Annotated in this window: 393 protein-coding genes, 1 tRNA gene, 7 pseudogenes, 2 riboswitches and 1 other annotated feature (2 of these 404 running past the window's edge); of the genes and pseudogenes, 167 read left to right on the top strand and 234 right to left on the bottom strand. The window is 54.1% G+C overall.

Going from position 1 to position 461,373, the window contains the following annotated elements; translation table 11 throughout:
* Positions 1–1,396: the 5' portion of a methyl-accepting chemotaxis protein gene (locus K0H63_RS05115; RefSeq protein ID WP_220067011.1), read on the bottom strand. It extends 92 nt beyond the left edge of the window; the window shows 1,396 of its 1,488 coding nt (coding positions 1–1,396); the start codon lies at positions 1,394–1,396; its stop codon lies off the left edge, out of view.
* Complete coding sequence (locus K0H63_RS05110; RefSeq protein ID WP_220067010.1) at positions 1,393–2,256, bottom strand: substrate-binding periplasmic protein; 864 nt, start codon at positions 2,254–2,256, stop codon at positions 1,393–1,395. Before K0H63_RS05110 ends, K0H63_RS05115 begins: the two co-directional genes overlap by 4 nt.
* Before the next feature lie 1,045 nt (positions 2,257–3,301).
* Between K0H63_RS05110 and K0H63_RS05105 the strand changes: the two genes are divergently transcribed.
* Positions 3,302–3,994 carry a SapC family protein gene (locus K0H63_RS05105; protein WP_203326277.1) on the top strand — a complete coding sequence of 231 codons (693 nt, stop codon included), beginning with the start codon at positions 3,302–3,304 and terminating at the stop codon, positions 3,992–3,994.
* Positions 3,995–4,074: 80 nt separating this feature from the next.
* Here the strand turns inward: K0H63_RS05105 and K0H63_RS05100 are convergent, their stop codons facing one another.
* Both K0H63_RS05100 and K0H63_RS05095 read right to left on the bottom strand, forming a co-directional pair.
* Complete coding sequence (locus K0H63_RS05100; RefSeq protein ID WP_220067009.1) at positions 4,075–5,598, bottom strand: tryptophan halogenase family protein; 1,524 nt, start codon at positions 5,596–5,598, stop codon at positions 4,075–4,077.
* A 63-nt stretch (positions 5,599–5,661) separates the two neighbouring features.
* On the bottom strand, positions 5,662–8,307 hold the full coding sequence (locus tag K0H63_RS05095) for a TonB-dependent receptor (RefSeq protein ID WP_220067008.1): 2,646 nt from the start codon (positions 8,305–8,307) through the stop codon (positions 5,662–5,664).
* 416 nt (positions 8,308–8,723) lie between these two features.
* On the opposite strand from K0H63_RS05095, the gene K0H63_RS05090 reads away from it, so the two are divergent.
* Positions 8,724–9,737: a LacI family DNA-binding transcriptional regulator gene (locus K0H63_RS05090; RefSeq protein WP_220067007.1), complete on the top strand. Its 1,014-nt coding sequence runs from the start codon at positions 8,724–8,726 to the stop codon at positions 9,735–9,737.
* A gap of 11 nt (positions 9,738–9,748) precedes the next feature.
* Here the strand turns inward: K0H63_RS05090 and K0H63_RS05085 are convergent, their stop codons facing one another.
* Positions 9,749–11,038, bottom strand: coding sequence for an NAD(P)/FAD-dependent oxidoreductase (locus K0H63_RS05085; RefSeq protein ID WP_220067006.1), 1,290 nt, complete (start codon positions 11,036–11,038; stop codon positions 9,749–9,751).
* A 219-nt stretch (positions 11,039–11,257) separates the two neighbouring features.
* On the bottom strand, positions 11,258–11,596 hold the full coding sequence (glnB, locus tag K0H63_RS05080) for a nitrogen regulatory protein P-II (protein WP_011759051.1): 339 nt from the start codon (positions 11,594–11,596) through the stop codon (positions 11,258–11,260).
* Positions 11,597–11,815: 219 nt separating this feature from the next.
* On the opposite strand from glnB, the gene K0H63_RS05075 reads away from it, so the two are divergent.
* Both K0H63_RS05075 and K0H63_RS05070 read left to right on the top strand, forming a co-directional pair.
* A complete protein-coding gene (locus tag K0H63_RS05075; protein ID WP_220067005.1) occupies positions 11,816–12,328 on the top strand; it encodes a GspH/FimT family pseudopilin in 513 nt (170 codons plus the stop codon).
* A 117-nt stretch (positions 12,329–12,445) separates the two neighbouring features.
* The gene (locus K0H63_RS05070) at positions 12,446–12,937 is read left to right on the top strand and encodes a GspH/FimT family pseudopilin (protein WP_220067004.1); all 492 of its coding nucleotides are present in this window, start codon (positions 12,446–12,448) and stop codon (positions 12,935–12,937) included.
* 58 nt (positions 12,938–12,995) lie between these two features.
* On the opposite strand, the gene K0H63_RS05065 is transcribed toward K0H63_RS05070, so the two are convergent.
* From K0H63_RS05065 to murJ, 12 genes are all read right to left on the bottom strand, one after another.
* The gene (locus tag K0H63_RS05065; RefSeq protein ID WP_220067003.1) at positions 12,996–13,298 is read right to left on the bottom strand and encodes a TapY2 family type IVa secretion system protein; all 303 of its coding nucleotides are present in this window, start codon (positions 13,296–13,298) and stop codon (positions 12,996–12,998) included.
* Entirely contained in the window at positions 13,295–13,693 is a 399-nt protein-coding gene (locus K0H63_RS05060; RefSeq protein ID WP_220067818.1) for a type IV pilin protein, read from the bottom strand. The genes K0H63_RS05065 and K0H63_RS05060 overlap by 4 nt, the downstream gene beginning before the upstream one ends.
* A gap of 17 nt (positions 13,694–13,710) precedes the next feature.
* Positions 13,711–17,373, bottom strand: a complete 3,663-nt coding sequence (locus K0H63_RS05055; RefSeq protein WP_220067002.1) for a pilus assembly protein — start codon at positions 17,371–17,373, stop codon at positions 13,711–13,713.
* The gene (locus tag K0H63_RS05050) at positions 17,370–17,840 is read right to left on the bottom strand and encodes a pilus assembly PilX family protein (RefSeq protein ID WP_220067817.1); all 471 of its coding nucleotides are present in this window, start codon (positions 17,838–17,840) and stop codon (positions 17,370–17,372) included. Before K0H63_RS05050 ends, K0H63_RS05055 begins: the two co-directional genes overlap by 4 nt.
* Before the next feature lie 12 nt (positions 17,841–17,852).
* Positions 17,853–18,812: a PilW family protein gene (locus tag K0H63_RS05045; protein ID WP_258405657.1), complete on the bottom strand. Its 960-nt coding sequence runs from the start codon at positions 18,810–18,812 to the stop codon at positions 17,853–17,855.
* Positions 18,813–18,832: 20 nt separating this feature from the next.
* Positions 18,833–19,351, bottom strand: a complete 519-nt coding sequence (gene pilV, locus K0H63_RS05040) for a type IV pilus modification protein PilV (protein ID WP_220067816.1) — start codon at positions 19,349–19,351, stop codon at positions 18,833–18,835.
* A gap of 229 nt (positions 19,352–19,580) precedes the next feature.
* Positions 19,581–20,510, bottom strand: coding sequence for a 4-hydroxy-3-methylbut-2-enyl diphosphate reductase (gene ispH / locus K0H63_RS05035; RefSeq protein ID WP_220067815.1), 930 nt, complete (start codon positions 20,508–20,510; stop codon positions 19,581–19,583).
* An 11-nt stretch (positions 20,511–20,521) separates the two neighbouring features.
* Entirely contained in the window at positions 20,522–20,941 is a 420-nt protein-coding gene (gene fkpB / locus K0H63_RS05030) for an FKBP-type peptidyl-prolyl cis-trans isomerase (RefSeq protein WP_220067000.1), read from the bottom strand.
* 3 nt (positions 20,942–20,944) lie between these two features.
* The gene (gene lspA, locus K0H63_RS05025) at positions 20,945–21,451 is read right to left on the bottom strand and encodes a signal peptidase II (RefSeq protein WP_220066999.1); all 507 of its coding nucleotides are present in this window, start codon (positions 21,449–21,451) and stop codon (positions 20,945–20,947) included.
* Between the two features lie 8 nt (positions 21,452–21,459).
* Positions 21,460–24,282: an isoleucine--tRNA ligase gene (ileS, locus tag K0H63_RS05020; RefSeq protein ID WP_220066998.1), complete on the bottom strand. Its 2,823-nt coding sequence runs from the start codon at positions 24,280–24,282 to the stop codon at positions 21,460–21,462.
* Between the two features lie 42 nt (positions 24,283–24,324).
* Complete coding sequence (gene ribF / locus K0H63_RS05015) at positions 24,325–25,260, bottom strand: bifunctional riboflavin kinase/FAD synthetase (RefSeq protein ID WP_220066997.1); 936 nt, start codon at positions 25,258–25,260, stop codon at positions 24,325–24,327.
* A gap of 58 nt (positions 25,261–25,318) precedes the next feature.
* Positions 25,319–26,884 carry a murein biosynthesis integral membrane protein MurJ gene (murJ, locus tag K0H63_RS05010; protein WP_220066996.1) on the bottom strand — a complete coding sequence of 522 codons (1,566 nt, stop codon included), beginning with the start codon at positions 26,882–26,884 and terminating at the stop codon, positions 25,319–25,321.
* Positions 26,885–27,137: 253 nt separating this feature from the next.
* Between murJ and rpsT the strand changes: the two genes are divergently transcribed.
* Positions 27,138–27,404 (top strand): 30S ribosomal protein S20, encoded by a 267-nt coding sequence (gene rpsT / locus K0H63_RS05005; protein WP_011759037.1) that lies wholly within the window; start codon positions 27,138–27,140, stop codon positions 27,402–27,404.
* Between the two features lie 54 nt (positions 27,405–27,458).
* Here the strand turns inward: rpsT and K0H63_RS05000 are convergent, their stop codons facing one another.
* Complete coding sequence (locus tag K0H63_RS05000; RefSeq protein WP_203326260.1) at positions 27,459–27,755, bottom strand: ArsR/SmtB family transcription factor; 297 nt, start codon at positions 27,753–27,755, stop codon at positions 27,459–27,461.
* Positions 27,756–27,890: 135 nt separating this feature from the next.
* Between K0H63_RS05000 and K0H63_RS04995 the strand changes: the two genes are divergently transcribed.
* Positions 27,891–29,294 carry a M28 family metallopeptidase gene (locus K0H63_RS04995; RefSeq protein ID WP_220066995.1) on the top strand — a complete coding sequence of 468 codons (1,404 nt, stop codon included), beginning with the start codon at positions 27,891–27,893 and terminating at the stop codon, positions 29,292–29,294.
* 77 nt (positions 29,295–29,371) lie between these two features.
* On the opposite strand, the gene yaaA is transcribed toward K0H63_RS04995, so the two are convergent.
* Together yaaA and K0H63_RS04985 are read right to left on the bottom strand one after the other, a co-directional pair.
* Positions 29,372–30,145, bottom strand: coding sequence for a peroxide stress protein YaaA (gene yaaA / locus K0H63_RS04990; protein ID WP_220066994.1), 774 nt, complete (start codon positions 30,143–30,145; stop codon positions 29,372–29,374).
* A 97-nt stretch (positions 30,146–30,242) separates the two neighbouring features.
* The gene (locus K0H63_RS04985; RefSeq protein WP_220066993.1) at positions 30,243–31,685 is read right to left on the bottom strand and encodes an alanine/glycine:cation symporter family protein; all 1,443 of its coding nucleotides are present in this window, start codon (positions 31,683–31,685) and stop codon (positions 30,243–30,245) included.
* 441 nt (positions 31,686–32,126) lie between these two features.
* Between K0H63_RS04985 and K0H63_RS04980 the strand changes: the two genes are divergently transcribed.
* Together K0H63_RS04980 and K0H63_RS04975 are read left to right on the top strand one after the other, a co-directional pair.
* Positions 32,127–34,493 (top strand): phosphoketolase family protein, encoded by a 2,367-nt coding sequence (locus K0H63_RS04980; protein WP_220067814.1) that lies wholly within the window; start codon positions 32,127–32,129, stop codon positions 34,491–34,493.
* Positions 34,494–34,711: 218 nt separating this feature from the next.
* Positions 34,712–35,818 carry an OmpA family protein gene (locus K0H63_RS04975; protein WP_220066992.1) on the top strand — a complete coding sequence of 369 codons (1,107 nt, stop codon included), beginning with the start codon at positions 34,712–34,714 and terminating at the stop codon, positions 35,816–35,818.
* A gap of 11 nt (positions 35,819–35,829) precedes the next feature.
* On the opposite strand, the gene K0H63_RS04970 is transcribed toward K0H63_RS04975, so the two are convergent.
* Positions 35,830–36,030 carry a hypothetical protein gene (locus tag K0H63_RS04970; protein WP_220066991.1) on the bottom strand — a complete coding sequence of 67 codons (201 nt, stop codon included), beginning with the start codon at positions 36,028–36,030 and terminating at the stop codon, positions 35,830–35,832.
* Between K0H63_RS04970 and tal the strand changes: the two genes are divergently transcribed.
* From tal to K0H63_RS04955, 3 genes are all read left to right on the top strand, one after another.
* Positions 36,029–36,982: a transaldolase gene (tal, locus tag K0H63_RS04965; RefSeq protein WP_220066990.1), complete on the top strand. Its 954-nt coding sequence runs from the start codon at positions 36,029–36,031 to the stop codon at positions 36,980–36,982. The two genes, K0H63_RS04970 and tal, sit on opposite strands and share 2 nt — an antisense overlap.
* Before the next feature lie 19 nt (positions 36,983–37,001).
* Positions 37,002–38,639 carry a glucose-6-phosphate isomerase gene (gene pgi / locus K0H63_RS04960; protein ID WP_220066989.1) on the top strand — a complete coding sequence of 546 codons (1,638 nt, stop codon included), beginning with the start codon at positions 37,002–37,004 and terminating at the stop codon, positions 38,637–38,639.
* Between the two features lie 197 nt (positions 38,640–38,836).
* Positions 38,837–39,022, top strand: coding sequence for a DUF3545 family protein (locus K0H63_RS04955; RefSeq protein WP_011759028.1), 186 nt, complete (start codon positions 38,837–38,839; stop codon positions 39,020–39,022).
* Between the two features lie 58 nt (positions 39,023–39,080).
* On the opposite strand, the gene K0H63_RS04950 is transcribed toward K0H63_RS04955, so the two are convergent.
* From K0H63_RS04950 to thrA, 6 genes are all read right to left on the bottom strand, one after another.
* Positions 39,081–39,620 (bottom strand): hemerythrin domain-containing protein, encoded by a 540-nt coding sequence (locus K0H63_RS04950; RefSeq protein WP_220066988.1) that lies wholly within the window; start codon positions 39,618–39,620, stop codon positions 39,081–39,083.
* A gap of 114 nt (positions 39,621–39,734) precedes the next feature.
* Positions 39,735–40,901 carry a response regulator transcription factor gene (locus K0H63_RS04945; protein WP_350355125.1) on the bottom strand — a complete coding sequence of 389 codons (1,167 nt, stop codon included), beginning with the start codon at positions 40,899–40,901 and terminating at the stop codon, positions 39,735–39,737.
* Positions 40,834–42,876: a PAS domain-containing hybrid sensor histidine kinase/response regulator gene (locus K0H63_RS04940; RefSeq protein WP_220066987.1), complete on the bottom strand. Its 2,043-nt coding sequence runs from the start codon at positions 42,874–42,876 to the stop codon at positions 40,834–40,836. The genes K0H63_RS04945 and K0H63_RS04940 overlap by 68 nt, the downstream gene beginning before the upstream one ends.
* 137 nt (positions 42,877–43,013) lie before the next feature.
* Positions 43,014–44,300, bottom strand: a complete 1,287-nt coding sequence (gene thrC / locus K0H63_RS04935) for a threonine synthase (RefSeq protein ID WP_220066986.1) — start codon at positions 44,298–44,300, stop codon at positions 43,014–43,016.
* Between the two features lie 9 nt (positions 44,301–44,309).
* Positions 44,310–45,254, bottom strand: coding sequence for a homoserine kinase (gene thrB / locus K0H63_RS04930; RefSeq protein WP_220066985.1), 945 nt, complete (start codon positions 45,252–45,254; stop codon positions 44,310–44,312).
* Positions 45,251–47,716 (bottom strand): bifunctional aspartate kinase/homoserine dehydrogenase I, encoded by a 2,466-nt coding sequence (gene thrA / locus K0H63_RS04925; RefSeq protein WP_220066984.1) that lies wholly within the window; start codon positions 47,714–47,716, stop codon positions 45,251–45,253. The genes thrB and thrA overlap by 4 nt, the downstream gene beginning before the upstream one ends.
* A 575-nt stretch (positions 47,717–48,291) precedes the next feature.
* On the opposite strand from thrA, the gene slyD reads away from it, so the two are divergent.
* Positions 48,292–48,903: a peptidylprolyl isomerase gene (gene slyD / locus K0H63_RS04920; protein WP_220066983.1), complete on the top strand. Its 612-nt coding sequence runs from the start codon at positions 48,292–48,294 to the stop codon at positions 48,901–48,903.
* 116 nt (positions 48,904–49,019) lie between these two features.
* Entirely contained in the window at positions 49,020–49,397 is a 378-nt protein-coding gene (locus K0H63_RS04915) for a hypothetical protein (protein ID WP_220066982.1), read from the top strand.
* Here K0H63_RS04915 and trpR read toward each other — a convergent pair whose 3' ends face one another.
* Positions 49,398–49,694, bottom strand: coding sequence for a trp operon repressor (gene trpR, locus K0H63_RS04910; RefSeq protein ID WP_011759019.1), 297 nt, complete (start codon positions 49,692–49,694; stop codon positions 49,398–49,400).
* A gap of 185 nt (positions 49,695–49,879) precedes the next feature.
* Between trpR and K0H63_RS04905 the strand changes: the two genes are divergently transcribed.
* Positions 49,880–50,323, top strand: a complete 444-nt coding sequence (locus K0H63_RS04905) for a c-type cytochrome (protein WP_220066981.1) — start codon at positions 49,880–49,882, stop codon at positions 50,321–50,323.
* A gap of 63 nt (positions 50,324–50,386) precedes the next feature.
* Here K0H63_RS04905 and K0H63_RS04900 read toward each other — a convergent pair whose 3' ends face one another.
* Positions 50,387–51,055, bottom strand: a complete 669-nt coding sequence (locus tag K0H63_RS04900) for a cytochrome b/b6 domain-containing protein (RefSeq protein WP_220066980.1) — start codon at positions 51,053–51,055, stop codon at positions 50,387–50,389.
* 291 nt (positions 51,056–51,346) lie between these two features.
* On the opposite strand from K0H63_RS04900, the gene hpf reads away from it, so the two are divergent.
* Both hpf and K0H63_RS04890 read left to right on the top strand, forming a co-directional pair.
* Complete coding sequence (hpf, locus tag K0H63_RS04895; RefSeq protein WP_220066979.1) at positions 51,347–51,703, top strand: ribosome hibernation-promoting factor, HPF/YfiA family; 357 nt, start codon at positions 51,347–51,349, stop codon at positions 51,701–51,703.
* Positions 51,704–51,815: 112 nt separating this feature from the next.
* Positions 51,816–51,936: a sequence feature (Phe leader region), on the top strand.
* A gap of 35 nt (positions 51,937–51,971) precedes the next feature.
* The gene (locus tag K0H63_RS04890; RefSeq protein ID WP_220066978.1) at positions 51,972–53,951 is read left to right on the top strand and encodes a chorismate mutase; all 1,980 of its coding nucleotides are present in this window, start codon (positions 51,972–51,974) and stop codon (positions 53,949–53,951) included.
* Positions 53,952–54,022: 71 nt separating this feature from the next.
* Here the strand turns inward: K0H63_RS04890 and K0H63_RS04885 are convergent, their stop codons facing one another.
* The 10 genes from K0H63_RS04885 to ffh form a co-directional block, all read right to left on the bottom strand.
* Complete coding sequence (locus K0H63_RS04885; RefSeq protein ID WP_220066977.1) at positions 54,023–54,397, bottom strand: hypothetical protein; 375 nt, start codon at positions 54,395–54,397, stop codon at positions 54,023–54,025.
* Between the two features lie 154 nt (positions 54,398–54,551).
* A complete protein-coding gene (locus K0H63_RS04880) occupies positions 54,552–55,622 on the bottom strand; it encodes an FAD-binding oxidoreductase (RefSeq protein WP_220066976.1) in 1,071 nt (356 codons plus the stop codon).
* 57 nt (positions 55,623–55,679) lie between these two features.
* Positions 55,680–57,344, bottom strand: coding sequence for a hydroxylamine reductase (hcp, locus tag K0H63_RS04875; protein WP_220066975.1), 1,665 nt, complete (start codon positions 57,342–57,344; stop codon positions 55,680–55,682).
* Positions 57,345–57,523: 179 nt separating this feature from the next.
* The gene (gene tyrA / locus K0H63_RS04870) at positions 57,524–58,663 is read right to left on the bottom strand and encodes a bifunctional chorismate mutase/prephenate dehydrogenase (RefSeq protein WP_220066974.1); all 1,140 of its coding nucleotides are present in this window, start codon (positions 58,661–58,663) and stop codon (positions 57,524–57,526) included.
* A gap of 13 nt (positions 58,664–58,676) precedes the next feature.
* Entirely contained in the window at positions 58,677–59,768 is a 1,092-nt protein-coding gene (locus K0H63_RS04865) for a 3-deoxy-7-phosphoheptulonate synthase (protein ID WP_220066973.1), read from the bottom strand.
* Positions 59,769–60,064: 296 nt separating this feature from the next.
* Positions 60,065–60,418 (bottom strand): 50S ribosomal protein L19, encoded by a 354-nt coding sequence (gene rplS / locus K0H63_RS04860; protein WP_011759009.1) that lies wholly within the window; start codon positions 60,416–60,418, stop codon positions 60,065–60,067.
* Between the two features lie 27 nt (positions 60,419–60,445).
* Complete coding sequence (gene trmD / locus K0H63_RS04855; protein WP_011759008.1) at positions 60,446–61,198, bottom strand: tRNA (guanosine(37)-N1)-methyltransferase TrmD; 753 nt, start codon at positions 61,196–61,198, stop codon at positions 60,446–60,448.
* Positions 61,199–61,213: 15 nt separating this feature from the next.
* Complete coding sequence (gene rimM, locus K0H63_RS04850; RefSeq protein ID WP_220066972.1) at positions 61,214–61,744, bottom strand: ribosome maturation factor RimM; 531 nt, start codon at positions 61,742–61,744, stop codon at positions 61,214–61,216.
* A gap of 20 nt (positions 61,745–61,764) precedes the next feature.
* Positions 61,765–62,016 carry a 30S ribosomal protein S16 gene (gene rpsP / locus K0H63_RS04845; RefSeq protein ID WP_011759006.1) on the bottom strand — a complete coding sequence of 84 codons (252 nt, stop codon included), beginning with the start codon at positions 62,014–62,016 and terminating at the stop codon, positions 61,765–61,767.
* A 157-nt stretch (positions 62,017–62,173) separates the two neighbouring features.
* Positions 62,174–63,547 carry a signal recognition particle protein gene (gene ffh, locus K0H63_RS04840; RefSeq protein WP_220066971.1) on the bottom strand — a complete coding sequence of 458 codons (1,374 nt, stop codon included), beginning with the start codon at positions 63,545–63,547 and terminating at the stop codon, positions 62,174–62,176.
* 252 nt (positions 63,548–63,799) lie between these two features.
* Between ffh and K0H63_RS04835 the strand changes: the two genes are divergently transcribed.
* Together K0H63_RS04835 and K0H63_RS04830 are read left to right on the top strand one after the other, a co-directional pair.
* The gene (locus K0H63_RS04835; protein WP_011759004.1) at positions 63,800–64,588 is read left to right on the top strand and encodes a cytochrome C assembly family protein; all 789 of its coding nucleotides are present in this window, start codon (positions 63,800–63,802) and stop codon (positions 64,586–64,588) included.
* A 93-nt stretch (positions 64,589–64,681) separates the two neighbouring features.
* On the top strand, positions 64,682–65,971 hold the full coding sequence (locus K0H63_RS04830; RefSeq protein ID WP_220066970.1) for an HlyC/CorC family transporter: 1,290 nt from the start codon (positions 64,682–64,684) through the stop codon (positions 65,969–65,971).
* Between the two features lie 31 nt (positions 65,972–66,002).
* Here the strand turns inward: K0H63_RS04830 and K0H63_RS04825 are convergent, their stop codons facing one another.
* The 12 genes from K0H63_RS04825 to rpoE all read right to left on the bottom strand — a co-directional run bounded on the left by K0H63_RS04825 (position 66,003) and on the right by rpoE (position 75,940).
* Entirely contained in the window at positions 66,003–66,530 is a 528-nt protein-coding gene (locus tag K0H63_RS04825) for an Mpo1 family 2-hydroxy fatty acid dioxygenase (RefSeq protein WP_220066969.1), read from the bottom strand.
* A gap of 168 nt (positions 66,531–66,698) precedes the next feature.
* The gene (gene acpS, locus K0H63_RS04820) at positions 66,699–67,076 is read right to left on the bottom strand and encodes a holo-ACP synthase (protein WP_220066968.1); all 378 of its coding nucleotides are present in this window, start codon (positions 67,074–67,076) and stop codon (positions 66,699–66,701) included.
* Complete coding sequence (pdxJ, locus tag K0H63_RS04815; protein ID WP_220066967.1) at positions 67,076–67,813, bottom strand: pyridoxine 5'-phosphate synthase; 738 nt, start codon at positions 67,811–67,813, stop codon at positions 67,076–67,078. Before pdxJ ends, acpS begins: the two co-directional genes overlap by 1 nt.
* Before the next feature lie 114 nt (positions 67,814–67,927).
* Positions 67,928–68,602 (bottom strand): DNA repair protein RecO, encoded by a 675-nt coding sequence (gene recO, locus K0H63_RS04810; RefSeq protein WP_220066966.1) that lies wholly within the window; start codon positions 68,600–68,602, stop codon positions 67,928–67,930.
* A gap of 13 nt (positions 68,603–68,615) precedes the next feature.
* Positions 68,616–69,614, bottom strand: coding sequence for a GTPase Era (era, locus tag K0H63_RS04805; RefSeq protein WP_203326223.1), 999 nt, complete (start codon positions 69,612–69,614; stop codon positions 68,616–68,618).
* Complete coding sequence (gene rnc / locus K0H63_RS04800; RefSeq protein WP_011758997.1) at positions 69,611–70,291, bottom strand: ribonuclease III; 681 nt, start codon at positions 70,289–70,291, stop codon at positions 69,611–69,613. Before rnc ends, era begins: the two co-directional genes overlap by 4 nt.
* 5 nt (positions 70,292–70,296) lie before the next feature.
* The gene (gene lepB / locus K0H63_RS04795) at positions 70,297–71,214 is read right to left on the bottom strand and encodes a signal peptidase I (protein ID WP_220066965.1); all 918 of its coding nucleotides are present in this window, start codon (positions 71,212–71,214) and stop codon (positions 70,297–70,299) included.
* A gap of 184 nt (positions 71,215–71,398) precedes the next feature.
* The gene (lepA, locus tag K0H63_RS04790; protein WP_220066964.1) at positions 71,399–73,189 is read right to left on the bottom strand and encodes a translation elongation factor 4; all 1,791 of its coding nucleotides are present in this window, start codon (positions 73,187–73,189) and stop codon (positions 71,399–71,401) included.
* A gap of 96 nt (positions 73,190–73,285) precedes the next feature.
* Entirely contained in the window at positions 73,286–73,765 is a 480-nt protein-coding gene (locus K0H63_RS04785) for a SoxR reducing system RseC family protein (RefSeq protein ID WP_220066963.1), read from the bottom strand.
* Positions 73,762–74,700 carry a MucB/RseB C-terminal domain-containing protein gene (locus K0H63_RS04780; RefSeq protein ID WP_220066962.1) on the bottom strand — a complete coding sequence of 313 codons (939 nt, stop codon included), beginning with the start codon at positions 74,698–74,700 and terminating at the stop codon, positions 73,762–73,764. Before K0H63_RS04780 ends, K0H63_RS04785 begins: the two co-directional genes overlap by 4 nt.
* A gap of 10 nt (positions 74,701–74,710) precedes the next feature.
* Positions 74,711–75,307 (bottom strand): sigma-E factor negative regulatory protein, encoded by a 597-nt coding sequence (locus K0H63_RS04775; RefSeq protein ID WP_220066961.1) that lies wholly within the window; start codon positions 75,305–75,307, stop codon positions 74,711–74,713.
* Positions 75,308–75,361: 54 nt separating this feature from the next.
* Positions 75,362–75,940, bottom strand: a complete 579-nt coding sequence (gene rpoE, locus K0H63_RS04770) for an RNA polymerase sigma factor RpoE (protein ID WP_011758991.1) — start codon at positions 75,938–75,940, stop codon at positions 75,362–75,364.
* A gap of 187 nt (positions 75,941–76,127) precedes the next feature.
* On the opposite strand from rpoE, the gene nadB reads away from it, so the two are divergent.
* Complete coding sequence (gene nadB / locus K0H63_RS04765; RefSeq protein WP_220066960.1) at positions 76,128–77,735, top strand: L-aspartate oxidase; 1,608 nt, start codon at positions 76,128–76,130, stop codon at positions 77,733–77,735.
* Here nadB and K0H63_RS04760 read toward each other — a convergent pair.
* From K0H63_RS04760 to rppH, 10 genes are all read right to left on the bottom strand, one after another.
* On the bottom strand, positions 77,710–78,075 hold the full coding sequence (locus tag K0H63_RS04760) for a protein YgfX (RefSeq protein WP_309304489.1): 366 nt from the start codon (positions 78,073–78,075) through the stop codon (positions 77,710–77,712). The genes nadB and K0H63_RS04760 overlap by 26 nt on opposite strands.
* A gap of 40 nt (positions 78,076–78,115) precedes the next feature.
* Entirely contained in the window at positions 78,116–78,355 is a 240-nt protein-coding gene (locus K0H63_RS04755) for an FAD assembly factor SdhE (protein ID WP_220067812.1), read from the bottom strand.
* Between the two features lie 389 nt (positions 78,356–78,744).
* A complete protein-coding gene (gene nhaR / locus K0H63_RS04750) occupies positions 78,745–79,653 on the bottom strand; it encodes a transcriptional activator NhaR (RefSeq protein ID WP_220066958.1) in 909 nt (302 codons plus the stop codon).
* Positions 79,653–80,036 carry a hypothetical protein gene (locus K0H63_RS04745; RefSeq protein WP_220066957.1) on the bottom strand — a complete coding sequence of 128 codons (384 nt, stop codon included), beginning with the start codon at positions 80,034–80,036 and terminating at the stop codon, positions 79,653–79,655. The genes nhaR and K0H63_RS04745 overlap by 1 nt, the downstream gene beginning before the upstream one ends.
* A complete protein-coding gene (nhaA, locus tag K0H63_RS04740) occupies positions 80,033–81,208 on the bottom strand; it encodes a Na+/H+ antiporter NhaA (protein WP_220066956.1) in 1,176 nt (391 codons plus the stop codon). Before nhaA ends, K0H63_RS04745 begins: the two co-directional genes overlap by 4 nt.
* A gap of 121 nt (positions 81,209–81,329) precedes the next feature.
* A complete protein-coding gene (gene thyA / locus K0H63_RS04735) occupies positions 81,330–82,124 on the bottom strand; it encodes a thymidylate synthase (RefSeq protein ID WP_220066955.1) in 795 nt (264 codons plus the stop codon).
* Positions 82,124–82,930: a prolipoprotein diacylglyceryl transferase gene (gene lgt, locus K0H63_RS04730; RefSeq protein WP_220066954.1), complete on the bottom strand. Its 807-nt coding sequence runs from the start codon at positions 82,928–82,930 to the stop codon at positions 82,124–82,126. The genes thyA and lgt overlap by 1 nt, the downstream gene beginning before the upstream one ends.
* Positions 82,931–82,970: 40 nt before the next feature.
* Positions 82,971–83,771, bottom strand: coding sequence for a sulfite exporter TauE/SafE family protein (locus K0H63_RS04725; protein WP_220066953.1), 801 nt, complete (start codon positions 83,769–83,771; stop codon positions 82,971–82,973).
* A 65-nt stretch (positions 83,772–83,836) separates the two neighbouring features.
* Positions 83,837–86,071, bottom strand: coding sequence for a phosphoenolpyruvate--protein phosphotransferase (ptsP, locus tag K0H63_RS04720; protein ID WP_220066952.1), 2,235 nt, complete (start codon positions 86,069–86,071; stop codon positions 83,837–83,839).
* Between the two features lie 39 nt (positions 86,072–86,110).
* Positions 86,111–86,629, bottom strand: coding sequence for an RNA pyrophosphohydrolase (gene rppH / locus K0H63_RS04715; protein ID WP_041409684.1), 519 nt, complete (start codon positions 86,627–86,629; stop codon positions 86,111–86,113).
* A gap of 695 nt (positions 86,630–87,324) precedes the next feature.
* Between rppH and mutH the strand changes: the two genes are divergently transcribed.
* Entirely contained in the window at positions 87,325–87,999 is a 675-nt protein-coding gene (mutH, locus tag K0H63_RS04710) for a DNA mismatch repair endonuclease MutH (RefSeq protein WP_220066951.1), read from the top strand.
* A gap of 121 nt (positions 88,000–88,120) precedes the next feature.
* On the top strand, positions 88,121–89,197 hold the full coding sequence (locus K0H63_RS04705; RefSeq protein ID WP_220066950.1) for an adenylate/guanylate cyclase domain-containing protein: 1,077 nt from the start codon (positions 88,121–88,123) through the stop codon (positions 89,195–89,197).
* Positions 89,198–89,226: 29 nt separating this feature from the next.
* Here K0H63_RS04705 and oxyR read toward each other — a convergent pair whose 3' ends face one another.
* From oxyR to mnmL, 3 genes are all read right to left on the bottom strand, one after another.
* The gene (oxyR, locus tag K0H63_RS04700) at positions 89,227–90,144 is read right to left on the bottom strand and encodes a hydrogen peroxide-inducible genes activator (protein ID WP_220066949.1); all 918 of its coding nucleotides are present in this window, start codon (positions 90,142–90,144) and stop codon (positions 89,227–89,229) included.
* Positions 90,145–90,548: 404 nt separating this feature from the next.
* The gene (locus K0H63_RS04695) at positions 90,549–90,914 is read right to left on the bottom strand and encodes an Hpt domain-containing protein (protein WP_220066948.1); all 366 of its coding nucleotides are present in this window, start codon (positions 90,912–90,914) and stop codon (positions 90,549–90,551) included.
* A 178-nt stretch (positions 90,915–91,092) separates the two neighbouring features.
* Positions 91,093–92,058 (bottom strand): tRNA modification radical SAM protein MnmL/YtqA, encoded by a 966-nt coding sequence (gene mnmL / locus K0H63_RS04690; RefSeq protein WP_220066947.1) that lies wholly within the window; start codon positions 92,056–92,058, stop codon positions 91,093–91,095.
* A 494-nt stretch (positions 92,059–92,552) separates the two neighbouring features.
* On the opposite strand from mnmL, the gene gltB reads away from it, so the two are divergent.
* The 7 genes from gltB (at position 92,553) to K0H63_RS04655 (ending at position 101,812) form a co-directional block, all read left to right on the top strand.
* Positions 92,553–97,004: a glutamate synthase large subunit gene (gene gltB, locus K0H63_RS04685; RefSeq protein WP_220066946.1), complete on the top strand. Its 4,452-nt coding sequence runs from the start codon at positions 92,553–92,555 to the stop codon at positions 97,002–97,004.
* Positions 97,005–97,011: 7 nt separating this feature from the next.
* On the top strand, positions 97,012–98,430 hold the full coding sequence (locus K0H63_RS04680) for an FAD-dependent oxidoreductase (protein ID WP_220066945.1): 1,419 nt from the start codon (positions 97,012–97,014) through the stop codon (positions 98,428–98,430).
* A gap of 144 nt (positions 98,431–98,574) precedes the next feature.
* Positions 98,575–99,267: a 5'-methylthioadenosine/S-adenosylhomocysteine nucleosidase gene (gene mtnN, locus K0H63_RS04675; RefSeq protein WP_220066944.1), complete on the top strand. Its 693-nt coding sequence runs from the start codon at positions 98,575–98,577 to the stop codon at positions 99,265–99,267.
* Complete coding sequence (locus K0H63_RS04670) at positions 99,268–100,257, top strand: cobalamin biosynthesis protein CobD/CbiB (protein ID WP_220066943.1); 990 nt, start codon at positions 99,268–99,270, stop codon at positions 100,255–100,257.
* A gap of 80 nt (positions 100,258–100,337) precedes the next feature.
* Positions 100,338–100,715 (top strand): DUF2721 domain-containing protein, encoded by a 378-nt coding sequence (locus K0H63_RS04665; RefSeq protein ID WP_041410130.1) that lies wholly within the window; start codon positions 100,338–100,340, stop codon positions 100,713–100,715.
* On the top strand, positions 100,712–101,335 hold the full coding sequence (locus K0H63_RS04660) for a trimeric intracellular cation channel family protein (protein ID WP_220066942.1): 624 nt from the start codon (positions 100,712–100,714) through the stop codon (positions 101,333–101,335). Before K0H63_RS04665 ends, K0H63_RS04660 begins: the two co-directional genes overlap by 4 nt.
* A 66-nt stretch (positions 101,336–101,401) precedes the next feature.
* Positions 101,402–101,812, top strand: a complete 411-nt coding sequence (locus tag K0H63_RS04655; RefSeq protein WP_258405524.1) for a nuclear transport factor 2 family protein — start codon at positions 101,402–101,404, stop codon at positions 101,810–101,812.
* 133 nt (positions 101,813–101,945) lie between these two features.
* Here the strand turns inward: K0H63_RS04655 and tyrS are convergent, their stop codons facing one another.
* A complete protein-coding gene (gene tyrS / locus K0H63_RS04650; protein WP_220066940.1) occupies positions 101,946–103,145 on the bottom strand; it encodes a tyrosine--tRNA ligase in 1,200 nt (399 codons plus the stop codon).
* Positions 103,146–103,273: 128 nt separating this feature from the next.
* Between tyrS and K0H63_RS04645 the strand changes: the two genes are divergently transcribed.
* On the top strand, positions 103,274–104,662 hold the full coding sequence (locus K0H63_RS04645) for a peptidoglycan DD-metalloendopeptidase family protein (protein ID WP_220066939.1): 1,389 nt from the start codon (positions 103,274–103,276) through the stop codon (positions 104,660–104,662).
* On the top strand, positions 104,659–105,768 hold the full coding sequence (locus tag K0H63_RS04640; protein ID WP_220066938.1) for an anhydro-N-acetylmuramic acid kinase: 1,110 nt from the start codon (positions 104,659–104,661) through the stop codon (positions 105,766–105,768). The genes K0H63_RS04645 and K0H63_RS04640 overlap by 4 nt, the downstream gene beginning before the upstream one ends.
* A gap of 58 nt (positions 105,769–105,826) precedes the next feature.
* Here K0H63_RS04640 and K0H63_RS04635 read toward each other — a convergent pair whose 3' ends face one another.
* Positions 105,827–107,929 (bottom strand): winged helix-turn-helix domain-containing protein, encoded by a 2,103-nt coding sequence (locus tag K0H63_RS04635; RefSeq protein ID WP_220066937.1) that lies wholly within the window; start codon positions 107,927–107,929, stop codon positions 105,827–105,829.
* 219 nt (positions 107,930–108,148) lie between these two features.
* On the opposite strand from K0H63_RS04635, the gene K0H63_RS04630 reads away from it, so the two are divergent.
* From K0H63_RS04630 to K0H63_RS04620, 3 genes are all read left to right on the top strand, one after another.
* Complete coding sequence (locus K0H63_RS04630; RefSeq protein ID WP_220066936.1) at positions 108,149–110,674, top strand: S9 family peptidase; 2,526 nt, start codon at positions 108,149–108,151, stop codon at positions 110,672–110,674.
* A 140-nt stretch (positions 110,675–110,814) separates the two neighbouring features.
* On the top strand, positions 110,815–111,189 hold the full coding sequence (locus K0H63_RS04625; RefSeq protein WP_041409682.1) for a DUF2750 domain-containing protein: 375 nt from the start codon (positions 110,815–110,817) through the stop codon (positions 111,187–111,189).
* 12 nt (positions 111,190–111,201) lie between these two features.
* A complete protein-coding gene (locus K0H63_RS04620; RefSeq protein ID WP_220066935.1) occupies positions 111,202–111,624 on the top strand; it encodes a hypothetical protein in 423 nt (140 codons plus the stop codon).
* Positions 111,625–111,751: 127 nt separating this feature from the next.
* On the opposite strand, the gene erpA is transcribed toward K0H63_RS04620, so the two are convergent.
* Entirely contained in the window at positions 111,752–112,102 is a 351-nt protein-coding gene (erpA, locus tag K0H63_RS04615) for an iron-sulfur cluster insertion protein ErpA (protein ID WP_220066934.1), read from the bottom strand.
* Positions 112,095–112,898, bottom strand: a complete 804-nt coding sequence (locus K0H63_RS04610; protein ID WP_220066933.1) for a DUF6776 family protein — start codon at positions 112,896–112,898, stop codon at positions 112,095–112,097. The genes erpA and K0H63_RS04610 overlap by 8 nt, the downstream gene beginning before the upstream one ends.
* Positions 112,899–113,006: 108 nt before the next feature.
* Between K0H63_RS04610 and K0H63_RS04605 the strand changes: the two genes are divergently transcribed.
* The 3 genes from K0H63_RS04605 (at position 113,007) to hemL (ending at position 117,196) form a co-directional block, all read left to right on the top strand.
* Complete coding sequence (locus K0H63_RS04605) at positions 113,007–114,722, top strand: chloride channel protein (RefSeq protein WP_220066932.1); 1,716 nt, start codon at positions 113,007–113,009, stop codon at positions 114,720–114,722.
* Positions 114,723–114,862: 140 nt separating this feature from the next.
* Positions 114,863–115,882, top strand: a complete 1,020-nt coding sequence (locus K0H63_RS04600) for an aspartate carbamoyltransferase (protein ID WP_203326185.1) — start codon at positions 114,863–114,865, stop codon at positions 115,880–115,882.
* Positions 115,883–115,912: 30 nt separating this feature from the next.
* A complete protein-coding gene (gene hemL, locus K0H63_RS04595) occupies positions 115,913–117,196 on the top strand; it encodes a glutamate-1-semialdehyde 2,1-aminomutase (protein WP_220066931.1) in 1,284 nt (427 codons plus the stop codon).
* Between the two features lie 208 nt (positions 117,197–117,404).
* On the opposite strand, the gene K0H63_RS04590 is transcribed toward hemL, so the two are convergent.
* On the bottom strand, positions 117,405–117,590 hold the full coding sequence (locus K0H63_RS04590; RefSeq protein ID WP_220066930.1) for a hypothetical protein: 186 nt from the start codon (positions 117,588–117,590) through the stop codon (positions 117,405–117,407).
* A 519-nt stretch (positions 117,591–118,109) separates the two neighbouring features.
* Between K0H63_RS04590 and nhaD the strand changes: the two genes are divergently transcribed.
* Positions 118,110–119,357 (top strand): sodium:proton antiporter NhaD, encoded by a 1,248-nt coding sequence (gene nhaD / locus K0H63_RS04585; RefSeq protein ID WP_220066929.1) that lies wholly within the window; start codon positions 118,110–118,112, stop codon positions 119,355–119,357.
* Between the two features lie 81 nt (positions 119,358–119,438).
* On the opposite strand, the gene K0H63_RS04580 is transcribed toward nhaD, so the two are convergent.
* Together K0H63_RS04580 and K0H63_RS04575 are read right to left on the bottom strand one after the other, a co-directional pair.
* Positions 119,439–120,551, bottom strand: coding sequence for a general secretion pathway protein GspB (locus tag K0H63_RS04580; RefSeq protein WP_220066928.1), 1,113 nt, complete (start codon positions 120,549–120,551; stop codon positions 119,439–119,441).
* Positions 120,551–122,377, bottom strand: a complete 1,827-nt coding sequence (locus K0H63_RS04575; RefSeq protein ID WP_220066927.1) for an ExeA family protein — start codon at positions 122,375–122,377, stop codon at positions 120,551–120,553. Before K0H63_RS04575 ends, K0H63_RS04580 begins: the two co-directional genes overlap by 1 nt.
* A gap of 253 nt (positions 122,378–122,630) precedes the next feature.
* Here K0H63_RS04575 and K0H63_RS04570 point away from each other — a divergent pair, with 253 nt between their 5' ends.
* Positions 122,631–123,902, top strand: a complete 1,272-nt coding sequence (locus K0H63_RS04570) for a multifunctional CCA addition/repair protein (protein WP_220067811.1) — start codon at positions 122,631–122,633, stop codon at positions 123,900–123,902.
* A 182-nt stretch (positions 123,903–124,084) separates the two neighbouring features.
* A complete protein-coding gene (locus K0H63_RS04565) occupies positions 124,085–124,348 on the top strand; it encodes an Lpp/OprI family alanine-zipper lipoprotein (RefSeq protein ID WP_011758950.1) in 264 nt (87 codons plus the stop codon).
* An 83-nt stretch (positions 124,349–124,431) separates the two neighbouring features.
* Here K0H63_RS04565 and K0H63_RS04560 read toward each other — a convergent pair whose 3' ends face one another.
* From K0H63_RS04560 to folB, 4 genes are all read right to left on the bottom strand, one after another.
* Positions 124,432–125,247: a putative RNA methyltransferase gene (locus tag K0H63_RS04560; RefSeq protein WP_220066926.1), complete on the bottom strand. Its 816-nt coding sequence runs from the start codon at positions 125,245–125,247 to the stop codon at positions 124,432–124,434.
* Positions 125,248–125,312: 65 nt separating this feature from the next.
* Entirely contained in the window at positions 125,313–126,113 is an 801-nt protein-coding gene (locus K0H63_RS04555; RefSeq protein WP_220066925.1) for an undecaprenyl-diphosphate phosphatase, read from the bottom strand.
* A gap of 12 nt (positions 126,114–126,125) precedes the next feature.
* Positions 126,126–126,629 carry a 2-amino-4-hydroxy-6-hydroxymethyldihydropteridine diphosphokinase gene (gene folK / locus K0H63_RS04550; RefSeq protein ID WP_220066924.1) on the bottom strand — a complete coding sequence of 168 codons (504 nt, stop codon included), beginning with the start codon at positions 126,627–126,629 and terminating at the stop codon, positions 126,126–126,128.
* Positions 126,630–126,631: 2 nt separating this feature from the next.
* Complete coding sequence (folB, locus tag K0H63_RS04545; RefSeq protein WP_220066923.1) at positions 126,632–126,991, bottom strand: dihydroneopterin aldolase; 360 nt, start codon at positions 126,989–126,991, stop codon at positions 126,632–126,634.
* 265 nt (positions 126,992–127,256) lie between these two features.
* Here folB and plsY point away from each other — a divergent pair, with 265 nt between their 5' ends.
* Positions 127,257–127,844: a glycerol-3-phosphate 1-O-acyltransferase PlsY gene (plsY, locus tag K0H63_RS04540; protein ID WP_011758945.1), complete on the top strand. Its 588-nt coding sequence runs from the start codon at positions 127,257–127,259 to the stop codon at positions 127,842–127,844.
* Positions 127,845–127,938: 94 nt separating this feature from the next.
* Here the strand turns inward: plsY and tsaD are convergent, their stop codons facing one another.
* Complete coding sequence (gene tsaD, locus K0H63_RS04535) at positions 127,939–128,952, bottom strand: tRNA (adenosine(37)-N6)-threonylcarbamoyltransferase complex transferase subunit TsaD (protein ID WP_220066922.1); 1,014 nt, start codon at positions 128,950–128,952, stop codon at positions 127,939–127,941.
* Between the two features lie 232 nt (positions 128,953–129,184).
* Between tsaD and rpsU the strand changes: the two genes are divergently transcribed.
* The 5 genes from rpsU (at position 129,185) to K0H63_RS04510 (ending at position 133,908) form a co-directional block, all read left to right on the top strand.
* Positions 129,185–129,400, top strand: a complete 216-nt coding sequence (gene rpsU, locus K0H63_RS04530) for a 30S ribosomal protein S21 (protein WP_011758943.1) — start codon at positions 129,185–129,187, stop codon at positions 129,398–129,400.
* 6 nt (positions 129,401–129,406) lie between these two features.
* The gene (locus K0H63_RS04525; protein ID WP_220066921.1) at positions 129,407–129,850 is read left to right on the top strand and encodes a GatB/YqeY domain-containing protein; all 444 of its coding nucleotides are present in this window, start codon (positions 129,407–129,409) and stop codon (positions 129,848–129,850) included.
* A gap of 81 nt (positions 129,851–129,931) precedes the next feature.
* On the top strand, positions 129,932–131,662 hold the full coding sequence (gene dnaG / locus K0H63_RS04520; protein WP_220066920.1) for a DNA primase: 1,731 nt from the start codon (positions 129,932–129,934) through the stop codon (positions 131,660–131,662).
* Positions 131,663–131,788: 126 nt separating this feature from the next.
* Entirely contained in the window at positions 131,789–133,642 is a 1,854-nt protein-coding gene (gene rpoD, locus K0H63_RS04515; RefSeq protein WP_220066919.1) for an RNA polymerase sigma factor RpoD, read from the top strand.
* A gap of 189 nt (positions 133,643–133,831) precedes the next feature.
* Positions 133,832–133,908, top strand: a tRNA-Ile gene (locus K0H63_RS04510).
* A 54-nt stretch (positions 133,909–133,962) separates the two neighbouring features.
* On the opposite strand, the gene K0H63_RS04505 is transcribed toward K0H63_RS04510, so the two are convergent.
* The gene (locus K0H63_RS04505) at positions 133,963–135,336 is read right to left on the bottom strand and encodes a class II fumarate hydratase (RefSeq protein ID WP_286670263.1); all 1,374 of its coding nucleotides are present in this window, start codon (positions 135,334–135,336) and stop codon (positions 133,963–133,965) included.
* A gap of 197 nt (positions 135,337–135,533) precedes the next feature.
* A complete protein-coding gene (locus K0H63_RS04500) occupies positions 135,534–135,872 on the bottom strand; it encodes an FKBP-type peptidyl-prolyl cis-trans isomerase (RefSeq protein WP_220066918.1) in 339 nt (112 codons plus the stop codon).
* A gap of 265 nt (positions 135,873–136,137) precedes the next feature.
* Between K0H63_RS04500 and K0H63_RS04495 the strand changes: the two genes are divergently transcribed.
* Positions 136,138–136,914, top strand: a complete 777-nt coding sequence (locus K0H63_RS04495) for a DUF4097 family beta strand repeat-containing protein (RefSeq protein WP_220066917.1) — start codon at positions 136,138–136,140, stop codon at positions 136,912–136,914.
* Positions 136,915–137,003: 89 nt separating this feature from the next.
* Here K0H63_RS04495 and K0H63_RS04490 read toward each other — a convergent pair whose 3' ends face one another.
* The 10 genes from K0H63_RS04490 to K0H63_RS04445 all read right to left on the bottom strand — a co-directional run bounded on the left by K0H63_RS04490 (position 137,004) and on the right by K0H63_RS04445 (position 145,610).
* The gene (locus tag K0H63_RS04490; protein ID WP_220066916.1) at positions 137,004–137,525 is read right to left on the bottom strand and encodes a DUF3833 domain-containing protein; all 522 of its coding nucleotides are present in this window, start codon (positions 137,523–137,525) and stop codon (positions 137,004–137,006) included.
* Complete coding sequence (locus K0H63_RS04485) at positions 137,513–138,064, bottom strand: chalcone isomerase family protein (protein ID WP_220066915.1); 552 nt, start codon at positions 138,062–138,064, stop codon at positions 137,513–137,515. The genes K0H63_RS04490 and K0H63_RS04485 overlap by 13 nt, the downstream gene beginning before the upstream one ends.
* Entirely contained in the window at positions 138,055–138,564 is a 510-nt protein-coding gene (locus tag K0H63_RS04480) for a DUF2878 domain-containing protein (RefSeq protein WP_220066914.1), read from the bottom strand. The genes K0H63_RS04485 and K0H63_RS04480 overlap by 10 nt, the downstream gene beginning before the upstream one ends.
* 18 nt (positions 138,565–138,582) lie before the next feature.
* A complete protein-coding gene (locus K0H63_RS04475) occupies positions 138,583–139,812 on the bottom strand; it encodes an SAM-dependent methyltransferase (RefSeq protein WP_220066913.1) in 1,230 nt (409 codons plus the stop codon).
* 2 nt (positions 139,813–139,814) lie between these two features.
* Positions 139,815–140,606: a DUF1365 domain-containing protein gene (locus K0H63_RS04470; protein ID WP_220066912.1), complete on the bottom strand. Its 792-nt coding sequence runs from the start codon at positions 140,604–140,606 to the stop codon at positions 139,815–139,817.
* Positions 140,603–141,865, bottom strand: coding sequence for an NAD(P)/FAD-dependent oxidoreductase (locus tag K0H63_RS04465; protein WP_220066911.1), 1,263 nt, complete (start codon positions 141,863–141,865; stop codon positions 140,603–140,605). Before K0H63_RS04465 ends, K0H63_RS04470 begins: the two co-directional genes overlap by 4 nt.
* A gap of 68 nt (positions 141,866–141,933) precedes the next feature.
* Positions 141,934–142,695, bottom strand: a complete 762-nt coding sequence (locus K0H63_RS04460) for an SDR family NAD(P)-dependent oxidoreductase (RefSeq protein ID WP_220066910.1) — start codon at positions 142,693–142,695, stop codon at positions 141,934–141,936.
* Positions 142,695–143,198 carry a nuclear transport factor 2 family protein gene (locus K0H63_RS04455; RefSeq protein WP_258405656.1) on the bottom strand — a complete coding sequence of 168 codons (504 nt, stop codon included), beginning with the start codon at positions 143,196–143,198 and terminating at the stop codon, positions 142,695–142,697. The genes K0H63_RS04460 and K0H63_RS04455 overlap by 1 nt, the downstream gene beginning before the upstream one ends.
* A 3-nt stretch (positions 143,199–143,201) precedes the next feature.
* Complete coding sequence (gene phrB / locus K0H63_RS04450; RefSeq protein ID WP_220066909.1) at positions 143,202–144,629, bottom strand: deoxyribodipyrimidine photo-lyase; 1,428 nt, start codon at positions 144,627–144,629, stop codon at positions 143,202–143,204.
* 27 nt (positions 144,630–144,656) lie between these two features.
* Positions 144,657–145,610: a YbgA family protein gene (locus K0H63_RS04445; protein ID WP_220066908.1), complete on the bottom strand. Its 954-nt coding sequence runs from the start codon at positions 145,608–145,610 to the stop codon at positions 144,657–144,659.
* Here K0H63_RS04445 and K0H63_RS04440 point away from each other — a divergent pair.
* Positions 145,609–145,842 (top strand): hypothetical protein, encoded by a 234-nt coding sequence (locus tag K0H63_RS04440; protein WP_220066907.1) that lies wholly within the window; start codon positions 145,609–145,611, stop codon positions 145,840–145,842. The two genes, K0H63_RS04445 and K0H63_RS04440, sit on opposite strands and share 2 nt — an antisense overlap.
* Before the next feature lie 94 nt (positions 145,843–145,936).
* On the opposite strand, the gene K0H63_RS04435 is transcribed toward K0H63_RS04440, so the two are convergent.
* The gene (locus K0H63_RS04435; RefSeq protein ID WP_220066906.1) at positions 145,937–147,172 is read right to left on the bottom strand and encodes an EAL domain-containing response regulator; all 1,236 of its coding nucleotides are present in this window, start codon (positions 147,170–147,172) and stop codon (positions 145,937–145,939) included.
* Positions 147,173–147,458: 286 nt separating this feature from the next.
* Between K0H63_RS04435 and K0H63_RS04430 the strand changes: the two genes are divergently transcribed.
* The 4 genes from K0H63_RS04430 to K0H63_RS04415 all read left to right on the top strand — a co-directional run bounded on the left by K0H63_RS04430 (position 147,459) and on the right by K0H63_RS04415 (position 151,064).
* On the top strand, positions 147,459–148,757 hold the full coding sequence (locus tag K0H63_RS04430; RefSeq protein ID WP_220066905.1) for a DEAD/DEAH box helicase: 1,299 nt from the start codon (positions 147,459–147,461) through the stop codon (positions 148,755–148,757).
* A gap of 132 nt (positions 148,758–148,889) precedes the next feature.
* Positions 148,890–149,573: a peroxiredoxin-like family protein gene (locus K0H63_RS04425; RefSeq protein ID WP_434086745.1), complete on the top strand. Its 684-nt coding sequence runs from the start codon at positions 148,890–148,892 to the stop codon at positions 149,571–149,573.
* 64 nt (positions 149,574–149,637) lie between these two features.
* Positions 149,638–150,273 carry a DUF2913 family protein gene (locus tag K0H63_RS04420; protein ID WP_220066904.1) on the top strand — a complete coding sequence of 212 codons (636 nt, stop codon included), beginning with the start codon at positions 149,638–149,640 and terminating at the stop codon, positions 150,271–150,273.
* A 41-nt stretch (positions 150,274–150,314) separates the two neighbouring features.
* Positions 150,315–151,064 carry a transporter substrate-binding domain-containing protein gene (locus tag K0H63_RS04415; RefSeq protein ID WP_220066903.1) on the top strand — a complete coding sequence of 250 codons (750 nt, stop codon included), beginning with the start codon at positions 150,315–150,317 and terminating at the stop codon, positions 151,062–151,064.
* A 151-nt stretch (positions 151,065–151,215) separates the two neighbouring features.
* On the opposite strand, the gene K0H63_RS04410 is transcribed toward K0H63_RS04415, so the two are convergent.
* Positions 151,216–152,973 (bottom strand): flotillin family protein, encoded by a 1,758-nt coding sequence (locus K0H63_RS04410; protein WP_220066902.1) that lies wholly within the window; start codon positions 152,971–152,973, stop codon positions 151,216–151,218.
* Between the two features lie 26 nt (positions 152,974–152,999).
* Complete coding sequence (locus K0H63_RS04405; RefSeq protein ID WP_220066901.1) at positions 153,000–153,635, bottom strand: YqiJ family protein; 636 nt, start codon at positions 153,633–153,635, stop codon at positions 153,000–153,002.
* Between the two features lie 153 nt (positions 153,636–153,788).
* On the opposite strand from K0H63_RS04405, the gene K0H63_RS04400 reads away from it, so the two are divergent.
* The 5 genes from K0H63_RS04400 (at position 153,789) to K0H63_RS04380 (ending at position 156,959) form a co-directional block, all read left to right on the top strand.
* Positions 153,789–155,270, top strand: a complete 1,482-nt coding sequence (locus tag K0H63_RS04400; RefSeq protein ID WP_220066900.1) for a carboxypeptidase M32 — start codon at positions 153,789–153,791, stop codon at positions 155,268–155,270.
* 62 nt (positions 155,271–155,332) lie between these two features.
* Positions 155,333–155,812 carry a GNAT family N-acetyltransferase gene (locus K0H63_RS04395; RefSeq protein ID WP_220066899.1) on the top strand — a complete coding sequence of 160 codons (480 nt, stop codon included), beginning with the start codon at positions 155,333–155,335 and terminating at the stop codon, positions 155,810–155,812.
* Between the two features lie 7 nt (positions 155,813–155,819).
* Positions 155,820–156,170 (top strand): DMT family protein, encoded by a 351-nt coding sequence (locus K0H63_RS04390; protein WP_011758917.1) that lies wholly within the window; start codon positions 155,820–155,822, stop codon positions 156,168–156,170.
* Positions 156,171–156,191: 21 nt separating this feature from the next.
* Positions 156,192–156,443, top strand: a complete 252-nt coding sequence (locus K0H63_RS04385) for a DUF2960 domain-containing protein (RefSeq protein ID WP_011758916.1) — start codon at positions 156,192–156,194, stop codon at positions 156,441–156,443.
* Positions 156,444–156,446: 3 nt separating this feature from the next.
* A complete protein-coding gene (locus K0H63_RS04380) occupies positions 156,447–156,959 on the top strand; it encodes an RDD family protein (RefSeq protein WP_220066898.1) in 513 nt (170 codons plus the stop codon).
* A 125-nt stretch (positions 156,960–157,084) separates the two neighbouring features.
* Here the strand turns inward: K0H63_RS04380 and lptG are convergent, their stop codons facing one another.
* Together lptG and lptF are read right to left on the bottom strand one after the other, a co-directional pair.
* Positions 157,085–158,143 (bottom strand): LPS export ABC transporter permease LptG, encoded by a 1,059-nt coding sequence (lptG, locus tag K0H63_RS04375; RefSeq protein ID WP_220066897.1) that lies wholly within the window; start codon positions 158,141–158,143, stop codon positions 157,085–157,087.
* Complete coding sequence (gene lptF / locus K0H63_RS04370) at positions 158,140–159,249, bottom strand: LPS export ABC transporter permease LptF (protein ID WP_220066896.1); 1,110 nt, start codon at positions 159,247–159,249, stop codon at positions 158,140–158,142. Before lptF ends, lptG begins: the two co-directional genes overlap by 4 nt.
* A gap of 222 nt (positions 159,250–159,471) precedes the next feature.
* Here lptF and pepA point away from each other — a divergent pair, with 222 nt between their 5' ends.
* Positions 159,472–160,980, top strand: a complete 1,509-nt coding sequence (gene pepA, locus K0H63_RS04365; protein WP_220066895.1) for a leucyl aminopeptidase — start codon at positions 159,472–159,474, stop codon at positions 160,978–160,980.
* A gap of 76 nt (positions 160,981–161,056) precedes the next feature.
* On the opposite strand, the gene K0H63_RS04360 is transcribed toward pepA, so the two are convergent.
* Positions 161,057–161,809 carry a gamma-glutamyl-gamma-aminobutyrate hydrolase family protein gene (locus K0H63_RS04360; protein ID WP_258405473.1) on the bottom strand — a complete coding sequence of 251 codons (753 nt, stop codon included), beginning with the start codon at positions 161,807–161,809 and terminating at the stop codon, positions 161,057–161,059.
* Positions 161,810–162,165: 356 nt separating this feature from the next.
* Positions 162,166–163,245: an MBL fold metallo-hydrolase gene (locus K0H63_RS04355; RefSeq protein WP_220066893.1), complete on the bottom strand. Its 1,080-nt coding sequence runs from the start codon at positions 163,243–163,245 to the stop codon at positions 162,166–162,168.
* A 137-nt stretch (positions 163,246–163,382) separates the two neighbouring features.
* Between K0H63_RS04355 and K0H63_RS04350 the strand changes: the two genes are divergently transcribed.
* The 3 genes from K0H63_RS04350 to K0H63_RS04340 all read left to right on the top strand — a co-directional run bounded on the left by K0H63_RS04350 (position 163,383) and on the right by K0H63_RS04340 (position 167,484).
* Positions 163,383–164,003, top strand: a complete 621-nt coding sequence (locus K0H63_RS04350; RefSeq protein ID WP_220066892.1) for a TetR/AcrR family transcriptional regulator — start codon at positions 163,383–163,385, stop codon at positions 164,001–164,003.
* 130 nt (positions 164,004–164,133) lie between these two features.
* Positions 164,134–164,589, top strand: a complete 456-nt coding sequence (locus tag K0H63_RS04345) for a DNA polymerase III subunit chi (RefSeq protein WP_126165928.1) — start codon at positions 164,134–164,136, stop codon at positions 164,587–164,589.
* 15 nt (positions 164,590–164,604) lie between these two features.
* The gene (locus tag K0H63_RS04340; protein ID WP_220066891.1) at positions 164,605–167,484 is read left to right on the top strand and encodes a valine--tRNA ligase; all 2,880 of its coding nucleotides are present in this window, start codon (positions 164,605–164,607) and stop codon (positions 167,482–167,484) included.
* Positions 167,485–167,632: 148 nt separating this feature from the next.
* On the opposite strand, the gene K0H63_RS04335 is transcribed toward K0H63_RS04340, so the two are convergent.
* A complete protein-coding gene (locus K0H63_RS04335) occupies positions 167,633–169,054 on the bottom strand; it encodes an aspartate ammonia-lyase (protein ID WP_220066890.1) in 1,422 nt (473 codons plus the stop codon).
* Positions 169,055–169,325: 271 nt separating this feature from the next.
* On the opposite strand from K0H63_RS04335, the gene K0H63_RS04330 reads away from it, so the two are divergent.
* The 6 genes from K0H63_RS04330 (at position 169,326) to K0H63_RS04305 (ending at position 175,025) form a co-directional block, all read left to right on the top strand.
* Positions 169,326–170,138: a helix-turn-helix domain-containing protein gene (locus K0H63_RS04330; RefSeq protein ID WP_220066889.1), complete on the top strand. Its 813-nt coding sequence runs from the start codon at positions 169,326–169,328 to the stop codon at positions 170,136–170,138.
* An 89-nt stretch (positions 170,139–170,227) separates the two neighbouring features.
* Positions 170,228–171,496: a pepsin-like aspartic protease gene (locus K0H63_RS04325; RefSeq protein ID WP_220066888.1), complete on the top strand. Its 1,269-nt coding sequence runs from the start codon at positions 170,228–170,230 to the stop codon at positions 171,494–171,496.
* Positions 171,497–171,589: 93 nt separating this feature from the next.
* Entirely contained in the window at positions 171,590–172,099 is a 510-nt protein-coding gene (locus tag K0H63_RS04320; RefSeq protein WP_220066887.1) for a GNAT family N-acetyltransferase, read from the top strand.
* Positions 172,100–172,167: 68 nt separating this feature from the next.
* Positions 172,168–173,007, top strand: a complete 840-nt coding sequence (locus tag K0H63_RS04315; protein ID WP_220066886.1) for an SAM-dependent methyltransferase — start codon at positions 172,168–172,170, stop codon at positions 173,005–173,007.
* Positions 173,008–173,023: 16 nt separating this feature from the next.
* Positions 173,024–173,263 (top strand): hypothetical protein, encoded by a 240-nt coding sequence (locus K0H63_RS04310; RefSeq protein WP_220066885.1) that lies wholly within the window; start codon positions 173,024–173,026, stop codon positions 173,261–173,263.
* A 613-nt stretch (positions 173,264–173,876) separates the two neighbouring features.
* Complete coding sequence (locus tag K0H63_RS04305) at positions 173,877–175,025, top strand: GGDEF domain-containing protein (RefSeq protein WP_258405655.1); 1,149 nt, start codon at positions 173,877–173,879, stop codon at positions 175,023–175,025.
* Positions 175,026–175,110: 85 nt separating this feature from the next.
* Here K0H63_RS04305 and pepB read toward each other — a convergent pair whose 3' ends face one another.
* On the bottom strand, positions 175,111–176,394 hold the full coding sequence (pepB, locus tag K0H63_RS04300; RefSeq protein WP_220066884.1) for an aminopeptidase PepB: 1,284 nt from the start codon (positions 176,392–176,394) through the stop codon (positions 175,111–175,113).
* Between the two features lie 303 nt (positions 176,395–176,697).
* Between pepB and sfsA the strand changes: the two genes are divergently transcribed.
* The 8 genes from sfsA (at position 176,698) to K0H63_RS04260 (ending at position 183,381) form a co-directional block, all read left to right on the top strand.
* The gene (gene sfsA / locus K0H63_RS04295; protein ID WP_220067806.1) at positions 176,698–177,411 is read left to right on the top strand and encodes a DNA/RNA nuclease SfsA; all 714 of its coding nucleotides are present in this window, start codon (positions 176,698–176,700) and stop codon (positions 177,409–177,411) included.
* A 158-nt stretch (positions 177,412–177,569) separates the two neighbouring features.
* On the top strand, positions 177,570–178,013 hold the full coding sequence (gene dksA, locus K0H63_RS04290) for an RNA polymerase-binding protein DksA (RefSeq protein WP_011758897.1): 444 nt from the start codon (positions 177,570–177,572) through the stop codon (positions 178,011–178,013).
* Between the two features lie 71 nt (positions 178,014–178,084).
* Complete coding sequence (gluQRS, locus tag K0H63_RS04285; RefSeq protein ID WP_220066883.1) at positions 178,085–178,957, top strand: tRNA glutamyl-Q(34) synthetase GluQRS; 873 nt, start codon at positions 178,085–178,087, stop codon at positions 178,955–178,957.
* Positions 178,958–179,217: 260 nt separating this feature from the next.
* The gene (locus K0H63_RS04280; protein ID WP_350355124.1) at positions 179,218–180,492 is read left to right on the top strand and encodes a polynucleotide adenylyltransferase PcnB; all 1,275 of its coding nucleotides are present in this window, start codon (positions 179,218–179,220) and stop codon (positions 180,490–180,492) included.
* Positions 180,493–180,494: 2 nt separating this feature from the next.
* Entirely contained in the window at positions 180,495–180,983 is a 489-nt protein-coding gene (gene folK / locus K0H63_RS04275) for a 2-amino-4-hydroxy-6-hydroxymethyldihydropteridine diphosphokinase (protein WP_220066882.1), read from the top strand.
* A 58-nt stretch (positions 180,984–181,041) separates the two neighbouring features.
* Entirely contained in the window at positions 181,042–181,836 is a 795-nt protein-coding gene (panB, locus tag K0H63_RS04270) for a 3-methyl-2-oxobutanoate hydroxymethyltransferase (RefSeq protein WP_203326132.1), read from the top strand.
* Between the two features lie 7 nt (positions 181,837–181,843).
* Positions 181,844–182,689: a pantoate--beta-alanine ligase gene (panC, locus tag K0H63_RS04265; RefSeq protein ID WP_220066881.1), complete on the top strand. Its 846-nt coding sequence runs from the start codon at positions 181,844–181,846 to the stop codon at positions 182,687–182,689.
* A 191-nt stretch (positions 182,690–182,880) separates the two neighbouring features.
* Positions 182,881–183,381 carry a DUF4124 domain-containing protein gene (locus K0H63_RS04260; protein ID WP_220066880.1) on the top strand — a complete coding sequence of 167 codons (501 nt, stop codon included), beginning with the start codon at positions 182,881–182,883 and terminating at the stop codon, positions 183,379–183,381.
* A 24-nt stretch (positions 183,382–183,405) separates the two neighbouring features.
* Here the strand turns inward: K0H63_RS04260 and K0H63_RS04255 are convergent, their stop codons facing one another.
* The 5 genes from K0H63_RS04255 to mpl all read right to left on the bottom strand — a co-directional run bounded on the left by K0H63_RS04255 (position 183,406) and on the right by mpl (position 187,824).
* A complete protein-coding gene (locus K0H63_RS04255; RefSeq protein ID WP_203326129.1) occupies positions 183,406–184,176 on the bottom strand; it encodes an ABC transporter permease in 771 nt (256 codons plus the stop codon).
* A 1-nt stretch (position 184,177) separates the two neighbouring features.
* Positions 184,178–185,137, bottom strand: coding sequence for an ABC transporter ATP-binding protein (locus tag K0H63_RS04250; protein ID WP_220066879.1), 960 nt, complete (start codon positions 185,135–185,137; stop codon positions 184,178–184,180).
* A 94-nt stretch (positions 185,138–185,231) separates the two neighbouring features.
* Positions 185,232–185,762, bottom strand: coding sequence for a hypoxanthine phosphoribosyltransferase (gene hpt / locus K0H63_RS04245; protein WP_011758888.1), 531 nt, complete (start codon positions 185,760–185,762; stop codon positions 185,232–185,234).
* 7 nt (positions 185,763–185,769) lie between these two features.
* Complete coding sequence (locus K0H63_RS04240; protein ID WP_220067804.1) at positions 185,770–186,411, bottom strand: flavin prenyltransferase UbiX; 642 nt, start codon at positions 186,409–186,411, stop codon at positions 185,770–185,772.
* Positions 186,412–186,456: 45 nt separating this feature from the next.
* Positions 186,457–187,824, bottom strand: a complete 1,368-nt coding sequence (gene mpl, locus K0H63_RS04235; protein WP_220066878.1) for a UDP-N-acetylmuramate:L-alanyl-gamma-D-glutamyl-meso-diaminopimelate ligase — start codon at positions 187,822–187,824, stop codon at positions 186,457–186,459.
* 251 nt (positions 187,825–188,075) lie between these two features.
* On the opposite strand from mpl, the pseudogene K0H63_RS04230 reads away from it, so the two are divergent.
* Positions 188,076–188,546, top strand: a pseudogene (locus tag K0H63_RS04230) (hypothetical protein); the annotation flags it as partial.
* A 184-nt stretch (positions 188,547–188,730) separates the two neighbouring features.
* Here K0H63_RS04230 and K0H63_RS04225 read toward each other — a convergent pair.
* The 9 genes from K0H63_RS04225 to K0H63_RS04185 form a co-directional block, all read right to left on the bottom strand.
* Positions 188,731–190,371: a methyl-accepting chemotaxis protein gene (locus K0H63_RS04225; protein WP_220066877.1), complete on the bottom strand. Its 1,641-nt coding sequence runs from the start codon at positions 190,369–190,371 to the stop codon at positions 188,731–188,733.
* A gap of 719 nt (positions 190,372–191,090) precedes the next feature.
* Complete coding sequence (gene cobO / locus K0H63_RS04220) at positions 191,091–191,690, bottom strand: cob(I)yrinic acid a,c-diamide adenosyltransferase (protein ID WP_220066876.1); 600 nt, start codon at positions 191,688–191,690, stop codon at positions 191,091–191,093.
* Positions 191,691–191,711: 21 nt separating this feature from the next.
* Positions 191,712–193,220: a cobyric acid synthase gene (locus K0H63_RS04215; protein WP_220066875.1), complete on the bottom strand. Its 1,509-nt coding sequence runs from the start codon at positions 193,218–193,220 to the stop codon at positions 191,712–191,714.
* A 3-nt stretch (positions 193,221–193,223) separates the two neighbouring features.
* Positions 193,224–193,769, bottom strand: coding sequence for a bifunctional adenosylcobinamide kinase/adenosylcobinamide-phosphate guanylyltransferase (gene cobU / locus K0H63_RS04210; RefSeq protein WP_220066874.1), 546 nt, complete (start codon positions 193,767–193,769; stop codon positions 193,224–193,226).
* A 130-nt stretch (positions 193,770–193,899) separates the two neighbouring features.
* Complete coding sequence (locus K0H63_RS04205) at positions 193,900–194,682, bottom strand: adenosylcobinamide-GDP ribazoletransferase (protein ID WP_220066873.1); 783 nt, start codon at positions 194,680–194,682, stop codon at positions 193,900–193,902.
* Positions 194,683–194,695: 13 nt separating this feature from the next.
* A complete protein-coding gene (cobT, locus tag K0H63_RS04200; RefSeq protein ID WP_220066872.1) occupies positions 194,696–195,730 on the bottom strand; it encodes a nicotinate-nucleotide--dimethylbenzimidazole phosphoribosyltransferase in 1,035 nt (344 codons plus the stop codon).
* A 9-nt stretch (positions 195,731–195,739) separates the two neighbouring features.
* Entirely contained in the window at positions 195,740–196,735 is a 996-nt protein-coding gene (locus K0H63_RS04195; protein WP_258405702.1) for a FecCD family ABC transporter permease, read from the bottom strand.
* Between the two features lie 44 nt (positions 196,736–196,779).
* Positions 196,780–197,595 carry an ABC transporter ATP-binding protein gene (locus K0H63_RS04190; protein ID WP_220066870.1) on the bottom strand — a complete coding sequence of 272 codons (816 nt, stop codon included), beginning with the start codon at positions 197,593–197,595 and terminating at the stop codon, positions 196,780–196,782.
* A gap of 99 nt (positions 197,596–197,694) precedes the next feature.
* Positions 197,695–197,847: riboswitch (cobalamin riboswitch) on the bottom strand.
* 81 nt (positions 197,848–197,928) lie between these two features.
* Complete coding sequence (locus K0H63_RS04185) at positions 197,929–198,648, bottom strand: histidine phosphatase family protein (protein ID WP_220066869.1); 720 nt, start codon at positions 198,646–198,648, stop codon at positions 197,929–197,931.
* Positions 198,649–198,924: 276 nt separating this feature from the next.
* Between K0H63_RS04185 and metH the strand changes: the two genes are divergently transcribed.
* Positions 198,925–202,665: a methionine synthase gene (metH, locus tag K0H63_RS04180; protein ID WP_220066868.1), complete on the top strand. Its 3,741-nt coding sequence runs from the start codon at positions 198,925–198,927 to the stop codon at positions 202,663–202,665.
* Between the two features lie 273 nt (positions 202,666–202,938).
* On the opposite strand, the gene K0H63_RS20255 is transcribed toward metH, so the two are convergent.
* Complete coding sequence (locus K0H63_RS20255) at positions 202,939–203,460, bottom strand: MBL fold metallo-hydrolase (RefSeq protein WP_434086760.1); 522 nt, start codon at positions 203,458–203,460, stop codon at positions 202,939–202,941.
* A gap of 1,075 nt (positions 203,461–204,535) precedes the next feature.
* Between K0H63_RS20255 and K0H63_RS20250 the strand changes: the two are divergent.
* Positions 204,536–204,702: pseudogene (locus tag K0H63_RS20250) on the top strand (vitamin B12 dependent-methionine synthase activation domain-containing protein); the annotation flags it as partial.
* A 286-nt stretch (positions 204,703–204,988) separates the two neighbouring features.
* Here the strand turns inward: K0H63_RS20250 and K0H63_RS04170 are convergent.
* A complete protein-coding gene (locus tag K0H63_RS04170; RefSeq protein WP_220066866.1) occupies positions 204,989–205,411 on the bottom strand; it encodes a hypothetical protein in 423 nt (140 codons plus the stop codon).
* A gap of 176 nt (positions 205,412–205,587) precedes the next feature.
* Between K0H63_RS04170 and K0H63_RS04165 the strand changes: the two genes are divergently transcribed.
* From K0H63_RS04165 to K0H63_RS04145, 5 genes are all read left to right on the top strand, one after another.
* Positions 205,588–206,508, top strand: coding sequence for a hypothetical protein (locus tag K0H63_RS04165; protein ID WP_220066865.1), 921 nt, complete (start codon positions 205,588–205,590; stop codon positions 206,506–206,508).
* Between the two features lie 6 nt (positions 206,509–206,514).
* Positions 206,515–206,802, top strand: a complete 288-nt coding sequence (locus K0H63_RS04160) for a hypothetical protein (RefSeq protein ID WP_220066864.1) — start codon at positions 206,515–206,517, stop codon at positions 206,800–206,802.
* 440 nt (positions 206,803–207,242) lie between these two features.
* Positions 207,243–207,878 carry a malonic semialdehyde reductase gene (locus K0H63_RS04155; protein WP_220066863.1) on the top strand — a complete coding sequence of 212 codons (636 nt, stop codon included), beginning with the start codon at positions 207,243–207,245 and terminating at the stop codon, positions 207,876–207,878.
* A 344-nt stretch (positions 207,879–208,222) separates the two neighbouring features.
* Complete coding sequence (locus tag K0H63_RS04150) at positions 208,223–210,289, top strand: S9 family peptidase (protein WP_220066862.1); 2,067 nt, start codon at positions 208,223–208,225, stop codon at positions 210,287–210,289.
* Positions 210,290–210,471: 182 nt separating this feature from the next.
* Positions 210,472–212,187 carry a SulP family inorganic anion transporter gene (locus K0H63_RS04145; RefSeq protein ID WP_220066861.1) on the top strand — a complete coding sequence of 572 codons (1,716 nt, stop codon included), beginning with the start codon at positions 210,472–210,474 and terminating at the stop codon, positions 212,185–212,187.
* 292 nt (positions 212,188–212,479) lie between these two features.
* On the opposite strand, the gene K0H63_RS04140 is transcribed toward K0H63_RS04145, so the two are convergent.
* Positions 212,480–214,195 carry a GSCFA domain-containing protein gene (locus K0H63_RS04140; protein WP_220066860.1) on the bottom strand — a complete coding sequence of 572 codons (1,716 nt, stop codon included), beginning with the start codon at positions 214,193–214,195 and terminating at the stop codon, positions 212,480–212,482.
* A 437-nt stretch (positions 214,196–214,632) separates the two neighbouring features.
* On the opposite strand from K0H63_RS04140, the gene dbpA reads away from it, so the two are divergent.
* Positions 214,633–216,036 (top strand): ATP-dependent RNA helicase DbpA, encoded by a 1,404-nt coding sequence (gene dbpA / locus K0H63_RS04135; protein ID WP_220066859.1) that lies wholly within the window; start codon positions 214,633–214,635, stop codon positions 216,034–216,036.
* A gap of 124 nt (positions 216,037–216,160) precedes the next feature.
* Here dbpA and hflX read toward each other — a convergent pair whose 3' ends face one another.
* Complete coding sequence (gene hflX / locus K0H63_RS04130; protein WP_220066858.1) at positions 216,161–217,492, bottom strand: GTPase HflX; 1,332 nt, start codon at positions 217,490–217,492, stop codon at positions 216,161–216,163.
* Positions 217,493–217,829: 337 nt separating this feature from the next.
* Between hflX and K0H63_RS04125 the strand changes: the two genes are divergently transcribed.
* On the top strand, positions 217,830–218,828 hold the full coding sequence (locus K0H63_RS04125) for a catalase family peroxidase (RefSeq protein WP_220067803.1): 999 nt from the start codon (positions 217,830–217,832) through the stop codon (positions 218,826–218,828).
* A gap of 158 nt (positions 218,829–218,986) precedes the next feature.
* Positions 218,987–219,250, top strand: coding sequence for a DUF2999 family protein (locus tag K0H63_RS04120; RefSeq protein WP_220066857.1), 264 nt, complete (start codon positions 218,987–218,989; stop codon positions 219,248–219,250).
* Positions 219,251–219,326: 76 nt separating this feature from the next.
* Here K0H63_RS04120 and K0H63_RS04115 read toward each other — a convergent pair whose 3' ends face one another.
* The 3 genes from K0H63_RS04115 to K0H63_RS04105 form a co-directional block, all read right to left on the bottom strand.
* Positions 219,327–220,265 carry a GGDEF domain-containing response regulator gene (locus tag K0H63_RS04115; RefSeq protein WP_220066856.1) on the bottom strand — a complete coding sequence of 313 codons (939 nt, stop codon included), beginning with the start codon at positions 220,263–220,265 and terminating at the stop codon, positions 219,327–219,329.
* Positions 220,262–224,116 carry a response regulator gene (locus K0H63_RS04110; protein WP_220066855.1) on the bottom strand — a complete coding sequence of 1,285 codons (3,855 nt, stop codon included), beginning with the start codon at positions 224,114–224,116 and terminating at the stop codon, positions 220,262–220,264. Before K0H63_RS04110 ends, K0H63_RS04115 begins: the two co-directional genes overlap by 4 nt.
* A gap of 113 nt (positions 224,117–224,229) precedes the next feature.
* Positions 224,230–225,123 (bottom strand): DMT family transporter, encoded by an 894-nt coding sequence (locus K0H63_RS04105; RefSeq protein WP_220066854.1) that lies wholly within the window; start codon positions 225,121–225,123, stop codon positions 224,230–224,232.
* Between the two features lie 464 nt (positions 225,124–225,587).
* Between K0H63_RS04105 and katG the strand changes: the two genes are divergently transcribed.
* Together katG and K0H63_RS04095 are read left to right on the top strand one after the other, a co-directional pair.
* Entirely contained in the window at positions 225,588–227,804 is a 2,217-nt protein-coding gene (katG, locus tag K0H63_RS04100) for a catalase/peroxidase HPI (protein WP_220066853.1), read from the top strand.
* 417 nt (positions 227,805–228,221) lie between these two features.
* Positions 228,222–233,399: a S8 family serine peptidase gene (locus K0H63_RS04095; protein ID WP_220066852.1), complete on the top strand. Its 5,178-nt coding sequence runs from the start codon at positions 228,222–228,224 to the stop codon at positions 233,397–233,399.
* A 152-nt stretch (positions 233,400–233,551) separates the two neighbouring features.
* Here the strand turns inward: K0H63_RS04095 and K0H63_RS04090 are convergent, their stop codons facing one another.
* Positions 233,552–233,968 carry a GFA family protein gene (locus K0H63_RS04090; protein WP_220066851.1) on the bottom strand — a complete coding sequence of 139 codons (417 nt, stop codon included), beginning with the start codon at positions 233,966–233,968 and terminating at the stop codon, positions 233,552–233,554.
* Between the two features lie 115 nt (positions 233,969–234,083).
* Positions 234,084–234,425 (bottom strand): hypothetical protein, encoded by a 342-nt coding sequence (locus tag K0H63_RS04085; protein ID WP_220066850.1) that lies wholly within the window; start codon positions 234,423–234,425, stop codon positions 234,084–234,086.
* A gap of 226 nt (positions 234,426–234,651) precedes the next feature.
* Here K0H63_RS04085 and K0H63_RS04080 point away from each other — a divergent pair, with 226 nt between their 5' ends.
* Entirely contained in the window at positions 234,652–235,182 is a 531-nt protein-coding gene (locus K0H63_RS04080) for an Hcp family type VI secretion system effector (protein ID WP_220066849.1), read from the top strand.
* A 60-nt stretch (positions 235,183–235,242) separates the two neighbouring features.
* Here K0H63_RS04080 and mtgA read toward each other — a convergent pair whose 3' ends face one another.
* The 3 genes from mtgA to trxC all read right to left on the bottom strand — a co-directional run bounded on the left by mtgA (position 235,243) and on the right by trxC (position 237,456).
* Positions 235,243–235,980 (bottom strand): monofunctional biosynthetic peptidoglycan transglycosylase, encoded by a 738-nt coding sequence (gene mtgA / locus K0H63_RS04075; protein WP_220066848.1) that lies wholly within the window; start codon positions 235,978–235,980, stop codon positions 235,243–235,245.
* A 101-nt stretch (positions 235,981–236,081) separates the two neighbouring features.
* The gene (locus tag K0H63_RS04070; protein ID WP_220066847.1) at positions 236,082–236,957 is read right to left on the bottom strand and encodes a hypothetical protein; all 876 of its coding nucleotides are present in this window, start codon (positions 236,955–236,957) and stop codon (positions 236,082–236,084) included.
* Between the two features lie 76 nt (positions 236,958–237,033).
* On the bottom strand, positions 237,034–237,456 hold the full coding sequence (trxC, locus tag K0H63_RS04065; protein WP_220066846.1) for a thioredoxin TrxC: 423 nt from the start codon (positions 237,454–237,456) through the stop codon (positions 237,034–237,036).
* Between the two features lie 150 nt (positions 237,457–237,606).
* Here trxC and K0H63_RS20070 point away from each other — a divergent pair, with 150 nt between their 5' ends.
* Positions 237,607–237,738, top strand: coding sequence for a hypothetical protein (locus K0H63_RS20070; protein WP_258405654.1), 132 nt, complete (start codon positions 237,607–237,609; stop codon positions 237,736–237,738).
* 68 nt (positions 237,739–237,806) lie between these two features.
* On the opposite strand, the gene K0H63_RS04060 is transcribed toward K0H63_RS20070, so the two are convergent.
* Positions 237,807–238,895: a rhomboid family intramembrane serine protease gene (locus tag K0H63_RS04060; RefSeq protein WP_220066845.1), complete on the bottom strand. Its 1,089-nt coding sequence runs from the start codon at positions 238,893–238,895 to the stop codon at positions 237,807–237,809.
* The gene (locus K0H63_RS04055) at positions 238,892–239,509 is read right to left on the bottom strand and encodes a hypothetical protein (protein ID WP_220066844.1); all 618 of its coding nucleotides are present in this window, start codon (positions 239,507–239,509) and stop codon (positions 238,892–238,894) included. The genes K0H63_RS04060 and K0H63_RS04055 overlap by 4 nt, the downstream gene beginning before the upstream one ends.
* Positions 239,510–239,786: 277 nt before the next feature.
* Between K0H63_RS04055 and K0H63_RS04050 the strand changes: the two genes are divergently transcribed.
* Positions 239,787–240,053: a hypothetical protein gene (locus tag K0H63_RS04050; protein WP_220066843.1), complete on the top strand. Its 267-nt coding sequence runs from the start codon at positions 239,787–239,789 to the stop codon at positions 240,051–240,053.
* 62 nt (positions 240,054–240,115) lie between these two features.
* Here the strand turns inward: K0H63_RS04050 and K0H63_RS04045 are convergent, their stop codons facing one another.
* The 3 genes from K0H63_RS04045 to hldE form a co-directional block, all read right to left on the bottom strand.
* A complete protein-coding gene (locus tag K0H63_RS04045; RefSeq protein WP_220066842.1) occupies positions 240,116–240,604 on the bottom strand; it encodes a TetR family transcriptional regulator in 489 nt (162 codons plus the stop codon).
* 144 nt (positions 240,605–240,748) lie between these two features.
* A complete protein-coding gene (locus tag K0H63_RS04040) occupies positions 240,749–241,630 on the bottom strand; it encodes a hypothetical protein (RefSeq protein ID WP_220066841.1) in 882 nt (293 codons plus the stop codon).
* Positions 241,630–243,060 (bottom strand): bifunctional D-glycero-beta-D-manno-heptose-7-phosphate kinase/D-glycero-beta-D-manno-heptose 1-phosphate adenylyltransferase HldE, encoded by a 1,431-nt coding sequence (gene hldE / locus K0H63_RS04035; protein ID WP_220066840.1) that lies wholly within the window; start codon positions 243,058–243,060, stop codon positions 241,630–241,632. The genes K0H63_RS04040 and hldE overlap by 1 nt, the downstream gene beginning before the upstream one ends.
* A gap of 115 nt (positions 243,061–243,175) precedes the next feature.
* On the opposite strand from hldE, the gene K0H63_RS04030 reads away from it, so the two are divergent.
* On the top strand, positions 243,176–244,102 hold the full coding sequence (locus K0H63_RS04030; protein ID WP_220066839.1) for an LpxL/LpxP family Kdo(2)-lipid IV(A) lauroyl/palmitoleoyl acyltransferase: 927 nt from the start codon (positions 243,176–243,178) through the stop codon (positions 244,100–244,102).
* A gap of 33 nt (positions 244,103–244,135) precedes the next feature.
* Here K0H63_RS04030 and K0H63_RS04025 read toward each other — a convergent pair whose 3' ends face one another.
* On the bottom strand, positions 244,136–245,854 hold the full coding sequence (locus K0H63_RS04025; RefSeq protein ID WP_220066838.1) for a potassium/proton antiporter: 1,719 nt from the start codon (positions 245,852–245,854) through the stop codon (positions 244,136–244,138).
* A gap of 371 nt (positions 245,855–246,225) precedes the next feature.
* Here K0H63_RS04025 and K0H63_RS04020 point away from each other — a divergent pair, with 371 nt between their 5' ends.
* The 3 genes from K0H63_RS04020 (at position 246,226) to K0H63_RS04010 (ending at position 251,166) form a co-directional block, all read left to right on the top strand.
* Positions 246,226–248,502 (top strand): nitric-oxide reductase large subunit, encoded by a 2,277-nt coding sequence (locus K0H63_RS04020; RefSeq protein ID WP_220066837.1) that lies wholly within the window; start codon positions 246,226–246,228, stop codon positions 248,500–248,502.
* A 100-nt stretch (positions 248,503–248,602) separates the two neighbouring features.
* Positions 248,603–250,123, top strand: a complete 1,521-nt coding sequence (gene norR / locus K0H63_RS04015) for a nitric oxide reductase transcriptional regulator NorR (RefSeq protein WP_220066836.1) — start codon at positions 248,603–248,605, stop codon at positions 250,121–250,123.
* A 128-nt stretch (positions 250,124–250,251) separates the two neighbouring features.
* On the top strand, positions 250,252–251,166 hold the full coding sequence (locus K0H63_RS04010) for a L,D-transpeptidase family protein (RefSeq protein ID WP_220066835.1): 915 nt from the start codon (positions 250,252–250,254) through the stop codon (positions 251,164–251,166).
* Between the two features lie 175 nt (positions 251,167–251,341).
* On the opposite strand, the gene K0H63_RS04005 is transcribed toward K0H63_RS04010, so the two are convergent.
* Positions 251,342–252,166: an N-acetyl-ornithine deacetylase gene (locus K0H63_RS04005; RefSeq protein WP_220066834.1), complete on the bottom strand. Its 825-nt coding sequence runs from the start codon at positions 252,164–252,166 to the stop codon at positions 251,342–251,344.
* 104 nt (positions 252,167–252,270) lie between these two features.
* On the opposite strand from K0H63_RS04005, the gene K0H63_RS04000 reads away from it, so the two are divergent.
* From K0H63_RS04000 to K0H63_RS03990, 3 genes are all read left to right on the top strand, one after another.
* The gene (locus K0H63_RS04000; RefSeq protein ID WP_220066833.1) at positions 252,271–253,707 is read left to right on the top strand and encodes a M16 family metallopeptidase; all 1,437 of its coding nucleotides are present in this window, start codon (positions 252,271–252,273) and stop codon (positions 253,705–253,707) included.
* On the top strand, positions 253,704–255,269 hold the full coding sequence (locus K0H63_RS03995; protein ID WP_220066832.1) for an insulinase family protein: 1,566 nt from the start codon (positions 253,704–253,706) through the stop codon (positions 255,267–255,269). The genes K0H63_RS04000 and K0H63_RS03995 overlap by 4 nt, the downstream gene beginning before the upstream one ends.
* A gap of 202 nt (positions 255,270–255,471) precedes the next feature.
* Positions 255,472–256,356 carry a universal stress protein gene (locus K0H63_RS03990; protein WP_220066831.1) on the top strand — a complete coding sequence of 295 codons (885 nt, stop codon included), beginning with the start codon at positions 255,472–255,474 and terminating at the stop codon, positions 256,354–256,356.
* Positions 256,357–256,524: 168 nt separating this feature from the next.
* Here K0H63_RS03990 and K0H63_RS03985 read toward each other — a convergent pair whose 3' ends face one another.
* The 23 genes from K0H63_RS03985 to K0H63_RS03875 form a co-directional block, all read right to left on the bottom strand.
* Positions 256,525–257,370: a bactofilin family protein gene (locus K0H63_RS03985; RefSeq protein WP_220066830.1), complete on the bottom strand. Its 846-nt coding sequence runs from the start codon at positions 257,368–257,370 to the stop codon at positions 256,525–256,527.
* Between the two features lie 121 nt (positions 257,371–257,491).
* On the bottom strand, positions 257,492–257,947 hold the full coding sequence (locus K0H63_RS03980) for a hypothetical protein (RefSeq protein WP_220066829.1): 456 nt from the start codon (positions 257,945–257,947) through the stop codon (positions 257,492–257,494).
* 19 nt (positions 257,948–257,966) lie between these two features.
* Positions 257,967–258,740, bottom strand: coding sequence for a hypothetical protein (locus K0H63_RS03975; RefSeq protein WP_220066828.1), 774 nt, complete (start codon positions 258,738–258,740; stop codon positions 257,967–257,969).
* 3 nt (positions 258,741–258,743) lie between these two features.
* Positions 258,744–260,114 carry a hypothetical protein gene (locus K0H63_RS03970; protein ID WP_220066827.1) on the bottom strand — a complete coding sequence of 457 codons (1,371 nt, stop codon included), beginning with the start codon at positions 260,112–260,114 and terminating at the stop codon, positions 258,744–258,746.
* 270 nt (positions 260,115–260,384) lie between these two features.
* Complete coding sequence (locus tag K0H63_RS03965) at positions 260,385–262,127, bottom strand: hypothetical protein (protein WP_220066826.1); 1,743 nt, start codon at positions 262,125–262,127, stop codon at positions 260,385–260,387.
* Between the two features lie 84 nt (positions 262,128–262,211).
* Positions 262,212–262,616: a hypothetical protein gene (locus tag K0H63_RS03960; RefSeq protein WP_220066825.1), complete on the bottom strand. Its 405-nt coding sequence runs from the start codon at positions 262,614–262,616 to the stop codon at positions 262,212–262,214.
* A 75-nt stretch (positions 262,617–262,691) separates the two neighbouring features.
* Positions 262,692–263,162: a hypothetical protein gene (locus K0H63_RS03955; protein WP_220066824.1), complete on the bottom strand. Its 471-nt coding sequence runs from the start codon at positions 263,160–263,162 to the stop codon at positions 262,692–262,694.
* A gap of 56 nt (positions 263,163–263,218) precedes the next feature.
* Positions 263,219–267,382 (bottom strand): IPT/TIG domain-containing protein, encoded by a 4,164-nt coding sequence (locus K0H63_RS03950; RefSeq protein WP_220066823.1) that lies wholly within the window; start codon positions 267,380–267,382, stop codon positions 263,219–263,221.
* A gap of 17 nt (positions 267,383–267,399) precedes the next feature.
* On the bottom strand, positions 267,400–268,086 hold the full coding sequence (locus K0H63_RS03945; protein ID WP_220066822.1) for a TadE/TadG family type IV pilus assembly protein: 687 nt from the start codon (positions 268,084–268,086) through the stop codon (positions 267,400–267,402).
* A complete protein-coding gene (locus K0H63_RS03940; RefSeq protein ID WP_220066821.1) occupies positions 268,083–268,568 on the bottom strand; it encodes a tetratricopeptide repeat protein in 486 nt (161 codons plus the stop codon). Before K0H63_RS03940 ends, K0H63_RS03945 begins: the two co-directional genes overlap by 4 nt.
* Positions 268,556–268,900, bottom strand: coding sequence for a DUF192 domain-containing protein (locus tag K0H63_RS03935; protein WP_220066820.1), 345 nt, complete (start codon positions 268,898–268,900; stop codon positions 268,556–268,558). The genes K0H63_RS03940 and K0H63_RS03935 overlap by 13 nt, the downstream gene beginning before the upstream one ends.
* 1 nt (position 268,901) lies before the next feature.
* A complete protein-coding gene (locus tag K0H63_RS03930) occupies positions 268,902–269,765 on the bottom strand; it encodes a type II secretion system F family protein (RefSeq protein WP_220066819.1) in 864 nt (287 codons plus the stop codon).
* An 8-nt stretch (positions 269,766–269,773) separates the two neighbouring features.
* A complete protein-coding gene (locus K0H63_RS03925; protein ID WP_220066818.1) occupies positions 269,774–270,625 on the bottom strand; it encodes a type II secretion system F family protein in 852 nt (283 codons plus the stop codon).
* Positions 270,618–272,378 carry a TadA family conjugal transfer-associated ATPase gene (locus tag K0H63_RS03920; protein WP_220066817.1) on the bottom strand — a complete coding sequence of 587 codons (1,761 nt, stop codon included), beginning with the start codon at positions 272,376–272,378 and terminating at the stop codon, positions 270,618–270,620. Before K0H63_RS03920 ends, K0H63_RS03925 begins: the two co-directional genes overlap by 8 nt.
* A gap of 8 nt (positions 272,379–272,386) precedes the next feature.
* Entirely contained in the window at positions 272,387–273,706 is a 1,320-nt protein-coding gene (locus tag K0H63_RS03915; RefSeq protein WP_220066816.1) for a type II and III secretion system protein family protein, read from the bottom strand.
* Positions 273,703–274,599 carry a Flp pilus assembly protein CpaB gene (gene cpaB, locus K0H63_RS03910; protein ID WP_220066815.1) on the bottom strand — a complete coding sequence of 299 codons (897 nt, stop codon included), beginning with the start codon at positions 274,597–274,599 and terminating at the stop codon, positions 273,703–273,705. Before cpaB ends, K0H63_RS03915 begins: the two co-directional genes overlap by 4 nt.
* A gap of 22 nt (positions 274,600–274,621) precedes the next feature.
* Entirely contained in the window at positions 274,622–274,816 is a 195-nt protein-coding gene (locus K0H63_RS03905) for a hypothetical protein (protein ID WP_220066814.1), read from the bottom strand.
* On the bottom strand, positions 274,813–275,484 hold the full coding sequence (locus K0H63_RS03900) for a hypothetical protein (protein ID WP_220066813.1): 672 nt from the start codon (positions 275,482–275,484) through the stop codon (positions 274,813–274,815). Before K0H63_RS03900 ends, K0H63_RS03905 begins: the two co-directional genes overlap by 4 nt.
* Positions 275,484–276,371, bottom strand: a complete 888-nt coding sequence (locus tag K0H63_RS03895) for a hypothetical protein (protein ID WP_220066812.1) — start codon at positions 276,369–276,371, stop codon at positions 275,484–275,486. Before K0H63_RS03895 ends, K0H63_RS03900 begins: the two co-directional genes overlap by 1 nt.
* A 9-nt stretch (positions 276,372–276,380) precedes the next feature.
* A complete protein-coding gene (locus K0H63_RS03890; RefSeq protein WP_220066811.1) occupies positions 276,381–277,754 on the bottom strand; it encodes a Tad domain-containing protein in 1,374 nt (457 codons plus the stop codon).
* Between the two features lie 34 nt (positions 277,755–277,788).
* The gene (locus K0H63_RS03885) at positions 277,789–278,103 is read right to left on the bottom strand and encodes a Flp family type IVb pilin (RefSeq protein ID WP_220066810.1); all 315 of its coding nucleotides are present in this window, start codon (positions 278,101–278,103) and stop codon (positions 277,789–277,791) included.
* Between the two features lie 73 nt (positions 278,104–278,176).
* Complete coding sequence (locus K0H63_RS03880; RefSeq protein ID WP_011758818.1) at positions 278,177–278,449, bottom strand: Flp family type IVb pilin; 273 nt, start codon at positions 278,447–278,449, stop codon at positions 278,177–278,179.
* Between the two features lie 124 nt (positions 278,450–278,573).
* Positions 278,574–279,176, bottom strand: a complete 603-nt coding sequence (locus K0H63_RS03875; RefSeq protein ID WP_220066809.1) for a helix-turn-helix transcriptional regulator — start codon at positions 279,174–279,176, stop codon at positions 278,574–278,576.
* Positions 279,177–279,312: 136 nt separating this feature from the next.
* On the opposite strand from K0H63_RS03875, the gene K0H63_RS03870 reads away from it, so the two are divergent.
* From K0H63_RS03870 to K0H63_RS03860, 3 genes are all read left to right on the top strand, one after another.
* Entirely contained in the window at positions 279,313–280,758 is a 1,446-nt protein-coding gene (locus K0H63_RS03870; protein ID WP_220066808.1) for an OmpA family protein, read from the top strand.
* Between the two features lie 53 nt (positions 280,759–280,811).
* A complete protein-coding gene (locus K0H63_RS03865) occupies positions 280,812–282,266 on the top strand; it encodes an OmpA family protein (RefSeq protein ID WP_220066807.1) in 1,455 nt (484 codons plus the stop codon).
* Between the two features lie 89 nt (positions 282,267–282,355).
* Complete coding sequence (locus K0H63_RS03860; protein ID WP_258405653.1) at positions 282,356–282,967, top strand: DUF4124 domain-containing protein; 612 nt, start codon at positions 282,356–282,358, stop codon at positions 282,965–282,967.
* Between the two features lie 85 nt (positions 282,968–283,052).
* Here the strand turns inward: K0H63_RS03860 and K0H63_RS03855 are convergent, their stop codons facing one another.
* From K0H63_RS03855 to K0H63_RS03845, 3 genes are all read right to left on the bottom strand, one after another.
* Complete coding sequence (locus K0H63_RS03855) at positions 283,053–283,655, bottom strand: acetate uptake transporter (RefSeq protein WP_220066806.1); 603 nt, start codon at positions 283,653–283,655, stop codon at positions 283,053–283,055.
* Positions 283,656–284,066: 411 nt separating this feature from the next.
* Positions 284,067–284,618, bottom strand: a complete 552-nt coding sequence (locus K0H63_RS03850) for a hypothetical protein (protein WP_220066805.1) — start codon at positions 284,616–284,618, stop codon at positions 284,067–284,069.
* Positions 284,619–284,860: 242 nt separating this feature from the next.
* Complete coding sequence (locus K0H63_RS03845) at positions 284,861–285,838, bottom strand: LysR family transcriptional regulator (RefSeq protein WP_220066804.1); 978 nt, start codon at positions 285,836–285,838, stop codon at positions 284,861–284,863.
* Positions 285,839–285,990: 152 nt separating this feature from the next.
* Here K0H63_RS03845 and K0H63_RS03840 point away from each other — a divergent pair, with 152 nt between their 5' ends.
* From K0H63_RS03840 to bamJ, 4 genes are all read left to right on the top strand, one after another.
* On the top strand, positions 285,991–286,935 hold the full coding sequence (locus tag K0H63_RS03840; protein ID WP_220066803.1) for a sodium-dependent bicarbonate transport family permease: 945 nt from the start codon (positions 285,991–285,993) through the stop codon (positions 286,933–286,935).
* 94 nt (positions 286,936–287,029) lie between these two features.
* On the top strand, positions 287,030–288,175 hold the full coding sequence (locus K0H63_RS03835) for a DUF418 domain-containing protein (protein WP_220066802.1): 1,146 nt from the start codon (positions 287,030–287,032) through the stop codon (positions 288,173–288,175).
* Positions 288,172–288,525: a DUF1294 domain-containing protein gene (locus K0H63_RS03830; protein ID WP_220066801.1), complete on the top strand. Its 354-nt coding sequence runs from the start codon at positions 288,172–288,174 to the stop codon at positions 288,523–288,525. The genes K0H63_RS03835 and K0H63_RS03830 overlap by 4 nt, the downstream gene beginning before the upstream one ends.
* Before the next feature lie 99 nt (positions 288,526–288,624).
* On the top strand, positions 288,625–289,095 hold the full coding sequence (bamJ, locus tag K0H63_RS03825) for a BamJ family beta-barrel-assembly machinery protein (protein ID WP_220066800.1): 471 nt from the start codon (positions 288,625–288,627) through the stop codon (positions 289,093–289,095).
* A gap of 69 nt (positions 289,096–289,164) precedes the next feature.
* Here the strand turns inward: bamJ and K0H63_RS03820 are convergent, their stop codons facing one another.
* Entirely contained in the window at positions 289,165–290,376 is a 1,212-nt protein-coding gene (locus K0H63_RS03820) for a M24 family metallopeptidase (protein WP_220066799.1), read from the bottom strand.
* 494 nt (positions 290,377–290,870) lie between these two features.
* Here K0H63_RS03820 and K0H63_RS03815 point away from each other — a divergent pair, with 494 nt between their 5' ends.
* Complete coding sequence (locus tag K0H63_RS03815) at positions 290,871–293,612, top strand: ankyrin repeat domain-containing protein (RefSeq protein WP_220066798.1); 2,742 nt, start codon at positions 290,871–290,873, stop codon at positions 293,610–293,612.
* A 54-nt stretch (positions 293,613–293,666) separates the two neighbouring features.
* Here the strand turns inward: K0H63_RS03815 and K0H63_RS03810 are convergent, their stop codons facing one another.
* Together K0H63_RS03810 and K0H63_RS03805 are read right to left on the bottom strand one after the other, a co-directional pair.
* Complete coding sequence (locus K0H63_RS03810; RefSeq protein ID WP_220066797.1) at positions 293,667–294,455, bottom strand: ROK family protein; 789 nt, start codon at positions 294,453–294,455, stop codon at positions 293,667–293,669.
* 86 nt (positions 294,456–294,541) lie between these two features.
* A complete protein-coding gene (locus tag K0H63_RS03805; RefSeq protein WP_258405652.1) occupies positions 294,542–295,795 on the bottom strand; it encodes an MFS transporter in 1,254 nt (417 codons plus the stop codon).
* A 304-nt stretch (positions 295,796–296,099) separates the two neighbouring features.
* Here K0H63_RS03805 and K0H63_RS03800 point away from each other — a divergent pair, with 304 nt between their 5' ends.
* The 3 genes from K0H63_RS03800 to K0H63_RS03790 are packed head-to-tail and all read left to right on the top strand — an operon-like array spanning position 296,100 to position 298,971.
* The gene (locus K0H63_RS03800; RefSeq protein WP_220066796.1) at positions 296,100–297,899 is read left to right on the top strand and encodes an aminopeptidase P family protein; all 1,800 of its coding nucleotides are present in this window, start codon (positions 296,100–296,102) and stop codon (positions 297,897–297,899) included.
* Positions 297,900–297,950: 51 nt separating this feature from the next.
* On the top strand, positions 297,951–298,241 hold the full coding sequence (locus tag K0H63_RS03795; RefSeq protein ID WP_220066795.1) for an antibiotic biosynthesis monooxygenase family protein: 291 nt from the start codon (positions 297,951–297,953) through the stop codon (positions 298,239–298,241).
* A 55-nt stretch (positions 298,242–298,296) separates the two neighbouring features.
* Positions 298,297–298,971, top strand: a complete 675-nt coding sequence (locus tag K0H63_RS03790; RefSeq protein ID WP_220066794.1) for a glutathione S-transferase family protein — start codon at positions 298,297–298,299, stop codon at positions 298,969–298,971.
* Between the two features lie 172 nt (positions 298,972–299,143).
* Here the strand turns inward: K0H63_RS03790 and K0H63_RS03785 are convergent, their stop codons facing one another.
* The gene (locus K0H63_RS03785) at positions 299,144–299,716 is read right to left on the bottom strand and encodes an aldolase/citrate lyase/malate synthase family protein (protein ID WP_220066793.1); all 573 of its coding nucleotides are present in this window, start codon (positions 299,714–299,716) and stop codon (positions 299,144–299,146) included.
* 156 nt (positions 299,717–299,872) lie between these two features.
* Between K0H63_RS03785 and K0H63_RS03780 the strand changes: the two genes are divergently transcribed.
* Positions 299,873–301,387 (top strand): DUF3612 domain-containing protein, encoded by a 1,515-nt coding sequence (locus K0H63_RS03780; RefSeq protein WP_220066792.1) that lies wholly within the window; start codon positions 299,873–299,875, stop codon positions 301,385–301,387.
* 123 nt (positions 301,388–301,510) lie between these two features.
* On the opposite strand, the gene K0H63_RS03775 is transcribed toward K0H63_RS03780, so the two are convergent.
* The 8 genes from K0H63_RS03775 to mdh all read right to left on the bottom strand — a co-directional run bounded on the left by K0H63_RS03775 (position 301,511) and on the right by mdh (position 314,507).
* A complete protein-coding gene (locus K0H63_RS03775) occupies positions 301,511–304,540 on the bottom strand; it encodes a TonB-dependent receptor plug domain-containing protein (protein ID WP_220066791.1) in 3,030 nt (1,009 codons plus the stop codon).
* A 372-nt stretch (positions 304,541–304,912) separates the two neighbouring features.
* Positions 304,913–305,290, bottom strand: a complete 378-nt coding sequence (locus K0H63_RS03770; RefSeq protein ID WP_203326048.1) for a PH domain-containing protein — start codon at positions 305,288–305,290, stop codon at positions 304,913–304,915.
* A 157-nt stretch (positions 305,291–305,447) separates the two neighbouring features.
* A complete protein-coding gene (locus tag K0H63_RS03765) occupies positions 305,448–307,367 on the bottom strand; it encodes a peptidase U32 family protein (RefSeq protein WP_258405651.1) in 1,920 nt (639 codons plus the stop codon).
* Between the two features lie 112 nt (positions 307,368–307,479).
* On the bottom strand, positions 307,480–307,815 hold the full coding sequence (locus K0H63_RS03760; protein WP_220066790.1) for a cupin domain-containing protein: 336 nt from the start codon (positions 307,813–307,815) through the stop codon (positions 307,480–307,482).
* A 327-nt stretch (positions 307,816–308,142) separates the two neighbouring features.
* A complete protein-coding gene (locus K0H63_RS03755) occupies positions 308,143–311,229 on the bottom strand; it encodes an efflux RND transporter permease subunit (RefSeq protein ID WP_220066789.1) in 3,087 nt (1,028 codons plus the stop codon).
* Positions 311,230–311,238: 9 nt separating this feature from the next.
* On the bottom strand, positions 311,239–312,318 hold the full coding sequence (locus tag K0H63_RS03750) for an efflux RND transporter periplasmic adaptor subunit (protein WP_220066788.1): 1,080 nt from the start codon (positions 312,316–312,318) through the stop codon (positions 311,239–311,241).
* Positions 312,319–312,320: 2 nt separating this feature from the next.
* Complete coding sequence (locus K0H63_RS03745) at positions 312,321–313,385, bottom strand: efflux RND transporter periplasmic adaptor subunit (protein WP_220066787.1); 1,065 nt, start codon at positions 313,383–313,385, stop codon at positions 312,321–312,323.
* Positions 313,386–313,571: 186 nt separating this feature from the next.
* Complete coding sequence (mdh, locus tag K0H63_RS03740) at positions 313,572–314,507, bottom strand: malate dehydrogenase (RefSeq protein ID WP_220066786.1); 936 nt, start codon at positions 314,505–314,507, stop codon at positions 313,572–313,574.
* Between the two features lie 286 nt (positions 314,508–314,793).
* Between mdh and argR the strand changes: the two genes are divergently transcribed.
* Positions 314,794–315,258, top strand: coding sequence for a transcriptional regulator ArgR (argR, locus tag K0H63_RS03735; protein WP_011758789.1), 465 nt, complete (start codon positions 314,794–314,796; stop codon positions 315,256–315,258).
* Between the two features lie 62 nt (positions 315,259–315,320).
* Here the strand turns inward: argR and K0H63_RS03730 are convergent, their stop codons facing one another.
* The 5 genes from K0H63_RS03730 to K0H63_RS03710 all read right to left on the bottom strand — a co-directional run bounded on the left by K0H63_RS03730 (position 315,321) and on the right by K0H63_RS03710 (position 321,846).
* On the bottom strand, positions 315,321–316,256 hold the full coding sequence (locus tag K0H63_RS03730) for a Dyp-type peroxidase (RefSeq protein ID WP_220066785.1): 936 nt from the start codon (positions 316,254–316,256) through the stop codon (positions 315,321–315,323).
* A gap of 107 nt (positions 316,257–316,363) precedes the next feature.
* Positions 316,364–318,070 carry a gamma-glutamyltransferase gene (gene ggt / locus K0H63_RS03725; RefSeq protein WP_220066784.1) on the bottom strand — a complete coding sequence of 569 codons (1,707 nt, stop codon included), beginning with the start codon at positions 318,068–318,070 and terminating at the stop codon, positions 316,364–316,366.
* Positions 318,071–318,123: 53 nt separating this feature from the next.
* Positions 318,124–319,149: an ABC transporter ATP-binding protein gene (locus K0H63_RS03720; RefSeq protein WP_220066783.1), complete on the bottom strand. Its 1,026-nt coding sequence runs from the start codon at positions 319,147–319,149 to the stop codon at positions 318,124–318,126.
* Position 319,150: 1 nt separating this feature from the next.
* The gene (locus K0H63_RS03715; protein WP_220066782.1) at positions 319,151–320,779 is read right to left on the bottom strand and encodes an ABC transporter permease; all 1,629 of its coding nucleotides are present in this window, start codon (positions 320,777–320,779) and stop codon (positions 319,151–319,153) included.
* A gap of 59 nt (positions 320,780–320,838) precedes the next feature.
* Positions 320,839–321,846, bottom strand: a complete 1,008-nt coding sequence (locus tag K0H63_RS03710; RefSeq protein ID WP_220066781.1) for a Fe(3+) ABC transporter substrate-binding protein — start codon at positions 321,844–321,846, stop codon at positions 320,839–320,841.
* Positions 321,847–322,083: 237 nt separating this feature from the next.
* Between K0H63_RS03710 and K0H63_RS03705 the strand changes: the two genes are divergently transcribed.
* A complete protein-coding gene (locus K0H63_RS03705) occupies positions 322,084–322,587 on the top strand; it encodes a hypothetical protein (RefSeq protein WP_220066780.1) in 504 nt (167 codons plus the stop codon).
* Here the strand turns inward: K0H63_RS03705 and K0H63_RS03700 are convergent.
* The 5 genes from K0H63_RS03700 to K0H63_RS03680 all read right to left on the bottom strand — a co-directional run bounded on the left by K0H63_RS03700 (position 322,584) and on the right by K0H63_RS03680 (position 327,185).
* Positions 322,584–323,186, bottom strand: a complete 603-nt coding sequence (locus K0H63_RS03700) for a glutathione S-transferase (protein ID WP_220066779.1) — start codon at positions 323,184–323,186, stop codon at positions 322,584–322,586. The two genes, K0H63_RS03705 and K0H63_RS03700, sit on opposite strands and share 4 nt — an antisense overlap.
* A 16-nt stretch (positions 323,187–323,202) precedes the next feature.
* Positions 323,203–323,949, bottom strand: coding sequence for a ferredoxin--NADP reductase (locus K0H63_RS03695; protein WP_220066778.1), 747 nt, complete (start codon positions 323,947–323,949; stop codon positions 323,203–323,205).
* Between the two features lie 79 nt (positions 323,950–324,028).
* A complete protein-coding gene (locus K0H63_RS03690) occupies positions 324,029–324,637 on the bottom strand; it encodes a DUF5610 domain-containing protein (protein WP_220066777.1) in 609 nt (202 codons plus the stop codon).
* A gap of 428 nt (positions 324,638–325,065) precedes the next feature.
* Positions 325,066–325,332: a hypothetical protein gene (locus tag K0H63_RS03685; RefSeq protein WP_220066776.1), complete on the bottom strand. Its 267-nt coding sequence runs from the start codon at positions 325,330–325,332 to the stop codon at positions 325,066–325,068.
* A gap of 68 nt (positions 325,333–325,400) precedes the next feature.
* Entirely contained in the window at positions 325,401–327,185 is a 1,785-nt protein-coding gene (locus K0H63_RS03680) for an ABCB family ABC transporter ATP-binding protein/permease (protein ID WP_220066775.1), read from the bottom strand.
* 386 nt (positions 327,186–327,571) lie between these two features.
* Here K0H63_RS03680 and K0H63_RS03675 point away from each other — a divergent pair, with 386 nt between their 5' ends.
* A complete protein-coding gene (locus K0H63_RS03675; RefSeq protein WP_011758776.1) occupies positions 327,572–327,748 on the top strand; it encodes a hypothetical protein in 177 nt (58 codons plus the stop codon).
* 35 nt (positions 327,749–327,783) lie between these two features.
* On the opposite strand, the gene aroG is transcribed toward K0H63_RS03675, so the two are convergent.
* Complete coding sequence (gene aroG / locus K0H63_RS03670) at positions 327,784–328,842, bottom strand: 3-deoxy-7-phosphoheptulonate synthase AroG (RefSeq protein WP_220066774.1); 1,059 nt, start codon at positions 328,840–328,842, stop codon at positions 327,784–327,786.
* Between the two features lie 533 nt (positions 328,843–329,375).
* Here aroG and K0H63_RS03665 point away from each other — a divergent pair.
* Both K0H63_RS03665 and K0H63_RS03660 read left to right on the top strand, forming a co-directional pair.
* Positions 329,376–330,233: a lipase family protein gene (locus K0H63_RS03665; RefSeq protein ID WP_220066773.1), complete on the top strand. Its 858-nt coding sequence runs from the start codon at positions 329,376–329,378 to the stop codon at positions 330,231–330,233.
* A gap of 10 nt (positions 330,234–330,243) precedes the next feature.
* Positions 330,244–331,500 carry a DUF4785 domain-containing protein gene (locus K0H63_RS03660; RefSeq protein ID WP_220066772.1) on the top strand — a complete coding sequence of 419 codons (1,257 nt, stop codon included), beginning with the start codon at positions 330,244–330,246 and terminating at the stop codon, positions 331,498–331,500.
* Between the two features lie 89 nt (positions 331,501–331,589).
* Here K0H63_RS03660 and K0H63_RS20245 read toward each other — a convergent pair.
* From K0H63_RS20245 to K0H63_RS03635, 6 genes and pseudogenes are all read right to left on the bottom strand, one after another.
* A pseudogene (locus K0H63_RS20245) lies at positions 331,590–332,030 on the bottom strand (methyl-accepting chemotaxis protein); the annotation flags it as partial.
* Between the two features lie 147 nt (positions 332,031–332,177).
* A pseudogene (locus K0H63_RS20240) lies at positions 332,178–332,810 on the bottom strand (PAS domain-containing protein); the annotation flags it as partial.
* A 362-nt stretch (positions 332,811–333,172) separates the two neighbouring features.
* A complete protein-coding gene (locus K0H63_RS03650; protein ID WP_220066770.1) occupies positions 333,173–334,333 on the bottom strand; it encodes a tetratricopeptide repeat protein in 1,161 nt (386 codons plus the stop codon).
* A gap of 80 nt (positions 334,334–334,413) precedes the next feature.
* Positions 334,414–334,764 carry a hypothetical protein gene (locus K0H63_RS03645; protein ID WP_220066769.1) on the bottom strand — a complete coding sequence of 117 codons (351 nt, stop codon included), beginning with the start codon at positions 334,762–334,764 and terminating at the stop codon, positions 334,414–334,416.
* 174 nt (positions 334,765–334,938) lie between these two features.
* Complete coding sequence (locus K0H63_RS03640) at positions 334,939–336,189, bottom strand: ammonium transporter (protein ID WP_220066768.1); 1,251 nt, start codon at positions 336,187–336,189, stop codon at positions 334,939–334,941.
* Positions 336,190–336,200: 11 nt separating this feature from the next.
* Entirely contained in the window at positions 336,201–336,539 is a 339-nt protein-coding gene (locus K0H63_RS03635; protein ID WP_011758768.1) for a P-II family nitrogen regulator, read from the bottom strand.
* Between the two features lie 239 nt (positions 336,540–336,778).
* Here K0H63_RS03635 and K0H63_RS03630 point away from each other — a divergent pair, with 239 nt between their 5' ends.
* Positions 336,779–337,318, top strand: coding sequence for a hydrolase (locus K0H63_RS03630; RefSeq protein ID WP_220066767.1), 540 nt, complete (start codon positions 336,779–336,781; stop codon positions 337,316–337,318).
* Positions 337,319–337,397: 79 nt separating this feature from the next.
* On the opposite strand, the gene nrfA is transcribed toward K0H63_RS03630, so the two are convergent.
* Entirely contained in the window at positions 337,398–338,801 is a 1,404-nt protein-coding gene (gene nrfA / locus K0H63_RS03625) for an ammonia-forming nitrite reductase cytochrome c552 subunit (RefSeq protein WP_220066766.1), read from the bottom strand.
* Between the two features lie 246 nt (positions 338,802–339,047).
* On the opposite strand from nrfA, the gene narQ reads away from it, so the two are divergent.
* Both narQ and K0H63_RS03615 read left to right on the top strand, forming a co-directional pair.
* Complete coding sequence (gene narQ / locus K0H63_RS03620; protein WP_220066765.1) at positions 339,048–340,760, top strand: nitrate/nitrite two-component system sensor histidine kinase NarQ; 1,713 nt, start codon at positions 339,048–339,050, stop codon at positions 340,758–340,760.
* Positions 340,753–341,382: a response regulator gene (locus tag K0H63_RS03615; protein WP_220066764.1), complete on the top strand. Its 630-nt coding sequence runs from the start codon at positions 340,753–340,755 to the stop codon at positions 341,380–341,382. The genes narQ and K0H63_RS03615 overlap by 8 nt, the downstream gene beginning before the upstream one ends.
* 44 nt (positions 341,383–341,426) lie before the next feature.
* On the opposite strand, the gene K0H63_RS03610 is transcribed toward K0H63_RS03615, so the two are convergent.
* Positions 341,427–341,801: a YacL family protein gene (locus tag K0H63_RS03610; protein ID WP_220066763.1), complete on the bottom strand. Its 375-nt coding sequence runs from the start codon at positions 341,799–341,801 to the stop codon at positions 341,427–341,429.
* A 150-nt stretch (positions 341,802–341,951) separates the two neighbouring features.
* Here K0H63_RS03610 and K0H63_RS03605 point away from each other — a divergent pair, with 150 nt between their 5' ends.
* Positions 341,952–342,917 carry a zinc transporter ZntB gene (locus K0H63_RS03605; protein WP_220066762.1) on the top strand — a complete coding sequence of 322 codons (966 nt, stop codon included), beginning with the start codon at positions 341,952–341,954 and terminating at the stop codon, positions 342,915–342,917.
* 82 nt (positions 342,918–342,999) lie between these two features.
* Here K0H63_RS03605 and K0H63_RS03600 read toward each other — a convergent pair whose 3' ends face one another.
* Together K0H63_RS03600 and fkpA are read right to left on the bottom strand one after the other, a co-directional pair.
* Entirely contained in the window at positions 343,000–344,436 is a 1,437-nt protein-coding gene (locus K0H63_RS03600) for a methyl-accepting chemotaxis protein (protein ID WP_220066761.1), read from the bottom strand.
* Between the two features lie 141 nt (positions 344,437–344,577).
* The gene (fkpA, locus tag K0H63_RS03595) at positions 344,578–345,342 is read right to left on the bottom strand and encodes an FKBP-type peptidyl-prolyl cis-trans isomerase (RefSeq protein WP_220066760.1); all 765 of its coding nucleotides are present in this window, start codon (positions 345,340–345,342) and stop codon (positions 344,578–344,580) included.
* 145 nt (positions 345,343–345,487) lie between these two features.
* Between fkpA and K0H63_RS03590 the strand changes: the two genes are divergently transcribed.
* The 5 genes from K0H63_RS03590 to lpoB are packed head-to-tail and all read left to right on the top strand — an operon-like array spanning position 345,488 to position 349,216.
* A complete protein-coding gene (locus K0H63_RS03590; RefSeq protein ID WP_220066759.1) occupies positions 345,488–346,465 on the top strand; it encodes a WD40 repeat domain-containing protein in 978 nt (325 codons plus the stop codon).
* Between the two features lie 14 nt (positions 346,466–346,479).
* The gene (locus tag K0H63_RS03585) at positions 346,480–346,692 is read left to right on the top strand and encodes a SlyX family protein (protein ID WP_220067799.1); all 213 of its coding nucleotides are present in this window, start codon (positions 346,480–346,482) and stop codon (positions 346,690–346,692) included.
* A gap of 27 nt (positions 346,693–346,719) precedes the next feature.
* Positions 346,720–347,244, top strand: a complete 525-nt coding sequence (gene def / locus K0H63_RS03580) for a peptide deformylase (protein WP_220066758.1) — start codon at positions 346,720–346,722, stop codon at positions 347,242–347,244.
* A gap of 50 nt (positions 347,245–347,294) precedes the next feature.
* Complete coding sequence (locus tag K0H63_RS03575) at positions 347,295–348,620, top strand: COG3014 family protein (RefSeq protein ID WP_258405701.1); 1,326 nt, start codon at positions 347,295–347,297, stop codon at positions 348,618–348,620.
* A 2-nt stretch (positions 348,621–348,622) separates the two neighbouring features.
* Positions 348,623–349,216 (top strand): penicillin-binding protein activator LpoB, encoded by a 594-nt coding sequence (gene lpoB, locus K0H63_RS03570; RefSeq protein WP_220066756.1) that lies wholly within the window; start codon positions 348,623–348,625, stop codon positions 349,214–349,216.
* Positions 349,217–349,297: 81 nt separating this feature from the next.
* Here the strand turns inward: lpoB and chrA are convergent, their stop codons facing one another.
* Positions 349,298–350,443: a chromate efflux transporter gene (gene chrA / locus K0H63_RS03565; RefSeq protein WP_220066755.1), complete on the bottom strand. Its 1,146-nt coding sequence runs from the start codon at positions 350,441–350,443 to the stop codon at positions 349,298–349,300.
* A 174-nt stretch (positions 350,444–350,617) separates the two neighbouring features.
* A complete protein-coding gene (locus K0H63_RS03560; RefSeq protein WP_220066754.1) occupies positions 350,618–355,729 on the bottom strand; it encodes a S8 family serine peptidase in 5,112 nt (1,703 codons plus the stop codon).
* 288 nt (positions 355,730–356,017) lie between these two features.
* Here K0H63_RS03560 and K0H63_RS03555 point away from each other — a divergent pair, with 288 nt between their 5' ends.
* From K0H63_RS03555 to K0H63_RS03540, 4 genes are read left to right on the top strand one after another with little or no spacing between them, the layout of a single operon-like run.
* A complete protein-coding gene (locus K0H63_RS03555; protein WP_220066753.1) occupies positions 356,018–356,854 on the top strand; it encodes a MipA/OmpV family protein in 837 nt (278 codons plus the stop codon).
* A gap of 20 nt (positions 356,855–356,874) precedes the next feature.
* Positions 356,875–357,246, top strand: a complete 372-nt coding sequence (locus K0H63_RS03550; RefSeq protein WP_220066752.1) for a DUF3019 domain-containing protein — start codon at positions 356,875–356,877, stop codon at positions 357,244–357,246.
* Positions 357,231–357,938 carry a response regulator transcription factor gene (locus K0H63_RS03545; protein WP_220066751.1) on the top strand — a complete coding sequence of 236 codons (708 nt, stop codon included), beginning with the start codon at positions 357,231–357,233 and terminating at the stop codon, positions 357,936–357,938. Before K0H63_RS03550 ends, K0H63_RS03545 begins: the two co-directional genes overlap by 16 nt.
* Complete coding sequence (locus K0H63_RS03540) at positions 357,935–359,131, top strand: sensor histidine kinase (protein ID WP_220066750.1); 1,197 nt, start codon at positions 357,935–357,937, stop codon at positions 359,129–359,131. The genes K0H63_RS03545 and K0H63_RS03540 overlap by 4 nt, the downstream gene beginning before the upstream one ends.
* Here K0H63_RS03540 and rlmC read toward each other — a convergent pair.
* From rlmC to ohrR, 3 genes are read right to left on the bottom strand one after another with little or no spacing between them, the layout of a single operon-like run.
* Positions 359,100–360,269: a 23S rRNA (uracil(747)-C(5))-methyltransferase RlmC gene (gene rlmC, locus K0H63_RS03535; protein ID WP_220067798.1), complete on the bottom strand. Its 1,170-nt coding sequence runs from the start codon at positions 360,267–360,269 to the stop codon at positions 359,100–359,102. The two genes, K0H63_RS03540 and rlmC, sit on opposite strands and share 32 nt — an antisense overlap.
* A gap of 18 nt (positions 360,270–360,287) precedes the next feature.
* Positions 360,288–361,502: a glycerol-3-phosphate dehydrogenase/oxidase gene (locus tag K0H63_RS03530; RefSeq protein WP_220066749.1), complete on the bottom strand. Its 1,215-nt coding sequence runs from the start codon at positions 361,500–361,502 to the stop codon at positions 360,288–360,290.
* 1 nt (position 361,503) lies between these two features.
* Positions 361,504–361,938, bottom strand: a complete 435-nt coding sequence (gene ohrR, locus K0H63_RS03525) for a transcriptional regulator OhrR (protein ID WP_286670262.1) — start codon at positions 361,936–361,938, stop codon at positions 361,504–361,506.
* A gap of 321 nt (positions 361,939–362,259) precedes the next feature.
* Here ohrR and K0H63_RS03520 point away from each other — a divergent pair, with 321 nt between their 5' ends.
* From K0H63_RS03520 to K0H63_RS03510, 3 genes are all read left to right on the top strand, one after another.
* Complete coding sequence (locus K0H63_RS03520) at positions 362,260–362,688, top strand: OmpA family protein (RefSeq protein WP_220066748.1); 429 nt, start codon at positions 362,260–362,262, stop codon at positions 362,686–362,688.
* A gap of 168 nt (positions 362,689–362,856) precedes the next feature.
* A complete protein-coding gene (locus tag K0H63_RS03515) occupies positions 362,857–364,239 on the top strand; it encodes a TlpA family protein disulfide reductase (protein WP_220066747.1) in 1,383 nt (460 codons plus the stop codon).
* A gap of 124 nt (positions 364,240–364,363) precedes the next feature.
* Entirely contained in the window at positions 364,364–364,552 is a 189-nt protein-coding gene (locus tag K0H63_RS03510; RefSeq protein ID WP_011758743.1) for a hypothetical protein, read from the top strand.
* A gap of 3 nt (positions 364,553–364,555) precedes the next feature.
* On the opposite strand, the gene K0H63_RS03505 is transcribed toward K0H63_RS03510, so the two are convergent.
* From K0H63_RS03505 to K0H63_RS03465, 9 genes are all read right to left on the bottom strand, one after another.
* Entirely contained in the window at positions 364,556–364,783 is a 228-nt protein-coding gene (locus K0H63_RS03505; RefSeq protein ID WP_220066746.1) for a hypothetical protein, read from the bottom strand.
* Between the two features lie 116 nt (positions 364,784–364,899).
* Positions 364,900–366,519 (bottom strand): methyl-accepting chemotaxis protein, encoded by a 1,620-nt coding sequence (locus K0H63_RS03500; RefSeq protein WP_220066745.1) that lies wholly within the window; start codon positions 366,517–366,519, stop codon positions 364,900–364,902.
* A 45-nt stretch (positions 366,520–366,564) separates the two neighbouring features.
* Positions 366,565–366,972, bottom strand: a complete 408-nt coding sequence (locus K0H63_RS03495) for a type 2 periplasmic-binding domain-containing protein (RefSeq protein ID WP_220066744.1) — start codon at positions 366,970–366,972, stop codon at positions 366,565–366,567.
* A gap of 9 nt (positions 366,973–366,981) precedes the next feature.
* Positions 366,982–368,067: an OprO/OprP family phosphate-selective porin gene (locus K0H63_RS03490; protein WP_220066743.1), complete on the bottom strand. Its 1,086-nt coding sequence runs from the start codon at positions 368,065–368,067 to the stop codon at positions 366,982–366,984.
* A 106-nt stretch (positions 368,068–368,173) separates the two neighbouring features.
* Positions 368,174–369,310 (bottom strand): GGDEF domain-containing protein, encoded by a 1,137-nt coding sequence (locus tag K0H63_RS03485; protein WP_220066742.1) that lies wholly within the window; start codon positions 369,308–369,310, stop codon positions 368,174–368,176.
* A gap of 128 nt (positions 369,311–369,438) precedes the next feature.
* Positions 369,439–371,001, bottom strand: coding sequence for an alkyl hydroperoxide reductase subunit F (gene ahpF / locus K0H63_RS03480; protein WP_220066741.1), 1,563 nt, complete (start codon positions 370,999–371,001; stop codon positions 369,439–369,441).
* Positions 371,002–371,099: 98 nt separating this feature from the next.
* Complete coding sequence (ahpC, locus tag K0H63_RS03475) at positions 371,100–371,669, bottom strand: alkyl hydroperoxide reductase subunit C (protein ID WP_011758735.1); 570 nt, start codon at positions 371,667–371,669, stop codon at positions 371,100–371,102.
* Between the two features lie 221 nt (positions 371,670–371,890).
* Positions 371,891–373,417 (bottom strand): leucyl aminopeptidase, encoded by a 1,527-nt coding sequence (locus K0H63_RS03470; protein WP_220066740.1) that lies wholly within the window; start codon positions 373,415–373,417, stop codon positions 371,891–371,893.
* A 120-nt stretch (positions 373,418–373,537) separates the two neighbouring features.
* Complete coding sequence (locus K0H63_RS03465; RefSeq protein ID WP_220066739.1) at positions 373,538–374,284, bottom strand: spermidine synthase; 747 nt, start codon at positions 374,282–374,284, stop codon at positions 373,538–373,540.
* A gap of 95 nt (positions 374,285–374,379) precedes the next feature.
* Here K0H63_RS03465 and K0H63_RS03460 point away from each other — a divergent pair.
* Positions 374,380–374,856 (top strand): annotated as a pseudogene (locus K0H63_RS03460) (mechanosensitive ion channel family protein); the annotation flags it as partial.
* Between the two features lie 271 nt (positions 374,857–375,127).
* Here the strand turns inward: K0H63_RS03460 and K0H63_RS03455 are convergent.
* The 3 genes from K0H63_RS03455 to fccA all read right to left on the bottom strand — a co-directional run bounded on the left by K0H63_RS03455 (position 375,128) and on the right by fccA (position 378,877).
* Positions 375,128–375,862, bottom strand: coding sequence for a dienelactone hydrolase family protein (locus K0H63_RS03455; protein ID WP_220066737.1), 735 nt, complete (start codon positions 375,860–375,862; stop codon positions 375,128–375,130).
* Positions 375,863–375,929: 67 nt separating this feature from the next.
* Positions 375,930–376,919, bottom strand: coding sequence for a 2-hydroxyacid dehydrogenase (locus K0H63_RS03450; RefSeq protein ID WP_220066736.1), 990 nt, complete (start codon positions 376,917–376,919; stop codon positions 375,930–375,932).
* Positions 376,920–377,095: 176 nt separating this feature from the next.
* Positions 377,096–378,877 carry a fumarate reductase flavoprotein subunit FccA gene (gene fccA / locus K0H63_RS03445; RefSeq protein ID WP_220066735.1) on the bottom strand — a complete coding sequence of 594 codons (1,782 nt, stop codon included), beginning with the start codon at positions 378,875–378,877 and terminating at the stop codon, positions 377,096–377,098.
* Positions 378,878–379,242: 365 nt separating this feature from the next.
* On the opposite strand from fccA, the gene K0H63_RS03440 reads away from it, so the two are divergent.
* From K0H63_RS03440 to K0H63_RS03430, 3 genes are read left to right on the top strand one after another with little or no spacing between them, the layout of a single operon-like run.
* A complete protein-coding gene (locus K0H63_RS03440; RefSeq protein ID WP_220066734.1) occupies positions 379,243–379,653 on the top strand; it encodes a hypothetical protein in 411 nt (136 codons plus the stop codon).
* Entirely contained in the window at positions 379,650–380,174 is a 525-nt protein-coding gene (locus tag K0H63_RS03435; protein ID WP_220066733.1) for a methyltransferase domain-containing protein, read from the top strand. The genes K0H63_RS03440 and K0H63_RS03435 overlap by 4 nt, the downstream gene beginning before the upstream one ends.
* Positions 380,175–380,176: 2 nt before the next feature.
* Positions 380,177–380,464, top strand: coding sequence for a hypothetical protein (locus K0H63_RS03430; protein WP_220066732.1), 288 nt, complete (start codon positions 380,177–380,179; stop codon positions 380,462–380,464).
* 274 nt (positions 380,465–380,738) lie between these two features.
* Here K0H63_RS03430 and K0H63_RS03425 read toward each other — a convergent pair whose 3' ends face one another.
* The 3 genes and pseudogenes from K0H63_RS03425 to K0H63_RS20190 all read right to left on the bottom strand — a co-directional run.
* Complete coding sequence (locus tag K0H63_RS03425) at positions 380,739–380,924, bottom strand: hypothetical protein (RefSeq protein ID WP_041409663.1); 186 nt, start codon at positions 380,922–380,924, stop codon at positions 380,739–380,741.
* Between the two features lie 326 nt (positions 380,925–381,250).
* Positions 381,251–383,131, bottom strand: coding sequence for a hypothetical protein (locus K0H63_RS03420; RefSeq protein ID WP_258405650.1), 1,881 nt, complete (start codon positions 383,129–383,131; stop codon positions 381,251–381,253).
* A 54-nt stretch (positions 383,132–383,185) separates the two neighbouring features.
* Positions 383,186–383,323, bottom strand: a pseudogene (locus tag K0H63_RS20190) (winged helix-turn-helix domain-containing protein); the annotation flags it as partial.
* Positions 383,324–383,580: 257 nt separating this feature from the next.
* Here K0H63_RS20190 and rluA point away from each other — a divergent pair.
* Entirely contained in the window at positions 383,581–384,255 is a 675-nt protein-coding gene (gene rluA, locus K0H63_RS03415) for a bifunctional tRNA pseudouridine(32) synthase/23S rRNA pseudouridine(746) synthase RluA (RefSeq protein WP_220067796.1), read from the top strand.
* A gap of 78 nt (positions 384,256–384,333) precedes the next feature.
* Positions 384,334–384,795, top strand: coding sequence for a transcriptional regulator AsnC (asnC, locus tag K0H63_RS03410; protein ID WP_011758723.1), 462 nt, complete (start codon positions 384,334–384,336; stop codon positions 384,793–384,795).
* Positions 384,796–384,854: 59 nt separating this feature from the next.
* On the opposite strand, the gene K0H63_RS03405 is transcribed toward asnC, so the two are convergent.
* The 3 genes from K0H63_RS03405 to K0H63_RS03395 all read right to left on the bottom strand — a co-directional run bounded on the left by K0H63_RS03405 (position 384,855) and on the right by K0H63_RS03395 (position 388,205).
* Positions 384,855–385,958, bottom strand: coding sequence for a succinylglutamate desuccinylase/aspartoacylase family protein (locus tag K0H63_RS03405; protein ID WP_220066730.1), 1,104 nt, complete (start codon positions 385,956–385,958; stop codon positions 384,855–384,857).
* Entirely contained in the window at positions 385,958–387,316 is a 1,359-nt protein-coding gene (gene lysC, locus K0H63_RS03400) for a lysine-sensitive aspartokinase 3 (RefSeq protein ID WP_220066729.1), read from the bottom strand. The genes K0H63_RS03405 and lysC overlap by 1 nt, the downstream gene beginning before the upstream one ends.
* Before the next feature lie 138 nt (positions 387,317–387,454).
* A riboswitch (Lysine riboswitch) is annotated at positions 387,455–387,630 on the bottom strand.
* A gap of 83 nt (positions 387,631–387,713) precedes the next feature.
* Entirely contained in the window at positions 387,714–388,205 is a 492-nt protein-coding gene (locus K0H63_RS03395; RefSeq protein ID WP_258405648.1) for a DUF3293 domain-containing protein, read from the bottom strand.
* A 556-nt stretch (positions 388,206–388,761) separates the two neighbouring features.
* Here K0H63_RS03395 and arcA point away from each other — a divergent pair.
* The gene (gene arcA, locus K0H63_RS03390) at positions 388,762–389,478 is read left to right on the top strand and encodes a two-component system response regulator ArcA (RefSeq protein WP_011758719.1); all 717 of its coding nucleotides are present in this window, start codon (positions 388,762–388,764) and stop codon (positions 389,476–389,478) included.
* Positions 389,479–389,650: 172 nt separating this feature from the next.
* Here arcA and K0H63_RS03385 read toward each other — a convergent pair whose 3' ends face one another.
* A complete protein-coding gene (locus K0H63_RS03385) occupies positions 389,651–391,858 on the bottom strand; it encodes a S9 family peptidase (RefSeq protein WP_258405700.1) in 2,208 nt (735 codons plus the stop codon).
* Positions 391,859–392,087: 229 nt separating this feature from the next.
* Here K0H63_RS03385 and K0H63_RS03380 point away from each other — a divergent pair, with 229 nt between their 5' ends.
* The 3 genes from K0H63_RS03380 to K0H63_RS03370 all read left to right on the top strand — a co-directional run bounded on the left by K0H63_RS03380 (position 392,088) and on the right by K0H63_RS03370 (position 394,364).
* Positions 392,088–393,050 carry a class 1 fructose-bisphosphatase gene (locus K0H63_RS03380; RefSeq protein ID WP_220066727.1) on the top strand — a complete coding sequence of 321 codons (963 nt, stop codon included), beginning with the start codon at positions 392,088–392,090 and terminating at the stop codon, positions 393,048–393,050.
* Positions 393,051–393,173: 123 nt separating this feature from the next.
* Positions 393,174–393,707 carry an inorganic diphosphatase gene (gene ppa, locus K0H63_RS03375; protein ID WP_126165766.1) on the top strand — a complete coding sequence of 178 codons (534 nt, stop codon included), beginning with the start codon at positions 393,174–393,176 and terminating at the stop codon, positions 393,705–393,707.
* Between the two features lie 225 nt (positions 393,708–393,932).
* Positions 393,933–394,364: a hypothetical protein gene (locus K0H63_RS03370; RefSeq protein ID WP_220066726.1), complete on the top strand. Its 432-nt coding sequence runs from the start codon at positions 393,933–393,935 to the stop codon at positions 394,362–394,364.
* 440 nt (positions 394,365–394,804) lie between these two features.
* Here the strand turns inward: K0H63_RS03370 and K0H63_RS03365 are convergent, their stop codons facing one another.
* From K0H63_RS03365 to K0H63_RS03345, 5 genes are all read right to left on the bottom strand, one after another.
* Positions 394,805–396,049 carry a dicarboxylate/amino acid:cation symporter gene (locus K0H63_RS03365; protein ID WP_126165765.1) on the bottom strand — a complete coding sequence of 415 codons (1,245 nt, stop codon included), beginning with the start codon at positions 396,047–396,049 and terminating at the stop codon, positions 394,805–394,807.
* 406 nt (positions 396,050–396,455) lie between these two features.
* The gene (locus tag K0H63_RS03360; RefSeq protein WP_220066725.1) at positions 396,456–397,676 is read right to left on the bottom strand and encodes a phosphoenolpyruvate carboxylase; all 1,221 of its coding nucleotides are present in this window, start codon (positions 397,674–397,676) and stop codon (positions 396,456–396,458) included.
* Positions 397,673–398,338 (bottom strand): hypothetical protein, encoded by a 666-nt coding sequence (locus K0H63_RS03355; RefSeq protein WP_220066724.1) that lies wholly within the window; start codon positions 398,336–398,338, stop codon positions 397,673–397,675. Before K0H63_RS03355 ends, K0H63_RS03360 begins: the two co-directional genes overlap by 4 nt.
* Positions 398,338–402,018, bottom strand: coding sequence for an ATP-binding protein (locus K0H63_RS03350; RefSeq protein WP_220066723.1), 3,681 nt, complete (start codon positions 402,016–402,018; stop codon positions 398,338–398,340). The genes K0H63_RS03355 and K0H63_RS03350 overlap by 1 nt, the downstream gene beginning before the upstream one ends.
* 235 nt (positions 402,019–402,253) lie before the next feature.
* A complete protein-coding gene (locus K0H63_RS03345) occupies positions 402,254–402,955 on the bottom strand; it encodes a DUF3581 domain-containing protein (RefSeq protein WP_220066722.1) in 702 nt (233 codons plus the stop codon).
* 260 nt (positions 402,956–403,215) lie between these two features.
* On the opposite strand from K0H63_RS03345, the gene K0H63_RS03340 reads away from it, so the two are divergent.
* The 4 genes from K0H63_RS03340 (at position 403,216) to K0H63_RS03325 (ending at position 408,132) form a co-directional block, all read left to right on the top strand.
* Positions 403,216–405,390 (top strand): TonB-dependent receptor family protein, encoded by a 2,175-nt coding sequence (locus K0H63_RS03340; RefSeq protein ID WP_220066721.1) that lies wholly within the window; start codon positions 403,216–403,218, stop codon positions 405,388–405,390.
* A 258-nt stretch (positions 405,391–405,648) separates the two neighbouring features.
* Positions 405,649–406,806: a porin gene (locus K0H63_RS03335; protein WP_220066720.1), complete on the top strand. Its 1,158-nt coding sequence runs from the start codon at positions 405,649–405,651 to the stop codon at positions 406,804–406,806.
* Between the two features lie 54 nt (positions 406,807–406,860).
* A complete protein-coding gene (locus K0H63_RS03330; protein WP_220066719.1) occupies positions 406,861–407,370 on the top strand; it encodes an FMN-binding protein in 510 nt (169 codons plus the stop codon).
* Between the two features lie 3 nt (positions 407,371–407,373).
* On the top strand, positions 407,374–408,132 hold the full coding sequence (locus K0H63_RS03325; protein ID WP_220066718.1) for a PepSY domain-containing protein: 759 nt from the start codon (positions 407,374–407,376) through the stop codon (positions 408,130–408,132).
* A 98-nt stretch (positions 408,133–408,230) separates the two neighbouring features.
* Here K0H63_RS03325 and K0H63_RS20050 read toward each other — a convergent pair whose 3' ends face one another.
* Positions 408,231–408,359, bottom strand: a complete 129-nt coding sequence (locus tag K0H63_RS20050) for a hypothetical protein (RefSeq protein ID WP_258405465.1) — start codon at positions 408,357–408,359, stop codon at positions 408,231–408,233.
* Between the two features lie 94 nt (positions 408,360–408,453).
* Between K0H63_RS20050 and K0H63_RS03320 the strand changes: the two genes are divergently transcribed.
* Positions 408,454–409,362, top strand: coding sequence for a LysR substrate-binding domain-containing protein (locus K0H63_RS03320; RefSeq protein WP_220066717.1), 909 nt, complete (start codon positions 408,454–408,456; stop codon positions 409,360–409,362).
* Here K0H63_RS03320 and K0H63_RS03315 read toward each other — a convergent pair.
* The 6 genes from K0H63_RS03315 to K0H63_RS03290 form a co-directional block, all read right to left on the bottom strand.
* Positions 409,316–410,197, bottom strand: coding sequence for a universal stress protein (locus K0H63_RS03315; RefSeq protein WP_220066716.1), 882 nt, complete (start codon positions 410,195–410,197; stop codon positions 409,316–409,318). The genes K0H63_RS03320 and K0H63_RS03315 overlap by 47 nt on opposite strands.
* Before the next feature lie 133 nt (positions 410,198–410,330).
* On the bottom strand, positions 410,331–412,421 hold the full coding sequence (gene fusA / locus K0H63_RS03310) for an elongation factor G (protein ID WP_220066715.1): 2,091 nt from the start codon (positions 412,419–412,421) through the stop codon (positions 410,331–410,333).
* A gap of 278 nt (positions 412,422–412,699) precedes the next feature.
* Entirely contained in the window at positions 412,700–414,286 is a 1,587-nt protein-coding gene (locus K0H63_RS03305) for a diguanylate cyclase domain-containing protein (protein WP_220066714.1), read from the bottom strand.
* Positions 414,276–414,704 (bottom strand): type 2 periplasmic-binding domain-containing protein, encoded by a 429-nt coding sequence (locus K0H63_RS03300; protein WP_220066713.1) that lies wholly within the window; start codon positions 414,702–414,704, stop codon positions 414,276–414,278. Before K0H63_RS03300 ends, K0H63_RS03305 begins: the two co-directional genes overlap by 11 nt.
* Before the next feature lie 2 nt (positions 414,705–414,706).
* Positions 414,707–415,954, bottom strand: coding sequence for a porin (locus K0H63_RS03295; protein WP_220066712.1), 1,248 nt, complete (start codon positions 415,952–415,954; stop codon positions 414,707–414,709).
* Between the two features lie 296 nt (positions 415,955–416,250).
* The gene (locus tag K0H63_RS03290) at positions 416,251–420,804 is read right to left on the bottom strand and encodes an ATP-binding protein (RefSeq protein WP_220066711.1); all 4,554 of its coding nucleotides are present in this window, start codon (positions 420,802–420,804) and stop codon (positions 416,251–416,253) included.
* A gap of 121 nt (positions 420,805–420,925) precedes the next feature.
* Between K0H63_RS03290 and K0H63_RS03285 the strand changes: the two genes are divergently transcribed.
* The 7 genes from K0H63_RS03285 to K0H63_RS03255 all read left to right on the top strand — a co-directional run bounded on the left by K0H63_RS03285 (position 420,926) and on the right by K0H63_RS03255 (position 427,833).
* Positions 420,926–421,837 carry a LysR family transcriptional regulator gene (locus K0H63_RS03285; RefSeq protein WP_220066710.1) on the top strand — a complete coding sequence of 304 codons (912 nt, stop codon included), beginning with the start codon at positions 420,926–420,928 and terminating at the stop codon, positions 421,835–421,837.
* A 141-nt stretch (positions 421,838–421,978) separates the two neighbouring features.
* Positions 421,979–423,136 (top strand): PA0049 C-terminal domain-containing protein, encoded by a 1,158-nt coding sequence (locus tag K0H63_RS03280; RefSeq protein WP_220066709.1) that lies wholly within the window; start codon positions 421,979–421,981, stop codon positions 423,134–423,136.
* A gap of 69 nt (positions 423,137–423,205) precedes the next feature.
* Positions 423,206–423,760: a SprT family zinc-dependent metalloprotease gene (locus K0H63_RS03275; protein WP_220066708.1), complete on the top strand. Its 555-nt coding sequence runs from the start codon at positions 423,206–423,208 to the stop codon at positions 423,758–423,760.
* 133 nt (positions 423,761–423,893) lie between these two features.
* A complete protein-coding gene (locus tag K0H63_RS03270; protein ID WP_220066707.1) occupies positions 423,894–424,622 on the top strand; it encodes an endonuclease in 729 nt (242 codons plus the stop codon).
* Between the two features lie 17 nt (positions 424,623–424,639).
* Positions 424,640–425,371, top strand: a complete 732-nt coding sequence (gene rsmE, locus K0H63_RS03265; protein ID WP_220066706.1) for a 16S rRNA (uracil(1498)-N(3))-methyltransferase — start codon at positions 424,640–424,642, stop codon at positions 425,369–425,371.
* Between the two features lie 30 nt (positions 425,372–425,401).
* On the top strand, positions 425,402–426,352 hold the full coding sequence (gene gshB, locus K0H63_RS03260) for a glutathione synthase (protein ID WP_220066705.1): 951 nt from the start codon (positions 425,402–425,404) through the stop codon (positions 426,350–426,352).
* Between the two features lie 38 nt (positions 426,353–426,390).
* A complete protein-coding gene (locus tag K0H63_RS03255) occupies positions 426,391–427,833 on the top strand; it encodes an alkaline phosphatase (RefSeq protein WP_258405647.1) in 1,443 nt (480 codons plus the stop codon).
* Here the strand turns inward: K0H63_RS03255 and K0H63_RS03250 are convergent.
* From K0H63_RS03250 to K0H63_RS03240, 3 genes are read right to left on the bottom strand one after another with little or no spacing between them, the layout of a single operon-like run.
* Positions 427,830–430,304: a putative bifunctional diguanylate cyclase/phosphodiesterase gene (locus K0H63_RS03250; RefSeq protein WP_220066704.1), complete on the bottom strand. Its 2,475-nt coding sequence runs from the start codon at positions 430,302–430,304 to the stop codon at positions 427,830–427,832. The two genes, K0H63_RS03255 and K0H63_RS03250, sit on opposite strands and share 4 nt — an antisense overlap.
* Before the next feature lie 4 nt (positions 430,305–430,308).
* Positions 430,309–431,460, bottom strand: coding sequence for a hypothetical protein (locus tag K0H63_RS03245; protein WP_220066703.1), 1,152 nt, complete (start codon positions 431,458–431,460; stop codon positions 430,309–430,311).
* Positions 431,447–431,851 carry a type 2 periplasmic-binding domain-containing protein gene (locus K0H63_RS03240; protein ID WP_220066702.1) on the bottom strand — a complete coding sequence of 135 codons (405 nt, stop codon included), beginning with the start codon at positions 431,849–431,851 and terminating at the stop codon, positions 431,447–431,449. Before K0H63_RS03240 ends, K0H63_RS03245 begins: the two co-directional genes overlap by 14 nt.
* A gap of 179 nt (positions 431,852–432,030) precedes the next feature.
* Between K0H63_RS03240 and K0H63_RS03235 the strand changes: the two genes are divergently transcribed.
* The 4 genes from K0H63_RS03235 (at position 432,031) to K0H63_RS03220 (ending at position 436,518) form a co-directional block, all read left to right on the top strand.
* A complete protein-coding gene (locus K0H63_RS03235) occupies positions 432,031–433,056 on the top strand; it encodes a methyltransferase (RefSeq protein WP_220066701.1) in 1,026 nt (341 codons plus the stop codon).
* 244 nt (positions 433,057–433,300) lie between these two features.
* The gene (locus tag K0H63_RS03230; RefSeq protein ID WP_220066700.1) at positions 433,301–434,971 is read left to right on the top strand and encodes a flagellar assembly protein A; all 1,671 of its coding nucleotides are present in this window, start codon (positions 433,301–433,303) and stop codon (positions 434,969–434,971) included.
* Positions 434,972–434,975: 4 nt separating this feature from the next.
* The gene (locus K0H63_RS03225; protein ID WP_220066699.1) at positions 434,976–435,320 is read left to right on the top strand and encodes a DUF4144 domain-containing protein; all 345 of its coding nucleotides are present in this window, start codon (positions 434,976–434,978) and stop codon (positions 435,318–435,320) included.
* Between the two features lie 85 nt (positions 435,321–435,405).
* Positions 435,406–436,518, top strand: coding sequence for a site-2 protease family protein (locus tag K0H63_RS03220; RefSeq protein ID WP_220066698.1), 1,113 nt, complete (start codon positions 435,406–435,408; stop codon positions 436,516–436,518).
* A gap of 57 nt (positions 436,519–436,575) precedes the next feature.
* Here the strand turns inward: K0H63_RS03220 and K0H63_RS03215 are convergent, their stop codons facing one another.
* Positions 436,576–437,595 carry a LacI family DNA-binding transcriptional regulator gene (locus tag K0H63_RS03215; protein WP_220066697.1) on the bottom strand — a complete coding sequence of 340 codons (1,020 nt, stop codon included), beginning with the start codon at positions 437,593–437,595 and terminating at the stop codon, positions 436,576–436,578.
* Between the two features lie 159 nt (positions 437,596–437,754).
* Here K0H63_RS03215 and K0H63_RS03210 point away from each other — a divergent pair, with 159 nt between their 5' ends.
* From K0H63_RS03210 to K0H63_RS03160, 11 genes are all read left to right on the top strand, one after another.
* Positions 437,755–440,109 carry a GH92 family glycosyl hydrolase gene (locus tag K0H63_RS03210; protein WP_220066696.1) on the top strand — a complete coding sequence of 785 codons (2,355 nt, stop codon included), beginning with the start codon at positions 437,755–437,757 and terminating at the stop codon, positions 440,107–440,109.
* 45 nt (positions 440,110–440,154) lie between these two features.
* A complete protein-coding gene (locus tag K0H63_RS03205) occupies positions 440,155–442,704 on the top strand; it encodes a GH92 family glycosyl hydrolase (RefSeq protein ID WP_220066695.1) in 2,550 nt (849 codons plus the stop codon).
* A gap of 3 nt (positions 442,705–442,707) precedes the next feature.
* On the top strand, positions 442,708–443,949 hold the full coding sequence (locus K0H63_RS03200; RefSeq protein ID WP_220066694.1) for a sugar MFS transporter: 1,242 nt from the start codon (positions 442,708–442,710) through the stop codon (positions 443,947–443,949).
* Entirely contained in the window at positions 443,946–444,959 is a 1,014-nt protein-coding gene (locus K0H63_RS03195; RefSeq protein WP_220066693.1) for a carbohydrate kinase family protein, read from the top strand. The genes K0H63_RS03200 and K0H63_RS03195 overlap by 4 nt, the downstream gene beginning before the upstream one ends.
* A gap of 14 nt (positions 444,960–444,973) precedes the next feature.
* Positions 444,974–446,143: an AGE family epimerase/isomerase gene (locus tag K0H63_RS03190; RefSeq protein WP_220066692.1), complete on the top strand. Its 1,170-nt coding sequence runs from the start codon at positions 444,974–444,976 to the stop codon at positions 446,141–446,143.
* Between the two features lie 308 nt (positions 446,144–446,451).
* On the top strand, positions 446,452–450,219 hold the full coding sequence (locus K0H63_RS03185; RefSeq protein ID WP_220066691.1) for a S8 family serine peptidase: 3,768 nt from the start codon (positions 446,452–446,454) through the stop codon (positions 450,217–450,219).
* A gap of 291 nt (positions 450,220–450,510) precedes the next feature.
* The gene (locus K0H63_RS03180; protein WP_220066690.1) at positions 450,511–452,619 is read left to right on the top strand and encodes a TonB-dependent siderophore receptor; all 2,109 of its coding nucleotides are present in this window, start codon (positions 450,511–450,513) and stop codon (positions 452,617–452,619) included.
* A 467-nt stretch (positions 452,620–453,086) separates the two neighbouring features.
* Complete coding sequence (locus K0H63_RS03175) at positions 453,087–454,367, top strand: tyrosine-type recombinase/integrase (protein WP_220066689.1); 1,281 nt, start codon at positions 453,087–453,089, stop codon at positions 454,365–454,367.
* 224 nt (positions 454,368–454,591) lie between these two features.
* Positions 454,592–454,879 (top strand): ArsR/SmtB family transcription factor, encoded by a 288-nt coding sequence (locus K0H63_RS03170; protein ID WP_220066688.1) that lies wholly within the window; start codon positions 454,592–454,594, stop codon positions 454,877–454,879.
* A 52-nt stretch (positions 454,880–454,931) separates the two neighbouring features.
* Positions 454,932–455,963 (top strand): permease, encoded by a 1,032-nt coding sequence (locus K0H63_RS03165; RefSeq protein ID WP_220066687.1) that lies wholly within the window; start codon positions 454,932–454,934, stop codon positions 455,961–455,963.
* An 18-nt stretch (positions 455,964–455,981) separates the two neighbouring features.
* Positions 455,982–457,112, top strand: coding sequence for a M14-type cytosolic carboxypeptidase (locus K0H63_RS03160; RefSeq protein ID WP_220066686.1), 1,131 nt, complete (start codon positions 455,982–455,984; stop codon positions 457,110–457,112).
* Positions 457,113–457,170: 58 nt separating this feature from the next.
* Here the strand turns inward: K0H63_RS03160 and K0H63_RS03155 are convergent, their stop codons facing one another.
* The 4 genes and pseudogenes from K0H63_RS03155 to K0H63_RS03140 form a co-directional block, all read right to left on the bottom strand.
* Complete coding sequence (locus K0H63_RS03155) at positions 457,171–458,211, bottom strand: IS481 family transposase (RefSeq protein ID WP_220066685.1); 1,041 nt, start codon at positions 458,209–458,211, stop codon at positions 457,171–457,173.
* A gap of 114 nt (positions 458,212–458,325) precedes the next feature.
* Positions 458,326–459,064: pseudogene (locus K0H63_RS20045) on the bottom strand (IS630 family transposase); the annotation flags it as partial.
* 246 nt (positions 459,065–459,310) lie between these two features.
* Positions 459,311–460,294 (bottom strand): IS5 family transposase, encoded by a 984-nt coding sequence (locus K0H63_RS03145; protein ID WP_220066683.1) that lies wholly within the window; start codon positions 460,292–460,294, stop codon positions 459,311–459,313.
* A 368-nt stretch (positions 460,295–460,662) separates the two neighbouring features.
* Positions 460,663–461,373: the 3' portion of a hypothetical protein gene (locus K0H63_RS03140; protein WP_220066682.1), read on the bottom strand. The gene runs 189 nt beyond the window's last position; the window shows 711 of its 900 coding nt (coding positions 190–900); its start codon lies beyond the right edge, outside the window; the stop codon is at positions 460,663–460,665.

The following is a 461,373-nucleotide window of genomic DNA, read 5'->3' as shown; positions in this document are numbered from 1 at the left end:
AGGCCGAACCTGAGATGCCGGCGAGATCGTTCAAACTTCTGGAAATATTTTCAGTGACGCTGGTTTGCTCTGATGCAGCATGGGCCACTTCGGTATTCATCGCGTTGATATTGGAAACCAGGCGGGTCACGCTGGCAAGCATGGATTTGATTTCCTCGGCCTGCGACAACGACTTATCCGACAGCTGCTGACTGGCGCCCATCACGGTAACCGTATCATTCACCCGGGTTTGCACCTGCTGGATCATCTTTTGAATTTCGCCGGTGGCTTGCTGGGTACGGCTTGCCAGGGTGCGCACTTCATCGGCTACCACTGCAAAGCCCCTGCCCTGCTCTCCCGCCCGGGCGGCTTCAATGGCGGCATTCAGCGCCAGCAGATTGGTCTGCTCGGCAATGCTGTTAATGACCACCACCACTTCATCAATCTTTTGCGTTTCCTGCTGCAGCTGCTGCACCGATACCGCGCAGCGACTGAGCTCGTCCACCAGCTGCCGGGTCAGTCCCAGACTCTGGTCAAAGCGGCGCTGGCTCTCATCCACCTGAGCATCGGCTTCGGCCGCGGCTTCGGAGGTGCGCAGGGCATTGCCAGCCACCTCGGCGGCACTGGCCGACAGCTGGCTTACCGCAGTCACCGCGGCTTCGGTCTCCTGACGCTGCTCCTGCACCCTCAGATTGTTGGCGCCGCTCAGGCTTCCCAGGGTTCCCGCCCCTTCGATTAGCTGGGCAGCGGTTTCCTGCACCTTGGTTACAGTGGCATGAATTTGTTCAATAAAGGCATTAAAAGCCGATGCCAGACGGCCAATCTCATCCTGACTTTCCACCGGCAGCCGCCGGGTCAGGTCGCCATCACCGCTGGCAACATCCTCCATCGCCGATACCACGTGGGCCAACGGAGTAATCACTAACTTTTTGAGAATAATGACGATGACCACCATAGACAGCAGCAAAATCAGTGCCCCCTGGGCCAGCAGCCCAAGGAGCAGTGCGCTGAGCCGCGCCTCGATGGGCGCCCGGGTAAAGGTCACGTCCATCTTGCCGGTGGGTTTGCCGTTGTCGCTGAAGCTGATGCTCTTTTGCTCAAGCCCGTCATCTTCGGCGGTATTACTGCCAACACTGGCCATGGGCTTACCGCGATGGTCGAACACCTTGAGCGCTGCAATTTGCTCCTGCTCCAGCGTGACCGACAAAATCGCTTCTATCTGTTCGAAATCATAGGTAAACACCGGCTGAGCCATGGTCACTTCCAGGCTGGCGAGGGTGTCTTTTTCATATTCGGCAAAGGCCTGTTCAAGCTTTTGCTTTTCAAACAAAAAAGTCGCGCCAAACAGCAGCACCATCAAGCCTGACAGCGCCACCGCCAGGCCTATCTGCACCTTGAGAGCCAGATTATTATTCATTTCACCCCCTCCATACTGAACAGATCGAGCCATAACTCAGGCCGGTTTACCGGCGTCTGCGGGCTCAAATCCGGCGTATTCAAGCGGATGATGACCCGTTCATTGAATTTGGCGATTCGATAGAGCTCGTCGATTTTGAGCTCTTTATTGAACATGCGATCGAAACTGCCATCGGCAATCATGGCCTCAAGGCCAAGGTTCAAATCCTCGGCCAGCGCCTGACGTTTGGGGGAAACAAAGAAGTACGCAGGACTGCGGTATTGCAATAAGACCCGGCTGTCGACTTTCAGCGCCGGATCAGGATGTTTGGCCAGCTCATCCCAGATTTCCTGAGCGCCCAGCGCCAGATAATCGAAGCGACCGCCTTCGAGCATGGGGTAAAGGTTTTTGTATTTGTAACTGGTAATCAGCGGCAAACCGTTGGATTCGATAATGGTAGCGTCGGGCCAGTAACGGTTTTGACCTGCCCGAAAAGCACTGAAATCCTGTTTGTTTTTAACGTTGGCAAAACGGCCCTGATCCGCATCACGGATGATAAGCAGCCGGTTGCCCAGCAGCCCTTTGAACAAGGGCACCCTGATGGGTAATACGGTACGTTCGAGTTCGGCTGAGGTCATGCTCCAAAAGATATCAATGTTGCCCTCAAGCGCCTCTTCAACTTTGCGCTTTTGGTTCATCTCGGAGCTAAGTTGGGAAATCTGATAGTCAGTGCCCGAACGCTTCAGCGCCTCGGTAAGCAGAGTGAACTGCCAACTGTTGGGAATGGTAGTGACAAGAGATGCGTCGGCGGCTTGGCACGGCAAGGCGCCGGCAAGGGAGACCGAAATAAACAGTGCGTAAAACCAGGACCTTGTTTGCATTGTGCAGCCCTCTTTTATGGCTTTCGCCATGGGGGTTGTCGTTGTTTTAGTACCGCCAATACCCGGGCTTTACAGTCAATCACCCAAAAAAAAGCTGGGCACTGCGTACAGCACCCAGCCAACCATAGTTTCTGGGGAGAGACTATTTAAGATTAAATACAAGCGTATAGCCGCCCGACAGATATACGCTTGCCAATAAACATGAAACAGGAGACCTCATCCCTTTCATGCAGACCTTACAAGACAACAGAGTCACACAAGCAAATGACAACGCTGTCATCAACTACATTACACAATGCGACTCAGGATTTCTACAATTTTTTGACATTTTTTCGGCGTCGATACGGTAGGCAACACTGCCGCTATTTTTCAGTGCAATTCAGAGTCTTTGATAAAAAGACGGGCACTGTATATCAAACCAAAGTCGTGTGTGAGGCTTAGCAGGGAAAAACGAACAGAAGATGCTTTGTTATGTCGATGAAGTATGTACGCAAGTAATTGATATGAATAGCACCGTTGGATTGCTACCAGCCCGGGACTCCCTGCTGATACAAGGGCACTGTCTCGCCGCCGAGCCAATCACATAAAAGCCCTTTTCCGCAAATTGGCCGGATTTTAACGATGTAACCATTGAACTGCCGATTAGGTGCCCCCATGTCTTTAATAGCGGTGATAGGTACTGGTGCCATGAAGAGCCGTTACAGTGACTCGTTTGGGTAAGGAATTAACTTCCCAGCACTGTCATCAGGTAGCGCTTTAACCAGAACCGAGTGCGAAAGATGCCATGATACCTCCTGTGCCCTACTCTCTGTGCCGGAAGGCTACTGGTAATAAGGGGTTAACTGGCGACTTGTCATACTGAATATTTGAGCGCGCCACATCCCGGATGATGCAACCACACACCACGGTTAACCATGTGGTGACATATTGCAAAACCATTGATAACATCGGGCCTTCGGTGTCCGGTAGCATCAGCTTCAACGGCCCCTCTGTGATGTACAGATATGGCCTGGACCCTAGATTTATAAATAAAGGATAATAACAAATGACTGCGCAGTACGTTCCTCTCAATAATACCGCTCACAAAAACCTGAAAGTTAAGCAAGCCCTTGAACTTGCTGAATTTGAAAAGCATCACATGCTGCCCTTGGTTGTTCAGGAATTTATGCCCGCAGCCACCAGTTTCCCTATCATTTTTGCCAAAAACACCGACAGCGGTGAGTATCAGCCAGTGGCTGTGACCTCTCTGAAGCCAGAGAGCAACAAATTTATCAAAGATGGTAAATGGACCCAGCGCTATGTGCCTATGCAGCTGCGCGTTGCGCCTTTCATCGCTGGCCCTGATGAAACTCAGGAAAAATTGCTGATTGGTATCAATCAAAACAGCACCCTGCTGAGCGAAGAAGAAGGCGTGGCGCTGTTTAATGAAAACGGTGAACAAACTGAATTCCTGCAAGACCGCGTGAAATTTATCGGCCAGCTGTTCGACTTCCGCGAGTTGACCAAGCAGTTTGTAAAGACCCTGACTGACCATGACTTGCTGCAGCCTAAAACACTGACCGTGAATGGCAAGGACGGCGAGAAAGCCAACTACGACGGCATCTATATGGTGGATGAGAAGAAGCTGCACGAGCTGAGCGATGAAGCCAAGCTTGAACTGTTCAACAAGGGCGCTCTGTCAGCCATTTATGCTCACCTGGCATCACTGAATCAAATCGACCTGGTTATGGGTGAATAAGCTCAAAAGGGATAAAGAAAAGCCGGGTTTCCCCGGCTTTTTTATTTAACGTACATAGTCTGAAGAACGCATCATAAAGGCTATGATGCCCTTGCCATGGCCGCCTTCAAGCCAGCGAGCCACTTCCCGTGCTCCATCAAAATCTCCTCCGCCCTTGCAGCCAGGGTATCGTTACTCTCCAATAGCTGCCTGCTCTGCTCTATTTCCCTCGGGTCAAGCGCCTTGATACGGCTTGAAAAGCCCATCCCATAGAGCACATACAGGAAGTTTTTATCATCGAATAAATCAAAACGGGTGAAAAAGTCCGATTGTTGAGGGGGTCTTACGGCAAACTTCGCCAGTCGTGACTTGAGGGTTTCGGACCAAGTGTTGGGATCGCGATTGGCCGCCCAAAAGCCGGTATCATCCCTGTCTGAGAGACAGTAATGCAGCTTGATAAAATCGATGACTCTTTCCCAAACGTAAGTAATGACATCATTATAGTAAGGGCTAAGCGCCTCAATATCAGAGGTTTCCCTGGGGAAGTTTTTGGCCAGCAGTTCTGCAGAAAAGTCCGTCACCAATATCGAGGTGGCTTCCAGGGGTTCGACAAAGCCCTGAGCAAGCCCCAGGGTGGCGCAGTTTTTGGCCCAAAACTTCTCCCGATAGCCAATCTTCATCGGGATCTTTCTGGGCGATATTTCGCTCTCGTCCATGCCAAGGTATTGGGCGAAGGTGGTAACGGCCTCTTCATCGCTCATGTACTGGCTGCAATACACAAAACCGGTACCCCGTCGGGTGGTAAGAGGGATATCCCAAATCCAACCCGCCTTATGGGCCGTCGCCTTGGTATAGGGGGACAGCGCCTCACCGCTCTTCAATGGCACCTGTTGTACTATCACTGAGTCGGTCAGCAATTCTTTGCTTTTATCAACAAAGGGAACCTTTAATACTTTGTCCAGAAGCACTGAGTGGAAACCGCTGCAATCGACATAAAAATCGAATGCCAGGTTGCCAACTTCTTTGGTATTCAGACTGGCAATGGCGCCTTCATCATCCAGTGTTGCACCCGTGACTGTGGCACTCAGATACTTGACCCCAAAGCGCTCCCTGGCATTCTTCGCGAGCAAGGTGGCAAACTTCAGCGCATTGAAATGATAAGCGTAAGCCAGTTCGCCCTGATATTCGGGAGCACTGATACGTTTGGGAGCCAGGTTTTTTTCACAAATCCGGGCCTGTATGCCCACATCATCAAAGGGACGCTTATCCTTTTGGGTCAGCCAGTAATTGCTGATGTCCATGCCGCCGGGATAGGGAGAGTCGAAAGGATGGTAATAGTGGTTATCGCCGTGACGTTCGGGGTCGAGCCAATTGACGAACTTAATCCCCTGTTTGAAGGTGGTGTCACAGTTTGCCAGCAGCTCGGCTTCTGATATGCCAAAGCGTTTGAGCCCTTTCATGATGTAGGGCACTGTGCCCTCCCCCACACCAATGGTTGGGATCTCCGGCGATTCAATAAGGGTGATCTCAACTTCCTTATCGGCGCACAGCTCCGACCCCAAATGATTGGCGGCCAGCCAGCCAGCAGTTCCGCCACCCAGGATAGCAATTTTTGTTATTTTCATTTGCAGACCTGTCCTTCAATAAAAAAACCCAGCCGAGACTGGGTTTTTTATTACACATTTATCTTAGAAGTTGAAGCTTGCGCCCAGCTTATAAGTGGTTTCACCTTTAAATGACCAGGTTGGGTAGCCATCCTGCAGGGCAGGCTTAACGGCAGTACCCACACCGGCAGCACCGTACTGAACGTCATCTTCTGCAGTCAGGTTGATGAGCTCAAGACGCAGTGCGATGTTCTCGGTCACGTTCCATCCCAGAGTCACGTCCAGAGTACCGAAGTCATCGTGCATGCGGTTACCGTAGTATTTGCCGTATTCACGCACCATGTACTCACTGCGCCAGTTGTAGGCTGCACGGGCTGAGAAGGTATCATTTTCCCAGTAACCAACGAGGTTGGTGGTGTGCTTGGATGCTTCAGTGAATACGCCGATGTTGTCGGTGTACACTTCTGCTGGGGCAGTGCCATCGGTGAAGGTATAGTTGGCGTTGATACCAAAGCCGTTATCCCAGGCGTGGTTCAACTGCAGTTCGATACCGTCAATGGAGCCACCACCGGCGTTCATGTAGCTGTCAACAATCCAGCTGTCCGCAGGTACTTCGAGGTCATTGTTGATTACACCAATCGCCTTGGTTTCCGGGGCAGTTGCCACGATAAAGTTGCTGATATCCTTGATGAAGTAGGTAGCAGCAAACAGGTTGCCATCGCCATAGTAGTACTCGATGCTGACATCAGCCTGAGACGACTTCATTGGCTCCAGACCTGGGTTACCGTAGGTGATTTGTTCGTTGCCACGACGGTCATCAGGATAGCCAGATGAAGTGGACAGGAACAGGTTGTCGTAGTTTGGACGGGTGATAGCCTGACCGGCAGCCAAACGCAGGATAAGGTCATCAGCAAGGTCGAATGCCACGTTTACACTTGGCAGTACATCGTGATAGCTGTCGCTGACGCTGTGAACTTCTTCGCTCCAACCGGCGTTGATGCCCAGGTTATCAGCCGGAGAGTTATCGATGACGTGGCCGCTTGAAGTCACGTCGGATTGGATATAACGCAGACCGAAGTTACCGCGGAAACCTTCACCCTCGAAAGAGAACATACCGTACAGAGACAGGTTTTCTTCATCGATTTTGCCGTAGGCTGGGCGGCTGTAGACAAACTCATCAACCAGAGACACGGTTGCATCTATCATGGCATCCAGATTGGCTTTTGGAATGGTCCATTCGTCATAGCCCAACTTCATGGTGCCGCTGTAAAGATCGGTGCTGTTGAACACGTTTGGCAAGCTGCCATACACGGCACGATACTCTTTCTTCTCGAAGGTGTGCTCGGTATAACGGATACCAGTTTCAAACTTGTTGATAGCGCCCAAGTCCAGGTCGAAGTCCAGGTCGACCTGAACATAAGACTCTTCGTCGGTGTTCGGGCCCTGGATACCGGTCCACTGGGAAGTGCCCACTGTGGTGTCCAGATTGTCGATGCCGAAGCTCATGTCACGGCCATTGATATCAATTTGCTTACCGGTGGCATCAACCACACCGGCCCATTTGATATCTTTAAACTTATCGCCCCACCAGCCATAACCGAAGTTTGCACTCATCTGAGTACCACCTTCCGCCTTGGTCTTACCGGCTACGGCAGCAATGGCATAACCGTCGCCATCGTATTCCATGTTCAGTTCGAAGGTGTCTGAAGTCATTTCACCCTTGCGCGCCCAGTTCTGGAAGAACACGTCTGATGGGTCGCTTTCCGGGGTATCGCTGTAAGTACATACACCAGCATCGTTAAACTGCTGGCAGTGTGAATCACCGGCACCCCAGTTGGTATCGGTGTTGATGTACATGTTGGCGCCGATGCTGTCCGCGCCCAGTTTCAGCGACAGGATGTGGGCACCGAACTCCAGATTGTCAGTAGGACGATATTGCAAAGTAGCATCAAGGGCGGTGCGCTCCTGGCTTTGCAGGAAGCTTGAAGGCTGGATGGAAGAACGGCCACCCCAGTCGAGATCCGCTTCGGTACCAACACGCAGATATTCACGGTCTACGTATGCACCGGAAACCAGAATACCGAAGGTTTCGGCTTCGTTTTTCCAGCTGTAAAGGCCCGAGACCTCAGGAGCCCACTCTTCATTGATTGAACCGTACTCACCCTTTACTGAGCCAAAAATCGAGTTGGCTTCCATATCCAGTGGCTTACGGGTTTTAACAATAACAGTACCACCGATACCACCTTCAACGAGGTTGGCTTGGGTGGTTTTGTACACTTCCATACCGCCGATCAGTTCTGCCGGCAGCATAGAGTAGTTGAATGAACGGTCGATGTTCATCTGATCGTACCAACCGGTCGAGGCCACGTTTTGGCCATTCAGGGTGGTGAGCGTCATCAGAGGATCAGTACCACGGATAGACACTGAACTACCCTGGCCAAAAGCACGACCTACGGTCACACCTGGTACACGGCCAAGTGCTTGACCCACGTCAGAATCAGGGAGTTTACCAATATCTTCGGCAGTAACGGCATCAACTACGGCGTTGGAAAAACGCTTTTCATTGATGTTGGCTTTGTTGGACGCGCGGATACCGCGCACTTCAATTTTTTCAATATTTGCAGTATCAACCGGAGCTTCGGCAGCCACTGCACCTACTGATACCGCACCACCGAGGAGGATTGCGATATTGGTAGCGAGGACACTCTTTTTAAAGGTAGATGGTCGCATCTCGTTTCCCTTCCATATTATTTTTTATGTTTTTGCATCCATAACCATTCCCGAAGGAATGACAACGCTGTCATGTCTAGCGCAAACATTACACAATAATTAACAGCGTTACCACAACAAAATAACTGGGAGTTGAAAAAAAGTGTGTCGCTATCAAGGCTGCAGCGAATTCGTAAAACAAAAGATCTTTTGTTAACAGTATGTTGCATTAAATGCTTTTGGCGTACAGGCGTATCCTGCCATGCCTTGGATAACATCCTCAGGGAAAAGGCGATTGCCAATCAGGACAAAAATCCGCACTATACGTGAAATATTCTCAACCGATACAAGTGCAATATTTGGTATTCCAAACGCCAGTCTTCTGCCAGTTCCCATCCAAATAGAGCCAATAATAGATTGAATTACTGAGTGTTTAGATGAAAGTCACAATTAATGACGTTGCCAAATACGCCGGCGTGTCTATCAAGACAGTTTCCCGGGTTACCAACAACGAGCCCTCGGTAAAACAGGCAACCATAGACAAGGTAAATGAGGCCATCAAGGCACTTAATTATCAGCCCAATCTGGCTGCGCGCAACCTCGCTGGCACCAAGTCTTATGTTATCGGTTTTATCTACGATAATCCCAACGCCTACTACATCATCGATATGCAAAACGGCATTTTGTCGGCATGTCGTGACAAGGGTTATGAACTCCTGATCCACCCCTGCGATGCAACCGCCGCCAGTATCTGCGAAGAGTTAACTGCCTTGGTAAAGCACGCCAGACTGGCAGGACTGGTACTGACTCCGCCCCTGTCAGAAGACCCCAAAATATTGGCGGCGCTGGATAGCATTGATGCCCATTACGTACGCATCATTGCCGGAGACAAAACCAAAGAAAGTTGTGGCTTGACAGTATTGGTAAATGACAGGCACGGCGCAGTGTCTATTACCCAACATCTAATTGATTTGGGGCATAAACATATCGCTTTCATCAGCGGTGATGAGCAGCACGAATCGACCAAAGAGCGCTTTGCCGGCTTTTGCGACGCCCTCTCGCTCAACAACATTGCCTTGAATCCGGCGTTTGTTGTTGACGGGCAGTATTCGTTCGAATCGGGTGTTGAAGGGGCTAAACGCCTGCTTTCAATGACACCAAGACCAACAGCCATCGTCGCGTGTAACGATGAAATAGCGGCCGGCGCCTTGTTTGCTGCGCGTTTGCAGGGGGTTGATATTCCTCGCGATATCTCAATCGTCGGCTTCGAAGACAGCCCGTTTTCACGCCAAACATGGCCCAAACTGACCACTGTTCATCAACCGAATCAAAAAATAGCGCAGGTCGCCACAGAGCTACTCATTGCCAATCGTAAAGAGCAGCGCCTCGACACTGCCAGGGTATTTACCCCAGAGCCAGTCGTCCGCGACTCCAGCAGCAACCCGCTTTAAACAGTCCAGGCTCAATGCAACTTAAGCTTGGGCCGCTGCCATCTGAGCAGCTTTTGCGCCAGGCGATACACCAACGCTGAAAACCAGCCAAATAAACTGGAAAGATGGCGATGATAGAGGGAGAGGTACATAAAGCGAGCCACGTGTCCCTCAATGAAAAAGTCGCCTCGCCTTAAATTTCCCATCAGATTACCCACAGCCGAAAAACGGCTGAGTGACACAAGAGAGCCGTAATCGCGATATTCGAACGGCGCTTCGGCCTGCCCTGCGAGGCGGTTGAGGATATTGTGGTACAGGGTGTCAGCCATTTGCGACGCCGCCTGTGCTCTGGGAGGCACCGGCTTCCCATCAGCCAATATCAGCTGTGCACAGTCACCCAAGGCATAAATATCTGTGTGCCCTTTAACCCGCATGCAGGCATCCACTTCAACCTGGTTTCTGGGGGTTATGGGTAACTTGCTCAGGTCTGAAAACACATTCGGGCCCTTAACTCCTGCGGCCCAAACCCTGATATCAGCCCTGATAAGGTTACCGTCCTGGGTGGTGAATCCTTCTTTGGTTACTTCCTTTACCTGTACGCCCAGATGTAAGTGAATGCCGATTTTATCGAGGACAGCCTGCGCACGCCCACTGACCCTGTCAGGTAGCTGTGGCAAAATTTTGGGTGCGGCTTCGATAAGATGAATGTCCAGGTGCTGCTTGGAAATATTCTGATAGCCAAATTCTCTGACGGATTCGACAACGTGATGAAGTTCAGCGGCAAGCTCAACTCCCGTCGCTCCGGCACCAACAATACCTATACTCAAGCGCGACTGGGTTTCATCGAGCAACATTAGACCATCGAGTAATTGTCCGTGAAATTGTTCTGCATTTTGCAGACTATCGAGAAAAATACAGTGAGACTCGGCGCCAGGGGTATTGAAACTGTTGGACACACCGCCAAGGGCGAGCACCAGATAGTCATACTCTATGGTGCGGGGGCCCATCAGCAGTTCTTGCTGTTCATTATAAAGCGCTGACAATTGGATGGTTTTTGCATCCGGGTCCAGAGCTTCAAGCGACCCGCGCTGATAGCGATAGCCATTTTTTAACCCGTGATCACGGTAGAGCAGCCCCTCAAACGATTTATCTATGGCCCCCACAGCCACTTCGTGCAGCTTAGGTTTCCAGATATGAATTGGACTTCTATCGACGAGCAAAATGTCGGCTTTGCTTTTCAGCCCGAGCTTTCTCCCCAATTTTGAGGCCAACGCAAGCCCACCCGCACCACCGCCTACTATGACTATTCGCTTTGTGCCCACAGCTATACTCCGTAGTACATTCCTTTTTGCTTTTATATCACAGTGATATAGCGAAACAAGCTAACATTAACCACATGGAATAAGATGCGTTTTAAAAAATCAACAAATAGCAGTGCATAAAACCAAATTTTCAAAATTTTACCGATCCATCGACCACAAGCAGACTTCGTCGCCAATTACCTCAGGTGAACACACTAAAAAGGGCCTTTCGGCCCTTTTTTACACTGCTTCTTCGTTTTCTTCGCCAGTACGGATCCGGATGACCCGCTCTACGTCGGTGACGAAAATTTTACCGTCGCCAATCTTACCTGTGCGTGCTGTGTCAACTATCACATCAAGCGCCTGGTCCAGAAGCTCATCCTGAATCACCAACTCAATCTTAACTTTGGGCAGAAAGTCGACCATATACTCTGCACCTCGGTATAACTCTGTGTGCCCCTTCTGACGACCAAAGCCTTTCACTTCAGATACTGTCATACCAGTTATGCCAATTTCAGCCAGTGCTTCACGCACATCATCCAGCTTAAAAGGCTTGATTATGGCTTCGACTTTTTTCATCAACTGCTCCCTAAATTTATGCTGACCCAAAATCTATTAGCTAATAGCTTACCACTACAATGATTAGATCAAGAGGTAAAATGATTCAATCTTCATAGAGCAGAACAATATATACGAGCCACCCCAGTCTGAACCAACTCCTCTATACTGGATTGATTCGGTTGTAACCGAATTTAAGTCATTGCAGGACGCATTGGCGACAAACAGCAAGGATTCGCTATGAAACATCAAACAGGCTTTACCCTCATTGAGCTAATGATAACAATCGCGATTGCAAGCATATTGCTTACTATCGGGCTCACTCAACTTACTGAGTTACATCAAGCTTACAGGGCTGATGCCGCGATAAAGGTCATTCAACAAACCTTGCAATACGCTAGAAATACAGCCATAAGTTATGGGCTTCGAGTGACCGTTTGCCCTCTGAAAGACAATCAATGCACGAATGACTGGCACCTGGGGCTAGCAGTCTTCACCGATTCAGGCGTTAGTAACCAGATAGATGGCAATGACAAATTACTGTTGCAAACAGGCTCTTTTGATAGCAATGACTTAATGTCCTACAACCGTTCCGCGGCACGTTTTCAGCCAGATGGGCTTGCATCGGGTAGCAACGGAACGTTCAAGTACTGCCCCGGTTCGGCAGACAGCCCTTATTCCAAAGCAGTGATAATTAATCAGGCAGGCAGAGTACGCTTCTCGACAGAGAAAAATATCGATTGCACTCAATAATGCTACACCTAAGCTGGCGTAAATGTTAAATCAACACTGAGCTGGTAGCGCACTTTTCTACTGAAATTGGGCAACTTCTCGCTTATACTTTCAGACAGTATCAGTGAGGAGTTATAGATGCATAAGAATAAGCAAGGATTTACATTAGTCGAACTCATGGTCACCATTGCCGTGGCAGCAATTCTCATAACTATCGGTGTACCATCGTTAACATCAATCTATGAGCAAGTGCGGGTTGATAACAATGTTAAGAAGATTCATGACCTGTTTGCTTTCGCGCGAAACCAAGCTGTGAGCTACGGCGCTACAGTCAAGATCTGCTCTTTTGCTTCAGCAACTTCCTGTGGGACAACAGCAGACTGGAGTGGCGGTATAAGAGTTTATATTACTGATGCAGCTAACACTGATCACGAACTAAGAGCTATAGACAGTTTTAATGGTCTGGACAAAGTTAAAGCATCTGCAGTTTCAATGACTTTTTCCGCAGATGGACTGGCGTCTGGAGGCACAGTAACGTATTGCCCGAATGGCAAAGCCAGCGATTCACAGACGGTTCTTATAAGCACTAGTGGACTTGTGTCTTATGGTACCAACGGCAATGCTTGTTAAGTTCATTATGTAAAAACCCGCTGATGCGGGTTTTTCTCTACAAACTAAAAAGCAGATATTATCGTAACGTGTGCTTATCTATATTCTGCGCCTTAACACTCGAGAATGCGTTATTAAATGGAACGCACTCTTCGACAGTCTTAATATAATATTTCTTCCCTTTATTATCTGTCAGCTGAGTTCCGGGCAAGCTTGCAACTCTCAGTTGCACATCCTTCTCATTCCAGCGGTAAAATATTACTCGTTCGCCTTTCGGCAGACTATCAACAAAACACTTGTAATCCTGTTTCGCAGCATATGTTGTACACGTAATACAAAACAAGGATACAGCTAATAATACAGAAGCTATGATCTTATTCATTTCCAACACTCCGCTGAAGGCCCCGTAACACCAGCCGAGGTCAGTGTAATGGTACCGCATGTCGAATCTCTACTTGCCTGAGAGCCTTTTGCTGTTGCCGTAATAGTATACGAGCCCGTCCCAGCGGAGGCCACACTATAGTGCCCGTGCTCTGTCAAAAATGGATTTGCACCTAATCCTAACTTTGTCATATCGGTCGCATAAGCTTTATTATCTATATAATACTGCTCCTGCAAATTCGCAACACGCATAACGGCTGCGACACCTTCAGAGCGCCCGCTTTTAGTCACATAGTTAACATACGACGGATACGCTATTGCCGCCAGTATCGCAACAATAGCCACCGTAATCATTAACTCAATCAAAGTAAAACCCAATTTTTTACTATTATTCATATCAATTCGATCCACAGCTACTCATCAATGTGGTAATAAATTTTATTGGTCGTCAAGCCTGACTCCAAATCCACGGTTCCGGTGCAATTTTCGCCATTCTGATCGCAGTTACCTTTACCTATTATCAGCACAGGTGGCGGAGGGTTTAATAACTCTTCAGGAGTACACGTGTCAGAATCACAAGGTGGTGGCGTGATAATTTTTGGTGGCTGCGGGATACAGTTATCACAAACATCTTTAATATAAGACTCCGTATAACGTGTACCTTTGTGTAAATCCAACGTGTAAAGTCGCCCAACAGAAGACACACTGCACACGTCTTGGTTTGCGCTGGGCTGTGTCGGAATAAAAGACGTAAAGTACACCTTACCTTTTATAATTACGGATGGAGATAAGCTTTTTTCACCAGTAACCGCGAAATTATAATACCAGCCCAGTTTTGTCCCAAATGCAATGTTTTCTGCCTCAGTAGAAGGTGCCGCTGAAGTCACGTCATAAAGATTGGCAAAGGTTATTGGAGATGGGATCGCAGTAGCACCATCGCCAAACTGTTGAGACACAACGTATCGGTCCTGTAGCACAAAAAACATATCCTCAGCGTTTAAACTCAAAGGATCAGCCCGATTGCCCGAACCCAAGGTAACCGCATCATAAGGCACATTTTGATACGCTACAGTAGTTGTGGTGCCTGACTCGTCAGTCACTGTCACTTCAGTGGTATTAGTGAAATAGGTTTGCGCTACGCTTGGCTCGTAGAAGAACCTGCGATCGGTCGAGGGCAGGTTTCCTCCTAACTCCGCAAACTTAAAGCCGCTCCAGGTGCTCTTATCCGCAGAAGGCAAATCCATCCGCCACACATTACCGCCTAAATCAGCCGCATAAAGCCGGTCAGTGTAACCGTCACTGTTGCTATCCAGAGTAGCAATAGAGCCAACGATAGAGTCTTGGATATTCGGTAAAGTGGTATCCGCTGTAGCGCCGAAGGAGTGAAGAAGTTCACCATTGGAAGCATCAACAATATATACCATTCTTCCGGAAGCGTTTTTACCGCCGCCACTATCATAGCCAGCGTTATATCCACCGCCAAAAATAAGCACAGGACCATCAAAGCCTGGAATTTTTGTTACAACCGGAGTTGACCAAGTCTGGCCTAAGTCACCAAAACCATCACTTTCGTTTGAAATTTTCCACTTAAAAACGGGGGTATCACTTGTAACGTCTAAGGCGTAATAGGATTGGCCGCCTCTTCGCATACCGAAAAACAACCAGGCTTTACTTATCTCTGAACCATTGCGTTCAATATATGCGACGGGAGAACCATCAATGCCGTACACCCCGTGCCCCATTGAATAGTCGTTCCTCCTTATAACACTGACATTTGGCAACAATTCATACGGCATAAAAGCCCAACTTTCTGATACCACATCACTGGTATCTTTGAACGCGTGCATCATTCCATGATTGGTACCCACAAAAATCTTGGTATGGTCACCGTAATCAATAGCCAATGGCTGAGAATGCAGCGGATCGCCCATGATATCAGCCCTTACACCACCTATGTCGATTGAAGTGTATTCATCCACCTCACCGGTCTCTTTGTAAGAAGCAACATCAACATTCCAACCTTGGATCCATTCAAATGCCCTAATCAATTCATCATTTAAATTCTCTGTAGGTATTCCCATATAAGAAGCTAAATTGCTTTCCCCACCAGCAACCGAAGAAAACATACTGATAGTGCTACTTATATTAGGAAGACTAGGACCGTCATTTGCTGAAAACTGCTTTAATCCGCCCAAATCGCTAAAAAGACGTCGTTCGCGTGGAACTATACTTCTCGCAGCTCCACCGGCGGCAACGATATTGCCTCCATCTACAGCATCACCATTTTCATCTAAATACCCCGTCTTATCACCGTTAGCACTACAATCACTCCATATAGTGCAAGCCTTATTAGTAATACTGCCTGAAGAGTCAATTGCAGGATCGCCGTTAACATCTACTAGCGCTCCGCTTGAATTAACTTTGAGCTTCTTAAGATTACCAGTCCATTTAGGACTTGGTGAAGGTTCAAAAAGCGCATAGTATGCAGCATCTAAGGTTCGCGTTGGATCTGCGCTACTATAGGCTACACCAGGCGCGGAAAAACGCTGACCATTACTATCAATCTCGCCAATCAGTTTTGTAATAGCCTCAATCAACTGGACAGTATTATCAGCCCTCGAATAGGTACCTCTGAGTCCACTTTTGGCATCGGTTGAACGCTTGGCAGTCTCTATCAGCAAAGGTTCAGCAGCCTCTTCATCTTCACCCAAGCTAAAGCCAATGGTATGAGTGACAACACGCTGAAAACCTTCTGCATCAGACAAATCATTATTGAACATATACTCAGCCAATGCGGGAAGATAACTCTCTTTAGCGGGTTGTTCCCCTTCTGCTGCTCGATATGTAAATGGTGCACCCCCTAATTTCTCAACAAAATCATCTGCTGATTTATCTAATACCGGCGCACCGTCGGTAATGTAGATTACATGGGCTACCCGATTACATTTTGACAAGGGTGAAATATAGCTCCCGCCGCTTTCAATACTTGTATCATACATTGGTTTATTAGCATCGTACTTAATATTGATGCCATCACTGTTGCCGTTATAATCACTATCTGAATGGCCAAATTGTATCGCTCCACCACTAAAATAACGATAGGCCTCGTATAAGGTTTCGCACAGAGGCGTATTAGTTTCAGCTGGAAGATTGGTTATCGTGTTAATTAATGCTTCCTTTTCAGAAGCAGTACGCTGCTTAATTCCAGCAACTATCCTGCCACCATCGCTGTCGCCTTCATTCGGAAAGTTCAAATTAAATACAGCTAAGCCGAAATCTACTGACGGGACCGTGCTTATCACACTTGATATTGCTGTTTTTGCAATGGCTAACCGTGTTTGATCAGGATATTCGCCAGGAGCAGTGCCATCTTCAATCGCTTTCTGATAATGGCGGTACCAACGTAAATAGTTAGCCGAATAAAGCGTGACTAACTCTCCAGTATTGAAGCCATTAACGCCAGGAGATGCTCCCCAAGGAATATAAACCGCATTATTTCCGTTACCACTCTTTAGACTATCAACAGGGTAACCTGCGCTAAATGAGGTGATGTCACTGTTGTTATCTGTTTTCAATGCCGGAATATCTTCATAGCAATCAACAGGATTGTTTTGATCTTTACCGGAGTTGTTTTTTATCGGTTGCCAAGTACCTTTACCATTTCCACTGGTAATATACTCTCGAATATAACCGGTAAATCGCCCGTATGTTCCTAACGCCTCACGCGCAACAGTGCACCCATTAAGCAAAACATTAAATCGGTTGGTTTCTGAAGGGCTGTCTGGAATACCGAGGCCTGCTTCATCTATACCAACGCCAATAGCAAAATAAACCATGCCATCGTCATAAGAGTTGGCACTGTCTAACGGCGGATAGTCCTCACTAGATTCGTAACCACCAGGAAGCCCTTCGACAATAGTATCCATACTGCCAGAGTTATCAAAAATAATAAGCACCTGAGGGCGCACATTATTTGCTGCGGGATTGAGATAGAGATCTGTATCATCCGCAAAAGATTGCGCAGGCAAAACCGACGCTGTAACCAGGCCCGCAAATAGAATTTGATTGAACTTCATGATCCGCTCCCGCTGAGCACTTCCTGCTCGATACCTGTTACAACGATAACCTGACCTAGATTATCTCGGCCAAAATTCACCTGGCTCGAGATTTCAATGCGACGGCATTTAAACAAGTCCGTGCCACTGGCCGCAGCACTTCTTTGGCATGATACATTTTTAGGTTGAACCACCAAGTTGCCGGCGCCATCATCCACCAAAGGCAGAGGTGTCAGCACTTGCGCCCCACCTGAATACGAGTTTGCACTATCAATTGCAGTCATAGTGGCCAAAAAGGCTGGTGTCTTATTTAGAAGTACTGCTGCAACTCCACCATCGGCTAATGCTTTGGCCTCTATGCGCTCGGCACCAGCCCCTGCCATTCTCAGAGACTGAGTAGAATTTACAGCCAGTGCGACACCAATAACCGTCATAATGATCAAAACGATTAATGCAAAAAATAGTACGATTCCCTTCTGCTTTTTCATCTGCATACTCGTTTAACTCCTAATCAACACGGGATTTTCAAGCATCACAGTGGTTGACATTACCTTACGTCTATAATTGTCTTGAGGCGCTTCAATAGTCTTATCACCCAGCTGATACTGGGTTTCATTTTTATAGCTAGAGTCTTTTTCTACCGCACGAACAAGCAAAAACAGTTTTAACGCCACAATCCGTTGAAACGATTGGTTATCCCACATCACAGTATCTACACTACCCACGGGCACATATCGATTGGGAATATCATCACCATCATCATCGACACCATACAAAACTCGCAGATTCTCAATACCTTCTACGAGTTGCTCTTCGTTATTCATTCCATTTGCAACCGTTAGCGTTCTTCTTCTTAAAACGGGAACAGTGCCATCATCTTTTACATAGTAGATATGGTGCTGATACTCCCAAAATCGACTGTTAGTCAGTGTTGGAGTAGGCTGGTTACCCGTAAAAAAAATAGCTTCGCTTGATGTGGTTGCAACATAGTGATTAGATGCAACATTGGGCGTTAGGGTGTTGGGCCCAACCAAACGCTTAATCTGCAATACATCCGTTTTTTCTTTTACCCCAGAAAGGCACCCGAAAACATCGCCGCTCACGCCAGCTTCGTAGCCCCAAATCCGCCTAAAATGTGATGTGGTGCCATTGGGAAGCGTTGCGTTATTAACTCCACCACCAATACAATCATTTGGCACAGAAGCAGATGATATGGTTGTATTGCTTCCTAAAATAAAATCAGTACCTGTCATATCGCCCATAAAAGCCAACTGACTAAGATCTCTTTCCATAATCGCTAGAGCTATACGACCATTTTCCTGCAACTGATTAAACTGACTTGTGGTCGTCACATTCGAAGCTGACATGCTGAACATTGTGAAAATGCCGGCAGACAAAAACAGGCTAATCACCAGTGCTACCATCAACTCGACGAGAGACATCCCTGACTGACTGCGCATAATTAGAACCTTCATTCCGATCAAATCACCGTTTGCACTGAATAGAGTCGTCGATTAGCGGTTGTTGAACCACAATCAGAAGCATTTGAATCTATTGACGTTTCGCGAATTCCTTTCCACGCCATAGTAACGGATACATTATTCCCATTTACCACAACACAGGCCGATGGTGTATCCAACCCACCCACATTCTGGGTTCCAACTGTCTCCGCAGCGCCATTGAATTGTGTTTGCCATTCATATAAATCCCAAGCAACCATCTCCGAAGATGAACAGATAGCAGCCCCCTGACACTGTTTACTGACCGAGCTTGGCGCTCCGCTGTATGTTCCGGCATAGTTAGCTATTTGTGTCGGGTTCAGCTTCATGCGATTGATAATATCATTGGCGTAGTATGACGCCTGAGTCTGCTGAAAAGATTCGAAGCTACCGCGCTTGGAAACAATATGTAGATTAAAAATGCCTATAAGGCCGATCACCAGTATTACCAGCGCGACCATTACTTCGATTAAGGAAAATCCTTTCCCATACTTTTTCATTGGTGTCAAATCTCCGAAACCCGACATTTTATTGACTGTCAAACCTCAAATTAACCCTTTAAAATCTTAGATTTAAGCCAAAAGTATACTATACTGGTTAATCATAGTTGAGTCGATTGTTTGCTGCCAGTAACAATAGCATCTAAAAAATCGCAACATTATACCTAGAACTTTCTGGCAATAAAAAAAGAGGCTTAAGCCTCTTTTTTAACATTAACTTAGCAAACAATCACCTGAGTTCAACCGGAACGGCAAAAACTACGTCTTCCTTACGACCCTCAACTTCGGTCACCGCGCTGGGGGCCAGATGGGTAATTGCATCGATAACCTGCTTTACCAGCACTTCCGGCGCTGATGCACCTGCTGTAACAGCCACCTTATCTACACCGGCAAACCACTCAGCCTTGACGTCGGCAGCGCTGTCGACCAGATAGGCCTGCGCACCCGACTTTTCGGCAAGCTCACGCAGCCGGTTGGAGTTGGAGCTGTTTTTCGAACCCACCACGATAAAGAGCTTGGCCTGAGTCGCCAGACTGCGCACCGCATCCTGGCGATTTTGAGTGGCGTAACAAATATCGTCCTTGCGTGGCCCCTCAATGGACGGAAACTTCGCCTGCAGCGCCGCGATGATGTCCAGTGTATCGTCAACCGACAGTGTGGTTTGGGTGACGAAGCACAGGTTATCCGGGTCTTTAACCTGAAGGGCTTCGACGTCTTCCACCGACTCAATCAGATAAACGCCACCCTCAGGATTATCGTACTGGCCCATGGTGCCTTCCACTTCCGGATGGCCTTCATGACCAATCAGGATGCATTCAACCCCTTTGCGGCTGGCACGGGTTACCTGCAGGTGCACCTTGGTCACCAGCGGGCAAGTGGCATCGAATACCTTAAGGCCACGCTTTTTGGCCTCAGCCCGCACCGCCTGCGACACCCCGTGGGCAGAGAAGATCACTATGCTGTTGTCCGGCACCTGATCCAACTCTTCAACAAAGATCGCACCACGGTCTTTGAGGTTTTGCACCACATAACGGTTGTGCACCACTTCGTGACGCACATATATAGGTGGCGAAAACAGCTCAAGGGCGCGCTCAACGATGCTGATGGCACGGTCAACCCCGGCACAAAAGCCCCGTGGATTGGCAAGCAGAATGTTCATCTGTCCAGTCATCAGAGCTCCTCCAGCACTTCCAGCTCGAAGGTCACTGCCTGACCGGCAAGTGGATGGTTCAGATCGACCGTCACAGAATCGCCGGCCACATCACGGACAATGCCAGGAATTTCGCTGCCACCGGGGCCTGCAAAACTAACAATCACACCGGTTTCCAGCTGCATATCGGCAGGGAAGCGGCTGCGATCGAGATGATGAATCGCATCTGGATTCACATCACCAAAGGCATCCTCTGGCTGCAGGGTGAACTTGTGCGAATCACCGACCTTCAGTGCGCCAAGCTCAGCTTCAAACGCCGGGCTCAGGCTGCCATCACCAATATTGAGGCGTGCGGGCTTACCCGACGCCTTGGTGCTGTCGGCGGTAGAGCCGTCAGACAAGAGAATATTCATATGGCACAGCAACGACTTTTGGCTCATGTGTTACTCCTTGATGGCCTTGTCATCCGAGCTGGACGTTTTAAAGCTGTCGATAATAATCAGCACGGCACCAATAAAGATGGCGGCATCGGCTATGTTAAACGCCGGGTAATGGGCGGTGTTCCAATAGAAATCGAGGAAATCCACCACAAAGCCATGTTGCAGACGGTCTATCAGATTACCAAGCGCACCGCCAATCACCAGGGTGTAGGCCAGATTCAGCCGCACCATGTTGGCTGGCTGCTTACGCAGCCAAATGGTTAACAGCACGCTGAAGCCCACGGCCACCGCCGTAAACAGCCAGCGCTGCCAGCCCCCTGCATCATGCAGGAAGCTGAAAGCTGCGCCATAGTTGCGCACATAGGTGAAGTTAAAAAACGGCAGCAGCTTGACCGACTCGTACAGGTCAAAGTTGGCCAGCACCCACTGTTTGGACAGCTGGTCGGCCAAAAACACCACTACCACTACCCAATACCAGCGCAGGCCACTTTCTTTCCAATTCAATTGCATGGCCATCCTTATGCGAAGGCGCGGGCTTCGCCGTCACCCTCAATGTTGGTCACACAGCGGCCACACAGGCTTGGGTGCGCTTCAACTGAACCCACATCTTCACGGTGATGCCAGCAGCGCTCACACTTTGCCGCGTCAGTCTTGGCAACCAACACCTTCAGACCGGCAAGCTCAGTGGCAACAGCCGACTCAGGCGCAGCATCGATTGGCAGCACCTTGGCATCCGAGGTCAACAGCACAAAGCGCAGCTCGTCACCGAGCACAGCCACCTTGGCTGCCAGTTCGGCATCAGCAAACAGGGTCACGGTTGCTTCCAGTGAGCCACCCAGCACCTTGTCGCGACGTGCCTGCTCAAGCTCTTTGTTCACTTCGTTACGAACGCTGAGCAGCAACTCCCAGTGGCTGTCAGCCAGATCGCTTTCCAGGGTTACCGGCTTCAGGCCTTCGTACCATTCCTGGGTGAACACATAGGCTTCACGCTTGCCAGGCAACAGCTGCCAAATTTCATCGGCGGTAAAGCTCAGCACAGGTGCAATCCAGCGCACCATGGCTTCGGCGATGTGGAACAGTGCCGATTGACAGCTGCGACGGGCATGGCTTTCACGCTTGGCGGTGTACTGACGGTCTTTGATGATGTCCAGATAGAAGCTGCCAAGTTCTACCGAGCAGAACTGCATCAGCTTATGGGTCACCATGTGGAAATTGTATTGCTCGTAAGCGGCTATGATTTCGCTCTGCACCTTGGCGGCGCGGCGTACCATCCAGCGGTCCAGCGCCACCATATCTTCTACGGCTACCATGTCGGTTTCAGGCTCGAAACCATTGAGGTTCGCCAGCAGGAAACGACCTGTGTTACGGATACGGCGATAAGAGTCGGCGGCGCGATTCAAGATTTCATCGGATACGCTCATCTCACCGCTGTAATCGGTGGCAGCTACCCACAGACGCAGGATGTCTGCGCCAAGCTTGTTGGTCACTTCCTGAGGCGCAATCACGTTGCCGATAGACTTGGACATCTTGCGGCCCTTACCGTCCACGGTAAAGCCGTGGGTCAGCACCTGCTTGTAAGGCGCCTTGGCATGCATGGCGGTAGACAGCATCAGTGATGACATAAACCAGCCGCGGTGCTGATCCGAGCCTTCCAGGTACAGATCCACGCCATGGCCCTGGAACTCAGGACGGGCAGCCACCACAGTTTCAAAGGTCGAACCTGAGTCATACCAAACGTCCAGCGTATCGGTCACTTTGCGGTACTGGGCGGCTTCATCGCCCAGTAGCTCGGCCGAATCCAGATCCCACCAGGCCTGAATGCCCTGCTGCTCAATGCGGTGCGCCACGCGCTCCATCAAGGAGACAGAATCTGGGTGCAGCTCTTCGGTTTCCTTGTTAACAAACAAGGTGATAGGCACGCCCCAGGTACGCTGACGAGAGATACACCAGTCAGGACGGTTGGCAACCATGGTTTCGATGCGGCTCTGGCCCCAGTCAGGGATCCACTGGGTGTTTTTGATTTCGCCCAGTGCAGTGCTGCGCAGGCCCTGGTTATCCATAGAGATAAACCACTGCGGGGTTGCACGGAAAATGATTGGCGTTTTGTGGCGCCAGCAATGTGGATAGCTGTGACGGTAAGCCACATGGTTCAGCAGCGCGCCTTTTTCTTTCAAAAGCGCAACCACATTGTCGTTGGCTTTAAATACATGCTGACCGGCAAAGAAAGGGGTATCGGCCTTATACACGCCGTTGTCACCCACAGGGTTGGCCACTTCCAGACCATACTTCTGCCCTACCACGAAGTCGTCCTGACCATGGCCAGGGGCAGTGTGCACCACGCCGGTACCGGCATCGGTGGTCACGTGGTCACCCAAAATCACCGGCACGTCAAAGTCGAGGAATGGGTGAGCAAAACGCATCAGCTCAAGCTCGCTGCCTTTTACACGACCCAGCACGTCGAATGACTCGGCGCCAAAACGCTTCACACAGTCTTCGTGCAGCACATCGGCCACCACAATGGCGCGGGTAACCTCGTCTTTGGTGAAGGATACCAGCACATATTCAAGGTCGCCGGATACGGCCAGCGCGCGGTTGGCAGGCAGGGTCCACGGGGTGGTGGTCCAGATAACCATGGCGATATCATGGTCGTACTGAGCTACGCCAAATTTGGCCAGCAGCGCAGACTTATCAACCACATTGAAACCTACGTCGATGGCAGGAGACGTCTTATCTTCGTATTCCACTTCGGCTTCAGCCAGTGCTGAGCCACAGTCGGTACACCAGTGCACCGGCTTCACACCTTTTTGCAGGTGGCCGTTGGAGATAACTTTGGCCAGAGAACGCACGATGTTGGCTTCAGTGGCAAAGTCCATGGTCAGGTATGGCTTGTCCCAATCACCCAGCACGCCCAGACGGATAAAGTCTTCGCGCTGGCCATCAACCTGAGCAGCAGCATACTTGCGGCACTCTTCACGGAATTCGGCGGCAGAGATCTTCTGACCCGGCTTACCCACCTTCTGCTCAACTTTGAGCTCGATAGGCAGACCATGGCAGTCCCAACCCGGCACATAAGGGGCATCGAAGCCCGCCATGGTTTTGGACTTGATAATGATGTCTTTGAGGATCTTGTTTACAGAGTGACCAATGTGAATGCTGCCGTTGGCGTAAGGAGGGCCATCATGCAGGATAAATGGCTTGCGGCCAATGCGGCTGTCACGGATCTGCTGATACAGCTTGTCCTTGTTCCAGCGCTCAAGCATTGCGGGCTCGCGATTAGCCAGATTCCCACGCATCGGAAACTCAGTTTCCGGCAAATTCAAAGTAGATTTATAGTCGCTCATCGATCCTATACCGTTAATTGCCAAATAGTTTTAGCGTTTTGCTTAACCTGCATCGTCACCAAGCAGAGCCCGGGCTCTGTCGGCATCGTTCCAAATCTGTTTTTTCAGGGCCTCAAGGGATTCAAAGGGCTGCTCGTCGCGAATTTTCGCCACCAGTTCCACTTCCACCCGTTTGCCATAGAGGTCGCCTTCAAAATCAAACAGATGCACCTCAAGCTGGCACACCTGTCCATTGACTGTGGGCCTGAACCCCACATTGGCCACCCCTTCATATATATCACTTTCATCCCACCACAGCTTGACGGCGAAGACGCCGCGCACCGGCACCACCTTACGCTTAAGCGCAATATTGGCGGTGGGAAAGCCAATCGTCCGGCCAATCTTTTGCCCGTGGGCCACCCGGCCACAAAGGGTAAAAGGATGGCCGAGCAAGCGCCTTGCCTGCTCCAGATTACCCTTGGCGAGCTGCTCACGCACCGCGGTGGAGCTCACCCTCAGGTCGCCCACCATAAAAGAGTGGGTATTAACCACGGCAAAGCCGAAACGCTCACCGGCTTTTTTCAGCATCTCAAAGTTACCGGCGCGGCTCTTACCGAAGCAAAAATCGTCACCAACCACCAGATACCTGACCCCGAGCTTTCTCACCAGCAGGTCTTCGATAAAGTGCTCGGGATCCATCGCGGCAAACTTGCGGTTGAAATTGACGCACAGCAGGCGGTCAATTCCCAGCTCGTCCAGCAGCACTATCTTATCCCGCAGCAAACTCAGGCGCGCCGGGGCATCATCACCACGGAACAGCTCCTGCGGCTGGGGCTCGAAGGTCATCAGGGTCGCGGGCAGACCAAAATGCTTGGCCCGCTCAACCAAACTGGCAATCACTTTGGCGTGCCCACGATGGACACCGTCAAAGTTGCCGATGGTTAGCACACATCCCCGATGGGCGGGCAAGATATTGTGAATTCCGCGGATTAATTCCATGTGACCTGACAACTGGCGTACGTAAATTGGCGGATTATATCTCAGCTGACGCTGAGAATCAGCCCTTGCGGGCGCGTTTCATCTGCCAGGGCTTAATCCCCAGCAGAATAAGCGACAACCCATAAACTAAAGCCCCCAGACCGATATAACCGGCAAGGGCACCGGCACGCTCGCCAATATGCCACTCGAGCCACACCGCCTGTGTGGGCAACAGATACCACAGAAGCGCCCCCATAGCGAGGGTAGACACGGCCACCTTGGCAAAAAACACCAACGTCGACTTCGCCACTTTATATACACCGGCCTTATGCAGCCCCCGATAAAGCAGCGCGGCATTGAGCAGCGCCGACAAGGAAGTGGCAATCGCCAGTCCCACATAGCCAAAGGGCACCGCAAAGATAATGTTAAACACCATATTACTGACCATGGCGACAATACCGTAACGCACTGGCGTTTTGGTATCCTGGCGTGAGTAATAACCGGGCGCCAATACTTTGATAAGCATGAAGTTAAGCAGGCCAGCGCCATAAGCCATCAAACTGTAAGACGCCATTTCCACATCGCTGATATCAAAAGCGCCGCGCATAAAGAGCACCATCAGCATAGGCTGGGCCAGCACAATCAGCCCCAGCATGGCGGGCATACCCAGAAGCAAAATCGCCCTCACCCCCCAATCCATGGTTTTGGCAAAGCCTTCGCCTTCATCGTTTACATGCTTTTTCGACAACGCGGGCAACACCACAGTGGCAATGGCAATACCAAAAAGTCCCAACGGGAACTCAAGCAAACGGTCAGAGTAATAGAGCCAACTGATGGAGCCGGTCATCAGGAAGCTGGCAATAAAGGTGTCAAACAGCAGGTTAATCTGCGATACAGATACGCCAAACAGCGCCGGGATCATCAGGGTGCGGATTTTAACAACACCAGGGTGGTGCCAGCCCCAGGAGGGCTTAACCAGGGCTCGCTCGCGGTACAAAAAGGGAATTTGGAACAGAAACTGAATAAGACCGCCGGCAAACACGCCCCAGGCCAAACCGATTTCCGGCTGCTCAAGCTGCGGCGACAACCACAGGGCAAAGGCGATAATGGCGATATTCAAAAATACCGGGGTAAAGGCCGACACCGCAAAGCGGCCCCGGGTATTGAGGATGGAGCCTGCCAGCGCAGTAAAGGTGATAAACCATAAATAAGGAAAGGTAATCTTCAGCATCAGGGCCGCGAGTTCAAACTTGACCCCGTTTTCACCGCCCTCGAGCCAGTCGAGAAACCAACCGCCACCGAACAGCGCGGCCAATATTGGTGAACCAATCACCCCTAACAGAGTCACTATGGTCACCAGACCGCCCAGGGTACCCGCAACTTTGGATAAGAGTTCTCGGGTTTCTTCGCTGCTGCGCTTTTCCTGATACTCGGTCAGCACAGGCACAAATGCCTGAGCAAATGCACCTTCGGCAAATAATCTGCGCAGGAAATTGGGGATTTTATTGGCAAAAAAGAACACATCCGCGCTGGCCCCGGCCCCCATCAGGTTGGCCACCACCATATCCCGTACAAGGCCCAATACACGGGAGATGAAGGTCATGGCACTCACAACCAACCCCGACTTCAGTAATTTTTTACTCAATTTGCCCCCTGGGAAGGACCGGAAAATGCGGGTGATATCTTGGAAAAAAACGCTTCCGGCTCTGTCATACGCCAGTATTTGCTGGTAGAATTGCGCCACATTTTACACGAGTTGGGTTGAAGATAGCCAAGTCGGGTTGGATTTATTTGCCTTAATGGCGGATATTCCACCATTGCCATTGACAAAGTGGCAAAATACGGGCATATTCCTCGGCCTTTAAAAGTATTAATCCCAAGTTTTTAGGAGTTGCACCTTGGCTAACAGCAAGACTGCAAAGAAACGCGCTATTCAATCCGAAAAGCGTCGTCAGCACAACGCCAGCCGTCGCTCAATGCTGCGTACCTACGTGAAGAAAGTTATCGCCGCCATCAAAACCGGTGATCACAAAGCTGCTACTGAAGCCTTCGCCGTTGCTCAGCCTATCGTTGACCGCATGGCCACCAAAGGCCTGATCCACAAGAACAAGGCTGCCCGTCAAAAGGCTCGTCTGAACGCCCGTATCAAGGCTCTGGCTGCTTAATCGCTGCCAGCAAGACGTAAAAAAACCGGCTCAGGCCGGTTTTTTTATGTCTGTTCAATGGCAATAAATGTTATTGAGCAGCTTGATCATTTCTTTCACCTCGTCACTTTTCAACGAGTAGAATACCGTCTGAGCTTCCTTACGGGTAGAGACCAGATTATCCTTCCTGAGCCATGCCAGGTGCTGCGACAGTGCCGACTGACTTAACCCAAGTTTTTTGTTCATTTCACCTACACACATCTCCCCTTCGTTGAGCAGATGGCACAAAATGAACAACCGACGCTCATTGGCCAGTGCCTTTAAAAGCACTACCGCATGATCAGCTCGCTCCTGCATTAATTCAATATTCATTACGAGCATATTCTCCTAATACAAACCCCGGGCCTAATATAGCCTTGGCTTACAGACTTCGTCGGGACACAGCCCACACTTTTTGTTAGATTGTTTTCAAAAATGAGATGTACCTAATAAAAATAGAGGAAACACATGAAAACCCTACCTAAGCTTCTGGCCGGAGTCGGCCTGATTGCGCTCACGGCCCCATGGGGCGCATTTGCATCGGACGATATAAATCAGAAAGTTGCAGAGCAACTGGCACAAAAAGCCCAGTCTTCTTCCCTCGGCTATGGCATCGTGGAGTCTTTGACAGTTGAAGTGGGCCCCCGGCTCGCAGGCAGTGAGCAGGATATGGTGGCAGTGGACTGGGCGATCGCCAAGCTGCAAAGCCTGGGATTTGACCGGGTTTATAAGGAACCCGTAACGGTCCCCGTTTGGCACCGAGGTTTAGCTAAAGCCAGCATTCTGAGCCCTTTTCCACAACCCCTGGTGGTAACCGCACTGGGCGGCAGTGTTGCTACACCACCTCAGGGACTCAGCGCCGCCATTGTGCGGTTTGATAGCCTGCAAGACTTACAGAATGCCGAAGATGGCGGCCTGAATGGCAAAATCGCCTTTATTGATGCCAAAACAGAAAGACATCGAGATGGAAGTGGCTATGGCCAAACGGCTTTCGGCCGTAGTCGCGGCGCCGTAGCCGCGGCGAAAAAAGGTGCTGTGGGTATCATCATCCGCTCCATCGGCACAGATCATGACCGTATGGCCCATACCGGCATGATGCGCTATGAGGAAGGTATCACCGCGATTCCTGCCGCCGCCATCTCCAACCCGGATGCCGACCTGATTAATGCCATGCTCAAGCGCGATAAAGAAGTGGTGATTTCACTGGAGCTTGGCTCTGAGCGCCGTGGTGAAACCACATCCTACAATGTGATAGCCGAAGTCAAAGGCAGCACCAAAGCCGATGAGATTGTACTGATAGGCGCACACCTTGACTCCTGGGACGAAGGAACCGGCGCCATCGATGATGGTGCCGGCGTTGCCATTGTGACTGCGGCCGCCAAACACATTCTCGACCTGCCACAAAAGCCGGCACGGACCGTTCGCGTAGTGCTGTATGCTGCAGAAGAGCTGGGATTATTAGGCGGAAAAACCTACGCCAAAGACCATGAAGCCGAGCTGGATAAACACTATATCGCGGCTGAATCAGACTTCGGCGCAGGTCCTATTTATCAGATTGATTGGCGGGTGGCTGACACGGCTCACACTCCTGTAGTCAACGCCATGAAGGTGGCAGAGCCTCTGGGCGTAGCGGCTGGCAATAACAAGGCTTCAGGCGGCCCGGACGTCTCCATGTTGCCCGCTCTTGGCGTACCTGTTGCTTCGCTTCGTCAGGATGGAAGTGATTACTTTGACTTTCACCACACGCCCAACGATACGCTGGACAAGATTAACCCAGAGGCACTGGCACAAAACGTGGCCGTGTATGCGCAATTTGCCTGGATGATGGCAAACAGCGAAGTCGAACTAAGACCCTTGCCTCCCAAGGAATAACACCTTGTCACCTTATAATGAAAAACGCGGCCATTGCCGCGTTTTTATCACTGTAAGCAAAACTGCCTCAGCGAACTTTAACGCTCTTCACGTAAAAACACCGGCGTGTTGGGAGTCGACTGCTCAGGGCTGTAATAATAGCCATCGTAATCAAACCCTTTAAGATCCTCTATGGTCTTTGGCCGGGTGGTCAGGATAAAACGCGCCATCAAGCCGCGGGCTTTCTTGGCGTAAAAACTGATGATTTTATACTGACCGTTTTTGGCATCCTTAAACACAGGGTTTACCAGTGTTCCTTCGATCCCCTTGGCTTTAACGGCTTTGAAGTATTCATTGGACGCAAGATTGACCAGGATATCATCCCCTTGAGCCGCCAACGCCTCGTTCAGCTTATCCGTGATGATATTACCCCAAAACTCATACAGGTTTTTGCCACGGCCATTGCCAAGGGCTGTGCCCATTTCAAGACGGTAGGCCTGCATCAAATCCAGGGGTTTTAACACACCATACAAGCCGGAAAGCATGCGCAGATGGGACTGCGCATACTCAAGCTGTTCCGCGCTCAGGCTGTCTGCATCCAATCCTGTGTACACATCCCCGCGAAAGGCGAAGAGTGCCTGTTTGGCATTTTCCAATGAAAAGGACGGTGTCCAGGACGCAAATCTTGCCGCATTCAGCCCGGCAATTTTGTCGCTCACAGACATCAAAGAAGCAATATCTGCCGGCGTTAAACCCTTACAGACTTCTATCAGCTCAGCGCTGTGGCTCACCAGCTCAGGTAACGTGTACTGCTCTGTGGGCGCAGGATTATCGTAATCCAATGTTTTGGCGGGGGAAATTACAACCAGCATGGGTTTCTCTCGTCAATTCAGTTAAACCTTATGATACCCAAGAGAGATAAAAAAACCACGCAGCATTGGCGTGGTTTTTTGGATTGCACTAATCGGCTCAGGCTTCGTTTGCCCTGGCTTTGGCATTCTCGGGCCAGATGTCGGTTTCTACCTGACCATCCAGCTCTGGAAACTTACTTCTATCGAATACCGGCATGTCGCCTTTTTTAAGTTGGTCCCGATAGTCATCTATCACCCGGATAGCGAGACCAGACAGCAGCACCAGCGCGATAATATTCACTATTGCCATCAGCCCCATGGAAACATCCGCAAGATCCCAAACCAGGCTGATTTTTGCCATGGCACCAAACATCACCATGCCCAGCACCAGTAACCGGAACAGCGGCAACGCAGTTTTGCGGTTACCGGACAGGAACATGACGTTGGTTTCAGCGTAAGAATAGTTGGCAATAATAGATGTAAAGCAGAACAGGAAAATCGCAAACGCGATGAATGCGCCGCCCCAATCTCCCACATGGCTGGTCAAGGCATCGATGGTGAGTTTGATACCATCGCTTTCTGCGCCCATGTCGCCGGCAAGCAAAATAATGGCCGCTGTGGCGGTACAAATCACCAGGGTATCGACAAACACCCCCATCATCTGCACAAATCCCTGAGACGCTGGGTGATTGGGGTTTGGGGTCGCGCTGGCCGCTACGTTCGCGGCACTGCCCATACCGGCTTCGTTGGAAAACAGACCGCGGGCAATACCGGCCTGCATGGCCTGAGCCACACTGTACGCAACACCGCCGGCTACGGCCTCTTGCCAACCAAAGGCACTCTTGATTATCAGGCTGAATACTTCTGGCAGTTTGTCGAGGTTCACCACCACAACCACTGACGCTATGAGCAGGTATACCAGGGCCATAAAGGGCACAACGATTTCTGATACACGCGCCACTTTACGAAGGCCGCCCATAATGACGAATCCGCTGGCGACCACTATTCCTATGCCGACGTAGACGGGTTCGAATCCGAATACTCTTTCCAACGCACCAGTGATGGTATTGGCCTGAACTGCGTTAAATACCAAACCAAATGCCAGGATCAGAAAGACAGAGAACAATGCGCCCATCCAGCGCTGACCCAATCCCTTCTCCATGTAGTAGGCAGGACCACCGCGGAACTGGCCGTCTTCATCTTTCACTTTGTAGACCTGTGCCAGGGTCGATTCAATCATGGCGGTTGCCATACCAAGTACCGCAATCGCCCACATCCAGAACACAGCTCCAGGCCCTGCGGTGCCAATGGCTACAGCAACACCGGCCATATTCCCCGCGCCAACACGCGCGGCCATACTGGTGCAGAACACCTGGAAAGAAGATAGGCCACCGTCGCCACCCTGACGGCTGATAGTCATGACCTTGATGCCATGTTTAAAGTGAGTCAATTGGATAAAGGCCAGTCGAACTGTAAAGTAAAGCCCCGCACCCACCAGTCCGTAAACCAGCAGCTTGCCCCATAGCAGGGCGTTAAGAAAATTAACAATAGTTTCTAACATAGTCTTGTTCTTCTTCCTTCCTGCAATGGCGATGCATCCCTTTCTCTCGCCGCTGCCGCAACATTGCTTAAGATTATCCCTAAGCGCATGAATAGCTGTAATTTTTCTAAAGAATTCCCTTAATGTGGCTGAGTTTCAGTACCACTTACAACAATTGGATGCCCGATGGACGCGGCAAAGTAGCACAGTATTTCAAAAAAAACTCGTGATCAAGCTCACGCTTGCGCATTTATACGACATGCGAATCACGAAGCAAATAAGAGTATAAGATACTGTTAAAAGTCGATTAACAAACAAAACATAGCTATACAAGATGTGAACATTAGTGAGATCAACTTTGCGAATTTGGATGTGGGGCACATTTTTGTAAAAAAATTACAAATATAGTACTCACCAAGAAACAGATTCCACTTAACCATTTTAAGCATCGAGAGGCTTATGATGACTCAACAGCACGAGATTACCGCACTGAAAAAATTTGTGCGGGCCACTAACTTCCTGGCCACCTCACAGATTTATCTCAAGCAGAATGTGTTACACAAGCGACCACTGGTTCACGGAGATATCAAACCCAGACTGCTAGGCCACTGGGGCACCTGTCCCGGCATCAACTTTGTATACGCCAACGTCAACCGTCTCATCGTAAAACACAAGCGCCCCTTCCTCTATTTAGTTGGCCCAGGCCATGGCTTCCCAGCTGTTCAGGCCAACCTGTTTATCGAAGGCTCTCTGAGCCACTTCTACCCCGAAACCATCCCGTACAATGAAACCGGCATTGAAGATATCTGTAAGAAATTTTCAGCGGCCTATGGCTATCCTTCACATGCCAACCCAGAAGCGCCCGGACAAATTCTGGAAGGTGGTGAGCTGGGTTATTCCTTGTCTGTTGGTTTCGGTGCCGTGCTGGACAACCCCGATCTGATTGCCACAGTGCTCGTTGGGGACGGAGAGTCAGAGACAGGCCCTCTGGCCGCGTCCTGGTATGCCAACCGCCTGGTCAACCCGGCCACTTGCGGTGCTGTGCTGCCAATCGTGCACATTAACGGTTACAAGATCTCGGGCCCAACCCGTATGGGTCGTATGAGCCACGAAGAACTGGATCTTGAGTTCCGCGGTCTGGGTTATCACCCCATCATTGTCGACGATCAACAGGAAGAAGATGTCTATGAGCAAATGGTCAAGGCCATGGATCTCTCCTATGAGATGATTAATGACATCCAAACCCGTGCCCGCAATGGTGAAGACGTTTGTAAGCCACGCTGGCCAGTGATCCTGATGCGCACAGCAAAAGGTTGGACTGGTGTTGCCGAAGACAAGGGTAAGAAACTTGAGGGTAACTGCGAATCGCACCAGGTTATCGTCAACAAGTGCGCCACTGATAAAGGCCACCTCGAAGCCTTGGATAACTGGCTGGCGAGCTATGGTTTTGCCGAGCTTTGCAGTGTGACTGATAAGGGCGAACTGCAGTTTGACCCCGACATCAAGTCACTTATCCCGCCCAAAGAACTCAGCTGTGGTCGTCAACGCCTGTCATACGGCGGCGAAGTTGTCCGTGCGCTGACCAATCCAGATCTGACTAAATTGGCCTATGGTGCAGAAGTGCCACGCGGTCATCGCGGCTACTCCATGAATAAAATGGGCGAGTGGATGCGTGAAGCCTTTAAGCTCAACCGCGATCAGCGCAACCTGCGCATCTTCAGTCCGGATGAAACCTACTCCAACCAGCTGCAAGCCGTGTTTGAAGAAACCGATCGCGCCTGGCAGTGGCCTATTGAAAGCTGGGATCAGGACATGAGCCGCGACGGCCGTGTGTTGGAACTGCTGTCAGAAAACCTGCTGTTTGGCATGATGCACGGATACACGGTTACGGGTCGTCACGGCATGTTCCCAACCTATGAGGCCTTCTCGCAGGTGGTGTCGTCCATGGCGGACCAATACTGTAAATACGTTTACGCAAGCCAGGGCGTCCATTTCCGTAAGCCACTGCCATCCTGTAACGTCGTGCTGTCTTCACTGTTGGAGCGTCAGGACCACAACGGCTATTCGCACCAGAACCCAAGCTTCCTCGGTGCCATGCTGGAAAAACACCCAGAGATTATTTCTGCGTACTTGCCAGCTGATGCCAACAGCACTCTGGTTTATACCGAGCGTGCTTACGCTGACCGCGACAAATTGAACATCATTGTTGCAGGTAAGAAAGAGCTGCCTCAGTGGTTGACCCTGGATGAAGCCCGCCGCCAGGCAAAAGACGGTCTGATGATTTGGGACTTTGCCTCTGATGACAACCCGGATGTGGTACTGGCGGGTTGCGGTGACTACGCCACCCAGGAGTGTATGGCATCCTTGGTACTGATCCGCGAATTGCTGCCACGGGTACGTGTGCGCTTCGTGAGTGTGTCTGAACTGAATTCCAATGGTCTGGGCAGCCGTAAGTTCCAGCAAAAGCCCTGGATGATGGACGAGATCTTCACCAAAGATAAAGGCGTGGTGTTCAACTACCACGGTTATCCAAACACCATCAAGAAACTGGTATTCGATTACAAAGGTAGCCACAGGTTCCGCATTAAAGGCTATGAAGAGGAAGGTTCAACCACCACACCATTCGATATGGGTGTGCGAAATGGGACTTCACGCTATCACCTGGTAATCGATATGGCCTATAAATTGTTCCAGCAAGGTATTATCGATGAAACCCAACATGTGGCCATCACCACAGATATGCTGCAACGTTTGGTTGACCATAAGAATTATATTAAAGCCAATGGCGTAGATCCTATTCACATCGAAAATTGGGTGTGGACTCGTTAAAAGCGTTATAATTCTGTGAATTAAAAGACACCCCTCGTGGGTGTCTTTTTATTTTTTAATTAAAAGGAACTTTGTACTGTAGAAATTCAATTATTTAGCACCGATAATGTGTGTGGCTTGCTAAAACACAAAGGGAACACCACACGAAGCGCAAGCTATGCTCCAACTTCCCAAAGAGCATTATGGTGGACATCATCAAACAATGGACTTGGAGAATTATGATGAAAAACTCATTGAAAATTGCACTGCTCGCGTCGGCGCTGCCATTTGGTGTTATGGCGTCTGATGAAGGCATGAGCCCCTGGTATGTGGGTGGCGGTGTTGGTATCAACAACTATGAGCCAGCCTGTGACCAAAAAACCATGCGTTCCTGTGGTGAAGACAGCCCTTATGCTTGGGACGTATTTGCCGGTTACCTGTTCAACGACTACTTTGGTGTCGAGCTGGGTTACCGTGACCTGGGCCGCGCCGAGTGGACTGACTACGCCAATAACCTGAATGACGTGGGCGCCAAGGGTACCACCCTGGGTCTGGTTGCCTTCTGGCCATTCGCGAGCAAGTGGAGCCTGTCGGCTGAAGCCGGTGCCATGAACTACCTGGTGTACAACAACAAACGCTGGGGCTCTAACTACTACAGCGACAGCGGTATTGCGCCGTTCGTAGGTGCTGGTATCGGTTATAACTTCACCGACAACCTGAAGCTGTCTGCCAAATATCGTCGTTACGAAAATCTCGACGAAGAGAAGTGGAACACGCTGGAAATGGAAAGCAACTATTGGGGTCTGGAGCTGAGCTATCGCTTCGGCAGCAAGGCAGCTCCTGCAGTCGTCGCTCCCGTGGTTGTTGCACCTGCTGATTCAGATAACGACGGTGTAAACGACGATCTGGACAAGTGCCCCGCCACTCCAGCAGATCACAAGGTTGATGCATACGGCTGTACCGTTTACAAAGACGATGTGACCACCCATACCCTGGGCTCACTGCGCTTTGCCAACAACTCCTCTGTTATCAATCCATCTTCCTACGAGTCTGTTGAGAAGTTGGCCAACTACATGAACCAGCACCCAGGTTCAACTGTTGAAATCGGTGGTCATGCTTCCAACGTTGGTAACCCAGACTACAACATGAAGCTGTCTGAGAAGCGTGCTAACGCCGCTGCCAAACTGCTGGTTGAAAAGTATGGCATCAGCGCCGAGCGCGTTACCGCCAAAGGTTACGGCATCACCCGTCCGGTAATGGATGGCAACACAGCTGAAGCTCATGCGGCCAACCGCCGTGTAGAAGCGGTTGTGACCGGTTCTGAAAAGGTACCTGTACTCAAGTAATCTGTGAGTTGTCATTGATAAAGCCACTGCCTTGCAGTGGCTTTTTTCTTTGTATAATGCAATTTAAAGACCTTGCCGGACTCATTTGGAAATTTTAAGTCTATTTTGTAATTTTTTTTCATAGTGCGGTTGGAAAAAAGCGCAAAATCGCTTCTAATATTGAGTCTATAAACCCGGCGCTCCGGCAGCATTTCGAAAAGGACAAGATCCATGGCCAATACCTTAGAGCAACTCAAATCCTTTACCACCATAGTCGCTGATACCGGCGATATTGAAGCCATCAAACGCTCTCAGCCTGAAGATGCTACCACCAACCCTTCATTGATCCTGAAAGCAGCGCAAATTCCCGAATATTCAGGCCTTATCGATAATGCCATTGCCTGGGCCAAAACCCAGAGCGACAATCTTGAAACCCAAATTGAAGACGCTGCCGATAAACTGGCTGTCAACATCGGTCTGGAAATCCTTAAACTGGTTCCCGGCCGCATCTCCACTGAAGTGGATGCCCGTCTGTCTTTCGATAAAACAGCGTCTATCGCCAAGGCCCACAAGCTTATCCGTCTGTATCAGGAAGCCGGTATCGACAAGAGCCGCATCCTGATCAAACTGGCATCCACTTGGGAAGGTATCTGCGCTGCAAAAGAGTTGGAGGCCGAAGGCATCAACTGTAACCTCACGCTGCTGTTCAGCTTTGCCCAGGCCCGCGCCTGTGCCGAAGCAGGCGTATTCCTGATCTCACCTTTCGTTGGCCGCATTCTCGACTGGTACAAGAAGTCTACCGGCAAAGATTACAGCGCCAGTGAAGACCCAGGCGTAGTGTCAGTAACGGATATCTACAACTACTATAAGCGCCACGGTTACAAGACTGTGGTGATGGGCGCAAGCTTCCGTAACACGGGTGAAATCATTGAGCTGGCCGGTTGTGACCGCCTGACCATTGGTCCGTCACTGCTCGAAGAAATGGCCGCCAGCAATACCCCAGTGGTACGTAAGTTGACCCCGACAACCGATACCGTCGCGCCGGGTCCTGTGATGAGCGAAGCCGAGTTTCGCTGGGAAATGAACCAGGATGCCATGGCAGTTGAAAAGCTGGCCGAAGGGATCCGTAACTTCGCCATCGATCAAGGCAAACTGGAAGAGATGCTCAAGGCCAAACTGGCCTGATAACGCGGGGAAGCAACGAATGAGTCGAGTGACCAATACTCCTGAATGGCAGAAACTGAAAGAATATTCCAACAAACTGCCCCATATGCGTGAACTTTTTGCGACTGACAGCGCACGTTTCAATAAAATGTCGCTGAAAGCCTGTGGCCTGTTTCTGGATTACTCCAAAAACCGTGTGACAGAAGCCGTGCTGGGTGCCCTGTTTGATTTGGCAAAGCAAGCTCAGCTCGAAGCCCGCATCAAAGCCATGTTTGCCGGTGATGTCATCAACACCACCGAAAAGCGTGCCGTACTGCACACCGCCCTGCGTGCGCCAAAGGATGCCGTGGTTGAAGTGAATGGTGTTAATGTGGTGCCTGAAGTTCATGCAACACTGGATAAAATCGAATCCTTCGTTGCCTCTGTTACCTCTGGCGAATGGCGCGGTTACACGGGTAAAGCCATCACTGATATCGTCAGCATAGGTATTGGCGGTTCCTTCCTCGGCCCCAAGATTGTCACCCAGGCACTTCGTCCATACTGGACAGGCAAACTGAACTGTCACTTTGTTGCCAATGTGGATGCCACCTCACTGGTGGAAAAGCTCAAGCTGGTTGACCCGGAAACCACCCTGTTTCTGATGTCATCCAAATCGTTTGGCACCCAGGAAACCCTCACCAACACCCTGAGCGCCCGCGACTGGTTCCTGCAAAGCGGCGCTTCTCAGGCTGATGTTGCCAAACACTTTGCCGCTGTCACCTCCAACGTGGCCAAGGCGACTGATTTCGGTATCGATGAAGCCAATATCTTTCCGATGTGGGACTGGGTTGGCGGTCGCTACTCGCTCTGGTCTGCTATTGGCCTACCTATCGCGTTGATGGTGGGCATGGATAACTACCGTGCGCTGCTCGCCGGTGCCCGAAGCATGGACGAGCACTTCACCTCGGCGCCGTTGGCCGGGAACATGCCGGTTATTATGGGTCTGCTGTCAGTGTGGTATGGCAACTTTTTCAATGCCCAATCACACGTAGTGCTCACCTACGATCACTACCTTCGTGGTCTGCCCGCCTACTTCCAGCAGCTCGACATGGAAAGTAACGGCAAGTCCGTCATGATGAATGGCGAAACCGTGGATTTCAGCACTGGCCCGGTTATCTGGGGCGGTGAAGGTACCAACGGTCAGCATGCCTATCACCAGCTATTACATCAGGGCACAGCGCTCATCCCTGCCGACTTTATTATGCCGCTTCAAAGCCACAATCCGCTGGGTGAACACCATGTACAACTGGCATCCAACTGCTTTGGACAAACACAGGCTCTCATGCAGGGGCGTACCTTTGAAGAAGCCTTGGCAGAACTGGCAACAAGTAACCTCAGTGATGATGAGAAGACCCTGATCGCTCGTCATAAAGTTATGGAAGGTAACAAACCGAGTAACACCCTGCTGATGGACAAACTGACGCCTTCTACATTGGGTGCTCTGATAGCGCTGTACGAGCACAGAACCTTTGTTCAGGGTGTGATTTGGGATATTAACTCTTTCGACCAATGGGGCGTGGAGCTTGGCAAAACGCTGGGCAATGATGTGCTGGCGCGCCTGACAGCCGATGAAGATGCCAGCGCACTGGACTCCTCCAGTAACGCGCTCATTAATTTGTTCCGCAAAGGACAAATCTAATCAGATGTTTTCTCTTTAATAATCAAAGGCCGATAATTTATCGGCCTTTTTATTGAAATTCAGTCAGTTATTTAATCCGCTGCGAAGATCATCCAAGTTTCATTTTTGCTTAACACAATTGAAACATTATTCTTGCACCCTGTTTGCGATGTGTGGTATTTAGTTGCTGAGAAAACATACAACAACAGGAGGTTGCCATGGATCGTTTAGATTATGGTAGTGCGCTAGATGAAGTCGTAGAAAGACCAGGTCGCTCTAAAGGCTCCAACAAAAAACGCAAGTGGAGGGAAATCGAGGCGCTGAAGGATAAGCATCGCCTGCTGAAGGAACTGCAGGATATTGACTCCAATCTCGCTTACGATATTGATTCCCTGATGGATTAACTTTCCTGTTGTAAAAAAGAGCGCTCAAGCGCTCTTTTTTATTGTCCACGTTTCGCTGTCAGTCTGACAGTGACAGGTAATTTCGCAGCTCATCAAACAGTTGGTTATCGTCATCACTGAAGAGCGGGTCATCCATCAGTTTGTGCAAACAACGTTCATTGATTTCATGCCAATCTTCGTCATTGAGATCCTTAGCCAGTATGGGAAAAAGCTCTCGCTCCTCAAACAGCATATGCGCTTCCTGTGCACTGACATAACCGGATAGGTCGCCAATCAGCTTTTCTTTCGCAACCACAACGTCATTAAGAATAAGATTCAAGGTCGACATTAAAGAAGCTGACGACGCCACCAGCTCCTGATGCTCTTCATTCAATCTGGCCAAGCGCGGCAATTCAGGGTATTTGTCCAGACAGTATTCGTAAATCACATCCTCCAGAGGATGATGACTGTGCTCGGCATAGCTTTGCATATACTCCACAATGTCGCGAACCAGATTAAAATTAACGCTCTCACCGCTTTCCAGTAGGATGCGTTTTTTATTTAGGATCTTCAGCAATATCGCAATATGCTTGTGATCCCTCATCAATCGGTTGAGCATAACCCTCTCCCCTCGCCAATGCCTGCCTTATTCAATACTAGTAAAGCGTCAGACGCTTAACCACTATAACAAAGGGTCCTAAAAGACCAACGTGATAGAGATCAAGCTTTTAGCTTATGCAGTACTGCGCTCTAACACTGAAACAACAGACTTTAATGAGGTCTGCAAACGCAAAAAAGAATTGCTTGCCGAGTTTGCTTCCCGCAAATTTCGCTCAACCAAGCCGGTGAAAAAGTGCTCCTGCTCCTCCGTCATGTCCAGTACATGAAAGCTTGCCCGGATTTCTGTAGTGATATTCGACAGCGCATGGCAAAACTGCTCATCACTCTCATGGATGCTGTCCGATAATCCTGCCAACAAGCGCCTGATATCCATCACCACACGTTGCAACGTCTGTTGACGCTGAATATCAATAATACGGGCTTCCAATCCTTCAACCACAACGGCGATGACGTCCCTCAAACGACCGTACAACACCTCATCGTGCAACGGCATATTCTTAATTAAAAACGAAACATGTTTGTCGTTGCAGATGGTTCGGGAGCCGAAATCAAATAGGCGGCCCTGATGATCAAGCAGTTCAAAAATATTGGCCTCAATCGGGCTGATGGCCATGTGTTCGGGCACAAAGTACAGGGTTTCATCCACCCGAATCTCCAAACAGGTTTTTAAATCGAGCTGCATCATCAAGCCAAAAAAAGCGTCAGCTAAGGCTCGATAGTCCTGGCACAGGAAACACTGACGGAAAAACTGCAACACGGCCCCATATTGGGACGACTCATTCATCGACTGGAATGCCATATTGCGCGAGAAGCTTTCAGCCTCGGCAAGCGCCCTTTTTTTGTGTTGATAGTTGGCCACCGCATTGGTTTTCGCCATCAACTCTTTGAGTTCAAAAGGTTTGGCAATGAAGTCCACTCCCCCGGCCTCGTAGGCTTTAAGCCGTTCTTCCAGGGTATTCATTCCCGATACAAAAATAACTGCGCTGTCTATTCCCTGGGTCTGCAGCGATTTGCACAGTTCAATTCCCGACACATCGGGCAAATTGATGTCCATCAGGATGATGTCCGGCTTTGCTGCCACCATGGCTTTTGAATAAGAGTCTGCATCCAGAAACAGTCGCACGTCATAATCTTCCTGCAGTACTTCCCGCATCAAATGGCAGTAGTCATTGTCGTCATCCACAATCCACACTTTCAGTTGTTCCATCTGATTAACTCTCCCTATCCTTGAAACTGACACCCACTTCAGCCAATGCATTGGTAAATGCTTGTAAATCAAACGGCTTATGAAGCACTTTGAACGGCATTTCTTCATATCGGTTCACACCGATATCTTCAATAAACCCCGACACCAAAAGCACCGGCATGGGATGCTTTGCTATGACTTCGCTGGCCAATTCATAACCATTAATGCCACCCGGCATCAGAACATCGGTAATGAGTAGCCCGGCATCACAGGCCTTACTTTGGAAGCTATTTCGAAAAGTGACGCCATCGCTGAAGGTTTCAACCTCCATACCCATGAGCTCACAATAGTCCCGCATCACCTTAAGAAGCTCGGGCTCATCGTCCACCAACAGGGCTTTCAGAGGAGTTTTCACTCTGGGGATGCTCGTTTCGGTAGCCAAAGCCTTTATAGAGGCCGCCTGTTTTATGGTTACCGCCGGAAACCAAAGCCGTATCTCAGTACCTTGTGGCCCGGTATTCAGCACATTCATATAGCCACGGGATCGTTTTACAAAACCATAGACCATGGAGAGTCCAAGACCGGTCCCCTTGCTCTTATCCTTAGTGGTAAAAAAAGGTTCGAAGATTTTATCAAGCAGCTGAATCGGGATACCGTGGCCTGCATCGGTAACAGAAATCCACACATAGCAGCCTGGCTCAACCAATACCCGCTCACCCACCCCGGGGAGATAGCCGGCAAGCTCAGACTCACCGGTGGCTATGGTTAAGGCTCCCTCTCCATTCATGGCATCCTTGGCATTGATCACAAGATTCAAGAGTGCATCTTCCAAATCTCCCTTATCGACCATTACATCCCGTGTAAAGGGGGCAAGCTGCACATTCAGGGTCACCTGGCTGGTAAGGGATTTGGCAAAGAGGTCTCTTAAGCCCTCAATCACCTCATTCACCTGACAATGCTGAGCGTTAAACTGTTCTTGCCGGGAAAACTGTAACAGCCGCCTGGTGAGTTCCGTGCCCCTTTGGCAGGATTTAAGGGCTGTGGTCAGGTAGTTTTCCAACCGTTCGTCTTTATTTTTAAGCTGTATCAGCTCGAGATTCCCCTTAAGAACCCCCAGAATATTGTTGAAGTCATGGGCGATCCCCCCCACCAATTGGCCTATGGCCTGCATCTTCTGTGCCCGACTGACCGTTTTTTCCATGGCCTTGAACTCGGTGTAATCGCGGCCAATCAGTGCATAGAGCCCGCCTTTACTATCCTGCTCCAGTGCAATCACGTGTAAGTGTAAAATCGCCAATTCCCCATTGGCCTTGGTACAGTAAACTTCTCCATTGAAGTCCTTTCCGGAGCAGAGGATGTCGTAAAGGTCGACCTCGTTACCGGATGCCTGAACGCCTTTAGGAAAAAGTTTACCCAGCGACATGCCTTTGAGTTCGCTGCGAGGATAGAGACTGATGCAGGTAACCGCAGCATTGACATAGACAATCTCACTGTTGCCATCGTGAAACTGCTTAACCACCATGATGAAATCATCGCTGTTTCTGACAATGGAGCGGAACATAATGTTGTCTATGTCCCCACTGACCTCCCTGCCCCCGTCCTCACGCCAATGCTCAACATGCAGGGTCAGTATTCCCATCAAAATATCGGCAAGCAACTCACTGAAACTCAGTAAAAAACCAAACCAGGCATCTTTAGGCGTGTGGAAAAACACCAACAAGTCTGTGTGCTTTACCGGCCAAACCACAAACTTATGCCAGCAATGCACCAAGGGTTCCTGATGTGAGAAGGGCCAGTCACGGACATCTTTCCAAAGGGTGAGGTAACGCACTGGATCGCGGCACCAGCATGCGGCGGACTCAGGCATATCTTGCGCGTTGCTTGAGGAGGCATCTATCACCAATACGGCCTGTGCACCACTGTGCTCAGCCAATATGCGGCACAGAGGCAATATCACATCCTCCCCGCGAATAAAGCGCGCCTGGATCTTACCCAGTTCGGCAAGAAAGAGTGGATCAAGTAAGGCGTGGCGGGCATCGAAAAGCATGTTTGCAGAACCAGATTCCATTCCAGTCAATCCTGTAACTTCAGCAATTTACCTAAAGCTTAGTCAAGCTTTACCGAATTGCTGAAGATAAATGGCTGGCGGGATCTTTTTCATAAAAAAAGGAGGCCGTTGGCCTCCTTTTGCGAATGTAACATTGCTCAATGGCATAAAGTTTTAAACAAATGAGCCTTGAGTGCGACAAAGTCCGGCGCCAGATTGGCCGACAGAACCGGCTTATCAGCAACCGCCGCAAGCGCTGGAGGCAAAGACAAGTCCAGGGACAGCTCATGGTCGACCACATCTTTGAACTTCGCCGGATGAGCCGTACCGAGGAAAATACCCCGTTCACCCTCGCCAAGCGTATTCTTAAGCGCTTGTGCAGCAATGGCCGCATGGGGTTCAGACAAGTAGCCATCTGCCTGCAATGCCAGCAAAGCGCTACGGGTTTGTTGTTCGTCCAGTGCCACCCCATCAATCTCAGCAAGGGACCACCCCATGACCTTGGCGATGGCTTCCACACGAGGCCAGTTGCTGGGGTCGGCCACATCCATAGCATTTGACATGGTCGCCACTGTGGGATTGACCTGCCAGTTTGCGCTGTTCAGATAGCGTGGCACTGTGTCGTTGCTGTTGGTGGCGGCCACAAAACGCTTCACCGGCAAGCCCATGGCCTTGGCAAAGAAACCCGCAGTAAGGTTACCGAAGTTGCCGCTGGGAACCGCAATAACAGGCGCATCTGCGTGATCCTTGCGATACTGGGCCAAGGCCTCGAAGTAATAGCAAATCTGTGCCAGCAAACGGCTGATATTGATGGAGTTAGCCGAGTTAAGGTGCAACCCTTCGCGAACATCCGCATCATCGAAGGCCTGCTTCACCAACGCCTGACAGGCATCAAAATCGGATCCAACCGCCACCGTATGGATGTTGTTGCCAAGGGTGGTGAACATCTTTTCCTGCAGCAGGCTGATTTTACCCTTGGGATAGAGCACGCACACCTGCACCTTATCCAGCCCATAGAAGGCGTCGGCCACGGCAGCCCCGGTATCACCGGAGGTAGCAGTGAGAATAGTCAGCCGCTCGTCACCGGCAAGCACATTCAGGCACTGGGCCATGAAGCGGGCACCAAAGTCTTTGAACGCCAGGGTCGGGCCGTGGAAAAGCTCCAGGCAGTACCGCCTATCGTCCACTTTCGCCAGCGGCACCGGGAAGGTAAAGGCCTTGTCGACCAAGGCATCCACCACCTCCTGACCCAATTCATCGGCAAGCCAGGCACCCAGCACTTTTTTACTGCGCTCAACAAAGGGTAAGGTCAACAGGGTTTCAACATCATCCAGCTTGGGAATATGAGTCGGGAAAAACAGCCCGCGGTCTTTACCCAGTCCCAGCTTTACCGCCTGGGAGAAACTTACCCGTTCATCGGGATGCTTAAGATTGTAAAGTTCCATTACGTATCCTTAACCTTCACTCGCTACGACTCGGGTGCCCTGCATATCCAGGCGGCACACGTGGGCAAATCCGCCCTCTGTAAGATAATGGGCTTCCAGCCAGGCCTTGGCCGCCTCAGCGGTCTCGAGGCTGGAAGTGACTGAAAAGAGCGTGGGGCCGCTGCCGGAAATGCCGCTGGTGAGCATACCAAGCTTAGCCAGCGCCTCACGGGCCTCGAGATACCCCGGAATAGCAGGTGCACGATAAGGCTCGGCCAGCACATCCTTGAGTACCGAGAGCGCCAGCGCTTCGTCCTGACGATAAGAGGCGTGCACGAATGCCGACAGATGACGACCAAAATCGATAACCACTGACTTGTCGTAGCTGTCTGGCATCAGCGCCCGCATCTTGGCGGTAGACAGGGAAATTCCGGGATACGCCACCACCCAATACCAATGCTCAAAGCTGGGGATGGACTCGCAGATGCGCCCGGGCAGATCCAGCATCAGCTGCATGCCACCAAGGTAACAGGGCGCCACGTTATCGTAATGCACAGAGCCGCTGATTTTGCCTTCAAACTCGCCCATCAGCGCCAGCAGCGCCTGCTCATCGAATGGCTTGTCGAAATATTCGTTCAGGGCATAGAGGGCTGCCACCACAGAGCTGGCACTGGACCCCAGACCACTGCCCACCGGCAGGTTCTTCTCAAGGGTCAGCGCAATACCAAGCTCTTCTTTGCCTAACCGCTGCAAGAAGAACTCGGCACATTGCCAAACGATGTTCTCCTTGGGATTGGCTGGCAGCTTGTGAGCCCATGCACCAGTGGTGTTAAGCGTCAGCCCCGCATCCGCCTTGGCAATCATGACTCTGTCACCCAGCAAACTGCCGTCGATGGGCGCAAGTGCCGCACCGAGCAAATCGAATCCTACACCCACGTTACCCATGGAGGCCGGGGCATACACGGTCAAACTCATAAACTCACCTCGCGGGTCCAGTTCAGGGTACGCAGCAGGTCAGCAAAGGCGCCGGCCGCAGTCACATCGGTACCCGCACCATACCCCCGCAATACAAACGGAATGGGTTGATAGTATCGGCTATAGAAAGCGAGCGCATTCTCGCCGCCCTTTACGCTGAAGAGTGGATCATCCGCTCCCACGGCCTGAATACTCACCCGGCAGCCAGACTCATCAATCTGGCCCACGTAGCGCAGCACCTTGCCCTCACTGCGGGCGTTTTCCACCATGGCGGCAATCTCAGCATCCGCCTTGGGCAGATTGGCCATAAAGGTACTTACATCGCCACTGGCATCGAAGGATGCGGGCAGCACCGAGTCCACCACCACATCGTCAAGCTCAAGCTCCATGCCCACCTCTCGGGCGAGAATAAGCACTTTACGGGCCACGTCCATGCCGGAGAGATCATCCCTCGGATCCGGCTCGGTAAAACACTTGTCACGGGCGATGGACGTTGCCTCAGACAGACTCATGCCCTCTTCCAGCTTACCGAAGATAAATGAGAGAGACCCAGAGAGTATGCCATTGAACTTATGAAGTTTATCGCCCGCACACAGTAGCTTTTTCAGGTTATCGATAACCGGCAAGCCCGCGCCCACATTGGTCTCGTACAGGAACTGACGTCTGTGCCTGAGCGCAGCCTCACGCAGGGCACGATAGTAATCAAGGTCGCGGGTGTTGGCTTTCTTGTTGGGGGTCACTACGTGCATCCCGGCTTCCATCACCTCAAGATAGCGGTCGGCAACGGCTGCCGACGAGGTGCAGTCCACCAGCACAGGATTCAGCAGCTGCTTTTCTTTCGCCCAGGCAAGCATGGCGCCAAGGTCACAGCCCGTTTCACTGTCATTAAGTAGCCCCTGCCAGTTAGCCAGGTCAATACCACGTTCATCCAGCAACATGCTGCGGGAGTTGGCGATACCGCAGACGCGGATGCTGATGTGCTGCTCTTTCAGCGCTTCAGCCTGATTTTTCACCTGTGCAAGGAGCCCTGCCCCCACGTTACCCGCGCCAACCAGGAATACATCCAGGTACTGCTGTACATCGAAAAAGCGCTGATGACAGGCGCCGATGGCATTTTGCACCTTGCGCTGCTCCACCACGGCGGAGATAGAACGCTCAGAAGAACCCTGAGCTATAGCCCGGATATTTACACTGGCCTGTGCCAGCGCCGAGAAAAACTTGGCTGCGACGCCCTTGTGGGTGCGCATACCGTCACCAATGAGGGACACTATCGCCAACCCGGATTGCATTTCCAGCGGTTCCAGCAGCTCACTCTTGAGCTCCAGCTCAAACTCCTGTTCCAGCGCCGATTGCACCTTGGCAGCATCTTTTCCTGCCACACAAAAGCTGATGGAGTATTCGCAGGAACTTTGGGTAATGAGGGAAACAGATACACCGGCGCGGGCGATAGCACCCAGGGTGCGGCTTGCCATACCTACCATACCTTTCATACCCGGACCTGACACATCAAACATGGTTTGATTGTCGAGGCTGGAAATGGCTTTTACCTGCAGGCCGGTTTCATCGGCCGCATTGGACACCAGGGTACCCGGGGCCTCGGGATTAAAGCTGTTTTTGATGTAGCAGGGAATGTGAAACTGGGCGATGGGCGCTATGGTCTTGGGGTGCAACACCTTGGCACCGAAGTACGACAGCTCCATGGCCTCCTGATAAGACAATTGCGACAGCAACTTGGCGTCAGCCACCACCCGCGGGTCGGTGTTATATACCCCATCCACGTCGGTCCAGATTTCACAGCTGCTGGCATCAAGGCAAGCGGCAAGCACAGCTGCCGAATAGTCAGAGCCGTTGCGGCCAAGCGTAACTGTACGCCCGTTTTCATCGGCGGCAGTGAACCCCGGCATCACCCAAACCCGTTTGCTGTCCAGGGGCAGCTGTTTGAATCTCGGTTTGCTGACACCTATGTCCACCACAGACTCAAGCGGCGTTCCGTGGGCTAAAAACAAAGCCCGGGGGTCGAGTCTATCCGCGCTCAATCCGTGGGCGCTCATCAAGGCCACCATCAGCTCGGTGGACAGACGCTCGCCCGCCACCACAATTTCGGCACGCACACCGTCGGGGCATTCTCCCAGCAAGGCCACACCTTCAAGACGTGTTTGCCATGCCTGTTTCTGTTCGGACAGCGCGGTAGACAGGTGTTCACGGCAATGGGATACCTGATGTTGACACGCATCATCAAACAACGCCTCAAACACACCGACAACCCGCCCAAGCACCGCCTGATAGTCACCGCCAGTGACGGCCACATCCACCATTTCCAACAGTCCATTGGTCACAGTAGCCGGCGCCGACAGCACGGCTGCGACTTGCGATGCTTTTGCCGCTTTGGCCACGATAGCGGCCGCCATATCAAATCGCTGCCAGTTGGCCAGCGAGGTTCCCCCAAACTTCATGACTTTCATCTTGCTACTCCGTTTACCTCGCTCGCCCCCAGAAACAAAAAACCCGCTCCTTTTGGGGAGCGGGCCTTAGTGTTCATTCTTTTCAGGGTAAAATCAGCCCGCCCCCACTCCGGTAATGGTGGTGGTAGTAATAATAGTGGTTACTACTGCGCCTGACTGATGCATGGAAAAATCCACTTCCTGATTTAACTGAGCCCACAGAATTGCTTGTTTTGGCAATCCTTGTCAACCCCCAAAATCAAGTATTTTTTACAGATTGGCAACAATATTTCAGATACTGCAATCAATGATGTCAGTTAATGAAAATACCCCAATAAATATCCGTTATATACTTCATTTCCTCCACTTGACGTAAAGGTAATCCACGTCAGTTAAATAGCATCTAACCATCTGACTTTAAAATATTTAAAGCTGATTAAGCCTCTTGTGATTGAAATGTATTTCTACGCGGGCCAATCGGCGTTATCCAGACCGCACAGAAAAAAGTGGCCTAAGTTAACAATCACTGATGTAAATCATCGCCTGAGCATAAAAAGCAGAGTATTATGCGCGCACATTGCGAATATGGAGGCAGTATGAAAATCACCAAGAACAGTGCGGTAACCATCCACTATCGCCTGAGCGACAGCCAGGGCCAGCTGATTGAAAGTTCCTTCGAGGCCGATCCCATGGTGTACCTGCACGGTGCAGAGAACCTGATCCCGGGTCTTGAGAATGCCCTGGAAGGTAAACTGGCCGGTGATACCCTCGAAGTCACTGTTGACTGTGAACAAGCCTATGGTCCATACCACGATGGCCTGCGTCAGGAAGTGCCACTGGAAGCCTTTGGCGATATTCAGGACATAGTGCCCGGCATGCGCTTTATTGCTGAAACTGAAATGGGTCAGCGCCCTGTGCAAGTTACTGAAGTGCTTGAAAACACAGTTGTGGTTGACGGTAACCACCCACTGGCTGGCCAGTCATTGACCTTCTTTGTTGAAGTGAAAGATGTGCGTCTGGCGACCGATGAAGAAGTTGCCCATGGTCATATCCATGCCCACGGTGGCTGTGGTGGTCATCATCACCATCACGACGAAGGTGGATGCTGTGGCGGCCATGATCATGACCACGGTCACTGCGAACATGACCCAGAGAAAGAAGCCAAACCCGGCTGTGATGGTAACGGCGGCTGTGGCTGTCGCGGCTAAGCTGTAACGCTTTCTTATTAAATTTATGCAAAACGCCGATCTCTTTTGAATCGGCGTTTTCTTTTGGCCTAATATAAAACCCGGCAAGGACTGCCTATATTAAAAAGGACCTTTACATGCTCAAACAGCCACTCTACGAAAGTCTCCCCTATCTGTGCATGTTGTGTGCAACTGCAACCCTGCTTTGGCAACAAAATACCCTCGCCCTGGCTGCAGGACTAATGCTTTTTTTTGTTGGGGCTCGGGTCTATATCCTTCGCTCTGATAATCGCCGCACCGATCCGGCGCGCAAGCGAAAAAAAGGAGGGTTACCCAAGGGGCTTTATGAACTGTTGCCATTTGCTTGCCTGGCCCTAAGCGTTTTACTGCTCGCCCAACCCGGCAGCGCCTGGCTTATCTTTCCTGCATTAATGCTGCTGGCATACGGGCTCTATGTGCTCGCAAGCCGTTCGAGCTATCGAGATCACCAGTTACCGTCTCAGGGCCATTTGTGATCAGCGGATATCGGCGGGGTCCGTTACTATCAATTTGGCTATCACAGCACGCTCAGCCTCATTCATGTGCTTGAGGTAATTAGAGCAGCGGGTGATGGTTGCAATGCTGATTTGGTATTCAGCGGCTATTTGGCGCTGGCTCAATTCACCGGCGAGCAGCAATTGGAATACCTTCAAACGCCCGGCGATGGCGCTGCGCTCTTCCTCGGTCAGCAATAACTGAAACAGAGTAATCAGCTCATCCCGCTCGGGATGGGTCAGTATTTTATCCAGAACCAAATTCCAGGATGCCCGCATAATATCCTCTCGGTCGGGGATCTAGTGATGTGCGGCAGTGTAGCAAGCCCCTGTCGGCTCTACAAACGCCCAAGAGAAGGTTTGCCAAACAAAATTTAACAAAATGCGTCATTTAGTTTGAGCAAGTTCCGGTTACAATGGCTGCCTTTACGTCTTACCCATTCACTCCACAAGGAAGAATAACAATGAAAAAGACATTGCTTTGCCTGAGCGCCCTGCTGGCTTTTGGTGCCAGCGCCAACAACTTCGAATCTGCCGATGACGCCATTCACTATCGCCAGTCAGCCTTCGGTTTGATTGCCTATCAGTTTGGTGACATGAGCGCCATGCTCAAAGGAAAGAAAGAATTCAATGCCGACGTGTTTGCCCAGCGCGCCGAAAACGTAGCGGCTCTCTCCAAGTTGCCTGCTGAAGGTTTTATCGCCGGCTCTGACAAAGGCAACACAGAAGCCCTGGGCAAAATCTGGGAAAACCAGGCGGACTTTGACAGCCGTATGAGTGAGTTCCGGGAAAATGCCGCCAAATTGGCCGTGGCAGCCAAAGGCAGCGACAAAGATGCCATCAAGGCGGCATTTATGAATACCGGCAAGAGCTGTAAAGGCTGCCACGACAACTACAAAAAAGACTAAGCTTCGGTTGTCTGATAAAAAAGCCTGCATCTGCAGGCTTTTTTAGTATTTCAGTCTCACCCGTTACAGTGCCTGAATGGCTGGCCACAGCAATAAATAACCAACGGGTAAGGCAACGAGCACCAACAAAATCGCAGCTTTCCACAGCGGTGCAAAGCGGATATCTGATTTTACGTCAATGTCATCACGGCGCCTGCGGCCCGTCACCATGGCTCCCAGCAGCCTGTCTCCTTTGAGTAGGTGCCACACCACCGCCAATACATGCACCGCAGCAAGGATTAACAACAAATCGAAATTGCGCTTGTGAAGCCAGGTCATCCAGGAGGCGGTGTCACTGCTCACCATGCTGACCAGGGGGCCTTCGGTAAAGACTTCATCAGTGGCAAACAGGCCTGATATCAGCTGAAGAGCAAGACACAATAGCAGCACCAGCACCATGTAGCCGCCAAGCGGATTGTGGCCATGGTGGCCTTTCACGCCTTTGCTGACTGTCGTTTTGGCGTATTCCACTACGGTGAGCGGATGATGCAGAAAGTGCGCAAAGCGTGCGGTATCACTGCCAACAAAGCCCCACAACACCCTGAACAGCAGCAGCGCCATCAAACTATAGGCAAACACCTGATGCCATTGCATCTCGCCCACCTCGGCGCTCCACCAGAGCAATCCGAGCAAGGTCACCATCAACCAATGAAACAGCCTGACGGGCAAATCCCACACCTTGGCGTGCGTCATTACATCCTCCGCATACACAGGAAATAGCCTTAAAAAGTATGGGGATAGTAATCAAATTGAGGGGGAAAGAGAAGGATATGAGTGTAAGCAGGGATGAGTTATCCATTCGAATATGCGCCTCTTTTGGGGCGCATTCAAGCAAATCCGGGGCTTTTTTGGGCTTTTGGGTTCAAGCGTTCAAATAAGAAGCGAACGATATTTCCGCCTTGATAAAACGTGATTTTACTCACGACTTTCAGATTTCAGCTTGGTAGTCTGAAGTCACGGAAACAAAAAAAGAGGCTCGACAATATGTTGAAAATCACCAGCAAACAGTTCGAAGTAACTACTCCTATCCGTGAACGTGTTGAAAGCCGCTTTGAAAAGCTCGCTCGTCACGATGTTCCGCTGATCAATCCACATATCATTATCAGCCAGGAGAAAACCCTCTTTAAAATCGAAGCCTCTGTTGGGGTACCACAAGGAGATTTATTTGCCCAGGCGAAAAGTGAAAACCTGTATGCAGCCATTACGGCCATGGGACAAAAGCTGGAGAAACAGCTCAATCGCCTGACCCACAAACCCGAAGCCAAGCGTGCCGATACCCAAGGGGTAGCCGACGAAGAAGTTGACTTCGAATACGACGATAAGGAGGAATACGCAGCTTGACCCCGTTCAATCACACGACAAAGCGCACCTCAGGGTGCGCTTTATTTTGTGCAACATATGCAGATTTTTTGATTGACACCCAAGGGCGCAGTCTTTAGTTTTAATGCCATGAAATTTACCGTGAACGCAGTTTTTACTTTCTTTTTTATTCACTTCCCCTGAGGAGGCGGATTTTCTGTGTAAAAACGAAAGTGAAAATTCAAAGCCTCCCACCACCGGGAGGCTTTTTTGTTCTTAGGCGATGCAGTTAATACCAACAGAGGTCAGCATGGAGAAACCACAGCCCCTGAGTGAAACCCGGGAGCAGATCACCGACATTGACAACACAGTGCTGCAATTGCTGGCACGGCGTCGGGAACTCAGCCTCGAAGTAGCTCGCAGTAAAGAAGTGGATGTGCGCCCGGTGCGCGATACCCAGCGCGAGCGAGAGCTGTTGTCGAGACTGGTGCAAAAAGGCCGCGAGCAAGGGCTGGACCCGCACTTTGTTATGCAGTTATATCAGAGCATTATCGAAGACTCGGTGCTGAACCAACAGGCCTATCTCCATGGCCGTGCCAACCCGGAAACCCAAAAACAACAGTATTGCATTGCTTATCTCGGTGCCCGAGGCTCCTACTCATACCTCGCCGCCAATCGATACTGTCAGCGCCGCCAGGTAGACATGGTGGATTTGGGCTGTCAGAGCTTCGATGAAATCGTTCATGCTGTCGAATCCGGTCATGCCGATTACGGATTCCTGCCAATTGAAAACACTTCTTCTGGCTCCATTAATGAAGTCTACGATGTGCTTCAGCACACCAGCCTGGCCATCGTGGGTGAAACCACCATCGAGGTGGGTCATTGCCTGCTGGCCAAACCCGGCACCAAGGCTTCGGATATCAAGACTCTGTATGCCCATCCACAGCCCATCAGCCAATGCAGCCGCTATTTGGCGCGCCATCCCGGGCTCAGACTCGAATACTGCGCCTCCAGCGCCGAAGCCATGGAAAAGGTGCAGGCTGCTGACAGCAAAGATGTCGCCGCCATCGGCAGCGCCGAGGGCGGTGCCCTGTACCAGTTGGAAGCAATCGAAAAGGGACTCGCCAATCAAAAGGTCAACCAAAGCCGCTTTATCGTTGTGGCCCGTAAAGCCGTGGCCGTGCCCGAGCAATTGCCCGCCAAGTGCACCCTCATTATGGCGACAGGCCAAAAGCCAGGTGCTCTGGTAGAGGCCTTGCTGGTGCTCAAGGCCAACAACCTCAATATGAGCAAGCTCGAGAGCCGCCCTATTCCGGGTACCCCCTGGGAGGAGATGTTTTATCTGGATATCGACGCCAATCTGGCCAGTGTCCCGATGCAACTGGCACTGAAAGAGCTTGAACGTATTACCCGCTTTATCAAGGTGCTGGGTTGCTACCCCTGCGAAACTGTGGCACCTACGCAGCTCTCCAACGCCCAGCTGCTCATTGAGCCAGAGCATTTCCGTGCTGATACACCCGAGTCCACCAAAACCCAGTCACAGGCTATCGACGATACCCCTGCACGCCACAGCCTGGGGTACAAAGAAACTGCCAGCGAAGTACAAGCGGGCGCTTTACTCGTCGGCAATGGTCATTCTGGTGCACTCGCACTGCTCTCTTTGCCGGATACGCTCGACGGGTGCGAACCCTTCCTTAAGCAGCTAAAGGCGGCCGGTTTTGCCGGCCTTGTGCTGGATAATCTGTCAGAGCGACCAGAGCCCGCCAAAGCACTGGATGCCTGCACCAAGGCCGCGGAAAAGTTTGGTCTCATCACCGCGGCGGCCGTGAACAGGGAGGATGAACTCGAGCATGCCATCTCCCGGGTCGAGCTTATCCTGATAAAGGGCAAGCAAATGTTCAATCAACCCCTTCTCGAGCGCCTCGGGAAGCTGCATCTCCCCTTGGTGCTCGAGCGCAATACCATGGCTGATATTGACGAACTTCTGGCTGCTGCCGATACCATTCTGGCAGAAGGCAACCAACAGCTGATGCTGTGTGAGTCAGGGGTCAGCAGCTTTAAGAGCAGTACACTCGCCACTCTGGATTTGGCAGGTTTGGTGGAGCTGAAAGCACGAAGCCACCTGCCGGTGTTGGTCAATCCAAGCTATGCGGTGACAGCAGAAGCCTGTCCGCGTCAGGCCAAAGCGGTCAAGCATCTCGGTGCCGATGGACTCATTGTGGAGGTATCTCTGGATGCCCCAATCGCTGACAGTCATTTGGGTGACACCTTGCGGCAGTTTTTCGTCTGAAGAAATAGAGAATGACAACGCAAAAGGGGCCAACATGGCCCCTTTTCGTTATTCAGATATTGGAGTCTGGCTTACCCAAAAGTATCTGTAGCCTCTTTGCGCTGAGGCACAGGTTGAATGGCAACCCCATCAACCAGACTCACCCACCCCTTGACAACCCGCAGTACAAACCAGGCAAGCACGACCACGAGCGCCGTTGCCGCCATCCAACCAGCTGGCAGCCAATACCAGGCCGCCGAACCCAGTACCAGCCCTAACATCGAGTTGCGTTGCCACTTAAGATGCGTGTCACAAATGCTGCAGCTATCAGTCTTGCGCAGTGACAGATTCAGGGCCAGGGCAAAGAGCACTGGAAGCACCAGAGGGAAGGCACTCATCATCCCATATTGCAAATGAATAAGGCTGGTGTCCTGGGCAGTGGCGTTGGGCAAGCTCAGTTGGGCCATAGTTCGCTCCGGTAAGGCTGACGAGAAACGAGAAACGGTGAATCGAACCGATTTCAAAACTGTGATCACGGCCCTGATTTAACCTTACTTTCCCATTGAGAAAAGCGCAACCATGGCCCCCAAAAACAGCCCAAGTATACCCACCAACACTGACTTAAAGCTTAAGGCTGATATGCGAAAGCGCCCGGGCAGAGCAAGCCAGCACCATACCATTGGCCTTGTCTTCTTCGGTCAGGGTCATCTCTGACAGCCTTTCAACATCCCCCTCCAGCACCTGACATTTGCAGGCACCACACACACCGCTGCGACAGGCGGCAATGATGGGTAGCTTTAGCGCCTCAATCCCCTCAAGCAGCACACCCGACTCTCCGAGAGGATGCAGCTTGTCTCCCACCTTCAGCATAAATCCCTGCCCGCTACTTTTAACGGGCGTGCCCTGCTTGCCAAAGCTTTCCTGGTGGAAGCGCGACATGGCAAATCCTGCATCCCTGACCATAGCCTCTACTGCAGCCATATAAGCCTCGGGGCCACAGACATACAAGGTTCTCTCACGCCAATCACTGACCAGGGAGTCCAATCCTGATAGCGTCAAGCGCCCCGGCAGCGCGGTGGCATAGGGCCAGTCAGGGTAATTCCCCTGTTCGATAATGTAGCCGAGACGAAAGCCACTGTGGTTATTGGCCATGGACTCAAGCCGGGGAGCGAAGATCAGGTCATCGACGCTTTTGGCGCTGTGTACAAAAGCGATGTCGGCGCCCACACGGGTGTCAGTCAGCCAGCGGCTCATACTGAACATAGGCGTGATGCCGCAACCTGCGCTTAAAAACAAATACCTGTCGGCGGGAATATCCACCAGATTAAAGCTGCCAGATGGCCCCATGGCATCCAGGGCATGGCCGGGTCTTAAATTATCAATCAGATAGTTGGAAACCTTTCCCCCCTCGACCCGCTTAACTGTGATGCTGATGCTGTAGGGTCTGGATGGAGAAGACGACAGGGTATAGGCACGGCTGTGTGGCTCACCGCCAATCTCCAGCAACAGGGTGATAAACTGTCCCGGTTTATAGCTGAAACGCACAGGTTCCCCTACGGCTTCAAATCGAAACGTCACCACATCGTGGGTTTCATCCGTCCGTTCTATGCAGCAAAGACGAAAAGGCCCAGTGGCAGGTAAATTCTGCCAGGGTTTGGCTGCCAGCAAGGCAGCGTCCCGGTGTTGACTCATAACTGGTTATCCCCAACACAATGTAAAAGACGGCGCGGTGCGCCGTCTTGCATCAACTCAGGCGACATTCAGAATCGCATTCAGATCGGCTTCAACCGTGGTGGTATTTTTAAGACCAAACTTGTCTTCGAGAACCTTGAGCAGATTTGGTGTCAGGAATGCCGGCGGTGTCGGACCGGTGCGAATATTCTTCACCCCCAGCGACAGCAGCGTCAGCAAAATCACGATTGCCTTTTGCTCAAACCAGGACAGCACCAGGCTCAATGGCAGCTCGTTGATATCGCACTCAAACACCTCCGACAGGGCAATCGCCAGCTGAATGGCTGAGTAAGCATCGTTGCACTGACCAATATCCAGCAGCCTTGGAATACCGTTGATGTCACCAAACTCCAACTTATTGAATTTGTACTTGCCGCAGCCCAGGGTCAGGATCAGGCTGTCTTTCGGCGTTGCCTTGGCAAAATCGGTAAAGTAGCCGCGCTCGGCCTTGTCACCGTCACAGCCCCCGACCAGGAAGAAGTGGCGGATACTGCCATTTTTCACGTTTTCGACCACGGCCGGAGCCGCTGCCATCAGGGCATTACGGGCGAAACCTATGGTGATCAGATGGGGGATCTCGTCATAGAGGAACCCCTCCAGCGACAACGCTTTCTCAATCACTGCCGAAAAGTCATCGCCTTCAAGGTGCACAACCCCCGGCCAGCCCACAATGCTGCGGGTAAAGATACGGTCCGCGTATTGGCCAACGTTGGGATCGATAATGCAGTTGGATGTCATCACCACTGCGCCGGGGAAGTTGGCAAATTCCTTCTGTTGGTTTTGCCAGGCACTGCCGTAGTTTCCTGCCAAATGGGGGTATTGCTTAAATTCGGGATACGCCAGCGCCGGCAGCATCTCGCCATGGGTGTAAACGTTAATCCCCTTGCCCTGGGTTTGCTTGAGGATAAGCTCAAGGTCTTTCATGTCGTGGCCTGACACCAGAATCGCCTTACCCTTTACCGGCTTGGTGTTCACCTGGGTGGGCTCCGGATGGCCAAAGGCAGCGGTTTCGCCCTCATCGAGCATAGCCATCACCTTGAAATTCAGCTGACCAATGTCCATGGCGGCGGTAAAAAGTGCATCGGCATCCACACTGTCGGTACCCAGGAAGGCCATGATGCGATGAAACTCAGCGGCTATCTCAGCGGATTGTTGCTCCAGTACCAGGGCGTGTTCCATATAGGCCGCAGCCCCTTTCAAACCGTAAAGGCACAAAAGCCTCAAGGCCATCACATCTTCGTGGATTTCATCCTTACCCAGGTTAGGCAGCGCCAGCCTGGCCTGCTCCAGCAACTCTGGCTTGGAGGCCCCGAGCAGCAGGGAAGCGCTATCAGGCAAGGTATCGAGGCGAATGCCAGCCTGTTGAGCGGCCTCAATGCATTGGGTTTTGAGTTCGTTACGCAGACTCTCGGCCTTTCTGGCGTAGTCTATGATGCGTTCATCGTCGAAATTCACATTGGTCAGGGTCGCAAAGAAAGCCTTGGGCACAAAGGTATCGGCCTCGGTTGCAGGAAGTCCCAACTCACGGGCTTTCACCGCCCAGGCGGAAACGCCCTTGAGCATATAAATCAGCAGGTCTTGCAGGTCTGAGGTTGCTGCCAGCTTGCCGCACATGCCCTGGGCATAGCTGCAACCATTGCCGGCGGGGGTACGAATGGTCTGTTCACACTGAATACAAAACACGACGTGGCTCCTTTTATTTTCATGCTTTATTTATGCATGTTAGGAGCGAAGGATACGGATATTACTGCATTTAAAAAGCAGCAAAACTCGGTTCCTTGAAGCAGATCATCTTAAGGAGTTGCTGATTTAAAATGAAAAAAGCGCCTTAATGGCGCTTTTTCAGCATAAAGAACAGCATCTTAAACCGAACGCATATCATTGACCGATTGCAGCATGGCGCGGCTCTCGGTGAGGAACTGTTGGGAGTAATTGCCAAACCAGTTTGAGACTTCATTAAAGCGGGCGATAAAACCGGCCCTGTCGCCTGTTTTCAGGAGCTCCAGCGCATCGCGGTAGTTATCGAGGAAGTCTGAAATCGCCGTCAGGCTTTCTTCCTGGGCGAAAATAATGTCGGCGTACAGCTCGCCGCTCTGGGCAAAGAGACGCCCCACCATCGCAAGCTCCAGCCGATATATGGGCGAGCTGAATTCAAGCAGCGTGTCTATATCCGCCTGCTCACGGCAAAGGTTCAGGCCATACACAAACGATGAGAAGTGACGCATCGCCTGCACCAGCTGCATCGCCTTATCATGGCGACCCGCATCGGCCTCCACCAGTCTGGCACCCCAGATGCCAATTTGCTCCATCAGCCACTGGTACTTGTCCGGCGCACGGCCATGGCACACTACCACCACCTGTTTGGCCAGACTGCCCACGTCCGGACCAAACATGGGGTGCAAACCCACCACAGGGCCCTTATGGGTCTCCAGCATGGCCTTGAGTGGCGCCCCCTTGATGGAAGTCAAATCCGCCAAAATACAGTGCGCAGGGAGGTGACCCAGGCGCTCACGGATAAGCGAGCAGGTAGCGGCAATAGGCACAGTCACCAATACCAGACCGGCACCAGCGAACAGCCCATCGGCATGGTCCCAATCGCCTTTATCCAATAGACGCACTTCATAGCCGGACAAGGCAAACATCTGGGCAAACAACCTACCAAGCTGTCCCTGACCACCAATGATGACGACATGGCCCAGCTCAGGATTCACCTGCTTGAAGCCCACATCTTTTTCGCTCATGTAGGATTCGCGCATCAGGCGTCTGAGAATATCTTCAATCAGCTGCGGGCTTACACCCATGGCTTCGGCTTCGGCGCGGCGTTTGCCGAGCATGGCCGCCTCACGGGCAGGCGCGTAAATCGGCAGCCCCGCCGCATGCTTGACTGTTCCAACCTGGGCCACCAAATCGAGACGTTTTCTCAGCAGCGACAGCAATTGGCTATCGACACCATCAATCAGGCCCCGTAGGTTTTCCAGCTCGGCGGTGGTCTTTTCTGTCATATCAAATATCCTGTCAGCCATTGGCGGCCTTCAGCATAACAAATCTTGAGGGAATAACAGACGCCAGGCTCTCGGCACCCTCGCGGAGCAAGGCTTCGGTGGTCTGCCAATCGATGCAGGCATCGGTCACAGAGACGCCGTACCTGAGCTCTGACAGGGGCTTATCACAGGGCTGGTTACCGGCATTGAGATGACTTTCCAGCATTACGCCGATAATGGCGTCACTGCCTGCAACCACCTGAGCAAACACGTCGCGACACACGGGGTCCTGACGGTTGTGATCTTTTGAGGAGTTGCCGTGACTGCAATCGATGACCAACTTGGGGTCGAGCCCGGCCCAGCGTACCTGCGCCTCACATTCGGCCACGCTGTCGGCGTCATAGTTGGGCTTGCTGCCACCGCGTAGAATAATATGACCATCGGGATTACCGTTGGTTTGTAGAAGCGCTACCTGCCCTTGCTGGTTAATGCCCATAAAGCGGTGACCACTGGCGGCGGACTTCATAGCATTGATGGCCACATCCAGCTTGCCGTCGGTGCCGTTTTTAAAGCCCACCGGCATGGATAGGCCCGAGGCCATTTCCCTGTGGGTCTGTGACTCTGTGGTGCGCGCGCCAATGGCAGACCAGGTGACAAGCTCTGAAATGTACTGGGGGCTGATGGGGTCGAGCGCCTCTGTGGCCACCGGCAGTTCAAGCTCTGCCAGAAAAATCATCAACTCGCGGGCAAGACGCAGTCCCTTTTCCACATCGAAAGACTCATCCATGTCAGGGTCGTTAATCATTCCCTTCCAGCCCACTGTGGTGCGTGGCTTTTCGAAGTAGACCCGCATCAGAATAAAGAACTCATCTTTGAGCTCGTCATGGAGCTTTTTGAGCTTAAGGGCGTATTCTTTGGCGGCGGCGATGTCGTGGATGGAGCAAGGCCCGGCCACCACCAACAGCCGAGGGTCGCGCTTGTGTACTATGTTTGCCACAGTGCGGCGGGCGCGCAAAATATACTGGTACCCATGCTCAGACAATGGCAGTTCGCGTTTTAGCTCCTGTGGCGTGATAAGCACCTTTTCGGCGCTGATGTGCACATTGTTGATGGTATCTTGCTGCATGGGATCACCTTTTGTGTTTAACGACGCTGGCGCTGCCCCATCGACAACCTCAGCTGACATCTATACATTCAAACCTGTATTATTGTAATGCTACACCATTACGCTCGAGAACACAGTTTGCCCGTTTACCCGACCGGGCGCAAGGCCAGTTGATAAAAATTCATTCAAAATTCGCGAAGATGGTGCCGAGAGGCGAGTGGAATGGCTTGGCTGTGGGGGCGTTGTGTTATCAGCAGAAACAAAAAACCGCCACGAGGGCGGTTTTCTGTGCGAACACTTGCGTCTTTTTTGGGCGATTACTTGGTCGCCAGCTTCTCACGGATACGTGCAGACTTACCTGAACGCTCACGCAGATAGTACAGCTTGGCGCGACGAACGCGGCCACGACGCTTAACTTCGATGCTGGAAATCAGAGGGCTGTGAGTTTGGAAAGCACGTTCCACACCTTCACCGTTAGAGATCTTACGAACGGTGAAAGCAGAGTGCAGACCACGGTTACGCTTGGCGATAACAACGCCTTCGAACGCCTGCAGACGCTCTTTGTCACCTTCTTTAACACGTACCTGAACCACTACGGTATCACCTGGGCCAAAATCAGGAACGTCTTTTTTCATTTGCTCATCGTTGAGCATTTTGATGATGTTGTTCATGTAAACTCCATACTAGGATTAACTGAGCTACGACTTCTGTGGACTGTCCATTTCGTCGACAAACTGCGCCAACAGGCGGGTTTGTTCGTCAGTCAGAGCTAGATTTTCAAATAATTCCGGCCTTCTTAAAAAAGTTCTTCCGAGACTTTGTTTAAGACGCCAGCGTCTAATGTCTTCGTGGTTGCCACCGAGCAGCACTGCCGGTACCTCCAGTCCATCCAAAGATTCGGGCCGGGTGTAATGAGGACAATCGAGCAAGCCGTCGGAGAAGGAGTCCTGCTCCGCCGAAGCCTGTTTACCCAGCACGCCGGGTACCAGACGGGACACTGCATCAATCAGGGTCATTGCCGGTAACTCACCGCCCGAAAGCACGTAGTCGCCGATTGACCATTCCTCGTCCACTTCAGTCTGAATGATGCGCTCATCGATACCTTCGTAACGTCCGCACACCAAAATCAACTTCTGTGTTTCTGCCAGCTCAGTTGCGCCCCGCTGTGTCAGCTTGCGCCCCTGTGGCGACAGATATATCACCTTGGCTCCGTCACCCGCCGCCGTTCTGGCAGCCTGGATGGCGTCCTTCAGTGGTTGCACCATCATCAACATTCCCGGACCGCCGCCATAAGGTCGGTCGTCCACGGTTCTGTGTCTGTCATGGGTGAAATCGCGGGGATTCCACGTGTGCAACTCCAGCAGGCCATTTTTGATGGCCCGACCCGTGACCCCAAAATCAGTGATGGCACGAAACATTTCGGGAAACAGGGTGATTACCCCTAACCACATGTTTGGTACCTCGATTTAGAAGTCAGGATCCCATTCCACAATAATCTGTTTTTCTGCCAGCTTGACGTCAATGACAAACTGGTCAGGCAGATACGGAATCATACGTTCCGTTTTGCCGAAAGCATCTTTGGCGTTGGCCTTAACCATGAGTACGTCGTTAGAGCCTGTTTCCAGGATCTGATCCACCTTACCCAGGTTGTAACCCTTGGTGTTGAGTACCTCACAACCAATGAGATCGCGCCAATAGAACTCGTCTTCGGGCAACTCAGGCATTTGTTCGGCCAGGATCCCAATCTCACAGTTGGTGAGCATTTGAGCCTGCTCCCGGTTGCTGACCCCCTCAAGCTCGGCGACAACCGCCTTGCCGTGGAAGCGCCACTGGGACACCTTCACCTCGCGCCATTCGCCATGTTCTTTGAGGAGCCATGGAGAATAGTCGAAAATACCTTCAACGGAATCGGTATAGGCGGTGATCTTCATCCAACCCTTTACGCCGTAAGTAGAGCCGATTTTGCCTACTACTACAGGTTGTTGATTACTGCTCATCAATCTATACCTTCACGCCATTAAGCAGCAGCTTTACGGGCGTCTTTGATCAGCTTGGCTACGCGATCGGTAGTAGAAGCACCGTTGCCAACCCAGTGATCAACGCGGTCCAGATCCAGACGCAGAGTTTCTTCCTGACCTTTGGCCAGTGGGTTGAAGAAACCAACGCGCTCGATGAAACGGCCGTCACGGGCGTTACGAGAGTCAGTTACTACGATGTTGTAGAAAGGACGCTTTTTAGCGCCGCCGCGAGCTAAACGAATGGTAACCATGCGTTTTTTTTCCTCTAATGATTTGCCAGAAGCAAAAATAAAAACTGGAACCCCGTGTTCGCAAAAGAGTCCCAGCAAGAAAGCCGGAGAATTTTACCTGAGTTTCAGGCGAATGCAACCGAAACTGGCCAATTTTACGGCTGCATTGAATCCGGGCTTAACGCCCGGGAAGCTTCATACCGCCGGGCATCATACCGCCCATGGCGCGCATCATTTTCTGCATCCCACCCTTGGAAGACATCTTCTTCATCATCTTCTGCATCTGGGTGAACTGCTTAAGCAGACGGTTAACGTCTTGAATTTGTGTGCCACTGCCCGCTGCAATGCGGCGCTTGCGGGAGCCCTTGATGATATCAGGATTCTGACGTTCCCCCGGGGTCATGGAGTTAATAATAGCCTCCATTTGACGGGTCATTTTACCATCCTGAATTTGTGCCATGGCTTCCGGTGGCAGTTGACCTACGCCGGGCAATTTTTCCAGCAGGCCCATCATGCCACCCATATTTTTCATCTGCTGCAACTGCTCGCGGAAGTCTTCAAGGTCGAAATTGCCACCCGATTTGACCTTGGAGGCCAGCTTCATGGCTTTTTCTTTATCGACGCCGCGCTCTACCTGCTCAATCAGGGAGAGTACGTCACCCATGCCGAGGATGCGCGAGGCAACACGGTCAGGGTGGAATGGCTCAAGGGCATCGGTCTTTTCGCCGACACCGAGGAACTTAATAGGCTTACCTGTGATGTGGCGGATAGACAGCGCCGCACCGCCGCGGGCATCACCGTCCACCTTGGTCAGTACCACACCGGTCAGCGGCAGCGCCTCGTTAAAGGCCTTGGCGGTGTTGGCGGCATCCTGACCTGTCATGGCGTCTACCACGAACAGGGTTTCGATGGGCTTAACTGCTGCATGCAGCGCCTTGATTTCATCCATCATGGCTTCATCGACGTGCAGGCGGCCTGCGGTATCGAGGATCACCACATCGATGAATTTCAGCTTGGCGTGTGAAATAGCCGCAGTGGCAATGTCGATGGGCTTTTGGCTCACATCGGAAGGGAAGAATTCCACTTCCACTTCTTTGGCCAGGGTTTCGAGCTGCTTAATTGCCGCAGGGCGGTATACGTCAGCACTGACCACCAGTACAGATTTTTTCTGGCGGGTACGCAGGAACTTGGACAGCTTGGCCACAGAGGTGGTTTTACCCGCACCCTGCAGACCTGCCATCATGATCACAGCCGGAGGCTGGGCGGCGAGATTCAGGGCCTCGTTGGCCTCGCCCATCGCCTTTTCAAGCTCGCTTTGAACGATTTTGACAAACACCTGGCCGGGCGTCAGGCTCTTGGCCACTTCCTGGCCCACTGCGCGCTCTTTAACGGCGTTCACAAATTCACGGACAACCGGCAAGGCCACGTCGGCCTCAAGGAGCGCCATACGGACTTCCCGCAGGGTGTCTTTAATGTTGTCTTCCGTTAAGCGACCGCGACCGCTGATAGTCTTCAGCGTACGCGACAGTCTGTCGGTCAGGTTCTCAAACATCGTCCTGTGCAAACCTTTAATAATGTCAAATGTGGGCTTGTATTATAGCGATGCCTGCGGTTTATGCTACCTGTCCGCTTGCCTGTGTGGATGCCGAGCAGAGAATACTTCGGCTAACAATCAGAATTGGCTAAAATTTGCAACTTACATCACTGCCCATTTGCGCAAGGGTCGTGTTATTCTAATTCCCAAATCAGCAATCCCGCTTTCGCATCGCGAAGCCCAAGAGAAACTAAAAGCAGGTTGTAATCCATGGTTCTTTTCTCTGCGTCAGCCATGTTCTTCTACTGTATCGCCCTGATACTGGTGACCAGTCGACTGTTTCACGCCGAAGGCCCAAACCGCCGTGCCGTTGCCGCCGTTGCTTCCATCGCTGTGGTATTGCACGCCGCCGCCCTGCAGCAAGCCATTTTTACCGACGATGGTCAGAACTTCAGCCTCACCAATGTGATATCACTGGTGAACTGGATTATCGCTTTCACCTTCAGCGTGCTGATTTTCCGTCTGAAAGTGATAGTGGTGGTGCCCGTGGTATACGCCTGCTCTGTCTTGTCGGTGGCGCTTTTATGGCTGGTGCCGCCCAAATACATTACCCATTTTGAGCACAATCCCGAGGTGCTGGCCCACGTGGTGCTGTCACTCATGGCCTACAGTGCACTGATGATTGCGGCACTTTACGCCATTCAGCTGGCGATGATCCAAAACAAGCTCAAGAAAAAGCAGCTGATATTAAGCCCGGCCATGCCGCCACTGATGACTGTGGAAAAACAGCTCTACCACTTGGTGATCATCGGCGTGATCCTGCTGAGCCTTGGGCTGGCAACCGGCTTTATCTTCCTCGATGACATGTTCGCCGAGGGAAAAGGTCATAAAGCCATTCTCTCCATCATGGCCTGGTTTGTGTACATCGCCATGCTGTGGCAGCAATACTCAGTAGGTTGCCGTATCCGTACTGCCATCGCCTACACCCTGACCGGTGCGACCCTGTTGTCACTGGCCTATTTTGGCGCCCGCATAGTCAAGGAACTCATTCTCAGTTAAGTCCCCGCCGGGGGCTTAGCCCCTTGGCTAACTTGACACCCCTTTAAAATGCCAGTATTTACTTACATCTCCTGGCCATAGTGGAGCCTTTGCTTGGACGCGATATCGACCGGAACACTCCTGCTGTCGCTTTTAGTGTTAATCCTGATTTCTGCCTATTTCTCTGGCTCTGAAACGGCCATGATGTCTTTGAACCGCTATCGGCTCAGACACCTCGCCAGCAGCGGACACAAGGGCGCCAAACGTGCATCCAAGCTGCTGGACCGTCCCGACCGCCTGATTGGCCTTATCCTGATTGGTAACAACCTGGTGAACATCCTCGCCTCAGCCATAGCGACCATTATTGGTATGCGGATATGGGGTGACGTGGGTGTGGCCATCGCCACAGGTTTGCTGACCGTAGTGGTGCTGGTATTTGCCGAAGTCACCCCAAAGACAGTGGCCGCCCTGCATCCTGAGCGCATCGCTTACCCCTCGAGCCTGCTGCTTAAATGGCTGCTGGTGATATTGCAGCCCCTGGTAAAAGTGATGAATATCATCACCTCCGGCATTTTACGGCTTATCGGTGTTCGCAACGTGGCGACCAATGATGCCCTGAGTCAGGAAGAGCTGCGTACCGTGGTACACGAGGCCGGCGCCCTTATCCCCCAGCGTCACCAGGACATGCTGCTGTCTATTCTCGACCTTGAGAAAGTGACGGTGGAAGACATCATGATCCCCCGCGCCGAAATTTATGCCATCAACGTCAACGATGATTTCAAGCAAATAAACCGTCAGGTGGTCACCAGTCCCCACACACGGGTACTGGTATACCGCGATACCATAGATGACGCCGTGGGCTTTATTCACCTGAGAGATGCCTTACGCCTGCAGTCCAAAGAAGAGTTCAGCAAAGCCACCCTGCTCAGGGCGGTAAAAGAGCTCTACTTTATCCCCGAGGGTACGCCCCTGAACGTACAGCTGGCCAACTTCCAGCACAACAAGGAACGTATCGGTCTGGTGGTGGATGAGTACGGTGATATCCAGGGTCTGGTCACACTGGAAGACATTCTGGAAGAGATTGTGGGTGATTTCACCACTTCCATGGTGCCTACAGCCAGTGAGGAGATCCATCCCCAGGAAGATGGCAGCCTGCTGATAGATGCAAGTATCAACATCCGTGAGCTCAACAAAGAGATGAAGTGGGAGCTGCCCACGGATGGCCCGAAAACGCTGAACGGCCTTATCCTCGAATATCTGGAAGACATCCCCTCCCCCAATACCAGTTTGCGCCTCGAAGGCTACCCCATTGAGGTCATGGAGGTGGCAGAGAATATGGTGAAGACCGTGAGGGTTATGCCGGACCTGTATCAGGCCCCCGATAACGCAAAAAAGACGCCCTGAGCGTCTTTTTTCTTATCATGAGTCTCGTTAATCAAGCCGTCTTGCGGCTCGCTTCAAGGGCTCTTCGCAGCGCTATGGCCTGTGGCGTAATCTCACGCTCGAGCGCTTTTTCGAGGCCCAGTGCAAAATACACCTCAGCCATCAAAAAGAAAGGCCCAATCAACAGCTGATTCATATCATCCACAAACGCCGGTTTTGCCTTTTCGTACTTATGGCCAATCAGTTGAAATACCCAGCCAATGATAAACACCACGGCAGCTATCCAGGTGGCGTGGGGCACGGATGCCATTATGTCTGAGGTGTACAGCACCGGCAGGATAAACACCAGCATGCCAACGGCGAGGCGCACGTGCAGTTTAAGGTAGTAAGCCAGCACTATCAGGGTAAACACCATGGCTGCGCTGGCCTCACCCAGAGTGCCCAGTTCGAACCGGATAAGCCCAAGCCAAACAAAGGCTGACCAGATGATAAGCGGGATACCGACAAAGTGGGTTTTAATGTTGGTGGGGTTTAGGTGCACACTCTTATAGCGCGCAAGTTGCTCGGCGGCTGTCTTCATAACGCTCTCCCTGGCATGGATTCTTATTGTGGTTTTACTGCCCAAAGGCGGACTGAACACACATTATTTGGTACGAATGTACCAGTAAAGCAAAGAAAGCCGTCATTAACAAGCCACCTTTCACCGGCCATAAAAAAGGGAGCCTGGCTCCCTTAATCTCATGCTCTCTTAACAGAGTATGGCGGTTGCCACCGCATAATGCCGCTCATCGGCGATGGACAGACGGATTTGGCTTCCACCGAGCTGTTGCATACGCTCCAGGGCGCCGTCAGTCAGGCGCACACAGGGGGCACCAAACTCATCGCTGTAGGTTTCAATATGTTGAAACGACACTCCGCGACCTATGCCTGTACCCAGCGCCTTTGCTACCGCTTCCTTGGCGGCAAAGCGTTTGGCCAGGTACAACTCGCGCTGACCGCTGCCGACAAAAATCGCCAGCTCGGATTCCGTCAGTACCCGCTTGGCGAGCCTATCGCCGCCGCGCTCAAGTTGGCTGCGGATACGCTCAATCTCAACTATGTCTGTCCCCAGCCCCAACACTGACATTACTCGCCCCGGCGACCTTCAAGCATCAGCTGCTTCATATCGCGCACAGCCTTCTCCAGACCGTCAATGGCTGCACGGGCCACAATGGCGTGGCCGATATTGAGCTCATACAGCTCGGGAATGGCGGCGATGGGCTTGACGTTGTGGTAGTGCAAGCCATGGCCTGCATTCACGGTAATACCCAAGCCATGGGCGTATTTAGCCATGGAGGCGATTCGCTCAAGCTCGGTATCTGCTTCGGCCTCGGTATGGGCATCGGCATAACGGCCGGTGTGGATTTCGATATAAGGCGCGCCAACTTCGTGGGCCGCATCAATTTGGGTCTTGTCGGCATCGATAAAGAGCGACACCAAAATACCCTGGGCAGCCAAATGCTCGACAGCAGCACGGATTTTATCTTTCTGCCCAGCCACATCCAGACCGCCTTCTGTGGTCAACTCTTCACGCTTCTCAGGCACCAAACACACATAGGTGGGTTTGACCTCACAGGCGATATTGAGCATCTCTTCAGTTACGGCACACTCGAAGTTCATCCGTGTTTTCAGGGTTTTGGCCAGCAGGTACACATCGCGGTCGATGATATGGCGTCTGTCTTCACGCAGGTGAATGGTGATGCCATCGGCGCCGGCATGCTCAGCCACGGCGGCGGCATGTACAGGATCAGGGTAGTTGGTGCCACGGGCCTGACGCAGGGTGGCGATGTGGTCGATGTTCACGCCCAGAAGAATGCGGCTCATCGGGTACTCCTTCAGAATTGTCTTGGCAATATTGACTGGCATTGTACTGAATCACTCCGTGCCTTGATATAGGCTGACACGCATTTGCCACTGGCAACAAACGCTTGTGTGAACTCAGCTTTTGTTTCGATTGGCAAAGAGTTGTCTGCTGACCAGGGGTTTATTGCCAACAAAGGGCGCCAATAAAAACCTGAGCAACTGCCGTGCTGCGGCAAAATCGGCTTCTGAGAGTTCCTTCTGTGCCAACGCAAGAATCGCCCGGCCTGAAATGGCTTTTTCCAGTGTACTGGGGGCCAAGCCACCCTCGGGACAAGGCCTGTAGGCACATTCGGCACTGATGGCCGCACCCAGGGTATCATCCGAGAGTGATGGGCAGGCACCAAGCTCTTCAAGCAGTGCCAGCTCAAAGTATCTCAGTTGACTCTGGCAAAACCCCTTGGCCATGGACATCAGTGTCTGGTGATAGCTGAAAAACAACCCCTCGCCCGCATGACTGTGGCTGAGGCAGCGCATCAGGAGTTCATTGAGGTACATGGCGGCATAGAGAGCGTCGCCCTGCAGCGGAATGGCGGGGGCATAGGCTTCGGGCTGAATAAGGGTTCTGAGCTCACCCTTACCCGACAGTGAAAACAGTAGTGGCTGAAAAGGTTGCAGCAGCGCCCGGCTGGAGCGCTTGCCGCTGCCGAGCCGTGCAATGGCATCAACCCGACCCGCGCCATCCACCAAGAGGTTTACGATGGCGCTGTTTTCCCGATAGGGACGCGAATGCAACAGGTAACCCCTTTCCATCGCGGCCCCGGGATTAATCTTCGCCGTAACCCAGGCTGCGAAGGGCACGCTCGTCGTCGGCCCAGCCGGATTTCACCTTCACCCACACTTCGAGGAACACCTTGTTATCGAACAGGCGCTCCATGTCTTTGCGGGCCTCGGTGGCGATGGTGCGAATACGCTCGCCTTTTTTACCAATAACCATGCGCTTCTGGCCATCACGCTCGACCAGCACCAGGGCATTGATTTGATAAACGCCGTTTTCCATCATTTTGAACTGCTCGATTTCCACTGTAGCATCGTAGGGCAGCTCATCACCGAGGAAGCGCATCAGTTTTTCACGGACAATCTCAGAGGCCATAAAGCGCTGGCTTCGGTCGGTTACATAGTCTTCCGGGAAGAAGAACACTGACTCGGGCAAAGATTCACGGGCCAAATCCAGCAGTCGCTCCACGTTGGTGCCCTGCTTGGCAGATACCGGCACTATGTCATCGAAGGGGTATTTCTTGGATACTTCGATAAGGTACGGGAACAGCTCTTCCTTTTCCTTGATACCATCTACCTTGTTGATGGCCAGCACAGTCTTGCGATGCTCGCCGCCGCGGCGCAGCTTGTTCAGCACCATTTCATCATCGGCGGTCCATTCCATGCCGTCCACCACAAAGATGACCATGGACACATCGGCCAGGGAACTGGCGGCAGCACGGTTCATCAGGCGGTTAATGGCACGCTTTTCTTCAATGTGCAAACCGGGGGTATCGATAAAGACGATTTGGTTCGGCCCCTCGGTGTGAATTCCCATAATACGGTGACGGGTGGTCTGCGGCTTACGGGAGGTGATGCTGATTTTTTGCTTCAGCAACTTGTTGAGCAAGGTGGATTTACCTACGTTGGGGCGACCAACGATGGCCACCATGCCACAATAGGTGACATCGTAGTGCTCTTCGGGTTGATTCTGGCTGTTCATCCGTGCCAGCAAATCTTCCAGGCTTGGTTCGTTTTCCGGTACACCTGGTTCGGGTTTCTTGCTCATTGATTCAATAATTCCAAAACTTGTGCCGCCGCCATTTGTTCGGCTTTGCGGCGAGAACTGCCCACACCCACGACGGCATCGGCAAGGTCGGTCACCCGGCATTCCACGGTAAAGGTCTGATCGTGCGCCTCACCTTCTACCTGGGTCACCTGATATTCAGGCAGGGGCTTTTTCATCCCCTGCAAATACTCCTGCAGCAGGGTCTTGGCATCCTTTTGGCCAACCCCGGGCTTGATGTCGGCAAGCCTGGTTTCGTACCAGCCCAACAATAAACTGCGGCAGGTTTCAAGGTCCGCATCCAAATACACGGCACCTATGATGGCTTCCACCGCATCCGCGAGGATGGATTCCCGACGGAAACCACCACTCTTGAGCTCACCGGGCCCCAGATTGAGGTAATCCCCCAGTTTGAACTCCTTGGCAATCACCGCCAGGGTATCGCCCCGCACCAGGGTGGCACGCATGCGGCTCAAGTCACCTTCGGTGGCCTTGGGAAACTGATGAAACAGCGCATCGGAAATCACGATAGAGAGGATGGAATCACCCAAAAACTCCAGCCGTTCGTTATGCTGGTTTGAGGCACTTCTGTGGGTCAGGGCCTGCTCAAGCAGACGGATATCGCTGAACTCATAGCCCAGGGTCCGGCACAGTCTCGGCAGATTTTTAATCGGCTCCATCATACTCACTGAATACCGCCTACACGCTCAAAACGCACGCCTGTGGGTACCCAGGTTGGCAGGACATCTGACGGCTTACGATCGAACTCGAAGCTTATCCAGATGGCCACGGCTTTACCCACAAGATTCTCTTCGGGCACAAAGCCCCAGAAACGGCTGTCGGTACTGTTGTCACGGTTATCACCCATCACAAAGTACTGGCCTTCCGGCACCACAAACTCACCGGCTGGCACACTGCCCTTACGATAGAACATGCCGCGCATGTCGGGGCGGGCCGGATTAATCAAAATTTCGTGCTCAACGTCGCCAAGCTGCTCTTTGTAGTGCTTAAGACGCACGCCATCCTGCACAAACTCACTGTCACCAAGGGCAATACGGTCAACCTTGGCCGGGACGCTCTGGCAAATCTCGCCCTCTACACAGGCGCGTTGAATATAAAGCTCTTTGTTTTGATAAAACACGCGGTCTCCCGGCAGGCCTACCACACGCTTAATATAGTCAATTCTGGGATCTTCAGGGTACTTGAAGACCACCACGTCACCGCGCTGTGGCTTACCTGTGGCGATAACTTCTTTGCGCCACATAGGCTCTTTAATGCCGTAGCTGAATTTTTCCACCAGAATGAAGTCCCCTACCAGCAGGGTTGGCATCATGGAACCGGACGGGATTTGAAAAGGTTCATACAGGAATGAGCGCAGCACCAATACAAAGGCGATGACCGGGAACACAGAGTGTGCGGTTTCGACTATATAGGGTTCCTTGGTGATGGCTTCGACAGCTTCCTCTGACAGGTTAGCGTCGCCGGACTGTGCCACCGCCAATGCGGCCTTGCGCTTGGGGGCCTGAAACAGCACATCAAACAGCCAAATCAGCCCTGACACCAGGGTAACTATCACCAGAATTTGTGAAAAATACGCAGCCATTAACGGGTTAACTCCTTGGCATTAAAAGTGATTGGCTTAACTCTGCGGCAAACAGTTTTGACACAGAGCCAGTCGCTTTGGTGAGCACACCCAAAGGATCTGCTAACCAAAGCGCCGCATACTGCGGCGCCTTTATCGTTGTTTTACCTAAGCAGGGCTTAGGGAAGCAAGTAAAAGAGTGTGATCATTCGTTAAGCTTGAGCACTGCGAGGAAGGCTTCCTGAGGCACTTCCACGTTACCCAGTTGCTTCATCCGCTTCTTACCTTCTTTCTGCTTCTGCAACAGTTTCTTCTTACGGGACACGTCACCACCGTAACACTTGGCCGTTACGTCTTTACGCAAGGCTTTCACGGTAGAGCGGGCCACAACCTGGTTACCCACGGCCGCCTGAATCGCGATATCAAACATCTGCCTTGGGATCAGCTCTTTCATCTTCTCCACCAGGGCAATACCCTTGTGACGGATATTGGAGCGGTGAATGATCATCGCCAGCGCGTCCACGCGGTCGCCGTTGATGAGCACGTCCAGGCGTACCATGTCAGCAGGCTCGAAGCGAATGAAGTTATATTCCAGCGAGGCATAACCACGACTGGTCGACTTGAGGCGGTCGAAGAAATCCATCACCACTTCAGCGGCAGGAATATCGTAAGTCAGTGCCACCTGGTTACCGTGGTAAACCATGTTCTTCTGTACGCCACGCTTCTCGATACACAGGGTGATCACGTTACCCAGATACTCTTTCGGCACCAGAATGTTGGCCTGAACGATAGGCTCACGCATCTCTTCGATGTGGTTGATGGCCGGCAGATCGGACGGGTTATCTACATATACGGTTTCGCCGTTGGTCAGCAGCACTTCGTATTCCACGGTAGGTGCCGTGGTGATGAGGTCCAGATCGTATTCACGCTCCAGACGCTCCTGGATGATTTCCATGTGCAGGAGCCCCAGGTAACCGATACGGAAACCAAAGCCCAGAGCCGATGAGGTTTCTGGCTCAAACTGCAAAGACGCATCGTTGAGGCTGAGCTTGTTCAGCGCATCACGGAAGCTTTCATAGTCGTCGGTGGAGATGGTAAACACACCGGCGTATACCTGGGGCTTAGCTTTTTTAAAGCCCGGCAGCGGCTTGTCGGCACCGTGCTTGGCCAGGGTCAGGGTATCACCCACGGGCGCGCCGTGAATTTCCTTGATGCCGGCGATAACATAGCCAACCTGACCGGTTTTCAGCTCAGCCTGGTCTTTCATCTTCGGCGTGAAGATACCGACGCGATCCGCGTTGTAGGTCTGGCCTGTGCTCATCACCTTGAACTTGTCGCCTTTCTTGAGCACACCGTTCTTGATACGCACCAATGACACAACGCCGAGGTAGCTGTCGAACCAGGAGTCGATGATAAGCGCCTGCAATGGCGCCTCAGGGTCTCCTTCTGGGGAAGGGATCTGCGCCACTATGGTCTCGAGCACTTCATCGATGCCAACACCTGTCTTGGCAGAGCAGCGCACTGCATCTGTGGCTTCGATGCCGACTATGTCTTCAATCTCGGCGGCCACACGCTCAGGCTCGGCCTGGGGCAGGTCGATTTTGTTCAGTACCGGCACCACTTCCAGATCCATTTCCAGCGCGGTGTAACAGTTGGCCAGCGTCTGGGCTTCTACGCCCTGACCGGCATCCACCACCAGCAGCGCGCCTTCACAGGCAGCGAGTGAACGGGATACTTCATAGGAGAAGTCCACGTGGCCGGGGGTATCAATAAAGTTCAGCTGATAGGTCTCACCATTTTTGGCGGTATAGTCCAGGGTCACGCTCTGGGCTTTAATGGTAATGCCACGTTCACGCTCAAGATCCATGGAGTCCAGGACCTGTTCGGCCATCTCACGGTCCGTCAGACCACCACACACCTGAATAAGGCGATCAGACAGAGTGGACTTGCCGTGGTCGATGTGGGCAATGATGGAGAAGTTTCTAATGTGTTTCATTCTTCGGTAATGACCAAACTAAAAATGGAAGACAAAATCAAAGGTGCGAAATTGTACCCGATTACGGGGGCAATACCAATCTGATCCGCAGGAAAGTCAGACTGCTTTAGTCAGGCAAGAGGGTTCCAGCGCTTTGCCCAGGCGGGCGAGGATGACAGGTTGAGTTTGACGCTCAAGATTTTTGGCAAGCCGCTTACCCCAGAGCCAGGCCACCATGGCCCCCAGCAGCGAAAACACCAGACTGGCAGTTTCACTGCCGAAGCTTAATGCTGAGCCTGCCATCTTGCCGCCGAAGGCCCCCAGCAGCAAACCGACAAGTGGCAGTAGGTACACCAGCGCCGCCGCTTTGAGTAGCGCAGATTCAGGCAGACCGAGGCGGATAAGCTCGCCGTCCTCAAAAGCCTCAGCGCTCTTGATTGAGAACTGTTGGGTTTTACCTGCAAAAGCACTGGCGATGGCACCTGTGCCACAGCTTTCGCTGGCAGCACAGTGCCCACAGGCGGTTTTGACCTCCACTTCGACCGTCACCCAGCCAGAGGATTCGACCCGCACGACACGGGCCAGCTCTTCCATCATGATGACTTGTCCAGCGCCAGACTGCGGATAATGCGACTCAGGGTCTCCATAGGCACTCGCCCAACCGCGACCACCTCGGCATTACCCACTTTTTCGCTGACAAGCCCAAGGCCATTGCGGGTCATAAGCTCGTCTGGCATGGGCACATTACCGGCGCGGCCTACATACACAGAGATGTTGGCGATGCCGTCGGTGATGGCGACATACTCCACCGGCTCCTGTGAGCCCATCAATCTGTGATGATCCCGTGCCACCACTTTGAAGCCTTCCGGCAGCCAGGTGAAGGTCCAGTTTTGACCATCGTGCCTGTCCAGTTGATTAATCACCGGAGGCCAGTCCTGTTTGGCCGCCTCCGCCAAAAGTGGCGCAGGCTCTTCGAGCACCAGCAGTTCTACCACCATGATCTGCTCCAGCAACTCTTTCTCGTCGGTCAGCAGCTCATAGCGCAGTGGCAGATAGGTTTCCATATCCACCCAAACCTGCAGCGGATAACGGTGGGGATCGTTGGGTATTAAACGCACCAGCTGCCCGGGTCGACCTGCAATGCGGCTGCGGCCGCCCAGCACAAACTGGTAGCCCGCCTCGATGCCAGCAGGGTCATTGGCAAATACCGCTGGCCACAACCCCTGAATTCTGTCGGCATTTACCGTAAACGCCGGCTGGTCGTGCTCGATAAAGGTCACTCGATTATCAATGCGAACCGCATTTTTTATGGGGCCATTGAGATGCTCAAGGAAGGCCACTTCCTGACCATTGACCTTGCCATGGAGATACACCAGAGGACGTATATGATCGGCCTGAAGATGAATGACCGACATTTTGAACTGTTCTTGATTGAGAGCCCGGCTCATTTCCTCAAGCCAGGCCTTGGCAGACAGGTCCTGGGCAGATACTGGCAGGACCATGGCCACGAGGGCCAGAAGAATGGATCGCAAGCTAACTCCTTCAGCGATTGACTGGAATTGGGGTTACCTCGCTATTGTCGTCCACAACCGCCCCGGTGTTCAATCTCTGCTGCAACATATGATCTTGCAGATAGGCGTTAATACGGCGACGCTGTTCGAGCAACTGATCGTTGGCATTGCCCTGATTCTGGTTGGCAACGGGTCCGGTTTGCAGGCTCACAGGCGTGGCTGTGCCGACCAGAGGACGGGTATTGAGTACTGGCAGTGGCGCATCGTCCTGGGTGCTCTGATAATTCTGCACACCAACAACGGCCATCAGTGCCACGGCGGCGGCGATACCGTACTGACCAAGCTGACGCATAAAGGGGACAACCACAGCACGGGAAGGCGCCTGTGGTGCTTCACGCTCAACCTTGGGTGCCAGGATAGTAGGCTCATCCTCGAGTGCGGCCGCGATGCGGGCAGACAAATCGAGTGGCATTGCCTGAGGCAATTCATCGCGCATGGCATCACCCATCAGGTGATAACGCTGCCACTTGGCATGAGAATCCGTATCTGCTGCAAGCTCGGCAAGGGTCTGACGATCGGTTTCGCCATCAACACTCGCAGATACCCATTCCTGTCCGGTCTTTTCCATTACTCAAGTCTCTCTTAAGGGTGCAAAAACATGGCTGACGTACCCTGAGGTTTCTCAGGACTCCAGCAGCGGCTGCAGCTTCCTGTCTATCACTTCCCGTGCCCGGAAAATCCGCGAACGTACCGTGCCCACAGGGCATTCCATCACGTTAGCGATATCTTCGTAGCTCATACCATCCAGCTCACGCAGGGAAATGGCCATCTTTAGCTCTTCGGGCAACTCTTCCAACGTCTCAAACACCACACGTTTGATTTCGTCAGACAACATCAGCCGCTCCGGCGAGGCAAACTCTTTTAATGCATCACTGCCGTCATAGTACTCGGCATCATCGGCATCCACATCGTTGGCCGGCGCTCTGCGGCCCTGGGATACGAGATAATTTTTTGCCGTGTTGACTGCGATGCGATACAGCCAGGTGTAAAACGCACTCTCGCCGCGGAAATTAGCCAGCGCCCGATAGGCCTTGATAAAGGCTTCCTGTGCCACATCGGCCACATCGGCCTGATTGCGCACATAACGGGAAATCAGGTTAATCACCCTGCTCTGGTAACGGAGCACCAGAAGGTTGAATGCGTTTTTATCTCCCTGCTGCACCAGCTCTACGAGCTCTTGATCGCTTTTTTGTCCACTCATTCGAGCCGACTTCTCCCAAATCTAACACACTGATTTTTCAGTCGCTCGAATCATAACTACCTATGTAGACCAGCGTATATTGAAAAAGTTCTGCGATTTTTATTAAAAAAACCCCGACCGGGGCAAGTACCCTAAATTCCCAACAAGGTTTATCATAGCGGGACATTTGAATCCGTCATGATACCCGATGAAACAAGCAGTTGAACACCAGTCAGACATTCTGGTCATCGGCAGCGGTGCTGCTGGCCTGACTTTGGCACTCCATCTTGCTGAAAAAGCAAAGGTAATTCTGATTTCCAAAGGGCCGCTCAGCGAAGGGTCCACCCTGTACGCCCAGGGAGGCATCGCCTCAGTGTTCGACGAGGGTGACACCATTGAGTCCCACGTAGAGGACACTCTGGTGGCCGGAGCGGGTATCTGTGATGAGGCTGTGGTCACCTATACCGCTGCCAACGCCAAGGCCGCCATGCAGTGGCTCATCAGCTGCGGCGTGCCCTTCGATAAAGAAGAGCACATCACCAACGAAGCCCAGCCCTACCACCTGACCCGGGAAGGTGGCCACAGCCACAGACGTATTCTGCACGCCGCAGACGCCACCGGCAAAGCGGTGCAAACCACGCTGCAGGAACTGGCCGCCAACCACCCTAATATTCAGGTGCTGGAACGCTACAACGCAATCGACCTTATTACCACCCGCAAACTGGGCCGCACCGGCAATCGGGTGCTCGGCGCCTATGTGTGGAACCGCAGCCAGGAGCAGGTAGAAACCGTGAAGGCCCGCTTTGTGGCGCTCGCCACCGGCGGCAGCTCCAAGGTGTATCAGTACACATCCAATCCGGACGTGGCCAGCGGCGATGGTATTGCCATGGCCTGGCGCGCAGGGTGCCGGGTGGCCAACATGGAGTTTAACCAATTCCACCCAACCTGCCTGTACCATGCAGAGGCCCGTAACTTCCTGCTGACAGAGGCCCTGCGCGGCGAAGGCGCCTATTTGCGCCGCCCCGATGGCAGCCGCTTTATGCCGGACTTCGATGAGCGTGCCGAACTCGCGCCCCGCGATATTGTTGCCCGCGCCATCGACTATGAAATGAAACGCCTGGGTGTGGACTGCATGTATCTGGACATCAGCCACAAACCGGCCGACTTTGTTATCAAGCACTTCCCCACCATCCATAGCCGCTGCCTGGAATTGGGTCTGGATATTACCAAAGAGCCCATCCCCATAGTGCCTGCTGCCCATTACACCTGCGGTGGTGTGATGACAGATTTGCACGGTCAGACAGATCTCAACGGTCTCTATGCCATAGGCGAAGTGGCCTATACGGGTCTTCATGGCGCCAACCGTCTTGCCAGCAACTCGCTGCTGGAGTGCCTGGTGTTTGCCCGTGCCGCCGCCCAGGACATTGAGAGTTTGATGGGCAAGATTGCCATGCCGGGTCAGCTGCCCGCCTGGGATGAAAGCCGGGTGAGTAACTCAGACGAAGAAGTGGTCATCGCCCACAACTGGCATGAGCTGCGCCTCTTTATGTGGGACTACGTGGGCATAGTTCGCACCGATAAACGTCTCGAGCGGGCGCTGCGTCGGGTCACCATGCTGCAACAGGAAATTCAGGAGTATTACTCCAATTTCCGGGTCAGCAATAACCTGCTGGAGCTGCGTAACCTGGTGCAGGTGGCCGAGCTTATTATTCGCTGTGCCATGGCACGTAAAGAAAGCCGTGGCCTGCACTGTAACCTCGACCATCCTGAAAAACTCGACGTCTCGGGCCCTACGATTTTAACTCCTGAGCGTTAATGGACAGCAGCAAGCGGCATAAATCCCGATAAGGCCCGTCATCGAGCATATCGGCAAATACAAATCGAAGGCGGCCTTGGCCGCTTTCTTTTTTTATCAGCAAGATACAAGCAAGTGGCAACACCCAAGCCCGCTGCACCCTGTGACGCCCTTCGCTGTCATCCAGACAGCCGTTGTCGAATAACCCAAATTGCCAGTGCCAGATCTTGAGCCGCCACAGGGTGTGAATAAAGAAACCGCTAACCGCCGCGGCCATCAATAGCTGCAGCGCAAAAAACGGGAGGGGTAAATTGGCAGGCCAGGCGAGAAAGGAAGTAAGGAAAAGCGCCCAAAGGATCACCACGGCAAAGTACTGATCCTTTGAAGCAGAGACAGAAAAATTATGGCGCCGGACGTCCACGAACCGTGACTACCATGTCAGCAAGTTCAGGGTCCGGGCATTGCTCATGCCCCATAAACCAGGCAAAGAGCTCGGGATCTTCGCAGGCCAGCAATCTTACAAACACAGCCTTTTGCTCGTCGCTAAGTGCCTCGTAGTGGTTTTCCACAAACGGCTGGAACAACACATCCAGCTCCAGCATTCCACGGCGGCAAGCCCAGCGAACGCGGGCAGTACTCATCAACTCAGTCACTTATTGCTTCCTTAAGCCTCTGAAAATTTGTGACCAAGTTTAACAGGAAATTGGCAACGGAACACCTTGGCGCCACCTAAGGAAGGTGCGAATAAGTCCCGTGCTTGCTCTGCGTGTGCTTAAAGTGGATAGATGCAAGGCACAGTTTGCAGTGAATGGCCCTAGTCCTTCGCAAGAACTGTAACGCAGCAGATGCCGCTGTAAGCCACTCCCTGCGGGGCTTAGATAGCAACACCATTTCGGCGTTATTCAACTTCAGCAGGACGGCGGGGGCGCCCAGCCATGCTATCAGTTGAATGCCTTGAACTGTCGCTGCTATCAAAGCCAGAGCTGTGCGACGACTTGTTCGCACCTTCCCTAAGACAGCAGTCTCGAATTTAAAAGCTCTGAACCTGACTGTCGAGCCCTGAAAACAGGTCATCAAAACGGGTTTCAAGCAATCGTTGAACCGCGGGATGCTGGATCATGCGCTCGGCGAACATCACATGATATTCCTCCCGCACATCCAGAGTCTCCCCCAAAACCCGCATGCCATGCCCCAAGATATCCTGCTTGTAAATCGACGGGGCGACAAAAATCCCTTGGCCGAAATAGCCAAAGGCTTTCATCATGGCCGCATCATCGAACTCCCCCAGAATACGCACTTCGAGGTTCTTTTCAGCAAACCAGCGGTGCAGCTGCTGCCCAAGGCTGGTGCGCTTGCCCGGGATGAGCAGCTTGTCTTCCTCCAGGCAGGCTGGGAAAGGCTTGGTGTAGGTTTTGGAAGAGAAGAAACTGACGCCGCACTCTCCCAACTTCTTGGACAGAATTTCCGGATATTTGAGCGACTCACCGGCACAGTCAGACAGGATCATGTCCAACTTATGCTCCCGCAATCGTGCCATCAGACTCTCGTGGGTAGCTTCATAACAGGCCAGACGCATACTGCCGTCTGTGGGCAACACAGACAGCAGCACCCTGCTCGACAGCGCCTTGGACAGGGCGTCGGCAATGCCAACCTCAAACAACATGGCGGCGTCTTTGCGGTAGTTCAGAATGTCCAAAAGCTCATAGCTTAAGTTGAACATCTTGTCAGCGTAGCGAAAAACCAGCTCCCCCAAATCAGTGGGTTCCAGCTGTCGTCCAACCCGCTTGAACAGTGCGCCACCCAGCCTGTCTTCCAGCGCTCGGATCTGCCCGGTGACGGTTTGTGGTGTTAAGCACAGGGCCTCGGCGGCTTTTACCACCGAGCCCTTGCTCTGTACCATCCAGAAATAATAAAGGTGGTTGTAATTCAGATGCTGCATTACTTAAGACGCTGACAATCTAGCAGGCTGTACATGGCCTGGGCCAGGCTTTCCTGATCCTTCACTTCACCAGAGCTCACGGCTTCGGTCAGTCCTTCCACCAACACATTGCGATCGGGAATTCGGTCCACACAATAGCGGCGATTGGCATCCTGGAAACGACTGCCGCCACGATACTTAAGTGCCCTGCTCTCAAATCCATCGGATTCAGGTCTGGCACCCAGTGCACTGGTTTTGTACATCAGAGCCCCATCAACCACGCCTTCAAGATATAGCTGGCACCCCGGGGAGCGACTGTCTTCAGAGCAGGTGTCGAGCGCTGATGCCGCGGCAAACAGCGGCAACAAGGATAATCCGAGGGCAGATACAATAGTGAGTCTCATATTCTTTCTCCTGCTTTAGGCAACACTTTTGACAACCAAAAATAGCCAATTACCGCAGCAAACAGTGAACCCAGCAAGATGCCAATACGGGCCAAATCGCCGTAGAGTTCGCCGCCATGCTCAAAGGCCAGAGAAGCAATAAACATCGACATGGTGAAACCGATACCACACATTACGGCCACCGGCGCTATCTGCTGCCAGCCAATCCCCTTTGGCAGCTCGGCCCAGCGCAGTTTCACCGCAAGATAACTGAACAGCAGCACACCTATGGGTTTACCCAACAGCAGCCCCAGGGCAATACCAACCGGCACGGGTGACAGTATGCTGTCAAATCCAACGTTCCCCAGCGGCACCCCGGCATTGGCAAAAGCAAACACCGGCAGAATGAGGAAGTTACTCCAGGGGTGCAGGCTGTGTTCAAGGTGCTCCGAGGGTGAACTGCCGTCTTTGGCCCTTAGTGGAATACAGAAGGCGATAACCACACCGGCGAGGGTGGCGTGCACGCCGGACTTGAGTACGGCTATCCACAATATGATGCCAAGCACCCCATAAGGCGCGAGTGACGTTACGCCCTTACGATTAAGCGCCACCAACCCTGTAACGGCAATCGCCGCAATCACCAGGCTCAGCATCGACAAATCTGTGCTGTAAAAGAGCGCGATAATCACAATCACACCCAGGTCGTCTATGATGGCGAGCGCCAGCAAGAATACTTTCAGCGCCACCGGCACCCGGTTACCCAAGAGCGCCATAATCCCCAGGGCAAAAGCGATATCCGTGGCGGCGGGAATGGCCCAGCCGACCTTGGTAACAGGATCGTCAAAATTGAAAAACAGATAGATGGCTGCGGGAACCAACATACCACCGATGGCGGCAAAGGTAGGCAGGGATGCCTTGGATGGGCTCGACAAGGCTCCTTCCAGCAACTCACGTTTAACTTCCAGACCAATCAACAGGAAGAACAGCGCCATCAGGCCGTCGTTAATCCACAGCAGCAGAGGCTTGTTAATGTCCAGCGCCCCAAAACGAACCTGCATTTCGGTATTGAGAAACCCTTGATACAGGCCGGAAAGCGGTGAGTTGGCGAGCAACATGGCCAGTGCAACAGCCACCAGCAGCAAGATGCCACCGGCAGACTCCTGGCTCAAAAAATTACGAATAGCTTTTTCCATTTCGTTACCCCCAAATAAAGCGAATGCATTGAGTGTAGCGAAATAAGATTATCAAACATAATCGTAAGTTTCTGCCTGATACCTCGAAATTTCCGAGGTATCAGGCGAAAGTTCACCCATTTCAGATGGCAACGGGCGCCTTGATGTGAGGATGGGGGTCGTAACCGCTGAGTTCAAAGTCTTCAAAACGGTAATCAAAAATCGACTCTGGATGGCGGAGGATCTTCATGGTGGGCAGAGGACGAGGCTCCCGTGAGAGCTGCAATTGAGTCTGCTCCATGTGGTTGCTGTAGAGATGGGTATCCCCACCGGTCCAGACAAAATCGCCCAAGCCAAGATTACACTGCTGCGCCACCATCATGGTCAGCAGCGCATAACTGGCGATGTTAAAGGGCAGGCCCAGGAACACATCACAGGAACGCTGATAGAGCTGGCAGCTCAATTTGCCATCGGCCACGTAGAATTGGAAAAACGCATGACAGGGTGCCAGCGCCATCTTATCCAGCTCGCCCACGTTCCAGGCCGATACGATTAACCTGCGAGAGTCCGGCGTGGCCTTGATCTGTTCAATAACTTGAGAAATCTGATCAATATGGCGGCCATCCGGAGTTGGCCAGCTGCGCCACTGGGCCCCATACACTGGTCCCAGATTGCCTTCTTCATCGGCCCACTCGTCCCAAATCGACACCTTGTTTTCGCGCAGGTACGCCACATTGGTTTCGCCTTTCAGGAACCACAGCAGTTCATGGATGATGGAGCGCAGGTGGCACTTTTTGGTGGTCACCAGCGGAAACCCCTCATTGAGGTCAAAGCGCATCTGATAACCGAAAACCGAACGGGTGCCTGTACCGGTTCTGTCACTTTTATCTGTCCCCTTATCGAGGATGTGCTGCATTAAGTCGAGATACTGCTTCATCAGCGGGTTTCCTGTTTACGCAAAATCAAATAGAGACCGAAGAGGATCATCGGCAGAGAAAGAATTTGGCCCATGGTAATAAAACCAAGGTAAAAGCCCAAGTGTGCATCGGGCTGGCGTACGGTTTCAACGACTATCCGAAAGACGCCATAGCCCAAAAGGAACATGCCGGAGACGGCGCCCACCTTGTTGGTGTGTTTGGCAAACCACCACAGCAGCAAATACAGGGCGACACCTTCCAGCGCAAATTGATACAGCTGTGATGGATGCCTTGGCTCGGGTCCACCGGTGGGAAATACCATGGCCCAGGGTACATCGGATACCCGGCCCCACAGCTCACCGTTGATAAAGTTGCCAATACGACCAGCTCCGAGGCCAATGGGCACAACAGGCGCCACCATGTCTGCGACTGCGAAAAACTGCCTTTCCTGACGCCAGGCAATATAGACCATGGCGCTTATCACCCCGATAAGGCCGCCGTGGAATGACATACCACCCTCTGAAATCCGAAACAGGTACACAGGATCTGCAAGAAAGAGGTCGAAATGATAGAAGAGCACATAACCTAAACGCCCCCCCAGCACTACGCCGAGAAAACCATAAAACAGCAAGTCTGATACCTGCTCCCGGCTCCAAACACCGTTCGATTGGTCGGCTTTACGATTTAACAGCCACAGGGCCGCCAAAAAGCCTACGAGGTACATAAGCCCATACCAGCGCAAAGCCGGTTCAAAGCTCTGACCGAACAGCTCAAAGGGTCCAAACTTGGCAATGACTGGGTCGATGTCAGGAAAATTCAATGGCATGTCAGTTCCGGGGTAACCGAGTTGAGTTGGCTGAAGAACTTCACCCCATCACCAGGCGCAGGCCAATCAGGGTCAACAGCGCGGCAAAAATCTTCTTGAGCACGGCAGTTGGCCAGGTGCTGGCGGCCTTGGCACCCAAAGGTGCGGTCAGCATCGAGGTAGAGACTATGCCAAGCAACGCAGGCAAATACACATACCCCAGAGTAAAATCAGGCATACCCTGGGTGTTCCAGCCGGCCAGCACGTAACTGACACTGCCGGACACCGCAATCAGCAGTCCCGTAGCCGCCGACACGCCCACGGCAGTGCGCATGGCCACGCCAAAGTACATCATCAGGGGCACCAGCAGCACACCGCCACCAATACCCATCAAGCCGGCCAGTAGGGCAACAAAAAACACGGCGATAAAAATCAGTACCGCATGTGGCATGGGTTTGGCTGCTGCGGCTTTAAAGGGAAAGGCCATTTGCACAGCCATCAGGATCACGAAGATGGCGAAAGCTTGCCTGAGCTGATCTGCGGGAATTTGCTCAGCAACAAACCCGGATACCAATGCGCCCACCAATACGGCGGGGGCCAATATCTTAAGCAGCTGAAAATCGATATTACCGCGGCCGTGGTGTGCCCGGGCTGAAGAGATGGAAGTTAAAATGATGGCCGACAGGGAAGTGGCAATGGCAACATGGGGTAAATAGTCGGCAGAAAATCCAACGCCTGGCAGCAAGTAAAGCAGGGCCGGCACTATCATGAGCCCACCGCCAATGCCCAGCAGACCCGCCATAAAGCCAACAAAGGCCCCCAGCGCCACACAACAACCAATCACCCAAAGTATTTGTTCCACACTTAAACCTTGCTGATTTCCTTGATGGGCCGATAGCTTAAAACATTCGCGTCCGGGATGCTAAATTATCCCAGGATGGCGCTCAGTTCCCGCGTATCGAGATATTCACGCACCAGTTCACGCACATCCTGCCCATTGGACATTTGCATCACCAGTGCAAGCAATTGCTCCAGCTCGCTGCGCTCAACGCGCCGCAGCAGGTAATTTATTTTGGCGAGACTCCCCTGGTTCATGGAAAGCTCATCATAGCCCATGGCCACCAGCAGCAGCGCGCCCATGGGCTCACCAGCAAGCTCACCGCACACACTCACATCCAACCTGTGCTGGCGACATTCCTGCAACGCCAACTGCAGCGCCCGCAGAACGCCGGGGTGATATGAATCGTACAGGCTGCTGACGCGGGGGTTATTTCTGTCAACCGCCAACAAATATTGAGTCAGGTCGTTGCTGCCCACCGAGACAAACTCGACCCGTTGGGCAACTTCTCTGAGCTGGTACAGCAGCGCCGGGACTTCCAGCATCACCCCAACAGGAGGACGCGCCAGTGTTGGGTTAACGTCTGCCCTCAGCTCACTGAACGCCTGATCCAGGTACAAAAGCGCCTCATCTATCTCATCGAGGCTACTGACCATGGGCAGCAGAATTTTCAGATTGTCGGTGTCACCGGCCGCCTGCAGCATGGCCCTGAGCTGCACCAGAAACAGTTCGGGATGATCCAGTGACAGACGAATACCACGCCAGCCCAGGAAGGGGTTTTCTTCGGAAATAGGAAAATAGGGCAGCGGCTTATCGCCCCCCACATCCAGAGTTCGCATCACCACGGGCCGACCGGCGGCCGACTGCAACACGCTGCGATACACCTTTATCTGCTCGGACTCACTGGGGAAACGCTGCTGCAGCATAAAGGGGATTTCGGTACGGTAAAGCCCAACGCCATCTGCGCCATCGGCAATTTCGCTCGACACGCCACTCATGAGTCCCGCATTGAGATACAGATGAATACGATGACCGTCCAGGGTCAGGGCGGGCTCTTTCAGCTCCTCGGCGTACTGACGATCGAGGGCCTTTTGGGCACTGATAAGATTGCGATACTCGTCCACCACGCTCGGCGACGGCGAAACCATCAAGATACCGCGGCTGGCATTGAGCACCAGAAGCTGCTTATCCAGATTGGCCTGCAGCACCTGCTCAACCCCCATGATGGCAGGTACACCCAATGCTCTGGCCAGGATGGCCGCATGGGAGTTCACCCCTCCGGCCTCGGTCACTATCCCCGCCAGCTTTTGCCTTGGAAACTCGGCCAGCATGCTGGTGTCGGCTTCACGGGTCACCAGGATTACGGGCTTATCGGGGTCCAACATCATGCGGCCGGGCTCAATCAGTTGGCGCAGTACCCTCTGCCCCAAATCCCGAATATCGCTCGCCCGTTCCCGCAGATAAGCATCTTCCATGGTTTCAAACTGAGCCACGTAGCGCAGCGACACCCTGCTCACCGCGGTTTCAGCGCTACAACCCGCCAGCACTTCCCGCTGATATTCTCCGCCAAGGCTGGCATCTTCCAGCAAAGACTGCAGCGAGGTGAAGATGGAGCTCAGCTCATCGTCATGGTCATTTTCAAACTTTTGCGCCAATGCCGTTAAGGCATCACGACTGCGCCCCATGGCCTGGCGTAACCGGCTCACTTCTGCGTCCACATCGGTCGCACAGGCTTCAGGTTGTTCCAGGGAGATTTCTCCGCCGATAACCAGAGCATGGGCAATGGCAACACCAGTGGAGGCGCTGGTGCCAGTGAATAGCACCTGATGATCCAGTGAATGCACTTCTGCGCGCCGTTTCAGGCCCCGAATGGCCATGGCAAGCTGCGCGGCCAGCGTCATCAGGAAGGCTTCTTCCCCCTCATTGAACTGACGGGCCTTTGCCTGCTGCACCACAATAACGCCAAGCAATTGCTTTTGATAAATGATGGGGGCGGCCAAAAAAGCACGGTATTCGTCTTCGTTGGCCTCAGGGAACAGCTTGAATCTGGGATGCAGATGGGCGTCGGCGAGGTTGATGGCTTCTTCACGCTGGGCAACCAGGCCAACAAGCCCTTCGCTGAGGGGCATCTTGACCCGGCCCACAGCGGACTTTTCAAGCCCATCGGTGGCAGATAACACCAATTGTTGTTGTTCGAGGATATAGATGGAACAACACTCTGTTTCCATGGCGGCCTTGGTCTGGCCTACCAGGGACTCGAGTGCCAACTCGAGGGTATGGGCCGACGCCACCGATTGTGTGATATCCCTGAGCGTATTGAGCACTGCCTTTATCTCCCCCGATTTTCAGACACGCCGTTAAGGTTACCGCCCTCTGTTTCGCTTACCCCGTGGAATTTCCCTTGCCTGCAGCGCCAGTGCCACAGGGGCAAACTCTTTCATCACCTTTCGGTAAACATCACGCTTGAACGACACAACTTGCCGAACAGGATACCAATAACTGACCCAGCGCCAGTCATCAAATTCGGGATGACCGGAGGAATTCAGGTTAATGGCGCTTTCCTGACTCTTGAGCATCAACAAAAACCATTTCTGTTTTTGCCCGATACAGACAGGTCTGCTGTCTTGCCGTACCAGACGTTTGGGCAAACGATACCTGAGCCAGGATCGCGTTGAAGTGAGGATTTGTACGTGTTCAGGCCTCAGGCCCACTTCCTCATATAATTCACGGTACATGGCATCTTCGGCAGTTTCGCCGTCATCCAGGCCCCCTTGGGGAAATTGCCATGAATGTTGTCCAAATCGTCTGGCCCACATGACTTGGCCATAAGCGTTACAGATGATGATGCCCACATTTGCGCGAAAGCCGTCGCTATCAATCACATGGACTCCAAAGTACATAAATCGTAATAGAAGGATTGTTTCACAAAGCCAAGCCCGCAGCAAACCCCTATTTACTGGACTTCTTTGGATAATTTACTGAGCCAAGCACTCTTATCAACAGAGCTTGCTGAGCAAATTCGATTCTATCCACAAAATCTGTGGATATGTCTGTAGGCAAGTAACGAGAATCCTTGGAAATGTTCAATATTAGTTCAGATCGATGTAGATCAATCAATCACCAAAGCCATTTTATCCATTTGTTTTTATTAAACTAATAAAACATAAATCGAAGAACGCATGACTAACCCCACAGGATCGCACAAAAATAAACCAAGTAGCTGACAACAGACTTTTACAGCTCGTAACGCTCAGTTTTATGCACATCCCCGCACAGGGGAGATGGAAAATAATCGAGAAATGTGACGATATTTTCCGTTGACTCAGGGGATTTTCTCCAGTATTGGCAGGTTTGGTTGGCAGTTATCCCATAAATCTGTGGATAAATGTGTGGGGAATAATGGGGAAATACGCGAGTAACTTTCATGTAATTGCGAGTCGTCGAATTTCACCTTTAAAAAATAAAATTAATACAATAAGTTAGCCTGTTCAATTATCGAAAAACTTATCCAAGCCAAAGTAAAGCTCAAAAATGCATCAATATTGATCTTATCCCCAAAGTGGGTAAAATCCGCTCCATGAACACTCCCCTCCCCCCGCAAAGTCTCGACGAATTGCTGAGCCGGGCCAAAATGATGGCAGGCCTTTCCCTTGGGCAACTCGCAGCAGGGCTGGGTTGGCCTGTCCCCGCAAACCTGAAGCGGGACAAGGGTTGGATAGGTCAGCTGATAGAGCAGGAGCTGGGCGCCACCGCAGGCTCAAGACCGGAACAGGATTTTCTGCATCTGGGGGTGGAGCTCAAAACAATTCCCATCGATCGCACCGGTAAACCGCTGGAAACCACCTATGTGTGTGTTGCTCCGTTAATGAATACCCGTGGGCTGCATTGGGAGCAAAGTCTGGTAAAACACAAACTCGAGCAGGTGCTTTGGGTACCGGTAGAAGGCGAACGAGACATACCCGTCGCCGACAGACGCATAGGCACTGCTATTTTGTGGCAACCCACGCCACAACAGAGTGCTTCGCTTCGCCAGGACTGGGAAGAAATAATGGAGTTCATCGCCTTGGGTAAGGTGCATCGCCTCAGCGCAAGACACGGTGAGGTGTTACAGCTTCGTCCCAAAGCTGCCAATGCAGCCGCCAAAACCGAGTGCATTATGGAAGATGGCACCGTCGGACTGACCAATCCCCGAGGCTTTTACCTTAAGATCCCCTTCACTCAAGCCATACTGCGCCAGGCTTTTGACTACTAGCCGTCATCGAATCGACACCTGAATTGATTCAGATCACGTTAAAGGCTGGTAATGAGGCATAGGTTTTCTATACACTAGCTCCTTCTTCGTAAAGGCTAATTTTTCGGGTTTTGAAGCTGCAGTGAGAGCGATTCGTCAGGCAAAAAAGCTGTTGTTTGCCATCCTGGCCTGGGGCATCGCCATGGCCGCCTTTGTGTTCTTTCGTTATGCGCAAACGCAAGACCTGCCCCAATGGGCGGTAGGCTCCGCCGATCTCGCGACACTGGCCATTTACATGGGGATCATCTTCGGCAGTCTGCACTGGATGTCCAATCTCATTGCCGATTTCAGTGCCATTAATCGCCTGCCTTATCTGTTTTCTGTGCTGTTCAAGGGACTTTTCCTGCTCCTTGGTGCTACCACCCTCGCCTATATCACCCAGTTTCTGAATATGTGGGCCATCGAAAACCACATGACAACACTCAGGCAGATGCTGACTGTCCATGTACTTTACAGCCCATCCTTCCAAGCACTGATTGTCTATCTGGTGGCGGTGCGAATGGGGCTCGCCTTTATTGAGCAGATGGCACTGCTGGTTGGCCCCAGGGTTTTATTCAATATCGGCCTTGGCAAATACCACAAGCCCAGATACGAGCAGCGACTGTTCCTCTACCTGGACATGGTCGCCAGCACCACCCACGCGGAATCCCTCGGGGATTATCGTTTCAGTCGCCTTATTCAGGACAGCTTCAGCCTGCTGTCAGACACGGTGGCCAATAACGAAGCCGAGATTTACCGCTATATGGGCGATGCCGTGCTGATCCATTGGCCGCTGAATGAAGGGATCCAGAAAGACCGCTGTATGAACATCTATTGGGAGTTCAGTCAGCAACTGAATTGGCAGCGGCAGTATTTTGAAGAGCATTATGGCTTTGTGCCCAAGTTCAAGGCGGCGGCACATTGTGGTCAGGTCGTAGCGGCCGTTGTCGGGGTGCAAAAGCAGGAAATCAGCTTCTTCAGTGACGTGCTCAATACCCTGGCGAGACTCCAGGATCAGTGCAATCCACTGGGCCAGAGAATGCTGATTTCAGGGGCGCTTGCGGCGCGGCTCGATAATGATGACAGTGACTACCAACTGAGTTCCCTCGGACCGGTGAAACTCAAAGGCAAACAACATTCCATTGAAGTCTTTGGCGTAACACCAAAGCGGGGCGACTGAAGTCTCGCCCCTTTATCCTGCTTGTGTGCTCAGCCCTGCCTGGATTCTCCACCGAGCAACTTTTCAATTTCCAACCCTAATGTTCTGAAAGTTCGGATGCGGCTGGTCGTTTGACGCCACACCAAACCTATATCCCGGTAAGGTGCGCTGCCCGGCGGATCCATGACCGCAAGCTCAGTGTCTTTGAGGATGCCCGCATCAATGGCCATTTGTGGCAGGAAGGTGGTGCCCAGCTTACTGTTCACCATTTGCACCAGGGTGTGCAGGCTGGTTGCGGCAAAGGGATTAATCTTGTTGGAGTCGCCCAACTTACAGGCGCTGATGGCATGTCCTGTAATACAGTGTTCATTTTGAAGCAGAAAAATACTTTCGTCCGGTAACGCCTGATAGTCCACCGGCTGATGCACTTCATGGGACAAGTCCTGGTGCATCACCATCTTGAAGGGGTCTACACCCACTTTCATGCTGTGAAATCCCGCGGTATCCACAGGCAAAGCCAGCAGCAGTAAGTCCAGTTCACCTTTACCAAGGGCATCGAGCAGGCGCTCGGTGGTGTCTTCCTTCAGCAGTAATACCATGTTGGGATAGTGCTGCTGACAGTGGCGCACCACCCGACTCAGTAGAAAAGGGGCTATGGTGGGGATGCAGCCCAAACGGATTTCCCCGGTCATGGGTTCGCCCTGATTGCGCACCAACTCCACCAAATCGTCCACATCGGTCAGGATTTTGCGGCAGCGGCCAACCACTTCTTCACCGATGGCCGTAAACATAAATGACTTATGATCCCGCTCAATCAATTGATGCCCCAGTTGCTCCTCCAGGTTTTGAATACCACTGGAGAGGGTCGACTGACTGACATTACATACCTTGGCGGCGCGATTAAAATTCTGTTCCTGATAGAGATTCACCAGATAATAGAGATTTTTAAGGCTGGGAAGATGTTTCATTTTATCGATTACCGCCGCTTGGATGGATTGATAGGACACTTTGCACTTTAACACAGGCTTTACCTGAGTTCATAAGGTCCTCACGCGGATATGTGAGCAATATCTGCACAAGTGAAACACTCCAGGGTACAGCGATACCCCAAGGCCATGCAGCAGAGGCGGGGGTCAGGGTGAAAGTTGAGATCACGCTGACTAAATGCGAGTACAACCGCATCGGGGAATACACACTGACGAAAGACAAACTGCCTTAATCAGCAGAGTCGGATGAGATAGATAAAGTGAAAATTCAACGGGAGTAACCCGGTAAAACAAGCGCAATACAGTGGAGAGATTACAGGGCAGGTAATACAGGAGAGAGTTTACCGGCGCAGGCTAAGTATGCCTTACGCCGGTGACAGCACCTATCAGGCTTTAGCCTGGAGGAAGGCTTTAAGTGCAGCGAGGTCGTCAAAGGCATGGGTGGCAATCACATCCAGCCACTGGACATGGCCGGCTTCCCAGCCTTCGTCATTGCCGTGTTGCAGCAATTGAGCATATTGCTGGATGCGCTTAAGACCAACACTGCCGGCCGCCCCTTTAAACTTGTGTGCCTCAGAGCAAAGGGTGTCCTTATCGCCGGCTTCCTTTGCCTTGACCAGGTTGCCCACATATTCGGGCATCAGCTGCTCAAACAGCACCACACTCTTGAGCAAGGTTCCGGCCCCAATCGCACTGCAATATTGTTCAAGAGTGTTCAAATCCAAAATCTCGTCCAGTGCAGCAGTTGCCATCAAGGCCCCCTTAACAGTCATAAAATGGTCCACATCGGCAGTCAATTGCCGACAATACTATCGCACATAATACCTTCTCTGCCCCACGGTGCAACCGTATGGCGTTTCAGCTATGTGGATATTTTCTAATTTTAACAAATAATTAACCACTTATCGCCATTAAAGAGACTTAAGAAACTTACGTCTTTTTATCACTGAGGTAAGGATATTCAGTCAAACAGCCCTGCCCGCCCGTTTGAGCCAGAGTGCTGCAAATGGCTCCCATCCCCAACCATTTATGACCACACCAGTCGGGTGCCAATAACAAAGGCGCCCTGGCATGGGCCGTAACCCGATGGAAAATTATGTCAGCGGGGGTGCGCTGAATAAGCTGTACCGCGGCGTTCACATAATCATCCAAACTCAAGGTATCCAGCCTACCTGCCCGCCATTGCCGCGCCATGATACTGCCTTCGACTATATGCAGTGGATGCAACTTGAGGCCATCGACACCAAGTGCCAGCACCTGCCGGTGCGACTCTATGAAATCCTCTGACGTCTCTCCGGGCAAACCCAAAATAAGATGGGTACAGACCTTGATGCCCAACCTTCTTGCCCGGGTCACCGCATCGGCATACACGGCAAAATCATGGCCTCGATTGATTCTTTTCAGGGTGTCATCCCGGGCGGTCTGCAGCCCCAAATCCAGCCACACATCAATCCCCTGCTGTTGATAGTCGGCCAACAATTGCAGCACGGCATCGGGAACACAGTCTGGGCGTGTCCCCACAAATAGCCCCGCCACATTACCAATCGACAGCGCCTCATCGTATCTGCGCTTAAGTACGGCAACCTCATCGTAGGTACTGGTGTAGGCCTGAAAATAAATAAAATACAGCGCATCAGTTTGCCCGGCCATCTGCCTTTTAAGTTGCGATGCGATATCAAATTGCTTCCCATCGTCGGCGTTGAAGGAAGGTACATGGCAGAAGGTGCAGCCACCAATGCCAAGACTGCCATCGCGGTTGGGGCAGGTAAAATGCGCATCCAGGGTCAGCTTGCGTACACGCGTGCCAAACCGCAGACGGCAGTCATTACCAAAGGTGTTTACCAGCGCATCCAATGTGGGCGTTACGCTAACCGATTGAGACACAGGCGCCTCCATAAAAAAAGAAAGCGCCAGTATGGACTCGTGGACTCGGTAACGCCCGGATCCAGGTCAAAGGGACTGCCTTTTTCCCATTTTTGCTGCGCCAGTCATCTTTATGGCGGGTAAAACAGGATGTTAGTCACAGTTTTTGAATAGTTAATCAATGGCATTTATTTAAATACAAGCTACTGTGCCTGCAAAAAAAATCACTATTTGCAAACACCAAACAATCGCCGCCCCTGTTACATAATCGTAAACCAAAAAATAACACAATTTTAAAATTGCTATAATTCATAATGTTATACAACACTTTCACCAGTTGACGTTAACGTAACCCAATTATCAAAACTGTATGAAACATGATTTTTTACCCATGTTTTATGCAATCTTTAAGTTTGACCTTTGTAAATTCTCAGGATAATTTGGGAGATTCGGGTGCATATCTATCATTATCTTTTGCGTGATTCCCCGAGCAGTATCAGTCACAGGTTTTCAGGTGGGGAATTAGTATGAGCTTGTATCATCCCAGTTTTGAGCGGGACAATTGTGGATTTGGTCTGATTGCCCAGATGGACGGCGAAGCCAGTCACCGTATTGTGCGTACCGCCATTACCGGACTGGATCGCATGAAGCACCGCGGCGGCATTGCCGCAGACGGTCGCACGGGTGATGGTTGCGGCCTCCTGATGCAATTGCCCATCAAGTTTTTCGAGTCGATTGCCGCCGAAAATGACTGGCACCTGTCGCGCAAGTTTGCCGTCGGCATGTTCTTTTTAAGCCAGGATGAAGAAAAAGTCGCTGCCGCCCGCTTTGTGCTGGAGCGCGAGCTTGAAAAAGAAACCCTCTGCATCGCCGGTTGGCGCGAGGTGCCGGTTAATCCCGATGTGCTCGGTGAAATAGGTAAAGCCAGCCTGCCACGTATCGTTCAGGTACTCATTAATGCGCCCATTGGTTGGCGTGAAAAAGACCTTGAGCGTCGCCTTTATATGGCCCGTCGCCGCCTCGAGCAGCAAATGACTGCCGACCCAGACTTCTATGTGGCCAGCCTTTCCGGTCAGGTGATTGTTTATAAAGGCCTGATGATGCCGGCAGACCTGCCCGCTTTTTATCCCGATCTGGCCGATCTGCGTCTGGAAAGCGCTATCTGTTTATTCCACCAGCGCTTTTCAACCAATACCTCCCCCAAGTGGCCATTGGCTCAGCCTTTCCGCTATTTGGCACACAACGGTGAAATCAACACCATTACCGGCAATCGCCAGTGGGCCCGCGCCCGGGCGTATAAGTTCAACTCGCCGCTGTTGCCCGATTTGCAGCAAGCTGCTCCCTTCGTAAACGAAACCGGCTCCGACTCATCCTCTTTGGATAACATGCTGGAAATGCTGCTCTCCGGCGGGATGGACCTGTACCGCGCCATGCGTTTGCTTATTCCGCCCGCATGGCAAAGTAACCCTGAAATGGACGAAGAGCTCAAAGCCTTCTACGACTTTAACTCCATGCACATGGAGCCCTGGGATGGCCCGGCAGGGATAGTCATGACCAACGGCCGCCACGCCGCCTGCGCGGTGGATCGTAATGGCCTGCGTCCATCCCGTTATGTGATTACCAAAGACCGCATCCTGACCCTGGCCTCTGAAGTGGGGATCTGGGATTACCAGCCCGACGAAGTGGTGGAAAAAGGTCGAGTCGGCCCGGGTGAGCTGTTGGTGCTCGATACCCTCAACGGCCGCCTGTATCAGTCATTCGAGATTGATAACGATCTCAAACGCCGTCACCCCTATAAAGAATGGATGGCGAAAAACAGCCGCACTCTCAAGAGCGCGGAAGAGATGAGCAACGAGCAGCACGGCGCCAGCGAATTCAGCCGCGACACCCTGCTGCAGTACCAAAAGCTGTTTGGCTACAGCCGCGAAGAGCTTGAGCAGGTTATTTGGGTGCTGGCAAGCCAGGGTGAAGAGGCCGTGGGCTCCATGGGTGACGATACCCCCATGGCGGTGCTGTCCAATAAGCAGCGCTCGCTTTACGACTACTTCCGTCAGAAATTCGCCCAGGTGACCAACCCGCCCATCGACCCGCTGCGTGAGAAACACGTGATGTCGCTGGCGACCTGTGTGGGCCGGGAGCAGAACCTCTTTAACGAGACCACGGGCCACGCCTACCGGGTGATGTTTAACTCGCCTGTTTTGCTGTTCAGTGATTTCAATCAGCTGATGTCCCTCGATAAAGCCTATTACCGCGCCAATATCGTTGACCTCAACTACGACCCGGCAGAAGGGCTCGAGGGCGCCATTCGCCGCATCACAGATGATGCCGAGCGTCTGGCCCGCACCGGAACTACGCTGCTGGTGTTGTCTGACCGCGCCGTGGCCAAAAATCGCCAGGTGATCCCGGCCGCCATGGCGGTGGGTGCCGTGCAGCAAATGCTGGTGTCCAAGAGCCTGCGCTGCGACACCAACATCATTGTGGAAACCGCCTCAGCCCGCGACCCACACCACTTTGCGGTGTTGCTCGGCTTTGGTGCCACGGCCATCTACCCCTACCTGGTGTATGAATCCATTGCGGATCTTGCCAAGCGCAATGACAGCGCCGACGACATGGTTGCCCTGATGCTGAACTTCCGTTACGGCATCGAGAAAGGGCTGCGCAAGATCATGTCCAAGATGGGTATCAGCACAGTCGCCTCCTACCGCTGCAGTCAGCAATTCGAGGCGATAGGTCTGGCTCGCGATGTGATTGAACTCTGCTTTAAAGGCGTGGTGAGCCGCATCGAAGGGGTGAACTTTGAGCACCTTGCCAAAGATCAGCAAAAGCTGCATCAGGCGGCCTTCCGCCCCCATGTTCCCTTGCAACAGGGTGGTTTGCTCAAGTACGTGGAAGGTGGCGAATACCATGCGTTCAACCCCGATGTGGTCAATACGCTGCAGGCGTCACTCATCAGCCGCGACTACAGCAAATATAAGGCCTTTGCCAGGCACGTCGATGAACGTCCGGTGGCAATGCTTCGGGATCTTTTGGGCGTGAAAGGCACCCTCGATGCCATTCCCGCCGAAACGGTAGAAGCCGCAGCCAGCCTGTATCCCCGCTTCGACAGTGCTGCCATGAGTATCGGCGCCTTAAGCCCCGAAGCCCACGAGGCGCTGGCCATCGCCATGAACCGCCTTGGCGGCCGTTCCAACTCCGGGGAAGGCGGCGAAGATCCACGCCGTTTCGGTACCGAAAAGAACTCCGCCATCAAGCAAATTGCCTCTGGCCGCTTTGGTGTCACCGCCCATTACCTTATCAACGCCGAAGTGCTGCAGATTAAAGTGGCTCAGGGTGCCAAACCCGGCGAAGGCGGTCAGCTGCCCGGTCATAAGGTGAGTGTGGAAATTGCCGGGCTGCGTTATGCCCGTCCGGGCGTGACCCTGATTTCACCGCCGCCGCACCACGACATTTACTCCATCGAAGATTTGGCGCAGCTGATTTTCGATTTGAAACAAATCAATCCCAAGGCTCTTATCAGCGTGAAACTGGTATCTGAGCCGGGTATTGGCACCATAGCTACCGGCGTTGCCAAGGCCTATGCCGACATGATTACCGTGTCAGGCTATGACGGCGGCACAGGGGCCAGCCCCCTCACCTCGGTCAAGTATGCCGGCTCTCCGTGGGAGCTGGGTCTGGCAGAGGTACATCAGGCTCTGGTGGACAACGGCCTGCGCCACAAGATCCGCCTGCAGGTGGATGGCGGCCTTAAAACAGGTACCGACGTTATCAAGGCTGCACTGCTTGGCGCCGAAAGCTTTGGCTTCGGTACCGTGCCCATGATTGCGCTTGGCTGTAAGTATCTGCGGATCTGCCACCTGAACAACTGTGCCACCGGCGTGGCAACCCAGGATAAAAATCTGCGCGACAAACACTTCCACGGCTTGCCCGAGCGGGTGATGACTTACTTCGAATTTGTTGCCGAAGAAGTACGTGAGTGGATGGCAAAGCTGGGTGTTGCAAAGTTTGAAGAACTGGTGGGTCGCAGCGACTGGCTGTACGCACTGGCAGGGCAAACCGAGAAACAGCATGGTCTGGACTTGTCCCCCATCCTGTATCAGCCACAGGTGCGCGCGGGATCCTCCAGAACCTGGAAAGAGATAAACCCACCGACGGATACCGGTGAACTGAACCAGCGTCTGCTGAAAGATGCCGCCGATGCCATCAGCCGCGGCGAAGGTTTCAGCGCCGCCTACAGCATCAACAACACAGATCGCTCAGTGGGCGCAGCCCTCAGTGGCCACATAGCAGCCTGCTGTGGCCTCAAGGGCACCAAGGCACCTGTCAGCCTGTCGTTTAACGGCACCGCGGGCCAGAGCTTTGGTGTATGGAACGCCCCCGGACTGGAAATGAGCCTGTGCGGTGATGCCAACGACTATGTGGGCAAGGGGATGTCCGGCGGTAAGCTGTCCATCTACCCGCCACTTGGCAGCGCCTTCCAGAGCGAGCGCACCGCCATTGTGGGCAACACCTGTCTCTATGGTGCAACCGGAGGTCAATTCTTCGCCGCAGGCCAGGCCGGTGAGCGCTTTGGTGTGCGCAACTCAGGTGCCGTGGCCGTGGTGGAAGGCCTTGGCGACAACGGCTGCGAATATATGACCGGTGGCATTGTGGTGGTTCTGGGTAAAACCGGGGTGAATTTTGGCGCCGGTATGACAGGTGGCTTTGCCTATGTGTTCGACCAGTTCGGCCGCTTTGGCCGCAGGGTTAACACCGAAATGGTTGACACCCAAAAGGTGGAGTCAGCCATTCACCAGAAACACCTCAAGGGCCTGATTGAGGCCCACGTCAAAGAGACCGGCAGCGAACATGCCCGGGCGATTTTGAGTGACTTTGATAACTGGCTCGACTGCTTCGTGCTGGTCAAGCCGAAGAATGTAGCGGTGGCCGATCTGCTCAAGCTCGAGCAGCAGAGCCCTGAACTGGCAGTAAAGGCGGGGTAACAGCAAGATGAGTAACGACTTTCAGTTTATTCAGGTAGGCCGCAAAGATCCGACCAAGCAGCCCATCAAGCTGCGTGCAACACAGTTTATTGAAATTTATCAGCCTTTTACTCAGCCACAGGTCAACGAGCAGGCAGACCGCTGCCTGGACTGCGGCAACCCTTACTGTGAATGGAAGTGCCCGCTGCACAATTACATTCCAAACTGGCTGAAACTCGCCAAACAGGGACGCATCATGGAAGCGGCAGACCTGGTACACGAGACCAACACCCTGCCGGAAATCTGCGGTCGGGTTTGCCCCCAGGACAGGCTCTGTGAAGGCGCCTGTACCCTGAATGATGATTTTGGCGCTGTTACCATAGGCAACGTAGAGAAATACATCACAGATACCGCCCTCGCCCAGGGGTGGCGCCCTGACATGAGTAAGGTCACGCCCCGCAAAGAGCGGGTGGCGATTGTCGGCGCAGGCCCTGCGGGCCTTGGCTGCGCCGATATCCTTGCCCGCAACGGCATCAAGGCGGTGGTATTTGACAAGTATCCGCAAATTGGCGGCCTGCTTACCTACGGTATTCCCTCATTCAAACTGGATAAGTCGGTGATGCAAACCCGCCGCACCGTGCTGGAAGGCATGGGCATTGAGTTTCGTCTGGGTGTGACTGTGGGCAAGGACATCGCCTTCGCCGACCTGCTCAAAGATTATGACGCCGTATTCCTCGGCATGGGCACTTACAGCGCCATGAAGGCCGGGCTGCCCGGAGAAGACGCTGAAGGTGTACTGCAGGCATTGCCCTACCTTATTGGCAACACCATGTCGTTGCTGGGTCAGCAAAGCGAACATAACCCCTATATCGACCTGGCGGGTAAAAAGGTAGTTGTACTGGGTGGCGGTGACACCGCCATGGACTGCGTGCGCACCGCAGTGCGTCAGGGTGCCAGCGAAGTCACCTGCGCCTACCGCCGTGATGAAGCCAACATGCCCGGCTCCCGCCGCGAGGTGCAAAACGCCCGCGAAGAAGGGGTGAACTTCCTGTTCAACCGCCAGCCGGTGGCCATCAAGACCGAAAACGGCACCGTGGTGGGTATCGAGTGCATCGAGACCCGCATGGGCGAGCCCGATGCCAATGGCCGCCGCTCCGCCGAGCCTGTGCCCGGCAGCGAGCAGCTCCTCGAAGCCGACGCCATCATTATCGCCTTTGGCTTCCAGCCAAGTCCGGCGCCCTGGTTTGCCGACTTTGATATCGCCCTGGATGACAAGGGCCGGGTCAAGGCCAGGAAAACCGATGACAATCCATTCCAAACCAGCAATCCAAAAGTGTTTGCCGGGGGCGACATGGTCAGAGGCTCAGATCTGGTGGTCACTGCCATCGCCGAAGGCCGCGATGCGGCACTGGGGATCCTCAACTATCTGGAATCGGCCAAGGCCTGATCCCAACAACAAGTTGCTTGTGTCTTGCGCATCCAAAGGCTCGCCTGAGGATGCGCTTTTTTATCTCTGCAGCTTGCCTGTGTGCCGCTCAATCGACTGTGGTATATTGGCTGCCATTCTCTAAAGCAGTTCAAAGGCAAGTTTATGAAAATTGGTATTATCGGCGCCATGGAGCCCGAAGTTGCTCACCTTATTGCTTCTCTGGAAAACCCTGTCGTCAGCCAGATAGCCGGCATCGAATTCACCCAGGGTGAACTCAATGGCAAGCAGGTCATAGTGACCCGCTCCGGTATTGGCAAGGTTGCAGCGGCGCTCGCCACCACCCTGCTTATCGATAAGTTTGCCCCCGATTACGTGATAAATACCGGCTCAGCCGGTGGCTTTGTGGACAGCCTGACCATTGGCGATGTGGTGATTGGCAGCGAAGTGCGTTACCACGATGTGGACGTGACGGCATTTGGCTATGAAATTGGTCAGATGGCCCAGCAGCCAGCCGCCTTTGTGTGTGATGCCCGCCTGGTGGAAGCCGCCAAAAATGCCGTGGCCAAACTGGGTGAAGTAAAAACCGTCGAAGGCCTTATCTGCACCGGTGACAGCTTTATTTGCGACCCGGTACGCACCGCCAAAATGCAGGCCGACTTCCCCACCATGGCCGCCTGTGAAATGGAAGGCGCCGCCATCGGCCAGGTCTGCCATCAGTTCGCGACTCCCTTCGTGGTGATCCGCTCCCTGTCTGATAATGCCAACAACGACAGCCCGGTCGACTTTGAGTCTTATCTGGTGAAGGCCGGACATCACTCGGCCCTGATGGTAATGGCGCTGATTGAAGGCCTGTAAATGACCGAAAGCCAGTTTGTCAGCCAGCTTATTGCCCTGGATGGAGCCTTGTTTGAAGGCTTCCTCATCATCCTGTGCGCGCTGCCACTGGCACGACTGGCTCCTTTGCCGAGGGAAATGCAGCCACTGGTGTGGTTTGGGGTGCTGGCAAGAGAGCTTGCCCGCAAAGTGAATCACCCATCGCGAGGACCGCGCCAGCAGCTTATCGCAGGCATCATGGCGACAGTGCTGCTGGTGCTGCCCTTTTGGCTTATCGTCGCCTTTTTACTGGACTTGGCAGCCTTTCCCTGGTTTTTCGAGTTTTTAATTCTCTACCTCTGCCTGTCGGATGCCAGTTTTGCCCAGGTCGCCGAAGAGGTGCAGCGGGCGCTGGGCCATGGCGATAAAGACAGGGCCAGAAAGCTGCTGAGTCAATATCTGTCACGGGATACCACCGAGCTGTCTGAGACTGGACTTGCCAAGGCCACCATCGAAAAACTGGTCACGGCCCCCATTTACGGCACCGCAGGAGTGGTGTTTTTCTATGCGCTGGCCGGTGCCCCCATGGTGCTGCTGGTGCGTATGCTCAAGCAGCTGGAGTTGGTGTGGCCCCCCATGTCACCGGATTTCCGTGCTTTTGTCGCGCCGGTTAATCAGCTGGTTTCGGCGCTGCTTTACATTCCTGCCTGGCTTTGGAGCCTGACACTCGCCATCGTTGGCGGCCCCAGCGGTTTTAAGGCCCTGCTAACCCCCAGACGCTGGCAGCCCCTGTCCAACGCCATGCGGGCGGCATATGTGGCCGCAACAGTGCTGAATACCGAGCTTGGCGGACCACACAAATACCGCGGCAGCCGGGTGGCCATCGATAAGGTCGGCAAAGGCCCTCTGCCCGATACGGCCAAAATCGGTGAAGCCATAAAACTGTCGAATCGAGCCTGCTTCAGCTGGTTGGCCTTTCTGCTGTTTTTACCCCTTGCATGGACCCTGCTCAGATACAGTCAGACGCTGTAATTTGTTAAGCGACACACTATAATGGCTCGCCTCAGGGGAATCTCCACTTTCCATAACGGGCACTCAACGTGTTAGAACAACTGCATATCTCGCTGACAACACCGGCGCTGCTGTTTCCGGCCATTTCATTACTGCTGCTGGCTTATACCAATAGATTCTTTTCATTGGCGGCACTGATACGAAGCCTCTCCAGTGGTAAAGAACCTGTGCATCAGAACCAAATCACCAATCTGAAAAAGCGAATTGTGATTATCAGACGCATGCAGGAAGCGGGCGTCAGCAGCTTTGCCCTGTGCGTGCTGTGCATGATTTTTATCTACATCGGCATGAATAAAACCGGCTCACTCATCTTCGGTGCCAGCCTCTTGTTACTGCTGTACTCGCTGATCCTCTCGGTTGTTGAAATTCGCATCTCGGTGGATGCGCTCAATATCCACTTGAAAGAGATGAGCGAATGAGCTGGTTTTATTTTTTTGACCTGTGCGGCACCGCCGTGTTTGCGCTCACAGGCGCCCTGGCGGCCGGCAGGCACAGAATGGACCCCTTTGGTGTGACAGTGCTGGCCGCCGTCACGGCCGTGGGTGGGGGAACCATTCGGGATGCCATTATCGGTGCTACCCCGGTGTTTTGGCTGCGTGACCCCAATTACCTGATTGTCATCCTGGCGACCGTGGGCTTTACCCTGGTGTTTATCCGGCGCCCCCGTAAAGTACCCCAATACACCCTGCCCATCGCCGATGCGCTGGGATTGGCTCTTTTTACCGTGATAGGCGCCCAAAAAGCACTCAGCCTCGGCCTTAATGGCATGTCTGCTGTGATCATGGGCTTGATTACCGGCGTGGGTGGCGGCATTATCCGGGATGTGCTCTGTCGCCAAATACCCATGGTGCTCAGAACCGAAATCTACGCAACCGCCTCCATTCTGGGTGGCATTGCCTATACCCTCAGCCTGCAATTAGGCATGAACAGCCAAACCGCTCTCTGGCTGTCGATGCTCAGTGCGCTGATCTTGAGGCTTGCGGCCATTCGCTGGCACCTTTCATTGCCGGCCTTCGACCTGAAAACCCGGAGAAACTAACTTTTGCGATATCTGGTGTTACTGCTTTATTTTCTGACGTCCTGGGCGACCGCCAGCAGCGGTGAGATGCCTGAAGAGCAGCAAATGGCAGTAAACTACATTCAGGCGCTGACCGAACATGACTACGCCGCTCTCGCCCGATACTACAATCGCGACAGTGTTTTTCAGGACAGAACCGCCGGACGCAAATACAAGGGTGGGCGTTTTATTATCGAATTTTTCGAGCGCGCCCACGCCGGTGTACTGGAATACAACTTCAGTATTGAGCACATGTACAACTCAGGCTCTCTGGTGGTCATGATAGGCAACTACCGTTTCAAGGGGCCGGGGGAACAATTCGGTAAGCCGGGTAAAATCATTGACGTGGCCGTGCCTGCGGTCACCACCCTGAGACTGGATATGCGCAATCACAGGGTGACCGAACACACCGACCTTATCGACTATCAGACCATGGCCGACCAGCTGTCCATGCAATAGAGGCTGTCTCTGCAAAAGGCAATGTCCCTGCAAAAGACGTTATGCGTTTAAAAGACAGGGTTGGCAGCCAATCTTTAAAAACAAAACGGGCGCTTAAGGCGCCCGTTTTGTTTGATGAGATGAAAGAGCTGGATTAGCTCAATGTCACCTTGGCGAACTTACGCTTGCCTACCTGGAATACGGCGCTCAGACCGGCACTGAATACTTGCTTGGCATCTTCCAGCTTTTCACCGTCCATCTTCACCGCACCCTGCTTAATCATACGCATAGCATCGGAGGTCGAACCCACTAGACCTGCTTCTTTCAGCAGGTTGGCAACTGCCATGCCTTCAGCACCGGCGCTCAGGGTCACTTCTTCGATATCATCGGGGATGGCACCCTTCTGGAAACGGTCGATAAAGTTCTGATGAGCGGCATCAGCAGCGGCCTGGTCATGGAAACGGGCAATAATTTCCTTGGCCAGCGCAATCTTGATGTCTCTTGGGTTGGCTCCGGCTTCCACATCGGCCTTGAACTGCTCAACTTCGGCCAGCGGGCGGAACGACAGCAGGTCGAAGTAGCGCCACATCAGCTCGTCTGAAATAGACATCAGCTTACCGAACATTTCATCCGGCGCTTCGCTCACACCTATGTAGTTGTGGGCAGACTTGGACATCTTCTTCACGCCATCCAGGCCTTCCAGCAACGGCATCATGATCACGGTTTGTGGCTTTTGACCTTCGGCCTTTTGCAGCTCACGCCCCATCAGCAGGTTGAACTTCTGATCGGTACCACCCAGTTCAATGTCGGCCTTCAGTGCAACCGAGTCCCAGCCCTGCAGCAACGGGTACATAAACTCATGGATGGCGATGGGCTGACCGCTGCCATAACGCTTTTTAAAATCATCACGTTCCAGCATACGGGCAACGGTTTGGTGGGAGGCCAGGCGGATCATGCCGGCAGCCCCAAGCTGCTCAAGCCAGCTGGAGTTGAATTCGATGCGGGTCTTGGCCGGATCGAGAATTTTGTACACCTGCTCCTTGTAGGTTTCGGCGTTGGCCAGAACCTGCTCACGGGTCAGTGGCGGACGGGTGCTGTTTTTACCACTAGGGTCGCCCACCATGCCGGTGAAGTCACCGATAAGGAAGATAACTTCGTGGCCCAGCTCCTGAAACAGACGCAGTTTGTTCAGAATAACCGTGTGGCCCAGATGGATATCGGGAGCGGTAGGATCGGCACCCAGCTTCACCCGCAGAGGACGGCCCTCTTTCAGTTTCTCAATCAGATCTGCTTCAAGCAGGATCTCGTCTGTGCCCCGTTTAATTTCTGCTAATACCTGGTCCAAATCAGCCATGTTGGCAGCTACCTCTGTGGTTATCCGATTTCAATCAAAGAGACCTATGTTACTTGTTAGCCTGGGCAAATGAAAGTGTGTACACTAGGCCCAATCGACAGGAAATAGGGATTTGGTACCCGGGTCAAATGACAAAGGTTATTACGCTTCTCAAGCTGCTCCCCAAAAAGCATCAGGTCATTCTGAGCATTCTTTTATTGTTAACCACAGTCACCCTGTTTTTCCCCTCTGAGGATGCCGAAGCCTCACGGCAAACCCCGGTAGCCAACGACAATATCGACTTTACCCTGCCCTTGTCACAGCGCACCCCCACGCCGCCAATGGGGCAGGCCGCAGACATAGACATAGCCGCCCCAAACGGTGAAAGCGTGCAGGAAGCCATGCCAAGTGCGAAAGCCAGCGCCACGCCATCCAACCGCGAAGTGGAGCATTTTGAAGTCTCCAGGGGGGACACGTTGGCCGCCCTGTTTCAGCGTGCAGGACTCTCCAGCCGCGATGTTTACGAAATCACCCGGCTGCCGGAGGCCAAAAATAACCTGCTGAAAATCATGCCCGGGGAAGAAATTGTCATCATGAAAGATGACAAGGGTGAGTTTGCCGAGCTCAGTTACCGTATCGACGGGGTGTCGACTCTCACGGTGCAGCGCACCGAATCCGGATACAGCGAGCGAATCGATGTAAAGCAGCTGACCACACGAACCGATTTTGCCCAGGGCAAAATTTTCAGCAATTTTTGGACAGCAGCCGTGGATGCAGGCCTCAACAGTGGCCAAATCATGGATTTGGCCACTGTGTTTGGCTGGGACATCGACTTCGCCCAGGATCTGCAAAAAGGCGATACCTTCGCCCTGCTCTATGAAAAGCACTATGCCGATGGCGAGTTTGTGCGAAATGGTGCCATTCTGGCGGCTGAGTTTATCAACGACGGTAAACGCTACACCGCCGTGCGCTACGAAGACGGTAACTACTATTCCGAAAGTGGCCAGAGCATGCGCAAAGCCTTTTTGCGATCGCCGGTGGACTTCAATTACGTCAGCTCCAATTTCAATCCCAAGCGCCTGCATCCGGTAACAGGTCAGGTCAAGGCCCACAGGGGCGTTGATTATGTGGCCGCCATTGGCACACCGATTAAAGCCGCCGGCGCGGGCAAGGTGATAGAGGCTGGTTACAATCAGTACAACGGCAACTATGTCTTTATTCGCCATAACGGCACCTACACCACCAAGTATTTACACCTGAACAAGCGCAGGGTGAAAAAAGGTGATTCGGTAAAACAGGGGCAAATTATCGGAACGCTCGGAAAAACCGGCCGGGTAACCGGGGCTCACCTGCATTACGAATTTATCGTCAACGGGGTACACAGAAATCCCCGCACCATTGACCTGCCTAAAGCAGAATCCATCAGTAAAAAAGAGTTGGCTAAATTCAGCCGCATCAGCAAGGATTTGATGGCTAAAATTTCCTTTAACAAGCAACAGCAACTGGCGCTGGCGCCAGAGGGCAAGCAGACTCCATGAGCCAATCTTTGTTTATCGGACTCATGTCCGGCACCAGTATGGACGGCGTGGATGCCGTCCTGGTGGATTTCGACACCCCCTCCCCCAAACTCATCGCCACCCACACAGAAGCCATTCCGGAACACCTGTTCAAAGGGCTTCAACGTTTGTGCCAGCCCGGCCAGGATGAAGTGAATCGGCTGGGGCGACTCGACCGCAGCGTTGGCAGCCTCTTTGCCAAGGCCGTCAACAACCTGCTTGCCAGCAGTGGCATAGATAAGTCCCAGGTTGTGGCCATTGGCAGCCATGGTCAAACCGTCAGGCACATGCCCAACCTCGAGGTAGGGTTCACGGTGCAAATCGGCGACCCCAACACCATTGCCGCCGAAACAGGTATCGACGTGATTGCGGATTTTCGCCGCAAAGATATCGCCCTCGGTGGTCAGGGAGCACCGCTGGTCCCGGCATTCCACCAGCAGATTTTCGCAAAAGCAGATAAACGCCGGGTGATCCTCAACATAGGTGGTATCGCCAATATCACCTGGTTGCCGGGCAATGCAGAGGCGGTTCTTGGATTTGATACCGGGCCGGGCAACACCCTGATAGATGGCTGGATACAGCAGGTAAGGCAGCAGGCTTTCGATCAGGACGGCGCCTTTGCCGCCAGTGGTAAAACCGATAATGCGCTCTTGGCCCAATTGCTGTCACATCCGTATTTTATGCAGCCATACCCCAAGAGCACAGGTCGTGAGCTTTTCAATAACGCCTGGCTGGAGCAGCAACTGGAAAAGTTTGGCTACCTCGACGAGGCCGATATTCAGTCAACTCTGCTGGACTTAACCTGCCACAGTATCGCGGCGGACATACTGAAGCTGTCAAACAGCGGAGAGCTGTTTGTATGCGGTGGTGGCGCCCTTAATATTGAGCTGATGAACCGCCTGCAAGCTCTGTTACCCGGGTTCACCATGACCACCACATCAGCGCTTGGGGTCGACCCCAAATGGGTTGAGGCCATCGCCTTTGCCTGGCTTGCCCTGCGCCATCATCAGGGACTGCCAGCCAATTTGCCCGCCGTCACAGGGGCAAAACGGGAAGCCGTACTCGGCGCGCGTTTCCCGGCGGCGTAACCAAGTCATCAATAAAAAAACGGCCGATAGGCCGTTTTTTTATTGATGGTCGCTCGCCTCAATGCAGCGCAGGATGCCTCAATCGCATCACATCACGCCTTGGATAGTTCCAGGACACCAGCACCAACTTTTGCTCTTTTTCCACCCACACCATGTTTTCCTGGCGGCTGATGCTGTTGGGGGGCAGCTCAATCAGCGGCCTGACCTCTGCCCTGGCAAAGTCAAAGTAACTGAGCAATGCCGAGCCCGAATGGCGCTGACGAAAGAAGACCCCGTTATCGGATACTGTCCAGTTGTAGCCGTCACTCATTAACTTCGCTCCCAGCACCTGCTCTGGATTCCCGCCTTGCCATGGCATGCGCCAAAGCCCTCGTGGCCCGGTGCTGTAGCTGAAATAAAGCCAATCTCCCAATACCTGAAGACGCCGCACCATAATGGAAGACACCAGGGTTGGCGGTTTGTTGTCCAGATGGAAGCGGGTCAAACCATCCACAGTGCTGGCCAGCAAGAAGCTGTCGTCACCGCTCCATTCAGGACGGCCGTGGTTGATATAGGGCGACGCCACGACCCGGATGCTGTTGTCGCGAATATCCAGAATATGCAGTTTGTTGCCCTCGTGATTGGTATCGGCGGCGACAAAGGCGATGCGACTGCCGTCGTGTGACCAGGCGGGCGAAGTGGCCTGACGTTTCAGTGAGGTGTGCATTTGCCGCCGCTGCCCGTCCACGTCCGAGGTCCAGATTTCATTGTGCTCTGACTCATTGGACACAAACACCAAGCGCCCGGCCTCGGGTGAGTAATCCGCATAACGCTGGCTGAAGTTGCCGTAAATCATCGGAAACGGTGCCTGGGGCACCATGGCGAACGGATGCATAGTGACCAGTTGGCGATGGTTATTGTAGTGATAGAACACCAGCTCATCGGAGTCAGGCACAAACCGGGGGTAGCTTAAACCGTCCTGATCCAACGCCGTGATTTCGCCGGTGTCGGTATCGATGAGATAGCCGCCCCTGTTACCTGCCTCTTCAGTGCTGTACACAAGCCGCCGCCCGTCTCTGTGCCAGGAAAGACCACGGATATCTTCAATCCCCTGAGTCAGTCGCCGCTCACTGCCATCGGTGAGATGGCGTAAAAAAATGTCTTCCGAAATATCGCCAAAACGCCTGGCGATGGCCAGGGTTTGCCCATCGGGACTAAAGGCAAAATCCCGGTCGCGGTAGGGGCATTCTGTGTCGCAGGACAGGCGCATCGGCTCAGCCTCTTCCCCGGTCAACTCCAGCAGGTATATGCCCGCATTCTTTTGTGGGGCATTGGTGGTGATAAACGCCAGGCTATTGCCATCGGCGGTGAGGTCGATGGCCGTGGTGACACTGGTGCAGTCGGCAAGGGGGGTGAGCCTGCCATCTTTCAAATCCAGCCGGGTTATCTTGCATTCTCCGCCGGACGCACTGGGGAAATATAGTGACTTGCCATCGTTAGACCAGACGGCGCGCAGCTCATCGGAACTGTCCGGGGTGAGCTGTCTTGGACTGGCATCGGGATGCTCCAAATCCAGCTGAAACAGGCTGCCGTTTTTACCGGGCTGCTGGCCGCCATACACCAAAAAGCGGCCATCGGGGGACACACTGGGGAAACGCTCTGAGCCGCCATCGCTGGTAAGCCTGTCGACCCCGAATGGGCGGTGCAGCGTGTCTTTGTACCAATGGTGGCCCGCCACTGCCAACACCACTGCGAGGGTCAGCGAGCACCCCAGCAAAGCCCGGCCCAAGAGTCGACTCTTACGTTCGAGCCGCAATTGTCCGTCTTCTGCGGGTAACTCGAATCTGGGTTCGATACAGAGGCGGTATCCGGTTTTACGGACTGTTTCTATTACCTCTCCCGCGCCAAGCGGTCCGAGTTGTTGCCGGAGGTGCCACACAGCGTTGGTGAGTGCCTTTTCGCCCACATAGGTATTGCCCTCCCAAATATCGGTGATCAGCGCCTCGCGGGTCACCACCCTGGGATACTGGTGAGCAAGATAAGCGAGCACTTCAACAAACTTGGGCTGCAGGGTGATGCGCTCCTGCGCACAGTCGGCAGAGGCGGGAAACAGCAGGCTATTGTCGCTCGCATCGATACGGCAACTGCCAAGGAAAAATACGCTCTGTTTGGTCTCAAGCATCACAGGCCATCAGGGTCTTATTGGGGTGACGTCCATATTAAAAGTGCACCGGGTGCATGACAAGTGAAAACACCTCAGACAAATTTATCCAACTGATTGTATTTAAATTAAATAGATAAAAAATAGAGATAGAAACAAGCAATAATCGAGGCTCCTTTGATTGCTGCATCCGTCAACATTTTTTACAACCCGGTAATCAATCCGTCTGTGGGATCTTCCATGAAACTCTGCCGCCCGATACCGGCCCTCGTAATAAGCAGTCTGCTCGCATTTCCACTCAGCCTGGCCAACCTTGCCGTCGCTGCCGAACAAGCGGCAGGCTATCAGTTACCGAGCTCATCTCTTGCAGCCTTGGTTGAACAGGCAAAACAGGACAAGGTGCTCTTGTCTCCTGATGGTTTTTGGCTATTAAGTTTAAGCCCACAGGGCGCTCCGGACGTAAAGCAACTCGCTCAGCCCATGATGCGTCTGGGCGGAACGGAAATCGACAGCCATCGTCATCTGCCAGGCAAATTGCCCACCCTGTACGAGGAACTGAATCTGAGGCGCGCCAGTGACATGCAGCTTCAATCCATTCCAGGGCTGAGCGCATTAATGCCAGTAATGGCGCCAAGGTTCTCTCCCGACGGTAAAACCCTGGCCTTGATAAGCCTCGCCACCGACCAGCCGAGATTACACTTGATTGAGCTGGCATCGGGTAAGGTGCAGGAACAGGACTTAAGGCTCAATTTCAGTTTGGGGGTGAATTACCGCTGGCTGCCAGACAGCAGCGCCCTGCTGCTGCCTCTGGTTGTTGCTGATTCAGGTAAGGCGTCTATTTCAGAAGGCGCCCTTCCTGGCATGCCCGGCATCAAAGAGAGTCAACCCAATCAGGTGGCCAAACGTACCCACAGAAACCTGTTGAAAACGCCCGCCGATCACCAGGCCTTCGCACAGCAGGTGTTGAGTCAGTTGGTTTTACTCCCAAGAGAAGGTGAACTTCGCCCACTGGGAAGTGCTGGTTTTTTGCTGGATGCCGACGCCTCCCCCGACGGCCGCTTTGTACTGATTGAGCAACTGACCGAGCCCTTCTCCAACAGAGTACCCTACCGCGGCTTTGCCAAAGGTTACGATGTCATGAGTCTGGCAAGCGGTGCTACCCTTTACCACGTCGGGGTACCCGGCAGCGACACAGAGCGCGATGATGCTGACACGCCCGGCCCCGCGCCAAGGCTGTTCCACTGGCAGGGCGAGGCCAATCTGGTGTGGGCCGAGGGAAATCGCAGCAAGGAAAAAAGTGTAAAGACGCACGAGCACGACGCACCGGCAAAAGACGACTCGGTGCATGAGCACAGCGACACGCAAAAGGCTGAAGTGAGCTTCAGGGATACCCTCTATACCCTGAGTCCGCCTTTTAACATGCCCCCGAAAGTACTTGGGCAAACCCAGTGGCCCATCAGCGCCATCAATTGGCGCGATGATGGTAAGGCCTTGATAAGCCAACTCCGTCGCAGCAAGCAACTTATCAAAGTGAGCCTGCTAACCCCCGCCACTGCGAATAGCGCCACAGCCTGGCAAGACTGGTATCAGATAAGCAGCAAAGATAAATATCAGGACCCGGGCACACTGGTACGCGATCCCGTGCCCCATCTGGTGGCGACCCGAAACGGCGCTATGTATCACTATGGCGATGGCCATTCAGACGAAGGAATGCGCCCCTTTCTGGCCAGCAGCAAGGCGGGAGAAGCTCGCAGCCTCTTGTGGCAAAGTGCACCATCGGCGTTTGAGCGGGTGGTGACACTGGAGTCTGTCTCACCGCTTCGGCTGCTCGTGAGCCGGGAAACGCCCTCGCAGCCACCTCAGCTCTATCGGGTCTGGCCGGACAGCAATAAACGCGAAGCCTTGATACCGCTGGCAAAACGGCAACCCGCCCTCGAAGGGATACAGAAGGAGCATATCCAGTTCACCCGCGCCGACGGCCAACCCTTATCCGGTACCCTCTATCTCCCGGCCAACTACCGCCCCGGTGATGGTCCGCTGCCGGTGCTGATTTGGGCGTACCCGAGGGAGTATAAAAATGCCGAGGTGGCCGCCCAGGTCGACTTTAATCCGCTCTCTTACCCCAGGCTGAGTCCGCTCAGCGCCCCGGCCATGGTGGCAGCGGGATTTGCGGTATTTGACAGGGTATCCATGCCCATTATCGGTGTTGGCAAAAATAAGCCCAACGATACCTTTCTCGAGCAACTCACTGCCAATGCCGAGGCGGCCGTCCGGGTGCTTACCGACAGAGGCATAGCCGAGCCCGGTCGAATCGCCGTTGGCGGGCACTCCTACGGCGCCTTTATGGTGGCCAACTTGCTGGCCCATACCGACCTTTTCGCCGCCGGTATCGCCCGCAGTGGTGCCTATAATCGCAGCCTCACGCCATTTGGATTTCAAAATGAGCGGCGTAATTATTGGGAGGCCCAGGCGCTTTACCAGCAGATGTCGCCCTTTAACGTGGCCGACAAAATCAATGAACCGCTGCTGCTTATCCACGGCGAAGCGGATGCCAACTCGGGTACCTACCCCATGCAATCGAGCCGCTTGTTTGATGCGGTTTCTACCCTCGGCGGTCAGGCTCGCCTGGTGACCCTGCCCTTTGAGGGCCACAGCTACCGAGCCCGCGAGTCCCAATTGCATGTGCTGTGGGAACAGGAAGCCTGGCTTCGAAGCCATCTGTCACCCAAAGAAACGGCAGCCGCAGCGGATGCTGAGCCTCTGTAGTTAATAAGCCCGCGCATCAGACTCCCCGGGGAATGGCAAACCACAGCACTCTTTTTCCCCGGGTGAACAAATGTTACCATGCGGCCACAATCGGGCCGTGCCTTTTGCACGCTATTTGCCCCACCGAGAGAGTGCTACCCATGACCAAGAAAACACTGGCGCAAATCACCGCCATGACACCCGAAGCCCGTTACGACTACCTGGTTACCGAAGTTAAAGAACATAAGGAAATCTGGACGTTGCAGGATCAGGATGGTTGCGTAATGCTGACCACAGATGACGATGACTGCATCCCCATGTGGCCCTCTGAAGAGGCTGCTGCGCTGTGGGCAGTGGACGAGTGGCAGGACTGCGAACCTCTGTCCATCCCACTCAATGAGTGGTTGGAGCGTTGGGTAGTGGGCATGCAGGACGACGATCTTCAGGTTGCTGTATTCCCGGTACAGGATGATTTGGGTGTAGTGGTACCCCCCTGGGAACTCGAGAGCCGCCTGCAGCCCAAGACCCGCCACTGATAAGGGGGAAGCATGACAGAGCAGAGCATTCCCAAGGCAACGCCCATGCCCAAGCGCTTGATAGCATTGATGTTGCTCTATACTGCTGCGGCAGTGAGTGGCATTGTTGCCAAACAGGGTGTGATCTTTTGCCTGTTGACCTTGCTGATGGTGGTGGCGGTATTTGCCCGCCAACGCGCAGGCTTGTGGTTTCTCAGGGGTTACACCCTGGTGCAACTTGCCATGGTCAGTATGCTGCCCTTCATTCTGGATCAAGGGGACGATGTGGCCACAGGTCCCAATACGCTGAACCTTGCCGGAATGCCCTTCGAGGCATCGGACTATGCCATTTTCGCCGTCCTGATTGCGCTGTGCATGGTGCAGGTTTGGCTGGTGTTTACGCCCAAGGTAGGCAAGTTTTTCAATCGGGCTCAAAACTTCAACCTGATGAGCTGATGGGTATTCGTGACTGATGCGTATGCGGATGCGGATGCGGATGCGGATGCGTAAAAAGTTAAGCCGCCGAATCGCCAAATAAAAAAGCCGCCCCAAGGGCGGCTTTTTTATTAAAAGGCAAAACAGCTTACACAGAGAAGCTGGCGCCACAGCCACAGGTGGTGGTGGCGTTGGGGTTCTTCACAAAGAAGCGTGAACCTTCCAGGCCTGAGGTGTAATCCACTTCACCGCCCATCAGGTATTGCAGACTCATGGGATCGACCACCAGCTGAACACCCTGCTTTTCCACGGTGAAATCGCCGTCGTTCACCTTTTCATCGAAGGTGAAACCGTACTGGAACCCAGAACAGCCACCGCCGGTAACATAAACACGCAGCTTGAGTGCTTCATTCTGCTCTTCATCGAGCAGAGCCTTAACTTTGGCAGCCGCTGCATCGGTAAAAGAGATCGGCATGGCTACGTCAGCTTGTTCAGTCATTACTACCTCGAACTTCAGATTGCTGCCCGGAATTATCCGTTACCTGACTATTTTGTTCAAGTATTATACCGGGCTCTTTTGTCTCCCCCGTCAGCATCGGCAGGCTGAATTCCTGCTCTGCCAGGGCGGCCTGATTATAACGCCCCTTGGAGACACGAATCTTGGCCTTGATGGTCGTCAATTGAAACTCTGCAGGGAATGTCACAGGCGTTTCAAGTACCTGGAAGTAACGGAAGTCGAAATTATCAAGCTTGGCGCCCACATCTTGCAGCTGCAGACTGGTCAGCTTGTTGTCCACCAGACCCACCAAGGTTAAATCCAGACTTCCTTTGATGTTTTGCCGCCGCTTTTGCAGCTGGGTTAACACTACCTTGAGCCTTTGTTGCCCCTCAACCGGGGATGCGGTGAGCTCCATCCCATGGATGGTAACACCTTCGGCGTTTTCGTTTGGCGCCATCACAGCGCGGTAAAACGCCAGCTCCCGCTCAAGCTCCCGCTGTTTGGCGGCCTGCTCGGTGAACATGGTCTGCATCTGGACGTTGGCTTCCTTCTCCACGGCCAGCTCCAGATTGCGACTCGCCAGCAGTTGATTTTGGGTTTTCAGCTCCTCGGCCAACTGCTTGGCCCTGCCGCCACCAAGATTCAACACAGGTTGCTCCATGGACAGAGTCAAATGGTAGCTAAGGGCACCCAGTAAAAACGCGACCAGCATCAACAAAAACAAATACCAGCTCGAAGGGCGGAATTTGCGCTCCATCACTTGCAGCCTATCGAGCCAACGTTGATAATTCGCCATTGAATAACAGCCTCTTAGTAACTTTCGGTCCGCCGGACCTTCGACGGGGCAGAATAACAGCATAAGCATGGCAAAGGCCAGCACCCGGGGCCGATGCACAGGGCAGGCATGAAGATAAAGACCCGGCTCGAGGCGATGCGTCGACTCGCCCTCAGATATTTTCACACAGAACTCAGAGACAAGCTGTCACAGGCGCGGATTAGTCTGCAACTGTGTGGTCTGGCCTTGTGTTTCGCGCTTATTGCGTCCCTGGTCATTATTTTGTTCCGCTTGCTGCTGGAAGGCGCCAACCACTACTCCGGCATAGAACGTATGGACATGGAGGCCATGGTGTACGACTGGCGGGCGCTGCTACCGCTTATGGGCGCCCTGTTGATTTGGCTGGTTGCAACAATCGGCTCCAAACGTTACCGGCGCATGGGTATCGCCTATGTGCTGCACCGCTTTAAATTGCACTACGGCAAAATTCCGCTGCAATCTGCCCCCGGGCAGTTCTTTCAGGCGCTGATTGCCCTTGCCACCAACTTCTCTGTGGGCCGTGAAGGCCCGGCCATTCACCTTGGCGCCGTGAGTGCCAGCGTACTGGCGGAAAAATTCAAACTCCCCGATAACAGCGTTCGCATCATGTGTGCCAGCGGCATTGCCGCCGGGATTGCGGCCACCTTTAACGCTCCGCTGGCGGCTGTGGTATTTGTATTTGAAGTAGTGGTGCGGGAATACAAAATCCATTACTTCTTTCCCATCATGATCTCGGCCATCTGCGGCGCCCTCTCAAGCCAACTGGTATTCGGCAACGTGCACGAATACGATGCCATTCAGGTGTTTCATATCCCGCTGGATCACTACCCCTTGCTGGCCCTGGGCGGCGTGGGACTGGGCTGCGCTGCTGCCGCCTTTAACTGGACCCTGCTCAAAGTAACCGCCACTGGCCAGCACTGGCCCCTGATAGTCCGGCTGCTGCTGGCTGGCAGTATCACTACGGTCGTCGGCATCGCACTGCCCCAGGCGCTGGGCTCGGGAGATTTGGCAATCAATGCGGTCATTGCCGATAACCCCGGGCTCTTGCTGCTGATAGCCGTGCTGATTGGCAAGATGATTGCCACCATTGCCGCCATCGGCCTTGGCATTCCCGGCGGACTTATCGGCCCACTGTACGGCATCGGCGCCCTGCTGGGGGGGATTCTCGCCCTTATCAGCGCCATGGTATTTCCCTCAATTGCGCCCTACGTGGGGCTCTATACCGTGATTGGCATGACGGCCATGATGGGAGTATGCCTGAGCGCGCCACTGGCGGCTTTGGTGGCGCTCTTGGAGCTCACCAACGATGCCTCCATTATTTTGCCTGCCATGTTCGTAACCATTCCGGCGTTTCTGGTGGCCTATCAGTGGTTTCAAACCGAGTCGGTGTTTTTTAGGCAGCTGGACATCATGGGGCTGGGTTATAAGGTGCCACCGGTGAATCAGGGGCTGCAAAAAACCGGCGTGCGCGCCCTGATGGACAGGCGCTTTGTGGTGGTGAAAAACGATGACGAGTTGCTGCTTGAGGTGATGAAGCGCGCCGAGGGTCGCCCTGTAATGGTGCGAAGCGCCGAGGGCGAAATCCAGATGCTGCGCCTGGAAATGCAATCCTTTGAAGACAGCACCACGCTGTCGCGTCAGCCGATGCAGGGGTTGCCCGATACCGCCACATTAAACGAAGCCTACGAGATCCTCTCACCGAAGCGGACTGGCGAAGTTTATATTTATCAGGGAGATAAGGATAACCTGGTCGGCGTTATCGGCTGGACCAAACTGCAACAGGAAATTCGTTCCGGTCAGGTGTGATGGGCCGCAGGTAATTTAGCTGTCGCCATTTCAAAGCGCTGCCCCTTCTGCTATAGTTGCGCCTCAGCCAAACCCTACATAAACCAGGGGCGGAAAGGCCTTATCGCCACTCCCTCCCACAGCAATTGGAAAGCCGGCTGATGACTCAGTTCAAAGGATCTCACATCCTCTCCGTAAACCAGTTCAATCTGGACTCCATTCACACTATTTTCAATGTTGCCGAGCGTATGGCGCCCTATGCGTTACGGGAAAAACGTACCCGGGTGTTGGATGGTGCCATATTGGGGAACCTGTTCTTTGAACCCAGCACCCGTACCCGGGTGAGCTTTGGCTGTGCCTTTAACCTGCTGGGCGGCCGCGTGGCCGAAACCGTTGGCATGGCCTCTTCTTCACTGTCCAAGGGTGAATCGCTGTACGACACAGCCCGTGTGCTCTCGACTTACTCAGATGTGATTGCCATGCGTCATCCCGATGCTTACTCGGTGCGCGAATTCGCCGAGGGCAGCCGGGTGCCGGTGATCAATGGTGGCGATGGCCCCAACGAACATCCGACTCAGGCACTGCTGGATTTGTTCACCATCCAGAAAGAACTGAGCCACGCCGGTATGAGCATTGACGGCATGCACATCGCCATGGTGGGCGACCTCAAATTTGGCCGCACGGTACACTCGCTGTCGCGCCTGCTGTGCCTGTACAAAAATGTCAGCTTTACCCTGATTTCTCCCAAAGAGCTGGCAATGCCCGATTATGTGATAGCCGACATTGAAAATGCCGGTCATAAGGTCACAATAACCGATCAGCTGGAAGGCAATCTGGACAAGGCCGACATCCTGTACCTGACCCGAATTCAGGAAGAGCGCTTCCCCTCACAGGATGAAGCCAACAAGTATCGCGGCAAGTTCCGTCTCAACCGCAGCATTTACACCCAGCACTGTAAGTCCAATACGGTGATCATGCATCCGCTCCCCCGGGACTCACGTGCCCAGGCCAACGAGCTGGACAACGATTTGAACAGCCATCCGAACCTGGCCATCTTCCGCCAGGCCGATAACGGGCTGCTCATTCGCATGGCACTGTTTGCCCTGACATTGGGCGTGGACGAGCAGCTGGAAAAGTACGAGTGTCCGGTTAACTGGTATTCACGCAAGGCTGACTTCTAAGGGTCGGCCACTGACTTAAAGGATTGATACATGACCCGTTCCGAAACCTTGTTTGAACAGGCTAAAAAAACCATTCCCGGTGGCGTTAACTCACCGGTGCGCGCCTTCAATGGCGTGGGCGGTACCCCTCGCTTTATCGAAAAGGCCGATGGCGCTTATATCTATGACGCCGACGGCAAGGCCTATATCGATTACGTGGGCTCCTGGGGCCCGATGATCCTTGGCCACAACCACCCATCCATTCGCGAAGCCGTGCTTAAAGCCGTTCACAATGGTTTGTCTTTCGGTGCCCCCACCGAGCTTGAAGTCATCATGGCCGAGAAGGTCATCGAAATGGTGCCTTCCATGGATCAGGTGCGCATGGTGAGTTCCGGCACCGAAGCCACCATGAGCGCCATCCGTCTGGCCCGTGGCTATACCAAGCGCGACAAAATCCTTAAGTTTGAAGGTTGTTACCACGGCCACGCCGACTGTCTGCTGGTGAAAGCCGGCTCCGGCGCCCTGACTCTGGGTCAGCCAAGCTCACCCGGTATCCCGGAAGATTTCGCCAAACACACTCTCACTGCCGTGTATAACGATCTGGGATCTGTGCAGTCTTTCTTCGACCAGTATCCAGAAGATATCGCCTGTATCATCATCGAGCCGGTTGCCGGCAACATGAACTGTATTCCACCGGTTCCTGGCTTCCTGGAAGGCCTGCGCGCCCTCTGTGACAAGTACGGTGCCCTGTTTATCATCGATGAAGTCATGACCGGCTTCCGTGTATCCAGAAGCGGTGCCCAGGGCCACTATGGCGTGACCCCGGACCTCACTACCCTGGGTAAGGTGATTGGCGGCGGTATGCCAGTTGGCGCCTTTGGCGGCAAAAAAGAAGTAATGCAGTATCTGGCTCCGGCAGGCCCTGTGTATCAGGCAGGCACCCTGTCTGGTAACCCCATTGCCATGACAGCCGGTCTGGCGCAGCTCGACGCTCTGTGCGCCGACGGCCTGTATGAAGAACTGGCTGCCAAAACCAAGCGCATCGCCGAAGGCTTTAAGGCCGCCGCCGACAAGCATGGTATCCCAATGGCCATCAACTATGTTGGCGGCATGTTCGGCTTCTTCTTCACCGACGAGCAGCACATCACCCGTTTTGACCAGGTGACCCGCTGCAATATGGACCACTTCCGCGCCTTCTACCACGGCATGCTGGACGAGGGTGTATATCTGGCACCGAGCGCTTATGAGGCAGGCTTCCTGTCTATGGCCCACGGTGACAAAGAAATTGAAGAAACCCTGGCCGCCGCTGACCGCGTGCTGGCCCGCATGAAGTAACTGCAACGCCCTGACGCTCGCCGTTACCGGGGCACTGCAAAACGAAAGGACGCCATGGGCGTCCTTTTTTATATGAGCTCGTTTATATGAGCTCGTTTATATGAGCCCGCGAGTTTATGTGGGCCTGAGTCTTTATATGGGCATGAATGCTCTGCTAGCCGGTGGGCTTGACACAAACCGCCTCAAGTAATTTGGTTGACGTAACAGGCTAGCTGCGTTTACCGGCAACGCTGCGCAGTATCAGGACTGCCAGCACCACTTGCGCCACCACAAACAGGTGTTCCTTCATTATCGAAGGATTCTCCATCACCCCAAGACTCAGCAAGGTCTTGGCACTGACCACCAGCCATGCCAGCGACCCCAGCAGCAAAACGCTCTTCAGCAGAAATTGCATTTTCAGCGACTCCCCATCAATGACCTCAATCTCTCTATGGGCGCGCAAGGTACAGCTTAAAAATCCAACAATCAAATGTTGGGCAGTATCAATTTGCAATCACTTGAAAGTGCAGCCGATATCAAAATGGCCCGCGGCTTTTAAGGTACGAGCCCCCGTATCAGTGACGACTTCATCCGTTACAACAAAATAACATTTGGCACATTGAACTGACGAACAAGCAGTATATCTGTCCATGCATCGAGTCGGCGCATTGCAGGCGTCAGCACAAACTACCAGAGGTTCACAAAACCCCAGGAATAAACTCTGGTTACCCGCCAATTTCCCGTGACAGAGTTCACGATTCTTAGACAAATTGTCTAGTGGTTAACAGTTGCGTTCTCATGGCGGTTATGGTCTGATCCGCACGCCCCTGGCGGCGATAACATAACCGGCTTAATCAATCCTTGATTCAGCTCGTTATTCAGGCCTGTTTATACAGGCGATACGGACCCCGAATCAGCAGTAGGACGTGCCTTTATGCTCCATACCTTTCTGATCATTCTGGCGATACTGGCCTTGCTCAGTATCATCTTTGAAGAAGTGACTCACCTCAACAAAGCCAAAACGACCCTGTTTCTTGGCTGTATTTCCTGGGTAACCCTGTTTATCGCCTCCGGCGGTGGTGAGCATACTGAGCTGGTTGCCAATGAACTCAATGAAAACCTGCTTGAAATTGCCACCCTCTGGCTGTTTTTGATGTCGACCATGACCTTTGTGGCCTACCTCAACGCCAAAGGCATGATCCAGATAATGGTGCAGAAGATATTCCCACAGCGGGTATCTGTGCGGATGCTGATGATCCAGGTGGCGCTGTTTGCCCTTATCCTGTCGGCCTTCTGCGATAACGTAACCGCGACCCTGGTATCCCTGGGTCTGTTGACCACCTTCAAGCTGGATAAACAAATGCGTCGCCGCATGGCGGTGCTCATTATCTTTGCGGTGAACTCAGGCGGTGTGGCCCTGATCACCGGTGACGTGACCACCCTGATGATCTTCCTCTCGGGCCACGTGCATATCTCTGAACTGCTGATCCTCTTTATCCCTGCTGCGGTGAGCGTGTTCCTCTTGGCAATCCTGTTCTCCATGAATGCCAAAGGCGAAGTGAGCACCACCCCCATCAAGCGGGCTTATCAGCCGGTGGATATCGCCATTGCAGCGATTTTCTTTATCACCATCATCATGACCATGGCGCTGAACGTTCTCTTTGGTATTCCGCCGGTGCTGACCTTCCTGACCGGTCTGTCGGTGATGTTCCTCGTGGGCCATACCATTCGCACCGACAAGGAAGAAATCAAGATCCTCGAATATATTCGCCAGGTGGAATACGACACCCTGCTGTTCTTCCTCGGTATCTTGCTGCTGGTTGGCATGCTTAAAGAAATCGGCACCCTGGAGCTGCTGACCCAGGTTTACGCCATGCATGACCCCAATATCTCCAACTTTGTCACCGGTATGGGCTCGGCAATTCTGGATAACGTGCCTCTGACCGCAGCGCTTTTGAAGGCAGAGCCTGTGCTGTCAACGCCCGAGTGGCTGGGTCTGACCTATGCCGTGGGTGTGGGTGGCTCACTGCTGGTGATTGGTTCAGCGGCCGGTATCATTGCCATGAGCAAGGTAAAGGAACTGACTTTCGTCACCTACCTCAAGTACGTACCGTCTCTGCTGCTCTCTTACGTGGTGGGCTATGGCCTGACACTGCTGATTGCCTATCAGTTTTATGGCTGATGCTTAGTCGGAATGCAGACAGTAAAAAGGCGCCCTGGGCGCCTTTTTTATTGGGTGCTGTTCACATAAAGCTCAGCGGCATCAGATAGCCGGCACTTTAAAGGCCGTGCCATCGATGGAGAGCACCACATCCCGTGGTCGAATTTCGACAATACTCAGTGAGCCCTTGATGCTATCCCCCTCCTGCAGCTCAGCGCCATCCACATTCAGCCAACGCTGACTGGGATCATTGGAGTACACATGGGCCATGATATTGAATTCAGGTACCTGCAACTGCAATCCCGCAGGTAAATCACCGTATCTGGGATAATCGGAAGTTTGCGGAATGGTCGATACGGGCGCTGGCGTAACATCCCGGTTTGCCGACTCGGTAAACTCCACTTCTTTGAGCGCGGCCTCAAAGGCCTGCACCAGCGCATCACCACTGAGCGTATTGCTGTCGCCGCGAGAGGCAGGCTTGGGTTCAGTGCGTTGCAGACCAAACTCCGCCGCCGCTTTGTCCACTTCAGCTTGCAGGGCGGCCATCCCCTCATCACGGGGAGCCCTGACATTCTGGCTCTGCGTCAATACCTGTCTTGGGCGCGACTCCTCAATTTGCATCACTTCATCGAAGGCCCGGCGCTGGTCGTCGGTCACCCCGGCGGCCATCAGGGCCTCCAATCGCGCAGCCCTTGCCTCAGCGGTTTCTTCTGCCACTTCATAGCTGAGATCCGCATCGGGGTCGACCGCAACGGGCGCCTGGTTGACCACGCCGTAGTCGGTGCTCAGGTTTACCGGAGCTGGCAGCGCCGCCTTGCCCGCAAGACGCACACCGCTGCCCGTATCACTGCTGGCGGAAATGACCGGCTCAGAATGGGCTTGCGTGACCGGTATTCGCGCCGCCAAGGCCTGAGTGGAGGCTGGATTTGAATGAGGCATAACAGCGTGGGCTGAGCCTGAGGGGCCATTGCCGGTACGCGCCTCCCCAGCCTGAGTTACCAACGGCAGGCTGCTTTGAGGCGCAGGCTGCAAAATCCAGAAGTTAACTCCCCAGGCCGCCGCCACCGCCAGCGACAGCGCCGCAGGCAATAGCAGCAGTTTTCCCGGCCGGATGGGCGCCTTTTCGGGTCGATACTGTGGACGCGGACTGGAAACGGGATCAAAGCCGTTCTCCTGTTGCTTACTGCGCGTTACAGCGTCAAGCAGGATAGACATCAGTACAGCCCTCCCTGAACCAGGCGTGGACCTTCATTGCTCAGGTACAGGTTGAGTTGCTGCAGGGTTTGACTGCCAGCGATACCATCGGCCTTGAGGCCGTGCTGACGCTGGAATAACTTGAGGCGATTCTCAAGCTCTGTATCAAATTCATTGACCAATCGTGGGGTGATTTTGTCGACCTTGGCCAAACCGTTTTCCAGCCATTGAACCTCTGGCTGTGGTGACGCAATACCGATTTCCCGAGGGCTGTAGACAGGCGCCTGCCAAAAGAGCTCAAAGGTGCCCGTGAAGTGGCGATTAAACCAATCCCGGTTAACCCAAAGTTGCTGTTCGGCCAGTTGCACCAGGAGCTCATCTCCATCCCGTTCAATCACGGTTACGAAGAACTCACCACCGGCGTCATCCATCATGTAGGCCACCGCCGGATAGTTAAGCTTGACCAGATTAAACCAGGTTCCCTGCTGCTGGAAGCACGACAACCCTTGCTCACGGGCCGACTCGCAGGGGCTGAGATCTTTTATCGGCGCCAGGCCCCAGGCTCCGAAGAGTGCGGCATAGGCCGTATCCAAACTGCGGCTTTGTGCCACAGCATCCGTCAGCACCCGCTCGCGCACTTTTGCCTGACGGGCTTCGAGTTCAGCCAGCTCGGCCCCGGCATCCGTGATGCGGTTGATGGGCGAGCTCTCTGCCGAGAGCTGGTTTTGTTGGGTGCTATCGGTAGCACTATCTGCCGGGCTAACAATCATTGTTTCGGATTGTGCACCAGACGAGACTCCTGTTGATTCTGCTTGCAAGGACTCAATCGCGCTTTGATTCACTGTTACCGTCGGTTGCGACTCAGGCTGCTGCAACTCAGGCGCAGCCTGCACAGGGGCGTCCGCGATGGGAGACGCAAGGGATGTCGCCGCCGTCACGGGTTGATTGAAGTAATTAAAACCATACAGCGCCACGCCAAATGTCAGTGCTGTGGCGAGCGTCAGCGGAAGGGGGCGCTCGTACCAGGATGGTCTTTGGGGTTCGAGTCCCAGAACTTCAACGGCAGCCTGACGCACCATCTGCTTATTGATAGGCACCCGGCTCTGGGCAAAGCCCGCCATCAGCGCCCTCTCGCACAGCAGATTAATGATCCTTGGAATACCGCCACTGGCCTTGTGCAGCGCCGTGATGGCGCCTGCGTTGAACAGGGGCTCAAACCGCCCTGCCACCTGCAGCCTGTGCTGCACGTACAGGCCGACTTCTTCTGCGGTAAGGGGTAACAGGTGATAACGGGCTGTAATGCGCTGAGCGAGCTGTCTGAGCTCCTGACGCTTAAGGAGTTGCTGCAGCTCAGGTTGGCCAATCAAAATCACCTGCAGCAGCTTTTTGGTATCAGTTTCGAGGTTGGTCAGCAGCCTGAGCTGCTCGAGCACCTCCGCCTTGAGGTGCTGTGCCTCATCGATAATCAGTACGGTATTACGACCGGCGTTGTGGTTTTTCAGCAAAAAGCCGCTGATGAGGTCGGTCAGCCGCTTAAGGCTGGGTGATTCACCATAGGGGATCTTGAGCTCATCACAAAGGGTGGCCAGCAGCTCAAGTTCGGTAAGAGCCGGGTTCAGAATAAAGGCAGTATCAGTAGTTTCGGGCAATTGACGCAACAGGCAGCGGGAAACCGTGGTTTTGCCGGTGCCTACTTCACCGGTCAGCAGTACAAAACCGCCGGTTTCGCCAAGCCCGTAGGTCAGGTGGGCAAGCGCCTCTCTGTGCCTGTCACTGAGGAACAGATACGTTGGATTGGGTGCAATGGAAAATGGGTTGTCCTTTAACCCATAAAACGCCTTGTACATGCCTTATCTATCCTTCTTGGGAACCGCCCAGTGCCAGCAGCTCTGGCCACCTGCATACAGCGAGTGGAGCCAAGGTAATGCCAGTGGCGGTCAATGTCAAAAAGTCTCCCCGGCCTTGAGGCATTGGCCGGGGTTTTATTGCCCATCAGCTTATCTGCCGCTAAAAACCAGGTATGAGTATGGCCCACTGGCTGTCACTGTTATTCCGGTGCTCGTGTTAAGCTAACTGTATGACAGTTGGATGGATAACACATTGAAGACTTATCTGGTAGGCGGCGCAGTTCGGGATTCACTCCTCGGTCTTGAGGTTAAAGACCGGGATTATATGGTGGTTGGCGCAACCGTAGAGGAAATGCTGGCGGCAGGGTATCGCCAGGTTGGTAAAGACTTCCCGGTATTTTTGCACCCCAAAACCCAGGAAGAATATGCCCTTGCCCGCACCGAGCGAAAAAGCGGCACCGGCTACGGCGGCTTTGTCTGTCATGCGAGCCCCGACGTCACCCTCGAAGAAGACCTCAAGCGCCGGGATCTGACCATCAACGCAATAGCCATGGCAGAGGATGGCAGCCTGCATGACCCCTGGGGGGGCGTTGCCGACCTTGAAGCAAGGCTGTTACGGCATGTCTCCGGGGCCTTTGTGGAAGACCCGCTCCGGGTGCTGCGCGTCGCCCGCTTTGCTGCCCGTTTCGCGCCTAAGGGATTTACCGTCGCCCCTGAGACCCTGACATTAATGCGTCAGCTCACTGAAAGTGGCGAGCTTTTGCACCTGACCGCAGAGCGTGTCTGGCAGGAGCTGGAGAAGGTATTGGGCTGCGACAGTCCCCAGGTCTTTTTTGACGTTCTTAATCAATGTGGTGCGCTTGAGGTGCTGTTTCCGGAAATCCACGCTTTGTTTGGTGTGCCTCAGCCTGAACAGTGGCATCCTGAAATTGATACCGGGGTGCACACCATGATGGTGCTGGAGCAGGCCGCCAAACTCACCCCAAATAAGCAAGTCAGGTTTGCGGCCCTGGTACATGACCTTGGCAAGGGCATCACCCCAAAGGCACTCTGGCCCAAACACCATGGCCACGGTCAAAAGGGATTACCCCTCATCAAAGCGCTCTGTGACAGATTCAGAGTGCCCTCGGACTATAAAGAGCTGGCGCTTTGGGTGAGCGACGAGCATCAGAACATTCATAATGCGTTTGAGCTCAGGGCCGACACCATTCTCAGACTGTTTGATAAATTGGATCTGTGGCGCAAGCCCGAACGATTACCTCTGGTATTGGATGCCTGCGAGGCCGACATTAAAGGACGAACCGGATTCGAAAATAACCCCTATCCTCAGAAAAAATATTTATTGGACTGTTATAAAGCGACCCAAAAAATTGACGTTCGGGAAATAATTGACGCCGGTTTTACCGGGGCTGAAATCAAAAATGAATTGGCGAAACGCCGGCTTTCGGAAATAGGATTGATAAAAAACTCTGTCCAAAATCAATCAAAAGCTTCATCGGTGAAAAATTCTGACCTAGAAGCGTGAAATTTCTGCTTAAAACTTGTCGAATCTCTACTTGAAACTTGCAATTCACTGAATTTTAGATATGGTTATCAAGCGAATTGATGGATATTCGTAGCAAAAATTTTTGGCTATGACATAATTAGCCGGCTTCAGTTGCCTGGCAGCTGAAATGTCAAATCCAACCTATGTTAAGGGATGTTTTCATGAAAAAAGTACTGCTGATCGCCGGTGTTGCCATGACTGCTCTGCTGGGTGGCTGTGCCAACACTACCGCTCTGGAAGAAAGCGTTGCCAACCTGAGCAACAAAGTAGACCAACTGTCTGCTGACGTAAGTGCTCTGAAGTCTGAGCAAGGCCAGATCGCTGCTGACGCCAAGGCTGCTAAAGCTGCTGCTATGGACGCTCAAGCTGAAGCCAAGCGTGCTAACGACCGTCTGGACAACGTAGCTTCTTCTTACAAGAAGTAATGCTGTGTTGGTACCGGCAATGCTTTCGGGCGTTGCCGGTATTTTTTTACCTTTTTTTCACGATATTCCCACTTTCCAGCCTGTTATTCCCGCTTTTTGGCAAGAATGATCCGATAGTCCATTTCCAATCCGGAAAAATCCCCCTTTTCCATCGCCTTTAAACTGGCTTCTTTAACCCGCCAGGCCCAGGGAGCCATACCCATTAATACCTTGGCATCCGCAACACTGAGGGCATGGGTCCAGGAAATTGGGGTTTCACTTATCAACTCAAATTGGCCGGAAAGCTCCAACACAAATGGCTTTTCAGTTAATCCGTCATAAACAAATTCTTTAATTTGCCAAAGGTGTCTTGGCCCGGCTGCCAACATCAATAACAATCCGCCCGGTTTCAGTATTCGCTGCCATTCCTTTCCTTTGGCTGGAATATCCAGAAGCCACAACATATCGGCTGATGCATCGGCAAAGGGCAGCGATTTAAGCGGTGTCAGGCAAACGGCCTCCATTCCGGATTTCGCTGCGGCAAAGGCTTCATTTTCAGACTCCAATGGACTGAACACCTTAAGCGGAATCTCATGCTCAGTCAGCGCTTGAGCCAACAACTTCCCAATCCAGGCATGCCCCGGCCCCAGGTTAACGCAGTTGCGCTCGCTTGCCGAATCCTGGGTTTGCAGCACCTTCACCATGGACTCGACTGCCGGCTGAAACAGGCCTGAGGTCACCAGAAATTGTCTGGCACGCAGCTCCTGACGGCTTTCGGCATTACGGGGTTTGTTGCCCTTGTAAAAGTCCCAATAGCCGATTTCTTTCTTGTCGAAGTGGTGTTTGCCATCGCAATGCCAACCACGGGACTCTTCGTGAAAGTGCAGCCGTTGACGACAAAGTGGACACTGAAACTCCATGAAAACTCCTTAAATCAAAGAGGCGGCCAATGCCGCCCCTTTGGTCAATCTGAATTACTCAAATGTTACAAATAAATAAAGCCACAGAGGAACACGCCCAGCGCCAGGCGGTAAATCACAAAGGGGGTCATTCCCATGCGACTGATAATTTTGAGGAAGAAATAAATACAGGCATAAGCCGCAATAAAGGACAGTATCGACCCCAGTGCCAGTGCATGCCAGTCAACCGCATGATTTTCTGTGATGATGTCTTTGGTCATCAGCAGCGCCGCGCCCAAAATCACGGGAATGGACATTAAAAATGAGAAGCGGGCTGCCGCTTCCCGTTTCAGCCCCAGCATCAGTGCTGCTGTGATAGTAATACCACTGCGAGAGGTGCCGGGAATGAGCGCCAGCGCCTGTGCAATACCAATCAGCAATGCCTTGCGCCAGCCGGTTTGGTACTCGGTCATTTCATCTTTGGCAATACGGTCAGCAAACCACAGCAGCAAGCCAAAGATAACTGTGGTAATGGCAATTACGCCAGGACCACGCAAGTGGGTTTCCACCATATCTTTTGCCGTAAAACCCACGGCGATGGCGGGAATGGTGGCCAGGATAATCCACCAGGCGAGCTTGCTGTCATCGCTCTGTTGCCCCTTAAAGATGCTGGCGAGCCACGCCTTCAACATAGCCAGGATTTCGTGGCGGAAATAAATCACCACGGCCGCCAGCGAGCCAATGTGCACGGCAACGTCGAAGGACAAGCCCTGATCTTCCCAGCCAAACAGCTGCGCCGGTAAAATCAGGTGGGCCGAGCTGGAAATAGGCAAAAATTCGGTCAGGCCCTGAATCAGGGCAAGGATAATGACCTGCAAGGTATCCATAATATTCCTTTATTAAATGAGGGAAGCGTCGTTCCAGGGAAATGCCACCGGCCAAAGGCGCTGGCTTTGTTTATCGAATTGCTGCCAAAGCTCTGCATAAGTCTGTCCCGCCAAAGGATGTATCCGTTCTGGGGCTATGTCTGCCAGAGGCCAGAGCACAAACGCGTTGTAGCGAATTTCCGCTCTGGGCAGTTCGATGGGATCATGGCAAACCAGATCGCCAAACAGCAGTAAATCCAAATCCAGGGTTCTGGCGCTGAATTTTTTGGCGCCGGGTTTACGGCCATTATCCAGCTCAATCTGCTTCAGCAGCGCGACAAGGTCGCTGATGCCCAATGAGGTATCGGCGCCTATCACCATATTGAGGAAGTGCTCCCCTTCAAACCCCACGGCTTCGGATTGATATACGGGTGATAAACTAAGCTCCCCCAGATGTGCTCTCAGGGCGGCGGCGGCGTTTCTCAGGTATGTTTCCGGCTCGATATTACTGCCAACGCTGATATAGATGCGCGTCATGCTCAGCAATCCCCGGCACTGCGCTCAATTTCAACGCCCACGGCCTCGGCCGTTTTTACGGCACCGGGTTTCATCACCCTGACCCGAACCCAGGACACCTTGAATTCATCCAGCACGCAGCGGGCCGCCATTTCGGCGACGGTTTCAATCAGCTCAATGGGTTTTTCAGTGATAAGGGCTGTCAGACGATTTGAGACAGTCTCGTAGCACAGGGCATGGCTGTAATCATCGGTAGCAGCGGCGGGTTTAATGTCCCACGCCATGTCCAAATCGAGAAACAGCGATTGCTGAATGGCTTTTTCCCAGTCGTACACACCGATAACGGTGTCGATACGCAGGGCACGGATCAGTACTTTATCCATGGCAGTTCCTGAGGTCTGACAAGCTTTGGCTCGCTTTGTCGGTATAATCCGCACGCCGATAGCGACAATCGATGGATTGCGCTTTCTCATTGGCGCCAAGGGCGTTAGGATAACACCTTAAGAATCAATATTTACCGGCCAGCGTGCCCAAAAATGAATCGAGTCCCACGATGGGCGACAAATGCCGTCACGGGAATGGCGGCGATAATACCTTAAGAAGTGAAAGGAAACCAAGTTGACCAGCGAAATAGCACTGACGGCGGTAATGATCCTCTGCGCCTATCTGGCAGGCTCAGTGTCCAGTGCTGTGCTCGTGTGCAAGCTCCGGGGCTTGCCGGACCCTCGCACCCAGGGCTCGGGTAATCCGGGCGCCACCAATGTGCTGCGTATAGGCGGTGCCAGTGCGGCGGCCATGGTGCTCCTGTTCGATATGCTAAAGGGCGCCATCCCTGCCTATATCGGCTTTAAACTGGGTATCGACGCGGTATGGCTGGGGGTTATTGCCATCGCCGCCTGTCTTGGCCATATTTTCCCGGTGTTCTTTGGCTTTAAAGGCGGTAAAGGAGTAGCCACTGCCTATGGCGCCATTGCTCCCATCGATGGCTATCTGACTCTTTTGTTGATTGTCACCTGGATTGTGACCCTGCTTATCACCCGCTATTCATCGGTGGCGGCTTTGGCCACTGCCCTGCTCGCCCCGGTTTACACCTGGTGGCTGGATGACAGATTCACCATTCCGGTAGCCATGCTCTCAACCCTTATTCTTATTCGGCACAAAGACAACATAAAGAGACTGCTGAAGGGCGAGGAGTCCAAGGTGTCGCGTAAACGGCGCCAGCAGCCTCAGGACTGATACCCTTAACCCAATAAAAATGGCGCCCAAGGCGCCATTTTTATTGATAAAGAGTTTATGGATAATGCGATGTGATCCAAACTCTTCTCTCTGTTCACACAGGCAGCAAGGTATCCAGGGGCCAGCGAGGCTGACCTTTTACCGCCAAATCTTCAATCTGTCCGGCTTTCAGGCGCTGCAAACCGGCATAGGCAATCATGGCACCATTGTCGGTACAGAATTCCCCACGGGGGTAGTACACCTTGCCTCCCAGTTTTTCCATCAGCTCAGCAAGACCTGCGCGCAGGCGCACGTTGGCGCTCACACCTCCGGCAATAACGAGGCGTTTGTAACCGGTTTGCTCCAGCGCACGGCGACACTTGATAGACAGGGTATCCACCACAGCCTCTTCGAAGGCACGGGCGATATTGGCGCGGGTCTGGTCATCGTCTGGCTCGGCAGCAATGGTATTGGCCACGAAAGTTTTAAGCCCGGAGAAGCTGAAGTCCAGTCCGGGTCTGTCGGTCATTGGACGCGGAAACTTGTAGTTGGCTGGCTGACCGGAAGCTGCGAGCTTGGCAAGACGCGGCCCCCCCGGATAATCGAGCCCCATCAGTTTGGCTGTTTTATCGAAGGCCTCACCGGCGGCATCGTCGATGGACTCACCGAGCACTTCGTACTGGCCTATGCCGTCTACTTTTACCAGCATAGAGTGACCGCCGGAAACCAGCAGCGCCACAAAGGGAAACTCAGGCACCTCGTCTTCCAGCATGGGCGCCAGCAAATGGCCTTCCATATGGTGCACACCCACGGCGGGCAGATTCCAGGAAAACGCCAGCGAGCGACCGACGCAGGCACCCACCAGCAGCGCACCAATCAGGCCGGGGCCCTTGGTGTAGCAGATCCCATCCAGATCTTCGATTCGGGTATCGGCATTTTTCAGGGCTTCACGAATAAGCGGAATAATCTTGCGCACATGGTCACGGGAAGCCAGCTCAGGCACAACGCCACCATAATCGGCGTGCAGTTTGACCTGACTGTACAGAGTGTGGGCCATCAGGCCTTTCTCTTCGTCATAGATGGCGATGCCTGTTTCATCACAGGACGTCTCAATTCCCAAAACCCGCATTTTGTGTCGTTTCTCCGCTGAAAAGGGCGGCCAATTCTACCCGTTAAGCTAGTATTACTCCAGTAAAGCCGCGCCTCAGATCCTCCGGCGATCCTTTTTAACCGGACTGGGGCTTTACATTAATTGCGGGTTCGGTTTAAAATTCCGCACCATTTTTAATCCTTCTTGGTAAGGGTGTGGCCGCGGGGTCATATCTGAACCAATACAATCTACACCTAAGGGGTGATGGCGTATGCCAATCGTTAAAGTACGTGAAAATGAACCATTCGACGTAGCTCTGCGTCGTTTCAAGCGCTCTTGCGAAAAAGCAGGTATCCTGGCCGATGTGCGTGCTCGTGAATTCTACGAGAAGCCAACTACTGCCCGTAAGCGCGCCAAGGCCGCTGCGGTTAAGCGTCTGGCCAAGAAGCTTTCTCGCGAAAACGCACGTCGCGTACGTTTATACTAATCCCTTATGAACCTGACAGAACAGCTTAAGGACGAAATGAAAAAGGCCCTTGTCGCCAAAGACAAGGTTCGCCTCGGTACTATTCGTCTGGCTCTGGCCGCCATCAAGCAGATCGAAGTGGACACACGCGAAACGCTGAATGATGAGCAAGTGCTTGCTGTCCTGACCAAAATGGTGAAGCAACGTCGCGATTCGATTGCCCAATATGAGGCTGCCGGTCGCAACGAACTTGCTGACGCAGAAGCGGCGGAAATTTCGGTTATCGAAACTTTCCTGCCAGCCCCACTGAGCGAAGCTGAAATCGCTGCACTCATTGAGGCCACCATTGCTGAAGTAGGTGCTGCCTCCATTGCGGACATGGGTAAAGTAATGGGAGCACTGAAGCCGAAAGTTCAGGGCCGTGCAGATCTGGGTGCCATAGGCCAACAGATCCGCGCCAAACTGCAATAATCGACTTTTGTGTATGAACAAGCCGTGCAATTGCGCGGCTTGTTTGTTTAACTGAGCTTTTAGGAAATTGAAGTAAGCAACGTGGCAATACCTCGTGATTTCATCAATGATCTGATAGCCAGAACGGACATAGTCGAGCTTATCGACCGTAAAGTGCCGCTCAAAAAAGCAGGTAAGAACTATTCTGCCTGTTGTCCCTTCCACAGCGAAAAATCACCTTCATTTACCGTCAGCAGAGACAAGCAGTTTTATCACTGTTTCGGTTGTGGCGCCCATGGCAATGCCATCGACTTCGTGATGGAGTACGACCGGCTTAACTTTGTCGACGCCATTGAAGACCTGGCTGGACAGCTGGGGTTGGAAGTCCCGCGGGAGCAAGGCACTGGTCCTCGCCGCGACGAGGGACTCGCCCGGGATCTGTACCAGCTGATGGAAGAGGCCGCGAGGCATTATCAGACACAACTGCGTCAGCACGCCGACAAGCAAAAAGTCGACGAGTACCTGGCACTGCGTGGGCTGAGCAAAGAAGTCGTTGAAGACTTCGGTATCGGTTTTGCCCCCGATGGCTGGGATGGCTTGTTGGGTCGCTATCGAACCAACCCGGATGCCCAGGACAAGCTGCTCACCGGCGGCATGTTGATTGAAAACGACGGTGGCAAGCGATACGACCGCTTCCGCGATCGTTTGATGTTTCCTATTCGCGACCGACGGGGTCGGGTAATAGGTTTCGGTGGCCGGGTACTGGGTGATGGCACACCAAAATATTTGAATTCGCCGGAAACGCCCATATTTCATAAGGGACAGGAACTCTACGGTCTCTATGAGCTGAAGCAAAAACATCGCGACCCGGAGCGGGTCATGATTGTGGAAGGCTACATGGACGTGGTGGCGTTGGCACAATTTGGCATCGACTACGCGGTGGCCTCACTGGGCACCTCGACAACCGCAGAGCAATTTCAATTGCTGCTGCGCAGTGCCAAAGAAGTCATCTGTTGTTACGACGGTGACAAAGCCGGTTATGAAGCCGCCTGGCGGGCCATGGAAACTGCCCTGCCCCTGCTCAAACCCGGCGACAAAGTAACATTTTTGTTCCTCCCTCAGGGAGAAGATCCGGACTCGCAAGTCCGTAAAGAAGGCAAAGAAGCCTTTGAAACGCGCATCGATAATGCGCTGCCACTGGCCGATTACCTGTTCGACACCTTGTCGCAGAAATACGGTACAGATAAAGGCAACCTGGCCAAGCAGGCCATTGCTCTGATTGAAAAAATTAAAGACACAGTTCTTGCCAATCTGCTGCTGGAAAACCTTGCTCACAAGCTCGGGATGAACTCCAGTGAAGATCTCAGGAAAAAACTCGGTCTAACAAGTATGTCCACAGGTCCCAAGGCGATGGCGCAAAAGGGACTCAAAGGACGGGGTACACCGCTGCGACTGGCCATTTCACTGTTGGTGCAACACCCCGAACTGGGACACAAACTGCCGGTTCAGCCGGCATTGAGCCACATTCGCATGACGGGTATTGAGCTGCTTATCCAATTGTTGGAGCTCACCCGGGAACAGGTGCTTTCCACCGCCCAACTGCTCGAGTCCTATCGTGACAGCGAGCATTGGGGGCCGTTAACCAAACTGGCCCAGTGGGAACACCAGATTGCTGAAGATAATGTGGCCCAGGAATTTCGCAAAGCGCTGGTATGGCTTAATAATCAATACATAGAGCAGCGCTACCAGGAGCTCAGCATCAAACCCGACTTAACCCGGGAAGAAAAGCTGCAACTCCAAAAGCTTATCGTTGTGATGAAGGGCATGAAGTAGGGCAAAAAACCGCCCCTTCCCTCTGGCACAGCCATAGGCAGATGGCTATAATTGACGATTTGCGCGACTTTGTGGTCCGGCCACGGGTGCGCTCGTTGTAACACTTACCCAAATTGGATGATATCTATGGATCATACTCCGCAGTCGCAACTAAAGATGTTGCTCGCCAAAGGTAAAGAGCAAGGTTACTTAACCTATGCAGAAGTGAACGATCACTTGCCTGCAGATATGGTCGACTCTGACCAGATCGAAGATATTATCCAGATGATCAATGACATGGGTATCCGCGTTTATGAAGAAGCGCCGGATGCCGATGAAATGATGATGTCCGAAGACAACACGGACGAAGATGCCGCCGAAGAAGCTGCGGCTGCGCTGGCCACAGTAGAAAGCGAACTTGGCCGCACCACTGACCCAGTACGCATGTACATGCGTGAAATGGGTACTGTTGAGCTGCTTACCCGTGAAGGCGAAATCGTTATCGCCAAACGTATCGAAGAAGGCATCAACACGGTTCAAAGCTCTGTGGCTGAATATCCACAGGCTATCTCCATGATCCTGGAGCAATTCGACCAGTTCGAAGCGGACGCCATTCGTCTGTCTGACATCATTTCGGGCTTTGTGGACCCCAACGAAGAAGACGTTGGTCCCACCGCGACCCATATCGGCTCAGAGCTTTCAGAAGAAGAGCTGGAAGATGAAGACGATATGGACGAAGACGAAGAGGAAGACGAAGACGGCGACAGCAGCGATGACGACGGCGCCAAAGGCCCGGACCCGGAAGTGGCCCGTGAGCGCTTTGCTGCCCTGCGCGCTGCCTACGACAATGCCCTGAAAGTCATTGAAGTCAAAGGCCGTGCTCACCCAGAGTCGACCCGCGCCCTGTTTGAACTCGGTGAAATTTTCAAAGAATTCCGTCTGGTGCCCAAGCAGTTTGACCGTCTGGTCAAGAGCATGCGCGAGATGATGGACAAGGTTCGTGTTCAGGAACGTCTGATCATGAAGCTGTGCGTTGAACAGGCCAAGATGCCGAAGAAGAACTTCGTCAAACTCTTCACCGGTAACGAAACCGACCTGACCTGGTTCAACAAAGAAATTGAAGCCGGACGCCCCTACTCTGCCGATCTCAAATTGGTAGACGAAGACGTTCAGCGTTGCCGCACCAAGCTGGAAGCCATTGAAGTGGAAACCGGTTTGTCCATTGAATCCATCAAGGACATCAACCGCCGCATGAGCATTGGTGAAGCCAAAGCTCGCCGCGCCAAGAAAGAAATGGTTGAGGCCAACCTGCGTCTGGTAATTTCTATCGCCAAGAAATACACCAACCGCGGTCTGCAATTCCTGGATCTCATCCAGGAGGGTAACATCGGCCTGATGAAGGCGGTGGACAAGTTTGAATACCGTCGTGGTTACAAGTTCTCGACCTATGCGACCTGGTGGATCCGTCAGGCCATCACCCGCTCTATCGCGGATCAGGCCCGCACCATCCGTATTCCGGTGCATATGATTGAGACCATCAACAAGCTCAACCGTATCAGCCGCCAGATGCTGCAGGAAATGGGACGTGAGCCCTCGCCGGAGGAACTGGCTGAGCGTATGGCCATGCCCGAGGACAAGATCCGTAAGGTACTGAAAATCGCCAAAGAGCCTATCTCCATGGAAACCCCAATCGGTGACGATGAAGATTCGCATCTGGGGGATTTCATCGAGGACACCACCCTCGAGCTGCCACTGGATAGTGCCACCAGCGAAAGCCTCAAGCAGGCTACCCACGAGGTGCTGGCCGGTCTGACTGCCCGTGAAGCCAAGGTACTGCGTATGCGTTTTGGTATCGACATGAACACCGACCACACCCTCGAGGAAGTGGGCAAGCAGTTCGATGTTACCCGTGAGCGTATCCGTCAGATTGAGGCCAAGGCACTGCGCAAACTGCGCCACCCAAGCCGTTCAGAAATCCTCAAGTCATTCCTGGATGATTAATCCTGACTGACACCACAAAGCCACCCCCGGGTGGCTTTGTTTTTTCTGGGTATTTTTAAGGCTGCAGCCGATTTGATTACCCAATAACCAATTGAACACCAAGCTGGAATTTTGCGCCATTTGACCCGTGACAAGGCAAGACAAAGTTCGTATACTGCAAGCCGCCTTGGGTTCCACCCGGCAATATCCGGCCCCTTAGCTCAGTTGGTTAGAGCACACGACTCATAATCGTTAGGTCCACGGTTCAAGTCCGTGAGGGGCCACCAAATTCAAACAAAAACGCCTGCAACTGCAGGCGTTTTTGTTTTCAGCGCACTGCGTTATGTTTGCCCCGTCAAGCGAATCGGGTCAAGCAACCTCGCCAGCTCTTCAGCGTCTATGTCGGTCATCTCCAGTGCCACATCCAATATTGGCCGCCCTTCAGCGTAGGCTCTCTTGGCAATGTCGGCTGCTTTCCCATAACCCACTATCGGATTCAGGGCCGTCACCAAAATCGGATTTCGGCTAAGCTCTTTGGCCATACGCCCTTCACATACCTCAAACCCGTCGATGGCCTTGTCAGCCAGGGCCATCATGGCATTGGTCAAAAGCGCAGTGGATGAGAGTAAGTTATCCGCTATCACGGGCAGCATCACATTCAGCTCGAAATTGCCCGACTGTCCGGCCACTGTGATACAGGCATCATTGCCTATGACCTGGGCACAGGCCATGGCAACCGCTTCGGGGATCACCGGGTTGACCTTACCGGGCATAATCGATGAACCGGGCTGCAGCGCCGGCAAGCGGATTTCACCCAGACCCGCCAGCGGCCCGGAGTTCATCCAGCGCAAATCGTTGGCAATTTTCATCAGGGTAACGGCCAGTGCCTTGAGTTCACCGGACAGCGCCACCGCCGCATCCTGGCTGGCAATCCCGGTAAAAAGATTCGGTGCGGGCTGAAATGCCAGACCCGTAAGCAGATTCAGCTCACGGCAAAACGCCTGGGGGAATCCCGGCGCGGCGTTAACGCCTGTGCCCACTGCGGTGCCCCCCTGGGGCAATTGCCACAGGGAGATGAGCTGCGACTGTAATTGCAGCTCTCTGGCATCCAACTGACTGGCCCAGGTTTCGAGGCTCTGGCTCAAGCGCACCGGCATGGCATCCATCAAATGGGTACGGCCCGTTTTCACGACTCCCTTTACGCTCGCCGCCTTGGTTCTGATGCAGGACTTAAGATGCATCAGGGCTGGCAGAAGGCTCTTGGTCAACAAGCTTGCCGACGCCACCTGAATACAGCTTGGAATAACATCGTTGCTGCTCTGCCCAAGATTCACCTCATCATTGGCGCTGACAGGGCGACCAAGACTCTCTGAGGCGAGCCGGGCCAGTACCTCATTGGCATTCATGTTGCTGCTGGTACCTGAGCCGGTTTGAAACACATCCACGGGGAAGTGCTGCATCAGCGCCTTGTCCTGGCGTAAGGATAAAGCCGCCTCAGAGATGACCTTACCGCAATCATTTGCCAGCACGCCCAATTGGCTGTTGGCACGGGCTGCGGCGGCCTTTATCAGCAATAGCGTCTCAATAAATGCCTTTGGCATCGGCTGGCCGCCAATGGCAAAGTTGTTCAGCGCCCGCTGAGTTTGCGCGCCATAGAGTGCCCCGGCGGGTACGATAACCTCGCCCATGCTGTCTTTTTCAATCCGGCTATCCATAATAACGTCCTGTTTGCGAAGGGCTTGTGCCTGTTGCCTGACCACAGGGCTCCACACATGGCCAGAGAACTGTCCTGCCACGCTGGTAACAAAACACGGCTGTAATATCAGTGTACGCCAAGGACAGATGGCGGGCTGCGCGATTCGCAGATACAAAAAAGCCCATGGGAACATGGGCTTTTTTAGCGTGGGGCGGTTCAGTCATCCCGGGTTAATACTTCAAGCAGTTCAATCTCGAAGGTCAAATCCGAGTTTGGCGGGATCATATTGCCAATCTGGCGCTCACCATAGGCCAGATGTGATGGCACCTGTAAACGGCGCTTCCCACCGACCTTCATACCAATAATGCCCTGATCCCATCCCTTGATAACCCGCCCTGTGCCTATTACGCACTGAAATGCCTGGCCCCTGTCATGGGAGGAATCAAACTGGGTGCCATCGGCGAGCCAGCCCCGATAATGGGTGGTAATAAGGGCGCCCTTTACCGCCGCCTTACCCTCACCCTCAATCACATCGTCTATTTGGAGTTCAGACATACAGACTCTTCTTTCGCAATTTATCGATAAAGGCTGAGTGTACCACAGCAGATACCGGACACCCTGCCCAAGGCGGACACTCGAGGTGTCCGAAAGTGGTGAATTCGACCAACTGATAGTGTCCGGCCGGACAACCATTCCAGAATGAAAACACAAACCCATTTTATATCAAATAGTTAAATATTGGCACGTTACCTGCTAACGTTACCTGTTAATTGCTCAGATAACGCTCAGCCAACTTTAGATAAAAGAACAAGGAATTCACATGAAAATCACCGCATCTCTCGCTGCTTTGTCTCTGGTATTCGCCTCTGCCGCCACAATGGCAAACGAAAGCCAACAGCTGTCGGTATCGGCCAACGGATTAAAAGGCCTGAATGTCGAAGCCGGCGCCGGCAGTTTCATGCTCACCGGCAGTGATACCGACCAGGTACAGGTCGAGGCTGATATCTTCCACCCCAAAGGTGACAAGCCTGAGTTCACCCTGGAAGTTCGCGGCAACACCGCCTATCTGGTGGCCAAATTCCCCGAATCCTATTCATTTTCAGGCAAGTCGCCCTACATCAACGTCACTGTGACTATGCCCCAAACCCTGATGTTAGACCTCGCGGACGGTTCGGGCGACATCGAAATCCGCGGCCTCACGAGTGATATCCGGGTTAACGATGGCTCAGGCAACCTCCTTATCGAGGGTGGCAATCAGGTATCCATCAATGACGGCTCAGGGGATCTGACCCTGACCAATAGCACAGGTGATGTGGATATCAACGATGGTTCCGGCAATATCACAGTATCCGACATTTCAGGTAATGCCGACATCCAGGACGGCTCCGGTGATATCAGGGTAACGGCTGTCATGGGGAATGCCAAAATCCAGGATGGTTCCGGCAATATCTTCGTCGACCAAGCCAAGGGAAAGGTCGAGATCACCGACGGCTCGGGCAATATCAACGTCAAAAACGCAGGGGGCCTGATTATCCACTCAGATGGCTCTGGCAGCGTAAATACCGCCAATATTCAAGGTGATGTGATCCTTCGCTAAGCTGACCTTTCACAATCCAGTCTTCCCGGCGCTGAAGCGGTCCAGGGCTTGCCTTGGCCGTTTCGGCCCACCCTCAACTGTTAATGAGTTCAGCGCTTGCGGATAACCAGGGTCACCTGACCAACGGTGAGGCCAAACTTATTGATATCGCTCTTGTTAAGCAGGGTGTTTTCATCAATCTGATAGAGCCAGTCGTCAAAGGCTACATCAACTTCGCTGCCATCGACCTTAAGGCGCATATCGTAGCGCCAGCGCAGGGCAAAGCCTTCGAGCTGCCCCTCGGCGACACCTAAAATATCATCGGCACGGCCGAGCCAGCGGTCACCGCCCTGTGGTTCGAGCTGCCATACCCGGCGCTGCTTTTCCCCATCATCAAATACAAAGTCTTCTTCGAGGATGATGCGATTGTCTTCGAGTCGCCCCTGCATGGTGACCACAAAGCGGCGAGTGACCTTGCCACTGATGTCCTGCACCATGCCATGGGCATCAAGCTCTCCCACGAAAAATTTATCCAGCTTCAGCTCATTATTTACGCCGCGGTAATCGTCGATGTCGGCGCTCTCACAGCCCAAAAGCAGGGTTGCACTCAAAAGTAACGTTAGCAATCGCATGAAGTTTCTCCCAAAAGCTGTGCCCTGAGGCTGGGCTCACTGGTGTCATCCCTAAGCCAAATGCCCAAAAAGGCCTGCATCAAGCCGGTGTCGTTCACTTTGCCAAGGGATTGGCCGTTATGGAAAAACTCGCCCTGACTTTCATCGCTTGCCACCAAAAGCAGGGTGTCGCCGCGCTGCACATCCACCCACACAGGCGCAAGCTTCGCCAGATAGGCCTGAACCTGAGCATCAGGAACCCCCTGCTTTTGCCACTCACTGCCGGTGGCATCCAGCAAGTCTTTGGCCTCGATATCCCGCGAGTATTGAATCTCCAGCGCCTGGGGATAGCGCCCGTGCTGGTACTGGCCATCGACCGTGTAAAGGCTTGCGTGGTAAAGCTCAAGCCACAACCAATTCATCTTGCCTTTGCCCACCCGGCTCATGCCATCAAGGGGGTTATCCGCACTGACGGCAGCGCCCGCAAAGGAGCTGATCGCGACCAGCAGTAGCGCCCCTGACAGTCTTTTAAAAGCATTTCTCGCCGAAGTTATCGCCATGACAGGTAGTCTCCGTTGCCTGGCAGCCTTTGCTGCAGCCAAAAGAAGCCGGGAATAATCGCCCCCCAAAGAGGCGCAATGAGCAGGAAGGTAAGCAGGTTGCCAAGGGGCATTACCACGGCGCCAAGCTCGGCCCCGGCAATGTAGCTGCCAGCGCCACCAAACACACCGGTAAATACCTGCACCCAGATGGGCTGGTTGCCAAGCCAGGCGAGACAATGCCCCATGGCGAGTAAAAAATGCAGCCACAGCAACATCAGCCACACTGGCATGGCGCTGAACTCATACACCCCGGCGTACATCAGCAGCGTGTCCATGGTCATGCCTATGAGTGCCAGTGGCAGTAGCTGAAAGTCCTTAAGCCGCGTTGGACTTAAGGCAAAATGCACCAGCAACAACAGACACAGCCAAATCAGCCCCTCGCCTTGCCAAAGCACTGCAAGCCACCAGGCGGCAGTGTAAACAGCGGCGCTGACAAGCAAAAACCATTGCCGGGTCATAGGGGGCTCCTTTGATTTTTAAGGGCGCCAGCCAGGTCTTGCCGCCACCAAATGCACAGCACTGGTGGTGCGCTCCCAGAAGCCGCCTTCGCAGTAGCTCAGATAAAACTTCCACAAGCGGATAAAGCGTTCGTCGTATCCCAGGCTGCGAATTTGCGGCAGTTCGCGGTCAACGTTCTCGTGCCAATGCTTGAGGGTGCGGGCGTAATCTTCACCAATATCGTCCAGACTCAGCATTACCATGTCGGTACGCTGGGCAAGCAGGTTTGCCATTCGGCTCACTGACGGCAAACAGCCACCGGGGAAGATGTATTTTTGAATAAAATCACAACCTTTTCGGTAGCTCTCGTACCTCTGGTCAGCAATGGTGATGGCCTGCAGCAGCATTAACCCATCGTCCTTGAGCAGACTTTCGAGCTTGCTGAAGAATCCGGGCAGGTATTCGTGTCCCACGGCTTCAATCATCTCGATGGAAACCAGGCGGTCGTATTTGCCCTCCAGCAGACGATAATCCTTTTTCAGCAGGGTGATTTGGCCCTCCAGCCCGGCCTCACGAATGCGTGCCTGGGCATAGTCGTGCTGCGCATCGGAGATGGTTGTGGTCGTCACCTTGACCCCGTAATGGGTTGCCGCGTAAATGGCGAGCGCTCCCCAGCCGGTACCTATTTCCAGAAGCTCCATGCCCGGCGCCAGTTTCAGGCGCTCACAGATGGTGGCAAGCTTGTGCTGCTGGGCCGCCTCCAGGGTTGCATTGACATCGGGATAGATGGCAGATGAATAGAGCATCGACTTATCGAGAAAACATTCATACAGGGCATTGCCCAGATCGTAGTGGGCGAGAATGTTGCGTTTTGAACCTTCAATACTGTTGCGACTGAGCAGATGGCTGATTCGGTTGGTGACACCCGACAGGAAGGCAAAGCGTTTCTCGAGACGGTCGAGCAGCGGCAGATTGGCGGCAAAGAGACGCACCACCTCTGTCAAATCCGGACTGTCCCAGTGACCATCGATAAAGGACTCCCCCGCTCCAACGGAGCCGGACAGAAGCACCTCTCGAAAAAACCGTGGCGACTTCACGTGGATCACCGCCTGAGGCCCCTGATGGCTGCCAAACACCAGAGTTTCGCCGTCACAAATCAGTCGAAGGCCACCGTAGGAGAGGCCTTTGAGAGCGGTCAATAAGATACGTTGAGCCAAAGATTCCAGCGTCGATGAAGTGCTCTTATTGGCAACTGCGGTATTGTCCATGGTTATTTCTCCACCGGCCCGGGGTGGGCCACAAAAGTCACACCTTTTCGAAACAGGCTCAGGGCCTGCCGATAAATGCCATACAGGATATATGCTGTAAGCATTGGAAAACGTTTAAAAAATTTATTTAACCCTGCCTTATCAAAGGCCTGACCATGCAGCCGTAAACCGGCACGAAACAACCGCTCGCCACCTTCACGCTCGTTATCGATTTGAAGGTGAAAGCGTTCATTATTGGCCTCAACCTGCCAGCGATAACGCATATCCAGGGTCATAAAGGGCGAGACGTGAAACACCTTGTCGTTCACTGCCTGGCCCTTGTCGTGTGCCTCGGTTACATCAACCAGATAACAATGGCGCTCGTTCCAGGGCGTGTTACTCACCTCTGCAAGCAGGTAGCGCTGCACATCGCCATCACATAAAAAGAAGAAATTCACCGGGCTGAAATAAAAGCCGAAATGACGCACCTGACCGGCAAACACCACCCGGTTCAGCTCACCCGCAGCGCCAAGCTCACGGGCTTTATCGAGCACCCGCCGTTTTAACGCCTGCACAGCGTGCTCCGGGTCTGTTTGCTTGCGAGCTGACTCAGCAGGGCCATTCGCAATCAGGTAGTCTTCAGCGCGAAATCGCAGCGGCCGAAGCCACGACAGACCAAACAGGCCACTGAGGTTTGCCAGCCCTGGCAGCTCGTCCAGATCCATCACCAGCATGGCCATGGGGTAACTGAAGCTGTGGCGCACCGCCCCCAGCCGCTGATGACTTACATGGCCAAAAAAGATGCCGCTGTTCATGCGCTCTCCAGGCTGACACCAAAGCGCCGGCACACATCCAGGGCGCTTCTTACGCCATCTTCATGGAAGCCGTTGTACCAGTAGGCGCCGGCAAAATGGGTGTGCTGCTGGCCGCAGATATCCATCCTGCGCGCCTGCGCCGCCATGGCAGCCGACGAGAAAACCGGATGGGCATAGCTGAACTGGCGCAGAATCTTGTCTTTGGCGATGGCATCGGTCTGGTTGAGGGTCACCATAAAATCAGGAGAGCCCGCTGGCAGCCGCTGCAAGGTGTTCATGTGGTAAGTCACCGCCGCCGGACGCTGGTTGTCTTCGTCGAGACGATAGTTCCAGCTGGCCCAGGCGGCTTTGCGTTTTGGTAACAGTCCTGTGTCTGTGTGCAGTACCACGTCATTGCGTCTGTAAGGCAAGGCGCCTAGGACTTCCCGCTCGGCATCTGAGGCATCGGTGAGCAGCTTCAGTGCCTGATCGCTGTGACAGGCCAGTACCAGCTCGTCAAACTCATGCCAATCCTGGCCATTTGTCTGAATGGACACCCCTTCGCCATGGCGTTTTACCGCGGTCACCGGAGTCGAAAGATGAATGCGCTCGGCAAAAGGTGCCACCAGCGCCGGAATGTAGCTGCGAGAGCCACCCTTGAGCACATACCACTGAGGGCGGTCGCTGACATTCAGCAGGCCATGATTGTGGAAAAAGCGCAGGAAAAACTTAAGCTCGAAGGCCGCCATATCATCCAGGCTCGATGACCAAATGGCCGCCCCCATGGGCAATATGTAATGCCGTGCAAAAAAGTCTGAAAATTGCTCTTTGGCCAATAACTCACCCAGGGTGTTGCAGGGGTATTGCCCTGACTCGATACAGGCCTTGCCAAGTTTATTAAACCTGATGATTTCGTTCAGAAACCCCCAAAACTTTGGGCTGAACAAGTTGCGCTTTTGGGCAAACAGCGTCGCCAGAGTGTGGCCGTTGTACTCAAGGCCACTGTCGAGATTGTGAACCGAAAAGCTCATTTCGGTGGGAATACTTGCCACCGACAGCCGTGACAGCAGCTTCTGAAAGTTAGGATAGGTGCGGTCGTTGAATACGATAAAGCCGGTGTCTATCGCATAATCTTTGCCATCGACAGTGACATCCACGGTGGCCGTGTGTCCACCGAGATAATCATTGGCCTCGAACAGACTCACCTCGTGCTGGCCTGAGAGCAAATGGGCAGTGGTGAGGCCGGATATTCCCGAGCCGATAACGGCAATTTTTTTCATCTCATCTTCCAATGGTGATATGTAAAAAGCTCAAACGGTCACAGGTGAATACTGCAATCGGCCTCATCTCAGGCCGACTGGCGACTGACATTGCTTCGGGCAATCAGGCCCCATACAGCGCCCGGCAACAGAGCCAGCAGCCGCATAGGCCACAGCAGCCTGCGCGGGAACTGAATACGGTCTTTTTCCCTGGCCAGTGCATCAACAATACGCCGCGCCGCATCCTCAACTTCAATCCGTCCCGGCATCGGGAAATCGTTTTTGTCAGTCAGTGGGGTGCGCACAAAACCGGGTTCTATCAGGGATACGCCGATGTCAGCGGGTGCCAGATGCAATCGCAAGGTGTTTGCCAGATATGCCAATGCCGCCTTGGAGGCGCCATAGGCTTCGGCCCGGGGCAGCGGCAAGAGCGCGGCGCTCGAGCCCATCAGCGCCAACCGGCCCCCGGCGGCCAATGCAGGCAAAAAGGCCTCGAGGCAGTAACCTACAGAAATCAGATTGGTTTCAATCACCCGGGCGAACAACTTCCCATCGAAGGCCTTGGGATTATCTATGTACTCGCAGCTGCCGGCGTTAAGAATGATAAGGTCAAGCTCACCCGCCAGTGACGATGCAGACTCCAGGCAAGCCAGTCGGTCACAGATGTTGAACATCAGTGTGGAGAGTTGACAGGCAAAGCGCGGATGGGCATCCAGTAAGGCATCCAGGCGGGCTCTATCGCGGCCACAGGCCACCACCTGCCAACCGGATTTAAGGTATTCCAGCGCCAGCGCCTGGCCTATGCCAGAGCTGGCGCCTGTGATAAGTACCCGTCCGCTCAGCATAGTCATTACTTGCCCGCCCTGTGTTTAACCAGCCGCACCAGAGCGCCAAGGCCGGGAATATGCTCATACAGCATGGCACCCACATCGAAGTAGTCTCTGTGGTAGTCCACCTTGTCGCCGTAGCCAATCTGGCTCACGCCATCCACACTGATGGGCTTTCCACCGGCCAGTTTGGGATGGGCAAAGGTCATGGTCCACACCAGCATGGCCTGCTTGCCATCATCCATCACCCGATGAAACACAAAGTCTATGCTGCTCAGGTTTTGGTACAGATTGGCAAAGTAGTCCTTGAGTGGCCCAAGCCCTTCAATGCGGTGCATGGGGTCACAAAACACCACAGTGTTCGCGTATACCTCATCGAGAAGCGTGAGGTTATGGGCACCCAGCTGCTGATACAGCGCCATCAACTTTTCAATGGGCGCCGACGCGGCAGCATTAAACGGGTTATGTTCCATCTCACCTTGTCCAAGGGGATGATGTTCCACCGGACAGTGCACACCTGCATTCATTCCCTAACCCTTCTTCATCACGGCCATCACATCCAGCGCCCTTGTACGGGCGCTGCTGTGCTCAACAATCGGAGGCGGATAGCCGCTGGTATCAAACAGCCCCGGCCCACTTGCCTGGTGCAGCGACCTGGTGGGCCACTGCGCTATTTCTGGTAGGTACTTACGGATAAAGCGAGCGTCGGGATCAAATTTTTCCGACTGACTCATAGGGTTAAAGATCCGAAAATAAGGCTGGGCATCACAACCTGTACCGGCGGCCCACTGCCAGCCACCATTGTTGGCCGCAAGGCAGCCATCGATAAGTTGCTCGCGAAAATATCGCTCACCCCAGCGCCAATCGATAAGCAGATGCTTGGTCAGAAAGCTGGCAACCACCATCCGCAGGCGATTGTGCATCCAGCCGGTTTGATTGAGTTGCCTCATGGCCGCATCCACCAGCGGATAGCCAGTGCGGCCGTGTTTCCATGCCTCAAATTCTGTTTCGTCATTGCGCCAGCGAATGCCATCACCGAGAGCATTAAAGTTCTTCGCCATGCTGAGGCCCGGGAAAGCCACCAGCAGATGACGGTAAAATTCGCGCCACACCAACTCGTTCAGCCAGGTGCGGCCCGGCGAGGATTCATTCACAAAGACGTCGGGAAAGTCTTCCATCAGCGCCGCCAGACACTGACGGGGGGATATCACCCCAAGCGCCAGATAGGGTGACAGACTGCTGGTGCCATCGATGGCAGGAAAGTCGCGCTGCTCACCGTAGCGGCCCATGGACAGCTCCCGAAAGCGGGACAACTTTTCCAGGGCCGCCTCCTGACCAACAGGCCATTTATCAAGAGCCGGATCATCGTCAACCTCTCCCCAAAACGCGAAGGGGGTGAATGCCACCGGCGCTGCCACGGGCGCGGGCGCAGGGATAGGCCAAAGCGAGCGGGAAGCGGCTATTTCACGCCAGCGACGGGCAAATGGAGTAAATACCCGGTACATGGCGCCGCCCTGGTCCCGCTGCCCCTGAGTGACCACGCTGCCGGGGGGCAGCATGCAATGTTCATCGGTCAGATTCAGCGGAAAGCCTTTATCCAGAAGTGCCTGATCGCGCCTGCGCTCATCAATCTCGATTTGCGCCCCGGCGAAGATGCTGGAGATGCCGTTTTCTTTACAAAACGCCTTGAGGGCAGCCGCGGTTTGGTTAAAAAAATCCACCTTCAGCAATGACAGCGTAATCCCCATGCGGGCAAGCTCTTCACCCAGCACGTTGAGATTAGCCAGTAAAAAGCGCTGCTGACGCACCCCCATGTCATGCTGTTGCCACTGGCCCGGGCTGGCGATAAAGAGCGCATAAACCTTGCCACCACGGGTATTGGCATCCTCACACGCCCGGGTCAGCGCCTGATTATCTATGGTGCGAAGATCCTGCCTGAACCAGACAAGTGTATTCATATTTTTATTCCGTATTTCAGTATCTTGTCAGTAAGCATATCGCAAACGCAGCGAATCCGGATGTGGATTCAGATACACCTGAGCGGCGATGTAGTCGTTTGGGTGTTCCCGCAGGTAATGGCGGATCAGGGTAATGGGCACCAACAGCGGTTGTACTCCCTGACGATAGGCAAGAATGGCATCGCTGAGCTCGGCCTTCTGGCTGCCGGAGAGGAATTTTTTGAAATAGCCCTGAATGTGCTGCAGCGCACTGGTGTGGTTACGGCGGCTCGCCTTGTGCTTCAGCGCCGTCATAAAGCCATCGAAGTATGCGTCAGCCACAGCCTCAAGCTCCCCATCACCCGCCAGCAAGGGGCCAAGGGTGCGGTAAATCGCCGGGCTGTGGGATAACAACAGATACTTGTAACGGGCGTGGAAGTCGGTCAGCGCCTTGCGAGTCAGCCCCTTTAAACGCATGCAGTGCCAATCGTGATAGGCATACACCCGGGTAAAAAAGTTTTCCCGTATGACAAGGTCATGGAGCCGACCTTCCTCTTCCACCGGCAGATGGGGGAAACGCTTCATCAAGGCCGCCGCAAACACGCCCACACCTTCTTTGAAGCCACCGCTGCCGTCAGCCTTATAAACAGGCACCCGCTCCATCCCGCAGGTGGGAGACTTGGCGCAAAAGAGATAGCCGCTGAGAAACCCGAGTCCATCGGCTTTTTCATTGCAGTAAGACTGCAGCTGCTCTGTCACATCAATGCTGCCATCGGCACTACGCACCCTGATTTCACCCTCAATGCGAACCTGACGGATACTTTTGCGTGGCGCACCCATGCCAATCGCCATTTCGGGGCACACAGGGACAAAATCGAAATGAGGCTTCAACTCCTGCTGGCAGTAGGCAGAGTTCTTGTGTCCGCCATCAAAGCGCACTTGTTCTCCCAGCAAGCAAGCGCTGATCCCTATTTGAATCCGGTCAGGGGTGAATTTGTGCATGGTGCGTCTCCCGAATGTATTGATGGTATTGCAATTACTCGCTCAAGATACGTGGCAGGAGGCAAAAGAGATCACAGAAACACGCGGGATTAAAGCGATTACCGCCATCGACGGTCCAGTTGATGGTTTAGTCAGGCAGCAAGGATATATTAATTGCCCCCGGCGCTATGCGGCTCTGTCATTGCGCGGCTTAAGGAATATTATTCCTGTGGATAGTAATGTATTGAATTAACAAACTTTAGTCTGCCTAAAGACGCCAGAGCGCGCACAGAATTGCACCGACGTAAGTGTTACCCGAGGGCATCAAACATCTGCCCATATCGGCCTCAATGATGGTATGTCGCGTTCGAGCCTGCGCCTGGCCCCTGAGCCTCAACGGCGACCCGCTGACGTGCCTTCAACCAACGCACCAATTCACCAAGTGGCTTGGGCCTGCATACCAAAAAGCCCTGAACTATCAGGTTGGGGACAGACTCCAGGTATTGATAGTCTCTTGGGTCTTCCACGCCTTCGGCCACCACAGACACCCCCAATTGACGCCCTATATCGAGCAGCGACTTGAGAATGGTCTGTGCCAATGGGTCCATGTGAATTCCGCGTACCAGACTCATGTCCAACTTAAGCTCACTGATTGGCAGGCGGCACAGCTGAGTTAAATTGGTATACCCGGTCCCAAAATCATCGATGGCAACGCCAAAATTGTGCAGCCGCAACCGGGAAATTCCCGAATGTTGCGACTGCTTATCAAGCGCCTGATTTTCTGTTATTTCTACCGTTACTCTGCTGATATCAACCTGCCATTTTTGACAAAAGCTCAGCAGTCGACGGGGCCAATAGCTCTGGCCAAGCTGGGTAGGGGTAAGGTTGATAGACAAACGGGCGTGACGGCATTCGGGCTGTTGGCCAATTTCGGCCCACTCCTTCAGGGCAGTCCCTATCAACTGTTCAGACACCGCATTGAGCAGGTTGTGACGCTCGGCTACGGGCATAAAACTTTCAGGGGTCATCAACTGCAATTGAGCACCCTGCTGCATGCGGCAAAGTACCTCAAACCCTTCGATACGGCCGGTGCCCACCTCTACCTGGGGCTGGTAGTAAGGAACCACTTTATGTTGCATGATGGACTCTCGAAGCGATTGCAAGGTCATGGCAGGTCTGGACCTGTTCAGCTCCGGTGCCATCATCAACAGGCGCTCAATACAGATGTTCAGCTGCGTTTTACATACCGGCTTCATCAAGGCGCCCAAGAGCCGCAAATGGGCACCGAGCACAATCTGAGAGGCCGCTTCAATGATACGGCTCTCCATGCCCGAAGCGATAATAACGCCGCCCCGGTATTCAAGGCCCGACAGCTTTGATAGAAGCTCAATGCCGTCCATTCCCGGCATATGCAAATCCACCACCAAAATCTGGTATCTGTCCCTGTGCTCCCGAAGGCGCTGCAATGCCTCGGAGCCATCATGGCAGTAGTCCACGCTGGTCACATTCAGTTCACTGAAATATTTGGATAACAGCTGGCAGTAACTGAGTGAATCGTCAATGATGAGCACATTCAATGGCATAATATGACTCCGGACAGTCTGGGTACCGGGCCACGAAAAAAATCAGTTTCATCCGTGAAACCCATGATGGACATTCAGTTTCAGGTAACGCCCCTGATGCCCACGTTATTTTCCAAGCCTAGTTCAGGGACGACCCAAGTCAAACCCGTGACGTTAGACAAAAGTGGAGGCTAGGGGCAAAAAATCTGCTATACTTCGCGCCCCTTTGTGAAAAGGCATATTCCGACCAAGGTGCCTAACTTACAAAAAAGCCCTTGTGAATCGTCTATTTACGCCAGGAATCATCATGAAATTCGAATCCTACAGTTTTGCCCCCGAAATACTGCAAGCCCTCGCCGAATGCGGTTATGAAACCATGACCCCTATTCAACGGCTGGCCATTCCCCCTGTCCGTCGCGGCCAGGACGTATTGGCTTCTGCCCAAACGGGAACCGGGAAAACTGCGGCTTTCGCATTGCCAATCCTGCAAAAGCTGCTGGACAATCCCAAGGCCAGAGAGGCGACCAAGACCCGCGCGCTGATCCTTGCTCCAACCCGCGAGCTGACAGAGCAGATTGCCAACAATATCAAAGCCTATGCCAAGCTTCTTGAGCTGGCTGTCACCACAGTATTCGGTGGCGGAAAAACCGATGTTCAGGCACAAAAGCTGCGCAAAGGCACAGATATCATAGTGGCCACACCGGGGCGCTTACTCGAGCACTTGCTGGCGGGTAACCTGTCATTGGCCGCCGTTGAATTTTTGGTTTTGGATGAAGCCGACCGCATGCTGGATATGGGCTTTATCGCCGACATCCAAAAGCTCATCCAGGCCTGTAATAAAGAACGCCAGACCCTGATGTTCTCGGCCACCTTCTCCGGTGGTGTGCGCAAGCTTGCCGATGAGATCATGAAAAAGCACACAGTGCTGACCGCCGACAGACACAACACCGCCGCCACAACCGTGAGCCAGGTGGTCTACCCGGTGGAGCAGCGCCGCAAGCGCGAGCTGCTGTCTGAACTCATTGGCCGCAAAAACTGGCAACGGGTGCTGGTATTCTCGGCAACCCGTGAAGACTGTGAAAAACTCACCGAAGAGCTGAACCTCGACGGCATCCCAAGCGCGGTGATCCACAGTGAAAAAGCCCAGGGCACCCGCAGAAGAGCACTGAAAGACTTCACCGAAGGCAAAATTCGGGTGTTGGTATCCACGGAAGTGGCCGCCCGTGGTCTGGACATCCCGGACCTGGAGTATGTGGTGAACTTCGACCTGCCCTTCCTGCCTGAAGACTATGTACACAGGGTTGGCCGCACCGGCCGAGCCGGAAAGAGTGGTGTTGCCATCAGTTTTGTCAGCCGCGAAGAAGAGCGCACTCTGGCCGACATTGAAAAACTCATTGGTCAGCGTCTCAAGCGTATCATGATGCCGGGCTATGAAGTCTCCAACCGTGACCTCTTGCTCAAGCAGTTGCAAAAGCGTCGCAGCTTCGCGAAAAAGACCCGGGTTGAGAGTGATGCCGTTGCCCAGGTAGCCGCCGAAAAGAGCATGGCCGGACGCCGCGTTAAGGTAAAAGTTGGCTCAACCGGAAACACCAAAAAAATCAAATAAGCACCCGGTGCCATTGATTCAAGATAAAAGCGGCCTTAAGGCCGCTTTTATTTTTTCTGTTGCACCCGAACCTGAAAGACATTGCCCCTATCGCCGGTCTTTGAACATACCTTTAGTTGCCAAGAGACTGTCATGAAATCCATACGCGCATTGTTACGTCACCTATTATCTAGCCGGCTTACACTGAGTTTGCTCACATGTCTTCTGTCTGTTGGGCTTATCCAGCCCACCATGGCAAACCCCATTGCCGCCGACGAAGTGTCAGTTGCACCGCTGCTGAATGGCGAAACCATTCCCGATATCCAGCTCTTCGACAGTAAGGGCAAATCGGTCAGCCTCAAGGCGCTGAGCGCACAAAAGCCCACAGTATTCTTTTTCTACCGTGGCGGATGGTGCCCCTTTTGTAATAACCAATTGGGGCAGCTCAAAGAAATCGAGCCCAAGCTCATTGAGCTTGGCTATCAACTGGTGGGGATAAGCCCGGACAGCCCCGCAAAACTCGCTGAAGCAGCGGGAGAGCGTAAGCTCGACTATTTGCTGTTGTCCGATGCCAATATGGACGCGGCCAGAGCCTTTGGCCTGGCGTTTTTCACCAGTGAAAAAACCACCCAAACCTACCTGAGCCGCATGAAGCTTGAAAACCCGCTGTTCAAAACCCCTGAAGGCGATGAGCGTTTGGTGTTGCCGGTTCCCGCTGTGTACATCACAGATACCCAGGGCCTTGTTCACTTCCAGTATGTGAATCCCAACTTTCGGGTCAGGCCTGCCCCCAAGCTTATCCTGACAGCGGCAGAGCTTGCCCGCCAGCAGGGATAAAGCCGCTTTACAGTGCCAATTCGGCGTCCTTACAATAAGCGGCCTTTCAATGATGGATATGCTTATGTCGACGCCGAATTACAACGCTTCCCTGCTGGCCATGGCCACCGCCGCCCTGAACGCTCTGGATTCATCCCATGCCGGGGCCGCCCACGCCACCGAAGCGCAGCAAAGCCACTTCCTCTGTAGCTGGATGGCACAGGCGTTAAAAGACAAAAGCTTTGATAAAGCCATTGCCGGAGAGCTTACCCTCTGGGTACGGCAGGGGCGCAGTATGGGGGCATCGGCACAGCTCAAGCGATTACTGCAGACCATACGTCATCAGTATTCCACGCTGGCAGAACACACCAGCGGACTCGGCAGTGCCCTCGCTGCCATGCTGGACGAAGCCCGGCAGCAGGAGGTCATTGTCTACACAGATACGCCCATCAAAACCAAACTCAAGCTGGATGCCGATGGCCAATCGTCTATCATTGTGTGCGCCGACGAATATCAGCAGCACATTCAGAATGGCGAGCTCATCAAGCCCATCAGCCTGTTTGTTCGCGCTGACGAAAAGTATCTTGCCAACCTTGCATTCAGTCACGGGCTCATGCTGACACAAGGCGATAAAAAATCGTCACTTATCAAACATCACAAGCGCTATGGATTGTTTCCCAAAAACCAGCTGCCCTCTTTGGCGCTGCTGACATTTCATTAACAAAAGCGTACAGTGAGTGGGAACCCACAGATGGAGCCCCGATGATGCTACGTGTTGCCTTCTATGCTCTGATATTGTTTTCAATGGTAGCCGTGGCAGATAACACGCCCAATCCTCCCACTCTCAAGTATTGCATCACGGGGTCCAGCAGTTGGTACCCCTATTACATCCCCGACAGTCCACAGGCGCCGGGACTCATGTCTGAGTTGCTGCCGCTGCTGTTGGAGCGCGCTGGTGTAAAGGGGCAGAACGTGCCCTTGCCCCCCAATCGCACCAACCAGGCGCTGGAAAAAGGTACCCTGGATTTTGACATCGTCAGCCCCAGCTGGTTTGAACACGGGGATTTTGGTCCCCTGTTTGTGAAATCCGAGCCCATAATGCAAATCACCGAACACATCATCACCCTGCCACAAAATCAGGACAGATGGGCTGACATCAGCAGTATCAAGGGCAAAGAAATCGGAACCGTAATGGGGTATCTGTACCATGATGACCATGAGTTCATCCGTGCCGATTTCAAGTCAGAACAAGAGCTGATTAAAGCCCTGCATCGACAGCGGATAGGTGCCGCCATCAGCGGCGATTACACAGCCCTTTATTGGTCATCCAAGCTGAATTTGCCCATTGCCCTCGCCGCCAAGCACTCGTCGGGGGATTTGGTATTCCGATTACGCAAGGAGCGCGCCGCCTTGCTGCCGGCCATCAACAGCGCCATCGCCACCTTAAAGGCCGACGGCACCATAGATGCTCTGATAGACAAGTACACCCACTCCATTGAAGCCACCCCGTGATGGTGAGTCCCAGTGAGTCCCGGTAGTGCATGTCCCAGCCTCACTGCCGGGTTTTCCTGAAAAAGGGCTATGAAAACCAGCCCATATTGAAAACGTAGCCAATAAAAAAAGCGCCCACTGGCGCTTTTTTATTGGCACTTCAGCGAGCCTGTCAGTCGGCCTTCGGCTCCCCAAGGCTATAACCGTTCAGTTTCACATTGGCCTGCTCCACCACCTGCATCGCCTGGGTGGTCAGGGCATTGTTGCCGTTAAGGAGGTCATTCAGACCACCGTGTGCCTTATCCACCAAGCCCAGCTCACGTAGCATGGCATCCACCACCGGGGCATTGGCGCGGTAGTTGAGCGCCGCCTGGGTCACCTGCTCGGCAATACCACCATTGGCAGCGCCTTCGCCGTTAGCCAGTGTGGCACCGTTTGCACCATACCCCTGCAAAATCTTAATGCCTTCAATGTTTTCCAGCGGTTTAACCGCATTGGCCACAATCTCCGGCAGGGCGCGCAGAATGGCGAGGGACTTTTGCAGCTCGATCTGTTCGTCACGGAGCACGTTTTCGGCCTCGTACAGCGCCTGCTTACCGGCCGCTTCCACCGCGTACACCTTCTCATCGGCCTCTGCCTTGAGCTTCTTGGCATCGGCATTGGCACGGGCTTCGGTGAGGATGGCGGATGAGCGGTCTTCTGCAGCACGCTTCTCTGCTTCGGCCTGGACCGTCACGCCCACAGCCTCACGCTCGGCTTCTTTACGGGCGTCAATCACTTCAATCTCTTTGCGACGGTTGGCCTCGGCCACCTGACGCACAGTGATAACCGCTTCTTCTTTCTCTACTTTCAGTTTTTCAGCCTCGGCGGCGCGGGCTCGGGCGGCGGACTCTTCTTCCGACTTGGCGGCAACGGCAATTTGCTTTTCCTGCTCGGACACTTCGATGTCACGCTGCTGCTGAATACGGGCCTGCTCGATGGTTTTGCGCTTTTCGATTTCGCGGGTTTCGATTTCCCGGGTCTTTTCAATCTCGGCCGCTTCTACCGCGCGCTCTTTGGCGATTTCCGCTTCACGCTCTTCACGGGACTTCTGCTCCCGCTGCTTGATGATTTCCGCCTTCTGCTCGGCACGCTTGAATTCCAGCGCCTGCTGCTGCACCAGCTTGGCCTCTTCTTCGGCCTTTTTGATTTCCAGCGACTCTTTTTCGGCTTCGAGGTTACGCATCTCAATCTTGATGCGGTTTTCCTGCTGAATATCGTTGGTCTCTTTACGCTTCTCTTCGATGATTTTGGCCAGACGCGCACGACCTTCAGCGTCGAACGCGTTATTTTCATTGAAGAAATCAAGCTCGGTCTGGTCAAAGCCGGTCAGGGAAACTGACTCCAGCTCCAAACCGTTTTTCTCAAGGTCATTGGCCACGTTGTTTTGCACCCGCTGCACAAAATCGGCGCGCTGTTCGTGCATCTCTGTCATGGTCATCTCGGCGGCCACGGCACGCAGCACGTCAACAAATTTGGATTCCATCAGCTTTTTCAGCTCTTCCACCCGGGTGGTACGGGTACCCAGAGTCTGAGCCGCCATGGAAATGCCCTCGGCGTGGGGGGCAACCCGCAGGTAGAAGTCGGCTTTCACGTCCACCCGCATGCGATCTTTGGTGATAAGCGCATCTTTCTGGGTCTTTTCCACTTCAATGCGCAGAGTATTCATATTCACATGGATAGTTTCGTGCAGCACCGGCAGTACGATGGCGCCGCCATCCTTAACCACCTTCTCACCGCCAAAACCGGTTCGCACGAAGGCGGTTTCTTTGGTGGCACGGCGATAGAGCTTGGCGAAGATAAGCCCGATTACCAAAAGTCCCAATACCGCCACACCTGCTATCATCAGCATAAAGGTGCCGCTGTCGGTAAAAATTTGTGAGTTGTCCATCTAGCTTCCTTGTTATCTACAACAGTTTATTGAGTAAATTGACTGGCGGACCACACCCGGCCCACCCTGCGAATAAGCACTACCTGAGTGCCCTGAATAAATTCATCCCCGGCCACTTCGGGCTCAACCAACACATAGTGTTTTTGTTGAAACTGGTCTTTTACCAGCGCCTCTGACGGGTTGCCCTTTACCGCGCGGCCAAGGGTAATGGTTGCCACGCAGCCACTGAGTTCATCAATGGACAGGGCACTGCTTTCATTTTTGGGCAGCATGTCGGCCAGCGGCGCACCGAGGAAACGACAACCCAGCGCGGCGCCCGCAATGGCCAAAGGCACAGACATCCATTGCACCAGCGGCTGACCGAGTAAGCTGATAAAGAGGAAATTGACGCTGTAGCCGGCAATCACAAAGCAGGTCATGGCCAGCACCAGCCAAATCAGCAGGGGCAAGCGATTCAGACACAGCCAGCCAATCAAACCGGTGAGGCCACCGCCTGCGATATCTGCGTCCATATCGACATCGGCCAGATCCCAGTCTTTGAGCAGCCCCATCAGGCTCAGGCCAGTGACCAGTGCCAGGGCTTCGATTATCCCGAGCAGCAGAATGACAGTTAATACGATACTGAATGGAAAGTTTGCATCAGCAAATAAAAAGCCAAGCATTATCAACTCCTTGTACAGAATGCTATTCCGTGGCTGCGACTTTTGGTGCAAGAAATCCGAGCATATCAAAGCGTGAGTCTTTGCCAAGCATTTTTACCCGCTTTCGGGGCTTATCCGCTAAGATAGGCGCAAACCCATTAAGCACTCGATCCCATGACGACAAGTTACCTCAAGCTCAAGGGCCATTTTGCCCAGATCTCCCATTTTGAACACTTCAGTGCCCTGGGCGACTGGGATCAGGCCACCATGATGCCCATGGGCGGCAGCGAAGGCCGCAGCGATGCCATGGCAACGCTGGCAGGCCATATCCATGGGCTGCGCACCGCGCCTTGGTTGCTGGACGAAATCGATAACGCCGAGTCAGAGCCCCTTACAGCCAAGGAGCAGGCCAACCTGCGGGAGATGAAGTACCAGTGCCAGCAGGCCATCGCAGTACCCCAGGCGCTGGTCGAAGCCAAGACCAAGGCCGCCTATCAGTGTGAAAACGCCTGGCGTGAGCAGCGTAAACACAATGACTGGTCTGGCTTTAAACCCAACCTCGAAAACGTGATGGCACTGGTACGGGAAGAAGCTGGCCACCGGGCGGCAGTCACAGGGCTTTCTCCCTACGATACCCTGCTGGATAAGTTTGAACCCGGCATGAGAGCCGCCACCCTTGAAACCACCTTTGCCGGGCTTCGCAGCACGCTTCCCGGCCTTATCCAGCAGATCCTCGATAAACAGGCCGGCGAGCCTGTTATCCAGCTTGAAGGGCCTTTCGACATAGGCGCCCAGGAGAAGATAGGCCGTGAACTCATGGCGCTGCTGGGGTTTGATTTCAATCAGGGGCGTCTGGATGTATCCAGTCATCCCTTCTGCGGCGGCGTGCCGGGGGATGTACGCCTCACCACCCGCTACCGGGACGATGACTTTACCGGCGCCCTGCTTGGTATCATCCACGAAACCGGCCATGCCCGCTATGAGCAGGGCCTGCCATTGGCGCTTCGGGGCCAACCGGCCGGGCTTGCGCGCTCAATGGGTATCCATGAAAGCCAGAGTCTGTTTTTTGAAATGCAGCTGGGTGCCAGCAAACCCTTTATCGAGCTCATCACCCCCATCATCAACCGTCATCTGGGACGCAATTTCAGCGCCGATGCCCTGGTCAACCTCTATACCCGGGTTAAGCCGGGCCTCATCCGGGTCGATGCCGATGAGGTCACCTACCCATGCCATATTCTGCTGCGATTCGATGCCGAAAAGGCATTGATGGATGGCTCTCTGGCCGTGGCCGACTTGCCGGACTTCTGGTCTGCGGGCATGCAGGAGCTGCTGGGGATTAACACTGATGGCAATTATCTAAACGGCTGCATGCAGGACATCCATTGGACTCTGGGTGAACTGGGGTACTTCCCAAGCTATACCCTGGGTGCCATGTACGCCGCTCAGCTGCGCTTTGCCATGGAAAAAACACTGGGACCACTGGAGCCCGCCATAGGCCAGGGGCGCCTTGGAGAGATTTTTGCCTGGCTTGAGCAGCATATCTGGTCACAGGGTTCACTCATGGATACCGACAACCTCATCAAGGCCGCCACCGGCGAAGCACTCAACTTCCGCTATCTGGAGCAGCACCTGCGTCAGCGCTATCTGGGCGAATAACCCAGTCTCGGGTATAATTGCGCCCTTTGTGATTTGAACAGGCAGTAAACAAAGGGCGTACCATGCAACTCAGGGCGATTCAGGCCAACGATTGGCCGGCAATTCTCAACATTCAGGACGAATGCTACAACGCAGTGGATCCAGAGCCGTTACACGTGCTTAAAAGCAAATGGGAAGTCTCGCCAGACTCTTGTTTTGTGATGGAAAAAGACGGCCAGGTGCTGGGCTATTGTTTGGCACACCCTTGGGTGGAAACCACACCGCCTCCCCTGTATCACGCCCTGACCGAGCTGCCCACACCCAATACCCTGTATCTGCACGATATGGCAATTTCTGCCCGCGCCCAGGGCCTGGGTGCCGGTGGCAAGGCACTGTCCAAACTCAAGCAGCTGGCCGAGCGCTGGTCACTGAACTCTCTGTCTCTTGTGGCGGTTCAGGGCGCCGACAGCTACTGGCGCCGTCAGGGCTTTGCCGACAGCCAAAGCCTCAAATGCCTTGGCAGCTACAGTGACGATGCCAGCTATATGATACTGCCCCTGTGAGGCAATAATGCACCCAGCACTGACCACGGTTGCCCTGCTCTGCCTGTCGAATATCTTTATGACATTCGCCTGGTATGGACATCTCAAGTCGCTCAACCATAAACCATGGATAATCGCGGCACTGGTCAGCTGGGGCATCGCCCTGTTCGAGTACCTCTTGCAGGTACCGGCCAATCGCATTGGCTACACGGTAATGAACGTGGGCCAGCTTAAAATTTTACAGGAAGTGATTACACTGAGTCTGTTTGTGCCCTTTGCCTATTTCTATCTCAAAGAGCCATTGAAACTCGACTACCTCTGGGCAGGCCTGTGCATCCTCGGGGCTGTGTATTTTATTTTCCGCAGCGAATTCAGCTAAAAACAACGAAAGGGTTTTACCATGGCACGTCAGGTTGCATACACCTATAAAGGCCAGGCAAAAGTGATTAACTTTGCCTACGACAAGTACCACGATATGTACGAGGCCGCAGCCGCCGCCGAAGGGGTGGACCTCACCCGCTTTCTGGCCATGGAACAACAGGTTGCCATGACGGCCAAAGGCAAGGGCGCCCTCAAAAGCTACCGTTTGAACGAATTTGCCCGCATGGGTTTTAAAGACATTCGCATGTTGCGGGACGATGAACAGGTCTGAATTATGATAAATCAAGAACATGCCAATTTTCCCCGCGCCGGTTTTTTCCGCCGCCTCGGGGCCATGGTGTACGACCTTATGCTAGCAGCCGCGGTGTGGATCCTCGCCGGTGTCGTCAGCTTTGCCCTCTTTGCCGTGCTGGTGAATGTGGGCCTGATTGACCGCGGCGGTCACGAGCACGTCATCGATGTGATGAATGCCAACTCCCTGTATCGCAATTTAAACTTTGCCTGGATACTGCTGTGTGTGGCGATGTTTTATGTGGTGTTTTGGAGCCGCGGCGGCCAAACCCTGGGCATGCGCGCCTGGCGTTTAAAGGTGCAGCACCCCAATGGCCAAAACTTGAGTTTTATCGCCGCTGCCGCCCGTCTGGTATGGTCACTGTTCGGTTTAGGGAATCTTTTTATCCTTATCAATCCCGACAAGCTGGCGCTGCAGGATAAGATGACCCGCTCCGAAGTGGTGGTACTGTCGGTGGAAGCCAACCAGATGAAAAACTGGCACGGTATGCAGTAACCCTTTTACGGGTGACATGGGCTGCACACGCACGCCACATGAAGGCGTAAAACAGCAGCCAAATAACAAGGGCACCCCAGGGTGCCCTTGTTATTTGTGTTAATCAGCCTTCATGCCGTTACGTATCAGCGACGGATATAGAACACAGCCGCACCGGCGAATAAGAGCGCTGGCGCACCTGCCCCGATAAAGGCCGGCAGCTGGTAAACCATGGTCATGGGACCGAAGATTTCATTGCAGATATAAAAGCTGAAACCGGCCACCACACCCAGCAGTACCCTGGCGCCCATGGTCACGCTGCGAAGCGGACCAAAAACGAAGGACAGGGCCACCAGCATCATCACGGCCACAGTCACCGGTTGCATCAGCTTACGCCACAATGCCAACTCGTAACGGCTGGGGTCCTGGCTGTTAATGCGCAGATAATCCAAATAGCCCATCAGCCCCTGGATAGACAGGGATTCGGGTTTCACCGACACCACGCTGAGTTTGTCCGGTGTCAGGCTCGACTGCCAAATCTCGCTGTCGACTTCCTCCCTGACGATGGCGTCTTCGGTGATATGGGTTTTACTCACCCCCTGCATCTGCCAGGCCTTGCCATCGAAGGTGGCCCGGCGCGCATTGACCACATGGTTGAGGCGCTCTTGCTGATCAAACTCGTACAGGGTGATGTTGCCCAGGGTATTGATGTCCGTCACTTCGCCTATGTTCACAAAGAGGTCGCCATCTTTGGCCCAAATCCCGCGATGGGACTTAATCAGGCTGCCGCCGGAAATCATGGTGGCCTTGAGCTCGTTGGCGCGCTGCTCTGCGGCGGGCGCAACCCACTCGCCGAGTGCCATCACCAGCAGCATCAGAGGTATCGCGGTTTTCATGGCCGACAGGGTAATTTGCAGTCGTGACTGACCCGAGGCCTGCATCACCACCAACTCGGAGTTGGCGGCCATCATACCCAGGCCAATCAGAGCCCCCAGCAGCACCGCCATGGGGAAAAACATCTCGATATCACGGGGGATAAGAAACAGCACATACACACCGGCATCCATCATGGTGTAGCTGCCACGGCCCACCAGACGCAACTGATCCACCCACTTGATAATGCCGGACAAGCCAGTCAGCACCAGCAAACACAGGGACGAGGTACTGATAAGCACCCGGGCAATATACCAGTCCAGGATACTCATGCTGCGGCCCTCCGCTTGAAGCGACCACTGAGACGGGCCCCCAAAGGCCGCTCTTTACCCAGCAGCATCATGCCCATCACGAGGGCCGACAGGTGTATCCACCACATGCCCAGAAACGCAGGAACCACTTCATCTTCCAGCGCCTTGCGCCCGGCCACCATCAGGCCGAAGTAACCCAAATACAAGAGGATTGCCGGCAGCATCTTGGCAAACTTGCCCTGACGCACATTGACCCTTGCCATGGGTACGGCAATCAGGGTCATCAGAGGGATAGCCAGAGGAATTGCAATACGCCAGTGCAGCTCGGCCACGGCTTCGGGGGTATTCTGGTCGAGCAACTGGTTAAGGGGCAATGCTGACATCTTGCGCCTGCGCTCGTCGACCTCCTGCTCCTTGATTTGCATACCATAGCCGCCAAACTCAAGCACCTGATAATCCAGGCTCTTGGGCGAACCCTGATAGCGCACCCCGTCGTTCAACTTAAGCTGCTGTGCGCCGGTGGCATCTTCCACCACCTTGCCTCCGGCGGCAGACACCAGATTAATCTGGCCATGTTCATCGTCGGGATCGGGCAATTGGGCCACGAACACCTTTTCCAGCTCGTTGTCTTTACCGATTTTCTCCACAAAGAGTACAGCGCGACCATCGGGACTGGTTTGAAAACGGCCCTGCACCAGGGCAGCCAGACCGGCCTCAGACTGGGCTTTTTCCAGCACCTGATTTTGGCGCTCTTCCGCCCAGGGTGTCACAAACAGGGATAAATAGCCGGTAAACAGCATATTGAGCACGGCCAGCAGCAGGGTTACCCGGGTGACATACCATTCACTCACCCCAACCCCGTGGAACACCACCATTTCACTTTCGGCGTACATGCGCCCATGGGCCATCAAAATGCCCAGAAACAAGCTCAGGGGCAGCACGAGCACGGCAAGATAGGGTAGATTCAACCCAAGCAAGGTAACGACTAAAGAGGCAGGAAACTCACCGTCCGACGCGTCGGCAAGTACACGGACAAAATGCTGGCTGATAAAAACAGTCAACAGCACCAAAAGTACCGCGATTTGTGCCTTGAAAACTTCTTTGAAAAGATATCTAAATACAATCACAGGCAGGATCCGGTATCAAAACTTATCATTTTGCTGGTATCAGCCTAACATTCATGTAAACTGTCTACTTTTGATAGTTTTCTGACCAACACCATCACAAGGCGCCACGGCATTAAGCGCTGAGTAACAGGCCTTGGCGCAGAAACTTAGGCCCGATTTCGGGCACAAGCAGGCATTATCCAATAAATATAAAAATTTGTCTTTAAGAATCTAGGAGTGCTCATGGAGTTTAGCGTAAAGAGCGGCAGCCCGGAAAAACAACGCTCAGCGTGCATTGTTGTGGGTGTATACGAACCCCGCCGTTTGTCCGGCATCGCAGAGCAACTGGACAAGATCAGCGAAGGTTATATCAGCAATCTGTTGCGTCGTGGTGATCTGGAAGGCAAGCCAGGCCAGATGCTGCTTTTGCACCACGTGCCCAATGTGCTCAGCGAGCGCGTTCTCTTGGTAGGTTGTGGTAAAGAGCGCGAGCTGGACGAGCGTCAATACAAGCAAATCATCGCCAAGACCATCAACACCCTTAACGAAACAGGTTCCATGGAAGCCGTATGCTTCCTCACCGAACTGCACGTTAAAGGTCGCGATACCTATTGGAAAGTGCGTCAGGCCGTAGAAACCACCCAAAACAGTCTCTACAGCTTCGATACCCTGAAAAGCCGCAAGGGCGAGACCCGTCGTCCACTGCGCAAGCTGGTGTTCAATGTGCCTACCCGCCGTGAACTCACCGTGGGCGAGCGTGCCATTGAGCACGGTGTAGCCGTGGCCTCGGGTATGCACCTGTGCCGCGACGTGGCCAACATGCCACCTAACATCTGTAATCCGGCTTACCTCGCCTCTCAGGCGCGTCAACTGGCTGAAATACACGAAAACCTGCAGGTGACTACCGTGGGTGAAGAGCAAATGGCCAAACTGGGCATGAACTCTTACCTCGCCGTGGGCCGTGGCAGTGCCAATGAGTCCATCATGACTGTGATGGAGTACAAGGGTGCCGTGGACAGCACCGCCAAGCCTATCGTGCTGGTTGGTAAGGGCCTGACCTTCGACTCGGGCGGTATCTCTCTCAAGCCGGGCGAAGCCATGGATGAGATGAAATACGACATGGGTGGCGCCGCCGGTGTTATCGGCACCATGAAGGCCATCTGTGAAATGAAGCTGCCGCTGAACGTAGTGGGTATTCTGGCTGGCTGTGAAAACATGCCTTCCGGCAATGCTTACCGTCCCGGTGACATCCTCACCACCATGAGCGGTCAAACCGTGGAAGTGCTGAACACCGACGCCGAAGGCCGACTGGTGCTTTGCGACGTGCTGACTTACGTTGAGCGTTTCGACCCTGAGCTGGTAGTCGACACCGCCACCCTGACCGGTGCCTGTGTGATTGCGCTGGGCAAGCACGCCTCAGGCCTCTTCTCTTCCCACAACCCGCTGGCACACGAACTGCTGAGCGCCGGTGAACAAAGTGGTGACCGCGCCTGGCGCATGCCACTGTGGGATGAGTATCAGGACATGCTGGACAGTCCTTTTGCCGACATGACCAACCTCGGTGGTCGTCCGGCGGGCTCCATCACCGCAGCCTGTTTCCTGTCGCGCTTTGCCAAGAAATACAACTGGGCACACCTGGACGTAGCAGGTACCGCCTGGAACAGCGGTGCCAACAAGGGCTCTACCGGTCGTCCGGTTCCTCTGTTGACCCAGTTCCTGATAAACCGCGCCGGTGTAGAACAGGGCGAATAAGCCAAATAGCTGTTTTAAGCACATAAAAAAAGCGAAGCCCCGGCTTCGCTTTTTTGTTGCTTGTAATCCGCTGGTCTCAGGACGCCTTGTCGATGCGCAGGTCCTGGGCACTGGTGGCGCGGCGACGGCAAGCTTCACCAAAGGCCTTGAAAATCTTAATGGAGTCAGGGTTTTCAAGGGCCTTCCACTCAGGATGCCACTGCACCCCAAGGGTGAACTGCGGCAGATAGGGAGCGTGCAGCGCCTCCACCAATCCATCTTCGGCAACCGCCAGCGCTTCCAATCCCTTACCCAGGGTTTTAATGCCCTGACCGTGGAGCGAGTTCACTTCTATGGTGTCCCCAAGCAGCTTATGCAGCCAGGAGCCCTTCACCATGCTGATGCTGTGACTGGCACCATACTGCACCTCGGGCGGTGTGTCCGGATCTTCACGGTGATCGTTCAGATGGTCCTCATCATGCACCGTCTGATACAGATCGCCGCCAAAGGCGATATTCATCTCTTGCATGCCACGGCAAATACCCAGTATCGGCAAGCCCCGTTTAACGGCGCCCTTGATAAGCTCAATATCCACCAGATCCCGTGCCAAATCCTGCTTTTTTTCGGGCGTGAGATTTTCCTGACCATAGAGGTTGGGATCGATATTGGAGGCGGCACCGGAAAGGTAAACGCCGTCTGCCATGTCCAGATATTGTTCAATATCTGCCACACCAAAGCAGGTAGGGATAAGTAGCGGAATACAGTCGGAAATGTCTACCACAGGCTGCATATATTTGTGGGTCATGACCTGATAGGCGTGGCCATTTCTGTCTTGCTGACCCATGGACATTAAAATGACCGGTTTTCGTTCTTGTCTTGCTGATTCTTGTTGTAAGGGCATAGATCACCTGATTTTCAAACGCGTTGAGTTCGCGCTTTGGGCATAGCCTGGCATGGTTAAAACCATACGCTTATCAGGATGATGCGTTGGTTTAAACGGCTCAGGACATGCCCAAAACCCGTACCTGCTACGTCCTTTTCAGGACGGCAATCACAGCACCAGCATGCCCAAAGGCGTTCAATATGTCAAACAGATGAAAACTTATTATTTACAACAGCAAACGGTATAGACAGAAAGATGCCCGAAATAACCGGGCAAGCAGAAGCGGCCAATTGCGAAGCATCAATGACTTGGCAAAGCCATTGTCAGCTTTCGGCAACGCCGGCCAGATTGCTGCCAGCAGCGTCCGGGACTCTTGCCTTTTCACGGGCATCCGCACCCACCGCAATAGCCGAGTCCTGTGCCCACCAATCACTGCCGCTTCCCGGCAGGGTTAAACTCAGGGCCTCACCAAAAATCGGGGTGGCAATCTTCACCGACCGATCCCATGCCAGCGCCCGAATTTGCTCAAGCGGTTCGTACCAGTCGTGCAGCGCCAAATCAAAGGTGCCGTTATGGATGGGCACCATCACCTGCCCTTTTACATCCAGATGCGCCTGCAAACTCTCTTCCGGCATCATGTGAATATCACGCCATAGCTCGTTGTAGGCGCCGGTTTCCATCAGGGTCATATCGAAGGGGCCAAGGCGCTCACCGATTTCGGCAAAGCCCGGGAAATAGCCCGAGTCACCGCTGAAAAACACCCGCGCCTGCTTACCGCGCATGGCCCAACCGGCCCACAGGGTTGAATCTCTGTCAAACAGTCCACGGCCGGAGAAGTGCTGCGCCGGGGTCGCGGTCAGCTCTATAGTGCCAAGTTGTGCCGACTGCCACCAATCCAGTTCAGTTATCCTGGCCTTATCAATGCCGAGGCGGATAAGGCGTTTACCCACCCCCAGTGGCATATAAAAGTGTTTTACCCGCCCTGCGAGCGCCTTGATGGCGGCGCTGTCCAGGTGATCGTAATGATCGTGACTTAAAATCACCCCATCGATGTCCGGCAACGCCTCAATGGCTATGGGACTGGGGTGAAAGCGCTTGGGGCCAACCCACTGAAACGGAGAGGCGCGCTCACTGAATACAGGGTCGGTCAGCAGCCATTTGCCATCGAGGTACATCAGCACGGTGGAATGACCCAGTCGATATAAGCGTGCCTGGGGCCGGGCAAGTTCGGCCTGGGTGATGGGTTCCAGTGGTACAGCGCTTTTCGGACTGGGGGCAGTGCGTTTGGCCCCCAGGTATGCCTTGATGATACCGACCAAATCCCCAAGACCTGCACCATAGACCTTATGGCTATTGCGAAAACGGCCTTTGATTTTCGAGGCTTCACCGGCTTGCTGGGACATGCTGCACACTCCTGACTGGGTAGACGACACTGGGCACGAATAAGTAAACTACACTGTGCAGTTTACTTATGAATTTGGAAAAGTAAACTGCTCAGTGTAAAATTCAGCCATCTGATATCTCGAGTGGACACGACAAGGTGCAAACACCAAAACGAAATCGCAGTGAAATCAAACGCGAAGCCATAATGCTCGCCGCCAAGGAGTTATTTCAGACCCAGGGCGTGCAGGGGACCAGCATGGATGAGCTGGCGCGGGTGGCTGAGGTTTCCAAGCGCACCGTGTATAACCACTTCGCCAGTAAAGAGGCGCTGGTGCTGGAGCTGGTTGCCGAGCTGTGGCAATCCGCCAATGCCGATATCAAGGTGCGTTTTGCCAAAGACCAACCCCTGCATCCGCAGCTGCTTGAAGTCCTTAACGCCGAAATCGCCATCATGACCAACCCGGATTATCTCGAGCTGGTGCGGGTCGCCATTGGCCACTTTATGTTTCATCCCGGTGCGCTCAAATGTGAGCTTGAGAGCCGGGTCACCCACGAATCGGCGCTGCGCCGCTGGCTGTCTGAAGGCATCAAGTCCGGCGTTCTGCCCAAGCTTGATGTGAATGAAGTGGAAGCGACGCTGCATGGCATGATTAAGGGCGTGTGTTTTTGGCCGTCACTGATGCAACTGTGTGAACCGCTGCCCAAGGGCGAGCTTGAGCGCCTTGGCGCCGATATCGCCGCCTTTTTCGAGTTCAAATACTTAAGCGGCCGCCGCTAATCATCAGTCAGGCCGCCATTCGGGTCGGCGAAGCGCGCCAATTTGTCCGCCCGGCTTTATGTCGGGCGCCCAACTAAGTTAGAATCCGGACTTATTGTTTACCCACAGGTTGTTTAGGCACAGGCCCACCATGACCCAGGCACTTTTTTACGTACTTCCGCCGTCCCAAATGAGGGATGCTGCCGAGCTGCTGGCCTGCCGTCTGGCGGCGTTTCATTACCGCCGCGGCGCCTGGGTCTATATTCACTGCAACGATGAATCCCAAAGCTTTGCCATAGACGAGCAACTTTGGCAGTTTGACCCCAACGATTTTGTGCCCCACAACCTCAAGGGCGAAGGACCTCAGGGGGGCGCGCCGGTGGAAATCGGCCACGATCGCCTCGGGCCCTCAAAAAACCGCGGCATTCTGATAAATCTTGCAGAAAAAGTACCGCCTTTTGCGGTACACTTTGGCCACTTTATCGACTTTGTCGCCGGTGACGAGGCCACCAAGGCACTGGCACGGCTGCGCTTTCGCGAGCTTCGCGGCCTTGGCATCGAGCCATCCACTCAGGATTTGGCGACACAACCCCTTAATCTAGTTTGAGAAAATCTGATCCCCATGGAAAAGACATACAATCCACAGTCCATCGAACAGGCCCTCTACCGCGTTTGGGAAGAAAAGGGTTACTTCAAGCCACACGGTGATGCAAGCCAGGGCAACTACTGCATCATGATCCCGCCGCCGAACGTCACCGGCAGCCTGCACATGGGTCACGCCTTCCAGGACACCATCATGGATACCCTCATCCGCTATCAGCGCATGAAGGGCAAAAACACCCTGTGGCAAGTGGGTACCGACCACGCCGGTATCGCCACCCAGATGCTGGTTGAGCGTAAGCTTGAAGCCGAACAGGGCAAGAGCCGCCATGACCTTGGCCGCGATGCCTTTATGGAAAAGGTGTGGGAGTGGAAAGCCCAGTCCGGCGGCACCATCACCAGCCAGCTGCGCCGCATGGGCGCCTCAGTGGATTGGGACCGTGAGCGCTTCACCATGGATGAAGGCCTGTCCAACGCAGTGCAGGAAGTGTTCGTGCGCCTGTACGACGACAAACTGATTTACCGCGGCAAGCGCTTGGTAAACTGGGATCCCAAGCTGCACACCGCCATTTCCGATCTGGAAGTGGAAAACAAAGAAAAGCAGGGCCATATGTGGCACTTCCGCTATCCGCTGGCCGGCACCGAGCTGACCGCCGATGGCAAAGACTACTTGGTGGTAGCCACCACCCGTCCTGAAACCATGCTGGGCGACAGCGCGGTAGCGGTTCACCCCGAAGATGAGCGTTATGCGTCACTGATTGGCAAAGAAATCATTCTGCCTATCGTGAACCGCCGCATCCCCATCATCGCCGATGAATACGTGGATAAAGACTTTGGTACCGGCTGCGTGAAAATCACCCCAGCCCACGACTTCAACGACTACGAAGTGGGCAAGCGCCACAGCCTGCCGATGTTCAACATCCTGACTCAGGATGCCACCATCCGCGCCCTGGCCGAGGTACTCAACACCGACGGTAGCCACAACAGCGAGCTGGATGCCAGCCTGCCTGAGCGCTATGCAGGCCTCGACCGCTTCAAGGCCCGTGATGCCATCGTCGCCGAGTTCGAGACGCTGGGTCTCTTGGAAAAAATCGAGCCACACGCCCTCAAGGTGCCTTATGGCGACCGCTCCGGCGTCGTCATTGAGCCGCTGCTCACTGACCAGTGGTACGTTGCGGTACAAAAGCTTGCTCAGCCAGCCATCGAAGCGGTGGAAAACGGCGACATCAAGTTTGTGCCTCAGCAGTACGAAAACATGTACTTCTCCTGGATGCGCGACATTCAGGACTGGTGTATCTCCCGCCAGCTGTGGTGGGGTCACCGCATTCCTGCGTGGTACGACGAAGCCGGTAAGGTGTACGTTGGCCGCAGCGAAGAGGAAGTGCGCCAGAACCATAACCTCGGCGCCGACGTAAAACTGCGTCAGGACGACGACGTGCTGGACACCTGGTTCTCCTCTGCCCTGTGGACCTTCTCCACGCTTGGCTGGCCGGAAGAAACCCCAGAGCTCAAGACCTTCCACCCCACCGACGTGCTGGTGACAGGTTTTGACATCATCTTCTTCTGGGTTGCCCGGATGATCATGATGACCATGTACTTCGTTAAAGACGAAGACGGCAAGCCACAGGTACCGTTCAAGACGGTATACGTAACCGGTCTTATCCGCGACGAACAGGGCAACAAGATGTCCAAGTCCAAGGGTAACGTACTGGATCCTTTGGATATGATTGACGGTATCGACCTTGAATCCCTGGTTCAGAAGCGTACCGGCAACATGATGCAGCCACAGCTTGCCGCCAAGATTGAAAAGAGCACCCGCAAGGAGTTCGAAAACGGCATCGAGCCACACGGCACCGACGCGCTGCGTTTTACCCTGGCGGCCATGGCTTCTACCGGCCGTGACATCAACTGGGACATGAAGCGCCTCGACGGCTACCGCAGCTTCTGTAACAAGCTGTGGAACGCCTCCCGCTACGTGCTGATGAACACCGAAGAGCAGGATTGCGGCCCCAACTCTCCAAACGGAAAGTGCGGTGGCGAAATGAAGCTGTCGCTGGCCGACCGCTGGGTCATCGGCAAGTTCCAGGAAACCGTCAAGACCTTCGACGAGCACATCAATGCCTATCGCTTTGATCTCGCCGCCAACACCCTGTACGAGTTCACCTGGAACCAGTTCTGTGACTGGTATCTGGAGCTGACCAAGCCAGTACTGCAAAACGGCTCTGAAGCCGAGCAGCGCGGCACCCGTCATACTCTGGTGACCGTACTTGAGCAGCTGCTGCGCCTGATGCACCCTATGATGCCGTACATCACAGAGACCATCTGGGATCGCGTGAAGCCGCTGGCGGGTGTTGAGGGCGACACCCTGATGCTGATGTCCTTCCCCGAGTTCGATGCCGCCAAGGTAGATGCCAAGGCCATGGCCGATCTCGAGTGGGTTAAGCAGGTGATTGTGGCCGTGCGTAACATCCGCGCCGAGCTCAATATTGCGCCAAGCAAGCCGCTGTCTGCCCTGCTGCGCGGTGTGAGCGATGAAGACAAGGCCCGCATCGAAGCCAACCAGGCCTTCTTCGGGACGCTTGCCAAGCTTGAGAGCATGACCATTCTCGCCGAAGGCGAAGCCGCCCCCATGGCCACCACTCAGCTGATTGGTGAAATGGAGCTGCTGATCCCTATGGCGGGTCTGATTGACGTTGCCGCCGAGATGGCCCGTATCGACAAGCAGCTGGAGAAGCTGACTGGCGAAGTGGCCCGTATCGAAGGCAAGCTGTCCAACCAAGGCTTTGTGGCCAAGGCCCCGGCTGAAGTGATTGAGAAAGAGCGTGCCAAGGCCGCCGACATCAAGCGTGACATGGACAAGCTGACCGAGCAGAAAGCCGAGCTTGCCAAGCTGGAAGCCTGAGACGGCATAAAGCCAAGTCTCTGACTTACAGATAAAAAGTAAAAAAGCAGCCATCAGGCTGCTTTTTTATTGGTTAATTTTTACTGAGGTCAAACGCCTTTATCAGTGCGCCGCTTGATCAGTGCGGCTTAATCAATGCGGCGCTTAATCAATGCGCCTTGGCACCAAGGCCGGTCAGCTCCACCGGGGTGACCATGGCGGCCGGGCTTAAGATTTGGCTTAAGGCATCATCGCTCAATAGCCCATCGCGGCGCACCAGCTCCGCAACACCGGCGCCGCTCAGCAGGGCTTCACCGGCGATACGGGTGGCGTTCTCATAACCGATATGCGGCACCAGCGCCGTGACTATGCCGATGCTGGTGTTCAGGTGCTGCTCGCATTTGGCCTCGTTGGCTTCGATACCCTGAATACAGCGGCTGTCGAGCATGGCGATGGCGCGGGTCAGCAAGGCGCAGTTATTCAAAAGGTTATAAACAATCACCGGCTCCATGGCGTTCAGTTGCAGCTGCGCCGCCTCGGCGGCCATGGTGATGGTCATGTCGGTGCCAATCACCTGAAACGCCACCTGATTCACCGCCTCCGGAATAACCGGATTCACCTTGCCCGGCATGATGGAGGACCCCGGTTGCATCGCAGGCAAACGGATTTCCCCGAGGCCGGTCCGCGGACCGCTGGAGAGCAGGCGCAGGTCGTTACTGAGTTTCGACAGCTTCACCGCCAGGCGCTTAAGCACAGACGATAAAGTCACAAAGGCACCCATATCGGTGGTGGCATCGATAAGATTGTCAGCCTGAGTCACCGGCAGACCCGTGATATCGGCAAGGGCCTTCACCGCCAGCACGCCGTAAGCCGGATGGGTGTTAATGCCGGTGCCAATGGCGGTGCCGCCAAGGTTCACCACGCAAAGCTCCTTACAGGCATCATCGATGCGGGCGATGTCCGATTTAAGGCTGGAAGCAAAGGCATCAAATTCCTGCCCCAGGGTCATGGGCACGGCGTCCTGCAGCTGGGTGCGGCCCATCTTGAGGATATGGCCAAACTCGCGGCCCTTGGCCTCAAGGCTTAAGCAAATGGCCTCGATGGCAGCCTTGAGCGGTTCGACCGCTTCCACCATGGCCAGACGCGCCGCCGTCGGGTAGGCATCGTTGGTTGACTGGGAGCAGTTCACATCGTTGTTGGGGTGCAGATGGCGATACTCGCCCTTGCCGTGGCCAAGCTTGGCGAGGGCCAGGTTGGCAATCACTTCGTTGGCATTCATGTTGGTGGAGGTACCGGCGCCGCCCTGAATAAGGTCCACCACAAACTGGTCATGCAGCGCGCCCTGGACGATGTCATCGCAGGCGGCGGCAATGGCGCTGGCCTTGCTGTCAGACAGCAGTCCCAGCCCATGGTTGGCGCGGGCGGCAGCGGCCTTTACCCTGGCCAGCGCGCGGATAAGTTCGGGAAAAGCGCTGATGGGGGTGCCGCTCAGGCTGAAGTTTTCCAGCGCTCTCTGGGTTTGAATGCCATACCAGGCGTGGGCAGGAACCGGGGCATCCCCCAGCAGGTCGTGTTCAATACGTGTATCCATCTTTATGGTGCGCTCCCGGACGCTGTTTGAGCAGGGCTTGTTTCAAGTGGGCTTGTTCTGGGGCAAGCCTGATTATTTCGCGCTATTACAGCAGCCTGCACTGCAATAAGGGAGTTGACGCACTGATGCAAATTGGCGCTGATTGGCGCAGTTTTGGCAACAAACAGCATCTGGCGCAGTCTGTCGCACTTTGCCGCTTTTAGGTACACTTGGCGAACAGTTTCGAGCGATACGCGCGCCAATTGCCGCCGGGAATAATCACAGGTCTGCCATGCATCAGGAATTTGCCAAAAATCTTCGCCTCCTTTGCAGCTACTACCGCTCGGTGGCCGAGGTCTGTCGTCGCCTCGATATCAACCGGCCGCAGTTCAACCGCTATTTAAGTGGCAAGTATCGCCCCTCCGCCCATAGCCTGCGGCGCCTGTGCGACTTCTTCGGGGTGGAAGAGCATGAAATCCTCATGCCCCACAGCCAGTTTCAGCTGCTTATTCAGGTGCGGCCGCGCCCCAGCGAGCCTGTAAGCGAGGCGCCGGAGCTTGAGCATCTGGCGCGGCTGCAAACGCTAAGTCAGGGATTCGATAAATACCTTGGCTACTACTTCGAATACCACCTGTCGATGGCCTTCCCAGGCAAGATTTTGCGAAACCTGGTATGCCTTGAGAAACAGGGCGGCAAGGTCTACTACCAGCGCACCGAGCGCCTGCAGCAGGCCCCCGGTGAAAAGGTGTACCACAGCAAATATTTCGGTATGGCGCACCTCTTGGCCGACCGTATCTTTTTGATGGATTATGAATCGCTTACCGGCAACCAGCTGACCCAAACCATCCTTATCCCCACCTTCAAGAGCCGGGTCGGCCGCTTAAGCGGTCTGCGCCTTGGCGCCTCGGCCAGCGGCGAGCGTATCCCCAGCTGCACCCGGGTGGTGTTCGAGTATCTGGGGCATCAGGTGGATATCCGCAAAACCCTTAAGCTTTGCACCACCTTGGACCCCGACAGCGGCCAGATAAGCCCTCGAATTCTGGAAGCGATTCAGAACGATATGGCGCCGGGCGAGCGCCACTTTCGCGCCCGCCACAGCTTTTAAGCCCTGGTGCTACCACAGCGCAGTCCGCTTGACCTGCACTGGCAGCACAGGGCACACTTCTGGCTAGTCACCTGCAACCAAAGCCTTGAATGTCAAAGCGAATCATCGAGCTTAATCTCACCAATCTGCTGGCCGAAGGCGGCTACACCGCCTGCCTGCGGCTTGGCAGCGAAGCCCAGTCCGTTAACCTCATCATAGATACCGGCAGCTCGACCCTGGTGGTGCACGAAAGCGGCTATCAGGCAGCCAGGGACACCGAGCTTAAAGCCACCACCCTGGCCCAGGAAGTGAATTACGGACTCGGCGGCTGGCTTGGCGCCGTGGTGCACACCCGCATACATGCCGGGGAGCTTGCCATGGCCAACACCCCGCTGGCACTGGTCCATGCCGAGGCTGAACACACCTTTTTGGATGCCGATGGTATCTGGGGCATGGCCTATCATCCCCTCAATCGCGGCTACGATCTGACCACGTACCTCACAAGCCACGGCATAAATCCGGCCAGCACCTTCCCCTGGCCCTTTCCCGATGAGGCGCATCCACTGGTTAAACAGCAGCTGGATGACTTTAAGGCACTTCTCCCCCAACTGCCCGAAGAAGACGTGGCCACCTGCTTTACCCTGATGGAAGAGCGCGGCCTGTGCGCCAACCGCTTTACCCTGATAACCCGCCGCTCCAGTATCCACGTCGCAGCACCGGATGCCTGCGCCAATACCCTCGCGGCCGATCTCCTCAATCAGGGACTGCTGATTTTGGGCAGCCATGAAGAAGATGCGGCGCCCAACCATGGCAGTGCGGTCGACCTCAAGGTGGTGCACGACCGCTATTACAACGTCAACTTAAAGGCGGTGCGCTGGCAAAACGATATCGATATTGCGCTGCCAACGGCACAGGCAGCCCACCTCTGCCGGGGCTCCAGCAACGCCATTGTCGACTCGGGGGCTTCGCTGATTTGTCTGCCTGCGGTGGCCTTTACCCCGCTCATGGAGCGGCTGTGGGCACTGTTACCAGACAGCAAGCAGCTGACAGCGCCTTTTATGGGCGATATCAGCCAGATTGTGGCAGCGCAAAAACAGGGCATCGACAGCAGCCAGCTCAAGCTCGACAGCTGGCCAAGGCTTGAATTGATATTTGAGGGCGAAAACGGTGAAGACGTCTGCCTTGGCGTGGATGCCCCTCACTACTGGCAGGTCAACGCGCCGGCCCACGGTAAGGCGGTATTTAAACTCATGGGGCAACTGCCCCATTGGCCCGCCCAAAGCATACTCGGCTTGCCGCTGTTTAATCCCTATCGGGTGGTGTTTCGCCGCGACCTGGGTGAGCAGGGCATTATCCGTTTTATTCCCCACCCTTCGTAGCCAATGCCCTCGTAACCAAGGCCCTGTTAACCAAAGCCCTTTTAACCAAAGCCCTGTTAGCCAAGGCCCTCTTAACCAACGTAAAGCAACGCCATGAAACAACTGATGAGTGAAAGGCTCACCCTGATCCCCATAGACACCAGCGACAGAGCACTTGTGGTGGCGCTCAATACCGATGCACAGGTAATGACCTTTGTCGCCGAGCCCCAGTCTGTCGAGGCGGCCAACCGGATATTCGATATCATACTGCGTCAAACCCAGGCGCAGCCGCCGAAAATGTACTGCTGGAAAATCACCACGGCGGCGCAGGCAACCGCAGTGGGGGTGATATCCCTGACCCGCATGAAAGGTGAGTATCAGGGATGGCTTGAAATCGGCGCCCTCAGCCTGCCAGCGTTTTACGGCAAGGGATATATACCCGAAGCCATGGAGCTCGTCTGCGCTGACGCTCTGGAGCGTGACGAAATCAAAGGCATATACGCAAAGTTTCAGGCCGAACATCAGGCATCCTTGCGTATTACCCGCAAAACCCACTTCAGCACGCCACAACCCTCGGCTGATTTTCCCGGTTATCTTGAGTGCACCAGACGCAAAACTCGGTAAATCAGGTGTTTCCAATTCAGACACATCCTGTTAACTTAGCCCGCTAAGAACACCGAAATAAAGTGACCATGCCTGGAAGTCTCGTCTGTGTCGGCACCGGCATCTTGCTGGGCGGACACCTAAGCCCCCTCGCCCAAAACCTGATTGAACAGGCCGATGTGGTATTCAGCGGCATGTCAGATGGCTTTACCGAACTCTGGATTGAGGGGCTCGCCAAAGATGCCCGCAGCCTGCAACAGCATTACGCCGACGGCAAATCCCGCAACCTCACCTACAGCGAGATGGTCGATGCCATGCTCACTGAGGTGCGTTTGGGTAAAAAAGTCGTGGGCGCCTTTTATGGTCACCCCGGTATTTTCGCCAAGGCGCCCCACGAGGCCATTGCCACAGCCCGCGCCGAAGGCTTCGATGCGCGGATGATCCCGGGCATTTCCGCAGAAGATTGCCTTTATGCCGATTTGGGGCTGGACCCCGGCAAGACCGGCTGCCAACACTTTGAAACCACCCAGTTGATGCTGTATCAGCGCCGAATAGACCCAAGCGCGCTCCTTATATTGTGGCAACCGGCATTGGCCGGTGACCTGACCCTGGGCATTCGCCCCACCGGCCGCGCCGAGCGCGAGCTGTTGGTGGAACTCTTAACCCAGGACTACCCGCTTAATCATGAGTGTATTCTCTACGAGGCCGCCACCACGGCGCTGCACAGTACCCGTATCGAGCGCCTGCCATTAAGTGCCCTGCCCCAGGCCAAACTGGAGCTGCACACCACCCTGTTGCTGCCTCCAAGTCAGCCGCTCACGCCCAACAGCCAGCTGCGTGCCCGCCTGCAAGCGCTGGCAAACACGCAAACGCAAGGAACCCCGCAGGGCGCCACTGTACTGCCCTTTTCACGTAAAAAAGCAAACTAACCATAAGGAAGAAAATATGAATCAAGCTGTTGATATTCTGGCAAAACTGGGCGCCGATACAACTGTGTCACTCGATACTCTGCCAGCCCACATCGCCGCCATGATCGAGGCCAAGGACATAGAGGCACTCAAGGCCGAGCTTGATGTAGTTCCAGACATCGTATGCATTTTCGCACCTGCCGAAGATCAAGAAAGCAAGGAAGACGAAGAGCAAGAAGAATCTCCGTCAAAAACGGAGATTGCAGCCTGTGCTTAGTGCACGAACCTTATTGATGATGGCCTGCTTTGTGCAGGCCATCACAGGTATATGCTGGGCAACAGATTGGAACGCTGAACTCAAAAATGCAGATCGCATCCGCTCCAGCGATAGCGAAGCTTTCAGTACAATTCTTAGTGAAATATCAGCCAATCAAAATGAACTATCTCCTTCGGAAAGTGATTATCTTGAATATTTAGAGGCTTACAAACTAATCTTTGATGGCGACTTCGTTGCTGCATTGGATGTTTACGAGAAATTATCCAAAGACGCTGTCAACCCAGACATCAAGTTCAGGTCGCTAATTTCACTAATTAACGCTTTTGCAATTCAGAGAAAGTGGAACGAAGGCCTAATATCGCTGGACAATGTTTTGACCCTTTTGCCCTCCATTCATGACCCCGAAATATCAGGCCTTGGTCTGATGGTTGCAAGTATCTTTTACAATCAGCTAGGGCAGTACTCCCTTGGACTTGAATACAGTAAACGCCTACAAAACGCACATAGCGATCCTCGAAATCAGTGCGCTGCTGAGCAACTAAAATTTGAAGCGTTACTTCAATTGGGATTGGCCCCAGATGAGTCGGCCAGTATTTTTTCCAATGGAGTTCAAGTGTGTAAGTCGGCAAAAGAAGCTGTAATTCAATCAAACATCATCCGCCTTTACGCCCAATTCTTGCTCGAAACCGATAACCAACCCTTGGCCGCCAAGGCATTGTTGGATGAAAACGAAGCTTTGGTACTGTCCGCCAAATACGCCCCTATAATTGCCATTTACCAAAGCCTGCAGGCCAGGGCCAACTGGGAGCTGGGGCAGCAGGAAAAAGCCTATCAACAGGCGTTGGCGGTGAGCCAATCGCCGGCGGCGGCCAATGCGCTGGAAGCCCTTATCCGTGCCAACAAGGTGCTGTTTGACTACCACAGTAGCCGCGGCAACAGTGAGGCGGCGCTGGAGGCCTATATCAAGTACGCCGAGGCCGACAAGGCCTATCTGGACGAGGTCAAGACCAAGACACTGGCGTTTCAGTTGGCCCAGCACCAGAGCCTGGAGCAGCAAAACAAGATAAGCCTGCTGGATGAGCAGAATAAGCTGCTCAAGGTGCAGCAGCAGCTGGATCAGGCGCAGGCCTTCAATAACCGCCTGTTGATTGCCGTACTCTTTTGTATTGCCCTGGGCCTCGGTACCTGGGCCTGGCATTCCTGGCAGAGCCAAAAGCGCCTCAGGCAACTGGCCGAATTCGACAATCTTACCGGGCTGTTCAGCCGTGGCCACTTTACCCAGGTGTCCCTGAGCGCGGTGGAGTACGCCAAAACCCTCAATGCCCCCATCAGCTGTATTCTGCTGGATGTGGATAAGTTCAAGCAGATTAACGACAGCCTGGGCCATGCCACCGGCGACTGGGCACTGAAAGAAGTGGCCAGGATCTGCAAAGAGCAGGTGCGGGAGTATGAGATTTTTGGCCGTATCGGCGGCGAAGAGTTTTGCCTGCTGCTGCCCGAGTGCGACCTAAAGCATGCCACCGAACTGGCCAATGCCATGTGCCAGGCCCTGAGAGGCGTGGATACCTCGGCTTCGGGACACGCCTTTGTGCTGACCGCAAGCTTTGGGGTAACCGACAACACCAGGGCGGGCTATTCCCTCGACAAGCTGATGGCCCAGGCCGACAAGGCCATGTACAGCGCCAAGACGCAGGGCCGCAATCAGGTGCAGTGCTACTCTGCCAGCAAGCCCGTAGCGGCTACGCCGCTGGAAACGACCTGAGCGTCCAGCTCCTGTACGTGAGTCAAGCAAGCAAAAAGGCCGCATAGCGGCCTTTTTGGTGAGCGTTTAACCGCCAAATTCGCCGTTAGTCGGCGTCTTTAATCAGCGCGGCCAGGGTGAGCACACCGTGGGTGGTGGCACCGGCGGCCCACAACGCTCCTGCGCTGTCTTCAAAGGAGCCGGCAAGGTCCATGTGCAGCCACTTGGCATCGTCGCGTACAAAGCGCCACAGGAAGCCCGCAGCATTGGAGGCACCACCGGCGCCGCCGCCCTTCACCGGACGGCTGTTGGCGGTATCGGCATAGGCCGATGGGCACATGTCTTTGTGCCATGGGTCCAGCGGCAGTGGCCATACCCGCTCGGCCACACTGCGGGCCTTTTCACGGGTCAGCGCAATCACGGCTTCGTCGGGCGAGAAGATGGCGTTGTAGTTCCCGCCCACGGCCATCACGGCGGCGCCTGTGAGGGTGGCGGCATCGATAATCAGGGGTGCACCTGTGGCAGAGGCGGCCTGCAAACCGTCGGCCAGCACCAGGCGGCCTTCGGCGTCTGTGTTGACCACTTCCACTGTCACACCGTTTTTGTAAGTGAGGATATCGCCAAGCTTATAGGCACGGCCGCTGACCAGGTTTTCGGCGCAGCACAAAAACAGCTTAACGCGCTTGTTCAGGCCATTTTTAATGGCCAGCCCCAGTGCGCCCGTGATGGTGGCAGCGCCGCCCATGTCGCACTTCATATTGAGCATGCCTTCGCTGGCCTTGAGGCTGTAGCCGCCCGAGTCGAAGGTAATGCCCTTGCCAACCAATGCCACAGACACAGGGGCATCGGCGCCCAGCGGGTTATAGTCCAGCTCCAGCATCGCAGGTGGACGCTCGCTGCCGCGGCCAACGGCGTGGATACCAATCCACTGCTCTTCCAGCAGTTGCTCGCCTTCGATGATGCGAAAGCTCACCTTGTCGCCACCGAGTTCTTTAATCCAGTGACCGGCCTGAGTGGCCAGTTTCACCGGTGACAGGTTTTCCGGGGTCTCGTTGGTGAGCTGGCGCACAAAGCGGGCAGCTTCCATGCGCGAAGCCAGTTCGCTCTGGGTGGCCTCATCGCCGGTCCAGCTGATGTCCCAGCCCGCCTTGGCGGTCACAAAGCCCTGAGCAAACACCCACTGGCGATTAAGATCCCAGCCCTCGCCTTCCAGCGCAGCGCTGGCAATGCCCTGACTGCGCAGTTTGCGGGCGGCCATCTGGATTTGACGCAGGGCATCGGCGCCCTGCAGATGGATGCGGGCCAGATTGCCTTCGAATGTGATGTCGGCCTTGCCCCAATGGGCTGCCGGGGCTTCCTGGGTGAGGGTTACACGCATGGCTTGTGTCATCTTGCTTCCTTTTTCTGTGTTATTGGCGCCGGCTCGAAACACTGTGCCAGAAGCATTGCGCTTGAAGCAGGCGATATGCCACGAGTGTACCCCAGAAGGCCAAGGCGCTTAAAGTGGCCCCGGGGTTTCGACACGGCGGGCGGTAAAAAACGGTGCCGGGACTCTGTACGCCGATACAGGGACATGACCGTGCTTTTACAGTACACTGCCAGCTTTTGCGCCCCATTCGTTGCCTGTGGCAGTGTCGCCCGTAACTGTGCCGCCAGTTACGGCAGCAGCCACTGCCCGGCCAAAGGAGATGCCATGGAATACGCAGCCCCCCTGTCCAGCGCTGTGCTCATCACCCGCTATAAACGGTTTTTAGCCGATGTGACCCTGGACGATGGCAGCCAGTCAACCCTGCACTGCCCCAATACCGGCTCGATGAAAAACTGCCTGTATCCGGGCAAGCGCGTGTGGTTTTCTACTTCGGATAATCCCAAACGCAAGTACGCCCACACCTGGGAGCTGGCCGAAGATGACCGGGGTAATTTGATTGGCATTAACACGGCGCGGGCCAATCAGCTTGCCGAAGAAGCCATTGGGCTGGGGCAGATAACTGAGCTTCAGGGCTACGAGCTAATCCGCCGCGAAGTGAAGTATGGCAATGAGAACAGCCGTATCGACCTGCTGCTCAGCGGCGGACAGACACCCGACTGCTATATCGAAGTCAAAAGTTGCACCCTGCTGGATAAGGACTGGGGGCTCTTTCCCGATGCGGTATCCACCCGTGGGCAAAAACACCTGCGGGAACTGATGGAGATGAAACGTCGGGGCTACCGGGCCGTGCTGCTGTTTGTAGTGCAACATCAGGGGATCCACAGGGTGGCGCCCGCCGAGGCGATAGACTCCAAATATGCCGCGCTGCTCCGGGAGGCCATGGCTGCGGGTGTTGAAGTGCTGGCTTATGGATGTATGATGAATAACAAAGGCTTGCAGTTAAATATCCCGATACCTTTCCACTCTGGCACCGAGTAAATCGGCGCTTAAAATTTGAAAATCGGCCGATTAGCGGACATCATCAAAGAATTCACAGGTGCTCATGTAAAATGTTTGCCTCACTTGTTTTATTTTGATATAGATAGCGGCCGTTCTAAGTGACGCCCGAACAACGCAAAGAATACAGGAGATGCGTTATGCCTGAAGGCACTAAAAAACTTGGCGTACTCGCTATCGCAGGTGTAGCGCCTTACCAGGAGCAACCTGGTGAGGAGTATATGAACGACCAGCAGTTGGGCCATTTCAAGAAGATCCTTGAAGCCTGGCGCAACCAGCTGCGTGAAGAAGTCGACCGCACCCTTTCGCACATGCAAGACGAAGCCGCCAATTTCCCCGATCCAGTCGACAGAGCAGCTCAGGAAGAGGAGTTCAGTCTGGAGCTTCGTGCCCGCGACAGAGAACGTAAACTCATCAAGAAGATTGAAAAGACGCTGCAAAGAATCGAAGACGATGACTTTGGTTTCTGCGACTCTTGCGGCGTGGAAATCGGCATTCGCCGTCTCGAAGCCCGCCCAACGGCCGATCTCTGTATCGACTGTAAAACGCTGGCAGAGATCAAAGAAAGGCAGATGGCCGGTTAATCCCCATCCACTGCAATTCGAAAGCGGGGCTCAGGCCCCGCTTGGCATTTCAGGAACCTGTTAACAGCGCCATGTCTTATCCTCCCTACATTGGCCGTTTTGCCCCCTCTCCCTCTGGCTCACTGCATTTTGGCTCGCTGATTGCCGCGCTGGGCAGCTACCTGCGCGCCCGCAGTCAGGGCGGACAGTGGCTGGTGCGCATTGAGGACATAGACCCGCCACGGGAAGTACCCGGCGCCGCCGATGACATATTGCGTACCCTGGATGCCTTTGGATTGCACTGGGATGGCGAGCTGATGTACCAAAGCCGGCGCACCGAAGCCTATCAGGCCAAAATCGATGGGCTGCTGGCAAGCGGCGAGGCTTATTTTTGCCAGTGCAGCCGCAAGCAAATTCAGGCCATGGGCGGGGTTTACGATGGCCGCTGTCGCCACCTTGGCCACCAAAGCGGTGCCATACGTATCGTGAATCGTGCCCGGGTGAATCATTTTCATGATGGCCTGCTGGGCGAGGTGACAGTGCCAGATAGCTTTGCCGCCGAAGACTTTATCATCAAGCGCAGCGATGGCCTTTACGCCTATCAGCTTGCGGTGGTGATGGACGATGCCGAAACCGGCATTACCGAGGTGGTGCGCGGCGCCGACCTGATTGAGGCCAGTTGTCGCCAGCTGAGCCTGTTCAATCAATTTGGCTATCAGGCACCCGCCTGGATGCACCTGCCGCTGGCCTGCGCCGAGGTGGGATTCAAGCTGTCGAAGCAAAACCATGCCACGCCGGTGGACAAGGCCAATCCCCTGCCTGCACTCAAGGCTGCGCTGGCCTTTTTGGGCCAGCCAATACCCGATGCAGACAGCGTTGAAAGCCTGCTGGCACAGGCAGTCGCGGACTTTTCTGTGGACTCTATTCCAAGGCGGCGGGAAATCCTGATTGACAGTGGTGGCTAAGGCGCCTGCACACTGTCAATTGACCCCGTTTGGGGTTATCATAGCCGCCAGATTTTTAACCCCTAGTTAAGCTCAAGAGGTGTACCATTTTTCGCCGTATCACTCAGTTCTGTAAGCAACTGTTCGCCGAGGGCGAGCAGCATCCAACGACAGAATCGATTCAGCAGGGTGCCGACAATGCACAGGGCCTGAGTCTGAGCATCACGCCCCGAAATGCCCACACCATCTCGCGCAAAAACATCAGTGAAAATGCGCTCAAGGTGCTTTATCGCCTGAACAAGGCGGGTTACGAGGCCTTTTTGGTGGGTGGCGGTGTGCGCGATCTGCTGCTGGGCCTGGAGCCGAAAGACTTTGACGTGGTGACCAACGCCACCCCCGAAGACATCAAAAAGCTGTTCCGCAACTGCCGTTTGGTCGGCCGCCGTTTCCGTTTGGCCCATATAGTCTTTGGCCGTGACGTGATTGAAGTGGCTACCTTCCGTGGTCATCACGGCAATGAGGATGGCGACAAGATTTCCAAGGCCAATGCCGAGGGACGCCTGCTGCGGGACAACGTGTACGGCTCTATCGATGAAGACGCCGAACGCCGCGACTTTACCGTAAACGCCCTCTACTACGACATCAGCGACTACTCTATCCGCAGCTATGGCGGCGGTATGGAAGATCTCAACGACGGCGTACTGCGCCTGATTGGCGATCCCGAGACCCGCTACCGTGAAGACCCGGTGCGCATGATCCGCGCCGTGCGTTTTGCCACCAAGCTGGGGATGCGTATCGAAGAGGTTACAGCCGCGCCAATCCGCAAGCTGGCACCGCTGCTGCGTGACATTCCGGCCGCCCGCATGTACGAAGAAGTGCTCAAGCTGTTTTTTGCGGGCAAGGGCCAGGCAAACTATCAGATGATGCAGGAATATCAGCTGTTTGCGCCGATTTTCCCGCTGCTGGCCGACACCATTGCCGACTCGCCAAAAGGCCACTGTGCCCGCATGGTGAACCTGGTGATGCGCAATACCGACATCCGGGTAATGGAAGACAAGCCAGTTACACCGGCCTTCTTCTATGCGGCCCTGCTGTGGTATCCACTGAAGAGCCGCGCCGAAGAAATTGCCAACGAGAGTGGCCTGAGCCTGTACGATGCCTATTTTGCCGCCATGGGCGATGTGCTCGAGCAGCAGTGCCAGACCATTTCGCTGCCCAAGCGCTTCAGCGTGCCGGCCCGGGATATCTGGCAAATGCAGCTCAGATTCGAGCGCAGCCAGGGCACCCGAGCCTTTAAACTGATGGAAAACCCCAAGTTCCGCGCCGGTTACGATTTGCTGCTGATGCGCGCCGAAATTGAGGGTGGCAATCTGCAAAAGACCGCCAACTGGTGGCAGTCGTTTGTGGAAGCGTCGGAAGAAGACCGTGGCAATATCGCCCGTGGCGGAGCCAAGAGCGATGCTCCCCGTAACCGCAAGCGCCGGGTGCGCCGTCGCCCCCGCAGTGAAGGCGGCAGCGGTGAAGGTGCCAGAGCTCACACCGGCAGCGACAGCTGAATATGACCCAGGTTTATGTGGCTCTCGGCGCCAATCTCGCCGAGCCCATCAGCCAACTGAACAGGGCCTGCGAGGCCCTGTTGTCCTTGGCAGCCCCGGGCAGTTTCAGGGTGTCACCCTACTATGGCAGTCGCCCCATGGGCGAGGTCGCACAGCCCGATTACGTCAATGCCGTCGCCTGCTTTGACACTGAGCTTGAGCCGCTGGCGCTGCTGGATGCCCTGCAAGCCATTGAACTTGACCAGGGCCGTGAGCGCTCGGTGCGCTGGGGCCCCCGTACCCTGGATTTGGATTTGTTGCTGTATGGCAATCAAGTGATTTGCAGCGACAGACTCACAGTGCCCCACTACGGCATGAAAGACCGCAGTTTTGTGCTTATTCCGCTTGAATGCCTGACTCCGGGGCTGTTGTTGCCCTGTGGCACCCCAGTCCAGAGCCTTATCACCCAGGCAATGCGGGACGAGCTTCACCAACTGACGCCCTGCGATTGAAGTCAGACCTCAGTTGGCTTATAACTCCACTTCACACTCGCTGGTAGAGAAACGCATTATGTCCAAAGTCACCACCTCAACCCTGATGAAGTTTAAACAGGAAGGGAAAAAGTTCACCGCGCTGACCGCTTATGATGCCAGTTTTGCCGCCGCTTTTGACAGTGAGGGCGTTGATGTCCTGCTGGTGGGCGACTCGCTGGGCATGGTACTGCAGGGGCACGAGGATACCTTGCCGGTTACTGTGCAAGACATTGCCTACCACACCCGCTGTGTGCGTCGCGGTATTTCCCGCGCGCTGCTGATAGCCGACCTGCCCTTTATGAGTTACGCCACCGTGGAGCAGACCATGACCACGGCCACCGCCCTGATGCAGGCCGGTGCCAACATGGTGAAACTGGAAGGCGGTGAATGGCTGCTGGAAAGCGTGAAAAAACTCACCGAGCGTGGCGTACCCGTGTGTGCCCACATCGGCCTGACACCTCAGTCGGTGCACGTTTTCGGTGGCTTTAAGGTGCAGGGCCGCGATGCCGACAATGCCCAGCGTATTTTGAATGAAGCCAAGGCACTGGAAGCCGCAGGCGCCCAGCTGCTGGTGATTGAATGTATTCCGGCGTCGCTGGCAAAGGCCATCACCGAGGCCCTGACCATTCCCGTGATTGGCATTGGTGCCGGTAAAGACACCGATGGCCAGATTTTGGTGATGCACGATGTACTGGGCATCTCCAGTGGTTATATTCCACGTTTTTCAAAGAATTACTTAAAGCAGACCGGTGAAATCCGCGCTGCGGTACGCGCCTTTATTGACGAAGTGGCCGATGGCAGCTTCCCTGGCCCAGAACACACCTTTAATTGAGACACAGATGTACACAACCGCTGTAATCGATGAAATCAGACGTCAGGTGCGCCAGTGGCGCGCCAATGGCGAAACCGTGGCCTTTGTGCCCACCATGGGTAACCTCCATGCCGGGCACATCACCCTGATAAAAGAAGCCACACAACGTGCCGACCACGTGGTGGCCTCGATTTTCGTCAACCCCATGCAGTTTGGTAAAAACGAGGATCTGGACGCCTACCCTCGCACCCTGGCAGAAGATCAGGCCGCGCTGACCGCCGCCGGTTGTGAGCTGCTGTTTACCCCAACGCCTGACATCATTTATCCCAAGGGACTGGATGCCCAGACCTATGTGGAAGTACCGGGCATTTCCGATGAGCTGTGCGGTGCCAGCCGTCCGGGCCATTTCCGTGGCGTGGCCACCATAGTGCTGAAGCTGTTTAACATAGTGCAGCCCGATGTGGCCCTGTTCGGCCGCAAGGATTATCAGCAGCTTCTGGTCATTCGCACCATGGTGGAAGACCTGTCTTTGCCGCTGGAAATCATCGGCGTGGAAACCGTGCGCGAAGCCAGTGGCCTTGCCATGAGCTCCCGCAACGGTTACCTGACCGCCGATGAGAAGGCCCGCGCTGCCGCCCTCAAGGCCGCCCTGGATGCCCTAGCCGCACAAATCAGTGCAGGCAGCACCATAGCTGCCGCCATCGCCAAGGCCAATACGTCCCTGATGGATGCCGGGTTCCGCCCGGACTATCTGGAAGTGCGCAGCGCCACCACCCTGGCCCTGCCCACGGATGCCGACAAGGAACTGGTGGTGCTCGGCGCCGCATACCTTGGCAAGGCCCGCCTGATTGATAATCTGGTGTTCAGCCGCTAAGGTTAAACAGACATACGAAGGGAGCCAAGGCTCCCTTTTTTATTGTCTCAAAGACGGTAAATTCATCACCAAGTACATATTTTAACTGGTGTTTTTTATTGACGTGCGCCATATTATTGGCAGTCACACCCGAAAGCCGAGAAGGTTTTGGGAACCAGGTTTTCACACAGAATCAAAAGGATGTGCCACCCATGCGAGCCCTTGCTCCCTTGCTGCTATGTCTGTTGCCGCCCATGGCGAGCGGCGCGGACACCATTTATAAATGCATCAAGGATGACAGGGTGGTGTATTCCCAGACCAATTGCCCCGGCGAATACCACCAGCGCGAGATGGCGTTTGAGTTTGGCCTGACCCGGGAAGTGGACTCGGACAAACCCAAGGACCCCAACGATCCCCTGACCGAACTGTTAAACGGGAAAACCATTACCAGCGAGAAGATGCTGGCGCTTATCGACAGTGAAATCTATCGCCTGAATCAGGAAAACAGCTACATTGAGGTGCTGCGGGCCAGCGAGAAGAAGAAGCTGGATCGCAAACGCTTTTGGCGAGGCGCTCCGGAAACCGATCCGGAGTTTTTAAAAGAAGTGGCGGCGATGAACCAGAGATTTGATGAAATGAAAGGCGCCAACGACGCCTCCATTTCGTCCCTCAAGGCAAGGCGGGACACAGTTGCCACCGCCGATGCCCACTAGGCTGGACGGCCACCCCGGCCGCAGTCAGCTGCGAAGCCCAATACCCCGTGAAATCAGGTAATACGCCAGATACCAAAGCCCCACACACAGGCTCAGCATCACAGCAAAAGACACGCCCAGACTCAAATCTGCCACCCCGAGAAAGCCGTAGCGGAACAGGTTTATCATGTAAACCACAGGGTTTAAGGTAGAGACCGCATGCCAGAAGTCAGGCAGCAAGGAAAGCGAATAGAACACCCCACCCAGATAGGTCAGTGGCGTCAGCACGAAAGTGGGGATAATGCTGATGTCATCGAAGCTCTTGGCAAACACCGCATTGATAAGCCCGCCCAGTGAAAAGAGCACCGAGGTGATGAACACGGTCACGGCCACCAGCCCCAGGTGATGGATGCTGAGATCAACAAAGCTCAATGCCACCAGGGTTACTATCAGGCCCACGCAGAGACCACGGGCCACGCCGCCACCCACGTAACCGGCAATCATCACGTAATGGGGCACGGGCGCCACGATAAGCTCTTCGAGGTTGCGCTGAAACTTGGCGCTGAAGAAGCTGGATGCCACGTTGGAGTAGGAGTTGGTGATGACCGACATCATGATAAGACCGGGGGCAATAAACTCCATATAGCTAACGCCACCCATTTCGCCGATACGGCCGCCCACCAGATTCCCAAAAATCATAAAATACAGGGTCATGGTGATGGCTGGGGGCACCAGGGTTTGCACCCAGATACGGGTGAAACGGGTGATTTCTTTAATCAGAATGCTTTTGAAAGCGGTCAGGTACAAGGCCTTCATCTCAGTTGTGGCTCCCCGTTGCTTTGGCCTGTTTGGCCCCTTCCACCAGCGCCACAAACAGCTCTTCCAGACGGTTGGCTTTGTTGCGCATCGACAGCACCTCTATCCCCTGCGCCGACAGCTGGGCAAAGAGTTGATTGAGGCTGTGCTCTTTGGCGATATCCACCTCAAGGGTGTGATTATCTACCAGGCGACACTGGATCCCATCAAGGGCTGGCAGTGCGTCGACATCACGCTTCAGATCCAGGATAAAGGTTTCCATATTCAGCTTGGCCAGCAGCTTTTTCATGCTGGTGCACTCCACCAGTTCCCCTTTGTCGATAATGCCGATATTGCGGCACAGCATTTCGGCTTCTTCGAGGTAGTGGGTGGTGAGAATAATGGTAACGCCCTGACGGTTCAGTTCGGTTAAAAAGCTCCACATGGAGCGGCGCAGCTCAATGTCCACCCCGGCTGTGGGCTCATCCAGAATAAGCAGCTTGGGTTCGTGCATCAGGGCCCGGGCAATCATCAGACGGCGCTTCATGCCGCCGGACAACTGACGGGACGGGCTGTTACGCTTCTCCCAAAGGTCCAGCGCGCTGAGGTATTTCTCGGCCCGCAGCAAGGCCTCAGGACGGGGCACACCATAGTATCCGGCCTGATTGACCACGATTTGCAGTACGGTTTCAAACTGGTTGAAGTTGAATTCCTGCGGTACCAGCCCGATACACAGCTTGGCGGCCTCAAGCTGCCTGTCGATATCATGGCCAAAGACTTCTACCTTGCCGCTGCTCTTTTGCACCAGCGAGCTGATAATACCTATGGTGGTGGACTTACCGGCACCGTTGGGGCCGAGCAGGGCAAAAAAGTCCCCCTTGGCCACTTCCAGGCTGATGCCCTTGACCGCCTCCACACCGCCTTTGTAGGTTTTCTTCAGCCCTTCTATTCTGAGTGCCACCCCAGTTGCAGCCTCTGTCATTGCTTCCCCTCGCTGAACCTGAATTTAAAACTCAACTGTCTTGATGCCTTAAACAAAAGCGGGGGCCACAGCCCCCGATTTCACCCTGACCCGCTTATTCCTGCGGGATCACCTTGGCGATATAAGGCAGGTTACGATACTTCTCGGCATAGTCGATACCGTAGCCAACGATAAACTCGTCGGGAATGGTAAAGCCGACAAAATCCACGTGTACATTCACTTCACGGCGCTCTGGCTTATCCAGCAGGGTGCACAGAGCCAGACTCTTTGGCTCACGCACCAGCAGGAGTTCACGCACCTTGGACAGGGTGTTGCCCGAATCGATGAGATCTTCAACGATAAGCACATCACGATCGGCGATATCAGACTGCACGTCTTTGAGGATCTTCACATCGCGGGAGCTGGACATGGCATTGCCGTAGCTGGAAACGCACATAAAGTCGATTTCCACATGGCCCTTGATACGGCGACACAGGTCAGCCATAAAGACCGCGGATCCCTTGAGCAGACCTACCATCAGCAGGCGTTCGCTGTTTTCATAGTGGGCGTTGATACGCTCGGCCAGTTCATTGAGTTTTTGGTCAATCTCGGCGGCCGAGATCATCTCTTCGATGGTGTGTTTCATAATACTCTCAATTATCAGAAGCTTGTGTGGCGCCTTCGCCACCATAACCCCAGCGCCTGGTCAGGCTGTGGGCTACGCCCAAATGGTCAAGAATTCGTGCGACCAGGAAGTCTACCAGATCCTGTACCGATTTGGGATGGTGATAGAAGCCCGGCGCCGCAGGCATAATCACGGCGCCAAGCTGGGTCAGCCTGAGCATATGTTCCAAGTGAATAGCATTAAACGGGGTTTCCCTTGGCACCAGAATAAGTTGGCCGCGCTCCTTGAGCACCACATCGGCGGCGCGCTCCAGCAGATTGTTGCTCATGCCGGTGGCAACCGCTGCCAGGGTACCGGTGGAGCAGGGGCAAATGACCATCTGTTTTGGCGCGGCCGAGCCGGATGCCGGCGGCGAAAACCACTCATCTTTACCCAGCACCACCAGCTCACCGGCGTCGCAGCCAATAAAGCCACGGATTTGGGCTTCGGCCTTCGCGCCATCGGCCGACAGCTTAAGGCCCTCTTCGGTGGCAAACACCACCCGGGCGGCGCTGGAAATCATTAAAAACACCCGGTAATCGGCTTCAAGCAGGCATTTGAGCAGCTTAAGGCCGTAGGGCGCGCCGGAGGCACCCGTCCAGGCAAGACTGATGCTGTTTAGCTTTGGCATCAGGGGCTGATGTTCATTCATCTTGATTCACTTCTCTTAAGCGGTTCAGGCCAGCTTGGCAGCAATGGCTGCCTTCAGCTTGCCATGGATACCATCAAAGCCGCCGTTGCTCATCACCACCAGTTGGTCACCGCTCTGTACCCTGGCAGCCACCTTGGCCACTATGCTGTCGATATCATAGTCTACATCCACCGGCAGCGGTGCCTGGGCCATGGCATCGCGGATATCCCAGCCGATATTGTCGGCCTGATACAGGAAAGCCTCGTCGGCCAGCGCCATGGACAAGGCCAGGGTGTCCTTGTGAACACCGCGTTTCATGGTGTTTGAGCGGGGCTCCAGCACCACAAAGATACGGGCATTCCCCACCTTGGCCCTGAGCCCCTTGAGGGTGGTTTCGATGGCCGTGGGATGGTGGGCAAAGTCGTCGTACAGGCTCACACCGCCAACCTCACCAATCAGCTCCAGCCTGCGCTTGGGGGGCATAAAACCGCTGAGAGCTTCGATGGCTGCCGCCGGGGCAACGCCCACGTGGCGCGCGGCGGCGATGGCCATGACCGCGTTTTCCATGTTGTGGCTGCCGATAAGCTGCCAGTCAAGCACGCCCTGAACTTCACCACCATACAGCACTTCAAATTGATGGCCATCGGCCGCCAGTGGTCTAACCGACCAATCGGCGCCCGCCTGATGGCTGAAGGTTTCCTGCTCGCTCCACAGTCCCTTGTCGATAACCTCGGCCACCGCTTTGCTGTCTTTGGGCCAAATCACCTTGCCACAACCGGGCACGGTGCGGATGACATGGTTAAACTGGCGCTGAATATCGGCAAGCGAGTCGAAAATATCGGCGTGATCAAACTCGAGGTTATTGATAACCAAAGTTTTTGGCTGATAGTGCACAAACTTGGAACGCTTGTCGAAAAAGGCGCTGTCGTACTCGTCGGCCTCGACCACAAAGAAGGGGGAGTTCCCCAGACGGGCCGATACGCCAAAGTTCTGAGGTACGCCACCAATCAGGAAGCCCGGCTCATAGCCGCAATGTTCCAATACCCATGCCAACATGCTGGAGGTGGAGGTTTTACCGTGGGTACCGGCCACCGCCAGCACCCAGCGACCGGGCAGTATATGGTCGCGCAAAAATTGTGGCCCTGAGGTGTAGGCCATGCCCTTGTTGAGCACGGCTTCCACGCAGGGATTGCCCCGGCTCATGGCATTGCCAATCACCACCAAATCCGGTTCGCTTTCAAGCTGCACAGGGTCAAAACCCTGAATGAGTTCAATGCCCTGCTCTTCGAGCTGAGTGCTCATGGGCGGATACACGTTGGCATCCGATCCTGTGACCTTGTGTCCCATGGCCCGCGCCAGCAGCGCCAGACCACCCATAAAGGTGCCGCAAATCCCGAGAATGTGTACGTGCATAGGCTCCTGCCAATTCAGGTACGAAAACCATACCCAAAAGAATTGAAAAATCAGCGGCCATTGTACCTTCGCCTCCCCCCAAAGGCGAGCTTGGCTCGGTCAGCGGCCTTGACCCTCAGCACAAAAAAATTTCGCCGCCCGCCCCCATGGCAGGGCCTTTCGGGCAAGGCTAGAATGCTCGCCGGTTTGCCCCCCAAGATTCCCGGGGTGCGCAGCCCCAAGCCCCCAACCCCTATCGGAATCCATATCCCATGTTGTCTCACACGTTTCGCCCCTGGGCCACGGCCCTGTTGTGCACACTGTTTTTGCAGGCCTGTGTTGCCCCCATGTTACTGCTGTCACCCCAGAGCCAACTGCTGTGGGCCCTGATGAAACCCTTGGTGGGATTGGACCCAAACGAGGTAAACCTGCTGCAGCAGCCCATGATAAAAAGCCGCCTGGAGCCCCTGCTGGGCGAGCATTACGGCACTGCCGTGAGCCTGCTGCAAACCGCTGATGAGCTGCAACAGGAAGGCCCGCTGTTTTATCTGGTGTCCCGCTACACGCCTGTGCCGGAGATGGCCGAAAAAGCCGGGTTTGTGTGGAACAGTGATACCAACCAGATGGCGGTGATGCTGATAAAGGGTGATGTGACCCAGGTCTTCGCCGAGCCGCTGCAGCAGGCCGTGCAGGGCACTCTGGCTTCGGCCGCTCCCGCCTGGCCCAGCGCCCTTGAACCCTTTGCACAAGGCGCCGCATCACTGAGCCAGAACCAAGACCAAAACTAGAGTAACGCAGGCAAGGACGCCATGAACCTGATGCCTGGGCCGCTTGCCACAGTTCCGCCCCAGGTCCCGGTCATCGAACACCAATAACAAGGAAGGCCCTCCAGTGAGGGCCCTTTCTGACAACCAAATTGCGCAAGCTTTACACCAAAAAGCGCCCTACATTACCCGACAACCCAGTGCCAATCTGGGCGATTTCGTCGGCCGCCTCCCGGGTGCGCCTGACAACACCGATACTCTCCTGGGAGAGCAAATTCAGTGAGCTGATATTCTGATTTACCTCATCCACCACCTTGCTCTGCTCCTCTGTGGCGGTGGCAATCAGGTAAATCAAATCCTTGGTGCGGGACACAGCCTCATCCACACCGGCAAGTGCCCGGGTGATGCTGCCAGACGCCTCGACCACTGAGTCCACCTGACGGGTGCCTGAGTCTATCGCCGATACGGCTTCACTGACTCCGGCCTCCAGCCCGGCAACCATGCGCTGGATATCCTCGGTGGATTGCTGGGTACGGCTCGCCAATGTTCTGACTTCGTCTGCCACCACGGCAAAGCCGCGCCCCTGCTCACCGGCCCTGGCCGCTTCGATGGCAGCATTCAGTGCCAGCAGGTTGGTTTGCTCGGCAATGCCCCGAATAACGTCCAGCACAGTGACGATTTGCTTGGACTCGGAGGCAAGATTCTGGATCACCTCGCTGGCATGGGAGACCACACCGGCCAGTTGCTGTACCCGATCAACCGATTGGCCCACCACGGTACTGGACTCCTTGATAAGGGTATTGGCATGCTCGGTATCGCTGAGGGCATTTTGGGAGCTGGCGGCCACTTCGTGTACGGCATGGCTCAGTTGATGCACTGCCGTGGCGATTTGCTCCAGATTGGCATTCTGCTCCGAGGAAATTTTTTCGCTCTCTTTGGCCGAATGATTGAGGCCTACTACCCGGGCATCCAGTGAAACCGCATCACTTTTGATGGTCGAAATCAGTTGCTGCAGCTTCATCATCAGGCCGTTAAAGGTTCTGGCCAGCAGCGACAATTCGTCACGGCCGCTGTCATCGAGCCTGCCACGCAGGTCCCCTTCCCCATCACTGATGGCGGCAATCATGGTATCGAGCTCTTCTACCCTGGAGGTGACCAATCTGGGGCCATACACCACGCTGATGATACTGGCCAGCACCACCAGAATGATGATGCCAAACAACAGATTAATACCGCGTTGACTGGCTTCAAGCGCCTGACTGGTGACCTCATCTGCCTTGTTTTTTACCCACTCGCCGGTTTTGTCGTAGTGCCCGCGCAGCGCCTGAAACAAGGGTTCCACCACTTCATTGTTGTAGTTGGCGGCAGCCAGAGGACTCTGGCTATCCGCCATGGTAAACACCTGAGTGGCCGCTGACAGCCAGGCATCGTATTCACGCTGAAACTGGGCTTTGTTGCTCTGCAGCTCTGGATACTCCTTAAGCAGGCTCATCACCAGTGCCATCCTGTCCAGCGCCTGCTTGGCATTTTCATCGAAGTCCTGGCGGTATTTATCCCCACCTGACTGCCCGAGCAAACGGTACTGCACGTAATTTTGGCTGGCAGTAAGCGCCTGATAGAGATCCCTGTCTGCATTCAACCCCGCATCCACCGCCGACAGAAAGGTGGTCGCCACATTTTTTGCGTCGGACGATAACCGCTTGGCATTTAAAATACTCACCACTGCAATGGCAACCGTCATGACCACGATGACAACCAGCGGAATCGAAAACTTGGCTCTGATGGTTAACTCATTGAGATTCATATTTAATCTTCCTATGCTGATGTCTCGACCCACTGCAAAAGCGCTCAGGCTTTGTGCATACAGGAACAAAATGCCCTCAGAAAAATGTAGCACAGCAGAAAAAAGCGGCAGCTTCAAAACTGACACTAATGTCTTGATAAGATAGCGCGGAGCGCTCAGCAGAGCCGATTGCCTGGACGACGCAAAGGAGACGATAACCATGCAGTCTCAGTAGAGAGCACAGGCAACATTCAGCACAGTGATTGGTGTTTTTGGCAAAGCCGCCCAGCGGCGATAACCCTGAGCGTAGCAGCGCTTCTTGGCGGGAAGGCGCTGTGACGGCGATGACGCCAGACGGGACACATTCAGCACAGCGATTGGTGCTGTTGGCAAAGCCGCCCAGCGGCGACAGCCCTGAGCGTAGCAGCGCTACGTGATGGGGTGGCGCTGTGACGGCAATGCCGCCAAAGCCTTGACTGATGTGTCATATTCAGCACTGTGATTGGTGCTATAGGCAAAGCCGCCCAACGACGATAACCCTGAGCGTAGCAGCGCTACATGATGGGATGGCGCTGTGACGGCTATGCCGCCAAAGCCTTGAATAACGTGTCATATTCAGCACAGTGATTGGTGCTTTTGGCAAAGCCGCCTAGCGGCGACAGCCCTGAGCGTAGCAGCGCTACGTGATGGGATGGCGATGTGACGGCAATGCCGCCAAATCACCAATCACGAAGCTGAAATCAGAAGTCGAAGCCGGATTGGGCTTTGACTCCTGCCTCAAACGCATGCCTCACACACTCAATCTCACTCACGGTATCGGCAAGCTCCAGCAGCTGTCGGTGGCAGTTACGCCCTGTGACTATCACATGTTGATGCGCTGGCCGGTTTTTCAGGGCGGTCAGCACCCGCTCCAGGTCCAGATAGTGGTAGCTCAACATATAGGTAAGTTCATCCAGCAGGATAAGGTCCAGGCTGTCATCCTTAAGCCAGGTCTCGGCCACGGCCCAGGCTTTTTCGGCTGCGGCAGTATCGGTTTCACGGTTTTGGGTTTCCCAGGTAAAACCCGTGGCCATGACTTCAAAAGGCACGCCAACACCTTCAAGCAGGTTACGCTCGCCGCAGTCCCAGCCGCCCTTGATAAACTGCACTACGGCGGTCTTTTTACCGTGGCCAACGGCGCGGGCAACAGTGCCGAAGCCGGCGGTGCTCTTGCCCTTGCCGTTACCTGTGATCACCATGAGCACGCCCCGCTCAATGGTCGCGGCGGCCACCTTGGCGTCCACGGCTTCCTTTACCTTTTGTTGCCTTGCCTTGTGGCGCTCGGCCTTGATTTCAGTCATCCAAATGTCCTGATAGCGTCATTAAAAGAGAGAATTGAGCCTGGCCATATCCAGGTGCTCAGCCAGAGTATCCGCCAGTCGGTCGAGCTGCTGCTCTCTGTGATCTTCCAGCGACATGCCCCGGCCATCACCGCGATAACCAGCCCAGGCGAGCACCGCATCCAGCGCCGCCGGGGTATCGAAAATGCCGTGAAGATAGCTGCCGAAGATGGCGCCATCGTCGCTGATGCAGCCCCGGTCGCTGGCAGGGTTGCCATTGTCGTCCACCAAAAACAGCGGCCTTGTAAGCTGTCCCAGCACTGTGGTGCGGCCACAGTGAATTTCATAGCCGCTTACCGCCACGGCACCCTCGCCGAGGCTAAGTTCTCCCGAAACATTGGCCAAAACCTTGGTGCCTTCAAGCTCGGTGATCAGGGGTAAAAGCTCCAGCCCATCAGTGCTGCCGGGCGCATCTTCTATGCCGTCGGGGTCATCGATTTCTATCCCCAGCATCTGATAACCACCGCAAATGCCCATCAGTTTGCCGCCGTACCTCAGGTGCTTTCGAAGGGCAGAGTCAAAGCCCCTGACTTTGAGGCATTCGAGATCGGCGCGCACATTCTTGCTGCCGGGCAGTATCACAAGGTCGGCGCCCTGCAGAGCATCAGGGCTGGCACTCTGAATATCCAGATAATCAAAATCCACCCCCGGATGCAGCCGCAGCGGATCAAAGTCGGTGTGATTGCTGGTGCGGGGGTACACCAGCACCCTCACCCGGAACCCGGCGTCGGTATCGGCACCCACTTGCTGATAGGGCACCAGCGCATCTTCGGCGTCCAATAACAGGTTGTGCAAATAAGGCACCACACCCAGCACGGGCTTGCCGGTATGGGCCTCGAGCCAATCCAGCCCCGGCTGCAGCAGGCTGATATCTCCGCGAAAACGGTTGATCACAAAGCCCTTGATGCGCGCCTGCTCAGATTCAGACAGCAGCGCCAGGGTACCCACCAGCTGGGCAAACACGCCGCCCTTATCAATGTCGGCCACTAAAATCACCGGACAGTCCACCGCTTCGGCAAACCCCATGTTGGCGATGTCATTTTCCCGCAGGTTGATTTCGGCTGGGCTGCCGGCGCCCTCTACCAGCAGGTAATCGAAGGACTGTTGAAGACGATTGAAAGATTCCAGCACGGCATCCATGGCAATGGCCTTGTATCCCTTGCCCTCGGGGCCGAAAAAGGCCGATGCTTCGAGGGACGTGAGCGCCTTGCCATGAACTATGACCTGCGCCCGGGTGTCTGAGCCCGGCTTGAGCAATATGGGATTAAAATCGGTATGGGCTTTCAGCCCACAGGCGGCGGCCTGCAGCGCCTGGGCGCGGCCAATCTCACCGCCGTCTTCGGTCACGGCGCTGTTAAGGGCCATATTCTGGGGTTTGAAGGGCGCCACCTTAAGGCCTTTTCTGGCCAGCAGGCGACAAAGCCCGGCGACCAAGGTGGTTTTACCGGCATCCGAGGCCGTGCCCTGGATCATCAGCGTAGAAGCGCCCATGGGTTATCCTCCCATTTCAACGTTGATGGAGCTGCCTTTCAGCGCCAGCGGCATCCCGGCCACCACCAGGAACACCCTGTCGGCGATGGCGGCAATGGCCTGATTGAGCCACCCCGCTTCATCCACAAACTGGCGGCTGAGTTCGCCCAAAGGCACTATGCCTGAGCCCACTTCGTTACTGACCAGCCACAGCTGCCCACGAAAATCGCCAATGGCTTTCAGGAGCTCCTTGCGTGCCTCGGTTATCGTCTGAGGCTTTGCCATCAGGTGATTGGTCAGCCATAACGTCAGGCAGTCCACCAGTACCGGCCGAGCCTCACCGGACAAGGCGCGCAGCTGCGCAGCCAAATCCAGCGGCGCTTCGATAAGGTGCCATTGGCAGTGTGCCTCTGCCCTGTCTTGCTGGTGACGGGCGATACGGGCCGCCATCTCATCATCCCCCGCCGTGGCCGTGGCAAGGTAAATCCCCCGGGGCGAAACCCGGGCAACCTGAGTCTCGGCAAAACAACTCTTGCCACTGCGGGCGCCACCGAGAACCAGATGGATCATGACTGACTCCACAGCAGCAGGAGCACTGAACAGACTTCAAGTTCAGGCATTGTCTGACAGGCGCCCTTAAGCGAATAAGCGCACACTGAGTAGCCTGCAGCAGTGTTTGACCGGGCGATGACAGGCACACTCACGACTGACTCCACAGCATCAGGAGCACCAGATAGACCACAAGCTCGAGTATTTGCTGACAGGCGCCCAGGGTGTCTCCCGTGTAGCCGCCGATGTGGCGTGACTGCCAACGGGCCAGCAGGCTGCGGGCCACAAAGAGGGTGATGAGTATCACCAGCGTCGCGCCCACACCGGTAAGCAGCAAACAAATCACCCCGGCACTGAGCACTAAAAACAGCACTTCATCCCAATGCATCGACTGAGCCAGGGGCTTGGCCTTGCTCTCGGCATCTTCGCGCACATAAGTATGGTTAAAAATAATACTGGCGGCAAAGGCGCGGCTTAAGGTATGCCCCAGCACCAGACCACCCACCACGCTGGAAACCGAGTAGAGTGCCAGTTCGCTTAACAGCTGAAATTTAAGCAGTAATGCCAGCATCAGCGCGAGAGAACCATAGGATCCGACCCGGCTGTCTTTCATGATTTCGAGCTTGCGCTCCCGCTCGAAGGCACCGCCAAAACCGTCTGCGGTATCGGCAAGACCATCTTCATGGAAGCCGCCGGTGAGCAGCACAGTGGCAATCATGGCCAGCACCACGGCAACGGAGGCTGGAAAGATAAACTGGGTCAGGTAAAACACCAGGGCGGCGATAAGCCCAACCAGGGTGCCCACCAGGCCAAAATAACGGCTGGCGCGGTTTAAGCCTTCGCCGCTGTAATCGAGTTTTACCGGCACAGGAATGCGGGTAAAAAAAGTGAGCGCCAACAAAAACAACTCAAGTTCACGCTTAAAGGTCGACATAACTGCTCCCGCCCTAAGGCGTTACATCTGTAATTCCGGCGTCACTGAAGCACGCCATTTCACGATAAAAATTGGCCGCAGCCTGCACCAGCGGCAGGGCCAATGCCGCCCCCGTACCTTCACCGAGACGCATATCCAGGCTGAGCAGCGGCTCGGCCTCAAGGTGCGCCAGTATCAGCCCGTGGGCACGCTCTGCAGAGCGATGAGCAAAGATAAGGTATTCGCGGCTTTGGGGGAACATCTTCACGGCAGCGAGTGCGGCCACGGTGGCAATAAAGCCATCCACCAACACAGGAATTCCCAGCTCGGCAGCCCCCAACATGGCGCCGGTCATCTCGACAATTTCAAAGCCGCCCACACAGGCAAGGATGGATTCGGGGCTGGTTAGCATATCCAGATGCAGCAACAGCGCCTGCTCCACCAGCATCTGCTTGCGCTTGAGGGTGGCTGCATCCACACCGGTTCCCCGGCCGACACAGTCTTTGGCCTCAAGCCCCATCAGGGCAGCCATCACGGCGGCAGCGCTGGAGGTATTGCCAATGCCCATTTCCCCCAAAGCAATAAGATTGGTGCCTTCGGCGTGGTGGGCACGCACCCGTTCACGGCCAAAGGCGAGGCCATGTTCAACCTGACCAAGGGTCATGGCGGCGCGCTTGTGAATGGGGCCTGTGCCTGCGCCGAGGCGACAATCGGTCACGCCCATATCCCTTGGCGGCGCGCTCAGCATACCGGCGTCGATGATTTCAAGCTGCCAACCGAGCTGACGGCAAAACACATTGATGGCAGCGCCGCCGCTGGCAAAGTTGGCGACCATCAGAGCAGTTACCTCAGGGGGGGCTATGGATACACCGGCACTGGCAATGCCATGGTCGGCAGCAAACACCAACATGGCGGGGCGCTTAATTTCCGGCGTATCGCCCAGCAGCCGCGCCAGATGCGCCGCCAGGGGTTCGAGCGCCCCCAGGGCGCCCCTTGGCTTGGTTTTATCGTCGATACGCGCCTGGATTTGCTCATCCCGTTCGCGGCTGACGGGAGCTATATCAAACATCCGATATCCTTATTCACTCCTGCGGCCAAAGAGCAGCGTCAGGAAAAACACACTGCCAACCACGGCAGTAATCACCCCCACAGGCAGCTCCTGTGGTGGCAGTAAACTGCGGGTCATCACATCGACCCACACCATAAAAAGTCCACCCAGCATGGCCACAATCAGCAGCGACTGACTGCCGGGAAACAGCAATCGGGTGATGTGGGGGATCATCAGCCCCACAAAACCAATGCCCCCGCAGCTGGCTACCAGCACGGCTGTCATCAAAGAGCACATCAGCAAACTGATAATGCGCAGTTTGGCCACGGATACCCCAAGGGCATGGGCAGTTTCATCACCGGCACTGAGGGCAAAGAGCTGCCGCCGAACCAGCAGCAAAAAGCCCACAAAGAGGCCAAACACCAACCAGGGCAACCAGAGCAGATCCCATGCGGCGCGGGCAAAGCTGCCCAGGCTCCAGAATATCACCGACGCCGTCACCTGGGGGCTTGAAAAATATAGAAGCAAACTGCCGAGGGCGCCGAATAAAAAGGAGGTGGCGACCCCGGAAAGCAGCATGCGCTCCACCTGGCTTTGCAGCCCAAAGCCACTGAGGGTGAGCACCACCAACACAGAGGCACTGGCACCGATAAAAGCCCCCAGCGGCAGACCGATGGCGAGCAGCACCCCATGAGTAATCCCAAGGCTGAGCACCACAATCGCCCCCAGGCTGGCACCGGCACTGATCCCAAAAAGATAAGGGTCAGCCAGGGGGTTTCGGGTCACCAGTTGCAGCGCCCAGCCGGAGAGCGCCAATCCCGCGCCACACACAAAGGCCAGGAGGATGCGCGGCAACCTCAGCTCCAGCAGAATGCGGCTGTCGAGATAGGCCACATCGGCGGGGCGCTCGCCAATGAGCGCATGCAGGTACACCGACATAGCCTCGCGAAAGCCGATGTCCACGGCGCCAAAAATACTGGCCAGCACCGGCGATAGCAGACAGGCCAGAATAAGCGCCAGCACCATCAGCTCCCGGCGTCCGAGCGGGGTTAACAGGGCTTTGAGGGCCGTCACAGGCTCACCTCTTTGCGGCCTTGGGAGGCGGTGCGGGCATCATAACCATAGTAGTAATGGATGAGCGGACGGCCATGCTGGGGGTGAGGCTCTACCGTGGTGCACACCCCAAATACAGAGGCGAGCATGGCCTCGGTGAGCACTACCTCAGGCGTGCCCGAGGCTTCCAGGCGGCCACGGGACATCAGCAGCAGCTCATCGCACAGGGCACTGGCCAGGTTCAGGTCGTGGATGGTGCAAATCACGCAGATATCCAGGCGTTTGAGGAGTTCCAGCACTTCGATTTGAAAGCGCACATCCAGGTGGCTCGTGGGTTCATCCAGGATCAAAAACTGCGGCTTTTGCACCAGCGCCCGAGCAATGAGGGCCCGCTGTTTTTCACCACCGGACAGCTTGCCAAAGGGTTGGCGGCCATAGCCTTCGAGCCCCACTTCCGCGAGAGCCGCTGCAATGCCTGCCTTGTCGGCGGCGCTGTCGGCAGCAAGCCAGCCCTTGTGGGGGATAAGCCCCATGGCAACAACGGCTTCGGTGGAGAGATCAAACAGGGGCGGTAATTCCTGGGGTACCACGGCCACGGCGCGGGCAAAGCTGCGCCTGGAATAGAGGTGAATGTCCTGACCATTGAGCAGTATGCTGCCACTGTCCGGGCGAATATAGCGGTACAGGCAGCGCAGCAGGGATGACTTGCCGGCGCCGTTGGGGCCAATAACCCCATACATACCGTTTCCGGACAGGGCAAAGCTTACGCCGTCCAGCAGCGGCCGCTCCCCTACCCGCCAGCAGAGGTTGCTGACTTCGATGGCCGGGGTCATGGTGTTACCCCATTAAACAGGTACCCGGGTTCCCTCTGGGGAACGGGCATGGCAATTTGGCTCATATCACTCCACCGGGTAACCCGCCCGGACAGGGAAAGTAAAAGAAGCACAGGGGCAGGTATCCTGACTCGGGGGCATTCCCCCACACAGTTGCGGGCACAGTCCGGGCTGATACCTTATGGTATGTCCCCGGTTCCCTTTTCATGTCGGGTTGGCATGGCCCCCGACACCCCTGGCGTGAATGGCCGGAGCAGTGACTCCGGTCCGCAGATTATCAGACCTTTCACCTACCTGGTAAAGGGCCAAAAGACTGGGTGAAGCGCAATATTCTCAGCTGCCCCAGAGTAATCGCCCCTGCCAGCCGCCATTTGTTCGGTACCAACGGGTGTGCACCCGGGCGCCGTAATCCAGCTCCAATGCCCCATAAAAACCCGCTGCCCGCTCTGCCCCCAAAATAGCGGCCATCAGGCAACGGATAACACCGCCGTGGGTCACCACCCACAGTGGCCCGGCATCATTAAGCGGCGCCTTTGCCAGCAGCCCTTGCAGCGCCGCCGCCACCCTGGCTTCAAAGGCGTGCATGGGCTCGCCGCCCTCGGGCGTTATGGCCCAGGGGTCTTGCCACCAGGCCTCCATGGGAGCGGTTTGCCAGAGCAGTGCTATGGACTGCCCATCCCAGACGCCAAAGTCCATCTCGGTCAGCTGAGGCTCAATAAGTATGTCTGGTGGATTACTCCCGGGGTGTCCGGCTGTGATTTCTGCCTGCAAGGCATTCGCAAGCCGCGCGCAGCGCTGCAAAGGCGATGAGATGATTCGGGCAGGTACCGCCATGTCACGGGCCTTGCCGGCAATGGCGATGAGGGCACCTTCATTGGGCTCGGCATCGCTTCGGCCCCGCAGCACGGCGCCATCTTCACACTGGCCATGGCGCCAGAAAATAATGTCACGGGGAGACATCTGGACATGGCTTTTGTCGTCCAGTGAGTCCCCGTGAGCTTTGGCGTTATCCTTTTCCACAGCCACCACAGCGTCAGCGTCTTGCCTGTGCATCTTGCTCTACCCCGTTTTTATATCAGCGTCCTGTGGCGGCCTCTTTCTGGTCTTACCCAGACCAGGGGCTGGCCTCAGTGCTGGCGCCAGGCGCGTCGCTTGCTCCTGAGCCTTCGCTTGCCCCTAAAGCTAAGTTTCGCGTATTATGGACGTCTATACGTATAAATGTCCAAATCAAATTAAGCGGGCGCCGTACCGGTTTTACCTTTTCAGCGGCATCAACCCGGCTTAGGCTACACAGGACAGTCACTTTTTTGTACTTTGCAGGTGTTTTTTATGGCAACTCCAGTGTTATCCCAGGCGACCAGGGCGCTTGCCCACAGCCGTCAACAGCGACTGAACGAGGATCTCTCCAAGCGTATTCTTATCCTCGACGGCGCCATGGGAACCATGATCCAGGGTCACAAACTGGAGGAAGAGCACTATCGCGGCAGCCGCTTCGCCCACTGGCACTGCGACGTAAAAGGCAATAACGACCTCTTGGTGCTGACCCAGCCTGAAATCATCAAAGGCATTCACCGCGAGTATCTGCTGGCCGGTGCCGACATTATCGAAACCAACACCTTTAACGCCACCACGGTTGCCATGGCCGACTATGAGATGGAGGCGATCTCGGCCGAGATTAACCTTGTTGGTGCCCGCATCGCCCGCGAAGTGGCCGATGAAGTGGAAGCCCAAACCGGCATCCCCCGCTATGTGGCCGGCGTACTTGGCCCCACCAACCGCACCTGCTCCATCAGCCCGGATGTGAATGACCCGGGCTACCGTAATATCCACTTCGATGATTTGGTGGCCGCCTACCGCGAGTCCACCGCCGCCCTGATTGAAGGCGGCGCCGATATCATCATGGTGGAAACCATTTTCGATACCCTGAACGCCAAGGCGGCACTGTTTGCCATCGAATCAATTTTTGATGAAGTTGGCTTGCGCCTGCCGGTGATGATTTCCGGCACCATTACCGATGCCTCCGGCCGTACCCTGACAGGCCAGACCACCGAAGCCTTTTACAACTCGCTGCGCCATATCAAACCCATCAGCATGGGCCTTAACTGTGCCCTGGGGCCAAAAGAGCTGCGCCCTTATGTAGAAGAACTTTCCCGCATCAGCGAATGCTATGTGTCGGCCCACCCCAATGCGGGTCTGCCGAACGAGTTCGGTGGCTACGATGAAACGCCCGAAGAAATGGCCGACATCATAGTCCAGTGGGCCATCGAGGGCATGCTGAACATAGTCGGCGGCTGCTGCGGTACTACCCCGGATCATATCCGCGTTATCCGCGAAGCCGTTGAAAAACACGCCCCGCGCAAGTTGCCGGAAATCCCGGTTGCCTGTCGTCTCGCCGGGCTTGAACCGCTTACCATCAGCGCCGACAGCCTGTTTGTAAACGTAGGTGAGCGCACCAACGTCACAGGCTCGGCCAAGTTTTTGAAGCTGATTAAAGAAGGCCAATACGAGACCGCGCTGGATGTGGCCCGGGATCAGGTGGAAAACGGCGCCCAGATCATCGATATCAACATGGATGAGGGCATGCTGGACGGCGAAGAGGTGATGACCACTTTCCTCAATCTGGTGGCCTCCGAGCCCGAGATCAGCAAGGTGCCCATCATGATTGACTCCTCCAAGTGGGAAGTCATAGAGGCGGGCCTTAAGTGCGTGCAGGGCAAGTGCATCGTTAACTCCATCTCCCTTAAAGAAGGCGAAGACAAGTTTATCGAGCAGGCCACTTTGGTGAAGCGCTACGGCGCCGCCGCCATCATCATGGCCTTTGATGAAACCGGCCAGGCCGATACCCGTGCCCGCAAAATTGAAATCTGTACCCGCGCCTATCGGATTCTGGTGGATAAAGTCGGCTTCCCACCGGAAGACATTATCTTCGACCCCAATATTTTTGCCGTGGCAACCGGCATCGAAGAGCACGACAACTACGCGGTGGACTTTATCGAGGCGGTGCGCGATATCAAGGCCACCCTGCCCCATGCGATGATTTCCGGCGGCGTGTCCAACGTGTCCTTCTCGTTCCGAGGCAACAACCCGGTGCGCGAGGCCATCCACGCCGTGTTCCTCTACCATGCCATTAAAGAAGGCATGGACATGGGCATTGTCAACGCCGGGCAGCTGGCGATTTACGACGATATTCCCGCCGAGCTTAAAGAGCGGGTCGAAGCCGTGGTGCTTAACCTGCCCTGCCCGGTAGCCGATTCTAGCAACACAGAGCAGCTGCTTGAAATCGCTGAGAAGTATCGCGGCGGCGCTGGCGGCAGTGCCGGTAAAAAAGAAGATTTGGAATGGCGCAGCCTGCCGGTGAACAAGCGCCTTGAACATGCGCTGGTAAAAGGCATTACCGAATTTATCGACGCCGACACCGAAGAAGCCCGTCAGCAGGCTACCCGTCCGCTGGATGTGATTGAAGGCCCGCTGATGGACGGCATGAACGTGGTGGGCGACCTCTTTGGCGAGGGCAAGATGTTCCTGCCCCAAGTGGTTAAATCCGCCCGGGTGATGAAAAAGGCCGTGGCCTACTTAAACCCCTTTATCGAGGCCGAAAAGGTCGCCGGTCAAAGCAACGGCAAGGTGTTGATGGTCACGGTAAAAGGCGACGTGCACGACATCGGCAAGAATATCGTCGGCGTGGTGCTCGCCTGTAACGGCTACGAGGTGATTGACCTTGGCGTTATGGTGCCGGTGGAAAAAATCGTCGAAGTCGCCAAAAAAGAGCAGGTCGACATTATCGGCATGTCGGGGCTGATTACCCCGAGCCTCGATGAGATGGTGCATAACGTGAAAACCTTCGAGCGCGAAGGACTCACCATTCCCGCCATCATCGGCGGCGCCACCTGCTCGAAAATCCATACTGCGGTCAAGATTGCGCCCCACTATCCACACGGCGCCATCTACATCCCGGATGCGTCCCGCGCCGTGCCCATGGTGAGCAAACTCATCAACGATGAGACCCGCGATGCCACCATCAAGGCCACCTACGATGAATACCATGTGATGCGCGAAAAACGCCTGTCACAAGCCAAGCGCAAGGAGATTGTCTCCATCGATGCGGCGCGGGAAAACCGCTGTCAGCTCGACTGGGCCAACTACCAGCCAAAAGTGCCCAACAAGCTTGGCATTCAGGTGTTTGAAGACTACCCGCTGGATGATTTGGTCGACCGCATCGACTGGACGCCGTTTTTCCGCGCCTGGGAACTACACGGCCACTTCCCCCGTATTCTCGACGATGAAGTGGTAGGCGAAGAGGCCCGTAAGCTGTACGCCGACGCCAAAGCCATGCTGCAAACCATCATCGATGAAAAGTGGCTCACCGCCAAAGGGGTGATTGGCCTGTTCCCGGCCAATACCGTGAACCATGACGATATCGAGCTTTACACCGACGAGAGCCGCAGCGAAGTGCTGATGACCACCCATCATTTGCGGATGCAAATCGAGCGTGTTGGTAACGATAACTTCTGTCTGTCAGACTTTGTTGCCCCCAAAGACAGCGGTGTAGCCGACTACACCGGCGGCTTTGCGGTGTGCGCAGGCCACGGCATCGATGAGCATCTGGCACGCTTTGAAGCCAACCACGATGATTACAACGCCATCATGCTCAAGGTGCTGGCCGACCGTCTGGCCGAAGCCTTCGCCGAGCGCATGCACGAGCGGGTACGTAAAGAGTTTTGGGGTTATGCCGCCGACGAAAACCTGGATAACGAGGCGCTTATTCGCGAGAAATACCGCGGCATCCGCCCCGCCCCCGGCTACCCCGCCTGCCCGGATCACACCGAGAAGGGGCTGTTGTGGGACTTGCTGAGACCCAACGAGTGCATTGACCTCAATATCACCGAAAGCTTCGCCATGTACCCCACGGCGGCAGTAAGCGGCTGGTACTTCGCCCACCCACAGGCCCGCTACTTTGGCGTAACCAACATCGGCAAAGATCAGGTAGAAGACTACGCCCGCCGCAAAGGGATGGCGGTGGCCGAAGCCGAGAAGTGGTTAACACCGGTTTTGGACTATGACCCTGAATAAGTTGCCCTGAATGATCAGGGACGTGGATCACCCTATCGGGGATTAATAACAAAAGCCGCATTACGCGGCTTTTGTTTTTGGGCCTAAGCCCAGAGCGCTACTGCCAACTAAGTAGCTCACCAACCGGCTAAAAACTGGCCGCCAACTCTGTTGAAACGAATCACCTGCGGTGCGCCTTCGCATATCCTCATCCGTGACACGCTGCAAGTACGTCCCTGTAAAAGTGCCGGTGCGGTATCCCCAGCTCTCACACTTAACCCGGTTAAGCGTGGCTTATTCAGACTTCATTTGCTTCTGACTTTCTTGTGCCAAAGCGTGCTGCAGATTGACGCTGGTCGCCAGTTCGTCCGCGGTTGCAACGCGGCCGTGCACGCTGATGATGTGGTCGGCTTCAAACCTGGCGTCACGCAACACCTGTTGCAAGTGCTCGGCGAGAGGGTAAGCCGCAACAGGCCCTTGATTGGGCACCATGAACATGTCGCCCTGCAGGACGGCGCGCGATGCAGGGAACAGGGTCACCAGCATGTCCTGTGCGTGGCCAGTGCGCACCGGCAGCAGACGCAAAGCCAGATTACCCCGCAGCAAATCGCGTGCGTCACCGACTTCGATAATCTGTATCTGGTCGGCCCCGGCCACGTTTCGCATCAGTGCGGTGCGACCACCGACGCCGGTCCAGATCTGCGGCTGCAGGTCGAGCCAAGCCGACAAGCCTGCCTGATGATCGCTATGGCCATGGGAATACACAATGTCGGTCACAGGGCGGCCGGGAAATGCGGCGGTGATTTCGCGGCGCATCGCTTCGCCTTCTTCCTTGCTGCGCGGCGTGTCGAACAGCACTATGCCCTCGCTGCCGACCGCAAACGCCATGTGGTAGGTGGACGGCGAACCTTCGAGGCGGTACAGATCCCCTTCGACCTTGACGATGCGCAAACCATTGCGCGGATATGCATCGGCGTAACCGGCTGGGATTTGAAAATCGGCGGGCTTGGCAGCGGCGGCTTGCAAGGTTACATCGGTATATTCCCTTAGCTGACGATCGCCGCGCATCACTTTGATTTGCCGGGGCTGTCGCAGTTCGCCTTCACCGGCCCATTGGGTATAGAGGTATTGCTGTTCGCCCTTAATCAGGGCCGACACTTCACCTGTGGCATCGCGCTGCACCTGCAGTGTACGGCCCGCCGGGTCCACCAGAGTTTGCCCACCGTTCTCATCAACCGCCGATGTTTCGCGTGCGAGCTTTAATAACAGCACGGGGCTGAGCAACAGCATATCAGCGTAGGAGATGCTGGCACTCTCCGGTCCGTCAATTTCGGTTTCGGTGCCCGTGCGCCAACCCGCCAGATCGACCGACTTCAGGCCCTGTGGGCCGCCTACCTCAAGAAAATGAAAGGTAATATCACCCGGAAATGTGCTCCAGCGTTCGCTGCGATAGCGCCCTTGATCATCCAACAATAACTGCTGCTTCAGCGGAAATGCGTATTCGGCATTGGCGGGATCCGGTGCCTGACCGCGCGCAATGCCATGACCGGAAACATTGATTTGCCAATCAGCCGCCTGAGCAAACCCCTGCGTCAACAGAGCGGCGGCGGTGATAACAAAGGCGGAAATAATACGCATCAGATAGGGCTCCATGGATAAAGTCATGCCACTCCGGGCGGACGAAAATGCTGAATGTTTAAACAAGTAATCCGGCGGCCAGTGTATTACCCGGGTAGGCATCTGCCAAAACCAAGTGTGTAAGTATTTGTTTTGGCTGACTTGATTAAAAAGGGAGTAAGCAAATTGGGCATGCCGGGCCGACAAGTACCACGACAAGGCTGAATAATGATTTTTTCCAAACACGAAAAACAGGGCAACCTTATCTTTTTCTGACCTGAACATCACCGAAAGCTTCGCCATGTATCCCACAGCGGCAGTAAACGGCTGGAACTTCGCCCCCCAGAGGCGCGCTACTTGGGTGTGACCAATATCGGCAAAGATCAGGTAAAAGACTACGCCCGCCGCAAGGGAATGACGGTTGCTGAAACGGAGAAGTAGTTGGCACCGGTGTGAGACTATGACCCTGAATAAGCGAGCCGGATTGATTGTCGGCACTCTTTGCAGCAGCCAAGCTGCGCTTGGCAAAGGTGGTGGGGCAAATGCATCCATGCACAACGGCCAGTTCGCCATCCCAGGCTCTCGCTTGTGAGCCAGTCGCTGCGCGACACTCTCGCCTGATTAGACTGACGCTGCCCCGGCTTCCATGCCCTCGGCCGCTCAGAGCAGGATGGGCATATTCTCCAGCAAAAGTATTTTGGGTGTCCTGACTCTTTTATCACACGATTTACTGATAGTGCAGAAGCGCATCCTCAATAACCTGCTGATACTCTGACGCGTTAAACCAAAAGGAAGGAAATTCAGAATAATCGCGTTTAGGCCAACCATCGAACTGCCAATATACCCAACCATCGCGATTGCAAACATTGGCATAAAAGAATGAACATTCGACTTGCCCACAACTACAGCCAAGAAGAATGATCCGAACATCCCCTTCTTCGAGACTCTTAAGCCAGTTGAACAACGAATATTCTTGTACATCGGATTCATGCAAAAAAACGTCGTTAAACTCGGCAATGCCTTGTTGCTGCTCAAATTGAGAAATAATCTCAGTTAACCGAACGCCATTGATGTTCACACCGAGCCTGAGTTTACTCTTTTGCCGGTGTTTGGTCTCTTCCAGTTCCCATGTCAGCGCAAGCTGGTCCATCATCGCCCTCTTTTGTTGCCGGTCCGAGCGTAGAATTACGCTCCCGGTTTAGTCAGCCTCATCTACAATCCAATTCATTTCGACGAACTTTCCCTCATCCCGAGCCGAATATGTTTGTGATAACGACTATTTCTGGCTAACTTACCGATAGTTAACAATAGAGCAAGGAGTGTTCTATGGAAACATGTTTGAGCATGTCAAAGAGATGGGTTTCCGTAAAACTCATGATTTTATTACTTTTCACTCAAAGCCTTATAGCATGTGCTGTCCCCAGTGAGACCTCGCCCAGCCATCAACTCAGTAATATTATCGACCATGATGCATTAAGCGAATTACTCAACTATGCCTGCTCACAAAAGCTTGATCGCAGGGCAAGTCTGTTGATTATGTTTTCCCCCCCTGAGTCTCTGTGGTCAGAACAATCGTATCGCTGCGGTGATGACAATGTTTTTGACTTTTCAGACCGAAGACCGCCTATCCAATTGCCAGCTGAAATATTTTCCAGCACAGATGAACAATGGATACTGGAAGCTTATCGCTTAATCCAACAAGGAACTTACTCTTTAATGGGAGAATGGATTCACCCTAAAAATCCGAAAGAGATCAGCTTCCTTCATCGAGCATTTGCAAAACATCCATATATCACGGCAAGACTGATGGCATCAGCCCCCGCTCCTCATGTGGGTGAAGTTTGGCAATTGCTTTACCAGCATATGGATAGAATCTTGTTGGACTCACCTGCTGTTGAAGACCAGCGTTTGCTTGCCTTTGCAATGGCTCGCGACGGGCGGGAACAAGAAGCTATTTCGTTAATTCAACAGCTCTTGAGCCAAGGCGACTTTGCCAGCTTATATGTACTGCCGTTCGTGACACTAGATACTCCAAAACCGATTGAGAACGAAGATGAAATGGCTGATACCACCGAGCCTGAATTGGGTTATCAAGTGTTGGCAATGCTGGAAAACTTTGTTTATCAGCAAAATTATCCGAAAGAATTTTGTGCTTGGGCCCAGGATTTGGAACCTGGTCCACTCGCCAATTATGTGGCAACTTTGCTGGTGAACTTTCAAGAAAACCTTCCCTGTACTGAAGGGTAATCCAATATGAATCTATTACGTTGCGCCCTACTGCCTTTGGCTTTATCGAGCGTGCTCTCAGGTTGTCAAAAAGATGGTGGGCCCTGTGTTTACCAAGAGTTTGAAGACAGCTTTCAAATTGCTGAGATTCAAGGAGAACAAGTTCAATTCGAAGGCCGCATTATGCCCCCGCTTGCCATGCACTGGTTTGCCCAACCGCCGCAGGTTGGACAAAAAATTAACATTAAAGGGAAACGATTAGTTCAGGGGAGCTGTAATCCCCTGGAAATTTTATCAGTTACGGAAGACTACTGAATTAAATAATCGATTTAAAAGTGCATGGATGAACGTTTGCCGATGGATTTAAAATCTGGGATATCATATCTACGAGTTCATTCTTTTCAAAAACGCCGTCAGGCAATATCGAATTCATGACTTTCTTTAGCTCAGGCAATAACTGGTCTCAATTTCTCTCACATGTACACTGTGTCATTTTTTGAATTTACTATTTACTCAAAATCAATTTATTTTCAGTTGCTAAAATTCATGTTGAGATTTCCATCGGCTCCAGTGTATGGGAATTCTTATCAATGCCATGGTCTTAAATTTGGGGAGAGGTTATCGTTTTTAGTGGATGCCACCCAATCATTTGGATTTCAGTAAACGGGCGCTTCATTCGCCTGGTGTTCGTGGCAAGGGGGCGTGTCGCGGTTTATACCTTAAGGGCATACACCGGCGGCACGCAGGAGGACCCTATGAACACGCCGTTAACCGATGAGGCTCTGGACACCCTGTTCCGCAAGGCCCGCACCCACGGCCACTGGCTGGATAAGCCCGTTTCCGATGAGACTTTGAAGCAAATCTATGAACTGATGAAATGGGCGCCCACCAGCGTCAATGGCAGCCCGGCGCGGATACTCTTTCTGCGCAGTGAGGCTGCTAAACAGCGGCTGTTACCGGCGCTGGCCTCGGGCAATGTAGAAAAAACCATGATGGCGCCGGTGACTGCCATCATAGGCTACGACCTGCGCTTTTACGAACGCTTACCCAAGCTTGCGCCCCACAATCCGGCAATGAAAGAGATGTTTATCAAGGCACCGGAGCTCGCCGAGGTTACCGCCCGGCGCAACAGTTCGCTGCAGGGGGCGTATTTTATCCTCGCCGCCCGCGCACTGGGGCTGGACTGCGGCCCCATGTCCGGCTTCGATAATGCCAAGGTGGATCAGGAATTTTTCGCTGCCGGTCAGCAGGCCTACCCCGATGAGCAGGAGTTTTTCACCACTGGCTGCACCCGCAGCAACTTCCTGTGTAATCTCGGCTATGGCGACAGCAACAAGCTGCATCCCAGGCAACCGAGGCTGAGTTTCGACGAGGCCTGTCAGCTACTTTAATTAAGTGCTGTGGATAGGCGAGCCGCTTTTGTTCCTCTAGCGGCTCAGTTTACGATACTCAGCAAAAGGCTGGACTTTCATTAGGCTTTAAAATACATCAAACATTCACGCCGTGGGCCGCTTCTCGCTTCAAGCTGCCCATCAGTCAGATTAATGAAATTTAAAGGTTGGTGTCGTAAGCTGATATCGCCTTGATTCTTATCCGGCTTGCACCGGTAGCTAACAAAAGAGGCATGCCTTTCTGTGGCCCAAGGAATATCGCCACAGCAGGGCATCGAGAGGAAAACCTCGGCAAGAGGTGAATTCCCAACGACTGTGGATAGCGCAATCCTGGAGCCCATTGCATGAACAAGATCCATTTAATAACAGCGCTCTGTCTGTTTCCGCTGCTGTCAAACGCGGCTGACGACACTAGCACTACTGCAACCAAAACAGTTGCAAGCACCTCCGAGCGGCTGCTCAGCGTCGAGCGCCTGTGGCAACTCGAGCGAGTCGGCTCGCCTGTGGTGTCACCCAACGGCCAGTACATCATAGCGCCGGTCACCCGTTTCGATGTTAAAGAAGACAAGGGTTACACCCGTCTGTGGCTGTTTGACCGCAACGGCAACAAGCAGCGCCCCATCACCGCCGAAGGCCTCGGCGCCAGTGAGCCCGTATTCTCCCCCGACAGCAGCACACTCGCCTTTGTCAGCAAGCGCGATAAAGACGATGCCGGTCAGATTTACCTGCTGCCGATGACAGGCCCGGGGGAAGCACAGCGCCTGACCGAGGTGCCCACAGGTGTGTATGGCATCAAGTGGGTCGGCAAGCATCTCTACTTTATCGCCAATGTGTGGCCGCAAAAGAGCTGGGATGAGATGGCCGAGCAACTCAAGGCCGACAAAGACAAGAAGCTGTCGGCCCGTCAGTGGAATGCCCTGCCCTATTCCCAGTTCGACCACTGGATTGATGAAAACCGTCAGGCCCATGTATTCCGTATTGCCGCCAGCGGCGGCGAAGTAGAAGCCATCACCCAACCCCTTGGCCGCGAGCTGCCACGCTCAAGCCAAAGTTCAGGTGACTACGATATCGATGCCAACGAGCAGTATATCGCCTTCACCTCAAACGGCTGGGACAATCAGGTTGACCCCAATATCGACCTCTTCCTCGCCCGCATCGGCGGCAATCAGGCCGACAACCTGACGCCGGACAACAAGGCGCCGGATGACAGCCCTAGCTTCAGCCCAGATGGCGACACCCTCGCCTTCAGTCGCCAGCATATTCAGGGCTTTTATGCCGATACGTCGCGGTTGATGCTGTATGACATGGACAGCAAGAAGCTTAAATCCCTTACCGATGGCTGGGATCGTTCCCTGGGCAGTTTCGTGTGGAGCAAGGATGGCAAGAGCCTGTTCAGCAACATCGATGACGCCGCCACCCAGCGCCTGTATCAAATCGATGCCAAAACCGGCAAACCCAGGGCCATCACCAAGGCCACCAGCTTTGGTGCCCCGGCCGTTGCCGACAAAAACACCCTGGTTGCCACCAATGACAGCTTCCTCTATCCCCCACGCCTGGTGACTGTGGATGTAAAGAGCGGCAAAACCACCCGTCTGGACACGTTCAACGATGAACTGCTGAGGCAAACTGATCTTGGCCACTACGAGTCGGTGACCTACAAGGGCGCAGACGGCAAAGACATCCAGATGTGGGTGCACTACCCACCGGGTTTTGACAAGAGCAAGAAATACCCGCTGTTCCTGCTTATTCACGGCGGTCCGCACAATGCCATTGGCGACTCGTTCAGCTACCGCTGGAACGCCCAGACCTTCTCCTCCTGGGGTTATGTCACCGCATGGCCAAACTTCCATGGTTCCAGCGGTTTTGGGCAGGAGTTTGCCGATGCCATCAACCCTGACTGGCGCACCAAGCCGCTGGCGGATATTCAGGCCGCAACCAAATACTTTGAGGCCCAGACCTGGATTGATACCGAGCGCATGGTGGCCGGTGGTGCGAGCTACGGCGGCTACCTGACCTCGATACTGCTGGGCACAGAGCATCCGTTCAAGGCGCTGCTCATTCATGCTGCCGTGTATAACATGTACTCGCAAATGGCAGCCGACTTTGCCGTGCACAGCACCCGCTTCGGCGGCTTTTGGGAAAGCCCCGAGATCTACAAAACTATCTCGCCCCACTATCACGCCGACAAGTTCAACACCCCGACTCTGGTTATTCACGGTCAGCTGGACTACCGCGTACCTGTGGGTCAGGGCTTTGAGCTGTTCCGCACCCTGCAAACCAAGGGCATAGAGTCGCGGATGATTTACTTCCCCGACGAGAACCATTGGATCCTCAAACCCAATAATTCCATTTATTGGTACAACGAAGTCAAAGACTGGATGACCCGCTTCGCCGAGCCGGGCGCACGCTGATTATCCCAGCCAACGGCCCCGCATTGCGGGGCTATTTTTTAGCTGGCGTTCAAGTGTTCGACAGAGCGATCTCATTGTTCTTTCAACCTAGTACGACCAGCAAGATTGCGCCTTGGCTAAGCCCGACTATCCCTATAAACTCCGTGACCAAGATCACAGCCGCATTTTGAAGGACAGCCAGCGTGCCGATATTCAACGCCTTTGACAGCAAATCCCGCACCAGCGATCTCATGGGTGGGGTAACCGCAGCCATAGTGTCGCTGCCCCTGGCACTGGCCTTCGGTGTGGCCTCCGGCGCCGGCGCCCAGGCCGGTATTTACGGTGCCCTGCTGGTGGGCCTGTTTGCCGCCCTCTTTGGTGGCACCCGCACCCTGATTTCTGAGCCCACGGGCCCCATGACTGTGGTCACCACTGCGGTGATTGCCAGCTTCACCGCCACTCATCCCGACAAGGGGCTGGCCATGGCCTTTACCGTGGTGATGCTGGCGGGTCTGGTTCAGATTATCCTCGGCGCGCTCAAGTTCGGCCGCTACATTACCCTGATGCCGTACAGTGTGATTTCCGGCTTTATGTCGGGTATTGGTGTGCTGCTCATCATCCTGCAGCTGCCCAATCTGGTGGGGGTTGCCGGCATCTCCGGCGGCGCAGTGGGGGTTATCGAAGCCCTGCCAACGCTTATCGGCAATATCAAATGGCAGGAGCTGGTGCTGGCGCTTTCGGCGCTGGCGCTGATGCAAATTGTGCCCAAACTCATCAAGATGCGCTTGCCACCCCAACTGCTGGCGCTGGTGTTTTGTACCCTCGCCTCGGTGTTGCTGCTGGACATAGAGGATGTGCGGCGTATCGGTGAAATCAACATTGGTCTGCCATCGCTGATTATCCCCACCTTTACCTACGGTGAGTTGACCCACATGCTCATCAGCGCCGTGATGCTGGGCGCCCTTGGCTGTATCGACTCACTGATTACCGCCGTGATTGCCGACCGCCTCACCCGGGTTGAGCACAACTCCAACAAAGAACTGATTGGTCAGGGCCTTGGCAATATCGCCTCGGGCCTGTGCGGCGGCCTGCCCGGCGCCGGCTCCACCATGGGCACTGTGGTCAACATTCAGGCCGGTGCCAGCAGCGCCCTCTCCGGCGTGGTGCGGGTACTGACCCTGCTTATCGTGTTTTCCCTCGCCGCGGGAATAGTGGAATACATCCCCATGGCGGTGCTGGCGGCCATTGCCTTTAAGGTTGGTTTGAATATTCTCGACTGGGCCTTTGTAAAGCGTGCCCACCAATTGTCGCGCTCGGCAGCCATGACCATGTATGTGGTCATGGTGCTCACCGTGTTTGTGGATTTGATTGTGGCCGTGGGTGTGGGCATGTTTATCGCCAACCTTATCACCATCGACCGCCTGTCACAGTTGCAGGAGCGCAACATCAACGCCATCAACGACTCGGGTGAAGCCTCCGACATGCGCCCCAACGAAAAGCGCATGTTGGATGCCATCAACGAGAAGTCCAATACCCTGCTTTTGAGCCTGAGCGGCCCTATGATTTTCGGCGTTGCCAAGACTCTGCAGCGCGAATCCATTGCTGTGAAATCTGCCGAGACCCTGGTGCTGGATTTATGCCGGGTGCCCTACATGGACTCCACCACCGGCCTTGCCATCGAAAACGTACTGCTGGACGCCAAGGACTGTGGCTGCAATGTGTATCTGGTGGTGCCGCGCAAATACAGCTGGGAAGCCAACTTCATCGACCACCACAGCGATCTGCCCATTTTCCACAGCCGTGCCGATGCGCTTTCAAGCCTCGCCGCCTCGCTGGGCATTGAAGTGGACGAACTTAACGCCAAGGCCGCCAGCGGTGCGGCAGTGGGCAAGACGACATCCGGCAGTGCCTCACTCTGAGGCACTGCCATTCGCTGCGGTAGTTGATGGATGCCCCGATACTCACTAAGCCGGGCAGGATTTACTACGTCAGTATTCGCCAAGCGAAGGATGTTCAACTTCGATACTGCGGTGTCGGTGGCACTTGGGATGCCATGTGCCCCTCTCTATGGAAAGCCGAAACGAAGGAGCGGCCTTGCCCGCCGCCCTATCCGCGCCTCACATCACGACCTTTCAAAAGGCCTATCCCCTGTTTAAATTAATAAAAACCATATTAAACAACAGTGCCTATTATTGAAAATCACCAGATACGTCAGGCTTTCAGCAAAGGCAATAATTTCCCGGCGAGCCAATCGTAATAAGAGTCCCCACCATGGAAGTAATCCGGACTACCATCGGAATAAACCAAAGTTGAAGCGTAAGGCATTGGATCGCTTATCTCTTCATTAAAAATACGTGCCGCATGAAAGAACTCAACACCCATCTGCTGCCACACATATTCCATCGCATCCATGTAGGCCATCATTAAGGGTGCCACTCCCTTGGACTCGTCAAAGCACTGCCAGAATGGGGTATCTGAAATCACCAGTATCCTATGTCCCTGTTCCTTTAGGCGAAACACTATAGTCATTTGGTCTCGCATTTTTGCATCGAAAAACTCCACATAGTCTTCCATTCCAATCTGATTCAACCTGTCTGGGCGCTCAGCTTTCATCCACTGCACAAACGTGGACACAGTCTGATGGGTTTGCAGCCCAATATTGGTCAATACCCAGGACTCCGACTGACGTTGAGCCTTACATAAGCTGTCGAGGTTGTTAACTATGGGCTGCCATAGGCGCCGGGATTCTGCGCTTTCTAATGGCACCATGATGTCCGCATCTCTGGTCAAGGTGAATTTATGCTGAGCGAATCCGGAACCATTCATCACCATGCCACCACAACAGGACTGACCAAGCCGCTCAAAAGACTTGGCCAACTTGCCAAAATGGCTATCACCTATGAGGGTCAGCAGTGTGCCCAGATCACTAGATGTGTCCTTCTTAATGGCATCCAGCATTTCATCATCGCATGCCGCTTCAATGTGGCTTGCTTCTGGTGTTTGTTTACCATTTAAGGATTCAGCCCAATGCCGCATCACATAGCCAACGCCTTTCTCAGATACAGTGCGCCGATTTTCCAGATAGCGAAAGTCTTCCGGTAAGGGGGTGGTGATAAGTTCAAACGAGGGGAAGTAGCTAACATCATCCCGCCCTTGGCAAAATTCCCCCGCAACAGCCCGCAGGACCGATTTGGAATAGCCGTTGGCCACCAACACGTGGTCATCAGTGGCTGTGGCCGTCAAAGGGACAGGTGATACCGTCAGCACAAAACGTATGTCGGGGTTTACAGCTTTGATTTGCTGGAAAAGCTCACTAAGATCAGAAAATATTTCCTGATAATTAAATACCTTAAGCTGATATTTTTCAGGATCATACTCACCAAACCTCACCCCGGGGCAACTTGGATAGCTAATGCCGTTGCAATCGATCCAGGCCTCAATCAGTCCAAGGGTAAAAATAAAAGATTCACTTTGTGCCAACTGAGCTCGGGTTTCCTCCATCGCCAACGTCCTGAACGCCAGTAACTCATCCAGTGATTGATAGCCCGTTTCGGCAGCTCTTGGTAATAACAAATCATAGTAGCGGCTGGACTGTGCCTCAAAGTGCACGCTGTGCTGCGATAATTCTTCATCGGAACAAACAAACCACTGCAGCAAAGAGCGGGGGGTGTAAATATTGCCAAACGCAAAGCTCGATACTTCATCGAGGTTTAGCTGGCTTCTGTTATAAGAATAATTATTTTGCGTCAACCAGTTACCTATATGCTGAGCAAAACAGGAACCTGCCGATGAAATCCGATGGTGAGGTTCAATGTTGAACTTTGGCGTGAGCATGTTGAAGTTTTCAAGCCCCGTACGAATGTTGGCAACAGCGGTTCGCCAGAAAATCTCATCACGGGAAGAATCATAGGGTAGTGCAAGTGCCATGGTCTAAACCTCCTTGTCAGAGTTCAGCAATTCCAGTCGTTGGCCCCATTGCCAAAAGTTTGGCCATGGGGCATATGTCCTGAAACAATGCACAAATCAAGCCAATAAGCGAAAGTTACAGCTCTAATCCCTCACGCAAGGCAAGCCTTTCCCTTACTGGCAGAGCGAGCGGCATTGAGCCGCATTAAGAGCCACATTGAAAAAGATGTGCTTAAGCACTCTGCCCACACCTGCTTTACCCCGCTATTCAGTCTTGAGGCAAATGTGGCGCTTTGTTGCTACAATAGCCACGCTTTGGGGTTGGGTAAGGAAGGGGTTGGCACAGAGATGTCACCCAAACAATTCACACTCAGCCCCACTCCGATAGCGATAACCAGTACAGAACGCCATTTCAGTGACCCGGCAAACGCCCGGTTAGCCACCACAGGATACTTTCCTTGAGCAATTCAGATACCCAGCCTTCACTGGCTTTTTCCACCCTTAAGCTTAAAACCGAACTGCTTGAGAACCTGTCCTCCATGGGTTACCACGAGATGACGCCCATTCAGGCCCAGAGTTTGCCGGCCATTCTGGCGGGTGAGGATGTGATTGGTCAGGGCAAAACCGGCTCAGGCAAAACCGCTGCCTTTGGTCTGGGTTTACTGAACAAGCTGGATGTGAAGCGTTTTCGCATTCAAACCCTGGTGCTGTGCCCTACCCGTGAGCTGGCCGATCAGGTGGCCCAGGAGATCCGCACCCTCGCCCGTGGCATCCACAACGTCAAAGTGCTTACCCTTTGCGGCGGTGTGCCCATGGGGCCACAGGTGGGCTCGCTGGAACATGGCGCCCACATCATTGTGGGGACGCCGGGGCGGATTGTTGATCACCTGGAGCGCGATCGCCTCGATTTGAGCAATCTCAATATGTTGGTGCTCGATGAAGCCGACCGCATGCTGGAAATGGGCTTTCAGCCGCAGCTGGATGCGATTATTGCCAGAAGCCCGAGGGAGCGCCAGACCCTGCTGTTCAGCGCCACCTTCCCCGAACAGATTCAAACCATTGCCCAGCAGGTGATGTATAACCCCGTGATGGTGAAAGTGGCCACCACCCACGAGAAGAGCACCATTGCCCAGCACTTCTTCCATCTGGAAGACGATGCTGCCCGCATGCAGGCGCTGCAATTGTTGCTGATTGAGCACAAACCCGAGAGCGCCGTGGTGTTCTGTAACACCAAGCGTGAAACCCAGAAGGTGGCCGATGATCTTACGGCCGCAGGTTTCAGCGTACTGGCGCTCCATGGCGACCTTGAGCAGCGCGACAGGGACGAAACCCTGCTGCAATTTGCCAACAAGAGCGCCTGCGTGTTGGTCGCCACCGACGTGGCCGCCCGCGGTTTGGATATCGATGCCCTCGATGCGGTATTCAACTACCACGTGGCCCACGACACAGAGGTGCACATTCACCGTATTGGCCGCACCGGCCGTGCGGGCAGCAAGGGCGCCGCCTTTACCTTCTTTAATGACAAAGACGGCTACAAGATAGCGTTGTTAGAAGAGTATCTGGAGCGCGACATTCAAAGCGAGCCGCTGCCCTCAGCAAGCCTCCTTGGCAGCATGCCCAAGGCGCCAGCCATGATCACCTTGCAAATCGACGGCGGTAAAAAAGATAAGCTGCGCCCCGGCGATATCCTGGGTGCCCTGACCGGCCAAAACGGCATCGAAGGCGGCCAGGTGGGCAAAATTCTGGTGACAGACTACCGCGCCTATGTGGCGGTTGACCGCAAGGTGGCAAAGAAGGCCCTGGGTAAAATCACCTCCGGCCGTATTAAAGGCAAGTCGTACCGCGCCTGGCTGATGAAGTAAGCCAGGTTTGCAAATAGAAAAAGGGCAGCACAGGCTGCCCTTTTTGTTTTTCCGGAGTGTTTAGCTGTAGGTAACCTTTTCAGCGGTCTGTATCACCTGGCATTTCCTATTGCAGTGACAGAGATTAGCAGCCAGTCAGCAAGCGCTTGTTGAGTCTGTCCAGATCCATACTGCGGCCACGTACCGTGATGCGCATGCCCGACTCATGGTACTGCTCATCGATGACCTGCATCCTGCCATGAACGTCGCCCATCAGAGCGCTGGCAGCGTAGGGAATGTTAAAGCAGGCACTGAGCATCTGATTGGTGATGGCATCGAGTATGGCCTGATGTACCCGTGACACATCCTCTGGAGCCAAGGCACTGATTTGAAGCGCATCGGGGAATTCCTGCGCCAGTGCCGAGCGCACATCTTCGCAGAGGCAATCTACCTTGTTTAAAAGCAGCAGCCTGTCTTTTCCACCCAGATTGATTTGTGCCAGCACCGAGCGCACCACCGCAAGCTGGCTGCGAAAATCGACATCACTGGCGTCCACCACATAGAGCAGCAAACTGGCGTCTTTGGCCTCTTCCAGGGTGGAGTGAAACGCAGGCACCAGGTCATGGGGCAGCTTATTGATAAAACCCACAGTGTCTGAAATCAAAATTCGCGGCTGGGTCTGGGGAGCGAGTGCCCTTACCGTGGTATCCAGGGTGGCGAAGAGTTTGTTTTCCACCAGAACCTCGGAGCCTGTGAGCGCGCGCATCAGGGAGGACTTACCGGCGTTGGTGTAACCCACCAGAGCTGCCGTTGGCGTATCGGCACGACTGCTTTTTTGCTCCTGCATTACCTCCTGCACCTTTTTCAGGTCACGCCTCAGCTCCGCCTGCTTGTCACGGATAGCGCGGCGTTCAAGCTCGATGGCGCTCTCCCCCACGCTGCGGCCGCCGGTGCGCTGTCTATCACCGCCATGCTCACGGCGTACTCTGGGAGTTAAATAATTGAGCCGTGCCAGCTCTACCTGCAAGCGCGCGGTTTTACTGCTGGCATGGCGACTGAAAATCTCAATGATAATGCCTGTGCGGTCAAACACCTCAACCCCAAGGGCATCCTCAAGGTTTCTGAGCTGCATTGGGCTTAAATCGCAGTCGAACACCACCACATTGGCATGCTGACGCTGACTGCCCGCCAAAAAGGCCTCCAGCCCGGCTTCATCTATGTTGGCGAGGGAATCGTCTGCTTCGTCCAAGGCGCCTGTCATGCGGGCCAGCTGCTCCAGCTTGCCCGTGCCAAGCACCGACAGGCGCTTGGTGGACTGCTGCCTTTGGGTTTCTGTTCCGTGTACGGCAAAGCCAAGGGTGCTCACCAGTCGGGCCAACTCCGCAAGGGAGCTTTCCACGTCTTTGGCACCTATGTTGGGGGTATGGATGGAGATGAGCAGCGCACGGGTGGCGGCTTGTTCCTGGATTGGGGGCATAGTGGCTCACTGCGAGGGCAGACCTGATTCAGGCGGAAGACTCCACAGCCAATACCTGGGCTGTGATGCCGACGTTATACGAGAGATACGCCCAAGAATCCAGCATCAGGGCCCAGGATAAAAAAATATCTTTTTGTCAGGCTCAGAACACTTAAATGGCCGGTTTTTTGCCGGCTCATAAGGCCTGTAAAAGGGCAGCCTGTGCAAAAAACGAGGCTTTGCCGGGAAGGCCAAACGTTCGCTTTTTCCCTGCGGCTGAAAGATTTTTACCGGCCGCCGTGTCTATTGATGCATCAGCGAACCCCTTCTCTAATCATCAAATGGAGTTGCCATGAACATGGTCAAACACGCATCCCTCGCCAAGGTCTGCTTTATCACCAGCCTCAGCCTGATTTCATCCGCCAGTCTGGCCAGCGAAAAAAGCATTGCCGAGTTGGTGGACGCCGTGAATGGCACCCTGGATGATGCCAGCCGAGAGGCGGGCAAACAGGTCAAACTCAGGAACCACGCCAAAGGCTTTTGTACCTCCGGCAGTTTTATCCCTGCACCTGAATTGCAGCAGCAACTGGATATTCCGTTTTTCAATCAGGGACCGATTAAGGTCACAGCACGGTTTTCCTTAGGCGGCACCAATGCGAACTTATCCGACAAAACCCCGGGGCGCTTTATGTCGCTTAAAATCGACGGTGAAAAAGAAAGCCTTAACTTTGTTACCACCAATGTGCCCATCTTCTTTGCCAGTAATCTGGATGACTTTTACAGCTTCCAAACCAAAATCAAGGAAGGGCCGCAAGGCAAGCAATGGCTTAAGGACAATAAGCCCGATGCCAAACGCTTTCTCGATTACGTGGCGCAGCTGCCACCGAGCCCCAGCTTCGCGAGCAGCCGCTACTTTGGTGTAAACAGCTTTTATTTTCGTCAGTCTCAATCTGACAAGACAGCAGAGCCCATTGCCGGGAAGTGGATTTTTGAGCCGCTGGCAGGCACTGCGGGCCTGAGTAAAGATGAGCTTGCCAGGATGGATGACAATTTCCTCAAAGCCGAGTTGCTGACACGCATAGCAGCACAAGCTGCCGAATGGGAGCTCTACATTCAGCTGGCCGAAGAAGGCGATATCATCAACGATCCCACCGTCAGTTGGCCTGATTCCCGCCCCCGCATATTGGCAGGCAAACTGGTGATTGATGGAATAAGGGACAGTGCCCCTGAGGTTAGCCAGTGCGGTGACGGCATCTTTAATCCTGTGCTGTTACCAAAGGGCATTACCCCTTCTGCCGACCCGATACTCAATGCCCGCACACCGGCGTACATTGAGTCCTTTATTCGCCGCAGATAAGCCTTCCCCAGCGAAATGCCCGGCCAGAATCAAGGCCGGGCGGCATGCCATCCATGCGCTTACACTGCTCTTCACCTACGGTGCAGGCATCAACTTCTGCAACCAAGTCTGCTAGAATCAGCCCATCTTGATGTTTGACCGATGTTGAAGGAAACGCGATGAACCCCATTATTGCGCTGCTTAAAGAGCACAATGTGAGTGATGAGCAGGTAAAAAGCCTGTTCCAGACCCTGACCGAAAACCCGCTGATGGCCATGGGTGTGCTGGGTCAGCTTGGTATTGCCCCGGAAAAACTCCAGGGCCTGATGATGCTGGTGATGCAGAATCCCGGGCTGATTAAAGAAGCCGTGGAAGAGCTGGGGCTGGATTTTGCCAAAGTTGAGGCTGCCAAGGCCCGGTTTGATGAGAGTCAGACTCAATAAGCGCCTGCTTCGCCCAGATAAGGGCCCTTAACGTAAAACAAACGGCAGAATCCAATTCTGCCGTTTTTATTGGTGTTCAGGGGATATTGACGTCAATGCAGGCTCGGTTTCGTCCCTGACTTTTGGCGCGGTACAGGCGTTTATCGGCCTCGCCTATCAGGGCCTCTGCGCTTTGGTAGTCGGCAAGCCAAATCATGCCCCCCATACTCACAGTCAAAATGCCGGTTGCCGATGTCGGGTGGCTGATAGCCAGTTCGGCAATGGCCCCCTGAATACGTTCAATCACCCGCTCTATCCCGGTTTTTGGGGTATTGGGCAGTACGACCACAAACTCTTCACCGCCATAGCGGGCCACCAAATCTGCAGGGCGCCTGCAGCTTCCCCCCAGCGCCTGTGCCACCGAGCGCAGCGCCTCGTCCCCCATCTGATGACCAAAGCTGTCGTTGTACTGCTTGAAATAGTCGATATCCACCATCAGCACACAAATCGCCTGGGATTGGCGCCTGGCCAACATCAGCTGAGTCTCGAGGTATTGATCAAAGAAATGGCGGTTTTTCACCCCTGTCAGGCCATCCAAAAAAGCAAGCCGACGCAATAAATCACTCTGGCGTTTAAGGGTCACCTGGGCCTTGATGCGATTTTTGAGGGTGGTGGCGTTAAAGGGCTTGGAAATAAAATCCACAGCACCTGCATCCCAGCAGGCGTTTTCGTCATGTTGACCTTGCAGGCCGGTAATAAAAATAACAGGGATATTAACCAGATCAGGATGCTGCTTCATCAGTTTACAGGTATCGAGGCCGCTGAGTTCGGGCATGATGACGTCCATCAATACCAAGTCAGGCAACATCTCCAGGCAGATTTCAATGGCACGTTTCCCAGAGGTGGCCATCAGCACCTGGTATTGGTCTTTGATGATGTGATGGACTATCTGAATGTTGGATGGCTTATCGTCAACTATCAGCACCTTGGGCGGTCCATCATCTTTGCCTTTGAATGGCTGCTCCTGATTTATCATCCTATCCTCTCTAATCCCTCAAAAGCCGATAATAGAACAAGTGATTGATTAAAATCCAAGTTGTTTGCTGCATCTACCAGCTTCCCGGTCAACTCAGCATCCTGCTCTGCCAAAGGTTCCCGCAGGCTTGCCAGCAAATCCAGCGCAGCCATATCCGACTGGCTCAGGAGCTGTTGCAGCGTGATTAGCTGTGCTGCCAGTTCAGCCTGTGGCAGTGCAGTCTGTGAGACTGCCCCTTCACTTTGGGCCTGTGGCGACAGCAACGGCTGTAACTGCTCAAGCAACGAGATAGCCTCAGGCAGAGCTCTCAAGACCGCGTCATCGGGCGCCACCTGCACATCGGCGTCGGCGCGACAATTAGCCTCGGCATTTCTGAGGATCTGGGCGAGTGCCGTAAATCCGCAGCTGGCTGCACCACTTTTAAGACTGTGATACTGAATTCGTGCGTCTTTCATGGCAATGTCAGGTACTGACAGACAGCGCTGCGCCTCGCTTATATCCAGTAAAAACTGATCGATGACCCTGTTATAAAGCTCACGGTCACCCAAGCGCTTGCAGGCTGCTTCCAAGTCAAGGCCATTAGTTTGTGAAAATTGTCTGACAGACTGCGGCAGTGCATCCTTGGGAATAGGCATCCCGGCTACTTCCGACGGCAGGGACGCAGCAGCCAAGGAGTCCGCATCATCTGCCAACGCTTCGCTGGGCCTCATCAGGTGGTCGGGTGTACTGAGGTACTGAAGCAATTTCGTCGCCACCACGTCTATCTCAAATGGCTTTGCTATGTGGTCGTTCATGCCCGCATCCCGACAAGCCAGCTTATCTTCCGGCATGGCGTTGGCGGTCATGGCAATGATGGGCAAATCGGCGAGCATGAGCTCGTTGCGAATTTTACGGGTGGTTTGGTAACCATCCATCCCCGGCATCTGAATATCCATCAGCACCAAATCAAACTGCTGACGGCTGAGAATCTCCAATGCCTGAAATCCATCCACGGCCTCGGTAACCTCGGCGCCAAGCTGCCCCAACAAACTGGTGGCAACCAGGCGATTGGTGGCATTATCTTCAACCAGCAGGAGCCGCCTGCCAACCAGACTCGGTGCCAACGGCAGATGAGACAACATATTCAAGCTATCGTCACTGTGGCTATCCACCACACTTTGCAGGCAACGACTCAACATCTCACGGGTCACGGGTTTGATCAGGGTGGCATCAAACTGCTCTTCCCGATGCTTGAGCTGCGCTTCGAGCATGGCCTGACTATAGGCGGTGACGATAATAATACCGGGCTGCCTGGAAAGAGACGCCAGATGACGTACCCATGAAGCCAGTTCCAACCCGTCCAGTCCGGGTAACTGCCAATCTGCCAAGAGCACATCGAACGAGTCAGGTGCCATGCGCTCTATCGTGTTCATGGCGGTTAAACCATTATCCAGTGCCGTGACCTCACACCCCAGATCACGCAGCAGCTCACTGAACACCAGGCGGGACGTATGGTTATCTTCCACCAGCAACACCTTCATACCACTGAAGCGGGCTCCCGGGCTGCATTTAGTGGCATCAAACCCCAGCTGCACATCGATGATGAAGGTACTGCCTACACCTGGGCTGCTGGTGACGCGGATTTCCCCCTTCATCAAATGTACCAGCTCACGGGTTATGGCCAAGCCAAGACCCGTGCCACCATAGCGGCGTGAAATAGAAGAGTCGGCCTGTGAAAATCCTTTGAATATAATGGCCTGCTGCACTTCGGTCATACCGATACCTGAGTCCTGGATTTCAATATGCAGGTGACAGACTCCGTCTTCTCCCAGGTCGGCATCAATACGGGTAACTATGTTGCCCGCCTCGGTAAACTTGATGGCATTGGTTAACACATTCAGCAGAATTTGCCTCAACCTCAGGCTATCGCCAATCAGCTGATCCGGCACGATGGATGCGACCTGATATACCAGCTCAATGTCTTTTTGCTGCACCTGGGATGACAGAATGCTGCCCATTTCCCCAAGCAGTTGCTGCAGCGAAAAGCCTTGCCGTTCAAGTTCTATCCGGCCTGCTTCAATTTTGGAAAAGTCCAGAATGTCATTTAAGAGCGCCAGCAGAGATTTGGCTGCCTGCTGGGTCTTTTGCAAATAGTCCCTCGGCCGCGGTGGCAATTCGGTCTGCAATGTCATTTGCAAAAGCCCGAGTACCGCGTTCATGGGGGTACGGATCTCATGACTCATGTTGGCCAAAAAGTCTGACTTGGCACGGCTTGCCTGCAGCGCCTGCTCCCGGGCATCGGCAAGCTCTCGCTCACGCTTTAACTGCTCTGTGAGGTCATAGGCAATCCCCAGATACCCCATGATGCACTTATCTTCACCGTAGAGAGTCGTTACGCTGAGTTTTACCGTGAAACGGTCGCCATTTTTACTCACATAGGTCCAGTTGTGAGAATCTACTTTGCCCTGTCTTGCCTTGGCGACAAAGGCATCGAAGCCGGGCTCCACAGGGGTGCCCAGTTCTTCTGTGAGCTGCGCCGCCCGGCGCACCACTTCCTCTTCAAGGTGGAAAATGGCCGGGGTTTGCAGTCCAATCATCTCCCTGGCACTGTAGCCAAGCAGGCGTTCGGCCGAGGGGTTAAACACTGTGATAGTGCCCTCGGGATCTGTCGCAATAATGGCGTAAGCCGCCGCATTCAAAATGGTCCGCTGCAGAACGCCCATTTTTTCAAGCTGTGAGGTCCGCTCATGTACCAGTTGCTCAAGCTTGGCCTTGGCACTGAGCAGGGCTTTTTCTTCGGCACTGGCCAGCTCGCGCCGATGTTGCAATACCACCGCACGGCGCATCCATATCAGTTGGCCACTGTATACCAGCACGGCTATCAGGAGGCTGGTAAGCCAGGCGTCGAGCAAAGTTGACCGGGGTTCCGGCAAAGCCATACGCTGGATGAAGGCGGGATCCGGTGACAGGCTCAAGCGCCAGTCCCGGCCAAACAAACTGATATTGGCGTCTACCTGATGTTGGGTTTGTGCCACATCATGGGCACCGCGCTGGAAAAACAGCTGTGACGTTTCATCGGTCACATCATAAATAGCCAATGCCAGGTGTTCTTCAAGGCCTGAGATGGTGCTGAGCACCTCGTCAATCAGGATGGGGGCATAACTCCAGCCAACCAGATTGGCCAAGCCAGTCCCGGAGCTGGCTTCAGGGCCAGGAGTTCGATATACCGGCATCAGAATCAAAAACCCCTGCAAACTTTTCTGACTTGCCTGTACCAGGGTTATGGGGCCTGTCAGGGTAACGCTGTTTTCCCGTGCCGATCTCAGTGCTGCCTGACGCCGGTTGGTCTCTGAGCCTATGTCCAAACCAACGGCCTGTTTATTGCGGGCTTCGGGCTCAATAAAGCGGATAATAAAGAGATCTTCCTGGTGGGGATTTAGCTGACGCAGAACAAAGTTTCCATCTGGCCGTTCTTTGGCACTGTTTTCGAGGAACCCGCCCAACGCGGGAACCGGCACATATTGAATAAAACCAAAGCCCCGGGCACCGGGGAACTCATGGCTGTAATCTCGGCTTTGGGTGTATAACTGCATGCGGGCATAGTCAAAATTATCAACACCATAGGTGAGCATCGCCCCACGTACACCCCTTAGCCCGTATTGATAAAGGGATACTTTTTCTGTCACCCCGGTACTTATCTGCTCTAACCTTTCCGCCATGATCTCTTTGATACGCTGATCATTTTCGAGGCGTTGCCCGTCGGCCAATTGGCCACCAACCACATAACCCAGAATTAAAATTAACGCGGGTACCCAAAGGGAGAATAACGACTGACGTGATAAGGATGGCTTCAGCAAATGAGTCCCTGGCATGAGTCCCTCTGTTCAATGAGGTCGTGTATAACGCGCTGAAAAAAGATGTGGCTTAAATAATAGACCGCTATGCCTGCAGGCGCATACTCTTTTTTCCCTTTATCCTCTATGGGTTAGCGTCTTAGCTGGACCACCAGAGCAATGCCCCCGAGCACGGCAAAGGCACTGACAATCAGCCGCAGACTCATGGCCTCGCCAAGAAGCAGCCAGCCACCAAAGGATGCGATAATGGGCACACTGAGCTGCACTGTGGCTGCCGTGGTGGCTTCCAGTCGTGGCAGCACCGAGTACCAGAGTGCATAGCCAAGCCCCGATGCCAACGCCCCCGAGGCGATACCATAGACCACGCCCATGCCGGAGAGATTGATTCCCTGCCCAGTCACTTCGGCCAGCCCGCTTAACGCCAAAAGCCCATAGAGCACCAATGCCAGAGGCACGGCGCGGACAAAGTTGCCCGCTGTCGCTGCCAAAGGTGATGCCACACCTCTCCCCAACAGGGAATATGCCCCCCAACAGCAGCCGGCAAGCAACATCAGGGCCGCACCAAATGGGTCCGGAGAGGCCACGCCCGGGAGCAAAAACCATCCCAATCCCACCATGGCAAGCACAACACCAAACACTTGCAGCGGCCCCAATCTTTCCCCGGCCCAGAAGCCATAACCAATCATGGAGCCCTGCACCGCACCAAAGAGCACCAAGGCGCCAGTGGCTGTACTCAGGCTGTGATAAGCAAAGGAGAAGGCAGCGGCGTATCCCAACAAGGCAGTGGCAGAACGCCAATTGCCGGCGAGCGCCTGCCCCTTCCCCTGTGCCAGGGCCAACATCGCCAGCACCACAGCACCACTGACCATACGCACCAGAGTAAAACTGGCGGCATCTATGCTGCCCGAGGCCAGCGCCTCGCGGCAGAGCAAGGAGTTGGCGGCAAAGGCCAGCATGGTCAGCGCGGTCAAAAACCACAGTCGGCTGTTCCAGCGCTGAGACTGGTTTTTTGGGGTATTGATCATCTTGTTTTCATCCTGTCTTCCCGCCATAAACCACTCAATTCTTATCTAATAAAAACAATCTATTAAGCAAAATCAAACCGAACCACCAGAGTTAAGCCCAGTCGCTTACCGCTGGGGTTGATACATGCCATCAGCACCGCCGGAATCGCGTTCAAAAAGCGACAAAGTACACCATTAAGGCCAGCTGTCAGAGCAGGGTAAACCAAGACCCCAATTGCCCCAATTTGGCGCGAGTCAGACAACAAAATCTAAATTACAGATTAAAACAATCGCTATTAATCATTTAGTACGATCAAAACTTTACCACTACCTTCTAAAGCGTTCCAAGGATCCGGGTGAAACGCACCTCTGGTTATTCACTCCGGTTATTCACCCCGGTCCATCACCGGACATGGCCCCTGCCGTGTCATATAACAACCGGCACAGTCAATATTGACACTGTGCCCCAAGGACAGGATACGCAGATGAAACGCACGCTCCCAACCTTGTCAGCCCTGGCGCTGTCACTGTCGCTGGCATTGGCCGCAGGCCAAACCCAGGCGGCCGAAACCACCACCAACAGCTATTGGTGGCCAGAACAACTGGATCTGTCTCCCCTTCGTCAGCATGGCAGCGAGTCCAACCCCTATGGTGCAGATTACGACTATGCCAAGGCGTTTGGCAGTCTGGATCTGGCGACGGTAAAGGCCGATATCAAAACCGTCCTCACCACCTCTCAGGACTGGTGGCCAGCCGACTACGGTCACTATGGCCCTTTCTTTATCCGCATGGCATGGCACAGCGCCGGTGTATACCGCATTTTTGATGGCCGTGGCGGCGCCAGCGGTGGACAACAACGTTTTGAACCCCTGAACAGCTGGCCCGACAACGTCAACCTCGACAAGGCACGCCGACTGCTGTGGCCCATCAAGCAAAAGTATGGCAGCAAAATATCCTGGGCCGATCTGATGGTACTGGCCGGCAACGTATCGCTTGAGTCCATGGGCTTTAAAACCTTCGGCTTTGCCGGCGGTCGCACTGACGACTGGGAAGCCGAGCGCGTGGATTGGGGCCATGAGAAAAAATGGCTCGACAACAAACGCCACAACGAAAAAGGCGAACTTGCCAAACCACTTGGCGCCACCCAGATGGGCCTGATTTACGTGAATCCGGAAGGCCCCAATGGCGTACCTGACCCGCTGGCCGCCGCCAAAGACATCCGTGAAACCTTCGGCCGCATGGCCATGAACGATGAAGAAACCGTTGCCCTGATTGCCGGTGGTCACACCTTCGGTAAGGCCCACGGTGCACACGATCCCGCCAAATGCGTGGGTGCAGACCCTGCCTCAGAGGGAGTTGAAGCTCAGGGCCTTGGCTGGAAGAACAAGTGTGGCAAGGGTCACTCCGAAGACACAGTTACCAGCGGCCTGGAAGGCGCCTGGTCTGTCAGCCCAACCCAGTGGACCATGCAATATCTGGATAACCTCTACGGCTTCGAGTGGGTCCAGTCCAAGAGTCCGGCCGGCCACATCCAGTGGATCCCCGCCAACGGTGCCGGTGACAATCTGGTGCCTGACGCCCACGTGCCCGGAAAGCGCCACGCGCCCATCATGTTCACAACGGATATCGCCCTCAAGGAAGATCCCAGCTACCGTGAAATCACCAGCCGCTTCCGTGAAGATCCCAAAGCGTTCGAACTGGCCTTTGCCAAGGCCTGGTTTAAGCTGACCCACAGAGACATGGGGCCAAAAACCCGTTATCTGGGCGGCGATGTACCTGCCGAAGCCCTGATTTGGCAAGACCCGATCCCGGCACTTGATCACACCCTTATCGACACCAATGATATTGCTGCCCTGAAATCGGCCATTCTGGCTTCCGGCATTGCTGTCCCTGAGCTGGTGCGCACAGCCTGGGCCTCTGCGGCCAGTTTCCGTGGCACGGATATGCGTGGCGGCGCCAACGGTGCCCGTCTGCGCCTTGAGCCTCAGCGCAACTGGGAGGTCAACAATCCCAAAGAGCTGGCCAAGGTGTTGCCAAAGCTTGAGAAAATCCAGATGGATTTCAACAAGTCACTCAAGGGTGGCAAGAAAGTCTCTCTGGCTGATGTGATTGTGCTCGCCGGTGGTACCGCCATCGAACAAGCCGCCAAGTCTGCCGGTTACTCGGTGACAGTGCCCTTCACGCCGGGCCGTATGGATGCCACCGCTGCCCAGACGGATGTCAGCTCTTTTGCGGTACTTGAGCCCAAGGCCGATGCGTTCCGTAACTTCTTCAGCGAAGAAAGCTATCTGCCACCAGCCAAAGCCCTGGTTGAAAAAGCCACTCAGCTGACCCTGTCGGTACCCGAGATGACCGCACTGGTAGGCGGCTTACGGGTACTTGATGCCAACAGCAACAAGGCAAAGCATGGTGTCTTTACCGACAAACCAGGGACCCTCAGCAATGATTTCTTTGTGAATCTGCTGGATATGTCTACCCGCTGGGAAAAATCCCCCAAGGAGGCAGGTCTCTACCAGGGCTTTGACCGTCAAAGCGGCAAGCTCAAATGGACAGCCACCCCAGTGGATCTGATTTTTGGCTCCCACGCCGAGCTGCGTGCCGTAGCCGAGGTCTATGGTGCCAACGACGGTAAAGACCGCTTCATCGAGGACTTTATTGCCGCCTGGACCAAGGTGATGAATCTGGACAGATTCGATATCTAAGGCTCGGATAGTCACTGGCTGATATCCATCAAGGCACTGCCCCCACATAATCGGGGAATCTGCAGTGCCTTTATTTTTGCTCTTTTTTATACCCTCTCGGTCATTTCCCTGCGCGCTCTCCCTGTTTGGCCTTGCCAATATCCCTGCCTTTACCCCTTCGAAAACACACCCACATTCAACACCAAAAACAAACAACCTTGCTACAAACTCGTACAGTTTCCGTTACTTCGGAATGCTATAACAGGTCGCTTTATTTGCGATCAGATCCGCAACTTGTGGGTTTTGCCCACCCAGTTCGGCAAGTATAACTCATTGAAAATGTTGCAAAGTGGATGCGTACTTTTCGATAACCGGCAGGGCATGGCAGCACCGACAATTGTGGATGGAAACATAATAACGACAAGAACGGAGTCATTAATGACAGTGAAACATCCTATCAAAGCCAGCGCAGCTGCTGTGTTCGGTGTCCTGTACCTGGGGATGTCGGGCTATGCCGCGGCAGAGATTGGCATGGCGAAAGCCGACAAGGGCGGCTTCTATGTGCCCACCTTTACCAACGAAGATATCGAGGCATTCAATACGTCGCGTAAAGAAGATCAAACCGGCGACCTCTTCCTTGCCCCCGGTAAAGTGAATCACGTACTGAATCGACGCCAACAAAAAGTGTTCGAGTTCGACGACTCCATCAAGGGTGAACATACCTTTATCGTGCAGTTCGACGACAAGCCGGTGGCTACCTATGATGGTGGTGTCTCTGGCTATGCTGCCACCAAGCCTTTAATGATGCAGAAGTCCGGTGTACTGAATCCAGGCCAGGTTCAGGCATCTGAGGTAGTACACTACCAGTCCATGCTTAAGAGCAAGCAGCAGAGTGTCCTGAATAAAGCCAGTGCCCACGGCGCTCGCTTCGAACTGAAGGACCAGTTTACCCTGGCCAACAATGCCGCCACTGTGCGCATGACCCAGGAAGATGCCGCGCGTATGGCGCAGGTGCCCGGGGTGAAAAAGATTACCCCTACCCGGGTGTTCAAATTGCGTACCGACCGTGGTCCTGAGTTTATCCATGCCGATGCCGCCTGGAACGGCAATACCAGCTCTGGCCTAAAGGCACAGGGTGAAGGCATGGTGGTGGGTATTATCGACACAGGTGTGAATACCGATCATCCTGCATTTGCCTCGGATGCCGACTTTACCGCCAGCCATGAAAAGATGGGCGGCCAGTATCTGGGTGACTGTCAGACCGATGCCAGCCTCTGTAACGACAAGCTGATTGGCGTGTATTCCTATGAAGTGATTACTGAAATCTACAACGCCCCCGAGTTTCAGGATTACTCCTGGCAGACCAAGCTTATCCGTCCCCGCAATGGTGAAGATTACAATGGCCACGGCTCACACACCGCCAGCACTGCCGCCGGTAATCGCATCGAAAATACACCTCTTCAGGCGGCCAACGGCGACAAGGTCAGCGACGGTGTAAACCTGCCATTCAACTTCGATCACACCTCGGGTGTGGCTCCCCGCGCCCACATCATCTCCTATCAGGTGTGCTGGCCGGGCAGTGGTGGAGACCCGTATGCAGGTTGTCCTGAAGAAGCCATTCTAGCCGCCTTTGAAGATGCCATCCGCGACGGCGTGGACGTGATTAACTTCTCCATCGGTGGCGGCGAAAACTTCCCCTGGGAAGACCCAATGGAGCTGGCGTTCCTGTCTGCCCGCGAAGCCGGGATCTCCGTGGCTGCCGCTGCCGGTAACTCTGGCCCCTATTTCTACAGTGCCGACCACACCTCTCCCTGGGTGACCACTGTGGGGGCCTCTACCCACGACAGAACCCTGGATGCGGGTAAAACCAGTATTACGGCCTTTGAGTCCACCGGACCTGCCTTCACCATCCCGAAAAATGACATCGCGGGCAAAGGCTTTACCGATGAGATTTCCGGTCAGTTTGTGCTGGCTGAAAGCTATCCCGATCCCAACACCAACGATGGTTACGCAGCCAAAACCTGTAATGCGCCCTTCCCTGCAGGCACCTTCACCGCAGACCAAATTGTCGTCTGTGAACGCGGTGATATTCCCCGCGTAGATAAGGCTATCAACGTACAGGCTGGTGGCGCCGGTGGTTTGGTACTGCTCAACGTGAACTACAGCGACCCTCTGGTGGCTGACCGCTTTGTCATTCCTGGGATTAACGTTTCTTCCAGCGTGGGTTACAGCCTGAAAAACTGGATCAACCGCAGTAACGGCACCGCCCGCGGCACCATCACTGCCCATGTGAACGACTATCTGCTGGACGAAGAGAAAGGCAATCTGCTGGCCTACTTCAGCTCCATGGGCCCAAGTCGCTATATCGATAACCTGGTACCGGATGTTACGGCGCCCGGCGTAAACATCTATGCCGCCAACGCCGACGATCAACCCTTTACCAACAATCCCTCTGCCAGCGATTGGACCATGATGAGCGGTACCTCCATGGCATCGCCCCATGTGGCCGGCGCCATGACGCTGCTGACCCAGCTGCACCCTGACTGGACACCGGCAGAGATCCAATCGGCATTGATGCTGACCGCCAATGAGGTGAAATACCAGCCTTATACCGGTGCGACGCCAACTGAACTGCCATACCACTTCATGGCTGGTGCCGGTGCCATTGATGTGGCAAAGGCTGACGCCACCGGGCTTATCATGGATGAAACCATTGATGGCTATATGGCTGCCAACCCCAATAACGGAGGTATCGCCAACTGGCTGAACCTGCCATCCATGGTTGACATGAACTGTGAGAAAGAATGCACCTGGATGCGCACAGTCACGGCCACCAAAGATGGCAGCTGGACAGTCAGCACCGAGGTGAAAGAGGACGGTGCGACCCTGGTTGCCACCCCAAGTCAATTCAGCCTGAAGGCCGGGGAAACCCAGACCATCATGGTGAAAATGACGGTACCAAGCGTGAGTCGCTACGCGGTTGACCCGGACGATGGTGACTCACCATGGGAAGGCAATACCAACTATGCCCTCTTCAATGGCAAGCTGATGCTGACCGAGAGCACAGGAAACTCGCCTGAGCTGCATATGCCTGTGGTGGCCCTGTCCAACTACGACCAATTGCCTTTTGCCAAGCAAATCGAGTTCAACCGTGAGCAGGGTGCTGAAACCTTTGTCGTTAATACCGACAACTACAGCCAGTTCACCCCAAGATACTATGGGCTGGTTAAACCCGAAGTGGAACAGCATGAATTGGGGCTGGTAAGCCCGCTCATTAACCTGGCCAACGTGGAAAAGTGGGGGCTCAGCAAGGTGGTGGTGCCGGAAGGCACCAAGCGTTTGATGATAGAGGTCCAGTCTGCAGACCTTATCGGTCATGACAACAACGACAATCCTCGCTACTTCAAGCAAATCCCGGTGCTCAGTGTGGGCCGCGATGCCAACGGCAACGACAGCTTTATCCCAAGTGAGGAGGAACTGGCGGCCAACAGAAACGCCCTGACCAACGAGTTCCATGCCGAACTTGAATGTCAGTCGTCATCCAACGCCGTGATGAACTACTGCGATCTGGTGGACCCAGTGCCAGGTACTTACTGGATTGCCCTGACCAACGTGGGCAGTGGCAAACAGATGTACAAGGTGAACACCGCCGTTGCCCTGGTGGGTAACGACAGCGCCGCAGGCAACTTCCACCTTGAAGGTCCGGCATCCCACGATGGTAATGGTAACTATGAGCTGACCCTGAACTGGGATCTGCCCCAAGCGGTGGAAGGTGACGTGTTCTATGGTGGTTTCGATATGGGGAACATGCCCGGCGAAGAAGGCACCCTGGGCTTTACCTCCCTCACCCTGAGACGCGGCAAGGACAATGTGTCCTTTAACCTCAGCCAGGATAAGGCACGCAATATGGACGTGGTTGAGATTGACCTGTCGATGCTGCCAAACCTGGAGTCACAGGACAGAGACTTCAGCTTCAAGCTGACCCTGCCCGAGGGTATGCGTCTGGCCCCCGAGACCCTGAAGACCCTCAACGACAAGGCGCTGACCAACCTGGAAATGGATGAAAAGGGCTTCAGTCTGAGTGGCAACCAGCTGAGCACCCGTAACATTCAGCGTGAATATGTGGTGACCAACAGCCTGACCTCGGCCCAATGCCGCACTCCCATGATTGATGAGTACTCCGATGGGGGCTACATCGACCTGCGCGAGTTTGGTATTCAGCCGGAGCACAGTTGGCATGTGGGTGACTATCGTGCCTTTAACGATGTGCCCATGAACTGGCTGTTCTGGGGTATGGATCAGGAACAGTTCAAACTCTACAACCAGAACAATGGCGGTTTCATCCGTATGCACGCCGTGGGTGCCATGCAGTTCAACAGCGCATACTGGATGATGAACTATGTGCGTGGTCCCGGCTTCCTGTATGAGTCAGTCAACCCCTTCTGGCGTGGCAGCTTCGAAGCCAAAAACCGTCGTCACCCCGATGACCCATGGGGTTTGACCATTGCGGCTCAGTACGATGCGGACCGTCCGGATCTGGGTGATCTGCTGTTTATGGAGTTCGATAACGTCACAGATACGCAAACCGGCGATGAATATGACTATCAAGTGATATTGCGTCCCAACCTGGACTTCCGTGACAACCGCTTCGAGATGATCTTTGCCTACGACAACCTGGGTGCAAACCTGGCCAAAGGCACCATCTATGTAGAAGGTTTCGACAGCCCTTACTCATCCAACGTCGGTCCAAAAGACGGCTATCTCTACACCATGGTTGGTTTTGACAATCTGGATGAGGTACTCGAAGACAACATGGTGATGTGTTTCGATTACCAGGGTCCCGAGCAGAGCGCCATCGACATGAAGGTGAAGGCGGTTGTTCAGCCTCAAGCCGTGGGTAAGACGCTGGAAGTCCTGCTGACTCAGAGCGTAGAAGGACAGATGGAAAAAACCACCAGCCGCACCCTTGTGGTCAACAGCGATCTGAAAGTCGCTGCCCTGCCCGATATGCAGGTGGCCGAAGACGGTGAGCTGAGTGGCATCGAAGTCTTCTATCTGGATGCCAATAAAGTGAGCAACCATGTGATTGTGACCGGTGAGCATGTACAGGCCGAGATCAATGGCAGCAGCTTCAGCCTCAAGCCCGATGCCGACTTCTTCGGTGAAACCCTGGTAACAGTGACAGTGCAGGACAACGAGCATGCCAGCGATCAGGCCAGCGTCAGCTTTATGCTGACAGTCACCCCGGAGCAGGATGCGCCGGTTGCCAAAACCGCCAATGCCGAGTTTGCCATCACCGAGGGTCAAACCATCACCCTGGATGCCAGCAGCTCGGTTGACATGGACGGTGACAACCTGACATTCAGCTGGGATGGCCCGGGCACCATCGGTGACGACAGCGCTGCTGTCACTACTGTGACTGGCCTGTCAGTGGGTGAGCACAGTTTCACAGTGACAGTGTCTGACGGCATGGATGAAGACGAGGCAGAGGTAATAGTGAAGGTGGCGGCAGCTCCCGTCACTGAAACCACCCCTGCCAACAACAGCTCAGGCGGCAGCCTGGGTTGGATGGCCTTGCTGCTGATGGCAGCCGGAGCACTGCGCCGTCGCCATTAAAACCCCTTGGTGGCCAGGATTTTTTCTGGTCACCCTTCTCCACCCCAAACGAAGTGAAAGCCAAAGACCGATGGCAACCCCATCGGTCTTTTTTTGGCCAGCGCTTTTGCGATAATCCCTTCATTGCTGCAACAAGCAGCATAAAAAGCAAATCAATCGACTTCCTGGGCGGCTTTTTTGGGCAAACTATCGCGCACCTCAAACCAATCCACATGGGTGTCGTAAAACACATGGGCCATGGGCAACTGAACTATGGGGTCGTGAAAGCAGGCACGGACTATGTGTAACTCACCCGGCCAGCGGCTGGAGGTAAAAAACAAACTGCTGCCGCAGCGACGGCAAAATCCCCGCCGCGCCGCCTGTGATGAGGCAAACCACTGCAGATGCTGCTCAGGGTCGCTGATGCGCGCAGCCAGTTCACTCACCCCAAGCCAGGTAACAAATGCCGCCCCATGGGCATGTTGGCACTGTGTGCAGTGGCAATGGGCGACCCACTTGGGTGGCAAATCGATTTCCACATGAATGGCGCCGCACAGGCAAGCGCCGCGGGCAATTGGGGAGCTATCCATAACAGTGTTCACCCGGGTCGACTCAACAGAGGATATTGCGATTGTTGGCAACAACAGGCTCACTGTCCAGTGAACCGGCCGTTTAAGCACCACCCTCCCCCTGCGGGAGCCGGGGCTACCGGCTCATCATACAGGTTTCCAATTCGGCCTCTGACTTGCCCGATGCCTTTTCCATGGTGGCAGACAGGCACACATCCAGTGCCTCATAATCTTGCTGGCGGCTGTATTCGCTGTGGCAGTGCCTGAGCTCCCTGACCACCGCTTGCTCAAGCGCCCCCTGACTCATGCCGGCACAGGCAGACACGGCTTTGAATACGCCGTTACCGCGCATGGTTTGGAGCGTCTGCTGTAGTCCCTGTTCGAACAATTCGGCGGATAACTCGGGTTCTTCCGAGGCGTTCGCAGCAGCGGGGAGCAAAGCACCAAGGAGCAGAGGCAATATCATAAGGTGTTTCATGGGTAAGTTCCTTTTACTCGGGTAAATATCCGTGCCTGTGTTGGCGTTGACGTTATGGCCGCAACACTAAAATGAGCCACTGCACACCTTAAAGAAACGCCTCTGACTACACATCAATCCTTGGAATGAGATTTACCCCCCTAAGCAGGAATAAGCGCTGAGACCTACACTTTAGTCCTGTGCCTGCATGGGCGGCACAGTTCTGTAATCATAAGGAGAGATTCTGATGAGAGTCAGTCAATGGAAAAGACTTGGTATGGTATCGGCCCTGGCCCTGGGAATGACCGTAGGCTCAGCTCAGGGGGCTGGTTATTTAAAAATTGGCGATATCAAGGGCGAAAGCCAGGACGATACCCACAGGGAGGAAATTGAACTTCTCAGCTGGAGCTGGGGTACAAGCAATGGCATGAATAACTCGGGCAGCCTTTGTGTTATGGATGTATCTTTGGCCAAATATACCGACAGCGCCACCGTCGATATTTTGATGGGGCAAATGATGGGCACTCAGTATCCCGATGCCGAAATTTCCATGACCCTGAGCGGCACCGCCCGCACTGAGGACTACTTTAAGATGCGCATGCGCAATGTCACTGTAACCAGTTATCAAACCGGTGGCAGTGGCCATGATCGCATGACTGAGAACATCACTTTGCATTTCGATGAAGCGTCAATTGAGTACCGTCGTCCCGGGCCGGATGGCAGCCCAGGCGCCCCCGAAGTCACCCGTATCAGTTCCAGCAGCCATAAATGCCGCTGAGCCCGGCTCTGGGCACATTCATGGATGTGCCCAAGCCCTGGATTTTGGTAGAGCACATACCTAATCGAGGTCTTTCAGGGTTGCCATACCCAGTTGGCGCATTTGCCGACCAATCCAATCGGCGCGTCGGTTCATGTAGGCCGTAGGGGGATTGATGCGATATGACCAGGGGTTGGGGAGCAAGGCGGCCAGCAAGGCGGCTTCTCTGGTGCTGAGCTTGCCCGCCCCCTTGTTGAAGTAATATTGGGAGGCGGCCTCCACCCCATAAATTCCCGGGCCAAACTCCACGATATTCAGGTACAGCTCCAGAGTACGCCGCTTGCCACTTAAGGTATCCAACAGCACAGCAAACCAGGCTTCCAGCCCTTTACGGACCAGACTTCGGGAAGACCAGAGAAACAGGTTCTTGGCCGTTTGCTGGGTTAAGGTACTGGCACCGCGAAGGGGCTCCCCCGGATCTCTGTCTTCGATGGCCGTTTTAATGGCCGCAAAGTCGACGCCGTTGTGCTGGGTAAAGCGCTGATCTTCAGAGGCGATGACCGCCAATTGCATATTGGCCGCAATCTTTTCCAATGGCACCCACTGGTGGCGCACCTGAATATTGTCGTTGGGGGGGAACAGCGCCCTGTCGATACGCCAGGCCCAGGTGGGAGGATTGATAAAGCTGACCATCAGCACCAATGCCAGAGACAGCAGCAGAAAAGCCAGCAAGAGTCGAAAACTCCAGCGCCAGAATCCTCGCCAACTGCGGACGAGTAACCCGGGCTTGTTGCCACTTGCCTGGCTTTTTTCAGACATGACAAATGCCCCTATCCCCACATCCTGGGTGAATCCGCTTCATTCTCATTTCAACTCTCGACTCATATCCGTATTTCGTCTTCTGTCCTGAGGGGAAACGGCTAATCCAAGCCGGGCAGCAAATAAACCCATTTGGGATCCTGGCTCCAGGGTTTGATGATTTTGCGTTTTTTATCCTTGGTGTAGAAGCACTTGCCAAAAAGAATAATCCCCGCACCTTCAAAGTCAGCCCGTTCTTTAATGCCGAATCGCTTGAGCAGAGCCTCGCGGACATCAGAGATAGCAATGCCCACCTCACGGCTGTCGGTGGGATTTAGCCAATTCATGTCGTTATCCGCATGGGACAAGGTACCCCAATACATGCGCGGCGCGCCTTTTTCCGTAGGAATCGCATCGGCAAAATTCACAAACAGGTTTTTCGCACGCCAGCGGTGTACCTCATCGGTGTAGACCCAAAGGTCCGAGCCAGCAAGTTCACTGCCCCGCAATAAACTCATGAGCAGTTTTTTAAGCCCGAGTTTTGGGGTCTGCAGCGTATCCTCTGGTTGCCCGGCCGCCTTGGCTTGAGTATTGGGTGTGTGTTGCGAATGGACATCATAGGAACCCTGCGGCTCCCTGACGGATGAGGCGGTGGAATGACCGGTACTCTTGCGCCCAAGCCGCACCGGCGCATCAAAATCAATACTCAGGCCGTCTTCCTGTTCAATGGCCTGACGCACGGCCGCAATGTCGGCCTCATGTTCTTTGCTGGAGCTGGATGGACGATATTCGGGGCAATTATCACTGTGGTAGAGGGAGCCAAAGCAGGCCGCCTTGCCATCGCTTGAGGCGCGGCGAAAATAGGCCCGCGCGCCGCAACCCAGGCAAAACAGCGATTGCCTGAGCTGCTCCTGCGTGGCTTCACCCAGCTTGGCAAACCCGTAAACGGAAAAGACCCTGGGTGCTTGTCCCGGCTCTTCACAACGCACATCCAGCATAGTTCAACTCCCCCGCGCCACCTGGGTTTATCCTCCGGCTATCGAAGCACAATGGCAAGTCAAAGCGGCTGATTTATCAAGAAAACTGCTTCAGCCACTGGGCAAAGGCCTGTTTGGGCATGGCCCCGGCCTGTTGCCCCAGTATCTTGCCCCCCTTGATAACCATCAACGTGGGAATGGAGCGAATGCCGAACCGCGCCGCCAGAGCCTGCTGGGTTTCGGTATCTAACTTGCCGAAGCGAAAACCGGGTTCAATCTCCGCCGCTGCCGCGTTGAACACCGGAGCAAAGCTTTGGCAGGGGCCACACCAGGCCGCCCAAAAGTCCACCACCAGAGGCAGCTCAGATTTGATGGCATGGGCGTCGAAGTTGGCAGCGGTCAGTTCAATCGGTGCACCGGTAAACAAGGGCGATTTACAGCGACCACAACTGGGGGCGTCGCTGAGTCGGTCGTCGGGCACCCGGTTCAGGCCGTGGCATTGGGGGCAGGCAAGGATCATAACAATGGCTCCAAAAAGAAGGCTGGATGACAGAAAACATGGGGGCTGCGCGCCGCCATTACAAGGCGAAAAAGCCAGCATGATTCACTTTTGCTGCTAACTCTTTCAGGGTAAAACACAGGCGAGCAAAGTGCCGACTGGCTGGCACAAATGAGCGAAGCCAAAAAAGCCATGGGCGTGATAAATGAAGCGCAGGCCCTGCACAGCCGTGCCATGGCACTGGCCGAAGCTCAGGGGCTGGAAAGCTGGGAATATTGGGAACTGAATCCGAGGCGTTTTTAATATCCTGCACGGCCCTACGAGCGAAATGAGCATCAAAAAAGGCGCCCTGGGCGCCTTTTTCGTTGAGTTTAACGGCTCACCCTCACTTCCGGTGAGTTCATCAGCGCCAGCATGGGGTTGGCTGCCATCACTCTGGTATACATCAGCTTGCCGATAATCAGCCCCGCCACAAAGCCACCGATGTGGGCCCAGTAAGCCACACCCTCGCCCGCCATGTACAAACCGAAGATGTTAAACGCGAGCCAAATGCCGAAGAACACCAAAGGTGACACCTTCTTTTGAAACACGATGAACATAAAGGTCAGGCTGGCATAGCGAAACCACAGCAGGTACATGCCGAACAGGCCGGCGATGGCGCCGCTGGCGCCCACCATGTAGATATCGCTGCCTGGCTCGGAGATGATTTGCGCCGCCGCAGCCGCGAGACCACACACCAGATACAGCCCCAAAAAGCGTGCCCGGCCAAGGGCATCTTCCAGGTTATCCCCCACCACGTAGAGGAAGTACATGTTGCCCGCGAGGTGAATGATGTCGCCATGGAGGAACATATGACTGAACAGGGTCCACACATGGCTGCCGTGCATCACCTGATTTGGCACGAGGGCAAACTGCTCGAATATGGGATCTATCATCGACAAGTCGAAGCCGTAGACCCCAAAGATCACCAAATTCAAACCCAGCAACCACCAGGTCACCACGGGCTTGCTTTTAGGCTTGAGATTGAACTCCACCGGCATTTGCGACAAAAACTGGAACAGCCAGGTTTTGACACTGATTTTGCCGTCAAGCTCTGCCAGCGCCTGACGCACCCGGGGAGACTGCACCACCTTGTCGCACTCATGCTTGTCGAGCCAGACACCGCGGCAGGAAGGGCATACGTCTACTTCGATTTCAAACTCCTGCATCAGGTGGTAGCGCTCCAAAGTGCAGTCACAGCCGTGACAGCGACGCTCCGAGCGCCCCAGATGCGCCCCCATGGACTGCTCAAGCACTACGGCATCATCGCCGTTGTCGGCCGTTGACAGGGCCCGGTCCAACTCACCATATTCAAACCAGAGACCGGCACACTTTTGACAGGTGTCCACCTGCTCACCGTGAAATTCAAACACCCTGAAACTTTGATGCTGACAGCCGGGACAGGTTAATTGCTTGTTCATTTCAACGCCTCCAATACCCCAGCCTGGCGCAGCGATTCACCGAGCGCCTCATAATTGATTTTCAGTGCTGGCAAGGTGTGCTGTTCCATGGACGCTATCACCACCCGCAGCTCTTTTACGCCATAGGTGGGCCCATAGAACTTGGATTCCAGCTTGTCGATAATATCCGCCGACTGGCTATGAAAGCGCCGGGAGGCCGAGAGAATTTCCGATGGGGTTTCCAGGGTGCTTTGAGAGTAGCGCATGTTTTCCCACACGAAGGTGGCCACTGCGGGATGGTGCCGCTTGATATCGAAGGGGCGCTCTTTTTCTATCTTATCCGCATACGCCGTCAGAATTTGCACGTTGTCGGCCAGCTCATCATAAAGGGCGTGGCGCAGGTGATAGTTATTTTGCTGACTCATCAGCGAATCAAACGCGATGGCCTGGGATAAGCCTTCTTTCGCGGCCAGATAGACGCCCGCCACTGTGGCGATAATCATAAAGACCTGGCTTATCCAAAAACTGGTTTTCACCAGTTCCTGATTGTCCAGTCGCAGCGAATGTCGCGGGGTGTCGGCGTGGGCCTGAACGCCCGGCGCTACAGCCACAGGGCTCTGACTTTCGATATCCATATCAAGGTACTCCTAATCCTTGGATTTCATTAACGATTTAATGAAGGGGGTGAAAAGAGTCCAAGGATACGCGCCGAGGCCACTGTAAACCAGTGCCAAGATCAAAAAATCCATTTAAGGGTCCGGCGGCTTAACGCCTGTGCATCCAACGCCAAACCATACCCATTACCGACACACAATATGCATAAATGGGAAAATCAGGCTATTGTGATTATCCGTCGTTGGCGTATAACTAAAGTACTGCTAAGGCAGTGACGGCACACGTTGGAGGCGTGACATGACCCATGAAAGCACCCACCAAGAAGGCCACAGGGAGAAAGCTGACCGGCGGCATGGTAGTCCCAGTAATCTGGATCACTGGAACAAACTCACCACTGCACAGAGGTTTGCATTTTATACGCTGGCGAAACTTGGCTATCAGTTACTCTTTGTCCGCGGACAACAGAGCCAGCCTTTGGCCATCACCCGCCAGGATGCAAGACTTGCAACCATAAATAGCTGGGGGGATATCGACTTCGCCCCGGACATACAACTGCGCCAATAGCGAAAAGGAGCCTTAAGGCTCCTTTTCTTATACTGCTATTACCGCTATTGCTTGTTGGGCGTTCAAGCGGCCTGACTTGCCACAGCGGTATCGGATTCTGCAATCAGCATAACAGCCGCACGGCCCAGCAATTGGTTGATGGTCCGTTCGCCCTGAGTGCCCAGCTCCAGCATGGCGCTTTCACGGGCGCCACTGATGGCACGAAACTGTGTCACATCACGCTCAGCTGAACCACAAAGACTGAAGAAGAGTTTCAGTACGGCCCGATAGTGGGACTCGCGCATCGCCTGCATCCAGCTGCGCTCCAGCGCTTCAACGCTGGAAAAGTCCAGGGCTGCCATAAACAGGCGGCCAATACGTGCATCCAGACGTACCAAAAAGTCCGTTTTCTTCGGGAAGTGGTGGCTGATACCAGTCCGGCTGATCCCGGTCGCTTCTGACAGCGTTGTGTATGACATAGCGTCGAAACCAATACTCAGGATTTGCTTGAGCGCCTCATCCATGATCTGGTTAATGGTCTGCTCAGTCTGCACCTTGGAACGTTTCGCCATGAAATGTATCCCCCGTTGTTATATTTGTTGCGCAGAGCTTACCAAAGCATTAGAGGGATTACTGCCAGAAAAATGGCATTCATAAGAGTATCTGACTTTCGTTCAGCCAGTGTTCAGCTAAAAACCGAACACCATGCCAAATCGCTAACCCTTGATTAACATATGCTGTCTGCTGAGCCATTGATGGGCGTTGTTTGGCCCCATCAGCAAACCGAGGGTGGGCGCCAATACGGGGCGTAATTGCGGTTTTCGCCAGTACATATAATGGGGCATATTCCGGGTGTTACCAGATTGAAAAAGATTATGCAAAAGGCTGGCAAACTCCTGCAGCTCTTCGTCAGACCACTGGGGAAGGCTTGGGTAAAAATCCTGGCAAAAAGCACCAAATTCAGCGAATAACGCCAGTTCTTTGGCATCATACCTGTTAAGTAGCGGGAGTAAGTAAAGAGAGCTCCAATGGGACAACTGGTTAACGTCATTGATAGCCTGCAGATTACGGCGATGAAACTGCTGCCAGGCCAGAGTGAGACTGCCTTTCTCTTTGGCAACCCGCCAATAAAGGTAGGCATCGGCCAGCCATTCCTGCTCACGCACGCTGAGGATGTCCGGCAGCACAGAGCCTTGCAGGGCTCTGACCTCCAAATGGCCAATCTCGTGCCATAGGGTTAAGGTGAATTGTTCTGCCAACGGCAGCTCCAGCAGAGCCCCTGAGACTATGGCACTCTCGCGACTTGGGGTGCGCTCAGGTGCCATCACTATCACCCCGGCTATCGCTGGGTGAGAAACCGGCGTCACCAGCGCGGCGCGATACCCCAAAAGTGCCGGGATATCCGCGGGTAATTGCGCCGTCACCTCTTGCGGCAGGCTGGCAAGGCAGGAAGGTATTCCGGCGAGCTCACAGAGAATCACCTCCTTCCCCGCCACAATGACCTGTTTAGGGTTGTGTAGACTGCCACTGAACTGCGCCGCATTAAGGCCACTACAGGCCATCAACAGCAGCAGATTCAGTGCCAGTCGCCACCGCATCAGTGGCGGCTCATGATGTTCTGAATGATGGCTGTGGTCGACACACCATCTTCAAAGCCAAGCACCTTCACCTGGCCGCCATTGGCAATCACCTCGGCGCCACCGGCAATGTCTTCCACCTTATAGTCGCCGCCCTTTACCAGGAGGTCTGGCAGGAGTCTGGCGATAACCCGCTGGGGCGTGTCTTCACTGAAGGGCACCACCCAGTCCACCGAGGCAAGCCCGGCGAGTACCGCCATGCGTCTGTCGACTGAGTTCACCGGACGGCCATCGCCTTTCAAACGGCGCACCGAGTCATCATCATTCACGGCCACAATCAGGCGATCGCCAAGGGCCTTGGCCTGGGCGAGATAACTCACATGACCTGCGTGGAGAATATCGAAGCAGCCGTTAGTCATCACTACCCGCTCGCCGCGAAGCTTGGCCTGCTCAAGGGCATACACCAGCTGATCTTCACTCACGACACCAATTCCTGACTCGCCCTGATGGGATTTCAGGGCTTCAATCAGCTCAATACGGCTGACGGTGGATGTGCCCAGCTTGCCGACTACCACACCGGCGGCGGTGTTGGCGATGGCACAGGCCTGAGGCAGCTCAGCACCGGCGGCAAGGGCCGTGGCCAAGGCCGAAATCACGGTATCACCGGCACCTGTGACGTCGTATACCTCACGGGCTACGGTGGGGATATGCAGCTCGGGAGCCTTGGGCGTAATCAGGGTCATACCCTTTTCAGAGCGTGTCACCAAGAGCGCATCCAATGCCAGGTCCTGAAGCAGCTTTTGGGCCTTTTCAACCAAATCCGCTTCGCTGGTTACAGCCCCCACCACGGCTTCAAATTCACTCATGTTCGGAGTCAGCAGGGTTGCGCCCCGGTAGCGGGCAAAGTCACTGCCCTTTGGGTCTACCAGTACCTTGACCCCTTTGGCACGGGCTCTGGCAATAAAGTCGGCGGGTTCACCCACGGCGCCCTTGGCATAGTCTGACAGGATAACCACATCCACATCATCGAGGCGCGCTTCGGCCCTAGTCAGCAAGGCATCACTGCTTTGCTTATCAAAGGCTTCTTCAAAGTCGAGTCGGATGAGCTGCTGATTGCGGGACAATACCCTGAGCTTGGTGATGGTGGGCTTATCTTCCACCACCAGCCAATGGGGTTCAACGCCAAGGGCCTGCACGCCGCGGGTCAGGGCATCTGCGGTATCATCCTGTCCCACCAGGCCTGACAACTGCACCTTGCCACCGAGGGCGGCAATGTTCAGCGCCACGTTGGCGGCGCCGCCTGGCCTGTCTTCAATCTGATTGATGCGCACCACGGGCACTGGGGCTTCGGGGGAGATGCGTCCGGTCGGTCCCACCCAATAGCGGTCCAACATCACATCCCCAACAACCAAAACCCGGGCCTTCTCAAAAGCTGGCAGCGTAACCTTCATAGTACTCACATTGAATTTGCCGAAACTAAAAGCGGATTGTACCCAATTTTCTCCCGCTGTTGCGCATGTTTTGCGTTAGAATAAGCACGAATTTTTGCAACAGAGCGAGCCCCAAGTGGTAGAAAGTGCCCAATTTTCCAATCACCTGTATCACCCCAAGTACTGGCTGTTATGGCTGGGTGTAGGATTGATGCGCGCCTTGTCGCTTCTGCCCCTGCATTGGCAGATGTCCCTGGGTAAAGGACTTGGCCGACTGGTAAGGATATTGGCTGGCAGTCGCAGTAATACCGCCAGACGTAATCTGGAACTTTGCTTCCCCGACATGAGCGACGCCGAGCGCGACGCCCTGTTCAAACGCAACTTCGAAGAAACCGGCAAAGCCGTGTTCGATACCATTTGCGCCTGGTGGTGGAGCGATGAGCGCATACAGCAGCATATGCGCATCAAGGGGGCCGAACATGTTGAGCAAACCGTTGCCGCGGGTCAGGGCGTTATCCTGTTTGCGGTACATTGTTTGCCGTTGGAAATGGGCGCGCGGATTTTTGGTCAGTTTCAGCCCGGCGTGGGTGTTTACCGCCCCCACAACAATGCGGTGATGGAATATCTGCAAGTGAAAGGACGCCTGCGTTCCAACAAGGCCCTGGTGCCCAAGCGCGATTTGCGTCAGATGGTGCGCTGCTTACGGAATGCCGAAGTGATCTGGTACACGGCCGATCAGGATTTTGGCCGCTCTTCCGCTGTATTTATTCCCTTCTTTGCGGTGCCCGATGCCGCCACCATCACGGGAGCCACCACCCTGGCCAAGCTGGGCAAAGCCAGGGTTCTGCCGTTTTTTGTGGAGCGGGACGCTGATGACAAGGGCTACAGCATTGAGATTTTGCCGCCGCTGGAAGACTTCCCCGGTGAAGACGAAACCGCCGACGCCATTCGTGGCAATCAGGTGGTGGAGTCGCTGATTTCCCGCAATCTGCCGCAATACATGTGGCTGCATCGCCGCTTCAAGACGCGCCCGGAACAGGACGCGCCTTCACTCTACAAGTAACATCGTCTCGAATTCGCATCAGATACCAGCACCTCAACCTGCCTTGAGCTTCAAACCAAGGCAGGTTGGACAATCCCCTTCCATGGTGCGCACCACCCAATCACAGCCCTGCCACTCAAAGCTGTCACCCTCTACCGGGTTGCGGCCAAGCTTTTGATGCATCAGGTCTTCCAGTGTCAGCCCCACCTCGTCTTCATGCAGGTTAAAACCATAAAGCGGCGCCAAATCCGCAAGACGTACCGAGGTAGCCAACATAAAGTCACCGAAAAAGCCTGCCATGGACGGGTTTTCCGGCGCCTCACTGAAGAGCTGACTGAGGGCAGGCAAGTCTTTGGCCTGACCGAGCACGCACAGCACATCGTCGGCAGCAAGCTCGGTACTGCCCGAAGGGTGCAGCAAATTGTTCCCCCGGAACAACGCCGCAATGCGGGTGCCTTCCGGCATCGACAAACGCCTTAATGGCTCGCCCACACACCACTTATTGGGCTTGAGACGATAGACAAAAATTTCCCATTCACTGGCAGGAAAGATGTCGACTCCCGCGCGGCTGATGGGCTCAGGCTTGGGCGGCAAACTGACTCTGGCGAGCTTCATCGCCAAGGGCAAAGTTGAGCCCTGGAGCAGCAAAGAGACCAGTACCACACAAAAGGCCAGGTTGAAATAGAGCTCGGCATTGGGCAAGCCGGCCATCATGGGGAACACCGCCAGGATAATGGGCACTGCGCCCCTCAGGCCCACCCAACTGATAAACCAGCGCTCCCTTGCCACAAAACGCTTGAAGGGCGCCAGGCTTACCCACACGGCCAGCGGCCGGGCGATAAAAATCATCCCCAGCGCCAGCACCAGTCCGGGTACCAGGACCTCGAGCAGCGATGACGGCGTCAGCAGCAGCCCCAGCACCAGGAACATGCCAATCTGCGCCAGCCAGGTCAGGCCGTCCATCACAGCGAGCGTACTGTGCTTTCCGCGCATGCCGCGATTGCCAAGGAACAGACCATAGAGATAGATAGACAGGATACCGCTGCCACCGAGCAAACTGGACAGGGCAAACAGCAGCAGACCGCCTGCCAGCACCAGAATGGGGTAAAGTCCATCTGCCAGCACGCTACGATTGACAAGATGCCATATCAGGTACCCTCCACCAAAACCGGCGGCCATTCCCATACCGGCCTGAAGCGCCAGGTCGCGCATCAGCCCGGGACCATCAAAGTCGCCGCCGGCGGCTATCATGGCAATCAGGCTGACGGTGAGAAACACGGCCATGGGATCGTTACTGCCCGATTCAATTTCGAGGGTCGAGCCCACGCGCTCGTTCAGCGCCCGGCCCTTGAGCAGCGAAAACACCGCGGCCGCATCGGTACTGCCAACGATGGCACCAATCAGAAGCCCCATCAGCAAATTAAGGTCGAACAGCCAGGCGGCCAGCAAGCCGGTCAACACCGTGGTAATGGCCACGCCAAGTGTCGCCAGGGAAAGCGAAGGCCAGAGCGCCAGCCGGAAGCTGCTCATCTTGGTTCTGAGACCACCATCCAGCAGGATAACCGCCAGCGCCAGATTACTGACCAGGTAGGCCGTGGAGTAATCGTTGAATTGTATGCCGCCGGGACCATCCTCACCGGCGAGGATCCCCACTCCCAGGAATACCAGCAATATGGGTACACCCAGTCGGGAAGACAGGGGGCTTAACACCACACTGAGCCCCACCAGCAAGGCGCCGACCAAAAACAACAAATTCATGTTTTCTGCAATCATTGCGCCTCCCTATCAAGAAATCGCGACAATTATACAGACAAAATGTGACAAAACGGTATTTTAAAGCAAATTTAATGTCGAAAAACCAAAAGTAAAACTCCTGTTTTATATTGGTTTTTACTGCTTAACATTCATTTAGCCCACTCACCCTGCAGAGTCGGCAGCTTCAACCAAGATCTTGCCAATATTCATCAACACTAAACAATGTCATTTAAACAATTACAATGTCCTTATGACATCAAGTGACGTTGTCACAAAAACAATTCAATAAAACAAATTAACAGTAAATGCTTGTAATTGCTTAATATTCAATAATGGCACGCATTCTGCCTTATAGCGATGACATTAGAACAAGCGCTAGAGAGGCCACAATGAGTTCACTTCGCAAAACGGCAATTGCACTGCTAATAGTGCTGATTGCCTCCTTCACAGTACTGCTGAGTCTTGGCAGTGAAATCTATCGGGAGATGCCTCCCATTCCGGATGCCTTCACCAGTGAAAGCGGTCAAACGCTTTACAGCAAAAACGACATCCTTCGCGGCCAGCTGGTTTGGCGCTCCATGGGTGGGCACCAACTGGGCTCCATTTGGGGCCATGGCTCCTATGTGGCGCCCGACTGGTCAGCCGACTGGTTACACCGTGAGGCCGAAGCCTGGCTCAACATCAGCGCCAACAACCAGTATGGCAAAGCCTTTGCCGAGCTGGACAAGTCACAGCAGGCCGCGCTTGAACAGGCTCTGCGGGACGATATGCGCCGCAACACCCTGTTCAACAACGGCGATAAACTGGAAGTCCCACTGAGCGCAACACGCATTGAGGCCATTGGCCAGGTGGTTGAGCACTATGTGGCACTTTTCGGTGACGATGCCTCCATGCAAACCCTGCGTGAGCAGTATGCCATGAAAGAAGGCACCATCCCCGACCTGGCAAACCGTCAGCAGCTCAACGCCTTCGTATTCTGGAGTGCCTGGGCGGCCATCACTGAGCGCCCGGGTGAAACTTACACCTACACCGCCAACTGGCCCTACGATCCTCAGCTTGGCAATACCCCCACCTCAGACAATATCGTCTGGTCGATTTTGAGCATTGTCACCCTGATAGCCGGGATTGGTGGTCTGGTGTGGTATCACGCTGCCGGTAAGGCCCATCCACTGCCAGAGCCTGCAAAAGAAGACCCCCTGTTCCGCTTCAAGCCTACCCCATCACAAAAGGCCGTGGGCAAGTATTTCATCACCGCCATTGGCCTGTTCCTGCTGCAAATAGTGTTGGGGGGCATCACGGCCCACTACGCGGTGGAAGGTCAGCAGTTTTATGGTCTGCCACTGGCCGAGATCCTGCCCTATTCAGTCACCCGTACCTGGCACACCCAGCTGGCCGTGTTCTGGATTGCCACTGCCTGGCTCGGCACGGGTCTTTACATAGCCCCTGCACTGTCCGGCCATGAGCCCAAATATCAGCGTCTTGGTGTAAATGTGCTCTGGGCCGCACTGGTTGTTGTGGTGCTGGGTTCCATGGCCGGTGAATGGTTGGGGGTTCAGCAGTATTTCAGCCTCGACAACAATTTCCTCTTTGGCCATCAGGGCTATGAATATGTGGATCTGGGTCGCGTATGGCAGATTTTGCTGCTGGCTGGCCTGATGATATGGCTGACTCTGGTGACCGCCGCCATTCGTCCCGCCCTTAAGCTGCAGGGTGAAATGCGTCCGGTGATTTGGGTGCTCTACGCCTCCTGTGTTGCCATCGGACTCTTCTACGGTGCCGGCCTCTTTATGGGCAAACACACCAACCTGGCGATGGCCGAATACTGGCGCTGGTGGGTGGTGCACCTGTGGGTAGAAGGCTTCTTTGAAACCTTCGCCACCTCGGTTATTGCCCTGCTGTTGGTTCGCCTGGGCCTTATCCGTGCCCGCAACGCCAATGCTGCTGTGCTCTTCGCCACTGTTATCTTCCTTACCGGTGGTCTTATCGGCACCCTGCACCACCTGTACTTTACCGGCACCACCAACTCAATCATCGCCTGGGGCTCCATCTTCTCGGCACTGGAAGTGGTTCCCCTGGCTCTGATTGGGTTTGAGGCCGTTGAAAGCTATCGTCTGCGCCATGCCGCTCCCTGGATGCAGCGCTACCACTGGGCCATCATGTTCTTCGTCGCCACCGCATTCTGGAACCTGGTCGGTGCCGGCGTGCTCGGTTTCCTGATTAACCCCCCAATCTCGCTCTACTTTATTCAGGGCCTAAACACCACGGCAACCCACGGCCACGCCGCCTTCATGGGCGTGTACGGCATGCTGGGCATAGGTTTGATGCTCTCCTGTCTGCGCGGCCTGACCCTGGAAATGCCCTGGAATGAGAAGCTGCTCAAGGGCGCGTTCTGGAGCCTGAACCTGGGCCTGGCAGCCATGGTATTCATGTCGTTGCTGCCAATGGGTATCACCCAGTTCTTCGCTGTGATTGAAAACGGCTACTGGTTTGCCCGCTCACCAGCGGTTATTCATTCCTCCACGGTGGAGACTCTGGTGTGGATGCGGGTATTTGGCGACGTTATCTTCAGCGTCGGCGGTCTGCTGCTGGCCATGTTCCTGGTGGATATCGTTCGCAAGGCGTTGTCACGCCGCACCGTGGCCGCTATTCAAACCTCCACTATCTAACCTTATCGGGGGCGCTGTGCGCCCCCATGTCAAAATGACAATCTCACCCAACCAGAGTATGCTGACCCCAACGCTATTTAGTTCGGGGCAGCCTACCTCAATGCCACTCAGCCAAACCCTGCTCACCCGCATCGCACTGGATATCACCTCCGGCCTGTCACACCGTGACCGCTTTGCCAGACTGGTGGACACAGTCAAAGCCAACCTGGGTTGTGATGCCGCCGCACTGCTGGAGTTCCGCGACCGTCACTTTGTCCCCCTTGCAACCGCAGGGCTGGCCGAGGACGTGGCCGGACGCCACTTTGCCATCGACAGCCATCCGCGCCTCGAAGCCATCGCCAGAGCAGGCGACCTGGTGCGTTTCCCCGCCGACAGTGCCCTGCCGGATCCCTACGACGGCCTTATTCCCAATCAGGAAGACAGGCTCCACGTGCATGCCTGCATTGGCCTGCCACTGTTTGACGACGAAAAGCTGATTGGCGCGCTGACACTGGATGCCTTCGACCCACAGCGATTCGATAATCTCGGCACCATGGAACTGAGGGCACTTGGCGCCTTAAGTGCGGCGTCTTTGAAAAATGCCCTGTTGCTGGATAAATTGGAGCGGGTGTCGCTGCTTGGTCACGGCAGCCGCGAGGCAAACAACGATACTCCGCCCATGGTGGGCAATGCCCCCGTGATGGAGAGCCTGCGTCAGGAGATACTCGCGGTGGCAGGCACGGATCTGAGTGTACTCATACTCGGCGAAACAGGGACAGGCAAGGAGCTGGTCGCCCGCGCCGTACATCAGGCCAGTCCACGGGCCGGTAAAGCACTGGTGTACCTCAACTGCGCCGCCCTGCCGGAGTCTGTCGCCGAGAGCGAGCTTTTTGGTCACGTGAAAGGGGCCTTTACCGGCGCAATCAGTCACCGCAGCGGTAAATTCGAAACCGCCGACAAGGGCACCCTGTTTTTGGACGAAATCGGTGAGCTGCCACTGGGACTGCAGGCCAAGCTGCTTCGGGTATTGCAATACGGTGATGTGCAGCGCATCGGCGATGACCGCAGCCTCAAGGTGGATGTGCGCATCATTGCCGCTACCAATAAGGATTTGAAACAGGAAGTCCTGGCGGGCCGCTTCCGCGCCGACCTGTACCACCGCCTGAGCGTCTTCCCGCTCCACGTGCCGCCGCTTAGGGAGCGCCCGGAAGATCTTGGCCCTCTGTGCGGTCATTTTCTTGAGCAGAGCCGCAAGTCCCTCGGGCTGTCGGTGCTCAGAATAAGACCCGATGCCCTGAGCCGCCTGAAAAACCACGACTGGCCGGGCAACGTACGCGAGCTTGAACATGTGATAAAAAGGGCTGCCACCCTGGCCAGAGCCGCCAGCGATGACGGCGCCGTGATGATAGAGCCCCAGATGCTTGCCATCGGCGGCCAGAGCGCGTCTGTACCTGTGCAAAGCCCGGTGGTGGGCGCTCAGGTGGAAGGCAAAAACCTCAAGGAAGCCACAGATGCATTTCAGGCGGCCTACATAGGCCAAATTCTCAGCGCCAATCGCGGTAACTGGGCCTCCACCGCCAGAGCCCTCGGGCTGGATCCCGGTAACCTGCACCGGCTCGCCAAGCGCCTCGGATTGAAATAATTATTGTCAAATAGCAGTTGAAATTCTGCGCGAATTCGATGAGGATGCCTGCTCTGCCATGGAGTCAGACATCAAGGTATCCCACAGGCTCAGGATTGTGCCGCACCAGTGAGAGTCAATAGAGTCAGATGAAACCTGTTTTTAGCCTCGTCATATTTTTCAGCCTCATCAGCTTTTGCCAATCGGCACTGGCGGTGATCTATCCCCTGCCCGCCAAAGACAGTCGTCTGGTGGGGGAAATTCAGTATTATGTTGTCCCTGACGACAAGCGTACCCTCGAGGATATCGCCTCGCAGTTCCAGTTGGGTCTGTCAAACCTGATGGAAGCCAACCCCGGGGTCGACCCCTTCCTGCCAAAGCCAGGCAGCACCCTGATCATTCCTCACCAGTTGATCCTGCCCGATGCGCCGCGGGAAGGCATAGTGATCAACATCGCCGAGATGCGTCTCTACTATTACCCCAAGGGTAAAAAAATCGTTGAAGTGCTGCCCATAGGTATCGGTCAGGTAGGCCGTGACACCCCGGAAAACTGGGTCACCACGGTGCAGCGCAAACGCGCCAACCCAACCTGGACCCCCACGGCCCGCATTCGCAAGGAATATGCCGCCAAGGGCGTGACCCTGCCCCCCGTGTGGCCGGCAGGCCCCGACAACCCCATGGGCCTCTTTGCGCTCTATATCGGTAATCTCTATGCCATTCATGGCACCAACGCCACCTTTGGCATTGGTTTACGGGTAAGCCAGGGTTGTGTGCGTCTGCGTGACACCGACATCGAGCACCTGTTTAACAGTGTGCCCGTGGGCACCCGAGTGCAGTTTGTGAATCAGCCCATCAAGGCCACCGAAGAGCCCGATGGCGCGCGCTACCTCGAAGTGCACCAGCCGCTGTCACGCACTCAGGCCGAATTTGATTCCGCCGAGCCTGTGCCGCTGACGCTGCCCACGGCCATCAGCCGCTTTGTGGCCCATGCCGAAACCGACTCCTTCGTATTGAAGCGTCTGCTGGAAGCCCGTACCGGCATGCCAACCCGCATCAATCCCTGAGTTGGGATAACCCGATAAATAAAAACAGCCACTTTAAGTGGCTGTTTTTATTTTGGCGCTGAAACGCCCACCAAGCTTAATTACCCAACACGCTAAATTGCCCGGCGAGATGCTGCGTCACAGTGATGAGCAGGCAGATTCCCCGTCATTCCCGTGGCGCATATGCCCTCAGCGTTTAACTCAATTCCGGTGCCAACATGTTCACAAAGGTGTTCATGGCGGCGGCATTGGCCAGAATGCGTTGATCCAGCGGCTGCTGGCCCGGAGTCTCACTGCAGCAACCCACGCGGGCACCGCTGCGCACCAAAAAGGATTCGAATGAGGTATCGAAGTGGTTGAAAATCACGCCGCTGCGTACCGGACAGTTGTCGACATCGCCATCGGCGGCAATGGGGAAATACTGCCCCAGTGCATCCCGCAAGCTGTGACTGAAACGGCCGGGCGCCTGGCTTGGCTCAAAGGTATACACATAGGTGTCTGTCAGCAGCACGTCTTCATGACAGGTGAGGATGCCATCACGGCTGGCCACCTGCAGCAGGTGGGCGTGTTCAAGCAAGATGCGTCCTTCTGCCGAGGTATCATCGCCGGGCTTGGCTTTGCCATTTTCAATAAAAAAGCCGCGATTGGGGTTTTCACCCAGCTCATTGAACCTGTGCCCTTTGGCAAACCCGGTGGGGTTAACCAGCGGCAATACGCTCAGATTTACCCGCTTGAACAGCTCGCCATCCAGCTGCGATAAAAAGTGCAACAGCCCCCAGGGACCGGCAGACTCTTCACCGTGGAAACCGGCGCTGATAAGCAAATTGGGCAAACCGGCTTTCTGCCCGGGTGATTGCAACAGATACAACGGATGGTGCCCTGCCTGCCCCAGGATTTTACTGCCAAGACCAAGGCGCTCTGTCTCAATGGCAAGCAAGCTGTAAAAACGTTGGATGTCGGTGCTTTGACATTCAAATATCTCACTGCGCCAGACAAAGGTTTGGAAGGGTGAACGACTCATAACGGGCATCCTTGGCTTAAAAACAAGAGGGTGGAAAGCTCTTGCCATCATATCAGTAATGATGAAAAACTGAATGCCATTCCAAAGGCTTGGGGAAGATATTCATGGGATTGCTGGCAGTACTTGGCCTGTCGATGATGACACTCGCGCCCCTGTCCGAATGCCAGTTCGATGACCAGCCGTTAAGGCATCTGGATGACGCCGTAGAGACAAGGCAGCTTGATAACGGTATCCGCCTGTTTTGGCTTCCAAAGGCCAACAAACAAAACATCACCCTGGCAAGCCGCTTTGCGGTGGGCTCTCGCCACGAATCCCAGGGACAAACCGGCTGGGCCCATTTGTTTGAGCATCTGCTTTTCAAGGGCAGTCGCCAGGCCCCCGGCGATGGTTACAGCCAACTGATGAACGCCATGGGTGCCAGCTTTAATGCCAGTACCCTGTTCGATGACACCCGCTACTACACCCGAATCCCCGCCGAGGGGCTGGCCTTTACCCTGGCATTGGAGCGGGACCGCTTTGAGCATCCCCAATTTGCTGCCGAAGCCATTACCAATCAGCAAAAAACCGTGCTGGCGGAAATGGCACAAACCATAGATAACCAACCCTACTTTCGTGCGGCAATGACCTTTTTGCTGAGTCAGGCGGCGGATACCCCCTACCGTCACGCCATTATTGGCAATCGCGCCGACATTCTCGGTGCCGATGCGGGCAGCCTTAAGGCCTTTCATGAGCGTTTTTATCGGCCATCGCGTCTGAGTATGGCGCTCACCGGTGCCCTGCCGGGGGATGTTGAAACCCAGGTCAGCACCCATTTTGGCAACTGGCAAGAGCCTGCGCAGTCACCGGAAACAGCGGGGTTCGACCAAGGGGCACCAGCGGATAACGCAGCGACGCCAGATTTCACTCCTCGCGCTCCCGTCCATGGCGAAGTCATAGATGAAAGAGCCCCCTGGCCCGGGCTCCTGATGGCCTGGCACACAGTGGGACGCAGTCACCCGGATGCCGCCGCCATCAAGTTGTTGGAGCTCAGGCTTTTTCAGCGTATCGCCAGCAGCATCGAACGCGCCGGCGTCAGTGGCAAGCAGAGCCTGCTGCACTATTCTCTGCCACTGGAAATGGAGCGCCACGGCATGACCAATCTGGTGCTGGTGCCCCGTGCCAATGTAAGCCTGGATACCCTGGCTGCGGGTATCGAAATGCTGATAAACCAGGCCGCCAGTGAGCCCATGAAAGGCACCGAGCTTTGTCAACTCAAGCAGCTCTGGCTCGCCGACTACCAAGCGCAGCTCAGCAGTGATGAAACCCTGGCGCAGTGGCTCGCCGCAAGCCCTGCCACTGACAATGCACAGCCGCTGCTCAGCCCTTGGCTCAGGGTACGGGATGTCAGTGAAGACGACCTGATGCGAGTTGCGCAGCGCTATTTTGCAGGCCACAGCGTCAGGCTCGATCTGAAACCCGCATGGCACACCCGCCTTGGAAAAGGCCTGCTGGAATGGCTCCCCGAAAGCTGGGCCGAAGGCCTTGAGGAGCTGGCATTATGAGCGCCAAAACACGCCTGCTGTTGGCCATGATGGGCGCCATCTCACTGATTGGCTGCCAGCATAAATCGCTGGAATATGAGCCCATTGCGGCGCCGGTCCTTGCCGACTTCAGCACACCTGTGCTGCTCGCCACGCCAGTTGCCAGCGATGCTTCCGACAACAGAGTCAGCAACAACAATGCCCCTGTGACGGGCATTGAGCCACACAAGGGGATTCCCTTTCCAGTGCTGCAGCCTGCCGTCAATCCACCGCGACTGGCAGGCGGCATGTCCATGGCAGATGAGAAAGAATGGTTGAGTTTTCACCGGGACGAACGGCTTGAGGCAACACACCTTGTTATTACCACTGCAGGGGTGCTCACTTCAGGCCCTCTCATCGCCAGGCAAATGCAGGCACAGCTGCGCCTCAATGCGCTGGCGGGCGAGCGCTGCGCCGAAACCCTGAGTGTCATCGCAAGGCCACACAGTTTGGTATTTTCCAGTCGCTGCGATGGGCCAGAGCCCCTGCTGATGCGGGTAAGAAGCCTGTTCAAGCGCTTCGGCACCCTGGATAAGGACAACAGCGACAGAGTGATACGGGAAAGTCGGCTCGCAAAACACATAGAGGCGTTCAGCGGCCGGGATATAGACAGGCTCTGGGCTGAGGTTGTACTGGGTAAATCACACCCTTATTTATCACTTTATAATGACGCTGAAGCAGGGCAACAGGCCATTTCAGATGAAGTGGGCAGATTGGCAAGCCAGGGGCGCTGGCACCTTATCGCCGCCACGGCGCCCGAGTCTTTGATGAGCACAGCCGAACCTTCTTTCACTGAGGTTAACTCCGGCGCCATTCAGGTTGAGGGAGCTGAGGTTGAGGGAGCTGAGGTTGACCGAATTGAGGTTAAAACTTTCGAGGTTAAGACTATCGAGGCCTTGACTGAACAGCACCAAAACACAGGAAAAATACTGTACCTGCTGAATGCCCCAGGGCAAGTGCAGTCACAGGTCCGGGTTGGCTACTCACTCCCCACCACCGGCAACAGCGCCCCCTGTAAATCCACGGCAGCGCTGCTGGGTCGCAGTCAGGCTGGGCGCCTGTTTTACGACCTGCGCAGCCGCCGGGGCCTGACATACGGCGTGTATGGCAGCTGTATCGATAATCCCCTGAGCCGCACCCTGAAATTCTATGGTTCAAGTGCCACCGAAAGCACCGGCGCCTTCGTGCGGGGAATACTGGATCATCTGAGTCTGCTTGGCAGCGCATCGCCAAGTGACGCCGAGCTGCAGGCGCTGGACAGCTATCTTATCGGTCAGCACAAGGTCCTTGCCGACAGAGAAGGGACGGCTCTGGGAGAGTGGCTCGCTATGCTCGAACACGCCCGTATAAGCGGCGATGACACTGACCTGCCCGAATACCTGCCATCTCCCTTGGTAAGGGCAGCAGACATGGGTGACTTCCCGGCGCAGTATTTACGCGCTGCCCCCTGGGTCGTTATCAAGGGTGATGCCAAATTACTCCTGCCTGATCTGCAGCAAAAACTCCCCGATTGGGTGATAAAACACCTGGATAAGCTGCCCTGAAAACCCATCGATTTTTACATGCGCGTTTAAAACACTGAGCCAGTCGCGGCAAAAAATGCACCAAAACACCCATAACAAAAAGATTAAAAGCCGCTATTGGCAAGGGCTTCAAGTCCAAAAGGGTATTTAGTCCTTCAGGCGGCTGAACACTAAAATTTTTTGAAAGGGAGTTTTAGTACCAGCCACCACAGAGGAAAGTACCATGGGTCATTTTTCACGGGTCCTCGTCGCTACCGACGATGGGCTACATGCCAAGCCTGCGTTGCGAAAGGCGGTTCACTTAGCGAATCAAAGCCATGCAGATCTCACTATGTTAAGGGTTCAGCTCCCAAAGCAGGCAGGGCTTAGTCAGTGGTTACAGCAATTACTGACGGCCCCAAACATCAGCCATCAACGCCAAAAACACCCCAGCTATCCAGACAAAGACATACGTCTGGTGCTTAAACATTGTCATGCCCCAACACTCGCCAACGCCGTACTCGATGAGCTCAGCCAACGTGATTACGATTTGCTGATCCTGGAGCATCACGAGTATTCAGCCCTGCGCTGCGAATTTGGCCATACCGAAGATTGGCAGCTGTTGCAGCAGGTGCCTATTCCCGTGCTTTTTGTCAGTAACGACCCCTGGGAAAACGACGGCAAACTGCTGACCGCGTTGGAAGTGGATGATGAAGACGAAAGCCATCGTCAATTTAACCGTCAGCTGTTGGATGTGTCAGATGAGCTGGCACGCATGCTGCGAATGGAGCTACACCTGCTGACCTGTTACCAGGCCCACGATATGAGTGTGTCATTTGATAACAGGGATTTAAATCATCACACCTGGGTTGCTGAGCAATGGCGGCGCCTGCGCCAAACTGCCGAGCCCCTGGCTCTGGAAGACAAACGCCTGCATCTGGCAGCGGGATTGCCCGATGACATGGTGCCCGAAGCCGCACGTCAGTGGCACAGCAACCTGGTTGTGATGGGTGCCAGCGAGCACACCAGTATGCTGAGTGCCTTGAAAGGCAGGGCATCGGAGCAGCTGCTCAATCAGCTTAAATGCGATGTGCTGGCACTCAAGCCCCAACACCCACAACTCCATTAAACCTGTCTCGTCACAGCGACATAGCAAATCATGTCGCCATCGTCTCAACCACATGCACAAAGCTTGAAGGCGCCCGACGAGGCGCCCGCTTGGTGAACGGGTTGCCTTCACCAGGCAGCAAAGAGCAATAAAAAACGCGGCAATGCCGCGTTTTTTTAATTTATTGAATTACATACGATTAGCAGGTGCCGCAGGCAGGTCTGACGCCCCCTGGGTGTTAAGCGCACTGGAATCGCTGTCCGGGGTCAGCGGGCGACTTTGCGCACCGGGCTCCAGCGCAGCAGGCTGAGCGTCATCTGCCCCACCCGTATCGGTTTCAGTCCCCTCGGCATCAAAGCCATTTTCCAGCAGCAAAGCGTTGCCTGCTTCCATGGCGTCTGTGTCTTCGGCAAAGTAGTCACCGGGCTGACCATTGATGTTTTCCGATCCCAAGTCTGATGCGTCGTCAGCGGCGGTCGCCATCAGTGCCTGACTCTGGTGTTCCAATGAAGGCGCTGCGGCCTGTTCATTCATTTCCGCACTGGCAGCAGTGCCGGCCTGATACCCATCTTTAATCCCCTGAATAAAGCCGGTTTGGGTAACCAGATACCCAAGCCCAAGCGCCGCAGCGATACCGAGCACCAACTTTAAATGCCCCTTACGACCCTCAGTTGGCAAGCTCACCTGTGTGCCCGCCGGCAATTCCACAGGCTCGGGCCCACGCTTTCGGCTGCCAATAAACTGGCCGCCTTCGAAGATTTCCATCTGATTACTGGCCACTTCACCTTCCACCACGCCACCGGCGATGATGGTTAATTTTTGGCAGCTGAGTTTACCCCTGAAGGTGCCGCTGACATTCAGCTCATGACAGCTGAGTTCTCCCTCGATAAGGCCACCCTGCTCTATCTTTATTTGGCCTTTGGAGCTCACCCGACCGTGCAACTGGCCCGATACCAAGGCCGCACTTTCCAGCATCATCTCGCCTTCAAGCCGGGTACCGGCGCCAATAAATGTGATCCCTTGTCCCTTGCTCATGGGTTCTGTCTCCAGCCTCGACGGGGGCAATATCCTGCCAGGTAAAAATGTGGCGCAAATGTTAAACAGAATTTGCTGTCAGGGCAAAGAATAAAACGCCACTTTGGGAGGTGGAAACCAACTAATCTTCCACCAGCGGCTTACCGGAGAATTCGGCCAGATGTTTACCCGCCTCCATCATCTGGGTGTTGAAGCCCACCAACAGTCGCTCACGTTGCCCCTGTTTACCCAGGACCAACAACTGGTACTTGTTCCTGTCGCCGCCACGGCGGGTGACCACAAAGGCCTGGATATCCTCAAGTTTGACTTGCACCTGCAGCAGGGTATAGAGGCTGCTGATCCGGCGCCTGAGAAGCCCCCGCCCCTTGTCGATGGTCACCCTGTGGTTGGCAAACAGGCAGTGCCAGCTGAAACTGGCCGTGAGTGCCCACAGCAACATGTGCCTGCCATTGCCGTTAAAGCCAATGCCCGAAAATATCAGCGTGGGGATAAGCGGAATAATCCCCAGAATCACCAGCGCAACCCGGTTCCCCAGCACCAGGCTGCCACGGGCGTCGCTCTCTTTGACCCATTTCATCGGTTCAGTAGCCCCCGCATCAGTAGCCCAGCCATAACAGCAGCGTTCCCAGTGCGATAAACACCGGCAGTGGCAGTAACGCACGCCAAAAGGAGCCGCGCACCCTGGCGAAGGCCGTCTGCACTGCGGGTTTTGAATCTGCTTTGCCATCAGCCCGTAAGGCTGCGTCTGGGTGTCTATCCGGCGCCATTTCGCCATCAAAGGCACCCGCAGCTTGTATCGGCCGGGCCTTTGGATATTCGCTTATCCGCTCCATGGCCATGGCACCGGTTTGCGCAGCAAGTTGCTGTGCCAACGCCAGGGTTTCGGCCTCCTCACCTATGCTGTAACGGGACAGGCGCTTGCCTGCCTCAACCGACAGCCAGCAGCCCTTATCGAGCTGCACCAGCGGCACGGCCACCAGGGAGACAGAGCCTGCGGGCCAGCGCTCAATGTCTTTCTCGCCACGTCCCCAAAAGCTGCGTCTTCTAATCAGGTTACCGGGTGCAAACACCAGATGTTCACGGTAGCCCAGCAGTACCAGTGCCAGGGGCAGCAACAGCGCGGCACACACCCCATAGATCACAGCCTCATTGCCTTTCAGCACCAAAGACATAAACAGCGACGCCCCCATGGGCACCAGTGCAATGGCGCCGTATATCACCCGCTGGCTTTGACGCTCGCTGCGAAAATACCAATGACCTTCGGCATCATTGTGAAGGTGCATGCGAGCGCCCCGCCCCAATTGGCGAGGATCCAGCCCATGGGCTGATGTGTGTGGTTCAACCACATCGGATGGAGCTTGTTTCATCATTTATCAACCTGCCGGGCAATCTGTGATGGCAATGGGCGTACCCGTACGTTCGGCCAGGGCAAATTTTTCTGCCTGCAAAGCAGGCGCGAGCCCCTTGGTTATCATCACCACAGCCCCGGCATCCATCTGGGATTGAAGCCCGGCGCAGTCGATGCGCTCCAGCTGCAAGGTCGCATTTTTGAGCGATGCTATAGTCGACCAGTCTGTCACTGACACCTGGCTCAGCTGGAACAGACTCACCGCCGAAAAGCCTGAAAAACTCTGCAGTTGCACCTGATTCAGCAGCACAGAATGAAGTGACTGTGGGGGGCGGATGCTGATGTGATTGACGCTGCCATCTTCCAGCGACAGAGTACCAAGCTGACTGAAGAAGTGGAGGTCATCAAGGCTCACGCTCGCCCCCTTGAGCGGGCAGGAAAGCAGTTCAAGCTCATGTGTAAGACTGACTCCAAAGCGCTTTGCGGCGGCCTTGATGCACTCGCCTATCACGGGGTCGGTAAACTGCATTGCCGAGATGGGCATACTCGCCCGTGGCTGTGCCCCATCATCCGGTGAGTCGTCATGCTGTGAGTCTTCATGCTGTAAGTCGTGCCGGATTGAGTCCATTTCGGCTGAAGTACCCTCGCCCGACTCGCTTGCGTGCATGCCGGTCATATCTTCATTCAGGGTCGTATCCGGATCCAGATCTGCATCTGCACCGGCCAGTGCCGCCATCAGGGCCATGGCAAGGGCATTGCCATTGTCACCGGATAACCCCTGAGACATTGCCGGCACATCATCTGCCAGCACACAGGTACGGAAGGTTTCCCCCAGCTCCATGACAGATAACACCCGGCCGTGGCTGATGCTCATGTCCATCACCGCCTGATAGGCCGCGCCCTGGTCGGCAATGGCGCCATAACCCTTTAGACGCTCTATGTATGCGTCTGTCTCTTCCAGGGCCTCATCCACCCGCGCCAGAGGGGCTGGGTCTTTGCAATGGCTCTTGGCCGGCATATCGCCGATAAGTTTTGCCAGGGCGGCACGGTACTGGCCAGCGAGGACACGCTGATCTTTTGCATCGGCTAAAAATCGCGCGGGCCAGCCTTCACCCAGCAGCGCCCGGGCATCCCCATTGTGCCTTTCCAGACCATTTTGGAATGCCTCATCGTCCCAGCCATGGCTTTTGGTACGTCCCTTATGCAGGAGCGGCTTGGTTTGGGCTTCAAATTCCGCGATAAGGCTGTCTCTGTCCGCAGCCAGTGCCGGATGCGCAGTCAGTGCAGACAGGGCGATAACGCCCATCAGGGCGTAAGAAAGGACCGGGAGCGAAGGCGTCTGCCGGGGGGGATGTGTTTGGAATATATGGGCGTGAAAAAAAGCGCGCTTTAGCATAATCTCGTCCCTGTTATTTGCTGATGTGCGTCCATGAGCCTTACAGGATACGTTGCAAATTGAAGGATTTAAAGGCTTTTAGCCCCTGAGTTTGCGCCCAATGACTGTGGCAATTTGTGCGAAGGCACCAGCAAGAACACGGTAAAACGCCCGATTAAACACCTCGATGAAAACCGAAAGCGTCCATCTGCTGGTCCTGTAATAAAGGGCCGGGATAAAAAACAGGGCGCCCAAAGATGGGCGCCCGCAACACTATCTGAATCGCCTTTATCAAAGGCCGTTCAGGTGAGCCCTGAGCGTGGGCGAAAAGCTCGCATCATAGCTTAGCCACAACCAATTCAATGCCTTGGAATCAAAGCTCCGGTTAAGGTCCACCTCGTAGAGGCTGCCCTGCTCCAATAGCCAGTATTCCCCGTCATCCAGGCCCACAAGCTCCGGCGGTAATCCCTCAACAACCTCGATATGCAGCATTGGGGCGCCATTTTGTGCCGTCTGCAGTGACCATTCATAGGTCATGTCCTGCCCCGCCACCACCTCAGACTTGATAATAAAGCGATTTTCATCAATCAGTTGATAAGCGCCATCATCAAATTCGTAGCGCCACAGCGCCTCGATAATGGCCACCGAGTCTATCTCAGCCGCCGGGGTATCGAAGCCGTGGCTGAGGGCGCCTTCAGAGCGGCAAAGCACATCGCCGGTTTGCTGATATTGCAGGCGATAAATGGTATCCGGCCAGCTGATGCTGCTTAGCTTAAGGGGCGCCGGCAGGGCTGCAATCAGGGTTTGAAATTCAGAGTCGCCGGCACTGAACTTGTCCACCGTCATCACCACGGGCACATAGGTGCCTTCATACACCCGGGTGAGGCGATTATCCAAGGTGATGGGCTCTGGCACTTCATAACCGTCGGCACCATTGGGGCCTATCCACTGACTGAGCTCTGTGTTCCAGCACTCTGACGCCAGCGCTTCACCGCCAAGTTCCGTCCGGGATACCACCCCGTCGCTGACAGTGACCAGCAGACTCGATTCAATACTGCCGGCTCTGAGCTCGGCAAACACCTTGTCTCCCACAGTCATCAGATTGAACAGGTGGCTTTCGCCATCATCTTCAGCTTCATTCCTGGCAAGTAAGGCCCAGTCCTGGTCCCACATCAGGCGCTCATCGATGGGCGAGGTGATATAGCCAAGATTCTTCAGCACATCGCTGACACGATAGCGTAAATTCAGCGGGTCAGTGGCGAGCCAATCCGTCAAAGACATACCGGCTTCCCCGGCAAGAGACTGCAACAGGGTTTGGCTGACAAAGAGCACTTCTTCGGCGGCAAGCACCTCAGACAGCTGGCCATCAATCAGCGCCTCAATATGATTTAAAAGCGCCAGCGCATCGGTAAAGGCCTGTGTTCCGGTCTCGGCGGCGCTGACCGCATAGGGGTTCTGTGCATCAACACCGAAAATAGTCGGCAACAGCAGTTTAAGCCGTGCCGATATGGCAATGGCATCGGCAGTATCTGCCCCCTCAAGGCGCCTGACCTCAATATCGGTAAGGGGATTGATGATGCCGCCGTGCTCTTTTCGTGCCAGCAAGCGCTCGGTTACGGGAGGTGGTGACACAGCGGCCGAGCCTGGTGCCCTAGCTGGGGCGCCTGCAAGGGCGGCAGATTTGGGCGTCATCGCCAAAGGAGCTATCACAGCAACCGAAGCGGACTGCGGCAACTCTGCCACCAACTGATAGTCGGGCATCGCCTCCAGGCTTTGCCACTCAAGGGTAAAGGCACCTTCGGCATCGCTGATGGCATCGGGCTCATCGCCGTCACAGCTGGCGTTGAAATTTAAGTCAGCACACACTGAAACGCCCGCCACAGCGCCGTTAAAGCTTACCGAGCCCACCACCTTTTGGGCATATTCTGGAGTCGTTGGCGGCTCAGTATCCGAATCTGAGCCACCGCAGCCGCCCGCCAATGCACCCACTACCGCCAATGCCAACACATTGCGGGCGTATTTGAATTTCATCATGGAAACATCCTGTATGGCCCACGGCCATCTCCATCAAACATCCATAAAAAAGGGCGGCAATATACCGCCCCCACAGGCTCAAAATCAGAAATACAGCTGTTCTACCTGCTTGCCGTCCACCAGCAGCTCACACTTATCGGCGGTGCTGTTTTTGGAAGATTGAATGGCACCGGCAATGGCACCGAATGCCCCACCCTGACGGCCAAGCACTGAACCAAAATAACAATTTCCTTTGATATTCATATCCTTGTATTTGGCGCTCAGATTCTGGGTTGGGGTGTAGGGTGGGAAAGAACCCTGCATGATGGGATCGCCATTCACCTTCAGCACCAGCAGATTTTTACGCTCATCAAAGCTGCCACCGAAGGTGAGTTCAACACCTTCCACGGCCACTTTTTTGTCCTGCGCAACCCGCGGTGGCGGCTCGGTGGAAGAGCAGGCAGCAAGACCCGTTAACGCGACGACCAGAGAGAGATACTTCAATTTCATTTTCAGATACTTCCTTTTTTTGGTAAAAATCCAGTTTTGCTATTAATAATCAACGTATTGCAAAAATATAAAGGCTTATTTGAGCAGGTTGTACATGTACCATTTGCCCTCTTTCAAACCGAACTGACAATGGCTGGTACGGACGGTAGACTTGCCGCTGCGACTGTCTGTGGAGTCAAAGCTGTAGGTGACCCATACCACCTCCTCAAGTCCACGGTCGACGGCTTCGCCCTGTACTGTCTCGTTTTCAGATTGCTGGGCGTTTTCAAACCAACGCACCCCATCAATGCTGAAGTTGTTGATGCCGGTATAGGGCTTCACAAAGGCCCAGTGGTGGATCTTTTCGATGTGCGCCATGTACATGCTGTCGGGCATATCCAGGGGCAAAAAGAGTTCCTTCATCAGCGCCAGATCTTTGTTGGTGACTATGTCGACCGCCTTTTTGCAGTTTTCCCGCAGCACGGGAAATTCCGCATCCTGAGCAACAGCGGCGGACGATGCCAAAGCGGTTATCAGGGTCAGTACCAGGGTTGTTTTTGTTTTCATATGGGTGGTCACTCCTGTGAAAAAGCCGGACACCCTGTGGATGTCCGGCGGTGTTATCAGGGACTTTTCACCGGGCATTCTGTCACAGTTTCAGCGGAAGCTGATGCAGATTCAGGCTGTAATGCCAACACCTTAGGTACACGCTGGAGTGCTGGTGAGGCACCGGTATCGCCACTGGCTGCCACCTGAATACGGTAATTTTTGTGGGTATCCGGGCAAAGGTCCCGACCCGACAACGCATCACCGCTGACGCTGGTCACATCGCCTTCAAACTCTATGTAGTAGGTGGCGATGCCGTCATCGGCGCGGATCCCTGTGAGGGTGACAGTGTGCTCGCCGTCCTCCAGGGACACCGGAATCGGACCCACGGCGCGTTTGGGCTGATTGTTGTCGTACAGCACCTTGCCATTCACCGACAACTTGAATACGTCGTCGTTGATATTGCCGTTATCACCAAAGGTAATGAGCACCTGGCTGGCACCGGCAAAGGGATACTCGTTACTGAGATCCTCAGCCACACCCACAGTGACATAACCGCTGACGATACCATTGGGCACAATCACCACCAGGGTATCGGTTGAGGCTGACTTCACTGCCGCCACCAGGCGTTCGCCACCGCCGCCACTGAAGGTGACTTTGTTCCCCATGGGCTGCTTGCTGAAACCAATACCCGTAATAACCACTTCTTTACCGGCCGTGCCCCTGGCAGGGGAAATATTGGCGATGGTCAGCTCGGTGCCAATCAGGATTTCATAGGGCACTTCAGACACATCATCCCTGTGGTGTACCTCTACTCTCAGAGGCCCAACGGCTGCCTGGATCTGGTCGATGCGATTGAGCTCAAATACCAGCTCGGTGCCCTGTTTATTCACCGTGTTGAACTCGGTATTCAGCTCCTTGTTGCCATTGCCGGTATCGAATACCTTCACTTCGGGTTTCGCATCACCAAACTTGCTCTTCACCACGGCCATGCCGCTACCCACAATGGTGAAGCGTTTGATCTCATTGGTCTTCTGAATCGCTCTTGGGGTAATGTCCGATGCCTTCAGGCCCCAGGTCACCACGTAATCGAGCTTGGTGGGTACCACGGCCAAATCCTTTACCGTGGACGCCATATCTATCATGGCGTCAGCCAGCTGGCTGGCCTCGTAAGCGGCGGTGATTTGCCCCCAACCGGGAATAAATTTCTCGGCCACTTTTTGGATCATCTTGTTGATGAAGTAAGTGGAGTCGATTTCGCAGGCGGTCAGAATCGCCATGGTGATTGGCCCGTAGGAAGCCAGGTTGGCGGGATCTGAAATTACGGCTTTGATTTCCTTGCTGTAAATCTCTTTCCCCAGGCTTTCGGCGAGGTTGAGCCAGTCAGCATCGGTGGGGTTGTCTTTGGCCATGATCTTATCAATCTCGGTGCTGATTGCCGGCAGATACTGATAAACCGCCTTGACGATGGCCAGCGCCGTGGCTTCTTTCTTGTACTTGCTGTCGTTCAGATCAACACCGGCGGCGTTGAACAGAATCGAGTAAAAGCGAATCACCACGTTATCGATGATGGTGCGGATTGCCAGCATCTTGCGGGCATCCTGTGCACGCTTGTCGTAGTCCGCAGCACCTTGCAGGGTAAAGGGGCTGGGGCCAAAAATGCCATCCACACCCGGGGTGATAATTTGGTACAGACAATCTTTGTACACGCACTTATCGATGAGCGAGTCGGCAGACCAGAGAGAAAAGCCCAGCCAGGTGCCTGTTTGGGGGCCCAGCATGCCAGAATCCCAGGGGGTGGTGATGTGCTCCTGCAGAGGGCTGTTAAGGGCTTGCTCATCCATGTTGATTGAGCCTGTGGCAGGGTCCAGCGGATACACCCGGGCGCTGAGGTAAAGCTGGCTGCGGTTTTGCAGCTCCACACAGCCGTCGGCATTCAGGATTTCATACCATTTGGGATCCACACCGGCGCCGCAGTTATTGAGGATTTCACTGGAGTTCTCGGCAAAGGTGGTGGCCTCCAGTGACATATCAAAGGCGTCCCAGGTGCCATTGGTTTCCGGGTACGAGACAATGCTGGGCTCAATATGGGACAAATGGGTATTGTCTGCGGCCTGGGGGGCTGCGGGGGCCCTGGCCCGGGCTTTTGCCATCGCGGGATGACGGGCCGAAAGCTCCTCTTTGATGGCCGCCTCATAGCGCTTCAGTAAGGCAACTGTGGCATCGCTGCGATCTTTAAAGGCAAAGAAATCGCTGTCGGCCATCAACTGCGCTGTGGCATCGGCGACATAGGCAGCATAGGCGTCGGTGGTTTGCAGCAAGGCTACAAAGGCATCGGTACTCAGGCCCCTGGCATCGGCATAAAAGCTTAAGTGCAGCACCATATTGGCCAGCGCCGTGCTTTCGAAGCTGAAATCAATTTCGGTGTCGTCCACCCGGTAGAGCGCGCTGAGGTAAGACTCAAGCTCACCCTGCTCGTTGCGGGTGTAAGAGAACACCACTTCGGGCAGGGTACCGGCCTTGGTCATGTCGTAGCTGCTGCCACTGATATCATTGGCAAATTCAGGATAGATTCCGCCGATGGCCGCCAATGGCCTGGGTGCGCTGGACGATACCTTCACCGCAACCGTCTGCTGAACCATAAAGGTCACCAGGTTACTGGCACCGAAACTGTTGGTGACATAGTAGCTGCCACCGGTTACCCCCTCGGGCACAGTCACACTCAGGGTGTTGGCATCAATCAGGCTGACAGAGCTTGCCAACTTGTTGAAGAACACCGTGGTATCTTCATCGAAATTGTCACCGCTGAGGGTGATTTGCTGTCCGGCGCGCAGCTCCACCGGATTGCTTTTCAGCAGCAAAGGCAGGGTGGCATCGCCGATTTCTATGGGAAAGGCCTCTGACTTATCTGTACCCGACACCACAGACAGGCGGCCTTTTCCCGCCACCTCGGGGAGCGTGAATCGTAAGCGGGTAATCTGGCCTTCACGCACTGTTTGGGTCGGGAACAGGTTGAAATCCTGACCATTGATATTGGCCACCAGCAGCGGACTCTCGGGCGCTGTGGGATAGCCTTCTACCCACAACTCGAAACTGTCACCGGCGCGGATAAAGTTGAGGATGCTGCTGTCGTCAAACAGGGTGCGAAGCTCTGAGACAAAGAGATCGCCCGGAGCCTGCCAAACCACACTCCTTGCCGGAACGAGACGCTGCAGGTCATTGACGTCAAATATGCCGTCGTTGTCATCGTCCAGATCCAGATGATCGATATAGCGGTCGCCGTCTGTATTGAGCGGATCGGCCGGGTCGCCCCCTTCCACGGCGTCATCGATGCCGTTGCCATCGGCATCCAGATCCAGAAAGTTCGGCTTCAAATCCCGGTCCAGATCGCTTAAACCTTCAACGGCATCGGCAAAGCCATCACCATCGGCGTCGCTATCACGCCAGTTGGGCTGGCCATCGCCATCGATATCCGTGCCAATAAAAGCCAGGGTGCCGGAAAACTCCAAGCCATCAATGATGCCATCGACATCCAAATCCTGATTTTCGACATCGGAGCCCAGGGCCAACTCTTTCTCGTCGTCGAAAGCATCAACATCGGCATCCACAAACATGGTGACCTGATAGCTCAAGTCGGGCTCACCGGAGAAGGCTTCATCTATCACACTCAGGTGGTAAGTACCGGCTTCATGGAGCTGAAAATTCACCACGTAGACATTGGGGCTCTGACTCTTGTGCAGCACAATATCGTTCTGCACCAGCCCCTGCTCGTTGGAGACATACACCTGGGGCAGGAATCGGGGTGACTGGGCGTACAAATAGGCGGTGAGCGACCTGGGTTCGGTCAGCGAAAAGCGATAGAGATCGCCCTTGTCCAGCTCGGAGGAAATCACCCCCTTAACCACCACACCGCCGTCGAGACTGATGGGCGTAGCCACCCCGGGGTTATCGTTGGGCTCTGCTTCATTGAAGCTGGGGTACAGGCTGCGCTCGGCATCGAATGGATAATCATCCTTATCATCCGGGATGCCATCGCCATCTTCATCTTTGTTTTCCCAGGTACCCACCTTGTCCTCATCACCGGGCGTGGTGGGCGGTGTAGTGGGGTTGCCCGAATCCGGTGGCGTGGTAGGCGGATTGGTGGGTGTACCACCTTCCCCTGGCTCGAGTTCGCCGTTACAGCCGCCCAGGGCCAAGGAGCTGGCAATCATCAACGCCAGCGTGAGCTTTTTATGGTTCATCGTTATTCCCTTATCACTTACATCCTGAAGGGGGTTTGCATCCGCATCATCCCCTGTGAAACCATGGCCAAATACACATCCCCGGTGGCGGCGCCCAGGGCATTGCAGGCAAGCTGCTCATTGCCGGGCAGGTACTCTATCGAGGTAATAATCTTTTCAATCATATAGTTGGCAAAAGGCACCACCAATTTGTGGCACCAGCGCACTTCTATCTGCAGTAAATTGGCGTCCTGAATATTGAGCTTACGGCCGTCACCCACATCCTTTTGTGCCGTGCTGCGATACATGAGGTTGTCGTTGGGGATTTCGTATACCGAGTTGTTGTTGACCCGGGCACGATACTTAAAGCGGTCAAACACCGCCTGGGTGGGGCTCAGCACTGTGAGTCTGCTTTGCAGCGCCACGGCGGCTCTCGCTTCGACCATGGCCAGTTGTGCGTCTGCCCATCCGGTCTCACGGACATACAAGGGCACCAGGCCTTCGGCCAGCGCCCGATTCATCGCGCTGCGACTGCCATGATCCAGTGCACCGGCTCGCACCGCTTTGGCGGTGGCCGAATCCAGCGTGGTTTTAGCCACATACACAAACGCCCACTGCACCGCCAGCATCATCCCAAGCAGCACAAAGGGGATGAGAAGCGGCAACACCAGATTGAATTCGAACATGGCCTGACCGCGCTGAGTTCGCCGCAGGTGCAATTTCATTGCATACCCACCTGGGTGTCGGCGCCGGGTTCCCGTTGTAATTGATTGAGAGCGTCCAACAGGGCGCTTATCTGCCGGCCCACGGGGGAGTCTTTGTCACCGCGGCGCTCTATGGACTCCAGTATTTCGGTGGATTGCTTGATACGTACCAGGCCCATGTTGTACCAGGCCTTTTGATTATCCGGCTCCAGTTCGACACAGCGTTGGTATGCGGCGATGGCCGCATCGTGGCGGCCGGTACGGGTATAGATGTTACCCAGACGAAACCAGGCGGGGGCATAGTTGGGTACCGACTGCAGCACCTGCAGATACTGGCTTTCGGCCTGGTCCAGCTTTGCCATCTTATAGGCGGCTTCGGCCTGGGATTGCAGCGCCATAATCTGGGGATTGCCCCTGTGCTCGGGTTTATTGGCAGTTGAACTGCACGCCATCAACATCAGACTCAGGGCCACAGGGGCCAACATCTTGCTCATTTTATCCATTGAAAATTATCTCCCACACGAACTTGCATTGCGGCCACAGCGCCGGGGGCCAGCTCCATTACCTGAAATGCCCCCACGCAGGAGGCGCTGCGCCAGGGGCGCAGTTGCTCGGTTGTTTTCAGCACCCGTAACTCTCTGTCCAGAAAAACCAAATCCAGTGCATAGCCCATCCAACAGGTGTGTACCGAGCCACAGCGATTGATGAGCATGGCTTCGTTTGCTGCCAATTGTGGCCTGCCCAACAGCCCCCTCAGCCTGAGCCAGGGGGTATTGGCCAGCCACACCTGCAACGCCGCACCACTGTGCGTATGTGTGAAGTGCACGCGTTTCATGTCACATCTCAAACAGGAATTTGGACAGGATGGGGAACAGCAAAATCAAAAAGGTCACCGGGAAGATAAACATGATGAGGGGGAACATCAGTTTGATGGGCGCCTCCATTGCCTTTTTCTCGGCCCGCTGGAAACGTTCAACCCGGCGTTGATCGGCCTGGATCCGCAGGGTGTAACCCAGACTCGCCCCGGTACGCTCTGCCTGTGCCAACGCACTGACCAGGCTGTTGAGCTCGCTTATCTGTACCCGGTCGGCCATGTTGCGAAAGGCCTGTGCCCGGGAGATACCGGCACGCATATCGCGGATCACCTTTTCAAACTCGATTTTCAGCGGGCCATCGGGACCGCGTTCCACCGCCTGGGCAATGGCCGCAGACATGTTGAGTCCGGCCTCGATGGCCATGGTCAGGTAGTCGAGGTACACAGGCAGCACCTTGACGATTTGTTCCTGGCGCGTGCGGCGCAGGTCGTTCAGGGTCAGCATGGGCAAAAAGTAACCGGCAATGGCAGCCAGCAGCAGGTAATTAGCCGACAGTTCGTCCAGCATCCAGCAACCGAGCCACACAATAAAAATGGCAAACAGGGTGCTCAGGATGCGGATGGCAAAGTACTGCTCCGCCGTCATCAGGTACGACAAACCGGACACCTGCAGCTTTTTGGCGATACGCTCCAGATAATCCACGCTGAGCTTTTCGCTGAAGTAAAAGGCCACCACATTCACCAGCGGCCAAATCAGCTTGAGCCCGGGGGTGAGTGGGTCCATAAACTCCCGGCGCTCCTCGGGGACCCGCCGGTAAATGCGGGAGCAGGACACCAGCAAAAAAATCAGCGCCAGGGTATAGAAGGTAACAATCAGATTAACCATGGCCGCTCCTACACATCGATAGTGATGATTTTTTTGATGGTCATGTAACCACCAAAGAGCAACAGGGATGACACGGCTATCACGGCCCAGCCCACAGGCTCGGTCAGGATACGGCCCATGGACACAGGCTCCATATGATACAGGGTGAAGCCAATCGCCACCGGCAGCAGCGTCATGACTATGCCCTGCATCTTGCCCTGTGAGGTGAGCGAGGTGATTTTGCCTTCCATCTCGATTTTTTTACGCAGGGTTTCAGACAACCGCACCAGCACCTCGGCCAGGTTGCCGCCCACATCGCGGGAGATTTGCATCCCCGCCACAACCAGCTGAAACTCGCTCTCGGGGATGCGTTTGTAGACGTTATCCAGCGCCGTGTTGAACTCCACCCCCAGCCGCTGCTCTCGCAAAAACAACTGGAACTCCTGCTTGATGGGTGCATCCATTTCTTCGGCCATAAACTCGATGGCGTTGGTCACGTTGGCACCGGCCTGCATCGACGCCGCAATCATATTGAGCGCATCCGGCAACTGGTGCACAAACTTGCGCCTGCGCCTTTGGTGCAGGTAGCGGTAGAGATAACGGGGCAGGAGTGCCAGCAGGACACTGAGCAAAACCCCCACCACCCAGGAGCCGAAAAAGAGGCGGCCGAAGAAAGGGACTGAGACCAGGGTCAGCACGTTGAGCAAAAACAGCTGGCCCGGCTCAATAAACAGGAACATGTCGGCCAGGTTGGTACTGGCCGAGGTGGTAAAGGTTTCCCGGTATCGTTTGGCCAGCGACTCACCCAGATGCTTGGCAGACCACACCAGCACTGTAACTGAGACAAAGGCCAGAACCATGGCGAGTATCAGATCACCCATTGCGCGCATCCCTGTCGAAGATATCCAACTGAACCCGCACGCCCCGTCGGCGCAGAGACTCGTAAAACTCGGGAATGGTACCTGTGGCGGTATAAAACCCCAGCACCTTACCCTGCTCGCTGAAACCGGTCTGCTGGAACTTAAAGATTTCTGACAGCTGCACAGTGCTGCCTTCCATCCCGGTGACTTCACAGATACTGGTGATGCGCCTCGAACCATCCGAGAAGCGCGATTGCTGCACTATGATATTGACCGCAGAGGCAATTTGTTCGCGAATGGCCTGAATGGGCAGATCCATGCCCGACATCATCACCATCACTTCCAGGCGCGAGATACAGTCCCTTGGCGAGTTGGAGTGGGCCGTGGTCAGAGAACCATCGTGGCCGGTATTCATGGCCTGCAGCATGTCCAGCGCCTCACCGCCGCGGCACTCACCAATCACCACCCGGTCGGGCCGCATCCGCAGACAGTTTTTCACCAGATCGCGAATTTCAATGGCACCCTTGCCTTCCTGATTGGGCGGCCGCGCCTCCAGAGACACCAGGTTGGGCTGATACAACCTGAGCTCTGCCGCATCCTCCACGGTAATGATGCGCTCATCTTCCGGGATAAAATTCGACAGTACGTTGAGCAAGGTGGTTTTACCCGAGCCGGTACCGCCGGAAATCACCACGTTGCACTTCTGCTTCACCGCCATTTCCAAAAAGTCCGCCATGTGCTGGCTCATGGAGCCAAAGCCCACCAGGTCGCTGGCACCCAGACGGCGCTGCATAAATTTACGGATGGTGATGCAGGGGCCCTTGAGCGCCAGCGGCGGGATCACGGCGTTTACCCGCGACCCGTCCTTCAAACGGGCATCCACCATGGGCGAGCCTTCATCGATACGCCGGCCTATGGGCGCCACGATACGCTCGATGGCACCCAGCACCGCCTGATCGTCTGAGAAGGAAATATCAGACAGATACAGCTGCCCGGACTTTTCATAGAAGATTTGGTCGTGGCTGTTGACCATGATTTCGGTCACATCTGCGTCGGCAATCAGGGCCTCAAGGGGACCCAGGCCAATAGTCTCATCCAGCACCTCGCGGATAAGATCGGTGGCGGAAATTGTCTCGGGCAATGCCATCTGGCCAACGATGTGCAATATCAGGGCTTCGCTCTGTTCACGAAGCTCGATATCACTCATTTCATTGACATTGACCCGGCGCAAATCGAACTGCTTTAAGAGTTCCCTGTGCACCTGTCGGCGCCAATGGTTGCGCAGCTTGATTTGCTCACGCTCGGGCGTTTGCCCGTCGAGGGGTTTACCTTTTCCGGCGGCAGCGGCGCCCGTGGATGCACTGACGCTTGAGGGCGCACTGACGCTTGAGGGGGCTGCAGGGGAAGGTACCTCTGTGGCATCGGGGCCCGCGGGCGTCGAGTCCGGCGCAGCGGATTCGGTGGCAAATCCGCTGCCGCTGTCTGAGTCCTGTACCCGAATAAAATAATCCCCAATCTGGATTTTATCCGTGTACCTGAGGGGGCCGAACAGCTTCTCCCGCTGCTCATTCACCTTAAGGCCGGTCATGCTACGGTTGTCTTCGATGAAGATGCCGTCATCTTCCCGGCGCAGCGTAGCGTGGTGACGGGCCACCTTGATGCCCCGAAGCACAATCAGGTGCCCCGGGTCCTTGCCGATATGGCACTCACGGTGAATACAGTTGAATTCACCGACCTTGGTTCCCTTGGTCGTACTGACGATGATGTTAAACATGGCAGCTCCTAATCCAGAATGTAAAAGGCTTCCAGTTTCGCCGCATCGTCAACCAACTCCCGTGCACGGGAGAGGGACTTCTCATGGCTGTCTTCCCCGGGATACACCACGGTCGGGGTCACAAAAATCACCAGCTCGGTTTTTTCCTCACGGAAATTACGGGATTTGAAGAGCTCACCGAGAATGGGGATGTCTCCCAGGAATGGGAACTTATTGACTACCTTGGACATTTCGCTGTTTACCAGCCCGGAAATCACCATGGTTTGCTTGTTTTTAACGTTAATCACAGACTCGGTACGACGGGTCAGAAAACCCGGGGCGCTGCCCTCGAGCTGGATGGATGGGTCGACGGCGCTCACCTCTGCCATCACCCGGCTGACGATATTGTTATCGGCATCCACTACGGGCTCTATGTTCAAACGTATGCCGTATTCCTTGTACTGGATATCCACCGAGCCTACGCCGCTGACGGTGCGGATGGGGATCTCGCCGCCGGCGAGGAAGCTTGCGGCTTCGCCGCTGCGGGTGGTCAGGTTGGGCTCGGCCAGCATGCGGGCATCACCCTTTTCAGCCAGCAACTGAATTTGGGAGCCGATACCTGTCACTATGCCGAAGTAACTCCAGCCACGGGTATCCAACACCCCAATGGCATCGGACACGGCGCCGCCTATGCTGTTGGCATATTGGCCGGGCGACGACACGCTGAAAATCGGGTTGGCGGTAAACGCCTTGGCCGCCCCAAAGGCGGGACCCGACATGACGTTTTCCCATTGCACCCCGATGTTGTTCAGGGTGGACTTATTGAACTCAACGATTTTGACTTCCATCTTCACCATGGGCTCGATGGACTTACCGTATTTGACGTACTTAATCAGGGGTAGGATGTTGTCCTTGCCATCCAGCACCTTCTCCAGGGTCTCACGCTGGGAGGCATCGGCCTCACCGTGGATCACTATCACACCGTCCGACTCTGTCACTTCGATGGAGGGAAACTCGGCGAGCATCCGCTTCATGGTCCCCACTGTGGTCTGGGCGTTTTCTTTGGTGACCACTACACTCAACTTGCGCACTGTGCCGTCTTTTTGCCAGAGCTGAATATCAGACAAGCCTTCGCTCTCGCCGATAAGAATGACATTTTTCTCGTCCAGCACCTTGGCGCTGAGCACGCCACCGTTACCCACCACAACCCGCTCAACGTTGGCAATCTTATAGAGCTCTACCGCACCCACATACAGCTTAAGCGGTTGATTATTATGAGCATAAGCGACCGAAAGCAATACTGAGCAGAGTGCCCAGCCTAAAATCATCAGTTGGTTAATTGTTTTCATAATGCGGTGTTAACTTTTCCCTGAGCTAATTCGTCCATCAATTCTTTTGGTAAGGGGTATTCCTGAAAGCTGCTCTTGAGGCCACTTCCCCCCGTGATGTATTCAACCTGGTGGCTGCCTTTGTCGCCTGACGTACCAAAAATCTGATCGCCAAACATATTGGTTACAGCAACGGGGGCAGACTCGGCCTTGTTGCGAAGCAGGGTGACAAACTTGCCGCGGCCTTTGGCAAGGGAAACCCGAATAGCATCCTCGGTGGACAGCGCCAGGGTGACTGTGTTGTAAGAATCGGGGTTGTCGTAGAGGGAGTTCACCAGCTCGGGATGCACATCTATGCTGCGCTTGCCTGTAGCCAATACCTGAGCCTTTTCAATCAAGAGCTCCATCTTGACCCGCTCGCTGTCACCGTTTTCCACTGTGTAGCTGAGGAAGAGATCCACCAGATCTGAGGGAACCAACATGCCCGCTGTCGAGTTTTCTTCATTGATGTCGATGGTGACGGCGCGCTGGCCTTGCTGCAGCAGATCTGAAAACTGCTTGGTTTTGAAGCCGGGCAGATAGGCACTGATAAGCGGCCGCCCAGGGGACATTTCGCTCAGCAGCATCTGCCCTGCCACTTCATTGAATTGGGACGGACGAATAGCATCCAGCGGGATGACATCGGCGCGGATAGAGCGAACCGACATATTGGTTTCATCGACTATGTCGCCTTTACGCAGCTCCTGGGTGGCGACCACCACATCCACCATTTTCACATTGCTGTTTGACAGCTCGGCTCTGATTTCCTGTTCTTTAACAATGAAATAATTCTTTGTTGCCCAGGCGGCCAAGCTGCCGAGCACCAAAGCTATCCCCAGCAAGACCCAGTTGAAGTCTATGCGTTTCGACTGCATTTCGATGATTTCCTTATTTGACTTAAAACGGCAGTGGCGGCTGAGACTTTGCGTGGGCAAAAGCCGTGTACCAGGTCTTCAACGCATCCCTGCAAATTTCCATTACGTTGCGTCCGTCCGTGTCCGGATTAATGGGCACCAGGAGCGCGGCAATCAGCGCCCCGCACACAAGGAGATACTCCAGTGACGATTGGCCCCGGGTGAATTTCTGTCTCACAGGCCCTCCGACATTTCATTGGCGACTATGTGGGTGCGCCCCTGCTCAGACTTGATGCTCAGGTCCAGAAAGCTGTTTTCCCGGTTAAGACGCAGCACCGCCTGATTGACTGAGGGCTCCAGTATTCCTACCACCTCGTGCCATCCCCGACTGGTGTAATAGTTTTTGTAATAGTGATAACTCTCAGACACCCGGCGTTCACTCACCAACACCACGGTACGGCCACGTTTAAAGAGATCCACCGAGCTGATATCCGACAACACTGTGGTGCCTGACAAGGAGGGGAATTTCTGGCTGCTTTGGGTTTCAAACTCCGAAAAGCCGAGGTTTTGCGAAATCCCCACATACGCCAGAGTCGAGTCGTATTGGCTGCGAATGCGGGCCGTGAGCAGGAAAGGCGGCTGCCAGCTGTTGATGATGACGTCGCCATCAAGGGTGTTTTTATCGAACTTTTCGCTGCGGTCTTTCCATTGCTGTTCATAAAAGTCAGCCACCACCAAAGCACTGCCGGGATAGTCGAGCACCCAGGTCTTCATCGGCAGTCCCATAAAGTTCATGTTATCCGCAACGATTTGCGCCCTGCCCTTGTCCGGGAACGGCATGTCCGGCCACTCGTCGGCCCGAACCGAGAGGCTGACAACCAGGCTTATCAGTAACAACCAACGCATCATTTTCCTCCGTCTCCGCAGTTGGCCGAACCATAGTTACAGAGCCGGTTTGCGGGTAATGCTTCCACGTCCGTGTGGCCAAATCTCAGGCTGTTTGGCTTGATTTCGCGGCCAAAGGGGATAAGCCCCAGCACCTTTTGCAGCAGGGTCACTGGCTTGATGTCTGCGTACTTGGTCAACACCAGCCGCTCGGTTTGGCGTTTTGCATGTGCAGGGCCACCGGCATTCCAGGCGTTGGTCAGCAGTGCACTCTTGCTTTCAATTTTCAGTTCCAGCGCTTCCATGGGGTCGGCTTCGGCTCCTTTCAGGGGAAAGACGCGAAACTTCTCCAGTTCGGTTCCCACATTGGCCACATAGAAACGATTGCGGTCCAGCGCAAAGCCGGTGTAGGACAGCAGGTTTCTTGCCGTGCCCACACTGGTCTCCCACAGGCCCGGTGCTTTACGCCCTGTAACACTGGCCGCCAGGCGATCTGCCCCCTTGTTATCCTCGGGGGTTTCACTGGCAGATTTGAGCAGCAGTGACTGGGGTTCATCGGGGGACAGGGTGTGTTTAAGCAGCGAATGGCTCTTGTCCTGCCAGCTCCACTCTTCGGTATAGTTGCTGCGCACCGCCTGGCCGTTTTGCTGATAGAAACGCCAGGGCAATTCGGCATTCAGATTGGCCTCGGTTTTACTGGCATAGTGGAACTGGCCACCGGGAAACTCACGGGGCCTGTCCACCCGCCACACTGTGCGCTCCCAGGCGGCGTACTGTGCTGCCTGGGTATTTCGGTGTTTGACCTCGGAAATCTTGTGCAAAAACGGCAGCAACAGCAGCGTGGGGATGATAATAAAGGCCATCGCGATGGCGCTTTCGACGAGAGCCTGTCCCTTTTGGTGCTTCATCAACAACTCCTACAAGGCCGCAGTCAGTACGTAAACCCAGCGACGGTCAGCACCTGAGTTATCAGTCAGATGGGGCTGCCAGAAAGGGTTGTACAGGTTGCCGTATTCGCTGCGACCATCCTTGCGCCGCCAGGCCGTGAGATCCTGGGGTCGCGAGTAGAACACGCTGGCCGATGCCATGGCCGACATACGGTCACCATACATTTCTTCGTTGGTGGCCGGGTCTGTGTTGTCGTGCCCCACATCGAGTCTGGCGCTGGTACGGATACGGTTTTGTGGCTTGGATACTACGATGGCGATGTTCCTGGTCTCACTGACACTGTCACCGTCTTTGTCCAGCGCGTAAAAGGGCTGCACCCCGTCGTAATTACCGCGGGTTTCTTCGTTGTAGGTGGCCAGGTTGGTGGCGCTGCGGTTTACACTGCGGCTGGAACCCCACACCTTGTTGTCGGAGACATTGCGCAGGCTCTTTCTGTCATCGGAACGGGTACCGCCCCAACCAACCGGGATCTCGCCGCCACGCCATTTGCACCGAAATCGCTTACAGCTCCAGCGTTCGAGGTGAATGCCCAAGGTGTGGGCCGAGGTCCAGGTTTCACCCTCGCGATCGCCATTTGAAATCAGGTCACTGCCACCGGCCTTTTTGGTTGCCCAGCGCAGCGGCCAGAATCTCAATGACCAGGGAAATCCGAGTTTGTAATTTGAGCCCTTGGTAAAGCCATCCCTGGAGTTTGACGTGACAGCCAGAAAGTCTTTGTACTGGGTACCGTCTCTGGATTTGTCCCGACTGAATCTTTGCTGGAAATCCATCCAGATATGTCTGACATCTTCCAGTGCCAAGGGGTTTTGCATTAAATCGAGTCGCGCAGCAGGATCGTTGGCCTTGACCACCTCCATGGCGGTATCTATGCCACCGACCAGTCCCGCGTAATTCACCGCAACCTGGGCGGTGCTGATGGCCTTGAGGAGAATGTTTTCCACATTTACCATAGCCTCGAAGAAGGGCTGTGCCCCCTGGTTGATGGTATTGGTGACCCTGGCGACCGCATTGATTGCCTGACCGAGATAAGGCACCCAGCACAGCAGGGTACAGGCGTTATCGGTGAAGGTGTCGGTCATATTAAACCAGGCAGACAAGCCCACCATTTGGGCCACGGCAACCTGATTGGCGACGGCGGCCCTGTTGGTATAGGCCTTGAAATTCATATCTCTGGCAACGATGTTTGCCAGACTGTACACAGTATTGTCTGCGGTATTTTGTAGCCTGGTGCCCTCGTGATTGAGCTGGGATGCATTAAATCCAAACAGCATCGCCATCACAGTAAAACCAAGCAAAATGAGGGACAGGACCATGGCCTGGCCGCCTTGACGAGATTTCAACATCCTTGCTTCTCCGGCAATCCTTTATCGCCCTGGGTCAGTCCACCACGGGACCCCCACCTCCAGTGCCACCACCGCCTGTGGAGTCTCCTTCGGCAGCCTGATTTGCGCCCTCGTTGTAATTGCCGAGGTTATAATTCCGGTTGGCCACACTGGCCGAGGCATCTGCTGCACCCTGTGCGGCATCTATGTTGCCCTGGGAGTCACGCCCGGAAAGCTCGGTGGAAATACCCGCAGCCTGATTACGCAAGGTTTTGCCAAAAAAGCTGAAGGCGCCGATGGCGGCAATGGCTACCAGGGCCAAAACCAGCACATACTCTACTGTCGACATCCCGGTCTGTGCTTGCTTCATGTTTCCCTCCTTGAAAACCAGAACAAAAGGCAGCAGTCTGCACTGCTGCCTTTGGAAGTACTGCTGGGTAGGATCAGTTGCTGGCGGCAGACTTGTTCGCAGCTTCGTTGTAGTTACCCAGGTTATAGTTCTGGTCAGCTACGTCTTTTCCATCGTCTGCGGCATCTTGGGAGGCTTTAATATTATCAGCGGCATCACGACCGGATAATTCAGTCGCCAAACCTGCTACCTGGTTACGCAGTGTTTTACCGAAGAAGCTGTATACACCAATGGCAGCAATGGCTACCAAAGCCAGTACCAGCACATATTCTGTTGCAGCCATACCCTTTATCTTACGCTTTTTCATGAATCACTCCTTGAAACATAAATAGAACAAATATTCGGCGAAATTATCACACGTATTCGTATGCCCTTCCATTACCCTCAAAGATAAAAATAAAAGCATTTTTACACCCCGAAGGATTAATGCATTAGTATGAGGAAATCAGGTGAACACGACCCTTCAATTTATTCTTACGATAAATATTTTGAAGGTGCATCTTAACGGTATTTGGTGAAATATTAAGCGACTCAGCGATTTGTGTATTACTCATTCCTTTGAATATACAATCCACCACTTTTTGCTCTTTGAGGGTAACGTCCAATGACGGTTTCCTGGTCACAGGAACTCCACCAAACTCTTTCATCTCAAGGATATAAGATGACAAGGTTCGAATAGAGTAAAGCATTTCACCCTTGGCGACCCTATCGATTGCAGAGAGCTGAGCCACCAGAGGACAGCCAATTGCCAGCACGCCGTGAAAGCCTGCCCGAATATAATCCAGCTCATCATCCTGTTGAATAGAATTAACCAAGGCAATATATGCAATATGCACACTGCGCTGTAAAACCGTGGGCTTTGAGTTAGGTTCAGATTTATCAACAAGATGAATTTCAGACACAGACAGCGAGCCATTAACAGAAATGACTCTTTTAAAACATCCACCATTTGTCTGATATAGATTTCTTAATTCAGGCAAAAGATCCAAGCCAGCCCCGACCAATTTCAGGCTGACCTCTTTTTTGATATCCATATAGCTCTCAGGGTTTATTCATATTAACAATACTTAAACACGGCAAATAAGGACTTTTCTGTGTGCTTGTTATATGATTGGCGTCCTTGCCCTTATTTACGCTAAAGCAAGAAAGGCCCGCTGAAAAGGATTTTTTATGGGACAAAATACGTTAATATTTGTATCACTGCTCGCCAGCCTGGCCTCACCAGTTAATGCAACCGGACTGTTCGGTCCATTCCCTGATGCAAAGTATCCCGAAGAAAAACGCATCCATTTTACGCCTGTTAACCTCATCACGGCCGCCGATGGCAAAGACTTCACCCTTCAGGTCGTTTCAGGGCGACTGACCCGCAATGCGTTCGAACTTCCGGACTCTTATCCGCTGGCACTGGTGATGAATAACTATCTGGCTCAACTTAAAAAATTAAATGCCGAGGTGTTATTTCACTGTGAGACTGAAAGCTGTGGCGATGGCTGGGCCATGCGGGATCAACTGGCACCGCTGATTACTGTGGATACCAGTTATCCAGGCGCATACGTGGCGGCAAAACTGAAAGGTGCAGACGGGGATGTCTACAGCAGCATCTACGCCTTTCACCGTGAGGGCAGTTACACCAAGGTGCAGCTTGTTACCCTGGAAGGCATCCCCGAGCCTCTGGGCCTTGTTGAGGTAAACAGCGACTTTTTACAGCAGGCCCCGGAAGACCTGGTCATGGAAGACAGACGTGGTGACGATGTCCGCAGCTCCGCCGATCATCCGCTTATCGGCCGCATGCCAGGCAGCTATATCACACGTTACAAACAAACCAATCTTACCCAGGTTCCCGTCATAACTGGCATCAACGGAGCCGACATTCAGACCCAATCTCTGGACGCCAGGCTCACCGAAATTCGTTACCAGATGCCCGAGCGTTACTCGCTGTTTGAAATCAACAGCAATTACGCCGCAGCTGCACAAAAGCTTGCCGCAGAGCAGGTGTTTCACTGCAAAGGCACGGCCTGTGGTGATGATGACCGCCTGATAAAAGCCATGGGATTGTTCCAGGATGATGCCGAGGATAAATGGCAGGAATATCAGCTGTATAAATTGAGTCGGCCACAGGGCGATGTGTATTTCGATATTTATAGCCAGGGACGTTACGATGCAACGCCCGGAGATACCACACTCAGGGTCATGGAGCTTTCAGCCCTGAAGGCTGACAGAGTCACCATCAACCTCGACGCCCTCAACGACGCCATCTCACAAACCGGCAGGGCAACCCTGGATGGCTTGCTGTTTGACTTCGACAGCGACCGGATGCTGCCCGAATCCCAGCCGGTGCTGGACGTACTGGCGACCTACCTCAAGCAGTATCCCGCTAAAGGTTTCTACGTGGTTGGCCATACCGATGACAAGGGAGAGCGTACCTATAACCAGAGTCTGTCGCTGCGGCGCGCCGATGCCGTTATTAAAAGCCTCACCGGGCAGTATCACATCCCGGCTTCACAATTAACCGCCCATGGCAACGGGGAGTACAGCCCGGTGGCAAGCAATGAAAACGCCGCAGGACAGGCACTCAACCGCAGAGTGGAATTGGTGCTGCGTTCGGACAAGGACTAACCGGCTTTTTTACTAAGCATCAAAGACTTAAACGGACAAGGAACTACAGCAGTATGAAAAGACGTATTTTCACCTGTGCCATGGCAATGTATCTTCCGGCCTCATTGCTGCCAAAGCAAACAGTTGCGGCCGATTTCCCCACTCTTTTTTCTGTCTTTCCCGAAGCCAAAAAAGAGAAACAAGAGCAGCGGCACTATATTCCCTACCCCTTAATCACGGGAATGAACGCTAACGCCTATGCCGTGACTGACGTGGGCGGTGTGCTCAGTCGGGTCAATTACAAACTGCCTGTGAGCTTTACACCTGAGCACGTCATTAATAACCACAAGGCACAATTGCTGCAGCAAGGGGCCAGCATATTATTTGAATGCCACGGCAGCGACTGTGGCAACGAAGAAAAGCTCTACAATCAGATATCGCCCTTATCCAGCGTGAGTAAGCGTGAGCCATCGATGCTGACCGCCAAACTCTCCAGACCCAGCGGTGATATCTACATTAGCCTGTACAGCGCCAATTGGCACAGGGGCACCAATCTGCAACTGGATTTGCTCGAAGCCACCCCAGAGCCTCTGGATCTGGTCAAGATTGATGCCGCCCTGCTCACCGCACAACCTACCGACATCAAGGTGGCGGATAACAGCGCAAAAGATGCCAGAGGCAGCGCCGACCATCCCCTGATGCAGCGCCTCCCCGGAGCCTTTATTGCCAAATACAGCCAGCAGGGGTATGCAAAATCCCCTGTGCTGACGGGCATTGAAGGTAAAAAAGCGGTCACCGCCATCGCCGAGGGAAAACTCACACAAATCGCCTACAGCCTGCCGCGAAGCTACTCCGAATATGAAGTGAATGCCAACTATGTAGCAGCACTGAAAAAGCTCGGATTTCAGGAGGTTTTCAGCTGCGAGGCCAAGGGCTGTATCAGCAAGGATGCCATCTATTATGCCCTCACGCCCACAGTGTCCAACGGCAACGATGAAAGCCAGTTCTATAGCCTGTACCGACTGAGCCGCCCCGAGGGCGACATCACTGTCTCCAGCTATACCCTGGGCTACTCGGGCGCACTGTGGAACGAGCTTAAGGTAATAGAGGCAACCGGCCTGAACGATAACCGGGTTGGTATCGATCTTACCGCCCTCACAGACGCTATCACGCAAACGGGCAAAGCCACCCTCGACGGCCTGCTGTTCGACTACGACAGCGACCGCATGCTGCCTGAGTCAAAACCGGTACTGGAGGTACTGGCAAGCTACCTTAAGCAAAACCCGGCACGCCATTTTTACGTGGTTGGTCACACGGATGACCAGGGCGACAAAGCCTACAACCTCAGCCTGTCTGAGCGCCGCGCCGCCGCCGTGGTCAAGGCCTTGGGCGCGGATTATCAAATCAAACCGGCGCAGCTCGAAGCCCATGGCATGGGGGAATTCAGCCCGGTGGCCAGCAATGCCAACGAGACAGGTCAAAGCCAAAACCGCCGGGTAGAGCTGGTACTGAGATCTGATAAAAAGTAGCGACCGGGATAAAACGCATTCAGCAGGTGATTGCCCCGCGCGCCATCACCTGCGAAGATCGCGCGCCTGGAAATATAAGGATATATGCCATGAAATTGCACATGACACTGCTGGGGGTGCTGGTTGGCCTGAGCCTGGCCCAGCCCGCACAGGCAGATAACGTCTACAGGTGGGTGGATAAGGACGGCAAGGTTCATTTCGGTGACCGCCCCCCGTCGGAAGCAGCCGAGGAACTCAGGGTCACCGACAAGTCAGCACCCATCAGCCCATCCAGCCACTATGACGGCGAGGATGAAGACGCCGATATCGATGAAGCCACCCCGGACACCAGGCTGACAGCGGATTCGGGGGCAAAGAAGTCCCCTGCCACTTTCAGTGCCAAACAGCTGCTGGGCCGCTGGCAGGACGATATGCTGAACGACGCCATTGATACTTACGCAGCCGATGGCAGCTATACCCGCGATGCGAACCTTTTCGGCTCAAAATTAACCCTCAAAGGCAGCTGGAAACTGGTTGGCAATGAGCTTCAGGTACAGATAAAAACCAAGTCGATAACATTGCCCAACGGCCAGTCCAAAACCGAGGCCGATGTGCGACTGAATAAAAGCCAGCTTATCAGCATCTCCGCCGCTGAAATGACGCTGCTGCGCAATACCAAGGGTGGCGAACTCGAGTTCACCTATAAAAAAGTGGGCGGCTAAGCCACATCATTCTCTCGCCCAGAAAACAAAAATGCCCTGTATTACAGGGCATTTTTAGTTGTTATCAACACAAGAGCTTATGGCCTCAGGCCGCCTTGGCTTCGGTCACGGCAACCACTGGCGCCTTGAGTTTGCGCTCACCAACGGGCAACACAGTGCGGCCATATTCGTTGTTAATCACCTGCGCCATGGCAAAGTAAATGGCGGATGCACCGCAGAGAATGCCTTCCCAGGCGGCGATGGTACCAATGAGTTCACTGCCGGTAAAATCCCGTGCCGCCAGCAGGAAAAACAGCAGCGTCAGGGAGCCGAAAATAAACTGTTTGATGCGGGCGTAGCGCAATGACCCAATAAACATAAAGCCGGTGAACACACCCCAGAGTGCCAGATACCAGCCCATAAAGGATGCAGGACTTGCTGCCACACCGGCGTTTGGCATCAAAATCAGCCCAACCAGCGTCAGCCAGAACAGGCCATAAGAGGTAAAGGCCGTGGTGCCAAAAGTATCGCCGCGCATAAAACACATGATACCGACAATCACCTGCCCCAAACCGCCGTAAAAAATCCCCATGGCCAGGATCATGGCATCAATGGGAAAGAAACCGGCGTTATGAATGTTGAGCAAAATGGTGGTCATGCCAAAACCCATCAGCCCGAGTGGGGCGGGGTTGGCCAGAGGGGTGGACATAGTAAACTCCTGAATGGTAAAACCGTCGGCGCTTGAGCCCCAACGACCGGGATATACTGTGCCCTTAGTGACCGGTTAAGCACCCGGGTCATCAGTGAGGGCGGCGCATTCTAGTGGAGCCACCTCGAAAACTCAATGGCATAAATCTCAGGCTGTGAGCCACAGCAAGATACACAAATTCAACAAGTTAGACACACTCTTGTTAATGGTTTTAAAATCATTGACCTGGCATCAATCGCACACATTTCCAAACAGCCTGCATCAGGGTTAAAAATAGAGACCCCAGCTGACAAGCCTGACAGTATGAAGCAGGATTCTCTGTTGGTGAAAAGGCATGGACGAGAGGCCAATAAGAACCACCCAAATAGGCGGTTTGTTCATAAAAAACGCCCGGAACGGGCGTTTGGCTGGTTACTTTCTCGGGCCCACCGGCACCATGATGTGGGCATAGGGCGTCCCTTTCCACATCACATAGGGGCCACCCTCATAGGGATCGGTTGGCAGACTGTCCAACAGGGCGGCATCGGGGGTAATAATCATCAGGTGCGGACCTTCGACTATCCACTGATTGTCGTCTGTTTTGCCCTCGGCGAAGGGGTCGGTATTACTGGCACCGCCATCACCCGCCAACATATAGGAAATACCTATCGACTTGGCCTGAAACGGCTTTTTATTGGACCAGGCATCGGCCCACATCATCCAGGGCCCGTCCATACACATGGGGGCTTTTCCTTGCAGACTGGGCGGCGTGGGGAAACAGGTGTAGTTACTGCTTCCCTGTTGCAGCACATTGTGTTGCCAGTCCATAACGGTCACCTTGTCCCTCAAGGTGGGAGGTGCGGCGCTGAGTGCATCGTCCAGCAAAGCCTGAGTATCTGAGGCATAAAGCGGTGCCACTGCACCGGCCATTGCCAGCCCCAGGGCGCAGGGCAAGGCCCTCAGCAAGGGGTTCTTCTTGGTCATAACACTATCCTCTGATGAGTGAAACGTCCCTGGATATGCTCTCAGGCAACCCCTTGCCTCTGGATACCTACTTCCGGTAACTGTTTTCCGGTGTTGTTACATGTAATAACGGCGACATGAAGGTCGAAGGCAAATCGGTGAATCGGCTTGTGTGTTAAGGACAAGGCGGCCCGGCAACATACCCGGATACTGCATCTCCAAGTATAGTTGCCGTAACAGCGTAAAACCAAAGACGGACACGGTTAACGGGAAGGGGTAAAGACGCGGTGGAGTGCCTCTATGTTGTCGGCCACGTAACCGGGGTCAATACAGTCCCCCAAATGCTCAGCCATAAAGCGAATAAGCTGCAATGCACTCTGGGGCAGCCGTTTATCGCGCCGTGCCACCAGATACCAGTTGCTGCGAAGGGGAAAATCCGCCACGTCCAGCACGGCGGGCTTTTCAGGCCCCATATCCCCCTCGCTGAGGGTATGGGCAGAAATCACCGACAAACCCAGCCCGGAGGCAACGCTTAAGCGTATAGCCTCGTTACTCTCGATTTGCATGATGTCACTGAGTTCGATACCGCGGGCACTGAGCCAGCTTTCAAACATCATCCGGGTGGCTGACCCCGGTTCACGCATAATAAAACGCTCGCCCTTGAGCACGTCAAAGCCCAGGCCTTTTTGCCCCACAGCCCAGTGATCGGCCGGGGCAATCAATTTAAGTGGGTTGGTGATAATCCGGGAGGCCAGCACAGATTCCCCTGCGGGTGGATGGCTGAAGAGGTAGAGATCGTCCTCCTGATGGGCAAAGCGGTTGAGCACATGGGCACGGTTACCTATGCTGAGGGTGACCTGCACCTTGGGGAAGCGGCGATAGAAAGGGCCCAGAATACGTGGCATCACGTACTTGGCCGTGGTCACCAGACCGATGCGGATATGACCGCTCTCCCCTTCCCTTATGCCGCCGAGAAAATCGTCCAAATCATCGAGGCGCAAGAGTATATCGCAGGCGGCCCGGTACACCTCCTCCCCCACATCCGTTGGTCCCATGACGCCATCTCTGCTCTCCAGCAGCGGCTCCCCCACGAGCTCGGCAATCTTCTTCAACTGCAGAGAAACCGTGGGCTGGGTAAGGTGCAACTGCCGGGCGGCGGCAGACACATTGCCAAGGCGCACCACGGTAATAAACACCTGCAACAGTCTTACACTAAGTTGTTTAAGCCTGGGGTTATCCATCCATCGACCCTTCAAACGCAAACCATGATATAGATAAATATCTATATATAGTGCTAATAAAATTTATTTTTCAATATAGCTAATGATGGGCACAATCTCCAGCCGTCAAACTTGCCTTATCCCCGGTGAAAACCGGGCTGCTGGAGTCAACTATGCCGGATATTGTTATTGCCTTTTTTGCCCTGGGCCTCTTGGCCGGAGTGATCAAATCGGATCTTAAGGTCCCGGAATCCATCTACGAGACCCTGTCGATTTTGCTGATGCTGACACTGGGGCTTAAAGGCGGTATGTCACTACATGGTCAAACCGACCACCTGCAACCCATGGAGCTGCTGACCGTCGTCGGGCTGGGCTTTATTATTCCGCTGGCGCTGTTTCCGATACTGCGGCTCTTGGTACGGCTCACAACCTCTGATGCCGCCAGCATAGCCGCTCACTATGGCTCCGTGAGTGCGGGGACCTTTGCGGTGGTCATGGCGATGGCCGAAACCGCAGGCTGGGAGCTGAGACCTGAAACCACCTTGTATCTGGTCATGCTGGAACTGCCCGCCATCGTTATTATGCTCTGGCTGCATCGTCGTTTAAGCAAGGGAAATCAGCCCCACAGCAGCGGCGGCAACATACTTCACGAGGCACTGACCAGCCGTGGCGTGGTCCTGTTGCTGGGTGGTGTCATCATCGGCTGGCTGTACGGACCTCAAGGCCTCGAACCCCTGGCCCCCATGTTGCTCAGCGGTTTTAAAACCCTGCTGGCGCTGTTCCTGCTGGAGATGGGGCTGGTGACGGCCAAGGTGTGTATACCTCTGCCACTTAAACAGTGGCGCCTGCTGGTGTTTGCAGCCATTACCCCCTTTGCACTTGCCTGGGTCGGCATCGCCGCCGGCATCACCATGGGCTTACCCGCAGGCACTGTGCTGGTACTGGCCGGCCTCACTGCCAGCGCCTCCTATATAGCCGCCCCCGCAGCTATCCGCGCCGCCATTCCCGATGCCAATATTGGCCTCGCGATGCTGGCATCCCTGGGTATCACCTTCCCTGTGAATGTGCTGATAGGGTTGCCGCTGTACCAGCACTGGATTGCCAGCCTGCTGCAATAACAAATGTGCAGTGAATGACGCGGGCCGCTGGCCCGCTTTTTTGTTTTCATGGTAGGCTGAACACCTTTGATAACAAGATGATGGAAGACAACGGATGTCAGCCAGCTCACCAATGCGTAATCCCAATATCGACAGTGTCCGCGGTCTCGCGGTACTTGGGATCTTTTTTATCAACATCCTCTTTATGGGCAATAGCCTCGAGGGATATGTGCCCACTATTCCGGCCGCCGCATCAGACATGCCGCTGGATGTGTTCTCACGGCTGTTTCTGGAAGGGCGTTTTATCGGCCTCTTTACCATGCTCTTTGGTGTCGGGTTGGTTATCCAATATCAGAAGCTTGGTCAAACCGGGCTCATGAAACGCCGCCTCAAAGTGCTGATGCTTTTCGGTGCGCTCCACGGGATATTTATCTGGCCCGGTGATGTGCTGCTCAGCTACGGTCTCTCTGCCATGGTGGCCATTCGTTATCTGGATGCGCCCCTCGCCCATATCCACAAAAGAGCCCTGCAGTTTCTCGGTTTCTCGGCCATAGTGATGCTGCTCCTGACCCAGGCCCTGCCCACAGACCCGCTTCCCTCTCGGCTAAGCCCCGAGTATCAGGCATCCCTTGCCCCCTGGATTGGAAACTATCTGGGCCAACTGGTTCAACATCTGGCGATGATGCTGATGATGACGCTGGTAATGCTGCCCATCGCCCTGCTGTGGTACATCCTCGGCATGATGCTGCTGGGCATGTACCTCTACCGCAGCCACTTTTTCAGCGAGGGGCTCACTGATGCGGCCCGAATCAGGTTACTGCTGCTGGCGCTCGTACTGGGCGCAGTGGATTTGGCCCTGTATTTCAACGAATCCCGCTCCCTGGTCAATCTCGCTCAAATCACCGTGATATTCAGCGCCATTCCGGTATCTGTGCTCTATGCAGACCTGATTATCAGGCTGTGCCAGGGTAGTGAAGCCTTGCTGAAACCGCTGCAAAACGTGGGCAAGCTGGCGTTGTCGCTGTACATTTTGCAGTCGCTCTTGGGGATTGCCTGTTTCCGCTACCTGTTTCCCGACTGGCTGCAAAGCTTTGATCGCATCCATTACCTGATAGCGGCGCTGACCTGGGCGGGCTGCCAGCTGCTTCTGGCCACCTGGTATTTGAGGTATTTCAAACAGGGGCCACTGGAAAAACTGTGGCGCTATCTCGCCTTTGGTCGCACTCAGAGGGAAACGAGCACCCACGAGGTAAAATCATGATTATTTTCGCCCTGGTGTTTTATTTGGTGTTGGCCATTGGGGTGGCACTGAACTGGTTGCCGTTGTGGCTGCTCATAGGCTATGGCGGACTTGGGCTGGTAGCCTTTGTGGTCTTTGGTCTTGATAAACGCGCCGCCTTAAAAGACAAACCCAGAACCGCCGAAATCAAGCTGTGGCTGCTGGCACTGATTGGCGGCTTCGGCGGCGCCATGTTGGCCATGGGGCTCTTTCGCCATAAAACCAGTAAGCGTGGTTTTTTGTGGCCATTTTACGCTGCTACGGCGGTGCATCTGCTGCTGGCGGTTGGCGCCTTTTATTACGTCACTGCCGGTACACCAGTCGCGGGATAAGCCTTTCACCGACATCCAGACTTTACCCGGCAGCAGCTTAACCATAAGATATTGAGTTCCATACGATAGTCAAAAGTCAGCCATTACGGAATCCATCCCATGAGAGTTGCCCTCGCTGTTATTGTGATTGCCTGCGTCATTTTTTACTTTTTCACCACCATGAATAATCAAAAGGCCGCCAAGCTCAATGAAGAGAAAGGCGCCGTTTTCCTTGCTGAAAACGCCAAGCGTGACGGTGTCACCACCACGGCATCGGGTCTTCAATACGAGCTTCTGATTGCCGGCAGCGGCGTGCGCCACCCCAGCGCCAGTGACACTGTGCGCGTGCACTACCACGGCACCCTGACCGATGGCACTGTATTCGACTCGTCAGTGGAGCGCGGTGAGACCATTGCCTTCCCGCTGAATCGGGTTATCAAGGGGTGGACCGAAGGGGTGCAACTGATGAAGGAAGGCGACAAGATGCGCTTTTTCATCCCGGCAAGCCTCGGCTACGGCAGCCGCAGCGTAGGCAAAATCCCCGGTGGTTCTGTGCTGGTTTTTGATGTGGAACTGATAGCCATCGAATGAATGCTGACTGACGCCAACTGACGCGACATAAAAAAACGGAGGCTTGTGCCTCCGTTTTTTTATTGTCCCTTACAAGCCAAACGGATTGTCAATGGAATGGGAAGGGAGAGTAAACCACTTGGGGCCACACTCAGTCATGTAGAAATGATCCTCGAGCCGTACCCCAAATTCACCGGGCACGCAGAGCATGGGCTCGTTGGAAAAACACATACCCGGCGCCAGCGGTGTGGTGTCATTCGCCACCAAATAGGGCCACTCGTGAATATCGAGCCCTATGCCGTGACCTGTACGGTGTGGCAGGCCGGGAACCGCATAGCCGGGGCCAAAGCCTGCGGCCTCAAGCACGCTGCGGGCGGCCTTATCGACGCTGCCACAGGGGGCGCCCAATTTTGCCGCCTCAAAGGCGGCCGCCTGCGCCTGTTTTTCCAGGTTCCAGAGTTCACGTTGACGCGCGCTCGGGGTGCCATACACGTAAGTGCGGGTGATATCTGAGTTATAGCCATAAAGCTGGCAGCCGGTGTCAATCAGGACGGTATCTCCCTCCTCCAGCGCCTTGGGATTTTTCACGCCGTGGGGATACGCAGTATCTTCGCCAAAAAGCACGATACAAAAATAGGAGCCAGCCGGCGCCCCGACTTTACGATGGGCAGCGTCGATAAAGGCGTCGACTTCACCGACTGTGATACCGGGGCGCAGCATGGCAGCGGCGGCCTTATGCACTTCCAGGGTCATGTCCTTGGCACGCTGCATCAGCGCCAGCTCAGTGGCCGATTTTTGCATCCGGCAACCGGCCGTCACGGCCTTGGCGCTCACCACCTTAAGCTCAGGGTTGGCATCGCGAATGCCTTCGCTGATAAAGAAGGCGGCCGATTCATCCATGCCCACCCGGCCCTGCCCCAGACCGAGGCGATCGAGCACGGCACCAAAGAGTTGATAGGGGCTTTCGTCTTCATGCCAGGTATTCACCTGCCCCTTGATGGCCATATAGCCCTTGAGGGTGTCTAATTCAAAGGCCGGTGCAATGTATTCCAATGCCCCCTCGGCGGGCAGAATGGCGCCCACCATGCGTTCGCTGGCGTACCAGCGGGTGCCGGTGAAGTAGTAAAGATTAGTGCCGGCATTAAGGTAAACGGCGTCCAGTCCTGCGGCTTTCATCAGTCCCTGCGCCTTTTGAATACGCTGTTGAAACTCACTCACTTCAATAGGGCCCGTACCCGCTGTCATATCACTGAGTTTGGCGAGAGCCTCCTCGGCCGTCAGCCCACCTACACCTATGGTCATACTTCACCTTCAAATCAGTTGTTGCCACGGGCCAACACAGCCTGAGGCGCAGTTCAGATGCGCATTTCTAGCATAAAATATACAAATATTGAACCCTCATTCTGTTCAAGATTGTTGCGTGCAGCTGACCAACACCGCCCAGCTGCGCTGAAATCGCGAAGCCTGCGGCAGTCTACAGAAGGTGCGCAGCTCAGATAAGCAGCGGCACAGAGTAAAAGGCAGGCTTTACGCTCAAGCCAGGCGGCTGCGATGGAAAAGCCCCAAGCACTCGAGACCTCAGCTCGCCATTTGGCGCAGCTGCAATCCGCTGTCTGCAACGCGGCGACAAGGCGCCCAATCAGCATCACCGAGAGCCTCGCTCCCTCGCTCTGTAAGCCAAATTCGGTTGCCATTCAGGGCACTTGTGCGTATTGTGACGCCAATGTTGCACAGGCCGCCGTTCCTGCCAGGCCAAGGGCAACCGTCACTGGGGGAGCAAAGTGTCAGAAGGCGCCATGTCGGCAAATTGGTTCAGGTACTGCCTGTGTATGTCCAGCAGCGACAGCGAACGCATCCGGCAGACCACGGCGACCCTGTCCCCCGAACAGGCGCTCGATGCCCTTGGTTTGTCTGAGTATTTGGCAACGACCGAACAGCTCACGTCCCTCAAACTCTTCAGCAATCACCTGCGGCTGGATATCCAAAGCGACAGTGGTATCAATTATCGTCTGATGCGCGCCAGCAAGGCTCTGGGCGTTGAATTTATTAAGGTAAACGCCCGCTGCGCTGCCCTGGATGCCAGTTTTGACAGCTGTTTTTATCGCGGCATCAGGCCCTCACCCGATGAGCTGGACAGCCTGCTGGCAAGGTTCCTGCCCGAAGATACCCTGGATACCCTGGTACGAAATCAGGATGTGGACGAGCTCACCCGGCTGCTGAGTTCAGGCCTCGATCCCAACACCCCCCTCGGCGATGAGCCGCTTATCTATGCCTGCGTGCATTATCGCAGCCTGTCAATGTTTACCCTGCTCCTCAAGCAGGGAGCCAACCCCGAAGAATCAGATAGTGCCGGACAGGATCTGATGACGCGTCTGTTGGCCGACAATGACAAACGCCTGGCCCCCTTTATTGAAGCCTTGTTGCAACAGGGCTGGCCCGCCCATTACCGGTTGCCGGATGGCGGCTCCATCCTGTGGCATGCGTTTGCGCTGGATTATGAACTGGCCGCCAGGCTTCACCGCCAGGGATTCCCCTTTCTTCGTCCCCACGGCATTTACAACGCCGGCAGCACAGAGCAGCAAATAAAAATTGCCATCCGTCATCAGGACCAACCCGTACTGCAGCGCCTGCTCTCAGGCTTAAGCCTCAACTACGATCAATTGATGGTACTGGCAGGCCTGTGCACCCAGGTAGATAACCTGCTGGGTTTTAAGTTACTGGAAAGCCTGGGCCTCAAACTTGAAGATAACAGCGATGATATGGTGGAGCTCTTGCAGGGCGCGGCTGCCAGCGGCGCGTTCCGGCTGGTGGCCTACCTGCTGCTCAAAGCAGAAGCCCTGATGCTGGACATAGATGATTGCGTCGCCGATTTGGTGGAGTATCTGGTGGCCGACGACAGGGCCCACAGACTCATAGCCATTTTGGCGAACCGTATTCGACTGTTCGACCACAATCGCGCCATCGGCACAGCAATCCACCACAATGCACTGAAAAACCTTGAGATACTCCTTAAGGCCAACAAGCCAACCCGCTATCGCAGCCCCCTGTTGCACGACTATCTGGAAGATTTGAGCCCCGAATCCGCCCGGATGCTGCTGGCCGCAGGAGAGAATCCCGCCGAGACCAATGTGGACGGCGAAACCGTTTTTGAGGCCCTCTTGCGCCAAAGGCCCAACGAGGAGGCCTTGCATCAGGTATTCCACACAGCGCTGTTCAACCTGCCGGTGAGTGAATACATCTGGTTATTGATTGCTTACCGGGATACTCAGGGATTTGAGCAGGCCTGGCTGCGGCTTCGAAACAAACAGCCGGAAAACCACCAGGGCGACACCCTGCTGCTGCACGCCTGTCGTCATGGTGCCCATGACATAGTGGCTTTTTTGCTGGCCCGGGAGCAGCCCCTTGACCATAAAGACCTCGATGGCAATACGGCGCTCGCCATATCCGTCGCCAAGGGACATCTGGGGATTACACGCCTCTTGCTGGATGCCGGCGCCGAGGCCAACGACACCCTGAAGATCCCAAGCCGCTCAACCCGGGCGAGCCATCGCAGCCTCGAAGTGCTGCTGGGCACCCTAAGCCGTCTGCGCCAGGAGGCCGAGGCACTGAGGGAACCCCTGCCCCCCCACGGACGTGCACCGCTGTTGTGTTATGCCGCTTACCGCGGGGATCTGGCCATGGCGCAATTGCTGCTGGAAAGAGGCGCAACCCTGCCTGCCAGTGACAGTGAGGGCTGCAGCGCCCTCTATTTCGCCGTCGCCAATGGCCACAGACAATTGACAGAATATTTGCTGGCGCAGGGCGCCGATGCCCTGGAGTGGTTTAAGGGCGAGTCGCTGCTGCACATCGCCTGCTACCGTGGCCATGGCATTCTTATCCCCTGTCTGTTGCAGGCTGGTCTGTCACTTGAGGATGGCAACGATGCCGACGGCGATACGCCGCTGCATTTGGCCGCCCGTATGGGCGCCATGCACGATGAGGACCTGTGCACGCAGTTAATTGCCGCCGGCAGTGTGCTCGACAGCCAAAACCGACGCGGACAAACACCGCTGATGAGTGCCATTCTCATGCTCAGCCACAAGAGCGCGGCCGTATTGCTCCAGGCGGGTGCCAGTGCCGGGGTGCTGGATAAAAAAGGCAAGAGCGCTTTTGACTATTTCCGCGCCCTGGGTATCCCGGCCCCCGGACTGGACCTTGGCGCCCTCAAACCGGCTGGTTTTTGGTATCGGCTGCACAAGCTCACCCTGGGACTGGGACGGGTCGCTGTCTGGTATTTACTGCCCTCGGCCCTGGCGCTTGGGCTGGTATGGTTCCTTGCACCAACCTGGCTAACGGCTCTGGGGATGGGCATAGTGGCATGGTGGACGCTGGCACTGCTCATCGGCGTTAAGCAGCGACGGGATACGCAGGAGCCACTGCCGCAGCTCCTCATGCCATTGGGTAATTTCAGTCGGGCGGAAGATGAGATACGTTACATGGCCAGCTGGGATGACGACAACATGGATATCCCGCTGGCACAGCCCCGCCTGAGAGCATAAAACCAACCCATAAAAAAACGCCGCGTTCGCGGCGTTTTTTGTCACTGGCATTTATCACTCGCCTGCATGCTGCTGTTTTTCCAGCATGGTGGCCAGTCCACGGCACACCAGCGTTTCCATGTCATCGACTCTGTGCACCTGGCAGTTGGCCATGGGCGCACCCAATGCCATATCTTTGAGGGAACCAATACAGCCTTTGTAAAAATCGGCACTGTTCATCATGCTGCCCGCGAGATAAATGCGATTGGGATTGAAGAGGTTAACCACCCACGCCAGCCCCATGCCCAGATGACGCCCAGCCTGCACCAGGTCATCTCCCATCACCTGTTTACGACCACGCAGTGCTTCGGCAGATGCCAGTTGCTCCAGACTGAACTCGCCGCCCTCAGTCATGATACGGCAGTGTCCCAGCTCACCGGCAAAGCCGCTGGCACCGCTGAACACCTGGCCATTCATGGCAATTGCCATACCCAGGCCCGCACCGCACATCACCAGCACCTCACAATCATGACGAGGCTCGGCAATGGCCTGGATGCCCGCATCCATGTCGTTGACAATAAAAGCGAGTTCGCCGCTGCACTGGATTTGTGCCGGGTGCAGCCCCGTCAGTCCCGGCAGCGACTTACAGGTAACCAAACGGTTATCCCGCACCAGGCCCGGAACGGCAATGGCCAGACGGTAGTGCTCCAGCGCAAAGTCCTGTTCAAAGGCCTGGATCTGTTCGTTCAAATCCCGGATAGAGAAACCATCACCGGTGGGGAATTTATATTGTTCTGTATGACCTTCGCGCCTGAGTTCAAACAGGCCGTTGGTTCCCCCCACATCAAGTGTCAATGTTTGCATCATTTACTCCACTGATACGCCCTGCTCTGACCCCGAGCAGGGATGGCGAAGTTTACCATAGTGTCACCAACCGGTAATTGAATAAATCAATTGTTACCACCTTGTAACACCCTGCTTTTGCTCAACTTCCACCACGCCAGCAGCATCAGCTGCACCCCGATAAAGGGTAAGCAGGCCACCAGCAATACCTGCCAGCCAAGGCCGGTGAGCAAAGCGCCGGCCCCCAGTGACGCCATGGCCTGAAACCCAAATACCGCAAAATCATTGAAGGTCTGTATGCGGAACTTCTCTGCGCCGCGATAGCAGGAGGGCAGGAGTGATGTACCCGCTACAAAAAGGAAGTTCCAACCTACGCCCAGCAGCACCAGTGCCGTCCAGTAATTCAGCAGGTCACTGCCGGACAGCGCCAGAATAATGGTTGCCCCGTAAGCCCCAAGTCCCGCCATCATCATGGCGCCATGGCCGAAACGGGCGACCAAAGCACCGCTGATAAAGGACGGCAAATACATGGCGATGATATGGCTCTGAATAACCCACTTGGTGTCGGCCAGAGAATGGTGCTCCATATGGTGCATGTGCAGGGGCGTCGCCGTCATAATCAGGCTCATCATGCCGTAGCCAATAGCGGCGCCGCCAATGGCCACCCAGAGTTTGCTCTGGGACAAAAGCTCAGCCAAAGGACGCTCGGTCTGAGGTTCTTTGGTGCTGGCATCGCCCTGCCATTGTGACTCATTGCGGTATCCCAACAACACCAAACCACCGCACAGGGCGATGGCCGACAACAGCAAAAACGCACCGGCATAGCTGCCATCAATCAACGCACTGCCGAGCACCGCAAGTTCAGGGCCAAGCAGTGCCGCCACCAGGCCACCCAGCAGCACCCGGGAGGCGGCCCTTGGCGCCTTGATGGGGTCAACGGCCTCCATGGCAGCGAAACGGTATTGCTGTACCACAGCCCCTGCTGCCCCCAGCAGCAGCGCGCCCACACAGAAAATCACAAAGTCGTTTTGATATACCCCGAGGGCCGCGGTCAATCCTGCGAGGGTGCCCAGCAAACTGCCCAGCAGGAATACCCTGCGCCTGCCGTACTTACGCCCAAGCAGACCCACGGGCACCACGGCGGCGGCAAGGCCGAGGATCATTATGGCAATGGGCGCCGTGGCAAGCTGTGCTGTGGGCGCTATTTTTGCGCCCACCAAACCGCCCAGCAGCACCATGATGGGGGTAGCACTCATTGACAGGGCCTGGGCCAACGTCAGTAACCACACATTGCGCGGCCATCCCTGTAATTTCCCCATCAGTGCCAGGGGAGTTGTGCGAAACCAAGCCGAAAACGCCATGAAATTTATGCCAAAATTAAGACTGTAAAAATGAACTTACGAATATCCCCCGCTCTCGGCCCGGCGTCAAGGCGTACACCCGGAGACAGTTGCCGGGACACGATTGCGGGCCTTTCTTCGCAAGCCTTCAGAGGTGCTCAAAGCATTTTCATCTTGCCTTACCTTGCGACTGTCAGTTGGGGTTGCGATAATCGGCGCATATTTATAAGCCGCGGGAAAGCACCCGGGCACATTACCCGTACTCAAGCACAAGTACTCAGAACAAGTACCCACTCACAAGCAAAACGTCAGGAAAAGGTCACCCATGTCAGCAGTCGCCAGCAGTGAAATCTCCAAGCGCCTCGATGCCATTCGCGCAGAAATGGCCGCCAATCAACTCGATGCCTTCATCATCCCCCGCGCCGATGAGTATCTTGGGGAATATGTGCCTGAGCATAATGAGCGTCTTTATTGGGCCACCGGCTTTACCGGCTCTGCCGGTATGGCGATTGTGATGAAAGAGACCGCCGCCATCTTCGTTGACGGCCGCTACACGGTGCAGGTACGCGATCAGGTAGACGAGCACCTGTATGCCTATGAAAGCCTGACCGATACGCCGCAGCCTCAGTATCTTGCCGACACCCTGGGTGAAGGCTCCCGGGTGGGATTCGATGCCCGCATGCATACCCTGGCCTGGTTTGAACAAGCCAAAGCGGTGCTGGATAAAGCCGGTATCGAGCTCGTTGCCGTGAGCGAAAACCCCATCGATAAGCACTGGCACGATCGCCCTGTGCCGGACATAAAACCCCTGCACCTCTTCAGTGATGCCGATGCAGGCAAGACCAGCGCCCAAAAACGTGCCGAGACAGGTCTCTTGGTGAAAAAAGCCGGTGGTGATGTGGCGCTTATCACAGCGCTGGATTCCTTCTGCTGGCTCCTGAATATCCGCGGTTTTGATGTGCCCAGATTGCCTGTGGTGCTTGGCTCTGCCCTGCTGTGGCAGGATGGCCGTATGCAGCTTTTTGTGGATACCGCCAAAGTCCCTGAAGGTTTCGCTGCCCACGTGGGTGAAGGCGTAAGTGTGCACGCTGAATCTGAGCTCAATACGGCGCTTAACAATCTTGCCGGTAAGAAGCTGCTTGCCGACCCCAACAGTGCCAATGCAGCCAGCCAGCTCACTGCCCGTGAGGCCGGTGCCAAACTCGTTGCAGCCATGGACGTGGTTGCCCTGCCAAAGGCCGCCAAAAATGCGTCTGAGCTCAAAGGCATGCGTGAATGCCATGTACGCGATGGCGTCGCCGTGAGCCGCTTCCTCGCCTGGCTCGATGCTGAAGTGGCTGCTGGTCGTCTGTACGATGAAGCCGAGCTGGCCGACAAGCTTGAGAGCTTCCGTCTGGAAGACCCACGCTACCGCGAGCCAAGCTTTGACACCATTTCCGCTGCCGGCGCCAACGCCGCCATGTGCCATTACAACCACACCAATGGCACGCCTGCAAAACTGACCATGAACAGCATCTATCTGGTGGACTCGGGCGCCCAATATCTGGATGGCACCACAGATGTCACCCGCACCCTGGCCATTGGTGAGGTCACCGACGAGCAAAAGAAAATGGTCACCCTGGTGCTCAAGGGCCATATCGCCCTGGACTGCGCCCGTTTCCCCAAGGGCACCACGGGCCAGCAGCTGGATGCCTTTGCCCGCCAGTACCTGTGGCAACATGGCTTTGATTATGACCATGGAACAGGCCATGGTGTTGGCCACTTCCTGAGCGTGCACGAAGGCCCACAGCGCATCGCCAAAAACAGCAACTCCGTGGCACTGTTGCCCGGTATGGTGGTGTCTAACGAGCCCGGCTACTACCGCGCCGATGGCTTTGGTATTCGTATCGAAAACCTGATTGTGGTGCGCCACTGCGAGGCCCTCAAAGGCGCCGAGCGCGAGACCTATGAGTTTGACGCCCTCACCCTTATCCCCATCGACACCCGCCTTATCGACAAGGCGCTGCTGACCGAGGCCGAGGTGAATTGGCTCAACCGCTACCACAGCAAGGTATACAACACCCTGTCACCGCTCATGTCCGGTGACGAGCTGGTCTGGCTGACGAAGGCCACCCAAGCTATCTGATAAAAAGCGCCTTCGGGCGCTTTTTTATTACTGTTTTTATGGAGGAAAACCATGTTCGCCGTTATTTTTAAAGCCACCGTCAGCAAGCTCGATGACCAATACAGCGCCATGGCCGCCGAACTCAGAAAGCTCGCCTTCGAGAAATACAATTGCCGCGACTTTATTGCCGTCACAGAAGGAGCAAAGGAAGTTGCCATCTCCTACTGGGACAGCGAGGCCGATATCCTCGCCTGGAAGCAGGACGCGCTGCACCGGGTTGCCCAGCAAACAGGTGCCGAGCGCTGGTATCTGAATTATCAGGTGGAAGTGCTGGAGCTGAAGCGCAGTTACAGCGCGGGCTGAATCACCACGAATAAATATCCATATGACTTAGCAGTATTTTGACAAGGAGTTCCCCATGCTGACGCTGTACATTGCCAATAAAAACTATTCCTCCTGGTCGCTGCGCCCCTGGCTGCTGCTGACCGAGCTGGGGATTCCCTTCGACGAAAAACTGCAGCCCTTTGGCGACAGCGACTTCAAACATTTCTCCCCCACGGCCAAAGTGCCCTGCCTGCTGGACGAAGGTGAGCCCGTGTGGGACTCACTGGCGATTATCGAGTATCTGGCCGAGAGCCACACAGGCGTCTGGCCCCAGAACAAACAGGCACGGGCCTATGCCCGCTGCGCCGCCGCCGAGATGCACTCAGGATTTGGCACCATTCGCTCCATCTGCACCATGAACTGTGGCATCAGGGTTAAGCTGCACCCAGTGCCGGATGCACTCGAGCGCGAATGGGCCCGTATTGATGAGCTGTGGCAACAGGGCTTAACCCGCTTCGGCGGCCCCTTCCTTGGCGGCAAAAACTTCAGTGCCGTGGATGCCTTTTTCGCCCCTCTCGCCTTCAGGGCACAGACTTATGGGCCCAGGCTGTCGCCGGCCTCTGAGGCTTATGTCGCCACCCTGCTCGACTTGCCGGGCATGAAGAGCTGGTATCAGGCGGCGCTGGCCGAACCCTGGCGTGATGAAGCCCATGAGCAGGAGGCCCGTGAGGCCGGAGAAATTGTGGCTGATTTGCGTCTGGGCCAATGATGAAAACGCGCCAGGGCTGAGGACAGGCCTATGCTGGCAGCCATGGTGCCACGGAGCTGTCAGTACCATCCCGGCATGAATGTAAAAGGCCCGGTTTAACCGGGCCTTTTGCTTGTCACTTTTCGTTGTCGCTTGTGCGCGTCGCTTTTAGTTGTCTAACCAGGGACCTTTGTTAAAAGAGTCCCAGTGAGACCAACTGATACTCGCCGCCATCTTTTGCGGTAAAGCGACGTTCGTTGCGCTGACGGCAATCATCATCGCAGGGAGCCGAGTGCAGCAGGCTCAGCCAGTTGCGGCACTGGCTGATGGCCTCTGTGGCACAGCCTTCGCTCTCCCTCAGGCAAAAGCCGGGCGACTCAACCTGAATATCCTCGATATGGGCCGGATTGGCACTGCCCATGCGGCCATTCTTATCCAGGGTCAACTCCACATGAATATCGCCTGACTTGAGCAGGATGGCACAGGGCTCTTCCTTGTGACCGCAAAGGGCAACAAACTGGGACGAGATTTCCAGACCACTGTGGCTGCCATCTTCGAAGAAGGCCAGCAGGTGCTGGTAGTAAACCACATAGCTTTTCACCATCTTGTGACTGCCCCGCGCCAGCGGAAAGCGGCGGTCAAGAAATTCAGTTGCACTCTCGAGGCTGACTCCCCGTTTGGCGCCATTCACCACTGCGGCAATGGCTTCCCCGATGAAGTGATGCAGTTGTTGCTGATTTTGGGTATTCATCATGGTCATGTTCATTGCCTTGTCCTCGGTCACTTAGCTTCTTGTGGGTTTTGCCACGAAATCCTGCCGGTGGGATGCGTCGTGCAGTCGGTGAATTTCGCTTGATTTTTAGTCTATGTTATTTTTTACTACAATTTCACAATAAAAATTTTACAGTGTGAATTTTACAAAATGACCAGTGAAAAAAGCCTGATGCGCCAATCCCATTTTCTGGGCACCAAGATCAGAAACTTACGGAAGCGCAATCACTTAACCATGGAAGATCTGTCTTCACGCTGTGTACGTGTGGATCCCGGTTCGGCCCCCTCAGTGTCATACCTGTCGATGATTGAGCGGGGAAAACGGGTGCCCAGTGCGGCCATGCTGGAAGTGATTGCCAAGGTATTTGAAAAGTCACCGGAATGGTTTCTGGACGATGCGCCGGAAGAAGACGCCATTACCCCGGACAAGGGACGCCGGGGTGGGATCAGTGGCATGGCGCTGGAGCCGGGCTTTTTGTTTTCCAAGGATATTCTGCAAATTGCCATTCCCGAAATGCTGTCGCAAACCGGGATCAGTGGCCGCCAGTTTGCCCATTTGCTGATCCGCGCCCACCAGGAGCATCATCAGAATCATTTCCCCGACCTGGAACGCGCCGCAGAAGAAGTCGGTGAGAAGCGGCTGAATCTCAGTGGAGAGGATCTGACGGCTATCTGCAAACAGATGGGCATGAAAATTCGCTTCTTTAAAGAGCCACCTCAGGATCAGGTTGACGATAACGGTGTGCCTACCCATCAGTTGGTGACCTCATTTTTCGAACCGCCCTCCACCATCTTTATCAACGAAGCCCTGAAGAAAAACCCCGAGCGGCTGAAATACGATTTGGCAGTGCACATAGGCCACTGCGTGCTGCACAACAAAGACGGGCTGAAGAATGTGCTGGCGGTGGGACGTGGCATAGGCACAGGTGAGCAGGATACCGATATATCCTCCACCGTGAATGCCCAGGATATCCTGAGTGCCTGGCGCGACTTTGAATCCAGCTTTTTTGCCGGCGCCCTGCTTTGCCCCAAGGTGCCTTTCCGGCAGTTATTGGAGCGGGGAGGCTATGAAATTGATACCCATAAAAAAATCGGCGTGTCGGCCTCGGTGGCCATGCGCCGTATGACTGTGGTGTCACCCTACCCCCACTGGCATTACTTCGATGCCTACGCCCCGGGCAAACTCAAGGCGGTATACCGGGGTAACGGCATTCCCCTGCCCTGGGGCAATATGCGTCAGGTGCCGGATCCCTGCCAACACTGGGCGGTGTTTCGCATGATAAGCGAGCCATCCGATGGCAGCTCGGCGCAAATCTCCATTCTGGATGTGGGTGGCAGCCCGCGTATTTACTGCTGTGAGTCCACCAAGGTGGTGGATTTGGCCGGGAATCACCATGTGCTGTGCGCGGGCATCGATTTGAATCCCGCCATCGATGCCCAGGGAACCGACGCCTTAAGTCTTGCCGAGGCACTGAAGGACCACTGCGTGGCGTCTGGTGGTCAGGGGGAAATTCCCACTGCCATTAAACGCCAGCTGATGAGCATAGCCCGTATCCTTAACATCAATTGGGTGGAGCGTGGCATACACAAGGGTGCCAGGTTGATTTGCTCACGGGGGAATGTGTGCCCGCGCAAACCCAGCTGTTATGGGGGCTGCAAGGGATAAGCGTTTTAAGCAGGTCAGTGCCGGGCCTGCTTTGTCCGAAGCAATAATGAAGCAATAAAAAAGGCCGCCTCCCGGGAGATGTGGGAAGCGGCCTTGCCTTCAGGCAATAAGGTATCAATGACCTTAGAACTTCACCTCGGCACCCAGGTAACCGTAACGACCCTGGCCGCCGCCATAGGCACTGTCATAGCTACCAGAGCCACCGATGACGAAGGGGCCACGCTCATCGAACAGGTTGTTTACCCCACCGTACAGACGCAGCTCGGCGTTGCTGCCCAAATCAAATCCGTAGGATGCAGAGAAGTTATGGGTAGTGACCGATGGCAACTCATTGCCCCACAAAGGCTCAGGGTTGGCCACACAGGCTGCATCGGCAGCAGCGCAATTTTCGGCGTTCAGCTCCATGGCTTTTTCCCAGCTTTCATGGGTTGACTGGCTGCGGCGAATATCACTCTTGTACTTCACGCTCCAGCGCAGACGCAGGTTGTCCAGGCGCCAGGTGAGCGACGCCGAACCCTTGTCTTCGAAGATGCCGGAAGACAGCTGACCCAGGTAGGAGTTGGTGTACTGACCATCAGGACCTGTGGCTGTGATGGTGTAGTCAATCACATGGCTCCAGTCGAGCTTGAGCTTGAGATCGCCCCAGGCATCCAGATCGTACTTGTAGTCGAGCGCCAGATCGTATCCGCTGGTGCGGGTCTCATCGGCGTTAATCACACGCTGCTGTACTTCGATGATTTGACCGTCTCCATCACGCTTGATGTCGTTACAGAAGGCGTTGTCATCACCATAAGGCAGCGAAGAGGCATAACAGAACTTGATGATGTCTTCGTTCTCGAGACTGGTCATGGCATCTTCAATCTTGATGTCATAGTAGTCCACGGCAACACGCAACCCTTCAATGAAGGAAGGCGCCAGAGACACACCCACGGTAAAGGTTTCGGCCGACTCCTCTTTGAGGTTCTCGTTACCTACGTTAGGTGAATAACCATTGTTATCGTCATTAAACACGCCATCGGCGGCGATGGTTGCGGCAATACCCGGATCCTGGCGGCAATTGGCATGACCTTCACCGGTGGAAGTTGCCGTTACACCATCACACACATCGCTGAAGCTGTCGTAATCGCCCCGTGGTGGAGAGAGCAGCTCTGTGATGGTTGGCGCACGTTGGGCAGTAGCCCAGTTGGCACGAACCATATAACCTTCGGCAGGCTCGTAGACCAAACCGGCCTTGTAGCTCTTGATAAGGTCAGTGGTAGACCAGCTGTAATCAGCCACACGCAGCGACAGATCCATGGACAGGCTCTTGGCGGCGGTAACATCCCGCAGCAGCGGCAGTGACGCCTCACCAAAGGCTTCGTACACACTGACATCGCCCTCAAAACTGGGCACATAGTTAAAGGTCACGCCACCGTTTGGCACGTTGGTGTCAACACTTTGGGTGTCGCGGCGATATTCAAAACCAAATGCAGAGGCAACAGGACCGGCGGGCAAATCAAACAAATCGCCGGTGATATAACCCAGCACGTTGGTCATGGTGATATCAGTGGTGATAGTGGGGTTGGAGCGAATATAGTTGGCCGCGTCGACGCTGATAGCGCCTTCACCGAACAGGTTAACAGGCACACATCCATCGGCGCGGGCATCACTGTCGATACACTGAATAGTGCCATCGGCGAGTTTCTCAGCCTGCAGTGCATTACGCAGCTTCACCACATCAATTTCGTTCTGACGGTTTTGTTCCTGACGGAACTTGCCGTAGCCCACCGACAAATCCCACTCCCAGTTGTCCCACACAAAGCCTCTGAGGCCAGCCCAGCTGCGATAGGTGGTACGGGTGTTTTCGTTAACAATGGCACCCACTTCGGCAAAGTTTCTGTCCCAGGTGATGCCGCGAGAGCTGGCACCATCAAAAATTTCCTGGGGAACGAAGGGGTTATTCTTCGGAATACGGCCAACGTACTCCTCAACAAATTCACCGGTCACAGGATCCCGCACCAGGGCGAATTCGTTTTCGTCTGAGCTTTCAGGTGACTTGTTGTTAACCGAGTGGTTGCGGCTGTATTGCAACTGGAAATAGGCCTGGGTGCCCGAGTCAAAGTCATACTCAGTCTTCACGGCGGCAGCCACTGACTCATCGGGTACTTTCAACCAGTCAAACTGCTGGAAGTGGATACCGTATTTTTCTTCGTGCCAGTCGTTACGGAGGGTTTGGCCGTCATACCAAAAACCGGCATCTGGTCGGGTACTGCTGGCTTCGTTGAATACGCCACCGGGAATGGAGTCGTTCAGGTCGCGCCAGTCTGCCTGGGTGATATCACGCATACAATGGGCGTTGGTTCTCAGCGCCGTATCGTAGGTTTCGGTGAGCATGGTGTTACACATGCGCTTGGTGTCATACGACCAGGATTCCTGCTGCTGGGCTCTGTTCCTGTCCCAATAATCCAGGCCCCAGTCCTTATTGTAAGAGGCGGCCATAAACAGGTAGCCCTTGCCATCGGCATAGAGAGCACCGAAGTCACCATCTACACCCAACTCTTCACCGCCGCTTTCGGTCTGGCCAGAGCGCACGTTGAAGGTAACACCTTGTTTGTCCTGCTCGGTGATGATGTTCACCACACCGGCAACCGCGTCTGAGCCATAGGTGGCAGATGCACCACCGGTGATGATTTCCACCTTGTCCACAAAACTGGTGGGAATGGTCGAGAGGCTGACATAGTTACCTGAGTAACTGTTGGATACCACTCTGCGACCATCAATCAGGGTCAGGGTGCGGTTGGTGCCCAGATTTCGCAAATCGATGGTCGACAGACCGGTATTCTGGACGCTGGATTGCGAGTTGGTGTTGCTGGTGCCTTCGGCAACCTGTGGCAGTTCATCCACCAAAATGGCAGACAGAGAACCTGTACCTGCATCATCAATTGCTTCACTGTCCAGTGTCGCCAGTGGGGTAGCCACCGAAAAACTGTCCCTTTTGATGCGTGAACCGGTTACGGAAATTTTTTCAATGGTTTGCTGCTCAGCTTCAGCGTTTTGCTGGGGCTGATTTCCCTTAACCTGGGAAACTTCAACTTCGTCGGCCGCCACTGCTGTCATGGACATACCGCCCAAAACCGCAGCCTGAATGGCCAATGTCAGAATGGTCTTTTTCATGCTTCTCACCCTTCCCTGCATTGTTGCAGTGTTTTGCTGGACTTTTAATTACGCGCACTGACTCTGGACAGTTGCCAAAGCCCCTCCCTTCCGCAATCTTTATTAACCTTGTTAACAAAGCGCTAACGGCAATTGAGGTTTTACGGTGCTGATGAAGTCCGGGCAATTCAACGGGTGTCGTTTCTATCCCCCTTTTATCTCTATTTAAAGTCTATTTATTTAATTTCAATTAGTTAGTAGGAAATCAAGCCATATCTTATGGGTGTTGATTGGGGAGATAGAGATTAAATAGAGGCGTGATTTTGATGGCTGGCTGTGAGACCCAACCAACAAAAAAGCCACCCGGGGTGGCCTTTTTCAGAAGCGTCGGCATTAACCCAAAGCGTAACGGGCGATGGTTTTTTGAATGCCGACCACGTCGGTGCCGCGCTTGAGTTCTTTTACCAATGGCTCGTGCTGGCCCGAGATCCACAGTTTCAATTCGGCATCCATATCGAAGGTACCTGCAGTTTCCACCTGAAAATGCACTATCGCCTTGTAGGGAATGGAGTGATAACTCACTTTCTTGCCAGTAACGCCTTGCTTATCAATTAATATCAATCGCTTGCTGGTAAAAACAAACAGGTCACGCACCATTTTATAGGCCAGTTGCAACTCTTCATTGTCGCCAAGGATAGGCGACAACTCAGCGGTGAGTTTGCCCAGGTCCACCTCACTGGCATTGCCCATCAGGGCATCCAAAAATCCCATTAATACCTTCTCCTGCTGTGTTACCGGTTTGTGGTCATGCAAGATTATCGCATTGGCCCATCGCCTGAAATACAAAGCGCCGAAAGAAAAAGGCAGAAAGAAACGCCTCGAAATAAAAACGGCGACCCAGGGTCGCCGTTTTTGATGGTACAAGGACTTAACCCACCACCAGCATTTCACACTTGTGGCAGTCAAACACCAACTTAAACTCCTTGCCACCCAGCTCCATCTGCAGGGGGTCTGCCTTAATGCCCGGCACTTCCTTGGGGCACATGTTGTAACTGTAGCGAATGCAGTGCTTGGTGATCATCAGCGGCGCATCTCCTTTAACCGGACGCACTTCATAGGCATCGCGGATGGAAACCACACCGTGGCGGGTGTAGAAGTCTTTGGCCTTCTGGTTGGCGACGTTACTGAGGTAGGTCATGCTGCGCTGGGGGTAACGCACGCTGTCATCACGCTCCCAGGGCGTGGGGCGCTGGTAGCCCTGGATACGGGCTTGACCAAGGGCCTCCACCGCGTCGCGGCGCAGATTATTAATGACAGACGCAGGCGCAAATACGGTAGCAGCATCACCCAGTTCAATCTCACCCAGGCAAAAGTCAGTGTTTCCTAACTTACCCAGATTCTTTTTCAGCCCGTCACAGTTGCGCTCAATGTCTTTGGCCTGCTGCTTATCGAAGTCAGCGGTTACTGTCACTGAATGGCCATGATTGTCAAAGGCGGTCAATGCCAGCCCCTGCTCTCGCTCAGCCAGGGCAAAGTTAACCGTCACCAAACGCTCGGCCGACTCTTTGGCCAGCAGCATCTCAAATGCCTGATCGTGGTTACGGTAAAGGGTAACACCTACCCGCAGGTCTTCCGGCACCGTCTTGAGATAGAGCACATTGCCTTCGGCGCGGTTTACCCTGAATCCGGTCAGTTTGTCGTCTGACAAACGGGCCTTTTCATAGTTTTTGGCAAAAAAGCCCAGACCATCGCCGTTATTGAATTCGGCGGTGGAGTCTACCACTATGTGGTCTTTGGCGATTTTGCTGACCTTACCCACATCAATCCCGAGGTATTTTGGGGTACGGAAGTCGGCGATGCCCGGCTTGCGATCATGCACAAAGTAATCTGTCTTGCCACGGTTAAAGCTCTTGTCCGGATCCGGCACAAAGCTGTAGCTGCAGCGGCCGTGGGAGGCACTCTCAAACTCGGGGCGACGGGCCATGATTTCATCGAGCTGCTGCCGATAGTGGGCGGTCACGTTTTTTACGTAACTCAAGTCCTTCAGACGCCCCTCAATCTTGAAAGAGCGAATACCGGCATCTATCAGGGCTTCGAGGTTTTCAGTCTGGTTGTTGTCTTTGAGCGACAGCATGTGCTCGTTGGTGGCAATCACTTCGCCCTTACGGGTACTGAGGTTCCCCGGCATACGGCACTGCTGCGAGCACTCACCCCGGTTGGCACTGCGGTTATCAGTATAGGCTTCACTGATATAACACTGGCCGCTGAACGCCACGCACAGGGCGCCATGGATAAAATACTCGAGCCGCATCTTGGTTTCAGCCGCCACGGCGCGAATTTGAGTGAGGCTCAGTTCACGGGCGAGCACTGCCTGAGAAAAACCGACGTGCTCCAAAAAGGCCACTTTTTCCGGCACCCGGTTATCCATCTGAGTACTGGCGTGCAGCGCTATCGGCGGCAGTTCCAGCTCCAGCAGGCCAATATCCTGAACGATAATGGCATCGGCACCGGCTTCGTAGACTTCCCAAATCAGCTTGCGGGCGTCTTCCAGCTCAGAGTCAAACAGAATGGTGTTTACGGTAACAAACACCTGTGCATGGTAGCGGTGGGCAAACTCACACAGACGGGCAATGTCGGCAATGCTGTTACCCGCGGTGTGGCGGGCGCCAAAGGCGGGGGCGCCTATGTAAACTGCATCGGCGCCATGACGAATGGCTTCGATTCCGTAATCGGCGTTTTTAGCGGGAGCCAACAACTCCAGCTTATTATCGGCAAGCTTAACCGGCTCAGGGTTTACCTGGGCCTGGGGTTTGCCGGGAATAAAAATCTCAACGCCTTCTGTACTCATGAATCAAACTCGTCTGCTGGCCTGACTGAATGGCCCGGTAGAAAAATCGGACGCAGAGTATAGCAGAGCCAGTCTTTCAGGAAAGACTTATGCGCTGGCGTTTAAAAAATAATCAGCCCTCAATCTGGTTGGCAGCACCGTAAAACACCGCCAGCCATACACTGGGGATGGTCGGGTCGGTCGCTTCTACTCTATGACGCACATGGGCGGGAATATTCACATAATCACCGGGTGCCATGGCAAGACTGCGGCCATCCTCATAGGCCAGCACCGCACTGCCACTGAGCAGCACGACCCATTCATGCTCGTCCTGGTCGTACCATTGGCCCGCTGCTGTGCTGTGCCCCAGTGACACTATGCGCTCAATGCGGCAATCAGAAGACCTAATCAGGGTTTCGAAGACTTCCTCACAGAGGTTTTCTGGAAGCTCGGTAAGAAGGTTCGCCATAATCAGCTTTTGCTCCGGCTTTGCTATAAATCGCGTTGCTGTAAATCGCTTTGTGGGGCCAGTCATCCTCAGTCGCCAGAGAAAATCCCCCGCTACAGTTTTCCCATTCGTTCAGGGATAGCCTGCTTTTTGCCCTCATCCTTCTGTAACGTCTGAGGAAAGCTGTGGAATTGAATCTATCACGGGCACACAGGCTGCTCAATGTTACGCCCCAAGTCCCCCACTGTGACTGACAAATGGGTCACATCAGGGCCCAGAGCAGTCTGCTGCCATAAAAGAAAAGCGACCCAAATGGGTCGCTTTGCGCATGAATTAATACGGCTTTTATCAGTGGCTGGACTTCTGAAACTCACCGTAGGCCCGATAGGGGATCTTGAAGAAAATGATGTAAAACACCGGCACAATCAGCAAGGTCAGCACTGTCGCCACACCAAGGCCGAACATCACTACCGCCGCCATGGACTCAAAGAAGGCATCGGTGATAAGGGGCAACATCCCCAGAATGGTCGTGACGGCCGCCATACATACGGGCCTGACACGACTAACGGTAGACTCAAACACGGCCTGGAAGGGTTCCTTGCCCTCGTTGATTTCCAGATTGATTTGGTCGAGCAGCACTATGCCGTTTTTAAGCAGCATCCCCGAGAGGCTGAGCATCCCCAGCAACGCCATAAAGCTGAAGGGTTTATCCAGTACCAATAATCCCAGGGTAATACCGATAATGGCCAGCGGGACACAGGCCCAGATAACCAGCGGCTTACGTACCGAGTTGAACAGGAATACCGTCACCAAAAACATAAACAGGAAGCCCATCGGCAAAATGGCAAACAGTGACTCCTGCGCATCCTGAGATGATTCAAACTCCCCGCCCCACACCAGTTCATATCCTGGCGGCATGCTGATGGCCTCCACCTGTGGCCGAACCTTGGCAAACAGCTCCGCAGGCAGCAGGTCGTACTCAAAATCAGCATCGGCGAAAACGGTCAGGGTACGCTTGCGGTCCCGGCGCTGAATAATGGGATCCTCAAACTTCACTTCGAATCCATCCACTACCTGCTGCAGAGGCACCAGGGTATTCAGCACGGGGCTCCAGATGCGGATGCTTTCCATGGACTCGATATCGACCCGCTCATCATCCGGCAACCGGCCCACGATGGACAGCAGATTGGTGCCCTCCCGGTATACCCCTATCTGCAACCCGGCAAAAGAAAACTTAAGCGCCTTGTCCACTTCACTCTTAACTATGCCCAAACGTCTGGCCTGGGTCTCGTTAAATCTGGGCGCTATGTATTTCACCCGCTCGCGCCAGTCGTGGCGCACATTCACTGTGCCCGGTGTGGCCGCAAATACCGCCTGCACCTCTGCCCCCAGAGTTCTGAGCACATCGGGGTCAGGACCTGAAATCCGGGCCTCAATCTTGGCATCGGTCGAGGGGCCTACCTCCAGCCGTTTGAACTTGAGCTGGGTCTGCGGGAAGCCCGCCTCCATTTCGCGGCGGAACTGGGTCATCACCCCCTCGAGGGTCTCGAAGGCGCTGGTGCGAATGGCGATTTGGCCGTAAGAGGCGTAATTCTTTTCGGGTGCGTAAGTCAGCATAAAGCGGGGGAAGCCCTTGCCAACTGTGGACGCCACAAACTCCACATCCGCCAGCTTCGCAGCCTTGTCTTCCATGGCAGTCACTATCCGCTGAGTTTCGCGGATATCAGTCCCTTCAGGCAGCCACACATCCACCAAAAATATGGGGGTGGTTGAGGGTGGGAAAAACGACTGTTTCACATAACCAAACCCGGCCACAGACGCTACAAACGCCAGCACAACGGCGATTACGCTCACAAAGCGATAGCGCATGCACACATCCAGCGCGACTTTATAGAGTGTGAAAAAGGCGCCGCCGTAGGGATCTTTGGTTTGCCCTTCAAGCTGCTCCTCCCCTTTATCACCAAAAAACAGACTGGCAAAAAAAGGCGTGATGGTGATGGCGGTGATCCAGGAAAGGAACAGGGAGAACAGCAGCACCCAAAACAGCGAGCCGGCAAATTCTCCGGTGGAGTCCGGTGACAAACCAATGGGTGCGAAGGCAGTGATGGCAATCACTGTAGCCCCGAGCAGCGGCCACATGGTTTGCTTTACAATGGCATCGGACGCTTCCAGGGTGGTTTTTCCCTGCTGGCGACCAATCAAAATCCCTTCCACCACTACAATGGCATTGTCTACCAGCATCCCCAGCGCAATGATGAGCGCCCCCAGGGAAATACGCTGCAGTTCAATCTCGGCCTGCAGCATCAACACAAAGGTGCCCAAACAGGTTAAAAACAGGATAAGGCCTATCAGGATGCCGCTTTTCACGCCCATAAAGAACAGCAGCACGCCTATCACAATCACAACGGCAGCAATCAGGTTCCACACAAAGCTGCCGACGGAGTTGTCTACTTCCACCGGCTGGTTATACATGGTCTCAATTTTGATACCGGCAGGACGGGCTGAGTCAATTTGAGCCAACTTGTCATCAACGGCCTTACCTACGGCTACCACGTTGACGCCGGATGAAAATGAAATCCCCAGGTTAATGGCACGCTCACGGTTGTAACTGAGCACATTGGTGGGGATTTCCTGGTAACCGCGACGCACGGTGGCCACATCTTTCAGGTAGATAAGCTTATCGCCCTGGGTACCGGGGATGATGAGTTCCTGTAATTCCTCCACCGAACGGGAGCTTCCGCTGGTGCGAATTTTGAGGTTGTCACCGGCAACCTGAATATTACCCGCGTCCGACACCATATTTTGTGAGTTGAGCAAGTTGGCAATCAGATTGGGATCCAGGTTTGAACTGGCGGCCTTATTCACCGACATTTCTACAAAAATCTGTTCTTTTTGCTCACCGGCCAGGGACACCTTACCGACACCGGGCACCAGTTCCAGCTCACGCTTCACAAAGTCCACATAGTCTTTGAGCTCGCGGTAGCTGAAGTCCTTACCTGTGATCATCAGCATGATGCCATACACATCGCCAAAGTCATCGTTCACCATGGGGTGCTGTGCACCTGGGGGTAAGCTCGCGGCCATATCATTGACCTTGCGTCTGAGCTCATCCCAGATTTGTGGCAGCTGGTCCGGACCATAGGTGTTTTTCATGGTCACAGTGATTTGCGACAACCCGGCGGTGCTCAGCGACTTTATCTTGTCCACATAGGGCAATGCCTGAATCGCTTTCTCTACCGGATAGGTGACCTCTTCTTCCACCTCGGTGGATGTGGCTCCGGGGTAGAGGGTGATAACCACTGCGTCTTTAATCGTAAAAGGTGGGTCTTCCAGCTGGCCCAGTCCGAGAAAGGCAACACTGCCTCCCAGCAGAAGGATCAGGGTAAACATCCAGCTGATGACGGAGTTCTTGACGAAATAGCCTGCTACGCTCATTGTCTGTCCTTATCCCTGAATCAGTTCAACTTGTTGGCCATCCACCAGGCGTGATGCTCCCTGGGTTACCACCTGCTGTCCGTCGGCGAGCCCGTCAACCACTTCGATGCTCTGGCCTACAATTACCCCCAAACGCACAGGTTTGAATTTAACGCTGCCGCTGGCAGCGTCATAAAGCCACACCCCGGCATCCTGCAAGTCAATATCGCTGCCATCGCGCATTACCACAGCGCTGATTGGCAACAGGTACTCACGTCGGTAGGTATAGGTGGCCTTGCCTAAATCCACAGTAACCTTGGCTGGCATCCCCTCCAGCACCTTAACCCCATCGGGTAACTCCACAGCTATAGTGGCCACGTAAGTATGGGATTGGGGATCCTTTTCGGTGTTCACTTCCAGCAGATGTCCAACAAAGTTTTTGTCCGGGAAAGCCTCAAAGGACACATCAAAGCCCTGCTTTTGCTGACCTGATTCCGCCCTTCGAGACACGGCAATCAAGAGATCGGGCACCTGCACATCCACTTCGATACGCTCAGTTCTGTGGACGCTGAGCACTAGGGTGCCCGGCTGAACGTTTTCAAAGGATTTGAGAAACACATCGCCAATCACCCCATCGAAGGGAGCTTTGAGCTCGGTATATTCCAGCATCAGCTCTGCCTGACGGGCTTCGGCGCGGGCAACCAGATATTCGGCATTCATCTGATCGTATTCCGCCTGGGCCATGAGTTGCTGATCCACCAGGATTTTGGAGCGCTCTGCCTGCTTGCGGGTTACGTCAAGACGGGCGCGGCGATCATTCAGTGCAATCTGAAAGTCGTTTTTTTCAAGTACGGCGAGTACATCACCGGCCTTGACCCTCTGCCCCTTGGTGACCGGAATACGGGCAATACGCCCTTCGACCCGAAACGCCAACGTCGTCAGGTCCTGCGCGCGGGCCACGCCACTGAACACCCGAGTCACCTGATTTTCGGTGCTGGGTATGGTGTAAACGGTGACCCTTGCAGGCTTATGCTCAATCTCCGGCGCCTGCCGACATCCGCCAAGCAGCACCAGTAACCCCAGCAGAGTAATCCCTATCGCTTCTTTCATGATCACAGTCCCCGCTCCTTCACCCAGCGCACCGCGCTCTGGCCATCACTGAGTTCGTCGGCGCCCGCAACCACGACAAAGTCGCCATCATTCAGCCCGGATACCAGAACACCGTCCTTCAACACTACTTCCGCCTTTTGCAGCCGCTGTGACTCCGGTAGCCAGCGGAATACCCAGGTTTTCTCGCCTTCCTGCACCACGGCACCGGCTGGAATACTGGGAGGGGGGATCAGGGCTTCGGTAGGCAGGGATACCCGTACAGTGGCCGACATCCCCGGCAAAATGTTGAGCTGCTCAGGCATAGGCAACGTCAGGATCACGGTATAACTGCCGGTACTGCTGTCGGCCACAGTGCTCATTTCTTTCAGGGTGGCGGCAAACCAGCTGTCCCGGCTGTCAAAACGAACTTCCGGCGTCAACAACTTACCGGTAGTGGCCTGATAACTTTGGATAGGGCCTATGTACTGTTCAGGCAATTGAAAACTCACATCAATCAGGTTTTCACTGCGCACACCAAGTACAGGCTCCTGCGCCCTGACGAATTCGAACTGGCGTTTATCGCGTTTGGATATCACACCATCGTAAGGGGCCAGCAGGCGGGTATAGGCAAGTTCCACTTCGGCTTTGTCCAGCGCTGCTTTGGCGACATCATGATTACTCTTGGACTTGTCAAAATCGTTGCGCGACACCACACCCTGCTCTACCAGGCTGAGATTACGCTCATAGAGCACCTTGGCCAGCGCATACTGAGCTCGGGCGACTTCCAACTGCTGTTCGTAGAGTGCCGGGTCCAGCTTAGCCAACAGCTGCCCGGCTTTTACCTCTTCACCGGGACGCACCAGGATGTCCATGATTTCACCGCTGACGCGAAATGACAGCCCGGCACGTTCCGATGCCCTGACCTCGGCCGGCAACAATCTCTGGTTCATGCCTTCGGCCAACGTAATTTGACTAACCTTAACCGGTCGGGGGGCCTCACCAGTCGTGGCTTGCGAGGCTGACGGGAGCCAAAGGGCCCCCAGCACTGCGGCAATACCTATCCCGGGAAACGGCCTGAGCTTGCTCATGGGAAACTCCTGTAAAGGTGCAACAGTATTAAAAATAACCACCAAGTGGGTAACAGTTTGACAACAAAACCAATAAGTTTCCACATAAATGCAGGGGTTAATTGAAAATCGCTGTCAAAGATAAATCACAGATTTCAGACATAAAAAAACGGAGCACCAGGCTCCGTTTCTTCACTTCAGCGAGACTTACTTAACGAAGTCTACACCCAGTTGGATATCACCCTTGAGGGTATCCAGCATGGCATCGCGGGCGTTGGCTTCAAACGCACTCACTTCGCCGTAAGGCAGTACTTTTTCTACGCCGTTTTTACCCAGCAACACTGGCTGAGCAAAGAACACTGCGTGCTCGCTGCCGCCGTCAACATAGGCGCATTCAACCACATTGGCTTCGCCTTGCAGACCACGGATAAGAGACATACCGAAACGGAAAGCAGCCTGACCCATAGACAGGGTAGCGCTGCCGCCACCGGCCTTGGCTTCTACTACTTCGGTACCCGCGTTCTGGATACGCTTGGTCAGGGCAGCAACTTCTTCATCAGAGAAGCTTACGCCTTCGATTTGAGACAGCAGAGGCAGGATGGTCACGCCGCTGTGGCCGCCAATCACGTTTACTTTCACGCTGGCTACGTCAACGCCCTTGGCTTCGGCAACGAAGGTCTCGGCGCGGATAACGTCCAGAGTGGTCACACCGAACAGGCGGTTCTTGTCGTAAACACCGGCTTTCTTCAGCACTTCAGCAGCGATGGCCACAGTGGTGTTTACTGGGTTGGTGATGATACCAACCAACGCTTTTGGACAGGTCACTGCCACTTTTTCAATCAGGTTACGGACGATACCTGCGTTGATGTTGAACAGATCAGAGCGATCCATACCTGGCTTACGGGCCACACCGGCAGAAATCAGTACCACATCGGCACCTTCCAGCGCAGACGTTGGGTCTTCACCGGCAAAACCTTTCACCTCAACGGCAGTTGGGATGTGGCTCAGATCCACAGCAACACCTGGTGTTACAGGGGCAATGTCATACAGAGACAGCTTGGAACCAGCAGGCAGTTGGGTTTTCAGGAGTAGGGCGAGGGCTTGGCCGATACCACCGGCGGCACCAAGAACAGCAACTTTCATAGGTATTCTCCGTTATATCTCGGAATTTGTGAGGTAGATCCTCAAATGATGGCGCCACATTAAAGCATCGTCACACAAATTTCAATTATCCCTTAGTCGCCTGTGGCCAAGGTTTGACGGCATTTTTCGGTGTGATTGTCAGCAATTTGAAACAGGTGTTTGACCAGCCGTCCGGACGGCCACCTTTATCTGCATTTTTATTCACAAAGAGCGGGGATTTGTTGACTTTTGGCTTTTAAATATGCAAAATGCGCTGGATTTTTGAATAACAACAAAGCAGCCCACTATGCAAAAAAATCAGGATGACCTCGTCAAAACCTTCAAAGCGCTGTTAAAGGAAGAGCGCTTCGGTTCCCAGAGCGAGATAGTTAATGCGCTGCAGGCCGAAGGCTTCAGCAATATCAACCAATCCAAAGTCTCCCGCATGCTGAGCAAGTTCGGTGCCGTCCGTACCCGAAACGCCAAGCAGGAGATGGTGTACTGCCTGCCGGCCGAACTTGGCGTGCCCACTGCCGGCAGCCCACTGAAGAATCTGGTGCTGGATGTGGATCACAACCAAGCCATGATTGTGGTGCGTACCAGCCCGGGGGCTGCCCAGCTGATAGCCCGTTTGCTGGACTCCATCGGCAAACCCGAAGGTATCCTGGGTACCATTGCCGGTGACGATACCATTTTTATCTGCCCCTCCAGCATCAAGACCATCGAAGATACGCTGGAAACGGTTAAGTCCCTGTTTAATTACAGCGAGTAACCTAACACATATTGGGACAAGTCCATCATTCCCATTAAAAAGCGCCCCGCGGGGCGCTTTTTTCAATCCTGACCCTGGAGCAAATAATCCAGCGACGGCGCGAAAAACGACGAGCCAGTCAGGGCGCGGGTGAAATGCATCAGGTGATCGTGATTCCCTTCGCCATCGCCGTGCACCATCGAATGCAGCATCTTTTCGAAATGGGAGGGCGTGCGACAAACAGAGATAAACATCAACCCCTGCTCTTTCACCGAGCCATAGGGCATGCTCTGACGCAGGATCTCCATCGAGTTGCCCTGTTCATCTTTCAGATTCACTCTTTTTATGTGGCTGGTCAGCGGCTTATCGGCAGACTCATATTCGATATTATCCACCTTGGTTCGGCCGATGATGTCTTCCTGCTTTTTCACCGGCAAGCGGTGCCACTTTGAAAGGTTATGGGCAAACTTTTGTACGTGCACATAAGCCCCGCCCCGGAATGCCGGATCTTCATCCCCCACCAGGGCCACATCCTGACGGTGGCGACCGCGGGGATTTTCAGTACCGTCCACAAACCCGGTCAGATCCCGGTTATCCATAAAACGGAAACCGCGCTCTTCGTCCACCAGCTCCACCAGCTCATCGAGCATCTGATTCACCTCATTGGCCACCAGATGCAGTATGTCCAGACGATCACAACGCAAATGTACAAATAAATCGTACTCCAGCGCAGGTGCCTCCCGGTTGCCTTCGTGCATTGCAGGGAAGGGCTTGAGTCGAGACGGGCGCTCCTGACCAAAGAGACTGTCCCAATAGTTAGCCCCCACAGCCACGAACCCATTAAAGGCACTGTCGGCATATTGGTCTGTGAGGTCGTAAAGGTATTGGGCAACACTGGCAAGGCTCGCACGCAGCGACTGCTCAACCCCTTCGTTGGCGTTGAACATCAGATAGACTGCGTGAAGATTGCCTTCGGCGCACACGCCCAACTGTTCACGTGGCATAACCTGATTATCCATATTATTAAGGCCTTACTGAGTATGTCTTTGTCGGTCACATTATCCCGTACTTTAGGAAAAAATATCACCGACCGACGCACATTACACGAGATTGGTTGTTATTCACCCTAATAGCCTGCGGCCTGACCATCTTTACGGCTCTCGGAAGCACCGCGATAGACACCGGTTTCCACATTGATACCGATAGCCTGATAGCCGCCAAATTCCCCCAGGGCATCCCGGATCACATGGCCTTTTTTCACCAGTTCCCGACGGGTCTCCATGGAAAAACCCGACTCCAGGCTCACATAACCGCCATCGCTCATCACCTCGCCGGTGGGCTCGCTGGAGCCCGAATGCAGAATACGTGGCGCATCGCCCGCTTCCTGTAAATTCATGTCGAAGTCGATGAGATTAATGATAATTTGCGCATGCATCTGCGGCTGGGTGGCGCCGCCCATCACCCCAAAACTGAGCCAGGGTTTACCCTCTTTGGTTACAAACGCCGGAATGATGGTGTGGAAGGGCCGCTTGCCGGGGGCGTAAGAATTGGGGCGCCCCGGGGTTAAATCAAACAACTGCCCCCTGTCCTGCAGCACAAAGCCGAGATCCGGGGGTGTCATGCCAGAGCCCATACCGCGGAAATTACTTTGAATGAGGGACACCATGTTGCCTTCGCTGTCCGCGGTGGTGAGATACACGGTATCACCCTGTTGCAGATTGGGGTTACCCGGCTCCACCGACTTGGCGGCCCTGGGACCTATCTGCTTGGCACGCTCCTGGTTGTAGCGCTCCGAAATAAGCTCACTTACGGGCACATCGGCAAAGGCCATATCGGCGTAAAAACGGGCCCTGTCAGCAAAGGCGAGCTTTTTGGCCTCCACAAAATGGTGCACGTATTCAACGCTGTCATGCCCCATGGCTCTTAAATCAAACGGCTCCAGGGTTTTTAAAATTTGCAGCGCGGCTATGCCCTGACCATTCGGTGGCAGTTCCCACACATCAAAGCCGCGGTAATTTACCGAGACGGGCTCTATCCACTCGCTGGTGTGCGAGGCCAGATCCTCGTAGCCGAGGTAGCCGCTATTGGCTTTCATGTATTTGTCTATGCTGCGGGCAATGTCGCCCTTATAGAAGGCGTCCCGGCCACCCTTGGCTATTTTCTCGTAGGTATTGGCGAGGGCGGGATTTTTCATGATGTCGCCCCTGGCCGGCATTTTGCCATTGGGCATATAGGTTTCACTGAACCCCGGATATTTGGCGAGGCGTCGGGCACTGCCTTCCAGGTAAAAAGCGATAAGTTCAGAAACCGGGAAACCCTTTCGCGCGTAGTCGATGGATGGCGACAAAATTTGCGACATTGGCAATTTGCCAAAGCGTTCATGCAGCTCAAACCAGCCATCCACGGCACCGGGTACAGAAACAGGCAATGGGCCAAAGGGCGGTAAAAATTCAAGCCCCTGTGCCTTAAGCATATCCAGCGTGAGCGATTTTGGGCTGCGACCCGAGGCGTTCAAGCCGTATAGGCGTTTGTCTCTGGCGCTCCAGACAATGGCAAAGAGGTCACCACCCACACCCGAGCCTGTAGGTTCAACCAGCCCCAGCATGGCATTGGCGGCAATAGCGGCATCCACCGCACTGCCACCGGCTTTCAATATATCCAGCGCAACTTGGGTGGCCAAAGGCTGGCTGGTCGCCGCCATTCCCTGGGTGGCGTACACCTCCGAACGACTGGCAAACGCCTTACCTGTGATCCTGTCCATGGCCAACACTCCTTCGCTGCTGCCCAGTCCGATAACGGCCAGGGCTAAAATAGTGATTGTAAACCTGTTCATGGTGAGTCCTCCCAGAACACAAACTACACAGGTTTACCTCAATAATCACCTGTTTAAGCAAAGATTACCGGTGTATCCGCCGCCGCAGACAAACTGACACGGCTGCCACAGGCGAGATGGCCAAGGTGGCTGTGGATATCCAGTACCTGCTCGCCAAGACGCACCAGATAATGACATCCATTGCCAAGAAAGCGGCGCTCAAGTATCTCCCCTGCCCCATCGGCTCTGGCTTCAATCACCAGCTGTTCGGGACGCAGTAGCCAGCGACCGGTTTCAGATGCCGCCTTAAAGTCTTGCGGCAATGGGAAAGCTCCCAGAGTGCTGATGAGTTGCCCGGCTTCGAGCTTCACATCCAGATAATTGCTGGCACCGAGGAAGTCGGCCACATAGGGGGTGTTGGGGCTTTGGTACAAGGTTTCCGGAATGCCGTGCTGCACTATACGGCCCGCTTCAAACAGTGCCAGAGTATCGGCAAAGGCAAAGGCCTCATCCTTACTGTGGGTCACAAACACCGCCGACACGTTACGCGCCTTCAAAATGGCCCTGATTTCCAACATCAGCGCCCGGCGTACCTGGGCATCGATATTGGAAAAAGGCTCATCCAGCAACAGCAGGTCCGGCTCGTAGGCCAGGGCTCTTGCAATGGACACCCGTTGCTGCTGCCCACCTGATAGCTCATGTGGGTAACGTTTTCCAAGCCCCTCCAGTTTGACCAGACTCAGCATTTCCTCGAGCCTGACGCTACGGCTTTGTTTATCCAACTGACGGACACCAAAGAGGATATTGTCGGCGACTGTGAGATGAGGAAAGAGCGCGTAGTCCTGAAATATCATCCCTATGCTGCGCTTTTCCGGTGCGACGAAGCAGCCATCTGCACTGACAGTGTTGCCGTTGATGACAATGCTGCCGGCCGAGATATCCTGAAGCCCGGCTATGGTCCTGAGTAAGGTGGTTTTACCACAGCCACTGGGGCCAAGCAGTGCGGTGATTTCGCCCTGTGTCAGGGTGAGGTCGAGTCCGCGCAACACCTGCTCGCCGCGATAATCACTGTGAAGTCCCTGAATGCTCAGAGTCGACATATCAGCTCTCCTTCTCGATGGAACGGTTTAAAAACACCAAAGGAATCAGTCCCACCAATACAATCACAATGGCGCCCAGAGCCCCCTGCTCCAGCCGCTCATCCGACACATACTCAAACACCTTGGTCGCAAGGTTTTCAAATCCAATGGGCCTTAACAGCAGCGCTGCCGGTAGCTCTTTCATGGCTTCAATGAACACCAGCAGCAACGAAGCTAAAATGCCGGTACGAAGCAGCGGTAAATGCACCTTGAAGAACAGGGCAATCGGCCCCCGGCCCATGGAGAGTGCCGCCATATCGAGCGACGGCGACAGCCTGCGCCAGCTGTTTTCAATGCCACCGATGGCAATGGCAATAAAACGCACACAAAAGGCAAATATCAGGGCGATGGTGCTGCCGGTAAACAGCAGCCCGGGGCCATCAATACCCAGCCAGGCACAAAAATCGTTAAGGCCGAAATCGAGCCAGGTCAGGGGGCCAAGCACGCCGATGGCAAGCACTGTACCCGGCAAGGCATAACCGGTTGAAGCAAGCCTTGCGGGCATGGCGTCCTGCGCTCTTGGGCTTATTCGGGCAATAAACAGCAGCGCCAGCGCAAACACAACACAAAGCACGGCTGCGATGGCCGACAGTGAAAAGCTGTTCCAACTGTAACGCCAGAAATCGCCCTGCCAGCTCAGGTCAAAGTAGCGCACCGCATAACCCAGCAGGATGCCGAGGGGCAACAGGAAAGATAGAAACAGCAACAAACTGCAATAGCCCAAGCCCAGCCAACGCCAGCGGCCCAGATGCAGGCGGGGGATTTGTCCGGTAAGCGCCTGACGCTGAAACAGCTGCTGTCGGCGCCGGGCAAATCGCTCCAGCCAGATAAGTAAGAACACCGCCACCAGAATAATCATCGACAGCTTGGAAGCCGAGGCCAGACTGCCATAGCCAAGCCAGGTGTCGTACACCGCAGTGGTCAGGGTGGGCACGGCAAAATAACTCACGGTAGCGAAGTCGGCGGCGGTTTCCATAGCAACCAGCGCCACGCCGGCGGCGATGGCGGGCCTTGCCATGGGCAGCGCCAAACGCCAGAAACTTTCACGCTCGCTGGCGCCCATCAAACGGGATGCCTGCAGCAAACTCAGAGACTGCTCCATAAAGGCGGTGCGGGCCAGCAAAAAGATGTATGGGAATAGCACCAAGGCCAGGATAAGCGTGGCACCGCCGAGGCTGCGAATATCGGGAAACCAATAGTCGGCGCCGCTATCAATCCCAAGCAGCGCCCGCAAGGTCCGCTGAATCGGCCCCGGATAATCAAGCAGGTCGGTGTATACGTAGGCCACCACATAGGCTGGCATCGCCAGTGGCAGCAGCAAAGCCCATTGAAAGAAGCGTCTGCCCGGCACTTCGCAGCGGGCCACCAGCCAGGCTGCAGGAATCGCCAGCAGTGCCGACAGCAAGCCAACCCCCAACATCAGCAGCAGGGTATTGAGGATATAAGTGGGCAGCACAGTATCGGCCAGGTGCGCAAACACCTCGCCATCGGGAAAGGCGGCGGTAGCCAACAGCGCCAGCAGCGGTGTTAAAAACAGAAATGCAATAAAAAAACCCAAAAACGACCAGCGCTTGGGTAATCCAACTACCATAGTGTATTCCAGAGGCGGCGCCCTCCGTTGGCGCCGCACGAATTAGGCGAATGCTATCGTCAGAGGTCGAATTTCACTTCATCGAGCAATTTCACGGCAGCACCGTGATATTCGGCAAGCTTTTCAATGGCCAGTGTGTCGGCCTTGAACTCGCCCCAGGAGGCCACCATCTCTGAGGGTTTCACATCAACTTTCACCGGGTATTCCATGTTGACTTCGGCATAGGCATGTTGCGCTTTGTCAGATGCCAAAAACTCCATCAGCTTAACGGCCTGTTCCTTGTTGGGAGCATATTTTGGCATGGCCATGCCGGACACATTGATGTGGGTGCCACGGTTAGCTTGGTTGGGGAAGTTGATGTATACGGCTTCAGCCCAGCTCTTTTGCTCAGGGTCCTGCATCATGGCACCGAAGTAATAGCTGTTGCCGATGGCGATATCACACAGGCCTTCCTTTACGGCCTTGACCTGTGCCCTGTCGTTCCCCTGAGGTTTGCGCGCCAGATTGGCTTTCAGGCCTTCGAGCCACACTTTGGTTTCGGCCTCGCCCTTGTTGGCAATCATGGATGCCACCAGCGAAATATTGTAAGGATGCTTACCGCTGCGGGTGCAGATTTTACCTTTGTATTTGGGATCGGCCAGATCTTCATAGTCGATATCCAACTTACCCAGCCTTTCTTTTGAAGAGTACAGGCTGCGGGTGCGCACCGTCAGGGCATACCAATCACCATCGGCTGAGCGCAACTGCGCTGGAATGTTGCTCTCGAGAACCGGACTTTGCACCTTGTCCACCAGATCTTTATCAACCAGCTCCATCAGCTTAGAGAACTCGGAGGTCAATACCAAATCCGCCGGAGACAGACGGCCTTCACGCTGCAGACGTTCTGCTATGCCATCTTTGGCAAATACCAGCTGGGTTTGAATGCCGGTTTCTTTCGTGAATTCTGCCAGTATGGGCTCGATCAAAAATGCCTGACGATAGGAATAGACAGTCAACGTATCAGCCGCCATGGCAGAGCCGGTCAAGCAGGCCAGGCCTGCGAACAATACCCCTTTGGACAATTTCATCTCGAACTCCCAGAACTTGGTTAAGTCAAAACAAACTAATGATAATTATTATCACTACAGACAGGGTAATCCAAGGGGTCTTAACTGACAACTTAAACTCGCCAAAATGTTAGCTGAGTCAATGAAATTTATCGATATTACTCAATGTGTTACGCAATTGCACCGAAAGCAAACCGCGAATTATCTCAAACTAAACTAAACTGAAACTTAATTGTTAACCGGCAGGGGGCTAGCACAATGGACTTGTTTTTGCTGTTGCTGGCTCTGGCTGTGTCAGTAGGCTGGTTCGTTTACAGTAAGTATCAATCGGATCACTGGCATCAACGTCACAGGGAGTGCAGACACAAAAAGCACGCTGTAGTGCCCCATGAGCTGGAGATTCCTAAAGATCAGAGTGTGTACGAGTCCCTGGAAGAGGTAGAGCACCAGGCCAGGATCAATGGGGCAAAGCCACAGGGCCTACATCCATTTCACTGCGTCACTGTGGTTGCCGGTTTAAATGACTGCAGTGCCAGACAGGCCATGGATGGGCAACGATTTCTCTCCGGTGATGCCCCCGCCATTCCACTGAAAGGCTGTGATGCCGAAACCTGCCATTGCCATTATCAGCACTTTGAAGACCGCCGGATCCCCCACTCAGACAGACGGGCGAGGTATGGGCTAACAGAAGAATTGTATGGGCATTTCGGTGAAAAAAATAAGCGCCAACTCCCCAAGGGCCGGCGCATTACAGATGTTTAGCAGGCAATATCCGGGCGCGTTTCACGGAATATTGGCAACTCACGCACTTCGTCAAACCACAGTGTCAGCGCCGGTGCAAGATTACGCCACTCCAGTGCCGGATGTCGGTAATCCATATAATCCAATAAGCACACCAACGCCATACTGTGGGCGTTAATGCGGTCAGACGAACCGGCACCCTGACGCTCAAGCTCACGAATGCCCCTCAAGAGCGCCTGTTCAAAACGCGAGGTCCAAAACGCTGAACGCACGCCCTCTTCTTCACGCATCTGCTCCTGCCTCAGCTTTACTGCACTGTCGATAAGCCCTTTCAGCAGTGAAAACTGACACTGGGCATGCCAATCCAAACCCGGCTCTCCAAACAACTGACTCTTGGCATAGGTTGCATCAAGGTAGCGGCAGATCACTTCACTGTCGTAGAGGGCGGCCCCATCGTTCAAAAACAAGCAGGGAATTTGCCCGAGAGGATTGGCACTCAGCAAGGTATCACCATTTTCCAATGGATTGGTGTTCAGCTCTTCGACATCCAATTCCAGGTAGCGCACCACGATTCGGACCATACGGGAATAAGGCGAAGGTGCAGAGCATAAAAGCTTCATGGGAGTTCCTTGTGTGTTACCAGTATTTTTCCACTGTGATTTGCCCGGGTGCCCTGCGAAGGTTTTTACACAGACCACGTTCGAGCAACATTGCCTGGGTGCTTGCAACCATCTCGGGATTACCACAAATCATGACCTGAGAATGCGCGGCAGACAAAGTAAGGCCGCTGGCGGCTTCGAGCGCGCCAGAAGCCAGCGCATCGGGTATCCTTTGTTGCATTGCACCGGGTACGGATTCCCGGGTAACGGATAAGATGAGTTGTAAGCTGGGCCTGCTTGCTGCCAGGGCTTGCAACTCGTCAAGATAAGCCAGATCCTCAGCCCGGCGAACCCCATATACAAGCACCAGGTGTTCAAACCTTTGCCAGGGCTCTTCGGTGCCAAGCATGGAAATAAAGGGGCCAACGGCGGTACCAGTGGCGAGCATCCAGAGCTGACGCCCGGCTGCGGGGGCGTCGGGTAATTCGCCCAAGGTTAAAAAGCCGGTCGCGCTGGCAGAAACTTGAAGCACATCACCGGGGCTCAAATCCTGCAATCTCGGAGAGAGCTCGCCCTCTTCAACGGCAACGGCCAGCACCTCGATATAATCGGTTCCGGGAGGGTTAACCAGAGAATAAGCCCGAGCTATGCGCTTATCCTCACTGGGTAAACTGAGTTTAATAAACTGTCCCGCAATAAAGGGCGCTATTTTGGCATCAATCCTGAGACTGAACAGCTTGTCGGTCCAATCCTTTCTTTGCAACACCCGGCCTTCGACCCACATGTCGCCTCCCCTACTCTGTGGCTGCAGCTCCAGCATAAGCAAGGGAGGAAAAAATAAAAACCCTTTTTAACGAAGGCGTTTATCCTGCTGTGCTCTGTTCTTTATCTTGTGGATTCATCTTGTCGGCAAAATCCTTGAGCCCTTGCTGCACCAGGTCGTAGGTCTTATCAACGCCCGCTGCGATATCCCCTTCCAGTACCTTAAGACCACTGAGTATGTCTCTGGCTTCTTTGAAGCCCTCATCAATCGCACCGCCAATCACAGCCATAAACCCCTCCAACTGCTGAACCAATGGCTGGCTGCTATTTTGAGATTGATAAACGCTGAAGAATTGGGTGGCAAAATCAACTATTCTGCCGGCCGTGGCTTCTGGAGAAGTATCAACGCCTTCCTCTGCCAGCCGCTCAATGGCCTGCTCGCCCATAGTCGGGGCAAGCTGCTCATTGATGGCTTCGATCGCGGCACGATACAGCAATACCATGGGCTCATCGGCAGCACTCAGGCTCACCTCTTGCTGTGCCGAAAGTATCGCTGCGTTCATCAAGGCACGGCTGGAATGTGCAGCTGTCTTTTGGCTGGCAACCACAGCAACAGTCTCACCATGGTTTTTGCCCGCTTCGGGGCTCTTGTCTTTTGCCACTTGAGACACTGTGGCACCGTGATTGGGTTGGGGCGGGCGAATTTCCATGGATTACCTCGATACTGACACAAGTCTGCTCAACCTCTGTATCGGATAATTTTTGTACAACTTTAATAAAAAGTCGTCCTCTTGTTGCAAGAAAGCAATAGGGAACATACTCGACTTAAGTTTTAATTTAAACTTCACCAGCCTTGAGTATAATGGCCGGCCAAAGATTGATTCAGTTAACACTTAGGGAGTAAAGTGGGGGCTGGATCAACCATTTAAAGCTCAGGATCCGGATAGTGAATAAGCCAAATATGCCCGAGGTAAAACCTCGCAGTACCAGTTGTCAGAACTGCGACAGACTAACCGAGATTGAAGGAGAACAACTCTGTTTCAGGGATGGGCGCATCATTCGATTAATGCCTGCCGACGGGGAAAAACATTTGCCGCTGCTGTGTGAGGGATGGCGTAAGCCCCCTTCCTCTAAATGATTAGCCTTGGCTGTAAAAACCTGCCGAAGGATGGCTACCGGCTTGGGCGCTGCGGATCACATTGTCCAACACCATGTCTGTGTTTAGTTTTGCCAGCGTCAATCCTCGGGTAGACACCTTAAGACCAGCGCAGAGCTGTGCGTATATATCCACCAACGTTTCCTGAGTCACCTGCCGTTTTTTCAAGGTTGTAGAAACGGCATTCCAATCTGTGGTGACTTTTTCACTCATGCCTTCCAAATTGACCAGCAAAGCGATGTTTTTCATAGCGACTCCGTGACAATTTTTATCCTTTTTAGGATTATGCGAGCGCTTTGCTGAATCACACCTGAACTTCACTTCATCTTTTGCTCATGCTGAATATGCCAGAGCCTGGCGTAAAGACCGTCCATCGCGAGCAATTGTTTATGGGTTCCCTGCTCGGCAATGCGTCCCTTACTCAGCACCAAAATGCGGTCGGCATCCACTATGGTTGAGAGTCGGTGGGCGACCACCAGACTGGTGTGTCCGGTGGCCACTTCTTTCAGGGCATCCAATATCGCCTTCTCGGCACGGCTGTCCAGTGAAGAGGTCGCTTCATCAAACACCAGGATGGGCGACCCCTTGAGCATGGCTCTGGCGATGGCAACCCGCTGTTTTTCTCCACCAGAGAGTTTAAGGCCGCGCTCACCCACCTTGGTGTCCCAACCCGATGGCAATGCCGCCACAAAATCTGCCAGATGTGCATGACGAATTACGGCCAGAACCTCTTCATCACTGGCATCCGGGCGGCCATAGCGGATGTTTTCCAGCAGCGAGTCATTAAAGAGCACAGTATCCTGGGGCACTATGGCTATGGCTCTTCTCAGGCTGTCCTGGGTCATGTCGCGAAGATCCATGTCATCGATGCAAATACGCCCGGAATCGACGTCATAGAAGCGAAACAGCAGCTTAATCAGCGTTGACTTGCCGGCGCCGCTGTCACCCACCACGGCCACCTTTTCCCCGGGTGCCACAGTAAAACTGACATCCGACAAAATAGTGCGCTCGTCGTAGCTGAAGTTAACCTGCTCAAAACGGATTTCTCCCCGCTGGCAGGCAAAATTCACGGCATCGGTCTTATCTTCAATGCGCGGCGTTTTGTCCAAGAGGCCAAACATCCGCTCGATGTTCGCCAGTGCGCCACGGATTTCCCTGTAGACAAAGCCCAAAAAGTTCAACGGCATAAAGAGCTGCATCATAAAGGCATTGATGAGCACAAAATCGCCCAGTGTCATCTGGCTTTCGGTCACATGCTTGGCGGCAAGTGCCATCATGGCGGTCATTGCAACGGCAATTATGACTGCCTGGCCGCCGTTCAGGGCAAATAACGACAGACGGTTATTTCGTTTGGCCGTTTCCCAGGCTTCCAACGCCTTGTCATAGTGGTCCGACTCAAAGCGCTCGTTGTTAAAGTACTTCACGGTTTCATAGTTCAGCAGACTATCGATGGCGCGGGTATTGGAAACGGAATCTGCCTTGGCCGCCTGGCGCACATATTCGGTACGCCACTCGGTGGCAACCACACTGAAGCCGATATAAAGGATGACGGAAACCAGGGTGATACCGGCGAATTGCCAGCCGTATTTAACGAAAAAGATACCCACCACCAAGGCAATTTCCAGTAAGGTCGGCACTATGTTGAACACCATAAAGCGCATCAAAAAACTCACGCCACTGGTGCCCCTTTCTATATCTCTGGAAAGACCGCCGGTGCGACGTTCAAGGTGAAAGTCCAGATCCAGGCGATGTAAGTGATCAAACACCGCCAGCCCCAATCGGCGGATGGCCCGCTCTGTGACACGCCCAAACAGGGTGTCGCGGATTTCCCCGGTAATGGACATCAGCAAGCGGGTGCCACCGTACGCCAGCACCAACCCCAATGGCACGGCAACCAAGGCTTCACTCCTGCCTGCATCCAGACCATCCACCAGCCCTTTCAACAAAAAAGGCATACCTACACTCGCCAGCTTGGCAATCAACAAGCACAGCAGTGCAAGCAAAATACGTCCTTTAAACTCGAGTAAATAGGGCCAAAGCAGGCCAAGTACTTTCCAGTTCAGCTTTTCGATGGGGCCTTCAAAATAGGCTGTTGGGCGCATAGATATAAGACGCAAGGGAGTTTGAGAGGGATTCTATCACCCTGAAACGGGTTTGAACGTCTTGTTGTTGGCAAACTCACCAGAATTGTTGAGCCGTGTGCTGATAAGCGTCCCCTTTGTCGGCATCGACGCAGGCAAATTCATAGTACTTCATTCCATTAAAGCAATACAAAACTCATACTTTTGATTTACCAAGATGTCATTTGAATTACACTTTACTACTACTGAAGCCGATTTTTTTCGCCTGCGAGCGTCTACGAGGTTATACAAGAAAAAAGAATTTGCTAATCTGTGACCACCTTAGTGTCCGACCTGGCATATTTTTTTGGTCCGACATGAGAGTTCAGAATTAATTTCTGTAAAATACAATAACTTAAGGGCGATTTATGTTAGATTCTGCACAAGTTCAATACCCACCGCTCACTTTGATCCAAACCTGGGTATGGATGATGATGGAATCAGGCAATCCGGAGCTTCAGGAAAAGGGACGTCGAAATCTGATTAATTCATTTGGCAGCCTGGCCAAGGCTAATGAGTACTTGGCGCAAAACCTGAAAAAGTAAGTAAAAGAAAAGGCGCCTCAGGCGCCTTTTTGATATCAGCTGCGCTCGCGCCTGGCCAGTACGGCTTGATTCAGGGTAGCCAGCAGTTTGGCGCTGTCATCCCAGCCGAGGCAGGCATCTGTGACACTTTTGCCATATTCCAGTGGTACGCCAGGGATATGATCCTGACGACCTTCACTCAGATGGCTCTCAACCATCACACCGAAAACCCCTTTGTTACCATCGGCAAGCTGACTGGCAACATCATCGGCAACAACCATCTGGCGGGTGAATTGTTTGCTGCTGTTGGCATGGCTGAAATCAATCATCACATTGTCCGGCAACCCTGCATTTTGCAGCTCGGTCTGGATCTTGGCGACATGCTCGCGGCTGTAATTGGGCTCGCGGCCACCGCGAAGAATAATGTGGCAGTCCGGATTACCTTTGGTGGACACAATGGCCGAGTGTCCAAACTTGGTCACCGACAAAAAGTGATGGGGAGCCGCCGCCGCGCCTATGGCATCGATGGCAATTTTGATAGTGCCATCGGTGCCGTTCTTGAACCCTACCGGGCAAGAGAGACCGGATGCCAGCTCCCTATGCACCTGAGACTCAGTGGTGCGGGCACCGATAGCCCCCCAACACATGAGGTCAGCAACATACTGGGGCGTAATCATATCGAGAAATTCACCAGCGGTAGGCATGCCCATATGATTCAGATCCAACAACAGCTTGCGGGCCGTGCGCAGACCATCATTCAGCTTAAAGCTGTTGTCCATGTAGGGATCGTTTATCAGGCCTTTCCAACCAACTGTAGTTCTGGGCTTTTCAAAATACACCCGCATTACCACTTCCAGCTGATCGCTATATTGTTCTCGCAGCGCCAGCAAACGCTGACCGTATTCCAGCGCCGCTTCGGGATCGTGAATTGAACAGGGACCAATCACGACCAGCAGGCGATCGTCTTTTTTTGCCAGCAAGTTATGAATATTGCTCCGGGCATTAAAAACCGTGGCAGATGCGTTCTCTGTTGCAGGAAATCGCTCGAGAATGGCGATAGGTGGCAGCAATTCTTTTACTTCATTAATTCGAACGTCATCATTTTGGTAATACATAGGCTTTGCAAGCTCCGGAAAGGGTTAAATCAGGTGTCTCTCTATCTGTTATGACCCTGTCAATTTAGCGACTAAACGAAGCGGTGGCAATCAAGATATACTTTTTTCACAATTTCAAATTTATTACATTGAATTACTTAGCTTTTACATCAATAAAATTCATAATTATCTGAAATAAATGGCACTGGGCTATCCGGCTCACCTGGCTGTCATGCCCCTGAGCACGATAATTTCTCATCTTAAGACATCCCCCTTGATACAGCATTGCGTACCGCAACAATTTTTGGTGCTTTTTCATTCAGTTTAAAACGCCATCGAATCGCAATAAGAATAAATAATGATTCTTATCAATAAGATAACCAGATAGAGCAAAAGCACCAAACCAGCGTATCGAGCCATCACCCTAAACAGTACAGTCGTACCGTTTAAAAGACTTGCCAGCCTGAAAATGTTAGCGATAGGTTAATTACGCAGGTCGGACGTCCTACCTGTTTCAACAAAACCATATAATTACAAGCATAGAGATCAGACAAATGAAGACAGCCAACACGCTAATGCTTCTGGGTCTGTTTGCAGTCAGCCCCCTGAGTTTGGCCGCGTCAGGAATAGCTTTTATTCATGGCACAGGTCATCAAACCGATGCACTTAACGACTACTGGACCGGTGAATTCGTCAATTCCGTCCGCCAGGGTCTCCCCAACAGCGCCAATTACACCGTCATCAACTGCGATTTTGACCAGTATATGTGGGATGAGGCCGCCGCCGGTTGCCTCGCCAGCCAGCTAGGCAGCTTTATCGACAGTAAAAACATCGACGATCTGGTACTGCTCACCCACTCCAATGGTGGCAATGTGGTGCGCTGGATACTCTCCAATCCCACCTGGGACGCGCGCTATCCCAAGGTAATCAATGCCACGTCGCGGGTCATAGCACTGGCCCCGTCCAGTGCAGGCACTCCGCTGGCCGACGCCGTGACTGAGGGCAATGTGTTCGAAACCACACTCGGCTGGCTGCTGGGTTACGGCAGCGATGCCGTGAAACAGCAACAGGTCAGTTGGATGTCCTACTACAATGCCAACTGGCTCAAGGGTACCGCTGGGCGCCCTGCCCTTGGCAAACCCTTTGAGGTGGTAGTGGGCTCCGATGTGGACTCTGCCATTTGGGACAGCGACAGCTATTGCGGTGGTTATCAATATCAGGTCGCCCTTGAGACCACCCAAAACTGGCTGGACGATTGCTCGGACGGTTTCCTGGAATGCAGCTCACAGAGTGCCGCGGGTACCGTCTGGTTCAAGGACAAGCAAAAAACCTGGGGCAGCGAGCCATTAAGCCATCAGCAAAGTCGCCGCGCCTGTTTTGGCCTCGACGTCTTTATCCGCAATCGCATATAGGAGCGCGACCATGATGACTCACAACAAACTGGCCGCTGCGGTATTGATGTCACTGATGCTCAGCGCCTGTCAGGGAGAAAACAGCCAAGACAACGCCGATGCCCTGGGTGTGCAGGTGGTTCAGCTGTCACCTCTGTCCACCGGCGACTTGGGCTTTAGCCAGGTTCAGGCGCCTGTCACTCAGGGACTGAACTCCCGCCGGGAAGACATCCAATTTGTCTCCCCCATGTCGGGGGAATATCAGCCCCGCCAATGGCAAAGCAGCCAATTGGTGGCCAGTAATGAATACTGGTTCCCGGTCTCGGGTGAGGCACTGAATCAAGGCATTCCCCTGACTATCAGCCAGGGCGGCGCCGTCATACGCCTGGCCCCAAGAGCCGACATGAGTTCTGGCGCCTTGTTCCATGCCCCGGCTATTGAACCTGCCTCACTGGAGCTTTCAGCCCCCAAAGGTGCACAGGTGCCAAATCTGGTGCGTTCCATGGCCAATGCCGAAGCATTGGCGTCGGCGGGCATGAATGATGACTCGAGTGCGCTCCTGTTATCCAGCGCCGCCCCTGCCGGTGAATACCGTCTCAAGGTTAGAAGTGCCGTTGATCCCCGCAGTCAGTATCTGGTGAATGTGAAGGAAAAAGGCAGCCCACTGGTGTTACATCTCAGAGCGCCCATGGGTCTGAGCCTGGGGCAATCCCTAGCAGGTTCACTGACGTTGGATGGACTGGGGCAGTTAAGCACAGCCAAGGCCCGGCTCAGACAAGGAACCCAGGAATTGCCACTGCCACTGACGCTGGAAAATGGCGCATTCAGCGCCGCCATGCCCGATGGTTTTGAGCCTGGGTCTGCCGCAGCGCTCAGCGAGTTGCTGATAGATGTTCAGAGCCGTGTCGATGGGATTGCAGTTAAGCGCACCATTAAAACGGCGTTCAAACACTTTGCCCCCAGCGGCCGGGTGTTACCCGACGCGCAAGTGCAATGGCAAGGCGAGACGCCGGTGGCAGTCACCTTTAACCTGGAACTGGCCGATGCCGGCAGATATGCGCTTTCGGCTGTCCTCACTGGGACGGACAGCAGCGGGAAAGAAGTCGCCATTCACAGCAGTGCGGCGGCACGCTGGTTCGAGGCAAGCAACAGCCTGACTCTCCCGCTATCCCGGGAACTGATTGAGCGCTCCGGGTTGAAAGCCCCATTCCAGATACGGGAACTTGAGCTTAAAGATCAGGGACAGATGGCAACATTGTCGTTTCAGGACAAGGCCCTACGGTTATAACGCAAGCAGTAAAAAAGGCTCCCGCGGGAGCCTTTTGTTTGTATGCTTGATGCCATATTGGCGGTGATTTCCCCGGTCAGCTGCCTGACTTATTTATCCAGCTGTAGTTTAAATTCCTGCACCGCAGCCACGACCTGTTGTGCACCATCCCGGATTTGCTCTATGGCTTCGCCAGCCTCCACCGCGAGCGCAACGCCCTGCTCTACCTTGTGTTTACTCTGCTCCATGTTGGCCACTGCTGCCTGGGATAACACCTGATTTTGGCGAACAACATCAACGATTTCGACTGTGGCATTGGCGGTTCGTGCCGCCAGGCTGCGAACCTCATCGGCCACGACAGCAAACCCTCGTCCCTGTTCCCCGGCACGTGCAGCCTCAATGGCAGCGTTCAGGGCAAGCAGGTTGGTCTGATCGGCAATACTGCGAATGGTTTGCACTATATTGCCTATCTTCTCCGACTGATTGCTCACATCCTCAATACCCCTGGCTGCAAGATTGATTTCTTCGGCAATGCCTCTTACCACCTCTACAGTGGACTGAACCACCTGGGCACCGCTGCGCGCATTGGCATCGGTATTGAGGGCGATATCATACGCCAGTACAGCTGCGGCCGATTCAGCCTGCTGTTGGTTCACCCGCTCGGTAATATCGTTGGCAAACTTGACGATTTTGTACAGCTCACCACGGGCGTTATACACAGGGTTATAGGTGGCGCTGAGCCAAATGGTCCGTCCCAACTTATCCTGACGCTGAAAACGGCCGGTAAAAAACTCCCCCTGATTCAATCGCGACCAGAAGTGTTTGTATTCCTCAGAAGCCGCATACTCAGGCGCACAAAAAAGCCGGTGGTGTTTTCCCTTGATTTCATCCAGGCGATATCCGGTTACGGCCAAAAAGTTTTCATTGGCCCGGATCACTTCACCGTCGGTAGTAAATTCAATCACCGCCATGGAACGATCGATGGCATTTATCATGCTTTGCTGTTCGTTTTCGATTTCCACGACATCCGTGACATCCGCTGCCAGCTTCAAGACGCTGACCACTTTGCCTTCTTCATTGCGAATGGGGTTGTAAGAGGCGCCAAGCCACAGATTTTTGCCATCCCGACCAACCCGTAAAAAGCGACCGCTGGCGTGTTCCCCCACCGCCAAGCTTCGCCAAAATGCTTTGTATTCATGGCTGTTGGCATACTCTGGAGTACAAAAAATACGGTGATGCTTTCCCTGGATATCTTCGAGGCGGTATCCCACAAGGGACAAAAAGTTTTCATTGGCGGTGACTATGGTGCCGTCCGGCAAAAATTCTATCATCGCCGTTGACGCGCTGACGGCGGCGGCCCGCGCCTGATACCTTTGAATTTCAGACCGATAAGAGGCCAATGATTGCTTTAGTTTTTTATTAAACATCTGTTTCTCCGCAACAACCCATATCTGCGATGGACCTGCGATGACGCCATAAAGGACTCGTCAGGCTCTAAAAGGAAGTGTACGTCATAAGGGGCTGATTGGTTCAGATAGCGGGAAATATGTACGTCGGGCGAATCACGACAGAGTGGTAGACACACCTACCAAGCCTCTGGAACTTGCATAAAAATCAATTAATTAAGCAAGACAAGAGCCCGAGAGGAATCCCGGGCCGCTTAAGATGTACGGGCGTAGCCCAAGTAACGGGCTTAATGGCTTGCCATGGCGTTCAACTTGGCCTGATAACGCCGTTTATCTCCATCATCGCCACTGAGCGCCAGGGCTTTTTCCATGCTTTGTTTGGCTTTCTTGGGATTACCCGACGCCCAATAGGCCTGGGACAGTCCAAAGTAAAACTCGTGGCGGTAGTCGGCCTTTTCCACGGCCTGCAAAAACCAGTTTACGGCCTGTTGATACTCATGCTCAGACAATGCCTGCTCGGCCATATCGTAGTAGTAATAGGGGTTGCGGATCCTGGCCAGCTCCAGCACCTTGTGCACTTCCGCCCACTCGTCCAACCTATCCTGGGATGAGAGGATAAGCGCCAGATTATAGAGCGTTGTCATATTTTCCGGCTCTTGCTTCAGCGCCTGCCGATACACCTCCTCGGCAAGATCTTCCCGTTGATGATAGCGATACAAAATGGCAAGGGTATTGAGGGCCGGAACAAAGGTATTACTCTGCTCAAGGGACATGCGAATTAAGCCGTAGGCTTTGTCATGCTCTCTATTGATCAGCGCCTCGGCGGCCAGGTTATTGTAAAACATCGCCAGCAGCATGCTGCGGTTGATACGTACCCTGTCATAGCCGCGTACGGCCCGCTCGGGGAGAAAGTCTACAAGGATCGGCCCCCGCAAATGCACCACATTCGCTTCCGAGGGCGGCAACAGTCGCAGATTCACATGGCCGTTGACCAGATAAAAATCCCCCTGTCTGTCCCACACCGGCTGTACCAACACATCCTGAAAGTCCACGGCGACACCCAGTGCATCGGCCATGGCTGCCGCCAATACCACCAACGACATGCAATTTCCCGCCCTGTCATAATAGGTATCGGCTGCGATACGGGTATTGTTGTCCTGATAGCTGAAACCGCCATCGGCCGCAGCAAGCTGGGAAGAGAGCCATGTGTGGGCCGGTTGATTGTCGCCGCCAGGGATGTTGCGCTGACGTTCGAAGGCGCGCCTTAAGTCCTGCGCTACGCTAGGCGGTAAGGAAAATACCGCTTCGGGAGAGGGCAAGCCACTGACTGGCGAGAAAATTTCATCGTGAAATAAGGTCGTGATACTGGTTTGATGCTCACGCTCGGAAGTGGAGGCACAGGACACCAGCAAAGGAAGTAACAGGCAACAGAGTATTCTTGCAGACATCGGCGCCTCCAAAATCGATTGACCTCACTTGAGACTACGTCAATTTGGCACGAAAAGCCCACTCAATAAGTAACAAAAGTTTAACGCTCTGTTCCCTCGTTTGACTGGTTGGCAGGTTGTCCTTCAGCCTCAGGATTGGGAACGGAAATGTAGAGCTCTCGTCCCTGCCATAAATAGGGTCGGTAGAAGAGACCATTGCAGCTGAAATACCGATAGGGGGATGGCACCAACATACATCCCAGTGGCAGAGACTGCAGTATATCCAGTTGCTGCTGAGCCCGTATGGCCTCCTGCCACTGATGCTCCCGGGCCAGTTGGTCACGAACGGCAAAGGCATCGAAGGCTTCATCACTCTTTCGCACCACCACCTGCCCGGCGGTAGCACCCAAACTCAGCAGCACTGTCAGCACGAGTAACTTTTTTATCCGCATTTCCAACTCTCCCTTCAGCCCCGGCCTCCTTGCGACCTAAGTCTCCCCTCAACCTCAGCATGGCGTCCCCGGCCTGATATCCAGGCTCAAGTCAGTATCCCTCCCCTGCTTTGCCAAATACAAGCGAAACAAAAACAGCAGGCCTGAGCCTGCTGTTTGTCTGAGTTTTGAAGATTAACTGGCCGTTTTTACTGTCACAAACTCGGGGTAGGCGTCGATACCGCAGTCTGAAGCATCCATACCATTGTATTCTTCTTCCTCGCTGACACGGATCCCCATGGTCACCTTGAGGGCAAACCACACCAGGAAGGAGGCGCCGAAGGTCCAGGCAAAGATGGCACAGATACCAAACAGCTGTCCGCCCAAGGTCGCATCGCCATTGGATGCAGGTACCAACAGCAAACCCAGCACCCCGGCCACGCCGTGCACGGAGATGGCACCCACGGGGTCATCAATCTTGATGCGATCAAAGCCCACGATAGAGAACACCACCAGGGCACCAGCCAGCAAACCAATGGCGGCGGCGAACTCCAGGGAAGGTGACAGGGGATCTGCGGTAATGGCCACGAGACCCGCCAGCGCACCGTTCAATATCATAGTTAAATCGGCCTTGCCCCAAATCATTTTGCAGACGATAAGGGCAGAAATGGCACCGAAAGCCGCAGCCGAGTTGGTATTGACAAAGATCTTACCGACAGAGGCGGCGTTGGCGGCATCGGACACCATCAACTGTGAGCCACCGTTAAAGCCGAACCAGCCCATCCACAGGATAAACATACCAAGAGTCGCCATTGGCAGGTTGGAGCCAGGGATAGGGTTAACCTGACCCGATGGACCATATTTACCTTTACGGGCGCCCAGCAAAATCACGCCGGACAGTGCCGCGGCAGCACCGGCCATGTGCACAATACCGCTACCGGCAAAGTCCACGAAACCGGCCGCGCTGACAAAGCCGCCACCCCAGGTCCAGAAGCCTTCGACCGGATAGATTACCGCCGTCATCACCACGGAAAATGCCAGGAAGGCCCAGAGTTTCATGCGTTCAGCCACAGCGCCGGACACAATCGACATGGAGGTTGCCACAAACACCACCTGGAAGAAGAAGTCTGATTCCAGTGAGTGGTCGGCATCGGCGGCCTGGGTACCAATCAGGGTACCGAAGCTTGGCAACCAACCCGCTTCAGGGTTGTCCACATACATGATGTTGTAGCCAACGATCAGGTAGGTGATACAGGCAATTGAATAGAGGCACACGTTTTTGGTGAGGATCTCAGTGGTGTTTTTGGAGCGCACCAGACCCGCTTCCAACATGGCGAAGCCTGCCGCCATCCACATCACCAAGGCCCCGGAGATCAAAAAGTAAAAGGTATCCAGTGCGAATCTGAGTTCGGCCACTGTCAGGCCCAGTTTGCTGATTTCTTCCATCTCGCTTCCCCTTACAGTGCTTCGTCGTCAGTTTCACCGGTCCGAATCCGGACCGCTTGCTCTAAATCGGTGACAAAGATTTTACCGTCACCGATTTTGCCGGTATGGGCCGCTTTTACGATGGCCTCCAACAGCAGCTCGACATTTTCAGCCTTGGTCGCGATATCCAGCTTTATCTTGGGCAGAAAATCCACCTGATATTCGGCACCGCGATACAGCTCGGTGTGCCCCTTCTGACGGCCAAAACCTTTGACCTCGGTTACTGTCATACCTTCGATACCCATGCCGGCGATGGCTTCACGCACATCGTCGAGTTTGAAGGGTTTGATGATTGCACTCACCAGTTTCATTCCGGCCTCCACTGATTGTTGTATGTCTTGCCTGACAAAGACATTTCAAGCATCGCGCCAAAGTTTCAACACAATGTTTTTAATATATTTATTACATTTCACGCACAAATTGAGCGCATAAATTCGCACAAAAAAAGTGCACTTATGCAGGCCGCGCACCAATGTGGTGCATTTGACTTTCGGCGTATTGGCAGCGGCATCAAAAAGGGGTTAACTGGGTAAAACCAAGGAGGCGAGACATGCTTAAGCCAAGTGAAACTGTGCTTGTAGTCGTGGATGTTCAGGGCAAACTGGCCCGACTGATGCACAACTCAGAAGCCATGCACCAGCAGCTGATCACCCTGATAAGCGGGGCAAGAATTTTTGATATTCCCATTCTCTGGTTAGAGCAATTACCGGAAAAGCTGGGGCCCACTTCTGAAGAGCTCCGACTTGTGCTCGAAGGCTTCAGCCCAATCCCCAAGGAACATTTCAGTGGCTGGGCTTGTGATGAGTTTCAGCAAGCACTTAACAACACCGGGCGCAAGCAGGTGCTGCTGTGTGGCATAGAAACCCATATTTGTGTGTATCAAAGCTGCCGTGACATGCTGGACAACGGCTTTGATGTGCATTTGGTGGCCGATGCCATGGGGTCCCGCACCGCCGAGAATAAAGCATTGGGGCTGCAAATGATGGGTGAGGCCGGCGCCAAACTCACCAACGTGGAGTCGCTGCTGTTTGAACTGCAACATCATGCGGTTGGTGACAGTTTCAGGGCATTGCTGAAACTCATCAAATAATCGCTGCAAGATTCACTTCTGCCAAAAAAAAGCCCCCGCAATGCGGGGGCTTTGAGTATGCAGGCTTGGGGTTTGCTGCTTACTTGTAAGTGGCTTCGCGGGCCTTGGCTTCTGCTTCCCACTTGGGCAGCATTTCTTGCTTGAACTTGGCCTTATCGGCGTTCATCTTGTCCATGTCCATGCCCAGAGCAGCCTGAGCTTTGGCCTTGGTAGAGATGTCCGGCAGCTCGATTGGCTGCTTCACGCCTTTGGTGGCCAGCAACTGTGCCAGTTGAACGCGGGCATTGGCAGCCTTGTCCACTGCAGTACCCAGAACACGCAGTGCTTCAGCTGGAGCGTGTGCAGACACGCCGTGAGAAGCAATGGCGTAGTCCCAGCGCCACTGAGCGTGACGGATGTTGGTCAGGATAGGCTTCATTTCTTCTTCGGTGGCACCGGCTTTCCAGGCAGCACCGGCTTCGAAGTGAGCAGCAACCAGCTGAGTTTCAGCCTTGGACTTCAGCTCCATCACTTTGGACTTGTTGTCCTTGTAGACGGTCAGCATGTGTTCTTTGTCCTGGCTGTGGCAGGTACCACAGGTTTCTTCGAAACGGTCGAATGGGTTGCCCACTTTGTGGTCGGTAAACTTCTTACCCTGTTCGTTGGTGACTTTCGGCATGTGACAGTCAACACAGGACACATTGTTTTGACCGTGAGTACCCAGTTTCCAGGTTTCATAACCTGGGTGCTGCGCTTTCAGCATTGGGGTCTTGGACACAGCGTGGGTCCAGTCGGCAAACTGGATGGCGTCATAATAGACTTCCATGTTTTCCACTGTGGTACCGCCGTCCCATGGGAACTTCACGAAACCTTTGCGATCGTCAGACTTTTCGAAGTAGTACTCCACGTGGCACTGGGCGCACACCATGGATTCTTTATCCTGCTTGGAAGCCTTGTCGAATGGGGTGCCAATGGCTTCCATGGCGCGGGAAGCAAATGGACGTGACAGGCGCAGTTTTGGGGTGCCTTTTTCGTGACAGTCACCGCAACCAATGGTGTTGGCCACTTCGGCGCCACCTTTGGCCCACTTGCCGGTGAAATAGCCTGATTCGCCCTGCTCTTCAATCAGACGGGGCACGTCAGGGCTCTTACAGCTCCAGCAAGCCATTGGCATTGGGCCATCTTCGGCTGAGGTAGGAGCACCGGTACGCAGGGTGTTGCGCACGTCGGTCAGTGCATACATGTGACCACGGGGGGCGTTGTAGTCTTTGGCAAAACCGTAGCCGGCCCACAAAATCACCAGTGCAGGATCCTGCTCCAGCGCATCTGTGATGGCTTCGCTTTCGGCAGTCGCATGCCAACTGTTATATTGTTTGCTGAATTTGTCTTTGTATACATCATTGCGTGGCTCGGTTTTATCACTGGCCATCGCACCGGCAGCTACAAAGCTGGCGGCGACCAATGCGCTCAGCGCAAAGGATTTTCCGGTTAGCTTTCTCACCATCTCATCTCCGTGTTAGTTTTTGTGTTTCTGAAATACCCACGACATCTCCAGGGTCAAAAGTAGTCCTGTTAACCCTCCTTTTACATACCTATTAAGTGGTATCGGAGCCAAAGTTTGCACAAGATCAAACTCTGGATGTGTCATTGTTCACACTTTTGCATGAGTACGGGTGTGGTAAAGAAAAAGCTAATGTAGAACATAGGCTTTAGTTGCAAACATCGGCTCTCCTTCTCGACAGGAATTTTCATGAAACGTGGCAGTCTCACCTCCAAGATTCTCGGGCTGATGATGGTGCTTATCCTGCTCTCCAGTGGGCTATCTATCTTCGCACTCGCCAACCTGTCATACAGCCTGGGCGATGCCCGTGCCATCAATGCCTCAGGTTCACTGCGGATGCAGAGTTACCGGTTAATGTTTTATGCCAACTCCGGCAGTGACGAGGCCGAAGATAAAATCCGTGAGTTTGAAGCCACGCTCTATTCACCGGCACTCAAGAACTCCCTTGACTGGAGTACGCCCCAGCGTCTGAAAGATCAGTATCTGCTGGTTATCGATAAATGGAAGGTGATGAAATACTTCATCGAAGAGGAAAACTCACGTCTTTATGCCTCTTCGTTGAAAGACTTTGTCGATACCATCGACCTGTTCGTACTGGAAACCGAACATCACGCCGCCTTTAAATTAAAACTCCTTGCAGCCAGCCAGTTGCTGGGCCTGGGGATGATGCTTGCCATCGCCCTGGTGGCGGTACGCTATACCAAGCGCAAGGTGGTGGAGCCGCTAAACCAGCTGATGCTTTCCGCCAACACCATCTCCAAGGGCAATTTCGATGTGGACATGCCCCAGAGCGAGTATATCGAGCTGCAGGCACTGGCCGATGCGCTGGACTCCACCGCCAAGGAGCTGTCGGCGCTCTATGGGGATCTCGAGTCTCAGGTGCAGGAAAAGACCCTGGCACTGACCCGAGCCAATCAGGAGCTCAACTTTCTGTATGACAATCTGGTGATGCTGCACGGCAAAACCCTCGATTACCGTGCATTAAAGGCAGCCCTGGATCAGCTAAAGCAGTATGAACAGCTGGATTATTTGCGCCTGATAATTCAGGACGAAGGGGACACAGAAGAAGCCATTGAGGCCGAAGGTGGCTGGCCGGCCGAGCTTGAAGCCTCGTGCCGTTTTCCGCTCACCTTCGAGCACACGGATTTGGGCTACCTCGAGATGGTGTCAGGCAAGGCGCCCAACCGCCCCCTGTTTGAAAACTTCGCCATCATGCTGGCCCGCTCTATTCTCATTCACCAATCGGCCGAGCAGCGTCAGCAACTGGCGTTAATGGAAGAGCGGGGTGTGATTGCCCGAGAGCTGCACGACTCGCTGGGTCAGGTGCTCTCCTTCCTCAAAATCCAAATTTCTCTACTGAGAAAAGGCCTGGACGACAGCTGCCGTAATCCCGAAGTAGAGCAACAACTTAATGAAATTAACGAAGGTGTGAGCACCGCCTATGTGCAGCTCAGGGAACTGCTTTCAACCTTCCGTCTCACCATCAAAGAACCTAACCTCAAGCACGCACTCGAGGCCATGCTGGAGCAGCTTCGCGGCCAAACACACACCAGGCTCACCCTGGATTACGGTATCCGCGAGCAGCTGCTTGGTGCCAATCAGCACATTCACATACTGCAATTGACCCGCGAAGCCACCTTGAATGCCATAAAACATGCCAACGCCAGTGAAATTGTGATTCAATGCGCTAAGAATAACGAAGGTATGATCAATATCAGCGTCAGCGATGATGGTGTCGGTATAGAACATCTCAGAGAGCGGGACCAGCATTTCGGCATTGGCATCATGCACGAACGAGCCAGCAAGCTCGATGGTCAGCTGCACTTTTCCAGTAATGAAGCAGGTGGTACAACGGTTACACTCACGCTTCCCCCACATCAGGAGCCAAGTCAACATGGGTAAACCCTATTCAGTTCTGGTGGTCGACGACCACCCCCTGCTGCGCCGCGGTATCTGTCAGCTCATTGGATCTGATAAGGATTTCACACTGTTTGGCGAGGCTGGCAGTGGTCTGGATGCCCTGAGCGCGGTGGCCAATGACGAGCCTGACATCATATTGCTGGACCTGAACATGAAAGGCATGACGGGCCTCGATACCCTCAACGGCCTGCGTCAGGAGGGGGTGACCTCCCGCATCGTTATCCTGACTGTGTCTGACGCCAAACAGGACGTAATACGCCTGCTGCGAGCCGGTGCCGACGGTTATTTGCTTAAAGACACAGAGCCGGATCTGCTGCTTGAAAAACTCAAGCACGCCATGTTGGGGCACAGGGTGATAAGCGAAGCGGTGGAGGAATACCTGTTTGAGCTGAAAAATGCCACCGACGAAAACGAGTGGATAGATGCCCTGACGCCACGTGAGCTGCAAATCCTGGAACAACTGGCAGAAGGTCTGAGCAACCGACTGATTTCAGAGCAGCTGCATATCAGCGAAGGCACGGTGAAAGTGCATGTAAAAAACCTGCTGCGAAAGGCCAACGCCAAGTCCCGCACCGAAATGGCGGTGAGATACCTGAACCGCTGAGCACAAAAAAGGCAGCCGAGGCTGCCTTTTTCAATCCCTGTATTTCAGCGGGTTTCCACTAAAAATGCCTGCCAGCTTTTCAAGGCTGCTTCCAAATCTTCGAGGCCACAGCTGGCCTCAAGTTCGGCATCGTAAAGGGACATGCCATCGTCCAGCTCATCCTGGTTGTCATACCCCAGCACATTGGCATAGACCCGGGCCTGCTCCTCATCCAGCTCCAGACTGAATTCCCGGCCCGTCACTCGCCACTCACGCAGCTCCCCGGCCTGAATCGCGGAAATGGCCTTTAAAACGGTAGCCGCAGCAGTGGGCTTGTCACCGAGCTCTTCACCAAACCATCGCCCCATCACCTCATGCTCCATGCTGAAACGAGCCATCACGGAACCATCCAGGCCGTTGCGGCGAAATTCGTACTCCATAATCTATCCACTGTGATTCAAACATCGTTATCGATACGGAAATTTTATCCTATACACGCGGCTCTTGCCTCTTCGCCGCAACAAAGCGGTACTTGAATCCTCTCCCCGCTCTGGGCTAGTGTCATGAAAAGCTTTGAAAAGGAACCAAACATGTCACAGGGATTCATCTACAGCTATTGGCTGAGCGGCGAACGGGCCGGACACCCTCTCGACGAGGATACCCTTAATACCTGGACACCCGACCAGGGAAACATCTGGGTCCACCTCAATTATCACTCCCAGGCGGCACGTGAATGGCTGCACCGAACCGATTTGCCCAAACTTGAAATTGATGCCCTGCTGTCCCGGGACACCCGGCCCAGAGCGATCGCGGCAGACAGCGGCCTGCTGCTGGCTCTGCGCGGTGTTAACCTCAATCCAGACGAGGCGCCGGAAGACATGGTGGCACTGCGGCTATTTGCCGATAAGCACAGGGTGGTGAGCACCTGTCGTCGCAGCCTGCAATCGGTCAAAGAGCTCGCGGCCCTGATAGAAGTAAAAACGGGCCCCACGACACCGGCTGAGTTTATTTTGTCCCTGTGTGACAAGTTAACCACCCGCAAAACCGACTTTATTCACGAGCTGGAAGAAAAACTGGATCTGCTGGAAGACCAGGTCGTCGGCAGCAAGAGCAAGGATTTGCGAAACGACATTGCCGACCTCAGGCGACAGACTGTCATGGTGCGCCGCTATCTGGCGCCGCAGCGGGAAGCCTTTACCACACTGCAAACCGAAACCGGGCAACTGTTTAAAAAGAGCGAACAGCTAAAGATGCGGGAAATTCGCGATCGCCTCACCCGGGCCATTGAAGACCTCGACGCCCTCAGGGACAGGGCCAGTGTGACCCAGGAAGAATTGATGAGCCGCCAGTCCGAAGAGCTTAACCAGCGGCTGTATTTTCTGTCGCTGGTGACGGCTGTCTTCCTGCCGCTGGGCTTTCTTACCGGGCTGCTTGGCGTCAATATCGGCGGCATCCCCGGCGCCGACACTCCCTGGGCCTTTGCCCTCTTTTGCGCCATTTTGGTGCTTTTGGTGATATTGCAGCTGTGGCTGTTTTACCGAAAACGCTGGCTGTAACAAAAAGGACGCCATCGGCGTCCTTTTTCATTTCAATATCAGTCACAAAGTGCTGTCCAGAGTGTCAGCAAAGGTATCCGCATCAATTGGTGCGATAACGGGCCAGTACCTTACCCAGCGAGCGGGAGGCCTCGGCGAGTCTGGCGACCCCCTCTGATGACTGCTCAGCCACTGTACGTATGGTGTTGGACTGGTTACGTATATCACTGAGCTCAGCGGCAATGCTGTTGGCAACGCTGCTTTGCTCTTCGGCGGAGGTGGAAATCTGGATGCTCATGTCGGTAATGGCGCGCGACGAGTCGGCAATTCCCCTCACATCAGCACCTATGTTGGCAATCACACCACTGCTGGACTGGGCCTGACTGACGGTCTTTTCGGTAATATTGGCGATATTACGGCTCTCGCCCTGCAGCTTTTCAATCATGGCCTGAATTTCAACGGTTGCCGCCTGGGTGCGGCTTGCCAAAGTACGCACCTCATCTGCCACCACGGCAAAGCCCCTGCCCTGTTCGCCGGCACGGGCCGCTTCAATCGCGGCGTTGAGGGCGAGCAGGTTGGTTTGCTCAGAAATCGCATTAATGGTGGTGATCACTTCGTTGATTTGGGTGGTGTTCACGTTGAGCGTCGCCACCGAGCTTGACGCCTGTTCAATCAGACCGGACAGCTGCTCAATGTCAGAAATGGCCTTTTGTACCCGCTGGAAGCTGCTTTCCACCTGAGTGGCATCCTGCTCGGTTTTTTCAGTGGCCTGACGGGAGATATTGGATACTTCCTGCGCTGAAGCCGTCATTTCTTCCATGGCGGTGGCGACTGAGTCCAACGACACATACTGTCTATTAATCTGCTGCAGGCTCTGTTTCATTTCCCGTCCGAAGGACTCAGAGGTATCGCTCAGGGTATCGGCGTTGGCCTTCACCACCTTAACCAGCTCGGTCAGGGTATCCATGGCTTTATCCAGTGCACAGCCAATGGTACCGAACTCATCACGGCCGGGGTGGAAGCCTAAACGCGAAGTCAAATCCCCCGAGCCGATTTTCTCGGTGGTGGTGTACAGCACCCACAGGGCACCACCGATAAAGGTGGCAACCCAGTATAAAAATATCGCAAAGGGTAATAACCACACCCCAGTCCAAAGCAGGCTGGCACTGGCCGCAGAGCGCGCCTTGCTCTCCTGGCTGCGCACATCCTGTTCCAGAGTATAGCTCTGACCATTGGCGGCGATGGCGCTGACAGTAACTGAATCCCCATCGTGGCGATTTTTGCCGCTTCCCATGGTTAATCCCAGGCCGGCGGCTTTCTCAAACTGGCCCGTTGCATTCAGGGTGTCCAGCATGCCCGCTAATCTCGCTTCTGCGGCTTTAACCGAGCTTGCCTCTATGGCATCGACACTCTGGGAGTAGCGCAACCCGGCGGTGGTTCCCAGCGCCAATACAAACAGCAAAAACACGACCCACATCTTGTCGTTAATGGACATGCGGATGAAAATTTTATCGATAGTTCGAAAATCGACCTGCTTCATTGGTACTCCAGAACGCGATTCGGCGAGTTGTTATTATTGCACCAAATTCAAAATCTTGCTCAGTCACTTTACTGATATTCTGCGTGGATTTGCACCAAAAAAAAGACGCCCTGGGGGCGTCTTTTACCAAAGCATTCCGGATTATTGCGCAGGAGCAGCTTCGGCAGGTGCGGCTTTTTCGATGGACACCAGTTCAACCTCAAATACCAGAGTCGAGTTGGCAGGGATAGTGCCATTGTCACGCTCACCGTAGGCCAGCTCAGCGGGGATCACGAAGCGGTACTTGGAACCCACAGACATCAGCTGCACGCCTTCGGTCCAACCGGCGATAACACGATTCAGGGGGAATTTGGCGGTCTGGCCACGGTCGTATGAGCTATCAAATGGCGTGCCATCGATCAGGGTACCGGCATAGTGCACTTCAACCACATCTTCAGCGGCTGGCTTGTCGCCTTCAGCGGCAACCAATACTTCGTACTGGAGACCAGACTCGGTAGTGGTAACGCCTTCTTTGGCCTTGTTGGTTTCCTGGAACTTTTTACCGTCTTCCAGATTTTTGGCGGCCAGCGCTTCAGCCTGAGCAACGCGCTTGTCGTTCAGCTTCTTGTCCAGATTCTGCAGCACTGTCTGCATTTCTTCTTCGGTCAGCTTCAGGGCACCGTTCAGGCCGTTGGCAAAACCTTCAACAATCAGGGTGCGATCCGCTGGCAGGCCGAGGGCTTCCTGCTCCTTGATGTGACCTGACATGTAGCTGCCGATGGAAGCGCCAACACTGTATGCTTCTTTCTGGGCCTCAGTGGTCAGGGAAACAGCTGGTGCAACTTCTGCTGCTTTTTCTTCTTTATTACAGGCAGTTAAACCTACTACGGCCAGGGCGACCAGAGAGTATTTATAAATAGATTTCATTGAAGCTTCCTTAGCGTCCTCAAGTGGTTACAATAACCTTTGTTATTCATCAAACCGCCCCACTTTATACTAGTTACTAAGCTTATGCCATGGGCAGCACCAAGCGGGGGCTGTCCGGAAATACAGACAGCAATGAGACCTGGGCATGTGGAATAAGTTCAACCTATGTAATCTGTGGCTGGCACTGGTTTTAGTGCTCTTATCGGGCTGTTCCCCGAAGCAAGCCGATGGGGTGTTGGTACTCAGTGACGCCCCCAGTTATGGCGCAACCCTGAGCCAGGACGCCGGCATGGCACTCATCAGCACCGAGTCCGGTGGTGTTGAGCTGTGGCAGCTCTCTCCCAAAACCCTCAAACACAGATGGCAACACGGACCTACCAGTAACGAGTCCATCGCCCTTGCCCTGTCGGACAACGGCGTTTATGCAGCCTCATTAAGCCGGGATTCAGTTGCACTGTGGAGGATAGATGACGGTTCTCAGGTGGGGCTTTGGTCACTGCCTTCGGTGGGGCAGGCGCTGGCGCTCTCCGATGGCGGAGGTCTCTTGATAGGACTCGCCGATGGCTCTGTGATGTCGCTCGTGGCCGGCCAAACCAAACTTATCCGATTCCTTGGACACAGCGAGAAGGTCAACAGCGTGGCGCTGTCAGCCGATGGCAAGTTGGCACTCAGCGGGGGCAACGACTATCAGGCCATTCTCTGGCAGGCCGATACCGGACAGCCATTGCAAACCCTGCAGTTTGATGCCCGGGTACTGGCTGTGGCGCTGTCCTCAAACGGTGAGCTGGCATTCGCCGCCGATGCCAAGGCCGATGCCCGCATTTTTGCCAGCCAATCCGGCAAAGTCATCAGTGAATTACGGATAAAGCAGCGCACCATGACCTTTTCTGCGGCCCGATTCAGCCACAACAATGCGGCATTGCTAACAGGCACCCCCTTTAGGGAAGTACTGCGCTGGCAAACAAAAGATGGAAAAGTAACCGGTCGCTGGCAGGTGAGTCTCTCCAATCGACCGCAAAATAAAGGTGCCGTTGTATACTCAGTGGCCGAAACCGGCCTGCCACAAACACCTGTTGCCAGCATCAGCAGCAGTGGCAGAGTGGAATACTGGTCAACGAGGTAACAATGCAAACAGATATACAGGCAATGCAACAGCAAATCGAAGAGCTGCAAACCAAGCTCGCTTTCAACGAGATGACGGTGGAAGAGCTGAATCAGGAAGTCATTAAGCTCAACGACATTGTTGCCAAGCAAACTCACGCGATTCAAATGCTGGTGAGTAAGCTTAAAGCGATGGAACCGAGCAATATCGCGACCCAGGCGGAAGAAACGCCGCCGCCCCACTACTGAGTATTCGCCACAAGAACAGGGAATTTCATGGCCAGCATCCAAACCGCCCCCATCGTCATCACAGGAGACCCGGTGCTCTATCAAAAAGCTGCACCTGTCACTGTGTTTGACGCCAATCTGGATAGGCTCGCGCAAACCCTGATGGCCACCATGTTGCAGGCCAAAGGTGTGGGCATAGCCGCGCCGCAGAGTGGCGAGAGTCAGCGGCTTTTCATCGTCGCATCCCGCCCCAACGAGCGTTATCCCGATGCACCCCTGATGGAGCCTGTGGTGATGGTCAATCCTGTGCTGCTGTCGGGTTCGTCAGAATGGGAGCTGGGTGAAGAAGGCTGTCTGTCGGTGCCGGGAAAACGGCTGGCCATCGCGCGCCATCTCTGGGTCGATGCCCAGTGGCAAGACTTGCAGGGCCGTACCCACTCCGGTCGTCTTACCGGCTTTATCGCACGGATTTTTCAGCACGAGCTGGATCACCTCAATGGCATCACCCTGCTGGAGCGCGTCACCATGGCGTCACAGGAGCGCGCAGCGGCTTCGGGAGAGACACTACTGTGAGCCAACGCTCGGCAGTACTCATAACAGCGCTCTTCCTTGGCGGCTGCGCCATGGGCGGCTTCTTTATGAGTTATCCAGCGCAGATGACACAGGTTAAGCAAGCGCTTTCGGGCCCGACGCCCCTGTCACCGCTGGCACAATTAAGCACAGAGCTCAGCGGCAAAGACGGCCTGCTTTATGCGCAGGAAGCGGGACGGGTCGCACAGGTCGGTGGCGACTTTAAAGCAAGCCAGGATTATTACCGAAGTGCCATTGCGACCTATGCCAAATTCGATGACCAGGCCACCGTCAGCCTCAACAACCTCGGCGCCAACGCCGGCAGTCTGGTATTGAATGATAATGTTATTCCCTACCGTGGCCCGGGATTTGAGCGGGTGATGGTTCACCAGTATCAGGCGCTCAATTACCTGATGCAGAACGACTTTGAAGGCGCTCTGGTGGAGGTGCGCCGGGCCAATGAATTACAGGCGCTGGAGCAAAAGCGCTATGAAAAATCCAAAGAGTCGGTCAAGGCCATGGCCAATGGCACTGTGGACAGTGAAATAAACCGCCTCGAACAGCAGGCTGGAACGGTTACCAGTTCTTTCTTAAATGCCTACAGCTACTACACCACTGGCCTAATCCATGAGCTCCTGGGGGAAGAAAACGACGCCTTTATCGATTATCGCAAGGCAGCGCAAATCTTCCCGGGCAATCCATACCTGGAGCAGGATCTGGTGCGCTTGGCCAAAAAGCTCGCCATGCCCCAGTATGAGGAATTCAAAGACAGGTTCGGCGACGCCATACTGCCCGGCCAACGGGACGGCCAGCTGGTACTGCTGCTGGAGCGGAATTTCGTGTTAGCCAAGCAGCCACTCACGGTCCCCTTTACCATCAACGGAAACTGGCAAACCGTATCGCTGCCAACCTATGGCAGCAGTGGTCCGGCGCCAGCGCCCCTTAGCCTGACGGGGCTGGATGCGCCCCTGCAGCCGGCAACCATCGCCAACATGGACGCACTCGCCATCAACGCGCTTAAAGAAGACTTGCCCGCACTGCTCATTCGTCAGGCGGCCCGGGTCTATGCCAAATCAGAGTTAACCCGCAGTGTGGAAAGCCAAAGCAAAAAACGCCGGGACGAGTTTGATGGCGCCGCCGTGGCCATGCAGATTTTTAATGTGTTAAGCGAACAGGCCGATTTACGCAGCTGGCTGACCCTGCCAAAACAGGCCCAGATGGGCCGCCGGTTTTTACCTGAGGGCGATTACAGTGTTACCCTTGGCAATGCCAGCAGGAACATAGAGATACGTCCCGGACAGACTACCCTGGTATGGGCGATTGACACGGGCAGCAACATCCGCTTTTATTCAATCAACATCAAAAGTAAATGGAACTGACTATGAAACACTTCAAACTGATTTTCATCCTGGCAGCGTCCCTTGGCCTGGGCGCCTGTCAATCCAAGGTTGAGTACGGAGACGCCACCGAAGTGGAAACGGTGAATGAGAACTTCGGTTCCACCGATCTGCAGGCCATCACCTCCAAGATGGTGGACAGCATGCTGACCTTCCCGCCTGTGGTGGCCATGACTGCCAAACAGCGTCCCATCATCTTCGTGGACAAAATCAAAAACAAAACCTCAGAGCACATAGATACCGAGTCGGTGACCGACTCCATCAGCAACAAGCTGCTACGCTCCGGCAAGTTCCGCTTTATCGATATGACCAAGGTGGACGCCGTTCGTAAGCAGCTGGATTACCAAAACAACTCTGGTATGGTTGACCCATCAACCGCCATCCGTTTTGGCCGCCAAATCGGCGCGCAGTACATGCTCTACGGCAACCTGTCCAGCATTGTGAAACAGGAAGGCAGCACCAAGGATGTGTACTACAAGATGACCATGCGTCTGATGGATTTGGAAACCGGTCTCATCGAATGGTCCGACGAAAAAGAAATCCGCAAGACCAAGTCCAAGTCATTCCTCGGCATGTAATTGCCTGTCTGGTAAGACAAAATCTGAAAATAAAAAAACCAGCGCCAATGCGCTGGTTTTTTATTGCGGTTAATCCATCCGTTACAGCCAAATCCCGCCAATCAGCGCAAAGCCTGCCACCAGCGCCAGAATGGGCAACCTGAGCACCTTCAGCGCTGCGAAACCGACAACCACCAGCGCCATGTCCATGGGGCCCACCACAGCAGAGAGCCAAATCGGCTGGTAGAGCGCACTGAGCAGCAGCCCCACCACAGCGGCATTGACGCCCGCGACCGCACCCGCCACCCTGGGGCGTTGACTCAGTCCCTCCCATGCGGGAAGAAACGCCAGCAGCAATAAAAAGCCAGGCAGAAAGATAGCCAGGGTCGCAATCAACGCCCCTGCCACAGCATCCCCGGTGGCCACATCGGCGCCCAAAAAGGTCGCCAGGGTAAACATGGGGCCGGGAATGGCCTGAGCGGCTGCATAGCCGGTCAAAAACCGGTCCGGCGACATCAGCTCGCCAAAATGTCCTTCCAGCAGCGGCAACACCACATGGCCACCACCGAACACCAGGGAGCCGGCCTGAAAGTTCACTGCTGCAATCCACGCCTCACTGCCGCCGCTGAAGGCTGAAACCCCATAAAAGGCGCCACCAAGGAGCAAGGTAAAGGCAAGCAGCCAGCCCCAGCCTATGCCGGCGAGCTTACCGCCAGACCCGCCGGATGGAGACAAGTAAACAACTCCCACCACAGCGGCCAGCGCCAGTACCCCAAACTGCACCCAACTGAGCCCGAAAAGCAGCAGCGCTATCGTACTGGCAGCCATAATCAGTCTCGCTGCCGCATGCTGGCAAAACTGGCGGAACATACCCAAACAGGCATCCATCACCACCACCACGGCAAGCAGTTTAAGCCCGTGAATGAGGCCGTCGAACCAGGACTGCCCCAACAGATTGGCACTGGTCACGGCCAGCAGATACATCAACATGGCCGATGGCAGGGTAAAGCCGACAAAGGCAGCCAGAGCACCGCCAAGCCCACCGCGGGTGAGTCCTATGGCAAACCCCAGTTGGCTGGAACCTGGCCCGGGCAAAAATTGCGACAATGCCACCAGGGCACCGAACCGCTTTTCATCGACCCAATTGAGTTCGCTGACGAAAGTCTGCCTGAAATAACCGATATGGGCCGCAGGCCCACCGAAGCTGGTCAATCCCAGCATGAAAAAACGCACGAAAATCTGCCACATAGCCTTGAGTTTTCCCCGAATGCGATGGCATCAGAGTATGACATCTTTGTGACACCAAGTTGACATAAAAAAACCACCGCAGCTGCGGTGGTTTTGGTTTTTGCTGGCCCGGGCACGAATTTCGTCTCCCGGGCCTTAACTGCACGATGGGCAGTCGGTCTCTTTCTGTATCAATTACTTGGACAGGAAGCGACGACGCAGACCCAGAGCAAGCAACATCATCAGTGCCAGAGGACCTGTGCTGCCACCACCAGAGGTGCTGGCAGGGGTTTCAGGCTGAGTCGTCACTGGAGGCTGAGGCTCAACACCGTCAGAAACTACGGTCAGCATAAAGCTGGTGGAAGCCGCATCACTTGGGTTTTCCACGTCGCTTACAGTCACAGTCACTTCCACTTCACCATGGAAATCTTTTTCCGGAGTGATGCTGATGGTGCTGCCGGAGCTGTTACCGGATACGGTGGCAGTGATGTGTTCACCGGTCACAGTAATCTGGTTCACGCTGTTTTGCTCATCGGCGAAGAGCACTTCGATACCTTCCAGAGTTGTGTTTTCGTTCACGCTCTGGTCGGCAATGGCGCCCAGGGTGATATTGCCCGGTACAACAACATCGTGGTTGATTTCGATATCGGCCATGCCTTCAACCTGGCTGACAGCGTTAAAGCTCAGTGTCTTACCGGCAGCGCTTGGTTTGACCTTGGTCCAGGCAGTCACTTCGAACTGCGACGATTCAGGACCCTGGTAGTCATAACAGATCACCAGACCATTCTTGAGTTTCTGGTCGAGGTCATCAAAGGCAAACTGCTCTCCACGATAACCTTCCAGCGGACCGTGACTGTAGATACCACCACGGAAACCCTGCAGGCCGATAGAACCACGACCATCTTCGTTGCCGAAGTCGATATTGTCGTAGGCCATCATCATCTCGTATTCACCGTCACCAAAGCGGGTGTTTACGTTGAAGATAAGCTCGAAGTCGAATCTGTCGGTCATTTCATCCCACTGGTAGACACGGTTTGCATCGCGACCTGCTGGCAGATATGAACGGGCGTTATCGTACTCCAGGATACCCCAACCGGTTTGGGTGCTGGCGATACTGATACCGGCGCGCTCCTGCAAACTGTTAATCAGCGGAGTCGCCATGATGGCTTTGGTCGACGCTGCGCTGAGACCATAACCACGCCACAGCATACCAATGCTTTCGTATGGGAAGCTCAGGTAAGGGAAGATGTCATGGTATGGGAAGAAGAAGGGTTGACCTTCCCACAGTGACACAGTGCCATGGGCACGGATATCCAGCGCGTTCTGCTTGCCAGAGTTTAGGTTGTCGGCGTTATTGTACAGATGGAAGGAATCATAACGGCCACCGAAAATCAGATCGATTGGCAATACCACACCGTTACGGGTCAGGATGCTGTTGTCCTTACCATTGAGGGCACGGCCATTGGCGTCGTATTCCACCGGAGCGAAACCGCTGAACATAGGATAGATACGGAACTCTTCCAGGTTCACATAGCCGCCCGGATTCTTGTTACCAAAGTCCGGGGTGCGGCACATGGCGTCTTCCACGTTTGTGGACACCTTGTAAGAAGGCGACAGCTCACTGGTGTCAGGCTGCACACCACTGATGGTCAGCTTGCCATTTTCCAGTTTGATGTCAGTCACCATGGTGCTGGAAGACGTCAGTACATCTTCAACATCCAGGCTCAGATCGGCCGGTACGTCTGCGGCAATGGTAAAGGCGCGGTCAGCACCCGAGTCATTGGGCAACACGGTGAAAGTGAACGGAATCACATCGCCTTCTTTGGCACCGGTTTGCGGCGCATCCAGGCTCACATCGTCATTACCGCGGATCAGTTTGAACGCAGTCTTACCAATATTACCGGCATTGATGTCAGACGTGCCGAAATCGATCAGGGAGTAGTAGATATCCCCTGTTTGCATTTCAGGCATGTTCCAGTTTACCTGTACATCCACCGCATCCTTGCCGTTGCTGGCAGGGACATCGATGCTCATGCCAGCGGCCAGCTCATCGGTCACCACGGTAGTGGCATACTGGAAAGTCTCTTCCGGGAAGTTATGGTAGTTGTTCTGTGCACTGCCCTTGCGGTTGTTGTAGAACACGGCCCAGTACTGACCTTCTTCCGGTTCATTGATGTTACAGAAGTTGTTGTACTGGATGTGGTTTGACACACACAGCAGTTCCTCGAAGGGATCTGCCTGACCGTTACCGTTGTAGTCCTTACCCACGTACACCAGCAGGTTACCCTTATCGAAAGTACCTTCCAGTGGTGACTCAGTGGTTCCCAGAGACTCTACAATCAGACGACGGGCATTGGCTGGCACGTCAATCATCACTGTGGCGGTCGCTTCGTCCAGACGCTCTTCCATAGGAACAGTCATGTCAGCGTTGGAAGACCAGGGGAAGTTGCCGTCATTGTCCTTTGGCAACACCAGTGTCTGCACATCGGCCTTCACCGGATTGAAGATACGGCCATGGATGTTATCACCCTCGGGCAGATTAATGCCCTTGAGCACGGCATTGCCTTCGTTGCGGTGCGCAGTGGCAGCCAAACGAGCAGGCATGTCGTTCATGTCGTACTTGAATACCACAGGCCAGTGGGCCTCAGGCGCCTTGCCACTGGTCTCGGAGAAGATCAGATTGGAGTGCAGCTCCACTTCGGCATTCGAGAACCAGTCCTGGGTATCCATGATGGACGCCTCAATCACTATGGTCTGGGTCTCACCGGCCGCCAGGGTGAACTCGCTTGGGCTGACCTTGATGTTAACACCGTTCTGAGCAGACTGAGAGCGAGAGTCGAAGGCCCAGTTCACCACGTCATCGTGGGTCACAGACCAGCTGCCGTCTTTGGTCGCTTTAACGGTACGGATCCACTGACACTTTGGCTTACAGCTGAAGTTCACCAGCTGTGGAATGTTCAGCTTGTGAACAGCACCACCGTTGAGTGGATCGGCTGCACGGAAGTTGTCAGCAGTCTCATCCATGATGAGGCCAGCCTGAACGGCGTTGGCTACATTGATACGGCCGGTACCGGCACGGTAAGTGGACGCCAGTTCAATATCACCGGTTGCTTCGTTGAGACGGCGATACTGCACCTTGTTTTCGGCAGTCATGGCCAGCGCTGACTGGATTTCAGTGGCAGTCCAGGAAGGCTGTGCCTGCTTGAGCAGCGCCATGGCACCGGCCACATGGGGTGACGCCATGGAAGTACCGCTCAGGAAGGCATAATCGCCCGAGCCCGGAGCTGCGGTGAACGGATGCTCATCGGCAAAGGCGGCATAGATGTCAACGCCGGGCGCGGCAACGGCGGGGATCAGCGCTTCTGGTGTAGAAGAGCTTGGACCACGGGAAGAGAAAGCCGCCAGCCAATCGGCATTTTCCGGGTTCAACTCACGCTCAATGCGGGTGTTGCCGATGGTCAGCATATGGTCTGTGCCCTTGGCCAGCCAATCGCTCAGGCCATAGCCGCTCATGCCATTGTCCCAACGGCCATCCCACTCTTCTTTGGTGATGTGGATAGAAGGCACAGAATACTTGGCCAGAGATACCAGCGGGTCGTTATTGGCATAGTTGTACATGATCATGCCATCAGCGCCACCGGCCTTGACGTTGTCAGCCTTGGCAGTGCGGGCAATACCATTGGGGTCTGTCAGACTGTTGCGCTTACAAACGACAATCACATCAACTGGATTACCGCCACTGTCCTGAAGATCAAAGGTGCCTTCCGGGAAAGGGGTTCCGCAGTATTCATCACCGAAGTTTTTGGCCTGCACCACCATACCTGTTACCGGGGTATCGTTGATGGCGCCGCCGACGATTTCGCTCCAGCGTGGTGCTTCGCTGCCACCCATGGGGTCGGTCAGCTTGGTTTCAACAACCACTTCACGGTCGTGAGTCGTGGCAGCCACGTTCATCAGCCAGGGAGAGGCATGGTCGATAGCACCAAAGTACTCTTTATAACCAACTGGTTGGCCTGAGTTGCCGGCAGCGGCAGCCACAGAAATGCCTGCTTCACGGGCGGCCAGGAAGGCCAGCTCCACATCGTCGCTCCATGGGTGAGAATCCTGACCACCGATGGAGAAGTTAATTACATCCACACCATCGCTGATGGCATCTTCGATACCGGCGATCAGCGCCTCACCCGGACAACCGCGGAACTCGGCCACGTCGTTGGAAGGATGACACACCTGATAGGACACTATGTTGGCGTGGGGGGCTACACCGCTGATACGTGGGAACAGGCCTTCCTTGATGATGGCGCCATCGGACACAGCATCGGCCGTTGGTGTAGAGAAAGGCACATCGTTGAGCACGTTACCGGCCGCAGTCGATGCCACGTGTGAACCGTGGCCCTGGTAATCTTCACCCACGGCTGGACGGGTATCACCAAACACACCACTGGTGAAGTTGTCGGTGATAACAGGGTAAGAACGTACACCAATCAGCTTGTCGTTACAGAGGGTTTCGAAACCGTCTTTGGCGCAGTCACCAACGTAGTTGCCGGCACCCCAGGGGTTGGTGTGATCGTAACCGTCACCACCGATATCGGCGAAAGAGGCGTGATCAGTGTTAACACCGGTATCCACGATACCGACGATAACTTTTTCACCCTTGTAAGGTACGGATTGGGTAACACTGCCGTCCCAAATCTTGTTGGCCTGGATAAGCTCAGGACCCGCATCAGACAGCAGCTCGTAGGTCTTGGCGCGGCGCACGGTGGCAACACCGGCAACCTCTGACATACGCTTGGCTTCATCCTGGGTCATGGCCATGGAGAAACCGTTCACGGCATTGGTAAACTGGGCGCGTACTTCACGCTGTCCCACAACGGCGGAAGCCGCAGCCAATACATCGTTTTGTTTGCTCAGCAGTTTTGAGCGATAAGCAGCCACTTCATTGGACACAGGCTTACCGGCGACAAAGAGTTTGCCTTTGCCACCCTTGGCACTGCGGGCCTGTATGCCCACACCGGAGTTAGCCAGCGGCTTGTCGCGCAGGGTAACAATGTATACATGCTCACCGCTGAGGCCTTCTTCGTATTCGAAGCGACGTGATTGCGGGGTGATCTGGATATTCAGACCTTCACCCTGACCAAGGCTATCCTCGGTAACGGGTGAACCGCTTTGCAATTGGGCGATTTGTTCAGTGCTCAGCTTCAGGGGTTCGAGTTTATGCTGCTCGATGACGTTCAAGCTGGCCGCCGCATACATGCTGCCAGCCCCATAAAGGGTCGCTACCACAGCACTGGTTACGAGGTTCAGTTTCAAGACGCTATCTCCGATGTTGTTATTGGAATGCTTGCTCGTCCGCCGGTGAAAAACCGGTCAGGAAGGCATCATCTAAGCACCGTCTGAAGAAAGAACCTCAACACTTTGATGTAGCATTTTGTAGACAAATTTAACAACTGATACAAAATCAAAACACTTCGACTGGATGTAGCATTTTGTAGCCTTTTCCAGTATTTGCTGGAGAGCACAGATTATCGTGATAATCTCTGGGCAAAGAGCCCGAAAAACACACAAACTTATTCCAAAAGCGCTAATAAGAAATAACCCATGAAACCCCTGATACTGTTTATGCTGATGCTGTCTCTGGCTTTCCCCGTGAAAGCGGAAGAGTTGCAAACAGTGACTCCGGGAGACTGGCAGGTCTCGCTGGCCCTTGGCTATGGGATACTTGAAAACCCCCGCAAAAAAACCGAAGACATCACCACCTATGTACTGCCAAGCTGGTATTACTACGGCGAAGACTTTTACGTTGAGAATTTCACCCTGGGATACAGCCTCTACGAAACCGACTGGTTGAGTGTAGATGTACAGGGACAGTTAAACGATGACGGTATCTATTTTGAGTACGATGGATTTGGTAAGTTGTTGCTGTCGGACATCCTCGGCTACAAACCCAATACCGGCCCCATAGTTCGTCCGGGGGTTGAGCCGCCCAAACTTGAGCCGGTAGAGCGCAATCTGTCTTATCTCGGCGGTCTCAGCGCAACCTGGTACACGCCCGTGTTCGACCTGACAACAGGGGTGTTTTACGACATCACCGGTGTACACAACGGCTATGAGTGGCAACTCAGTGCCAGAAAGTCCTTCGCCTGGTCTTGGGGCGCCGCAGGTATAGAGATTGGCGGCGTATACAAAAATGCCGATTTGGTGGACTACTACTACAATGTGACGCAAGCAGAGTCCGGCGCCAGACGCCCGCCTGCGCCGCTTGAAGCGGCCACCAACTGGCACGTCAAAGGCGTGCTGAACATTCCCCTGAGCGACAGTCTGAACTTTATTCTCACTGTCAATCATACCCGCCTGGGTAAAGCCATAAGAGAGAGCGCTCTGATAGAAAGAGACGATCTTTTCTCGGGTTTTGCCGGCGTCAGCTACAGTTTCTAGGAGCGGGTATGGGAAAGCGAATGTCACTGTTGTTCTTGCTGTCGCCGCTGTGCATAGTGCCACTGGCCATGGCGGACGAGTTGAATGTTGCACCCAAAGCCTGCGCCACCAGCAGTGAAGCACTTCCCTGCCGTTTCAGTATTTCGGTACATTACCAAACAGATACAGAGCAGAATCTGTGTCTGTGGCTTAAACATGAAGCAGAGCCCCGTCGTTGTTACACGGGGCTGAAAGAGCTCAGTGAAGAACTCTCGCTGGCACTGGAAAAAGATGCCACCATCGAAATCCGGGACATGAATTCCCGCGTACTGCTTTCAACCCAGGTGTCGGTGGTCTTGTTTCAACCACCGCAAAAACGCAAACGCAGGGGGCTGAATTGGGATCTGCTGTAAAACACAAACTGCTGCTGATTGAAGACGACTTGCCCCTGGCAGAACTCATTGTGGATTTTCTTGAGGCCGAGGAGTTCAGTGTTATCCATGCCGAGTCCATTGAAGAGGCCTTTACCAAAAGCCAGGGGCAGAACATAGAGTTGGTGCTCTGTGATGTGATGCTGCCCGGGCAGGATGGCTTCAGCGCCTTTCCGACCTTATCCAAAAAGGTTCCCGCACCCATTATTTTTATGACGGCACTGGCCGCACCGGAAGATGAAATCTTTGGCCTGGAGCTCGGCGCTGCCGACTATATCAGCAAGCCAGTGGTACCCAACCTGCTGCTTGCCCGCATTCGTGCCCGGCTCAGTCGTCCGCCATCGCCCCAGAGCAACAGCCAGATTTGGGAGCAGGATGGCCTCATCCTGCACAAGGCACATCAGCAACTGTGCTTTGCCGATCAGAATTACCCGCTGACAACCCAGGAAACCGAGCTAATGTGGGTCTTTGTGCACCATTTGGAGCAGGTATTGAGTCGTGAATACCTGTTTGAGCAAATCATAGGCCGTGAATACGATGGCCTTGACCGTGCCATGGATCTGAAAATTTCGCGCCTGAGACGTAAACTGGAAAACATCGGCATCCCGGGCCTCGCCATTCGCACGGTGCACGGCCGGGGCTATCTGCTGAGCTTTGCGACCGACGAGATATGAAGCCTCAGCTTATCCGGCTGTTTGTTCTTATCATCGCCTCCTGCGCCTTTATTGTTTGGTCCTTTAACCTTATCTACAGTGCGTCCGACGAGGCATATGGCTACAGCCTCGATGCCGACGCTCTATTAAAACAGGGGCGTTTGGGGTTTCGTGAACTGCAGCCGGGCAGCATTGCTTTTGCCCCTGAACTGCAGACCCGTCTCGACAATGGCGACGTCATTTCCCTCACCCATCAGGATGGCAAAGAGTTTTATTATCTGCGTCTGGACAGTGGCCATATTCGGGAAATGGGCCCCGTTAATCCCCAGGCGCAGCACAGCCAGCTAAACACCCTGATCCCACTCCTCTACGCTTCACTGGCACTGGCGATTCTTCTGCTTATCGGAAGAGTGTTCAAAGATTTAAGCCTGCTTCAGTCACAGGCGCTGAGTTTTGGTGCGCACCCCAAGCGAATCAAAACCGGCATCAGCCAACGATCGGCGATTTATCCCTTAGCCAAGGGGTTTGAAACCATGACGGGGCAAATTGTCGATTTTTTGGAGCTGCACCGGGATCTGTCGCGGATCATGTCCCACGAGATCCGCACGCCGCTGTCGCGGATGCGGTTTGTGCTGGAGTTGGCCCGGGCGCAATTGTCTGAAAAACACAGCGCCCGGCTGGAAGAAGATATCAATCAAATCGAGGCCCTGACCAAGAGCTATCTGTCGTTTGCGCGGGTTGAGCACCAGCAACCCAGTCAACATCGCCAGTGGGTGAATGCGCCTGAATTTATCAAAGCCGTGGCAGATAACTTTGCCGTATACGCCCCCAAATACAACGTGCACTGCCAGGTGGACTGCGCCCTCAGTAACGATAAGGTGTTGATTGACCCGCTGAGCATGGACCTGGCCAGCCAAAACCTGATAGCCAATGCTCTGCGATTCGCCAGCGGCAATATCAAGCTGACCCTGGTCGCAGAAACCCGCCATTGGCGGCTAACCGTTGAAGATGATGGCCCGGGCATACAGGAGCCGGGCAAAGACTTGCGCCAGGCATTTCAGCGGGGGAGTAAACAGCAAAGTGCCGGATTTGGCCTGGGCCTCTATATCGTGCGCAAAATTGCCATCTGGCATCAGGGCAAACTGACAGTGGAAAACTCGGCCGAACTTGGCGGCGCCGCCATCAGTCTGCGCTGGCGCAGGCCGCTTCCTTGAGCAGCAGACACAGCACCTCAAAGTGGTCACTGTGGGGGAACATATCGAACAGCTGTACCCGGGCAATGCGATAGCCTGAGATCAGGGCCAGATCTTTAGCCAGCGTCTCTGGGTTGCAGCTGGAATAAATAATGGCTTTTGGACCAAAGGCCGACAAACGCTCACACAGCTCCTCACCTATACCCCGGCGCGGTGGATTCACTATGATGACCTCAGGCACTTCCTGTGCCTGCTGACCCATGGCAAAGTCGGTGGAATCCAGCGCTGCAAACGCCAGATTATCCAGTCCCATGGCCGCTGCCGAGGTTTTGGCGCAGTCGATGGCTTCGGCTTCAATCTCAATGCCTGTCACAGGCAACGACGCACTGGCACAGTGCAACCCAAAGCCGCCAACACCGCAAAAAAGATCCCACAGGCTCTTTGGCTTTAATTCTTCGACCCACTTGGCCGCGGTGGCGTACAAACTCGAGGCCACCTCGGGATTGGTTTGGAAAAAGCTTTTGGGGCGGATAAAGAGTGGTACCCCGTTAAAGACCTCATCAAGGCGGGTGACTTGGGTAAGAAAGATTTCCTCTTCACCTTCGAGCCTTGCCATGTGCACCGGTTGCAGGTTCACCGAGACCACCTTGATGGCCGGGTAATCGGCCATGAGTTTAGGCAGTTCACGTTCGATACGGGGAATGGCATCCTTGCTTCTGAGCACAAATCGCAGCATAAACTCACCGCGCACGGCGCTGCGGGTCAGCAAAATAAACTTAAGCTCGCCCCTGGCTTTATCGACCCGGTAGGGAGGAATGCCTGCGCGGCGCACAAAGGAAGTGAGCTCAAGCAAGAGAGCCTGCATGTCTCGTGGATAGAGGGGGCAATGGCTAAGGTCCACGGGTTGACCATCGGGACCCGGAATACCCAGTACAGGGGCGTGGGCAGCGCCCATAACCACCATTTTCGCTTTGTTGCGAAAACCAAACTCAGGACCGGATACCGGAGCCAAACGTTCGTCTACCTGCAGATTGCCCAGCAGATGGGTGAGCCTGGCTTCTTTCTCCAGCAATTGCTCACTCACAGGCTTGGGCATCAGACGGCACGACTGACAGAGTCCCCGGTTGAAATAGTCACAGCTCACGTTCGGCTCCCACATCGAAAAACGGCGCACACTTTAGCCTGTTTGCGCCATAAAATCATCCCGGTTCACCGGACGGCTGAGGGGCAACTTATCCACATCGGCAATCGCGGTCCTTTCTCCCAGTTGTGCCCTCACCCAGCCAAGGACTTCGGCGGCACTGCTGCGAAAGGTGGTCAGCTTGCCGCCGTACAGGCTAAGCAGTCTGGGGTGAGAGCGGCACGTGTGCATCAGGGTGTCCCGCGGGGCGTGAAAGGCATCACCGCCACTGCGGGGGAGCACCCTGACCCCACAAAAGGTATCTGTGACTTTTTTCTCCAGTTCATCCACTCCACCGGCGTTGGGAAAATAGTGCGCGTAGAGCGCCAACAGGTAACGTTTTTCGGCTTCGGTGACCACGGGCTTGTTGTCCAAATGGGCCAAACGGGTTTCGGTGGTACCCACCAGGGTTTTGCCGTACCAGGGCATAACAAACACCACCCGCTGGTCGATGGGAGACTCAAGGTAAAGCACACCGTCGACAGGCGGAATGTCCAGCAGCAAGTGCGCCCCCTGCACCCAGTCAATCTCCAGCGCCGATACACCTGGCGTCACCCGCTCAAGCAGCTGATTCACCCAGGGGCCGCAGGCGTTAATGACCACACTGGCCTGTATTTCATGTTGCAGTCCGTGCTGCGTGAAACTCACCTGACAAGCATCACCACTGTGCTCGATGTGCCCCACTTCAGCCCATTCAAACACGTCAGCTCCGAGCAGGGTTGCACTGTGCGCAACCGCCTCACACAGCAGCCTGTCGTCAGTTTGCGCATCCCAGTATTGGAATACTGCCTCAAGCCCCGAGCTGTTTAATCCCTGTAACCTGGACCACTGGGTCTGGCTCAGGGTTTTAAAGCGTCCGAGGGCATCGAATTCGCTCAGGAGTCCATACAGGGACAAGCCCGCCCTGATGGTGAGCGCGCCGCGGCGACTGTTGCGGTAGACAGGAAAATAAAAGGGGACGGCCTTCACCAGAGAGGGCGCCAGCCGTAGCAGTGCACGGCGCTCTTTCAGGGATTTGCGCACCAGGTCCAACTGCATTGTCTCGAGGTACCTGAGCCCACCGTGGATGAGTTTACTGGAATTACCGGAGGTCGCTTCGCCTATCCGCTGCCGTTCAATCAGGGCCACCGAATATCCGGCCGCCGCAGCAAACTGAGCTATGCCCACGCCTGCAATACCGCCGCCCACCACCAGCACGTCCACTCGCTTCATCCTAGGATTCCCGCTCCAATAACTTGGCCGCTTTGTCGCACAATCTTTTCAGCTCGGCCAGTTCTTCCAGTCCGGTCCCCACCATGCAGCGCATTCTGTCGGGAATATCCCGGGCACCGCGTTTGAGGAGCCTGCCATCGTCGGTTAAATGCAGCACCCTGACTCTTTCATCGTGCTCCGAACGGCCACGGCTGACCAGGCCCTTTTGTTCCAGGCGTTTGAGCAGTGGCGTCAGGGTACCCGAGTCCAAATGCAGGCGCTCACCCAGCGATTTTACGCTGAGGCCTTCTTCTTCCCAGAGCACCAGCATCACCAGATATTGGGGATATGTCAGTCCAAGCCCATCCAACACGGGACGATAGGCGCGGATCATCGCATTACTCGCCCGATAGAGCGAAAAGCAGACCTGTCGGTCCAAAGCCAGAGTATCTTGCACCTGAAGCCTCACATCGATTTATATTGCACACAAATTAGTTGTGTTATAGCAAAAAAAATGACCCTATGGCGAGCCAATTTCAGTGAAAAATTACAAATTGTCTCAGCCAATTTACTGACACCCAAACACCGAAAAGAGAGACAGAGACAGCCAGGTTGCGGCGTTGGTTTTCTGACGTTTTTTTCGAAACTGAAACCACCCTGTTTGCCTCTGTCTACAAATTGAATTCCGCTGGGCTTTCCCTTACAGTGGCAGGCCTAAAGAACCCAGGATTTACAGGATTTTGTTCTTTAAAGGTGAAGGATGCTGAAACATATAACTATGATAATAAGCCTTGCAGTTTTTGGCGCCAGCGCCAGCTGTGAAGGCATTACAGAGCTCGGTGCTGTGAATTTCGACAAAAACAGCTCCTACTTCGATGCCGCGGGCACTGCCACCCTGAAACAACTGCTTGAAACCCAACAAACCAGTGCCGACACAGGTAATGGTTATCTGTTGCTCGAATTTGCATTCAATCGCAATGCCGGTGACGATGAGCTGCAAAAATACAATATGTGGCTCGCCGAGCGCCGTATCGAGCGGGTAAAAAGCTACCTGACCAACGCAGGCTTTGGCGCTGTGATGGTAAGCCGTATTCGTACTGCGGTGGATACCGAAAGCCGCGCCCTGGCATTGAAATGGTGCAAGACCAGTGATGAAGACCAAGGCCAAATGTTGGCCGATGCCTCCGTCGCCGAACACCGTCTTTGAAATCAAAGACCTTTCGGTGACCCCAGGGGCATCTTGATCTCAATTCCGGTATTTTTCTGATGTGTTTTGCAGTTTTGAAAGCATGATTTAATCCGCCATGGGGATTTCAGTAAAGTAGAGTCAGAGGTTTTGTCTTTGCTTCCCACCTGAGGTGGGTCTGGAGGCCCTATGGTCCGCGCAATCTTGCTTTCATTACTGATGCTATTGTCTATTCCGGCATTTTCAGCCACTGAAGATCTCACCACATCACCGGTTTGGCATCAGACAGATGCCGACGGCAAGCCTGTGGTAAAGCTCTATTTTTTCTGGTCCAAGACCTGCCCCCACTGCGCCGAGGCCCATCCTTTTATCGATGCACTGCCAGAGCAGTATCCCTGGATTTCCCTCGAGTCTTATATGATCACGGCGCCCGGTGCCCGGGAAAAATGGCAGGCCGTCGCCAAGTCCACCGGCTCAGAGGCACGCTCTGTGCCCTATTTCGCCATTTGCGGTAAGGCCAGCGTGGGCTACAGCAGCGCCGAGGTCACAGGCCAATACCTGCTTGGCAGGCTCAAGGAGTGTTATCGCAGCCTCGGTGGTACAGTCGGTGACGATGGCCCCGCGATAACTCCTGCATCCAACACACAACAGCCGCTCTTTGGTACCTGCAGCTCCGCCGGTGAGGCCGGCACCTGCGATCTGGGTGAAGAAGCCGCCAGCTCCGATGTACAGCCGGTCGAATTACCCTTTATCGGCGTTGTCACACCGGACCAGCTATCCCTGCCACTGCTGACCCTGGTGCTGGCCGGCGTGGATGCCTTCAATCCCTGCGCCTTTTTCGTGCTGCTGTTTTTGCTGTCCATCATGGTTAACGCCAAGAGCCGCAGTCGAATGCTGGTTGTCGGCGGCATTTTCGTGTTCTTCTCAGGCTTTATTTACTTCCTGTTTATGACCGCCTGGCTCAACATGTTTGAACTGCTGGGCGCCGATGGGGATGGTGGTAACATCATTCTCGCCGCCGGTTTGCTGGCGCTGGTGGCAGGTACCATCAACGTCAAAGAATTTTTCTTTGAAAAGGGCGATGTCAGTCTGTCGATGTCCGCCGAAAAACGCACAGGGCTGATTAAACGCATGGGCAAGCTGTCCAGTGCCAGCTCCATGACTGCCATGATCCTGGGCACCACAGTGCTGGCCATCCTCGCCAACGCTTACGAGCTGCTCTGCACCGCCGGCTTCCCGATGATTTATACCAGTGTGCTGGCCATGCACGAGCTGCCCGCAGCCGAGCGGTATTTTTATCTGGTGATGTACAACGTCGTCTACGTGATCCCGTTGGCGCTGATAGTGCTGGTGTTTGCCCTGACACTGGGTAAGCGCAAACTGAGCGAGAAGGAGGGGCAAACCCTCAAGCTGATGTCTGGCATCATGATGGTGGGCTTGGGTGGCATGCTGGTACTTGATCCCACCTCACTGCAAAATGTGGTGCTGGCGGTGGCGTTGATCCTCGGTTCCATCGGCATTACCAGCGTGTTGATTATTGGGCGAAAGTTACTTACCGCCCGTCAAAGCTGATGCCAAAGGCGCCATGTTCCGTTGCAATGAGCCCTTGCAATGAGCGACCGTAGCGCTAAAGTTTACTGCATGATGGCCGATAAGCCGGTATCGACCACATGCAGTCTGGAGGAGTTTTCCGTCGATGAGCATCAACAGCATTGAACCCAATCTGAGCCACGGCGCCATTGGCGTGAAGGTGGCACAACTGGCGAAAGATCAGCAAAAAGTGGAAGGGCAAATCGCCGTCGACCTGATTGCTGCAGCCACCGCGCCTGCCCCAAAGGCAGAACCCGTTGGCAACATTGGCCACAATATAGACACCACCGCCTGACCGTCAGCGTTCAATGCGGGAGGCAATGGCCTCATCCAACAGCGCCTGCTGCTCTCGAGCCAGGCGCTTTTGTTTTTCGGCCGCTCTTTCGTCCATATACTGCTCTACCTGCGCCTCACACTGACGCCGGTCACCATAAGGGTCAACAGGATCCCTGTCGGTTCTAAGCTCGCACAACATCTGGGCACAGCCCCCAAGGTTTAAAAGAATCAGTGCCAGTAATAAGCCCATTCGCCAATGTCTCACACGTCCCCCATCATCAGGTTACCTACAGATGCTCACTAAATAGCATACTGTGACTGTATCCACACTGACTCAGCTCATCCCTGCAACTTGTTATAGAGCACTTACAACTTGAATTGGGACGTCGCGCTTTGCAGCTCTTCGGCAAACTCAGATAACTCAGAGGAAACCTGATGCACCTGATCCAGAATATTCAGGGTTTGTTCGAAAGACGCATTCATATCAACCACATTATCCACCACCCTGGAGGCCACCTGAGACTGCTCATCGGTTGACCTGGCAATGTGGGTGTTCATGGCATTGATACTGACAATTTGTTCCTGAATGGTCTTGAGCGCCAACCCCGTCTTTTGGGCATGCTCCTCGTTTTCACTCGACTTGGACATAGCCACTGTCATGGTACTGACAGATGATTCGGCGGCGCCTTTGAGCCGGGACAGTACCTCACGAATTTCCTTGGTGGCATCAGCGGTTTTCGATGCCAGGGCACGCACTTCATCTGCGACCACCGCAAAACCCCGCCCCTGCTCGCCAGCCCTCGCCGCCTCAATGGCCGCATTCAGTGCCAACAGGTTGGTTTGCTCGGCAATGGACGTGATGACATTCAGTATCGAACTGACACTTTCCGTATCTTTCGCCAATTCATTAATGGCATTGGCCGCATGTTCAATTTCGCGGTTCAACTCCAAAGAGATGTCCATGGTGCGTTGTACCACTGCCATCCCGTCCATGGCTTCACGCTCTGCTATTTGCGCCGCATCTGCTGCCTGACTGGCATTATGGGAAATATCAATCACCGACAGGCGCATCTCTTCCATAGAGGCCTGAACGGTTTGAGCATCATGACTCTGACGCTGGGTAGCGCCCGTTGCCGTTTCCATCTTGTCTTTCAAATCATGGGCATTCTTGAGCAGCGGCGACGTGACATTCACTACCCTCTGGATAGAATCGGCCAGGAGTCCCAAAAAGCGATTGAAGTTACTGGACACCTGCCCAAGCTCGTCGCGACTGCTGGCGGGTAGTTGATGTCGCAAATCCCCCTTGCCATCGGCGAGTTCACCAAGGGAATGGGCCACCCCTTTGGCACTGGCGCTGATTGCACGGGCGATGGACATGGTCACTATGGCCATAAACAGCAGCAGCACAACCCCCACCACCATGGTTAGCCAGAGGCTGTTTTGCGATCTGTCGGCGGCCTCCTTGATGGTATTTTTGAACTCCAATACCTTGGCCTGCTTGTATTGCTGCACATGACCCAGCAGGGCTTCATATACAGCGGACTTTTTCTGACTGATGGCACCTATGTTGGCCATATCTGCAGAACCATCCAACATGCTCTTTGCCAAGCCAGAGGTTATCTGGTTGTAATTGGCGAGCTGCGACTGCATCTGTCGAAGCGTGTCGGTCTCTTTTATGTCTGAGCTCTGCAACAGCGTTAGGTTGGCCGCCAGGTTTTCATGCAGGCCGCCTGCTTGCTCCAACAGGTCTTCATCGGCAAATGACACCGCCTGGGTGTATACCTCCTCGAGCCGCTGCACCAACATCAAATTTTGGTTGGCCAGTTCAACCCGCTGGTAAATCTTCTCTTCCATAAATCCCAGGGTTTCACGATTTTTATTGATAGAGACCAGACTGATAGCCAGGTTCACCGCAAAGATGATCACAGAAATGATGAAGATGACACCGACTTTTTTAAAGATGGGAAGGTTATTAAACCATGTCATAGACAGCCCCTTAAAAGGGGTGCCGATCTGAGTCGGCACCGCCAGTTAGAACTCGGCAACCACCTTTACCGAGCCATTTACCTGACTACTATCAATATAGCCAATAATGTTGGGATTGGAGGACACCAGTCCCAGTACCTCTTCGGCAGTGGTCACTTCCTTGGGGGGAGTGCCCTTTCCTGTAAAGACCTTCTGTGACCAGTATGACTTGAGTTGACTGGATGACTTACCCAGTACATTGGTATCGAAGGCTTCCCTGACAGGCCCGGACTCTATGTTCACCGGCACGGCCTGACTGCCGCCGGGAAAGGACTTGGTTTTGCCCAGATAAATATTCTCAATCGCCTTTTTATCAATAGTGTCGCCATTACCTGGATGCACTATCACGGCTACCCCGGCCCAGGCCTGCATGGCGCTCAGGCATAAAAGGATGGCAGAAATCACGGTTTTCATGGCTCTCTCCTAAAATACCAGGTCTACACCCAGGCTGATTGACTTGGAGTCCCCGGCAACCCGCCAGGAGTCGTCGGTACCGGCCCCGGTTCCGTCGTCTTTTACATCGTCATATTGGATTTTAAAGGCAGCCGATGGGTGGAAATCCCAGCGAAGCCCCACGGAAGTGGTGTTGTGGATTTCACTGCCATCATCAAAGTCGGAATAAGAGACAAAAGGCATAAAGTCTTTAATGCGATAACCCAGAGTCACCAAATAGGTATCAAGATCCGAGTCTTGGAGGGTCAAGCGATTGACTTCAGTCAGCACCACCAGATTGTTCCAATCGATGTTGACCGACAAACCATAAAATTTTCCATCACGTTCGGTTTCACCGTCCCACTCCACCTGTTCACCACCGATGAAGCGCTCGTTGGTGTACTGCATATGGGTGAGACGTATATCCAGCCATTCATAGTTAAGCTGCACCACCACGCCACCTATGTCTTTCCAGATTTCCCGGGTGGACTCGCCGAAAAAGAATTCCGACAACAGCTTGTTGGGCTCATCATCTTCGCGGCCAAAATACACCTGACCTGTCAGCGTCCAATCCCCTATCAGGTAGTTATAAAGGGCACTCACGCCTGTGTAGTTAAAAATCTGCCAGGTGTAATTGTCTGCGGGTGGCCTAATCCAGGGATAGGCGTAGCCCACATCAAAGAAATCGCTGTAGTAGTAAAGCGGCAGGCGTTTTTTACCGGCTTGTAATGTCCAGTGTTCGTTCAGCTCATAGGACAGATAAGCCCACTCAAAGCTGGCAGAGAAGTCGTCTGCGCCCCGGGAGACGATTTGCGCCGTAGCGGAAAGTCCGTCCAGAAGGTCAGCAGAAATTTGCAGGCCAAACAGGGTGTCGGGTTCAAAGCTGAACTCCTCTGTGTAGGCACCCACCAGGGGATAATCGGCCAGGAAGGTGGGTTCGAGCCCAAACTCTTCCACCCCACTGCCTTCCAACACCTTGCCACCGACCACAGAGGCAAACCCGGATATATTAATCTCGGCCAACGCCGGTGCAGAGAGCAGCAGCGTACCAAGACAGATAGCCAATTTGTGCTTCATACAAAACCCTTTATTTGTCAGGTGTATCCGACTTTAAGCTTAGGCTTGAGCAACAAATTGACAACTTTTTGACTAACTTTTATGAACAAAATCAAAAAATGCCTGTCTAACCCGCCATCTCCCCTACTGGCGATGTTGATTGTACGTAGCGGTTACGACCATCCTCTTTGGCCCGGTAAAGGGCCGCATCACTGGCCTCCAACAAGGCTGCCGCATCCATTCCCCGCTGCCACTGAACCAAGCCCTGAGAAACAGTAATATGCGCAGCAACCTGAGAATCAGGGTGAGGGATGGCCGCTTTAGCCAGGAGTTTTGCAATACGATTGGCCACTTCCACCGCACCTGTTAGCGTGGTTTCTGGCAGCAGCACCGCAAACTCCTCACCGCCATAGCGCACCGCGAGATCCCTGGGTCTGGCCGCCACATCAGACAAGAGTTGCCCCAGTTGCCGCAGACAATCATCACCGGCCTGATGCCCGAGCGCATCATTGAGCCGTTTGAAAAAATCGATATCCAACAGAATAAGGCTTAACGGATGCCCGGTCCGGGTCGAGGCCCGAATTTCCTGATCCAGAATTTCATCAAAATGGCGCCGGTTACTGAGCCCGGTAAGGCCGTCAAGCAAGGCCATGCGGCGAAAATGCTTCACCAACCGCCGCTTTTCCACATTGCGCCGCACGGCTTTTTGAAACCATTTAAAAATCACCCGCTGGGCGCTCATGATGATCAAAAACATAAACAGGCTGCGCATCACGTTGAAGTAAATGCTTTCCGGGTAGACTTCGTAACGATAGAAAGCCGAATAAAGTAAAAAAGGCGCTACCGTAGCGGCAGTCAGCTTTATGCTGGGAAAGAGCGCCACGGCCATGGCGAGACTGAGCACATCGCTGAGTGTTTCGATTCCGGGCAACACTAAAAGCCCAGAGCTTCGCAGAAACGACATGGATATCAACCAACTGATGACCAGTACCGCTAAAAAGAAGAGGTTCCAACCAAGACTTCTCGACCAGGAGACCCTGGTAAATCTGAGCCCCAGATGTAACAGGCAAAGCGTCCCCGGCAGCAACATCATGGTAAAAGCGGTATCCAACCCCAAATCCAGTCCGGGATCCAATGCGATATTGAGGCCAACAGCAGTCAGCAGCACCAGGCTGGTAAAACTCAACCATTGAAAGCTTGCCAGCATGTACTGGCGCGATTCGTCCTTGAGCGCTTCATCAAACGACAGTGATTCTTTATCCACTCAGATTTCCGATACTTACGAAGATGATTGCATGACTATAGCATGTGCTGCGCGCCATTCTAGGTGTACACAAGCATGAAGAAGTGACAAAAAAGCCGGCAAGAAGCCGGCTTTTACTGTGGTGGTTATCAGGCTGCTGCTGAAGTATCCGCCTCACTGTGGCGAATAAGGTAATCAAATGCACCAAGGCTTGCAGTAGCGCCGCTGCCCATGGCGATGATGATTTGCTTGTAGGCCGAATTGGTCACATCGCCTGCGGCAAACACACCGGGCAGCGAGGTTTGGCCTCGCTCATCCACCATGATTTCGCCGCGAGGGGTCAGATCCAGCGTGCCCTTGAGCCACTCGGAATTGGGCACCAGACCAATCTGTACGAAGATACCTGCCAATTCAACACTGTGCACATCACCTGTGGCTCGGTCAGTGTAGACCAGGCCGGTTACCTTGTTGCCATCCCCCACCACCTCGGTGGTTTGTGCCTGGGTGATGATGTGGATATTCCCCATAGAGCGAGCCTTGCGAACCAGCACCTCATCGGCGCGCAGCTTACTGTCGAATTCCAGCACAGTCACATGCTCAACAATATTGGCAAGATCGATAGCGGCTTCGATACCCGAGTTGCCGCCACCAATCACGGCAACGCGCTTACCCTTGAACAGCGGGCCATCACAGTGAGGACAGTAAGCCACGCCGCGGCCACGGTATTCTTTCTCGCCGGGCACATTCATTTCGCGCCAGCGGGCACCGGTAGCAATCAGCACGGTTTTACCCGACAGCACAGCACCATTGGCCAGCTCCACCTGATACAGACCGTCTTTGGTCAGCTTCAGTGCCTTCTGGTTTTCCATCACATCCACATCGTAATCGCGAACGTGGGCTTCCAGACTCGCCACCAGCTTGGGGCCTTCGGTGGCTTTCACCGAGATAAAGTTTTCAATGCCAACGGTTTCAGTCACCTGGCCACCAAATCGGTCGGCAACCAGACCGGTACGCAGGCCTTTACGGGCCGAATAGATGGCGGCAGAGGCACCGGCGGGGCCGGCACCCACGATCAGCACTTCATAAGGGTCTTTCTCGCTCAGGGCATCGGCTTCCCGGGCTGCGGCCTGGGTATCCACCTTGGCGAGAATTTCCTTCAGGCTGATACGCCCCTGAGAAAAAAGTTCGCCATTGAGGAACACCGAGGGTACGGCCATGATCTGCCGTGACTCCACCTCATCCTGGAACAGGGCGCCATCAATCATGGTGCTGCTGACGTTCGGATTCAGCGCAGCCATCATGTTCAGCGCCTGCACCACATCCGGACAGTTTTGGCAGCTCAGCGAGATGAAGGTTTCAAACTTCAGCGTCTGTGGCAGTGCCTTGATTTGTTTAATAACAGCCAGATCCAGCTTGAGTGGATGACCGCCAGAGTGCAGCAATGCCAACACCAGTGAGGTGAATTCGTGGCCCATGGGCAAACCGGCAAAACGAATGTCGGTTCCCTGAGCATTGGTTACCTGCATCTCAGGGGTGCGCTCGAGCCTGGCCTGGGTCACTGAAACCAACGGAGACAAGGAGGAGATGTCATTGGCCAGGTCGAGCAATTCCTGAGATTTTTTGCTGTCATCGGCAGACACCACGAGTCTGACGTCTTGCCGTAGATTTTGCAGATAGGTCTTAAGTTGCTGTTTCAAATCCGCGTTTAACATGGTGGCTCCAGATGCAAGCAAAAATAAATAACGGGGAGAAAAAGCTCCGGGCCAAATCAGGGGGGAGGCCCGGAGCAAGGGGTGATGCGGGTTAAACCTTAGATTTTGCCAACCAGGTCCAGAGAAGGCGCAAGAGTTTCATCACCTGGCTGCCACTTGGCTGGGCAAACTTCGCCATCGTGGGTAGCAACATACTGGGCAGCCTGAATCTTACGAACCAGCTCGCTGGCGCTGCGGCCGATGCCCAGGTCGTGGATCTCAGCTACTTTTACCTGACCTTCTGGGTTGATGACGAAGGTACCACGCAGGGCCAGACCTTCTTCTTCGATCATCACGCCGAAGTTACGGCTGATGATACCGGTTGGGTCAGCCACCATCGGGAATTCAATCTTGTTGATGGTGTCAGAAGTGTCGTGCCACGCCTTGTGGGTGAAGTGAGTGTCGGTAGACACTGAGTAAACTTCAACGCCCATGGACTGCAACTTGGCGTAGTGATCAGCCATGTCACCCAGCTCAGTAGGACATACGAAGGTGAAGTCGGCTGGGTAGAAGAACACCACAGACCACTTGCCCAGCAGATCCTGCTCGGTCACAGGTACGAATTCGCCCTTGTGGAAAGCAGTGGCTTTGAATGGCTTGATGGTGCTGTTGATGATTGATTGAGTCATGTTTTGCTCCTTTATAAACAAACGCTTGGTTCAGTGAATTTGTCAGGGCAACGGCTTGGCGCCCCGTCGATGGAGAGCATAGTAGCCAATGGAATCAATCATTGATAACGGATAAAAACTATCACCTTAATCGGTTTTTTATTTGAACCAATCGAAAAAAGGGAAAACAGTCGTTTTCCCTTTTTTCGTTACGGATCAATCAGTGGCGGGTCGTGGCAGTATCAATCGGCACTCTGCCCGGCCAGCCAATGGCTGAGTAAACGCACCCCAAAGCCGGTAGCTCCGGCTGGGCTCAGCGGTTTTTCCGATGAGGACAGGGCATTACCGGCAATATCCAGGTGCGCCCAGGGCACATCCGCGGCGAAGCGCTTGAGGAACATGGCGGCAGAAGACGCGCCGGCACTGCCTTCGGCACCGGTGTTTTTCAAATCCGCGATATGGGACTTGAGTTCATCGCCGTAGGCCTTATCCAACGGCAAGCGCCAGAGCTTCTCACCCACGGCGGCGCCGGAGGCGGTCAAACCTGACACCAGAGCCTCTTCATCACTGAAAATACCCGCATACTCACGCCCCAGGGCTCGCACCTTGGAGCCGGTGAGGGTTGCCACGTCAATCAGCACCCTTGGCTGATAATGGGTTCTGGCATACCACATGCCGTCAGCCAGAATGAGCCTGCCCTCGGCATCGGTATTCATCACTTCCACTGTCAGGCCCTGCGCGGTACGCAGCACATCGCCCGGACGCAGGGCATCACCGGAAACCATGTTTTCAGCCAGCGGCAACACGGCCACCAGATTCACCCTGGCCTTCTGCATCGCCATGGCTTTAACCGTACCCAAAATGGCAGCTGCGCCGGCCATGTCTGACTTCATATGAGAGATGGAATCCCCCGAAGCCTTAATGTTGTATCCGCCCGAGTCAAAGGTAATGCCTTTGCCGACCATGGCGATGGGCGCCCCCTTGGCGCCTTCCCAGTGAGCCACCACAAGACGGGGGCCGCTTTCGCTGCCCTTACCGACACCAGCCAGGGCGCCCATACCCAACTTTTCTATACCTTTGGCATCCAGCACTGTCACCTTAACGCCCAGGCTCTTGAGCTTACGGGCCTCGGCGGCAAAATCTTCCGGGGTCATATCTCCTGCGGGGGTATTCACCAGATCCCTGGCAAGCACCACTCCTGCATCCACCGCAGCCAGGCGGGCATATTCGGCGGCTGCAGCTTTGGCATCCGACAGCGCGAAGCTGAGGTCACGCTCATCCTGCGTCTTGTCGGTATAGCGACCAAACTGATAGCGTTTCAAATCAAAGCCATGGGCAACTTCGGCGGCCAGATTGGCAGCGTCCGGAGTGCCTTCGGCAATCAGGGTGATACGGGTGTCTTTGTGAGCCGCGAGCTTGTCGGCGAGCTTCGCACCCAGAGTATTGAGTTCGCCATCGGTCAACTTGCCATCACCCAGCCCCATCACCAGGATCCGGTTAAGTTGACTACCGGCAGGGGCCAGCACTTCCAGCATTTCCCCTTCGCCACCGTCGAAACCATTTACCTGCATGGCACGCTCAAGGTGGGTGAGACTGCCGTCGCTCAGCACGCGCGCACCGGGAAAATCAGTATCCTTAACCTTAAACAGCACCAGAGTTTCGCCACTGGCAGTCAGCTCGGAGGAGAAGTTCACCTTGTCGGCCACTGCGGGCAATGATAGAAAAGAGGCGAACAGCAGAGCAAGAGTGGATTTAGAGGTTTTCAGCATGAGAACACACCTTGTTATTATGGGACTGGCAAGAATAACAAAGGAGTATTCGGGGGGTAACCCGACCTTACGCCGGGTTAACAGAGGCTTACAATTTTCAACGTCCGCTTAACCAGACCGTCAGTCCAGCCAGGGGCCAAATCCCAACGAGGCCTTGCCGACATTGAATTCCAATTTGGCCGACAATTCGGCCCGGGCTTGTTTCAGGCCTTCTTCTTTCAGCACGCCCGGCGTCAAGGTGGCAAATACCACCCAGTTACCGCCACTGCTGAGACTGCCATACACATCGCAGAAGTGTTGCTGCAGTTGCTCGCGGACATCACTTCTCTGACGGTGTTCTTTCCAGCAATTGAGCACCAACATACCACCCGGTTTAAGCAGCCTCACACAGCCCTGAATAAAGCTCGCGGTGAGCTGCTTGGCATCGACGCCGTCGGCGCCGTAAAGATCAGCGAAAATAATGTCGACTTTTTTATGCTCGGCGTCGCTGACAAAAACGGCGGTATCGGCCTCAATCAGATTGAGCTTTTTACCCACGGGGAGATAAAAATATTTCTTTGCAATATCAATCACCTCCCCCCTAAGCTCTACCGCTGTTAGCTTAAGCGCACCGTCAAAGCGTCGCAGGGCATGCACCAGAGCGCCGCCCCCCAAACCCAGAACAATGGCACTCTTGGGGCTGGAAAACATCAGCGACTCCAACATCACCTGCACATAGGAGTGTTTGGGCACGTGGGGCGTTTTTTTGTTGAGTTTGCTTTGCTCATCGTTGTCGCCAAAGGCAAGAATGCGCGACTCGCCATTGTCGAGTACCCGGATAGGGCCAAGGGCATCGGAAGTTTGATAGATAACCGAAAAATCAGACAAAATTTTACATCCCGGCCGCTGAATGGCCCTTCACTGGTCCCGGTGTGCCCCTTTAGAATAGAGAGCTTGTACCGAGGTGTTTTCAAAGGGCTATTATGACAAACCAAATACTGCTTGCCTGTTTTTATTTGCTAGCTTTTTACATTATTCAGCGCAATCTCAAGCGGGTGATCAATGCCCTGGCCGAAAAGAAACAGGTCAGTGCCGCCAGAACCAGTCTTGTCAGCCGCTTTTTAACGGCGGTATTGTTTTTTATCACACTCTCACTGATGGCCGTGTCGGTTGGGCTGGGTTATCACGATGTCGCTCTCTTTGTGTCATCCGCATTTGCCGTGCTCGGGGTAGCCCTGGTCGCTCAATGGTCCATTCTCAGTAACCTGACTGCGGGCGTGTTGATCTTTTTTGTGTTCCCCTACCGCATTGGCGATCGCATCAAGGTGGTGGACAAGGATGAAGATATTCGCGGGGTTATTCAGGAAATTGCCCTTTTTCATGTGCTTATTCAGCGGGATGACGGCAACCTTATTACTTACCCCAACAGCCAGATTCTGCAAAAATCGGTGATTAAGTTGCTGAACCCCGAGGTTTATGACAACAAGACCCTCGACGCCAAGGCCATAGAAAGCAAGACAATAGAAGCCAGGACTCAGGAAACCCAATCCCTTGAGACCAAAGCCACTGAGACCAGATCTGTGGCTATCAACGCCGAAGATGCGCAGGAAGAGAGCACCAAAAAAACAGTTGAGCAAAAACCACAACCCAAGGCGCCCTAACCTGACCGAAAAGCACAACTGTGCAAAACAGACAGAAAGAAAAAAGCGGCCCTGATGCCGCTTTTTTCTATTAGAGGGTTCGCTGAAACAGGGCGATAGCGCTTTGGTACATCTCCAGCGCCAGGGCCGGGTCATGGCGGGCATCACCGTCCCGCATAAAGGCATGTTCGGCGTTCACTTCGAGCCAGCTGTGATTAACCCCATGCTGCTCCAGATTGTGCTGGATGAGCCTGCGGCCCTCGCCTGGCACGTGGGGATCTTGTTTGCCAAACACCATATAGAGTTCGCCGCGAATATCGCGGGTGCGACTGAGGGAGTCATTGCCCGGCTGACTGGGTATGGTGCCCGAGTGAATATCGGTGGCATACAGGCAAAAGGCCGCTGCTACATCCGGATTAACCGCGGCGCGATACGCCAGATGACCACCGATGCAAACACCCATGGCGCCAATTTTGCCCTGACACCATGGCTGCCGGCGAACAAAGTCCACCATGGCTACTGTATCAGAGTCGTGGCTCTCAAGGGGCTTGGTGGCCTTGTCGCTGTTGCCCTTATCTTTGCCCTCATCATCGTAACCCAGCACAGTACCGGCGGGGTTCAGCTCGTGAAAGATTTCCGGTACCAGTACCACAAATCCGTGCCCTGCAAGCACCGTGGCCATGCGGCTGATGGGCGCCGTTTCCTGAAAAATCTCAGAATAAAACAAAATGGCGGGAAAACTGCCGGGCCCTGCGGGTCGATAAACCCGAGTGCCCATGGGGCCGGTGGCAGTATTGATAATATGGTGTTCGGCACAGACGCGCATCGGGACCTCCTGGAATTGAAACTGCACTCAATCTAGCAAGCCCCGCTGCCGCTGTCAGCGCCGGGTATCAGAAAAGTTCGTTGCCGCAGCGCTCACCGGCCAGGGCTTTTTGCACATTGGTCAGGGTAGTGGTCGCAATGGCGCCGAGCGCTTCTTCGGTCAAAAACGCCTGGTGACCAGTAAAGACCACGTTATGGCAGGCCGACAGGCGGCGGAATACGTCGTCCTGAATGACTTCGTTGGACTTGTCTTCGAAAAAGAGTTCTTTTTCGTTTTCATACACATCGAGCCCGAGGGCGCCAATCTGGCCAACCTTCAGCGCCTCCATGGCATCAAAGGCATTCAGCAGGCCACCACGGCTGGTGTTGATGACCATGACACCCGGCTTCATTTTGGCAAAGGTCTCAGCGCGAAGCAGGTGGTGGTTTTCCTTGGTCAGCGGGCAGTGCAAGCTCACTACGTCACACAGTTTCAGTAATTCATCCAGCGTCAGATAGGGCACTCCGAGGGCTTCCACCGCTGCACTGGGGAAGGGGTCAAAAGCGACCACCTTACAACCAAAGCCCTGCAGGATACGAATGGTCGCAAGGCCAATCTTGCCCGTGCCTATTACGCCAACGGTTTTACCGTGCATGTTAAATCCCACCAGCCCTTCCAATGAGAAGTTGGCATCGCGGGTGCGCTGGTAGGCTTTGTGAATTTTACGGTTCAGGGTCAACATCAGGGCCACTGTGTGCTCGGCGACTGACTCGGGCGAATAGGCGGGTACGTTGACGACCGTCATGCCGAGACGTTTGGCTTCGTCCAAATCCACATTGTTGAAACCGGCGCAGCGCATGGCGATTACACGGGTACCGTTGCCATGGAGTTCATTAAGGACTTCAGCCGACAGCTCGTCGTTTACAAAAGCACAAATCACTTCAAAGCCGTACGCCAGCTTGATCGTTTGCATGCAGAGTCTTGAATCAAAATATTCAATATGGGCACCGAAACTGGCATTGGTGCGGTCAAAGTGCTGCATGTCGTAGTGTTTGGCGCTGAAGAATCCGATTTTCATGGTGGGCGTTCCTGGAAAAAGCCTGAATGGCCGCAGTGTAAGCCAAAATAAGCCAACTGTCGTCGCGCAAAGGGTGACGTGGATCACCTTTAGTTAAAGTCCGGGATAAGAAAAAGGCGGCCCTATTGGGCCGCCTGAGACAGGGTGTAATCACACCCACTCCGTGCTAAGGGAGATCAGTTGTCTTTGGCAAACTTGGCCGCTTCCGCACCTGCGATACGACCGAAGGTCACGATATCGGAGATGGCGTTACCGCCCAGGCGGTTGGCACCATGCACACCACCAGTTACTTCACCGGCGGCGTACATACCCTTGATGAGCTTGCCTTCTTTGCCCACGACCTCGGCCTTGGTGTCAATCTTCACACCGCCCATGGTGTGGTGAACAGCCGGGGCCACTTCGATGGCATAGTAAGGCGCGCTCGCCAGCTCGCGAGGCATGTCGGCGCGTTCGAACTGCTCGTCTTTGCCGCTCTTCACAAAACCATTGTAGGTACCTATGGTCTTTTCAAGCTCAGCGGCAGGCATACCCAGCTTGTCGGCCAGCTCCTTCACTGTTTTGCCTTCGTTTACAATTTTGAGGTGCACGTAACCCTCAATTTTGCTCAGACTCTTGCGTACAGAGTCATCGAAAAGCAGATACGCGCTCTCACCTTTCTGCGCCAGGATCGCAGCAGATGCCTTGTCGCGGGTGGTGATTTCGTTCACGAAGCGCTTGCCTTCGCGGTTAACCAGAATAGCGCCATTACCACGCACGGCCTCGGTCACCATCACACCGCCAACAGGGCTATAGGTGGGGTGAGCCTGAACGTATTCCAGATCCACTGTGTCGGCACCCGCCTGGGTGGCCACATCCAAACCGTCCCCTGTGGCACCGGGGTGGTTGGTGGCTTTAAAGCCTTTGAGTTTGGCATCGTATTTGGCAACGCGATCGTTGTTCTTGGCAAAGCCACCGGTGGCGACCACCACGGCATCGGCCTTAATCACGTAGTAACCTGTATAGGCACCCTGCACCAGCACACCTGTCACCTGACCGGCGCCGTCTTCTAGAATGCGAACTACACGGCTGTTAAGGCGGATATCGGTATCGCGGGCCACGGCAGCATCCCAGAGGACCTGCGCCACGTGCGCACCCACACCGGCACCACCAGTTGGGCGGTGACTGCGGTTAACGCTGGCGCCACCCATGCGGCCAACGTCATTCATGTCTGCGCCCAGGGCAGTCAGCCAATCAATAGAATCGGAAGAGTTGTTGGCCAGTACTTTTACCAGCTCAGGATTGTTGATGTTGCGGCCACCTTTCATGGTGTCGTCAATCATGATCTGCTTTTTATCAACAATGCCCAGTTTGGACTGAGGCTTGGTTTCGGCGGCATTCATACCACCGGCCGCAAGCTTGGTGTTACCACCGGGAACGGGTTCTTTTTCAAGCACCACGACCTTGGCACCGGCATCGCGGGCAGAAACAGCGGCCGCAAGCCCGGCACCACCGGAACCTATGATGACCACATCTGTGGTTTCACGGGGACCTGCTGCTATGGCCTTATCCTGGGCGGCTTTATCCGCGTCCACAGGAACAAATTTGCGCTCCCACTTCCCGGCGAAGGGAATTTCATAGCCGAAGTTATGGCAAGCATCACAGTAAGTCACTGACTTTTCGTGGCCTTTGTGGCAACTGGTACAGGCAATATCACCAATCAGGTGTGATTTGTGGGGAGAAACAATGCCTTCGCGCTCCCCTTCCGCCACTTCAGTAAGGCTGCCGTGGCAGCTAACGCATTGACCGTTTTCAAAGGTCAGATTGTCGTTGCTGGGGCCTTTGTCGCTTTGGTGACAGCTGTCACAACCGTTATCACCGTGGAAATCGGCCAGGTTATCGGCTCCCGCCCATGCAGTGCCCGCCATGATCCCGGAGATCAGTGCCGCCAGTACCGTTTTTTTCATCGCTCCAGTGAACATAAGTGTTCCTCCAAAAAAAACTACTTATAAAGAGGTATTTTTATGGCGTGTTTTACACTTAATTACTGTTAATATTCGGAGCAAAACACTAACCACGCCAAAAATAGTAGCACTATCTAAAGGGGTATTTTTTAGAGTAAGTCACAGTCTTTCCACTGAAAATCCTATGCCCGTCGTTAATTGCAGGTGCGGGCAAGCTTTTCATTCAATGATTGAAGCCGGTCACAGCAGACCGCCGAAAAATGTCGACCAGGCAACACTTTATCAATAAAAGAACATTGGACTTGTTGGATTCTCGCTGCAGAACTCCCCTGCAGGGAACACAGCTGGTATGCTGCCGTTATCAATGTCTGCAGATACAACACATGGCCAACAAAGAGCTCTCCGAATCCAGTTTTTGGGTCCAGCGAATAGGTAAAACCAGCCTCAGAGCACTGCATTTGCTCGGGGTTTGTGGTGTGGGTGGTGGTGTGCTGTTCCATCTCGCCAGGGTCGAGTGGCACGACTTTTGGCTCTTGGCCGTGGTCAGCGGCAGCCTCTTGATGGGATGGGAAATTTTGCGGGACTGGCGCTGGCTTATCCAACTGAAAGGCGTGCTCACCCTGGCAAAATTAGGCCTGCTGTGCCTGTTTGTGCCCTTTCCTGAGCACAAAGCCGTGCTGTTTGTGGTCATTTTACTGCTGTCAGTGCTGGTATCCCACGGCCCTGCCGGGCTTCGGCATTATTCCATCTGGCACAGACGGCGTATCGAAAGCCGCAGGGAAATCAAAGGATGACCCTGACGCCCTCACCGATTTTCGATGCATATCCAGAGTTGTTTACCCAGACAAAGCCCCTGAAGGTACTGGATTTGGCCTGTGGCAATGGCCGTAACGGCATCTGGTTTCTGGAGCGTGGGCATCATGTTAGCTTTGTCGACCTGGAAACAACCGCACTTCCGTCCGAGATACAGGGGAATCCAGGCGCGAGCATCCACCCGTTTGACCTTGAACAAGGCAGGGCACCTCTGCTCGGACCGTTCGACGTGATATTGGTATTCAATTACTTACACCGGCCGCTCATGCCGTGGATCCGGGACTCGGTGTTGCCCGGTGGCATACTAGTTTATGAAACCTTCACCGAAGCTCAGGCCAGTATCGGCAGGCCCAAAAACCCGGCGTTTCTGCTGGGCAAAAACGAACTCAGAGAACGCTTTACTGACTGGGAACAAGTGTATTATCGTGAGGACACACCCGAGACACCCGGTGGCAGCGGCGCCTATAAAGCCAGTATCATCTGCCGCAAACCTCTGGATTAACTATGTTTCCTTACCCAGACCAATACCGTAATGCTATCCCACCGCTGATGACAGGCTTCATTGTGCTTTGGGCACTTGTGGGGCGTGCCATCGCAGGACTCGGCAGCCCGGTCTTTTATTATCCCTTGCTGGCGATGTACCCACTCATTCTCGCCGCCCACGTCTGGCTTATTTGGCATGCACGGGGAATGCGGCGTCTCGATCAGGGATTTTATGCGCTGGTGCACTGCACCCTGGCCTTTGTGGTATGGACCTTTGCCATCATGCACTTGAGAGATGCCGGTCTGTAGCATAGATAAAAGCGGCACCAAGAAGATTCAAGGTGCCGGCTTTGGCGGAAAGGGAGATTTAGTCGTCCTTTTGGTCGAGCAAACATGATTCCTCGGACGCAAGAACCACATTGATGAACACGTAATAGATTATAAATAATCCACTCAGTGCCCCTACGATATATAGACTGATAGACCACATAAACTACCTTCTTTTATTTCGCAGGTATTTAATTAACGACATGTCTCGCTAATTAAAATTGGGAATAGATGACTACGGGTATTCAGCAACTGATTAACGCTCTTGCGTTAATTCTCCGTTATCATCTACACGATAAATAATGCAATCTGGAAATGGTTCACAAATAGCAAGCTTTGGTGCTTCTTCCTGCTGTTTGTTCTCTACATGCGACATATAAAATGGCACAGCAAATACAGTTGAAAGTGCTGCTGCAGATACCATAGTGATATACTTTTTCATAACTAAACTCTCCACGCCAAAAAAGGGCTTAATGATCCAAGGTTGATAAATGGCTGCAGAATGCCGTGCGTCAGTCGCCAGTCGATATACGAGTGGGAGATGCTCACACATTCAGCAGTTAACACATTAATTATCAACCGACCCGGCCACGGGGATGCGCCATTGCTTTTTGCGACCAGCGGATTAGCAACTCAAAGCGACTCAGGGTAAGGCGTCTTTGTTGTGCGCAACCGGGCCAGTTGACGAGTTCAACATTAGGCCCGGGCGTTCTGATTTGGCGACAAGGAAAAGGTTACGAAAAAGTGACGAACAAACAAAATACTGATTTAATTAACTAAAAATATATCAGTATTGGCATGAGCCAACACAGACAAGAGCACTTGGTTGTTGTTTGTCATTGAGAGTGTGTTCATAGACACATTGGTAATTTGTATTGGATGCGCAAACTCTCTGTCATTATTGACGTCCAGCTCAATTAGATTGGTTAAACCATCATCACCTTTCAGGTACCAGATTTTGCCTTGGGCCACATGCCAACCACCTGAAAAGAGGGGCGTGATTTTATCGGTTACCTGCGTTTCCACACCCTGGATTAACTTCCATATTCCCGAACTGTTCATTTTGGAATAGTAAAAATCGCCTGATGCTCTATCGAATTTTCCAGAAAAACCACTTTCTGCCAACAGATTGAGTGTTTTTCCAGTTCGCATATCCACCAGTTGAAGTTGACGTTTCCCAGCCTCAGAAGAGAACAGCACTAATTCATCATCATTCATCCCAAATGAAATATTTCTCACCGAAGTTCGACCAGGAATAAAATGAATTGCCGACTTGGCAATGTCCAAGGTAAAGGCAGCTCCATTAATAGTACCGGCAAGCAATTTACCATTTGGGGAAAATATCAGCTCGTCTATAAATGAAAACCGGTCAAAGTGGGTGAGTTTGATTTCTTCACCTTTCTGTTTCCTCAGCCATATTTGTGGCAAACCGGTTCGATTGGAGACGAAAGCCGTCAAGGCGCCATCTGGACTGATGGCACCACGATAATCACGGCGACTGGATGACACCCATGGCTCGGGTTTGGTATTGCCCGGCGCTGACCAATGCCACAGCTCTTCTTCCATCAGCTCGCCGACGACAGCGGCCGTTTGTCCCTTGCTGTTTGAGCGGGGTGAGTTGATTTCCTGCAGTATCTTGGTCAGACGAACGCGCTCGTTGGTGTCTAAATCGAAACGGTGCAGCTGGCCTTCTTCCGCCCTATAGATCAAACCCTTACCATCTGCCGACCAGGCTACGCTCTTTAATGGGTAACCCACCTTAAGCACCTGGCGCCATTCTCCGGTACTGAAGTTAAAGACCATCAACTGGGTATCAAACCAGCTTAAGTTTCTCAGTACCGCCATTTGCGACTTATCCGGCGACAGGCTAAGGCCATAATCCCCGCGACCTATGCTGTGGGGGCGGCTGAGTTGCTCTTTCTTTAAGGTATTCAGATTGACCTGATAAATCTTTTTAAAATCTTCAATGCCGTCCGAGTCCACGAAGTAGAGCTCCTGCCCCCTTATGGCCAACGCACTGGATTGGGTGGCTTTGTCACACTGGGAAACGACCTTGGCGTTTCGGGTCAGCAAATCCAGCAGAATCAGCTCACAGCGACCTTTACCATCAAAGTTCAGGTACGCCAAATGGCCACCATCATCGCTCCAGGCCGGATAGCGCTGGTTATAGGCTGTTGGAGAGTTGTCAGCCAGTGAAACTTGCCCCGTGGTCAGGTCCTGTATCAGAACACGCCACTCTTTTGCATTGAGATCCCGAAAGGCAAATGCCAGCTTGTTGCCATCCGGTGATAACACGGGATCGACCTCCTGCCCCTCCAGTGAGGTTATAGGCAACAATGAAGCTATGCTGTCTTGCACGGGTTCGGCTTTTGACTTGTCGCTCTGGGTCACAGTATCCCAAACGACGAATGCCAACACAGACAGGAGTACGCCCGCCAATGCGTAAGTCGCCAGGATGAGATGACCAGGCTTTTGCTTGACAGGCACAGGCTTAATATCTGCTGCCATTGCTGAGGAGTCATGCTGCTGGCTGTCTTTAATGTCTATCGGCGCCACGGGAGCCTTTGCATGCCGAACTTCCGAAGTGTGCGTCAAATCAGCAGGTGTTACTGCCTGTCCTTCAAGTGATTCCACCTCTGCTATCAGCAAATAACCGACCTTGGGGACGGTTTGAATAACCTGTTGGCTTCGGGCATCATCGCCCAAGGCGCTTCTCAGCTGCGCAATAATCCTGTTGATGGCATTGTCGGACACCTGGCCACCGCGCCACACTTCCCTGATAAGCTCGTCGCGACTGACGGGACGACCGGCACGCTCAAGCAGACACACCAATACCTGCATCACCCGAAGTTCGAGTTTGGTGTCAGAGCCATTTTTGGCAATCACACACCGCTCTGGGATAACCATGAAGGGGCCGAGGCGGTATTTTTTATTATTAAACATGCTGTTCGCTTTGTTACTCAGTCTTTATTTTTGTGTTATTTAATCAATATCGGCGAAGGAGTGGAAGCAAAGAACCAAGAAAGCCTGCTTTAGGCTTGCCGCCCTTTGCCCCCTTGGGTATCTTAAGCGCCCCTAACGCCGTGCCGAGAACCATGATGGACGATTTCAGCTACAATCCCCCTACAGACCCCTGGCTGGACATATTGCATCAGGACAAGGACATCATAGTGATCAATAAACCCAGCGGTTTATTGTCGGTACCGGGCCGGGATCCCATTCACCATGACAGCGCCTGGAGCCGGATCAAGGCCGAACATCCCAATAGTCAGGTAGTTCACAGACTCGACATGGCGACCTCCGGGGTGATGGTGTATGCGCTGCGAAAGAGTGCCGAAGTCGAACTGAAACGCCAATTTCGCGACCGAGAAACCCACAAAACCTACTTTGCCCGGGTGGCTGGTCATGTCAAAGCTGATTGCAGCGTGGATTTACCACTGATTTGTGATTGGCCCAACAGACCAAGGCAGAAAGTAGACCATGAGATTGGCAAACCCTCGCTGACCCATGTCGACGTCATCAGTTACGGCAAGCGCTCCACCCTGGTTAAGCTGACACCTATTACCGGACGCAGCCATCAGCTAAGAGTACATATGATGGCCCTTGGTCATCCCATTCTCGGTGATGGCTTTTACGCCGACCCACTGGCCAAGTCCCTTGCCGATCGCTTACTGCTTCATGCCGCGAGTCTCAGCTTTACCCACCCTTACAGTGGCGAGGCCATGACCTTCAGCACAGAAGTTCCCTTCGCAGAGGCGACGACTAATCAGTAAAGTCACCTTTTCACTGGAAAAATAATACTGAAGCCCGTAAATTATTGTTCAATCATTCGGTAGTTAGAGCAGTTAGCAGTGGATACATCATTTCAGCGCGATCAGTTGGACAACCAGATCCTCGAGGCCCTGATGGCCGATGCCCGCACCCCCTTTGCTGAATTGGCAAAGCGTTTTGGTGTCAGCGCCGGAACCATTCACGTTCGGGTAGAAAAGATGAAGCAGGCCGGCATCATCACTGGCGCCCAAATCACTGTTAATCCCAAAGCCCTGGGTTACGACGTTTGCTGCTTTATCGGCATTAACCTTAAAAGCGCCGGTGACTATCCCGCCGCCATTTCCAAACTCAATGCCCTGGAAGAAGTGGTAGAGGCTTACTACACCACAGGTAATTACAGCATCTTCGTGAAAGTCATGTGCCAGTCCATCGACAGTCTGCAGCATGTGCTCATTAATCGCATCCAGTCCATCGCCGAAATTCAGTCAACCGAGACCCTGATAAGTCTGCAAAACCCCATAGTGCGGGCGGTTAAACCCTGATTGGGATATAGCAATAAAAAAACACCGGACTCAAGTCCGGTGTTTTTTTATTGGCTGAGTCAGAGCTCAAAGACCTTGGTCATCACCTTATAAAGCTCGGTGCCCTGATGTACCGAAGCCGAGGCAAAATGCAGTATGGGCACGCCATCTTCAGGCAGACGCAAGACAGTCAGCTCTTCACCTGTACCATAGAGATCCAGTCTTAACAGGTTCACCAAGGGATCGCTTGCCTTCATCGGCACGCCCACCTTGCCAAGGTATTCCACCATACCCGCTTTGGGGGCATGAAACTTACGATAGTTTTTCAGGAAACAACCATAGCGTTTCATGGGTTTGGGCAACACGGTTTCGGCAATCACACCACGATGGCTCAAATAGGCCAGAATACCTTCCGCATCTTCCAGCGCATCATCCAAATCTATGCGTTCCTGACTGCCAAGCTCCAGGGTTAATGCCGAGACTCTCACCCCAAGTTCACGACCATGACTGGAAGCCACCTCGGCCAATGTCCACCAGGGCACAAAGGCCGCTTCGTCCATGGCACCGCCAAAGCTGTTGGGAATGAGCAAGGTATAAGGTATTGAAAAATACTGGGCGGCGCTGCGTTCATATTCCGGGCAATACAGATGCTTGCATGACTTGGGGCCGGTATGCAGGTCGAGTACTATGTCGGCCCTGTGAGCCATGGATTGCAGCGTAACCGCAAGCCTGTGCCCTGTGGTCACCCCCCAGGGATTATTCAGTCTGCGGGCACATTCTTCCACCAGGGTGGCGCGAAACGCAGTGATAAGCGACTCGTCATCCAGATGGGCGTGCTCCTGATACCAGACCTCGATATTAAACCCATGATCCAGATACTCGCGGTTCCAATTGACCCCGGTAATGGGGTCGAAACGGCCGAGGGTAAACTCGCCACTTTTTTGGTTGATACCCAGTGGGTTTGCCAGCGGTACCAGACTGATATCCCCCAGAAGCTCGTAGTGCTCAAGGAGTTTCATCAGCTGATAGATCACTGCATTGCCCTGCACCTCTGCGCCATGGACATTGGCCTGAATATACACACTGGGGCCGGCCCCCTTGCCTTTAAAGCGATACACTGGCAAAGACAGTGGCTGACCCGCAGCCAGCTCACCGACCCGAACTTCGTGTTTATCGACGCGCATTATGCCTGACCTTCAAACAGGTTCTCGTGCAGCGCCTTCACGACCTGCGCCGCTTCACTCTCTGCTACCAGAACGCACAGGTTATGGGGGCTCGCGCCCTGACAAATCATCCGCACATTGTGGTTTTCGAGCACAGTAAACACCTGACGGCAAATCCCCGGCGTGCTGGCGATACGGTTACCAATAATGGCCACCAGCGCCAGATTGTCCTCGACCCGAACCCGGCAGTGCTGAGACAGTTCCTGCAGCAAGGCTTCACTGAGCAAACCGCTGCCGGTGGAGTCTGAGCCGGTTTTATCCAACGTCAGTGACACGTTTACTTCTGAGGTGGTGATAAGGTCCACCGAGATTTTATGACGCGCCAGAGTCGCAAAGGTCTCAGCCAGGAAACCGCGGGCATGGAGCATCTGCAGGCTGTGCAGGTTCAACAGCGTCTGATCGCGGCGCACGGCCACTGCGCGGTAAATAGGGGGATTTTCCACCTGATGGCGTATCCAGGTGCCGCCCTTTTCTGGTTCGCGGCTTGACCCTACAAACACCTGAATTTGCTGACGTACGGCCGGCAAAATCGTGGCAGGGTGCAATACCTTGGCACCGAAAGTGGCCATTTCGGCCGCTTCATTGAAGCTGATTTCGGCAATGGGTCTGGCGTTGGGAGCCAGGCGCGGGTCTGTGGTGTAAATACCGGCCACATCGGTCCAAATCTCTACAGCATCGGCACGCAGGGCCTCAGCCAGCAGGGCGGCAGAATAATCGCTGCCACCGCGACCCAGGGTGGTGGTGCGACCTTCTGCATCGGCACCGATAAAGCCCTGTGTTACCACTATGTCCCGTTCGAGCAATGGCTGCAGGAAATCCCTGGCCAGTGCCGCTATATCTTCAATCTGAGGTTCGGCGCGGCCGAAGTGGCTGTCGGTTCGCATGACCTGACGCACATCGAAACTGCTGCTCTTGGCACCCTGCTGCCTCAGTACCGCCGAGAACAGCAGCGCAGAGCATTGCTCTCCCATGGACAAGAGCTCGTCCATAATGGCTTTGCTGCGATTGAGGATGAGCGACTCGCTCAGTACAGAAATGCGCGATAACAGAGCATCCAGCGCGGCAGCCACATCCTGTGGGCGCTCCAGCTTATCGAGGATGGCATATTGAATTTGTGCAATCTGCTTGAGCAGTTGCAGGCGACGCTCATCGGTCACTGTGGCCTGGGTCAGCTCTACCAGCAAATTGGTCACACCGCTGGATGCACTGACTACCACCAAACGGGTAGCAGAATTGGCCAGCACTATGGCGGCACAGCGTGACATGGCATTGAAGTCGGCGACCGAGGTGCCACCGAATTTGGCTACAACAAGAGACATCAGCACACCTCCATCGACGGCGAGTGGAAGACAGCGACATTCAAGCTAAAACGGGTTTTCATGAGTAATCTCCGAACTGACTTCGTTCGAAGAGCCTGGTGCAAAGATACGGCACCCCAAAAGGAGGGAAAAGCGATCGTCACCAGAAGCTCTCCACCAAATAACAGGTGACAATCGTCAGGATTCAGCCTGAACGACCGACAAAACGCACTCAAGCACGTGGTTTTGCCTCGGCGCCAATCTCCCTCACAGGTCGTCTTCGGAGTGATTGCTCCTCAAACCTGCTACCTAGTTGACGCTCCTCTTCTGTGCCTTCCGCGGGGAAGGGACGAAAAAAGTAGCAATAAAGCGGTATTCAAGTCAATGCGAAATTATGCAAGTTGAAAAAATGCTGTGTTCACAGAAACTGGAATCCCAATGATGTCATACCCTCTGCCCTGTCGGTTGGTACCACCTCAGGCAATTCATGCACCAGCCGAACCCGGGAGCGGAAGGACCCCAGCTTCTTGGGTTCGCTGTCCATTCGACAGGGAAGCAACATCAGCTCGTCCCGCATCACATAATAGAGCGCATTTTGCCGGTATTTATGAGCCAAACGAACGCTGTCGTCAGGTTCCATAAACACAGCCCAACTTTTTTCCATGTGGGATAACTGCTCATTGGTGCCGACCAGGGCACGATAAGGCACGCCCAAGGCTTCTATATCCCTTAACAGTTGCCGGTCAAGCAAACGGTTTTGGCAGGCATCCAGGAGCTCACCCATGGGGTTAAAGGCCGTGATAATGGCAAAGTGTGCGTGGGGAGAAAGGTGTTGAGTCAACAAGAAACTTGCCGACTGATAGATGTTCCAAAGCTGCTGTGAATGATTTTCCATGTCAGTGATAATCATGCAAAAGAACCTGAGATAGTTTAGCAGACTCAGTTACGCTGCCTAGCCTTGTGAGCTGGATCTCATTCCGACCATCATCGGTTCATATATTTTTCAATAACATAAGCAATATTAATGATAATTAATCGGCGACTACAAAGGATTTGTTAACATTTCAATTGTTAACAAATGCCTAAAACGAGTACAATTGACAGCGTTAGCCATCCAAATCATTCAGCCGTTCATTTGATACAGGCTGTTACAAATTTTCCGCTGATGTCAGTAACTTGGCTAAACAACTGTACAAAATGTGATCCATATTCAATTTAACATTTATACTTTGAAAAAAAATAACGACTTGGGAACTTCAGCAAGTAGTTTTTTATCGAAGTGAGTACAGTTCGCGCTTCCCTTTGAGGGAGGATTATTGAACTAGTCGTAGAGTGTGCCCCAAGGCGTTGTCTCTTTACCTCCTCAGGTTATTTGGGTCTTGCCGGAATAAAAAAGCAGGGCCTGGCTGACAGTCAGCCGACACACCCGATTAGCACAGATTTGTTTTAAATTTAGGTACTTGATTATGCAAAATCCGCACATTCTGATCGTAGAAGACGAAGCCGTTACCCGTAATACATTAAGAAGTATTTTTGAGGCCGAGGGATATGTGGTGACTGAGGCCAACGATGGCGCAGAAATGCATAAAGCCTTGCAGGAAAATAAAATCAACTTGGTGGTGATGGATATCAACCTGCCAGGTAAAAACGGGCTGTTGTTGGCACGTGAACTGCGTGAAATCAACAACATTGGCCTGATTTTCCTGACTGGCCGTGACAACGAAGTGGACAAGATCCTGGGTCTTGAAATTGGCGCGGACGATTATATTACCAAGCCGTTCAACCCACGTGAGCTGACCATTCGTGCCCGTAACCTTCTGACTCGCGTCAATAGCGCTGGCGCCGAAGTCGAAGAAAGAGCCGCGGTCGAGGTTTATCGTTTCAATGACTGGAGCCTGGAAATCAACAGCCGCTCTCTGGTCAGCCCAACCGGTGAGTCTTATAAACTGCCACGCAGCGAATTCCGTGCCATGCTGCACTTCGTTGAAAACCCAGGCAAGATCCTGAGCCGCGCCGATCTGTTGATGAAGATGACCGGCCGTGAACTCAAGCCACATGACCGTACCGTAGACGTGACTATCCGCCGTATCCGTAAGCACTTCGAAAGCCAGCCGGACACGCCAGAAATCATCGCCACCATCCACGGTGAAGGCTATCGCTTCTGCGGTAACCTGGACGAATAAGGGTTAACCCTTCTTTAAAAAGCCAATCTTCGGATTGGCTTTTTTTATTATATTTTCCGAAAGATACAAGCCTCTGCGCTGTTCCGGCACATGTTCGTAAAGCCAATAACGCCGTACAAAAAAGGCCTGTCGATGACAGGCCTTTTTATTAGGGTTGGAGTTCAGCCATCGCTCAGCGCTTAAGCTCGCTGTCGAGGAAATCTGCCAGGGTGCGATACAGGTGGGTACGCACCTTCTCACCGCGCATCGAGTGCTTGGAGCCGGGGTAATCCACCATACGGAACAGCTTGCCTTCGTCCTGTAGCGCCTTGTAAACCCGGGTCGAGTTTTCAAACAGCACGTTATCATCCGCCATACCGTGGTACATCAAAAGCCCACCCTGATAGCCGCCCACATGGGGGAACACGCTCGCCTTGTCGTAACCCTCGCCGTTGCGCTCCGGATGACCCATATAGCGCTCGGTGTAATGAGTATCGTACAGGCGCCAGTCGGTCACAGGGGCGCCGGAAATCGCCGCTTTAAAGTGGCTTGGCGCCTTAAAGAGACTCATCAGCGCCATGTAACCGCCATAGCTGTGGCCGTAAATCGCCACCTTATCCCCTGCCACAAAGGGCAGCGTGCGCAGGTAATCCACCCCGGCCATCTGGTCACGAACCTCGGCATCACCGAGGTTTTGGTAAATTACATACTCGAACTTGGTGCCGCGGTGGGCCGAGCCGCGGTTATCCAGTTGAAACACCAGATAATCCTGTTGCAGCAGATACTGGGTAAAGTAGTCCTGCTCGCTCCAGCTGTTGGTCACCAGCTGCGCATGGGGACCGCCATATACCCGCACCACGACAGGATACTTTTTACTGGCATCGAAATTCACTGGCTTGAACAGGCGGTAATGCAGCGCCTGACCATCGTCGGCCTTCAGAGTACCAAACTCCGGCAGCTGCCACAGACCGGCAAAGGGATACAGTGGGTGGCCAGCTTTGACGGCGTTTTCTTCCACCCAGGCCAGATGCTTACCGGCCGAATCGTGCAAACTCACCTGAGGCGGCTGCGACAGGCTGTTGAAGTAATCCAGATACACTGGGCTGTTTTCAGCAAACACGGCGCCGTGCATACCGGCTTCGGTTGAGAGCCGTTCAATCTCGCCGCCCTTGAGGCTCACCCGGTACAGATGACGCTCAATGACCTTATCCTTGCGGCCACTGAAGTACACAAGGCCTGCCTTTTCATCAACATAGGCGATACTATCCACAGTCCAGTCGCCCTCGGTAAGCTGACGCTTCACCTTGCCCCTGGCCTCGAACAGGTAAATATGGCTGTAACCATCACGCTCTGAGGTCCAGAGGAAATCGCCGCTGTCCTTCAAAAAGTGCAGGTCGTTATTGAGGTTCACCCAGGCCTTGCTGGTTTCTTTCACCAGCAGCTCTGTCTTGCCGGGGTTTGCCACCGCCACTTTACGCAGCTCCAGGGTCTGTTGGTCACGGCTTTGCCATTGGAAACTGAGCTCAGGGCTGTTTGGCAGCCATTTCACCCGCGGCAGGTAGATATCTTTCTCTTTGCCCAAATCCACCCATTCGGCCTTGCCATCACCCAGGGCAACAATGCCCAGGGCAATTTCCACGTTGGCCTTGCCGGCATAAGGATAGCGCTGCTCGGTAAGCTTAATACCGTCAGCATAGATTTCATTGCGGGTCACCAGCTCCACCGGCGACTCATCGATACGGGTAAAGGCAATGCGCGCTTCGTCAGGCGACCACCAGTAACCGGTCATGCGATCCATTTCTTCCTGAGCCACAAATTCGGCCATGCCGTTTTTGATAGCGCCGCCACCGTCTTTGGTGAGCTGTGTGAGCTTATTGCTGGCAAGTTCATACACATAGAGGTTTTGCTCCTTGATAAAGGAGACATAGTTGCCCTTGGGCGACAACTTGGCATCGGTTGCAAAACCTTCGCCAGTAGCAAGCAGACGCACATCGCCGCTCTTGGGGGTAAAGTAATATAGCTGCCCAGCAGCCGGGATCAGCAACGCCTCGCCGTCTTTGGCCCAGAAGTATTCCATAATGCCCTGGCCATAAATGCGCTGACGCTCGCGGCGGGCCTTTTCTTCATCGGACAGCTCGCCGCCCGCCAGTTTGTCGGCATCCAGCAGCAGGCTTACCTTGCCGCTCGCCACGTCCATCTGCCACAAATCATAGAAGTGTTGATTGTCGGCGCGGCCCTTCAAAAAGGTGACCTTGCTGCCATCGGGAGACAGCGCCAGACCACGGGGGCTGCTGCCCGCCAATGCAGGAGAAGCGTACATGCGCTCGATTGCCAGAGGTTCAGTCCCTGCGCCCGGAAAGGCCGGCGCCGCCTGAATGGAGACGGCAACGCCCGCCAACATCAATGAAGCCACGATTTTTTTAATCATTGTTTTTTCCATGGGTGGTTCGTGAGGTGTGTATTTCAAATCAGTTATCGACTGTAAGCCAACCATTCTGCCCGAAAACTTCGGCCCTGCCAAAGTAATAGCCGATGGCAAAGCCACTGAAAATATCACCAATCTCAGGTATCATTAGCGCCAGAATTATTCCAAAGACCTCCCCAAATTTGTCTAATCAGAAGGACACAAGATGCAGACCCTGTCCCAATCCCTCAAACAAAGCGCTATCAGTGAGGAACTTGCCAGCCTGTTAACCGTACTGGCCAACACCTCCAAAGACATCAGCCAGGCCGTGCGCCGTGGCGCTCTTGCCGGCGTGCTCGGCGTAGCCGGCACCGAAAACGTGCAGGGTGAAGATCAGAAAAAGCTCGACGTTATCACCAACGATATGCTGAAAGACGCATTGGCTGCCCAAGGCTCTGTGAAGGCGCTCGCCTCTGAAGAAGAAGATGAGATAGTACCGCTGGCGCAAGATGGCCAGTTTCTGGTGTGCTTCGACCCACTGGATGGTTCATCCAATATCGACATCAACTCACTGGTAGGCACCATTTTCTCTGTGCTGCCAGCCCCAAGCGGTGACGTAAGTGAGCAAAGCTTCCTCCAATCCGGTCGCAAACAAGTGGCCGCAGGTTATGTGCTTTATGGCCCATCCACCATGCTGGCGCTGACCACAGGTCAGGGCGTGCAGCTCTTCACCCTCGACCCGGTAAGCGGCGACTATCTGCTAACTGTAGATGGCGTGCAAATAAGCCCAGACACAGGCGAGTTTGCCATTAATATGTCCAACCAGCGCTTTTGGGAGCCGGGCATGCAGGCTTATATTACCGACCTGATCCAGGGCAAAGAAGGCCCGCGCGGCAAGAACTTCAACATGCGCTGGATTGCAGCCATGGTGGGCGATGTGCACAGGGTGCTGTGCCGCGGCGGCCTGTTCACCTACCCCACCGACACCAAGGACCCGAAAAAGCCATTCAAACTGCGCCTGATGTACGAGGCTAATCCAATGGCATTCTTGGTTGAACAGGCGGGCGGCAAGGCCAGCACCGGCTACGAGACCATTCTGGACATAGCGCCCAGCGAAATTCACCAGCGCGTGGCGGTAATTTTAGGCTCGGCCAACGAGGTTGATGCCTGTCTCGGTTACCACAAATAAGGCTCAAGTTAGTCTTTAGTGCAATGGCGGCGGCCTTTGATTGGCAAGCCGCCAAATCGCGCTATAATACGCGCCAACCGATTTTCTGAAATCTGATTTCAAATACCGTTAAAGGATATGCAAATGAGCTTGAATGCAGTGCCAGCGGGCAAATCCCTGCCAGATGATATCTATGTAATCATCGAGATCCCACAGAACCACGATCCTATCAAGTACGAAGTGGACAAGGACAGCGGCGCCCTGTTTGTTGACCGCATCATGACTGCTCCAATGTTCTATCCTTGCAACTACGGTTATGTGAACCAGACTCTGAGCCTGGACGGTGACCCAGTTGACGTGCTGGTACCTACCCAGTACCCACTGCAGCCTGGCAGCGTGATCCGTTGTCGCCCTGTTGGCGTGCTGAAAATGACCGACGAGTCAGGTGAAGACGCAAAAGTGGTTGCCGTTCCACACGAGAAAGTGTCCAAAGAATACGGCCACATTCAGGACGTGAACGACCTGCCAGCTCTGCTGAAAGCCCAGATCAAACAGTTCTTCGAACACTACAAGGATCTGGAAGTTGGCAAGTGGGTGAAGGTTGAAAGCTGGGAAGACGCCGCTGCTGCCCGCGAAGAAATCCTCACCAGCGCCGAGCGCTACAACAAGCAAGCCTAATCAGTCTGTTTGTGAAAAAGCCGCCCCCGGAATATCGGGGGCGGCTTTTTTGTGCACGAAATCAACTATTAAATTGAAATTCAAATAAACCGCACAATATCGAGCATTATTTTTCAACAATCCGATGTCAAACTTTTGACTGCTGTCAAAAAATCAATAAAATACGCCTGTTAGACTAAACCCTCTACTTAGGTTTAGCCAATATCCCTTTATCAGGTATTAAGGATGTACCAAGTGTTTCGAAGTTTCTGTGCTCTCGCAAGTGTAATTCTTCCACTCCAACTGGCATTTGCAGCCGACAACAATATTAGATTGGTGCAATCCGATCTAGAACTTGAATTGGGTTGTATAAAGTCTACTCAAGCTTTGTCTATTGCGCTTACCCTGCCGAAGGTGTTTGCACTTTCGCAGGACAGGAGCAGTCTTATCATTCAGAATAATAATCATGTTGTTGCGAAGCTTTCTGGTGAAGCGAGTATTAGAAAGTTCACCAGCGAAACTAATATTGATTGGTTACAGTCACTTACTGAGTTAGAAAACGCTGAGCTAACCCTTGAGGCGATTTCCTTTCGAACCGGAAACACGGCTATCTCACAATTCAATCTTGAAAAACACAAGAACAATATCAGCGCTTTTTCAGCAAGCTGTAAGCTCTAACCAACGCCGTTCATTGATGCATTTTTTTGACATATTTCACTGCCTTTACGCAATCGCAGAACATGTTTAAAACGATGCATTTTTAATCTACTAAAACTTCAGTATAAGTTGGCCCAACCAACTACTATTCGTGGCCAACTTAACTATGACTTAAAATAATATCCTCTTTACAAAAAAATAAAGCAACAGCACGGTGATCGAGCTTTAGTCAGCCGTCTATTAATATTTAATCCGTATCCCTCGATGAAATAGCGAATACCTGAATTAGTATCTTGCAATAATTAATATTCAGGATTTCATGGCACTGTTGAAAGCAAACGCTATTGATATGTTCGCCCGACTTTTAACCAGTAAACCGCGCTAATACAGCCTTCCAAAAACATCATAAATACAGATAACAAAAAGCCGACTACACGTCGGCTCATTGTTTCCATGACAGCTCAGTCATCATCGCTGGCAACCTGATGGGGGCGCTCGGTCTGATCGACAATCGTCAGCACCGCGGTGTCGCCCACCACGTTGCAGGAAGTCAGTACCATATCGATAAGCCTATCCAGAGCGGCCACCAGCGCAAAGGCTTCAACCGGCAAGCCCATCTGATGGATAAGCACGCCAATCATCACCATGCCGCCACCGGGTACACCACCGGCGCCCACAGAAAGCAGGAAGATACTGAATACCAGCGCTGGCAGCTGCTCCATGGTAATGGGCATGCCAAAGGCGTTGGCGATAAAGAAAATTGCCACAGTGATGTAGATGGATACGCCGCCCATGTTCATGGTCGCGCCCAGCGGCACCCCAAAACCGGCCACGGCGCGGTTCACCTTGAGTTTTTCGGTAAGGGTTCGCATGGTCACCGGAATGGTGGCATTGGAGCTGGCGGTAGAGAGGGAAAACAGGATTTGCTCCTGGGTTTTCTCACGAAACACGCTGGCCTTCACCGGGGTGAACAGCTGCACCGCATAAGGGTAGACCACGAAAATCCACAGCAGCAGCAAGCCAAGAATAAGCACCAGATATTCCATCACACTGAGGAACACCCCGGCTTCCAGGGTAGCGCCCAGTTTGAACATCAGTGCGCCAACCCCAATGGGCGCCAGATGCATCACCACCGAAATCAATTTCATCATGATTTTATTGGCGGTTTGGAACGCCGATACGGCGCCGGCCACATGCTCACCCAGCGACTTGATAACGCCGCCAAGCAGCAAGGCCATAAAGATTACCTGCAGCATATTACCCGACATAAAGGCCGCCACCGGGTTGCGGGGCACTATGTCCACCACCAGCGCCATCAGGCTCGGCAGTTCGGTGGCGGTAATGGCCAGTTCTCCGCCGCCAGTCATGTCCACGCCCTTGCCGGGTTCCAGCAGCAGGGCCACGGTCAGGGCTGCGAATATCGCCACCAGGGTATTGATGATGTAAAAGCCGAAGGTCTTGCCGCCGAGACGGCCGAAACTCGAAAGATCTTTAAGCTCACAGACGCCGCAAACAATGCTGACAAACACCAGCGGCACCACCAGCATCATGATCATGTTGACGAACATGGTGCCAAGGCCAGAGGCGATTTCAACCAGGGTGCCGGAGAAGAAATTGATATCGTGTAGCACGTACTGCACCAGAGTGCCGGACAGGAGTCCGATAGCGAGGCCAAGGAAGATCCTGGCCGACAGAGATTTGAACATAGATTGCATGCCTGTGTTGTTATTGTGTCTGGGGTCTGCTGCCCCGTTCGCTCCCGGATAGTGAAACATGCCAGCCGCAATTTCAACGAAAATGTATGGACACAATCCTGCAACCCTATAACAAGCAGAACATAACCAGCTGAAATTTAACAGCTATCACTCAAAAGCAGAAATTTCTGCCTTTACACAGATGCAGCCAATGTTACCAATGGCAAACACTTCCAAAACAACCACTTAAAAACAGCCAGCGGATAAAACCAAAAACACCAATCCTTGCAGTCAATGTCACCAGCAAAAACCCACCTTACTCAGTAATTCTCTGCATCCACCGCCTCAGCCAGCCCGGCACGCCATGTTACAGCCAATAAAAAGGCCACCCTGAGGTGGCCTTGGCAAGACAAGGGGATTAACTGAGCCACAGCTCCACGTCGCGGATAATAAAGTTGCCGGTATACACAGGATGAGGCTCACCCAAAGGCTCCAGTTCGAAGAAGGATTTATGCTCTTCGCTCAGGCCCTCAAAGCCGCCAATTACTTGATAAATCCAGCTTTCTGAATCCCACGGCAAGGCTTTTTCCTGCAGGTATTCCAGCGCAGACTGGCGCTTGCCCGAATCGATTACCGCCACAAAGTAGTCTTCCACATCCTGCTTGAGCGGGTTTTCCGGAATATCGAAGTCTTCCGCCGCACTCAGCACCACGCTGGTTTCTGCCGCCTTGGCCGCAGGCTTCAGATCGAGGCGACTGATGGACTTGATGCGCGCCACCATCTCCATGAGCTCCTGCTCCTGGCTCTGGTTACGCACATCCACATGGGCATCGGCCAGCATGGCCTCGGCGCGGTTAAACAGCATGGGCACCTTGCGGTGAGCCACATGATCCATGGGTTCATAGTCAGGGTGCATATCTGTGTACAGAAGCCAGCCCCTGAGCAGCCTGGTACGGCCCTGAATTTGTCGGAAGCGGCCAAGCAGTTCAAGGAGCCTTGCCTGCACCACACTGAGCTCCTGAGTACAGTCACTCAGGGTCTCCTGCAGGGTGGTCACCAGCAGCTTTCGAAGCTCTCGGATATCAGAGGCGATTTCCCCAAGTTCGCTGAACTGAAACAGCTCCAGGCCATTCAAAAGCTCAGACACCTGGCTTTGGGCCAGTTCGTTCTCGCGGATTTTAGCGCTGATGGTACCGACATAACCGAATTCGTTGTTAATCCGCCCCCACAGCACACGGATGGAATAACGCAGGTTCTCGGTAAAGGCATACACATGCTCACTGAGATCGGCCAGATACGCCTCGGCGGCGCTGTAGTCCGAGTGGCTGCGCGCTTCCTTATAGTGGTCGGCCAGGGTCTTGATGGTGGCAAGCGCCGAGCCTACGTTGGCGTTGATCTGGCGATTGCGCTCATCCTTAAGACCCTCTTCAAGCAGCGCACGCACGCTGCGGGTTAGCCTTAGGCCCTCATCTTCCTCGGGGCGCCACAAAATGCCCGCCTCGGTGAGCTTTTTCAGCACACCGGCATCGGCGTTGGCCTCATCCACAGCGCCGCTCAGATACACATCCATCACTGTCTCGGCGTGACGGCCAAGCATCCTCAGCAGCCGCACCCCGGACTGGTGCAGGTTGCTGCTCATATCAGCTCCCTCTGGGTGGCGGTTTCAGCCTGCGCCTCCAGGTTCAGCCCTTCAGTTTCATCAATAAAGCGAATCACTTCATAGAGATAATCAAGCTTTCCCGTGGCGATGTAGATTTGTTTTTCCACGTTGGGGCGGGTCAGGAAGCCAAGCTCCACCAGACGCTTGAACACCAGCTTAAGCTGAGCATCGACGTTGCTTGAAGTGGAGCCGAACAACCGGTACTGGCTGAGTTTGCCAAGCTGCTCGCGAAACGCAGGAGTCTCTTCGATGCGGCCCTGAAGTTCAGTCAAACGCACAGGCGCGCCTTCGGTGAGGGGCGCATCCTGGCCGGAGGCTTCCTGCACCAACACCAGCCACTCCACCAGCGGAATCAGCGCCTGGCAGATGTCTTTAAACTGGCTGGAAATCACCTTGCGCTCAGCTTCACCCAGCTGGGCATAACCGCAGAAAAACACTTCACCCTCGCCAGCGCTGGCAACAGTGCGGTTGATTTGATTGAGGTAGGTTTCGATACGCTCGCGCACGGCAGGCGACTTGAGTGCACGCCAGCCGTCTTCGTCAGTCACGCGGCAGATAAACTCGCCCCGCAAAAGCCGTTCAATCAGGGCGCCATGACCCACAAGACCTGTGCCAGTTCCTGAAAAGTTTGCGTCAGACATTACACCGCCTCCCTGGAAATACGGCTGGCCAGCTTATCGGCGATGGGGTTGCTCTTGGGCTTCACCACCTGCAGCTTGCGGGTTTGCTTGTTGATGATATAGCGGTTTTTGAACAGACTCAGCACCTCAGACTCGGGGTTCGGAAAAGCCCCCAGCACCGAGATATTGTTGTTCTCGCAGGCATCGAAAATCTTCTTCACGTTGTTGTGGTGCAGGGTGCCCAGCTCGTCGATGGGCCAATGCACTGTCACCTGGGCCGAGCCCCGCAGCAGACGGGTAAAGGCCAGCAGGAACTTACACAAAATCAGGTATGCCATACCGTGGCTTGAGGATTCATTCAACTGGCGGTCGGTGCGAATAATCAGATCCGAGTTGCCTTCACGCAGGCGCAGCTCGATTTCCAGCAGCTTGGCGATACCGCCACTGAGCGCCGCCTTGCCGATGATATCCAGCGCCCGGCGCATACTGTTGGTGTAATGCTCGTCCGGCAGGCCGGCAAAGCCATCACTCTTCCAGCGGCGGAAGGCAGCCACAAACACTTCCAGCTCAGGCCAGAACTCAAGCTCGCTGATCCGCGAGCGAATGCGCACTGCAGATTCAGACACCCCATCGAGGAACAGCTCCTCGCCCACTTCACGGGTGATACGGGCGCTCTGGGATGCAATACGGCGGTCGATATCGGCCAGCACGTCGTAGAAGGCGGTGAGATCCACCCCGAAGATCCGTCCCTGCTCCCGCAGCGCCATAATCGACTGGGGCACCATCACGTTCAAAAGCTGCTCCAGACTTGGCACCAGCTTGCGGTAATCCAGAATACGGATGCCCTTGTCGTTAATGGAGGTGGCCTCTTCCCGGGCACGTTCCCAGGTTTCGGCAAGGCCAGAGCCCGACTTGGCGGCAATCACGGTATCGAAGTGCTCTACATACTGCTTCACCGAGCCCACCAGATAATCGCGTTTTAGCAGCAACTCTTCACCCTGACGCAAACGCTCGCCAATGCTGCCCTGGGCCTCATCGTCGGTGGGCGCGAGTTTAAGGTCGGCCAGTTTACGCAGCAATGAGCGCAGCTTGGTGAGGTTTTCCGAGGCTTCCACCTGGGCGGCATCGGAGGCCTTGCGGCCCGACTCCAGTTCGCTGCGCTGGGTTTTCACCTCGCTTGAAAAACGGGCGAGCTGCTGCTCCAGCTCCGACTGGGCACGGCGCACCTTGGCCAGCTCTTCGGCAAGCCGTGGCTTGCGGCTAAGCCAGGTATGCTGATACCAGTCTTCGTAGCGCAGTACATCGGCGCGGCGGCCTTCGGCATCGGCAATCCTGCGCTCGAGGGTGCGGATATCGGCCTTAAGGCCCACAATCTTGTCTTCGTCCACACCACGTGACTTAAGCTCGTTTTTGTACCACTGCTCACAGGCCTTGGTTTCGGCCTTGGCGTTGGCGCGGCGGCTCTCGATCCCCGTCTTGACCGAAGCAATCTGGGCATCCAGTGCGCCCACCACTTCCTGCCAGTAGGCATTCTTCTCCATCCGCGCTTCGAGGGACTCTTCTTTGGTCTCCTCCAGCCAGTCCTGATGGTCGCGGCCAAGCTGCTTAAGCTGATGTTCTATGGTCACCAAACGCTTACCGGCCAGCTGCTTACGCTCGGCCAGCGCCTTGTTGACCCTGTCCTGCTCGGCGCGCTTTTCATCGAACAGGCGGCGCAGGTCTTCGCGGGCGTTTTTAAAGGCGGTGCGGGCAAAGGTGAGTTCGCGGGAGAGCTTTTCCAACTCGCCGTTGATTGTCACCAGCTGCTCTTCGGCGGCTTCCTGCACTTCGCGGGCACTGCCGAGGGCTTCTTCGGCCTTGGCAAGACGGCTTCTGAGTTCCTGCTCGCTCTGGGCATACTCGGGAATATCCAGCGCCTTTAAGTCCAGCCCTATGCCGAACAGGCTATTGCCATCGGCGCCACTGTTAGCGTTAAAAGGATGCAAATCGGTGCGGTGCAACAGCTCGGGGGCAATCACCTTACCCAGGTGCTCTTCCCAGCCGGGGGCTTCTTTACGCAGAAATTCCAGCAAGGTGTGCGACTGAGGGAAGAGCATGGTCTTGAGCTCATCCAGAGCATTCTGGCGCTCGCTGACGCGGATGCTGGCTAGGCGCAGGGCTTCGCTGGCCTGATCGCGGCGGGAGCGCAGACGACGCTCTTCCAGCGCCAGACGCTCCACGTTGGCGTTGCTGGCTTCCTGCTCTTCGTCGGCACGTTCGATGCGCTCATCAAACACCGCCAGATTGAGCTTTTCCTCTTCGGTGTAGGTCACCGCATCCTGGCGCAGCTTTTCTTCAGAGGCTGCGAGCTTCAGCTCATATTCCTCTTCGCGGAAACGATTCTTGCCCGCTTCCAGCTGATCGCGCCAGAACTGCTCGAGTTTCTCAAGATCGCTGCGGGCAGCGGCTGCCTGACGCTCACGGGCGTCGCGCTGCTTATCCAGATCCTGATCCAGCACTTCCAGGTCGCGGTTGAGCTGCTCAACAATCTTGGAGCGGCGGGCGTTATAGGCGGCCTCTACGTCCTGGTGTTTGTCGGTGAGCAGCTTATGGCGCTCGCTTAAGTTTTCAAGGTCGGTGCGCCACAGCGGCAATTGCTCGAGGTCACCCTTGGCGGTTTCGATATCGGCATCGAGGAAGGCACCGTGCTGATCTTCAATCACCTCAAGTTCGTGCTCGAACTTGCTGACATCACCACGGGCGGCGGAGATTTCCTGGTTCAGCTCGTCGCGCTTTTCCTTCCACTCGTCATCGAGCTGGCGCAGGCGGAAGTTGTATTCCTTGGATGCGGTCTGACAGCGCTCCAGGCGCTCGGCCTCCAGCACTTCGTCATCCTTGTAGCCCTTGTGCAGCCCGGCCAGACGCAGCTCGGCAGACAGCAGCTGATTGAACTCCTGCTCCAGCTTGTCGAACTCGGGACGAATTTCTTCAAATCCGGCAATAAGTTGGCACTCGCGGATCCAGTTTTCCACCTGCTGTGGATTGATGCGCGAGGTCGGCGGATTTACGCCGTCTTCTTCCAGAATGGCAGCAATCATGGACTTCACAGTTTCCATCTTGCCTTCTTTGGAGTGCACCGCTTTGGCGAGTTTTTCGATGTGTCTTAAGGTGTGCTCAGCGTCGCACAGGGCAAACTGGCGGGCATAGCTTCTGAGCTCAACCCTGTTGGTGCCGCTCGACAGCAGAGTGCGATCGTTTTGAATAATGGCGCGGTATTCGCGGGTATTGAGCAGATTGGTGTGGGCAATGCCGGCACGTTTCATCTCGCGACCAAGCTCGGCGGCGGTGTGGCACACCAGGGCATCACCGTTACGGGCCTTCACATAATCATCCAGCTCGAAGCCCTTGGCGATAAAACGGTAACTGATGCCCTTGCCATCGCCGTTGGAACTTAATACAGCCTGATACAGCATGCCATCGCCGCGGCGATATTCGTAAATGATATAGCTGCTGTCGTGGGGCAGGTACCAGCGCTCAAAACTGTCACGGGTGGAGGGCACCACCCGGCTTGGGTATTCGCCATAAAACACCGGCACCAGTCGCTGCAGTGTGGTCTTGCCCGAGGCATTGGTACCACAGATATTGGTATGGCCGTCGAGGGCCAGCTCGACCACCCCAGGCAGGTGGGTGTCGATAAGCACGATTCGTTGCAAGCTAGACATCTTTATCCTTAAAGCAAAGCGGCCGCAATCTGGCGGCAAGAGGTCGGGATCACGACCAAGGCCCATGGATGGAATACACGCGTTTAGAGGCAAACACCTGAGCGGAGCGAACACACACGGGAAAGGATTATTAAGGTAAAGGAAAGCCCCGTGGATGGCAATCACACGGGGCCTTGAAGCGGCGCCATATCAGGCTTTGTGAGCTGTTTGGCGGGAATTTAAGCCAAGCTATGCGTTACAAGGTAGCGCGGCGCTCTTCGTAGAACTGTGCCATGCCATCGAGGGCGGCTTCATCGAGGGCTCGCAGGCCACTCATCACCAGGGTCTTAACGCCGGTGCCAACCTGCTTGCCGTCGCTGATAAGGGCAAATTCCAGGGTCACGTCTCCGCGCTTGCCATCCACGCTGAGGCGGGCATCGCTGAGTTCCAACGCAACCTGATCGAAATCCAGGGTATTGAGATCGAACGCCATGCTCTCGTAGATCACCAGTGGACGGTCGGGGTTAATCATGACCCCGTGTTCACGCATCATGGGCACCAGCACATGAATAAAGTTAAGCCCGGAGAAAGACACGTAGCTGCGCACGAAAGACTCGATTTGGGCCTCGCAGCGGCTCACATCGCCCTGGCGGCTGACACTGAGGTAAGTCTTATCGCGGCTGTCACAGATGGGGAAGCTGTCGCCCATCTCGGCCGGGAAGTTCAGGCACACGCCCTCGCCCACCATGCCTTCGAACTTGAATTGCATTTTCTGGCTCAGGCCATAGTGGCTCAGCACCAGCGCAAACAAAAGGTCGCCTGGCACACAAAAGCGCTTGGCACTTTCGTCGTGAATAGGGTTGAAATCTTCCGCGACCCGCTTGGCAAACTCGCTGGCCTGAAAAGGAGAAATCGTTACAGTTTCATCAGTTTGAGTAAAAAAAGGCTCGAGAAACATAGGCAGTGATACACCTGAAATCTTGTTGTGTCGTTTTTTTAGGCCAAGCAGTCTACCTCAATTATGACAATTAACTCACCCGATGACTTGCACCAGTAAGCAACACCTGCGACAGCGGTGAGATAAAAGGCTTTGCCAGCAAGGTTTTACGTTTTTATTACAAAGGTAAAGAAATCGGAAATTAAGCTAGTCTTAAGCACCTTTACCTAACCTCCCGCTGCAAATGATAACCATTGTCATTATCATAAAAGGGAGAAACCATGACCACCATCGCCAAGCCAGCTATCAAGCTGAGCCTGCTGTCCAGCGCCCTGCTGGCAAGCTTTACCGCCACGGCAACCGCCAATGCCGACATCGAGCAGATCAGCATTTTCGGTAAAAAGAACCCCATCAACACAGTGCCAGGCAGTGCCCATCAGCTAAGCCAGGAAGAGCTGGATACCTTCAAGTATTCCGACATCATGCGCACCCTGGCCTCGGTGCCCGGTGTCTATATTCAGGAAGAAGAAGGCTATGGTTTGCGCCCCAATCTTGGCATGCGCGGCACGGGTCAGAACCGCTCAGAAAAGATAACCGTGATGGAAGATGGCGTGCTGGCAGCACCGGCGCCTTATGCTTCACCGGCGGCCTATTACTTCCCAACCTCAGGTCGCATGCAGCAAATTGAAGTGCTCAAAGGCTCTTCTACCGTGAAATACGGCCCGCGCACCACCGGCGGCGTGGTAAACATGGTTTCCCGCCAAATTCCTGATGCCGAACTTGCAGGCGCATTCGATGTGGCCCTGGGTCAGGACGGTTACGGCAAGCTGCACGCCCACGCCGGTGGTCAGGGCGAACGCATTGGTGCAGTGACCGAAGTGTACCGTTATCAGGCCGACGGTTTTCGCGACATCAACGGCGTTGGCGGTGACACAGGTTTTGTGAAAAACGATCTGCTGGCCAAAGTCGCCATCGACAGCGCTAAAGATGCCAAATACGCCCAGCGTCTGGAACTCAAACTCAAGTACGCCGATGAAGTCTCCAACGAGACCTACATGGGTCTGACCGATGCCGACTACGCAGCCAAGCCATTCAGCCGCTATTCGGCCTCGCAAAAAGATGAAATGACCACTGAGCACAAGCAGCTGCAACTGAGCCATATCATCGACTTTGGCAGCAGTGTCAGCCTCGCTACCACCGCCTATTACAACGACTTCAAACGTAACTGGTACAAAGCCGACAAGGTTGACGGCAAGAGCCTGTCCAAGGGTGGCATTGACGCCGCCAGCGCCTTCGATGCCAACCCTGAAGGGGCGATTGATGTCAGTGTGAAGGCCAACAACCGTGGTTATCTGTCTCAAGGGATCCAGACCGAACTGGGGCTGCTGCTTGGCGATCACCAGTTGGATATCGGCCTGCGCCTGCATCAGGACGAGATGGACCGCTTCCAGTGGGCCGACACCTACAGCTTGGACGCCAGTCAGCACATGAGCCTGACCAAGGCCGGTGTACCGGGTACAGATTCAAACCGTATCGACAGCGCCGAAGCTCTGTCTGCCTACGTACAGGACAGATTCACCCTGGGCGCCTTCACACTCACCGCCGGTGTACGCTACGAAGATGTGACCGTAGAGCGTGAAGACTGGGGCAAAACCAACCCAGGCCGCAACGGCGAAGGAAAGCTCAAGGAAAACAGCTTCTCGGCACTGCTGCCATCGCTTTCTGCCACCTGGCAGCTGACCGACAACACCCTGCTGCTGGCCGGTGTGCAAAAGGGCTTTGCCCCTGCCGCCCCTGGCAACACTGAGGGCCAGGAAGAAGAGAGCTGGAACTACGAGGCGGGAGCCCGCTTTGTGAACGGCAACTTCAATGCCGAAGCCATCGCTTTCTATGGCGATTACAGCAACATGCATGGCAACTGCACCGCCGCCCAGGGCTGTGAAGAAGTCAAGCTGGACAACCAGTACAACGCCGGCGAAGTAGTAGTGAAAGGGCTGGAATTGTCAGCTGGCCACCAATTCAACACACAAGGCGCTCTGAGCTTCCCGGTAAAACTGGCTTATACCTACACCAGCACCGAGTTCCAAAACAGTTTCGAGTCGGAGTTTGAAACCTGGGGCTCAGTACAGGTGGGTGACGAGTTCAGCTACACACCCAAGCATCAGCTGTACCTGAGCGCCGGAATCAGCGCCGAGCAGTGGCAGCTGACCCTGGCAGGCCGTTATACCTCGGATATGCGCGCCACTGCGGGTCAGGGTGAGATTGCCGCCGATGATCTGATTGCGGCCAAGACTCTGGTTGATCTGTCCGGTCGCTACTTTATTGATAAGCAGCAGGAAGTTTATCTGACAGTGGACAACCTGCTGGATGAAACCTACATGACCACCCGCGCCCATGGCTCGGTGTTTTCAGGCAAACCCAGAAGTATTACCGTTGGTTATTCCTACAAGTTCTAAGAATAATTCTTAATATTCCTAAGGCGACTTACATTAAGCCGCCTTTTTCATGCCTTAAATTTATATCTTAAAAATCAATTAATTGGAAATTAATCACTGAACGAAAAAAAATCATTACAAATCAGACCACTTTACTTTTGCTTTACGTTTGTTGATCTGGATCATTAATCCCAATGCGAATCGTTTGCATTTGTTAAATCAGTTGTTAGAATCCGCTGCGTGCTTAACCCTCAGATAATAAAACGGGAAAGGGAAATGATGAAAAAGACTCTGATCGCCAGCGCCCTGCTGGGTCTGTTCGCCAGCCAAACTGCCATGGCCTCTGATGAAACCGCCGAACTGCGCAAAGTAATTGAACAGCAGCAACAGGTTCTGAAAGATCTCGAAAAGCGCCTGGAAGAGACCGAAAAACGTGTTGAGCAGACTGCCGATGCAGCCGAAGCCAATGCCAGCGCCAAGAGCGCCACCACCATCGGCGGCTACGGTGAACTGCACTACAACAACATGTCCAACAAGGATGCCCAAATCGACTTCCACCGTTTTGTGCTGTTCTTTGGACACGAGTTTTCCAGCAAGACCCGATTCTTCTCTGAAGTCGAAGTTGAGCACGTAATTGCCTCTCACGATGACAAAGGCGAAGTAGAACTGGAGCAGGCTTACATCGAACACGACTTCAGCGATGCCCTGACAGGTAAAGCGGGTCTGTTCCTGGTTCCTGTGGGTCTTATCAACGAAACCCACGAGCCACCTGCATTTTACGGTGTAGAACGTAATCCGGTTGAGAAAGACATTATCCCGGCAACCTGGTGGGAAGGTGGTTTGGCTCTGAACATCAAGGCTGCACCAGGCCTGGCATTCGATGCCGCCGTGACCTCAGGTCTGAAAGTGGAAGAAAACTTCAAGGTGCGTAATGGTCGTCAGAAAGTGTCTGAAGCCAGCGCGGAAGCCCTGGCTTACACCGGCCGCGTGAAGTACACAGGTGTACCTGGCCTGGAGCTGGCTGCCACTGCCCAGTACCAGAGCGACCTGACTCAGGGCGATGCCTCCCTCGGTGAAGAAGCTGCTGCCACCCTGCTGGAAGCTCATGCCGTTTACAATATCGGTGACTTTACCGTTAAGGCACTGTACGCCCAGTGGGATATCGATGGCGCAGAAGCAGAACTGCTTGGTCGTGACAGCCAAAAAGGTTGGTACGTAGAGCCTTCTTACCGTATCAATGAGCAATTTGGTGTGTTTGCCCGTTACAACGAGTGGGACAACGAAGCCGGTGACAACACTGACAGCAAGAAGAAAGTAACCTCTGTGGGTGTGAACTACTGGATCCATGAAAATGTCGTGCTGAAGGCCGACTACGAGAACCAGAGCGGCATCCTGGATGCCGATGGCTTCAACCTCGGTGTTGGCTACCAGTTCTAATGCAAGTAGATAGAGGGGGCGTCAGCCCCCTTTTACCTGAGTGACGGCATAATCATGAAGAAATACCTGCTGACCCTGTTGGCCTGCTGGCCCTTGTTGGGACACGCCGAAACCAGCTTTCAGAGTAACGAAGGCTTTATCGCCGATGCGCTGGGTACCGTGCCCAAAGCCAGCGTGTTATGGCTGGATGATACCCAGAAGGCCAACATCGAGAACATTCTTGCCCACGCCTACAACAAACTCAGAGTAAGGTACTGGCGCGATGGGGCACAGACAGTGTGGGTCCTGGAAGAAATAGGTAAAGAATCTCCCATCACTGTTGGTATTCACATCGCCAACCAACAGATAGTCAAAACCAAGGTACTGGTATACAGGGAAAGTCGCGGTGATGAGGTCAGGCATGATTTCTTTACCAACCAATTCAAATCGGCGACACTGACGCCCTCCCTTGAACTGGATCGCAGTATCGATGGCATCACGGGGGCAACCCTGTCGGTAAGAGCCCTGACCAAGTTGTCCCGGATAGCCCTGTATCTGGATGCTGCCGTGCAAAAGACCCCATAACGGATGACTCGACGCCTTTCGAATACTGCCGGTAAACAACTCGGCCACCGGCTGCGCAAACAAATCCGCCCCTGGCACAGACGCATCGGCATTGTCGGTGGCCTGTTTTTGTTACTGTTGACTGTAACAGGCGTACTGATAAATCACGCCGACGACGCAGGGCTTGGACACGCCAGGGTACGTTTGCCCTGGTTATTAGATTATTACGGTATTCAACTCCCCTCCCATAGCGCGCAATTTGGCGACTACGGCATCACAGATAATTTGCTGTGGCACCAAGGTACCATGGTGCTGGAAGCCAAATATCCCCTCATCGCCGCAACCCAATGGCACAATCAAACCATCGCCATTGATGCCGAAAACCTGTATCTCCTCAATGATGATGACCAATTGGTAGAAACCCAGAATAAAGCCACCGGGCTACCTGTACCGCTTAAGGCCATGGCCATCGAAGGTGAATCCCAGCTGTGGCTGAGTGGCGAAAATGGGCAATATCTTGCGGATGAAGACCTGATTGAGTGGCAACGCACTACGTCATTTGCGCCATTGCATTGGCTTGAAGGCAAGGCCGCTGAACAACAGTTACTGGAGGATGCCCGCAGCGCACACCTGCACTGGGAACGGGTATTGCTAGACCTGCATGCTGGCCGGATATTGGGTCCATGGGGCGTCTGGCTTTGGGACCTGCTCGCCCTTGGCTTTGTATTTTTGTCTGTAAGCGGCCTTTACATCTGGATAAGCCAGCAACCCAAACGCAAATAAACCCCGCCGCAGATAAAAAAAGACCCGGCATAAGCCGGGTAAAGCAACTGGGCTAAAGCACAGTAACCCAATTGAGGCAATGAAATGGGGTTGAGGGGTTAGGCAACCTTTGCCGGACGCGCAAACCAGCGACGCCACAGTGAAGGCTTAACGGCTTCCTGCGCATCAGGGGCTGGCGTTGCTGTCATCCACATACTGCTGACCCACATACTGCGATAGGCTTTCATCAAAATTCCTCCAAAGCTGAGATGCAGCTCAAGGTATCTCCCGGCCATCAATAAGTAAAATGAATCTATTCCATCGCTTCCATTCCATATTGGCATGAACATTCCAATCAAGAACTTGCACTGTTTTGTGACCCTTGCCGAGACCGGCAGTTTTACCCGCGCGGCCGAAAAACTGCACCTAACTCAGCCCACACTGAGCAAGATGCTGCAACGACTGGAAGACCATTGGCAGCAGCAGCTCATCATCCGCACCAATCAAAAGCTGTCACTGACCCAGGCGGGCGAACTCTTGCTTGAACACGCGAGAGAAATTCTGGGGCAGTGGCATTTATTGGAAGAAGACTTATCAAACCTTCGCGGGGTACAACGGGGATACTTACGTCTGGGCGTGTGTCCTATGATGAGCAGCCTGGTGATTGAACTCCTTACCGCATTTCGGGCCAGGTATCCCGGGGTCAGATTGGAGATGTTCGAGTACGGGGGCTTCGGCTGTGAGAAGGCACTGCTGGCAAACAATCTGGATATTGCCTTTACCGCCCTGCCCGCAACCCACGCCGATGAACTGACCGCGCAGCCGTTGACAGCTTATCCCCTGCTCGCATGCCTGCCGGCAGGCCACAAGCTTGCGAACAAAGCCGCCCTCGACTGGTGCGACTTTGGCTCCCATCCCTTTATCATGTACAACCAGGATTTTGCGCTGGCAAAGCTGCTCGACAGCCTGGCAAGAAATGCCGGAGTAGAGCTGAATGTAGCCTATCGCAGTGGCCAGTGGGACTTTTTGGCAAGCATGGTGGAAGCCAATATGGGGCTGGCCATACTGCCCGCCCCCATTTGTGAAAAATTAACCGACAAGTCGCTCTGTTTCAGGCCATTGAGTGGCGGCCATACGTGGGATCTGGCACTCATCTGGCGCAGTCATCTGCACCTGACCCCTGCGGCGGCCGCCTTTCTGGCCCTCAGTCGTGATAGGGGCCGAGCCACTGCGCATCCGGCGGCAGAATAAGCAGATTACACCTGAGTTTGTGCACCAACTGCTCTGCGGTGCTGCCAATGGAGGCACCGAATATGCCCTCCCTTTGGCGTGCTCCCATCACCAGGTATTGAGCTTTTAAACTGCTGCTGAGCTGATAGAGGCACTGGGCAGGGTCCCCGACAACCAGATGGACCTGCTCCGGTGGCAGGCCAAATTGCGCCAGAGTATCCCGGTGCTTTTCATGGGCTGCGATAAGGATTTCATGGGGAGTAATGATATCCAGCTCCCGCAGCACCCTGGGCACCCGCACCACACAGGCGAGGTGTAAAGGGAGATTAAGCGCACTGGCAAGGTGCTGTCCCTGTTCCAGCACCAGTCGATTGAGAAGCTGTTTATCCGCACTGGTCGCATCCAGGTCGACCGCCATCAGTACCAGCCGCCCCCGCGCGAGGGGATTGGCGGTGAGCAGCATCAGCGGCACCTTGGTGTGCCTGATAAGCTGCCAATCTTCGGGCTCCGGTGACTCGGCGCCTTCGATGCCCTTTATCATCAACGAATAGCCCTCACTGGCCGCCTGGGGAAGTGCATGCTCGTGCAGGCGCTTACTCCACACTGCCTCATAAGCCACATCCTGCCGTTGCAGAGTGGCCAACGCCGTCTCCAGCTCATCATGGAGGCATTCGAGTAGCCTTTGTCGCGCAGCGCCTGCAAGGCGGGGATTATAGTACTCGGCACCGGAAAAATAGGCATGCCCATAGGCGTAAACCTTGGGTGTAAGAGCCATTGCATCGGCGATTTCCAGCGCCGTTTGCAATGCTGCGGTTGATTGACCATCCTGTCCGACAATCACAAAGACCTTGCTCATCAAGAGTCCCTCCTTTAAATAGGGTCTTTTGACACCAGTCTAAGCCGCCATGCTTGATTCAAACTGAATAACTCAAATTACAGGCATAAAAAAACCCGCCATATGGGCGGGTTTTTATGGACCGAAGTATTAATTACTTCTTGGCAGCGTTCTTGGCCTTGGTCTCAGCAATTACAGTCTCAGCCACGTTGGCAGGACAGGTGTAGTAGTGAGAGAACTCCATGGAGAACTGACCACGACCAGAAGTCATGGTACGCAGGTGACCGATGTAACCGAACATTTCGGCCAGCGGTACGTCTGCCTTAACGCGTACGCCAGTCAGACCAGCTTCCTGATCCTTGATCATACCGCGACGACGGTTCAGGTCACCGATTACGTCACCTACGTGATCGTCTGGAGTGAACACGTCAACCTTCATGATAGGCTCGAGCAGCTGTGGCTTGGCCTTAGGCATGGACTGACGGAATGCACCTTTAGCGGCGATTTCGAACGCGATGGCAGAGGAGTCAACTGCGTGGTAAGCACCGTCGAACAGCTCAACTTCAACGTCCAGTACTGGGAAGCCAGCCAGAGGACCTTGACCCATCATTTCTTCGAAGCCTTTCTCTACGGCAGGCCAGAATTCACGAGGTACGTTACCACCTACTACAGCTGACTTGAAGCTGAAGCCGGTACCTGGCTCACCAGGACGGATGCGGTAGTCAATCTTACCGTACTGACCAGAACCACCAGACTGCTTCTTGTGAGTGTAGCTGTCTTCGATGGCGGCAGTGATGGTCTCACGGTAGGCTACCTGTGGAGCACCTACAGTCAGCTCAACGCCGAAAGTACGCTTCAGGATGTCTACCTTGATGTCCAGGTGCAGTTCACCCATACCTTTCAGGATGGTGTCACCGGTTTCCTGGTCGGTTTCAACCTGGAATGATGGATCTTCAGCAACCATCTTACCCAGAGCAACGCCCAGCTTCTCAGAAGCACCTTTGTCCTTCGGAGTCACAGCAATAGAGATTACTGGAGTTGGGAAGATCATAGGTTCGAGAGTACATTCGTGCTTAGGATCACACAGGGTGTGACCGGTCTGAACGTTCTTCATACCCACAACGGCAATGATGTCACCAGCCTGGGCAGAGTCGATTTCGTTACGATCGTTGGCGTGCATTTCCACCATACGGCCGATACGTTCAGTTTTACCGGTAGCAGAGTTCAGGATGGTGTCACCCTTCTTCATCTTACCAGAGTAGATACGTACGAAGGTCAGGGCGCCGAAACGGTCATCCATGATCTTGAACGCCAGAGCGCGCAGTGGCTCGTCTACAGAAACGGTAGCAACTTCGCCAGTCTCTTCACCAGTGTCTGGGTTGGTCAGAGGCTGAGGCTCAACTTCAGTTGGAGAAGGCAGGTAGTCAACTACGGCATCCAGTACCAGCTGCATACCTTTGTTCTTGAACGCAGAGCCGCAGAAGGTGGGGAAGAAGGACAGGTTGATGGTACCCTTACGGATACAACGCTTCAGGTCTTCGATAGAAGGCTCTTCACCTTCCATGTAAGCTTCCATCAGGTCGTCGTCCTGCTCAACGGCAGTCTCAACCAGCATTTCACGGTATTCTTCAACTAGGTCTACCATGTCGGCAGGAACGTCGGTCACAGTGTAGTTTTCTGGCAGACCAGAATCATCCCACACGAAAGCCTGACGGTTCAGTACGTCTACAACGCCTGTGAATTCGTCTTCGCGGCCGATAGGCAGAGTCATTACCAGCGGGTTGGCAGCCAGTACTTTCTTAACCTGACCAACTACGCGCAGGAAGTCGGCACCGATACGGTCCAGCTTGTTTACGAAGATCAAACGAGCTACTTCAGACTCGTTGGCATAACGCCAGTTGGTTTCTGATTGTGGTTCTACACCGCCGCTACCGCAGAATACACCGATACCGCCGTCCAGAACCTTCAGAGAACGATAAACTTCAACTGTGAAGTCAACGTGACCGGGGGTGTCGATTACGTTAAAGCGGTGACCTTTCCAGAAACAGGTGGTGGCAGCAGACTGAATGGTAATACCACGCTCTGCTTCCTGATCCATGAAGTCCATGGTAGAAGCGCCATCGTGAACTTCGCCCAGTTTGTGGATTTTACCGGTCAGCTTGAGGATACGCTCGGTGGTCGTGGTTTTACCCGCGTCAACGTGAGCGAAAATACCAATGTTTCTGTATTTTGATAAATCGGTCATGATTCAACTTTTTTGCTTGGTTTATAAAAGTAGACGGAGTATGCCACAAAAAAGCAGCAGACCACACATCAGGATTTGAGGCGCATATTGTAATTGGGAAGGGCGTCGGGCGCAAACTGCTTAGACGTTTTTTAGCTGACAAAACAGCAGCTACAGAGTTAGCCGGGCCAAAAACGGTTAAAAATCAACCTTAAAGCAGTTTATCTCTGGCAAATAAATTCGCTGTTTTTTTGCACGGACACCGAGTTAAGCTGCCGTTGCCATGGCGGTTTTTTTGTTCAGGCTGCACCGGAAGAAATCCTGCCAATGCGAAAACTCCCCCGCCCCTGCTCCTTGACCTCATACATGGCAACGTCTGCAGCCTCAAGCAGCGCCTCCAGGGTATGGCCGTGGTGGGGATAAATGGCAATCCCCACGCTGGCGCCCACTTCGCAGGAAAGACTACCCCGAATGGCTACCGGCCTGGATATCTGAACCAATATTTCCTGGGCAAGTTGACGCAGCTTGTTGTAATCCTCATCAACATCGGGAATGCCAATCAGAAACTCATCGCCGCCCCAACGGATGGTAATACCCTTGCCTGCCAGCTTCACCAGGCGTTCGGCAACGGTTTTCAATACAGAATCACCGGCTTCGTGGCCATAGATATCATTCACAGGTTTGAATTTATCCAAATCAATCAGCAGCACGCCCATCAGCGTCCTGGTTTGATCGGCTTTTCGCATCATATCAACCAACAGGCGTTCACCTGAGCGGCGATTTTTAAGCTGGGTTAAAGGGTCATGCTCGGCTTCAAACCGAATCATTCGTTCCCGATAGGTGCGTTCAGTGATGTCGTACATCATCACTTCGATCAGCGTCTGAGTGCTGTCCTCCACTTTGGAAAACAGGCAATGGACCCATTTGAGTTGGTCGCTTTGCTGACTTCGCAGTTGCAGCTCCATTTCCACGTGATTGAGATTTGCGTTCCCTCTTAGCTCATCAAAAAAACGCGCTAATTCGGCTTCTTCTTCGAACCAGTGGCTGAGGGCCGGTTGATTGTCGATGGATTCAGTGCCACACAAACGCTGGAATGCCTCGTTGGCAACGAGCACATGATTGCCTGGGTCAATCAAGCAAATACCGGCGCTGGCTCTTTCAAAAATGAGCCGGAATTTACGCTCAAGCAGCTCTGTCCTTTGCCGTAAGCTGCGCTCTTTTTCGATGGATTGATTCAGGTTGGCCACCAGCTGATTGATTCCCCGCACCAGGCTGCCTATTTCATCCTGAGCATGGTATTTGGGCACGCTGAGCGGGTTATTGTCACCGGGCTTAATATTCTCAAAGTTCGAGGTCAGGCGATTTAACGGCGCTGTCAGGGTTTTATGCACCAACAGGGAAACCAGCAGAGCAATCAACGCCGATTGAAGCACCAACATCCACGCTTGTTTGAGTGCAACCTCGGTCGCCCTCGATTGGATGTATTCGTTATTTGGCAGCAATCTGAGCTTGCCCAGCACTTCACCGGCAAAGAACGGATGGGGAATATCGAATTCCAGCACCTGCAGCACATCATCTGCGACAAAACCCCTGGAACTCACCCAGTCGCCGCTGTCTGCGGTAAGCAAAGCGCCAGCCACCAGGTCATTGACCTCAAGACCCTCAACGATTTCTTTACCCAGTTCCACGTCCTTGACGTAAAGCGCAACTGAGGCCGTTTTTTGCACCGTTAAAGCGATTTGCCCAAGTTGATTTTTGACTTCCCTGAGCTTGGTTTCCCTGGCATCCCAGAAAAAATAGAGGCAGGCGACCACCGCCGCGAGAAAGGCTCCCACCGCAATGGCAACGGCAACTTTGACATAAAGCTTCTGGCGATTAGGGATCAAATTTGTATACCACCTTTAATGCCGGGTCCAGTTCGGTGCTTTTGACAAAAGTAATACCCGAGGGGGTACTGTTCATCAGCTCAAGTAAAGCTTGCCGTTGGTCTACTTCCCTGGGTTGTGTGACCCGCGCAGAAAACTGTAATCGAGCCCAGTAACTGCTTACCTGTGCCAGACTGCGATTGACCAGCTGCCGGTAAAATAGTGCCCGGGTCTCGGTGTCGCTGCTGTTATCGAATACCGTGACCTTGTTTCCGTCCGGAAAGGCTCGGTCGCGCCCCATAAAAATATCGACCACTTCATGATGGCTCAAATTTTCAATACCGTTTTTCGCATTCACCACCACATACAGGGCATCGTCTGCCCTGGCTGGAAAGAATACGAGTAACCAAGCTATCAAACTGATTATTAATATTTTCATAGTCAGAAGGTAAAGCTTAGATTAACGGAAAACAGGTTGACCCTGTCATCATGGCCCATGGGATATGCCCGAACCCACAGACTGGAGCCCTTGGGGTCTATCTCCGAGTGATCCCACTGCAGTTTTAACGCCATGTCTTCGTAAAAGTCCCATCTCAGGCCCAGTGAATACGTACTCTGTGCCAGACGGGACGCCTGATAACTGTATTGAGCGGCTTGATGCAGCGTCAGCAGGGCATTCTTTTCAGGTTCAGACAAATAAGGCAATGAAGCCGGCAGCTCAATCTCGGGCGCCTCCCTGGTGTTTTCTACCTGCGCATATACGGCGTAAAGCGTGAGATCGTCGAATCGACGCCCCACACTGACGTAACCCGACACATAGGGCTGCAGCAAACGCCAATCGGATTTTGTGTATCCAAGCTCCGATTGCACAATCCACTGGCCATCATCGAATTGGAAGCCAAGGGCGTAATAACGCGAAAGCATCTCTTCAAAGGCGATTTCCTGAGCCAAAGTCCCGGCCTGGGGCCAAAGAGCGACAGGCACGGCGCGCAGCGCATCCAACAGCATATTGGTATCGGCGTTGGTTCCGGAGGTATCGGCCTGCGCCATAGCGGCACGCACCAGCCAATCGTCCCCCGACAGCGACAGTGTCAGGGCCAGGATGTTATCCAGGGTCAGCAACACATCCTGCTCGGGCCCTTCCAGTTTCACGTCGGTTTCGCCAAAGGCCAGCTTGGCCTCGAAGTTAAGCTCGCCTATATCTCGCCGATAGGTGATATCGGCGCCTTCATAGCGACTGATAGAGGAGATGAGATTATAAAACTCGGGAATGGGACGAACCCAGGAGTAGGCATAGCCCACGTCTCTGTACTCGGTGAGCATGTAAAGATCGAGCCCCAATCGGCCAGCCCTGAATGCCCAGTTGTTGTTGGGGCGATAACGCAGAAACAACCATTCCAGATTATCTGAAAGTCCGTTGCTGACTCTGTCTTTAAAGACCATCTGAGCCACAGCATCAAAGCTGCCCGATATCTCAGCGTTGAGCTGTAACCCCAGCAGGGTGTCGCCAGCGGTGGACCAACCCTGTCCCACGGCATCCATAGTGTAATCGCGGTGAAAGCCAAGGTTGTCACTGTCGTTGTAGATGGCGCCAAGGCTACCAAACCCACTGAACCGGACGCCCGTTTCCGCGTGTGCCCATCCCGCAAACATCAGCCCAATAAGGCCTGCTGCTACGAATTTGTGCAAAATTACTCTCCCCGGCTATAGCGCGTTTTATCTATCGCGTTACCAACAGCTTAGAATCTTTTTCTGATCATTGCCGTATTGGAAGCAGCAGGCTTAACGGATGAAAGACCTGCCCCAAAGTCACTTTAACCAAGATTATAAATCTTTGTAACATACTCATAAAGGTACGGTTTTGCATAATATGTAGCGAACACCGTTTTTTGTGGGGACAGTCAATAAAAAAACCCGCCTCTGGGGCGGGTTTTTACCGGGTTTTACAACCCGTCTCCTGATGGAGTTATGTCAGCAATACGCTATCAGTCTTCTACCGGAGACACCACAAACAGCAGATCGCCCTGAGACACCTGTTGACCGTTGGTATTCAAAATACGCTCGATGCGGTACTTCTTGTCTTCCGGATAGAGCACGGCGCCCTTGCGGTTAAAGCTTGCCAGAGTGACCTGGGAGAACATCTTCATCGCTTCGGTCAGCGCCAGCGTGGTGTCGGTGGTCACAATGTCACCTTCACGGACAAACTCAGGTTCACCCGGAGCAGGCGAGCTATAGAAGATACCCGCGCCCTGTGCCAATACTTTCAGCTCGTTGGAGTCACCCACACGCAGCGACTCGGTATCCACGCCCTGGGTTTCGGCTGCGGCTTCCATCTCGGCAATCAGCTCAGGGATATCCAGCTCAGCCATCAGACGAGGCAGGTAGTTGGTGTCGTACACGCCTTCGTTAAAGGTGGCATCCTTGAGGATACGCTTGAGAAGCGGAATGTTAGTCGCAATACCTTTAATCACTACGCTGTCCAGGTAGTCGTACATCTTGGTGACCACGTCTTCACGGGACTCACCACGGATGATGATCTGGGCTATCAGGCTGTCGTAGTATGGCGATACTTCCTTACCTTCGGCGGCGATGGAGATAATTTCCACATCGTCACGCTCTGGCATCACGCATTCGGTGATCTTGCCTGGGTTTGGAACCAGCTGCAGTACGCCGTTGCTGTCAAGGGCGGCCTTCTCAGCAGTCACACGCACTTCCATGGCGTAACCGATTTCCTGAGGCTCCAGATCTTCGATTGAGCGACCCGCGGCAATGTCAAACTGGGCAGAAACGATGTCGATACCCGAGGTGGCCTCGGTTACAGGGTGTTCTACCTGCAGACGGGTGTTCATTTCCATGAAGTAAACTTCATTGGCATCCAGGTTGTAGATAAACTCCACAGTACCTGCACCCATATAGTCCACGGCATCACCCAATGACTTGGTGTAAGCCATCACTTGCTGCTTCAGCTCAGGTGGCAGCATGGTAGAACCAGATTCTTCAATAACCTTCTGGTTATTACGCTGTACCGAGCAGTCACGCAGACCCAATACCTTGGCGTTGCCAAACTTATCGCGAAGCAGCTGCACTTCGATATGACGCAGCGAGGTCACGTACTTCTCGAGGTACAGGTCACCGTTACCGAATGCGGCAGCCGCTTCGGTAGAGGTCTTCATAAACAGTGGGATCATATCCTCTGGGCGTTTTACCACCTGGATACCCTTACCACCGCCGCCTTGTACCGCTTTAAGCAGCACTGGGTAACCGATTTCACTGGCCACGTTCACCGCCTGCTCGGCGTTGGACAGAATACCGTGTGAACCAGGTACCACTGGGACGTTCTGCGCCTGAGAGGTCTTGATTGCGTTGGACTTGTTACCCATGGTAGTCATGGAGTGCACGCTTGGACCGACGAAGTTAACGCCATTGTTTACACACAAAGCAGCAAACTGTGGGCTCTCTGACAGGAAGCCGATACCTGGGTGCAGGGCGTCTACGTTTTCGTATTCGGCCACTTTCAGCACAGAGTAGGCATTCAGGTAGGATTCGTCAGAGGTGTTACCACCCAGACATACCAGCTTGTCGTTTTCCTTCAGCATATCGGCCGGAACGGCAGTCATATCCGGGTCGGACGCCACCAACACCACGTTGATGTTGTTGTCATGGGCCTTACGGATAAGCTTCACCGCAGTACAGCCACGGGCATGTACCAGTACCTTGTCGATAGGCTTCATCAGGGCTCGGGGATCATCCTGACGGATTTCTTCGTCCACCACCTGAGCCTCAGGCACCAGAGTAGAGATAGCGCCCTTGATAACTTCTTCAATCTTCTGGGTTGGCATTGGCATCAATGGGTCAATGCTGGCCAGCTGAGAATCCAGAGTGTCGCTGAAGGGGTTATACACCAGGCCATTCATGGCGCCCGGCACCTTCGACAGGTAGTTCGACAGGGTTGAAGTGGACGGCAGATAAGCAGGTACCACCATTTGCCCTGCGAACGGCATATTGGTGCCTGACAGGTAATAGGTCTGCACCAGTGGGTGAGTCACGAAAGATGCCTGGGCACCACCGGTACAGTCACCGAAACCGAACATCAGAACCGGCAGTTCGTTGTCACGGATAAAGCGGGTGATACGATCGTTTACCACGGCCATGGAGAACAGGGCTGCTGCACCTTCTTTGGTCTGCATACCACCGGAAGAGATAAAGCAGATCACTGGCATGTGGCGCTTGGCACACTCGATAAGCAGTGCAGAGAACTTCTCGGCGGAAGCCATATCGAAAGCACCGGCCTGGAAGGCGGTGTTGGAAACGGCGATACCTACCTTGAGTGAAGCCCCCTTGTGCTCAAAGTCAGCCATACCTGTGATAAGGCCGCAAGGACGAATGCCCTTGTCCAGCGCGTCTTCAATCGACAGACGGAAGCCGGGGAAGTTGAGCAGATTGGCGGTCATCTTGTCGCCGTTCAGTTCATCAAAATTGCTGAAGAACTTATTGATGACGTTTTCCCAGGTCATCTTGCCGGCTTTCTTCTCGTCGCGGAGCACCTTCTGGATCAGCAGATCCTGGTAACCCATGGTCAGACGGTTCCAGAAGTCTTTACGACGACCGATACGCACAGGGTTGATGGCACCGGTGTACTTGCCGGTATCGTCTTCACTGTCGAAGTATTCGGGCAACAGACGCTCGAAGAAGTACGTCAGGATCACGAACAGCGAGTCGTTCAGCTGTGGGAAGCCCACGCTCTTCCACTGTTCGGTCTTGGTCAGCAGTTCGGCACGGTTTGACTGAGACATGAAGTACTTCAGCCACTTGTAGAACTTGCTCTTGTCGTTGGCAATGTCCTGGGTGGACAGGGCGCGGTCGATGGCCTTGTGCAGCAGGCTGTCAACCGAGGCACGGGACAGACTCTTGCTCATCATGGCTTCTTTAGCGATAGAGGCCAGACTACCCACCACGTTGTCATACAGGGCGTTGAAAATAAGGATGTTATAGCACTGCCAAATAAAATCTTCGCGCAGTTCCTTATTCACCACCACATCCAGCACAGTGAGGTTGTTCAGCTCAGGCCAGTTGGCCTCGGTCACCTCGGCAGGCAGGGTTTCCAGATAATGGATAAGTCCTTTGAAGTTGTTGGCAGCGTTGGACTTCCAGCGGTGGTACAAAGACCAGCCGATGTTGAACAGCAGCGCTTTTTTGGCTTTTTTGTAGTTCTCTTTTGGTTCACCCAAAATCAAACGGGTCAGCATGTTACGTTCGGTGCTGACTTCACTGCGTTTGTTGACAAAGTTATTCCACAGCTTGGACAGCTCTTCGTCGTATACCACTTTATCCGGCGCAGACAACCAGGCCTGGAATACCTTTTCCTGCTCCTTCTGGATACGATCCAGCAAGTCACCCTCGGGTACGCTCACCTTGGACAGGCGGCCATACTGCTCCATGGAGATGGAGTGGATACGGCTGCGCAGCGTCAGGTAACGCAGATAACGGTAAGCACTGCCGAACAGGTTAAGGTGCATGGTGGGGCTGCTCGCCACCGCCATGTCGGCCGTGCTTTCCAGCGCCTTGAGGCTGTTTGAAGGGTTGAGGAAACGGGTCAGACTGCGCTCGTAGTGCTCGCGCAGATCTTTAGATTCTTTAACGAAGTTAACAGCTGCGCGCTCAACAGCCTCAATAGAGCTGATGATGGCGCGGCGCAGATTGTGCTGACGCTCATCGCGGTCGGAAGGCGAGAAGTCGATGATGCCGTCGATGCAACCTGCGTTATACAGTTCCTCTGGGGACACACCAACAGACTTGGCACATTCCTGCCAGGAGAGGTTGTACTTGCGGGCAATACTCTGCAGACCCTGAGGCTGGATGGTGTTGAAGATACCATCACGCAGAGAGAGCAGAATGTTGGCAGCCGCCAGTGGAATCGCACCACCGGAATAACCGGCACCAATCACGATACCCACGGTTGGCACATCAACGTTGGCACTCTCGGCGATGGCCTTGGAAATGGAGTGTGCCTGGTTGTTGCTGTTGGCAATCTCACCGGCATCGGCACCGGGTGTGTCGATGAGGTAAACGATGGGCATGGACAATTCGGCGAAATGACGAATAGCCTTGCAGGCCGCCAGGTGATGCTCAGGCATCCAGGCGCCGTTGGCGGTGGTACGTTCCTGGGCAACAAAACCGATACGACGGGTACGGCTGCCAAAGTTCAGGTCCACTTCAGCGCTGTAGAAAGAGCCCATATGGGTCTCTGTGATGACCTTACCCTTGAGATCGGCAATAATACGCTTGGCGCCGGGGCGGCTTTTGTCCTGGGTTGGCTGAATGACCTTGGCGACATAGCCGTCCACATCCAGTTTTGCCAGAGACTTGAGGTTAGTCTGGATGGCAGCATCGTCCAACAGACCTTTGATTTCCTCAGATAAACTTTGTTTGCTGTGCTCAGGGAACAGCGAAAAATCCTTTGCCAGGTGTTCCGCTTGCAGAAACAGCGGATCAGGCTTTTGTGCTTGAGTCATGTTTTTGGGCTGCTTGTTGGTGGTCATTAAGAGATCCTCTGCTAAGCCTCTGAAAATTTTTAGCCATCAAATATACCTTCCTTCGGTTTGCAAATACCATTAAACTGCCTTGGACGCTTTGTTCCATTTTTGAGACGATAGAAAAAACATGCCAGATTTGAATGGGATGGCGCTATTTGCCGCAGTGGTCAGATCTCAGGGTTTCAGCCAGGCGGCCCGGGATATTGGCATGCCAAAATCCACCATTAGTCGTAAAGTTGCTCAACTGGAAGAAGAACTTGGCGTACGACTGCTACAGCGTGACAGCCGCAATTTGAGCCTCACCCAGGTCGGCACCCTTTTTTATCAGCACTGCGAAACCATAGTGAATGAGCTTGAGGCAGCCAAGGCGGTGATCGAGCATACCCACGCGGACGTTTCCGGCTCCCTTCGCATCGCCATCCCCGTCTCGTTCAGCCAGGAATTAATCGCCAATTTGTGCAGTGGCTTTTTACGCCTCTATCCCAGTGTGGAACTCGATGTGCAGTTTACCGACTCGGATGTGGGTCTGGTGGGTGAAGGCTACGATATCGCCATCAAGTATGGCCCACTGCAACCTTCCGACAATGTGGCGAGATTACTGTTTGAGCGTCAGCCCATTTTGGTGGCAAGTCCCGGCTATCTGAAAAAGTACGGCACCCCCGCCACGCCAAAAGAGCTGGGGCAGCATGCCGGCATTCTACTTGGCACCACACGCTCAGCCCCCATCTGGCCCCTGGGCAAAGGGGGCCGTAAAACCATGGTCAGTTTCAATCGCAAGGTGCGGGTAAACAGCGCTGTGATGGTACGTCAATTCGCATTGGATGATTTTGGCATTGCCATGTTGTCCCATGCCCAGTGCAAGAAAGATCTCGCCAGCGGCGCCCTGCTGCCCATACTCCCCGAGTGGCCCATGGAGCCTTTTAAGGTGTATGGCGTCTATTCCAGCCGTAAACAGCTGGCCACCAACATCAGTGTGTTTCTGGACTTCTTTATCAAGCGTTTCGGCAGTCAGGAGTCCCTGCTTGGCATGATGGGCTAAGACACTCATATTATCCGCCTATTCATCATGGCGAGACCGAAAAGCTCGCCTTTTCCCCCATGCTGTGGTACCCCTAAAGTTTGACTAAACTAAAGCTAACCCCATAGTCTGAAAGATGAATTTTGTCGTTAAGGATGCCCCATGTTAAAGCGTATGCTCCCTGCTCTGTTCGTTGCTGGTCTGGGTACTCTCCCCCTCCTGGCACAGGCCAATCTCGACGTGGAAGAACTGCGACTTGCCAAGGCAAACAGCGACCTCGGTGAAGTGGCAAGCCGCTATCAGGGGCTGATTGACGGCCTCAAAGACAAATTGGCCGCCGGCAACGAAGAAAAGGCCGTGACCCAGGCGATGGCATATCAGGGCATTCGGCTGTGGCAGCAGGCGGTGCGGGATGTGCAGTCCGGTCATATCGATGACCGCAGCTTGTATTGGGCGAGATTGGCTATGCGAGCCAGTTTAAAGCAGGACAAGGCCGGCTATGCCATTGTGCCCTGGCAAAGAGATATTCTGGTGCGCGCCGTGGAAACAGCCTCCCGGGGTTTTTCGGATATCCATTTTGGTGACGATGTGCAAATTCGTATTCTGCTCACCGGCTTTGACCCCTTCTTCCTCGATCGCAACATTGGCCAGAGCAACCCGTCGGGTATTACCGCGTTGATGCTGGATGGCTATAAATTCAAGGTAGGCGGCAAGCAGGCGCAGATTGAAACCGTTATGATCCCGGTGCGCTTTGCCGATTTCGATCAGGGCATGATTGAATCACTGCTGACTCCCTTCTATCGCAAGCGCTCCATTGATGCGGTATTTACCGTGAGCATGGGACGGGATGATTTCGACCTCGAACGTTTCCCCGGCCGCAACCGCAGCGCCGAGGCCCCGGATAACCTGAATGTGCTCACCGGCGCCACCAAAACCCAACCCATAGCCCCCATGCTGAACGGGAAGTCACTCAATGGGGATGAATTCGTGGAGTTCTCGTTACCTGTGACAGCCATGCAAGCGGCGCCGGGCAACTACAAGGTCAACGACAATCGCAAGGTAACCACCCTGGGCAGAGGCACCTTTGATGCATCTTCCCTCGCTGAGCTTCAAGAAGCCATTTCGGTGGAAGGCTCTGGTGGCGGCTATCTGTCCAATGAAATTTCTTACCGCGCCGTGCTGCTGAGGGACCAGTTTGGCCTCAGGTTACCCGTTGGTCATATCCATACTCCCAAAGTCGCCGGATATGACGGCGAAGCAGGGAAAGCCATAGCAGAGCAGGTGCGCGCCATGGTTGAGCTTGCCGCCGCAACGCTGTAAACACCGCCAGGCTTGTTTGGGTCCTGGGGACAGAGGTATTATGCCAACGCCTCTGTTTCCAGGACCCTTATGTTTTCCCTTTTTCGCCAGTCCAAACGGCCTGCCAGATCACAACTCGCCACAGATGCCATGACGCCTGCAACCGCAGTTCAGGAAGATGCCTGCCTGCATCTCGAGCGCGCCTGCCTCAGGGCCGAAGCAGGACTTGGCCGGGACATTCCAAGGCCCACATTGAGGTTCGATATCCGGGGCAAAACAGCAGGTATGGCGTACAGCAGTCACAACCTTATCCGGCTGAATCCCAAACTGTTGGAAGAAAACCCGGACATCTTCTATACCGAAGTCATCCCCCATGAGCTTTGCCATCTGCTGGCCCATTCCCTCCACGGTAAGGTCAAACCCCACGGCAAGGAATGGCAAGCATTGATGCGAGGCCTGTTTGGGCTATCCCCCCGCACCACCCATAGTCTGGACACCAGCAGCGTCAGCAGAAGTATCGAATACCGCTGCCAATGTGGCCCGGTTCCACTCTCCGTCAGGCGCCACAACAAAATTGTCAGGGGTGAGACACGCTATCTTTGCCGTCGCTGCGGCGACTACCTGAAACAGCCCGATAAACGCTGACGCGACTCAGCGTGAATACATGACCACTCGCACTGCGGCATGCGCTGAGGTTGTCAGCCCTACCCCATTGGATTAACATCCCAGCCAATCAAAAAAGCCGCAATAAAAGCGGCCAGCAGTATCAGGAAACCCATTGCGCTATCTACTTGCTTTGGCAGCATTTGTTGCCCCATTGCCCCTGTGTTTTGCCCAGAATACGCCGCCATCAAACTTTGCCGAAGCCAAGCGTACGGCCCAAAAAATCTATGCCGCCCTGCCGATGCAGAGCTTTTACTGCGGCTGCAGCATTCAAACCAAGGGTAAACGCTGGGAAGTTGACCACAACAGCTGCGGCTATCAGGTCCGTAAAAACGCCGGACGAGCGGAGCGGATAGAGTGGGAGCATCTGGTACCGGCCTGGGAATTCGGTCACCAGCGCCAGTGCTGGCAACAGGGAGGCAGAAAGGAGTGCACTCAAAACGACTCCACCTTCGTGCGCATGGAGGCCGACTTGCATAATCTGGTGCCAGCCATAGGCGAAATCAACGGCGACAGAAGCAACTACCGCTTCCGTGAATGGAACGCCGCCCCAACCCAATATGGTCAGTGCGAGATGGTGGTGGATTTTAAGGCCCGCCACGTACAGCCACCACGTCGAAGCCGCGGCGCCATCGCCCGCAGTTACCTTTACATGCAGGCACAATACGGTCTCAAGATTGCACCTGCCCAATTAAAGTTGTTTGAGGCATGGGATAAAAGCTATCCAGTTGATAGTATTGAGTGCCAGAGAGACCAGCTTATTGCCGGCGCCCAGGGTAACCACAATCCCTTTGTCGCACGCGGCTGTAGAGCGGGCGCCCTCGATGTTCAAACGGCAGATTAACAGTTTCAGGATCCCGAATGCGAATTCCAAGAATTTTCCAGCCACTTGACCTGTCTCCTTCAGCGGAGTTTGCCCTCGATGAAGATGGCTTTGCCCATGTGGGTCGGGTACTTCGCATGGGTGAAGGCGAGCAGATCAGGGTATTCAATGGCGATGGTAAAGATTACCTGGCAGACATAGTCTCGGCAGGTAAAAAGTCTCTCACGGTAAAAGTGGTTGCAGTTGAAGACAACCAGAGTGAGTCACCGCTGCATTTGCACCTTGGCCAGGTCATCTCCCGTGGTGACCGTATGGATTTCACCCTGCAAAAGTCGGTGGAACTCGGTGTTAACACCATCACGCCACTTTTTTCTGAGCGCTGCGGCGTCAAGCTCAGCGGTGAGCGGCTCGATAAAAAAATTGCCCAGTGGCAAAAAATCGTGATCAGCGCCTGTGAGCAATGCGGCCGTGCCACTGTGCCAGAGGTTCGCCCCGTCATGGAACTGGCAGACTGGTGCGCCGAGCAAACACAGGCCCTTAAATTGAATCTTCACCCCCGTGCCGACCATGGTATCAATGGCCTGGTGCTGGACAATCCCAGGGTCAGGCTGCTTATTGGCCCAGAAGGCGGGCTGTCCGCAGACGAGATTGCCATGACAGAAACCCACAAATTTACCGAAGTATTGCTCGGCCCCCGGGTACTTCGTACTGAAACGGCCGCGCTGACCGCCATTACGGCACTGCAAATGAAATTTGGCGATCTGGGTTAAACCCGGCTCCCCCGCATGAGAGGACGCAAGATGATTAAACTCGGCATAGTGATGGACCCCATCAGCGACATCAACATCAAGAAAGACTCCAGCTTCGCCATGCTGATGGCCGCCCAAAATCGCGGCTATGAGCTGTTTTATATGGAAATGCAGGACCTGGCCATGGTCAGAGGCGAGGCCCGCGCCCGCATGCATCCGCTCAAGGTAATGCAGAACGCCGATTGCTGGTTTGAATTGGGCGATGCAATTGAGCAGTCGCTGGCCGAGCTTGATGTCATCCTGATGCGTAAAGACCCACCATTTGACACCGAATACATTTACGCGACTTACATGCTGGAGCGCGCCGAAGAGGCGGGCGTGTTGATTGTCAACAAGCCGCAGAGCCTCAGGGACGCCAACGAAAAGCTGTTTACCGCCTGGTTCAGTGAGTTTACCCCTCTGACCATGGTCACCCGCGATGCCGGCCGTATCCGCGATTTCCATGCCGAGCATGGCGACATCATCTTAAAACCACTGGACGGCATGGGCGGCGCCTCTATCTTTCGCGTCAAACAGGACGATCCGAACCTTGGCGTCATCATAGAAACCCTCACCAACCACGGCAATTGCTACGCCATGGCCCAGGTGTTTATTCCTGAAATCACCGCCGGCGACAAGCGCATTCTGGTGGTGGATGGTGAGCCTGTTCCTTATTGCCTGGCGCGCATCCCCAAGCAGGGTGAAACCCGGGGTAATCTTGCCGCAGGTGGCCGCGGTGTGGCCCAGCCATTGTCTGAATCAGACTGGCGCATCGCCAAGGCGCTGGGGCCAGAGCTCAAGCGCCGTGGGCTGATTTTTGTGGGCCTGGACGTGATTGGTGACAAGCTCACCGAAATCAACGTCACCAGCCCGACCTGCATCCGTGAAATCGAAGCCGCTTTCGAGGTGGACATCACAGGTATGCTGATGAATGCCATCGAAGCCCGTATCAATAAGAAATAACCGTGGGCGCCTGGCGCCCTTCTGCCTTGGGGAACCCTATGTCATCGAAATTATTGGCCCTGTTGCTGCTGGCCCTGCCCCTGACAGCCACTGCGGCCGATCCGCTTAAAACCCCATCCAAGCCCAAAAACATGGTCATCATGATTGGCGATGGCATGGGGCCGGCTTACACCTCGGCCTATCGTTATTTTAAAGACAACCCGGACACGGAAGAAATCGAGCAAACCGTGTTCGACCGTCTGCTGGCGGGGATGGCGAGCACCTATCCGGCACCTGTGTCCGGCTATGTAACCGACTCGGCCGCCGCCGCCACGGCGCTGGCAACAGGCCACAAGAGCTATAACGGCGCCATTTCGGTGGATGTGAACAAAGCTCCCCTACCCACCCTGTTTGAGAAAGCGCGGGAAGCCGGTTTAGCCACGGGCGTTGCCGTCTCCAGCCAGATAAACCATGCCACCCCAGCCGCGTTTCTGGCCCACAATGAAAGCCGCAAAAACTACGACGAGCTGGCCGCAGCTATACTGAACAGCAATGCCGAAGTGCTGCTGGGCGGCGGTCAAAAGTATTTTGATGAGTCACTGCTCGCCGACTACCGCGCCAAGGGCTACCAGCATCTCACTGACATCGCTGCGCTCGACACCATCAGCAGTGGAAAGGTGCTGGGCCTGTTTGCCGAAGTGCAATTGCCATGGGTGATAGATAACCCGGACGCACATCAGCTTTCTCGCCTCACGGCCAAGGCGTTGGAACTCCTGTCCCAGAATGACAAAGGTTTTGTGCTGTTGGTGGAAGGCAGCCTGATTGATTGGGCCGGCCACAACAATGACATAGTGACTGCCATGGCCGAGATGGACGAGTTTGCCCGCGCCATTGAAGTGGTGGAAGAATTCGTCCGCACCCGCGGCGATACCCTGATGGTGATTACTGCCGATCACAATACCGGTGGTCTGAGCATAGGGGCAGATGACCAATACCTGTGGGATGCAGCACTGCTGCGCGGCGTGAAGGCAAGTCCCGATGCGATGGCGGCGGCTATCATCGCCAACGATGTCTGGCAGGAACAGCTTGAAACGCAATTGGGCTTTACCCTTGAGTCCGATGAGCAAGCAGCGATTTCACGGGCGAGAATGCAAGGGCAGGACGTTTTAAGCACTGCCATCAAAACTATTCTGGATAAACGCAGCTATACCGGCTGGACCAGTGGCGGCCACACTGCGCTCGATGTGCAGGTATTTGCCCAGGGCCCCGCATCCGGACTCTTTATCGGCCATCAGGACAACACTGAAATTGCCCAAAAGATGATGAGCCTGCTGCCTAAACCTAAAAAAGCAGCCGCTGTGGTAGAACCCACAGCCCCCTCGGTAACCCTGCCACCGGAAGCGCCTGTCAGTAACACCGAACAGGCGAGTGAGTTTGTACCAGAGTCTGCTCAGCTACCGGAAGTCAGCCAAGAGACTGAAGCCAAGGCGACCAGCAACTAACCCGCCATTTTGCCCAGGAGTTCGCCATCGCCGCTCCTGGGCCACTCCCGCCCTTCGGTAATGCCGGTTAAGATGTCCATCGCCTTGTCTTCACTGATGGGTTTGGAGAAGAGATACCCTTGGGCAAGCTCGCAACCTGCAGTTTCCAAAAACTCCCTCTGCAGTTCGGTTTCAATGCCCTCGGCCACCACGGTTCTGCCCAGATGATGCGCTAAATCTATTACTGTGGTGACTATGTGGGTATCGGCACCATTCTCCAGCACCCCAGCGGTAAAGCACCTGTCAATTTTGAGTACATCAAAGGGGAGCTGCTTTAAGTAACTCAACGATGAGTAACCGGTACCAAAGTCATCAATGGCAATGCGCACACCCAGCAGTTTCAGCTCCCGCATTACCTCCATGGCCTTGTCTACCTGCTCAATCACGCTCTCTTCCGTCACCTCCAGCAGTAAGCAACTTGGTGGAACGCCTGAAGCCGTCAGCAATTTACGAATAAAATCACTCAGCCCCGGTGTGAGATAATGGCGGGCCGACAAGTTCACCGCAATATAGAGATCATCCCACCCCTGAAGTCTCAACCGCTTGAGCATTTCCACGGCTTCGCCCAGCACATAATTGCCAACCTTGATAATGGCATCACTCTCTTCGATATGGGGGATGAAACTGCCCGGCATGATTAAGCCACGACGGGGATGAAACCAACGGATAAGGGCCTCAAAACCCTTTATTATGCTGCCATCCAACGAGACGATTGGCTGTAAAAACAGCATAAGTTGCCGCTCGCTGATAGCACTGCCGATTTCCTGCTCAACCATCAGGCGATTATTGGCCTTGTGCAACATATCTTCAGTAAAGACACGGAAGTTGGAGCGGCCGGCGTCCTTGGCCTGGTACATGGCGAGGTCTGCATACTTAATCAGCTCTTCGGCACTGGTGGTTGGCGAGTCACACATGGCCACCCCAATACTGGTGGTGACAATCAGCTTGTGATTCCCCAGTACCACAGGCTGCTGCAACGACGCGAAAATCTTGTGTATTACCCGCCGCACGTCCTGCTCATCGCGGATACCCCGCAGCAGAATCAAAAATTCATCGCCCCCCTGGCGGAATACCGTGTCCATACTGCGAACACTGTTGCCCAGTCGCGATGCGATGATTTTCAGCAGCTCATCGCCCTCGTTGTGCCCCAGGGCATCATTGATACGTTTAAACGCATCCAGATCCAGAAACAGCAATGCCAACTTGTCGTGTACCCGCCCCACACAGGCAATCGATTTATTAAGCTCATGAATTAGCATTGATTTATTAGGCAAGCCTGTGAGCATATCCAGCATCGCCAGCCGCTCCAGCTCTCGGGTATAAGAGTCGACATCGGATTCCAGGACTTGCTGCCGTTCAGTGAGCGCCATCATGGCCCGGCCCATAACATCCACCTCATCGGATACCAGCACACGCCCCGAACCCAATTTTGTCCTGATTTCATCAAACTTTTGCTCGGCAATCAGCGGCAGCATGCGGGTGTATAGCTCAAGGCGGCGGATGGGTGACCATGCCAGCAGTCCAAGGGTAGCGCCAGTGAGCAACAAGGCAATCAGCAGTAATCCCAACATATTTTGCTGAAACGCTTTCAGCAGAAAATGCCATTCATCCAACTGCCAAAGCACTATGATCCCGGGTCCATCTTCGGTGGCATCCAGAGAATAAAACCACATCGCGTAAGGGTGGCCAAGAATATAATAGAGGCTCTGTTTGTTGGAAATTTCCTGCCAGTTCCACTGGATTTTGGCTTGTTCCAGCAAGGGAAGACTCAATGTCCGATTACTGATACTGAAAAGACGGCGCCCCCAGAAGAGCAAGTCCTGAGTTACGTTTTCCCTGGGCCCCAATACTGCCAACTCGAATTCTTCCTGGGCCCGGAAGCTACTGAGCAGGTTAGTCAGCTCAAATTCCAGGTAATACCGGAAAGACTCCTTGTTGTGCAGTACCGGCACCTGAATTTGCAATAAGCAACGTTCCACACAATCAATACGCCAAATGGGCACGCTGGCCTTGCTCCATCGCTGGAACCATTTGTACTCGCTGTCACCCGGCAAGCGTCCAAGGTAAAAGCCGCTGTGGCTAACGGAGCTAATGCGTCCAAAAGCATCCATGCCCCAGGCAAGCTGCATATCCGGCCATTGCTCATTGAGATCTTTATGGCTTATTTGCGGTGCATATACACGGGGGCCAGCGTAAAGGAGCACCTGATGAGCACTGCTCACGGCATCTTCCACCGCCTGATTAACCGCACGGCGCAGGTGCTGCTGCAATGCGTGCTGTTGAGATTCAAGTAAAAACGCCTGCTGATGTCCAAGCTCTCGATAGGCAAAGGTACCCAGCACCAGGGTGAGAATACTCATCAGCGCAAACACGGCCCCCAATAATTTCCATCTCAGGCTCAGATACCAACGGCTTTGTGCTATCTCATTCATAGGCTCACCATTGCAATCGATACGAGAGTTGCAGCGCAAAAATGGACCAGTCTTCGTCCTGTGTTGCGGGATTTTTGTTGAGGATAGGTGGTACCCAGGAGGCGCCTTCGACCCAGTGATATTCCACCCCTAACAGCCAGCTGTCGGCAAAACGCCACTTGAGCCCCAGACTCCAATCTTTGCTGTAACCAAAATACTCAGGCAATCCCTGCAGTGCGAGACGCTTCCCATCGGGATCGTCCAGATTTTCCACCGAATGGTCATAGCGAACAAACCATTCCAGCCGTTCTCCCAGCAGATAACGGACATCAAGGTAATAGCCACGATAGGGCTGCTCGGCACCCCATTCCCCCAACAGCATGTTGTCGCTTAAGGTTCGCCAACCCCGAGAATATTCAGTGGTGAATTCCCATTGAGCCCAACGGTACTGAGCAGAAAGCACATAGTTCAACAACTTAATGTCGCCGTTCATATTGCTCAGTTCGGTCTCGAAATTCAGCCTGGTTTGATACAGATTGGCGCCAAGCCGCCAGCTGTCGTTGCTATAATCAAGGTCCAGCGAGTAAAAGTACTCAGACTCAAATTCACCATAATCCAGGGTACCGAGAATATTCCGGCTCAAATCATCGGTGACATGCAGCACGCCGCCACTGACATTCCATTCCAGCGTGCCGCTACTCAGCCTGTGACTGCCAAACAGTCCAACACCATCGATATGTGACTGGGCATCGCGGTAGTAGTCGGCATAAATGGACTGGGGCAGGAATATGGCGGGGCGGGTAAAGGGCACGTCACGGGTACTGGAATAAAACCCGATTTCGTTTTTCACCCGGCCAACACGGATGCCGGCAAAGCCATTGTCGAGGGGGCTGAGATATTCGGCGAACAGATAATCCAGGTGAAAATATTCATCGCTGAGGTTACCCCGTTGGCGGTAAACCAGGGCGCCTGCCAAACGAATATTCTCTGTGGGGCGCCAGGAGGACATCAGCGATGCTTCAGACAGCGCAACACTCACATCATCGCCATCGGTTAAAAAGTCACTGCCGTTTACACCCACAAGCCCCTGGCTGAGGTAGCCATTGAATTGCCACTCATCAGCATAGGTTACACCGCTGTAGAGCAACGAAAGCAGCAGACAATCAGTGACTTTCATGGGCAGTGTCCTTTGCAGTTGTCTCATCCGGTAGGTAGCCTATTGCGCCGGGGGTTTCCGTTACTTTGCGCCGCATCTGGTCAGGGGAGGCGACTATTTCGGGGCGATCGGCGGTCCCCGAATATACCAGTCGGTCCCAGTGACGTTGCAGTACATAGGGGAACACTTCCAACGACTCTGTACAAAATTGCCTGTGCAGTTCAGATTCCGGCGGCAATATAAATACCCGGATAGGGCTTCCATCAGGCCAAAACAATCGTTGCCGTGAAAAAATCAACCTCAGCTCTGACACCGTAAGACCTTTGGCCAGAGTCTCGTCATGGGCAATGATTTCGGCATTTGCTCCCAAACTAAGCACCAATAACCACATCCATGTCGTTAAACGGTACATTGACACTCCCTTTCTGGTCGCTAACGCCCGGGCAGCCATCCAAAAATTGGCCCGAAGCAGTCTGTAGCCTTCTTTTATAGCGTAGGTGACGAATCCGTTGTTTGCTCGTCAAAAGTGGCTGAAGACTCCCAAGCCTATGGGCTATAATCGGCTCAAATTTCGCGACGCAGAACACCACATTGCTTACCAACCCCTCCGAGCTCCTGACAAGAAACATAGAGCAGCTTGAAAATCAACGCGTTATGTTAATAAACATCGAGGCGGACGAGCTGGGCTATAGCTTGACTCGCCACTGCACCGAAGTCGCGGCGCTGGCGCTCGACTTTAATCATTTTCAGGCACAACCTCGGGGTAAAAATGGGTTTCGCTGTGAATTTGGTCACCAGTGGAGCCGGGATGAAAAGTTCGACGTGGTGGTGGTGTATTTCCCCAAAGCCAAGTCCCTGGCACCTTATTTATTTGCATTGGCAGCGTGGCACCTGCACCCGGATGGCACTTTGCTGATCACCGGTGAAAACAAAGGTGGCATCAAGTCAGTGGATAAACTGCTGGGCAGCGCCTTTTCCCCGGCCAGTAAAATCGATAACGCCAGACACTGCCTGCTGTACAGTGCCACCCTGATAGCAGAGGCAACCAAGCCCACTGCCGAAGATTGGGTGAGCCGGTATCGGCTTTCACTGCCCGGAGGCGATATTCAAATCTGCAATATGGTGGGCGTGTTCTCCGACAAGCAACTGGACCAGGGCACCGCTTTACTGTTGGATAACCTGCCCAGACTTGAGGGCCGCGTACTGGATTTCGGCTGCGGCGCCGGTGTGATAGCCATAGCGCTGATGCAGCAAAATCCCGATCTTCAGTTGGAGTGCGTGGATATCAATGCCATGGCGCTCCTGTCCTGTGAGCTGTCACTCAAGGCCAATGGCATGCAGGCGAAAGTCTATGCATCCGATGGTTTGGCGCAGACTGAAGGCCTGTTTAATGCCATTGTTTCCAACCCGCCCTTTCACGACGGTTTAAGCAGCACCACAGATATCGCAACCCGGTTTGTGGCCGACAGTTACAAGCAACTGCAAAAAGGTGGCGATTGGCAAATCGTTGCCAACCGACACCTACCTTATTCAGATACCATTGCCAAGGTGTTTGGGGAGGTCAATACGGTGGCAGAAAACAACAAGTACAAGGTCTACGCCAACAAAAAACGTTGAAAATATTATGCTCTACGCCCTGATTCAGGGCGTTTGGCCCCCCAGCCCTCATTCGCCAGTTGCTAAAAAAATCACTAAACTGAAAATCAGTGCACAAATTAGCCACTGAAGTCTTTTTTGGTGAAAGTTTATCTTGTTATACTCCGAAAGCTGTATCCCTGACTAAGCCCCTGCCGTAAATGGGGTTTATCGTCGTCATCCGGCGGCTCGAAGAAAAATAACAACAGATAAACGGGTAATAATTATGTTGGCTCCAGAACTGCTCGAATTGAGCGAAGATGGTCTTAAAGCGGAACTCAGACTGATCCCCGCAACACATGGCCCTGTCAGCGAAAATGATTTAAGGGAATTGCTGGCCCTGCCCGGCTTTACCGATCTTTGTCCACTGGAACCCGTTATCCAAAAAGCTGTCATCAGTATCAACAAGCTATGTGGGCAGGATGATGGCAAATTTGAGCAATTTTTTGCCATTGCCGAGCGTCGCAATGGCAAAGTCCTCATCGAGGTCAGCCCGGATCAAATGCAGGCTGAGATGGAAATTTTCGCCGCCTACGGCGGTAACCAAATTACCCTGCAGGATGTCTTGGTGGCTTTGAAGGCCGAAGGCGTTTCCATGGGGCTCAGCAAGGTGCGTATTGAGCAACTGCTGAAACAAATTCCCAACCTTGCCCCCGGCGCCAGTTGCAAACAAGTCATTGCCATCGGTAAGCCCGCGGTTAACGGTGAAAACGCAGTCCTTGACCGTAAAGTACCCCTCGCAAGGGAACGTTTGCTGCAACCACAGGAGCGGGAAGACGGTACCGTGGATATGCGCAACCTGGGCTCGGTTATCACGGTTAAACCCAATGATGTGCTGATGGTCAAGCTCCCGGCGACAGATGGCATACAGGGTTTTACCGTGAAAGGAACCCCTCTGCCTCCAACCCCCGGAAAAGACCTGCCTTTAATCCCCGGTGAAGGTACGGCGCTATCGCCCCAAGATCCCCATAAATTAATTGCCACTGTGGCAGGTCAGCCGGTTGAAACCCGCACCGGCATGCAAGTTGACGACATGCTGCAAATCAAAGAAGTGGATGTGAAGTACGGCCACGTCAACTTCAAGGGCTCGGTGTTAATCACGGGCGATGTGCATGAAGGCATGCAGGTGAAGGCCAGTGGTGATATTACCGTGATGGGTTTTGTCGACTCGGCGCAGCTGGAGGCCGATGGCGACATCATCGTCAGTAAAGGGGTCATTGGCCGCCAACTGGCCGATAACAAACACTCCACAGTGCTCAAGGCCAAAGGCCAGATTGCCGCGCAGTTTGTACAATACTCAGAACTCGTCGCCGAAGGCGATATTCAGGTGACCAAACAGCTGCTGCACAGCAACACCACTACCCTGAGTAAACTGTTGGTCAGTGACAACAACGGCCGCCGCGGCGATTTGGTCGGTGGGCAGGCCCATGCAGCCAAGGGCGTGCGCGCCGTAGTCATAGGCGCTACCGCAGGCACCAAGACAGAAATCTTCTGTGCCATGGATTTGAGCGACTTGAAGAACGAACTCAAGGCCCTGGATGAGAGCGTCAAGTCCATGGTGGTTGCCTGTCTGGACATCGACGCCCGGATCCGCAAACTGCCCCCCAAGAGCGAATGGCAGGACGATCCCGTTATGCTCGAACAGGTGCGTATGATGATGGAGCAGAAAAAACGCATGTCAGACGAGCGCGTTCTGGAAGAACAGCGATTCGAAGCCCTCAAGCAGGAAGTTGATAATTACTATGCCAATTATCGGGTAGAAGTGCTTAAACACATTTTTGCCAACGTCGAGCTGCATATAGGTCAGGCCTTTAATCGCACTCAAAGGGAACACGGTACCTGTATAGTCACCAATCAGGGGCAGGAAGTGCATTTCGATTACAGTGCCAAGCCCTGAGCGAATGAGCACCCGTTACCTCCCCCATCCTCAGTTAATCTGGCCAGCCCTGCTCAAACAGCAGGGCTGTGACGAACTCTTACCGCTGGGTTCCGCCGACGATTGGCACAGGTTCTGTGCTGACTCCAAACATCTGCTGCAATATGGCGACAGCCTGATAGATGCCAACTTTAACCGCTTTGAACTTGGTGAAGATGCCCACTGGCACCCAACCGCCTCCCTGCCACCCGAGGGGCTGAATGACCTTATTCGCGCCCACTGCGCCACCCTCGGTCACTGTTGCCTCAGCAAAATGCATTTATATTCTCTGATGGATGCCATCGATTTTCTCAATGCACTGGAGGGCTGAAAAAGCCCGTATTTCCCGCTATGATGCTCGCCAATTTATTGTATATGACCATGTTGACGGTCAGATACGTGTTTACCGCAGGGAAATGAGGTGCATTTTGGAATTGCTCAGAGTTCAGTGTCTTGGAAAAACCTTGAGGTTGGAAGGCTCACTTGCCGGTTGGCAGGAACTCTATTGGGATAATCAATTAGTGTCACAAAAGGTAGCCGGCGTGGAGAATGACGGCCTGCGGGTACACGAATTCAATCTGCAATCCCACCAGCCCAATCAGGAAGCCCCGGAGCAAATCGCAGTGCGGCTCGAAACCGATCTGATTTGGCAACCCTTTAAGCTGAACTATCGCCTCCTGGCCGAAGACCAGGTGCTAGCCGAAGGCACCCGCACCGAAAAAGACATGGAGCGCCAGGAACCCGAACTGCCCCGGAAAAATACCCAAAAGCTGAGCCTGGTAGGTTTGGCCTCCCTTGGTTTTAAGCTGCTCAAAAGTGCCAAGGTCATCAAAGCCGTGCTGGCAGGTGCCAGTCTGGCCGCCTACAGCTGGCTGTTTTCATTCCAGTTTGCGTTGGCGCTTATCGCCTGTTTGGTGATACACGAATACGGTCATGTGCGGGCGATGAAATACTTCGGCATGAAAACCAAAGGCTTTTATCTGATCCCCTTTATGGGCGGTCTGGCCCTGTCGGAAGACAAGATAAACACCCGCTGGCAGGATGTGGTCATCTCCATCATGGGCCCCACCTTCGGTCTTTTTATGTCACTGGCCTGTTTGGTGGGCTGGTGGGTAACTGACAATCCGTTTTTCGCCGGTCTCGCCGCCTTTAACTCGCTCTTGAACCTCTTTAATTTGCTGCCTATCCTGCCACTGGATGGTGGCCATGTGATTAAGAGCATCAGCTTTTCCATGAACAGCAAAACGGGCTTGTTGCTGTGCGTGCTCGGTGCGGTATTTGGCGTTTGGCTGAGCTACAGTCTGGGGCTGGCGCTGCTGGGCTTTTTACTGTTGATTGGCAGTGCGGAAATCCTGTTTGAGTGGCGCGCCCGTCATCACAGCCATTTGATCCCACTGGACAGATACGGGCAGATTTTCTCAACGGTCTGGTATCTCCTCACCCTGGCGGCCTTTATCGGCATCATCTGGTATTTCGCCGGTATGGGTGATGGTTTGCTGGGACTGCCGCTGCAAATCCTGCAAAGCTGACCGACAAGAACTCAAAAGGGCGCCACTGGCGCCCTTTTTACTTTGGTTTACCCGTGGCTAACGAGCACGTGGGCTCGACCCCCGTACTTTCAATTGCACCGGCAGTCGCTGCAACCCCTGAATCTGCTTGCCACTGCGGATGTCTTCCAGTACCTGACATACTGCAGCACCGAGAGCATCGGCATCAATGGCGATGCTACTCAGCGCCGGCGTCATCAGGCAGGAGTCTTCCAAATCGTCAAAGCCTACAATCGCCATATCTTCACCGGGCAGAAGGCCCTGCAGCCTTAATTGCTCAATGGCACCGTAGGCAACAATGTCGGTAAAGCACACCAGCGCCTCGGGGCGCTGTGATGATGCGAGCAGCTCAGCCATGGCAAGGCGACCGCCATGGCGATTGGTGAGCGGCGTTTCCCACACACCTGCAGGTTCGAGTCCGGCTTCTGCCAGCGCCGCCTTAAAGCCCGCCAAACGCTCACCGTAGTCTGAAATACGCTGATTACCGCCAAAAAAGCCGATACGGGTATAACCCTGGCTCAGCAGATGGCGGGTCGAGGCCAGTGTGCCGGCGTGGTTGTCGGGCTGCACTGTGGGTACGCTCGCCCCCTTCACTTCCCGCATGATATGGATAACGGGCACAGTGGCGGCAAGCCTATCCACCCAGCCCGCATCCGTGCCGGGAGCAGGACAAATCACGAAGGCCGCCACATTGTATTCTTTCAGGCTTTGCACCAGCTGGCTCTGGGTGTCCTTGTCTTCACCTGAATTAACCACCATGGAAAACAGCCCCATACGGCGGATATTGGCCTCAAGCCCCACCGCCAATTGCGCCGAGTAGGGGTTGGTCAGGTCGTTAATGACAATCGCCACCAGATTGGAGCGCTTACCCCGAAGCGACGCCGCCTCACGGTTGTACACATAGCCCAGTTCGGCCATGGCCACCTGCACCTTGTCGCGGGTAGCGGGATTGACCTTGTCACTGCCCTGCAGCACCAGGGATACCGTGGATTTGGAGACGCCTGCTGCCTTGGCCACGTCAATCACAGTCACGTTTTTCTTGGTTGTTTTTGCCTGCATTCCTGTTCCCTGAGTCTGGTCTGAAGAGTCGCCAGCGCATCAAAAGGGTTTGAATTATAACCAGTCACTCATTATATTAACACAAATTGGAACGTTCCAAACTTGTTTTATCCAGACTAACCCTTTGCCTTAAAAAGAGAACAGCGAGGAGCCCTGCGGATGGGAATGTTAACGAAATGGTCGCTGGCGACCGGCGTACTGCTGGGCAGCCTTCAGGTGCAGGCCGGGGATTTGACCCAGTGGGTCGACCCCTTTATTGGCACCGGCGGCGATGGCCATACCTTTCCCGGCGCCGTAGTGCCCTTCGGCATGGTGCAGTTAAGCCCTGATACCGACAACCCGATGCGCAGCGTCTCGCCCCAGAGTGAAATCTACAAACGCTGCGCCGGTTACCATTATGACGACAGCACCATAGTCGGCTTCTCCCATACCCATTTCAGCGGCACCGGTCACTCGGATTTGGGCGATTTGCTCATCATGCCAATGACCGGCAAGCCCAACACAGAACCGGGCACGGCCACCGACCCTGACAGCGGCTATCGTTCCCGCTTCAGTCACGACGATGAAGAAGCTTCCCCCGGCTACTACAGAGTAAAACTCACCGATTATCAAATCGATGCTGAGCTTACTACCACAGCCCGCACCGGCATGCACAGGTACAGCTTTCCCAAAACCGATCAAGGTCATGTGGTTATCGATCTCACCCACGGCATCTACAACTTCGCCAATAAGGTGATCTGGAGCGATGTGCGGATGGTGGATGACAGCACCCTTATCGCCTCGCGCCGCTCCAACGGCTGGGCGCACGAGCGCCCCATGTACTTCGCCATCCGCTTCTCCCGCCCTTTCGACGATATCGAGCTGATTAACGAAGACAACGCCCGCTACCGCTGCATGGGCTGTCTCGACAATAAAAATGGCAAGCACTCCACCATAGTCAACAGCCGCATTCCTTTCACCGCAGGTAAGGCAGTTAAGGTACTGGCCCGCTTCGATAATCCCCATCAGGCGCCGCTATTGGTCAAGGTGGGCGTATCCGCCGTGGATAAAAGCAATGCACTGGAAAACCTGAACCGCGAGCTGCCCCACTGGGACTTTGATAAGGTACGCAGCGACGCCAAAGCCGCCTGGCAAACCGAGCTTGAGCGCATGGAAGCCAAGGGCGACAAGTCGCAAAAACGCCAGTTCTACACCGCGCTTTATCATGCGCTGCAGGCGCCAAGCCTGTATCAGGACGTCAATGGCGAGTACCTGGGCGTTGATGGTGAAATCCATAAAGCCGACTTTACTCACTACACCCTGTTCTCGCTCTGGGACACCTACCGTGCCCTGCATCCGCTGCTGACTCTGGTTTCCCCCGAGCGCGTACCCGACATGATTAACTCCATGCTGGCCCACTACGACCAGAGCTATGACCGCATCCTGCCGATTTGGTCGTTCCACGGCCACGAGACCTGGACCATGATTGGCTACCATGCGGTGTCGGTGATAAGCGATGCCTGGCAAAAAGGCATTCGCGGTTTTGATGGCGAGCGGGCGCTGGATGCCATGACGGCCACCGCCAACCACCCCAATTACGATGCCATTCCCGAGTACCTGAAATACGGCTACGTGCCCATGGATGTGCTGCCAGAGTCAGTGTCCATCACCCTGGAATACGCCTACGATGACTTTGCCATCGCCCGCATGGCCGAAAGCATGGGCGAGACAGATATCGCCAAAGCCTTCGATAAGCGTGCCCAGAGCTGGCGCAATGTGTTTGATCCTGAAACCAAATTTGCCCGTGGCCGCGACAGCAAAGGCAACTGGGATAAAGACTTCGATGTGGAGGAAGCCAAGTACATGGGCCCCTTCACCGAAGGCAACAGCTTCCAGTACAGCTTCTACGTGCCCCACGATGTGGCGGGCCTTATCAACATCAAGGGTGGCGATGATGCCTTTATCGAGCGTTTGGATGAGCTTTTCACCCGCCCGCTCCATGCCGACAAAATCAAGGAACACGAAGACATTGCCGGTCTGATTGGCCAGTACGCCCACGGCAACGAGCCCAGCCACCATATCGCCTATTTGTACAACCACGCAGGCGCCCCCTGGATGACCCAGGCGCGAATTCGTCAGATCATGGATACCCTCTCCAACGACACCCCATCGGGCCTAGCCGGTAACGACGATGTGGGCCAGATGTCGGCCTGGTACCTGTTCTCCGCCATGGGCTTTTACCCGGTTACCCCGGGGGACATGACCTATGTGATAGGCGCGCCGCAGCTGCCGGAAGTCACCCTCAAGCTCAGTAACGGCAAGCGCTTTAAGGTTATCGCCAAGGGGCTGTCGAAGGACAATTTGTACGTTGCCAGCGTGAGCCTCAACGGCAAGCCGCTGAGCCACAGCTATCTGCACCATAACGACATCATGGCCGGTGGTGAACTGGTGTTTGAGATGGCAGCAACGCCGAACAAAGCCTGGGGCAAGGCGATTGATGCGCGCCCCAAGGCCATGAGCCCTTACAAAAACTAAAAGCGTCCACCGTCAAAAACGGGAAAGGACACACAAGGACTGACAATGCACACTTACCCTACCCTAATCGGCCTGGCCGTCACAGCCGCACTGGGCGCCATCGCACTTAGTGGCTGCGGCAGCAACGACTCAGACAATCGCGGCCAGGCTGACACAAATCGCAGCCAGGCTGACAGCAGCGTCGCCAACAAAGCGGCAAAAAAACCGAACTGGATTAGCCAGCCGGTGAACTTTGTTAATCCGCTGATTGGCAGCCAGGGCGTATTCAACCATCGCCAGGCGGCCAACGTGGCCGTGGGCGCCTCACTGCCCTTTGGTATGTTCAATTTTGGCCCCGAGCACGCCTACACACAGGCGCTGCTTGATGAAAGCGAAGGCTTGAAAAAGCGCGTACTGGAAGAGAAGGTGCGTATTCCCGTCTCCCCCGGCGGTTACAACTACGACGCCACCCGGGTTAAGGGATTCAGCTTCACCCGCCTGTCCGGCACCGGCTGCCTCGGCGCCTCAGGCGAAGTACCGGTGCTGCCATTCCTGGAGCCCATCAAGCACTCACCCGATACAGATTTGATGGACGCTTACTACAGCGTGGGATACAGCCACGCCAACGAAAGTGTGCGCCCCGGCAGTTACCGTCTTACCTTGGATAACGGCGTTGGTGTGAACTTAAGCGCCACTGAGCGCAGCGGCATCGCCGAGTTTGATTTCCCCAAAGATGCCGACGCCAAGCTGCTGTTCCGTACCGCCTACAACCAGCTTGGCAGCGAAAAATCCAGCACCCGCTTTAATCCCGAAACCGGCGAAATCACAGGCTCAGTCACCAGCGGCAACTTCTGCGGCTATCTGGGCGAAGCCAACCGCTACAGCTATTACACCCTGCACTTTGTGGCCAAACTGGACGTGCCCGTAACCGCCAGCGGCGGCTGGCAGGATGACAAGATGCTGCCGGGCGCCAGCTATAGCGAAGGCGGCACCGGCTACGGCCCCAAGGGCGTGCCCGAGCTTGGCAAGGGCTCAGGCCTGTGGCTTGAACTGGATACCGCCGCGCAGCAAAAAGTCACCATGCGGGTGGGGATCTCTTACGTGAGCGAGGCCAACGCCCGCCACAACCTGGCCGCCGAGCAGGCCCATAAAGACTTTGGTGCCGTGGAAACTGCGGCCAATACACGCTGGAACGAGACCCTCGCCAAGGTCAGGGTTGCCGCCAACCCTGAGGCCGACAAAGACCGGCTCACCACCTTTTACACCGCGCTTTACCATGCGCTGCACCACCCCAACCTTTTCAGCGACGTTAACGGCGAGTACACCGGCTTCGATGGCAAGGTGCATAAGCTGAGTGCTGGCCAGCAGGCCCAGTACGCCAACTATTCCCTCTGGGATGTGTACCGCTCGCAGTTGCAGCTGATAAGCCTGATGGAGCCCAAAATCGCCTCCGACATGGCCCAATCGATGCTCAATCAAGCCAATCAATATGGCGGCGTGTGGGACAGATGGACCCACAACTCGGGCGCGACCTCGGTGATGTCAGGCGACCCCTCCACCATCGCCATCGCCAACTTTGTCGCCTTCGGCGCCGATGATTTTGCGGTGGAAGCCGCCTATAAGTCGCTGTACAAGGCCGCCACCGAGCCGACTCAGTTTGACCTTAGCGACACCGGCTGCCCTGTATTCTGCCGTGGTCAGCGGCCCTCGCTGGATCAGTGGCTGTCGCTCAACTACATTTCCGACCAATCCAACAGTTGGGAAGGCGCCAGCGAAACCCTGGAGCAGGTGAGCGCCGACTTCGCCCTGTCGCAGCTTGCCGCAAGCCTTGGTCATGAGAGCCAGAGCAAGCAGCTGCTTAAGCGCGCCGGTTACTGGAAAAACCTCTACAACCCCAAGGCCACCGCCGAGCTTGGCTACATTCAGGGCCGCAACAAAGACGGCAGCTGGAAGGCCGATTTCGACCCGGCGAGTCCGCATCTGTTTGTTGAGGGCAGCCCGGCCCAGTACCTGTGGATGCTGCCCTTTGATGGCGCGGGCATGTCGGCGCAGCTTGGCGGCGACGCCGCCATGGAAGCTAGGCTTGATAGCCACTTTATCAAGCCAGACGGCAGCTATGTGCTGTTCCGCGATGATGCCTTTTTTGCCGATGTGAGTAACCAGCCCTCCATCAACAGCCCCTGGATGTACCTGCACACAGGTGCCGCCTATAAAACCCAAAAGGTGGTGCGCGAGACCCTGAACACCCTGTGGCTGCCAACGCCCAAGGGTATTCCGGGGCAGGATGATTTGGGGCAGATGTCATCCTGGTATGTGTTCTCGGCGCTGGGGCTTTACCCCATGCTGCCGGGCCGCGCCGAGCTGGTACTGGCCGCCCCTGTGTTTGAAGCCGCCGAGATAGGCAAGCTCAGCATCCGCGCACCCGGCGCCAGCAACGACAGACTCTACGTTGATGAAATAGTGCTTGATGGCAAACCCAGCCTGAAAAGCTATATTCCGGCCGATTACGTAGAGCGAAAAACCAGCCTGGAATTCAAGCTATCAGACGAGCCGAATCCGGCCTTTGGTCAGGCCAAGACCGACCGTCCGCCTTCATTTTCACTGACAGGAAACTAAGCCATGGCCTTCGTTTCATCCACCTCATCCCACAGCGAAAGCGCCCTGCCAACCCAGAGCCATCAGCAACTGCTGTTTGGCGCCATGACCAGTTTGTTTTTCATCTGGGGCTTTATCACGGCGCTGAACGATATTCTTATCCCGCATTTGAAAGGGATATTCGAGCTCAGCTACACCCAGGCGATGCTGGTGCAGTTCTGCTTCTTTGGCGCCTACTTTCTGGTATCACCACTGGCGGGGCTTATCATTGCCCGCATCGGCTACCTGCGGGGCATCATCTTTGGCCTGTGCACCATGGCCACAGGTTGCCTGCTGTTTTACCCCGCCTCCAGCCTGGAAGAATATGAACTGTTCCTGCTGGCGCTGTTTGTGCTGGCCTCGGGCATCACCATCTTGCAGGTTTCCGCCAATCCGTTTGTGGCTCGCCTCGGCCCCGAGCGCACTGCCGCCAGCCGCCTGAATCTGGCCCAGGCGCTGAACTCGCTGGGTCATACGCTGGGCCCCCTGTTTGGCAGCCTGCTGATTTTCGGCGCTGCCGCTGGCACCCACGAAGCTGTGCAGTTGCCCTATCTGCTGCTGGCCGCCGTGATTGGCATTATTGCGGTGGGCTTTATCTTCCTTGGCGGCAAGGTCAAACAAACCGATATGGGGGTAGATCATCGCCACTCGGGATCGCTGCTGACCCATAAACGCCTGCTGCTGGGCGCGCTGGCGATATTCCTCTATGTGGGCGCGGAGGTGTCGATTGGCAGCTTTTTGGTGAACTACTTTGCCGAGCCCAGCATCGGTGGTCTGAATGAGAAGAGCGCCGCAGAGCTGGTGTCCTGGTATTGGGGCGGCGCCATGATAGGCCGTTTTGCCGGTGCAGCTCTCACCCGCCGCTTTAACCCGGCCATGGTGCTGGCAGCCAATGCCGTGTTTGCCAACCTGCTGCTGATGGTCACCATCATTTCCAGCGGAGAGCTGGCCATGATTGCAGTGCTGGCGGTGGGCTTTTTCAACTCCATCATGTTCCCCACCATCTTCACTCTCGCCATTGAAGGCCTTGGGGAACTCACCAGCCGAGGTTCGGGCCTCCTGTGTCAGGCGATTGTAGGCGGCGCCATACTGCCGGTAATACAAGGCCTTGTTGCCGACAATGTGGGTGTCCAGCTGAGCTTTATCGTGCCAACCGTTTGTTATTTTTACATTTGTTGGTATGCCTTCTTTGCCCGTAACCGGGCACATGGAGAAACTGCATCATGAGTAAAAGGGTGCTGTGCTTCGGTGAAGCCCTGATTGATTTTCTGTGTACCGGGAACGATGAAGACGATGGCCTGATGCTGCCCGGCTTTCGTCAATATCCGGGCGGCGCCCCGGCCAACGCGGCGGTGGCGGTGGCCAAGCTCGGTGGCCATGCCCGCTTTGCCGGCTTGGTGGGCAAAGACAAGTTCGGTGACTTTCTGGCCCATTCGCTCGCCCGTTACGGCGTGGATATCAGCCTGCTTGGGCGCCATGTTTCTGCGCCCACCTCACTGGCCTTTGTGCATTTGAACGATGAGGGCGACCGCAGCTTCAGTTTTTACCGTGATGGCGGTGCCGACACCCTGTTTGAAGCCAGCATCGTGGACGCCGGCTGGTTTGAAAACACCGCCATCTTACACCTGTGCAGCAACACCCTGACCACGCCCCAAAGCGCAGAAGCCACCCTGTCGATGGCCGACAAAGCCATTGCCGCCGGGCTTTACGTGAGCGTGGATGTGAACCTTCGCCACAACTTATGGCAAGGCAACCGCGCCTGCAAAGAGACAGTGATGCGCCTGGTGCACAAGGCCCATGTGCTCAAGTTTGCCAGGGAGGAACTAGAGTATTTGGCAGATAGCAATCAGCTCGACTTTATCCAAAACCTGCTCGATTCCGGCTGCAAGTTGCTGCTGGTCACTGATGGCGGCAATCCGGTACGCGCCTTTTTCGGCAAGCAAAGCTTCACCTTGGCAGCGCCCAAGGTGGATGTGGTGGATACAACAGCAGGCGGTGATGGTTTTATCGGTGGCCTCTTGTTTTGCATCGCCCGCGATGGACTGGATAGCCTGCTCGAAACTGAAACCACCCTCAAAGATACTCTTGGCTTTGCCATTGGCTGCGGCGCACTGGCCGTGAGCCGGCCCGGCGCCTTCCCGGCACTGCCGGGACTCGCCGAGGCCGAGGCGTTTCAGGCCTCGATGGGCGACACCTTCCAGCCGATGTCCTTTGAGCACACAGAAAACCAGACCTGAAGGCAGAGACACCTATGAACTTCTACAGTCGTGACTTTTTGATGGCTCACTCCCAAAGCATTCTGGATTTTTACGACCCACGGGTACTGGATGCCAGCGGCGGTTACTTTCACAACTACTATGATGACGGCAGCCTGTTTGACCCGGGGTTTCGCCAGCTCGTGAGCAGCTGCCGCATCACGGTGAACTATGCCCGCGCCGCCGAGGTGCTGGATAAACCTGAGTATCTGGCCCACGCACGCCATGGTCTGCAATATCTGCTGGAGGTGCATCTGCAAGCGGATGAGCGCTTCGCCTGGACACTGCGCAACCATCAGCCCGAGGACATGACCCAGCAGGCCTATGGCTATGCCTTCGTGCTGCTCGCCTTCGCTGCCTGCCGCAAGGCCGGGATTTTACCGGACAACGACAAGCTGCTGTGGATCTTCAAGTTGCTCGAGCAGCGCTTCTGGCAGCCTGAGTATGGCCTCTATGCCGATGAAATCAGTGCCGATGGCGTGCTGTCTGACTATCGCGGCCAGAACGCCAACATGCACCTGTGTGAAGCCATGATTTCCGCCTTTGAAGCCAGCGGCGAAGGCCGCTTCCTCGACCGTGCCATGGAGATTGCCGACAGGATTGCCAACCGTCAGGCGGCGCTCACCGGCGGCATCATCTGGGAACACTTTACCCCCGAATTCGCCATCGATTGGGACTACAACAAGGACGACCCCAAGAACCTCTATCGCCCCTGGGGTTTTCAGGGCGGGCACCAGACCGAATGGGCTAAATTGCTGCTGTCACTCGCCCGCCACAGCCATCAGTCCTGGCTGATAAGCCGAGCCAAAACCCTGTTCGACACCGCTTTTGACAAGAGCTGGGACGAGGAGCACGGCGGTATGGTGTATGGCTTCGGCCCGGATGGCGACTGGTGTGACGACGACAAGTACTTCTGGGTGCAGGCAGAAAGCTTTGCCGCAGCCGCCATGCTGTATCAACAGACCGGCGAGCAAAAGTACCTCGATGCCTACAACGCCCTCTGGAACTACGTTTGGCAACATTTCGTCGACCATGAGCACGGCGCCTGGTTTCGGGTGCTGTATCGAAATAACCGCAAGTATTCCAACGAGAAAAGTGCTGCCGGTGCCAAATGTGACTACCACACCCTCGGTGCCTGCTTCGATAGCCAGCGGGATTTAACGTAACCCGGTGTCTCCAAGGTCTGTTCCAACATCACAGAATCAAAGGTTCCTTCCATTTTGCCGCCCTCTGGGCGGCTTTTTTTTGGGCTCAGGCTAACCCCCTTGGCCGGTGCCTCAGGTACAAAATGCTACCCGAATCAGGTTGAGGCACCACCAACAAGCATCCTATGTTGCAAAGTTGCTCATTGTCCCCATTTGAATACAGCGGGAAATAAATTCAGGTCAAAATGGCCGAACACCCCGCCAGAATTCAAACGGGAGAAAACACGCAATCAATTAATAAAAAGCTAATTCTAAGGCAGCTCACCCATATGAAACCATTGTTCAGGATTTCAAAAATTGCCGCCCTGTGCTTAACCCTCACAGGAGCAGGCGTAGTCGCCATTCCGGCCCATGCCGATGACGACATCCAGGATCAGGCCTCGGCCAGCCTGCAATTTACCCTTATCACCGGCGAAAAAGTCTCTGCCGTGGTCAAACCCGATGGCCAACTCGCGGGTATCCGTTTACACAGCGAAGACGGTACAGAGCAGGTGACCAGCCTGTATCAGGTGGGCAATGACCAGTACATTGTGACGCCAAAATCTCAGGCACTGGTGGAATCCCGACTGGTGGATATGGAGCTGTTTAATATCTCCAAACTCCATGCGGGTGGCTATGACGACGCCTCAAGCGCAACCTTGCCGGTGATCATTCAGTATCGCGATGGAGCCCTCGCCGGCAGCGCCGTACCTGTAGCCCCGCTTGGCAGTGAGCTGGTCAGCGAGATTGAACTCATTGACAGCGCCGTTATCGGCATTAACAAAAAAGACGCCGCCGAAGTGTGGCAATCTCTGACTGCCGACACCAGCATCGAAGCCCTGTGGCTGGATGCCGTTATCCACGCCGATAAGTCTATCCCGTCGACAGCCGCTCTCACTCCCACGGTACCATTGACCGGCGCCTATGGCCCACTGGCAATGCCATACCAGGGCCATGGAGTAAAAGTTGCCGTGCTCGATACGGGTTACGACACCGAGCACCATGACCTGCACGGCCGCGTAATTGCATCGAAAGACTTCACCTATTCCAGCAATGGCGTGGACGATTTGAATGGCCACGGTACTCACACAGCCTCTACCATCGCAGGCACAGGTGCCGAGTCCAATGGTCTTTGGGTGGGTGTAGCCCCCGGTGCCGAGCTCATCATCGGTAAGGTGCTGGGTAATAACGGCGGCGGTACCACCTCCGGGATTTTGAACGGCATGCAGTGGGCCGTGGCCCAGGGCGCCGACATTGTCAGCATGTCTCTGGGTGGCAGTGGCTCCAGCTGTAGCGGCCCTTTGGTGGATATGGTTGAAGCCCTGAGCAATCAGGCACTGTTTGTGGTTTCGGCCGGTAACAGCTTTACCCGCGAAACCGTTGGTTTACCCGGCTGTGCCCCAAGCGCCCTTACCGTTGGTGCCCTGGACAGAGACAACAACACAGCGTCGTTCTCCTCCCGCGGCCCGTCCCCCGATGGCCACTCGGCCAAGCCCGATATCAGCTCCCAGGGTGTTGATGTAGTGGCGGCGGCATCCGGTGGCTTTGGCAGCACAGCCTACCGCGCCCTGTCAGGCACCTCCATGTCGGCGCCCCATGTGTCAGGTGGCGCTGCCATCCTGATGCAGGCTCGCCCCGAGCTGAGCCCCAAGCAGGTAAAAGATGTGCTGACCTCTTCGGTGCAAAAAACCGACGCCCACGTGCTTGAACAAGGTGCCGGCCCCATGGATGTGAACCGCGCCGTGGGTCAGGTCGTTATCGCTGCCGCGAATCAGGAGCTGGGACGCTTTGACTCGGCCGCGCCTGCCGGTATGCATCAAGCCGCCGTGACCCTGAATAACCTCTCTGACGCTGACGTGACCCTGAGACTGACCCTGGACCTGATTGGTGAAGACGGCAGCACCCGCCTGCCGGCTACCCTGGCCGGTCTGGGCACCAAGTCGGTCACCATCCCGGCGGGTGGCAGTACCGATGTGCCGGTATGGATTGATTCAGACGTTGCCCTGAGAAGCGGCGCCTACGGCACCATCACCGGCCGCTTGGTGGGCAGCGATAAAGACACCCAGGTCACAGTGCCAGTATCCTTTTGGATTGAGCCACCCATGGTGGAGCTGTCGGTCTCCCTGACAGATCATATGGGCTTGCCGGCCTCTTCCCCATCCAAGGTGTACATCATCAACGAGGAGGACGATTGGGGCAGCCTTATCACCCTCAGCAATGGTGCCGGCAGCAAGATGGTACCCAAAGGAAACTACAGCGTTATCGCCAACATCATGACCTATGATAACGCAAGCAAAACCTCAGGCCTGGTGGAAACCGCCACGCAAATGGCCTACCTCGACTACAAGGTTGAGACGGACACGGCGCTGAGCTTCGACTCCAGAACCGCCAAGAAGCTGCAGTTCAAGGCCGATAAACCACTGGCAACTCAGGGGTTCTCCTTCGGCTTTACCTATGCGCTGGACGACAACAAACTGGCCAAACTGGCGGCTATAGAGCTGGCACCCGACTACGTGGATAACTTCTACGCCTGGTCTCAGGGCCACGACGATCGTTTCCGCTCGTTCGTGACAACCCGCGCCGTGGCGCCGGAAACCGTGCTGACTACGGCAGACGGTGAAGTACTGAACTATGTCAATCAGGGCATGTCGCTGGCCTTCAACGGCGAAGGCGAGGCTCAGGTCGTGAACGTGGGTGATGCCGGTTATAGCACCGATTGGAGCCAGTTCGATCTGCAGGGCAAGGTGGCGCTGATTGCCAACCCCTACTATCTCACCTCTTACATGATCTCCAACGTGGCCCAGAAAGGTGCTGCCGGGGTTATCTTCTATCGTCCTGGCGCTGGCGGTCGCTATAAAACCGGGATCACCGGCACGGCCAAAATCCCTGTGGTTGCCCTGAGCAGCGAGCAGGGACAAGTGCTGGCAGACATGGTTGCCGAAGGCAAAGACACAGTGCGTTGGTCGGGTACTGCACCCGAATACTCACCCTATTCCTATTTCATCAACCACATCACCGATGGCCATGTGCAGTCAGGCGTTATCACGCTGCAAGAAAAGAAAATGCACAAGATAACGGCTGCCTATCATTCCCAGAATGACAGCCGCCCTGCCTGGCAGGACACCATGGCTGCGACCAACAGCACCGGTGAGTTCTACTCAACCGGCAGTGCGCACATGCTGATGACCCCGCAGGTACGCGATGAGTACTACACGGCCACCAGCAAAAATGCCTGGACCAACATAGTGATGAAACACGAGCAGCTGAGTACCAACGGCGGTTTCTTCGATGGTCCAAGACGCATGACCGAAGGTGCAGTTGAGCATACCAACTGGCTCAAAGGTGCCCGTACCGGTAGCCTCAATTCAGGTAACACTGCCATCGCCCGTCGCGATACCAACCTGCTGAGTTTTGGCTTCTCGGCCTACGGCGATGCCAATGGTCACGATGCCGTGACCGGCAGAAACGAGAGCGGCGCCTATGGTGTTAAACTGGACGGCAGCAATGTGTATCTGAATGCCGGCACCCTGACCGTGCCTGACTACCCAGCCGAAGTGAGCCTGGAGCTACGTTCCTATCCCCGTGGTGTGAGCAACTATTCACCGGTGCGGGACAACCTGGGTTCTTTCTATATGGGGGTATACAGCTTTACTACCATGCCGGAAAACCAGGGCGTTCAGCCACTCTTGATGCCGGCGGTGGACTTGCCACTTGCACTGGACAACACGGCCCCGGCCGGTGAGGCTATCAAGGTCACCCTCGGCGCCATTGTCGACGGCAAGGGCCCAGCCAACCTGACCGAAGTCAGCCTGCAATATGGCTATGGTCAGGAATGCTTACCGGAGAGCCCAAGCGTGTTCCTGTACTGCCCTGTTTCGCAGAAGTTCGCCGACAGCAGCTGGCAGTCTGCCGAAGTCACTCAGGAAAATGGCCAGTGGGTTGCCATCATCCCCAACGCGGCCGAAGCCGGTAACTACGTGCACCTGAAGCTGACCATGTCAGACGAAGGCAATAGCCGTGCCGAACAGCTGATGATGCGCGCCTATCAGTTGAAGTAATCTCTGCTCGTGATTCATAACTTTCCAAGCCGCACTGCCAAAACCAGTGCGGCTTTTTATTCCCTCATTGAAGACCAGCAGTAAAAGCACTACTGCCAGGAACAACATCATTGATTAGATGCCAAAAAGCTCGACCACATCTCACTGCCAATCATTGCTAATGAGAACCAATATCATTATCATAAAAAGGAATAATACTGGTTTCGCAAAGACCATTCACCTACGGCTCGCTTTGCCAGACCAGGCTGTTCTCGAACTCTTCCTAAAGACCAAAACCCGGAGTCTACTCATATGTCTGCTAGAGGCATTTTTCGTTTATCCCTCATCCAAATCGCCATCCTGGGCGGACTTGCCAACACTGTGAATGCCGAGGAGGCTGGGGCCAATATCGAACGGCTCGAAGTTAAAGGCATCCGGCAACCATTCAGGGGTGATGTGCCCTTAAAGGCACAGCCTCAAGCGGTGGAACGCCTGTCCATGGAGCAGCTGAGTGATGCGGGTATTTCGACTCTGATAGATGCACTGGACTTATCAGGCTCGGTCAGTCGTCAAAACAACTTTGGTGGCGCATGGGACAGTTTCGCCGTACGTGGCTTTGTGGGCGATGAGAACGTGCCTTCTGGTTACCTGGTCAATGGCTATGATGCCGGGCGCGGCTTTGGTGGCCCCCGTGATACTGCCAACGTGGAGAGTATTGAAATTATGAAGGGTCCGGGTTCGGCTCTTTATGGCCGTTCAGAGCCAGGCGGCACCATCAATATCATCACCAAAAAGCCCAAATTCTCCCAAGAGGGATATCTACAGGCCAGTGCTGGCCGCTGGGATAATTACCGCTTTGAAGGGGATTACACCAACGCCATTACCGATTCTCTGGCATTTCGAGTCAACGGCGCCTATGAAGATAAGGGCAGTTTCCGTAATCCGGTTGACTCCGAAAAACGCGTGCTAACCCCATCCCTACTTTGGGTAGCGAGCGATGCGACGCGTTTTGGTTATGAGCTGGAATATACCAATCAAAAAGTGCCCTTCGATCGCGGCATAGTCGCCATTAATGGCGACATCAATGCGCTGCCTGTCGACAGATATTTGGGCGAAGCAAGCGATGGCGCGACCCAAATTGACCTGCTGGGCCACCAATTCACCCTGGAACATGATTTTGGCGATTGGAGCCTATTGTCAGGAATCAGCTACCGCGATACTGCATTGGAAGGCTATTCCAGCGATCCAGAGCTGGTAAAAGGCCGTCAATTGCTGTTTACCGACGGTGAAACCCTGAGCCGTCAGCACAGCTACCGTAATTTCCAATCAACCGATCTTTCGGGCCGTGTTGAGTTAAGCGGCAGAGTCAACACCGGCGATATCACCCACCACATGTTGATTGGTGCCGATGGTTATCACTTCCACTTCGACAAATATTGGGAACGCTACCGCCCAAGTCCTGGCGATGCCACCTACAGCATCAATGTGTTCAACCCTGAATATGGCCAGATTGCCCCCGACGGTGCCTTGCTCTACAACCAGGTAGAAACCCAGGACAACTACGGTATTTATCTTCAAGATCAATTGGATCTGAGCGACAAATGGAAACTCACCCTGGGTGGCCGTTTCGACAGTTTCGAGCAAAAGATTGAAAACCATAAAACTCAGACCGTATCCAACCAGAGCCAAAACGTGTTTAGTCCCAGAGCAGGTGTGGTTTACGAATGGCAATCCTGGTTGAGCCTCTACGGCAGCTATTCTGAAGGCTTCCGTCCAAACACGGGATCAGATTACCGCGGCGTGGCCTTCGAGCCCGAAGAAAGCAAGTCCTTTGAATTGGGCACTAAGTTTGAACTGGAAAACCTCACGGGTTCTATTGCGCTGTTTCGTGCCGAAAAGAGCAATGTGCTCACCGCAGACCCGGTAAACTCAGGCTTCTCAGCAGCATTAGGCAAGGCAGACAGTCAAGGAATTGAGTTAGACTTGGCAGCTTACCTGACTGACAATACCCAGTTAATGCTCTCCTATGCCTATACCGATGCTCAAACTGCCAACGACATTCTTAATGTCGATTGGGGCGTGAGCATTCCTGAGGGGAGCCGTTTAATCAATGTTCCCAAACACAGCGGAAGTCTTACGCTTAAGCATGATATGTCACTGTTTGATATGGATGCATCGGCGGGTGCGACCGTGCTTTATGTGGGCGATCGCTTGGGGGAAACCATAGATCCCAGCTACGAACTGCCGGCATACACCTTAGTGAGCCTATATGGTACCTACGCGTTAAACCAGCATGTTAGCCTGCAGTTCAACGTGAACAACCTGTTCGACGAGGTTTACTATCAAAGCTCTTATTCGTCGCTGTGGACAATGCCGGGTGAACCGCGTAGCTACAAAATCAGTGTGCGGTATAGTTTCTGATTACCAACAGGCGTAGGGAAAAGGTCATAAATAATGTATGGCCTTTTATTTAAAGACCTAATCTAACGATGTCAGCCTTCTGAGGGCGCCAGAGGTCGGACCGACGAGGCTGGCCATCCAGCCAGCACGCGGCGGGTCGGTTTGCCTTATTCGCACCCAAAACAAAAAAGCCAGCTCAAGGCTGACTTTTAAGTTGGTACCAGAGGTCGGACCGACGGGGCTGGCCATCCAGCCGACACGCGGCGGGTCGGTTTGCCTTATTCGCCCCATTTGCACCCAAAACAAAAAAGCCAGCTCAAGGCTGACTTTTAAGTTGGTACCAGAGGTCGGACTCGAACCGACACGCTTTTAAGGGCGGGGGATTTTGAAAAAAATATCGCGTGTACTTTCTAATTAATTTTCAATAAGATGGTCAAAATTGCTAGAAACTTCGCAAATTCTTTGCAAATTTCAGATGAGTACACCCTATGGCAAAGCAGCTTGAGCGCCACCCAATCTCGGATGATCTCTATATTTTTCTGCAAGATAACAGCCACTTCTGGTACGCAAGGTTCAAGGTCGCTGGCAAGTGGCTGTGCAAAGCGACTAAGCAAAAAGAAAAAGACAAAGCTATTCATGCCGCTTATCGGCTGCTGATGGAGTATCAAATCCGCTCAGAAACCGGCACTTTGGTAACTTCAAAACGTTTTCGCGATGCCGCTGATAAAGCCATACAATTTATGCAGTCTGAGCTTGATAAAGGTACTGGTAAAGCCAACTTTCGCGATTACATCATTATCCTGAATAAGTACCATATTCCCTTCTTCGACGGTATCCACATCAGCACTATCGATATGGATAAACTTAGGGAATTTGATGCATGGCGAATTCAGCAACTAAAACGCGTCCCTGCCAAATCCACCATCTTGAACCACAATGCAGCGATGCAGATGGTATTTCAGGAAGCAGTGGCTCAAAAGTGGATGCTTCCGGGGCAAATTCCATCGTTATCAACCGCTGGGGTTGAAGCAAAACGCCGAGCCGCATTTACCCCTGAAGAATATGCCAGGGTCTATGACACTGTGGTTGAAATGCAGCACAGCAGCCGAAAAGAGATTACCAGGCAAATACGGGAGCTGCTCAGTGATTACATGGAGTTCGCTATCCATACGGGTATGCGCCCGGGAACTGAGCTCGATAACCTCACCTGGGGTGACCTGCACATCGAAAGAAAGGGACACCGCTGTCGCTTCAGTATCTCTGTACGCAAAGGCAAAACGACTAAGCACACAGGAACTCGTGAAGTCGTTTGTAAGGCAGGGCTACATGACACCATCCTACAAATGACCTTACGTTTTAAGGACAGAAAAGCAACGGATAAGTTATTCCGACTGCGAGATGGCAACACCACCCGTGAGCTGGGGCGTCACTTCGACAGAGCCGTTGAACTGGCGGGTCTTAAAGATTCGAACTTCGGCAGTCGTACACTATATTCATTGCGCCATTCGTACATTACTTGGGAGCTCGTTGCACAAAACGTCACCATCGACGTACTGGCAAAACAATGTGGCACCAGCATTCAGATGATTGAACAGCACTACAGTCACGTGATTCCAAGAATGTTCAGTAAGGAATTGTCCGGCGTGGATCTACCGGATCCGGATAAGGTGATTGCTAAGTTTGAGCCACTGCCCGATAAGTCCATCAAGTATTTCGAGCGCAAGTACTCAGAATGGGAGAATAACTACAAAAGCCGGGGATGTATCTGACCCTGCTTACGTGTACTACCTCAGACCTAATCTGACAACTGTTCCCTCAAATTGGGTAACAGTCAGATCAAAAAACATCCACTTGATTTTGTTGGATTCTTACGAAGTACAAGCGCAAGCTAAGACTCGAATTTTACATTCAAGACTTAGAAGTGACAAACCAATTAATTCCATTATTCTAGAAATTTATTGCTAAATGCAAAACTTAATCGTAGACTAATCGGATGAATATTGATGTCGCGGCAACACAGCTGGCAGAGTTGGGTCACATAACCCGGCTACAGATCTATCGAATCTTAGTACGGGCGGGAGGGAATGGCCTCGCAGTATCGGCTATCCAGCAACAGCTGGATATACCGGGCTCTACCCTTTCTCACCATATAGCACGCTTAGTTAAAGTGGGATTGGTTAGCCAGACGCGCGAAGGAAGAGTATTGCGTTGTCAGGCACAGTACCAACAATTGAATAAGTTGATTCACTTTTTATCTGACGAATGCTGCTTAGGCAGCTAAAATTTTTTAACATATATTTCCATATTTCTAGTAATATGGTTTGGAGAAAATCATGGGAACTGAAACACAGTTGGAATCTGCTGTGACATTTTTTGTCAGCACTTTTGCCGAATTGGCGGTGTTGTTTGTTCTGATAAGTCTACTTGTCAGTGTAATCAACTATTACCTGCCGGCGGAGAAAGTCAGAAAGCTTCTATCTGGCAACCGTGGTTATGGTGTAGCTATGGCGCTCGGCGCTGTTACGCCATTTTGTAGTTGTTCGACCCTTCCAATGCTAGTGGGCCTGCTTAAAGCCCGAGCCGATTTCGGTCCCTTGATGGCGTTTTTAATTACCTCACCTCTGCTGAACCCCTTTGTTGTTGCATTGTTTTGGCTGACCTTTGGGGCTAAGGTGACTTTGATATACAGCGTTTGTGTGCTTATGACTGCCACCACAGCAGGCTACGCACTGCAAAGGTTGCGCTTTGATCGTTACATTCGTCAGGAACTTCTTCAATCAGCATCAAAAGATAGCAGTAGTTGCGATACTGCGTGTAATGCCGGTGGCTGTAGCGATGCTGTAGCAGTTGCGACGCGCAAGAGTGTTTGCAGTGATAATGCTACGATAGCCACTATTAAAGCCAATTCTTGCTGCACGCAGGAAATTCTCGCTCCTCACCCCAGCCGGAACATTAGCTTGCCAATACGGCAGCTATCAAGCGATGCTGTTAGCCAATTGCTTAAAATGCTGCCTTACATGGTTATCGGCGTTTCCGTGGGCGCAGCAATACACGGTTTTGTACCGCTCGCTTTGTTTAACCAACTGGCGGAGTTACATAGCTTCGTTATGATCCCGCTTGCAGCATTAATAGGGATCTTCCTCTACGTTCGGGCTTCAACAATGATCCCCATTGCTACTTCGTTACTAGCCAAAGGTTTGAGCATGGGCAGCGTAATGTCCTTAACTATTGCTGGTGCAGGTGCAAGTTTGCCTGAAATGATTATGTTGAAGAAAATATTTCAATGGCCATTATTGATAACTTTTGTGTTGATTGTACTACTAACTGCTTGTATTACCGGTATCAGCATTGAAATCCTGAACTAAAAAGCGAGGAAAAAATTTATGATTACTATTGACAGCAAGTTCGATGGCGGTGCTATTGAGGTTATATCGGCTGAGGAATTTGACAACATTCAACTTGCAATAACTAAAGATAATCAAAACTGCACCCGACAGTGGTTTTATTTTTCTGTTGATACTGGTTATGGTGTTTTGCAGACAATAAGACTTGTTAACGCATCACAAGTAACATTCTCTGAAGCTTTTAATGGATATCAAGCATTTGCTTCATACGATAATCAGCAATGGTTTCGGATAGATACTCAATTTCAAAAGGGTGAACTGATACTGACACTGAATGCGGAACAACCGAAAGTGTTTTATGCTTACTTTGTTCCATATCCAATGTCACGTGAAATTGCTTTGCTGGATAAAATAAAAATCAATCCAGCAGTAAATGTCGAAGTACTGGGAAAAACTAGTCAGGGTAGAAATATTAATCTATTACGTATTGGTTCAGTCAGTTCAACTGCCAAAAAAATGTGGTTTATAGCCAGACAGCATCCAGGTGAAACTATGGCGCAATGGATGGCCGAAGGAGTCATAAATCGATTCATTCAATTTTTTTCTGTACGGAACGTTGGCGACAATAACGTATGCGTTTATATAGTTGCTAATATGAATCCAGATGGCTCAGCCATAGGTAATCATCGGACCAATGCAAACGGTATTAACTTAAACCGTCATTGGGGAACGCCTGACCCTAAACTTTGTCCGGAGGTTCACCTTGTTAAACAGGCAATGATAAAGTATGGCGTTGATATGTTTTTTGACTTACATGGTGATGAGACACTACCTCATAACTTTATTATATCAGAGGGAAATAACAATGTTATCACGGAAGTTAAGAGCGAATTGGCGATTTGCAATGAACACTTTCAAACAAAATATGATTATGACAATAATATGGGCTGCGGGGGAACAAGTTGCTGTGGCAGCGAAAGTAGTTGTGGTAAGCAATTAGCAACGCAGTTCGTACAAAAGCAATTTGGCGTTCCCAGTGCTCTGTTGGAAGCATCATTTAAGGCTTTAGCGCAAGATGGCAGCATTGTTAAATGGGACAATTTAACAGCTGTCCGGCTTGGGGAAGATCTCGCGATGACCCTCTATGATAAGATTGGTTGTAATAAATAATTTGTACTAGCTCAGACTTGATCTGACAGTTACCCGATTCTTGGGTGCCGTTGTCAGATTAGATTTGGGCTAAATTCTTTTCCGCCCAAACCCGTTTTCCATCAATTAATGTTGCCATCGGTGTGCGACCGCAGCACATTTTGCCCTGATGGGTGCGCTCATTGTTGTACAGCGCCAGCCATTCGTCCAAGTCTTTTTGCAGCTCCTCCAGTGTGCTATACAGCTTTTTGCGGAACGTGACCTGATAGAACTCATTCAGAATAGTCTTGTGGAAACGCTCGCAGATACCGTTTGTCTGTGGATGTCTGGCTTTGGTTTTCGTGTGGTCGATATCATTGATGGCCAGATACAGCTGATAATCGTGCTGCTCAACCTTACCGCAGTACTCGGTGCCCCGGTCAGTGAGAATACGCAACATCGGCAGCGCCTGAGCTTCGAAAAACGGCAATACTCTGTCGTTCAACAGGTCGGCAAAGGTGATTGGGGTTTTGGTGGTGTAGAGCTTGGCAAAGGCGACCTTACTGTAGGTATCGACGAAGGTCTGCTGGTATATCCGCCCCACACCTTTGAGGTTGCCGACGTAAAAGGTGTCCTGTGAGCCCAGATAGCCAGGATGATGGGTTTCAATTTCACCGCAGGCCTCATCGTCCTGGGCTTTCTTTTCCAGGGCTGCCACCTGCGCTTCTGTCAGAATGATGCCATCGCGCTCCATCTTTGCTTCCAATGCGGCCAGGCGCTTCTTGAGGTTTTCCAGCCCGTGCCTGAGCCAAATTGAACGTACGCCGCTGCCGGAAACAAAGACGCCTTGCTTGCGCAGTTCGTTGCTGGTTCGGGTTTGACCATAGGCGGGAAACTCAATGGCGTAATCAATGACAGCTTGCTCTATATGGTCATCAACACGATTTTTCAGATTGGGCGTGCGTCTGGAGCGGTTGATAAGCGCATCAATGCCGCCATCCTCAACCAGCTCACGATAGCGATAGAAGGTGTCGCGGGACACCCCCATAACCTTGCAGGCCCTGGAAACGTTGCCGAGTTCCTCAGCCAGATTCAGTAAACCTGCTTTGTGTTTAATGATGGGGTTGTTAGTATGCAACATGAGAGTTACCTCTTTTGTTTTGATTGAAGATTCGACACCTTTATCAAAACGGGTAACTCTCACCTTTTCAAGATGATGTGTCAGATCAAGTCATGACTAATACAAATAATTTTCCTAATTGTGTTCCACTTTCATGAGGCCATGCCAGCCAGCAGGAAATGGCGAAGCATGGTCTATAAAATACTTAACCCGCTACATCAGTTTCTAAATATTCCTGTGCTGATGGTTCGTAGTGACCGTTTCGTGAAGTGAATGCCACAGCTTCTCTATCTTGTTAACCCAGGCGGAGTAAACTGGTTGAAAAAGTAAAACGAACTTCGGTTTTTTCTTGAGCCATATCTGAGTCTTTTTGCTCTTGTGAATGATATCGTAATCAACAATGAGCGTAATTGTTTTGGCTCGCCTGTATTGTCTTTTCAGTAACTTCAACATCGAAATAAACAGCGTTGAATCTTTGGTGGCGCTGGCGACATCGCTTACTTTCCAGGTTCCTGCGTGAAGCGCACCTGCAAGGTACCGCTTGACATTTTGGCCAAGTATAGTCACTTGTTTTTGTTAACCTTTTTCCATCCAATCTGCGCCAATTTTCGGATTGAGATGGATATTAAACTCATTATCATAAAACACTGGGTAGTCGATCACAATGCTATAGGGCATCCCTAATTGCTCCGAATTTTTAGACTCCGTGGTGACACTAATATGCAGTGTCTGAGTCGTCCAACGCATATCAATACCGAGTTTCGGCAACCAGTCGAATAGTTGAAGAGTGAACTTGCAATGAAAACATCCAGCTAATTTCAATCGCCATCAGTTCTGTAATCCAACAGGGTCGCTGATACCCTAGCTCTTGGGGTGGCGCTTTAGCATGCGGCCTATTTAGTGGAAAGGCAGTGCGCGAGAACAGCCTCGGGTTGAGAACTCAAGACCTTCAATACTACATTAAGTGTACTAAGGAAGCTGCGATTAAGTAGTCAGCTTCTCACTACATGACGCCCCAACTCATCGTTATCAACGTCCAGTGGCTCAATTTTCCAATTTTCAGCCAAAAATCGTCTCTTCGTTGCTGATTTTGGCCCTGTTTCAGGCCAATTTTCCCATTTTAGGTAGATCTCGCCTGTGCCCGTATCAATTGGTCCACTCGAACCAGGTTCGCCAGGGTGAATAACATCGCGAGCTGACTGTCATTTTTAGCCAGTCCCTTGTACCTGGCTTTGACGAAACCAAACTGACATTTAACTATCCGAAATGGATGTTCAACCTTGGCTCGGATACTCGCTTTCAGGTATTCGTAACGGATGGTTAGCTTGTTCTTGCGCGGGTGTTTCTTCAATGCATTCACCTTGCCGGGACGCGCGGCGATAAGCCAGTCCGCGCTGACATGGTAGTGCTCCTCGCGCTTTTCGGCACCCTGATAACCCACATCCGTAGAGATGAACTCCTCATCTCCGTGCAATAAATTTCCTGCTTGGTTGAGGTCGTGCTCGTTAGCCGCCGTGGTCACCAAGCTGTGGGTCAGGCCACTTTTGGCGTCCACCCCGATGTGTGCTTTCATGCCGAAGTACCACTGGTTACCTTTCTTGGCTTGGTGCATGTCTTCGTCGCGGCTGCTGTCTTTGTTTTTGGTGGAACTGGGGGCTTGAATTATCGTGGCATCCACCACCAGGATGCCTTGGGTAATCAGAACGCCACTCTCTGCCAGCCAGTGATTAAAAGAATTGAAGATTTTGCGTCCCAGTTTATGCTGCTCCAGCAAATGCCTGAAATTCATGATAGTGGTGCGGTCTGGAATGGCTTTATCCAGTGACAGGCGGGCAAATTGGCGCATGGAGGCGATTTCATAGAGCGCATCTTCCATGGCCTCATCGCTCAGGTTGTACCATTGCTGCATACAGTGAATGCGCAGCATGGTTTCCAGTGGATAGGGCCTGCGACCATTACCGGCCCTGGGATACACAGGCTCAATAACGCCAAGTAATTTGTCCCAGGGAAGCAAGTCATCCATTCTGCCAAGGAAGACTTCTTTGCGGGTCTGGCGGCGTTTACTTGAAAACTCACTGTCGGCAAAAGTCAGCTGCTGGCTCATCCGGTTACTCATCCATGGTTCAGGTCACGACACCAAGATCTCACGTCTCGAACTTATTCGCACCTTCCCTAATATACCCTTCGGTTAATTGAGGAACGAGCCGCGGCAATAAAACCGAATACTTCAGCCACAACGCACCCAGATAACAGTAAGAAAAAAGCATTCAAACAAAGACACGCATCTTTTTCTCTGATTTTACAGGTCTTTTTTGGATTCGACGTCTCTCAAAGCGGTTTGGTAGTGTTAAAATAATGGTCTCTGCTCGGCTTGCATGAGTTGGTTGGTTTAGCGATTGATCAGATCACTCAAATCGAGCCGAGTTCCATTTTATCTTCGAAACACATTGTTCAACATTTAGGAACAGCTATTTAGATCTTCGCATAATGTTCAAGAATGTCAATTAATCGCTTTTTTTGAGATTGGGACATCCAATGCATGTTGAATAAGAAAACGACAGCATCTGTGAGGGTAATCTGATGCAAGTTATGCGTGCTTGTTAATAACAACTTACGACATGCTGACTCTAAACTTTCTCTACAGGCATCAACGACGGATGTGGACTCTATACAAGGGTTGTCCAACTCGTCATCGAACTCCCAATTACATTGCTCATATAGATTAAGCAAAAGTCCATTAAAAAGCTGTTTTCGTATAGAAGATTCATGTTTCAACATCCATGCAAACGCTATCAAGTTATGTCCCCAGAATCCAGGGTTATCCAAGCATGCTGCTGACAATATTTTTATGTCAACCGTAGCTACGGGTTTGAAACATTTTTTTACTTGATAACAAGGGAGATTGTTACGATAAAATGTTGTAGTGACAAATTCACAAAATCTTTCAATGAACCTCAACTTTTGCCATTCTGTTGACAGTAATTTCCACACCTTTTCAAATGCAATCAGAATAGAAATATTATGACTCAAGTATTGGTTTCCTTGGCGAGCTTGAACCATGTAAAAATTGAAAATTTCATCACTAGGCGCTGTATTAAACCACTCTAACATAGTGAAGTATGAGTGTGGATATATGGCGTGAGATAAGATCCAATGCCGTCTTCTCGGTACCACATCAAAATA

The sequence above is a fragment of the Shewanella zhangzhouensis genome, from assembly GCF_019457615.1.
Lineage (GTDB): Bacteria > Pseudomonadota > Gammaproteobacteria > Enterobacterales > Shewanellaceae > Shewanella > Shewanella zhangzhouensis.
This window is presented reverse-complemented; position numbering and strand designations above follow the sequence as displayed.

Bases quoted from the DNA above. Each gene is read 5' to 3' on its own strand.
- pilV (WP_220067816.1), bottom strand. From the start codon at position 19,351: ATGAAAAAGTATGGGAAAGGATTTTCCTTAATCGAAGTAATGGTCGCG.
- K0H63_RS04655 (WP_258405524.1), top strand. From the start codon at position 101,402: ATGCCTGAAGAGCAGCAAATGGCAGTAAACTACATTCAGGCGCTGACC.
- lepB (WP_220066965.1), bottom strand. From the start codon at position 71,214: ATGGCTGCGTATTTTTCACAAATTCTGGTGATAGTTACCCTGGTGTCA.
- glnB (WP_011759051.1), bottom strand. From the start codon at position 11,596: ATGAAAAAAGTCGAAGCCATAATCAAGCCTTTTAAGCTGGATGATGTG.
- K0H63_RS03165 (WP_220066687.1), top strand. From the start codon at position 454,932: ATGGGAACTGAAACACAGTTGGAATCTGCTGTGACATTTTTTGTCAGC.
- K0H63_RS04250 (WP_220066879.1), bottom strand. From the start codon at position 185,137: ATGACAGAGGCTGCAACTGGGGTGGCACTCAGAATAGAAGGGCTGAAG.
- K0H63_RS04380 (WP_220066898.1), top strand. From the start codon at position 156,447: ATGATAAATCAAGAACATGCCAATTTTCCCCGCGCCGGTTTTTTCCGC.
- K0H63_RS03350 (WP_220066723.1), bottom strand. From the start codon at position 402,018: ATGTCTAGCTTGCAACGAATCGTGCTTATCGACACCCACCTGCCTGGG.
- argR (WP_011758789.1), top strand. From the start codon at position 314,794: ATGCAAAAAAATCAGGATGACCTCGTCAAAACCTTCAAAGCGCTGTTA.
- K0H63_RS04605 (WP_220066932.1), top strand. From the start codon at position 113,007: ATGAAGATAAAGACCCGGCTCGAGGCGATGCGTCGACTCGCCCTCAGA.
- K0H63_RS03385 (WP_258405700.1), bottom strand. From the start codon at position 391,858: ATGTTGGCGGGCGTTGCCGTCTCCATTCAGGCGGCGCCGGCCTTTCCG.
- K0H63_RS03790 (WP_220066794.1), top strand. From the start codon at position 298,297: ATGCTGACGCTGTACATTGCCAATAAAAACTATTCCTCCTGGTCGCTG.
- K0H63_RS03470 (WP_220066740.1), bottom strand. From the start codon at position 373,417: ATGCTGAAAACCTCTAAATCCACTCTTGCTCTGCTGTTCGCCTCTTTT.
- K0H63_RS03715 (WP_220066782.1), bottom strand. From the start codon at position 320,779: ATGGTAGTTGGATTACCCAAGCGCTGGTCGTTTTTGGGTTTTTTTATT.
- K0H63_RS03770 (WP_203326048.1), bottom strand. From the start codon at position 305,290: ATGGGATTTTTGGATGCCCTGATGGGCAATGCCAGTGAGGTGGACCTG.
- K0H63_RS04340 (WP_220066891.1), top strand. From the start codon at position 164,605: ATGGAAAAGACATACAATCCACAGTCCATCGAACAGGCCCTCTACCGC.
- pepA (WP_220066895.1), top strand. From the start codon at position 159,472: ATGGAGTTTAGCGTAAAGAGCGGCAGCCCGGAAAAACAACGCTCAGCG.
- K0H63_RS04400 (WP_220066900.1), top strand. From the start codon at position 153,789: ATGACGACAAGTTACCTCAAGCTCAAGGGCCATTTTGCCCAGATCTCC.
- K0H63_RS04985 (WP_220066993.1), bottom strand. From the start codon at position 31,685: ATGTTAGAAACTATTGTTAATTTTCTTAACGCCCTGCTATGGGGCAAG.
- K0H63_RS04415 (WP_220066903.1), top strand. From the start codon at position 150,315: ATGATGCTACGTGTTGCCTTCTATGCTCTGATATTGTTTTCAATGGTA.
- K0H63_RS04085 (WP_220066850.1), bottom strand. From the start codon at position 234,425: ATGAAACACCTTATGATATTGCCTCTGCTCCTTGGTGCTTTGCTCCCC.
- K0H63_RS04645 (WP_220066939.1), top strand. From the start codon at position 103,274: ATGACAAAGGTTATTACGCTTCTCAAGCTGCTCCCCAAAAAGCATCAG.
- chrA (WP_220066755.1), bottom strand. From the start codon at position 350,443: ATGTGGCAGATTTTCGTGCGTTTTTTCATGCTGGGATTGACCAGCTTC.
- K0H63_RS04480 (WP_220066914.1), bottom strand. From the start codon at position 138,564: ATGACCCGGCAATGGTTTTTGCTTGTCAGCGCCGCTGTTTACACTGCC.
- K0H63_RS04890 (WP_220066978.1), top strand. From the start codon at position 51,972: ATGGAGAAACCACAGCCCCTGAGTGAAACCCGGGAGCAGATCACCGAC.
- ggt (WP_220066784.1), bottom strand. From the start codon at position 318,070: ATGAACAGGTTTACAATCACTATTTTAGCCCTGGCCGTTATCGGACTG.
- K0H63_RS04560 (WP_220066926.1), bottom strand. From the start codon at position 125,247: ATGGAGTTTCAGTGTCCACTTTGTCGTCAACGGCTGCACTTTCACGAA.
- K0H63_RS04755 (WP_220067812.1), bottom strand. From the start codon at position 78,355: ATGAGTACTGCCCGCGTTCGCTGGGCTTGCCGCCGTGGAATGCTGGAG.
- K0H63_RS03955 (WP_220066824.1), bottom strand. From the start codon at position 263,162: ATGAAAACAAAAACAACCCTGGTACTGACCCTGATAACCGCTTTGGCA.
- K0H63_RS03190 (WP_220066692.1), top strand. From the start codon at position 444,974: ATGAACTTCTACAGTCGTGACTTTTTGATGGCTCACTCCCAAAGCATT.
- K0H63_RS05065 (WP_220067003.1), bottom strand. From the start codon at position 13,298: ATGAATAAGATCATAGCTTCTGTATTATTAGCTGTATCCTTGTTTTGT.
- K0H63_RS03450 (WP_220066736.1), bottom strand. From the start codon at position 376,919: ATGAAAATCGGATTCTTCAGCGCCAAACACTACGACATGCAGCACTTT.
- K0H63_RS03500 (WP_220066745.1), bottom strand. From the start codon at position 366,519: ATGACATGGTTTAATAACCTTCCCATCTTTAAAAAAGTCGGTGTCATC.
- K0H63_RS03220 (WP_220066698.1), top strand. From the start codon at position 435,406: ATGAGGTGCATTTTGGAATTGCTCAGAGTTCAGTGTCTTGGAAAAACC.
- K0H63_RS03360 (WP_220066725.1), bottom strand. From the start codon at position 397,676: ATGAGCAGCAACCTGCACCAGTCCGGGGTGCGGCTGCTGAGGATGCTT.
- K0H63_RS04660 (WP_220066942.1), top strand. From the start codon at position 100,712: ATGAGCTGGTTTTATTTTTTTGACCTGTGCGGCACCGCCGTGTTTGCG.
- panB (WP_203326132.1), top strand. From the start codon at position 181,042: ATGTCCAAAGTCACCACCTCAACCCTGATGAAGTTTAAACAGGAAGGG.
- rpsU (WP_011758943.1), top strand. From the start codon at position 129,185: ATGCCAATCGTTAAAGTACGTGAAAATGAACCATTCGACGTAGCTCTG.
- K0H63_RS03795 (WP_220066795.1), top strand. From the start codon at position 297,951: ATGTTCGCCGTTATTTTTAAAGCCACCGTCAGCAAGCTCGATGACCAA.
- pdxJ (WP_220066967.1), bottom strand. From the start codon at position 67,813: ATGAGCCGCATTCTTCTGGGCGTGAACATCGACCACATCGCCACCCTG.
- rpoD (WP_220066919.1), top strand. From the start codon at position 131,789: ATGGATCATACTCCGCAGTCGCAACTAAAGATGTTGCTCGCCAAAGGT.
- oxyR (WP_220066949.1), bottom strand. From the start codon at position 90,144: ATGAAACATCTTCCCAGCCTTAAAAATCTCTATTATCTGGTGAATCTC.
- K0H63_RS04360 (WP_258405473.1), bottom strand. From the start codon at position 161,809: ATGTCCATGGGTCAGCAAGACAGAAATGGCCACGCCTATCAGGTCATG.
- K0H63_RS03205 (WP_220066695.1), top strand. From the start codon at position 440,155: ATGCACACTTACCCTACCCTAATCGGCCTGGCCGTCACAGCCGCACTG.
- fusA (WP_220066715.1), bottom strand. From the start codon at position 412,421: ATGACCGATTTATCAAAATACAGAAACATTGGTATTTTCGCTCACGTT.
- K0H63_RS04950 (WP_220066988.1), bottom strand. From the start codon at position 39,620: ATGCTCAACCGATTGATGAGGGATCACAAGCATATTGCGATATTGCTG.
- tal (WP_220066990.1), top strand. From the start codon at position 36,029: ATGGCCAATACCTTAGAGCAACTCAAATCCTTTACCACCATAGTCGCT.
- K0H63_RS03845 (WP_220066804.1), bottom strand. From the start codon at position 285,838: ATGGATAACCCCAGGCTTAAACAACTTAGTGTAAGACTGTTGCAGGTG.
- K0H63_RS04900 (WP_220066980.1), bottom strand. From the start codon at position 51,055: ATGACGCACGCCAAGGTGTGGGATTTGCCCGTCAGGCTGTTTCATTGG.
- rsmE (WP_220066706.1), top strand. From the start codon at position 424,640: ATGCGAATTCCAAGAATTTTCCAGCCACTTGACCTGTCTCCTTCAGCG.
- K0H63_RS03550 (WP_220066752.1), top strand. From the start codon at position 356,875: ATGTCACTGTTGTTCTTGCTGTCGCCGCTGTGCATAGTGCCACTGGCC.
- mtgA (WP_220066848.1), bottom strand. From the start codon at position 235,980: ATGTCTGAAAAAAGCCAGGCAAGTGGCAACAAGCCCGGGTTACTCGTC.
- K0H63_RS03530 (WP_220066749.1), bottom strand. From the start codon at position 361,502: ATGAAGCGAGTGGACGTGCTGGTGGTGGGCGGCGGTATTGCAGGCGTG.
- fccA (WP_220066735.1), bottom strand. From the start codon at position 378,877: ATGTTCACTGGAGCGATGAAAAAAACGGTACTGGCGGCACTGATCTCC.
- K0H63_RS04600 (WP_203326185.1), top strand. From the start codon at position 114,863: ATGACTCAGTTCAAAGGATCTCACATCCTCTCCGTAAACCAGTTCAAT.
- K0H63_RS03960 (WP_220066825.1), bottom strand. From the start codon at position 262,616: ATGAAATTGAAGTATCTCTCTCTGGTCGTCGCGTTAACGGGTCTTGCT.
- K0H63_RS03940 (WP_220066821.1), bottom strand. From the start codon at position 268,568: ATGGATAAAATGAGCAAGATGTTGGCCCCTGTGGCCCTGAGTCTGATG.
- K0H63_RS04485 (WP_220066915.1), bottom strand. From the start codon at position 138,064: ATGGCGATAACTTCGGCGAGAAATGCTTTTAAAAGACTGTCAGGGGCG.
- K0H63_RS04170 (WP_220066866.1), bottom strand. From the start codon at position 205,411: ATGGACCAGCTTGCGCTGACATGGGAACTGGAAGAGACCAAACACCGG.
- K0H63_RS04630 (WP_220066936.1), top strand. From the start codon at position 108,149: ATGAAACTCTGCCGCCCGATACCGGCCCTCGTAATAAGCAGTCTGCTC.
- K0H63_RS03335 (WP_220066720.1), top strand. From the start codon at position 405,649: ATGAAAAAGACTCTGATCGCCAGCGCCCTGCTGGGTCTGTTCGCCAGC.
- ahpC (WP_011758735.1), bottom strand. From the start codon at position 371,669: ATGACTCAATCAATCATCAACAGCACCATCAAGCCATTCAAAGCCACT.
- rplS (WP_011759009.1), bottom strand. From the start codon at position 60,418: ATGAACAACATCATCAAAATGCTCAACGATGAGCAAATGAAAAAAGAC.
- K0H63_RS03510 (WP_011758743.1), top strand. From the start codon at position 364,364: ATGAGCATCAACAGCATTGAACCCAATCTGAGCCACGGCGCCATTGGC.
- ileS (WP_220066998.1), bottom strand. From the start codon at position 24,282: ATGAGCGACTATAAATCTACTTTGAATTTGCCGGAAACTGAGTTTCCG.
- K0H63_RS03170 (WP_220066688.1), top strand. From the start codon at position 454,592: ATGAATATTGATGTCGCGGCAACACAGCTGGCAGAGTTGGGTCACATA.
- K0H63_RS03750 (WP_220066788.1), bottom strand. From the start codon at position 312,318: ATGAAAGAAGCGATAGGGATTACTCTGCTGGGGTTACTGGTGCTGCTT.
- K0H63_RS04500 (WP_220066918.1), bottom strand. From the start codon at position 135,872: ATGTCTGAACTCCAAATAGACGATGTGATTGAGGGTGAGGGTAAGGCG.
- K0H63_RS03720 (WP_220066783.1), bottom strand. From the start codon at position 319,149: ATGTCGACTCTGAGCATTCAGGGACTTCACAGTGATTATCGCGGCGAG.
- K0H63_RS03660 (WP_220066772.1), top strand. From the start codon at position 330,244: ATGATGACTCACAACAAACTGGCCGCTGCGGTATTGATGTCACTGATG.
- rlmC (WP_220067798.1), bottom strand. From the start codon at position 360,269: ATGTGGGAGCCGAACGTGAGCTGTGACTATTTCAACCGGGGACTCTGT.
- lysC (WP_220066729.1), bottom strand. From the start codon at position 387,316: ATGTCTCTTGTTGTAGCCAAATTCGGTGGCACCTCGGTCGCCGACTTC.
- K0H63_RS04055 (WP_220066844.1), bottom strand. From the start codon at position 239,509: ATGGATATCGAAAGTCAGAGCCCTGTGGCTGTAGCGCCGGGCGTTCAG.
- nadB (WP_220066960.1), top strand. From the start codon at position 76,128: ATGAAACAAGCAGTTGAACACCAGTCAGACATTCTGGTCATCGGCAGC.
- K0H63_RS04420 (WP_220066904.1), top strand. From the start codon at position 149,638: ATGTCGACGCCGAATTACAACGCTTCCCTGCTGGCCATGGCCACCGCC.
- metH (WP_220066868.1), top strand. From the start codon at position 198,925: ATGGCAACTCCAGTGTTATCCCAGGCGACCAGGGCGCTTGCCCACAGC.
- lpoB (WP_220066756.1), top strand. From the start codon at position 348,623: ATGAAACACTTCAAACTGATTTTCATCCTGGCAGCGTCCCTTGGCCTG.
- K0H63_RS05100 (WP_220067009.1), bottom strand. From the start codon at position 5,598: ATGAAAATAACAAAAATTGCTATCCTGGGTGGCGGAACTGCTGGCTGG.
- ispH (WP_220067815.1), bottom strand. From the start codon at position 20,510: ATGAACATTCTGCTTGCCAATCCACGGGGCTTTTGTGCCGGGGTTGAC.
- K0H63_RS04455 (WP_258405656.1), bottom strand. From the start codon at position 143,198: ATGAATGCAGGTGTGCACTGTCCGGTGGAACATCATCCCCTTGGACAA.
- K0H63_RS03775 (WP_220066791.1), bottom strand. From the start codon at position 304,540: ATGAAAAAGACCATTCTGACATTGGCCATTCAGGCTGCGGTTTTGGGC.
- K0H63_RS04095 (WP_220066852.1), top strand. From the start codon at position 228,222: ATGACAGTGAAACATCCTATCAAAGCCAGCGCAGCTGCTGTGTTCGGT.
- thyA (WP_220066955.1), bottom strand. From the start codon at position 82,124: ATGAAGCAGTATCTCGACTTAATGCAGCACATCCTCGATAAGGGGACA.
- K0H63_RS03980 (WP_220066829.1), bottom strand. From the start codon at position 257,947: ATGAAATGGGTCAAAGAGAGCGACGCCCGTGGCAGCCTGGTGCTGGGG.
- K0H63_RS03455 (WP_220066737.1), bottom strand. From the start codon at position 375,862: ATGCGCGTCTGTGCCGAACACCATATTATCAATACTGCCACCGGCCCC.
- bamJ (WP_220066800.1), top strand. From the start codon at position 288,625: ATGAGAGTTGCCCTCGCTGTTATTGTGATTGCCTGCGTCATTTTTTAC.
- K0H63_RS04025 (WP_220066838.1), bottom strand. From the start codon at position 245,854: ATGATTGCAGAAAACATGAATTTGTTGTTTTTGGTCGGCGCCTTGCTG.
- K0H63_RS03185 (WP_220066691.1), top strand. From the start codon at position 446,452: ATGAAACCATTGTTCAGGATTTCAAAAATTGCCGCCCTGTGCTTAACC.
- recO (WP_220066966.1), bottom strand. From the start codon at position 68,602: ATGGAAAGGGGTTACCTGTTGCATTCGCGTCCCTATCGGGAAAACAGC.
- K0H63_RS03160 (WP_220066686.1), top strand. From the start codon at position 455,982: ATGATTACTATTGACAGCAAGTTCGATGGCGGTGCTATTGAGGTTATA.
- K0H63_RS03490 (WP_220066743.1), bottom strand. From the start codon at position 368,067: ATGAAGCACAAATTGGCTATCTGTCTTGGTACGCTGCTGCTCTCTGCA.
- K0H63_RS03930 (WP_220066819.1), bottom strand. From the start codon at position 269,765: ATGGTTAATCTGATTGTTACCTTCTATACCCTGGCGCTGATTTTTTTG.
- K0H63_RS04000 (WP_220066833.1), top strand. From the start codon at position 252,271: ATGGGATTGCTGGCAGTACTTGGCCTGTCGATGATGACACTCGCGCCC.
- K0H63_RS04490 (WP_220066916.1), bottom strand. From the start codon at position 137,525: ATGCGATTGCTAACGTTACTTTTGAGTGCAACCCTGCTTTTGGGCTGT.
- lptG (WP_220066897.1), bottom strand. From the start codon at position 158,143: ATGAGTATCCTGGACTGGTATATTGCCCGGGTGCTTATCAGTACCTCG.
- K0H63_RS04410 (WP_220066902.1), bottom strand. From the start codon at position 152,973: ATGGACAACTCACAAATTTTTACCGACAGCGGCACCTTTATGCTGATG.
- K0H63_RS04020 (WP_220066837.1), top strand. From the start codon at position 246,226: ATGAGTTCACTTCGCAAAACGGCAATTGCACTGCTAATAGTGCTGATT.
- K0H63_RS03540 (WP_220066750.1), top strand. From the start codon at position 357,935: ATGAAGCCTCAGCTTATCCGGCTGTTTGTTCTTATCATCGCCTCCTGC.
- thrA (WP_220066984.1), bottom strand. From the start codon at position 47,716: ATGAAAGTCATGAAGTTTGGGGGAACCTCGCTGGCCAACTGGCAGCGA.
- K0H63_RS03920 (WP_220066817.1), bottom strand. From the start codon at position 272,378: ATGTTTAACATCATCGTCAGTACGACCAAGGGAACCAAGGTCGGTGAA.
- K0H63_RS04975 (WP_220066992.1), top strand. From the start codon at position 34,712: ATGATGAAAAACTCATTGAAAATTGCACTGCTCGCGTCGGCGCTGCCA.
- K0H63_RS03175 (WP_220066689.1), top strand. From the start codon at position 453,087: ATGGCAAAGCAGCTTGAGCGCCACCCAATCTCGGATGATCTCTATATT.
- K0H63_RS03865 (WP_220066807.1), top strand. From the start codon at position 280,812: ATGAAAAGACGTATTTTCACCTGTGCCATGGCAATGTATCTTCCGGCC.
- K0H63_RS03575 (WP_258405701.1), top strand. From the start codon at position 347,295: ATGGGCGGCTTCTTTATGAGTTATCCAGCGCAGATGACACAGGTTAAG.
- K0H63_RS04080 (WP_220066849.1), top strand. From the start codon at position 234,652: ATGAGAGTCAGTCAATGGAAAAGACTTGGTATGGTATCGGCCCTGGCC.
- K0H63_RS03590 (WP_220066759.1), top strand. From the start codon at position 345,488: ATGTGGAATAAGTTCAACCTATGTAATCTGTGGCTGGCACTGGTTTTA.
- K0H63_RS04505 (WP_286670263.1), bottom strand. From the start codon at position 135,336: ATGGATAGCCGGATTGAAAAAGACAGCATGGGCGAGGTTATCGTACCC.
- K0H63_RS05060 (WP_220067818.1), bottom strand. From the start codon at position 13,693: ATGAATAATAGTAAAAAATTGGGTTTTACTTTGATTGAGTTAATGATT.
- K0H63_RS20070 (WP_258405654.1), top strand. From the start codon at position 237,607: ATGAGCGAAGCCAAAAAAGCCATGGGCGTGATAAATGAAGCGCAGGCC.
- K0H63_RS03380 (WP_220066727.1), top strand. From the start codon at position 392,088: ATGCAGACCCTGTCCCAATCCCTCAAACAAAGCGCTATCAGTGAGGAA.
- K0H63_RS04195 (WP_258405702.1), bottom strand. From the start codon at position 196,735: ATGGTGCTGGCGCTTATTCTGGCCTGTCTGCTATCGCCGGTGCTGGCC.
- K0H63_RS03225 (WP_220066699.1), top strand. From the start codon at position 434,976: ATGAGCACCCGTTACCTCCCCCATCCTCAGTTAATCTGGCCAGCCCTG.
- K0H63_RS20050 (WP_258405465.1), bottom strand. From the start codon at position 408,359: ATGAAAGCCTATCGCAGTATGTGGGTCAGCAGTATGTGGATGACAGCA.
- K0H63_RS05045 (WP_258405657.1), bottom strand. From the start codon at position 18,812: ATGCGCAGTCAGTCAGGGATGTCTCTCGTCGAGTTGATGGTAGCACTG.
- K0H63_RS04430 (WP_220066905.1), top strand. From the start codon at position 147,459: ATGAAATTCGAATCCTACAGTTTTGCCCCCGAAATACTGCAAGCCCTC.
- K0H63_RS04105 (WP_220066854.1), bottom strand. From the start codon at position 225,123: ATGATCAATACCCCAAAAAACCAGTCTCAGCGCTGGAACAGCCGACTG.
- K0H63_RS03665 (WP_220066773.1), top strand. From the start codon at position 329,376: ATGAAGACAGCCAACACGCTAATGCTTCTGGGTCTGTTTGCAGTCAGC.
- rpoE (WP_011758991.1), bottom strand. From the start codon at position 75,940: ATGAGTGGACAAAAAAGCGATCAAGAGCTCGTAGAGCTGGTGCAGCAG.
- K0H63_RS04955 (WP_011759028.1), top strand. From the start codon at position 38,837: ATGGATCGTTTAGATTATGGTAGTGCGCTAGATGAAGTCGTAGAAAGA.
- K0H63_RS04190 (WP_220066870.1), bottom strand. From the start codon at position 197,595: ATGACCCCGGCCATCGAAGTCAGCAACCTCTGCTGGCGGGTAGGGGAG.
- K0H63_RS04590 (WP_220066930.1), bottom strand. From the start codon at position 117,590: ATGCAATTTCTGCTGAAGAGCGTTTTGCTGCTGGGGTCGCTGGCATGG.
- K0H63_RS03880 (WP_011758818.1), bottom strand. From the start codon at position 278,449: ATGAAAAAGCGTAAGATAAAGGGTATGGCTGCAACAGAATATGTGCTG.
- K0H63_RS04470 (WP_220066912.1), bottom strand. From the start codon at position 140,606: ATGAACAGCGGCATCTTTTTTGGCCATGTAAGTCATCAGCGGCTGGGG.
- K0H63_RS04465 (WP_220066911.1), bottom strand. From the start codon at position 141,865: ATGAAAAAAATTGCCGTTATCGGCTCGGGAATATCCGGCCTCACCACT.
- lspA (WP_220066999.1), bottom strand. From the start codon at position 21,451: ATGCAATTGAATTGGAAAGAAAGTGGCCTGCGCTGGTATTGGGTAGTG.
- K0H63_RS03515 (WP_220066747.1), top strand. From the start codon at position 362,857: ATGGTCCGCGCAATCTTGCTTTCATTACTGATGCTATTGTCTATTCCG.
- K0H63_RS03155 (WP_220066685.1), bottom strand. From the start codon at position 458,211: ATGTTGCATACTAACAACCCCATCATTAAACACAAAGCAGGTTTACTG.
- K0H63_RS20255 (WP_434086760.1), bottom strand. From the start codon at position 203,460: ATGCGCCGCGAAATCACCGCCGCATTTCCCGGCCGCCCTGTGACCGAC.
- K0H63_RS04070 (WP_220066847.1), bottom strand. From the start codon at position 236,957: ATGCTGGATGTGCGTTGTGAAGAGCCGGGACAAGCACCCAGGGTCTTT.
- K0H63_RS04940 (WP_220066987.1), bottom strand. From the start codon at position 42,876: ATGGAATCTGGTTCTGCAAACATGCTTTTCGATGCCCGCCACGCCTTA.
- nhaA (WP_220066956.1), bottom strand. From the start codon at position 81,208: ATGGAAAAAGCTATTCGTAATTTTTTGAGCCAGGAGTCTGCCGGTGGC.
- K0H63_RS05000 (WP_203326260.1), bottom strand. From the start codon at position 27,755: ATGAATATTGAATTAATGCAGGAGCGAGCTGATCATGCGGTAGTGCTT.
- K0H63_RS03820 (WP_220066799.1), bottom strand. From the start codon at position 290,376: ATGACCATAGGTGTAGGTGGGCTGACGGCCGAGGAGGCTCTCGCCAAA.
- K0H63_RS04045 (WP_220066842.1), bottom strand. From the start codon at position 240,604: ATGGCGAAACGTTCCAAGGTGCAGACTGAGCAGACCATTAACCAGATC.
- K0H63_RS04225 (WP_220066877.1), bottom strand. From the start codon at position 190,371: ATGAATCTCAATGAGTTAACCATCAGAGCCAAGTTTTCGATTCCGCTG.
- pgi (WP_220066989.1), top strand. From the start codon at position 37,002: ATGAGTCGAGTGACCAATACTCCTGAATGGCAGAAACTGAAAGAATAT.
- K0H63_RS04090 (WP_220066851.1), bottom strand. From the start codon at position 233,968: ATGGATAGCTCCCCAATTGCCCGCGGCGCTTGCCTGTGCGGCGCCATT.
- K0H63_RS03730 (WP_220066785.1), bottom strand. From the start codon at position 316,256: ATGGATAATCAGGTTATGCCACGTGAACAGTTGGGCGTGTGCGCCGAA.
- K0H63_RS04395 (WP_220066899.1), top strand. From the start codon at position 155,333: ATGCAACTCAGGGCGATTCAGGCCAACGATTGGCCGGCAATTCTCAAC.
- K0H63_RS03405 (WP_220066730.1), bottom strand. From the start codon at position 385,958: ATGCGCGTCGATAAACACGAAGTTCGGGTCGGTGAGCTGGCTGCGGGT.
- K0H63_RS03710 (WP_220066781.1), bottom strand. From the start codon at position 321,846: ATGAAATTGTCCAAAGGGGTATTGTTCGCAGGCCTGGCCTGCTTGACC.
- K0H63_RS03520 (WP_220066748.1), top strand. From the start codon at position 362,260: ATGATAATAAGCCTTGCAGTTTTTGGCGCCAGCGCCAGCTGTGAAGGC.
- mdh (WP_220066786.1), bottom strand. From the start codon at position 314,507: ATGAAAGTTGCTGTTCTTGGTGCCGCCGGTGGTATCGGCCAAGCCCTC.
- K0H63_RS04385 (WP_011758916.1), top strand. From the start codon at position 156,192: ATGGCACGTCAGGTTGCATACACCTATAAAGGCCAGGCAAAAGTGATT.
- erpA (WP_220066934.1), bottom strand. From the start codon at position 112,102: ATGACTGAACAAGCTGACGTAGCCATGCCGATCTCTTTTACCGATGCA.
- K0H63_RS03705 (WP_220066780.1), top strand. From the start codon at position 322,084: ATGGACTTGTTTTTGCTGTTGCTGGCTCTGGCTGTGTCAGTAGGCTGG.
- K0H63_RS04255 (WP_203326129.1), bottom strand. From the start codon at position 184,176: ATGAAGGCCTTGTACCTGACCGCTTTCAAAAGCATTCTGATTAAAGAA.
- K0H63_RS03370 (WP_220066726.1), top strand. From the start codon at position 393,933: ATGTACCAAGTGTTTCGAAGTTTCTGTGCTCTCGCAAGTGTAATTCTT.
- K0H63_RS04575 (WP_220066927.1), bottom strand. From the start codon at position 122,377: ATGTACAAGGCGTTTTATGGGTTAAAGGACAACCCATTTTCCATTGCA.
- cpaB (WP_220066815.1), bottom strand. From the start codon at position 274,599: ATGCAGTCGAAACGCATAGACTTCAACTGGGTCTTGCTGGGGATAGCT.
- katG (WP_220066853.1), top strand. From the start codon at position 225,588: ATGAAACGCACGCTCCCAACCTTGTCAGCCCTGGCGCTGTCACTGTCG.
- K0H63_RS04215 (WP_220066875.1), bottom strand. From the start codon at position 193,220: ATGGGCGCTTCTACGCTGATGATCCAGGGCACGGCCTCGGATGCCGGT.
- K0H63_RS04695 (WP_220066948.1), bottom strand. From the start codon at position 90,914: ATGGCAACTGCTGCACTGGACGAGATTTTGGATTTGAACACTCTTGAA.
- tsaD (WP_220066922.1), bottom strand. From the start codon at position 128,952: ATGCGGGTTTTGGGAATTGAGACGTCCTGTGATGAAACAGGCATCGCC.
- K0H63_RS03890 (WP_220066811.1), bottom strand. From the start codon at position 277,754: ATGTTGAAATCTCGTCAAGGCGGCCAGGCCATGGTCCTGTCCCTCATT.
- K0H63_RS03800 (WP_220066796.1), top strand. From the start codon at position 296,100: ATGTCAGCAGTCGCCAGCAGTGAAATCTCCAAGCGCCTCGATGCCATT.
- K0H63_RS03200 (WP_220066694.1), top strand. From the start codon at position 442,708: ATGGCCTTCGTTTCATCCACCTCATCCCACAGCGAAAGCGCCCTGCCA.
- K0H63_RS03675 (WP_011758776.1), top strand. From the start codon at position 327,572: ATGTTAGATTCTGCACAAGTTCAATACCCACCGCTCACTTTGATCCAA.
- K0H63_RS03180 (WP_220066690.1), top strand. From the start codon at position 450,511: ATGTCTGCTAGAGGCATTTTTCGTTTATCCCTCATCCAAATCGCCATC.
- hpf (WP_220066979.1), top strand. From the start codon at position 51,347: ATGTTGAAAATCACCAGCAAACAGTTCGAAGTAACTACTCCTATCCGT.
- K0H63_RS03215 (WP_220066697.1), bottom strand. From the start codon at position 437,595: ATGCAGGCAAAAACAACCAAGAAAAACGTGACTGTGATTGACGTGGCC.
- K0H63_RS03245 (WP_220066703.1), bottom strand. From the start codon at position 431,460: ATGAAAGTCACTGATTGTCTGCTGCTTTCGTTGCTCTACAGCGGTGTA.
- cobO (WP_220066876.1), bottom strand. From the start codon at position 191,690: ATGACTGAAATCAAGGCCGAGCGCCACAAGGCAAGGCAACAAAAGGTA.
- K0H63_RS05075 (WP_220067005.1), top strand. From the start codon at position 11,816: ATGAAACATCAAACAGGCTTTACCCTCATTGAGCTAATGATAACAATC.
- cobU (WP_220066874.1), bottom strand. From the start codon at position 193,769: ATGATCCATCTGGTTCTCGGTGGCGCCCGCAGTGGCAAGAGTTGTTTT.
- K0H63_RS04320 (WP_220066887.1), top strand. From the start codon at position 171,590: ATGAAACAACTGATGAGTGAAAGGCTCACCCTGATCCCCATAGACACC.
- K0H63_RS03355 (WP_220066724.1), bottom strand. From the start codon at position 398,338: ATGTCTGACGCAAACTTTTCAGGAACTGGCACAGGTCTTGTGGGTCAT.
- K0H63_RS04995 (WP_220066995.1), top strand. From the start codon at position 27,891: ATGAAAACCCTACCTAAGCTTCTGGCCGGAGTCGGCCTGATTGCGCTC.
- K0H63_RS04580 (WP_220066928.1), bottom strand. From the start codon at position 120,551: ATGTCTATCCTGCTTGACGCTGTAACGCGCAGTAAGCAACAGGAGAAC.
- K0H63_RS04060 (WP_220066845.1), bottom strand. From the start codon at position 238,895: ATGAACAAGCAATTAACCTGTCCCGGCTGTCAGCATCAAAGTTTCAGG.
- K0H63_RS04185 (WP_220066869.1), bottom strand. From the start codon at position 198,648: ATGCACAGGCAAGACGCTGACGCTGTGGTGGCTGTGGAAAAGGATAAC.
- K0H63_RS03315 (WP_220066716.1), bottom strand. From the start codon at position 410,197: ATGAGCAAGGTCTTTGTGATTGTCGGACAGGATGGTCAATCAACCGCA.
- K0H63_RS04330 (WP_220066889.1), top strand. From the start codon at position 169,326: ATGCATCAGGAATTTGCCAAAAATCTTCGCCTCCTTTGCAGCTACTAC.
- folK (WP_220066924.1), bottom strand. From the start codon at position 126,629: ATGACGCGCATCTATATCAGCGTTGGCAGTAATATCGAGCCGGAAACA.
- K0H63_RS03230 (WP_220066700.1), top strand. From the start codon at position 433,301: ATGTTGGCTCCAGAACTGCTCGAATTGAGCGAAGATGGTCTTAAAGCG.
- K0H63_RS03195 (WP_220066693.1), top strand. From the start codon at position 443,946: ATGAGTAAAAGGGTGCTGTGCTTCGGTGAAGCCCTGATTGATTTTCTG.
- rpsP (WP_011759006.1), bottom strand. From the start codon at position 62,016: ATGGTTACCATTCGTTTAGCTCGCGGCGGCGCTAAAAAGCGTCCTTTC.
- K0H63_RS04345 (WP_126165928.1), top strand. From the start codon at position 164,134: ATGACCCAGGCACTTTTTTACGTACTTCCGCCGTCCCAAATGAGGGAT.
- mutH (WP_220066951.1), top strand. From the start codon at position 87,325: ATGAACACTCCCCTCCCCCCGCAAAGTCTCGACGAATTGCTGAGCCGG.
- hflX (WP_220066858.1), bottom strand. From the start codon at position 217,492: ATGCCCCCAATCCAGGAACAAGCCGCCACCCGTGCGCTGCTCATCTCC.
- K0H63_RS03875 (WP_220066809.1), bottom strand. From the start codon at position 279,176: ATGGATATCAAAAAAGAGGTCAGCCTGAAATTGGTCGGGGCTGGCTTG.
- K0H63_RS04625 (WP_041409682.1), top strand. From the start codon at position 110,815: ATGACCAAGAAAACACTGGCGCAAATCACCGCCATGACACCCGAAGCC.
- K0H63_RS04970 (WP_220066991.1), bottom strand. From the start codon at position 36,030: ATGGATCTTGTCCTTTTCGAAATGCTGCCGGAGCGCCGGGTTTATAGA.
- trmD (WP_011759008.1), bottom strand. From the start codon at position 61,198: ATGTGGTTAGGGGTAATCACCCTGTTTCCCGAAATGTTTCGTGCCATC.
- gluQRS (WP_220066883.1), top strand. From the start codon at position 178,085: ATGTCTTATCCTCCCTACATTGGCCGTTTTGCCCCCTCTCCCTCTGGC.
- fkpB (WP_220067000.1), bottom strand. From the start codon at position 20,941: ATGAGCCAAAAGTCGTTGCTGTGCCATATGAATATTCTCTTGTCTGAC.
- nrfA (WP_220066766.1), bottom strand. From the start codon at position 338,801: ATGGTGAGAAAGCTAACCGGAAAATCCTTTGCGCTGAGCGCATTGGTC.
- K0H63_RS04315 (WP_220066886.1), top strand. From the start codon at position 172,168: ATGCCTGGAAGTCTCGTCTGTGTCGGCACCGGCATCTTGCTGGGCGGA.
- K0H63_RS05070 (WP_220067004.1), top strand. From the start codon at position 12,446: ATGCATAAGAATAAGCAAGGATTTACATTAGTCGAACTCATGGTCACC.
- K0H63_RS03615 (WP_220066764.1), top strand. From the start codon at position 340,753: ATGGGTAAACCCTATTCAGTTCTGGTGGTCGACGACCACCCCCTGCTG.
- K0H63_RS03395 (WP_258405648.1), bottom strand. From the start codon at position 388,205: ATGATTATCACTGACATGGAAAATCATTCACAGCAGCTTTGGAACATC.
- K0H63_RS05095 (WP_220067008.1), bottom strand. From the start codon at position 8,307: ATGCGACCATCTACCTTTAAAAAGAGTGTCCTCGCTACCAATATCGCA.
- K0H63_RS03555 (WP_220066753.1), top strand. From the start codon at position 356,018: ATGAAACCCCTGATACTGTTTATGCTGATGCTGTCTCTGGCTTTCCCC.
- K0H63_RS03650 (WP_220066770.1), bottom strand. From the start codon at position 334,333: ATGTCTGCAAGAATACTCTGTTGCCTGTTACTTCCTTTGCTGGTGTCC.
- K0H63_RS03330 (WP_220066719.1), top strand. From the start codon at position 406,861: ATGAAGAAATACCTGCTGACCCTGTTGGCCTGCTGGCCCTTGTTGGGA.
- K0H63_RS03995 (WP_220066832.1), top strand. From the start codon at position 253,704: ATGAGCGCCAAAACACGCCTGCTGTTGGCCATGATGGGCGCCATCTCA.
- arcA (WP_011758719.1), top strand. From the start codon at position 388,762: ATGCAAAATCCGCACATTCTGATCGTAGAAGACGAAGCCGTTACCCGT.
- folB (WP_220066923.1), bottom strand. From the start codon at position 126,991: ATGGATAAAGTACTGATCCGTGCCCTGCGTATCGACACCGTTATCGGT.
- norR (WP_220066836.1), top strand. From the start codon at position 248,603: ATGCCACTCAGCCAAACCCTGCTCACCCGCATCGCACTGGATATCACC.
- yaaA (WP_220066994.1), bottom strand. From the start codon at position 30,145: ATGCTGGTTGTAATTTCCCCCGCCAAAACATTGGATTACGATAATCCT.
- K0H63_RS03895 (WP_220066812.1), bottom strand. From the start codon at position 276,371: ATGAAGCACCAAAAGGGACAGGCTCTCGTCGAAAGCGCCATCGCGATG.
- ribF (WP_220066997.1), bottom strand. From the start codon at position 25,260: ATGGAATTAATCCGCGGAATTCACAATATCTTGCCCGCCCATCGGGGA.
- K0H63_RS04260 (WP_220066880.1), top strand. From the start codon at position 182,881: ATGCGAGCCCTTGCTCCCTTGCTGCTATGTCTGTTGCCGCCCATGGCG.
- K0H63_RS03745 (WP_220066787.1), bottom strand. From the start codon at position 313,385: ATGAGCAAGCTCAGGCCGTTTCCCGGGATAGGTATTGCCGCAGTGCTG.
- K0H63_RS03680 (WP_220066775.1), bottom strand. From the start codon at position 327,185: ATGCGCCCAACAGCCTATTTTGAAGGCCCCATCGAAAAGCTGAACTGG.
- K0H63_RS04435 (WP_220066906.1), bottom strand. From the start codon at position 147,172: ATGCCATTGAATGTGCTCATCATTGACGATTCACTCAGTTACTGCCAG.
- trpR (WP_011759019.1), bottom strand. From the start codon at position 49,694: ATGCGGGCATCCTGGAATTTGGTTCTGGATAAAATACTGACCCATCCC.
- K0H63_RS03780 (WP_220066792.1), top strand. From the start codon at position 299,873: ATGACCAGTGAAAAAAGCCTGATGCGCCAATCCCATTTTCTGGGCACC.
- K0H63_RS04555 (WP_220066925.1), bottom strand. From the start codon at position 126,113: ATGGATACCTTGCAGGTCATTATCCTTGCCCTGATTCAGGGCCTGACC.
- K0H63_RS03325 (WP_220066718.1), top strand. From the start codon at position 407,374: ATGACTCGACGCCTTTCGAATACTGCCGGTAAACAACTCGGCCACCGG.
- K0H63_RS04525 (WP_220066921.1), top strand. From the start codon at position 129,407: ATGAACCTGACAGAACAGCTTAAGGACGAAATGAAAAAGGCCCTTGTC.
- K0H63_RS04405 (WP_220066901.1), bottom strand. From the start codon at position 153,635: ATGCTTGGCTTTTTATTTGCTGATGCAAACTTTCCATTCAGTATCGTA.
- K0H63_RS03685 (WP_220066776.1), bottom strand. From the start codon at position 325,332: ATGAAAAACATCGCTTTGCTGGTCAATTTGGAAGGCATGAGTGAAAAA.
- lgt (WP_220066954.1), bottom strand. From the start codon at position 82,930: ATGCCATTGAATTTTCCTGACATCGACCCAGTCATTGCCAAGTTTGGA.
- mtnN (WP_220066944.1), top strand. From the start codon at position 98,575: ATGAAAATTGGTATTATCGGCGCCATGGAGCCCGAAGTTGCTCACCTT.
- hemL (WP_220066931.1), top strand. From the start codon at position 115,913: ATGACCCGTTCCGAAACCTTGTTTGAACAGGCTAAAAAAACCATTCCC.
- dksA (WP_011758897.1), top strand. From the start codon at position 177,570: ATGCCTGAAGGCACTAAAAAACTTGGCGTACTCGCTATCGCAGGTGTA.
- narQ (WP_220066765.1), top strand. From the start codon at position 339,048: ATGAAACGTGGCAGTCTCACCTCCAAGATTCTCGGGCTGATGATGGTG.
- lepA (WP_220066964.1), bottom strand. From the start codon at position 73,189: ATGAAACACATTAGAAACTTCTCCATCATTGCCCACATCGACCACGGC.
- K0H63_RS04120 (WP_220066857.1), top strand. From the start codon at position 218,987: ATGAACCCCATTATTGCGCTGCTTAAAGAGCACAATGTGAGTGATGAG.
- plsY (WP_011758945.1), top strand. From the start codon at position 127,257: ATGATCCTCTGCGCCTATCTGGCAGGCTCAGTGTCCAGTGCTGTGCTC.
- K0H63_RS03290 (WP_220066711.1), bottom strand. From the start codon at position 420,804: ATGACCACCAACAAGCAGCCCAAAAACATGACTCAAGCACAAAAGCCT.
- K0H63_RS03440 (WP_220066734.1), top strand. From the start codon at position 379,243: ATGGCCAACAAAGAGCTCTCCGAATCCAGTTTTTGGGTCCAGCGAATA.
- K0H63_RS04325 (WP_220066888.1), top strand. From the start codon at position 170,228: ATGTCAAAGCGAATCATCGAGCTTAATCTCACCAATCTGCTGGCCGAA.
- ppa (WP_126165766.1), top strand. From the start codon at position 393,174: ATGAGCTTGAATGCAGTGCCAGCGGGCAAATCCCTGCCAGATGATATC.
- K0H63_RS04620 (WP_220066935.1), top strand. From the start codon at position 111,202: ATGACAGAGCAGAGCATTCCCAAGGCAACGCCCATGCCCAAGCGCTTG.
- era (WP_203326223.1), bottom strand. From the start codon at position 69,614: ATGAGCAAGAAACCCGAACCAGGTGTACCGGAAAACGAACCAAGCCTG.
- K0H63_RS04905 (WP_220066981.1), top strand. From the start codon at position 49,880: ATGAAAAAGACATTGCTTTGCCTGAGCGCCCTGCTGGCTTTTGGTGCC.
- K0H63_RS04915 (WP_220066982.1), top strand. From the start codon at position 49,020: ATGCTCAAACAGCCACTCTACGAAAGTCTCCCCTATCTGTGCATGTTG.
- panC (WP_220066881.1), top strand. From the start codon at position 181,844: ATGTACACAACCGCTGTAATCGATGAAATCAGACGTCAGGTGCGCCAG.
- K0H63_RS03965 (WP_220066826.1), bottom strand. From the start codon at position 262,127: ATGATGAAATTCAAATACGCCCGCAATGTGTTGGCATTGGCGGTAGTG.
- K0H63_RS03950 (WP_220066823.1), bottom strand. From the start codon at position 267,382: ATGAACCATAAAAAGCTCACGCTGGCGTTGATGATTGCCAGCTCCTTG.
- K0H63_RS03925 (WP_220066818.1), bottom strand. From the start codon at position 270,625: ATGGGTGATCTGATACTCGCCATGGTTCTGGCCTTTGTCTCAGTTACA.
- K0H63_RS04885 (WP_220066977.1), bottom strand. From the start codon at position 54,397: ATGGCCCAACTGAGCTTGCCCAACGCCACTGCCCAGGACACCAGCCTT.
- thrC (WP_220066986.1), bottom strand. From the start codon at position 44,300: ATGGAACTTTACAATCTTAAGCATCCCGATGAACGGGTAAGTTTCTCC.
- K0H63_RS04640 (WP_220066938.1), top strand. From the start codon at position 104,659: ATGAGCCAATCTTTGTTTATCGGACTCATGTCCGGCACCAGTATGGAC.
- sfsA (WP_220067806.1), top strand. From the start codon at position 176,698: ATGGAATACGCAGCCCCCCTGTCCAGCGCTGTGCTCATCACCCGCTAT.
- K0H63_RS03830 (WP_220066801.1), top strand. From the start codon at position 288,172: ATGATTATTTTCGCCCTGGTGTTTTATTTGGTGTTGGCCATTGGGGTG.
- K0H63_RS03810 (WP_220066797.1), bottom strand. From the start codon at position 294,455: ATGCAAACATTGACACTTGATGTGGGGGGAACCAACGGCCTGTTTGAA.
- K0H63_RS03785 (WP_220066793.1), bottom strand. From the start codon at position 299,716: ATGAACATGACCATGATGAATACCCAAAATCAGCAACAACTGCATCAC.
- K0H63_RS03505 (WP_220066746.1), bottom strand. From the start codon at position 364,783: ATGGGCTTATTACTGGCACTGATTCTTTTAAACCTTGGGGGCTGTGCC.
- K0H63_RS04865 (WP_220066973.1), bottom strand. From the start codon at position 59,768: ATGCAGCAAGATACCATCAACAATGTGCACATCAGCGCCGAAAAGGTG.
- K0H63_RS04125 (WP_220067803.1), top strand. From the start codon at position 217,830: ATGGTCAAACACGCATCCCTCGCCAAGGTCTGCTTTATCACCAGCCTC.
- K0H63_RS04050 (WP_220066843.1), top strand. From the start codon at position 239,787: ATGACCCATGAAAGCACCCACCAAGAAGGCCACAGGGAGAAAGCTGAC.
- K0H63_RS03630 (WP_220066767.1), top strand. From the start codon at position 336,779: ATGCTTAAGCCAAGTGAAACTGTGCTTGTAGTCGTGGATGTTCAGGGC.
- K0H63_RS04040 (WP_220066841.1), bottom strand. From the start codon at position 241,630: ATGCGGTGGCGACTGGCACTGAATCTGCTGCTGTTGATGGCCTGTAGT.
- aroG (WP_220066774.1), bottom strand. From the start codon at position 328,842: ATGTATTACCAAAATGATGACGTTCGAATTAATGAAGTAAAAGAATTG.
- K0H63_RS03640 (WP_220066768.1), bottom strand. From the start codon at position 336,189: ATGGAAGAAATCAGCAAACTGGGCCTGACAGTGGCCGAACTCAGATTC.
- trxC (WP_220066846.1), bottom strand. From the start codon at position 237,456: ATGATCCTTGCCTGCCCCCAATGCCACGGCCTGAACCGGGTGCCCGAC.
- K0H63_RS03430 (WP_220066732.1), top strand. From the start codon at position 380,177: ATGTTTCCTTACCCAGACCAATACCGTAATGCTATCCCACCGCTGATG.
- K0H63_RS03765 (WP_258405651.1), bottom strand. From the start codon at position 307,367: ATGAGTACAGAAGGCGTTGAGATTTTTATTCCCGGCAAACCCCAGGCC.
- K0H63_RS03855 (WP_220066806.1), bottom strand. From the start codon at position 283,655: ATGTCCACCCCTCTGGCCAACCCCGCCCCACTCGGGCTGATGGGTTTT.
- K0H63_RS04880 (WP_220066976.1), bottom strand. From the start codon at position 55,622: ATGAGTCAACACCGGGACGCTGCCTTGCTGGCAGCCAAACCCTGGCAG.
- K0H63_RS04460 (WP_220066910.1), bottom strand. From the start codon at position 142,695: ATGACTATGCTGAGCGGACGGGTACTTATCACAGGCGCCAGCTCTGGC.
- K0H63_RS03210 (WP_220066696.1), top strand. From the start codon at position 437,755: ATGGGAATGTTAACGAAATGGTCGCTGGCGACCGGCGTACTGCTGGGC.
- K0H63_RS04355 (WP_220066893.1), bottom strand. From the start codon at position 163,245: ATGTCCCAGCAAGCCGGTGAAGCCTCGAAAATCAAAGGCCGTTTTCGC.
- K0H63_RS03900 (WP_220066813.1), bottom strand. From the start codon at position 275,484: ATGCGTTGGTTGTTACTGATAAGCCTGGTTGTCAGCCTCTCGGTTCGG.
- thrB (WP_220066985.1), bottom strand. From the start codon at position 45,254: ATGAGTTTGACCGTGTATGCCCCGGCCTCCATGGGTAACGTGGGTGTA.
- K0H63_RS03275 (WP_220066708.1), top strand. From the start codon at position 423,206: ATGTTTTCCCTTTTTCGCCAGTCCAAACGGCCTGCCAGATCACAACTC.
- gshB (WP_220066705.1), top strand. From the start codon at position 425,402: ATGATTAAACTCGGCATAGTGATGGACCCCATCAGCGACATCAACATC.
- K0H63_RS03700 (WP_220066779.1), bottom strand. From the start codon at position 323,186: ATGAAGCTTTTATGCTCTGCACCTTCGCCTTATTCCCGTATGGTCCGA.
- K0H63_RS04165 (WP_220066865.1), top strand. From the start codon at position 205,588: ATGGAAACATGTTTGAGCATGTCAAAGAGATGGGTTTCCGTAAAACTC.
- K0H63_RS04310 (WP_220066885.1), top strand. From the start codon at position 173,024: ATGAATCAAGCTGTTGATATTCTGGCAAAACTGGGCGCCGATACAACT.
- K0H63_RS04785 (WP_220066963.1), bottom strand. From the start codon at position 73,765: ATGATGGAAGAGCTGGCCCGTGTCGTGCGGGTCGAATCCTCTGGCTGG.
- fkpA (WP_220066760.1), bottom strand. From the start codon at position 345,342: ATGAAATCTATTTATAAATACTCTCTGGTCGCCCTGGCCGTAGTAGGT.
- K0H63_RS04205 (WP_220066873.1), bottom strand. From the start codon at position 194,682: ATGTCGACCTTTAAGCGTGAACTTGAGTTGTTTTTGTTGGCGCTCACT.
- K0H63_RS03835 (WP_220066802.1), top strand. From the start codon at position 287,030: ATGTCAGCCAGCTCACCAATGCGTAATCCCAATATCGACAGTGTCCGC.
- K0H63_RS04335 (WP_220066890.1), bottom strand. From the start codon at position 169,054: ATGGATACACGTATTGAACACGACCTGCTGGGGGATGCCCCGGTTCCT.
- tyrA (WP_220066974.1), bottom strand. From the start codon at position 58,663: ATGACAGAAAAGACCACCGCCGAGCTGGAAAACCTACGGGGCCTGATT.
- K0H63_RS03320 (WP_220066717.1), top strand. From the start codon at position 408,454: ATGAACATTCCAATCAAGAACTTGCACTGTTTTGTGACCCTTGCCGAG.
- K0H63_RS05090 (WP_220067007.1), top strand. From the start codon at position 8,724: ATGAAAGTCACAATTAATGACGTTGCCAAATACGCCGGCGTGTCTATC.
- K0H63_RS03850 (WP_220066805.1), bottom strand. From the start codon at position 284,618: ATGACCAAGAAGAACCCCTTGCTGAGGGCCTTGCCCTGCGCCCTGGGG.
- K0H63_RS04005 (WP_220066834.1), bottom strand. From the start codon at position 252,166: ATGAGTCGTTCACCCTTCCAAACCTTTGTCTGGCGCAGTGAGATATTT.
- hpt (WP_011758888.1), bottom strand. From the start codon at position 185,762: ATGAAACACACCATCGAAGAGATGATCTCGGCCGCCGAGATTGACCAA.
- K0H63_RS03145 (WP_220066683.1), bottom strand. From the start codon at position 460,294: ATGAGCCAGCAGCTGACTTTTGCCGACAGTGAGTTTTCAAGTAAACGC.
- K0H63_RS03635 (WP_011758768.1), bottom strand. From the start codon at position 336,539: ATGAAACTGGTGAGTGCAATCATCAAACCCTTCAAACTCGACGATGTG.
- K0H63_RS05110 (WP_220067010.1), bottom strand. From the start codon at position 2,256: ATGCAAACAAGGTCCTGGTTTTACGCACTGTTTATTTCGGTCTCCCTT.
- K0H63_RS03285 (WP_220066710.1), top strand. From the start codon at position 420,926: ATGCCAGATTTGAATGGGATGGCGCTATTTGCCGCAGTGGTCAGATCT.
- K0H63_RS03250 (WP_220066704.1), bottom strand. From the start codon at position 430,304: ATGAATGAGATAGCACAAAGCCGTTGGTATCTGAGCCTGAGATGGAAA.
- K0H63_RS04140 (WP_220066860.1), bottom strand. From the start codon at position 214,195: ATGGCACTTGCACTACCCTATGATTCTTCCCGTGATGAGATTTTCTGG.
- K0H63_RS04475 (WP_220066913.1), bottom strand. From the start codon at position 139,812: ATGGACAATACCGCAGTTGCCAATAAGAGCACTTCATCGACGCTGGAA.
- K0H63_RS03610 (WP_220066763.1), bottom strand. From the start codon at position 341,801: ATGGAGTACGAATTTCGCCGCAACGGCCTGGATGGTTCCGTGATGGCT.
- K0H63_RS03425 (WP_041409663.1), bottom strand. From the start codon at position 380,924: ATGAAAAAGTATATCACTATGGTATCTGCAGCAGCACTTTCAACTGTA.
- K0H63_RS05055 (WP_220067002.1), bottom strand. From the start codon at position 17,373: ATGAAGTTCAATCAAATTCTATTTGCGGGCCTGGTTACAGCGTCGGTT.
- ffh (WP_220066971.1), bottom strand. From the start codon at position 63,547: ATGTTTGAGAACCTGACCGACAGACTGTCGCGTACGCTGAAGACTATC.
- K0H63_RS03240 (WP_220066702.1), bottom strand. From the start codon at position 431,851: ATGTACCGTTTAACGACATGGATGTGGTTATTGGTGCTTAGTTTGGGA.
- def (WP_220066758.1), top strand. From the start codon at position 346,720: ATGGCCAGCATCCAAACCGCCCCCATCGTCATCACAGGAGACCCGGTG.
- K0H63_RS03340 (WP_220066721.1), top strand. From the start codon at position 403,216: ATGACCACCATCGCCAAGCCAGCTATCAAGCTGAGCCTGCTGTCCAGC.
- K0H63_RS03990 (WP_220066831.1), top strand. From the start codon at position 255,472: ATGGGTCATTTTTCACGGGTCCTCGTCGCTACCGACGATGGGCTACAT.
- rimM (WP_220066972.1), bottom strand. From the start codon at position 61,744: ATGAGCAGTAATCAACAACCTGTAGTAGTAGGCAAAATCGGCTCTACT.
- K0H63_RS03600 (WP_220066761.1), bottom strand. From the start codon at position 344,436: ATGAAGCAGGTCGATTTTCGAACTATCGATAAAATTTTCATCCGCATG.
- rluA (WP_220067796.1), top strand. From the start codon at position 383,581: ATGGACGATTTCAGCTACAATCCCCCTACAGACCCCTGGCTGGACATA.
- K0H63_RS04680 (WP_220066945.1), top strand. From the start codon at position 97,012: ATGAGTAACGACTTTCAGTTTATTCAGGTAGGCCGCAAAGATCCGACC.
- K0H63_RS03815 (WP_220066798.1), top strand. From the start codon at position 290,871: ATGTCGGCAAATTGGTTCAGGTACTGCCTGTGTATGTCCAGCAGCGAC.
- K0H63_RS04110 (WP_220066855.1), bottom strand. From the start codon at position 224,116: ATGCCAGGGACTCATTTGCTGAAGCCATCCTTATCACGTCAGTCGTTA.
- K0H63_RS03860 (WP_258405653.1), top strand. From the start codon at position 282,356: ATGAAATTGCACATGACACTGCTGGGGGTGCTGGTTGGCCTGAGCCTG.
- K0H63_RS03915 (WP_220066816.1), bottom strand. From the start codon at position 273,706: ATGAAAACAATTAACCAACTGATGATTTTAGGCTGGGCACTCTGCTCA.
- K0H63_RS04825 (WP_220066969.1), bottom strand. From the start codon at position 66,530: ATGAAGACAGCCGCCGAGCAACTTGCGCGCTATAAGAGTGTGCACCTA.
- K0H63_RS03755 (WP_220066789.1), bottom strand. From the start codon at position 311,229: ATGAGCGTAGCAGGCTATTTCGTCAAGAACTCCGTCATCAGCTGGATG.
- K0H63_RS04150 (WP_220066862.1), top strand. From the start codon at position 208,223: ATGAACAAGATCCATTTAATAACAGCGCTCTGTCTGTTTCCGCTGCTG.
- K0H63_RS04010 (WP_220066835.1), top strand. From the start codon at position 250,252: ATGAAACCTGTTTTTAGCCTCGTCATATTTTTCAGCCTCATCAGCTTT.
- nhaD (WP_220066929.1), top strand. From the start codon at position 118,110: ATGCTCCATACCTTTCTGATCATTCTGGCGATACTGGCCTTGCTCAGT.
- slyD (WP_220066983.1), top strand. From the start codon at position 48,292: ATGAAAATCACCAAGAACAGTGCGGTAACCATCCACTATCGCCTGAGC.
- K0H63_RS04155 (WP_220066863.1), top strand. From the start codon at position 207,243: ATGAACACGCCGTTAACCGATGAGGCTCTGGACACCCTGTTCCGCAAG.
- K0H63_RS03840 (WP_220066803.1), top strand. From the start codon at position 285,991: ATGCCGGATATTGTTATTGCCTTTTTTGCCCTGGGCCTCTTGGCCGGA.
- gltB (WP_220066946.1), top strand. From the start codon at position 92,553: ATGAGCTTGTATCATCCCAGTTTTGAGCGGGACAATTGTGGATTTGGT.
- tyrS (WP_220066940.1), bottom strand. From the start codon at position 103,145: ATGGCTGATTTGGACCAGGTATTAGCAGAAATTAAACGGGGCACAGAC.
- K0H63_RS04390 (WP_011758917.1), top strand. From the start codon at position 155,820: ATGCACCCAGCACTGACCACGGTTGCCCTGCTCTGCCTGTCGAATATC.
- K0H63_RS03280 (WP_220066709.1), top strand. From the start codon at position 421,979: ATGTTAAAGCGTATGCTCCCTGCTCTGTTCGTTGCTGGTCTGGGTACT.
- K0H63_RS04635 (WP_220066937.1), bottom strand. From the start codon at position 107,929: ATGCTTGAGACCAAACAGAGCGTATTTTTCCTTGGCAGTTGCCGTATC.
- phrB (WP_220066909.1), bottom strand. From the start codon at position 144,629: ATGAATACACTTGTCTGGTTCAGGCAGGATCTTCGCACCATAGATAAT.
- K0H63_RS03300 (WP_220066713.1), bottom strand. From the start codon at position 414,704: ATGAAAATATTAATAATCAGTTTGATAGCTTGGTTACTCGTATTCTTT.
- K0H63_RS05105 (WP_203326277.1), top strand. From the start codon at position 3,302: ATGACTGCGCAGTACGTTCCTCTCAATAATACCGCTCACAAAAACCTG.
- pepB (WP_220066884.1), bottom strand. From the start codon at position 176,394: ATGACACAAGCCATGCGTGTAACCCTCACCCAGGAAGCCCCGGCAGCC.
- K0H63_RS04495 (WP_220066917.1), top strand. From the start codon at position 136,138: ATGAAAATCACCGCATCTCTCGCTGCTTTGTCTCTGGTATTCGCCTCT.
- K0H63_RS03690 (WP_220066777.1), bottom strand. From the start codon at position 324,637: ATGGAAATTCGCCCGCCCCAACCCAATCACGGTGCCACAGTGTCTCAA.
- K0H63_RS03985 (WP_220066830.1), bottom strand. From the start codon at position 257,370: ATGAGCAAGGGACAAGGGATCACATTTATTGGCGCCGGTACCCGGCTT.
- K0H63_RS04980 (WP_220067814.1), top strand. From the start codon at position 32,127: ATGACTCAACAGCACGAGATTACCGCACTGAAAAAATTTGTGCGGGCC.
- K0H63_RS04115 (WP_220066856.1), bottom strand. From the start codon at position 220,265: ATGATAAATCAGGAGCAGCCATTCAAAGGCAAAGATGATGGACCGCCC.
- K0H63_RS04745 (WP_220066957.1), bottom strand. From the start codon at position 80,036: ATGAGACTCACTATTGTATCTGCCCTCGGATTATCCTTGTTGCCGCTG.
- K0H63_RS04240 (WP_220067804.1), bottom strand. From the start codon at position 186,411: ATGCCAAAGCTAAACAGCATCAGTCTTGCCTGGACGGGTGCCTCCGGC.
- hldE (WP_220066840.1), bottom strand. From the start codon at position 243,060: ATGAAGGTTACGCTGCCAGCTTTTGAGAAGGCCCGGGTTTTGGTTGTT.
- mnmL (WP_220066947.1), bottom strand. From the start codon at position 92,058: ATGGAGGCGCCTGTGTCTCAATCGGTTAGCGTAACGCCCACATTGGAT.
- K0H63_RS03945 (WP_220066822.1), bottom strand. From the start codon at position 268,086: ATGAAATTGCACCTGCGGCGAACTCAGCGCGGTCAGGCCATGTTCGAA.
- K0H63_RS03495 (WP_220066744.1), bottom strand. From the start codon at position 366,972: ATGAAAACCGTGATTTCTGCCATCCTTTTATGCCTGAGCGCCATGCAG.
- K0H63_RS03605 (WP_220066762.1), top strand. From the start codon at position 341,952: ATGTCACAGGGATTCATCTACAGCTATTGGCTGAGCGGCGAACGGGCC.
- K0H63_RS03365 (WP_126165765.1), bottom strand. From the start codon at position 396,049: ATGTTCAAATCTCTGTCGGCCAGGATCTTCCTTGGCCTCGCTATCGGA.
- K0H63_RS04160 (WP_220066864.1), top strand. From the start codon at position 206,515: ATGAATCTATTACGTTGCGCCCTACTGCCTTTGGCTTTATCGAGCGTG.
- K0H63_RS04425 (WP_434086745.1), top strand. From the start codon at position 148,890: ATGAAATCCATACGCGCATTGTTACGTCACCTATTATCTAGCCGGCTT.
- K0H63_RS03345 (WP_220066722.1), bottom strand. From the start codon at position 402,955: ATGTTTCTCGAGCCTTTTTTTACTCAAACTGATGAAACTGTAACGATT.
- ahpF (WP_220066741.1), bottom strand. From the start codon at position 371,001: ATGTTAAACGCGGATTTGAAACAGCAACTTAAGACCTATCTGCAAAAT.
- mpl (WP_220066878.1), bottom strand. From the start codon at position 187,824: ATGCACGTACACATTCTCGGGATTTGCGGCACCTTTATGGGTGGTCTG.
- K0H63_RS03645 (WP_220066769.1), bottom strand. From the start codon at position 334,764: ATGCGGATAAAAAAGTTACTCGTGCTGACAGTGCTGCTGAGTTTGGGT.
- cobT (WP_220066872.1), bottom strand. From the start codon at position 195,730: ATGTTTGATATAGCTCCCGTCAGCCGCGAACGGGATGAGCAAATCCAG.
- K0H63_RS04610 (WP_220066933.1), bottom strand. From the start codon at position 112,898: ATGGCGAATTATCAACGTTGGCTCGATAGGCTGCAAGTGATGGAGCGC.
- K0H63_RS03695 (WP_220066778.1), bottom strand. From the start codon at position 323,949: ATGTGGGTCGAAGGCCGGGTGTTGCAAAGAAAGGATTGGACCGACAAG.
- K0H63_RS04445 (WP_220066908.1), bottom strand. From the start codon at position 145,610: ATGCACAAATTCACCCCTGACCGGATTCAAATAGGGATCAGCGCTTGC.
- rnc (WP_011758997.1), bottom strand. From the start codon at position 70,291: ATGGAGCCGATTAAAAATCTGCCGAGACTGTGCCGGACCCTGGGCTAT.
- folK (WP_220066882.1), top strand. From the start codon at position 180,495: ATGACCCAGGTTTATGTGGCTCTCGGCGCCAATCTCGCCGAGCCCATC.
- K0H63_RS03970 (WP_220066827.1), bottom strand. From the start codon at position 260,114: ATGCTAAAGCGCGCTTTTTTTCACGCCCATATATTCCAAACACATCCC.
- K0H63_RS04835 (WP_011759004.1), top strand. From the start codon at position 63,800: ATGGTTCTTTTCTCTGCGTCAGCCATGTTCTTCTACTGTATCGCCCTG.
- K0H63_RS04440 (WP_220066907.1), top strand. From the start codon at position 145,609: ATGGTGCGTCTCCCGAATGTATTGATGGTATTGCAATTACTCGCTCAA.
- K0H63_RS04565 (WP_011758950.1), top strand. From the start codon at position 124,085: ATGAAAAAAGTACTGCTGATCGCCGGTGTTGCCATGACTGCTCTGCTG.
- K0H63_RS03935 (WP_220066820.1), bottom strand. From the start codon at position 268,900: ATGAAACGCGTGCACTTCACACATACGCACAGTGGTGCGGCGTTGCAG.
- K0H63_RS03885 (WP_220066810.1), bottom strand. From the start codon at position 278,103: ATGAAGCAAGCACAGACCGGGATGTCGACAGTAGAGTATGTGCTGGTT.
- K0H63_RS03435 (WP_220066733.1), top strand. From the start codon at position 379,650: ATGACCCTGACGCCCTCACCGATTTTCGATGCATATCCAGAGTTGTTT.
- K0H63_RS03255 (WP_258405647.1), top strand. From the start codon at position 426,391: ATGTCATCGAAATTATTGGCCCTGTTGCTGCTGGCCCTGCCCCTGACA.
- K0H63_RS05050 (WP_220067817.1), bottom strand. From the start codon at position 17,840: ATGAAAAAGCAGAAGGGAATCGTACTATTTTTTGCATTAATCGTTTTG.
- K0H63_RS03870 (WP_220066808.1), top strand. From the start codon at position 279,313: ATGGGACAAAATACGTTAATATTTGTATCACTGCTCGCCAGCCTGGCC.
- K0H63_RS03805 (WP_258405652.1), bottom strand. From the start codon at position 295,795: ATGGCGTTTTCGGCTTGGTTTCGCACAACTCCCCTGGCACTGATGGGG.
- acpS (WP_220066968.1), bottom strand. From the start codon at position 67,076: ATGTCAGTGTTGGGGCTGGGGACAGACATAGTTGAGATTGAGCGTATC.
- nhaR (WP_220066958.1), bottom strand. From the start codon at position 79,653: ATGCAGCATCTGAATTACAACCACCTTTATTATTTCTGGATGGTACAG.
- K0H63_RS04670 (WP_220066943.1), top strand. From the start codon at position 99,268: ATGACCGAAAGCCAGTTTGTCAGCCAGCTTATTGCCCTGGATGGAGCC.
- K0H63_RS04775 (WP_220066961.1), bottom strand. From the start codon at position 75,307: ATGGAAAAGACCGGACAGGAATGGGTATCTGCGAGTGTTGATGGCGAA.
- K0H63_RS03760 (WP_220066790.1), bottom strand. From the start codon at position 307,815: ATGGCGAACCTTCTTACCGAGCTTCCAGAAAACCTCTGTGAGGAAGTC.
- K0H63_RS03975 (WP_220066828.1), bottom strand. From the start codon at position 258,740: ATGATGAAACAAGCTCCATCCGATGTGGTTGAACCACACACATCAGCC.